Raw genomic sequence first — 458,360 nt, forward strand, 5'->3', positions numbered from 1 at the left:
TTCGCCGAGAAGCTCCTGGGGCCCCAGGAGCTGGAAAAGTATCACGCGCGCAGCGCCAGGAACGCGACGCGCGGCCTGCGTTTTTTGGCCACTCGCTTTTCTGCCAAGGAAGCGTTTTCAAAAGCCATCGGGCTGGGCATGCGCATGCCCATGACCTGGCGCTCGGCCCAGGTCCTGAACGGACCGGGGGGCAAGCCCGTCATTGTCTGCAGCGGGGCGCTCGAACAATTCATGCAAGACTATGGCCTCAGCGCCCAGGTGACGCTCAGTGACGAGGCCGACTACGGCGTCGCCTTCGTGATCGTGACCCAGGACCTGGCAACGTAAAGAAGAAACGAAGCAGAAGTGGGCAAGGAAGTTCAGGTACCCGCGCCAAGCGAGTCGCCGGCGCAGGATGAGATCGTGCTGGAGTCGGGAGTGCATGCGCCGGAAGGCCATGTGGCCGCCGGGGGCGCGGCGATGCCCGCCGCGCCGCGCCGGGCGGCGCGCGCCCGCTCCGCCAGCAAGACGAACAAGGCTGTGCCGCTACCCCGCGCGCGGCCGGACAGTTGGCAGGCCATGAAAGAAGAATTGAAAGCGACACTGAAGGAAGACGCCGCCGAGCCGGTCAAGCCCGGCGAATCGGCGCGCGAGCGGGTGCTCGACACCGTTTCGAAACTGCCCGACCTGCCGGGCGTCTACCGCTATCTCGACGCCAACCAGAACGTGCTCTACGTCGGCAAGGCGCGCAACCTCAAGAAGCGGGTGTCGAGCTATTTCCAGAAGACCCAGTCGAGCGCGCGCATCGCGATGATGGTGGGGCAGATCGCCAACCTGGAAACCACGGTGACCAGCAGCGAGGCCGAAGCCCTGATCCTGGAAAACAACCTGATCAAGTCGCTCAAGCCGCGCTACAACATCCTGTTCCGCGACGATAAGAGCTACCCCTACATCAAGATCTCGAGCGGCGAAGCCCCGCGCATGGGCTATTACCGCGGCACGCTGGACAAGAAGAACCAGTATTTCGGCCCGTTCCCGAGCGCCTGGGCCGCCAAGGAATCGATGCAGCTGCTGCAGAAGGTATTCATGCTGCGCACCTGCGAGGACAGTGTGTATGCCAACCGCACGCGTCCCTGCCTGCTGCACCAGATCGGCCGCTGCAGTGCGCCCTGCGTCGACCTGGTCACGCCCGAGCAATACCTGCTCGACGTCGAAAACGCCGCGCGCTTCCTGCGCGGGCGCCAGACCGAAGTACTTGCCGACCTCGAGCAGAAGATGCAGGCCTACGCCATGGACCTGAAGTTCGAGCAGGCGGCGGCAATCCGTAACCAGATCCAGGCGCTCTCAAAGGTGCTGCACGCGCAGAGCATGGAAACCGTGGGCGATGCCGACGTCGACGTGATCGCGGTGGTGGTGCAGGGCGGCCGCGCCTGCGTCAACCTGGCGATGGTACGCGGCGGGCGCCACCTGGGCGACCGCGCCTACTTCCCGGCGCACGTCGGCGAATCGCTGGGCGAATGCCCACTGGACGTCGAGGTCCTGTGCGCCTTCCTGGCCCAGCATTATTCCGGCCAGTTCATCCCGAATACGCTGATCCTGAACATCGAGTTCGACCAGCCCGAGCTGATCATGGCCTTGTCCGAGCAGTGCGGCCACCGCATCAACCTGATCTTCCAGCCGCAGGGGCAGCGCCGCCAGTGGCTCGAGATGGCCGGCAAGGGCGCCGAGCTGGCGCTGGCGCGGCTGCTGTCCGAGCAGGGCTCGCAGCAGGCGCGCACCCGCGCGCTGGCCGACGCCCTGCACCTGGACAGCGAAGACCTCGACACCCTGCGCATCGAATGCTTCGACATCAGCCATACCGGCGGCGAAGCGACCCAGGCGTCCTGCGTGGTGTTCCACCACCACCAGATGCAGAACGGCGAATACCGCCGCTTCAACATCAACGGCATCACGCCGGGCGACGATTACGCGGCGATGCGCCAGGTGCTGACGCGCCGCTACGAGAAAGTGGCCAACGGGGAGGGCGTCATGCCCGACATCGTGCTGGTTGACGGCGGCAAGGGGCAGGTCGAAATGGCGCGCCAGGTCTTCTCCGAACTGGGCCTGGACATCGGCATGATCGTCGGCGTGGCCAAAGGCGAGGCGCGCCGGGTCGGCCTGGAAACCCTGATCTTCGCCGACAGCCGCCCGTCCCAGGAGCTGGGCAAGGAATCGGCCGCGCTGATGCTGGTCGCCATGATCCGCGACGAGGCGCACCGGTTTGCGATTACCGGCATGCGTGCCAAGCGCGCCAAGGCCCGGCAAGCTTCGCGCCTGGAAGAGATCGAAGGCATCGGCGCCAAGCGCCGCCAGCGCCTGCTGGCCCGCTTCGGCGGCCTGCGCGGGGTGGTCGACGCCAGCGTGGAAGATTTGATGTCGGTGGAAGGCATCTCGAGCACGCTGGCGGAAGAGATCTACCGGCAGCTGCATTAACAGGGAAAAGCAGGGAGCGAGTAGTGCACCCTGTTTTTGCGGCGCAGCACGCAGCACCACAATTGAGCCCACGAAACGAGGCCGTCACACATGCCATGAGCAGAATTCACACTCTCTCTTCCCTTTGGTAGTGTCGGCAGGTTTGACGATGTTGTGTTCTGATTTTCATGACGATTTCCAAGTGCTTGTATTTACTGAATATTCCTTCTTGGCATGATCTATGCTTATAGAGCAATGCAGTACTTATAACCATAAAGGGATCGTTCCATGAATTCGCTACTGAAGAACCTGATGATCACCACCGTCGCCGCTACCGCATTCGCGGCAGGCGCAGTGCAGGCAGCACCCGTTTCGTTCACTATCACCGCAGCAAGCATTACGGGTGGTGCCGGCTACGGTGTCGATACCGAAGGCGATAACTCGCAGCTGCTGGACGTGCTGTTCCCTACCACGGCCATCGCCACCCAGAACTTCGCCCTGACCGTGGGTGGGCTGCCGTACACTTTTAACCTCGGCAACATCAACTTCCGCGAGCCGACCGGCAACCCAGGCATTACTCCAGGTGAACAGGACAACCTGGGCGTGGAGGCGAAGTTCACGTTCAGCAACCCGGGCGGCGGCGGCATGAAGACCGTGACCGCGAACGGCAGTGCGGTGCTCGGACCCGTGCAGGACAACGGCACCGACTTCACGATCGACTGGGCGCCACTGCTCGTCAGCTTCGGCAACGGCGGCGAATACCGGATTTCCTTGAACGACCTGTTTTTCGACGGACGCGATCAGTCGAATGCACGCATCCTGATGCAGACCGCCACCGTCACCCTGCTGAGCGAAGAGCGCCCGCGCGGCAACGTGCCGGAGCCGGGATCGCTCGCACTGGCCGGCCTGGGCATGATGGCCGCCATCGCCGCGCGCCGCCGCAAGCACTGATCCAGCCCGGCAGGGTGGACACAAAAAACTGCGCGGCTTGCCGCGCAGTTTTTTTGGCGCAGATTTCGGCAAATACGGGCAGGGCGGCAGGGCAGCGGCAGGAATCTCGGGGATACAGCCACGTCACCTAGTCCAATTGGCAATAGCCATGTAGACTAGCGGCGCAAACTTTCATTCCTGTAATCAGTGCTTCCCTATGCCTTTCAACATCCCGATTCTCCTGACCTGGTTACGCGTAGCGCTGATTCCCCTCGTTGTAGGCGTCTTCTACCTTCCCACCCACTGGCTGCCGCTGGCCGACCGCAACCTGGCGGCGACCCTGGTCTTCACCATTGCCGCCATCACCGACTGGTTCGACGGCTTCCTGGCGCGGCGCTGGAACCAGACCTCGGCCTTCGGCGCCTTCCTCGACCCGGTGGCGGACAAGCTGATGGTGGCCGGGGCCTTGCTGGTACTGGTGCAGCTCGACCGGGTGAACGCCATCATCGCCTTCATCATCATCGGCCGCGAGATCACCATCTCTGCCCTGCGCGAATGGATGGCCCAGCTCGGTGCGACCAAATCGGTGGCCGTCAGCTCGCTCGGGAAGATCAAGACCGCCGCCCAGATGACCGCGATCCCGATGCTGCTCTTCCATGACGTGCTGTTCGGGATCGATACCCACTACTGGGGGGAATATTTCCTGTGGCTGGCCGGCGTGCTGACGGTCTGGTCGATGTTCTACTACCTGCGCCGCGCCTGGCCGCTCATCAAGGAGAAGGCGTCGAGCCTGTAAACGAGGCTTGTAGAAATGTTCCGCATCATCCTTGACGTATGGAATAGAATCTCTATAATGCCTGCCTGTTGCAACAACATCGCAGCAGGATGGTCGACAAAGCGGGAGTAGCTCAGTTGGTAGAGCGCAACCTTGCCAAGGTTGAGGTCGAGAGTTCGAGACTCTTCTCCCGCTCCAGTTTCCAGATTGCACGATTCAGTGTAATCTTGAAAAAATGTCAAAGTTCTGCGATAATCGTTGTTCTGTACGCGGGAGTAGCTCAGTTGGTAGAGCGCAACCTTGCCAAGGTTGAGGTCGAGAGTTCGAGACTCTTCTCCCGCTCCAGTTTATCCCGGTAAGCTGGCGCAAAAGTTGGCAGCAGCATCAGTAAGACTCCATTGCGGGAGTAGCTCAGTTGGTAGAGCGCAACCTTGCCAAGGTTGAGGTCGAGAGTTCGAGACTCTTCTCCCGCTCCAAAGGTTTTACACATCGTTGGACTCCTCAGCGGGAGTAGCTCAGTTGGTAGAGCGCAACCTTGCCAAGGTTGAGGTCGAGAGTTCGAGACTCTTCTCCCGCTCCAGATTCAGGGAAGATCGTCTTCCCGGTTGATACGGCAGCTAACCGGCCGCATCAGCGCAGCAAGATTACCTCCGGCGAGGTAGCAAAGCGGTTATGCAGCGGCCTGCAAAGCCGTCTAGACGGGTTCGACTCCCGTCCTCGCCTCCAGAACTCCATAGTACGGGCTCCTTTCGGGCCCGTTCGTTTTGGGTTCAACACCACATGAACTTTGTGGTGCAACACACCCTCCAACGGCTAACTGGCCGTATACTTCCTACACGCTGTTCCCTGTGATTGCGACATCATGGCGACCATCATCAAGCGTCCGTACGGGTATCAACTTCGCGTCACCCACAAACTGCTGCCTAAACCGCTGTGGGCAACATGGCATTCCCCCATCGTCACGGACACCTCCGTTAGGCGCATTCTAGATTTTCAAACTGTACCGGGCTGACGTAGCCGATAGTGGAATGACGCCGTCGTGGATTGTAGAACCTTTCGATGTAGTCGAACACGTCAGCACGTAGATCATCCCTGGTCCGGTAGTGCTTTTTACTCAGGCGCTCGGTCTTGAGCGTCGAGAAGAAGCTTTCCATTGCAGCGTTGTCCCAGCAGTTACCGCGACGGCTCATGCTGCAAACGATGCCGTGCGATTCGAGCAAGCGCTGGAAGTGTTCGCTGGTGTATTGCGAGCCTTGATCCGAATGATGTAATACCGCCCGAGGCCGGCCGCGGCGGAAGATGGCCATCAGCAAGGCGTCCATTACGAGTTGCGCTGTCATGGTCGGTTGCATCGACCAGCCCACCACACGCCGCGAGTACAGGTCGAGGACGACAGCGACAAATAGCCAGCCCTCGCCAGTCCATACGTAAGTGAAGTCAGCAGCCCATTTCTGGTTCGGTCTTGTCGCTTTAAACTGCCGGTCCAGCAGGTTCGGCGCAATAGCGTGGACTGGCGAATCGAACTGCCCTGGTGCACGACGACGCTTGTGCCGGGCCTTAATGCCTACTGCTTTCATCAGCCGCGCCACGCGGTTCTCGCTGCAAGCGTAACCAGCATCGATGAGGTCTCGCACTACGCGCGGTGAACCGTATGTGCCATCGCTGGCTTCGTGGCTGTGCTTGATCGCTTTGAGGAGCCGGGCATTCTCACGTTCATGCGCGCTCACTGGCCGGCCGAACCAGTCGTAAAATCCACTGCTCGATACGCCGAGCAGACGAGACATCGTTCGCGTGGGCCAAATGGTTCGATACTTGGCGATGAAGCCGTACTTCACTTGAGGTCGGCTGCGAAGTAGCCGAGGGCAGGTTCAACCGGTCAACGCAACGGCTCGGCAATTTTATCGCTCGGCGCCATATAAGCAAGAGTTTTCCTTGGGCGCGTATTCAGCTTGTGCGCAATGGCGTTGAGTTCACTCTGCGAGTACTGCGCCAGGTTTGTACCATCCGGGAAATATTGGCGCAATAATCGGTTGGTATTTTCATTCGTACCACGCTGCCATGGACTACGCGGATCGCAGAAATACATCTGGACTGCAGTGGCGGCTGTGAACCGCTTATGTTGTGCTAGTTCAGTGCCCCGATCCCATGTGAGCGTCTCCGTTTTTCCAGCTCGGAAAGCGTTCACTTCACGGACAAGCGCGCTCACTACGTTGTCAGTGTCCTTTTCCTCGAGTTTCACGAGCATCAGGTAACGGGACCGGCGTTCAACCAAGGTAGCGATGTGAGTATTTTTTGCGCCGGAGAGTAAATCGCCTTCCCAATGGCCGGGTATGCGGCGATCCTCCACTTGAGCCGGCCGTTCGTGGATTGAAACAGCGTCAATTATCTGGCCACGCGGCTGTCCAGGGTAGCGCTCTAGCAACCACCTTTCCTCGCGTGTTGCCTTGCGTCGAAAAATACGCCCAGCAGCACGGTCAAAGCGATACGCAAGGGGCTCAAGGTAAATAACGCAATCCCGAGCGCAGCAAGCAGCAGGCCGGAATAAATAGGATGCCGCACGAAACGGTAGGTGCCATGTGTGACGAGTTCTGCCGTAGGTAGGGGCCGCGGGAAGGGTGTGAGTGATTTCCCGAGTGAGACGACACTACTGTCAAGAACAGCGATTCCGAGCAGTACAGCGGTCGCTCCCAAGATGCGAAATACTGTTGGCGCAGGCCAAGTCGGCCCAACCTGGGGCGGCAGCAAGAACAAAATAAATAGCAGGACCTAGATCAGTACCTAGGCTTCGCCGCGGCGGCCGAAATGGCTTCGATTGATGTCATATCCATTTTTCCCTGATAAGCGAGCGCGTCAATTAAACCAAAGCGCTCGCCATCTCAGCTTCATGCTTGCGATGTCTGGGGGCGTGCCATCCATTTGCGCCCCTTGAGCATGCCATTCCAGTACAGTGCTGGAAGGATGTTTTTCTTCAGGTGCCAGGCTAAGCGCGAAGGCCTGGTGCCGTCGATCAGCCAAGGTGGAAAACTCGGTGCGAGCTTTCCACCATAGGTAAAGTCGGCAAGAACGATCTTGCCCCGTTCCACGGTCAGTGGGCAGGAGCCATAGCCGTCGTAGTTCGCCGTCCCTTGGGCCTTGCCTAGCTGGGCAAGGAGGTTGTGCGCCACTACCGGCGCCTGCTTGCGAATAGCAGCAGCGGTCTTGGCATTACTGGTATTGCATGCGTTGCCCAGCGCAAATATGTTGTCGTAGCGCCGGTGCCGCAAGCTGGCAGGATCGACGTCGATCCACCCGGCAGCGTCGGCCAAAGGGCTGCTCCGAACTAAATCAGGCGCGACCTGCGGCGGCACAACATGGAGCAGGTCGAAGTCCCTGACGACCGTCTGCTTGACGCCGTTGGCTCCTGCCCGGGTGAAAGTAGCGCGCTTGTTTTCGCCGTCGATCGCGGTCAGGTTCTCGCTAAAGTTGAGTCCGATTCCGTAGGCTTTCGCCTATTCCATGAGTGCAGGCACATAGTCCGCGACACCGAACAGCACCGCGCCGGCGGAGCAGAAGTCGATATCGATTTGGTCATGCCTACCTGCACGTTTCCAGTGGTCCGCCGAAAGATACATTGCTTTCTGGGGCGCCCCTGCGCACTTGATCGGCATGGCGGGTTGGGTGAACAGGACGCGGCCGCGCCGCAAACGCTGTACAAGTTCCCAAGTGTAGGGCGCCAGGTCGAAGCGGTAGTTCGATGTGACGCCACTGCGGCCAAGCGCATCGGCCCGGCCTTCGATGCCTTGCCAGTCGAGCTTCAAGCCTGGACATACCACAAGGCTCCGGTAAGCCACCTCGCTGCCGTCGGCAAGCATGACTGCGTTGCGTTCCGGTGCGAACTCGGCAGCCGCGGCCTTGATCCAGCGGCCCCCGCGCGGCATGACCGAAGCCATGTCATGCGCTGTATCGCCGGCCTTGAAAATCCCGGCCCCGACCATGGTCCAGCCCGGCTGGTAAAAGTGGGTCGTGGCAGGTTCGACGATGGCGATGTCAATGCCGGGCAGACGGGCCTGCAGACTGGCGGCTACTGCGATCCCGGCCGCGCCGCCGCCGACGATGAGTACCTCATGTGATGCGGGCATTGTCTACTCCGTCTTATCTTTTTCAAGACGTGGTGCGAGTGCGCCGAGATCGTACCCGGCCTGCGATGCCGCCTCCAGCAGCCTGGACGGGGATTCCTCGGCCGCGCGGGAAAGCGCCCACATTGACGTCGTGCGCCGTCCGGTGCGGCAATAGCCGAGTACTGGTTTTGGCAACTCGGCCATCAGCAGCTTGAACGCGGCCACATGGGTATCGGTGACATTGTCCGGCGCCGCCGGTAGATACCGTGTTTCCATTCCGAACCGGGCAGCTTCCTGTTCGATCTCGCTGAAAGCAGGCTGGTCGGGTCCTTCGCCGTCCGGCCGGTTGCAAATAATCGAACGAAAACCGTCTTGTGCCAAGCCGGCGATCTCCTCAACTTGAACCTGTTGCGAGACCGAGAGGTCTGTGCTGAGCTGCTTGAATTTCATGGGATCTCCTACATGGTTTCCTTTGCCAACTGACCAACTCTTTTTGCCAACATGGTCAGAGAGGAAAGGGGGCGCTACGCCGTCAAATGGGCCGCGTCACACGAACATGATGTCAGCGACCACCGGCACAAGCAATAATATACTTGAAAATATTTAGGGCCACGATATAATATGAAAATATATTTTGAAGGATGAACGGGATGTCAATGAAGGATGAAGAAGGGGGGCTGAGTCCTGCCGACGGCATCGATATCGAATCGATGCGCCGTGCTGCAGAGCAAGCTTGCGGGCTGTTGAAGGTGCTGGGCAATCCCGACCGCCTGCTGCTACTTTGTCAGATGACACAGGGGGAGTTTTGTGTCAGTGAGTTGGAAGCCTTGAGCGGCATTCGCCAGCCCACACTCTCGCAACAGCTTGGCGTGCTGCGCGACGAGCAGCTGGTCCATACCCGCCGCGATGGCAAGCAGATTTATTACAGCATAGCGAGTAAGGAAGCGATGGCAGTAATGGAAGTTCTGTATGAGCTGTATTGTAAAAAGATGAAGGAGAGTAAATCATGACCATTAACTGGAACGAGTTCACACCGTGGGCGTCGCTGTTCGGTGGCTTGCTGATCGGTCTGTCGGCCGCGCTGTTTGTACTGTTCAACGGCAGGATTGCCGGAATCAGCGGCGTCCTCGGCGGATTGCTGCGACCACTGCGGGGCGACACCGCTTGGCGAATCGCGTTTCTGGCGGGACTGTTCGGTGCGCCTTTGCTGTACGGGCTCTTCGCCACTTTGCCGGAGACCCGCATCGAGGCAGGCACCGGGACCCTGGTTGTCGCCGGCTTGCTGGTCGGACTGGGTACGCGTTACGGCTCTGGGTGCACCAGCGGCCACGGCGTGTGCGGACTCTCGCGGCAATCACCGCGTTCCCTGGTCGCCACGGCGAGCTTCATGCTGGCCGGCTTCTTCACCGTGTATGTCATGCGCCACTTGATGGCTTAGGAGAAAATTTCATGCAAATCGTAATGGCATTGATTGTCGGACTGGTGTTCGGTATCGGCTTGCTCGTGTCGGGCATGGCCGACCCGGCAAAAGTCCTGAATTTCCTCGACCTGGCCGGCAACTGGGATCCTTCGCTGGCATTCGTCATGGGCGGCGCAATCGCGGTTGGCCTGGTGGCCTTCCGTTTTGCCGCCGGGCGTAAAAAGTCGCTGCTTGGCGATGCTATGCGTTTGCCAACCGCCACGCAGATCGACCGTCGACTGGTGTTCGGCGGCCTGACCTTCGGGGTGGGCTGGGGCATGGCAGGTTATTGCCCGGGGCCGGCGCTGGTGTCGCTGCTCGGCGGCGGCGAGAAGCCGCTCATCTTCACCAGCGCACTGCTGGCCGGGATGGCGATCTTCGAGCTGCTGGAGCGCCTCCCGGCTGCTCCAGGCAAGCAGCGTGCGTAACCGCCGCGCCACAGCGGTGGCCACGTCATGCTAATCAGTCTGGGGCTTGGCTTGGTGGTTGGCGTGGTGCTCGCGCTCACTGGTGCCGGCGGCGGCATTCTTGCGGTGCCGCTCCTTGTCTTCGGCATGCAGATGGGGGTTGCCCAGGCTGGTCCGATCGGCCTGCTAGCGGTTGGCATGGCTGCGGCCCTCGGCGCCATTCTTGGCTTGAAAGCCGGGATCGTACGCTATCGGGCCGCCGTGCTGATCTCGGCAACAGGGATGCTGTTGTCGCCGGTCGGCTTGTGGCTTGCGCACCGCACCGACAATCGCTGGCTCAGCGTGCTGTTCGCACTTGTCCTCTTGTTTGTGGCTTTTAAGACATTCCGGCGTGCTACCAGTCAGCAGACCGTCCGTCAGGACACTGCTGACGACCTCGAGCAGCCGTGCATGAGTGACAGTGGGACAGGCCGCTTTGTCTGGACTGCGCGTTGCGCGCGTTCGCTGGCGCTGTCCGGCACGGTTGCCGGCTTGCTGTCCGGCCTGCTCGGTGTCGGCGGAGGCTTCGTGATGGTGCCTGCGCTGCAGCGCTATACCAACCTGGATATGCAGTCGACCGTGGCGACCTCGCTTGCGGTAATCGCACTGGTGTCAGTGACCGGCGTTGCCTCGAGCGCCTTTGCCGGCTCGATGAGCTGGACAGTGGCCCTGCCGTTTGCCGCCGGGGCACTGGCCGGCATGCTGGGCGGCCGCATCGTATCGGACCGGCTGGCAGGACCACAATTGCAGATCGGTTTTGCCGCAGTGTCGGCGCTCGTCGCGGTGGGCATGCTCGCCAAGGTACTGTTCTGATAATCCGAGGCGCCATAGGGCACTCATCGTATTTCAAGGAGAACCGCCATGAATCTCAGACCGATTCAGTTGTTTGACCCCGAGTCTTCAACCTTTACCTATATTCTCGCAACCCAGGCCGGCGCCGAGGCTGTGCTGATCGACCCAGTCGACGAGCACTGGGACCGCGATCTGGCGCACCTGCGGCGCCTCAACCTGAAGCTGGCTTACGTCATCGAGACGCATGCCCATGCGGATCACGTCACGTCGGCCGGTAAACTTCGCGAGCTGACCGGCGCAAAGGCGGCGGTCCCGAGCGGATGCGGTATCCCACCTGCCGACATCCAATTGAATAATGGCGATGTGCTCCGCTTCGGCAGCGAAGAAATCCTGGTATTGCACACGCCCGGCCATACCGCAGGGAGCATGAGCTATGTGTGGCGCAACAACGTGTTCACCGGCGATACGCTCCTGATCAACGGTTGCGGCCGTACCGATTTCCAGAGTGGCAGCGCCGACGCCTTGTTCGACAGCGTGACGAAAAAGCTGTTTTCGCTTCCAGACGACATGTTGATATGGCCGGGGCACGACTACAAGGGACAGGTAGTATCCACGATCGGTTGGGAGAAGCAGCACAACGCGCGCCTGGCCAACCGCAGCCGAGAGGAGTTCGTCCAGTTGATGGCCGAGCTGGATCTACCCAAACCGAAACGGATCGATGTCGCCGTGCCGGCGAATCAGAACCTGGGTTTGCCGCATAGCGTCTGACGCATGGACAAGGATTGCGATGACGGAAGATGCAGCGGCAAAGGCGGCAAGCCTGTGGGATCAGCGATACGGCACACCCGAATTTCTCTTCGGGACGGCGCCCAACGACTACTTGGCCAGCCAGGGGCACCTGCTCCGGCCGGGGATGCGTGCGCTGGCGGTCGCAGACGGCGAGGGCCGGAACAGTGTCTGGCTCGCACGCCAGGGCCTGAGCGTGGACGCGTTCGATGTCTCGTCGGTAGCTGTCGGCAAGGCCAGGCAGTTCGCCAGCAATGCCCAAGTGGCGGTTGATTTCCACATCGCCGATTGCGATGCCTGGACCTGGGAACCGGCATCTTACGACGTGGTCGCGGCAATCTTCGTTCAGTTTGCCGACCCGCCCATGCGGGCCCGCCTGTTCGCAAACATCATCAGCACGCTGAAGCCGGGCGGCATCCTGATTTTGCAGGGATATACACCCAGGCAACTCGAATACAAGACAGGCGGTCCTGGAGTGTTAGAGAATCTTTATACCGAGGAAATACTGCGTGCAGAACTCGGCTCACTGGACATCGTCGAGTTCCTGAATTACGAGGCAACTCTGGGCGAAGGAACGCAACATGCTGGGCGGTCAGCTCTCATCGGCCTGGTCGGCAGAAAAGCCGTGTAGTCGCGACGCGGGGCGGCCTGCCGGTCGGCGCCGATAACGCACATTTATAAAAATGATTGATGGAGACAAGCATGGAAGCATCCCACCCGAATTCGGGCGCCGTCTACAAGGAGGCACCCGGCTATTTTCGGCGTCTAACGGGCTTTGACTGGATGTTCGGCGTCGGCCTTCTGGCCGCCGCGCTGTTCGCGCTGAACCGTTATGCCGCTTTCATGGATGGCTACGAGCGCGCCATCCTCTTGCTGACCGCGCCGACGCTGACCGCGCTCGGCTGGCACTGGAAGCCGGTGCGCTTGCTGTTCCCGCTGTCTGCGCTCTTGTCCTTGTGGGCAGTGTCGCTCTACGACGGTTCACTGGCAGCGGCAGAACAAAATTTCCTCCTGAAATACATGCTGTCGAGCCAGTCGGCCATCCTCTGGATGAGCGTGCTGTTCGTGTTCTCGACCGTTTTCTACTGGATCGGCATGCTGGGGCGCTCGCATGCCTGCGGTGTGCTCGGCTCGCGCCTGTGCTGGGCTGCCGTGGTCCTGGGTTTTACCGGCATGGCGGTGCGCTGGTTCGAGTCCTACCTGATGGGTGCGGACGTCGGCCACATTCCGGTGTCGAATTTGTACGAAGTGTTCATTCTGTTCGCGCTGATCACGGCACTATTCCACCTGTATTACGAGGAGCGCTACGCCACGCTCCAGTTGGGCGCCTTCGTCCTGCTGATCATCGCGGCCGCAGTCGCCTTCCTCCTCTGGTACACGGTGTCGCGCGATGCAGCCCAAATCCAGCCGCTGGTGCCGGCGCTGCAAAGCTGGTGGATGAAGATCCACGTGCCTGCCAATTTCATCGGCTACGGCACCTTCGCCCTGGCCGCGATGGTCGGCTGCGCCTACCTGCTGAAATCCCACGGCATCCTTGTTGACCGCCTGCCCTCGCTGGAAGTGCTAGACGACGTCATGTACAAGTCGATCTCGGTTGGCTTCGCCTTCTTCACCGTCGCGACCATCCTGGGCGCGCTGTGGGCGGCCGAGGCCTGGGGCGGCTACTGGTCCTGGGACCCGAAGGAAACCTGGGCCCTGATCGTCTGGCTCAACTACGCGGCCTGGCTGCACCTGCGCCTGATGAACGGGCTGCGCGGCCGCGTCGCTGCCTGGTGGTCGGTGGTGGGCCTGCTGGTGACGACCTTTGCCTTCATTGGCGTAAATATGTTCCTGTCGGGCCTGCACTCGTATGGAGAACTGTGACGAACGTTAGCGATTTTCCCGTGGGGTTAGCCACGTCCCGGGGTTTATGAACAAGCTGGCGCAAATTCAGACGCGACAGGCACGATCACAGTATATGGTGAAGATGGTCCATGCTTGGGTATGCCCATGTCTATGACCAGCAAGGTCGCGTTCGCGGATGGAGCATGCAAGGTTTACTTGCGCAGGAATTGCCTGAAGAATATGCTGCTGGCACGATTCCCGGTTGAAACATCCCTATGCATCCCTCCATTCGCCGCATCACCCTCGTCGTTTCGCTTGCGGCTGCGATTTCAGGCTGCAATACTCTGGGCGTCATCGCGCGCACCGAGCCGGGTGCCGCACACGAAGCTGCCACGGTATTTGGCAAGTGGGTAGACGCCGGCGGCGATGCCGCTGTGGCAGCCACCTGGTCGCGCAAGGTCGCTCCTGGCGTGTCGACCCAGGAGATCGAAGAAGCGTTCACTAGTGTCGCAGCAGAAGACAATCTCCGACCAGTCGGCGAGTTGTTTCTTTCAAACGAACTGGCGCTGCGCTCCGGACGGGCGCAGAGGTTCCTGAAAGTCTACTCGTACTGCGATCCCGATACCGCACGTGCGATCGTCGACTTCAGTCCGGCGATGGCGGCGTTCCTGCCTTGCCGGATTGCCGTTGTGGAGCAGCAGGACGGCCTCTGGATCTATGCGATGAACATGGACATCCTGATCAAACTGGGGCGGCCGATGCCACCCGAACTCCGTGCGACAGTGATGCGGGTGCGTTCGGGCATGCTGAAGATGCTTGACCGCGCGGCTAGCGGAGACTTCTAGGCTTCTGTTGTTTCGGGAGTAGTGCAGATAAGCGCCGGACTCGGTTTGCCGCTTTGCAGCATTGAAATACCTTGCAAGACAACGATCTTAATGGTTATATGCTTATAAACACATAAGCTTATAACTTTACAGGGTAACAGCAGGCGATGGATGTGGACCTCGACAAGGAGGAGATGGCAGAAGTATTCGAACAAGTCTCGAATTACTTCAGCTTGCTTTCTGAACCGACACGATTGAAGATCCTCCATGCCCTGTGTAATGGCGAGCGGTCCGTTGGGGCGATCGTGACGCAACTCGGGGCTACGCAAGCAAATGTCTCGCGCCAGCTGAACATGCTGTACCGCGCCCGCATCCTGGGGCGCCGCAAGGACGGCGCTCAGGTGTACTACCGAATCGAAGACCAGAACACCATCGCCTTGTGCCGCACCGTGTGCAATCACATGGCTGAGAAGGTAAAGAAAAGCCGTCAGATAGACCAGGCAGCGATCGAGAATTTCATGACGGGCGGTTGACGCGCAGTGTAATAGGCGGATCATCAGGCGCTCAAGTTGTATATGCGTATATGCTCATATAGTCATATCCGCATGCGGTTATTATTAGTGTTCTTTGTAAGGATGGAGTAGATGGGTAACCCGATAAGCAAGTTCGGTCGTGTAGTGAAGGCGCCAGAAAATTTTGTCGAACGCTCTCTGATCAATGACATTAATGAACATGGGCTGAACGAAGAGCGGCGTGGATTCCTGCGCCGCAGCTTTCTCGCAGCGAGTGCTGCAATGGCGAGCGGCGGCGCGCTAGCCCAGGCGGGCGATGGCGATCCGAACATCCTGACGCTGCCCGAACATGCGCGCACGCTTGGCAAGCCGGTCGCCTCGGCACCCTACGGAATGCCGTCCCAGTTCGAGGCCAACCTGCAACGCCGCGAATCCCCGGGCCTGACCCGTGTATCGGCAGCTTCCGTGGCCTTTACTCCCTTGCAGGGCCTGTTCGGCATCATCACGCCCTCCGGCCTGCATTTCGAGCGCCACCACCAAGGATGGCACGACATCGATCCGAGCAAGCATCGCTTCATGATCAATGGCCTGGTCAGGCAGGCGAAGGTCTATACGATGGATGACTTGATGCGCATGCCTTCGGTATCGCGCATGCATTTCATCGAGTGCGGGGCGAATACCGCCATGGAGTGGGGCAACGTGGCCGTCCCGTCGGTGCAGTATTCGCACGGTATGCTCAGTTGCAGCGAGTTCACCGGCGTGCCGCTGTCGGTGCTGCTGGAGGATTGCGGCTACGACAAGCGCAAGGCCAAGGTCGTGCTGGCTGAAGGCGCAGACGGTTCCTCGATGACGCGCACCATTCCGATCGACAGGGCGCTCGACGACGTGATTGTCGCCTGGGCCATGAATGGCGAAATGCTGCGTCCGGAGAACGGCTACCCGTTGCGCCTGGTCGTGCCCGGCATCCAGGGCGTTTCCTGGGTCAAGTGGCTGCGCCGGATCGAGGTCGGAGACCAGCCCTACGCGACGAAAGACGAGGCGATCCATTACATGGACGCCATGCCCGACGGCAGCTATCGCCAGTACACCTCGATCCAGGAATGCAAATCGGTGATCACCACACCGTCGGCCGGCCAGCGCCTACTGGACACTGGCTTCTACAACATCACCGGCCTGGCCTGGTCCGGACGCGGAAAGGTCAAGCGCGTCGATGTGTCGGTTGACGGGGGGCGCAACTGGCGCACGGCGCGGCTGGAGACGCCGGTGCTGAGCAAGTGCCTGACCCGCTTCAACATCGATTGGGAATGGAACGGCGCGCCGGCGGTCCTGCAGTCACGCGCGATCGACGATACCGGCTACGTCCAGCCAAAGATCAACGAGCTGCGCGCGGTGCGCGGCACACGCTCGATCTATCACAACAATGCGATCCAGTCCTGGCAAGTGGCGCAATCGGGGGAGGTGTCGAATGTCCAGGTCTATTAAGCTCGCGGCGGGTGCGCTGCTGGCCGCTGCGACAGCCGCCGTCCTTGCCGGTCCGCAGGCCTTGCCTGGGCGTCCCGCAACGCCAAAGGAGGTGGCGGCATGGGATATCGACGTGCGGCCCGATTTCAAGGGCTTGCCGAAAGGTTCCGGCACGGTCGCTGCTGGCCAGGTCGTGTGGGAAGGCAAGTGTGCGTCCTGCCACGGCACCTTCGGCGAGTCGAATGAGGTATTCACCCCGCTCGTCGGAGGCACCACGGCCGATGACGTCAAGTCCGGCCGGGTGGCTGCGCTCGCCAACGGGCGCCAGCCACAAAAGACCACCCTGATGAAAGTGGCGACGGTCTCGACGCTCTGGGACTACATCAACCGGGCCATGCCCTGGACGGCCCCGAAGTCGCTCACCACCGATGAAGTATATGCGGTGACCGCCTACCTCCTGAACATGGGCGAGATCATTCCCGAGGACTTCGTGCTTTCTGATAAAACGATCGCACAAGCGCAAGCGCGCATGCCTAACCGCAATGGCATGGTGACCAAGCACGGTATGTGGGATGTCAAGGCCAAGGCCGACATACGCAGCGTGGCCTGCGTGAAGGACTGCCCGGTTGACGCGGCGCCGCGTTCGACGTTGCCGGAAGCGGCGCGCAATGCGCACGGCAATCTGGCCATGCAAACACGCGGGTTCGGCGCCACCCGCGGCGTCGATACCACCCGTCCCGCGCCGGCGACCCGTGCTACCGCCGCCAGCACGCCTGCGGCGCAGGCAGTGCCTGCCGCGGCCCCAGGTGGCGCCGTGCCGACCGCATTGCTGCAGGCGAACGCCTGCCTGGCTTGCCATGGCATCGATAACAAGGTTATGGGCCCGAGCTTCACCGCGGTGCGCGCCAAGTACAAGGATGATGCCGCTGCGCCCACGCGGCTGGCCGAAAGGATCAGGCAGGGCAGCAGCGGGGCCTGGGGGGCGATACCGATGCCTCCCCAGGCCCACGTGAAGGAGGAAGATTTGAAGGTTCTGGTGGGCTGGATCCTGGCCCCGCAATAAACCGGTACGGCCGCAAGCCGTATCGTTAACAATACTTAACGGAGATGTAGCATTATGAAACATGTCGTAACCGGACTCATCCTATCGGTCGCCTGCGCAGGCGCGATGGCCGCCGACCACCAGGTCAAAATGCTCAATACCGGCAAGGACGGCACTATGGTCTTCGAGCCGGGCTTCCTGAAGGTCTCCAAGGGAGACACGGTCAAGTTCATCAAGGTAGATGCGTCGCACAACAGTGCCTCGGTCATCACCCCGCCCGGCGGCGCCGCCTGGAAAGGCAAGCCGGACGAGGAAATCTCGGTCAAGCTTGACCAGGAAGGGGTCTACGTCTACGTGTGCGAGCCGCACAAGATGATGGCTATGGCAGGGGTGATCCAGGTCGGCAAGCCGGTCAATTTGGCAGAGGCGAAGAAGGGGGCGGACGCTTTGTCGAAGTCCTTCGTCATGAGCAAGGATCGCCTCGACAAGTACATGGCGCAGGTGAAGTGAGCATGCATGCCGCTCTGGCGGCTGGCGTTTTCAACAAACGGAGGATGGTATGAATCAACAGCGACGCAATGTCATGCGCATCAGCGCGATCCTGGGGGCGGCGTTTGCTGCGGGCGTGCTGAAACCGGCTGACGTGTTCGCGGCCGAATGGAGCCAGAAGGTCTTCGATGCCAAGAGCCTCGAGGCAGCGGTCAAGGAGCTGGGCGGCGACAAGTTCACGGTCAGCACCGACGTGTCGATCACCGGACCAGACATCGCCGAGAACGGCGCCGTGGTGCCGGTATCGATCGCCAGCAAGGTACCGAACACCGACTTTATGGCGGTTCTGGTAGAAAAGAATCCGAGTGCCATGTCGGCCAGTTTTAACATCCCGGCAGGCACCGAGGCGGCCGTGACCACACGCGTAAAAATGGGGGCGACCTCGAACGTGCACGCGCTGGTACGCGCCGACGGCAAGTGGCTGGTCGCCAGCAAGGAAATCAAGGTCACGCTCGGCGGCTGCGGCGGCTGATCAATCAAGCTCATTGAAAGGAAAGAACATGGCAGACCCAATGCGTATCCGCGCCGCCCTCACTGGCGACACGGTCGAGGTGAAGGTCTTGATGCGGCATGACATGGAGACCGGACAACGCAAGGACGCGTCCGGCAAGGTGATTCCAGCCCACTACATCAAGACGCTCATCGCCAAGGTCAAGGACAAGATTGTCCTGGACGCGAACTTTGGTCCCTCGGTATCGAAGGACCCGTTCCTGGCATTCAAATTCAAGGGCGCTGCCAAGGGCGACAAGGTCAGCGTGACCTGGGTCGACAGCGCGGGCGACACCCGTACCGACGAAGGCACTATCAGCTGAAATACGAAGCGCCCCGGACCGGGGCGCAGGCATGCGCGGCGCCAGACCGCCCAGACATATCAAGAGGAGACAGCCATGACCAGGATGCGTTCCGGTTTCGTCGCAGTGCCACTGCTGGCGCTATGCGCCGCGGCGCTGGCACAATCGTCGGCGACCGACGAGATCGCTAAATACCGCCAGATGCTGGCCGACGGCAACCCCGCCGAGCTGTGGGAAATGCGCGGTGAGGAATTGTGGAAGAAGAAAGCGGGCCCGAAGAATGCATCGCTGGAGCGATGCGACTTTGGCAAGGGCCCAGGCGTGCTCAAGGGCGCCTATGCCGAACTTCCGCGCTACTTCAAGGACGTCGACAAAGTCATGGATCTCGAACAACGCCTGCTGCATTGCCGCATGACCCTGCAAGGGCTCAGCCTGGCCGAGGCTACGAAGGTCCCCTTTGGGTCGACCGGCAAGCAGTCGGACATTGAAGCGCTGGTCGCCTACCTGACGGCCGAGTCGCGGGGCGTCACGATGGCAGTGTCGACGCGGCATCCGAAGGAAAAGCATGCGTACGAGACGGGCAAGCAACTGTTCTTCTATCGTGGGGGCGCACACGACTTCGCTTGCGCCACCTGCCATTCGACCTCGGGCCAGCGCATCCGACTGCAGGAACTGCCGAACATCCTGGAAAAGGCGAATGCACAGGCGGCGTACACGACTTGGCCTGCCTATCGCGTCTCCCAGGGCGAGGTGCGCACAATGCAGCACCGCCTGAACGACTGTTTCCGGCAGCAGCGTTTCCCCGAGCCAATGTACGCATCCGAGGCGATCACCGCCATCACAATGTTCCTTGCGAAAAACGCGAACGGTGGCGTGTACGCCGGTCCGGCACTAAAACGATAGGAGACCGGCATGACACCACTGAAAACAACGCTGATCGTCGTACTTGGGGTTGTTGCCGCCGGCTGCGCAACGGTCGCCGCCGAGCCCGATTATAGGCAAGCCGCGCTCGCTTTGCTGAAGCAGGATTTCCGGTCGAAGGGACCGGCGACGCTCGAGCGCGTGACCAGCCAGGACGAAGCACAGCAGCTATGCAGCCAGTATCCGCAGGAGCGCCCGGCCGAGGTCGCCGCCCGGATCGAAGCTACGCAGATGAAGAATATCCGCCAGCCTGCCGATGGCAAGTACCTGGGCGACTGGAAGGAGGGCGAGAAGATCGCCCAGAACGGGCGCGGCATGCAGTCATCCGATATGGTGGGCGGCATCAGTGGCGGCAACTGCTACGCATGCCACCAGATTTCGAAGCAGGAGATTTCGTTCGGCAACATCGGGCCGAGCCTCTACAACTACGGCAAGATCCGCGGCAGCAGCGACGAGATGCTCAAATACACATGGGGAAAAATCTATAACGCCCAAGCGTATACAGCCTGCTCCAACATGCCGCGTTTCGGCCATAGCGGCATCCTGACCGAGGCACAGATCAAGGATGTGATGGCACTGCTGCTCGATCCGGCATCGCCTGTCAACCATTGAACCACGGCGGCGGACATCTGGATGCCCGCTGGCTAACAGTACCAAGGACATAGCATGGGTATGAATCGGCGCGAATTCGCGCAACTGCTCGGGATTGCCGCCGCTGGCGGCATGCTGCTCGGCTCTCGCGGCGCCATGGCGGCACCGTCGCCGGGCGCTCTCTACGACCTGCCGCGCTTCGGCAACGTCCACTTCCTGCATTTCACCGACTGTCACGCGCAGCTGATGCCGGTCTATTTTCGCGAGCCTAGCGTTAACATCGGACTCGGGCCGGCCGCAGGGCGCATGCCGCACCTGGTCGGCGAAGCCCTGCTCAAGGCAAGCGGGGTGGCGCCCCACACGCCGCAGGCACATGCCTTCACGGCACTCGACTTCGAGCGGGCGGCGCGAACCTACGGCAAGGTCGGCGGCTTCGCCCATCTAGCCACCTTGGTCAAGAAGATGAAGGCGGAGCGCCCGGGCGCGCTGCTGCTTGATGGCGGCGACACCTGGCAGGGCTCCGGCACGGCGCTCTGGACCAAGGGGCAGGATATGGTCGACGCCGGCCTGCTGCTGGGTGTCGACGTCATGACCGCGCACTGGGAAATGACGCTGGGCGACAAGCGGGTGCAGGAAATCGTCGGCAAGGACTTCAAGGGCAAGGTCGATTTCGTAGCCCAGAACGTCAAGACCAACGACTTCGGCGATGCGGTGTTCCCGCCCTACGTGATCAAGGAAATGAACGGCGTGCCGGTGGCCATCATCGGCCAGGCCTTCCCGTACACCCCGATCGCCAACCCGCGCTACCTCGTCCCCGATTGGAGTTTCGGCATCCAGGAGGAGAACATGCAGAAGATGGTGGACGAGGCCCGGGCCAAGGGTGCGAAAGCGGTGGTCGTGCTGTCCCACAACGGGATGGACGTCGACCTGAAGATGGCCTCGCGCGTGCGGGGTATCGACGCCATCATGGGCGGGCATACGCATGACGGCATTCCGGCGCCTGTCATCGTCAGCAACGGGGGCGGCAAAACCCTGGTGACCAATGCCGGCAGCAACGGCAAGTTCCTGGGTGTGCTTGACTTCGATGTGCGCGGCGGTAAGGTGCAGGCTTTCCAGTACCGCTTGCTGCCGGTGTTTTCCAACCTACTGCCGGCGGACCGCGACATGGCGGCCCTGATAGCAAAAGTCCGCAAGCCATATGAAGCCCGTTTGAACGAAAAGCTGGCGGTTACCGAAGGCACACTCTACAGGCGCGGCAACTTCAACGGCACCTTCGACCAGTTGATCATCGATGCGCTGATCGCCGTCAAAGGTGCGGATATGGCTTTTTCGCCCGGCTTCCGCTGGGGCACCACGCTGCTGCCGGGCAGTCCGATCCTGATGGAACACCTGATGGACCAGACTGCCACGACGTACTCGCATTCCACGCTGACCGCAATGACGGGCGCAACCATCAAGACCGTGCTCGAAGACGTGGCCGACAACCTGTTCAATCCCGATCCCTACTACCAGCAGGGCGGCGACATGGTGCGGGTCGGGGGCATGACCTACGCGATCGATCCGAGCGCGCCGATGGGCTCGCGCATCAGCGACATGCGCCTGAGCGGCAAGCTGCTCGAAGCAGGGAAGACCTACAAGGTGGCCGGTTGGGCGCCGGTGGCGGAAGGCGCTTCCGGCGAGCCGGTATGGGACGTGGTCGCGCAATGGCTGCGATCGGAGAAAGTCGTCACGCCGCGCAAGCTGAACACGCCGCGCCTGATCGGGGTGCAGGGCAATCCAGGCATCATGGCCTGAGGAGCGAGGATGACGATGATAATCCGGAAGATCAGGGCACTGGCGGCGGCGCTGGCATTGCTGGCCTGCGCGCACGCCTGGGCGGTTGAGGCGAGTGCGGTGCCCAAAAACAAGCAGACCATCGCGGGGCGCTACCTCGATGCACGCGAGGCCTACGCGATGAAGCGCGAACTGGGCCCGCGCGCCTATTTCGTTGACGTGCGGACCCGCTACGAAGTCGCCTACGTTGGCCTGCCGACCGTGGTGGATGCCAACATTCCCTATGTCGAACACCCGGAGGACGCCCCCTGGGACGACAAGGCCGGCCGTTTCAAGCTCGATGTCAACAGCGACTTCGGCCCGGAAATGGCGCGCCGACTGCAGGCGGCCGGACTTGGAAAAGATGCGCCTGTGCTCGTGATCTGCCGTTCGGGCGACCGCAGCGCGCGCGCGGCCAATTTGCTGGGCCAACTGGGCTACACGTCGGTCTACACGGTCGTCGACGGCTTCGAAGGAGATACCGTGGGGTCGGGTGAGAAACGCGGCCAGCGGATCCTGAACGGCTGGAAGAACGCCGGCCTGCCGTGGTCCTACGACTTGGGCAAGACGCGTGCTTACTTCCCGGCCTATTGAGCGTGCAGGCATCGCGCTGCGTGCCATTGTGCACGTGGCGTTGCTGGCGGCGTGGGTGGCCGGTAGTAGCGCGTCAGCGCAGCACACGGCTTTACCCGCCGCAGACGATCTTGCTGCGGATGGCCGCGATGCCAGCGAGCGCCGAATACCCGTCGTGATCCTGTTCTCCCTGCCTGACTGCAGCTACTGCGAAACGGTGCGGCGCAACTACCTTTTGCCCCTGTCCCGGGAATCGGTGCCGGGGCGGCGCCCGATCATACGCGAAGCCGGCCTGGCATCGGCAGCGCCATTGCGCGGCTTCGATAAACAGGCCAGCAGCGGCAAGGCATTGGCGGCACGCTACGGTATCCGGGTGGCGCCCAGCGTGGCCATTCTCAATGGCCACGGCAAACTGCTGGTGCCTGTGCTCGAGGGGGGGGACGTCGCCGGTATGTATGGCGCCTATCTCGACGAATCCTTGTCCAGCGCGCGCCGCGCGCTGGCCGCATCCAATAACAGGAGAACCGAATGAGACTGCGCATCCTTGGCGGCGCGCTGCTGCTGGCACTGAGCGCTGGCTCCGCTGCGGCGCACGCGCCTGCGCCTGCCACCTACACGGTCACCTTGATGAGTCCCGAGCTGGCCCTGCGGATGGCCCAGGCCGCGCTGGCGGCATGCCGCCAGGCTGGCTACCAGGTGTCGGTGGCGGTGGCTGACCGAGGCGGCCAGGTCCAGGTACTGCTGCGCGACCGCTTGGCGGGGAGCCATACCGTGGACGCGGCAGCCGACAAGGCCTGGACTGCGGCCAGTTTCAAGATCGGAACCACGGCGCTGGCGTTGTCCACCAAGGAGGGCGCCGAGGCGAGCGGCATCCGGCACATCCGCCGCGTGCTGGCCGTCGGTGGCGGTATTCCTGTCGAGGCCAACGGTGCATTAATGGGCGCGATCGGCGTCTCCGGCGCACCCGGCGGCGGCGCCGACGACACCTGCGCACGCGCGGGCATCGCGGCGGTGGCCGAGGATCTGAATTTCTGACCCGCTTCTTGACATGCGCCACCGTGCGCAGAAGGACCTGAACATGCAGTCGATTCGTATCGCCGTGGCATTCCCGCACAGGGTGTGGCGCCTCCTGCTGGTATTGGCCACCGCGTCCTGGCTGGCGGCCGGCGCCACCGCGGCGCCGCTTCCGGTGCTGCAGCCCATCAAGGTCAGCGCACACGCCTACATGTTCAGGGGACACTCCGGCATGGCCGACAACGCCAACGCCGGCTTCATGTCGAACGCCGGATTCGTGGTCACCAAGGATGGCGTGGTCGTCTTCGACGCGCTCGGCACGCCGGCCCTGGGCGAGGCGATGGTGCGGGCAATTCGCGGCGTGACGAAGCAGCCGATCCGCCGCGTCATCGTCAGCCACTACCATGCCGATCATTTCTACGGACTGCAGGCATTCAAGACGGCGGGTGCCGAGATCTGGGCGCACGAGCAGGGCCGCACCTACCTAGCCTCGGACACCGCCGCACTGCGCCTGGCGCAGCGCAAGGAAGCCCTCAAGCCGTGGGTCGACGGGCGCACGCGCCTGCTGCCGGCGGACCGCTGGCTCGCTTTTCCGGGAGGCAAGCCGATCGCGTTCGAGATGGGCGGAGTGCACTTTCAGGTGATCGACACGAGTGGCGCCCATGCGCCGGACGACATCATGCTGGCCGTCAGCGAAGACCGCTTGCTGTTCGCCGGAGACCTGTTCTTTACCGGCCGGCTGCCCTTCGTGGGCGATGCTGACAGCCGCGTGTGGCTGGGCGCACTCGAGCGCATGCTTGCGCTGGACCCGGCCGTCGTAGTTCCCGGCCATGGCGACGTGTCGCGCGATCCGGGCAAGGATCTCGCGCTGACCCGCTCCTACCTGATCTTCCTGCGCAAGGTGATGGGCGAAGCGGTCGCGGAACTGGCGACCTTTGACGAAGCCTATGCTAAGGTCGACTGGAGCGCGTACGCAGGCTATCCTGCATTTGCACAAGCCAACCGCATCAACGCCTACGGGACCTTCCTGCTCATGGAGCGGGAAAGCCTGCAGCAGAAGTAACGCCGCTTACCAATCAAAGGAGACGATATGAAACTGTTCCGTGTAGTCGCTGCCATGCTGTTCCTGAGTCTTGCCGTGAGCGCCAGCGCCGCCGGGCGGCCCGAGAAGGTCGTGTACCACATCAGCGACGCGAGCAACGCCATGCAGGCGCTCGGCAATATCCGTAACCACTTGAACGCCAGTCCGAAGGCCAGCATCGTCGTGGTCACGCATGGCGCCGGGATCGACTTCTTGCTCGAGGATGCCAAGGACAAGAACGGCAATCCCTACGACGCCGTGGTCCAGGAACTCGCGAACCGCAAGGTCCAGTTCCGGGTATGCAATAACACCCTCGAGGGGCGCAAGATCGATCGCAAGCGGGTTCTGCCGGAAGCGACCGTGGTGCCGTCCGGTGTTGCAGAGGTGGCGCGACTGCAGTCACAGGAGGGGTACGCCTACATCAAGCCTTGAAGCCGGGCCCCTCCATGGTAGCGGACACTGCTCAGTGGCGGGACTGCGTTGCCGGCATGTCCGTTCCGCCGGTAACGCTGCTCTGATCGCCGCCGCTTAGCATTGGACAGCACTCCAGCGCAAGCCCTGATGGACCGTCGCGCGGACAGTAAGGACGGCAAGCGCAGCCGTCCCGCAGGCATGACTGACTCAACGAAAGGAGCGGAACTATGTTTTTTCAACGGGTAAAAACGCCGGGATTAGGCCACAACGCCTATATGCTCGGATGCGGCAATGGGCTTGCGGTGGTCGTCGACCCGCGGCGGGACGTGGCAGAGTATCTGCAACTGGCACGCGACAATGACTTGAGCATCGCCTATTGCATCGAAACGCATCGCCAGGAGGATTTCGAGTTCGGATCCGCCAGCTTGGCAGAACTCACCGGCGCCAGGATTTTGGCGGGCAAACACCCCCTGTTCGGCCGCGTCGATGTGCAGGTAGGGGATGGCGAGGAGTTCACTGTGGGAACGACGCGCTTCGTCGCGCTGGCCACCCCAGGACACACGCCCGAGAGCATGTCCTATGCGGTCTATCCCAATGATGCCGGCGACCAGTGCTGGGGCGTGTTCACCGGAGATGCCCTGTTCGTGGGGGATACCGGAAGAACTGACCTTTCGGACCCGGAAAAAACCGCAGAAAATGCGGGCCTGCTCTACGATTCGGTGCACCAGAAACTGGCGCCGCTTGGGGACCAGGCTATCCTCTTGCCGGCGCACGGCGCGGGATCTGCATGTGGGGGGAATATTTCCGAGCGCGACGAGTCAACGCTTGGCATCGAACGTGCGACCAATCCTGTATTCACGAAAACCCGCGCGGAATTCATGGCGCAGAAGGCCGGTGAGAATCTGCCCCGGCCGCCGTATTTCTCGCATATGGAAGTGGTCAACCTGCAGGCAGGACGGCCCGTGCCCTCGTCCCTTGACGATCGCGTGCTGTCGCCGAAGGTGTTCCAGGATCGGGCCCGGGGCGGGGTATTGATCGATACACGATCGCCCGATGCTTTCGCAGGCGCACACATCCAGGGCTCATATAACGTCTGGCTGGAGGGATTGTCCACGTTCGGTGGATGGCTTGTAGACGAACAAACACCGGTCTTCCTGATCGTGGAGCAGCCCGCGCAGGCACCTGTGGCAATCGCACAGCTTGCACGTATCGGCATGGACCGCGTCGAGGGGGTGCTCGTGAACGGGGTCGAGGCATGGCGCGAAGCGGGCTTGCCTATCGAAGCGCTGGGCACGACGAGCGCCAGCGAAGCTGCGGTCTGGAATCAGGACGGGGACCTGTACATCCTGGACGTGCGCGACGACATGGAATGGAAGGAGAAACACATACCGGGCGCGCACCATACCTTCGTAGGCGATCTCGAAAAAAACCTGCCTCAGATTTCCAAGGACCACCGGGTTGTCGCGCACTGCAGCGTCGGACATCGCTCCGGGCTTGCGGTCAGTACCCTTCGGCGTCATGGGTATACAAAAGTCTATAACATGCTTGGCGGTATAACGGCATGGGACAAGCTCGGACTGCCACTAAACAGGAATCAGGTCGAATAACGCGCGAAGGAGACGGACATGAACACGGCTGGCGGCGCATGGAATCCGTATGTGGTCGGCGCCCTTATCGGCGTCCTCTCGATGGCGACATTTTATTTTTCCAGCAAACCGCTGGGCGTGTCGACTGCTTTCGCACGCATGGCCGGCCTGCTGGGCTATCTGGTCTCCAGGGAACACACCGACTCCCTGGCGTTCTATCAGGATAAGACTCCCAAAATCGAGTGGGAGGTCATGCTCGCATTCGGCATTGTCATCGGGGCATTCTTCGCCGCCTTGTCGGGTGGCGAATTCCATGCCAGCGTGATCCCGCCGCTGTGGGAGGCGCATTTCGGAAACTCTGTACCGCTGCGTCTGTCTATCGCTTTCGTTGGTGGAGTGATCATGGCGTTCGGGGCGCGGCTTGCAGGCGGGTGCACAAGTGGCCATGGAATCAGCGGCGCACTGCAATTGTCGGTCGGGTCGTGGATTGCGCTGGCATGCTTCTTCGCAGGCGGTTCCCTGGTAGCGCAGGTGATGTATGGATAACACATCCGCAAAGGCCGACGTTGACCACGCCAAGCCTCCGGGAAGTACGGATGGCGGGGCCGGGAAAAGCGACGCGCCAAGGCAGCTCGCACTGGGCCTATTCTTTGGGATTATCTTCGGTTACCTGTTGCAGAAAGGCGGCGTTGCCAAGTACGAGGTTCTGCTGGGGGCGCTTCTCTTGACCGATTTCACAGTCATGAAAATCATGCTGGCGGCCATTCTTGTCGGAATGATCGGCATCTTTGCCATGCACGCTCTTGGGCTCGTCAAACTGCAGCTCAAACCCACGAAGTATGCGGCCAATGTGATTGGCGGCCTGGTTTTTGGAGCAGGGTTTGCCTTGATCGGATATTGCCCTGGAACCGGCGCCGCAGCCCTAGGACAGGGGAATCTGGATGCCGCCGCCGGGATTGCCGGACTCCTGGCGGGCAGCTATCTCTATGCCGAATTGTCCAGAAACCTCAGCTCGAATGTGCTGGCCTGGGGTGACCGCGGCTGCATCCAGCTGCCTGATCTGATTGGAGTGCGCACCACGCCATTCCTGATCGTGTTCGCGCCCTTGCTCGGCGTGGCATTGTGGCTGCTGTACCTGTATTTTCCGTAGCAAATTCAGCCGGCCTTGAACACCAGGGCGGCAACGCGCCGCAGCCTTGGGTAGACCACGGGCACGGTAAGCATGGTACTACCAACGGCCATCAGGAGCAGGGCCGTGAAGGTTTCGCTGGTGATAATGCCCTTGTCCAGCAGGATGTTGACGAAGATGATCATGATCAGCGCCTTGGTCTGCAACAGCCAGCCGATGATGGACGCCTCGCCCTCGCCCCACTTGAGGATCTTGCCGGCGATGTGGGTGCCGGCCAACTTGCCGCTCACCGAGGCGAGCAGGAGCACGGCGGCGACGAGGAACACGGCCGGTCCACCCATCGCCCAGTTGGTGCGCAAGCCGGTAGACAGGAAGAACACCGGCATGATGGCCAGCAGCACATGGTGACGCATCAGATCCATCTTCTTTTGGTCGAACCAGTGCGCGTCCATTACCGCACCGGCCAGGAAGGCGCCGACCATGTAGTGCAGGCCGGCCCAATCGGCTGCGAAGGAACAGGCCGCCAGCCAGACCAGGCTGACATACCAGCGGTCGGCCTCGTGCAATTTGGCCATCAGTTTGCGGAACAACACCGTGGCCAGGGCGAACACGGCCAGGAACCCGAACTGACGTCCGACGCGGTCCCAATCGAGCAAGATCAGGGCCAGCACGCCCCAGATCGCAATGTCATCCAGGCTGGCATAGCGCAGGATGCGCTGCCCGATCGGCTGGCGCAGGATCTCTAGTTTCTCCATTAGCAATATCAGGATAGGCAAGGCCGTGACAGCGCAGGCCATGCCTACGGCCAGTACGAATTGCCAGCTCTCGGCCTTCGGACCGATCCAACCAGCATAGCCCAGCATGCCGAGCGCGGCGATACAGCCAAACACCAGCGGCGTCCCCAGCGCGAGCGACGCGGTGATCATGCTCTCGCGGCGGTGCGCCCAGGCCGCTTTCAGGTCGAGTTCGATGCCGGCGATCATTACGAAGATCATCACGGCCCACCATGCAATACCGTTGAGCGACTGGATCACCTCGGGATTGAACACGAAGCCATAGTATTCCGGATACATCCTGCCTAGAATGCCTGGTCCGAGGAGGATGCCGGTAATGATCTGCACTACCACCAGCGGGGCGTAATAGTCAGTGTCGCCCAAGCGCCAGATCAGGTAGGGAATGCTGAAAATGATTGCCATGGCGATCAGGAAAATTTCGGTCGTGCCCATTGCAGCGTGCATATCGTCCCTGACAAATGGTGTAGTTTGAGTTCGTAAAGGGCGAGTATGGTGTGGCTCTTCAAATCTTGGCAAGAAAAATTGCGGCGGAGTATTGTCTACGCGAGTTATTCGAAAGCAATGGGGCCTGCCTGTTACGGCACTGGTGCCACCTGCGGGCGCATTTCGTTTCGAGCTCATGGCGCACTGCACATCGATCACCTACGTCTGCATCACTCGCGTTGCAAGACATTTCTCGTGCCAGACAATGGTCGGCGTGATAAGGGATGCAGGTCTACCTCGTGCTTCCCGGTCGCATCAAGCCCCATTAATTGCCAGCAGTTCGAGAACTTCATTAATCCTGCCTTAATCGGCATTGCATAGCATTGCCTTCTGCTACAGAAAATTGCTCGAACTAGATATGCGGCTCCGGTCAACATACGGAGCTACGGCGCATCCGCAGCGTCCCTCTGTGCGAACTCGATGAACTTGACCGTGCCCGCACTGGCGCGGTCCACCACGCATTTCGACTCCATGCCCATCACAATCGGATTACTGCTCGCGCTGAGCTTTACCGCGTCGCTTGCCGCGCTCGGCTTCCTGATCTGGGCCATCGCCCGCCGCCAGTTCGCACTGTCGCAAAGCGATGCCTCCACGATCTTCGAGCCGGGCGAGACCGGCGCGCCCGACGATACCACCGCTTTCGGCCGTGCGCCGGAAGGCTCTCACGCCCACCGCTTCGACGTGATCCGCGAAAGGATCGACGTCGCCGGGCGCCGCACCGTGCTGCTGATGGCGGCCGTCGCAGCGTTCTGGCTTGTGCTGGGCTCGGTCTTCGGCGTGATCGCTTCGCTCAAACTGCACCTGCCGGACTGGCTGGTGGGCCATGCGCCGCTCACCTTCGGACGCATGCGCACCATGCACCTGAACCTGGTCGCCTACGGCTGGCTGTCGGTGGCCGGCATCGCCTCGGCGCTGTGGATCGTGCCGCGCATCTTCCACACGCCTCTGCGTTACCCGCGCGTCGCCATGTTCGGCGCCATGGTCTGGACCATCGGCGTGGCCATGGGCGTGACCGCCATCGCCCTGGGCTACACGCAAGGCGTCGAATGGCTCGAAATCCCCTGGCAGATCGGCTTGCTGCTGGCGGTGGGCGGCGCCTGCTTGGCCTTCCCGCTTGTGATGACGGCGCGCCACCGCAAGTCGCACCACATCTATGTGTCAGGCTGGTACTTCCTGGGTGGCCTCGTGTGGTTCCCGGTACTGTACTTCATCGCCAACCTGCCGGGACTGCATGCCGGCGTGCAGCAGGCCACGGTCAACTGGTGGTTCGCGCACAACGTGCTCGGCCTGTGGCTGACCCCGCTCGGCGTGGGAACCGCCTATTACCTGATTCCGAAGATCGTGGGCCAGCCGGTGTATTCGTACAGTTTGTCGCTGCTCGGCTTCTGGGGCCTTGCGCTGTTCTACAGCCAGGTCGGCATCCACCACCTGATCGGCGCCCCAGTGCCGACCTGGCTGGTGACGCTGTCGATCGTCCATAGCGTGATGATGTTCATCCCGGTGATCGCAGTCGCGATCAACCAGCACACCACGGTGGCCCGCAACGCCTGGGCCTTGAAGCAGTCGGTGGCCTTGCGCTTCGTGGCGTTGGGCGCGCTGATGTACACACTGTCCTCGTTCCAGGGCTCGCTGCAGGCGCTACGCCCGGTGAACTCGATCACCCACTTCACGCACTATACGGTCGGCCATGCCCATCTGGGCGCCTACGGATTCACCAGCATGGTGCTGTTCGGCGCCTTCTACTACATGCTGCCCTACCTGACCGGACGCGACTGGCCATGGCCGCGCCTACTCAAGCTGCATTTCTGGCTGGTGGTCGGAGGCTTCGCGGTGTATTTCCTGGCGGTCTCCGCCGGTGGCTGGCTGCAGGGCGTGGGCCTGCTCGACACGGGGCGCTCGTTCGAGTCCGTCACACGGGCGACCATCCCCTACCTGCAGGCGCGCTCGCTCGGCGGCAGCCTGATGACCTTGGGCCACCTGGTGTTCGCCTTCCACATCGCCGCCCTGTTGATGGGCAAGGGCACGCTGCGCACGTCCATCGCAGGCCAGGCACCCGCCGCTGCCACCGCTGGAGCCTGATCCATGAACCGCCTCATTTCCGTTTTCGTCGGCGCCATTGCCATTCTCGCTTTTGCCACCCTGATGCTGGTGGTGATCCCCGGCGCCCAGATCCGTGACCAGGCGCCGGCGTCCGGCCTGGCCGATTACACGCCGCAGCAGCTGGCCGGACGCCAGCAGTACATCAACCAGGGCTGCGTGTATTGCCACAGCCAGCAACCGCGAGCGGCGGGACAGACCCTGGCCGACCTGTCGAAAGGCTGGGGCCGGGCCCCGACCGCGGCCGATTTCGCCTATGACCGCCCGCACCAGCTGGGCACCATGCGAACTGGTCCCGACCTGCTCAATGTCGGCGCGCGCCTGCCGAGCCGCGACTGGCACCTGACCCACCTGTACCAGCCGCGTGCGATTTTCGACTGGAGCATCATGCCCGCCTATCCCTACCTGTTCGAGCGCAAGAAGCAGGCCGAACCAGGCGACGTTGTCGTCAAGCTGCCCCCAGAGTTCCAGCCCAAGGGCGAGGTCGTGGTGGCGCGCCAGGAAGCGCTCGACCTGGCGGTTTACCTGCAGGGCCTGAACCGAACCTATCCGGCGGCGCCGGTGGGCGAAGCCGTCCGCGACGAAGGCTACGCCTTGTCCAAGGGAGAACAGCGATGAACAAGAACGATCCCGGCAAGCGCCCGGCAGCGCCGCAGGTCGACGAGGCCTTCGATCCATGGGAGCGCACACGCCCGATTCCCCTGTTCGTGGTGGCGATCGTGTTCGCGCTGGCGTTCTGGGGCCTGTTGACCTATGTGTCCGAGTACCAGGCGCAGCGTCAGGCGCAGCAGCTCAAACAGCAGCAGGCTGCGGCGCCGGCCGCGGCGCGGGCTGCGCTTGCGCCACCAGCAGCGGCACGTGGCCTGGGCGAGGCCGATGCGGCAACGCTGCAGATCGTCGCCGCCGGCAAGGGCCAGGCCTGGAGCTGCGCCTCCTGCCACGGCGCGGCCGGGGAGGGGAGTCTCAGCACGCCGCGCCTGGCCGGCCAGCCGGCCGCCTACCTCGCCAAGCAGCTGGAGGACTTCCGCTCGGGCCTGCGCCACAACGAGTCGATGGCGTTCGTGGCGCGTGCGCTGACGGACGAGGATATCGAGAAGGTGGCGCGCTACTACGCCGGCATCGAGCTGCGCGCCACGCTGGCGCCCAGCCTGGGCGGCAACCTAGAACGCGGCAGGCTGATCGCCGAAAAAGGCGACTGGAAGTCCAACGTTCCGGCCTGCTTCACCTGCCACGGCATGAACGGCGAAGGTGTCGCGCCCGGCTTCCCGGCGCTGGCTGGCCAGCAGCCCGACTACATCTTCGCCCAGCTGGCCGCATGGCATGCGGGCGAACGCAAGAATTCGCCGCAGAAGCTGATGGATGACATCGCGCGCCGCATGAACCCCGACGACATGCGCGCGGTGTCGGACTACCTCGGCTCGCTGCCGCCGCCAGCGACTCCTCGCGCCACGGTGGCGCAAGGCGCTGCACGCTCCGCCTCCACGCTGTGATGGCCACCGCTTGAAACCGACACATATGAACGACCCGAAGAAAACCACGACGAAGTCTCCCTACGCCCTGGGCAGCACCGCCCGCCGCCTGGCCGCCGCGGCTGGTGGCGGCCTGGTGCTGTTCGCCTTCGGCGCCCTGGTGGTCCAGACCGGCGCCTGGCGCAGTTTCCAGACCGCTGCCGGCTTCACGCCCGAAACGCCGGCGCCGGCCATTTCGCGCGAAGCCGTCGAGGCTGAAGCGCGCAAGGCGATGCTCGCCGCGCGTGCCGAGCGCAAGAAGGACAAAGAAGGCAAGGTGGCCGCGCCCTTGCAGCCGACCGGCCCGGACGGCTACTTCGTGCCACCATCCGAAAGCGAGATGCCCGACGGTCCCGAAGGTGATGCGATCCGGCGCGGCCGCGATATCTTCATTCATACGCCGCAGTATGCCCAGCGCTATGTAGGCAACAGCATGGCCTGTGCCCAGTGCCACCTCGACGCGGGACGGCGCGAGAATTCGGCGCCGATGTGGGCGGCCTATGTGCAGTACCCGAAATATCGCGCCAAGAACAACAAGGTCAACACGCTGGAAGAGCGCATCAACGGCTGCTTCAACTATTCGATGAATGCGCAGGCTTCCGAGGCCGGCAAGGCGCCGCCGCCGGGCGACGACATCTACAAGGACCTGATGATCTACATGTACTGGCTTGCCGATGGTGCACCCACCGGCGAGGAGATGCGCGGCGGTGGCTACATCAAGGTCAAGGAAACGCCGCAGGGTTACGACCACGCGCGTGGTGCCAAGGTCTACGCGCAGAATTGCGCACTCTGCCACGGCGCAGACGGCCAGGGCCGCAAGGACGAGAGCGGGAAGCTGCGCTTCCCACCGCTGTGGGGACCGGAAGCCTACAACTGGGGTGCCGGCATGTCGCGGATCGATACGGCGGCGGGCTTCATCAAGGCCAATATGCCGCTCGGTAAGCCGTACAGCCTGTCGGACCAGGACGCATGGGATGCCGCTGCCTACATCAACAGCCACGAGCGGCCGAAGGATCCGCGCCAGACCGGGACGATCGAAGAGGCGCGGGTGCGCTTCCACAATAAGGAAAGGAGCTACTACGGCAAGGAAGTGAACGGCAAGATCCTTGGCGTCGGCGTGGCTCGCGCCACCCCAGCCAGCGCGGCCCAGCCGGCCAAGGGTTGAGCAGGTGGATGCGGCCTTCGCCGGCGTCGACCGCGACGCGCTGCGCCGCGCCGGGCGCATGGTCGTCAGCATCGAGGGCATGTGGTGCGCCAGTTGCGCGCTGGCCGTCGAGCGCACGATCGCGCGCGCGCCCGGCGTGACCGCGGCCAGCACCAGTTTTGCGGGCGGTTCGGCGCTCGTGCGCTGGGACCCGGAGCGCGTCAACCTCGATGAAGTCTTCTCACGCGTCGAGCGGCTCGGCTACGGCATCGTCCCTCTGGTCGAATCCCAGGAACTGGAGCGGCAGATCGATGCCCAGGCGCGCGCGGTCTGGATGCGGTTGGCGGTGGCCGGCTTTTTCGGGATGTGGAGCATGCTCGGATCGGTGGCGCTGTACCTGGACGCCGGGCTGGCCGTCTCGCCCCAGGGGTGGTGGGTCGCGCTCGCTACCTGCCTGGCCGCGCTGCCGGTGGTGAGCTGGTCGGCCCTGTCCTTCTACCGCGCCGGCTGGCGCACCCTGCGCGCCGGCGTGCCCGGCATGGATGCGCTGGTGTCGACCGGCGTGCTGGCCTCCTGCCTGCTCTCGGTATGGTCGCTGCTGCGCGGCAGCGCCGACGTGTATGCGGACACCGCGACGATGCTGGTGAGTTTTCTCCTGTGCGGGCGCCTGATCGAACTGCACGCCCGGCGCCGCAACTCGGTGGCGGTGAATGCGTTGCGCCAGGCGGTGCCGGAAACGGTACGCCGGATCGGCGCCGACGGCGTCCCGACGGAGGAAGCCGCGGACCGGGTCGGTCCGGGCGACCTGGTGCTGGTGCACGCGGGCGAGCGCGTCGCGGTCGACGGTACGGTGGTAGAAGGTGAAGGCGAGGTCGATGCGGCGATCGTGAACGGCGAGTCGGCTCCATTGCCGGTCACGCCCGGCGATAGCATCGTTGCCGGTTCCATCAACCTGTCGTCGCGGCTGGTGCTGCGCGTCGAGCAGGCTTGGGGCGAGCGCTTCATCGACCGCATCGGTGTGCGCATGCTCGAATTGCTCGGTACGAAAAGCGCGGCCGCCATGCAGGCGGAACGGTTCGCGCGCTGGCTGGTGCCGGGCGCCCTGGTGCTGGCGGCGGCCAGTTTCGCACTGGCCTGGGGCGCGAGCGGAGATCCGGTGCAGGCGGCGCTGCGTGCCCTGTCGGTACTGGTTGCGGCCTGTCCCTGCGCTGTCGGGCTGGCGCTGCCGCTGGCATATGCCGCGTCGACCGCAAGCGGGGCGCGCCAAGGTATCCTGCTGCGCGATCCTGCTTCGCTCGAAGCACTTGCCGGTGCGCGCGAAATCCTGTTCGACAAGACCGGCACGCTGACCGAAGGCATGCTCGAAGTACGCGAGGTGCTCGGTTCGCAGCACGCCGCTTCCGCCGAGGTGCTGGCCCTGGCGGCGCGGGCGGAGGCGGACATTGCTCACCCGGTGGCGCGGGCGATCCGCACGGCGGCCGACGCCGCAGGCATGGACAGCGCAGGGGAGGGGCTGGCGCAACGCCATTCGCGCGGCTGCACCTGGCGCAGCAAGGACGGAAACCAGACGGTACTGGTGGGCAGCGCGGTTTTTGTCGAAGAGCAGGGCGTGACCCTGCCGGCAGGCGCGTCACCAGGCTGCACCAGGGTCGAAGTCGCGCGTAACGGGACATGGATCGGCGCCATCCTGTTGCAGGACCGCATACGGGAAAGCGCCGCCGAGGCCCTGCGCACGTTTGCAGACGCGGGCATCCGCACCCGCCTGGTCACCGGGGACAGCGCGGCCGCCGCAGCCCCGGTTGCGGAAGCCGTCGGTCTCGGGCCTGAGCATGTCCATGCGCACTGCCTGCCCGAGGACAAGGTGAAGGTCCTCGAACGGGCCGGCAGACCCGCGGTGTTCGTCGGCGACGGTGTCAATGACGCGCTTGCCTTGGCGGCAGCCGACTGCGGCATCGCGGTGCAGGGAGCCACTCCGCCGGCGGTCGCGACGGCAGGGGTGGTCATCGCGAGCGGCGGCGTAGAGCAGGTTGCCGCTGCCTGGCGGCATGCACGGCGAACAGTGAGGGTAGTGCGCCAGAACCTGGCGTTCTCCATGGTGTATAACGTGGCTGTGCTGGCGCTCGCGTCGAGCGGCATGGTGACCCCGGTTGCCGCTGCCTGCGCGATGCTGGCCAGCAGTCTGAGCGTCGTGCTGAATTCGGGGCGGCTTCTGTCCGGGACGCGTGCGCGGCGGCGCACCTGAAGCTACCGTGAACGCAGCGGGACAGTTTGATCAGCCGTGATAAGAAAATACAAAAATCGTACAAACCAGCGCGCCGGCAGCAATAACCAGGACCAGACAGTGGGACCGGAAGCCCATTTCATCGGGATAGCGGCGAGAACGGTCCCGGTCCGCATTGCAAATTGAGGTTATCGGATACGCTACCTGCAGGTTGGCATATCCGGCTACTTCTTCGTCAATTCGAGCGAAGCGCATCGCAATTATTTGGACGTCCCCTCCATCGCCTTGGCCCCATCCTTGGGTTTCTCCTTGCCCATCATGTTCATATCGTGAGGGCCCATCATGGACATGTCTTTCAAGTCAACCGTTCCACGTTCATTCTTTTTCATCTTGTCGTACATCATCTCATGGTGCTTCATGAACTCCTCTTTTGATATGGCACCGTCGCCGTTGGAGTCCATCATCTTCATATGCATCTTCATACCCTTTTTCATGTCGTCCATGGCCAGGGCCGGCGCGCTCGCCCCAATGAATGCTACGGTCAACATTGTCAAGACTTTGTTCATGTCGTTTCCTTTTGTGTGAATCATAAAGAATCCGATCGCATGGCCTGATGCTTCCAAGCCAGTAGACATAAGCGCCTGCCAATCTACGACAGCGGGCGAATTGCAGGCGCGCGTTAGGAAAGCCGCCCAAGTTGTCCCAACCCAATCAAGAGCTTTGCTCGGCGGGAAAGCACAGGTGCGCAGCCAGCCCCCCGCCTTCGCGTTGTTCGAGCTTCCAGCTGCCGTCGTAGCGCGCGACGATCGCCTTGACGATCGAGAGGCCGAGGCCGCTGCCCTGGCCGCCGCCTTTGCGCCAGAAGCGCTGTCCGGCCTTGCCGATGTCCGCATCGCTCATGCCGCTGCCCTGGTCTTCCACCGTAAAACCTGCCGTCCCGCCATGCTGCACGATCCGCAGCACGACAGTGGCCTCGGCATCGCCGTAGCGCAGCGCGTTGTCGAGGATGTTGCGCAGCGCCGTCACGGCGAGGGATGCGGGTATGCGGAGAACGCTAGCCGCGCCGCCTTCGTCGCGAACGCACACCCTAGCGGCCTGCTGCGCCGGAAGGTGCGTGATGACCTGCTCCGCGATTGCGCCGGCCTGCAGCCGCTCGTCGTCCTCGAACGACATCGAACCCTCGACGCGCGCCAGCATCAGGAGCTGGTTGATGATGCCCTGCAGGCGTCCTACCCCGCGTTCGACCTGCTGGAGAGCTACCGCTGTGTCCGGACCGTCACCACTCATGCGGGCGACCTGGAGATGGGTTTTGACGGCGGTGAGCGGCGTGCGCAATTCGTGCGCGGCGTCGCCGGTGAAGCGCCGTTCGCGCTCGATGGTGCGTTCAATCCTGGCCAGCAGGCCGTTGACGGTCGTGACCAGCGGGGCGAGCTCGCGCGGCAGGTCCTGCTCGGGCAGCGGGTGGAGCGCACCGGGCTCGCGCGCTTCGAGGGCAACGCGGATCCGTTCGAGCGGGCGCAGGCCATGGCGTACGGCGAACCATAGCGCCATCAGGGTCGCCGCCATGGCGACCAGGAAGGGCACGAAGGTGGCGAACGCGATATTGCGGAACAGCTGCTGGCGGCGCTCGGTCTTGTCGGCGGTGGTGATGCGCATCCCATTGTGCTCGATGGTGTAGCTGCGCCAGGTAACACCATCGATGACGCGGGTGCGGTAGCCGGGCGCCACCAGGCCGAGGCGTTCCGGGCTGTTCTCGGTGCGGCCCACGATGCCGCCCCGCACCAGCCGGATCTCGCAGGCCACGTTGTCGGTGCGGACCAGGTAGGGGATCGGGCTGGCTCCGCGGGCGCCCGGCTGCACCGAAAGATGGGGCGAGTCGGCAATCAGCGCGGCAACCATGCGCGCCGATGCCGCCAGCCGTTCGTCGAGTGCGTCGCGGAACTCGTCGCGCAGGTCCACCAGCGTCCACACCGACGACAGGGTCCAGAACAGCGCGAACGAGGCGCCGATGGTGACCAGTAGGCGCAGGCGCAGCGTCTTCATGTCCCCGCCTTGCCAAGCCGGTACCCGAGGCCACGTACGGTTTCGACGATATTCGGCCCGAGCTTGCGCCGCAAGTGGTGGATGTGGACGTTCAGGGCGTTGCTTTCGACGCCATCGCCCAGCCCATACAGGCTGTCCTTGACCTGGTCGGTGCTGAGGATACGCTGGCCGCTGTTGAGCAAGGCCTGGAGCAGGGACAGTTCGCGTCGCGACAGTTCGACCGGGTTCCCATCCAGCGTCACGACCTGGGTGGCCGGATCGAAGGCCAGTGGACCATGCTCGATGCGGTCGACGCTGCGGCCAGCACTACGCCGCTGCAAGGCATGCAGCCGGGCGACCAGTTCGTCGAGCTCGAAGGGTTTCACGAGGTAGTCGTCGGCGCCGCTGCGCAGGCCGGCCACCTTGTCCTGTACGTCGTCCCGCGCTGTCAGGACCAGTACCGGCCAGTCCTTGCCAGCGCCGCGCCAGCGCTTGAGCAGCGTGAGTCCGTCCGTGTCCGGCAGGCCGAGATCGAGGAGGATGACGTCGAAGCGGCCGGTCTGCACGGCCATTTCCGCTTGCGAGGCATTGGCGACATGGTCGGCCCCGATTCCGGACAGGCGCAAGCCAGCAAGAATGCCGCTGGCGACCAGTTCGTCGTCTTCGATGACGAGTACACGCATGGCTAACCCGAGTAATAAAAGCAGGAACCGCGATCTTACCGCTTTACGGTTATGCCGCGATTAACGGGAGGGGCGAAGCCGATGCTTCCCGGCAAATCGACGGATTCGTTAATGTGGTGCTAATCGGCAGGAAATAGGATGGCTGTATTCGCCAGGCGTCGAACCGGCCCGTCGGGCCGGCGCCATGCGCAGGAAAACACACCACCATGACTGTCACACTCGGCCCGCTTGCCTTGCCCGCGCAACTGCTGGTCGCATTCGCAACGATCATCCTCGGTTCCGCCATCGGCAACCGGGTGGCGGCCAGGCGCGGCGTGAAGGCCGAGGGCTCGCTGTGGCTGATCATCGCCGGGGCGATCCTGGTGGCGCGCATCGTCTTTGTCGCCCGTTACTGGCCGCTGTACGCGGAAGAGCCCTGGCGGCTGCCGGACCTGCGCGACGGCGGGCTGGCGCCGGTCGCAGGCTTTGCAGCGGCCATCATCATCGGCGCCATCCTGGCATGGCGCAGGGCCGACCAGCGTGCCGCGATCGTCATCGCCTTATGGGCCGGTCTCTCCATCTGGATCGCCGGGAATGGGCTGGTTCGCATGGCGACCGAGCGCCAGGCCCTGCCCGAGGTGATGCTGACGGATCTTGACGGACGCGCCGTTCCCTTGACCGCATTTGCCGGCAAGCCCATGGTGGTCAACCTGTGGGCGAGCTGGTGTCCGCCTTGCAGGCGAGAAATGCCCGCCCTTGGCAAGGCACAGCGCGAAGCAAGCGACCTGACCTTCGTATTCGTCAACCAGGGCGAGGACAGCGCCACGGTGCGTGCCTACCTGAAGTCCGAGGGTCTGCCGCTGCGGAACGTGGTGCTCGACCCCGGCGGGGCTTTGGCCAAGGCAGCCGGCGCCCCGGGCCTGCCGACTACGCTGTTCGTCGACGCGAACGGAATACTCGTCGACAAGCGGATGGGCGAGGTATCGAGCGCCACACTGGCCGAACACCTGGCGGTCCTGCGCAGCAAGCGCTCAACCGCAAACGCACGATAGCGACATCAACGAACGACAGGAGAAAAGCGTATGGTCTTCTTATCACGGACGGTATCCGGAATGGGCCGGTGGCTGCTTGCGCTGCTGCTGGTTCCGCTTGCCGCGGTGCTGCTTGCAGCATCCGGCAACGCGGCGGCAGCTGACGACGATTTCCTGCCGCCCGAGCAGGCATTCCGCTTCGCCGCCTACATGGTCGATGGACGGACCGCTGAAGTGCGCTTCGACATTGCGCCCGGCTATTACATGTACCGCGAGCGCTTCGCATTCGAAGCCGGGCAGACCCTGCTTGGACAGCCTGTGTTCCCGGCTGGCGAGAAGCATTTCGACGAGACCTTCCAGAAGGAGATGGAAACCTACCGCGGCATCGTCAAGGTGCGTCTTCCCGTGGACGGGAAGGGAAGTTTCACGCTGAAGACCACCTCCCAGGGCTGCTCCGACAAGGGCTTGTGCTACCCGCCGATGGCATCGACCGCGGTACTGGCGGCCGCCGCGCCATCCGGGCTAACCTTGAACGCTGCTGCGCCGCAGGCAAACCCGCAGGCGGCAGCTGCCGCGCCGGGCGGTACCCTGACGGATGACAGCGATAGCGGACGCATCGAACGGGCCTTGAGCAGCCGCGAACTGGCAGTCATCGTCCCGATGTTCCTGCTGCTGGGCCTGGGCCTGTCGTTCACGCCGTGCGTGCTGCCGATGCTGCCGATCCTCTCCTCGATCATCGTCGGCGACAAGGGTTTCGCATCGCGCTTGCGGGGGCTTGCCCTGTCGGTGTCGTATTCGCTCGGCATGGCGATCGTGTACACCGCGATGGGCGTGGCGGCGGGCCTGGCGGGCGAAGGACTGGCGGCGGCACTGCAGAACGCCTGGGTGCTTGGCGCGTTCGCCCTGATGATGGTCGTGCTGGCCCTACCGATGTTCGGCGTGTTCGAGCTGCAGATGCCGGCGGCGATCCAGTCGCGCCTGGCGGGAGCGTCCAACCGGCAGGGGGCGGGCACCCACGCGGGGGTGTTCGCGATGGGAGCCATTTCGGCACTGATCGTCGGTCCCTGCGTCGCCGCGCCGCTGGCAGGTGCGCTCGTGTACATCAGCCAGACCAAGGACGCCTTGATCGGGGGCAGCGCATTGTTCGCGATGGCCGGCGGAATGAGCGTGCCGCTGCTGCTAGTCGGCGCCTCGGCGGGCACCCTGCTGCCGCGCGCCGGGGCCTGGATGGTCGGCGTCAAGCGCTTCTTTGGCGTGCTGATGCTGGGCACCGCCTTATGGATTGCCGCGCCGGTCCTGCCGTCGCGGGCCCTGATGCTGGGATGGGGCCTGCTGAGCGCCGGCTATGCGGTGTCGCTGCTGCTGCCACGACCGCGCCGGCCGTTGGCGGTAGCCGCCGGCCTGGTCGCGGGGGTGCTCGGCCTGACGCAGCTGGCAGGGCTGGCCGCCGGCGGCAGCGATCCATTGGCGCCGTTCGCTACGGCCGAGGCGCATGGAGAGACTCCGTTCCAGCGCGTCCGTTCGGTCGAGGAGCTCGACGCCACCCTGGCCAGGAGTCCCGGCAAGACCGTCATGCTCGACTTCTACGCGGACTGGTGCGTGTCCTGCAAGGAGATGGAGCGTTTCACCTTCTCCGATCCGCGAGTGCAGGAACGCTTCGGCCAGATGCTCCTCCTCCAGGCCGACGTCACCGCCAACAATGCGGCCGACCAGGCCCTGCTCAAGCGCTTCGGCCTGTTCGGGCCGCCTGGGATCATTTTCTTCGGCCCTGAGGGCCGCGAACTCGGCGGCACCCGGGTGATCGGCTACGAGGATGCCGACGCCTTCCTCGCTTCGCTGCGCAAGGCCGAGGCCGCGCAAACGGGCACCCAACCTTGAATAACACTTCCACTTTGGAGACAACATGCAGGCCTACAAACTAGCGCTTCCCGCCACGGTGATCGCCGCTCTCGCAGCAGCACTCATCAACACGGGGGCCCTTGCCGCCCAGCAGACCCCGCCGGCGCTAGCGCGCGCCGTGGACGCCGGCGTGAAGGTGGTGAAGCAGTTTCCGGCGGCCTCCGGGCTCACGGGCTGGGTGCTGTCCCAGGGAGCACGTCATTCGCTGGTGTACACCACGGCGGACGGGAAGACCCTGGTAGCGGGAGCGCTGATCGACGAGCGCGGGCAGAACCTGTCGGCCCAGCATGAAGACATGTACATCCCCAAACCGGATTTTGCAGCCGCATTCGCGCAGCTCGAGAAATCGGCATTCATCGCCGAGGGCAGCGCCAAGAATCCGAAGAGTGTCATCTACGCCTTCGTCGACGCGAATTGCCCATATTGCCACTTCATGTGGCGAGCAGTGCAGCCATACGAAGCCGCAGGGCTGCAGGTGCGCTGGATTCCGGTCGCGACGCTTGGCCCGACCAGCATGCCGAAAGCGATCGAAGTACTGGCAGCTTCCGACAAAACCGCAGCGTTCCGGCGTATGGAGGAAAACCACGGCAAGCCGTGGAAGCCGGACGCCGGCAAGACCGAGCAGCGCCAACCGACGGTGGCCGCCGCGATTCGCAGGAACGGAGAAATCATGGAGAGCTTCGGCCTTGCCGGCACGCCGGGCGTGGTCTGGCGCGACAAGCAGGGCAAGGTCCAGGTGAAGAGCGGGATGCCGCGACTGTCGGAGCTGCCGTCGATCACTGGCCTGCCGGAGCAACCCGTGACTGATCCGGCTTTGGCCAAGTTCAAATGAACCGCAGCAGGCGCGCGGCAACTCCCAGGTGAAGGGCTCCTTTTGAACTGACTCCTCCGGCAAACATGCGCTCGTGGCAGGGCGGTGCATCGATCAACCAGCCCGCTTCCTCCGAAGAGGACGCAGGCTGGTGGCGTTCTCCCGCATCGACCGGGGTTTGTTGTATGACCGCATCACTTCACCACAAACAATCCAGTCGTCGTTCACTATTTCTTCGTGGAATTATACGTTTCCATCGATAATTTCGGTAACTGCTGTGTACCTAGATATCTGAGAGAAACGAATGAATCTACGAAACAAGATGGCTTTATGCATGGCCATCGTCTTTATATTCTTCGCGGTCGCCCTGGCTGTTGCAATTTCGGGGATGCGCGAGGCCAGCTCGCGCTTCGGCAGCTTTGTCGACCAGGACCAGGCATTCCTGGGAGAGGCGAACACGATGTACGCACAGGGTCTGCAAATGGGACAAGCGCTGCGTAATGTCATCCTCGCACCCGACAATGAAATCGGATACAAGAATCTGACGAGTGCACGCAAGGACTTCGACAATGCGCTGAAATCCGCCCGTGCACTTGCGAAAAACGATGCCACTGCGGAGACGGCGCTGGCGAAGCTGGAAAACCTTCAGCAGCAGCGCGCCGCGGTACAAGATCGTATCGTCGGACTGGTAAAGACGGATGCCGCCTCCAGCGCAACGATCCTGAATGCGGAAGAAACCCCGGTATGGCGTCAGATGCGTGCGGAGCTGTTGAAGATCCTCAAGGAGAAAAACACGGCGGCAGAGCAGGTCAAGACCGAGCTGATCGCGCGTACCCGAACGATGTTCACGCTGAGCCTGGGGCTTGCCGCGTTCGCCATCGTTGCCGGAGGCGCCGTTGCGTTCTGGCTCACCCGCAGTATTACCCGCCAGCTTGGCGGCGAGCCGGACTATGCCGCGAGCATCGCTGGTTCGATCGCGGCCGGCGACCTGACCGTGCAAATCGCCCTCGATGACGAGCGCAACCAGACAAGCATGATGTTCGCCATGCGCCAGATGCAGCGCAGCCTGGCGACCCTGGTGCAGAAGGTACGCGACGGTACCGACACGATCACGACTGCGTCAGGCGAGATCGCGGCGGGCAACCTGGACCTGTCAGCGCGCACCGAAGAGCAGGCCAGCTCGCTCGAGGAGACCGCGGCCTCGATGGAGGAACTCACCAGCACCGTGCAACAGAACACCGAGAGCGTCCGACATGCCAACGAACTGGCCACGACGGCGTCGGAAGTCGCGCTGAAGGGCGGTCAGGTGGTCGAGGAGGTAGTCGGCACCATGGGCGCGATCAACGAGGCGGCCAAGCGCATCGCTGACATCATCGGCGTAATCGACGGGATCGCATTCCAGACCAATATCCTGGCGCTGAATGCGGCGGTAGAAGCGGCTCGCGCGGGCGAGCAGGGACGCGGTTTCGCGGTCGTCGCATCCGAGGTCCGGAACCTGGCGCAGCGCAGCGCGGCAGCCGCCAAGGAGATCAAGGCGCTGATTGGCGATTCGGTGGGCAAGGTCGATGCGGGTAGCAAGCTTGTCAATGTCGCGGGTGATACCATGACCGAGGTCGTCGCCAGCGTGAAGCGCGTCACCGACATCATGGCCGAGATCACGCTCGCCGGACAGGAACAGAGTGCCGGGATCGCGCAGGTCAACCAGGCCATCGCACAAATGGACCAGGTAACCCAGCAGAATGCTGCGCTCGTCGAGGAAGCGGCCGCGGCGGCCGACTCGATGCAGGCGCAGGCGCAGGAGCTCCTGGCGGTCGTCAGCACCTTCAAGCTCGCCTCGGAGCCGGCGACACATTCGCAGCGTTTGGACGGCGGCGGCTCGCATAGGCCCCGTCTTGCACTGCCAGCGATGGCGGGCTAGTCGGTCGCTGCGGGTCAGCGCTTGCGCCCCGTTGCAGGTGCTGCGAGCATCTCCAGGCGCCTGTCGAGGCCGTCACGGTCGAGTTCACCCATGTGGCGCAGGAACAGGCGGCCATCCCTGCCATAGAAGAGCGTCGTTGGCATGGCAAACGATCCGGTACGCCGGCCCAGCTCCCGGGCGCGATCGGTCAGTACGTTGTCGAGATCCAGCTTTTGCTGCGCCAGGTACGCCCCGATCGTCGCCGCGTCCTCGCCTTCGTTGACGAAGACGAAGGTGATGCCGGGATGGCGCTTCTGGGCATCTTGCAGCGTAGGCATCTCGCGCCGGCACGGCGGGCACCATGTTGCCCACAGGTTGACCACCATCGGCTTGTCCGTCAGGGTCCGTAGTTGCACCGGTGTGCCGTCGAGCCGCCGCAGTTCGACCAGCGGCACTGGCGTGCTGGGCGGTCCGAAATCGAGCATGGCGATGGCGCCGCCGATCCAGACTACGCCTGCACTCAGGACCGCGGCGAGGACCGGTCGGCGCGGCGTGTTCGTCCTGGCAGTCAGGTGCGCGCCCAGCATGAATGCCACCAGGATGCCGGCCGTGTCCGAGAATCCACCGTCACCGAAATTTAGGATCGAGAGCGGCTCGGCAGCATACTCCGGTGCGTTCTGGAGTACGAACGTGATCCGGGCGGCGACCAAGCCGCCCAGAATCGTCTTCCACACTACCGGCCAGCTGTGCCAACCACGCCTGCGCCAGTACCACCAGCTGACTGCAGCGCTGGCGAGGATGGCCAGCGCCGGTAATCCCCAACTGCCTACGTCGAATTCGCCCACCACTGCGCTCCTGAAAGGACAGCCCGGCTGGGCCGTCATGCAGCGGCCATGTCATGGCTTCGGGACCGCTTGCCAGGGAATGCTAAAGCGCGCGGATTAATGCAGCATTAGCAATCGAACGCGGCTGTATCGTGGCGGCAGCGCGCGCCGGAAACCTCATCGGTCTTCTATACTGCGGGCACCGAGGGCACGTGCGCCCTTGTCTTCAGAAGGAGAGGCCGCATGATCTTCCGACAGCTTTTTGAGCCCTTGTCCAGCACCTACACCTATCTGATCGGCTGTCCGGAAACCGGGCAAGCGGTACTGATCGATCCTGTGATCGTGACCATCGATCGTGACCTGGAGGAGCTTCGGCGCCTGGGGCTGACACTTGCATACAGCATCGACACCCATGTCCACGCCGACCATATCACGGGTGCGCTGGAACTGAAGAACAAGGTGGGCAGCAGAATTGCAGCGCCAGCAGCGGAACGCGTCGACTGCGCGGATGTTCAGCTGGAAGATGGGACGCCTTTCAGGGTGGGCTCCATGGAATTCCAGCCGCTGCACACGCCGGGCCATACGTCGGGGCATTTCGCCTACGTGCTCGGGGACCGCGTCTTCACGGGCGACGCCCTGTTAATCGAAGCCTGCGGGCGCACTGACTTCCAGCAGGGCGATTCGGATGCGCTCTATCACAGCGTGCGGGGAAAGCTGTTTGCACTACCCGATGAAACGCTCGTCTATCCGGCGCACGATTATCAGAAAAGGTGGGTGTCTTCGGTCATGCAGGAGAAGGAGCGCAACCCTCGTCTTGGTGCAGAACGCTCGATCGAGGAGTTCCGGCAAATCATGGCGGGGCTCAACCTGCCATACCCTAAATTTATCGATTATGCGGTTCCCGGCAATAAGCAATGCGGCGTGTGTCCGGCTGATCTGCCAGAGAATCTCAGCAAGTACTGTCAGCAGATGACTGAGAGTCCGCAAGGATAGTTCGTCGATATAGGATCGGGCGACCGATGCATGCCATCGGAAAACACCGACGAATGAAGTGGCAGTCTGGTGACGAGAAGCAGGGTCAACCCGGTGTTCGTGGGTGTTTCTGTGCCTGCGTGAGCGGAATGTCCGTGCCAGGGACGGCGTGGGGCGGCGAATCGCCGCTGCGTTCGATCCATCCGCCACCCAGCGCCCGGTACAAGCCCGCCAGCGCAGCCAGGCGCTGCTGCTGTATGGCGATAAGCGCGATCTCGGCATTGTACAGGTTCGTTCTGGCGGTGAGCACGCCCAGATAGTCGCTGCTGCCGCTGCGATACGACATCTCGGCAAGTTGCAGGCGCCGCCGCTGTGCCGCGACGTTGCTGCGCCGTGCATCCAAGTGCGCATCGAAGGTCCCGGCGTGCGGCAAAAACGCCGACCACGTCGCGAAGCGCGGTCTGCACAATCTTGCGGTACTGCGGAACCGCCATGTCGTGCGCGCCTGTCGGACACCGGCAGCAGCTAGTCTGATGCGGACGACCAAGCTCCGGTGCCGGCGCTCGCCAGCCTTCCCAGCCAACTGCTGGCGCTGCCCGCCACAGCTTATGCAAGTTGCAGTCAATACCTGGCTACAGTTGCGCATGATTCGACATTATAGAAGTTATGTCATTTTAGGAGTTGCATGGTGTTCGCCTGCTCGCTTCGCCGACGCTTACTGAACAGTCATGGAACAATCCTTTCGGTATTATTTCATGACCCCGTTCCACACAGAAAATCTGTCAGGCTCAGTGAACCGTGCGGTCTTCTATTAAGTGCTTGAATTTTTTAATAAGAAAACGGCCTGCAAAGCCGTCTAGACGGGTTCGACTCCCGTCCTCGCCTCCAGATCCTATTGCAAAGGGCCCCGACCGGGGCCCTTTTTGTTTTTCCCGTCGGGTTTCCACAGACCTGCCGCGGCAGCCTCATCCCGCGCCTCTATCCGCATATCGATATGAATTTGATACCGCACATGGACGGCTGGATGGGCCAGCGCAGAATAGGTTCTGGCGAGGTAGCAAAGCGGATATGCAACGGCCTGCAAAGCCGGAGAGACAGGTTCGATTCCTGTCCTCGCCTCCATCTCGTACCCAGGCATCGGGACCTGATCGAAATCAAAACTGAACAAATTGCCGGCGTATGCCGGCAATTTGCATTTCCGCTTTACCCATACCCATGTTGATTGCCGCGGCGGGTTCTGCAGCGTCCTTTCACCTTGTGTACAGCCGCGCTCAAGCTGTTGCTTGAAGTGGGTGGTCATTGAGTTGCCGTGCGGCCTATCGCTCTCAAGGCGAGGTAGCGTCAAGATCAACATACGATGCGGCACCCCATCGATCAGGCGCAGCAGGGCGTTGAGAAGCATCGGGCCACGTGGTAAACACCGACCGCCACAGCGTGCTGATGTGGGCGGCCGGCACCAGGGAAGCGCATTCGCTGACAGGGGCGCAGCCTGGAGCGGTCACCGGCAATGATCATTCGTACAAATGACCACGGCGGCGTGCTGCCCTGCGCGCCGCCGACTCGGGGGAGTCATGTCCAGCATGCCCTTTTTTTCGCGTTCCCCGGATGTGCGGCCGGGGACACCGCGGGCTTACGCTGCCTTGGCGTTGGCGTACTGCTCCATCACCGCGCGCAGACGAATGTCCAGCAGCTGGGCATGCGCGTAGCCGGCGCTGACGTCGACGATGCCCTGGCCGGTGTCGAGCAGCAGGCTCGGAAAGCTGCGCACGCCCAGCCTGCGCGCGCGCATGAAGTCCGCGCGGGTCTCGGCGATCGCCGCTTCCGAGCTCCATTCGGCATGGAAGCGCTCCGCCTCGACCTCATGGCCGATGGCCTTCAGTGTGGCGACTGCCACGGCCGACAGCACCCGGCCGTCGGTCGTGTCGAGCCCGTCGACATAGAAGGCGTGCTGCATGGCGCGGAACACGGCCAGCAGGTTTGCCTCGGGAGCGATGCGACGTGCGGTGACGACGGCACGGCAGACCGGCTCGGTGTCGTACACGAAGTTCTCGCGCGCCATGAAGGCTTCGCGGTCGAACGGCAAACCGCTGTTGGCCTGCACCCGCTCCCAGTGCTCGAGGCGGAAACGCTTGCCTGCGTCGTCCAGGATGTCGGTGGCGCCGGCACGCACGCCGCCGACCACGATCTCCAGTTCCAGGCGGGTATGGTGTTCCAGCAGTGTGGTCATCTCCTTGCCGAAGCCGTAGCACCAGGAGCACATCGGATCGCCTACATAGATGAGTTTCATGTCGTTCTCCCGTCGGGTTTCGGAATCAACCCTGGAAGACGCCGGCGGTGCCGCCGCCATCGACTGCGAGCACGGTGCCGGTGGTGAAGCTGGAGTCGGTCATGTACATCACCGCATCGACCACGTCCTGCACCACGCCGGTGGTGCCGCTTGGCGCCAGGGTGTTGTAGAACGGGCGTACGCTTTCGTAGTCGCCGTGCAGCGGGGTCTGGATGATGCCGGGGGCCACTGCGTTGACCTTCACGTTCGACGGAGCGAGCTCGAGGGCGAGGGCGCGCGTAGCCTGGTTCAGCCCGCCCTTGATCAGGACCGGCAGCAGGGCCGGGACCTTGGCGTTCGGCTGGATGCCGATGCTGGCGGTGATGTTGACGATATGGCCTTGCTTGCGGCCGGCCATGTGCACGGCCGCCTGCTGCGACGGGTAGAAAAAGCCCTTCAGGTTGGTGGCAACGATCGAATCCACGTCCTCGACGGTGTAGTCGGCGGTCGGCTTGGCGATGAAGATGCCGGCATTGTTGATCAGAATGTCGACCTGGCCGAAGGCTGCGATCGCATGCGAGAACAGTTCCTTGGCGGTCTGCGGGTGGGCAATGTCACCTGCCACGGTCACGAAGTTGGCCGGATTGCCGAGCTTGGCTGCGGCTTCGTCAAGGCGTTCCTGGCTGCGGGCATTGCCGACCACGTTGTAGCCGCGTGCTACGTAGGCTTCTGCGATGGCGAAGCCGATGCCGCTGGATGCGCCGGTGACGATGACGGTTTTCTGAGTGACGTTCATGAAAATCTCCTTGAGGTGGTTCGGTTGGCACAGCGATCTTGCTGCGATGGGGGAACTGTACTTCTGCACAGCGAGGGGAAAAATGGGGTTTGACTCAAAGGAATTGATACATGATGTAATGAGTCGGCCGTCAGTGCGGGGGAAGCTCATGGCGGAGCAAGGAGCAGGGAGCTGCCGCTTCACGCCGGAAAATCCAGTATGATTCCCACTTGTCATACTGTTACCCCATGCATCCGTGAGCCGCCAATTCGACGACATCCTGCTGGGCAGCATCGAGCTGTTCTGTTCCGCTGCAGAACTGGGCAGCTTCACGGCGGCAGCAACGGCAGCGGCCGTGACGCCGGCTGCGGTGAGCCGCGCCGTGTCGCGCCTCGAAGCCCGCCTCGGCGTGCGCCTGTTCGTGCGCACCACCCGCACCCTGAACCTGACCGAGGCCGGACGCGATTACTTTACGCAGTGCCGCGAGGCGCTCAACCAGCTGGTCGAGGCCGAACGCCTGGTCACGGGACGCCAGAGCGCGCCTTCCGGCCTGCTGCGCATCAGCATGCCGACGCCCTACGGCCATTACCGGGTGCTGCCAATCCTTCCCGCATTCTCGGCGCTGTTTCCCGACGTGAAAATCGAGTTCCACCTCAGTAACCGCAATGTGGACTTCGTCGAGGAAGGCTTCGACATGGCGATCCGTGGACGGGCGCCGGACGACTCCACGATGATTTCGCGCCCGCTCGAGGATGCCGAGCTGGTGGTCGTGGCGACGCCGGGCTACCTGGCGCGCGCCGGCACGCCGCGCCGGCTCGACGATCTGGGAGTCCACAACTGCATCCAGTTTGCCCTGCCCAGCACCGGACGCAATATTCCCTGGCTGTTCCGCGACGGGGAAGAGGATATCGAGCTGCCTACTACGGGCAGTTACGGCTGCGCGGAAGACATCCTGGGCGCGGTCACGCTGGCGCGCGCTGGCGCCGGGCTGTTCCAGACCTACCGCTTCGTCGTCGCGGCCGACCTACAGCGAGGCCAGCTGATCGAGGTGTTGGCCGACCATGGCGGGCGGACACGTCCCTTCTGCCTCATCTACCCGCATGCCCGGCACGTGTCGGCGCGGGTCAGGGCATTCGTCGATTTTCTGGTCAAGCACCTGCGCGCCTGAACCGCTGTTCCTCTTTATGTGACCAGGCAGCGCGCGCGGCGGCGCGCTGGGGATTCATTACACCATGTATCGATTGATGTTCTCAGCGCCATCTTTTTCCTTCTGGCGATGCTGCCTATAGTGATGTTCATGGACGACGCGCTGCGGATGCTTCCGCAGGCGAAGTCCACGGGGTAATTGCTTACCGCCATCATTCAACCATGCATTCTAAGGAGTTCATCATGCCCTACATCCTCGTACAGGTAACCGACGAAGGCGTCACCCGGGAACAGAAGGCCCGCATCATCGCCGGCGCTACCGACCTCATGGTCGACGTGCTCGGCAAGGACCCCGATTCCACCTTTGTCCTCATCGACGAAGTCAATACCGACAACTGGGGCCGCGGCGGCGAGATGACGACCCTGCGCCGCCAGCGCGAGCGCGAGCAACAGGGCGGCTAGCCGAAGAGGAAAAGAAGCTTGCCATGTGTGGGTACACATATCAGATTCGCCCATGGCTTCCACGCTCCGACTCGATTCCTGCAACTGCTTCGCCTCGCGCAGGGCGGCGCGCCTCATCACCAAGCTGTACGAGGACCACCTGGCGCCCGCCGACCTGACGCGCTCGCAGTTCGCGCTGCTGGCCCACCTCGACGAGGCCGGCGCCGCTGTTGACCGCGACCTGGTCGACGCGCTGGCAATGGAACGAACCAGCATCGTGCGCGCCGTGCAGCACGTATTAACCCGGCATTTTTTCCTCGCGATATGTGCATACCCGCATAAGCGGCGCCCATTTACCGAAATATAAGGAGAGCAACATGCATCAATCCACCCTCGGCACCGCCGTCATCACCGGCGCCTCGACCGGCATCGGCGCCCTGTACGCCCAACGCCTGGCCGCACGCGGCTACGACCTGGTCCTGGTCGCGCGCAACGGTGCGCGCCTGCTGGAACTGTCGGCGCGCCTGCAGGCCGAAACCGGCCGCACCGTACGCGCCATCAGCGCCGACCTGACCGATGCGGAGGACCTCGGCCGCATTGAAACCCTGCTGCGCGAAGACAGCAGCATCACCATGCTGGTCAATAACGCCGGGGTCGGCGCCACCGCGCCGCTGTTGGCATCGGGCGTCGACAAGATGGAAGGGATGATCGCCCTGAACGTTACCGCGCTGACCCGTCTGACCTATGCGGCGGCGCCCGGCTTTGCCGCACGCGGGCAGGGCACCATCGTTAACATCGCGTCGATCGTCGCGATCGCCCCCGAGATCCTGAACGGCGTCTACGGCGCCAGCAAAGCCTACGTGCTGGCCCTGAGCCAGTCGCTTCAGCATGAACTGCAAGCGAAAGGCGTCCGTGTCCAGGCGGTGCTGCCGGGCGCGACCGCGACCGACTTCTGGAGCGCGGCGGGCACGCCGGTCGAGCACCTGCCGCAGGAGATCGTGATGCGCGCGGACGACCTGGTCGACGCGGCGCTGGCTGGCCTCGACCAGGGTGAGCTGGTGACCATTCCCGGTCTCGAGGACGACGCCAAGTACAGGACATTCGAGGCGGCGCGCCTGGCCATGCATGGAGAGCTGTCGACCTCCACGCCCGCCAGTCGCTACCGCGCCCGGGCAGCTGCGGCCTGAGCGGCGGGAAGCCCGCTCAACGGCCGTGCGGCTTCGCGCGTCCGCTGTCCGGCACCGTCACCTCGACGGTTTCGCCGCCCAGGATCCTGTGGGTCGGGTCGGCCAGCTCCAGCCTGATCCTGTGCAGGCCAGGCGGCAGGCCGACGACGATGACGGGGTCGTCGCTGGTATGGGCCCAGGTCGCAGGTCCCTGGTCGACCGTGACGTGCAGGTGCCCGAGGCGCGGCGATACTTCTGCGGCCTTTGGCCCGAACACCGGCATGGTGCGGAGGTGCTCGGTACGGAATTGCAGGATGATGACGCCGCGTGCCAGGGCTTCAGGCACGGGCGGGTAGACCGCCAGCCTGGCGGAGGGTTCGGACGCGAGCGGCAGGACGGCCGGCGCAAGGCTGCCCTGCGCCATCGCGCCACCATGGCAGGCAAGGGCTAACAGGCAGCCGGTGCATACACGGGAATAGCCTGACATGACGCTTCCTCTCGAGAAGTGACAGCCTCCCTTCAATATCGTCCGCCGCCTTCCACCTGTCAAGCACATCCGGCCAGTAGCCGCAGGAGTCACGCCGGCACTTTCGGGGCTATACTTTATTTATCGGATTGCGCATGTCATGGAGCCGGTATGTCTGAATCGCCGAGCAAGGAGGCGGCTGGCGCCGCCAGCGACGGTCTTTCGCTCCAGCGCGCCTTGCGCGCGCACCGGACGATCAGTGCCAGCAACCGGACGCTGCTTCGCGCCACCGACGAGCTCCAGTTGCTCCACGACATGTGCGCTGTGGCGGTGGAACAGGGAGGTTATGTGCGCGCCGGCGTGATCTATGCCGACCACGGACCGGCCAAGCGCCTGCAATGGATGACATGGATGGGATGCGAGAGCGGCAGGGCCGTCGCGATCGATGTCCATGAGCTCAATGGGGCCGGATATACCTGGGCCGACACGCCGCTGGGGCAGGACGCCACCGCGATCGCGATCCGCACCGCACAGACTTTTACGCGCCGCGACGTCCTTGCCGGCCCCGTATTCCAGGATGCGGCCTACGGTGCGCTGCGAAAGCGTGCCGAACAAGGTGGCTACCGGTCCCTGACCGCCTTTCCGCTCGCATGCGACGAGGGGGTGATCGGCGCGCTCTTCATGGCGGCGGCCGAGCCGGATGCCTTCGACGAGCAGGAAATCATCTTGTTGGGCGAGCTCGCCGCCGACCTGGCATTCGGGATCCATACGCAGCGTTTGCGGCGCAAGCACGAGGAGGCGCAAGAAACCATCCGGCGCCTGACGCTGTTCGATAGCCTGACCGGCCTGCCCAACAGGGCCGGCATGTTCCAGCTGCTGCGCGAGCGGATCGAGGCGGCACGCGAAAGCGGGCGTGCGCTCGCCATCGTGCATATCGGTGTCGAAAAATTTCACGAGATCGGCAATGCGCTCGGACTGGGCGCCGTTGAAGGCCTCATGAAAGTCCTGGCCGGGCGCCTGGTGGCATGCCTGCCCCAGGGCACGCCCGTGGTGATGCCGGGAGAAGGGGAGTTTGCGATTATCCTCGACGACACCGGCATCGATGCCGCCTTGCGCCATGCACGCACGGCCCTGGAGGTCCGTTCCGAGCCGGTCGAAGTCTCGTCGGCGCTGATCGCTCCGCGCCTGGCGGCCGGGATTTCCCTGTTCCCGGACCATGCAACGGCGGCCGAGAGCCTGGCGCGGCGCGCCAGTGCGGCCATGCGCCTGGCGCAGCGCTCCGCGGCCGGAATCGCCGTCTATCCCGCCGGTCACGAGCAGGAGATAGCCGACCGCCTCGCGATGATGGGCAGGCTGCGCCGGGCGGTCGACCATGGGCAGTTCGACATGTACTGCCAGCCCAAGGTCGACATGCGGACCTGCCAGCCGTCCGGTGCCGAAGCGCTGATCCGCTGGCGCGACCCCGAGCGTGGCCTGATCAGCCCCGCCACCTTCATTCCCCTGGCCGAACAGGCTGGCATGATCTCCGTGGTCACCGAGTGGATGGTCCATACCGCATTTCGCCAGGTGCACGAGTGGAACAGGGCCGGCTGTCCGTCTTCGCTGTCCGTCAACCTGTCCGCGCACGATATCCAGGACCCGGCCTTCATCGAGCGAATGCGGCATCTTGCCCGCGAACTGGCGATTCCGGAAAATTCAATCCAGTTCGAGTTGACTGAAAGCGCACTGATGGACGATCCGGAAACCGCCATGCAATCCCTGGTGAAGCTGAAAGACATGGGCTTCGAGATCTGGATCGACGACTTCGGGACCGGCTACTCCAGCCTCAGTTACCTGCAACGCTTCCCGATCAATGCGATCAAGATCGACCAGTCCTTCGTGCGCCCGATGAGCGTGAACAGCGGGTCGAGCGCCATCGTTCACGCCACCATCGACCTCGGGCACCATCTCGGGCTGCGTGTCGTCGCAGAAGGCGTCGAGGACCAGGCTGCCTGGTCTTCCCTGGAAGCGCAAGGATGCGATATGGCACAGGGCTATTTCGTGGCAAAACCCATGCCGGCAACGCAGTTTTCCGACTGGAGGACGGCGTGGCGGATCAACTAGATACGCTACGCGCTGCGTGTCAGGCCGCAGGCGTCTTGCGAAAGCCGATCGCAATGCGGTTCCACACGGCGATGGCGCCAATCGCCAAGCCGGGGTCGGTCATCTCTTTCGGCGAATAATGGCGCGCCGGTTCCTCGTAGTCGGCATCGGGACCGGACGCTGCGTTCGAGGGTGAACATGGCATTCACCGCTTTGCGGGAATTCACGATTTCCGGGGCGCGCGCAGGGGCGCGATTGTTGCGGATTGTTTCCACAGGGCGTGCGGACACATACGATCGCTTGGCTGACACAATCCCGACATGCCGCCGACACCGGCGCACGGTGTAATGGGTTTGCCTCTGAAACGACCACGAAGCCATCCCGGCGCGGCGCAGCGGCACTCACAAGGGGAATTCACATGAAAGTATACGGACTCAGCGGCGCCATGGCGCTGGCACTGGCGGCGGCTGCGGCTTGGCCGGCCGCGGCAACGGCGCAGAAGCTCGACGCCAACGGCATCGGACGCACCGAAGCAGTGCGCCACGACTTCGACGGCGGCCGCGAGGCAATCCAGGTGAAGGTCGACTTCGGGCCGCACGTGGCCTTCCCGAAGCATTCGCATCCGGGCGTGGAAATCGCTTACGTGCTGGAGGGCACGATCGAATATGAGATGAACGGCAAGAAAATCGCCCTGAAGGCCGGCGAATCCTTGTACATTCCGGCTGGCGCCGTCCACTCGGCCCGCAACCTCGGCGGCGGCATCGCGTCGGAACTGGCGACCTATGTAGTCGACAAGGGCAAGCCGGTGCTGGTCCTCGACAAGTCGGCGAACTAAGCGCCGCGCAGGGAGCCCAACATGAAACGACACATCCCGGCGCTCGCCGGGGCGCTCGCCGCCGCCTGCGCCCTGGCCGCGCTGACGGCGGGCGGTAGCGTGGACGCCAGCGCCGCCGCCAGCCGCAGCACCCTCCAGGTCGAGGGGGCGGCCCCCGGCTTCGACGGCGCCACCACCTGGCTCAACTCCGCGCCCTTGGGCGCCGCGCAACTGCGCGGCAAGGTGGTGCTGGTCAACTTCTGGACCTACTCGTGCATCAACTGCATCCGCGCCATGCCGTATTCGCGTGCCTGGGCGAACAAGTATCGCGACCAGGGCCTGGCCGTGGTCGGCGTGCACACGCCCGAGTTCCGTTTCGAGCAGGACCTGACGAACGTGAACGCGGCGGTAGGGCGCTTCGGCATCGACTTCCCGGTGGCGGTCGACAGCAGCCACCACATCTGGCGCGCCTGGGGCAACCGCTACTGGCCGGCTTACTACCTGGTCGATGGCGCCGGACGGATCCGCTACCACCAGTTCGGCGAAGGCGATTACGAGAAGATGGAGCGCGCCATCCAGTCGCTGCTGGCCGAGAACCGCGGCGCGCCCCTGGCAGACACCAGCCTGGTGGATCCGAAGCCCGGCGCCGAGCATATGGCGTCCAACGCCAGCCAGGTCGGATCCGAGGAAACCTATGTCGGCTACCGCAAGGCCTTCAATTTCCGCTCGCCCGAGCGAATGCGCCCTGATGCGCCGCAGTCCTATACGGTAGGCCGGCTGGGCCTGAATGGATGGGGACTGTCCGGCCGCTGGACGGTGGGCGCGGAGGGCGCGCAGGCGGTCGATGCCGGCGCCGGTATCGCCTACCAGTTCAGCGCGCGCGACCTGCACCTTGTGCTTGGGCCGGGCCTGGCCGGGACCAAGGTCCGCGTGCGGGTCACGCTCGACGGCAAACCGCCCGGCGCCGACCACGGCAGCGACATCAACGCCGCCGGCGAGGGCGTGATCGACGCCACCCGCCTGTACCAGCTGGTGCGCCAGACCGGCGCGGTAGGCCAGCGCCGCTTCGAGATCCGTTTTCTCGACCGCGGCGCCGAGGCCTATGCCTTCACCTTCGGCTGATCCAGGTCCGCCTGGCCGAAGGCGGTTGGAACACGCGCAGTCCTGCCCGGGTGGGTGTCCGGATGATCATCCGGGGCTGTGCGAACTGGGCCAGTAGGCCGGCCTCGCACGGAGAAACGGCGGCGATCGCGGATCGCCGCCGTTTTTTTTCGTTGCTAGCGGTCGGCGCCGTCGCGCCAGACCCGTGTGCGTCCGAGCAGGCGTGTGGCGATGAAGCTTTCGGCGCCCAGGCTGGCGCCGACGCCGAAGCTCAGCGCGCAGTCATAGGCTTCACGCCCTTCCGCCGCGCGGAAGCGGCGCTCCCACGCAGCGGCCGCAGCGGATGCGGCGCCCGCCGCCTGCAACAGGGGTGTTCCGGGATGCGGCGTTAGCGGCGCGTCCGGCCCGGCGCCGCGCACGGCCTTGCGCAGCAAAGCGGGAGAGACGCCGGTGGCGCCGCACTGCCCGCCGCTGCACAGCCCTTCCCCGGCCTGCGCCAGCCCGGAGATGGCCATTACCAGTCCGGCGGTCCAGCTGCGGCCAATGTTGCGGCGCACGCCATGGTGCATAAACGGTAGCTGGCTCATCGCGCACTCCTGCGCTGGTTCGCCGGCACTGGCACCGGCCGCAGCACGTGGTCGAGCGAGATTGCGCCTGGCCCGCGCGCCAGCAGCGGCAGCAGCAAGGCCGCCCAGCTCAGGTGGGTGGGCCAGGCCGCCGGGTAAACGAACAGCTGGATCACGCCCGTCATTGCCAGCAGGGCCAGCGCGGACAGGCGGGTGGACAGGCCGAACAGCAGCAGCAGGGGGAACAGGTGTTCGGAAACGGTCGCCAACTGGGCCGCAGTGTCTGGCGGAATCAGCGGGAGCGCGTACTCGTACTCGAACAGCTGGTAGGTGGAATCCTTGATGGTGAACAGGCCTTCGACCTTGGTGCGTCCGGACAGGAAGAAGATCGAGGCGGCCGCGGTGCGTGCGAGCAGTAGCAGGAGTGAAGGAGGCAGCAGGCGAGAGGCCTTGCCGGCCAGACCCGCGGGTTGGGAAATCGTACCGATGGTATGCATGGCCGGGGTCACGGTGCGTATTTCTGGCGGACGACGTGGCCGATGCCGGCCAGTGGGTCCGGCATCGGCTGGCCGGGGCCACTGATGCCGCGCCTGGAGCTGTCGGCGCGTATCGTGTGGACGGGGGCGAGGGTCGGTAGTTTGCTGCTCATGGGTCAGTTTCCTTGTGGGTGGGGTGTACGGGCCGCCCGGGCTTGGGCCCGCGGGTGCGTGTTCAGGTGCGTGTTCAGGTGCGCCAGCGTCCGATGCGGACCAGCTCCAATGCGGCATCGGCGAAGGCATGGGGCGCCTCGAAGGGCAGGTGGTGGCCCACCCCGGGCAAGACGCGCTGGATGTGCGGGCCGCCAAAGGTGATGGCGGGTGCGGGTGGTGCGCCGCTGGCGCCGCCGGCCAGCGTGATCGCCGTAGTGGACGTGTCTGGCGGATGCGTGAATTTCTTCTCCAGGGCGGCGTAGCGCGGGTCGGCTGCCGCCTCCGGATTCGCCGGCGCATGGCGCGACAGCCAGGCGTGCGCAAGGACCGCCACGTAGTCCGGATTGTCCAGGCTGGACGCGATCCGGCCGAACATGGGCGCGTCGAACGGGGCATGCGGAGAAAGCCGCCGCCAGGCCGAGCGTGCCAGTGCGCGCCGTTTCGCCGAGAGGGCGCGCCGGCCGGCGCCGCTGGCGTACAGGTAGCGTTCGAGCGGACCCGCTTCATCGATGCGTCCGGCGCCGGCCAGCACCAGGCCGACGCAGCGCGTCGGGCGCACCTTCGACGCGGCCCGGACCGCATGGGCGCCCCAGCCGAAGCCGGCGAACACGGCTTCAGGGATGTGCAGCGCATCGATGAAGTCGATCAGGTCCTTGCCGAGCGCCGCCTGCTGGCCGGAGCGCGGCGTCGCCCCGTCGTGGAAGCTTGTAGCGCCATGGCCGCGCAACTGCGGCACCAGCACCCGCAGTCCGGCCGCCGCCAGCAGCGGCGCGGTCCTGGCGAAGCTGTCGATACCGTAGCCGAAGTCGTGCGCCAGCACCACTGGCCGCCCGTGTTCGGGACCGGCGGCGAAATAGGCGATGTCCAGCACGTCCGTCGAAATGCGTTCGCTGGCCACCATGGCGCCGCCCCTGGGCCCGGCGCCGGCATGGGCGCGCAGTGCAGGCAGGGACAGGCCGGCGAGGCAGCCCGTGTAGCGCAGGAAGGCGCGCCGGGATGCGCAAGAATCGGTCATTCCATGCTCCTCGATGTCGATGCGAGACCGGCGCTCGCCACCAGTCCGGCGCTGATCCAGTCGGCCAGCAGGGCGCCGGCGCGGGCGATCCCCGCTTCCTCGCCCAGGCGTTCAGCCATCAGCTCGCACAGCCTGGCGAAGCTGCCGTCCCCGGCGAGCGCCTCCAGGGCGTCGGCCTCCACGGTGTCGGTGCTGCGCAGGCAGGACACGTAGCCGCTGCGCCAGACCACCAGCGCCCCGGGTTCGGGCAGCATGAGCGCCTCGGGCGCAGCGGCCGCGCCATCGCCGTCCGACAGGGCGCGCCAGACCTGCGCTGCATTGGTGCGGGCGCGCGCCAGGCGCAGGCTCGGGGTCAGTGTCAGGCATGCCTTGTCCCAGTCGACGCCGGCCAGTTCCGCCGGTCCGAGCGCTGCAGAATCGGCGGCGACGAATGCGGAACCGAGAGCAAGTTCGATCCAGGCCAGTTCGTGCAGGTCGGGGTTGTCGGGGAACAGCGTCTCGAGGGTGGCGCCGAAGTGGTTGGCGTAGGCGTCGAGCGTCCAGTCGTGCGGCGCAAACGCATTGATGTGCTTGACCGCTGCATGCAGGAAGGCTTGCTCGCCCATGCGGACCCGCAGCAGCGGATAGGACGCCTCCAGGCAACCCACCAGCTGGGCGCGATACGTGTTTTGGTAGACCGCCAGGCCGGCGCCGTGCGCTGCCGGCAGGCGCGCCGCGGCATGCACGGCGCCGCTGACCAGCCACAGGCGGAAGTCGCGTTGGAGGTCGGCCAGCATCACGCGGCCTCCCTTGTCAGCAGCGGCTTGCGTGCCAGGCCACGCGCGAGCGCGAGCTCCGCCAGCAGCTCGGACAGTGGCGGGATGTCCGCATCGCGTTCGATCATGGTGGCGACCGGGCCGCAGCGTGCCCGCGCCTCGGCGTACAGCACCCATACGGGGTCGGGCACCGGGGCGTCGTGGGTATCTACCAGCAGGTCGCCATTGCGGCTGTGCCCTGCCAGGTGAATCTGGCGCACGCTGGCGGCCGGGATGCCGTCGATGAAGGCGAGCGGATCGAGGCCATGGTTGACGGCGCTGACGTAGACGTTGTTCACGTCCAGCAGCAGGCCGCAGCCGGTGCGCCTGCACATCTCGGCGATGAATTCCCATTCCGTCATCGTGCCCGGAAATTGCAGGTAGCTCGACGGATTCTCGAACAGCATGCTGCGTCCCAGCGCATCCTGGGCCGTCGCGATGTTGGCGCACACCACATGGAGCGCTTCTTCGCTATAAGGCAGCGGCAGCAGGTCATGCGAGTTGAAGCCGTCGATGCGGGACCAGCTCAGGTGGTCCGACACGTACAGCGGCTCGATCTCGTCGACCAGGGCGCGCAGGCGCTTCAGGTAGGCCGGGCGCAGGCCGTCACTGGAGCCGACCGACATCGACACGCCGTGCAGCACCACCGGATGGCGTTCGCGCACCTGGCGCAGGATGTGGCGCGGCTGGCCGCCGTCGACCATGAAATTTTCGGAGATGACTTCGACGAAGTCGACCGCGACGCGGTTGCTCAGGAAGTCCGGGTAGTGTTCGCGGCGCAGCCCGAGGCCGAAACCGGAGAACACGGGAGGGGAAGGAAATGCCGGCATGGAGGCCTCGCAAAAGTGTGCCTGGGGGCGCTCCGCCCGGTAACCGGACGGACAGCGCCTGCTTATTCCTTCTCGGTCAGCGTGCCGCCCAGTGCCTTGCACTCGGTCGGCGTCTTGACCACCACGCCCTGGCCCTTGCATTCGTTCAGGCCCTTGCAGTCGTTCTTGGCGGTAGCGCACAGGCTTTCGCCCTTGCAGTTGTTGATGCCGTAGCAGCGGCCCGGTTTTTCTTTTTCCGCCGAGATCGACGGATTGGACATGCCAAGGGCGGCCAGTGCCAGCAGGGCGACGGCGCCCGCTTTGCCGACGCGGGATGAGGTGCGAATAGTCATGGTGTTTTCCTTGAGGTGGGAGTGGTTGGCTGTGCCCGGCGGGCGCGCCGTAAAAAATTCACAGGTTGTCGATCGCGGCCCGCTCGATCAGTGCGGCCACTTTTTCCGGGTTCGACATGTGCACCGCATGGCTGGAAGCGATCTCGACGGTCTTCGCGTTCGCGCGGCGGTACATCATGCGTTGCGTATCCGGGTGCAGGAAACGGTCCTTCGTCGCGACGATCGCGTAGCTGGGCTTGTGGCGCCACACGGCCTCGTAGGCCGGCGCGTAGTAGAAGGCCAGGGTAGTCGGCGGCTGCGACGCGGCCAGGAAAGCGGCCCGATTCGGCGTCAGGTCGGCTGCGAAGTTCTGGTGGAAGGCGTCGCGGTCGGCCCAGTAATAGCCGGCCCAATCGGCCCTGGCGGCGCTCGCGGCGGCCGGGATCGCATCCAGCAGCTGGCCGCTGTTCTCGCCGACCTCCGGCACCAGGGCGGCCACGTATACCAGGGCCTTGACCTTGGCGCCCCCGCCGGCGTGTCCGATTACCGCGCCGCCGAAGCCACCGCCGACCAGCACCACCTTGCCGAACTGGTTGAACAGCACGCGCCGCGTGAGCGCGATATCGGCTTCGAGAGAGTCGTGGGCGGCCGGGACGACCGTCACCTTGTATCCCTTGTTCTTGAGGATGTCGTGCACAACATGCCAGCTCGAGCCGTCGATGAAGGCGCCGGGGACGATGACGATATTCCTGGTGTCGCCCGGCGCAGCCTGGACCAGGGCGGGCGCCAGCGCGGCTGCGGCAAGCAGGAAGGGTCCGAAGGATTTCATGGCGGTTTCCTTCGGCTTACTTGCGCGGGGTCAGCGAGCCGTAGCCCTTGGGGGTCTTGATGGTGGTGCAGGTGCCTTTCTCGACCAGGGTCCAGGCGTCTCCCTGGTAATCGGTGACCGAGGTGGCGGCGCAGGAGCTGCCTTCGCCCGCGGCACAGTCGTTGTGGCCGGCGAGCGACACACCGTAGCATTTCTCCATCGGTTTCCTGGCGTCGGCGGCAAGGCTGCTGCCTGCGCACAGGCTCAGTGCAAAAGCGGCGGCAAAGGCGGCTCGGGTGGCAATCATGGTGGTTCTCCTGGTGGTAGGGGTTGGGTGGTATCGGACGTTGTCGGTGTATAGCGGACGCCAGCGTCAGAAATCCAGGTACTGCAGGCCGGGCGCGATGTAGACCAGCACGTCGGGGCCTTCGCGGTCGGGTGGCAGGATGCGTGACAGGGGAACCACGTTGACGTTGGGAGCGACCTGGACCGACCAGATGACGCTGCGTTCGCCCTGTCGGATGTTGACGGTTTCGCCGTTCCTGACGTTCAGGTAGCGGGTATTGGCCTCTACTTCGAGTGTGCGCTCGGCCTTGGTGGCGAGGCCGACCGGGCCGAGGTCCGTGCTGGCTGCCACGTCCGGGGCGGCCTGGACTGTGCCGCACAAGGCGAGCGCAAGCAGGAAGAGGGTGGCAGGGGTCTTGTGCACGGTGATTCTCCGGTAATGTGCGACAGCGTCGCGATGGAAGCATTAGACCGCTCCGATATGTCCCCGGAATCTCCGCTGCATGTCGGGAAAGGCGGGTTTTGTTTCGGCACCGGGGCCGGAAACATTCCGAAACAAAACCGGAAAAAAATGCGGGAAGCAAATGGGAAAAAATAGCCGGCGGCCGGCCTGGCCGCCGGAGTGCGCGCGTCAGCTGGCGCGCAGCGCTAGGCGGGCTTCGAGCCCGCCTTCGGGACGATTGTGCAGCGTCAGCGCCGCCGGCAGCGCGGCGGCCAGCTGGCGCGCGATCGCCAGTCCGAGCCCGGTGCCGCCGGTGTCGCGGTTGCGCGAGCTTTCGAGCCGGTAGAAGGGCTCGAACACCGCTTCCAGCCGGTCCTCCGGTATGCCGGGTCCGCTGTCACGCACCCAAATCACGGGCGCTGCCGGCTCAGAACAGTCGAGCACCAGTTCGGCGTCGCCGGCGTATTTGAGGGCATTGTCGACCAGGTTGCAGACGATCCGCCGCAGCGCCCGCGGCCGGGTGTGGACGACGGCGCTGGCCGCGCCGGCGAAGCGTACGGCCGCGCCGCCGTCGCGGTAGTCGAGCGCGATGCTGTCAAGCTGGTTGGCGATATCGAGCGGAGCGGCCGCTTCCGGCCGACCGTGCATCGCGCGGGCATAATCGAGACCTTCGCGCACCAGTGCCTGCAGTTCGCTCAGGTCGGCGCCCAGCCTTTGCTCCAGCGCCGGGTCGTCCAGCAGGTCGATGCGCAGGCGCATCCGGGTTATCGGGGTCTGCAGGTCGTGAGAGATCGCGGCCAGGATGCGCAGCCGCTCGTCGACGTAGCCGGCGATGCGGCGCTGCATCGCATTCAGGGCACGGGTGGCCCGGACCACTTCGGACGGACCGTGCTCCGGTATCTCGGCGGGGTGCAGGTCCGGCCCGAGTGCGTCGGCCGCCTTGGCCAGGGTACGCAGGGGCGCGGTGGCCAGGCGCACCGCGAGCCAGCAGCTCAGCGCCACCAGGGCCAGCTGCGCGCCCAGCACGTAGGGCAGCCAGGGCGAGAGCGGCAACCCGGAACGCGGTCGGAACTCGATCGTGATCCGGTCGCCGTCGCTCAGGCGCAGGTGGATCTGGAAACGCTCGCGTGTACCGGAGAGCGCGTTCGCGCTGAAGAAATAGGTGGGCGCCAGCGCGCGTGTGGCCGAGCGCAGCAGGCGGGTGGAGAGCTCGGCCTGTACCGGCGGGCCGGCGCTGCCGCTGCCGGCGATGAAGAGGTAGCCGCTGCGTTCAAGGCGCGGCAACCAGTCGGCGCGTTCTGCGCGCGGCAAGCGGTCGAGCAGGGCCACGGCGGCGCGCAGGTCGACTTCGACGGTGTCGATCATGGCGCCCATGTTGACGTCGTCGCGTTCGTCGATGGTCAGCGTCGCCGAGAGCAGCTGGGCGGCGGTAAGCCCGGCCAGCAGGATCAGCATCAGGCGCGCGAACAGGCTCGGCGGCGCCAGGCGATGCAGCAGCGCACGCACGGGTTTCACGAGGCGCTCTCGAGCAGCTCGACCGCGCGGGCGAAAATATAGCCTTCGTTGCGCAAGGTCTTGATGTAGCGCGGCTCGCGCACGTTGTCCCGGAGGCGCTGGCGCAGGCGGCTGACCAGGATGTCGATCGAGCGGTCGAACTGGTCGGCATCGTGGCCGTGGGTCAGTTCGAGCAGCTGGTCGCGGGTCAGCACGCGTTGCGGATGGTCGAGGAAGACGCGCAACAGCCGGTACTCGGCGCCACTGACCGGCACGGCGACCCCGTCGGCGTCGAGCAGGTGGCGCGCCACGGTGTCGACCCGCCATTCGCCGAAGCCGATCAGGGTGGCTGCCTGGGTCAGCTGCATGTTTGGCGGCAGCATCCGCGTGCGGCGCAGCACCGCGCGGATACGCGCCAGCAGTTCGCGCGCCGAGAACGGCTTGGGCATGTAGTCGTCGGCGCCCAGCTCCAGGCCGACCACGCGGTCGAATTCCTCGTCGCGCGCGGTCAGCATCAGGATCGGTACCGCCCGGTGCTTGCCGCTGCGGAGCTCGCGGCACAGCACCAGGCCGTCGTCGCCGGGCAGCATCACGTCGAGGACGACGGCGTCCGGGGTGAAACGCTGCAGCGCCGCGCGCATCTCGCGTCCATCGGCGACCGCGGTGGCGTGCAAGCCCTGCTTTTCGAGGTAGGCGCAGATCAGTTCGCGGATGCCGCGGTCGTCGTCCACCACCAGCACGTGGTCGGTGTCACGCATGGCGGCCTCCCGGGCCGGAAGCCGCCGCCTTTGCCGGACGGCCCGCGCCTTGTCCGCTTACTCCGCGTCCGGCTTCTTCTCGTGCCTTCGGGCGTTGTCCAGCAGGTTCGCGCGCAAGCCGACGAGTATCTGGTGCAGCTCCGCCGATTGTTCGGGGGTGAGGCGCGCTTCCGAAACGACGCCCTTGCCCAGAGCGCTCAGGCGCAGCCGGTGGCCGGCCTCGGTCAGCCCGATGCGCACCTGGCGCTCGTCCTTCGGGTCGCGGCGGCGCCGCACGTACCCCATCGCCTCCAGCTTTTTCAGGATCGGGGTGAGGGTGTTCGACTCCAGGAACAGTTTTTCGCCCAGGCTGGTCACCGTCTGGTCGTCCTCTTCCCACAGCGCGATGATGGAGATGTACTGGGTGTAGGTCAGCCCGAGCTCCTCGAGGATCGGCTTGTAGGCCTTGCCGAGCGCCAGGTTGGTCGAGTAAATGGCGAAGCACAGGAACTCGTCCAGCCTCTTGACGCCCGGATCCCCGGGTTTCACGCGTGCGGTCGCTTTCATCGATGCTCTCCTTGCTTGCAATGGGTACGCCCACATTATATGTCGCGCCCGATTTTTTCAGGATCTGATTCATGTCTCAGCCTGCCTTGGCAGTGAGCTGTGCGCCGCTGCCGGACTGGCGCTCGCCGGAGGCCCGGATCAGGCGGTCCGCCAGGACTGCGATGCCGAGAGCCAGCGTCGTCAGCGCTCCGGCCAGCAGGCCCACGTCGTGGCGATCGAGCAGGAAGATGCCGGCGGCGCCCAGCACGCCCGCCGAGGATACGCCTGCGTACAGCGCGGCGGAGTTCAGGCCCATCAGCAAGGGCGCGGCCGCCGGCGCCAGGCCGATCAAGCGGTGCTGCTGCGGCACCAGTAGGCCCCAGCCGCACAAGGCCCAGACCACAATCGCCGGCGCCGCGCTCCACGGATGGGCCGACGTCCAGGGCGTGAGGGCGAAGTTGGCAGCGCCGAGCAGCAGGGCGCCGAAGATGATGCGGCGGCTGCCGAGGCGGTCGGTCAGGCGTCCGGCTGCCAGGTTGCCGATGGTGGCGGCGAGGCCCCAGAGCAGCAGCAGGCCGGCCAGCACTTCCGGCGCGCCGCCGGTGACGCGGTCGAAAATCACGCCGATGTAGGTGTAGACCGAGAACGCGCCGGCATACGCGACCAGGGTCGTCAGCAGCACCAGCGCGATGCGGGCGTCCTTGAGCGGTGCCAGGCGCTGGCGCAGGGTGGCGGCCGGCAGCGGCGGGATATCGGGCAGCAGGGCCCAGACACCGAAGCCGGCGGCACTGCCGACGATGCTGACAAACCACATGGTACTGCGCCAGTCGTCGAGTCCCGCGATCAGGGTGCCGAGCGGCGCGCCGAGGGCGGTGGCACTCGACAGGCCGGCGATCACGATGGCCAGCGCACTCGCACGCCGCTCGGGCGCGACCAGGGCGGCGGCGGTCGCGGCGGCGGTCGGGCTGTACATCGCTGCGCCAAGTCCGGCAATGACGCGACTGGCCAGGACCCATCCGATCGAGGGCGCCAGCGCCGTCATTGCGTTGCCGACGACAAAGACTGCCAAGCCCGCCAGCAGCAAACGCTTGCGCGGCCAGTGCGCCGCCAACGCCGCCACTGTGGGCGAGAGCAACGCATAGCTCAGTGCGTACAGGGTCACCATCTGTCCGGCGAGCGCAATCGAGACCCCGAGCGAGCCCGCAATCTGGGGCAGGATGCCGGCAACGACGAAGCTGTCCGTGCCGACCGCGAACATGCCGGCAGCTAAGGTAATCAGGCGACGATCCATGTTGAACACCTCGTCAAGAAATGGAACGGGTCGCCTGGGCGAGACGTGGAAACTGGCTGGAAGGCCGGGATAGAACACCGGCACACTCGGGTGCCGATCGATGTTGGTGCGGGAATTGCATGACAGCTCCTTCAGCTAGCGCAATTTGGAGTGGAATGTATCGCATACGATATAGTAGATCGCGAAGATATCGCGCCGCTACTGGGAAGTCAAGCGGAATCGATGGGAGCGGACGCGATGTACGGCGGAGCCGCTTTGGTCCGGATGCTTGCCGTGTCTGATCGTCCGGGCGCAACTGGAGCGCTTCTCCCAATCATGGCGAGTGGAATGATCTGCAGACGCCGACAGCGGCCGACCAACGCGTAGCGACCGAGCGTCCGAGAAAACGATTGACTTTCGCGCTTCAGGCGCTAATATTGGTCGCATGCGATGCAATCGGCATCGTGTAAACTTCGAAAGGACCACTTCATGAGCAGCATCGACAACATTCTCTACACCGGAAAGACCCGCGTCACTGGCGGTCGCGACGGCGCGGCGCGCAGCCCGGACGGCCGTCTGGACGTGCCCCTTGCGCATTTCAATTCGCGCGGCCCCGGCACCAATCCCGAACAGCTGCTGGCCGCCGGTTGGGGCGCTTGCTATCTGGCTGCGCTCACGGCTGCAGCGCGCGAAGCCGGTTTTTCGCTTCCAACCGACGCCGCAGTCGAGGTCGAAGTCGACCTCGGCGTCAATCCGGAGGCCGACTACCGCCTGCAGGCACGTTTCCTGGTCGAGCTGCCTGGTATCGATGCCGATCTTGCCCGGCAACTCACGAAGCGCGCGCATGCGACATGCCCGTATTCGAAAGCACTACACGCGAACTTGCAGGTCGCAACCCGGCTTGCTTGACGACGGTCGTGGCACGATGTGACGGGGATGGATGGGGTTCGTCGTCGATGGCCAGGCGATCGAGAGCGTAAGCAAGCGTGCAGCCTGGTCCTGTCCCGATTGCGGGAAGGCCTGGGCCATCGTCCCGCACTCACCGGTGTCCTCGCCTCCGGAAGTGAAATAGCCCACCGGTGAGTGGGCTATTTTTTTGCGCACCACATGCTGGCGGGCAGGGGTGAGCGCTTTGCCGGGCGCTCTATGTGCACGTGCGGGCTGCGGCTCAGATGTGCCGTTCCTTCGCATGCTTGTCGCACTCGGCGGCGCAGCGCTCGCAGGCGGCCTGGCAGTCGGCGCAATGCTGGTGTATCGCGGCGTGCTGCGCGCATTTCGCTGCGCAGGCGCGGCAGATGTGGGCGCACAGGGCGCAGAAATCGCCATGGTGGGCCGAACCCCGGGCCAGCGCGTTCAAGGTCGCCGTGCAGATGTCGGCGCAGTCGAGGTTGATCAGTGCGCAGTCATTCCTGCCCTCGCGTATGTCGGCGGCCGCACAGGCCTGGCAGGCGCGCAGCGCGTCCTCGCAGGCTTCGATGCACGACTGGATATTGGCTTTTTCCGATCCGCTCATCACGCGTCTCCTTGTTGGGTTGATAAGAGACAGATCCTAGCGCAATGGTTTCTTGCCGAGCGTCCGATACCATGGTGAAACCTTACCAGGCGCCAGACCGAACCTGGCCCGGCTTGCCCCAGCCGCGCCGGCCCGGGGGAAATCGCGCCCGGTTTTCCCCGGCCGGGCGGGGGCGCGGCATAATACGCTTCCTTGTTCGCCTGCCACCTCTCCATGATGCTCCGCCACCCGCGCTTCGCACGCTCCCTGTTCCATCCCTTGCTGGCCGTATTGCTGCTGGTCCTGGCCTGCATGCCGCAGCGCGCGCATGCGCACGATCATTCCCATGGCACCCACGGCATGGCCCTGTTCGGCGACCGTGAGGGGCTTTACGTCTCGCACCTGCCGCTGTTCCGCGCCCCCCACGGCCACCAGGTCGTGCTCAGGGTGCGCCTGGCCGATCCGCAACTCGAGCGCTCCCTGCGCGAACGGCTGCATGGCAAGACCGACCTGTGGACGATCGAGCCGGAGCGCTTCGAGCTGTCGCGCCTGGACCCGCAGGCTGCCTCCCCGCTGCGCAGCTTCAGCGCCGACGTGTTCAGCGGCCATTTCGAGCGCGACGGAAAGCGCGCCTACTCGAAGGCGCAGTTCGTGGTCGAGCGGGTGCTGGTCTACCGCCAGCTCGATGCGGCCGTGCGCAGCCTTGGCGAAGCGCGCTACCTGGGAGTCGGCAGCTTCCTGGTCAAGGAGATCGACAGCCGCCCCGACTACGACCACATCGTCGCGCTGGCGGCGCCGGCCCCGCACGTGCTCGCCATCCCCAAGGCGGGCCTGGACAACCCGGAAGCGGCGCTCAAGGCGCTGGTCGCCGTGCGCGGCACCGTCTACTTCGAGACGGAGGACCTGCGCTGACCGCAGGCGCCGCACCGGTCCCGGCGCGGCCTGCTACTGGTGCAGTACCTGAAACATCGAGCTGCGCATCCGGTAGCGGTTGCCGTCCAGGCTCCAGTAGCGCCGGCCCGCCGGTGAGGCCATGAAGGCGAGCCGCCGCGCCGGCCGGTCCTTGCCGACCGCGCTCTTGGACACGATGTAGCGGATGGCGCCGTCGGGACCAAGGATCACGGTCGAGCCCCCGAACAGCGCGTAGGCAGGCTGGCCGCCCCGTGCCGGCACGATGCAGCGCTGGGTGATTTCCGCCACCAGGTCGAACACGATCTCGCGGTCCGGCCCGATCCTGCGCGAGGCCCGGATCGAGGCGACCTGCGGCAGTTCCGCACTGGCGCCTTCCAGCCCGGGCGCGCCTTCAAGAGTCAGTCCGAATTCCTGCATGAGCTCGGGCCGGGTCGCGAATTCGCCCAGTATGGCAGCCTGCCTTTCCAGTTCACGGGCGCCGGCCGGGCAGGCCGGGTCGCTGCCGAAGCGCAGGTGGGCGAAATCCAGCTCCTCGATGGGACTGAGCGCGAGCCGCGGCGCGCGCCACAGCAGGGCATGTTCGGACAGGGTGCCGACGTCCTGCGGGTAGATGCGGCGCTTCATGAAGGCATCGACCAGCGCTTCGCGATAGGCCCAGGGGTCAATCGGCACCAGGTCGTGGTCGGCGGTGATTAGGGCGCGCAGGTATTCGCCCAGGTGGATGTCGACCGGCGGGCAGTAGTCGATCGCGCGGATGACCAGGGCCTGGAACTGGCGCGCCAGCTCGGTGGCGGCCTCGGTCAGTAGTTCGGCCAGGTCGTGGGCCAGTTCGCCCGGCGGCAGGATGCCGCTGCCGTTGCTGGCCAGGCGCCGCAAACGCTCGGTCTTGCGCCGGAAAATGGTGAGGTAGGCCTCGAAGACCGCACCGGCCAGCGCGCCGCCGATATCGTGGGCTTCGGCGTCCGGATCGTAGGCCCGCGCACCCATGACGTCGCGCACATACTGCGTGCCGCTGGCCAGGCCGAGCTGCTGGCCCAGCACGCCCAGGAGGCTGGACTCGTCGAGCAGCCCATGCGACTTGCGGATGGCGACCGCGACCACCTCCTTGTAGCGCATGCGCTGAAAGATCGTGACCAGGTCGCAGAAGCCTTCGTGGAAGCCCGCCACGTCGGGGCCGGTCGGGATGGAGAAATTTGAACGCAGGCCGTCCAGCAGGGCATGCGTGATTTCGTGCGCGACCACGTCGTGCGACAGGCAGGCGAACACCGTCTCGCCGGGCAGCGCGCGCGCCGAGCGGGTGGAGCCGGGCATCGGGACATACCCGAAGCTGATGCAGCCTTCGAGCTTGTCGTAGAAAGCGTTCGCCTCGCGGAAGGCGAACGGACGCAGGTAGAGCAGGTGGTCCTCGCCGCGCGGCCTGAAGCCCCAGGACAGCTGGCGCCCGAGCGCATCCCGGAAGCTGGCGCAAACGCTGCTGCAGACGGCATACACCATCTGCTCGTGGAAGCGCGGGTCGGCGGGCGAGGGATCGTAGCCGTCCTTGAGCAGCACCTGCACGTTGTCGAGGTCGGCCTTCCTGTAGCTCACCGCCTGGCCGTAGTCGTAGCCGTCGACCTTGAACAGGCGTCCCTGCGGGCCCGGCTCAAGCGGTTCATAGGGCACCTCGATGCAGGCGACCGATCCTTCCAGGCGCGAGGCGGTCGGGTCAAGGGTCAGGACCCGCAGCGGCCGGAACTGCGGGTCGTCCGGCCGCCGCCGGTAGGCGGCCGGGATCGGGCGCGTCACCGACGGGGCGATGCGGTAGCGCAGCGCGTGCGCGGCCATGAAGGTCTCCTTTCAGTGTGGCGGCCCGTATTGCGCGAGCAGCTGCTGCATGCCCTGGATCAGGAGCTGGGCCTCGCCGCTCCATGCCGGTCGGGACGCTCCCATGGCTGCCTGTACCTGCATCGGCGCGAGCAGTCCCAATGCCGCCGCCCCTTCGCTGCTGTACAGGCGCGGCTGCTGGCGCGGCGAGGGGCCGAATTCCTGGGTGACCAGGCGCGCGAACTCGGCGTTGCTGATGCTGCCCGGGCTGCCCGCCATGCGCCCCAGCACCCCGGTCGCGCGCAGGGTGAATTCTCCCTGGCCACGGCTTTCCCAGGCCTTTTCGCTCGACAGGCAGGCGGCGAACACGACCTCGCGCATGCGCGCCGGCCCGCGCGGGAGCGTCCGGCCCTGAGGCGCGCCGGCGCGGTAGCGCCGGTGGGCGTTCTGCAACTCGGGGCCGGCGACAATGAAGCGCGCGCGGTCGCCCGGGTCGTGGGCGGTATTGCTGGGGTTCTTGCCGACCCCGAAGCGCGAGGCCGTGCCGGAGTGGCAGCAGTCCATGAAGCAGGTCAGGTTGACCCCTTCGGGCAGCAGGTCGAAGATGCGGCCGATGTCGTCGTCGAGGATCAGGGCGCCGGTCTCGTAGTCCACCGGGCAGATCGCCTCGTCGTCGGCGGGCGTGTCGCCGCCTGCCTCGTCGCCGCCCAGGTCGATCACCGTGGTGCCATGCCCGGCATACTGGAATACGATGACGTCGCCCGGCCGGCTGCCCTGCACCAGCTGCCTGAGCTGCTCCAGGATCGCATCGTGGGTAGCATGCTCGTTGAGCAGGGTGGCGATGTCCTCGAAGCCGAGCCGGCCCAGGGTCCGCGTCCATGCTTCGACGTCGGCCAGGCAGCCGGTGAGCGGATAGCTCGGATAGCGGTTGATGCCCACGCACAGGGCGCGCCGGCGCCCGCCGCCCATGGCGGACGCCTGCAGCGCGCCTGCGCCGCCGGGGTAGAAGCCGGCGTCCCCGTTGCCGCCGTTACCGCCGTTGCCGCCGTTGCCGCCCGCGGCATGATAGCGGTCGCCCAGGCCAGGGCCGCCCTGGACCGCCGCGGCAACCAGTGCCGGGGCGGGGCGCAGCAGGATGTCGGTCGGCAGCGCGACTTCCAGGCTCCAGGCATCGGCGCCGCGGCCGCCATCAAGGCCGGGACGGTATTCGACGATGCGGTCGGCGTCCGAGCGCGCCAGGATGCGGCGCGCGATGCTGCCCATGGTGGCGGGATCGTCGTCGAAACCGCCATGGGTACCGGAACGCGATGCGCTGCGGCCCTGTTCCGCCGCGGTTTTCGACCAGACCACGTCGGCCAGCGGCGGCCTGCCGTCCAGGCCGAACAGCGCGATCAGCTCGCGGTCCGCGCGCAGGCTTTCTTCGAGTCCCAGCAAGGGGGTGCGGCGCTGGGGCTCGAGCGCGTGGTGGATCAGGTAAAGCAGCGACTTGCGATAGATCCCGGCGCAGTTGTCGTCACGCTCGTAATCCTTGCGCATCGTGTACATCGTCAGCTGCTTGACTCCCGGCTTGTCGGGCCCGACGAAACGCGCCAGCGTCGCCTTGAACAGGTCGGTGCGGATCGCGGGCGCCATCAGGTGTACCGACTGGAAGGGACCGGCGCCGAACTGCAGCACGCGGGGAATGAAGTAGGCCTGGAAGATCGCTCCGGCGCTGTGGCCGACGGCATGCAGTTCGACCCCCTCGCGGTGCAGCCTGCAGAAATCGCGCAGCTTTTGCGCGACATAGCAGGCGCCGCCCTGGAAGCGGCCGTCGCCCTCGTTGCCATTGCCGATGACGTCCAGGGCCGAAGCGCGTTGCGCGCTGAGCTTCATGGTGCCCCAGACGTGCTGGCCCTGCAGGGCCCGAACCCCCTCCTCGATCAGGGGATCGGTCAGCAAATCGAAGACGTCGCGCGGCACGCCCCGGGTGGCGCCGTCGCGCACCCGCCGCAGCAGCTGGCCGATGGTTTCAAAAGCACCGGTCTCCCACACGAAGTAAAGCGGGTAGATATTGTTGGCCATCCACCAGTCCACGCTCTTCTGGGCGATAGCCAGGCCTGCCGCCTCGTTCACCAGGCCGCCGTGGGCCTGGACCACGATCCGCAAGGGCAGCTCGAGCGACTGCGCGCGCCTGAACGCGGCCTCCAGGTGCTCGCCGAAGATCGCATCGACATCGCCCTGCGAGGTCTTGTACTCGCCTTCGTCGGAGAGTTCGCCCATCGTCAGGTTGACCAGGTGCGGCCGCAGTGCGGCCAGCTGGGCCGGGGTGGGGCCGGCCCGGCGCGCGGCGCCGATCTCGATGGGGCGGTCGGCGCGCACGGCGCCCTCGTCGATGCCGGGCGCCGCGCGGGCATGGGCGCAGGCCTCGGCATCCTCGGGATCGCGCTGCGATGCCGGCACCCTGGCGAGGTCTTCGACTGCCTCGTCGATGGTGCGGGCATCCGGATCGTCGATCGCCTCGTCGGCGAAGGTGGCGCTGCGGCCGCGCGGTTCCCATTGTTCGGGCTGGTCGTGCTCGCGCTGGACGTCGGCCAGGATCGCGCGGTAGTCGATGCTGCTGCCGGGGCAGGACTTGCTCGACATCATATTGTGGAACATCAGGCTGCCCGGCGCCAGGCCGAATCGCTTCTGCACCAGGGCGATCACCTTGATGACGGTATCGCGCTGCAGGCTGTCGAAGGGATCGCAGCCCTTGTCGAAGTCGCCGATCATCTCGAACATGAAGGGACCGGCGTGGCGGTCGCCGTTCTGGCCGGTGGCGCTGGCCGGCGCGGCATTCCAGTTGCGTCCCAGCCAGATCAAGCCTTGCGGGTCGATCGTGATGTGCTGGGCGATGTCCGACCATTTGTTGTGCTGGGTATGGTAAGTCCACATCGAGACGATCGACTCGTGCCCCCTGAACTGGCTGTGGTTCGGGCGCCAGGTATGGTGCATGTGGACGGCGTTGATCTTGCGGGTGAAGGGGAAACGCTGGAGCAGATTGGCGAACTGGACCAGCGTGAGCCGCTTGAATGGGGCGGGCATGAGCGTCCTCCATTGTCTGGCACCGGCCGCGACCCCGGCCGTCGGGAATCGTCCCTGCGGGCGGCCCCGGAAACTCAGCAAAAAACGGGGGCTCAACCGTAATTCCATGCACGATGGGTTGATTCTGCTCCAAATGCCATGACAAAAAACACCGCTTAGCGTGTGACGGTATAAAAACAACAAGGAAAAAGTTCAAACTATTAGGGGAGATTGACTTCTGTTGCGGCGCTTCGGCCCGAGCTGTCGAGACACAAGCCTCCTCGTCGGCGTCCTGACGCGTTCTGCTAGCCGCGCCGCTGTTCGCCGGCGAAGAAGGCCGACGGCGTGGTCCCGAAGGTCTTCCTGAACATCGCCGTGAACGCCGACTGGCTGGCGTAGCCGAGCTGCTGCGCCACCTGCCACAGCGGCAGGCCGCGCGCGATCAGGGAAGCCCCGTGCGCAAGCCGCACCTGCTGGCGCCACTGGCCAAAACTCATGCCCAGTTCGCGCTCGAACAGGCGCGCCAGGGTGCGCTCCGATGCGCCCGCCGCCATGGCCCAGTCGCCCAGCGTCTGGGTGTCACCCGGCTTGTCGATGAGCGCCTGGCACAAGCCCCGCAGCCGCTTGTCGCGCGGCAGCGGCACGCGGATCGGCCGGGTCGGCGCGCGCGCCAGTTCGTCCAGGATCAGCTCCCCGACCAGGGTGGCCCGCTGGGGAGGCAAGGCTTCGGCGCCGGACGCCATCACCGCCAGCAGTTCGCGCAGCAGGCTGCTCACTTCCACCACGCGGCAGGTCTCGCCCGGGAACAGGGCGCGCGAGGCGTGGATGCGCAGGGGGCTCAGGCAGCTTGGCTCCAGCAGCGTGACCTCGTGCTCGATATGCGGCGCGATCCAGATCGCGCGCTGCGGCGGCACGATCCAGCTGCTGCCGTCGGCGCTGACGCGCAGCATGCCGTTGGCGGCATAGGTCAGCTGCGCCCATTCGTGGCTGTGGGCGCCGATCGAGACGTCGGCCGGCAGGTTGCGCGAGGCCAGGGTGACCGGACAGGTATCGGTCGGCCCGGGGCCGGGGATGGGCGGTAACAGCGGACGGGGCAGCGACATGGCAGGTTCTCGACAAATCTTGACACGCTATCTTAAATCGGACGCGCCGATTCTGCCTACACTGGGATCTTCGATAAAGGGCATGGCATGGACAACAACAACACCCTGCGGCAGGACGCCCGCGTGATCGGCCTGGTGGGCCTGGCGCACGGCACCTCGCACTTCTACCACCTGATCCTGGCTGCGCTGATCCCCTGGCTCAAGCCCGCCTTCAGCCTGAGTTACACCGAGCTGGGCCTGTTGATGACCATGTTCTTCGTGGTGTCGGGCATCGGGCAGGCGCTGGCCGGCTTCGTGGTGGACCGCTTCGGCGCCCGTGCGGTGCTGTTCTTCGGGATCTCGATGCTGGGCGTGTCGGCCGTGGTGCTCTCGGGCGCGGACAGCTATGCCGGCCTGGTGGCCGGCGCCCTGATTGCCGGCGCCGGCAATGCGATCTTCCACCCGGCCGACTACACGCTGCTCAACCAGCGGGTATCGGGCGCGCGGCTGGCGCACGGCTTTTCGGTGCACGGCATCGTCGGCAATATCGGCTGGGCCGCGGCGCCGGTCTTCCTGACCTCGATCGCCGCCGTCCAGGGCTGGCGTACGGCGCTGCTGGCGGCGGCCGGGCTGCCGCTGGCGGTGCTGGTGCTGCTGGTGCTGAACCGCCACGTGCTGTATCCCGACCCCATCGTGCGCATCGCTGCGGGGACGCAGGGCAATACGCTCGCCTTCCTGAAGCTGCGCGCGGTGTGGCTGTGCTTCGGCTTCTTCCTGCTGACCGCTGTCGCCCTCGGCGGTATCCAGAGCTTTGCGACGATCAGCCTGGAATCGCTGTACGGAATCTCGCATGCGCTGGCCACCAGTTCCTATACCGCCTACATGCTGGCCTCGGCGCTGGGCATGGTGGCGGGCGGCTTCCTCGGCGCGGGCTCGAAACACCATGACCGCACCGTGGCGCTGGCCTTCAGCTTTGCTGCGCTGCTGGCCCTGGTGCTGGCCTTTGGCGCGGGGCCGGCCTGGATGGCGCTGCCGCTGATGGGATTGATCGGCCTGTGCTCGGGCGTGGCCGGGCCCTCGCGCGACCTGATGATCCGCGCCGCCACGCCGCAGGGTGCCACCGGGCGCGTGTACGGCGTCGTGTATTCGGGACTGGACAGCGGGCTGGCGATCGGTCCGCTGCTGTTCGGGCTGGTGATGGATGCGGGGCGGCCGGGCTGGGTGTTCGCCGGCGTGGCGCTGTTCCAGGCGCTGGCGATTGCCACGGCGGTGGGCGTGGGCGGGACCACCCGCGCGCGCCAGTTGCAAGCGGCCGGCGCTTGAGCAGCTTCAGGTGCGAAGCTGGGGATTCAGCCGACCACGGTCGCCGGCTGTTCGTCCTTGAGGTGGCCGGCCTGGCGGCAGGGCGCTAGCCGGCGCCGGCGCTGGCGTCGCGCGCAAGCCCTGCGTCCGCCGGCTCCGGCTCCGGCAGGAAGCTCGCGCGCGCGTCCTTCACCACCGACAAAATGGTGCGCACGCAGGCCATGGTCGGGCCGCCCGAGTGCGCGTCGGCGCCCTTCGCATATTCGCGCGCGATGCGTGTCGCCGCCGCCGCGCCGCCGGGCACCTGCTCGCGGAACAGCCGCATCAGGGTCACGACCGTCTCATGCAGCGCATGGTGAGCCGACCGGGCGATGTTGCGGCTTCCCCCATTCTGGTGGAGCGAGTCGGCGACGACCTGTTCGAGCTGGCGTTCAGCCCTGGTGATGAGCATGGCAAGCTGGCCAGGAGTGTACGAAATTCGCATGGGTGCTTACCTTGTGGTGCGTGGACGTGTCATGCTGGATTCCCGGTTCCATCTGCTGCGCCGCGTCGCGCGCTGCCGCGCGCCAGGCGGCGCCTCATGCCGCTTCCTTTGCACAGGCCCCGCTGCCTGCGGGCGCCGTGGCCGCCGTGCGCGGCATGACCCGCGACGGCCGCACCCGGGGCGGCGGTGGCGGCGGGGCGAAGGGCCGGATCTGGGTCAGGGTGCCCTTGTAGGGGGCCACGGTGTCCTCGATCTCGACGGCTTCGCCACGCAGCCCGCGCAGGAACTGGGCAATCGCGATTCTGACAAGCGTACGGTTGGTGAGTTCAGCGCCAAGGCCGACTTTGCGGCTGTGATAGAGATAGGTCGAAGTCACGCCATCCGGCGCAGTGATGTCGACCTTCTTCGGCAGGGAAAAACCATAACGTCCGCTGGCCCAGAGCTTTACCAGGCAGTCGCCGCTGTGTGGAGTTGAAAAGCTGAAGTTCATGCAATTATCGTAAGCCCGGCCGCGCGACTGCACGATTCGAAATTGTTCCAAACCGTAACGGGCGAAACATCAGTTTCCGCAGATCACTTATTCAGAATGATCCAGGCGACACCCGGCCCTGGGGACGCCGGCCTGGTCCGAGGGGGCAAGGAGAGCGCGAGAAAAGCGTTCCGCCTTGCGCGCCGGCTGCGCACGTGGCGGCAAAGCCGCAGCAGCGGCTTACATGCGAAGGGAGCCGGCAGGACCCCGGCCCCGGTGAGCTTACACCGACAGCGGCATCTTCGCGATCAGCTTGTCCAGCGTGATCGGATACTCGCGCACCCGCACGCCGGTGGCGTTGTAGACCGCGTTTGCGATCGCCGCCGCGACCCCGCAAATGCCCAGCTCCGCGATGCCCTTGGCCTTCATCGGCGAGGACATCGGGTCGGTCTCGTCCAGGAAGATGACCTCCTGGTGCGGGATGTCGGCATGGACCGGCACCTCGTAGCTGGCCAGGTCATGGTTGACGAAATAGCCGAGCCGCTTGTCCACCGCCAGCTCTTCCATCAGGGCCGCGCCCGCGCCCATGGTCATGGCGCCGATCACCTGGCTGCGCGCGGTCTTCGGGTTCAGGATGCGGCCGGCGGCGCACACCGCCAGCATGCGGCGGATGCGAACCTCGCAGGTCACGCTGTCGACCGCCACTTCCACGAAGTGGGCACCAAAAGTGGATTGCTGGAAGCGCTTGTTGATGTCGCCGTATTCGATCAGGTCTTCGGCCACCAGTTCGCGCTCGCCCACCGCCTCGGACAGCGGCAGGCTGCGCTCGCCAGATCGCACCAGGCCATCGGCGAAGATCGCGCGCGCCGGGTCGAAGCCCGCCTTGGCGGCGATGGCTTCGCGCAGCTTCATGCAGGCCGCGTAGACGCCGGCCGCCGAATTGTTGCCGCCCCACTGGCCGCCCGAGCCGCACGAGGCCGGGAAGCTCGAGTCACCCAGCCGCACTTTTACCTTGTCCATCGGGATGCCCATGGTCTCGCTGGCCGTCTGCGCCAGGATGGTATAGCTGCCGGTGCCGATATCGGTCATGTCGGTTTCCACCGTCAGGATGCCGCGCCGGTCCAGGCGCACGCGCGCCGCCGATTTGGTGAGCAGGTTGTCGCGGAAGGCCGAGGCCATGCCCATGCCGACCAGCCAGCGGCCATCGCGGACCTTGCCCGGCTGGCTTGAGCGCTTGTCCCAGCCGAACTGTTTTGCGCCGGTCTGCAGGCACTGCACGAACTGGCGCTTCGAAAATGGCGGATGCGGATTGTGCTTGCTCTTTTCTTCGGGCTTTTTCGACTGCGGGTCGGCGCCGGCGGGCTTTTCGGGATTGTCCGGCACCACCTGGGTGTCGTTCAGGATGCGGAACTGCACCGGGTCCATGCCGAGCTTTTCCGCCATCTCGTCCATCGCGATTTCCAGGGCGGCCATGCCGGGCGCTTCGCCCGGCGCGCGCATCGCATTGGCTTCCGGCAGGTCCATCTCGACCACCCGGTTGGAGGTCATGCGGTGCTCGCCCGCATACAGCGAGCGGGTCTGGGTGGCCGCATTTTCCGGGCTGCCGCTGGCCAGGTTCCCCGATGCGCTCTCGTGGCCGATGGCGGTGATTTTTCCTTCACGCGTGGCGCCGATGCGGATGCGCTGGTAAGTCGCCGAACGGTGGGTGGTGTTGTTCGGGATCAGGGCGCGCTGCAAAGTCACCTTGACCGGGCGGCCCGCTGCCTTGGCGCCCAGCGCCGCCAGCACCGCGTCGGCGCGCAGGAACAATTTGGAGCCGAAGCCGCCGCCGATATACGGCGACATCACACGCACCTTCGCCTTCGGGATGCCGAGGGTCTTGGCCAGGTCGCCCACGCTCCAGGCCACCATCTGGTTCGAGGTCCACAGGGTGAGGGCGTCGCCATCCCAGGCCGCGATGCTGGCATGCGGCTCCATCATCGAATGCGATTCGTGCGCGGTGCTGTATTCGGCGTCCAGCCGCACCGCGCTCGAGGCAAAGGCGCCGGTGAAGTTACCGACTTTGCTCTCGGCGCCTTCGCCCTTGGGTGCGGTCGCCTTGTTTTTCACGGCGTGCAGGTCGAACACGCCCTTGTCACGCTCGTAGCGCACGCGCACCAGGTGGGCGGCGTCGCGCGCCTGCTCGAAGGTGTCGGCCACCACCAGCGCAACCGCCTGGTGATAGTGCTCGACGCGCGGGCCGGCGAGCAGCATCGCGGTATTGAAATTGCCCTTGTTGATCTTGCCGGCATTGCCGGCCGTGACGACGGCGATCACGCCCGGCGCGGATTTGGCGGCGGCGACGTCGATCGAGACGATGCGGCCCTTGGGGATGCTCGAGCCGACCACATAGCCGTGCGCCTGGTTCGGCACCACGTCGTGGCGGTCCGTCGCATAGGGCGCCGTACCCGTGGTCTTGAGCGGGCCGTCGATGCGGCTGACCGGCTGGCCGACCACCTTGAGCTGGTCGATCGGGTTGGTCGTTGCGGGTTCGTTGAATTTCATGGCGGTCCTTCCTAGGCTTTTGCGTCAGCGATGATGGACGCCAGCGTGCGTTCCACGAGCGGCAGCTTGTATGCGTTGTCTTCGGTCGTGCGTGCGCCCTGCAGCAGCGCGCCGGCAAAGGCCTGGGCGCCGCGCGCGAGCAGGCTCTCTGAAGCTTCCACGCGCCATGGCTTGTGCGCCACGCCGCCGAGGGCCACCCGGCCGGTGCCGCCCGGCTGCATGACGGCAGCCACCGACACCAGCGCGAACGCGTAGGAAGCGCGGTCGCGCACCTTGCGGTAGACCTGCAGGCCGCCGAGCGGCGCCGGCAGGGTGACGGCCGTGATCAGTTCACCGGGCTGCAGGTTGTGGTCGATGTGCGGGGTCTTGCCCGGCAGGCGGTGGAAATCGGCGATCGGGATGATGCGGGTGGCGCCGCCCGGGTTGATGGTCTCGACCTGGGCGTCGAGCACCCGCATGGCCACCGCCATGTCGCTCGGATGGGTGGCGATGCACGCATCGCTCTGGCCGACGATGGCGTGCAGGCGGGTGAAGCCGCCGATCGCGCTGCAGCCGCTGCCCGGGTTGCGCTTGTTGCAGGGCTGGTTGGTGTCGTAGAAATAGGGGCAGCGGGTGCGCTGCAGCAGGTTGCCGGCGGTGGTGGCCTGGTTGCGCAGCTGGCCCGAGGCGCCGGCCAGCAGGGCGCGCGCCAGCACGCCGTAGTCGCGTCGCACGCGCATGTCGGCGGCCAGGTCGGAATTGCGCACCAGGGCGCCGATGCGCAGGCCGCCGTTCGCCAGCGGCTCGATGCGGTCGAGCGCGAGGTCGTTGACGTCGATCAGGTGGGCGGGAGTTTCGATCTGCAGCTTCATCAGGTCGAGTAAATTGGTGCCGCCGGCAACGAAGCGTGCGCCCGGGGTGCGTGCGGCGCTTGCCGCGGCTCCGGCCGGGGTCTTGGCGCGTTCATAGGTAAAGGCTTTCATCGCCTGGCTCCCGCTGCGCTCGACGGCATCCCGGCGACTTCGGCGATCGCTTCCTGGATGTTGGAATAGGCGCCGCAGCGGCACAAATTGCCGCTCATGCGCTCGCGGAACTCCATGTCGCTGGGCTGGGTCCTGGCGTTCAGGTCGGTCGTCACATGGCTCGGCATCCCGGCCCGCACTTCTTCCAGCATGCCCACGGCCGAGCAGATCTGTCCGGGGGTGCAGAAGCCGCACTGGAAACCGTCGTGCTTGATGAAGGCGGCCTGCAGCGGGTGCAGGCTGCCGGGGGTGCCGAGGCCTTCGATGGTGGTGATCTCGTGGCCTTCCTGCATCACCGCCAGCGTCAGGCAGGAGGTGGTGCGGCGGCCGTCGATCAGTACCGTGCAGGCGCCGCACTGACCCTGGTCGCAGCCCTTCTTGGAGCCGGTCAGGTGCAGCCGCTCGCGCAGGGCGTCGAGCAGGGTGGTGCGCGGATCGACCATCAGCTGGTACTCCTTGCCGTTCACGCGCAGCAGCACGCTCATCAATGCGGGCGTGGTGCGCGCCGCCGGGGCCGACGGGGCCGGGGCGGCTGCCGCCTGCGGCGCGAACCCGGACGCTGCGGCGACGCCGCCGACGGCGGCCGTCGAGGCCTTGAGCAACTGCCGCCTGTTTGGATCGAAGTCGGGCATCGGTATTCCTTTCTGGAGATGGTTCGGGATAAGCGTGTGCTGTTGACACCATGGCATCGCGTGAACATAGCGCGTTTCGGATTTCTGCGGCGTGCAGTTCGCTTGACGGCTTCCAGCGCCCGCGGCGTGTCCGGCACGCGTTGCGCCGCCGCACCATGGTAGAGGATGCAAGGCATCCGCACGCAGGGCAGAAATATTAAGGCTTATGAATGCCCGTCATGAATGGGCACGATGGTTGATGACTCGGGGTGAGTAATCAGCCTGGGGCGCCGCCGGGGGGATCGTCGTCGAGCCGGTGCAGGCCGCTGTCGACCACCGCGCGCATCGTGGCCAGCAGGCTGGCCCCCTGCTGCGCGCCGAACTGCTGGTCGAACAGGGCCTGGGCGCGGCGCCAGGCCGGCAGGATGGCCTCGACCTTGGCGCGGCCGGCATCGGTCAGTTCGACGATGCGCTCGCGCCGGTCCTGTGCGCTGGGACGGATGCGCACCAGCTCCTCGCGCACCAGAGGCTGAAGGTTGCGCGCCAGCGTGGTGCGGTCCATCACCATGCTCTGCGCCAGCCCGGTCACGGTGGCGGCACGCGGCCCCAGTCGGGCCAGGATCGCGAACTGGGTCACGCGCAGCCCGGAGCCGGACAGCATCTGGTCGTAGAAAGACGTGACGTAGCGCGAGGCCTGGCGCAGCGACGAGCAGTAGCAGAGGGTGTCGGGAAGGGGCGGGTCGTCGTCCATGGGCCCAGTATAGCCTTCCCTGCCTCAAGGGGTGGCGTGCGTCCGCCCCAGCAGGTCGGCGCGCGGATAGCCCCAGCGGGGCACCGGCGCCGGGCAGGGCCGGCCGGCCGTCTGCGCATACGGCAGGGTCGAGAAATTCGGCTGGCCGGGCGCGCCGAAGCGCAGGTCGGTGGCGCTGCCCCCAAGCAGCGAGGGCACCCGCGCAAAGCGCAGCCAGGCATCGAGATGGCAGTTGGCCTTTTGCAGGCTGCGCAAGTCGGCCAGGCTGCCGGTCTCGCTGAACTTCCAGGCGAGGTCCGGGGCTGTGGCACTCGGCTGGCCGCCGAACCGCGCCGGGCAGTGCGATACCGGCGCGATGCCGGGCGCAAGGCTCAGTACGCCGACCCGCAGCGCATAGCTGCCGGCAACCGGGCCTTCGCTGACGGTCGCGAACGACCAGCACAGCGGATTGGCCGGGAACGAGGACAGCGGGATGTCGAGCACGCGGCTGCCCGGTGCGGTGTGGGCCAGCGCGGCGCGGATCTCGCCGCGCGCCAGCTGTCCGGCCACGGCCTGGATGCCGACGAAGCCGATGCAGGCGGCCACCGCCGCCACCAGGCCCGCACGCGGCCCGGCGCGGTGGGCGGCGCCGACCAGCAGCATGATGCCCCCAAGAGCGGCCACCGAACCCCATTGCAGCAGCCCGAGCCAGGCCAGCAGCAGCGGCAGGGCGGAAAAAATGGCCAGCGCCGGCCGGCCGAGATATCGGGTGCGCGCCGACAAGGCAAGCGCGCACCCGAGCGCGGTCCAGAACATCGGTTCGACGATGAATACCAGGTCGCCGTAGATCCAGCGCGCATCGAAGGGGTAGAAAGGATGGACGCCGTAGACGTTCAGTGCGTCGAAGCCCAGGTGCAGCACCATGCCGAGGGCCGCAGTGCCCAGCACCGCGCGGCGGGCAGTACGGTCGGCGTGCAGGAGCCGGCGCGCGCCCGGCCACAGCAGCCAGGTCAGGGCCAGCAGCAGCGCCACCTGCGGCAGCGCATATAGCAGCGTGTGGGTATGGCCGCGGTGGTGGACCAGGTAGCCGAGCGGCGCCGGCAGCAGCGGCGTGAGCGCCAGGTCGAGATCGGGAAAATTACTGGCCAGCAGGCCGGTGACGAGCAGGGCGCGGCGGCGCAGGTGGCCGTGGGCAGCGTCGCGCGGGGCGGGCAGGGCGCGTTCCACCAGTTCCCCGAGTGCGAGGCCGACGAGCGAATGGGTGATGTTATCCATGCCGCGAGCTTACACGAGTGGCAATATCTTGACGTAGATCAAGCTTTGGTCTGGAGTGGGCCCGGCGCGGCAAAATGGGTCTCCGGCAGGGGTGCCCAAGGCGAAATGAAATTTCCCGTGGGCATTTGATGCAGGTCAATAGTTCCAACGACGCGGCTCAATACACTGCGTGATGACCGCGCCGGGTTTGCACTTGCCCAAACCGGCGGACGCTGGAGCCGATACCTCATGCATGCAGACACCTACGCGGGCGCGGCCCGCACGCCGCTTTCGCCGTCCGCGGCGCACCTTGCGCCGGCCCCTGCCGCCGGCCATCACGCTTACCCGGAAGCGGCCGCCGGCCTGCCCCGTAGCTGCGCACGCCGGCTGTCCCTGCAGCTGCACATCCCGTGCTTCGACGAGATGCCGGTCCCGGTCTTCGGCGGGCTGGCGACCTATCTTGCCTACCTCAAGCGCGAAGCGGCCATGCGTGCCGCTCTGCTGGACGGAACCGGGGAGGTCGCACAACTGCGTTTCGGCGGCCTCGCGCCGGCCTGCCTGGACGCTGCCCAGCTGGACGGCCTGATGGCCCACCTGCGCCGGCATTTCCGTTTCGCTTCCGATGAAGCGGGCGAGTTCGAGGTGAGGGCAGACCCGCGCGGCGCCAGTCCCAAGCGCATCGCCCAGCTGCGTCGCCTGGGATTCAATTGCATCAGCCTCGACGTGCGTGACGATGGCGCAGAGCCGGCGCGCGTGCGTGGCGTCGCCGCGGCCGCGCGCGCCGCTGGCTTCCGTTCGCTGCGCGTGGCGTTCGGTTATGGGCTGCCGGGGCAGGGCGCCGATCTGCTGCGCCGCATGCTCGCCACCATCGTCAAGGCCGGCCCGGACCGGGTGGCGCTGCGGCCCCACGGCGGCGCCGCAAGCGGCGAGTTCGCGCAGCGCATGCGCCTGCAGGGCATCGGGCAGCTGCGCGCCGCCGGCTACGTGGACATCGGCGGCGACTGCTACGCCCTGCCGGGCGACCATCTCGCGCAGGCGCCCCACGATACCGGCGCGCCACCCTCCGTGTTCGGCATCCCGCTGCATGGGGTGGCGCAGATCGTCGGCTGCGGCGTGGCGGCAATCGGCATGGTTGGTGCGCTGCGTAGCCGCAACCTGGCCGTCCCCGGCGACTACTACGCCCTGCTCGACCGCAACGAACTGCCGCTCGCGCGCGGCCCGCACGGGATGGTGGCGCCATGAAAACCATCCAGGGACTGTGCCATCGCGCCTCGAGCCTCGGCCTGCCGGTCGCCGGCCCGCACCCGCAGCGCGCACCGGACAATGCGCCGGCCCACGCCCGGCCCGGCGCGCAAGCAGGCGCCGCGCACAGCGCCGCCGCCGCACTTGCCGAACCGGAGACGGCGGCCGCGGAAGGCGCCGACGGGCGCAGCCGGGCGCGCCCGCCGGCCGGCCAGGCCAGCTTCACCGTCGACGGCATGCGCGGGGCGGGCTGCGCCTGGCTGATCGAACGGCGCCTGCGCGGGGTGCCGGGCGTGCGGCGGGTGGCGGTCGACGTCGGCGCCGCCCGCGCCTGGGTGCGCTGGGACCCGGAAGCCTGCGGCATCCGCACCGTGCTGCGCGCGCTGCGCGGGCTCGGTTACGGCGCCTGGCCCTATGACGAACGGCGCCATGGAGCGCACCTGGAAGGCGCCGGGCGCAAGCTGGGTCGGCGCCTGGTCGTGGCCGGCCTGGCGCTGGTGCAGCTGATGATGTACGCGCTGCCGGCCTGGCTCGCGGGCGAGGGGGCGGCAGGGCGGACCAACGCCGGCGCGGTCGCGCTGGTGCACTGGATCCCGCTGGCGCTGGCGCTGCCGGTGGTGTGCTATTCGGCGCTGCCGTTCTACCTGGGCGCCTGAACAGGATGCACGGCGCCGCACGACCGAGGCGCTGGACGCCTACCGCGACGGCCTGCGCCTGCGCGGCGACCCGGCCGCGCGCGATACCGACACCGTGGCCGCGTCAACCCTGAAGGCGGGCGACCTGGTGCTGGTGCAGCCGGGCCAGGCGGTGCCGGCCGACGGCGTGGTGGTGGAAGGCATGACCGAAATCGACCTGGCCCTGCTCACCGGCGGGAGCCGCACCCAGCGCAAGAGCGCGGGCGACAACCTGCCCGGCGGCGCGGTCAATGTGGCCCAGGCCATCGTGGTGCGGCTCACTGCCGACGCCTGCGACAGCACCCTGGCGATGCTGGTGGGACTGGCCGAAAGCGCGGGCCAGGGAAAACCCATGGCGGCGCAGTGGACCGGCCGGATCAGCGTCTGGTTCGTGCCGGCGCTGCTGCTGCTCGATGCGGCGGTATTCTGCATCTGGCAGGCCGCGATCGCAGTGCTGGTGGTGTCCTGTCCGTGCGCGCTGTCGCTGGCCACGCCCGCGGCGCTGGCGGCGGCCACCGGCCGGCTCCTGCGCGGCGGCGTGCCGGCGGTGGCGCCGCACACGCTCGAGACCTTCGAGCGCGCCACCCACATCGTCTTCGACAAGACCGGCACGCTGACGCTGGGCCGCCCGGTGCTGCACCAGACCCTCCCGGTCGGCCCGCTCGGCGCGGCCCACTGCCTGCGCATCGCCGCCGCACTCGGAGCAGACAACGCGCACCCGATCGGCGTGGCGCTGCGCGCGGCCAGCGGCGCCCCCGGCCTGGCGTCGAGCCAGCTGGTCTATGAAGTGGGGCAGGGCATCGAAGGCAAAGCTGGAGAGCGCCGGCGCCTGGCTGGCCCGCTTCGACCTGCAGGACGTGCTGCGCGACGATGCCCCCGCCGTGGTGCAGCACTTCCGCAAGGGCGGCACGACCATCGTGCTGCTCAGCGGTGACGACGGCCGCACCACCGAGGCCGTGGCCAGCGGCTCGGCATGGCCGCCAGTTCGGCGCTGGTGGTGCTCAACGCGCTGCGCCTGAGGAAAAACTGATTCCCTGGCGCCGGCGCGCCTACATCGACGGGCCGCGGCCGCCGTGCTGGTCTTTCTCGAGCTGTTCCTGGCAGGCGATGCACAGGCGCACGGTAGGCGTGGCCAGCAGGCGCGCTTCCGGGATGTCGCAGCCGCAGGACTCGCAGATCCCGGCCCCACCCGATTCCAGCTTGCCGATGGCGACGTCGATCTCGTGCAGCAGCGCCGATTCGTGGTCGGCCAGGTGTTGCTCGTTATGGCTGAGCATCTCGGACTGCGGCGCGTCATCGGACTGGCCCTGGTGGGCCAGCGGGCCGATGGCCGGCGCTTCGTCGTCGGCTGAACCGGTGCGCGCGCGCAGCGACTCCAGCAGCTCTACGCGCGCCTGGTGCAGGCGCTGGCTCAATTGTTCGGATACCGATGGCGATAGAGGCGGCATAAGCGTGTTCCCGTTCGACGATGGAAGGTAGGAGGTGCGCCCTATCGAGTCTAAACGATAATGCCCGGCGCGCGCGCACGGCCCGGGCACTACCGCCCCGCCGGCGGGCTAGGGCGAGACGGCGGCCAGCACCACGATGTTCAGCAGCAGGAAGGCGGCCACCGCCGCCAGGCCGGTCACCAGGGCCAGGCCCCAGGTGCGGCGCGCGTAGGCTTCGCCATGGTGGAGCGCCACGTGTTTCACCTGTGCGTGGGCCGACATGCAATACCACACGCCCAGCAGCACCAGGCTCACCGAGGACGGGATGCTGAAATCCGAGCCGCTCGCGGCGGCGACCGCCACCACGATCAGGTTGACCAGGTTGACGACGCAGATCGCGATCACCCAGGCCTGGGCTTCCCTGGCTTTTTCCTGGTTGCCCAGGCGCTCCCAGTTGCGCGCGTGCAGCCAGGCACCGAAGGCGGGCGTGAGCAGCAGGCTCCAGAGCGCCGCGGCCATCGGGTTCCACAGGGCGATGGCGTCTTCGCCGGCGGCTTCGGCGGTCGTGCTGGCGCTCGTGTCCATCGGTCTTTCCGGTAGTTGCGATATGGAAAGATCGTAGGCCAGGCCGGCAGGGCGGCCTTGATGCCCGGCAGCCAAGGGCCAGCGCAGGCGCAACAGACCTGTACGTACTACGTGTACATTGTTGATCTGCTCTTTTCCATGTTAGATTCCCCGGCGGAAAAGCACGGCAAGAATCCACGATCAACGACAAGGAAGAGACAAACGATGCCATCCCCAAGCCAGCGCAGCCTGCGCGCCCTCATCGGCGCCCTGTTCATCCCCGCCGCGATCGCCGTGGCCAGCCTGCCGTCCTCCGCCCTGGCCGCGCCCGCCGCCAAGGCCGCGGCCGCCAAGCCGGACAAGGCCTTCGATATGTGGGCCGACAAATTTGCCGAGGACTGGGTACGCCTCAATCCGCAGGGCGCAACGGCCACGCAATACTTCAGCGGTGCCGAACAGGCCAGGCTGGATCGCGAGCTGACGCCGCTGACAAAAGCGCAGCGCCGGAAGACGCAGGCGCATGCCAAGGCGGGCCTGGCGCGCCTGGATAAATGGATGGCCGGCCAGCTCGACGAGAACCAGCGCGTCTCGGCTGCCGTCATGCGCTGGTCGCTGCAGAACGTGGTGGCCAACAAACCGTTCGAAGACCACTCCTTCATCTTCTCGCAGTTCAGCGGCGTGCAGGTCGGCCTGGTCAACTTCATGACCACCACCCACCCGCTGCGCAACGCGCAGGACGTCGACAGCTACCTGGCCCGCCTGGAGCAGGCCGGCGCCCGCATGGATGAAGCGCTGGCGCGTGCGCGCGAGGCCGCCGCCCGCTCCCTGATCCCGCCGCGCTTCATCCTCGAGCGCGCCCAGTACCAGGTCGACACCTTCCTCAAGCCTGCCAGCGCGGACAACGTGCTGGTCACCTCGCTGGCGCAGCGCACCGAGAAAATGGAAGGCTTGACTCCCGAAGCGCGCAAGGCCGCCCTGGCGCGCGCCGCCCAGATCGTGGAGGCGCGCATCCGCCCGGCCTACAAGCGCGTGCAGGACTTCATGCTCGAAATCCACCCGCGCACCGGCGACGTGGCCGGCATCTCGCGCCTGCCGAACGGCGCCGCGGCGTATGCGCGCGCGGTCGAGAATTTCACCAGCACCAAGCTGGCGCCGAATGAGATCCACGAGATCGGCCTGCGCGAAGTGGCGCGCATCGAAGGCGAGATGGACCGCCATTTGCGCTCGCTCGGCCTGACGGAGGGGAACATCGAAGAGCGCATGAAGCAGCTCGACGCCCGCTTCCAGCCGAAAGGAGAGGGCGACCCGCGGCCTGCGATCCTGGCCAGCTATGTCGAGATGGTGAAGGACGCCGAACGCAGGAGCAGCAAGCTGTTCAACCTGAAGCCGCGCGCACCGGTCGACGTGCGCCGCGAGCCCCCCCTGACCGAACCGTCGGCTGCCGCGCACTACTCGATGCCGGCGCCGGACGGTACCCGTCCCGGCATATTCTGGGTGCCGATGCGCGGCCCGACCTTCGACATGATCCGCATGCGCAGCCTGTCCTACCACGAAGCGGTGCCGGGCCACCACTTCCAACTGGCGATCCAGCAGGAGCTGACCGGCATCCCGAAATTCCGCAGCCAGCGCATCTTCAGTGGCGGCAGCGCCCACGCCGAGGGCTGGGCGCTGTACACCGAGCGCCTGGCGGTGGAGCAGGGCTGGTACGAAGGCGACGTGCCGGGCCTCCTGGGTGCGCTCGGCTCGGAACTGTTCCGCGCGCGCCGCCTGGTGGTCGACACCGGCCTGCATTCGAAGGGCTGGACCCGCCAGCAAGGCATCGACTACGGCATCGGCGCCCAGGAAGTCGAGCGCTACGTGGCCTGGCCGGGCCAGGCCAACGCCTACATGATCGGCATGCTGCGCATCGTCGAGCTGCGCGAAAAGGCCAAGAAGGAACTGGGCGCGAAGTTCTCGCTGCCTGGCTTCCACGACCTGGTGCTGGGCGCGGGCTCGGTGCCGCTGGACGTGCTGGGCGAACTGGTGGATAGCTGGATCGCGCGCCAGAAGAAGGCGTAACCGGCCAATGTCCCGGCATGCCTGCGCAGCACTCGTATTGACCGCGCTCGGCGCCGGCCCGTGCCTGGCCTGTTACGCGCCGCCTGCGTACCAATTCATGAGCGTGGACGAACAGATTGCCCAGGCGGTGGACGTATCGGTGGCGACGGTGGTCGGGGCAAGGGCGGAGGGACAAGGAATGGTCCGGTACGACTTCGTCGTTCTCAAGCGCCTGCGCGGGCCGGAGCGGGAGCGATTCAGCATGCTTTCACCTAGAGCTTCGGCGGAAGAGCACCCGCGCCATTCGGACGACCATAGCGATGGCGCGTTCTGGAGCCGCGGCGGGGGACGCCTGGCGAACTTTATCGACTGCCGGATCCATCCGCGATTTACCGTCGGCGAAAGCTACCTGGCGTTCTACGGCCAGCCCGCGACCCGGCGCAGCTTCGAGCGCATCGCCGTCGTCGGCGGCCAGCCGTCGCCGAACGACAAATGGCTCTCGTATGTCGAGCGGCGGCTTGCCGGACCGTGGAGGATCGACGCGCAGGGCCAGGCGCCCGCCGCATCGAAGGAGTAATCGCCGGCTTGCCGGCCTACCTGCCCGTACACGCCACGCACGCCGTTTGCCGCACCCCGCTTTTGCTTCTACACTTGCCGAAGCACGTGCAGGTTTTTCAAGATCGTCTTCTCCAGGAGAGCAGCATGGAAACAATGGAATTGCATCGCGGGCGCCTGATCGACCACGTCCAGCTGGTGGTGCGCGACTTGCCTGCCTCCCGGGCCTTCTACCAGGCGGTCTTCGAGGTGCTGGACGTGCCGCTGGGCGGCACCGGCGACGGCTGGTTCTGGTACGACGAACTGTTCGTCTCGAGCGTCGACAGCGAGGCGGCGATGGGCGTGACCACCGGCCGCCATCACCTGGCCTTCCAGGCGCGCGACCGCAAGATGGTCGACGCTTTTTATCACGCGGCCCTGGCCGCCGGCGCGAAGGACAATGGCGGCCCCGGCGAGCGCCCCTACCATCCGGGCTATTACGCGGCCTTCGTGCTCGACCCCGACGGCAACAACATCGAAGCCGTCTTCCACGGCGACGCCAGGCGCAGCGTGCCGTCGGTTGTCATTACCTTCTGAAGCAGGCGGCGCAGGGAGCTGGCGAAAGCCGCTATACTGCGCCGACCATGCGCATCCAGCTTTTCTCCGACCTGCACCTCGAACGCTATCCGGCCTTTGCGCCTTTGATATCCCACGATACCGACGTCGTCGTCCTGGCCGGCGACATCGGCTCCTACCAGGCCGGCTCGCGCCTGGCCACCAGCGAGTTCGGGCTGGAACGATTCTCGCCGCTGCGGCCAGGCGCCACGCCGGCGCGGGTGCTCTACATCCCCGGCAACCACGAGTTCGACGGGCTCGAATTCGACGAGGCCTACGCCCGCCTGCGCGCCACCTGCGAGCAGCTCGGCATCGAATGGCTGGACCGCGAGACCATCACCATCGGGCAGGTGCGCTTCATCGGCACGACCCTGTGGAGCGACTTCGATGCGCTGGCGCTGCGGGAGCAGGACCTCACCAAACAATTGCAGCGCCGCGAAAAGGCCTTCCGCGCCGCGAACTACTACCTGGCGAAGAACACCACGCTGAAAGACGGCGCGCAAGTGCTGGCCGAAGGCATCCGCGCGATGTCCCTCGACTGCCAGGACTGGCTGCGCGCTGCCCTGGCCCACCCCTTCGATGGCGCCACGGTCGCGGTCACCCATTTCGCGCCCAGCCTGCAAAGCGCCGACCCGCGCTATGGCCTCACGCCCGGCACGGCGGGCTTTTGCAATGCGCTCGACGGGCTGTTCCCGCTGGCCGACGTCTGGATGCATGGCCACCTGCACTGCGCCAACGACTACGTGGTGACGGGCGAGGAGGGCGGCCGTCCCTGGTCCTGCCGCGTGGTGGCCAATCCGCTGGGCTACCTGAGCAAGGGCGAACAGGAAGCCTTCCGCCCCGAATTGATCATCGAGCTCTAGGCGAGGTGCGCGCGGGCGCAGGACAGCACCCAGGCCGCCGGAGCCTGGCGCCGGCGGCCTGGGTGCCACGGGTGACGCCCGTAAGTGGATCTTATCCCAGGGACTTCATCCGGTAGTACTCCTTCTGGCCCTGGGCGCGCACGGTGCGCGAGAGCCTGGCTGCCTCCACCGCTGCCTGCTTCACGCAAGCAAAGGCGTCCGGCACATCCTGCAGGCCGTCGATGACCTGCTCGGCGTCCGGGCGCCCGGCCAAGGCCAGGCCGAAGGTGGCCGACACCGCCAGTTCTGCCGCCAGCTCTTCGATCGTCGGAGCGGCAACTGTCAAGGCACCCGCCTCCAGCGCCGCCTTGCGGACCTGGGGTGCTGCCAGTGCCTTCGCGACTGCCGTGCCGGTCGAGACCAGGGTCAGGAAGTCCAGCGCAGCCTGGCTGCCGCACCGGTTGGCCAGGTCGCCCAGGTGGATCAGGGCGGCGTTCTTGGCATTGAAGGCGGCCCGGCCGGCCCAGGGGCTGTGCACGAAGTCGACCAGGGGCTTGACGGCCAGTTCGCTGCCGATGAAGCAGAGCGTGGTAACGATCTCTGGCAGGAATTCCTCATGCTGCTCGGGCTCGTTGGCCAGCCATTCGAGCAGCACCTTCGCATCGGGCTCGCCGTATTGCGTGGCGACCGCGTAGGGGATCCCCTCTATCCAGTGGCGCGAGACGAAGTCGCGGACATCCTTCGGCGCCTGAATTCCTTCGCCATCGCAATTGCACGCCGGCATGACCGTGCCGGTGATGGTGAGCGGGCCGGCCAGGTAGCGCTCGGACTCGGCGCCGTTGATCACGTTATGGTCCGGGCCGATGCTCGGGTACATGACCGCCCGCGGGTCGTCGCTGCGGTGGCCGATGCCGGCGTTATGCGCATACTCGTGCACCCAGAGGATGCCTTCCATGCTGGGGGTGAAGCGGACGGCCGTGACGTTCACCGTGGGGCTGCCGAGCGGGGCGCAGCCGATGATCGACCCGCCGGGGCCGCCGCACCAGCGGATGGCCTGGACGATCTTGACGCCCGTGCCCGCATTGAGCAGGTCGATCAGCTGGGCTTCGGTCTGGATGGTCCCGGCGATATGTGCCGGCAGCACCTGCACCGGGCCGTTGCGCACGAACTGGAGCCGGGTCGCCACGTCCGTGGCCGAGTCCGGGCTCTGCAGCGTGCTGCCCATGTCGGCCAGGATGCGGTCGGCGTCGGCTTCGTCCAGGGCCACGCTGCTGTGGCGCTGCACGACCACCTGCACCGTCCGGGCCGTGGTGTCGGCCGGGTTGACCACCAGGTAGTCGACATACAGCGGGATGTCGGCCTCCCACTCGATGTTGACCCAGATGTCCACGCCCCGCGTGCGCGGCGCCACGTTGTGCACGGTGTAGCGGGCCGCCCCGATGAACTTGCCGGCGTCCGGCCCGCCCGCGACCCCTTCGCCGATGGCCACGAACACCTGCGAGCGGGGATCCACGTCCGGCCAGTCGAGCAGGAGCAGCCACTGGCCGCGCCGGGCGCCCCAGTCGTGGCGGTAGGTAAAGCCGGTGCCGTTCAGTGCCGGCGCCAGCGCGCTTGCGGCAACCTCGGCCCTGGCCGTCCTCTGCTGCGCCGGCGCCATCAGGGTTTCGTTACGATCATCTTCCGACATGCCTGTCTCCTTGCACGCTCGCAGCGTGGTGGTGTGGGGGTGGTTGTGGTGTCGAGCTCGCTTGTAGCCCACACAAATATAGACAAGGCCGGGCAAGCCGGAAGCGGCATTCGACGGCGGCTTAACCTGCCTCAGTGCTCGCCCGATTCCGGCGGCCGGGAACAGCGCCGGCGCCGAACCACATGGCTTGCGTATCAAAAAAACATCGGGGCAAGCGTGCGTGCCGGCCTGGCATGCTAGATTCTGCACACACCCGACGAATACCACCGGCATGACCCAACCGAGGAGCCTGCATGTTCGGTATGTCCGCTTTGGATCTGGCGCGTATCCAGTTTGCCTTCACGATGTCCTTTCACATCCTGTTTCCGGCAATCACCATCGGGCTGGCCAGTTACCTTGCCGTACTCGAGCTGTGCTGGCTGCGCACGGCGCGCCAGGTCTACGTCGACCTCTATCATTACTGGCTCAAGATCTTCGCCGTCACCTTCGGCATGGGGGTGGTGTCGGGCATCGTGATGGCCTACCAGATCGGCACCAACTGGAGTTATTTATCCGAATTCGCCGGCAGCATCATGGGGCCGCTGCTGGCCTACGAAGTGCTGACCGCCTTCTTCCTCGAAGCCGGTTTCCTCGGCGTCATGCTGTTCGGCTGGACCCGGGTCGGCCCCGGCCTGCATTTCGCCGCCACCTGCGCGGTGGCGGTCGGCACCCTGATCTCGGCCACCTGGATCCTGGCCGCCAACAGCTGGATGCAGACCCCGCAGGGCTATGCCATCGAAGGCGGGCGCATGGTTCCCGTCGACTGGCTGGCGATCGTATTCAACCCGTCCTTCCCCTACCGGCTGGTGCACATGGTGCTTGCCGCCTACCTGTGCACCGCGCTGATCGTCGGTGCCTCAGGCGCCTGGCAATTGCTCAAGGGGCGGGACAATCCCGCGGTGCGCAAGATGCTGTCGATGGCCATGTGGATGATCCTGGGCGTGGCCCCGATCCAGGCCGTGGTGGGCGACTTCCATGGCCTCAACACCCTCGAGCACCAGCCGGCCAAGCTGGCCGCCATGGAAGGGCACTGGCAGAACGAACCGGGCGAGGCGGTGCCGCTGCTGCTGTTCGGCGTACCCGACATGGAGCAGGAGCGCACGAAGTATGCCGTGGGCATCCCGCACGTGGGCAGCCTGATCCTCACTCACAGCTGGGCCGGGCAGATCCCGGGCCTGAAGGAGTTCCCGCGCGAGCAGCGGCCCAATTCGCTCATCGTGTTCTGGAGCTTCCGCATCATGGTGGGCCTGGGCATGCTGATGATCCTGCTCGGTGCCTGGAGCCTGTGGCTGCGGCGGCGTGGACGAATCTGGAGCAAGCGCCCCTTCCTGCGCTTCGCCCTGTGGATGGGGCCGGCCGGCCTGGTCGCCATCCTGGCCGGCTGGACCACCACCGAGGTCGGGCGCCAGCCCTGGGTCGTGTACGGGGTGCTGCGCACCGCCGACGCGGTCTCGCCGCACGGCGTGGGCCCGCTGGCGCTCACGCTGGCGCTCTTCATTGTCGCCTATTTCTTCGTGTTCGGAACCGGCACCGCCTACGTGCTGCGCATGATCCGCAAGGGCCCGCAGCGCTTCGAGCTGCAGCGCCCGACCGAGGGCGGGCCGGGCGAAGAGCGCACGCCGATGCGGCCGATGTCGGCGGCGGACGTCGGCAACGACGACGACGATGGTCCGGACGGCCCGCATCGTCCGCATGACGATGCTGTCGCGAAAGGAAGCTAGGCATGGGCATCGACACTTCCATCATCTGGGCGGTCATCATCTTCTTCGCGGTCTTCATGTACGTGCTGCTGGACGGCTTCGACCTGGGCATCGGCATGCTGTTCCCGTTCACGCCGCAAAAGCGCGACCGCGACACCATGATGAATACCGTGGCGCCGGTCTGGGACGGCAACGAGACCTGGCTGGTGCTGGGCGGGGAAGGGCTGCTGGCGGCCTTCCCGGTGGCCTATTCGATCATCCTCTCGGGCCTCTACCTGCCGCTGGTCTTCATGCTCATCGGCCTGGTGTTCCGGGGCGTGGCCTTCGAATTCCGCTTCAAGGCCAAGGAACACGAGCGCCACCTGTGGGACAAGGCCTTCATCGGCGGCTCGGTGGTGGCCGCCTTCTTCCAGGGCGTCTCGCTCGGCGCCTTCCTGGACGGCATCGCCGTCTCGGGCCGCAGCTATGCCGGCGGGCCGCTCGACTGGATCGCTCCCTTCCCGCTGCTGGCCGGCTTCGGCGTGATGATCGCCTACACCCTGCTGGGCGCGACCTGGCTGATCATGAAGACCGAGGGCGAGCTGCATGCGCGCATGGTGCAGGTGGCGCGCCCGCTGGCGCTGGCGCTGCTGGCTGCCATCGTCGTGGTCAGCATCTGGACCCCGCTGCGCGACCCGGCCGTGGCCGACCGCTGGTTCACCTTCCCGAATATGGTGTTCCTGGCGCCGGTGCCTGTGCTGGTGCTGGTCTTCATCGCCTTGCTGCTGCGCTCGCTCACCGGGAAGGACGCCCACCTGCCGCACCGCCTGCCCTTCGTCGCGGCACTCGCCCTGATCCTCCTTGGCTACAGCGGCATGGCGATCAGCATCTGGCCGCACATCGTGCCGCCCGCGATCTCGATCTGGGAAGCCGCGTCGCCGCCAGCCAGCCAGGGCTTCGCGCTGGTCGGCACGCTATTCATCCTGCCGATCATCCTGATGTATACGGTCTGGTCGTACTGGGTCTTCCGCGGCAAGGTCAAGGCCGATGCGGGGTACCACTGATGGGCGGGCCGGGCCGCGCCAGGCCGGGCCAGGCCTCACTGGGCCTGGCCCGGCTGCACCGGAGGACGGCTTGAACGCCGCGCCGCGCAAGGTCAGCAGGCGCGAATGGATGCAGCGGCTCGGCTGGATGGTGGCGCTCTGGGCCGGCGGGGTACTGGCGCTGGCGGCGGTGGCTTACGTCATCCGCATCATCATGCATGCGCTCGGCATGCGCTGAGCATGGGCCGGGGGACTGATGGTCAACCGTGCGCGGCCTGCCGCAACGGAGGACTACACTTCCCGTAACCCTTTGCTAACAGGAGAGCAGCACCGTGTCCCATCCCGACGTGCCGTCCATGGACCGTCCCGCTGCCCCCATGGCGTCCGCTGATGTGTTTACCGAAATCGCGCTTCCGCTGTCCGGCGAGGACCAGGCGCGCGCCGACCTGTACGCGCTGCTGGCGCGCCTGTTGCTGAGGGCGCCCGACGCCGCGCTGCTCGATGCCCTGGCCGGTGCCGACCCGATCTGCGCCGAAGGGGGCGACCCGGCCCTGGAGCAAGCCTGGGAGCAGCTCACGGTCGCCTCCAGCGTCATGGACCCGGCCGCCGTGCTCGATGAATTCGACACGCTCTTCATCAGCATCGGCACGCCCCCGGTCAACCCCTATGGCTCGCGCTACCTGTCCGGCTTCATGAACGACACCCCGCTGGCCGAACTGCGCACTGACCTCGCCGAATACGGCGTGCAGCGGGTGCGCGGCGTGGGCGAGTTCGAAGACCACATGGGCTCGCTGTGCGAGACCATGCGCGTGCTGGTTGCCGGCGCGCCCGGCATCGCGCGCCAGCCGGTGGCGCGCCAGCAGCAGTTTTTCGAGGCCCACATCGCGCCCTGGTATGCGCGCTGCGTTGCCGACATCGCGTCCGCCGAAGGCGCCAATTACTACCGGCTGGTCGCGCGCCTGGCCGGGGCCTTCCTCGACATCGAAGCCGAAGCCTTTGCGGTCGGGGAAGCCGTCGCAGATTAACCAAGACGAGGCAACACCCATGAAACAGCAAACCAAAGGGCAGGAACTGGCGCCCGCCGCGCTGGAAGCGAAGCCCGGTGCCGCAGCCGGGGCGCCGGACCCGGCACGCCGCAGCTTCCTCAGGGCCGCGCCGCTGGGCGCGCTGGCCGTCGTCGCCGGCAGCACGGGCGCCGCCGAAGTCCCGGCTGCGGCACCAAGCGCGCCCGAGCCGGAGGCGAAGCGCGGCTACCACGAAACCGAACACATCCGTCGTTACTACCAGACCGCCGCCTATTGGTGAGCAGGCCTATAGCACACCCGAGCGCAACCGGAGAGCCAGCATGTCCCTTGTGAAGACCACCCGCGACAGCGGACTTAAACGGCGCCGCTTCCTGGTCGGGGCCGGCGTAGCGGCCGGTGCCGGCGCGTTGGCGCGCCAGTTGCCGCTGAACGTCATCGAGCCGGCCACGGCAGCCGACCCGGTGCCGGGCGCCAAGGTGCCCACCGAAATCAAACGCACCATCTGCACCCACTGCTCGGTGGGCTGCTCGGTCGACGCCGTCGTGGCCAACGGCGTCTGGGTGCGCCAGGAAGCCGCCTTCGACTCGCCCATCAACATGGGCGCCCACTGCGCCAAGGGCGCCTCGGTGCGCGAGCACGGCTTCGGCGAGCACCGCCTGCGCTATCCAATGAAGCTGGTCGGCGGCAAGTACGTGCGTATCTCCTGGGACCAGGCCGTGAACGAAATCGGCGACAAGCTGCTGCAGCTGCGCCAGCAGGCCGGGCCGGATGCCCTGATGGTGATCGGCAGCTCCAAGCACAACAACGAGCAGGCCTACCTGCTGCGCAAGTGGGCGGCCTTCTGGGGCTCGAACAACTGCGACCACCAGGCGCGCATCTGCCACTCGACCACCGTCGCGGGCGTGGCCCAGACCTTTGGCTACGGGGCGATGACGAATTCGTTCAACGACCTGCACTACAGCAAGGCCGTGATGTTCATTGGCTCCAACCCGGCCGAGGCGCACCCGATCTCGATGCTGCACTTCCTCCACGCGAAAGAGCTCGGCGCCAAGATGATCGTGGTCGACCCGCGCTTTACCCGCACCGCGCGTTTTGCCCACCACTACGTGCGGGTACGCCCCGGCACCGACATCCCGCTGGTCTGGGGCATCCTGTGGCACATCTTCAATAACGGCTGGGAAGACAAGGAATACATTGCCGCCCGCACCTACGGCATGGACGACGTCCGCAAAGAGGTGGCGAAATGGACCCCCGACAAGGTCTCCGACGTCACCGGCGTGCCGGAATCCTCGGTGCGCATGGCGGCCGAGATGCTGGCCAAGAACAAGCCGTCCTCTGTGGTCTGGTGCATGGGCATCACCCAGCACCACGTCGGCACCGCCAACGTACGCGCGCTCTCCATCCTGCAGTTGGCGTTGGGCAATATCGGTGTGCCGGGCGGTGGGGCCAACATCTACCGCGGCCACGACAACGTGCAGGGCGCCACCGACGTCGGCCCGAACGCCGATTCGCTGCCGGGCTATTACGGCATCGCCGAAGGCGCCTGGAAGCATTTCGCCACCGCATGGGGCGTCGACTACAACTGGATCATGTCGCGCTTCGGCTCCAAAGAGCTGATGGAAAAGCCCGGCATCACGGTGTCGCGCTGGTTCGACGCGGTCAACGAGCAGAACCAGTTCATCGACCAGCCGAGCAACCTGCGCGCCGTGTTCTACTGGGGCCATGCCCCGAACAGCCAGATCCGCCTGCCGGACATGAAGGCGGCCATGCAAAAGCTCGACATGCTGGTGGTGGTCGACCCTTACCCGAGCATGACCGCCGCCATGCACGGCCGCACCGACGGCGTCTACCTGCTGCCGGCCGCCTCGCAATTCGAAACGCAAGGCTCGTGCACGGCCTCGAACCGCTCGATCCAGTGGCGCGAGCGCGTCATCGCGCCGCTGTTCGAGTGCAAGACCGACCACGAGATCATGTATTTGCTGGCCAAGAAGCTCGGCTTCCATAACGAGCTGTGCCGCAACATCAAGGTGGTGCAGAACGACCCGGTGATCGAAGACATCCTGCGCGAGATCAACCGCTCGTGCTGGACCATCGGCTACACGGGCTGCTCGCCGGAGCGCCTCAAGCTCCACATGGAAAACAAGCACACCTTCAACCCCACCACCATGCGCGCCGACGACGGTCCCTGCAAGGGCGACTATTACGGCCTGCCGTGGCCGTGCTGGGGCACGCCGGAAATGAAGCACCCGGGCACGCCGATCCTGTACGACACCAGCAAGTCGGTGGCCGAGGGCGGCCTCCCGTTCCGCGCCAACTGGGGCGTCGAGCACAACGGCGTGTCGCTGCTGGCGGCCGACGGCTCCACCAACAAGGACAGCCAGCTCGACACCGGCTACCCCGAGTTCGACCACGTGTTCCTGAAAAAGCTGGGCTGGTGGGCCGAGCTCACCCCGCAGGAGCAGGCGCTGGCCGAAGGCAAGAACTGGAAGACCGACGCGTCCGGCGGCATCATCCGCGTGGTCATCTCGCACGGCTGCGCGCCCTTCGGCAATGCGCGGGCGCGCTGCAACGTGTGGAATTTCCCCGACCCGGTGCCGGTCCACCGCGAGCCGCTCGCTTCGCCGCGCCGCGACCTGGTCGCCACCTACCCCACCTACGACGACAAGGCCAATTTCTGGCGCGTGCCGACGCTGTATAAATCGGTGCAGGCGGTGGACTATTCCAAGGACTTCCCGATGGTCATGACCTCGGGCCGCCTGGTCGAGTACGAGGGCGGCGGCGAGGAAACCCGCTCCAACCCCTGGCTGGCCGAGCTCCAGCAAAACATGTTCGTCGAGATCAACCCGAAAGACGCCGCGCAGATGAACGCGCGCATCGGTGACTACGTCTGGGTCGAGACGCCCACCGGGGCGCGCATGAAAATGATGGCGATGGTCACCGAGCGGGTGCCGATCGGCCTGGTCTGGATGCCATTCCACTTCGGCGGCTGGTGGATGGGCGAAGACCTGGAGCGCCACTACCCCGAGGGCGGCGCCCCGACCGTACGCGGCGAGGCCTGCAACACCGGCTGGACCTATGGTTACGACGCCGTGACGATGATGCAGGAAACCAAGGTGTCGCTGTGCCGGGTCGTTCGGGCCTAGTGAGCGCATGACGGACCAAGAGAGTTGAGGAGGGTGGCATGGCCGCAAGGATGAAATTCATTTGCGATACCGAGCGTTGCATCGACTGCAATGGTTGCGTGACCGCATGCAAGAACGAAAACGAAACGCCCTGGGGCGTGAACCGGCGCCGCGTGGTGACGATCAACGACGGCATCCCGGGCGAGCGCTCGGTGTCGATCGCCTGCATGCACTGCACCGACGCGCCCTGCATGGCCGTATGCCCGACCAATTGCATCTACCACACCGAGGACGGCATCGTCCTGCACAGCAAGGACCAATGCATCGGCTGCGGCTACTGCTCCTATGCCTGCCCCTTCGGCGCACCGCAGTTCCCCGAAACGGGGTTGTTCAACCACCGCGGCAAGATGGACAAGTGCACCTACTGCGCCGGCGGCCCGGAACCGGACACCTCGGAAGCCGAATTCAAGAAATACGGCCGCAACCGTATCGCCGAGGGCAAGCTGCCGGCCTGCGCCGAGATGTGCGGCACCAAGGCGCTGCTGGCGGGCGAGGCCAACCTGATCGCCGACATCTACCGCCAGCGCGTCGAGACGCGCGGCTACGGCCCGGAACTGTGGGGCTGGAAGATCGCCTATGGCCGCCCGAAACGCGGCGGCGAGGTGCAATCCAAGGGCGACCTGCCGCGCCGCAACCAGGTGCCCGGAGACACCCAGAACGGCGGTGGAGGGTTCCCGCAATGAACAATCCTTCCATTACGCGATTGAGGCTTTGCCTGCTGGCGCTGCCGATTCTGCTGTCCGGCTGCCTCGAAGTCGACCAGCACCCTGAATGGCTGCGCGGCCAGTACGCCGGCAAGCACGACAACCGGCATTTCCAGGTGCGTTTCCACAACGACCGGCTGGCCTGGGCGGCGGCCATCAACAACCGCAACCAGAAGCAGAACGAGTACAACCGGGCCAATCCCTAGGAGCCGACGATGCACGCCAACCCGCTTCGAATCCATGCTGTCCTGGCCAGGCTGTTTTCCCTGCAGGCGTGCTGCGCGCTGCTCGCTCTGGTGGCGACGCTCATGCTGTCGCCAGCCTATGCCGGCGTACCCAACAAGGACGCCAAGCCCGCCTATGCCGAGGAGCAGACCATGCTCCAGATCGAAGGCGATTCGGTCGTGCGCGAGCCCAGCCTTACTAACCCGGCCTCTGGGCGGGTGCACATGGACCGCCACTTCCTGGGCCAGTACGGCACCACCGAAGCGAACGTCATCGTCCAGCGCGGCGGCAATACCTGGCGCCACCTGCGCAACGGGCCGCTCGCGACCATTGCCGGCTTCATCCTGCTGGTCGTGCCTTTCCTGATCTTCGTCTTCTACAAGGCGGTCGGCCCGGCCCGCGAAGAGCCGGGTTCCGGGCGCCGTATCCAGCGCTTCACCGCCTGGGAGCGCCACGTTCACTGGGCCACGGCCTATACCTTCATCGCGCTGGCCGTCACCGGCCTGATCATCATGTACGGCAAGAAGATCATGCTGCCCTGGATGGGGCATGCCTTGTTCTCCTGGGTGGCGATCATCTCGAAATACCTGCACAACTTCGTCGGGCCGCTGTTCATCCTGTGCTCGATCCTGATGTTCATCACCTTCTTGCGCCGCAATTTCTTCAATCGTAACGACTGGCAATGGGTGAAGCAGGGCGGGGGCCTGGTGTCGCACAAGCACGTGCCGGCCGGATTCTTCAACGCCGGCGAAAAAGCCTGGTTCTGGCTTGGCGTCACGCTGCTGGGCATCCTGATGTCGATCACCGGGCTGGTGCTCGACTTCGTCACCTTCGGCCAGACCCGCTACGTGCTGCAGGTCGCCAACGTCCTGCACGTGGCCGGCTCTGCCCTGTACATCGCCGCCGCCATGGGCCACATCTACATCGGCACCTGGGGCACGCCCGGCGCCTACAAGGCCATGCGCGAAGGCACCGTGGACGAGGAATGGGCCCGGGCCCACCATGCGCTCTGGTACGAACAGGTGAAGAACGGCACCGCGCCGGGCGCCCATCCCGACGGCGGCGCTCCCGTGCGTCCAAGGCCACGCCCGGGCCCGGCTCATTAAGGAAGACCATGAAACCAACGACCATCCTGATGCATTGCGCTGTTGCGGCGCTGGTGCTGTCGGCCAGCGGCTGTGACCGTGGCCGCAACCCCAGCATGGGCGGCATCGAGCAGACCAAATACCCGGGCCAAGTAACAAGCGGTGGCCTGACCTCCGGGACCATCATCGCCAACACGACCAGGCCGGTCACTGATGCCACCTATGCCGGCGGCACGCCGGGCCATGCGGGCGGCGCGGGCGGCACCTCGTCCGGCGCCGAGACGGCCGGCACGGTACGCGAAACCGGGCAGGGCCCGAGCACCGGCGTCACGCCGCCGTCGGGCGTCCAGGCAGGCACCAACAAGCCGTCGGGCGACAACGCCAGCCCCGCCGCGCCCGCGCCCGGCACGGTACAGTCGGCGCCCGCCTCGAATGCGGCGTCCGAGGGGCCGGCCGCGCCGAGCCAGCTGAAAGGCAAGCAATGATGAAACGATCCTCTTTCAAGGCAGGCGCCATTGCCGCGTTCGCGGGTCTGCTCGCCTGCAGCACGCCAGCATGGGCCGGATTGCCCAAGCCCGTCCTGACCCCGGCGCAACAGGAAGCGGCGGCGCTCAAGAAGGCCGATGCCGACGCCAAGCTGGCCAAGGACAAAGCAGCGCTGACCGCCTCGATGGATGCCCTCAGCACCCGCTGGCGTTCCCAGGCGCCGGCCAAGGGCTGGCGCGTCAATCCGCCCGTCGCGATCGCCGCCGCGCCTGCCGCGGCGCCCGGCGCTCCGGCTGGCATCGCGGCCGGGACGCCGGTGAACATGCCCGGCAAGGCCATGCCGGGTGCGGCGCCGGCAGGCGCTGCCGCCACGGCGGGCGTTCCCGCGGGTGTGACGCCGCCGTCCGCCGGCATGCCGGCAGCCGCGCCCTCTACCGCAGCGCCCGGCACGGCCGCGGCAGCGCCCGCCACCGGCGCCGCACCGCTCAGCCGCCAGGCCCTCAACGCGGCCAATGTCCCGGTCAAGAGCGAAAAGCTGGGCACCGCGCGGCCGAGCGAAGACGTCAAGACCCACCAGACCAGGGCCGTGCCGAAAGGCGTCGGCCCGGCGGTGGAAAAAGAAGGCACTCCAACGACGGCGAACAAGAAATGAAAATGGGTTCGATGCCGATCGCGGTCATCATGCAGCGCCGCGCCGTCCAGCACCGCTGGGCCGACGAGGCCTGGGCCGCGGTGGGCGTGGTGCCGGATCGCGGCAACCTGCCGCGCCTTCAGGTGCTCAGCGAAAGCCCGGAGCGTGACTACTACCTGGTGTCCGGCCTCGAGCTCGAGCTGTACACCGACGAAAACGACGGCTATTACGAAAACATGGTCGCACCCGAATCGAAGGTATTCGTGCTGTGGCGCATGGAGGAAGGCAAAGCCATTCCGGCACGCGCTTCGGTCAGCTATGTCGAGGGTACCCGCATGTTCGACTCGGGCGAAGCGGCCGACGGCGTGACCATGCCGGCCGAGATCTATACCTGGGTGGCGGAATACCTGCGCCAGCACTACCAGCCGAAGCCGCGCCGCGGCCGCCAGCACGGATGATCGGAGCAGCCAATGTCTGAAGAAGGATTCTTCCGGCGCTGGGCGCGCCTGAAGTCCACCGGGCCCGAGGACGAGCCCGGGGCGGGGCATGCTCCGGCAGCGGCGCCGCCCGCGCACGGCGCCGGATTACCGGCACCGCACAGCGCACCACTGGCAGGCCAGCCATCCGGTTCATCGGACGCGGTGCAGACGCACCCCCGGCCGCTGCCCACCCTCGAAGACGCCGCCCGGCTCACGCCGGACGGCGATTTTTCCGCCTTTGTCGGCAAGGGCGTCGACAAATCGGTGCAGCGCCTGGCCCTGAAGACCCTGTTCGCCGACCCGCATTTCAATCTCATCGACGGGCTCGACGTGTACATGAGCGACTATAACAAGGCGTCGCCGCTGGCACCTGGCATGCTGGCATCGCTCCAGCATGCGCAGGGCCTGGTGGCCCGGCTGCTGGACGACCAGCAGAAAGACGCAGAAGAAAAGGCGGCTGCCGAAGGCGAGGCGCCGCCGACCACCGAACAAGGGATCGCATGAATATCCGTTTCACCGACACTCCACCCCTCGACCCGGTACAGGACGGGCGCGATGCCCAGGCGCGCAGCGCCGCCGTCCTCGCGCTTGATTCCATTCCCGTGTTCGAGGCCTCGGTTACCGTCGACTACCGCTCCAGCGGACGCACACTCGTCGTGGGTTCCGCCGCGAACGCGCTGCCCTGGGCCGACCGCCTGGCCGGCATGCTTCCGGTCACCGTGCTCCTGCTTGACAACCAGGACAGCATGCCGCTGCGGCCCTACCCGGTGCACATCGCGCGCACCGTTGCCGTGGCCGGCTGGCTCGGCTCCTTCGAGGCGCGCTGGCAGGCGCCGGGCCAAGCCGTGGAGCAGGGCCGCTTCGACCTGGTGCTGGATCTCAGCCCCTCCCGCCTGATCCCCAGCCACCAGCGCCCCAACGGCTATTACGCGCCCGGCTACGACGACGCCGCGCGCGAGCAGGCCGTCGACACCATGCTGGAGATGGTCGGCGAATTCGAGAAGCCCAAGTATTTCTCGTACAAGGAACGCATCTGCGCCCACGGCCGCAACGGGCAGAAGGGCTGCACCGCCTGCATCGACATCTGTTCGGCCGCAGCGATTCTTGGTGACGGCGACAAGATCAAGGTCAATCCCTACCTGTGCGCCGGCTGCGGCGCCTGCTCGACCGTCTGTCCGACGGGCGCGATCAGCTACGCTTTCCCGCCGGCGGCGCTGACCGGCAAGCGCATCCAGGCGGCCCTGCGTTCCTACCGCGAAGCCGGCGGCCAGCAGCCGGTCCTGCTGCTGCATGATCCGGAGCACGGCGCGGCGCTGCTCGCGCAAATAGGCGATGCGATCCCGGGGCGGGTGATCCCGCTGGCGCTGCAGCACACTGCGTCCACCGGCATCGACGTCTGGTTCGCCGCGATCGCCTATGGCGCCTCCGGCATCTCGGTCCTGATGACGGGCCACGAGGCGCCCCAATACACCGCTGCCCTCGACCAGCAGATGGAGATCGCCCAGGCCGTACTCGACGGCCTCGGCTACGACGGCCCGCACCTGCAACTGCTGCGGGTCGACGCTCCGGAAGAACTGGCGCTGGCCCTGCGCCACGCGCCGCGCGGCCTGGTCCCGAGCGAGCCGGCCGCCTTCCACCTGGCCAACGACAAGCGCAACACGCTCGACTACGCGCTCGACCATCTGCACCGCCACGCGCCCCAGCGCCCCGAGCAGGTGGCGCTGCCGCCCGGCGCGCCCTTCGGCGCCATCGAGGTCAAGCGCAGCGCCTGCACCCTGTGCATGTCCTGCGTCGGCGCCTGCCCGGCAGGCGCGCTGCAGGACGGGCAGGGCGCACCGCTGCTGCGCTTCATCGAGAAGAACTGCGTCCAGTGCGGCCTGTGCGCCACCACCTGCCCGGAAAATGCCATCACGCTCGCGCCGCGCCTGTCCTTCATGGAAACGCGCAACCAGCCGGTGGTGCTCAATGAAACCCAGCCCTTCCACTGCATCCGCTGCGACAAGCCCTTCGGCACCTTGCAGATGGTCGAGAACATGCTGGGCCGCCTCGGTTCCCACCCTGCCTTCGCCGGCCACCTTGACCGCCTGCGCATGTGCGGCGACTGCCGCGTGATCGACATGATGGAGCCGCGCGACGAGATGCGGGTGACGACCCTGCGGCGCGATTGACTGGGTTGCGAGCGCAGCACCTGCCGGACAAGGTGCATCGTATTGCCCCGCAGGGGGGCAGGGCCACACGATCCAGTGAACTGTATGGCGCCCACGAAGCGGCATGCCGCCGTTCCGTGTGGAGCCGCCCCCCTACAAAAGCCCGCACCGCAAAATCCCCCTAATGCTCCCACCACCCATCCAAACAATGGCAGAATAGCCACGACACCCCTGCCGGCACCGCCCCATCCGCGTCCGCCCGCACATGACCCAGCGACCAGGAGATCCCATGACGCCAACCCAGCGCTTCGTCCAAGCCCGCGACTTCCTGCAGCAGCACCGGCTCGACTACGAGACCGCTTATCGCGGCTACCAGCCGCCCCAGCTCGACACCTTCAACTGGGCGCTCGATTTCTTCGACCAGCAGGCAAAAGACAATCACGCGCCTGCACTGTGGGTGGTGGAAGAAGATGGCTCCGAGCGCAAGATCTCGTTTGCCGACATGGCCTCGCGTTCCTGCCAGGTGGCCGAATACCTGCGCCAGTGCGGCGTGCGGCGCGGCGACCGGGTGCTGCTGATGCTGCCGAACCGGGTCGAGCTGTGGGAGATCATGCTGGCCGGGATCAAGCTCGGCGCGGTGCTGGTGCCCACCACGATGCTGGTCTCCGGCGCCGACCTGCAAGACCGCCTCGAGCGCGGCCGCATCAGGCACGTCGTCGCCCAGGCTTCCGAGGCCCCCAAGTTCGAGACGATGCAGGGCAGCTTCACCCGCATTGCGGTCGGCGGCAAGCCGGACGGCTGGCACGATTACGAGGAAAGCCGCGACATGGTGTCGGTGTTCGACTCGAAAGGCGAAACCCGCGCCACCGATCCGCTGCTGCTGTACTTCACTTCCGGCACCACGGCCAAGCCCAAGCTGGTGCTGCACAGCCACCAGAGCTATCCGGTCGGCCACCTGTCGACCATGTACTGGATCGGCCTGCAGCCCGGCGACGTCCACTGGAACATCTCCTCGCCCGGCTGGGCCAAGCATGCCTGGAGCTGCTTTTTCGCACCCTGGAATGCGGGCGCCACCATCTTCGTCTACAACTACGAACGCTTCTCGAGCAAGGCGGCGCTCGACACCATTACCCGCTGCGGCGTGACCTCCCTGTGCGCCCCGCCCACGGTCTGGCGCATGATGATCCAGGAAGACTTAAGCAAGTGGACGCCCCCGCTGCGCGAGCTGGTCGGCGCCGGTGAACCGCTCAACCCCGAGGTGATCGAGCAGGTCGAGAAGGCCTGGGGCATCCGCATCCGCGACGGCTTTGGCCAGTCGGAGAGCGCCGCGCAGATCGGCAATTCGCCCGGCCAGCCGATCAAGCCCGGCTCGATGGGCCGGCCGCTGCCGGGCTACAGCGTCACGCTGCTCGACATCGACGACGCGCCAGCACAGGAAGGCGAGATCTCCCTGAAGCTCGACCCGGCCCCGCTGGGCCTGATGATGTGGTACGAGGGCGACGAGGAAAAGACCGCCAACGTCATGCGCGCGGGCCACTACCATACCGGCGACACCGCCACGGTCGACCAGGACGGCTATTATTTTTATGTCGGCCGCAACGACGACGTCTTCAAGTCGTCCGACTACCGCATCAGCCCCTTCGAGCTCGAGAGCGTACTGATCGAGCACGACGACGTGCTGGAAGCGGCGATCGTGCCCAGTCCCGACCCGTTGCGGCTGTCGGTGCCCAAGGCCTTCGTCACCCTGCGCCAGGGCGTGGCCCCGAGCCGCGAGGTAGCCGCCTCGCTGTTCGCCTTCGCGCGCGAACGGCTCGCACCCTACCAGCGCATCCGCCGCATCGAGTTCCGCGAGCTGCCAAAAACCATCTCCGGCAAGATCCGCCGCGTCGAACTGCGCAAGGAAGAAGCCGGCCGCGGCGACGGCGCGCAGCAAGGCCTCGAATACCGCGAAGAAGACTTCACCGCTTCATGACCAGCGGCGACGAAGTCGATCACCGTAGCGTGGGCAGGTAAAACAGTCCACTGGACTGTTTTACCTGCCCACGCGTTCAAACAGTGTGAGCGCCGCCTGCGGGCATCCGAAAGCCGCGCGTCGATCAGAGCAAACACTGATTACCGAAGTGTGCGGCACCCCCGCCCGCATTCCCTCCATAATAGTGATCATTCCCACAACACGCGCCAACCCCGCCCCGTGGCCCCGCACCGCTCCCGAATCCCATCGATGACAACCACCAGACCCGCCGCCGCCAAGCTTGAGCTCTCCTACGAAGTCCGCACCTCCCCCGTTCACGGTAAGGGCGCCTTTGCGCTGAAACCCATCGGCGCGGGTGAGCGCATCATCGAATACCGCGGCGAGCGTATCACCTGGGACGAAGCGACCCAGCGCGCGCAAGACGCCGGCGGCCCGATCAACCACACCTTTTACTTCACGCTGGCCGACGGCCGCGTGATCGATGGCGGCAGCCGCGGCAACGCGGCGCGCTGGATCAACCACGCCTGCTCGCCCAACTGCGAAGCCTTCGAGGACGAGGGCCGCGTCTACATCCACGCCATGCGCGACATTGACCCCGGCGAGGAGCTGAACTACAACTACGCGCTGATCTATGACGAGCGCCACACGCCGGCCCTGAAGAAACTGTTCGCCTGCCGCTGTGGCACGCCGGGCTGCACCTGCACCATGCTTGCCCCGAAAAAGCGAACGAAGAAGCCAGCGGCGACTGCCTGAGGGACACGCAATGACCCCTGTCGTGCGCAGCCTGCTCGAAACCGACCTGTATAAATTCACGATGTGGCAGGCGCTGCTGCACAGCCACCCGGGCGCCGATGGCGAGTACGAGTTCCGCTGCCGTAATCAGCCGGCCTATCCGCTGGCCGAGCTCAAGGACGACATCGAGCGCGAGCTCGACCACCTGTGCTCGCTGATGTTCACGGAAGAGGAAGTCGACTACCTGCGCGGCCTGCGCTTCATCAAGAGCGACTTCGCCGATTTCCTCACGCTGTTCCGCTTCCAGCGCAAGTTCATCGAGGTCTCTACCGACGGCCCGCACCTGCGCATCCGCGCCACCGGCCCGATCGTGCACGTGATGGGCTTCGAGATCTTCGTGCTCTATATCGTCAACGAGCTGTACTTCCGCCGCTTCGACCGCGAGGCGGCGATCGTCGAGGCGCGTGTACGGCTGCAGCAGAAGATCGACGAGCTGCGCGCCTTCGATTCGGAGCCCAAGCGCGCCACGCCCTTCGAATTCTTCGATTTCGGCGTGCGCCGGCGTTTTTCAGGGGAGTGGCAGGACGAAGTGGTGGCCACCTTGGCGCGCGAGCTGCCGCAGTTCTTCAAGGGCACCTCGAATGTGCACCTGGCGCGCAAATACGGCCTGGTGCCGATCGGGACCATGGCCCACGAATACCTGCAGGCCTACCAGGCCTTCGGGGTGCGCCTGCGCGACTTCCAGAAGGCCGCGCTGGAAGACTGGGTGCAAGAGTACCGGGGCGATTTGGGCACGGCGCTGACCGACGTGGTCGGCATGGATGCCTTTTTAAACGACTTCGACCTGTATTTCGCCAAGCTGTTCGACGGCCTGCGCCACGATTCAGGCGACCCGGTGGAGTGGGGCGAGAAGGCACTGGCGCACTACGCCCGCCTGCGCATCGACGCGCGCACCAAGCGGCTGGTGTTCTCGGACGGGCTGACGGTGCCCAGGGCGCTGGAGCTGTACCGCCATTTCGCCGACCGCACCATGCTGGGCTTCGGCATCGGCACCAAGCTGACCAACGACACGCCTTATCCGGCGCTGAACATCGTCATGAAGCTGGTGCGCTGCAATGGGCAGCCGGTGGCCAAGCTGGCCGATACGGCGGGGAAGTCGATGTGTACCGACGAGACCTTCCTGGCGTATTTGCGGCAGGTGTTCAACCACCCCGAGGGCAGTCGAGCTGTGGGCTGACCTATGCCGCAAGCGCTGCGTGCTCGTTTGAATTTACGCGCTGTGGGCCAGCCGGCGCATGCCACGTTGCTCGGTGTCCTCCAGCTGGAAGGTATTCACCACCGCCGCCAGCTCCGCCGCCTGCGAGCGCAGCGACAGAGCGGCCGCTGCCGCTTCTTCGACCAGCGAGGCGTTTTGCAGCGTCATTTCGTCCAGACGGGCGATCGCGTCGTCCACGCGCTCGATGTCCGCGCGCTGCGAGCCGGTGGCGGCGCTGATGTGGCCCATGATGTCGGTGACGCTGTGCACGCCGTCCACCACCTTGCGGATCGTCTCCCCGGCTTCGCCCACCCTGGGTGAGGGCGGCGGCCTGGGTTTCGGTGCGCTCTGGCGCCGCAGCGGGCTGCATTCCTCGACCAGGAAGCTTCCGAAGGCATCCATGTCGCCGCTGCTGCGGAACGCCCTTGGTCGTGCAAGCTCGCGCGCCATCGGCTTCTACCCAATCCGCCGGTGCCTGCGCTAATCATTGATTGAAATATTTAGGTAAATTGCGGTGATCTTAAGCAATCTATTTCTCACAACATAATTTAATTTGACGGAACTGACAATATCTCAGCGCAATATCGAAGAAATTCCGTTTTTATAGGGAATTTCGGCAGATCGGCTATACTGTCCGCACACATAGGATTGCGCATGCCAAGCAAGTTCACCGAAGAAGACCCTATCCTCACCACCAGCGCCGCGGCGCGGATGTTGGGCGTGGCGACCAGCACTGTCCAGCTATGGATGGAAAGCGGCGCCATCGCGTCCTGGAAAACGCCGGGCGGGCACCGCCGCACGCGCCAGAGCACGATCGCAGCCATGCTCGAGCGTGCAGGACCATTGTCGGGCTCCCTGTCCGGCGAATCGGCCGCGCCCGTGCCTACCGATCCCGAATTCCTGGCGTCCGGAGGCGAAGCCTATCCTGTCGGTCCCGACGAAGCGCGCCGCCTGGCGGCGCTCGCGGCCAGCGGCATGATCGACAGCCCGCCGGAAGAGCGCTTCAACCGCATCGTGCGCCTCGCGGCCACGGTGACCGCCTCGCCGATCGCGCTGGTGTCGCTGCTGACGGCGCGGCGCCAGTGGTTCAAGGCGCGGGTCGGCCTCGAACCGCAGGAGACGCCGCGCGAGTGGGCCTTCTGCTCGCACGCCATCCTGCAGGATGCGCCCTTCATGGTCGAAGACGCCGCCACCGACGAGCGGTTCCGCGACAACCCGCTGGTGCTGGCCGACCCGCGCATCCGTTTCTATGCGGGCGTGCCGCTGCGCGACCGCTCCGGCCTGCCGATGGGCACCCTGTGCGTGATCGACCGCGAGCCGCGCCGCCTGCGCGCGGCCGAACTGCAGGCGCTGTGCGACCTGGCCGACATCGCATCGAGCGAAATGCAGGCCAAGCGCGCCTGATCCCGGCGCAGGGCGTGAGAATGCGTGGATAAGGCGCGCGCGTTTCGCGCTATGCTGGCGGCTTCACTTTATCGCCGAGGACCGCCCATGAAATTCGCCGCCGCAGCCGCCCTGACCCTTGCCGCCATCTTTGCCGCGTTCGCCCTGCCGGCTACCGCCGCGCAGCCCGCCCCCGCTGCCTCCCCGGCCCTGGATGCCGCCGGCACCGCTGCGGCCAACGGGGCCGCCCTTGACTTCCTCACGCTGCTCGACGCCGGCAAGTTCGGCGATTCGTGGAGCCAGGGCGCGGTCCTGATGCGCGGCGCGGTGCCGCAAGACCAGTGGAGCGGCGTGGTCGGCTCGATGCGCAAACCGCTGGGCGAGGTCAGGTCGCGCAAGCTGCTGTCCTCGACCCATACCCGCAGCCTGCCCGGCGCGCCGGACGGCGACTACGTGGTCGTCCAGTACCAGACCGAGTTCGCCAACAAGGCCAGCGCGGTCGAAACAGTCACGCCAATGCGCGAGCCGGACGGCAGCTGGAAAGTGGCGGGCTACTTCCTGAAATAAGTTAGGCGTTGGCGCCGGCCACGGCCTTCTGGCGCGCCGGCCTTGACGGTGCACGCGTGGCCTTCCTGGGCCTGGCCTTGCGCTCTCGTTCCCGTTTCTGCTCTTCTTCCTGCTCGTGGCGCAGGCGCTGCTGCAGCATGGCCAGCACCGCGGCTTCCTCGGGCTGCAGCGCGTGCAGGTCTTCCTGCAGCTGCTGCTCGGTGCGTTCGCGCAGCACTTCCAGCACCGTGCCTTCCAGGTAGGAATCCAGCACCGCCGGGTGCACATAGCACTTGCGGCAGATCGAGGGCGTGTTGCCGAGCTTTTCGGAAACCGACTCGATCGCCCGCACGATGTTCTTCCTGGCCTGGGTCTCGGAATCGAATTTCTCGAATTCCTGCAAGGCCAGCGCCGCCAGCACGGTGCCCGACCAGGTGCGGAAATCCTTGGCGGTGTATTCCTCGCCGGTGATGGCGCGCAGGTAGTCGTTGACGTCGCTCGAATCGATGCTGCGGGTCTCGCCCTGGTCGTCCACGTACTGGAACAGTTCCTGGCCGGGCAGGTCGCGTGCCCGGGCGATGATCCTGGCGAGGCGGCGGTCCTGCACCTTCACCTTGTGATAGACCCCGCTCTTGCCCCGGAAGCGGAATTCGACGGCGCCGCCCGCGACGCTGACATGGCGGTTGCGCAGCGTGGTCAGGCCGAAGGATTTGTTGGTGCGGGCATACTCTTCGTTCCCGACCCGCATCATGGTCGCTTCCAGCAGGTAGACGATGGTGGCCAGCACCTTCTCGCGCGGCAGGCCGGGAAGGCTAAGCGCGCGGTCGACTTCGTTGCGGATGGCCGGCAGCGCATTGCCGAAGTTGAGCATGCGCTCGTACTTCACCTCGTCGCGCACGGCGCGCCATTTGGGATGGTAGCGGTACTGCTTGCGGCCTTTGGCGTCGCGCCCGGTGGCCTGCAGGTGGCCGTTGGCCTGGGGGCAGATCCAGACGTCCGTCCAGGCCGGGGGAATCACCAGCGACTTGATGCGCGCCAGCGTGGCCTCGTCGTCGACGGACTCGCCCGCGGCGTCGAGATAGCGAAAAGCCTCGCCCGCCTTTTCGCGCCGGATGCCGGGGCGGTCGTCCATGACATAGCGCAACCCGGCTGCCCTGGCGGCGGCGGGCGGGTCGCTGAGCGGGTTTTCGGCGGTGGCGTGGTCTTCGCTGTGCATGACGGGGCTTCCTCGCATTGGGTCGCCCCGATCCTACGCCGAACGGGGCGGGCGCACCGTTAGCGAACTCACCTTGCCGCCAGCCTCAGGCCGGGCGCTGTTCGGTGACCGAGCCTGCCTGGGCCAGCAGTTCGCTCAGCTGCATGGTATTGACCGGCTTGACCATGTAGTGGTCGAAGCCTGCCTCGCGCGCGGCGTCGCGGTCCTGCTGGCGCCCGTAGCCGGTGGCGGCCACCAGCATCGTCCCGGCGGTCTGCGGCAGGCGGCGCAGGCGGCGCGCCAGTTCGTTGCCGTCCATGTCGGGCAGGCCGATGTCGAGCAGGCAGACCTGGGGCGCGAACACCTTGGCCACCTCCAGCGCGTCAAACGCGTTGTAGGCAATCTCGACCCGGTGCCCGGCCGCGGCCAGGAACAGGTTGAGGGTGTGGGCGGCGTCGAGGTTGTCGTCCACCACTAACACCCGCAGCGGCGCGCTCACCGTGGCTGCCTGGCGCACGGCTGCGTCGATCGAGCTCTCCACGTGCTGGGTAAAGCGCGGCAGGCGCACGGTGAAGCTGCTGCCCTTGCCTGGGCCGGCGCTGGCGGCGCCGACGCTGCCGCCGTGCAGCTCGACCAGGGTCTTGGCCAGCGCCAGGCCCAGTCCCAGCCCGCCCTGCGAACGGTCGGGAGTGCGCTCGGCCTGGGTGAACAGGTCAAACACGCGCTCGACCAGCGAGGCTTCCATGCCGATGCCGTCGTCGCTCACCACGAGTACGTAATCGTCGCCGGCGCCGGCGCCGTCGTCGGCTGCGCGCAGCGTCAGCTGGATATGCCCGCCCTCGGGCGTGTACTTGGTGGCGTTGTTGAGCAGGTTCGCCACCACCTGCACCAGCCGCTTGTGGTCGCCCTTGACGTTGGCGGGCGCCGGGGGCAGGTCGAGCACCACCTTGTGGCGCCGCGCCGTGATGAGAGGGCGGATCTGCTCGGCCGCGTCGTCGACCACGTGGCGCAGGTCCAGCACCTGGGTCGAGAGCGACACCAGGCCGCGCGTGACGCGCGAGACGTCCAGCAGGTCGTCCACCAGGCTGGTCATGTGCTCGACCTGGCGCGCGATGATGGCGCAGGTCTGGGTGATCTGGGCGTTACCCGAGTGCAGCAGCTTGAGCAGGTGGGCCCCGGTGCTGATCGGCGCCAGTGGGTTGCGCAGCTCGTGCGCCAGCATCGCCAGGAATTCGTCCTTGCGCTGGTCGGCCGCGCGCAGTTCGCGTTCGGCCAGGCTGCGCGCCGCTTCCTTCTTCTGCAGCGTGGCGGCCATCTCGTCGAGGGCCGCGCCCAGGCGCCCGATCTCTTCGCGGCCATAGGCGATGCCCGAACGCGCTTCCAGATCGCCGGCGGCGATGCGGCGCGCCGTGTCCATGAGCTTGCGCACGCGCTGCACGATCAGGATGTCGCCCGCCAGCCAGGCCGCCAGCAGGGCCAGCATGGTGGTTACGCCCAGGCCCAAAAAATTCATCCACTGGGCGTCGCGCGCCTCTTCGGTGATGACCCCGAGCGGCACGCCGATGGTGACCGTGTATTCGGACAGCGAGGGGCCGCCCACGCGCGCAAAGGCGTGCAGGCGCTCGATGCCGTCCTCGCCGCGCAGGACCACGGCGTCGTGGGCCGTGCTGCGCATGGCCGCCAGCAGGGCGGGGCTGACCTTCTTGCCGAACCATCGCTCCGGGTCCGGGCGGCGCGAGATGATGGCGCCGGAAGAATCCGCGGTTTCCAGGATCGAGCCGGCCGGCAGGTTGATGTCGTTGACAAAGGTATCCAGCCCGGCCAGGTCCATGGCCGCGAATACCACGGCCACCACGCGGCCGGCGCGGTCGATCACCGGATAGGTGAGGTTGATGGTGTGCTTGCGGATGACCCGCCCGAAGATGTAGTCGCCGGCGATGAAGCGGCGTTCGGCGATGGCGCGCTTGAAGTGGCGGCGGTCGCCCAGGTTAACCGGGTGCAGCATCGGCACGGCGCTGCAGGTAACGTCGCCATTGAGCTGGATGAGGCCGAAGTTGACATAGCCTTCGTTGCGGTCCAGGACGTCCGCCAGCAGGGCGTTGCAGCGCCCGCTTTCGCCCATCAGGTCCGGCACGCTCACCAGGTCGACCAGGATCTGGCGCGCGCGCTCGATCGACTGCGCCTCGTTGGCCGCGGCCAGGCCGGTGAGGCGCTGCAGGTTTTCCTGCGAGGCGCGGATCGCCGTTTCGCGTTCGCGCACCCCGCCCAGCACCGTCATGACGGCGATGGGCGTAATCGCCAGCGCGACCAGCAGCATCAGGCGGCTGCGCAGGCTGTTCAGGCGCAGGCGGGGCAGCGGGAGGGTCATCGGACACCGGCGCCGCGATAGCGCTCGCCAAAGGAGATGATGCGCCCGACGCCTTCGCGCAGCGTGTCGATGTCGTCGGCGATGTAGCCGATGCGGATGAAGCCCGGCACGCCCAGTGCATCGCCCGGCATCAGGGCCACACCTTCCTCATCAAGCAAGGCATCGGCGAAGCCGCGGCTGTCGTGGGTCAGCGCGCGGATGTCGCCCCACAGGTAGGGGCCGGAGTCGGGCGCCTGCATGACGATCCAGGGAAGTTCGCGCAGCAGGTCCATCACCAGGTCGCGGCGCGCGCGGTAGTCGTCCAGCATGGCCGGGGGACATCCTCCGGAAAAGGCAGCGGCGGCCGCGACCTGCGCCAGGTGCGAGGCCGCCGCCGTGATCGGGCCCTGCAGGGTCTGCATGGCCGATACCAAGGGCGCCGGGGCAAGCGCGAACCCGACCCGCCAGCCCATCATGGCATAGCTCTGGGAAGCCGAGAACAGCGTGACCACGCCCAGCGCGCGCCAGTCGCACAGCGCCGCCAGGCTGAGATGACGTCCGGTAAACAGCAAATGCTCGTAGCTCTCGTCGACGATGACATGGGTCCCGGTGCGCTGCGCCCAGTCGCGCACCTGTCGCAGTTCGGCCGCGGTGTACACCTTGCCGGTCGGGTTGTGCGGATTGTTGATGATAAGGACCCGCGCGGGGCCAAGGGGGTCCAGGCTGCGTGCGGTGAGCTCGGCCGGCAGGTCGGCCAGTATGGGACGCAGACCGAGCAGCCCGGCGGTCGCGACATAGGCCGGCCAGTGCGGGCGGAAGACGATCACGGCGTCGCCGGGATCGGTCAGGGCGTGCAAGGCCTGGTACAGGGCCTGCTTGGCGCCATTGGTGACGATGACTTCGCCGGGGAGGGCCTCGATCCCGTTCTCGGCCTGCAGCTTCGCGCACAGCACCTGGCGGATGGGCATCGCACCGCCCACGTCGGTGTACGGCATGATCCGCTGGCGCTTGATTTCCGAGGCGACGGCGTCGAGCACCCCGGGCGGGGCCGGGAAATGGGAGATGGCGATCGAAAAATCGATGACGTGCTTGCCCGCGAGGCGCAAGGCTTCGGCGCGGCCGTGCATGGCCGTGGTGGCCAGCGGGCGGGTATGAGCGATGCGGTCGGAAATTTTCATCGAAGCGAGTGCCAAAAAAGTCGCACCGGGGGCGGACCGTGAAACAAGTTTCTCTATTGTACTAAAAAGCCGGCACGGCGACGCACGCTTGCCGGGTTTGCCCCGCATTTAGTTTCGTCCAATGCCAGAACGCTTAGTTGACACTTGAAGCATCCGCCCATGTAATATATGCGCAACACCAGAATGGGAGCGGTAATGAACATCGTGTGCGTTGGCGGCGGCCCTGCCGGCCTCTACTTCGGATTGCTCATGAAAAAGCGCCATCCGGACTACGCGGTCACCGTCGTGGAGCGCAACCGGGCCAGCGATACCTTCGGCTGGGGCGTCGTGTTTTCCGACCAGACGCTGGGCCACCTGGCCGGCGCCGACGAGGAGAGCGCGCGCGCCATCCTGCAGTCGTTCAACCACTGGGATGCGATCGATGTCCATTTCCGCGGACGCACCGTCAGCTCGGGAGGGCATGGCTTCTGCGGCATCGGCCGTCGGCGGCTCTTGAACCTGCTGCAGGAGCGCTGCGCCCAGCTCGGGGTGCGGCTCGAATTCGATACCGAGGTGCGCGACGAGGAAGCGCTGGCGCGCCAGTTCGGCGCCGACCTGGTGATTGCCTGCGACGGCGTCAACAGCGCCATCCGCAGCCGCCATCCCGAGGTATTCCAAGCCGAGGTCGAGCGCCGCCTGTGTCGCTTCGTCTGGCTCGGCACACGCAAGAAATTCGACGCCTTCACCTTTGCCTTCGAAGAAACCGAGCATGGCTGGTTCCAGGCCCACGCCTACCAGTACGACGGCGACACCTCGACCTTCATCATCGAGACGCTTGACTCGACCTGGCAGGCCGCCGGGCTGGAAGCGATGGAGCAGCCGGAAGCCCTGGCCTTCTGCGAGCGCCTGTTCGCGCGCTATCTCGACGGCCACGCGCTGATGGCCAATGCCGCCCACCTGCGCGGCCCGAACATGTGGATCCGCTTCCCACGCATCGCCTGCCGCCAGTGGGTGCATTGGAACGAGATCGACGGGCGTCGCGTGCCGGTCGTCCTGATGGGCGACGCCGCCCACACCGCCCATTTCTCGATCGGTTCCGGCACAAAACTGGCGCTGGAAGACGCGATCGAGCTGGCGCGCTGCCTGATTGACCCCAAGGCACCCCTGAAAGGCGCGCTCGCGGCCTATGAAGCGGCGCGCCGTATCGAAGTGCTCAAGCTGCAAAGCGCCGCGCGCAATTCGATGGAATGGTTCGAGAACGTGTCGCGCTATACCGCGATGCAGACCGAGCAGTTCGCCTATTCGCTCCTCACGCGCAGCCAGCGCCTGTCGCATGAAAACCTGCGTTTGCGTGATCCGGAATATGTCGGCGATTTCGAGCGCTGGTTTGCACAGCGGGCGGCGGAACAAGCCGGCATGCCGGCGCCACAGGTGCAGGTGCCGCCGATGTTCACGCCCTATAAAGTGCGCGGCCTGCTGCTCAAGAACCGGATCATCGTCTCGCCCATGGCCCAGTATTCGGCGGTGAATGGAACGGTGGGCGACTTCCACCTGGCGCACCTTGGCGCGCGGGCGCTGGGCGGCGCGGCGCTGGTCATGGCCGAGATGACCTGCGTATCAAGCGACGCCCGCATCACGCCCGGCTGCCCGGGGCTGTACGCGCCCGAGCACACGGCGGCTTGGCGCCGCATCGTCGACTTCGTGCATGCCAACAGCGACGCCAGGATCGGCGTGCAGCTTGGCCACGCGGGCGCCAAGGGCTCGACCCGGCCCATGTGGGACGGCATCGACCTGCCCCTCGACACCGGCAACTGGCCGCTGGTGTCGGCCTCCAGCCAGCAGTATTTGCAAGGCGTCTCGCAGGTGGCGCGCGAAGCGAGCCTGGCGGAGCTGGACGCGATCAAGGCCGCTTTTGTCAGCTCGGCGCGGGCGGCGTTCGATGCCGGCTTCGACTGGCTCGAGCTGCACTGCGCCCACGGCTATTTGCTGTCGAGTTTCATCTCGCCGCTGACCAACCGGCGCCAGGATGCCTATGGCGGCAGCCTGGAAAACCGCTGCCGCTATCCGCTCGAGGTGTTCGCCGCGATCCGCGCGGTATGGCCATCGGAACGCCCGATCAGCGTGCGCGTCTCGGCCCACGACTGGGTCGAGGGCGGGATCACGCCCGACGACGCGGTGGCCATGGGGCGCCTGTTCAAGCTTGCTGGAGCCGACATGATCGACTGCTCCTCGGGCCAGGTCAGCAAGGAAGAGCAGCCGGTATATGGCCGGATGTTCCAGACCCCGTTCGCCGACCGCATCCGCAACGAGGCCGGCATCCCGACCATCGCGGTCGGCTCGATCTACGAGGCCGACCACGTCAACGGCATCATCTCGGCCGGCCGCGCCGACCTGTGCGCGGTGGCGCGCCCGCACCTGGCCAACCCGGCCTGGACGCTGAACGAGGCCGCGCGCATCGGCTATACGGGTGCGGCCTGGCCGCGCCAGTACCGGCCGGCCAAGCTGCAGCTCGAGCGCAACCTCGAACGCGAGCGCCAGGTGCAGGCCGCGAATGCCGGCCTGTCGCCGCAGCAGCTGGCCGCGCGCCTGCTCGAGGGTTGAACGACATTTTTTCAGGAGTACACCGCATGCATTACCTACCGGGCGAATCGCACCGGCTGCCGGGAGGCCGCGCCAGCCTCGCCGCATACCAGTCGACCCATTTCCAGTTTGCCGTAGAGGACAAGGTGGCCACCATTACCTTGAACCGGCCGGAGCGCAAGAACCCGCTCACCTTCGAGTCCTATGCCGAACTGCGCGACCTGTTCCGCGCCCTGGCCTACGCCGACGACGTCAAGGCGGTGGTCATCACCGGCGCCGGCGGGAATTTCTGCTCGGGCGGCGACGTGCACGAGATCATCGGGCCGCTGACCAAACTCGACATGCCCGGGCTGCTGGCCTTTACCCGCATGACGGGCGACCTGGTCAAGGCCATGCGCGCCTGCCCGCAGCCGATCGTGGCCAGCGTGGACGGCGCCTGCGCCGGCGCGGGGGCGATCCTGGCGCTGTCCTCGGACATCCGCTACGGCACCGCGCGCAGCCGCACCGCCTTCCTGTTCACTCGCGTCGGCCTGGCCGGCTGCGACATGGGCGCCTGCGCGCTGCTGCCGCGCGTGATCGGCCAGGGCAGGGCGTCGGAACTGCTCTACACCGGACGCGCGATGAAGGGGGATGAAGCCGAGCGCTGGGGCTTTTTCAACCGCCTGTGCGAGCCGGGCGACGTGCTGGCGGAAGCGCAAGCGTTTGCGCTCGTTCTCGCGAAGGGCCCGACCTTCGCCCACGGCATGACCAAGAAGATGCTGCAGCAGGAGTGGAACATGGGCGTGGACGAGGCGATCGAAGCCGAGGCGCAGGCGCAGGCGATCTGCATGGCGACCAACGACTTCCACCGCGCCTACCACGCCTTCGTGGCGAAGGAACAACCAGGCTTCGAGGGAGATTGAGATGGCGGACCGCGACTACCTCGACTGGCCTTTCTTCGAGCCGCGCCACCGCAACTTGGTGCTCGAACTCGATGCCTGGGCCGGTGAACACCTCACCCATGCGCACGGGCGCGACGTCGATGCCGCTTGCCGGGCGCTGGTGGCCCTGCTCGGGAGCGGCGGCTGGCTGCGCCATGCGATTGGCGGCCCAGGCAATGCCATCGACACCCGCGCCATTTGCCTGATCCGCGAAACCCTCGCGCGCCACGCGGGCCTGGCCGATTTCGCCTTTGCCATGCAGGGGCTGGGCAGCGGTGCGATTTCCCTGTTCGGCTCCACAGCCCAGCAGGACGCCTGGCTGCCGCGCGTGGCCGCGGGCGAGGCGATCGCGGCCTTTGCCCTGTCCGAGCCGCAGGCCGGGTCCGACGTCGCGGCGATGCAGTGCGCCGCGCGACTGATTGGGGACAGCTATGTGCTCGATGGCGAGAAGACCTGGATCTCGAACGGCGGCATCGCCGATTTCTATGTCGTCTTTGCCCGTACCGGCGACGGCGGCGGCGAGGGCGGGCGCGGCTCGAAGGGTATTTCCGCCTTCATCGTCGAAGCCGATGCCCCCGGCCTCACGATCGCCGAACGCATCGAGGTCATCGCCCCGCATCCGCTGGCGCGCCTGCGCTTCGACGGCTGCCGCGTGCCGGTGTCGATGCGCATCGGCGAGGAAGGACAGGGCTTCAAGGTGGCGATGGCCACGCTCGACGTGTTCCGCACCTCGGTGGCGGCGGCCAGCCTCGGGTTTGCCCGCCGCGCGCTGGACGAAGCCTTGAAACGTGCGAAGGAGCGTGCGATGTTCGGCAAGACACTCAGCGACTTCCAGCTCACCCAGGCCAAGCTGGCCCAGATGGCAACCGGCATCGACGCCGCGGCGCTGCTCACTTACCGCGCTGCGTGGATGCGGGACCAGGGCAAGCGCGTGACGAAAGAAGCGGCGATGGCCAAGCTCACCGCCACCGAAACGGCGCAACAGGTCATCGACGCGGCCGTGCAGATGTTCGGCGGCCAGGGCGTGGTCAGCGGCGAAACCGTCGAGACGCTTTACCGCGAGATCCGCGCGCTGCGCATCTACGAAGGCGCGAGCGAGGTGCAGCTGCTGATCATCGCGCGCGAACTCTTGGCCGGAGCGGGCAAATGATGGAGATCCTGCAACCGCCGGGCTGGCCGCGCCCGAAAGGATATGCCAACGGCGTCGCCGCCAGCGGCCGCCAGGTCTACGTCAGCGGCATGATCGGCTGGGATGCGGATGGCCGCTTCCAGACCGACGACTTCGTCGGCCAGGCGCGCCAGGCGCTGGAGAATGTCGTGGCCGTGCTGCGTGAGGCCGATGCCGGGCCCGAGCACATCGTGCGCATGACCTGGTATGTGCTCGACCGCGGCGAATACCTCGGCGCGGGTGCGGCGCTCGGCGCGGCCTACCGCGACGTGATCGGACGCAACTATCCGGCCATGAGCGCGGTGCAGGTCGCCGGGTTGATGGAAGAGCGGGCGCGGGTAGAGATCGAGGTCACGGCCGTCGTCCCGGACTGAGCGCCGGGTCACCGGCGTTTCTGCTACCGTGGCTGCAAGAGGAATCGATGGAGCAGCCATGAACCAGCAGATCGTACGGGTAATCGAAAACTTCGAAGACGCCGAGCGCGCCCGGCAAGCCTTGCTCGACGCCGGCTTCGACCGCGAGGGGATCGAGATCAGCCATACCGGCGACGAGGCCGGACCGTCGGAAGCCAATTTTACGGTGGGCGATTCACCAAAGGTGAAGGGCGGGACGGACTACAAGGACGTGTACACGCCGGGGCTGGAGATCGGCAAGTGCGTGATCACGATTACGGGGAACGAGCAGCAACTCGAGCATGCGGCGTCGATACTGGACTATCACGGGGCGAAGGATAACGATCCGGCGCACCGGCACTGACGTCAGGTCAGAGTTGGACCGTAGGTGGGCAAGGTCCTTGCCCACGCGTTCAGGCGACGCTTGCTTTAATTGAACGCGTGGGCAGAATCTGCCCACCCTACGGGTTTCGACATCAGCCCGCCGGCGTCCTCAACTCCAGCTCAAATCCGTCTTGCTCAGCGGAAGCTGACGCACCCGCTTGCCCGTCGCGGCAAAAATCGCATTGCACACGGCCGGCGCCAGCGGCGGCAGGGATGGCTCGCCCAGCCCGGTCACCGGGTTCGCCGTCTTGATGAAATGGGTCTCGATCTTCGTCGGCGCATCCGGCATGCGCAGCAGGCCGTAATCGTGGAAGTTGCTTTGCACGACGCGCCCACCCTCGATAGTCAGCTCCGGGAACATCAGAGTCGACAGCCCATCGATCACCGAGCCCTCGACCTGGTTCTCGGCGCCCGACAGGTTGACGATCTGGGCGCCGATGTCGGCCGCCACCACCACCCGGTCCACCTTCAGCTTGCCGTCGCGCGAGACGGTGACTTCGGCCACCTGGGCCACGTAGCCGCGGTGGCTGAAGTGGAAGGCGATGCCGGCGCCCTGGCCGCGCGGGAAGCTGCGCTTGCCCCAGCCGGCGCGCTGGGCCACTTCCTGCAGCACGTGGCGCATGCGCTTGACGTCATAGGCCAGCCCGCGCTCGACGGTGGCCGGCATCAGGTCCTTGTCGCCCAGCAGATCGAGGCGGAAGGCCAGCGGGTCGCGGCCGGCCGCGTGGGCCAGCTCGTCGATGAAGCTGTGGAAGACCCAGGAGAACACGCAGCTGCCGGGCGCTCGCCATGGACCCATCGGGATGCGGCATTCGAGCAGGGTCTGCTCGAGCTGGCAGTTGGCCAGCCAGCGTCCGGGGAATTCGTCGGCGGACAGGCTGGCGCCGCTGCCCGGCTGCAGCACGCTTTTCCCCTCGCGCTCGATGCGGTTGGCGAAGCTGACGAAATGGTTGTGCCATGCCACCGGCTTGCCGGCGGCATCGACCCCGCCGCGCAGGAAGTGGAAGCCGCCCGGACGGAAGTGGTCGTGCTGCAGGTCGTCCTCGCGGGTCCAGGTGAGCTTGACCGGGGCCGCGACCTTGCGCGCGATGGCGGTGGCTTCGACGATGAAGTCCGAGCTCAGGCGTCGGCCGAAACCGCCGCCGCTGCGGATGATGTGCAGGACAATCTTTTCCTTCGGGATGCCGAAGGTGGTTGTCACGAGTGCCTGGCCCGAACCGGGGTTCTGGGTCGGCGCCCACAGTTCCAGCAAGCCGTCTTCCGGCTTGAACCAGGCGGTGCAGTTCTGCGGCTCCATGCTGGCATGCGAGATGAAGGGATAGCTGTAGGACGCTTCCACCACCTTGGCGGCGCCCGCGAGCGCGCCGGCGACGTCGCCGTCCTTGCGCACGACGGCAGTGCCGGCCTGCTTCGACGCCGCCCGGGCCTGGGCGGCAAAACCCGCCCAGCTATGACCGGCGCCTTCGCCTTCGTCCCACTTCACGTCCAGCGCGCGGCGCGCGCGGATCGCCGCCCAGGTCGAGGTGGCGACGATCGCCACGCCCGGGCGCAGCCCGTTCAAATTCGGCGTGCCTTCGACGATGAAGGCATCCTTCACGCCCGGCATGGCCTTGATCGCATCCAGGTTGGCGCTCAGCGGCTTGCCCCCGAAGACCGGACATTTGGCATACACCGCGTACAGCATGCCGGGCAGGCGCACGTCGATGCCGAACAGCGGCTGGCCGCTCACGATGGCTGCGTTGTCGACGCCGCCGATGCGCTTGCCCAGCAGGGTGAAGGTCGACGGGTCTTTCAGCACCACTAGCGAAGCGTCGGGTACGGGCAGCTTGGAGGCAGCTTCCGCCAGCGCGCCGTAGCCGAGGCGGCGCCTGGTCGGACCGTGGAGGACGGCGCCGGCGCTGGCGCTGCATTCGCCGACGGGCACGCCCCAGGTAATTGCCGCGGCCTGCACCAGCATCGTGCGCGCTGTGGCCCCTAAACGGTGGAAATTCTCGTAATTGGTCGGGGTCGAGGTCGAGCCACCGGCGCCTTGCGGTCCGTAGCGGGCCGTATCCAGGTCGCCCTGCACGATGCGCACGTTCTTCCAGTCGACCTCGAGTTCTTCCGCGATCACCATCGGCAACGAGGTCTTGATGCCCTGGCCGATTTCCGGCTGCTTCGAGGTCAAGGTCACGCGGCCGTCGCGGCCGATGCGGATGAAGGCGTTGGGCACGAAATCCGGCGCGTCGGCCGCGCGTGCGCTTGCACCCAGCGCGCCGTCGGCCGACATGCCGAGCATGAAGGCGCCAGTAGCGGCGCTGGTGCGCAGGAAGCTGCGGCGCGCGGGAGAAAGGGGAGTGGCGCGGATCATTTCTTGCCCTTTCCGGTGACCGCGATCTCGGCGGCGCGATGGATGCCGGCGCGGATGCGGGTATAGGTCGCGCAGCGGCACAAATTGCCCGCCATCGCCTCGTCGATCTGGGCGTCGGTCGGCTTCGGGTGCTGCTGGAGCAGGTGGCAGGCGCTCATGATCTGGCCCGACTGGCAGTAGCCGCACTGCGGCACGTCGAGTTCCTGCCAGGCCTGCTGCAGCGGGTGTTGGGCTTTCGCGTCCAGGCCCTCGATGGTGGTGATCTTCCCCTTGCCCAGGCCGGAGACCGGCATCAGGCAGGAGCGCGTGGGCACGCCGTCGATGTGGACGGTGCAGGCGCCACACTGGCCCATGCCGCAACCGTACTTGGTGCCGACCAGGCCAAGCGTATCGCGCAGCGCCCACAGCAGCGGGGTATCGGGCTCGAGGTCGACCGCCTGGGTCTTGCCGTTGATGTGGAGCTGGTATTTACTCATGGCGGTTTCCAATGGGTACGGGGAATCCGACATGCTAATCGAAAATGTCGTAGCTCAACAGTGGCAGCGGCGGATGGGAGGCTGGAATGTGGCGAAACCATGCAAGGTCGGGGGCGAGTTGCAGTGCGGAATCATGATACAAGGGCGGCAGGGATATGTAATACTTTGTCATCTAGAGGTCAGTTAACTCATTATTGTGCCCACCGGTTCGCGCTTCTCGTCGGCCAACCTCAAGCTCCGCCTTGCCTGCGTGGCTGCGGTGCTGGTGTTCGCCGCCACACTCCTCGTCACGCTGTCCACCCTGTCGGTGGCCGAGCGCGGCATGAAGGGCGTGATCGGCGACCAGCAATACACCCTGCTATCGGGCGCCGCCTCGTTCATGGACGACCGCCTGGCCGAGCGCCTGCGCCAGGTCGATGCGCTGGCGGCCGGCATCCCGCCCCGCGTCCGCACCGACTGGAACGCGCTGCGTGCCTATCTGGCCGAGCAGCTGCGCCTGTGGGGCGCCGACCAGTACTTGAACATCGTCATCTTCGACGCCGGCGGCGAGCTACGCCTGTCCACGCGCCCGCTGCCCGCCCAGGCCCTGCTCAATGCGCGCGGCACCGATTATTTCGAGCAGGTGCGGGCCAACCGGAAGAGCATGATCTCGCGCCCCATTCGCAGCCGGCTGACGGGCAGCCACATCGTGATCTTCAGTGCGCCCCTGTTCGATGCGGCAGGCGAGGTCGACGCGGTGCTGACGGCCAGCGTCGACCTGCGCCGCTCCGGCTTCCTGCGCCAGATCGGCAGCCTCAAGCCGGGCAAGACCGGCTACCTGTTCCTGATGACAGCCGACGGCGTGATCATCGACCATCCGGACGAAACCCGCGTGTTCCAGCATGTCGGCAGCGTGCCCGGCGTGAATCGCGGCACCGAGCGCGCCCTCGACGGCTTCGAAGGCTGGCTGGAAACGCCCGGCAAGGATGGGGTGGAAGCGATCTATACCTACAAGCGCCTGCGCACGACCAAATGGATCCTGGCCGCGCGCTACCCGACCGCCGAAGCCTTCGCGCCCATGATCGCCATGCGCCACAGCGCCTTCTTCAGCGCCGGCGGGCTGGCGCTGGCGGCCGGGCTGCTGGCCTGGGTGCTGGTGTTCCAGCTGCTTGCGCCGCTGCAGGTGCTGCGCGACAGCGTGGTCTCGATCCGCGACGACGGCACCGGTATCGACGTGCTGCGCGACGGCCGCCAGGACGAGATCGGGGAACTCGGGCGGGCCTTCCACGCGCTGATGGCCGAGCGCGAGCGCGCCGAGAGCGGGCGCGCCGCCAGCGAAAAGCGGCTGCGGCTCATTGCCGACAACCTGCCTGTGCTGATTTCGTACATCGACCGCAAGCATTGCTTCCGTTTCGGGAATGCCACCTACGAAAAATGGTTCGGCGTCGCGCCCGACCAGATGGACGGCATGCCGGTGGCGCAGCTGCTGGGCGAGGAAGTCGCGCGCGAGATCCATCCGCACCTGGAAGACGCCTTCACTGGACGCCCCGTCACCCACGAGATCCGCATCGCGCTGCGCGGCGAGCCGCGCACCCTGCAGGCCACCTATATCCCCGACCTGCAGCCGGACGGCAGCGTGGCCGGCATCTATGCGCTGGTGCACGACATGACCCATGTGAAGGAGGTCGAGGAGCAGTTGCTGCAGCTGGCGCGGGTCGATACCCTGACCGGCATCGCCAACCGCCGCATGTTTGGCGAGGCGCTGCACCATGCCCTCGACCGCGCCCGCCGCAGCAGCAAGCCGCTGGCCCTGGCCTATCTCGACATCGACCACTTCAAGAAGATCAACGACACCCATGGCCACGGCGTGGGCGACGAGGTCTTGAAGGAATTCGCGCGGCGCCTGAGCGCCGGGGTGCGCGCCACCGACACCGCGGCGCGCCTGTCGGGTGACGAATTCGTCGTCATCCTCGAAGAAATCGGCAGCCGTGCGGAGGCCGAGCACACCGCGGCCAAGATCGTCGAAGGCATGCGCCTGCCGTTTCGCACCAGCGCCGGCCTGCTGAAGGTCTCGACCAGCGTCGGCATAGCGCTGTCGCAGACGCGCCAGACGCAGGAGCAGTTGCTGGCGGCGGCCGATAGCGCGCTGTATGCGGCCAAGGGGAAGGGGCGGGATGGGTATGCGTTTTTTGAGGGTGAGGAGCACTTAAGCGCCGACGGTAACCCGTAGGGTGGGCGGCTGCCCTTATTCGGCGTGATTTTTCCTTACAAACCCTGCGGATACGTCTCCGGGGGCTCGCCCGAATGCCAGCCGCCGGTCGCATCCAGCGGCGTCACGGCACTGGTGCGGTCGATGTGGATCACGGCGTCGAACTGGCGCGGCAGCTGGGCCATGAAGTAGTGGCTCTGGCGCTCGCTGCGCGGCAAATAGAGCACGCCGATGGCGCGCTCCAGGCGCTCGTCCATCAGCAGGTCGCGCGCCGCCCCTGGCGTGCGCAGCGGCAGGAAGAAGCGCTCGGGTCCCACGCTGTGCAGCAGGTGCTCGTAGCTGCCCGCCATGCCCGGACGCACATGCTTGTGCAGGGCCGGGCCGTCCCATTCGGAGGCCGCGGTCACCCGCCCGTCGTAGGTGGTGAAGCCGATCAGGCAGGCATCAACCCCATAGGCCTTGCGCGCCAGTTCGCCGACATTCCATTCGCCCTGGCGACCGATCTCGGTGGCGCGCGCGTCGCCGATATGCGAGTTGTGCTCCCACACGACGATCTTGGCCGGCTTGCCCTCGCGCGAGAGGTGGCGCGCCAGGGCGTCGAGGGTTTCGGCCATGTGGCTGTCGCGCAGGTTCCAGGACGAGATGCGGCCCTTGAACATGGTGCGGTAGTACTCTTCGGCGTTCTTCACCAGCCGGGCATTTTGCTGGGCGTAGAAAAAGGCGTCTTCGGCATTGGCGCCGTCGGCCTGCATGTAGTCGAAAGCGCGCTGCTGCAGTTCCTGCAACGTGGCCTGCACGCCCTGGTGGCAGGATTCGGACAGCCCGACCGCGGCGGCATAGCCATACTGCTGGCTGTCCTCGCCATACTGGTCGAAGCAGGCGTAGCGGCGGCGCGTCTCCTGCGCGGCCACCGGGTCGACGACCTCGAGGTAGCGCAGCACTTCCTGGATCGAGGTGAACAGGCTGTACAGGTCGAGGCCATAGAAACCGGCCTTGGCCCCAGGCGTAGCGTCATTGCGCTGCCTTAGCCACTCGACAAAGTTCAGTACAGAGGTATTGCGCCACATCCAGGCTGGGAAGCGCTCGAATCCCGATAAGGCCGCGCGTCCGTCGGCATCCTGGCCTTCGGCGCGCACGTAGCGGTTGACGCGCCAGGCATCGGGCCAGTCGGCTTCGACGGCGACCGCCGTGAAGCCTTTTTCCTCGATCAGGCGCTGGGTGATGCGGGCCCGTTCGTCGTAGAACTCGGCCGTGCCGTGGGTGGCTTCGCCCAGCAGCACGAAGCGCGCGTCGCCGACCAGGTCGAGCAGCGGATCGTAGTCGCCGGCGCTACCTGTGAGCGGATGCGCCGCCGCGCGGATCACACCAAGGTCATGGTCGGTGACGGACGCCATGGCTCAGTGCAGGTAGCGGTTGCCCTGTTCCGTGCCGGCCGGGACGAAAGGCGCCGATTCGCCCTCGTCGGTGGCGCCGCGCGCCGTGGTGCTGACTTTATAGGTCTGGGTGCCGGCGCCGCGCGCGAGCAGGTAGATGCCGGCCAGTCCGACCAGCAGCGCCGCCGGCTTGCGCCGCACCAGTCCGAGCAGCCCGACCATGCCGCCGCCCAGCAGCGCCGGATTGGTACCGCGCGAGCCGCTCAGGCTGTCCAGCATGCCTTGCAACATCTGCGACAGGCCGCTGGAGCGCTCGTGGGTGGACAGGTCGCGGCTGTCCTGGTGCTTGCGGTCGCGGTACTGGCGATCCACATAATGGCGGTCGGACTCGTAGCTGTTGCGGCCGGCGGCCGACAGCTCGCGGCTGGAACTGGACTTGTCGCGGGCGCGGCCCGCTTCGTGCTCGATGCGCCGGCTGGCCTGCTGCGCGCTGTGCTGGGCACGCTCGAGCAGGGGAGCAGCCTCGGCCTGCAGACGGTCGGCGCCGCGCGAGAGTGCGCTGGCGGCGCTGTCCTTGAGCTCGACCAGGCGCTCGCCGGCATTGTGCAGGGCGTGGTCAACGCTCGCGCCGGTGCGGGCGCCCGCATCGCGCACCACCGACACCGCATGCGCACGGCGTGCGCGGCCGCGCTCCGGATCGAGCACATACATCAGCAGCGCACCCGCGGCGGCTGCACCCAGCCATTTGCCCACGTTGCCTACATCGGTTGCCGTTTCGGTTGGAATTGGTTTCATGTGTGCTCCTTTCTGTTGTTCTGATTGTCGTCCTGGGCTTGCCCTGTTTCGCCAGCCAATGTCTCGCTAGCTCGTGTTTTGCTTGCCATGCGCGGCGGGCTGTGCCCATGCCTGCGCCAGCAGGTCCTGCACTTCTTCGTCTTCGGTCTGGCCGAAATGGCGGTAATACTGACCGACCGCGTGAAAGCGCGGAGGAGCCAGCGGGCAGACCACTTCGTCCGCCTCTTGTTCCAGCAGCTGCAGCGTGTCGGGCGCGCCGACCGGTGCGGCCACGACCAGGCGCGCTAGCCGGTGCTTGCGTACCACCTGCACCGCCGCCAGCATGCTGGCCCCGGTGGCGATGCCGTCGTCGACCAGGATCACGCAGCGGCCCTCTAACCGGGGCGGGGGCCGCGCGCCGCGGTAGCGCAGCTCGCGCCTGGCGAGTTCGGCCAGCTCGCGTTGGGTCACCTGCTCGACCTGTTCCTGCGTGACGCCCATCAGCCCGGGCACGCCGGCCTGCAGGACACGCACGCCGCCACTGCCGACCGCGCCCATCGCGTATTCCTCGTGGTGGGGCATGCCCAGCTTGCGCACCAGCAGCACGTCGAGTTCGGCGCCGAGCGCCTGGGCGACTTCGAAGGCGACCGGCACGCCGCCGCGCGGCAGGCCCAGTACGATGGGGTCGCCTTGTCCGGCAAGGTGGTGCAGCCTGCGCGCCAACTGCTTGCCGGCATGGGTGCGGTCTTTATAGTCTTCGGTTTCCAGCATGGTGCAGCGAACGAAAACTGAAACAGCATCTACCGGACCACAGCGCGCCGCGGCAGGGCGCCGCAGCGCGAATCATGGACCTGCCGCCGGCGCCCGCCTGCCGGCGAAGCGCTCATTGGATGGTCAGCCGGCGTGCTTCCGTGCCCTGCTTTTTCGGCAGGCTCAGCTGCAGTACGCCGTTCTCGAGTTTTGCCTGCGCCATGGTGTCGTCCACCTCGGTGGGCAGGGCAAAGCTGCGCATGAACCTCGTTGCGGTGCGTTCAGCATACACCACGGTTTCGCCCTCGCGGCGTTCGTTTGCCTTGCGGCATTCCGCCTCGATCGTGATGCGCTGGCCGTCGACCGAGACCTTCACATCCTCCTTCTCCACGCCCGGCAGTTCGGCCTGGATTTCAAAGGACTTCTCGGTTTCCTTGACGTCCAGGCGGGGCGCCAGGGCGCCGTCGCTGCTCCATTGCTGGCCCGCTGCCAGCGGGGCAAAAAAATCCTGGAACATGCTTTCGACCATGCGTTCGAAGCCTTCCTCGACCGGGTTCTGGCGGTAGGCCTGAAGCGCAGGGTTGGCTCTCCTGATGAGATTCATGATGGCCTCCTTGGATGAAATCGATGGGATTGCCGGGCGGTGCCGGCAATGTATTTATAGGGCAGGGAGCAGGCCTTTTCAAGCAGGCCGGGCCGCGCAGGCCGGGCCGCGCAGGCCGGGCCGCACTGGCCGGACAGGTTGTGGGGGAGGAAAGCGCCTCGGGCGGCGGGGCCGGCCGGGCCTGGACGAACGCGCTCAGCCAAGCTGGCGGCGATGGAAGCGCAGGTGGTCTTCGATGAAAGTCGAGATGAAGTAATAGCCGTGGTCATAGCCCGCATGGCGGCGCAGCTCGAGCGGCTGGCCGGCCCGGGCGCAGGCCTCTTCGAAAGCGTCCGGATAGAGCTGCTCGGCCAGGAATTTGTCCGCCAGGCCCTGGTCGACCAGGATCCCGCCGGGGAAGGGCGCCGTGCTCATGCCGGCCATCAGCTCGGTGGCGTCGTACTGGCGCCAGAGGCTTTCATCGGCGCCGAGATAGCCGCCAAACGCCTTCTTGCCCCAGGGGCAGCGCGTCGGGGCGGCGATCGGTGCGAAGGCCGACACCGAGCGGAACTGCCCGGGATGGCGCAACGCCATCATCAAGGCCCCATGCCCGCCCATCGAATGGCCGAAGATGCCGACCCGCGCCGGGTCCGCCGGCAGGTTCGCCAGCACCAGTTCGCGCAGTTCCAGGATGTGGCTGTACATGCGGTAGTGGCGTGACCAGGGTTCCTGGACGGCGTCGACATAAAAACCGGCGCCCGCGCCGAAGTCCCAGCTGTCGGTTTCGCCCGGCACGCCGGCGCCGCGCGGGCTGGTGTCGGGGGCGACCAGGATCAGGCCTTCCTGCGCCGCCACCCGCTGGGCGCCGGCCTTGGTCATGAAGGTCTCTTCGGTGCAGGTCAGGCCGGCGAGGTAGAACAGAACAGGCAGGCGCTTGCCCTCGGCGCCGGGCGGCAGGTAGACCGAAAAACGCATCGGCAGGCCGATGGCTTCCGACTCAAAGGAGTAAAAACGCTGGAGGCCGCCGAAGCAGGCGTGTTCATTGAGGAGCGTGAGCATGGGATCGTCTGGAATGGGCAATGACGCAAGTATGCCTTTCAGCGCCCCGGCTTGCCAGTCAGACGAATCCGAGCGCGCCGAGCAGGGCGCCGGCAGCCAGCATCCACAGCAGGTGCAGGCGGGTGCGCCAGACGACCAGGCAGCTGGTGGCGGCCAGCAGCCAGAGCGGCCAGCTGTCGTGGTCGCGGCCGGCGGTGGCCAGCAGCCAGCTGGTGGCCAGCAGCATCGCAATCACCAGCGGCGCCATGCCCTGCTTGAAGGCGCGCACCGCGCGCAGCTCGCGGTTGCGGTGGCCCCATTGCGCGACGTGGTAAGTAAAGATGGTGGAGGGCAGCATGATGCCGAACATGGTCACCGCCACGCCCGCGAAGGCCGCGGACAGGCTGCCCGTGTTCAGGCCCACGTGCCAGCCCATCAGCGCGACGAACAGCACGTTGGGACCGGGCGCGGCCTGGGCCAGCGCGATCGAATCGGAGAACTGCGCCTGGCTCAACCAGCCCTTGTCCTCGACCAGGTAGCGGTGCATGTCGGAGGTGGTCGAGATCGCGCCGCCGAGTGACATCAGCGACAGCATCATGTAGTGGGCGAACAGGCTGAGCCAATCGTTCCAGCCCAGCACGAGGTGAGGAGCCAGCTGGGTACCCAGTTGCGCTGCGCTCATGACCGCAGCCCGCGCCAGGCCAGCACGCAGCCCAGCCCGCCCAGCGCCGGCAGCACCCAGACCAGCGGCACCCGCAGCCAGGCCAGCAGCACGAAGCCGGCAAGCGTAATGGCGATGCACCAGGGCAGGGGCACCGGACTCTTCGCCAGCGCGCCGGTGAGCTTGAGCCCGACGGCGGCGATCATGCCGGCCGACACCGCCGCCATGCCGCGCAGCGCGCCCGCCACCGCAGGAAGATCCGCAAAACGCGCATGCAGCGCCGCCAGCAGCAGCACCACGACCAGCGGCAGCGCGATCATGCCGGCGATCGCCGTCAGGGCGCCGGCCAGGCCGAACCAGCGCGCGCCGATCATCATCGCCAGGTTGACCACGTTCGGTCCGGGCATGATCTGCGCAACCGCCCAGTCTTCGATGAATTCCTCGTGCGTCAGCCAGCGCTTGCGCTCGACGATCTCGCGCTGCACGACCGGGAGCACGCCACCGAAGCCCTGCAGGGCCAGCAGCGTGAAGGAAACGAACAGGTCGCCCAGCGAACGGGGGCGCGGCCGGGCGGAGGGCTGCGCACCGGCGGGAAGGTCGGGAAGCGGGGCGGTCATCCCGGCATTATCGCGGGGTTGCGCCGGGACTGTCCACGTGCGCCCCGTCAGCCTCCGCCGATACCGCGCATGACCTTGCCGCTGCCGCCGCAGTTGGAGCAGGGCTTGCCGTCGGACAGCTTGCCGCTGCCGGCGCAGGCTTCGCAGACGTCTTCGCCGGCGCCGGGGGTGCCGGGTTCGGCTTCGTCGCCGGGATTCAGGTCGGGGTCGGGATGCGTGCTCATGGGATCCTCGCGGAGTGGTGGTTGGCGCGGCCATTGTAGGCGGCAGCTGGAAGCGGTGGCGCAGCGCTGCACCAGTTCGAGGGACCAAGCACAAAATTGTATAGGGGTGTTTGATTCAGGTCTGATATTGACATTGTCCCGGCTTCGACCATACTCCGTGCAGCACACCGTCTTTAGCCAGAAAGGCCAGGCGCACGATGGATCCACACCGCAATCCGCCCCTCACTCCCGACGGGGCTGCCGGCGCCGTCGATGCCCGACACGATCTGCGCCAGCGCGACATCGTGGACGACGCCTTGTCCCTGATGCATGCGGTCGGCACCCTGTCCGCGCTCGAATACCTCAAGTCGCACGCCGTCGAAGGGCGCGTCATTGCGCGGGTGCTGCTCGAACCGTCCAGGCGGCGCAGCCAGCGCGGATTCGCGGCCGCCTGAGCAGTTCCAGGTTGCGCCATGCGAGGCAGTCGCGGGTCAGGCCACCCTGGCTTATGCACATAACTTGCCTACAATTATTTTTCGTCCTCCACACTATTCACCTGCGGCACGTGCGCGTAACCCCTTGATTTCAGGGGCTAAGAGCGATGCCTCCCCAATAGGCAAATTGTTGAAAGCCGCATCCTTGGCCGCTGTTGGCGTGTCAAGCCCCTGCTTTTCCACATAGTTATTCACAGACTTTGTGGATATCCGGAAAATATTTGAAGAATCCGTTACTTAAAGCGGGTTTTGCATGTCTTGCATGACCGTGGCGGCGCGGGCATTCGTGTGGCCTCAGCAATTGCCCAGCATTTCTGCTTGCGCGTAAGAACTGGATAAATGTACAGTATGTCATGTCCACGTTCCCAGCCTGTATGTCCGCCGTCCACGACCAGCCCGCCACCACCGACGATCCCTTCGCCAGCCTGAACGCGGAGCAGCGCGCGGCAGTCGAGCATGACATCGGCGCCGACATCGTGCGTCCGCTGCTGGTGGTCGCCGGCGCCGGTTCGGGCAAGACCAATACGCTGGCGCACCGCGTCGCGCGGCTGATCCAGGCCGGCGCCGACCCCCAGCGCATCCTGCTGCTGACCTTCTCGCGCCGCGCCGCGGGCGAGATGGGCCGGCGCGCCAGCGGCGTGCTGCAGCGCCTGCTGCGCGGCGGCAGTTCGGCCTACGGCTTCCAATCGCAGGTCACATTGCCCTGGGCCGGCACCTTCCACGCGATCGGCGCGCGCCTGCTGCGCGAATACTCGGGCCGCATCGGCCTGGATGAATCCTTCACCATCCACGACCGCGGCGACTCGGAAGACCTGATGGGACTGGTGCGCCACGAGATCGGCCTGACCCGGACGGAGAAGCGTTTTCCGCTGAAGGGCACCTGCCTGTCGATCTATTCGCGCGTGGTGAACAGCCGCGAGCCCCTGGACCAGGTGCTGCAATCGACCTTCCCATGGTGCAGCGAATGGGAAGGCCAGCTCAAGACCCTGTTCGGCGCCTATGTCGACGCCAAGCAGGAACAGAATGTCCTCGACTACGACGACCTGCTGCTGTTCTGGTCCGAGATGGCCAGCGACCCGGAACTGGGCTTGGCGCTGGGCGCCCTGTTCGACCACGTGCTGGTCGACGAATACCAGGACACCAACCGCCTGCAGGCCTCGATCATCACCGGCATGAAGCCCGGCGGCGAGGGCGTGATGGTGGTGGGCGACGACGCCCAGTCGATCTATGCCTTCCGCGGCGCGACGGTGCGCAACATCCTGGACTTCCAGAAGGAGTTCACGCGCCCGGCCGAAGTCATCACTCTGGAGCGCAACTACCGCTCGACCCAGCCTATCCTGGACGCCTCGAACGCCATGATCGGCGGCGCCCTGGAGCGCCATGCCAAGACCCTGTGGACCGACAAGGTCTCCAGCATCAAGCCGCAGCTGGTCCTGATTCCGGACGAAGCCGAGCAGGCGCGCTGGGTCTGCAACCGCATCCTGGAGCACCGCGAGGCCGGCATCGCCCTGACGGCGCAGGCGGTGCTGTTCCGCGCCGCCAGCCACAGCGCCGCGCTGGAACTGGAGCTGATGCGCCGGAACATCCCCTTCGTGAAATTCGGCGGGCTGAAATTCCTGGAAGCGGCCCATATCAAGGACGTCCTGGCCGTGCTGCGCTTTGCCCAGAACCCGAATGGGCGCATGGCGGGCTTCCGGGTGGCCCAGCTGATCCCGGGCATCGGGCCGGCCACCGCCACCCGCCTGCTCGACGCGGTGAGCGAAGCGGCCGACCCGCTCACGGCCATCGATGCCTTCTCGCCGCCCGCCAAGAGCGCGGCGGATTGGGAAGCGTTCAGCGCCCTGTACCGGCGCCTGCGTACCCCCGGCCTGCGCTGGCCGGCGGACATCGAGCTGGTCAAGGCCTGGTATTTGCCGCACCTGGAGCGCATGCACGACGACGCCCAGGTACGTGCTGCCGACGTGGAGCAGCTGGCGGCGCTGGCCGGCGGCCACACCACGCGCGAGAGCTTCCTGGCAGAGATCACGCTCGACCCGCCCGAGGCGACCAGCGACCGCGCCGGCCCGCCGCTGCTGGACGAAGACTATGTGATCCTGTCCACCATCCACTCCAGCAAGGGGCAGGAGTGGAAATCGGTGCATGTGCTGAACGTCGTGGACGGCTGCATTCCCTCGGACATGAGTACCGGCAACCAGGACGACATCGAGGAAGAGCGCCGCCTGCTGTACGTGGCCATGACCCGCGCCAAAGAACACCTGCAGCTGGTCGTGCCCAACCGCTTCTTCATCAAGCAGCAGGCCCAGATGGGCGACCGCCACGTGTATGCGGCGCGCACCCGCTTCATCACTCCGGCCATGCTCAAGCATTTCGACGAGCACACCTGGCTCAGCGCCGACACCCGGCAGGTGCGCAAACCAGTGCCGGAGACGGTGCGGATGATGGTCAGGGACCGGTCGCGGAACAGTTGGAAATGAGACGCGAAGCGGGAGGCGAAAATGCGCGCAGAAGAGCACCTGTTAGCGACCGAACCGGCCTGGCAATCCCTAGTTATCCCCCGCCAGCAATTTTTGTAGGAATTTGCCCTATAGACCTATGTTGCACGAAAGCGGTGCATAGCTAAGCCATTGATTTTATTGGGGTTTCATTTTGCCTCCAGAATGGGCATTTTGTTGAAACCCGCACGGATACTGGACTTGCAGCTTGTCAAGTAGGCCTTGTCCACATAGTTATCCACACAAGTTGTGGATATTGGAAAATACTCAACTAAATCAGGTATTTAGCTTAAGCTATTGATCCGCGTCAAAATCACGTGCGGAAAACGGTGCAGGCATTCAGAGCCGGGTGTCGCAGCCCCCCGTCAAAGGGGCATGGCCGGTGACGGCCTTCAGCCGGTCGAGCTCGGCTAAAAAACGCTCGGCGGCCAGTCCGGGGGGCCAGGGCTCCCAGGGCGTGCAGCCGTAATGCGCCGCCAGCGGATCCTGTTCCAGCACGTGCGCGCGGATCTTGAGCGTGCGCCGCACTTCCTCGCGCGTCCAGCCGGTGACGTGCACCGCCTCGGTGGCGGCGGCCAGGCGGTCGGCCTGCTTGTGCAGCTTGTGGTCCTTCTCGGTCCAGGCCGGCAAGCCGTAGCGCACGAACACCACCTGTTCGAGGCGCCGGGTCAAGGCGCGGAAGCCTTCGCCCAGGAAGGGCTTGATGACCGACACCGCATCGAAGCCGAGCAAGCCTTCTTCGGCGTCGTGCAGCAGTTCGCGCAATTCTTCCAGCGGGGTCGGCCGCGGGGCCAGCGCGCGCCGCAGCAGCATCACCGCGATCGAGTGCTGGGCCACCGACAGCGGCAGCGGCCAGGCCGAATGCCCGCCCCAGCGGTAGGTGCGCGCCAGTCCCAGCGCCAGGTCGGCGTCGTCCCAGTCGAAGGGCGTGGGGTTGAGCAGGTCCAGCCGTTTACCAGACGGCATGCGCACCCAGGCGCGCACATCCTCCACCATTGCATCTTCCTGTGTCGTGATCAAACCGCCAATTCTACACACCGGCCCGCCGCTCACGCGGGGCGTCCTTTATTGATGGCTGTGGCAATTTCGCACACGCCGGCTGGATTCTGCGCATAATTGATATAAGCAAAGACTTCCCACTGCCGGGCTCCTACACTGGACCGGTTGGGGGCAGGTTGCCCGCGCACAGGAGGCGACGTGGACAATGGCGACAGGGATGACGGCAAGCAATGGGAGTGTGACCTGCTGGTCGTAGGCGGCGGCATCAACGGTGTCGGCATTGCACGCGATGCGGCCGGGCGCGGCCTGCGCGTGATCCTGTGTGACAAGGACGACCTTGGCGCCCATACCTCCTCGTCGTCCAGCAAGCTGATCCACGGGGGGCTGCGCTACCTCGAGCACCGCGAGTTCGGCCTGGTGCGCAAGGCCCTGGCCGAGCGCGAGCTGCTATTGCGCAGCGCGCCCCACATCATGCACCCGCTGCGTTTCGTCATGCCCCACGATACCGGCCAGCGTCCTGCCTGGCTGATCCGCGCCGGCCTGTTCCTCTACGACCGGCTGGCGCCACGCGAATTCCTGCCCGGATCAAGCGCCGTGGACCTGGTCGGGCACCGCGCCGGCGGCCCGCTGAAGCCCACCTTCACGCGCGGTTTCGTATATTCCGACGGCTGGGTCGACGACGCCCGGCTGGTGGTGCTCAACGCCCTCGACGCCCGGGAGCGCGGCGCCACCGTGCTCACCCACACCCGCGCGACCGGCTTCGAGCGCCACCCCGCGCACTGGATGGCCACCCTGGTGCAGGGCACAGGCAGCCGCCGCGTCCAGGCGCGCTGCCTGGTCAATGCCGCCGGGCCCTGGGCCGCGCACGTCGCCCAGGTCGCCACCGGCGTCTTGCCCAAGCACCGGCTGCGCCTGGTCAAGGGCAGCCACATCGTGGTGCCGCGCCTGTTCGACCACACCTATGCCTATATCTTCCAGCACCCGGACGGGCGCATCGTCTTCGCCATGCCTTATGAAGGCGCTTTTACCCTGATCGGCACCACCGACGTCGAATTCCAGGGCGACCCCGACGAGGTCGGGATCTCCAGCCCCGAGACCAGCTACCTGTGCGAGCTGGCCAACCGCTATTTCCGGCGCCAGGTCTGGCCCTCCGACGTCGTATGGAGCTATTCGGGCGTGCGCCCGCTGCTCGAAGACGAAGCGGCCAGCGCCGCCGCCGCCACGCGCGACTACGTGCTTTCCCACGACGCCGCCGGCGCGCCGCTCTTGTCGGTCATGGGCGGCAAGATCACGACCTACCGCAAGCTGGCCGAGCAGGCGGTCGACTGGATCGGTCCGGCCCTCGGCAACACACGGCCGGCATGGACCGCCAATGCGCTGCTGCCCGGCGGCGACCTGTTCGGCAGCACGCCCGATAGCCGCGGCGTGCTCGAATTCGACCGCTGGGTCGCCGCGCTCCAGCGCCGCCATGACTGGCTGCCGCCCGCCCTGGCCCAGCGCTGGGCGCGCGCCTACGGCACCCGCGTCGAGGCCTTGCTGGCGGGGGCGGCTTGCCTCGACGACCTGGGCGACGAAGTCGCGCCGGGGCTGTACGCCGCCGAGCTGCGCTACCTGGTGGGGCAGGAATGGGCCAGCTGCGCCGACGACATCCTGTGGCGCCGCAGCAAGCTGGGCCTGCACCTGCCGCCCGGCTGCGCCGACAGCATCGACGCCTGGATCGCGGCCCAGCGCCGGCCGGCGGGGCCGGTGGTGCTGGCCGAGCTGGCCTGAAGGCGCTGGCGGCGAGCTAGCGGGCGAAAGCGGCTATCATGGCCGCCTGTGCCCTCTACCGCAAAGGAAACCCATGCGCCTCTACACCAGCCCCCGCGCGCCCAACCCGCGCCGCGTCACCCTGTTCATGGCGGCCAAGGGCATTGCCGGCATCGAGATGGTCGACGTCGACCTCAATTCCGGGGCCCACCGGGCCAGCGAATTCCTGGCACTGAACCCGCTGGCGCGGGTGCCGGTGCTGGTGCTGGACGACGGCCGTGCGCTCAGCGAAACGCGCGCGATCTGCACCTATCTCGAAGGCCTGTTCCCGGAACCGAACCTGATGGGGGTGGATGCGACGGAGCGCGCCTTCATCGAGATGGCCGACCGGCGCATGGAGCTGCACCTGATGCTGGAGATTGCGCTGTGCGTGCGCCACACGCATCCGGGGCTGGCTGTGCTGGAGCAGCCGCAGTTTCCCGAGTTCGGCGCGGCGCAGGGCTTGAAGATGCGGGCGACGGCGCGCTGGCTGGATGGGGAATTGGGCAAGCAGCCGTATGTGGCGGGGGAGCGGTTCACGATTGCCGATATCACGGCGTTTTGTGCGCTGGAGTTTGCGCGGGGACTGCTGCGGTTCCGCCCGGGGGCAGAGGGGATGGAGAACCTGCAGGCGTGGCGGGACAGGATGGTGGAGCGGTTTCCGGGGTGAGCACGCGGCCGCTCGGTTAGCCGTACGCGTTCACCGAGTATGTGGATAGAACCGCCGTTCAACGGAGCCAAGGTGGTTTGAACGCGTGGGCAGAATCCGCCCACGCTACGATGATCGACAGATCAACGTATGCGCTTATACCACCCACCACCCTCGAACAACGGCAAATATTCCCCCGCAATCACATCCGTCGGCGCCAGCGGACGGTCCAGCCCCAGTACCCCGAACAGCGACAGGCTGTCGTGGAACAGGCGCAGCACGCGCTGGCGCAGCACCGGGCCGAAGTCGGGCAGGGCGCGGCGGCAGATGATGGCGTGGAATTCGTTGAACGAGGCATCGGTCACCAGGCTGTACTGGGCCCAGGTAATGCGCTCGCGCAGGCGGCCGAGCAGGCGCGCTTCGCCGCCGGACACCTCGAAATAGTCGGCCAGCCGGCCGCTACCCCCGCTTTCCTCGTAGTCGCGCTGCGCGGCGTCGAGCTGCGCGGCCGGCACCGTGGCATCGCGCACCTCGGCCAGCAGGTCGTCGCTGGCCAGGGTCGCGAACACCTCGGTGCGCGCGTACAGCTTCTCTTCGGCCAGCAGGATCGCCAGGGTCCAGGCCTCGCACACGCCGCCCGGCTCGGCCAGCCATACCTTGGGCAGGGCGGTCGGGCGCAGGCTGTCGCCCAGCGCCATGCGCAGCCGGCGCGTCTCAAGCGGCTGGTCAAACAGCGGCGCCAAGGGCACCGCCAGCGCGCGCACCACGTCGATCGCCACGCCGGCCTGGTGCAGCACGCCTTCCTGCAGGCGCGAGATGGTCGCCAGCTCGCTCCGCTGCAGGAGCAGCAGCAGCTTCTCGCGCAGCCGGGTGCGTCCATAGCCACGGAAATCGGCACCGAAGCGCTGGTACAGTGCTTCCAGCAGCAGCTCGATTTCGAGTTCCTCGGTCGCCTGGGCGGCGGCACATCCGCTCCAGGCGCTATGCTCGCCCATTAGTGGAGCCAGACCCGCATCATCGACAGCAGCTGCGCCACATCGACCGGCTTGGTGATGTAGTCGGAAGCGCCGGCGGCGATGCACTTGTCGCGGTCGCCCTTCATGGCCTTGGCGGTCAGGGTGATGATCGGCAGCGAGCGGAACTTCGGGATGCGGCGGATCGCCCGCATCGTGTCGTAGCCGTCCATCTCCGGCATCATGATGTCCATCAGGACGATCTCGATGGTCGGGTCCTTCTCCAGCACCTCGATGCCGTCGCGGCCATTCTCGGCGAACAGCACCTGCATCTGCTGGCGCTCCAGCAGCGTGGACAGGGCGAAAATGTTGCGCAGGTCATCGTCGACGATCAGCACTTTACGACCGGCCAGGCCGCCGTCGAGCGCGTGGATCTCCTCTAGCATGCGGCGCTGGTTCTCCGGCAGGCTGGCCTGCGAACGGTGCAGGAACAGCGCGGTCTCGTCCAGCAGGCGTTCCGGCGAGCGAGCATCCTTCATGACGATGGTCTTGGCGTAGCGCTTGAGCTTCGTGACTTCCTTGCGCGACAGTTCCTTGGCGGTGTAGATCACGACCGGCAGGTCGCGCAGGCGCTCGTTGGCGCCGATGCGGTCCAGCAGGTCGAAGCCCGAGATGTCCGGCAGGGTCAGGTCCAGCACCATGCAGTCGAAGTGCGAGCTTTCCAGCACTTCCAGCGCGCCGGCGCCGGTATCCACCGTCACCATGTGGATGTCCGTGTTGCCGATCAGGGCCACGATCGACTCGCGCTGGGCCATGTCGTCTTCGACCACCAGCAGCGAACGCTTGCCGCCCATCAGGAATTTCTGGATGCGCTTGAATTCTTCCTGCAGCAGCTCGCGGCTGACCGGCTTGTTGATGTAGGAGATGGCACCCTGGCGCAGCGCGCGCTCGCGCTCGCGCAGCGAGGACATCACGTGCACCGGGATGTGGCGGGTGCTCGGGTCGCGCTTGAGGCGGTCGAGCACCGTGAAGCCGTCGATGTCCGGCAGGTCGATGTCGAGCAGGATCGCCGACGGCAGGTAGTCGCGCGCCAGCGACAGCGCCGAGTCGCCGCGCTGGGTGACGATGCCCTTGAAGTTCTTTTCGCGGGCGAAGTCGAGCAGCACCTTGGCGAAGCGCTCGTCGTCTTCCACGATCAGCACCGACGGGTCGCCCGGGGTCACCAGGCCGCGGTCATCGAGCACCGACGAGTATTCGACCAGCAAAGCCGCTTCGATCGTCTCGACGGTGGCCACGTCGGTCTGCTGCTGTGCCGACTTCTGGAAGGTCACCGGGGCAGGGCTTGGGGGCGGGGCCAGGCGCGCCGGTTGCGGCTGGCGTGCCTGTTCGTAGTTGATGAAGCCGGCGCGGTTGTACGGCAGGTAGAGGGTGAAGGTCGAGCCGACGTTGACGATCGATTCGACCCGGATCTCGCCGCCGAGCAGGCGCGCCAGTTCGCGCGAAATCGACAGGCCAAGGCCGGTACCGCCGTATTTGCGGGCGGTTGAGCCATCGGCCTGCTGGAAGGCTTCGAAGATCAGCTGCAGCTTGTCGGACGGGATGCCCACGCCGGTGTCGCGCACCGAGAAGGCCAGCACGGCGTCGGCATGCACCAGGTTCGGGTGGTCCGCGGTCCAGCCGCTGTTGACCAGGCTGATGGTCAGCTCCACCTGGCCGTGGCTGGTGAACTTGAACGCATTCGACAGCAGGTTCTTCAAGACCTGCTGCAGGCGCGTGGTATCGGTCATCACGGCAGTCGGCAGGTTGTCCGCCAGGTCGACCTGGAAGCCAAGGTGCTTGGCTTCGGCCATGTGGCGGAAGGTGCGGTCCACGTAGTTGCGCAGGTTCAGGAAGCGGTATTCCGACACGTCCAGCGTGACGGTACCGGACTCGATCTTCGACAGGTCGAGAATGTCGTTAATCAGCGTCAGCAAGTCGGAACCCGAGCCGTGGATGGTCTTGGCGAATTCCACCTGACGGCCGGACAGGTTGCCGTCCGGGTTATCCGACAGCTGCTGCGCCAGGATCAGGAGCGAGTTCAGTGGCGTGCGCAATTCGTGCGACATATTGGCCAGGAACTCGGACTTGTACTTGGACGACAGCGCCAGCTGGGTCGCTTTTTCTTCCAGCGCCAGCTTGGCCTGCTCCACCTCGCGGTTCTTGCGTTCCACCTCGATGTTCTGCTCGGACAGCAGGCGCGCCTTTTCGGCCAGTTCCTGGTTGGTCTGCTGCAGTTCCTGGGCCAGCGACTGCGACTGGGTCAGCAGCGACTCGGTACGGCTGTTCGCCTCGATGGTGTTCAGGACCACGCCGATCGATTCCATCAGCTGGTCCAGGAATGACAGGTGGGTTTCGGTGAAGCGGTCGAGCGACGCGATTTCAATCACGGCCTTGACCTGCTGCTCGAACAGGATCGGCAGCACGACGATGTTGTTCGGCGGCGCCGCGCCCAGGCCCGAGGACACCACGATGTAATCGCGCGGCACGTCGGTCAGCCAGATGCGGGTCTTCTCCAGCGCGCACTGGCCCACCAGGCCTTCGCCCGGCAGGAAGGAGGTCGGCAGCTTGCGGCTGGAGCGGTAGCCGTAGCTCGCGATCATGCGCAGGCGTGCATCGGTCTCCTGCGAGTCCATCATGTAGAACACGCCGTGGTGGGCCGACACCAGTGGCGCCAGCTCGGACAGGATCAGCTTGGTCACCGCCTGCAAGTCGCGCTGGCCCTGCAAGAGGCGCGTGAAGCGCGCCAGGTTGGTTTTCAGCCAATCCTGCTGCGCGTTCTTCTGCGTGGTCTCTTTCAGGTTTCGGATCATCTCGTTGATGTTGTCCTTCAGGTAGGACACCTCGCCGCGCGCTTCCACCTGAATGGAGCGCGACAAGTCACCACGGGTCACCGCCGTTGCCACCTCGCCGATCGCGCGCATCTGGTTGGTCAGGTTTGCCGCCAGCTGGTTGACGTTCTCGGTCAAGTCCTTCCAGGTACCTGCAACACCCGACACGTTTGCCTGGCCACCGAGTTTACCTTCGGTACCCACCTCACGGGCGACTCGGGTCACCTCGGATGCGAACGAGGACAACTGGTCGACCATGACGTTGATCGTGTCTTTCAGTTCGAGAATCTCGCCCTTCACGTCCACGGTAATTTTCTTGGACAAGTCACCGCGCGCGACCGCGGTCGTCACCGCCGCAATGTTACGCACCTGGCCCGTCAGGTTCGACGCCATGAAGTTCACGTTGTCGGTCAAGTCTTTCCAGGTACCGCCCACGCCCGGCACGTAAGCCTGGCCGCCCAGCTTGCCTTCGGTACCCACCTCACGCGCCACGCGCGTCACCTCGGATGCGAACGAGGACAACTGGTCGACCATGACGTTAATGGTGTTCTTCAGCTCGAGAATCTCGCCCTTGACGTCCACGGTAATCTTCTTGGACAGGTCGCCGTTCGCCACCGCGGTGGTCACTTCCGCGATGTTACGCACCTGGCCGGTCAGGTTACCCGCCATGAAGTTCACGTTGTCGGTCAAGTCTTTCCAGGTGCCCGCAACACCCGGCACGTTCGCCTGGCCGCCCAGGCGGCCCTCGGTACCCACTTCACGCGCCACGCGCGTCACTTCGGATGCAAAGGAGTTCAGCTGGTCGACCATCACGTTGATGGTGTTCTTCAGCTCGAGAATCTCGCCCTTCACGTCGACGGTAATTTTCTTGGACAAGTCGCCGTTTGCCACGGCGGTGGTCACGTCCGCGATGTTACGCACCTGGCCGGTCAGGTTACCCGCCATCGAGTTGACCGAGTCGGTCAAGTCTTTCCAGGTGCCGCCGACGCCCTTCACCTGCGCCTGGCCGCCGAGCTTGCCCTCGGTACCCACTTCCCGCGCCACGCGCGTCACTTCGGATGCGAACGAGGACAACTGGTCGACCATGACGTTAATGGTGTTCTTCAGCTCCAGGATTTCGCCCTTCACGTCCACGGTAATCTTCTTGGACAAGTCGCCGTTCGCCACCGCGGTCGTCACGGCCGCGATGTTACGCACCTGGCCCGTCAGGTTCGAGGCCATGAAGTTCACGTTGTCGGTCAAGTCTTTCCAGGTGCCGCCGACGCCCGGCACGTAAGCCTGGCCGCCCAGCTTGCCTTCGGTACCCACCTCGCGCGCCACGCGCGTGACTTCCGATGCGAAGGAGCGCAGCTGGTCCACCATGACGTTGATGGTGTCCTTCAGCTGCAGGATCTCGCCGCGCACGTCGACCGTGATCTTTTTCGACAAGTCGCCGTTCGCCACCGCGGTGGTCACTTCCGCGATGTTACGCACCTGGGACGTCAGGTTACCCGCCATCGAGTTGACCGAGTCGGTCAAGTCTTTCCAGGTACCCGCCACGCCCTTCACCTGCGCCTGGCCGCCCAGCTTGCCTTCGGTACCCACCTCGCGCGCCACGCGCGTCACTTCGGAAGAGAAGGAGGAGAGCTGTTCCACCATGGTGTTCGCGGTCATGGCCGCGCGCAGGTACTGGCCCTTGAGCGGGTGGCCGTCGACTTCCAGCGCCATGGTCTGGGACAGGTCGCCTTTTGCCACGGCGCCGATGACGCGCGCCATCTCGGTGGTCGGGCGCACAAGGTCGTCGATGAGGGTGTTGACCGAGCTGATGATGGTGCTCCAGCCGCCCACCACGCCCGGCAGGTCGGCGCGCTGGGTCAGGTGACCCTCGCGGCCCACCACGCGCGACACGTCGGTGACCGTCTCGACCATCTTCTGCTTGGTCTCGATGATGTCGTTGAGCGTATCGGCGATCTTGCCGGAGACGCCGGTCCAGTCCGAGGGCATGCGTACCGAGAAATCGCCTTTTTTCAGCGCCATCAGGGTCGCCAGCAACAGCTTGACGTCCAACTGTTCGCCCATGTCGGTCATGATGTTCATCGACTAAATCCTTGTCTCGCTAAGTTCGGTAAAAAGAGGGGGCGCCGCGGCAGGGCTGCGACTGTTACATCTGAATTGCAGAGAAGATACTCTTGTGTCGATCCAAGTCAAGCAGCATCGGCCGTTTTAACGTGGCTAATCTTGCAACAGGGAAAATTTCAGACGGCAATCCGGCGGAGCGTAGCGTAGCTGACTGAAGCGCAGCGCACGATTGAGGGGAATTGTTGTATTGCTACGACAGATTGCGAGGTATAAATACGCTCTTGTTAAATTTGGTGAGTCTTCTTCGTACCGGACTGAACTAGGATACTGGGTACGCTGTCCCGACATTGACCCATGATCGACACTGCATTACTTATCGAGTTACTGGAAGCCCCGGACGACCAGGCATGGAGTGAGCGCTTCTTCGGACTGGCGCGCGCCCAGGGTTTCGACCAGGTGCTCTATGGTGTGGTTCCGTCGCGGCACGTGCGCTTCGAAAACGCTTTTCTTCGCAGTAATTATTCCACTAAATGGCGCGAGCGCTACGACAGTAACGGCTTCGCCTATGTCGATCCGACCGTCGGCCACTGCCTGTCGAGCACCCTGCCGCTGGTCTGGGCGCCGACCACGTTCGGCGACGGTGCGCCCGGAACCCTGTATGAAGAAGCCAGCGCCCACGGCATCCGCAGCGGCGTCACCCTGCCGGTGCACGGCCCGCAGGGCGAAGTGGGCATGATCAGTTTTGCTTCCGACGCGCGCCCCGACGCGCCCTTCGTGCGCTCGGTGGCCGAGGCCCTGCCGGCATTGTCCCTGATCCGCGACTACGCCTTTGCCTCGTCCGCGCGCTTTCGCGAGGCCAGGACGGAACCGGAGCTGCCGCGCCTGACCCGGCGCGAGCTTGAAGTGCTGCAATGGGTCATGGCGGGCAAGTCATCCTGGGAAGTCGCCCGCATCACCGGCTGCTCCGAGGCGACCGTGAATTTTCACCTGGCGAATGTGCGCCAAAAATTCGGCGTCAACACCCGCCAGCAGGCGGTAATCAAGGCGATCTCCTGCGGCCTGCTTACGCCTGAAGATCACCATCGCTGAGCCTGCCGTTGACATAAAGACGCAGCAGGATGGCCACCGGGGCCGGCACGGCCAGGCCGGTCTCGAAGCGGCTGCCGCTGGACTGGGTCACGCCGAACCGGCTCCAGAACCGCTCCTGGCTCTCGCGCTTGGCGATCCGCAGGCGCCGCAATTCATGCGGCGCCGACTGCCTCACACCTGACACCTGCGCAGCCTGCTGTGCTTCCAGTTCTGCCGCCAGTGCTTCGCACATCAACTCGTTTGCCATGTTGTGTCCTTTCCGTCGGTGTCTATGCAAAATGCAAGTATTCCATTAGCAATGGAAATAGCCACCTAGCAGTGTTGCTAGTTCCGGTGCTGCCCGATTTGCATGAACCTTGTATGCGGAATGCATAGGTTCAATCAACCACAAACAGGGGCTCATCATGACAATGCACATCAAGATCGCTACACGCCGTGAATTCAAATCGAAGGACTTGTGGGAGATGCACACGCTGCGCGCCAAGGTGTTCAGCGGTCGCCTGGGGTGGGAAGTGCCGGTACTGTCCGGCATGGAGATCGACGGCTACGACGCGCTCGAGCCAGGCTACATGCTGATGCGCGAGCCGGGCGGGGTGCTGCGCGGCTGCTGGCGCCTGCTGCCGACCGAAGGCCCCTACATGCTCAAGGATTCCTTCCCGCAGCTGCTCGAAGGCCGCGAGGCGCCAAGCGACCCGCATATCTGGGAGCTGTCGCGCTTTGCCATCGAGACCGACGCCGCCAGCCGCTACGGATTCTCGGAAATGACCCTGGAGTCGTTCGAAGCCATCATCCGCTACGGCATCGAGAACGACCTGACCCACTTCGTGACGGTGACGACCACGGCGATGGAGCGCTTGACGCGCCGCGCCGGCGTGGTGACCAGCCGGATCGGCTCGCCGCAGGTCATCGGCATCGAGACCGCGGTCGCCTTGACGATCGACGTTCAGGCGACCTGGGACGCTCTGTTCGCCAAGCGCATGGTGTCTTAAAGGCCTCGGCGCAGCTTGAGCGCGAGGTAGGTCCAGGTCAGCGCCCACATGCGCGCGGTCTGCGCATTGTCGGCCGCGCCTGCATGGCCGCCTTCGACGTTCTCCCAGTACAGCACATCCTGTCCCAGCTCCAGCATGCGCGCCGCCATCTTGCGCGCATGGCCGGGGTGGACCCGGTCGTCGCGGGTTGAGCTGGTGAGGAGCAGGGGCGGATAGGCCGTGCCGGGCTGCAGCTGGTGATAGGGCGAGTAGCGCGCTATCCATGCCCACTCAAGCGGGTCGTCCGGGTCGCCGTATTCGCCTATCCAGGAGGCGCCCGCCAGCAGCTGGTGGTAGCGCCGCATGTCCAGCAGCGGCACCTGGCAGACCACGGCGCCGAACAGATCGGGGCGCTGGGTGAGGGCGGCGCCCACCAGCAGGCCGCCATTGCTGCCGCCCATGATGCCGAGGTGCGGCGGGCTGGTGATCCGGCGGCGCACCAGGTCTTCGGCCACGGCCAGAAAATCGTCGAAGGCGCGCTGGCGGTTTGATCTCAGCGCGGCCTGGTGCCAGCGCGGCCCGAATTCGCCGCCGCCGCGGATATTCGCCAGCACGTAGACGCCGCCCGCTTCCAGCCAGGCCGCGCCGCTGATGGCGCCGTAGGAGGGCTTGAGCGAGACTTCGAAGCCGCCATAGCCGTACAAGACGGTGGGGTTGGCGCCGTCCAGTACCGTGTCGTGGCGCATGACGACGAAATAGGGTACGCGGGTGCCGTCCGGCGACTGCGCCTCGAACTGGCTGGCGGCAAGACCCGTGGCGTCGAAAAACGCCGGCATCGCTTTGAGCGGCTCGCCCAGCGCATGGCTGTCCTGCTTGCCGGCTTCCATCAGGTAGAGGGTGGTCGGCTCGGTAAAGCCGGTGACGGCCAGGAAGTACAGGTTCGATCCCACCTCGTCATAGGCCCAGGCATCGAGCGCGCCGATCGAGGGCAGTTCGAGTTCGCGCCGGCGCCACGCGCCATCGATGCGCTGCAGTTCGACGATCCGGTTCTTCACCTTGTCGAGCAAGGTCAGGAGCAGGGCGTCGCGCGTGACCGCTACGGCGTCGAGCGAGGTGGTGGGCGTGGGCGCGAACAGCACGTCGAACACAGCTGTGCCATCGAGGAAGGCGTCGAAATCGGCGGCCAGCAGGGCGCCCTGCGGGTAGTGGCGGCCGCCGGTTTCCCAGTCCGAGCGCAGCTCGACCACGATTTGGCTGCGCACGGCATAGGCCTTGGCGTCGTCGGGCTTCGGGACCTTGCGCAGGCGCCCGCCCTGGCGCACGAACAGCTCGCTGCTGTAGAAGCCAAGCTGGCGCTGCACGAAGTCGCGTTCGTAGCCGGGTGTCTGGTCGCGCCAGCCCGAGGCCGACATGTCGCCTGGCTGGGCCTCGAATACCGTGCGCGCGCTGGCCAGCGGCTCGCCGCGCCGCCACTCCTTGACGATGCGCGGGTAGCCGGCATCGGTCATCGAGCCGGGGCCGAAGTCGGTACCGACGAAGAGCGTGTCGCGGTCGATCCAGGCGACCTGGCTTTTCGCTTCCGGCAGCACGAAACCGTTCTCCACGAAGCGTCGTGCAACCGGGTCGAATTCGCGCAGCACGCGGGCATCGCCCCCGCCGCGCGACAGCGACACCAGGCAGCGCCCGGCGCCGGGTTCGAGCCAGGTGGCGCCGCCCCAGACCCAGTTTTCGTTTTCCAGGCGCGTCAGGGCGTCCAGGTCGATCACGGTTTCCCAGCGTGGCGCCGGCTTGCGGTATTGCTCCAGCGTGGTGCGGCGCCAGATGCCGCGCGGGTAAGCGGCATCGCGCCAGAAGTTGTACAGCATGCCGCCGTGGCAGCCGGCGTAGGGGATCTTCCCGGTGGAGTCGAGGATGGACCTCAAGCGGGTGCGCAGGGTGGCGAAGCCCGGCTGCGCTTCGAGCTCGGCTTCGGTGAGGGCATTGCGCTCGCCGACCCAGGCGCGGGCGGGGCCGCCATCGATGTCTTCCAGCCAGCGGTAGGGATCAAGGGGTTCGTGCCGCATGGTGATCGCAGTCTTTGTCCAGTCTTGTTAATATGGATGAGCAGGAGCAGGCCCGGGTCGCGGTGGATATGCGTGACTATGTAGCGGGCCTGGCCACTTTATACTAGCACCCGCCGTATCGAGCGCCCGCAGCGGCGCGCACTGGAGAACATGCACCCGCCGACAACCCGCAGTTTCGCGACCAGCCCGCGCCGGGCCACCCTCGCCGCCACCTGGTCGGCCGGGGTGGCGCTCTCGCTCGCGGTCGGCCTGCTGTTCTACCAGGTCGCGGCCAGCGCGGTCGAGGACGACGCCCGGCGCCGTTTCGACAACGTCGCCCAGCTCGCGCGCGAGCGCGTCTCGGCGGCCATCGCCTCGTATGCGCGGGTGGTGCGCGGCCTGGCGGCGCTGCACACCGCCGGTGACGGGCCGCTGACCCGGCTGCGCTTTCACCGCTACGTCCAGACGCTGGACCTGACGCACGAGTTCCCGGCGCTCGAAGCGGTCTCCTTCATCGCCCACGTGCCGGATGCGCAACGCGAGGCCTTCATCGCCGGCGTGCGCAATGACCGCAGCGTGGACCCGGCGGGCAGCCCCGGCTTCGACATCAGTCCGCCCGGCCGGCGTCCGTCTTACGAAGTGATCACCTGGGTCGAGCCGCCCAACCTGCCCGTGAGCCGGCTCGGGATCGACATCGCGGCCAACCCGAAGGTGGCGGCGACGGTGGCGTCGGCGCGCGACAGCGGCCGCATATCGGCCTCCGGCCATCCGGTCCGCCTCGATTACCCCAAGCCGCGCATCGTGCTGGGCATGCGCGAGCCGCTTTACCTGGGCGGGGCGCTCCCGGCCACGGTCGAGGAGCGGCGCGCGCGCTTTTTCGGCAGCATCGGCATTGCCTTCTCGGTCGACAAACTGGTGCGCGAGGCGCTTGGCCCGGGGGTGGGGCAACCGATCCTGCTCAGCGTATATAGCGAAGCGGGACCGCGCAGGGAACACGCTGCGCTGGTCCTGCTTCCGACCGACCGGCTCGTGAACGGGCCGGAGGTGCGCGGCAAGCCCACGCCTGCCGGCCAGTTCACGACCCTGCTCGAGATCGACTATGTCGGTACGCGCTGGAAGGCGCGGTTTTCGGCCGACCGCGCGGCGATGGTCGATGGCCACCAGCGCTACCTGCCGCTGCTGGCGCTGGCCTCGGGTTTCCTCGGCACGCTGCTGGCCTTCACCCTGTTTCTCAGCCTGTACCGCTCGCGCCGCGCCGCGCTCGACCAGCGCCTGCTGCTCGACTCTGTGCTGGACAACCTCGACGCCTTCGTCTACCTGAAGGATGCCGAGCGGCGCTACCACTACGTGAATGCGAAGAGCGCGGGGATCGTCGGCCTGCCCGCAAGCGAGGTAATCGGCCGGCGCGACCTCGACCTGATGCCGGCGGCGCGCGCCGACGAGATGTGGGAGCGCGACCGCGCCGTGCTCGAAAGCGGAAAGCCCGGCGCCAGCCAGGTCGAGCAGGCCCTGCCCGACGGCAGCATCCGCCAGCTGTGGAGCGTGCGGGTGCCACTGCAGTCCGAAGGCGCGGCGCCGGCGGTGCTGTGCGTCTCGACCGATGTCACCGCCCTGCACGAGCTCAAGGCGCGGGCCGACGCGGCCAACCAGGCCAAAAGCGACTTCCTGTCGAACATGAGCCACGAGATCCGCACCCCGATGAACAGCATCATCGGCATGAGCCACCTGGCGTTGCAGTCCTGCGCCGACGCGCGCCTGCGCGGCTACCTGGAAAAGATCAACCACTCCGGCAAGCACCTGCTGGGCATCATCAACGACATCCTCGATTTTTCGAAAATCGAGGCCGGCAAGCTCGAACTCCACACCGTGGGCTTCTCGCTCGACGCCGTGCTGCGCAATGTCGAGCAGCAGCTGGGGCAGGCCGCGGCGGCCAAGGGCATCGATTTCGAGCGCGAGATCGCGCCGGAACTCATGCGCCCCCTGCGTGGCGATCCGCTGCGCCTGGAGCAGGTACTCCTCAACTTTGCCGGCAATGCGGTCAAGTTTTCCGAGCGCGGCCGCATCGCGCTGCGCGCCCGCCAGCTGCGCGCGTTCGGGCCGCAGCTGCTGGTGCGCTTCGAGGTGCAGGACAGGGGCATCGGCATCGCCCCAGACAAGCTGGCCGGCCTGTTCACGCCTTTCCACCAGGCCGACCCTTCCGCCACCCGGCGCCACGGCGGCACCGGCCTGGGCCTGGTGATCAGCAAGCAGCTCGCCGAGCTGATGGGCGGCGAGGTCGGGGTCGAGAGCACGCCGGGGCAGGGCAGCACCTTCTGGTTCACGGCCAGCCTGGCGCTCGACGAAGGCGCGGCCGGCCCTGCGGGCGCGCCGGTGCCCGATGCGGCGGCGCCGCCCGCGCGCCTGGACGGCTGCGCGGTGCTGCTGGTCGAGGACAATCCCTTCAACCAGCAGGTCGGCAGCGAGCTGCTGGCCGACGCCGGCGCGACGGTGGCCGTGGCCGACAATGGCCAGGCGGCGCTTGAGGCCATGTCGCGCCGGCGCTTCGACTGCGTGCTGATGGACGTACAGATGCCGGTGATGGACGGGCTGGAAGCGACCCGCCGCATCCGCAGCGACCCGGCCCTGCAGGGCACGCTGGTGATCGCGATGACCGCCAACGCCGGGGTCGGCGACCGTGCGCGCTGCCTGGAAGCGGGCATGAACGAATTCCTGGCCAAGCCGGTGATGCCAGAACTGCTGGCGGCCACCATTGCACGCTGCCTCGGACGCAGCGCCCGGCCGGCGCCGGAGGCCGCGCCGCGCGAGGTCCCGGGTCCCGGGCAGCTGGACCTGGCGCAATTGGCCGAGACTTTCGACGGCGACCGCGAGAAGATGCGCAAATACGCCTTCATGTTCCTGTCGACGGCGCGCGACGCGCTGTCCGAGATCGACGTGGCCCTGTCGAAAGCCGATGCGGCCACCGCCGCGGCCGTGGCGCACCGGGTCAAGTCCTCGGCCCGGGTGGTCGGGGCGGCTGCCTTTGCCGGCGTCTGCGAGGAACTGGAAAGCCAGTCCGGCCGCCCAGCCCAGGCGCGCGCGCTGGCGGCACGCTTGCGGGCGAAGCTGGTGCGCATCGAGCGCAACATCACTGCACAGCTCGGTTTGAGGGCGGAAGACAGGCGCTGAGCGTGTATTGACCGCCCCCGGGAATGGCCCGCGGCCCTTCCGCCCGGACCCCAAACGGGGTATCCTTGCCACCTGAGCAGCCCAACCATACCGATGTCCTCCGCGATCACCCCCGGCTTGTTAATTTTGCACGGCAACCAGATGGAGTTGCTGCGCAGCGCCATGTTCGACTGGCTGCGCCGCCACCCGTTGGGGCCGCTCGAGCAGGAGACCATCCTGGTGCAGTCGAACGGGGTGGCCGAGTGGCTGAAAATCGCCATGGCGGAAAGCATGGGCGTGTGCGCCGCCACCCGCGTGGCGCTGCCGGCGCGCTTCCTGTGGGAAGCCTACCGTGGCATGCTGGGACGCGAGCGCGTGCCCACCCGCGCACCCTTCGACAAGGACCCGCTCACCTGGCGCCTGATGCGCCTGCTTCCCGGCCTGATGAATGAGCCGAGCTATGCGCCGCTGGCGCAATTTTTGGGCGATGGCTGCCCCGAGCGGCGCCTGCAGCTGGCCGAGCGCCTGGCCGACCTCTACGACGGCTACCAGGTCTACCGCGCCGACTGGCTCGAGGATTGGGAAGCCGGGCGCGACGTGCTGCGCCGCGCGGTCGGCGATCCCGTGCCGCTGGACCCCGACCAGAAATGGCAGGCTTGTCTGTGGCGCGAGATCCACGCCAGCCTGCCGCTGGAACAGCGCGTCACCGGCCGCGCCGCCATCCATGCGCAATTCCTGGCCGCGAGCGAATCCGGCCGCATGCCGGTGTCGAAGCTGCCGCGCCGCGTGATCCTGTTCGGCATGTCGACCCTGCCTTACCAGACCCTGCAGGCGATTGCCGCGCTGTCGCGCCACACGCAAGTGCTGTTCGCGGTGCCGAACCCTTGCCGCTTCTACTGGGGCGACATCATCGAAGGGCGCGAGCTGCTCAAGGCCGCGCGTCGGCGCCAGCAGCCACGCGCGGGCATCGACCTGGCCGAAGTGCCGGTCGAGGAACTGCACGCCCACACCCACCCGCTGCTGGCGAGCTGGGGTCGCCAGGGGCGCGATTTCGTGCGCATGCTCGACGAATTCGACAACGGCGAAGGGGCGCGCTACGAGAACATGCGTGTCGATTTGTTCGACGACGGCGAGGGCCACACCCTGCTGGCCCAGGTGCAGGTTGCGGTGCGCGACCTGCTGCCGCTGTCGGAGCATCCGCACGTGCCGCCTTTCGATGACCAGTCGATCGAATTCCATATCACCCACAGCGTCCAGCGCGAAGTCGAGGTGCTGCACGACCAGCTGCTGTCCTGGTTCGCGCGGGATCCCACGCTGCGCCCGCGCGACGTGGTGGTGATGATGCCCGACATCGACACCTTCTCGGCCGCGATCCACGCCGTGTTCGACCAGCACCGGCGCCTCGACCCGCGCCACATCCCGTTCGAGATCGGGGACGTGCGCGACCGCAGCGTCAATCCGCTGCTGGTGGCCCTGGAGTGGCTGCTGCGCCTGCCGCAGCAGCGCTGCCGCCAGAGCGAGGTGCGCGACCTGCTCGACGTGCCGGCGGTGGCCGCGCGCTTCGGGCTCGATACCGGCGACCTGCCGATGTTGGGGCGCTGGATCGAAGGATCGGGTGTGCGCTGGGGCCTGGACCGCGAGCACCGCGCGGGGTTGGGCCTCGGCTCGGCCGGCGAGCAGAACGCCTGGATCTTCGGTGTACGGCGCATGCTGCTCGGTTACGCCAGCGGCGCGGGCGCGAGCTTCGGCGATATCGAGCCCTATGCCGAGGTGGGCGGGCTGGACGCGGCGCTGGCCGGCTCGCTGGCCCAGTTCATCGAGACCCTGCTGACCTGGCGCGCGGCCCTGGTGCAGGCGCGCACGCCGAACGAATGGGGCGAGGCCGCGCGCGCTCTTCTGGCCGCTTTTTTCCACGCCGGGATCGAAGCCGACCGCCTGACTCTCGCCCAGCTGAACGACGCCCTGCAATGCTGGCTCGAGACCTGTGACAGCGCCGCGTTCGACGAGCCGGTGCCGCTGGCCGTGATGCGCGAAGCCTGGTTGGCCGAGCTCGACCAGCCGACCCTGAACCACCAGTTCGTCTCGGGCGGCGTGACCTTCTGCACCCTGATGCCGATGCGCGCAGTGCCTTTCCGCGTGGTCTGCCTGCTGGGCATGAACGACGGCGACTTCCCGCGCCGCGCCCACCAGGCCGATTTCGACCTCTTGGCCTTGCCCGGCATGGCGCGCCCGGGCGACCGATCGCGCCGCGACGACGACCGCTACCTGATGCTGGAAGCCCTGCTGTCGGCGCGCGACAAGCTCTACGTGAGCTGGGTCGGCCGCAACGTGCGCGACAACAGCGAGCAGCCGGCCTCGGTACTGGTGGCCCAGCTGCGCGACTACCTCGTGGGCGGCTGGGACCTCGATTTGTCCGAGCGCACGGTCGAGCATGCACTGCAGCCTTTCAGCCGCCGTTATTTCGAGCGCGGCGGCCTGCTCACCTATGCCGGCGAATGGCGCTCGGCCCACGGCCGGGACGACGACGCGGCCGCGCTGGCCGAGGCGCTGCCGCCCTACGAGCTCGAACCCGGCTTCGTGCTGAAACTGGGCGAACTGGCCGCCTTTTTGCGCCAGCCGGCGCGCTATTTCTTCCGCCGCCGCCTCGGGGTGGTATTCGGCGAAGCTGCGGTAGTGGGCGAAGACGAAGAACCGTTCGCGCTCGACGCACTGGAGCGTTATTTCATCGAAGACCACCTGCTGGACGACAGCGGCCCGGCCGAGGCGCCGCACGAAGTGCGCGCTGCCCTGAACACGCGCGCCGAACGCCTCGCGCGCGAAGGCGTGCTGCCGATCGGCCTGATGGGCCGCCAATGGCAGCAGGAGCTGGTCGACGGCCTGGTGCCGGTGCGCACGGCCTGGCTGGCGCTGGGCGCGCGCTTCCCGCAGCTGGCGCCCAAGCGCGCGGTCAGCCTGGCGCTCGATAACGGCCTGGTGCTGGACGACTGGATCGACCGCCTGCGCACCGATGGCGAAACCACCGCCTGGCTGATGCAGGTGTCCTCGAAAGTGCTGGACCGGGAAGGGCGCCCGCGCGGCGACAAGCTGATCGGCCCCTGGCTGCGCCAGCTGGCCGCCGCCGCCGCCGGCGCGCCGACCGCCGGCCACCTGGTGGCGCGCGACGCAGTGTTGACGATGGCGCCGCTCGATCCGGTCGAAGCTGCCGCCACGCTGCACGACCTGGCCGCGCTTTGGCGCACCAATCTCGACCGCCCGCTAGGCGTGGCCTGCAAGACCGCGCTGGCGCTGCTGCAGGAGGGCGACGCCCGCGTCACCTACGACGGCAGCTACGAGATGTCGGGCGAGGTCGATGAACTCTGCCTGGCGCGCCTGTGGCCCGATTTCGCCACCCTGATCGCCGCCGGCGACTGGCCCCACGTCGCGCGCGACCTGTATGGCCCGCTGGCCGACTGGATCGATGCCGGTGTCAAGGTAGCGCCCTTGAATGGAGGCGCAGAATGACTCAGCTCCTCAAGGCCCTGGATTTTCCGCTGCACGGCTCGCGCCTGATCGAGGCCTCGGCCGGCACCGGCAAGACCTGGACCATCGCCGCGCTCTACCTGCGCCTGGTGCTGGGCCACGGCGACAAGGATGGAAAAAGCGCCTTCGCGCGGCCGCTGCTGCCGAGCGAAATCCTGGTGATGACTTTTACGCGCGCGGCCACCCGCGAGCTGGCCAACCGCGTGCGCGAGCGCCTGGTGGAAGCGGCCGCCTATTTCCGCGGCCAGCTCGACAAGGACGATCCCTACCTGCGCGACCTGGCCGACGCCTACCCGGGCGAGGCCGAGCGCAATGTCGCCGCCCACCGCCTGGTGCTGGCGGCCGAGACGATGGACGAGGCAGCGATCTTCACCATCGACGCCTGGTGCCAGCGCATGTTGCGCGAGCATGCTTTCGACTCCGGCAGCCTGTTCGACGAAGAGCTGGTCACCGACGAGCGCGCGCTGTTCGAGGACGCGGCCCACGACTACTGGCGCCAGCACGTCTATCCGCTGAACGCGAACCTCCTGGGCTCGGTGCTGGGATGCTGGAAGGACGTCGATGCGCTGAAAAGCAGCGTGCGCGAGCTGGTCGGCCGCACCCATTTGCTGGGTAGCTGCCCGCAGGAGCCGCTCGGCAGCCTGGTGGCGCGCATCGAGCGCGCGCTTCGCGCCGAACTCGTGCAGCTCAAGCAAGGCTGGGCCGCGCGCGCCGACGAGATGGAAAGCTGGATCGCGGGCCATCGCGAGCGCCAGCCCAAGTGCTTCAACGGCAACAAGATGCGCGCCGATTCGCTGGTCAAGTGGTTCGAGGCGCTGCGCGCCTGGGCCAATGATCCTGCGATGGTGCTGCCGGCCCTGAACGAAACGGGCTGGCGCCGCCTCTGCCCGGACGGCATCGTCGATGCGTTCAGCAAGGACTTCGTGGCCGAGGTGCCGGAATGCTTCGGCTTCACGGCGCCGCTCAAGGACGCGGTGGAAGCGCTCGATCCGCTGTCGCATGCCTTGCTGCGCCACGCCGCCAGCCATATCGGCGCGCGCATGCGCGAATTGAAGGCGCGCAACCGCCAGTTCGGCTTTGCCGACATGCTCGAGCGCCTGAAGGCCGCGCTTGAAGGGCCGAACGGCGAAGCGCTGCGCATGCGCATCGTGCTGCAGTTCCCGGTGGCGATGGTCGACGAATTCCAGGACACCTCGCCGGACCAGTACCGCATCTTCGACCTGCTGTACCGGGTGGCGGCGAACGACCCGCAGCAAGGCCTGTTCCTGATCGGCGACCCGAAGCAGTCGATCTATGGCTTCCGCGGCGCCGACATCCACAGTTATCTTGCAGCGCGGCGCGCAACCGAAGGGCGGCATTACCAGCTCGGCACCAACTACCGTTCCACGAGCGCGCTGGTGGAAGCGGTGAACCAGCTGTTCCGCCACGCCGAAGGGGAGAACGGGCAGGGCGGCTATCCCGGCGGCGCCTTCCGCTTCCGCCGCGGCGAGGACAATCCGCTGCCCTTCGAAGCTGTAGCCGCCCAGGGCCACCGCGAGCGCCTGGTCGGGGCCGACGGTCCCGCGCATCCAATGTCGCTGTGCTGCGCGGGCCAGATGAACCAGGAGGAATACCGCGAGTTCTTCGCCCACCACTGCGCCGAGCATATCGTCGGCCTGCTGGGCGATGAGCGCGTCGGCTTTCTTGACGGCACGCGCTTCCGCCGCCTGATGCCGGCCGACGTCGCCATCCTGGTGCGCGACCGGCGCGAAGCAGCCGCCGTACGCCGGGCGCTGGTGCAGCGCAAGGTGGCCAGCGTCTACTTGTCCGACAAGGACTCGGTGGTCGAGAGCGAGGAAGCGGCTGACGTGCTGCGCTGGCTGTATGCGGTGGCGAACCCGCTCGACGGCCTGCTTGCGCGCGCGGCCTTTGCCACCCGCACCGCCGGCCTGGCGCTGGGCGAGCTGGCGCGCTTCTCAAACGACGAAATGGCCTGGGAAGAAAGGGTCGAGCAGCTGAAAGCCTTGCACGGCACCTGGCAGCGCCAGGGCGTGCTGGCCATGCTGCGCCGTTTCGTCCACGAACTGGGGCTGCCGGCGCGCCTGCTGCGCGAGGCCGGGGGCGAGCGCCGCCTGACCAACCTGCTGCACCTGGCCGAACTGCTGCAGGAAGCCAGCACCCAGCTCGAGGGCGAACAAGCCCTGATCCGTTGGCTGGCCGAGCAGCTCGAGGGCGTGGGCGAGGGTGGCGACGAACGCGTGCTGCGCCTGGAAAGCGATGCCGAGCTGGTAAAGGTGGTCACGGTCCACAAGTCCAAGGGCCTCGAATACCCGCTGGTCTACCTGCCGTTTGCCGTCAGCGCGCGCCGCACCGACCGCCGCAACCGTGCTTTCTTCGAATTCGTAGGCGAGGATGGCGCGCGCCGGCTCGACCTGTCGATGGGCGACGAGGCGCTCGAAGCGGTCGACCGCGCGCGCCTGGAAGAAGACCTGCGCCTGCTGTACGTGGCCCTGACGCGCGCCCGCCATTTCCTGTGGCTGGGCGCGGCGCCGATCAGCGGCCGCAGCAAGAGCGAAAACCGGCTGCACGAATCGGCGCTGGGCTATCTGCTCGGGGGCGGCGAAAAAATCGACAGCGTGCTGCTGCGCGAGCGGATCGAGCGCCTGCGTGGCGGTATCGCAGGCATCGAGCTGCACGACCTGACCGAACCGCAGGGCCGCACGCCGCTCGTGCGCGAAGACGTGCGCCCCGACCTCCTGGCCGCGCCGCGCTACGAGGCGCGTTTCGAGCGCGACTGGTCGATCGGCTCGTTTACCTCGCTGGTGCGCCACGCCGTGGCCGCGCCCGTGCCCACGCCGATGCGCGCGCAGGAAGAAACCCTGCGCGAGGAAGATCCCCAGGTCCCGACCCCGCCGCGCATCGAGGACGCGCCCTGGCACCGCTTCCCGCGCGGCTCGGTGCCGGGCAATTTCATGCACGAGCAGCTGGAGTGGATGGCGCAGGAAGGCTTCGAACAGGTCGATGACCCGGAGTTCATGCAGCGCCTGGCCCAGCGCATCGAGCGCGCGGGCTGGGGCCATCGCCTGGATGACGCGCTGGCCTGGCTGCATGCTGTGGTCAGCACGCCGCTGCCGCCGGTCGGCGCGGCCCTGTGCGAGCTGGTCGAACCAGTGCCGGAGCTCGAATTCTGGTTCCCGAGCGAGCGTCTGGACGTCGCCCGGCTTGATTCTCTCTGCCGCGCGCGCATCATGAAAGGCGTCGACCGCCCGATCCTGCCGGATCGCACCCTGCACGGGATGCTCAAGGGCTTCGCCGACCTCGTATTCGAGCACGAGGGGCGCTTCTGGGTGCTGGACTACAAGACCAATGCGCTGGGGCCGGGCGACGCGGCCTATACCCAGGCCGCGATGGAGCTCGGCATGGCGGGCCACCGCTACGATATCCAGGCCACCATCTACATGCTGGCGCTGCACCGCCTGCTGCGCAGCCGACTGGGCGAGGCCTACGAGCCGCGCCGGCAACTGGGCGGCGCGGTCTTCCTGTTCCTGCGCGGGATCGCCAACCCCGAGACCCACGGCTGCTGCGTGCTGGCGCCGGACCTGGAACTGCTCGATGGACTGGAAGCCTTGCTGGACAAGGGACATCATGGCGAAGCTTGAAGCCGATATCGACGCGCTCTGGAGCGCGCTGGCGCAGCTGGGCGAGGCGGGCGAACTGCGCCGCCTGTCCTGCGCTTTCGCGCGCTTCGTCGCCTCGCTGGGTGCGGCCCCTCCGGCGCTGGTACTGGCCTCGAGCGTGCTGTCCGAGCTCGAAGGCCACGGCCACAGCTGCCTGCTGCTGTCCGACCTGGCGGCCGGCCCGGCCGAGCTGCTGGGCTGGAGCGACGGGCAGTGGAAAGACCTGGCGCGCCACGCCGGCCCGCTGCCAAAGACGGCGCAGACCTGGGCGCAGATATTGGCCGGATGCGAGCAGGTATGGGAAATCGGCGCCTTCGACTACGACCAGCCGCTGGTGCTCGATGGCGAGCGGCTCTACTTGCGCCGCTACTGGCGCGACGAGATGCTGGTGGCCGGTGCCGTGCGCGAACGCGCCCTGGCCAGCCGCGAAGTGGATGAAGCATCCGTGCGCGGCTGGCTCGACCTGCTGTTCGCCTCCCAGCGCACAGCCGAAGGCGACGGGCCGGACTGGCAAAAGCTGGCCTGTGCCATCGCGCTGCGCGGCTCGGTCGCCATCATCACCGGCGGTCCCGGCACCGGCAAGACCTATACCGTGGCGCGCCTGCTGGCGCTGTTGTTCGCCACCGCACCCGAAGCGGCCAGCCAGCGCATTGCGCTCGCCGCGCCGACCGGCAAGGCGGCCGCGCGCCTGAAGCAGTCGATCGACAAGGCCCTGAACGAGCTGGCGGAAAAGGTCGGCTCCACCTTGCCGCTGCGCGAGCTGACCCTGCGCATGGGCGCGGCGCGCACCCTCCACAGCCTGCTGGGCGCACGTCCCGACACCCGCGCTTTTGCCCACCACCGCGGCAATCCGCTCGACGTCGACGTGCTGATCGTCGACGAAGCCTCGATGGTCCACCTCGAGATGATGGCATCGCTTCTGGATGCGCTGCCGCCCACCGCGACATTGATCTTGCTGGGCGACAAGGACCAGCTGGCCTCGGTGGAGGCGGGCGCCGTGCTGGGCGACCTCTGCCATAACGCCCACGCCGGCGGCTACACCCGGGCCACCCTCGATTACGTGCGGGCGGCCAGCGGCGAAGCGCTGCCCGAAGACTTTTTCGGCGACGGCGGCGCCCTGGCCCAGCAGACCGTGATGCTGCGCCACAGCCGCCGCTTCGGCGGCCCGATCGGCCAGCTGGCGCTGGCCGTGAACGCGGGCGACGCATCGAGGGCCGAGGCCGTGCTGCGCGCAGGCGAACCTGGCGTGCGCTGGATCGAGAACGCCCAGCAGCAGCACGTCCTGCAACTGGCGCAGTCCGGCTATGGGTCCTATCTGGACGTGTTGAATACGGCTGCCGCGGGCTCATTGAACACGCATCATGAAGAATGGGTGCGCCAGATCCTGCAGCGCTTCGAATCCTTCCGCATCCTGTGCGCGGTGCGCGACGGCGAATGGGGCGTCTCGGGTCTGAACGAATCGATCGCCGGGCGCCTGGCCCAGGCCGGTTTGCTGCGGCCGAGCGGCGAATGGTATGTCGGTCGTCCAGTGATGGTGACCCGCAACGACTACGGTACCGGCGTGTACAACGGCGACATCGGCCTGACCCTGCCTGATCCGGCCCGCCCGGGCGCCTTGCGCGTCTACTTCCTCGAAGGCGAGAAGGTGCGCAGCGTGCTGGCGACCCGCCTGCGCAATGTCGAAACGGCGTTTGCGATGACGGTGCACAAATCCCAGGGTTCGGAATTCCGCCACACCGTGCTGGTGCTGCCGCGCGAGCGTGGCGCCATCCTGACGCGCGAGCTGGTGTACACCGGCATCACCCGCGCCAGCGAGCAGTTCACCCTGGTCTCGCCTCCCGGCACCGTGCTGGCCGAAGCGGTTGCCCTGCGCACCCACCGCACCAGCGGCCTGCGCGGCATGATCGCGCACCTGCCGCGCTAGCCCGGGCCTCGGCGCGGCGCCGTACACTGCGCTGCACCATTGATTAAACCCAAGCCCGGCGCGCTTCTGCGCCGGCTCCCCCGAACTCAGCCATAGCCATGCGGTCCTAACACCACTGGAAGCAGGACCGGCGACGCGACGCGGTGTGGCCGATCCTGCGATCGGCGACGCTTCCGGCGCGGAGTTGGCGCCTTAGTCCAGGCCACCCCGCGGCACACGTCGATCAGGGATCATGCATGCAGCCAATCGATCAGCAGACCGAACTGTGGTTTACCTACGGCCCCCGCCAAACTTATCCGGCGGCGTGCCGTGTCGACACCATCGACGACCCGCGCGACGATCCGCTCGCCGGCGCCTGGCCGCGCTGGTTCGCGCGCACCCTCGACGTCTGGTGGGAAACCGGGCTGGTCGCCCTGGTGGTCGGCATCGTCCTGTGCCGCACTTCGCCCCTGTTCCTGCGCTGGCTGGAGACCCCGTTCGGCTGGAAAGCCTTTGGCCTGGCGTGCATCCCGGCCGGGCTGCTGCTGGACGCGGCGGTGCAGGCGCTGGCAGGAAATACCCCGGGCAAGGCCATGCTCGGCCTGCGGGTGGTGCAGGCCGACGGGCGCCGATTGAGCTTCGGCGAACAGCTGGGACGCAACCTGTGCGTGTGGACCACGGGCCTGGGCTTTTGCCTTCCCCTGGTCGGGCTGGTGGCGATGGCACGCCAGGGCCTGCGGCTGCGCAGGGGGGAGCCTGCCAGCTATGACGGCCGCCATTACCTGGTGCGCGCCCGGCCGGTCGGGTGGGCGCGGAAGGTGGTATTCGGCTTGCTGTTCGTCGCTTTGTTCCTTGCCGTGGTGGTGCTCGACGCGGTCGACCGCCAGGACAGCCGCGAGATGGCGACCATTTTGGCGGCGCCGCGCTATGGCTGGATCAACCAGGAGACCGGGCGCATCGTGAACATCGCCCCGCAATGGCGCCACGAAGCCCATATCGACGACGACGGCATGGTGCAGTACCAGTTCACGCACCACAGCGGCCGTGCGGTGCTGCTGCTCGCGTCCGAGCAGAACGGCGACGCGGCGCTGCGCAGCTATGTGCGCGGGCTGCGCGACAGGCTCAACGACCGTCATGTGCTGTCGGACGGGTATATCGAGGACTTCCGCGGCAAGCCATCCTGGGCCAGCGCAGGCGAAGCCAGGGACGGCGCCGTGCCGGTGCAGCTGCGCGTGGTCCAGGTCAAGGGCAAGGCCTGGCGCCTGATGGTGATGCAATCGCCGCCGGCCGCCTACACCGACGACCTGGTGCAGGAACTGACTGAGGAGCTCTGGTATACCGTGGCGGGGCCCTGAGCGCCCAGCCTGGCGGCGCCAACGGGAAAGGGGCCTTGCGGCCCCTTTTTTTGTCCTGCACCTGCGTTGATTACTTGCGGCGTTTCGGCACGACCTTGACTTTGCTGCGCACGACGCGCTTCTTGACGATCTTGATCTTTCCGGCACCTGCGGTGGCCTTGATGCGCGGTCCGCCGGCGGTCGCCTTGATGCGCACGCGGCTCGAGCTGGCCTTGATGCGCGGCGCGCGGTTCGACGCCTTTGCCACCATCACGCGGCCGACCGGCTCGCCGGTAATGAAACGGCGCACGTTGAGCGCATCGAGGATGCGGGCCGACGAGGCGCCCGCATTGAGCAGCACCATGGTCGCGTTCTTGCCGTTGGTCTTGATGTTCATGATCAGGCAGCGGCCGGCTTCCTGGATATAGCCGGTCTTGGACAGGCCGATGTCCCAGCCCTTGGCGCCGACCAGGCGGTTGGTGTTGCGGTACTCGACTTCGCGGCCGTTGATATTGATCAGGTCCTTCGACTGGGTAGACATGTTGGTGATCTCGGGATAGCGGGCCGAGGCGGTCGCCATCTTGATCAGGTCGCCGGCGGTCGAGCGGTTGCGCGGCGACAGACCGGTCGGCTCTTCGATCACGGTCGAGCTCATGCCCAGGCGTGCGATCTTGTTGCGCACGGCGACTTTGAAGGCAGGGGAGCCGCCCGGAAAGGTACGGGCCAGTGCGGCGGCAGCGCGGTTGTCCGAGGACATCAGGGCCAGCTGCATCACGTCGCGACGCGAGATCAGCGAGCCGACCGGCACGCGTGAGCTGCTGTGCTTGACCATGTCGACGTCGCTGCGGTCGATTTCGATCAGCTCGTCCATGTCGAGGCGTGCGTCGAGCACGACCATGGCGGTCATCAGCTTGGTGAGCGAGGCGATCGGCATGACGGCGCCGGCATTCTTCTCCAGCAGAATCCTGCCGGTGTCATCTTCCACCACGAGTACCGACTGGGAGCCGAAGGGCACGGCGAAAGCCGCAACCGAAAACGACATCAATACGGTAGCAAACAATTTTTTAAGCATTGTCGGGTCTGGGTTAGGTATGCGTTGAGCGGGAGGCGCGGCGAATTTGCAGATATGCATACGCGCGCAGTCAACTTTCTAGCTGTAGGGCAACTACAGGAAGATTGGACGATAGCATCAAGCATTAGTGCATGTCTATGGCGCGCAAGCAAAATTGGGCTTGCAAACCGGAATATTCGCCTGGAACAACAAATCGCTTGGCAGACCGTTCACAAGAATTGCCATCCAGACCGAAACTCCCTGGCCAGAAATACAAAGCCCTGCGCTGGGCAGGGCTTGTGCTGGATGCTTATTTTGACTGGTAGATCTTGTCAAATTCGCCACCGTCGTCGAAGTGGCGTTTCTGGGCATTGCGCCATCCGCCGAACAATTCATCCACCGTGAACAGGGCGATCGGCTTGTAGTTGGCGGCATGCTTCTTCATGACGGCATCGGAACGCACGCGCAGGAAGTGCTTGGCGCCGAGTTCCTGGCCTTGGGCCGAGTACAGGAAGTTCAGGTAGGCAGTGGCTTCCTTGCGCTGGTTGCGGCGGTCGACCACCTTGTCGACCACGGCCACCGGCGACTCGGCCAGGATCGAGACGGTCGGGTAGACGACTTCGAAGTTGTCGCCGAATTCGGAGCGCACCATGCTCACTTCGTTCTCGAAGGTCACCAGCACGTCGCCGATCTGGCGCTGGGTGAAGGTGGTGGTGGCGGCACGCCCGCCGGCATCGAGGATCGGCACGTTCTTGAAGATGCGGCCGACCAGGTCGCGCGCCTGGGCATCGTTGCCGCCTTTTTTCAGCGCCGAGCCCCATGCCGCCAGGTAGGTATAGCGGCCATTGCCCGCAGTCTTCGGGTTCGGGATGATGACCTGCACACCCGGGCGGGCCAGGTCTTCCCAGTTGCGGATGTTCTTCGGATTGCCCTTGCGCACCAGGTAAATCATGGTCGAGTAGTACGGCGCGGCATTGTTCGGGAATTTCTTGGCCCAGTCTTTTGCCACCAGGCCGCGGTCGGCCAGCATGTCGATGTCATTGGCCTGGTTCATGGTGACCACCGACGCTTCCAGGCCGTCGGCCACGGCGCGCGCCTGCTTGCTCGAGCCGCCGTGGGACTGCTTGATGGTGACGGTTGCGCCGGTCTGCTTCTTGTACACGGCAATGAAGGCCGGGTTGATGTCCTTGTACAGCTCGCGCGCGACGTCGTAGGAGACGTTCAGCAGCTCGGTTTCGGCGGCGACCGCCGACAGCGGCAGCGCGGCGGCACCCAGCGACAGGGCAAGGATCAGGCGACGCAGCGGGGAGGTAAGGGGCATGTGGTTCTCGCTTGTGGACTTGTGGTGACAGGAGTGCATGATGCGGCCCTTCGCCCGGATATGGAACAACAGATTTGTCATATGCTTAGTACCCGTGCGCGGGGCAGGGCGGCGGTATGCATGCCGCCAGCATGATTGTAAACTTTCGGTGTATAGTCGAGCCCTGCCGAGCGCCGCGGCGCGGCTTGTATCGCGTTGCTTGTTTTTCCATGTACCTATAGTGATGTGATGTTAGATGTCCATGCGTATTGACATTCGCCAGGCGGTACCGGAAGACGCGACCGCCGCCTGCTCGCTGCTGCGCCGTTCCATCGAAATCGGCTGCAAGGCCGACCACCAGGACCAGCCGGCCGTGCTGCAGGCCTGGCTCGGCAACAAGACCGTCGGCAATGTCGCCACCTGGTTTGCCACCCCCACCAATCACGCCCTGGTCGCCGAAAGCGGCGGCGCACTGGTCGGCCTGTGCCTGCTGACCCAGGCCGGCAAGCTGGCCCTGTGCTATGTCGCGCCGGAAGCGCTGCGCTCCGGTGTCGGCCGTGCGCTGCTGGCGGCGGCCGAAGCCCAGGCGCGCGCCTGGAGCATCACGAAACTCCACCTGCACAGTCCGGCCGGCGCCAGCGCTTTCTTCGAGCGCAACGGTTATGTGAATGCCGGCAAGGACAGGTCCTGCTTCGGACTGGAGTGCGACTTGCTGTGGAAACAGCTCGACGCGGACTGCGAGGCCGGCGCCGGCGCGGCAGCCAGCAAGCGTTTTTGCAACTGCAGCGGCTAGTTGCAGGCCTGCGCGCAACACTCCCCCTGTACAGTCCTTCTGTCCCCGCGACGCTTACGTTATAGTACGCGTCTTCAACAGATGAGTACGTTATGGCTTCACGTAGAGATTTCCTCCAGCACGGTGCCCGCCTGTATGCCCTCGGCGCCGTCGGCATCCTCGGCGCCCCACTGACCGCGGCGGCCCGCAACACCGACCTCCAGCCACCTCCCGACCTGTTCGACGCCCAGCTGCTCGACCTCGATTTCTGGGTCAAGCCGCGCACGCTGTCGCTGGTACGGCCGCAAAGCGGCGAGCGCACCAAGGTGCTGTACTGGAAGGACGGCGAAGTCATCGATTCGGCCTACCAGGAACTGTGCCACATCCTGCGCGACGTGAACGGCCGCGAGTCGGCGCCGATCGATCCCAAGCTGTTCGAAATGCTGTGGGGTACCCAGGCCTTCATCGCACGCTACGGCATGCAGCAGCCGCTCGAGATCCTGTCGGGCTACCGCACCGAAGCGTCGAACAAGCGCCTGATCGAAGAAGGCATCCCGGCCGCGCGCAAATCCCTGCACATGCTGGGCAAGGCGGCCGACATCCGCATCGCCAGCCTGAACGAGGAAGTGCTCGGCGGCCTGATCCGCAGCTTCCGCCAGGGCGGGGTCGGCTATTACTACCGATCCGGCCCGAGAGGTGGCTGGATCCACGCCGATACGGGCCTGAACCGCACCTGGAAGGGCTGACCCGCGTTTGCCTCGATGGGGGCGAAGCCATCGAACTTGGGCTAATATAAATTGTCTGGTCAGTGCAGGACCTACCGGTTTCGGTGCACTTTTTCCCCCAAGGAGGCAGTGATGGCAACGATGAATACCCCCACGATGGACCGCAGGACGATGGGCGAACGGCGTACGTCGGAGCGCGCCCATCAACGTTCCGCGATGTCGGCGCTCGACTACCTGGCCATGGCCTTGCTCATCATCGGCGGCCTGAACTGGGCCATGGTCGGCCTGTTCGACGTCGACATGGTCGCCACCCTGTTCGGCCCGGGCAGCCCGGCGACCCGCTTCGTCTACGTCGTGGTCGGCCTGGCGGCGCTCTACTCGATCTACACCACTGCCAAGATGGCAGGCAGCGGGCGCAGCTAGAGGATGCGGATCGGCCTGATCTCCGATACCCACGACTTGCTGCGCCCGGAAGCACTCGACTTCCTGCGGGGCAGCAACCACATCATCCACGCCGGCGACATCACCGGCCCGGAGATCCTCGCCCCCCTGGAAACGATCGCGCCCCTGACCGTCGTACGCGGCAATAACGACCGGGGCCCCTGGGCCAGGACGATACCCGAGACCGCCGTGCTGCGCATCGGGCCGGTCGCGATCTACGTCATCCACGACCTCAAGGAACTGCCGCTCGACCCGGCTGCCGAGGGCATGCGCGTGGTGGTGTCGGGACATTCGCACAAGCCTTCGCAGGGCGAGCGCGGCGGCGTGCTGTATGTGAATCCGGGGAGTGCAGGGCGGCGGCGGTTTACGCTGCCGGTGTCGGTGGGGGAGTTGCTGGTCGATGGCGACCGGGTGACGGCGCGGCTGGTCACGCTCGATATCGCCTGACTGGCCTGGGCGGCAATATCGACCCGCTTGACGCGCCGCTTGCTCGTAGGGTGGGCAAGTTTGCCCACGTGTTTAACCAGCCTGGCCAGGCCGGCGGAAGACCTGCGCCGGCCATTGCCGGCTTCGGCTACAGTAGGGTTTCGCGAACCGATGCAGCAGCCGTCGGCGCACATCCCGGGGAGGCAAACCTTGTTCGGCCAAGTAGAACGGCAGGTCCAGTCTTATGTCGAATGGTTGCGCCTGTTCGTCGAGGCGCTGGGCGCGCTGGTGATTGCCGCCGGGGTGCTGGTGGTCGTCCTCGGACTGCTGCGCCACGCGCTGGCGCGCCGCGGCGACAGCTTCAGTCCGATCCGCCTGGCTTTTGCCCGTTACCTGACCCTGGCGCTGGAGCTCCAGCTGGCTGCCGACATCCTCTCGACCTCGGTGGCGCCGACCTGGGACCGGATCGGCAAGCTCGCCGCCATCGCCGTTATCCGTACCGCCCTGAACTACTTCCTCAACAAGGAAATCCAGATGGAGCGCGGGGCCGAGCCGGCGGCGGGACAGCCCGCGGGCCCGGGAAAGGCCGGGGCGGAACCGGCCGCCTAGCGCGTCCCTTCCTAGGACGGGTGCGTGCGGTCGACCGCTTGCACGTGGGCGGGAAGGATACATGCCGGAAAGGCTTCCTGCCACGGAAAAATCCCGTAAGATACGGCTCGAACCGCATTTAATCCCTGCCGCATGACTCTGCCACCCGATACCCCGCCGCCACGCTTCCGTCCCCGCCCCTGGATCCACCTCGAAACGCCGCAGGACGTCGAACTCTGGATCGACGAACACAACAGCGCCTTGCAGGAGCTGGTCCAGCCCCAGGAGACCGGCGTGGGCATCTGCTTCACGCTGGCCGTGGGTGGCAACGTCTTCATGCAGACCACCGGCGACGCCATCGTGCTCGACGTCGACCAGGAGGCCGAATGGATCGGGCCCGTGATCCAGGCCGCCACCGGCGCCGAGCCGCCGCGCGGCCGGGTCTGGATCCTGCCGGACGACCGGCTGGTGCAGCTGATCCTCGGCCTGTCGACGCTGGTGCTGAGCACCACCCTGGTGGTGGGCCATCCCTTCGGCGCCCGCGGCCGCAGGCTGGGCTACTGAGCACACTGCCCAAGCGCCGGCGCTTCCCGCCCGCGCGGGTTTCGGTTATAACGTCAGCTCGACTACGGACGGAGTAAAAACTTGATGGGACAGCATTCGAACACCGTGGCGCGCCGCGCCGTCCTCGGCCTGGTTCTGGCCGCCTCCTTGTCCGCCATGTCGGCCCTGGTTCCCGCCCACGCCGCCGACCTGCTCGCCGAGGCGAAGGCGCGCGGCACGCTGCGCATCGCGATGGAAGGCACTTACCCGCCGTTCAACTTCAAGGATCCGAAGACCGGCCAGCTGGCCGGCTACGACGTCGACGTGGCGCGGCTGGTGGCCGGCAAGCTGGGCTTGCGGCCGGAATTCGTCAGCACCGAATGGGCCGCCATTCTCGCGGGCCTGGCCGCCGGCAAGTACGACGTGATCGTCAGCCAGGTCGGGATCACGCCCAGGCGCGAGCAGGCCTTCGATTTCTCGCGTCCCTACACCTATTCGAGCCCGCAGCTCATCGTGCGCAAGAACGAGCGCGGCAGTTACGCCAGCCTGGCCGACCTCAAAGGCAAGAAGCTCGGCGTGGGGCAGGGCAGCGTGTTCGAGCAGCAGGCCAAACTGGTGCCCGGCATCGAGGTCAAGAGCTATCCGGCGGCGCCGGAAAACCTGCAGGACCTGGCCTTCGGGCGCATCGATGCGGCGCTCAACGACAGCCTGATGGTGGCGTATTTGTTGAAGAATTCGCAGCTGCCGATCAAGGCCGGCGCGCGCGTGGGCGCGGTCGAGCGCATGGGCATCCCTTTCCGCAAGGGCAATCCGCAGTTCAAGGCGGCGCTCGACAAGATCCTGCTCGACGCCGCGAACGACGGCTCGCTCAAGGCCTTGTCGCTCAAGTGGTTCGGCACCGACGCCAGCCGCCCGCAGTGATCGCAGCCACGGTAAATGGTCCGGCATGGACCTGATCGCGCTGCTGGTTGACGCCGCGCCGGTCATGCTGACCGGTGCCGGCTACACCTTGCTGTTCGCGGTCGCCTCGATGATCGGCGGGCTGGCGCTCGGCTTTCCCGTGGCGCTGATGCGCATCTCGCCGTTGGCGCTGCTGCGCTTGCCGGCCAGCCTGTACGTGAGCGTCATGCGCGGCACGCCGCTGCTGGTGCAGATCTTCGTCATCTATTACGGCTTGCCCGGCATCGGCATCGAATTCACGCCGGTGACGGCGGGCGTGCTGGCGCTCTCGCTCAATGCCGGCGCCTATCTGTCCGAAAGCCTGCGCGGGGCGATCCGCGCCGTCAGCGAAGGGCAGTGGCGCGCCAGTTTCAGCCTGGGCCTGGGTTACTGGCAGACCCTGCACCACATCATCATGCCGCAGGCCCTGCGCATTGCCGTGCCGTCGATGAGCAATACCTTGATCAGCCTGATCAAGGATACCTCGCTGGTGTCGGTGATTACCATGACCGAATTGATGCTGGCGACCAAGGAGGTGATTGCGACCACCTTCCAGCCACTGCCGCTGTACATCGCGGCGGCCTGCATCTACTGGTGCCTGAGCCTGTTCTTCGAAGCGATCCAGCGCCGCGCGGAGCGGCGCCTGAACCGCGCTCACGCGGTCCGCTGATTGTTGTGACCCTGATGTAGAAGCGCACCGGGCGGGCGATGAGCCTGCGTCGGTGCGCGTTGTTGCTTCATTGTGAAGCGGCGCCGTGGCGCCCCGGTTTAACGGTTGCCGCGTTGCTTGTCGGCGCTATTGTCCTGGCTCCAGGCCTGGGAGGCATCCTTTGCGGATTCACCCTGGCGCGAGCCGAGGTCGTCCAGTGCCGGCGTGCCGCCGGAAGCGTGCTGGCCGCCTGACTGCTGGCTGCCCTGTTGCTGCTTGCCGGACTGCTGGCTACCTTGCTGCTGTTGGCCAGATTGCTGACTGCCTTGCTGCTGCTGGCCGGACTGCTCACTGTCTTGCTGCTTCTTGCTGGACTGCTGACTACCTTGCTGCTGCTTGCCGGACTGCTGGCTGGCTTGCTGTTGGCCAGATTGCTGGCTGTCTTGCTGCTTTCCTGACTGCATGTTGCCCGACTGTTGTCCCGACTGCATACTGCCCGACTGCTGCTGACCCGCCTGGTTCATGCCCAGGTCGTCGATGTCGTTGTCGTGACGCGGACCTTTCACTCCATGTCCCTTGTTTTCACCCATGCTGAACTCCTTGCTTGCGTGGTCGAGAACTTCATCATAAACCTCTCGCCAACGGCGACAATCGGAATCCGGGAGGCTTTCCCGTAGGACTCGTCGCACAAACTCAGCAGTTAAATCAAGGGCTTACGGAGCCGGCGGGACGATCCCCAGCCCGCGCAGAAAAGCATGCGCCGCAGCATATGCGCCCACATGCTGCTCGGCCGTGAAGCCGCCATGCCCGCCACCTTTGACGGTGTGCAGCACGTTCTTCACGCCGGCGCCATCGAGTGCATGCTTCAGGCGCACGCCGTGCGCATACGGCACCAGGGGATCGGCATCGCCGTGGATCGTGAATACGGCCGGTCCTTTGGTGTGCACATAACTGACAGGCGAGAGCGTACGCGCCAGCGCATCGCGTCCTTGCATGCTGCCGAACCAGGCCACCGCATACGAGCGCTGGTTCGGCCCCTGCAGCATGTCGGCGATATCGGTGATGCCATACCAGTTGATCACGGCCGCCACTTTCGGCGCCGGGTTCTGGTACGGGCCGCTCCAGGTGGGCTCGTTTGCCGCGCACTGGTGGGCAAGCGGAGAATCGGAAGGAATCATCGCCGTGGCGAGCGCCAGGTGGCCGCCGGCCGAGTCGCCGGTGGTGACGACCTTCGTCACGTCGAAGTGGTACTTCTTGGCGTTGCGGCCGACCCACTGCAGCGCGCACAGCGTGTCTTCGACCGCTGCCGGCGCCAGCGCCACGTTGGCCAGCCGGTAGCTCACGTTCAGGACAGTGAAGCCCATCTCGAGGTAGGGCAGCAGCGCAAACGCCGAATTCTCGCGGTTGCCCGCGACCCAGCCGCCGCCGTGGAAGTGCAGCATGACCGGCGCCGGCTGCTCGCTGCGCCTTGTCGGGCGGTAGACGTCGAGCTTGAGCTCCTTGCCGCTGGCCGTCAGGTAGGTGACGTTCGGCTCGATCCAGAAGCGGTGGTCAAACAGGGCGGCGCTACGCACGCCAGGATCGACCGTTGCATCCGCCTGCACCGCCAGCGGGAAGGCCAGCGCGCAGGCCAGCAGGACGGCGCGCGGCCGCAGCATCAAGTTCGACATGCCCACCCTTACATGTTCGGGTAGTTCGGGCCGCCGCCGCCTTCCGGCGTCACCCAGACGATGTTCTGCGTCGGATCCTTGATGTCGCAGGTCTTGCAGTGCACGCAGTTCTGCGCGTTGATCTGCAGGCGGTCCTGGCCTGCGTCGGTTTTTACGAACTCGTACACGCCGGCCGGGCAGTAGCGCTGTTCCGGGCCCGCATACTTGGCCAGGTTGACGTCCACCGGGATGCTCGCGTTCTTCAGCGTCAGGTGCACCGGCTGGTCTTCGCCGTGGTTGGTGTTCGAGATGAACACCGAGGACAGGCGATCGAAGGTCAGCTTGCCATCCGGCTTCGGATACACGATCGGCTGGAACTGCGAAGCCGGCTTGAGGGTCTCGTGGTCGGCATGCTTGTGGTGCAGCGTCCAGGGCGCCTTGCCGCGGAAAAGCATCTGGTCGATGCCGGTCATGATCGTGCCCAGGTAGAGGCCCTTCGACATCCACGGCTTGAAGTTGCGCGCCACGTGCAGTTCTTCGTGCAGCCACGATTTCTTGAAGGCGGCCGGGTAGGCAACCAGCTCGTCGTGCTGGCGGCCTTCGCCCAGCGCCGCAAACGCCGCTTCGGCGGCCAGCATGCCGGTCTTGATCGCACCGTGGCTGCCCTTGATGCGGCTGGTATTGAGGAAGCCGGCATCGCAGCCGATCAGGGCGCCGCCCGGGAAGACCGTCTTCGGCAAAGACTGCAGACCCCCTGCGGTGATGGCGCGCGCGCCGTACGAGATGCGCTTGGCGCCTTCGAAATAGTGGCGGATCGCAGGGTGGGTTTTATAGCGCTGGAATTCCTCGTATGGCGACAGGTAAGGGTTCTCGTAGGCCAGGCCCACCACGAAGCCCACCGCGACCTGGTTGTTCTCCAGGTGGTAGAGGAAGGAGCCGCCGTAGGTGCTGTTATCCAGCGGCCAGCCGGCGGTGTGGATCACCAGGCCGGGCTTGTGCTTCGACGGATCGATCTCCCACAGCTCCTTGATGCCGATGCCGTAGGTCTGCGGATCGCGGCCGTGGTTCAAGTCAAATTTGGCCATCAGCTGCTTGCCGAGGTGGCCGCGCGAGCCTTCCGCGAACATCGTGTACTTGGCGTGCAGCTCCATGCCGAGCTGGAAGTCGGGGCCGGGCTCGCCATCGCGCTTGACGCCCATGTTGCCGGTGGCGACACCCTTGACCGAGCCGTCCTCGTTGTACAGGATTTCGGCCGCCGGGAAGCCCGGAAACACTTCCACGCCGAGCGCTTCGGCCTGGGTGCCGAGCCAGCGCACCACATTGGCCAGCGAGATCACGTAGTTGCCGTGGTTGGTCAGCATCTTCGGGACCATGAACTGCGGCGTCGCATAAGACTTGGTCTCGGTCAGGAACAGCACCTGGTCTTCGGTCACCGGGGTGTGCAGAGGCGCGCCTTTTTCCTTCCAGTCCGGGATCAGCTCATTCAGGGCGATCGGGTCCATGACCGCGCCCGACAGGATGTGGGCACCAAGCTCGCCGCCTTTTTCGAGCACGCAGACCGACACTTCCTGGCCCTTTTCCGCAGCCAGCTGCTTGAGCCGGATCGCGGCCGACAGGCCCGCAGGGCCGCCGCCTACGATGACCACGTCGTATTCCATTGCTTCGCGCGGACCGTATTGTTCGAGGAGGTTGGTTGTCTCAGTCATGGTGCTCAGTTATGTAGTTTGATTGGGCAGGAAAAATTTAAGCACGAGTGTGCGGCTTTTTGTCATTGTTTGCAACTTTGGGCGCCATTTTACGGACATTATTAGATGCAGCAATCTAATACTGATGATTTGTGTAAGATGGTGCCTTCACAAACAGAATGATTGACACGAAGGGGACCGGCACGTGGGCATCGAAGTCAATTTTGAAGGAAAAATCGCCATGGTCACCGGCGCCTCGAGCGGCCTGGGGGCACGCTTCGCCAAGGCGCTGGCCGGCGCCGGCGCGCAGGTGGTGCTGGCCTCGCGCCGGGTCGAGCGGCTCAAGGAGCTGCGCGCCGAGATCGAGGCCGACGGCGGCGCTGCCCACGTGGTGCGGCTCGACGTCACCGACTTGGGCAGCATCAAGGCGGCCATCGCCCACGCCGAAACCGAGGCCGGTCCGATCGACATCCTGGTGAACAACTCGGGGGTGCAGAGTACCCAGCGCCTGCTCGACGTCACCGAGGACGACTACAACTACATCATGGACACCAACCTGCGCGGCGCCTTTTTCGTGGCGCAGCAGGCGGCCAAGCGCATGATCCAGCGCGCCAAGGGCGACCCGCGCAAGCAGCACCGCATCGTCAACATCGCCTCGGTGGCGGGCCTGCGCGTGCTGCCGCAGATCGGCGTCTACTGCATGAGCAAGGCGGGCGTGGTGCAGATGACCAAGGCCATGGCGGTCGAATGGGGCAAGTACGGCATCAACGTCAATGCCATCTGCCCGGGCTACATCGCCACCGAAATGAACGAGGATTATTTCGACACCGAGCAGGGGCGCAAGCTGATCGACATGCTGCCGCGCAAACGCCCCGGCAAGCCGGAAGACCTCGACGGCCTGCTCTTGCTGCTGGCGGCGGAAGAAGCCCATTTCATCAACGGCGCCATCATCACGGCCGACGACGGCATGACGGCGCAGTAATCCCGTTTCACGAACAAAGGCAGCAATGAGCAGCAAGCAGCTGGTACATACCATGACCATGCCGATCCGCTGGGGCGACATGGATGCGATGGGCCACGTCAACAACACGGTCTATTTCCGCTATATCGAAACGGCCCGCATCGCCTGGCTGGAGCAGGCTGGTGCGCTGCCCGACCCCACCAGCGAAGGCCCGGTCATCGTCAACGCTCACTGCAGCTTCCTGAAGCAGCTGACCTACCCAGGCGAGATCGAGGTCACGACCTGGGTTGGCGCGCCTGGCCGGTCGAGCTTCGAAGTGAGCCACGAGATCCGCCTTCTCGGGCTTGACGGCGAGCCCGGGGCACTGCATGCCGAGGGTGGCGCAAAAGTCGTCTGGGTCGAGTTCAAGGCCGAGAAGTCCAAGCCGCTGCCGGAGCGGCTGCGCGCATTACTGCCTGCGGCCTGAACTGCCGGTGCCGCCACCCTGAAAACCAGCCGTTCGCGCCGGGTTTTCTTGGCACGCTATGCTGCACGCTTGACGCGCCCGACGTCAAGGCGTCGCCTTCATCCCTCAAGTGAGAATTGGTGAGATTTTGACGGCTTCTGTTGTGGCAACATCGCGGCTTTCTCCCGGGAGGTCCCGGAATTGACCCGCGCCGCATGAGCTTGTTGCAAAACCCGCTTTTGCCATGTCAGACGGTTCCTACATCGAGCCCGAGCGATTATAATTCCGCATTGTTGCTGCATGGCAGCATTACACGCAGCAGTTCTTTCTCCCGCATCGCCGAGCAGCCATTAGCCCTATGTCCGAATCCGAGGTCGTCTTTTCCATTGCCCGGCACGCCGCCTGGGCCCCCGGCCTCGCGACGCAGGAGCGCTGGGCCGAATGGGCGCGCGCGCCCTGGCCGCTTGCGGTGGGCGAGGAGCCGAAGGTGGCAGCGATGGCGCCGATGCTGCGGCGCCGCGCCGGCTTGCTTGGCCGTATGGCGCTGGAAGTTGCCTATGACTGCCTGGGCGCTGCGCGCGACGTCCCCACCGTGTTCTGCTCGCGCCATGGCGAAGTGGCGCGTGCCATCGACCTGCTGGGCGACCTGGCGCGCGGCGAGCCGCTGTCGCCCACCGGCTTCGGCCTGGCAGTGCATAACGCCAGCGCCGGCCTGTTTTCCATTGCACGGGGCGACCGCGCCAACCACGTGGCGCTCGCCGCGGGCGCGGCCAGCATCGAGCACGCCGTCATCGAAGCCTGCGGCCAGCTGCATGATGGCGCGCCGATGGTGCTCCTGGTGGTGTGCGACACGCCGCTGCCGACTCTCCTTCAGGAATTCGAAGACTGCGACGAGCAGCCGTTCGCCTTTGCCTGGGCCATGGTGCCGGCCGGCGAAGCCCCGGTGCGGCTGTCCTGGTCTGCAGCGCCGGACGCCGGCGCCTCGCGCACGCCGGGCGGGCTCGAGGTCCTGCGCTTTCACCATGCCGGCACGCCACTGGTGCGCCATGCCGGCGGCAAGCGCTGGACCTGGAGCCGCGATGCTTGACCGCGTCAATCATGCCTGGCGCGTGTTCGCCACGGGCCTGAGCTTCGCCCTGTTCGGCATCGGCGGCCTGGCCCTGCGCGTGATCGTGTTTCCGCTGCTGTCGCTGTGCGTGCGGGCGCCGCAGGCGCGCAAGCGCGTGGCGCGCGCCACCATCCGCGCGAGCTTTCGCGCTTTCGTCGGCGTCATGCGGGCCTCGGGCGTGTTGCGCTACGAGGTGCGCGGGCTGGACAAGCTCGATCGCGCCGGCCAGCTGATCCTGGCAAACCACCCGACCCTGATCGACACCGTGTTCCTGATCGCGTTCGTGCGCAACGCCGACTGCATCGTCAAGGGCGCGCTGTGGAACAACCCGTTCACGCGCGGCCCGGTGCGCGCCGCCGGCTATATCTGCAACGACCGCGGCCCCGAGCTGGTCGAGGACTGCATCGCTTCGCTGCGCGCCGGCGGCAACCTGATCGTCTTCCCGGAAGGCACCCGCACCCCGCGCAGCGGCGCGGCAAGGCTGCAGCGCGGCGCCGCCAACATCGCCGTGCGCGGCACGCTGCCGGTCACCCCGGTGGTGATCCGCTGCGAGCCGCCAACCCTGGGCAAGGGCGACAAGTGGTGGCATGTGCCGCCGCGCCAGGCCAGTTTTACCATCGAGGTCAAGGATGACATCGGGATGGAGGCTTTTCGCACTGCGGAGACTTCCGACGTGGTCGCGGCGCGCCGCCTGACCGAATACCTGCAACAGTTTTTCATGAAAGAAGGCCAGCAACATGCTTGAACAAGAAGTGAAGGCACTGATCATCGACGTCCTGCAACTCGAGGACATCACCCCCGACGACATCGACACCGAAGCACCGCTCTTCGTCGAAGGCCTGGGCCTGGACTCGATCGACGCGCTGGAAATCGGCGTGGCGCTGCAGAAGCGTTACGGCATCACGCTGTCGGCCGAATCCCAGGAAACGCGCCGCCATTTCGCATCGGTGCGCGCGCTGGCATCGATGATCGAAGCAAATCGCAAGAAGTAACCGGGAGTCATTCGTCATGATTAGCATTAACGACATGAACCGCGATGAACTGTTCGCCTGGGTCGCCGACCTGCTGGCGGAGATGTTCGAGCTGGATCGCGCGGCCTTGACGCCGTCGTCGAATTTGTACGCCGAACTCGATATCGACAGCATCGATGCCGTGGACCTGGCCGTCAAGCTCAAGCAAATGACCGGCAAGCGCCTGCAGCCGGAAGTGTTCAAGACCATCCGCACGATCGGCGACGTCGTCGACGCGCTGGCCGGTCTGGCCGAAGAGCAAGTGGCCTGATTCAGTGGTCTGGAATGCACTGACGCTGGCGCTGACGCTGCTGTACCCGCTGGCGATCTGGCTCGGCCACGACGCCATCGAGCCGCGCTGGCTGGCCGGGCTGCTGCTGCTCACCGCCGCGACCCGCCTGCCTGCGCTGAAACTCAGCGCCTCGGCGCGCTGGACGGCGGCGGGCGGGCTCGCGCTGGTGGCGGTGGCGGTCGGCTACAACGCGCTGCTGCCGCTCAAACTGTATCCGGTGCTGGTCAATGCGGCGCTGCTGGCCGCCTTCGGCTATAGTCTGACGTCTGGCATGCCGATGGTCGAGCGCCTGGCGCGCCTGCGCGAGCCGGTGCTGCCCCCGGAAGCCGTGGTGTACACGCGCCGCGTGACCCAGGCCTGGTGCGTCTTCTTTGTCGTGAACGGCGCGATCGCGCTGGGCACGGCGCTGTTTGCCAGCGAGGCGGTGTGGTCCTTCTACACCGGCGTGCTGGCCTATATCCTGATGGGATTGATGTTCGGCGGGGAATACCTGCTGCGCATGCGATTCAGGCGTTTGCACCATGTCTGAGCTGTTTCATCACCTCGAGCACCGCGCCCTCGGCGAGCTGGCCGGCTGGCGCGCGGGCATCCCGGTCCTGCACGGCGAGCTGCTGGCCCGTATCCGCGCCTGGGCCGCCCTCGGCCGGCGCAGCACGGCGGTCCGCGTCGCCCTGTTCCACCAGGACAGCCTCGAGTTCGCGGCTGCCCTGGTCGGGGCCTGGCTGGCCGGGAAAACCGTCTGGCTCGGCGCGGACACGCTGCCGGCCACCTGCGAGGAACTTGGCAAGCGGGTCGATGCTTTCTGGGGCCAGTTCCCGCAGCATATCGAGCCGCGCGCACCGCTGCCGGGCGACGACTGGCAAGGAGCGTGGACGGTGCCGCCGCCGACCTTCCCGGCGCTGGTCGTATTCACCTCGGGCAGCACCGGCGCGCCGACCCCGATCGCCAAGCAGCTGTCGCAGTTGACGAGCGAGATCGCGGCACTGGAAGAACAGTTCGGCGCGCCACTGGGCGCAGCCGACATCCTGGCCACCGTCTCGCACCAGCACATCTACGGCCTGCTGTTCCGGGTATTGTGGCCGCTGGCCGAGGGCCGCCCGCTCCATGCGGAGCGCCACGAATTCCCCGAGACCCTGGCGCCTGCCCTCGGCGCGCGTCCCTGCGTGCTGCTGGCGAGCCCGGCGCACCTCAAGCGCCTGCCGGCCCACCTGGACTGGCAGGGCGCAGCAAGAAATTTGCGCGCCGTGTTCTCGTCCGGCGGCATGCTGGAACCGGCCGCCGGCGCGCATGCCTCGGCGCTGCTGCGGCAGGTGCCGGTCGAAGTCTACGGCAGCTCGGAAACCGGCGGTGTGGCCTGGCGCCGCCGTGGCGAGCAGGCCGGCGATCCCTGGCACCCGCTGCCGCGCGTGCAGTGGCGCGCCGATCTGGAGGGCTTGCTGGAAGTGCAGTCGTGCCATTCCGGCCCGGATGGCTGGCAAAGCCTGGCAGACCGGGTCGAGGACTGCGGCGAGGGCCGTTTCCTGCTGCGCGGCCGCGCCGACCGCATCGTCAAGATCGAAGAAAAGCGCATCTCGCTCGACGCCATCGAATCGGCCCTGGTGGCGAGCGAATTCGTGCGCGAGGCCCGTGTACTGGCAATACCCGGCGAAGGCCGGCAGGTGCTGGCCGCCTTCGTGGTGCTGAGCGAAGAGGGCAGGGCGCTGCTGGAAGATGCCGGCAAGCCGGCCCTGAACGCGCGCCTGCGCGCGCTGCTGGCGGCCGGCTTCGAAGCCGTCGCCCTGCCGCGCCGCTGGCGCTATCTCGAGCGCCTGCCGGTCAACGCCCAGGGCAAGACCACCCAGGCGCAGTTGCTGGCGCTGCTCGACGGGGACGCGCGTCCCCGCTTCCCGGCCATGCGCGTGCTGGAGCAGGAGCCTGCACGCATGTTGCTGGAGCTGATTGTTCCGGCAGACCTGCTGTATTTCGACGGCCACTTCAGCGTCGCCCCGGTGCTGCCGGGCGTGGTGCAGGTGGACTGGGCGATCCATTACGGCCGCAGCCATTTCGATCTTGGCCAGGCTTTTGGCGGGATCAATGCCTTGAAATTCCAGCAGATGATCCGGCCCGACCAGCCGGTGCAGCTCGAACTCGTGCACGACAGCGCCAAAGGGCAGCTGAATTTTCGTTATTTTTCGGACGCCGGCGCCCATGCCAGCGGACGCATCCTGTTGGGGAACTGAAGCATGCAAAACAAAAAATTCTCGCCCGAGCGGCAGAGCGCGTTCGAGGCACGCTTCGAGGCGCAGAAGATCGCATTCGGACCGGTCGTGTTCCAGTGCGTGCGCTATGCGTGGAAGCGCGGCATGCTGCAGGCGATCGCGGACGCCGGCGACACCGGTTTGTCGGTCGACCAACTCGCAGCGACCGGGCGCTGGACCCCCTACGTGCTGAAGGTGGTGCTGGAGACCTGCCTGTCCGCCGCCGTGGTCTACCTGGACGAAGGCCGCTACGTGCTGGACAAGGCCGGCTTCGTTGTGCTGACCGACCCGATCACCCAGGTCAATATCGATTTCAACCATGACGTCTGCTACCAGGCCCTGTTCTCGCTCGAGCAATCGCTTGACGCGGAAAAGCCGCTGGGCCTGAAGGTGTTCGGCGACTGGCCGACCGTGTACGAAGGCCTGTCGCAGCTGCCGGAACCTGCCCGTGGCAGCTGGTTCGCTTTCGACCACTATTATTCGGACACCTCCTTCCCGGACATCCTGCCGGACGTCTTCGCCACCGCGCCGCGCCGCGTGATGGACATCGGCGCCAATACCGGCAAGTTCAGCCTGGCGGCCCTGGGCGCCAACCCGGGCATCGAACTGCACCTGGTCGACCTGCCGGGCCAGCTGGCGGTGGCCGACGGCGCGCTGCAGCAAGCCGGCCTGCGCGAACGCGCGACCCTGCACCCGACCAACCTGCTCGACCCTCTAGCACCCCTGCCGGCCGACATGGACGTGATCTGGATGAGCCAGTTCCTGAGCTGCTTCTCTGAAAGCGCGATCGCCAGCATCCTCGAACGGGCCGCGGAAGCGCTCGGCCCGCGCGGCCAGGTCCTGATCATGGATACCTTCTGGGACCGCCAGCGCTACGACATCGCGGCCTACTGCCTGATCAATACCTCGCCCTATTTCAACAACCTCGCCAGCGGCAACAGCAAGGTCTACGAGAGCGGCGACTACGTGCGCCTGGCGCAAGCTGCGGGCCTGGAACTGGTGACGGCGCGCGACAACATCGGCTATTGCCATTCGCTGCTGCGCTTTGCAAAAAAGGCGCAATGATCGTGTTCCATCCTTGCGTCGTAATTCCGGTCTATAACCACGAGCATGCCATCGGCAAGGTGCTGGCAACGGTGCTCGAGCACGGCTTGCCCTGCATCCTGGTCGATGACGGCAGCTCGCCAAGCTGCGCCGCGGTGCTTGACGCATTGGTGGCGGCGCATTCGGGATGCGTGGTGCTCGAACGGCACGCCGTCAACCAGGGCAAGGGCGGGGCGGTGCTGACCGGTTTCGCCCGCGCCGCGCGCGACGGCTACAGCCACGTGCTGCAGGTCGATTCGGACGGACAGCACAGCGTCGGCGACATCCCGCGCTTCCTGGACGCGGCGCGCGCCCAACCGGATGCGATCGTCGCCGGCTGCCCGGTGTACGACGAATCGGTGCCGGCGCTGCGCTTGTACGCGCGCTACCTGACCCATGTCTGGGTCTGGATCAATACCTTGTCGCTGGCGATCCGCGACTCGATGTGCGGCTTTCGCGTGTATCCGGTCGCGCCGGTGCTGGCGCTGGCCAAGCGGCGCCGCCTTGGCCTGCGCATGAATTTCGACATCGAGATCCTGGTGCGCCTGTACTGGGACGGCGTGGCGGTGGTGAACCTGCCGACCCGGGTCGGCTACCCGGAAGACGGCGTCTCGCACTTCAAGGCCTGGACCGACAATGTCCTGATCACGCGCCTGCACGTGGCCCTGTTCTTCGGCATGCTGCCGCGTATTCCTTCCCTGTTGGTCCGGTCATGGCGAGCGTAAGCAAGGTCGGCGACGCGCGCCACTGGGCGGCCATCAATGAAGCGAGCTTCGTGGGCGGCATGCGCCTGCTGTTCTGGGTCTGCCGCGTGTTCGGCCGCTGGCCCTTCCGCGTGGTGCTGTACCCGGTCCTGACCTGGTACGTGGCGACCCAGGCGCGCGCGCGGCGCGCTTCCTCACGCTATCTGGCCCGCGTCGGCGCCCCGCACGGTTTCATGGGCGTGTTGCGCCATTTTGGCGCCTTCGCCGAGGCCATCCTCGACAAGATGCTGATCTGGGGCGGGCTGTTCGACCTGTCTAAGGTAACCGTGCACGGCGACGCGCCGCTGCTGGAGATGATCGGGCAACAGCGCGGCGCACTGCTGCTGTGCTCTCACCTGGGCAACCTGGACCTGTGCCGCGCGCTGTCGATGCGCACGCCGGGCTTGAAAATCACGGTGCTGGTGCATACCCGCCACGCCGAGGCATTCAACGCCATGCTGGGCAAGCTCGACCCGCGCAGTCAGCTCAACCTGATGCAGGTCACCGAGATGACGCCGGCCATGGCGATGGCGCTGTCCGAGCGCATCGAGCGCGGTGAGTTCGTCGTGATTGCAGGTGACCGCGTGCCGGTGGCTAATGCGCCGCGCGTGGCGCTGGCGCCCTTCATGGGCGAGCTGGCTGCCTTCCCGGTCGGCCCCTATGTCATGGCTGCGGTACTCGGCTGCCCGATGTACGCGCTGTTTTCAAGCCGCCAGGGCGAGCGCTACGAACTTCATTTCGAGCGCCTGCGCGAGCGCGTGAGCCTGCCGCGCGCGACCCGCGACTTGGCCCTGGCCGAACTGGCGGGCGAATATGCGGCGCGGCTCGAACACCATGCCAGGCGCGCGCCGCTGGAATGGTTCAACTTCTACGATTTTTGGCAACACCCCGGATCGGAACGACCCCATGCAGCTCACTGACCTCACCACTTCCCCGCGCACCGTGCGCTTCGACCGCGAACGTCTGTCGATCGAGGATGTCGTCGACATCGCGCGCGGCACTGCCCGCCCCGAACTCTCGAATGACCCGGACTTCCGCGCGGCGATCGCGCGTGGCGCCGACTTCCTCGATCGCCTGCTGCGCGAGGACGGCACCATCTACGGCGTGACCACCGGCTACGGCGACTCCTGCACCGTGGCGGTGCCGCTGTCGCTGGTGGCCGAGCTGCCGCACCACCTCTACACCTACCACGGATGCGGCCTGGGCGCGCATCTCGACCCGGCCCAGACCCGCGCCGTGATGGCCGCGCGCCTGGCCTCGCTCTCGAAAGGATTTTCGGGGGTGAGCGTCGGCCTGCTCGAGCAGATCGTGCGCCTGTTCGACGCCGGCCTGCTGCCCTTGATCCCGAGCGAAGGCTCGGTCGGCGCCAGTGGCGACCTGACCCCGCTGTCCTACCTGGCGGCAGTTCTGTGCGGCGAACGCGAAGTGCTGCGCGACGGCGTGCAAGTGCCGGCCGCCCAGGCGCTGCAGGAAGCCGGCATCACGCCGCTGCGCCTGCGTCCGAAAGAGGGCCTGGCGATCATGAACGGCACCGCCGTGATGACCGGCCTGGCCTGCCTGGCCTGGGACCGCGCCGACTACCTCACGCGCCTGGTCACCCGCATCACGGCGCTGGCCTCGTTCGCGCTGGACGGCAATGACCACCATTTCGACGAGATTCTGTTCTCGGTCAAGCCGCATGCCGGCATGCAGGGCGTGGCCGGCTGGCTGCGCCAGGACCTGGAGTATCAGGGCCAGCTCGAGCGCAACGGCAAGCGCCTGCAGGACCGCTATTCGATCCGCTGCGCGCCGCACGTCATCGGCGTGCTGGCCGATGCGCTGCCTTTCTTCCGCAGCGCGATCGAGAATGAACTCAACAGCGCGAACGACAACCCGATCATCGATGCCGAAGGCGAGCGCGTGCTCCACGGCGGCCACTTCTACGGCGGCCACATCGCCTTTGCGATGGACGGCATGAAGAACGCGGTCGCCAACCTGGCCGACCTGCTGGACCGCCAGATGGCGCTGCTGGTCGATGCCCGCTACAACGCCGGCCTGCCGGCCAATTTGTCTGGGATGGAGGGCGAGCGTGCCGCGATCAACCACGGCCTGAAGGCGCTGCAGATCAGCGCCTCGGCCTGGACTGCCGAAGCCTTGAAGCTCACAATGCCGGCCTCGGTGTTCTCGCGTTCGACCGAATGCCATAACCAGGACAAGGTCAGCATGGGCACGATCGCCGCGCGCGACTGCCTGCGCGTGCTGGAACTGACCGAGCAGGTGGCCGCGGCGCTCCTGATCACGGTGCGCCAGGGCGTGTGGCTGCGCTGCAAACTCGAAGCGAAACGCGAAGCGGGGCGCGCGCTTCCGGGGCCACTGGCGAACATGCTCGAGCTGCTCGGCCAGGACATCGCGCCGGTCACGGAGGACCGCCGCCTCGACCCGGACCTCAGGCTCCTGCTGGCCCGCATCCGCGACCAGGCCTGGAGCCTGTATGCGTAAAGCGAAGGCCCCAGCGCGCTGGTGGGCCGAGACCGAGATGCAGGTGCAGTTCTTCGACCTCGACCCTATGCAGATCGTCTGGCATGGCAACTACGTCAAATACCTCGAGGTGGCGCGCTGCGCGCTGCTCGACAAGATCGGCTACAACTACGAGCGGATGCGCGAATCGGGATACATGTGGCCGATCATCGAGATGACTCTGCGCTATGCCGGCCCGGCTGCATTCGGCCAGCGCCTGCTGCTGCGGGCCGAGATCGTCGAGTGGGAAAACCGGCTGCGCATCGATTACCTCATCCTGGACGCCGCCAGCGGCAAGCGCCTGAACCGTGCCACCACCACCCAGGTGGCGGTGGACCTGAATACCGGCGAGATGTGCTTTGCCTCGCCATCCATCTTGTTCGAAAAGCTGGGAGTTGCCGCACCATGAAGAAAATCCTTGCCACCCTGATGCTGGCCGCCGCATGCACGGCGGCGCAGGCCGCCGCCCCGGCCGCGCAAATCGGCGCGATGCTGGCCAAGCCCGCGCAGCTGTGCGGCCGCTTCGACCAGGTCAAGCACCTGGCCGGCATGAAGAAGCCGCTGGCCTCGAGCGGGCGCTTTTGCGTCGTCGCCGGCAAGGGCGTGCTGTGGCGGACCCTGAAGCCTTTCCCGAGCACGCTGCGCCTGACGCGCGACGAGATCGTGCACATGCAGGGCGACCGGGTCGCGATGCGGCTCGACGCCACGCAAGAGCCCACGGTGCGCATGATCAACGGCGTGCTGTTCTCGCTGCTGGGCGGCGACCTGGCCCAGCTCGATACGCTGTTCGAAGTCGACGGCAGCGTCGCGGGCAACAGCTGGAAGGTCGCGCTCAAGGCGCGCAGTCCGGCGCTGGCCCGCGCCATCGGCGCCATCTCGCTCGATGGCGGCGCCTATGTGCGCAGCATCCAGATGAACGAAGCCAGTGGCGACCGCACCAGCATCGAATTCTCCGAGCTCAAGACAGGCCCCGGCGCCGTCTTGCCTGAAGAGGCGGCCCTGCTGTGATCCTTCAACGCCGCCTTGCCTGGATCTGGGTGTTCGTGGTCTGCCTGCTGGTGGGCCACAACGCCTGGCTGTGGCTGGGCAAGGGCATCACGCCCGACACCGACATTCTGGCGCTGCTGCCGGCGGACGAGCGCGACCCGGTGCTGCAGCAGTCGTTCACCCACATGGTGGACAGTGCGCAGCAGCGCGTGGTCGTGCTGGTGGGCGCAAAAGAGTGGGGCGAGGCCGGGCGCGCCGCAGATGCCTTCCAGGCGACGCTCGCCCCGCACGCAAGCGTGCTGGCCTTCGACTCCATGGGCGAGGAGGCGCAAGCGGGCTGGCTGGCCAGCCTGCAGCCGCATGCGACCTTGTTGGTCGGCGCCGCCCAGGAAAAGCAGCTGCGCGAGCAGCCAGCCAGCTTCTGGGTCGATTCCGCCTTGGGTCGCCTGTACAACGCGTTTTCCGGCCCCAAACTTGGCGCCTTCCGCGACGACCCCTTCGGCCTGTTCGCAGGCTGGGCCCAGGAGCGCGCCGGCGAAACCCCGGTGCGTCCGCGCGACGGCCGCCTGTTCGTGGCCGGGGAAGGGCGCGAATACGTCTTGCTGACCTATACCCTGAAGGACTCGGCCTTCTCGCTCGGCGCCCAGCAGGCGGTGCTGCCGCTGCTGGATGCGGCCACCAGCGCGGTGCGGAAAACGGCGCCGTCGGCCGAAGTCATCAAGGCCGGCGTCGTGCTGCATGCCGCCGCCGCCGGGCGCCAGGCAAGCCGCGAAATCCATACCATCGGTGCCGGCTCGATGCTCGGCATCGTGCTGCTCACCTGGCTGACCTTCCGCTCGTTCAAGCCGATCGGCCTGACCGTGCTGGCGATCGGCATCGGCTTCCTCGGGGCGCTGTCGGTGTGCTGGCTGCTGTTCGGCCGCATCCACCTGCTCACCCTGGTGTTCGGGGCGAGCCTGATCGGCGTCGCCCAGGACTACGGCATCTATTTCCTGTGCCACCGCCTCGGGGCGGATCCGGCGCTCGATTCGCACCGCCTGCTGCGCCGCCTCCTGCCCGGCCTGGGATTGACCCTGCTGGCGGCCGTCATCGGCTATCTTGGCCTGGCGCTCACGCCTTTCCCGGGCCTGCGCCACATGGCCGTGTTCTCGGCGCTGGGCCTGGTGTTCGCCTGGCTGACCGTGGTGTGCTGGTTCCCTGCCCTGATCGATGGCGGCACCCTCAAGGCCGGTCCGCTGGCGCGCCGCTATCGCGGGCTCGTCTCGCGCTGGCCGCGCCTGACGGGTGGGCCGCTAACGCTGCTTCTGGTCGCTGCGCTCGGCGGCCTGGCCGTGCTGGGCTGCTCGCGTCTGCAGGTGAACGACGACATCCGCTCGCTGCAATCCTCGCCGCCGGAACTGATCCGCGACCAGATCAAGCTGGGCAGGCTGCTCGATGCCCCCAGCCCGGTCCAGTACTACCTGGTGCGGGGCGCCTCGGCCGAGCAGGTACTCGAACGCGAAGAAGCGCTCAAGCGCCGCCTCGACCCCCTGGTCGCGCAAGGCGACATCAAGGGTGTGCAGGCGCTGTCGAACTGGGCGCCGTCGCAGCGCACCCAGGCTGCGCGCCTGGCCCTGGTCGAAGACAAGCTGCTGGCCCCGAATGGCCCGCTGGCCGGCCTCGCGCGCGAGATCGGCGAAGTCACGGAGTGGAGCGCGGCCACTGCCGCCCACCTGCGCGTTTCCGCCGCGCCCTTGAAGATCGAGGCCTTCCTCAAGACCACGGCCGCCGAGCCCTGGCGCCACCTCTGGCTGGGCCAGGTCGAGGGCGAACACGCCAGCATCGTGGCCCTGCGCGGCATGCGCTATGCGGCGATTCCCGCGCTGGCCCAGGCCGGGGCAAACCTGCCGGGCGTGCAGTGGGTCGACAAGGTCGGCGGCATCTCCTCGGTGCTGGGCCGCTACCGCGCCTACATGGGCTGGGTGGTGCTGGGCGCCTATGCCGTGGTGTTCCTGGTGCTGCTGCCGCGCTATCGCGGCCGCACCTGGCGCGTGGTCGCCCCGACGGCGGCGGCCAGCATCCTGACCCTGGCGCTGCTGGGCTTTTCAGGCCAGAGCCTGCAGCTGTTCCACGTGCTGGCGCTGATGCTGCTGCTGGGCGTGGGCGTCGACTACGGCATCTTTTTGCAAGAGGAATCCGGGCGCAGGAGTGACGCGCCCTGGCTGGCGGTCGGCCTGTCCGCGGCCAGCACCATCCTGTCATTCGGCCTGCTGGCCCTGAGCGGCACCCCGGCGCTGCGGGCCTTTGGCCTGACCATGCTGGCCGGGACCGCGCTGGTCTGGCTGGTTGCCCCCTGTTTCACCGTGACGAAGGAAGAAACCCATGCGATGCCTGTCCTGGTTTAAACCTGCCGCGCTCCTCGCGGCAGCATCGATGCTCTGCGCCTGTACGGCGGACGAACCGGCGCCGGCGCGCCTCGGCCTGCGCCTGGCCCCGGCCGCGCTGGGCGAGGCGATCAGCGTGCAGCAGCACCTGACCGTCGAACGCGCCGGCAAGACCAATGACCTGGATGCCGCCCTCGAAGTCGACGGCAGCCGGGTCAGCCTGGTCGGGCTGGCGATGGGCATGCGCGTGCTGAGCCTCGATTTCGACGGCCGCAAGCTGACCGAGTGGCGCCATCCGATGCTCCCAAGCCAGGTGCGCGCCGCCGACGTACTGGAAGACCTGCAGCTCACGCTCTGGCCCGTGGCCGAGATCGCGAGGGCGCTGCCGGCCGGCTGGAAGGTCGAAGAAAAGGGACTGCGCCGTACCCTGCGCCGCGATGGCGAAGTGGTGGCCACCATCGATTACAGCGGCACGCCGCGCTGGCGCGGCACCGCGGTGCTGGACAACGTGCGCTACAAATACAAGCTGACCGTCGTGTCGGCGACGGATTGAAAGTATGAATCAGGAGATGCTGTACCTGAACGATTGCGCCTTGCTGTGCGCACTGGGCGATGAGCGTGTGAGCATCCGCCGCCGCCTGCTGGTCGATGGCGCCAGCGGCCTCACGGTGTCGGACGTTTGCTCGCCGGGCCGCCCGCTGCCGCTCGGACGCATCGATGCAGCCTTGCCCGACCTTCGGCATTTGCCGCTGCCGATGCGCAGCCGGAACAATGCGCTGGCCCTGGCCGCGCTGGCCCAGATCCGCCCTGCGGTGGACGCCGCCGTTGCCCGCTACGGCGCGGCACGCGTCGGCGTGGTGATCGGCACCAGCACCTCGGGCGTGGGCGAGACCGAGGCCGCCATCGCTGCGCACCAGGCCACGGGCGCACTGCCGCAAGGCTTCCACTACGGCCAGCAGGAGATGTGCTCGCCCGCCGACGTCATCGCGCGCGAACTGGGCGCCGGCGGCCCGGCCTACGTGCATTCGAGCGCCTGCTCCTCGAGCGCCAAGGCGCTGGCCAGCGCCGCGCGCCTGATCCGCATGGGCCTGGTTGACGCAGTCGTCACCGGCGGCGTCGACACCCTGTGCGGTTTCACCGTGGCGGGCTTCAGCGCGCTGGAGTCGGTAAGCGCGGCGCGCTGCAACCCGCTGGGCGCGAGCCGCAACGGCATCAACCTGGGCGAAGGCGCCGCGCTGTTCCTCATGAGCCGCGAACCGGCTGCCGTGGCCCTGCGCGGCTGGGGCGAATCGTCCGACGGCCACCACATGTCGGCGCCCGACCCGGAAGGCGGCGGCGCGCGCATCGCGATGACGGAAGCGCTCGAGCGTGCAGGCATCGCGGCGGGCGACATCGACTACATCAACCTGCACGGCACCGCCACGGTGCAGAACGATGCGATGGAGTCGCGCGCGGTGGCCGCGCTGTTCGGCGTTGATGTCGCCGTGAGCTCGACCAAGCCGTTGACCGGCCACACCCTGGGCGCGGCCGGCGCCGTCGAGGCGGCGTTCTGCTGGCTGGCGATGCAGGACGATAACCCGGAAGGCCTGCTGCCCCCGCACCTGTGGGACAGCGAACAGGACCCGGCGCTGCCCGCCCTGAATGTGGCCCTGCCTGGCGCCCGCCTGGGGCGTCCGATCCGCTACGCGCTGAGCAATTCGTTTGCCTTCGGCGGCTCGAACGCGACCCTGGTGTTCGGGAGGACCCGATGAACCTGCCCGACATCCACAGCCTGGTGCCGCACAGCGGCGCCATGTCGCTGATAGGGCGCCTGCTGGCTGTTGAAGGGGAGACCCTGGCGGCAGAAGTGACGATTTCGCAGGACAGCATGTTCTGCGCCGATGGCGCGGTCGGCGCCTGGGTCGGCGTCGAATACATGGCGCAGGCGGTGGCCGCGCATGCCGGCTATTGCGCGAGCCTGCGCGGCGAACCGGTGCGCGTCGGGTTTTTGCTGGGCGCGCGCCGCTATGCCTGCAGCGTACCAATCTTCCCGGTCGGCAGCGTGCTGTACATCCACGTGCGGCGCGCGCTGCAGGGCGAGAACGGCCTGGGCGCGTTTGATTGCCGGATCGAGGACAGCCGCGACGGCGCCGAACTGGCGACCGCGACGATCACCGTCTTCCAACCTGATAATGTCGAAGAGTTTTTGCAACGGAGTTCAGAATGAGTAGTAACCCAAAAAGCGTGCTGGTGACGGGGTCGTCGCGCGGCATCGGCAAGGCGATCGCCCTGCGCCTGGCACGCGACGGCTATGCCGTGGTCGTGCATTGCCGCGACCGCAGGCTCGATGCCGACGCGGTCGCCGCGCAGATCATCGAGGCCGGCGGCGCCGCGCGCGTGCTGCAGTTCGACATCGGGCAGCGCGATGCGACAGCCGCCGCGCTGGCGGCCGACATCGAGACCCACGGCTGCTATTACGGCGTGGTCTGCAATGCCGGCGTAGCCCGCGACACCGCCTTCCCGGCCATGACGGGGGAGGAATGGGACCAGGTCATCGGTACCAACCTCGATGGCTTCTTCAACGTGCTCAACCCCCTGGTCATGCCGATGGTCCAGCGCCGCAAGCCGGGCCGCATCGTCACCTTGGCTTCCGTGTCGGGCCTGATCGGCAACCGCGGCCAGGTCAATTACAGCGCGGCCAAGGCCGGCATCATCGGCGCCACCAAGGCGCTGGCGCTGGAACTGGCCAAGCGCGACATTACCGTCAACTGCGTCGCGCCGGGCCTGATCGAGACCGACATGACCGCGGACGTGCCGATGGACGAAGCACTCAAGATGATCCCGGCGCGCCGCGTCGGACGCCCGGAGGAAGTGGCCGCCGCGGTCAGCTACCTGATGTCGCAGGACGCGGGCTATGTAACGCGCCAGGTGCTGTCGGTGAACGGAGGCCTGGCATGAACCGCCGCGTCGTCGTCACCGGCATGGCCGGCATCAGCCCCCTTGGCAACGACTGGGCGAGCATCCGCACGCGCCTGGGGGAATACCGCAACGCGATCGTGCGCATGGACGACTGGTCCACCTATGATGGCCTCAACACCCAGCTGGGTGCGCCGGCAGCGCCGTTCGAGCTGCCGAAGCATTACGACCGCAAGGCCACCCGCAGCATGGGCCGGGTGGCGCTGCTGGCCACGCGCGCGACCGAACTGGCGCTGATTGACGCCGGCCTGTTAGAACATCCGCTGCTCACCAGCGGCGAGATGGGCGTGTCCTTCGGCTCGTCGGCCGGCACCACCAGCGCGATCGGCGACTTCGGCCGCATGATCGAGGAGCGCACCACGCGCGGCATCAACGCCACCACCTATATCAAGATGATGGCGCATACCGCGCCGGTGAACATCGGCGTGTTCTTCGGCCTGACGGGGCGCGTGATCACGACTTCGTCGGCCTGCACCTCGGGCAGCCAGGGCATCGGCTACGCCTTTGAAGCGATCCGGGCGGGCCGCCAGACGGCCATGGTGGCCGGCGGCGCCGAGGAGCTGTGCGCGACCGAAGCCGCGGTGTTCGACACCCTGTTCGCCACCAGCGTGCGCAACGACACCCCACACCTCACCCCGACCCCGTTCGACGCCAAGCGCGATGGCCTGGTGATCGGGGAGGGCGCCGGCTGCCTGATCCTGGAAGAGCGCGAGCACGCGCTCGCGCGCGGCGCCACCATCCACGCGGAGCTGGTGGGCTTCGGCACCAACAGCGACGGCACCCATGTGACCCAGCCGAACGCCGCCACCATGCAGACCGCGATGTCCCTGGCGCTGCGCGACGCCGGCCTGGCGCCGGACGCCATCGGTTATGTGAATGCCCACGGCACCGCGACCCAGCAGGGCGACCTCGCCGAGACGCAGGCGACGTCCGCGCTGTTCGGCAAGCGCATGCCGATCAGCTCCCTCAAGAGCTACATGGGCCACACCTTGGGCGCCTGCGGGGCGCTGGAAGCCTGGATCAGCATCGAGATGATGCGCGAAGGCTGGTTCGCCCCGACCCTGAACCTGAACGAAGTCGACCCGCAATGCGGCGAGCTCGATTACATCCGCGGCGAAGGACGCCGCCTGGACTGCGATTACGTCATGACGAACAATTTTGCGTTCGGGGGCATTAACACGTCGCTGATTTTCAAACGCTTAGGCTCATAACAGGAGAATGAATGAATAATCAACGCCGCGTACTGCTGGCCGTGTCGGTGGCCCTTGCTTTGCCGCTGATGAGCGGCTGCGCCACGAAGATCAAGGCTTCGTCAACGCACAATCCAGCCCCGGCGGAAGCGTTTTCCAGCTACGGCCGCATCGAGCTGAAACCGGTGAGCTTCCCTTCGGGCTACCGCGGCAATCCTGCTGCGCTGGCGCGCATTGGCGGCAACCTGGAAAAGAACCTGGCGCCGTCGCTCAAGCAGTGGAACAGCGTGCCAGGCAACGGCCGGGTGCTGACGATCGAGCCGGTGGTTGAAGAGATGTCGTTCAAGAGCGGCGCGAAGCGCGTGTTCCTCGGTCCGTTCGCCGGCAGTTCCGGCGTGCTGATGCATGTCACCTTCCGCGACCAGTCGGGCAAGGTGATCGCGCGGCCCCAGTTCTTCCAGCGCACCAATGCGATGAGCGGCGGCTTCTCGCTCGGCGTCAACGACAACCTGATGCTTACCCGGATCGCGAAGCTGGCCTCCGATTACGTGGTGGCGAATTACGCGCAACCGGTCGGCGGCCCGACCGGAGCGGACGATGTCGCCGTCGCCGCAAACTGAGTTGTTCGAGTAGGGGCGCCATCCCGGCGCCGGTGCAGCTGCATCGATGCAGCTGCCAATCTGAGTCCAAAGGAGAAAACATGAAAAAACTGATCCTGTCCATCGCCGTGACCGCAGCCGCCATCGCCGCCATCGCGCCAGCGCAGGCACGCGACGCCAAGATGATGATGTCGCTCGAAAAAGCGATGACCGCCAACGACGCGCAGTCGCGCCTGGGCGGCGACGTCAAGTTCTACTTCGGCAAGCAGGCCATCCCGAAAGTACTGGAGCAGCTCGGCACCGACAAGACCAGCCAGAAGACCAATTCCTTCGGCAAGTCGCCGGAAACCGCCTGCAACTGGGCCTTCCTGTCGGCCATGCTGCGCCTGCAGGAACGCGCCCGCGCACTGGGTGCGAACGCGGTGGTCAACATCGTCAGCAACTACAAGAATGCCGAGATGTCGAGCGAGACCGAGTTCGAATGCCATGACGGCGCGATGATGACCGGCGTCGCGCTCAAGGGCGATTTCGTCAAGATCAAGCAGTAATCAATGAAGGCAGCGGTGCAGGTGCCGGGCGACACCCTGGTGTGGCTGGCCGATACCGCGGCGCTCACGGACGCCCGGCTGGCGCATTACGCAAGCTGGCTGGGCGAGTCCGAACGGCAGCGCCATGGCCGCTTCATCAGGCCCGTTCGCCGTCGCCAGTTCGTCGCCGGGCGCGCCTTGCTGCGCATGGCGCTGGGGCGGATGCTAACCCTCGCGCCGGCGGAAATCCAGTTGGAGGAACGGCCCGGCCAGGCGCCGGCGCTCGACCACCCCGGCCATTCTGGCATCGGCTTCAGTATTTCGCACAGCGGCCGCTGGGTCGCCGTCGCCGCCAGCACCGACAGCCCTGTGGGACTCGATATCGAGCGCATCGATCCGTCACGCGACGTGCTGGCGCTCGCGCAACAGGAATTGTCGCTTGAAGCGATCGAACAGTTGGGGGCATGTGCGGGCGAAGAACGGATCGCCACCTTCTACCGGCTGTGGTGCCTGCACGAGGCAGGCATCAAGCTGGCAACCGAAAGCGCCGCCGACTACCTGTTTGAACACAACGGGTTTGCCGGCGCCCTGCGCTGCGCGCATCCGCTCGCGGCGGCGCCCGCACCGGCCGTGATCGTACTGTGAAGCGGCCGCTGCCCGGTCGAAGGGTAGCTTGACCCCCATTTTCATAAGTGACTTGAGGTAACTTCTTGCTGCCGCGCCGGCCGCAAAAAGAATTTTCCAGCCTCCGAGGCTTGAGCAAATTGCTCGGTTATGATGTTCTGGATACTGAGCCAGTCCGAACGACAATCGACTTGACGTAAACTGCTCACTTTGCTTATCTATTAGTGCCAGGGCAACTCCTGTGAGATGGCCACTAACATCCACCCGACTCTCAAACTCCTGTTGCTTGTTGTGATCTTCCAAACGCTAGTCGTTGGAGATAGCGGGGGCCATTACGCCGTTGCCGGTGCCAACGCCCGCAACGTGCTCCAGCAGCCATTCGCATCGGACAGCATCTGGAACATGCCAATTGGTAGCGGTGCCGTTTTCGTGGAAGCAAACCTGAATCCGCGCCCGGGAGGAAGCCCCTGGTCATCGATGCCGGGCATCGATGAGGAGAAGCTCATCCTGACGCCGGCTGAGCCACTGACGATGGTTTTTCACAGTAACGCAGCGTGGACCGGCAAGGACCGTTGTGCTGCCACAGGCAGGCTGATGTATGCGGTGCCGATGCCGAGCGATTACATCATTCCTCACAGTGACGAAAACGGCCCGGCTGTATTCCTGATGCCGGATGGCCGCACCCTGGTGCAGACGCAGCCTTTGGCGCGGTGCACCGCCCGCGGTCCGGCAACCTCCTATGCGAGGTTTGAGGATGTTGACTTGTATGGCACCGGAATCACGGGAGCGCATGGCGGCTCGGGCCTGTCGGCAATCGGCGGATCGATTCGTCTCGGTGAGCTACGGCCCGGGAAAAATACAGGCCCGCCACATGCGCTCAAGGTGAACGTATATGCCAGGGAGGCATTATTCAAATGCGCAATGCGTTCGGCCTGCTCGCGCTGGCCCGCCATCACCTCTGACAGCTATGCAGTCGGCTGGTACGGGCAAGCGAGCAACAATACAAATAGCGCGATGAAGATGGGGGCATTGCTGGCCATCCCAGGGAGCCTGTCGATCGCCTCCTTGGGACTTGAGACCGCTCCCGCAATGCAACTGGCCTGGACTTTGCAGAATTACGGCGCCTATATCGTCGACGACACCTATGCCCCTGGGTTCGCTTTCAGCGCCGAAGATGGTCCAGGTGGTGCTAAAAAAGATGAATTCAGGCGCGACTGGGGTTTCGACATGGCCCAGAAGTTGCAGGACGATACCGCGTGGGTGCGGGACATCCAGCGACTGATGGGCGCCCTGCATGTCGTGGCCAATAATGGCCCGTCGAGCATTGGAGGCGGCGGGGTCCCGCGACAACAATTGGCGCAGGGAATTAGACCGCTCGTGGCCGACCCTCGCATGCCTCTACGCTGACCAGTTACCTTTCCCAGGGTAACTCAAACTCTTACGTACTAATGCTTCTGCACATCTATCCAAGCTGCGGATTGAAGCAGGCGAGTGCAGGGTAGCCGCGCGCATCTAACTCATGCATTTATCTTCTGTAGGATTTAGGAACAAAAGGTTCCCTCCTTTGTCGCATTCCTTGATGTGCAACAAGCATAGTCGATTTATTTGTTCTACACTGTAATATGACTTTAAAGATTGATTTTGATCAAGCTTTCTGATTAAACATATTACGAGCGAGTGGAATGCGTGGATGTTTGGTTGCAATTTTTCTTATCCGGGGGACTGCGCGGGCTCTTTCGTTAAATTGAGTAGTAGTGGAGTGTTGATGGTTGAAAAAAAGCAGACTTCCCTCTGGGCGTTTCGATCGCTGGCGTCTTACTAAAAGAATAGGTGATCCGTAATGATAAGCGTTGTATTAGCAAGTAGACTAACCATCGTACGCGAGGGCATGAAACGTATTCTTCTGCAGCAAGAGGATATCAAGGTCGTTGCCGAGGTGAGGCATACAAGAGAGATGCTCGCACAGGAAGGGATCGAGGACGCCGAAGTCGTTGTGGTGGCTCACCCCTCTACCAGCGGAGGGAACGATTACCTTACTAATCTGCAACAGGAGTGCCCTTCGCTTCGCGTGATTGTCGTTGCACGATCCCCTACCTTGCCCCAAATTCTGTCCGAGCTACGCATGGGAGTGCGGGGTCTGCTCAACGCAAGTTGTGCTGTAGGACATCTCCCTGCAGCGATTAGAGCTGTGTCTTCGGGAAAGATATACTTGCACGAAGAGATATCGCGGCTGGTCGCTGCTGACTTGAGGGAAGTTTCGAAAGATCACACGCATAAATCATTGACACCACGTGAGCATGAAATTTTCATGAGACTTGCAGTAGGCTGTAAAGTTTCCGAAATAGCCACCGAGTTAGCCATCAGCGTCAAGACGGTCAGTACGCACAAAGCGAGGTTAATGGAAAAAATGGGAATTATTTCGACTTCGCAACTCATACAATATGCAATTGCCAACAAAATGTTCGATGCCGACCTGTCGACCATATAGAAGGATTCTGGGTGGCCTGTCGAATCCGGAAGCGTGAATGATGGGCGCGGATAGGGACTCACAGGCGCCCACTGCCGCGTGCACATTCAGGTATACATGGCAGGGCGCACGCCAGGGAGATAAGATATGCTGCATTGTCCCGATGACCAGAAGATACATGTGTTGTTCTTCCTTATTTCCCAGAGCGTGGGCGGTGCAGAGTTACATACGATTACCTTGGCGAATGGTTTAGACAAAACAAGGTTTCGCGTATCTGTAATTTACTTAAAGAACGAACTCGACGGAACGGATGTAGCGCAAGGGCTGAGCGAGGATGTCCTTATTTCTTGTGCTGATGTCAGGAAAAAAATCGATATCAAGGCACTGCGCAAGCTGTCCCGTTTCGTCGATCGCGAGTCGGTCGACATTCTGGTATGCACAAATGAATTTGCGCTGCTTTACGGATGGATGACGTTGAAATTCTCCCGATCCCGCGTGGCGTTGGCGGAAGTGTTTCATACGACGGAACTCCGCACGTGGAAGGCCAAGTTGCAAATGGCGTTTTACCGCCGTTTTTTTTATGCGGCCGACCTCGTGGTGTTTGTGTGCGAAAAGCAGCGTGCGTACTGGCAATCAAAGAAGCTGTCGCTTCGATTTTCCTCGGTAATCCACAACGGTATCGATGTAGCGCGCTTCCGAAATGATTTCACCAGTGGCGATGTGTTTTCGTTGCGTGCACAGTTCAATTTTTCCACCTCGGATTTCGTGATTGGAATATGCGCCTCGCTTCGCCCGGAAAAAGCACATCTTGATCTGCTGGACGCGCTTGCCCTGCTGAAGCGACAGGGACACGTGCTGAAATGCATGATCATCGGTGACGGACCTGAGCGAAAAAAAATTGAACGCGCAATCGACGCGCGCGGCCTCCGAAGTGACGTTGCAGTGACTGGTTTTCTCCCGGACGTCCGGAAATATGTGGCCGCGTGTGATGTCATGGTCTTGGTATCACGATATATCGAAACCTTTTCTTTGTCGGCATTGGAAGCGATGGCGCTAAGAAAGCCGATCATCATGAGCGAGGTGGGCGGCGCGGCCGAACAGGTCAGTCATGGCCACAACGGCCAGCTCTTTCCGGCTGGCGATATCGAGGCGCTTGCCAAGTCGATCATCGAAGTCAAGGCGGCGAACGCCGACGGGGAAATGGGCGTGAACGCACGCGAGTCAGTCGTTGATCGTTTTTCGCTGGACATCATGCTGATGAAGTACGATCAGACTCTCCTTGCCTTGGCGCGTCGAAACAAGGAATGTAACCCGTAGCCTGCACCGGGTTCGGCAGCTGCGGCGCTTCGTCAACAATCGCTTTCCGGCCCGGGCGTGCAACGAATCGACTCGTCGTCCGCTGCAGCGGATCGCGCAGCGGTCAGTTTCCGGTTTGCGTCGTTTAGGGCGCACGACGCTTCCCAATGGACGCGTTGCATCGTCTCGCCTTGACCGCATACTGTCTCGACGACGCCCCTTGCCCACTGGGTGTTCTAGTCAAGCAGCTTGCGCGCGACAGCATATTTTACGAGGTCAGCATCCGTAAACAGGCCCAACTGTTGCCTGATCCTGGCCTTGCGGGTTCGTATTACGGGGATGCTCATGTTGCACGCACTGGCGACTTTCGCTGTCGGTGTTCCATCAGCCATCAGGCAGAAAATTTCGAAATCGCTATCGGACAACTTTTCGTGCCGCCGTCCTGTGCGACCGTCCGTGATGCTTTCCGCGATCAGTTCGCATACCGTTTCGCTGACGTAAGGACGGTGATCCGCTGCCGTGCGCAAGGCATAGGCAAGCTGGTGGTCGATACAGTCCTTGGTGATGTAACCGGCAGCGCCCGCCCGTAGCGCCCGCAGTGCGAAATCGCGCTCATGGCGGTGGCTAATGACCAGGATAGGTATGCCACATGCCTGGCTTTTCGCTCTCCGCAGAAGATGCAAGCCGCCTTCCCCGGCCATGGCAATTTCTAGCATGCATACATCCGGTCGATGCTCTCGCAAGGCATGCAGCGTCTCCGCAACAGTACAGGTCTCGCAAACGATACGCAGGTCGCTGTACTTGGCCAGCATCTGCTTGATTCCTTCGCGTGCGAACAGGTCTGAATCACTAATCATCACGTTAATCATTATTCCTCCTTCGAAATCGATTAACTCAGCCAATTAATAAGACAGATGAGATGGTCGACAAGAAACAACTGGCTTTATCACGTCTTGGGATAATACTATCATTCTCTTTATAAAGCGAACTCCTGCGTTGTACGAATGTAGCGTTCTGAAATGCATTTTTTTCCTGAACCCAATTTGGACCGTCGGCTTAGCGATTCGGATTGGTTTGCCGGACGTGTATTTGCGAAGAAATTCGACGCCAACTTCGAGCGACAACGTGTCAATGGCAACTGGTCAATTGTCACCGCTGGCCCTCTTGAATAGGGTGTTGTGGAAACGCGGTAAGTGACGAACTGAAACATCTACCCATTTTGGGATGGCCCGAACATGGTTTTAATGAGGCAATGATCTTGAAAATCTGAAACGTCGTCTATTGCTGAGAATTATCAAATTTCCTTTGGAATATACGCTTTAAAATATTGACCTTCGCCACTTTGATATTTCGCAAACGTTGCGGAGAGGTAGGGCAATAGAATTCAGTCATCTTCTAGAGCTTCCTGACGGAATACCATGCAGACAAATTATGCAAGCAAGGAAATGCATGCCAGCACCACGGCAGTGCGCAGCATTATTTATACTGGCATGCCAGCGACAAGCCGTAGCCGACGCGCTGTTGCCATCCACGAAAATGAGATACCGGAGTTTGTGGAGGCTGCTCTAGAACGAATATATAGCAACATCTACTGCACGGTCAGGCGATTTGGCTTGTACGATTCGCTCGCCGGGGTCAGCACTTATGTGGCAATCGAAGACGGGGAGATTGAAACGCTCATACTCTTTCGCCTTGTTGGCAGGGCGATATATGTTCTGAACCAGCAAATCCAACTGCGCACTGAACAAATGATGGAGTTTTCAGACTCGATATTTGCGCGCTATCGCTTGGCAGCCCGGATTGAATTTTATGCACTTGATATGACCATCGAACGGGCTCGCTGCAGCTTTCCATGTCAGGTGGTACCGCGCCTGGAGGAACAGGTCGTGCAGCTTCCTGTTACGGAAGAGATGTATGTTCAGCACCCCGGAGCACGATCGATTCGCAAATGGCTGAAGATTTTGCGCAAATTGCAAGCCGAGCATCCCACTCATCGGCTCGACGTGCTGCGCCGCGAAGAAATTGGTAGAGAGCATATTCGGGCAGTCGTTGGGCTGGCAGACAAGCGCATGCATTCCAAGCACAAGTCTTCTTACGTCGAAGAGCCCCAGATAGATCGCTTTGCAGAACTGGCGCGGACACACGGTGCCCTGGGATTGATATACATCCATGATGAAATTCGCGCAGGCGTGCTTTGTTACATTGCCGGAAATCGTTGTTTTTTCCAGTTAGTAGGGCACGATCCGGAATGGAATAATTACGCACTTGGAAACATCGTCCAGCTTCAGCTCATTTTGGTCTGTATTCGTGAAGGAATAAAGGAAGTGCTGATGATGGGCGGAGGGGACGAAGCCAAAGCCCGCTTCCTGGCGCATCGAAAAATCCTCCACAGCATCACGGTGTATCGGCCCGGTTCCATGCTCAGTCGCAACTGGAAAAGATATCTCGAGAATGAAACGAAAGTCATGGTTCACACATGTAAAGAAGTCGTCAAGTACAAGACGACAGAATCCGGACTCCTAGGCAAGACGCTGGCCAGGCTGGCCGTTGCCGCGCGGGCAACACGGACGGCCGGGCGGCGAGTGCAGTGGATTGCTTCCCGCCCAAGCCAGCGGCTGCGATGCCAACCGGGCGGACCCGGTGCAAGCGGTGGAACCTAGGGCCTTGCGACGCGACGAGGCGCAGCTTCCCGATTAGCTGGAGTGCAGTCCGGCAACAAGGACGGCCCGACTTCGACGCATGGATATCGAAGCAGCAGCTGCAGCGTGCCTGCGCAGTGCTTGCGCCCGTCCTCTGCGGCACGATCGAGGGGCATGACGTCCGATAAAGAAGCGCACCTAGCCTGGAAGACAACATGAACGACTTTTTGAACGCAACAGGCTTAGGGAATCGCGATGCCGGCGTGTTCCAGTCCATCGTGCACGAACCCTTCCCGGATTCGCTGCATCGGGAGCTCGAGGCACGCTATGAAAGCGTGTTCTGTACGCTGGCGCGCATCCTTGGCACCCAGGCCGGCGACGGCGTCGCGACCTACATCGCTGGTGAGGGCACGGAACCGGCAACGATCGTTGTATTTCGCCGCACCAAGGGCCTCATTACCGTATTGAACGAATACTTCGCCATGTCGGCTTGCGAACTGGAACAGATGGCGCGTCATTTGTTCTCAGCCTTGCCTGGAGTCCGGGTCATCAGCCTGCCGTCGGTGGAAGCCGGGAAGGAGCCCATGTCATATACCACCCAACGTTTCAATTCGAGCGAGGATATTGTCGTATCCCTCCCGACCACGCCAGAAGCGTATCTGGTTGCGCTCGGGAGCAATACGCGCGCCGCTATCCGGCGCAGCGAAAAAATGATGGAACAACGCTATCCGGAAATCGAATTCACGGTGTATGACCGTAATAGCGGTGGCCGCGAATTGATTGACCGGCTGGTGGATCTAAGCCGTCAGAGGATAACCAATAAGCGGCAGGTTCCGTCACATAACGACCGTTCGATAACGGAACTGGTGCGGATGGTCGAGGCCTACGGCGTCGTGCTCGTGGCCAGAATGAGGGGCCAGATATGCGGCGGAGTGATTTGTACGCAGGTCGGCACGCATAGTTACATGCATGTCGTTACGCATGAATCGTCCTTTGATGATATGCGTCTCGGAATGCTGTGCTGCTACAAAAGCATTTGCGACGCGATCCGCCGTGGTGCGCGTGAATATCATTTACTTTCCGGGAAATACGATTATAAATTCCGCTTTCTCGGCCATCAGCGGGATTACGAGAAGATCGTCATATACCGCTCGTTCCTGGGGGTCCTTCCGAACCTTCCAACGTATGTTGAAACGCTGGTTCGTGGAAAAGGACGTTTGGGAAAGCAGCGCTTGGCGGCCTGGAGGCGAAAATGGAAAACATAGACGTTCATAGCCTGGAATCCGGCGGCAAGCCGAACCGGATGCCAATCCAGTTGCCATTGATCTGGAACGAAGCGTCCGATGAGGCAGTCACGGGTTCTCCAGCATTGCCCGATAAGCGCGGAACAGGCGCTGATCCGCCGACAAGCATGCTGCAGCACAATGAAATGATCGCAGCCCAGGCCGGGCTAACGAAAGTCGTTTGCTTGACCTTGTTAGGAATTGGCCTGATTGCCTTGCACCTCTATTAAAGATTCGATGTTCAGCAGTTTTCTCCGATGAGTTCCTGCCCTTGCCGGCAGTGCGGCAGTGCTAACCAATGCTGCCGCCTTGGCCAATCGCCGAGGTAAAAGCCCAGGTGCTGGCGACGCTATTTCGCTAACCCGGCCATATGGAGATTGTAAAGGGCGTCCGCCTACCTTTGATATTTATCAAACAGGGAAGAGTACGCTGGAACATGATTAAATAAAATCAAGTGAATTAGATCAATATCAAGTCGTGCAAGGGGGGCTATGGAAATGCGTAAGTCGATAATCATGCTTGGCACAAGGCCTGATGCGTTCGGCGGCATTGCATCCGTCGTGCAGCACTATGAGTCCGACGGCTTTCTGCAGCGCAAGCAGATCTCCTACTTGCCGACCCACTGTACCGGGAGGCGCTCGGAGAAGATTCATTTGTTTGCAAAAGCGATGAGCCGGGTCATTTACATGTCTATGAACAAGGAAGTTGAACTCGCTCACGTCCATGTCGCGATCAATGCGAGCTTTTGGCGGAAATACAGTTTTCTCCTGGTATTCTTTTTATTCCGTGTTCCTTCCGTTCTCCATATTCATGCCGGCCGGTTTCCAGAATTTTATGCCATCCAATGCGGTCCGTTAGCACGCCTCCTGATCAGGTTTGCCTTCACGCACGTTGACAGGATCATTGTCGTGTCGAATGAACTGAACCGTTGGGTTCGTGACATTACCGGCCGACAAGGGGTGACGACAATCTGTAATCCGGCAATTGTGCAGCCGGCGAATGAGTCCGTATTCCGAACTTTGCCTACGCTGATTTTTTTGGGACATATCGAAGCCGCCAAGGGTGCGTTCGAGCTGATCGATGCGATGGTTGCGATCGTTGCGGCCTGTCCTGAAGCCCGGCTCCAGTTGTGCGGCGATGGACAGGTGGAGGGCGCCCGTGCACATGTTCGTGCGCTGGCTCTTGAGAACAACATAGAGGTATTGGGCTGGGTGGGCCCGAAGCGTCGGGAGCAACTCTTGCAGCAGGCTTCGATCTTTGTGTTGCCTTCGCATTTCGAGGGTCTTCCCATGAGCCTGCTGGAAGCGATGGGGAGCGGATTGCCAGTGGTAGCCACGGCAGTTGGGGGGGTGCCGGAGGCGGTAACCCACGAAGTGGAAGGATTGCTCGTTGCGCCAGGCGATATCGAGGCTTTGACCGCCGCCATCCTCAGGCTGCTGGCTTGCCCGGAAGAGCGCCTCAGGATGGGAATGGCCGGCCGGACCAAGGTAGAGACGCGGTTCTCGAGGAGGAATGCCGTCACGGCGGTCGAGAACCTGTACGAGCAGCTGATATCGACCCGATCCACGAAACCGTATGAGCATCCGCCGGGCCACGAACCGGAAAAGGGTGCGCTGGGCCCGCATCAAGTCATGACAACGGGGGGCGAACATGAAGATCTGGTTTGATTTGTCGAATTCACCGCACATCAATATGTTCCGCGCGATGATTGTGGAATTGCAGCGTGAACATGAAGTCGTGGTCACTAGCCGGCCCCTTTCCAACACCGGCGAACTACTACGGATGCACAAAATCGAACATACCGTCGTCGGGACGCACTACGGACGTTCTTCGTTGCGGAAAGTGTGGGGCTTTCCAGTGCGGGTGACCCAATTGATGCAATTTCTCAAGCACAAACGTATCGACGTGGCGGTGTCGCAAAGCTCGTTTCACTCGCCGGTCGTGGCGCAGTTGATGGGCATTCGCTCTGTCTATCTCAACGATAACGAACATGCCGCAGGCAATGTTCCGGCGTTTGCCTGCGCAGACCGCATCATGGTCCCTGAATTCCTGAGCGCGGGCAGCCTCAGGAAGCAGGGCGCACGCATGAAAAAGGTCACCCACTATCCCGGCGTCAAGGAAGGCATCTACCTGTGGGACTACATGCACAAGCTACCGGCTCAACGCCGGCCGGGTGACGCAGTGACGCGTCCCCGGATCTATATCCGGCCCGAGCCATGGACTGCGCAGTATTACAAGGGTCCACAGAATTTCCTCGACGACGTCATCATCGGCCTGCAGGACCGTGCGGAGGTCACGATCCTCCCGCGCTCGCCCGACCAGTACCGGCACTATTGCAGCCCCGCATTCGCCCGCGCACGCACCCTCGCATCCGTTCTGGACATCCACGCCATCGTGGGAGCCTGCGACCTGTTCATCGGCGCGGGCGGCACGATGACCCGGGAACTGGCGGTATTGGGAGTGCCGACGATTTCGGTCTACCAGGATGACCTGCTCGATGTCGACCGGTACCTGATTGCCGAAGGTGCCTGCGTGCACCGGCCTCGCCTCAGCGCCGACGAGGCCCTGGAATATCTGGATTCCCACTCGCGCGGCACGCCGAATCCTGCGTTGCTTGCAAAAGGACGCTTGGCTTACGAAATGATCAAGGAACAGGTGACAAATGAAAACGCCCAATGACGTGCCCATCCGGATTGCGTTGGCTGGTATGGGGAAGATGGGGTTATCCCACCAGGCCATTCTCAACGCGCATCCGGCCCTCAAGCTGGTCGCCGTCTGCGATCCTGCGAAATACCTGCGCGACATCGTAGCGAAATACACCGGGATGGAAACCTACAGCGATTATCTGCGGATGCTCGACGTTGAACAGCCGGACGCTGTCCTCATCGCGACGCCATCGAAGCTGCACACCTCGATGACGCGTGCTGCGCTGGAACGCAAAATCGACGTCTTCTGCGAAAAGCCTTTCTGCCTCGATGTCGACGAAGGAGCCCGCATCGTCGAGCTGGCCGAGAAAGGTGGCGTGGTAACGCAGGTCGGTTACCACAACCGGTTCGTCGCTACCTTCGAGGAGACCAGAAGGCTGCTGGGAGCAGGCGCAATCGGACAGGTCTATCACGCGCAAGTGGAATGCTATGGGCCGGTGATGATCCGGCAGAAGGGCTCGACCTGGCGCACCAGCAAGACCGAGGGCGGCGGCTGTCTCTATGACTATGCCTGCCACGGCATCGATCTGCTGGGTTACCTGATCGGACCGCCGGAATCGGTTTCGGGGTCGGTGCTGCGCAGCGTTTTTTCTTCCGCCATCGACGACGAAGTGTATTCGAACTTCTCTTATGCGGATGGAAAAACCGCACAGATTTCCGCTAACTGGAGTGACGAGAGCTACCGCAAGATGTCCACGGTGGTCACGCTCTGGGGACTGAACGGGAAGATCGAGGCGAGCCGTCAGGAATTGAATGTCTATCTCAGGTCACCTTGCGACCAGGCGCCGGAACTGAGTGCGGGCTGGAACAAGCGCTATACGACAGAGCTGACGAAGCCGGTCTGGTTCTATCTTCGCGGCGAAGAGTATTCCGCCCAGATCGCTTACTTCGTGGAATCCATCCAGCAGCGCCGCCTGCATACCCATTGCGACTTCCGCTCCGGACTCCAGACGGATGTCGTTGCCGAGATGATCCGCAAGGACGCCGCGGGCATTGCGCCTGTCCAGGCACAGCCTGCGTCTTATGCCGCAGCTGCCGGCGCCGCAGGGCAATGGGGCCGGTCGTGGAAGGGGATTGGCGAATCAATCCTCAGGTCGCCGAAGGCAATTGCCAACGTCCTGAAAGGAGGCTGATCATGGAACGGATCTTGTTTGGAGACAACCAGTTCTTCGGCATCAACCATATGTCGGATGAACACGCACGCAAGCTGGCGATCCAGTTCCAGAACAACGACGCGGTCATGGACATGCTCGATGGCGTGCTGGACGAAGGTATCGAGGTGTTGATGTGCACGACGCATGAGCGTATCGCGGAGATCTGCGGGATCATCAGGCGCAATCCGGCACGCTACCGCAAGCTCAAGCTGTATCCCTGCATGCCTTACGCGCACAAGTATGCGAATGCCGTGTCCGAGCTTGGGATGATCGAAGCAGTCAAACAGTTCCTGCCGAGCGATACGCCGATCCTGTCCGCCATGAAGAGCGGCATCGCCGTTGCCAGGAAAGATGTCGACGTCCTGATACGCGCGCTGATCGATGCCGAAATGAAGATGTTTGAAGGCATTCGCACTCCTGTCATCTTCCTGCAAAACGTGGTGACCGACCTGGCCCTGGGGCTTGGGTTCCATGGAGCGCTGCGCACGTTCGCCCATCATGTGCGCGATGCCTACGACGCCGAGCCGGGGTTCATCACGATGAACCTGCCTTTGCTGCTCGACGCGCTCGAAGGAGTCGGGATAGAAAATCCCATCGTGTGCGCGAACATCAACAAGATCGGCTTTCGCATGTGCGGCGGCCTGGAAGCCTACGAAGACATCGTTGCCACACGCAGTTTTCGCGCTGTGGCGATGTCCGTGTTCGCATCGGGCGCTATTGCGCCGGCGGAAGCGATCGAGTACGTCTGCGCGCAGCGAAAGATCGAATCGATCGTGTTTGGCGCCTCGAGTTTGCGCAATGTACGCCAGACGAAACAGCTGATTGATCAATTCAGTAGCCCTTCGCTGGTTTCGTAGCGCTCGCCCTCATCGATCATGAATATATTAAAGATTGCCCTTATCGTCGATCCGCGCCGGATCGACAGCTATGCCATTGCGTTTTGCGCATGGGCGAATACGCAGCCGGGCATCGACCTGTCGCTGGCGGTGGCAGGCGCCGCCGGCGGTGCCGGGCCCGGAACCCGGTCCAGGCCCGCCAACACGATGTGGCGGCGCTGGGTCGGCCGGACCGGGAAGGCAGCCTTCGCTGGCGGCGTGATGCTGGCGGAGCGCGTCCTGCTGAGCTGCTACAAGGCGCACCGCTCACATCTTGCAGTTGCAGACATTACCGATATCCCTGCCATGCGCTCGCTGCCGAGGTTCTACCTGACGGGCTTCAATGGCGGCCCATCCGATGCCGCTGTCGATCTTTTCGTCCACCTCGGCAATAACGTTGACATTCCAGACAACATGCCGGCACCGCGGCTGGGAACGATGTTCATCGACTACCGCCGCGACAGGATCACGGCGGCGGCGCCGATCGGTTTCTGGGAGGCCTACCATTGCCGTCCCAACACGAGTTTTGCCATCGTCAACCTGGCGACGCCCGGGGCGCGCAGGCAGGTTCTGGTCGAAGGGGGCTTCCGGACCAAATTTTCCTTCCTGCTGAACCAGGTTCATCTTTTTCGAAAAGCACAGGCGCAGTTGCAAAAGCTGCTGCTCGATATTGCTGCCAGCGGCAGGCTCCCTGCAGCGCGCGATACGGTGCCTTACTCCGGAAGCTGCATGGCGCCACCGAACGGCGCCGAGTCTGCCGTGTACATGGCCAAGCTCCTGGGCCGGCTTGCGTTGCGCACGACGCGCCGGATCTTGAAGATCCAGCATCGGTGGAACCTGTGCATCACGCATTCAGGCTGGCGCGATGCCACCCTGTGGCGCGGCATCCGCGTGTCGGCGCCGCCGGGCCACTTCTGGGCAGACCCTTTCCTCCATGTGGTCGGCGGCAGGACCTACTGTTTCGTCGAAGACTACGTGTATGCAACGGGCCGCGCCCATATCTCGGTGCTGGAAATCACGGAGACCTCGGTCAACTGTCTTGGTGTCGCGCTAAGGGAAGACTTTCACCTGTCGTTCCCGTTCATCTTCGAATATGGTGGCCGCACCTACATGTGCCCGGAGGCATCCGAAAGCAACCAGGTCCGGATCTATGAGTGTGACGAGTTTCCGCGCCGCTGGTCGCTCCATTCAATTGCAATCGACAATATCTCGGCGGCGGATTCGATCTTCTTCGAGCACAAGGGAAAGTGGTGGCTGCTGACGAGCGTGGACCGCTCCGGGCTGAGCGACCATTGCTCGGAACTGTGTCTGTTCTCGTCTGATTCGCCGCTCGACGGCCAATGGAAACCGCATCCGGCCAATCCGCTGTGCATCGACACCGACATGGGACGCAACGCCGGGCTCATCATGGATGAAGGACGAATCTTCCGAGCGGCCCAGCGGCAGGGATTCGACCAGTACGGGGAGGGGCTTGCGCTGTTTGAAATCCTGGTGCTCGACGAAGCACATTACCTCGAACGCAAGGTGACCGACATCCGGCACGATTACCTGGACCGTTCGCTCGGCAGCCACCATATTTCGTCCAAGGGCAACGTGACCGTCGTTGACTACAAGACGCACTGCTTCGCGCCTTGATGAGATGTCACACCACCGGGAGGACGTAATGCGCGATACATCGACCCTGGCGCAGTACCTGGAGCGCCCCCGGCATCCGGCCTGGAACTTCATCGCGAGCTTCCTCGCGTGCATCGTTGCAGCACTTCTTGTCGGGCTGGTGTTCGACCGGGTTGGGTTGGCCCGTACCGCCGCCCTGATCGCAGGCGCCTTCATCGTCATGCTGGGGCTGCGCGATTTCAGGATATTCGCGGTGGTGGTCGTATTCCTGCTGCCATTGGTTCCGATCCGCCTCCTCTCGCAGGCCGTGGCGGGCCTGTCCGGCCTGCGCATCATCGGAATGGCGATCCTGATGACGGCGACAGCCGTGTTCATCGCAGTGGCCGTGCGTCCAGGGCAGCTTCGCTTCCCGGCCTGGCGCCCGGTTTTTCTCGCCTACCTGCTGGTCTTCGTTTTCGCGGCACTCAACGGCGCCCGCTCGGTGTCGCAGATCCCCGCCTATTTCAATGTGCTCGGCGTCTTCAGCGAGACGACGGCGCTCGGCTACCTCCAGATCATGCTGTTCGCCCCAGGGCTGGTGATCGTCGCCTCGTATGTCATGGCCCTGCTGGCGGCTAACACCAGGCGGCCTGCCTGGGTGACGGTCCCGGTGCTTGCTTCGGCAGTCCTGCTGTCCGCACTGCTGTGCCTGGTCGCCACGGGTACGTCGTCGACAGTGGACGAGCTGGCCCAGCAGGAGTCGCGCAGGCATCTGTCGGTGCTCGGGCCACATGCGAACGAACTTGGCCTGGTGCTGAACATGGCGCTCGCGCTGGCGCTGTGCTCGCTGGGACAGGCCCGCACCAGGGCCGCTACGCTGTGGCTCGGCGCAGGGTCGCTGGTACTGGCCGCAGGAATCCTGCTGACGTTTTCGCGCGGCGCCTTTCTCGGGCTGCTTGTCGTCATGATCTACGCGCTTCTCGTGCGCCGCAAAGGAGGCTGGCTGCCGCTGGTGCTGGCTGCCCTGGCGCTGACGGTGGCGGCCATGTCGGATGCCGTGGTCGGAAGGGTCTTGCATGGCATCGGCGGCAATGATATCGACCTGATCAGTTCAGGCCGCGTCAATGAGATTTGGCGCCCCCTGATTCCGGAAATCGCCAGGCACCCATTGTTCGGGAGCGGACACGCTTCGATCCTGTGGTCCGAGGCAGCGCAGTCCCGGTCCATCCTTCCGGTGGGACACCCCCACAGTGCGTACCTCGCATCGTTGCTCGATGTCGGGGTTGCCGGTTCGATCATTACCCTGGTGTTCTTCGTCCATATGTGGCGGATGTTCTGGCGCGTTGCCCGCGACGGGCAAGTCCACGGCTTGCGCGGATTCTTCCTTGGCGCCGCCGCCTGCATACCCTTGCTTCTGGTACAGGGCATCACCGACGACAGCTTCATGCCTGGCTTTACCCATGTCTATCTCTGGCTGGCCTACGGCGCCGCGACCGGGATCAGCGCCCGGCGCGATCGCATTCCAGCCGCACACCGCCGGGCCGAAGCCCTGGAGCGACCCACAAAGGATATCCGATGAAAGTGTGTTTTGTTGGCATGGACAACCTGCCGGTGCTCGCGGAGGAATTCAATGCCCATGGCATCGGCGGCGAGCAAGTCCAGCAGACGTTGCTGGCGAAGGCCCTCGTGCGGTACGGCTTCCAGGTCAGCATGGTCGTCTACGATTATGGGCAGCCGGACGCTGCCGAATGGGATGGAATCATGACGCACCGTTCCTTCAAGCAGGCCGCCGGGCTCCCCCTGCTGCGGTTTGTGTATCCGAGGTGGATCAAGACCTGGGCCGCGCTCCGGAAAGCCGATGCCGACGTCTACTACCTGAGCTGTGCCGGCATGCATCTGGGCCTGGTCTCGCTGTTTTGCAGCACCTATCACCGGAAGCTGATTTTCCGGGTGGCCCACGATAGCGACTGCACGCCGGACGCATTGCTGATCAAGTATTGGCGTGACAAGAAGCTGTACGAGTATGGGCTGCGCCATGCGCACCGCATCCTGGTCCAGACCCAGCGCCAGTACGAGGCCATGCTTGCGAATTACCGGCGTGGCAGCATGGTGGCGCGCATGCTGGTCCAATCCAGCGAGACGCCGGTCGAACGCACCATCGATGTGTTATGGGTCAACAACGTGCGCCAGTTCAAGCGGCCGGACCTGCTGCTTGCCCTGGCCCGCCGGATGCCGGACCTGCGGTTTCGCATGATCGGTGGGGAGCAGCCGGGCTCCAGGAGCCTGTATGCCAGTATTGCCGAAGATGCTGCGCGTATCCCGAACCTCGATTTCCGCGGGCGTGTGCCCTACCACCAGATGGCGCAGCACTACGCTGGTGCGCATGTCTTCGTCAACACGTCCGACAGCGAAGGTTTTCCCAACTCCTACCTCCAGGCCTGGATCCATGGCACGCCGGTCGTCGCTTTCTTCGATCCGGATGGTGTGATCCGGCGCGAGCGCCTGGGGCATGCCGCCGGCACCATGGACGAGATGGAACAAAGGGTACGCGAACTCGTCTCGGATCACCGCCAATGGCAGGAGAGCAGCGAGCGCTGCCGGGACTTCATGGCCCGGCATTACGCGGAGCAGGATGTGATCGCGCCCTACGTGCAAGGTATCGAGGAGGTATGCCATGGATAAGACGAGAGGCCCAAGGCAGGTCCGGGTCATGTTCCTCGTCGTATCGGCGAGCATGGGCGGCGCGGAAAGCCATGCGCTTGCCCTTGCGAAAGGCCTTGACCGTCAACATTTCGACGTGTCGCTGGTCTACCTGAAAGACGAAGCGGAATCCCCCCAGGCCCACGCCAGGGTGCAGGACGGCGTCTTCGTGTTCTGCCTGGGCGCCGACCGCAAGCTGGACCTTGCAGCTGTCCGCCAGCTCGGCGCCTACGCAAACGCCAAGGAGATCGATATCATCGTATGCGTCAATCCTTACCCCCTGGTCTACGCATGGATGCTGCGCTTGATGTCGAAGCGCAGGGTGCGCATTGTCGAGATCCTTCACTCCGCGGCGCCATTTCCAATGGAATCCTGGCTGCAGATACTGGCATTGCGCCCCTTGTTCTGGATGTCGGATCTGCTGGTGTACATGGGCAAGAACCAGCGTTCGTACTGGGAGCGCCACCTTCTGACGGCAAGAAGGACGGAAGTCGTGCGTCATGGCGTGAATCTGGACCGCTTGCGCAATGATTTTCCTGTAGCGGAGAAGGGCCTGTTCCGGGCAGCGCATGGGTTCGCGGAAAGCGATTATGTGGTGGGCGTTTGTGGGGCCCTGCGGCACGAAGAAGGTCATGCGGACCTGGTGGCCGCGATCCATGCGGCACGTGCGGCCGGTACGGACGTGAAATGCCTGATCATCGGAGACGGGCCGATCCGCGCGGCGATCGAATCCATGGTCGAGCGCCTGGGGCTGCAGGACGAAGTGAAAATCACCGGATCGCTACAGGATGTACGGCTCGCCATATCATGCTGCGACGTGATGGCGGTGCCGACGCGCAGCGAAACGGTGTCGCTTGCCGCACTTGAATCGATGGGGCTGGGCAAACCATTGATCATGGCGGATGTCGGCAACGCGTCGGAATTTGTCGAGCATGAAAAGAACGGGCTGCTCTATCCGCAGGCCGATGTCTCGCACATGGCGCGGCATATACAGCGCCTGTCCAACCGAAAGCGACGCGCGGCCTTTGGCAGCGCCAGCCTGGCAAGAGTGCATAGCCAGTTTTCGCTTGCACATATGGTTGATGCCTATCACCGCATCCTCCTGAACCTCTACCCGCGTCAGGGTTGACGGGCATGGCCGGGCAGGCGCGCCAGATGGGGATCGGGAAATCCGCGGCAGTGCTGACTGCCGGAGGAATGGTCGAATTCGTCCTGCAATTCCTGGTGCCTGTCGTCCTTGTCCGCAACCTCGATACTGCGACCTTCGGGCAGTACCGGTTCCTGACGCTGATGCTGGGTACGGCGCTGGCCCTGGCCCCCGCATTCATGCCGCAATCGCTGTATTACTTCCTGCCCGTGGCGTCGGAAGAACGCAGACGGGCGGTGATCGGCAATGTGCTTGTGTACCTGGCCGTCATGGGCTGCTTTGCCGCCATCGTCGCCAGCCCGCTCAACCCGGCAGGAGGTCTTTCACTCCACAAGCTTTTCCACGACACGCATGGCGGTTCGGCCGTCTTCCTCGGATTATCCGTTCTGCTGTCGATCACGACCACCCTTGCCATTGCGGAGGGGCGCATCATCTGGCAGTTTTCGGCCGACCTGGGTATTGCCCTTGTCCGGACTGTCCTGATCTTCATGGCCGCCATTTTTACCCATGAGCTCGCATGGGTCGTTGCCGCGCTCGTCATGGAGACCGTATTGCGGGTCGCCGTCACGCTTGCCTATCTGCGGACCAGGCCCGGCGGGGGGCAGGTCCGCTGCGAGCCAAAGCTCATGGCCGTCCAGCTTCGCTATTCCTTACCGTTTGCAGTGGGAGCCAGCCTGTATGGCCTGCGGGTCCAATCCGATCAGTGGATTGCCGCTTCCATTTTCCCAAGCGCGGCCTTTGCCGCGCTGACGATCGGTGCAGTCGTCCTGCCCGTCGCCACCCTCATTCGCCAGCCGATCAACAGTGCGATGCTGCCCAGGCTCGGCGCCGCATTCGCATCGGGCAGCTATGTGGAAGTCCATCGCCTCCTGCTCAAAGGGAGCTCCGCGGCGACGCTGCTCCTCGTGCCAATCGCAGGCACCCTGTTTGTGCTGGCGCCCGAAATTGTCGAGCTCGTCTATACGGCGCAGTACCTTGCCGCGGTGCCTGTCATGCGCGCCTACCTCGTCCTGATCATGATGCAATCGTTTGCCATCGGTTACGCAATGCCGATTCTCAACCTGGGCAAGCTTGCGGTCCGCATCAATGCCGCAGGCCTGGTCGTCTCGATCGGGATCAGCGTGGCGGGTGCCTGGTGCTTCGGTCTGGCCGGCGCGGCATTGGGCAGCGTGGTGGCGTTCGCCTTATGCGAAGCGGTTAACTTGCATGTCATCGCTCGACTGTTAGGCACATCGATTTCTGACATGTTTCCCCGGCGCTTAGTCCTGATCACGGCCGGAGCCGCCGCCTTTGGCCTGGTGGCGACCTCGTTCTACGAAACTGCGGGCGGTGGCGACCTATGGCTGGGCATCGGCTGGAAGCTGGGCCTGTTTAGCGCCGTCGGGGCCGCAGTCTTCACTATCGCAGGGGGGCTGGCGGAAGTGCAGCGAATACGCGGCGTGCCCAGTGCGCGAAAAATGTAAGGCCAGGCCTGGCGCAAGCCGCCATGACACCGAAGGAGCGAGGACATGATCTTGAATATTTGGCCGGGAAAGCATTCCAGGGCTTGCGATCAGATGCGTGCAGAGACATACATCTATGAAAATGGCATTCCCGATTTTGCCGAAGCGACGCTGGAGTCGCTGTATGAATGCCATATGACGACCATGCTGCGCTTCCAGCAATATTATCCGTTGCATGCGGCAAAGACCTATGTCTCCCGGAGCGGCGACGGTATTGACGCGCTGTTTATTTTTCGCAAAGACAAGGACGAAGTCCATGTTTATAACGAGCAAATTCCCATTTCCCCCTTACAGCTGAGGCAATTTGCGGAAGCGGTCTTCCGCCATTACCCGGATGTCCGCCGGTTGTCCCTGTACGCGGTCGATGCGCCAACCGAGACGCTCCCATTTCCGCACCAGCGCCTGGAATGTCTTGAAGATATCTCGCTACTATTGCCTCATAGTCATGGCGAGTACATCGGTATGCTGGGAAAAAAAATGGCCGCGAACATCAAGCGTTACGACAAGAAACTGATGTCGGACTTTGCTTCTGTCAAGAAGGAGTTTCTTGCGACGGTCAAGGTGCCAGACAATATCCTGCATCGGATTATCGAGTTTAGCCGGATGAGGATGGCGGTAAAAGGCCAAACCTGCTACCACACAGACGAGGAAACACAAAAGATGATTGCCTTGGTAAAACGCTATGGCATTGTCGGCACCGTGACGATCGATGGGGAGTTGTGTGCCGGCGTGATCATGTTGCGCATCGGCTCGACGTATACCATGCTGACCATCGCTCATCACCCGGATTACGATCGCTACAATCTCGGCACGCTCAGCTGTTATTACGGCATTACCCATGCAATCGAGAACGGTGGAAAACGGTTCAATTTCGGTTGGGGACCCTACGAATACAAGTACCGCCTGCTGGGACAACATACGGAGCTTCACCGGATTCATGTTTACCGGACGCCTGCTGCCCTGGCGGTGGACGCGCCGGCCATTTGCAGGCGCGCGCTCCTTGCACGCCGCCGCGATCTTAAATTATGGATGGGACATCCCCCTGCCGATGAGCATAAGGCCGCTCGACTACTCAGGCGCGCCTTGAATGCGGCCCGCGTCATGCGTGCAAATCTCGGTTCCTAACACATTCTTTTAGCCATGCTTGCTCTACGTTCTTGATGCAGCACAAATGAATTAACCAATTGACGGTTAACCTGCATGTTAGTGAGGACAGACATCTGTTCCTAGACAATTTTCCTCCACAAACAATTTCATGTGGATGGAAGGAGAGCAACATGGGAAAGAATGAGATCGTTTCGTCTGAATCGGCTGGCAACCGGTACGAGGTCGGACCCGTCATCACGCCGATCAGCTTTTCGGAGCAGTTGAGTGTCGTCGTGCACTACCGCATGTTCATCGTGGTCGTCGCGCTGACCATTACGGCGCTTGGCGCACTGTACGCCTATGCCAAGCCGTCCTCTTATGAAGCCAACCTGCTGATCCAGGTGGCGGACATGCGATCTGTCGAGCAAAAGAGCCTGCTTGGAAATGCCTCGCCAGGGTCAGGATTCAAACGCGCCATGTCTGAGGTCGAGCTGCTGCGTTCTCGCGCAATTGTCGGCGCCGCGGTCGATAAGCTGAAAATGGATATCACGGCAAGTCCGAGGTATTTTCCCCTGATTGGCCCGGCGATTGCCAGATGGAACGCGCGCCGGGAGGCGACAGTTTCGCCCGCCTGGGGCGGGTATGCCTGGAACGATGAGAGGATTCGTATCGGCTTGCTGGAGGTGCCGGAAGCCTTGGTCGACACGATATTCAGGGTGACGAAAACCGGGCCCGGGCGGTACCGGGTCGAGGAACGAAAGAGCCGGTCGAGCTCTACGGGGACGATAGGCCAGCTGCACCACATGACAGTCGGCCAGCAAGTGGTTTCCTTGCGAATTGACGAGTTGAGCGGTGCGGTGAATACCACGTATGTACTGATGCGGCGCCCGAGGGTGGCCGCCATCGACGACATCACATCCGGTTTGGACGTCAGCGAGCTTGGCAAGGATACCGGCATTATCAAGGTCAGCCTGCAGCACACTGACCCGCGGCGCGCGCAGGCTTTCCTGAATGAACTCGGCAATACATACATGAATTTTGTGCGTGAACAGAAGGGCAAGGAAACAAACGAGTCGCTCGCGATCCTTCGCGCGCAACTGCCGATGCTGAAAAAGCGGGTGGAGCTGGCGGAGGGGCGATATGAGACCTACCAGCGAAATGAACGTGCGGCAGACCTGGCAGAGGACACGAAGCTGCAGCTTGCGCGCTATTCGGGGACCAAGACGCGCTTGTCCGAACTGCGTCAAAAGCGTGACGAGCTCGGCGTGCGGCTGGGCGACGCGCATCCGGAACTGGTCGCGCTCGATCGACAGATTGCAGGCCTGGGCCAGGAAGCGGGTTCGGTAGCTGGCGACATGCAGAGAGTGCCCAGGGTAGCAACCGAACTCGAGCGTCGGGCACGCGACCTGAAGTCCGAAACAGACATATACGGATCCGTCCTGCGCCGCGTCGAAGAGATGAGCGTCGACGCACAGGACCGGTCAACCAACGTCCGGATCGTCGACGAAGCAGTGGTCCCTATCCAGCCTGCAGAGTCGCGTCTTGCCGTCATCGCCTTCGCCGCAGCGCTTGGCATCGGTATCGGCACGGCAGGCGCGTTCGCCAGGAGAATGCGTGCCGGCATGCGCCGCCAGAGCCTGTATGAGGCGGATGAAATGGAAAACGACCGGCCAGTTCACTACGCGCACGCCGGCTGAAGCTGGCTACGCCGATCTCACGTCCAGGGGGAACGCCGTGTTACCACTATTTCGTATCAGCATCTTTCTGTTGGTTGCGCTGGGCATGCTCTTGTTTCATATCGTTGCGATCGCCCTCGGTTCCGCTATTTATATCTATCTTTTGCCTGGCGTAATCGCATTGAAGCGAAATTACAGCGGCGCCGACCAGTTCTTCATTGCCAGCGCGCTGACTGGCTGGACAGTGATTGGATGGATCATCACCCTCGGTTTTGCGCTGACATTGCCGGTCGCGCTGGAAAACCCGACGGACGAGTATGCGACGACAAGGCGCTGAGCGTCCGCGTGCTCGTAAACCGGCGATCCAGGGAGCCGTTTGGCGGCGCCATTCCGCCATGATGGTGCAATGAGGGGTGACCGGGGACTTCCTAGCATCGACCTTGCTACCAGTTGCCGGTTTTCCAGGTGCCAAGGGCGTCAACTATCCTTCAGCGCTGCGGCGATCGCGTCGCGCGCACGGTGAATGCGACTACGCACCGTGCCGACGGGCGAATGCATTTGCTCGGCAATTTCTTCATAACTCAAGCCCTCGATTTCCCGCAGGATGAAGGCTGCCCGTTGCTCCGTGGGCAGTTCGGAAAGGGCGGCGTTGAATATATCCATGACCTGCTTGGATTCCATCGCTGCCTCGGGCGTTTCATAATCGGTATCGGCGTCGGAGTGTTGCTGGCTGCCGGCGCCTTCGGTAGCCGGTTCACTTAATTGCGGGATGCGCCGACCGCGGCGGGTCAGGCTTCGTTTCGCCGTGTTGATCCCAATCCTGAAAAGCCAGGTGGAAAATGAAGACTCGCCGCGAAAACTGTGAAGTCCCATAAAAACTTTTATAAACGTATCCTGTACGACATCTTCAGTATCCCTCGTATCGCGTACCATTGGCGACAAGTATCGGATAAGTCGAGTCCTGTAGCGATTCATGAGAATTTCAAAAGCGGCGATATCGCCGGCCTGCGCGGATTTGACGAGCTCTAGGTCAATTTCCTGTCTGCTCTTCATATTCGTAGTCCGTCAAGCAGCGCTCGGAACGAATCATCGCCTGATGCGTGGCACGGATGTCGGTTCCTACATCTAGCCAACGGCGAAAGCAATCACGCAGGTGTGGACGAAGCCCTGCTGGAACGGGACGCGAATGTCTGGCGATGATGCTAGACATTTCGCCCGCTGTAGATCTGGCCGCATCCGCCAGAGTTCAATGGATGGTCAGGTAATGGCCAGGCAGAAAGAAGTATGTTCCGTGTCTTTTGCTAGCAGCAATTGCAGTATGTAATCTTCACGGCCGCGGGGACGCGATCGCTTTTATTCGTTGATGGGCCTGAAGTTGCGGTTTCACCCAATCGCCCACGTCCGCGACCTTCGATGACAGCCATGGAAACTGGGCAGTGGCGCTCTGATCAAGATCGGATGGCACATTACATCGTGATAAGGGAAAAACCGGTCGTGTGCGTGTGGACCTATTCCCCAGTCATATCTTTGACTTTCCTGCTATTTCTACATTGACCTTTGTCAAATGAACTGGTGACATTGCCTAGGATAATTTCGCGCAAGCTTTTTTGTATAGAATTCTCCTTTGAACAATTTTTGATTTCGCGACATTCTGGCAGACCGCTGCAAGGAGGGTCATTCCTGACCTGTCAGGCTGGCTGGGGCCCGCACACGCCCGACCTTGGCGATTGCGCCCGATAAAGGCCACGGAACGGGGGAGGGCACTCGAGGTGGAGTCTGTCCTTACCAGGCTAGTTCGTACCGTGCGACTTCGGGAAGTGTCTGCTTGCAGTCGCAGCCCAGGCAACATCAGCGGCCCAGGGCGCCAGCACGGTCAGTTCAGCGCGCGCCCACCAGCTTGTGCACCAGCTCCGACGAAGTCGAAGCGGCGAACTTGCGCATCAGGCTTGCGCGGTGCATCTCCACCGTGCGCGGACTGAGGTCGGTGTCGCGCGCGATCATCTTGCTGGTCTTGCCCTCGACCAGCAGCGCGGCGATCTCACGCTCGCGCGGCGTCAGCTCGGCCGACACCGGGCGCTTCTCGCTCACGTCCTCGAAGGTCCACACCCCCGCGCCCAGCGGCAGCAAAGGGTCGAGCGCGCGTCCGGTGACATGGCACCAGAACAGCTCACCATCGGCGCGGCGCATGATGCGCTCGTCCGAATACCGTCCCTTCGCATTCATGATCGGCACGATGCGGTCGCCCGTGCGCAGGAACTCGTCCATCGTCGGGTACAACACGCTGAACGACTGGCCGTGCAGCTTGCCCTCTGCATAGCCGAACATCGCGGCCAGGGCCAGGTTGCTGGCCTGGATCACGCGGTCCCTTGAGACGCACATGCCGACCGGGGCTTGCTGGAAGATCGTCTCGTAATCGATGGCGGTGGCTGCGTTCATCTGCTGGGTTCGGTTGATCTGGATTGACTCGCTGGTTGATCGACGGGCCGGCCCGTAGTTCTACGGTATTGTCATTCGGTCCAGTGTATTTTATGCTGAGACTCTACTCTTGGAGGAAACATCGGAGAACCGTCGCGAGCGGCAGCAAGGTTGGCTGAGAAGCGCAGCTGTACAAGCGTACAGCGAGCATCGCAAGCCGACAGTGCAACGCGCAGCAGGTTCGCCGGGTTTACGTAGTGCAGAAGAGCTTTGGTGGCTTAACTATAAAAGGGACGGGTATGAACAAAGTGTATCCTGATGCGAACTCGGCGCTGGCCGGCGTCGTTGCAGATGGCCAGACCATCGCCGTGGGCGGCTTCGGCCTGTGCGGCATTCCGGAAGCGCTGATCGAAGCGCTGCGCGACACCGGCGCCAAGAACCTCACCGCGATTTCGAACAATGCAGGCGTCGATGGCTTCGGCCTGGGCCAGCTGCTGGAAACGCGCCAGATCAAGAAGATGATCTCGTCCTACGTCGGCGAGAACAAGGAATTCGCGCGCCAGTTCCTCGCCGGCGAACTCGAACTCGAATTCACCCCGCAAGGCACCCTGGCCGAAAAGCTGCGCTGCGGCGGCGCCGGCATCCCGGCTTTCTTCACCAAGACCGGCTACGGCACCATCGTCGCCGACGGCAAGGAAACCCGCGAGTTCGACGGCGAGCACTATGTGATGGAGCGTTCGCTGGTGCCGGACGTGTCGCTGGTGAAGGCGTGGAAGGCCGACAAGGCCGGCAACCTGGTGTTCCGCAAGACCGCGCGCAACTTCAACCCGAACGTCGCCACCGCGGGAAAGGTCTGCATCGTGGAAGTCGAAGAGCTGGTCGAGATCGGCGAGATCGATCCGGACCAGGTGCACACCCCGAGCATCTTCGTGCACCGCATCGTCCACAACCCGACGCCGGAAAAGCGCATCGAGCAGCGCACCGTGCGCGCCGCGAACTAAGACCTACGGAGACAGAACATGGCATGGACTCGTGATGAAATGGCCGCGCGTGCGGCGAAGGAACTGCAGGATGGTTTCTATGTGAACCTGGGCATCGGCCTGCCGACCCTGGTGGCAAACTACGTTCCCCAGGATATCGAAGTGTTCCTGCAGTCGGAAAACGGCTTGCTGGGCATCGGCCCCTTCCCGACTGAAGCGGAGGTGGACGCCGACCTGATCAACGCCGGGAAGCAGACCGTGACCGCGCTGCCGGGTTCGGCCTACTTCAGCTCGGCCGATTCCTTCGGCATGATCCGCGGCGGCAAGATCAACCTGGCGATCCTGGGCGCGATGCAGGTGTCCGAGCGCGGCGACCTGGCCAACTGGATGATCCCTGGCAAAATGGTCAAGGGCATGGGCGGCGCGATGGACCTGGTGGCCGGCGTCAAGCGCGTGGTCGTGGTGATGGAACACGTCGCCACTGCCAAGGATGGCTCGACCAGCCACAAGATCCTGCCGAAATGCGACCTGCCGCTGACCGGCGTGGGCGTGGTCGACCGCATCATCACCGACCTGGGTGTGCTGGACGTGACCGACACTGGCCTCAAGCTGGTCGAGCTGGCTCCTGGCGTCACCAGGGAAGAAGTGCTGGCCGCCACCGGCTGCGAGCTGGACGTGTCGGCAGTTTAAAAAAGCAAATGGGCAGTTTCCGCCGCCCATCCTCTCCAACAGCCCGGCGAGCGTCCCCGCCGGGCTGTTCGTATTCAACGTGTTTAACTCAAGGCCCAGACATACTGCACCTTGGTCACCGAGTCGACCGGCTTGCCCTTGGCTTGCGCAGGTTTGAAACTGCATTTCGCCAGTGCATCTCGCGCCGCTTCGTCGAGCGGTACATGGCCGGACGACGTCTCGATCTTCGCCTCCTGCACCTTGCCGCTCTTGCTGACCAGGAAGCTCAGCGTGACCGTTCCCGTGTGATTTTGCTTTACTGACTCTGCAGGATATTCCGGGCGTTTGCACGAGTTGAAGTCGGCCACTGCAATGGTGTCCGGTTCAGGCAGTTTGGCGCTGGGCGCCGCATGGGCGAACACCGCGGTGCACATGGCCGCCAGTCCCAGCACGGGAATGGCCGCTTTCCAGTTCAGTGCCTGGGTATCGGGGCGAAGCAAGCGTTTGATGCGTGACATAAGATCTCCTCCGTTGGCCGCCTGGGCCAGGTGGTGGGTTGAGAACTGGAGTTTCTCCAGCTTGGAAAGGGCCAGGGCCAGGCGCCGCGGTTCGCCCAGTATCCGTGCCGCGAAATCGTCGGCGATCTGCTCGCGTTCGACGCGTATGCGTCCCGAGATCCACCAGACCGCCGGGTGGTAGAAGAACAGGGTCTCGATCACGTTCTGGCCGAGGTTGACCAGGTAGTCGTGACGCTTGATATGGGCCATCTCGTGGGCGAGCAGGGCTTCGAGCAGGTGGACAGGCATGTTTGACACCAGCGCTGCCGGCACCAGCACGACCGGGCGCCACCAGCCGGCCGTGATCGGGCTGCCAAGTCGTTCCACCACGCGCAGGCGCACCGTGCGGGTGATGCCGAACTGCGCGGCGAGGCGCTCGGCACGCGCCTGCCAGGGGGCGTCGATGCGCTCGCGCGCGGCGGCGCGTCCGATCCACACGAGTCCCAGCACCATGCGCAAGGCCATGGCCAGGGCGCACACCGCCCAGGTGGCCACGATCGGCGCCAATTGCTCACCCAGCAGCGCGCTCCAGCCCTCGTCGACCGGCGCGCCGGCCACCAGGCCGGCGGCAAACAGCACCATCGCATCGCCCCCGGCGTCTTCGCCGCTCAGCAGGCGCAGCGCCAGTTCGGTCGCGGGCCAGGCCAGGCACAGGAACAGCCCGACGCAGGCCACCAGGTAGCGCGACTGCGAACGCGCATTGCGCAGGACGGTGAGGGCGACCGCCGTGGCGCAGCCGACCAGCGCGCCCTGCCACAGGAAGTGGACCAGTGTCCAGCCGATGCTGCCGATCAGGTGGGCGCTGCTCATTTGCCGTCCCCTGGCGTGTCTTCCCTGAGCAGCTCCTCGATCTCGTCGCGTTCTTTCTTCGAGATGCCGCTTTTCAGGGCGGCCAGCACCAGCGCCTTGGCCGAGCCGGCGAAGGCGCGCTGCACCAGGTCTTGCAGCAAATTGGTCTGCATCGAGTCGCGGGCATGCACCGGGGCGTAGACGTGGGAGCGTTCGCTTTCGTCGCGCACCAGCAGGCCCTTTCCGTGCATGATCTGCATCAGGCGCAGCACGGTGGCATAGGTCACGTCGGGCTTGTGTTCCTGCATGGCGTGGTGCACCTGCTTGGCGGTGCCGGAACCCAGTGGCCAGAGCACTTGCAACAGCTCGAGCTCGGCGGGGGTGGGTTTGGGGGCTTCTGGTTTGCGTGGCATGAGCGTCCTCATATCTGTATCGGTCAGGTCTAGAATAGTAGGTCTAGACACGCATGTCTAGCGTTATTGTGTCGCGTCCGCGATTTATGCTCGCCTCATAGGCTGGGCGTGTTCCAGCATTCCACCGAACGGGTTTTTATTAGACAATATGGTCTATATGTAATATGCTCGGCCTTTGATATGTCTACCGGAGCTTCCATGCTGAAAATGGGTGTCAGGCCGTACCGCGCAGGCGTGATGCTGGCGCTCTCGCTCGGACTGGGGGGATGTCATATCGGCCGCGGCGCCGTCGCGCTGCTGCAGCCGACTTCTGCGTTCACCGCCTGCACGCCCGACCCGCGTGTCCTGTGCGAGCCCGGATCGGAAGCGCTGGCGGCCAGCGTCGCGGCAGCGCTGCCCGCAGCGCTGGCCACCATCGAGCAGGCCCAGTTCGCGCGCTTTCCGGAACCGGTGCGCATCCATACCTATGCCAGCCGCGAGAGCTTTTCGCGCCACAGCAGTGCCGGTCCCGGGGCGGCCGGTGTGGTGATCTTCGGGGGGGCGCATATCTCGCCGGTGGCGCTCGGCCATCCGGACGGGGTGCACAACATCCTGACCCACGAGATGTCGCATTTGAACCTGGCGCAGCAGCTGGGGAGCCTGTCCATGGCGCGCCTCCCGGCCTGGTTTTCGGAAGGCCTGGCCACCTGGGCTTCCAACGGTGGCGGCAGGGGAAACGCGTACGAGCCCAATGTGGTAGTCGGTCTGCGCCACGGAAAGCATTTCGATCCGGTCGATGCCCAGTCCTTGTGGAAGCCTTACCTGGTACTGCCGGATCGGATGGCGTTTCCCACCTACTACAGCCAGACCCGCCTGTTCGTCGCCTTCTTGCACGATGCCGACCCGGCGGCGTTCCGCCAGCTGCTGGGGCGGCTGGGCCGGCGCGAGGCCTTTGGCGACGCCTTCAAGACCGCATATGGCCGGCCGCTTGCCGCGCTATGGCGGGAATTCCTGGCAAGCCTGGGCTGACCAGGCCGCAGGACGAAAAAAACGCCGAGGGTCACTCGGCGTTTTTCGCGGCCCGGGGCGGCCAGGTTCAGGCTGCCGCGCGCACCGGCTCCAGGTTCTTGTCGTCGCCCAGCGGCACCCGGCCATGCAGCACCGCGTCCATGCGCTCGACGTCGAGCTCCTTCTCCCACTTCGACACCACCACCGTCGCCACGCCGTTGCCGACAAAATTGGTCAGGGCGCGGCATTCGCTCATGAAGCGGTCGATGCCGAGGATCAGCGCCATGCCGGCCACTGGAATCGTCGGGACCACGGCCAGGGTCGCGGCCAGGGTAATGAAGCCGGCGCCGGTAATGCCCGATGCGCCTTTGGAGGTCAGCATTGCGACGGCCAGGATGGTCAGCTGCTGCAGCAGGGTCAGCTCGGTGTTGGTGGCCTGGGCCACGAACAGGGCGGCCATCGTCATGTAGATATTGGTGCCGTCCAGGTTGAACGAGTAGCCGGTCGGGACCACCAGGCCGACCACCGGCTTGGAGCAGCCGAGGCGCTCGAGCTTGCGCATCAGGGCGGGCAGGGCGCTTTCCGACGAGCTGGTGCCGAGCACGATCAGGAGTTCTTCCTTGATGTAGGCAATGAAGCGGAAGATCGAGAAGCCGGTGAGTCTGGCGATGGTGCCGAGCACCACGACCACGAACAGGAAGCAGGTCAGGTAGAAGGACCCCATCAGCCTGGCCAGCGGCAGCAGCGAATCGAGGCCGTATTTGCCGATGGTGAAGGCCATCGCGCCGAAGGCGCCGATCGGGGCGGCCTTCATGACGATGTTCACGACGCCGAAGATGGCATGCGAGAAGTCGTCGATCATCTTGGTCACCGGACGGCCGCGCTCACCCATCATCGACAGCGAAAAGCCGAACAGGATCGCCACCAGGAGCACCTGCAGGATGTCGCCCTTGGCAAAGGCATCCACGAAGGTGTTCGGGATGATATTCATCACGAAGTCCGTCGTGCTCTGGCTCTTGGCCTTGTCGGTGTACTGGGCGATCGACGAGGCGTCGAGGTGGGCGGCGTCGACGTTGAATCCGGCGCCCGGCTTGATCACGTTGGCCACCACCAGGCCGATGGCCAGGGCGAGGGTCGAGACCACCTCGAAGTAGAGCAGGGCCTTGCCGCCGACGCGGCCGATCTTCTTCATGTCCTGCATGCCGGCGATACCGGCGACCACGGTACAGAAGATCACCGGGGCGATGATCATCTTGATCAGTTTGATGAAGCCGTCTCCCAAAGGTTTCATCTTGGTGCCGAGTTCAGGGTAGAACACCCCGAGCAACACACCCATGGCGATGGCGAACAGCACCTGGACATACAGGATTTGGTAGAAAGGCTTTTTCATTGCAACTCTTCTAAGAGAAGTTCGAGAGCTGCCATCTTCACGGATTCGGCCTGCGCCATCTATTGTGGATACCCGCAGGGCTTATATCAGATATTTACGGCACGGTCATCACCGACCGAGGCTCAGCGACGGCGGTAAATCTCGCCGCCTTTCATCACGAAACCCACCCTGGCCACTGCCCCGATATCTTGTGTCGGGTCGCCCTCGACCGCGACCACGTCCGCAAGCAGGCCTGCCTTGAGCTGGCCCAGCTCCTTCGACTTGCCCAGGATGTCGGCGGCAACGGTGGTCGCCGCGCGCATCGCTTCCAGCGGCGTCATGCCAAGGCGAACCATCCATTCCAGCTCGCGTGCATTGGTCCCGTGCGCGAACACGCCGACGTCGCTGCCGTTGCCGATGATGACGCCGACCTTGCGCGCCAGGGCAAAGGCGCGCTGCGCCTGCTGCATGGCTGGCGTCGGCGCGCCGCCGCGCACGTGCTTCTGGAAGTATTCGCCGGTCGCTTCCGGCGCGGTGAGCGTGGGGATGTAGGCGGTGCCGCGTTCCTTCATCAGCCTGAACGTAGCCTCCGAAGCGCCATAGCCATGCTCGATGGTGTCGGCGCCGGCCAGCACCGCCATGCGGATCGCGTCGTCGCTGGTGGCGTGAACGGCGACCTTGCGGCCGGTGACGTGGGTGGCGGCGACCATCGCCTTCATTTCTTCCATCGTGAAGGTCGGGCGCGCCGTGCCGTCGATGCCGGTGCGGTAGTCGCCGTAGATCTTGATCCAGTCGGCGCCGCGCGCGGATTGCTCGCGCACGGCCTTCGTCACTTCGTCGATGCCGGTGGCCGGCTGGGCGCCGTAGGGGAGCTCCATGTCGGGACGGTAGCTGCGTTCGGCCGGACCGTAGCTGTAGCTGGCGACGATGGCTTTCGTGGCGACCAACAGGCGCGGTCCCGGCGCCACGCCTTCGTCGATGGCGCGCTTGATGCCGACGTCGGCGTAGTCCGCGCCTTCGGTGCCGAGGTCGCGCAGGGTGGTGAAGCCGGCTTGCAGGGTTGCGCTGGCGTGGCGCCCGGCCAGCATGATGCGGTAGGCGATGGGCTCCTTGATGACCTGGTCGTCCCAGGTCGTTTCGTTATACGGGTGGAGCAGGACGTGCGAATGCAGGTCGATCAGGCCGGGGACCAGGGTCTTGCCGGGCAGGTCGATGCGCTCGGCGTCGCCGGGGATGGCGAGCTGGTCGAGCGGGCCGACGGCGTCGATGCGGCCTTTCGAGACCAGCACTGCCCAGTTGCGCTGGGATGGGCCGTCGCCGGTCCAGACACGGTCGGCGGTGAGGAGGATGGGGCGGGGAGTGGCGGCATGCGCGGCGGCGGCGAAGAGTGCGAGGGCGGCCAATGCCAGTGTTTGCGTCCAGCTGTTCATGCAGTTGTCTCGTTATTGTTGTTTTAGGTGATGCGCAGGCCCTTCGACCGCGCGTTCGTCATTCCGGGCATGCCCGGAATGACCCCGCCCACCCCACGAAACCCGTTAGTCCGTGGCGTGGGCAGGTCCTCCTGCCCACGCGTTCAACCAGTCGGGATGATGCCGCGACGGGATTACTGCGCCGCCCACCCACCATCCATATTCCACGCCACGCCACGCACCTGGTCACCCGCCGGGCTGCAGAAGAACACCGCCAGCGCGCCAAGTTCATCCGGCGTCACGAACTCGCCCGATGGTTGTTTCTCGGCCAGCAGCGCCTTGCGCGCGGCGTCGTTGGACAGGCCTTCGCGGGCGGCGCGGTCGTCCACCTGCTTCTGCACCAGCGGAGTGAGCACCCAGCCCGGGCAGATCGCATTGCAGGTGATGCCCGTGTGCGCGTTCTCGAGCGCGGTCACCTTGGTGAAGCCCACCAGGCCGTGCTTGGCCGCGACATAGGCCGACTTGCCGCTTGATCCCACCAGCCCGTGCACCGAGGCCAGGTTGATGATGCGGCCCCAGTTCTTCTGCTTCATGCCGGGCAGCGCGAAGCGGGTGGTATGGAAGGCCGAGCTCAGGTTGATCGCCAGGATCGCATCCCATTTCTCGGGCGGGAACTCTTCCACGGTCGCCACGTGCTGGATGCCGGCATTGTTGACCAGGATGTCGACACCGCCGAACCTGTCGGCGGCAAAACGCATCATCGCCTCGATCTCGCTTGGTTTGGACATGTCGGCGTTGTGGTAGGCGGTCTGGACGCCGAACTCGGTGCCGACCTCGAGGTAGAGCTTCTCGATCTGCTGGGCGTCGCCGAAGCCGTTGAACACGATATTGGCGCCCTGTTCGGCCAGCGAGCGGGCAATGCCCAGCCCGATGCCCGAGGTCGAACCGGTGACGAGGGCCGTTTTCCCACTTAACATACTCGATTTCATTGCATCCTCAAGGTGAAGGTGATCGGGTTGCTTCTACAGAATTGGTAGAATTCTAATCGCAACGCCGCGTAAAATGATGCATTGCAGTGAACTGACCGACAATATTGCCATGACGGAGCCGGGGATGACCGAAGCCAGATTAAGAAGCGTGCAGTGCAGCTCCCCCGCCGGCCTGCACCGGATGGCCTACAAGGAGTGGGGCGATCCCCTCAACCCGAAGGTGCTGGTCTGCGTGCATGGCGTCACCCGCGTGGCCGACGACTTCGACCACCTGGCGCGCGCGCTGTGCGGCGAATACCGCGTGGTCTGCCCGGACGTGGTCGGCCGCGGCAGGTCAAGCCGGCTGCGCAACCCTGATTTCTACACGGTGCCGCAGTACGTGGCCGACATGGTCACCCTGGTGGCGCGCGTCACGGCCCAGGACGAGGCGGCCGGCGTGCACTGGTTCGGCACCTCGATGGGCGGCCTGATCGGCATGGTGCTGGCCTCGCTCGAGGACAGCCCGATCCGCAAGCTGGTCATCAACGATATCGGCCCGGTGCTCGACCAGGGAGCGGTGCAGCGCATTGGTGAATACATCGGGCAGGACATCCGCTTCCCTGATTTCGATGCGGGCGCCGCCTATGTGCGCACGGTGTCGACCTCGTTCGGCCCGCACAGCGACGACGAATGGTTCAAGCTGGCCAAGGACGTGCTGCGCAAGGATGCCGATGGCCAGTGGGTGCGCCACTACGACCTCGGGCTGGCCCAGCCCTTCCGCGCCATCACTCCCGAGCGCGCCGCGGTGGATGAAGCCCTGCTGTGGGCGGCCTGGGATGCGATCCGCTGCCCGACGCTGCTGGTGCGCGGCGAATTGTCCGACCTGCTGTCGCACCAGACCGCGCAGGAGATGTGCGCGCGCGGCCCCAGGGCGCGGCTGGTCGAGATCCCGGGAGTCGGCCACGCGCCGACCTTCGTGCAGGCCGGGCAGATCGCCATCGCACGCGAATTTTTACTGGGCGACTAGCCCCCTTTTTTAGAACAGAAGAAAGCAACCATGGAAATCCAACGTCTCCACGTAGGCAAGCGCCTGTCCGAAACCGCCATCCACAACGGCACCGTCTACCTGGCCGGCCAGATCGCCGAAGACACCACCCAGGACATCGAGGGCCAGATGCGCGAAGTCCTCGGCCACGTCGACCGCCTCCTGATGGAAGCGGGCAGCGACAAGTCCTGCATCCTCACCTGCCAGATCTTTATCTCCGACATGGCCAACTTCACCGGCATGAACGCGGTCTGGGACGAATGGGTCGCCCAGGGCCACACCCCGCCGCGCGCCACAGTCGAAGCCAAGCTGGCCAATCCCGCATGTCTCGTGGAAGTCTGCGTCACGGCCGCGCTGCGCTGAGCCGATGGTTTCAACCGCTCTGCTTGTCGACGCCACCACCGGTATCGTCCAGGGACTCAGCCTGGACGACTGCGCACGCGTGCAGGCCGCGCTCGACTACGCCAGCACCGCCTATGGCGAGCGCTGCGCGGCATCTGGCCAGGATGCGCTCGAATTCTCGCTCGGCGTGGCCGGCACCCTGGCTTACCTGAGCACCGATGCCGAGACCCGCATTGCCGGCCTGCTGTTCGAGCTGGCGATGGCCGATCAGCAGGTTGCGGGTTCGCTGGAAGAACGCTTCGGCAAGGAAGTGTCCGACCTGGTGCAGGGCGTCTACCAGCTGGTCAAGCTGCGCGATCTTACGGCCGGCAAGGAGCAGGTCGGCGGCGGTAAAAACGCCGCCCAGCAGGCCGCGGCGCAAGTCGAGACCCTGCGCAAGATGCTGCTGGCGATGGCCTCGGACATGCGCGTGGTGCTGATCCGGCTCGCCTCGTGCGCCGCCGGACTGCGCTATTTCGCCGAGCAGAAGCGCTTCGACGACGTCACCCGCGCCTACGGCCGCGAGGTGCTCGACTTTTATGCGCCGCTGGCCAACCGGCTCGGCATCTGGCAGCTCAAGTGGGAGCTCGAAGATTTGTCGTTCCGCTTCATCGAGCCCGAGACCTACAAGCGCATCGCCAAGATGCTGGAAGAAAAACGCTTGCAGCGCGAAGGCTTCGTCGAGTCCTCGATCGCGCGCCTGCAGGGCGAACTGGCGGCGGCCGGCATCCAGGCCGAAGTGTCAGGACGGCCGAAGCACATCTACAGCATCTATAACAAGATGCGTGGCAAGGAGCTGGATTTCTCGTCGTTGTACGACGTACGCGCCTTCCGCGTGATCGTGCCGGATGTGAAGACCTGCTACACGGTGCTGGGCATCGTGCACAACATCTGGACCCCGATCCCCAAGGAATTCGACGACTACATCTCGCGCCCCAAGCCCAACGGCTACCAGTCGCTGCACACGGTGGTCAATGCCGAGGACGCGCGCCCGCTCGAAGTGCAGATCCGCACCCAGGAGATGCACAACTTCGCCGAATACGGCATCGCCGCGCACTGGCGCTACAAGGAAGAGGGCGGGTCCAACTTCAAGAGCCAGAAATACGACGAAAAGATCGCCTGGCTGCGCCAGCTGCTGGCCTGGAAGAGCGACGTGGCCGACGTCGTCGCCGGCCAGGAAGACCAGCAGAAGGAATGGGTCGAGAAGCTCAAGGCGGCGGCGCTGGACGACCGCATTTTCGTGCTGACTCCCCAGGCGCGCGTGATCGAGCTGCCGGTGGGCGCCACGCCGATCGACTTCGCCTATCACCTGCACAGCGAAGTCGGCCACCGCTGCCGCGGCGCCAAGATCGACGGCGTGATGGTGCCGCTCAATACCCCGCTGCGCAACGGCCAGACCTGCGAGGTCATCACGGCCAAGGGCGCCAGCGCCAACCAGGGGCCGTCGCGCGACTGGCTCAGCCCCGGCTATACGGTCAGCAGCCGCACCCGTTCGAAGATCCGCGCCTGGTTCCATGCGATGGACCAGGCCGAGACCCTCGCCCAGGGACGGGCGCTGGTGGAAAAATCCTTGCAGCGCGAAGGCAAGACCGCGGTCAACCTGGAAGCGCTGGCGCACAAGCTGGGCTTCGCCAAGGTGGACGAGCTGTTCATCCAGGTCGGCAAGGAGAAGTTCAGCCTGCGCCATGTGGAAGCGGCCCTGCACGACGAGGTTGCCGCACCACCCCCGGTTGATGAGGCCGTGGTCAACAAGAGCCTGTCGTCGAGCGTGGAAAAGGGCGCCAAGTCGGGTGTGCTGGTGGTCGGCACCGAAGGCCTGATGACGATGCTGGCCAAGTGCTGCAAACCTGCACCGCCCGATCCGATCGTCGGTTTCGTCACGCGCGGCAAGGGCGTCTCGATCCACCGCCTGAGCTGCAAGAACTTCGCCGAGATGCGCGCCAAGGCGCCCGAGCGCGTGATCCAGACCGCCTGGGGGTCGGCCGGCTCCGAGACCGTGTATCCGGTCGACCTGTTCATCCTGGCGAACGACCGCCAGGGCCTGCTGCGCGATATCTCCGAGGTATTCTCACGCGAGAAGATCAACGTCACCGGCGTGGCTTCGCAAAGCGCCAGGGGCCAGGCGCGCATGGTGTTCACGGCCGAAATCGGGTCGACGGCGCAGCTGCAGAAGGCGCTGGCGGCGATCGGGGAGGTGAGTGGGGTGATGGAGGCGCGGAGGCAGTGATGCCGTTAACAGTAGGTTTGCAAACATTGGGGTCCCGCCTTCGCGGGAACGGCGGTTTTCGGGTGAGGGGCCACAACAGCGTCGCCCCTGGCCAGCCTTAACCCGTCATTTCCGGCACTGCCGGAAATGACTTCCCGCGCAGGCGGGAATCCAAGGTCGACGAGCAGCCGCCGCAGTATCAATTTGATACAAAATTTCAAAGCACCAACTTAAATCTGTATCATATTGACACCATGCGCCGAACCCTCAACCTCTACGCCAGACCAAGCTTGTGGGGCCTCGCCGTCCTGCACTACCTGCGCAGCTGGTGGTACATGGTGCACCTGGGCGCGGTCGCCATCGTGATGGCGCTTTCGCCCTCGACCTACAACCGCGAGAATCGCCTGGCCGCGGCGCGCCACATCTACGCCAGCACCTGGCAGGTGCTGCCCTGGTTCACACTGGCCTCGGCCCTCATCAGCCTGGTCATCATCCGCATCGTGCTGGTCACGGCCAAGAGCTATGGCCTGTCGCATTTCGCGCTGGAGATGGTGGTGCGGGTGCTGGTGCTCGAACTCATCCCGCTGGCCGCGGCGCTGTTCGTGGCCCTGCGCGCCAGCATGGCTTTTGATGCCTCGGCACTGGGCCTGGCGCGCGCCGGCATGTCGCCGCAGGCCGCCAACGACGAGGCGCTGCGCCGCATGCGGCGCCACATGGTGCCGCAGTTGCTGGCCAATGCGGTGGCGGTCCTGAGCCTGGCGATGGTCACCAGCATCATCGTGCTGGTGCTGGCCTACCTGAACGTCTACGGCCTGTCACCCTGGGGCGTGGGCGACTACACCCGCACCGTCGGCCGCGTGTTCGCGCCGGCCATCACGATCGGCTTCGTGCTCAAGACCGTGCTGTTCGGCCTGGCCGTGGCGCTCATTCCGACCGCCGCCATCCTCGAGCTGCAGCGCTATCCGCGCCGCGCAGCCTTCACGGTGCAGCCGGGTGCGCTGCGCCTGCTGTTCGTGCTGCTGGTGATCGAAGCGGCTTCGCTCGCGCTGAAATACATGTGAACAAGAGACCCAGATGACAGAACCCCTGCCGGACGAACCGAAACACGTTGAACTCAAGGCGATGATCCTGCTGGCCGCGATCGGCATCCTGATCGCCGCCTTCATCGGCTATGTAATGCACGCGCGCGGGGTGTTCGAGCCCACCCAGCGGCTGGTGCTGGAGACCGACGACTCCTCGGGCGTCATTCCCGGCATGGACATGACTTTCGCGGGTTTCCCGATCGGGCGCGTAAACCAGGTCGAGCTGGCCCCTGACGGGAAGGTGCGCATCCTGGTCGACGTCACCAGCAAGGACGCCAAGTGGCTGCGCACCTCCAGCGTGTTCACGCTGGAGTCGAGCATCGTTGGCGAAACCCGTTTGCGCGCCTTCACCGGCCTGCTCAACGACCCGGCGCTTCCGCCGAACTCGGTCCGCTCGGTGCTGCGCGGCGACGCCACCGCCGAGATCCCGCGCATCGTGGCCACTGTACGGGCACTGCTGGAAAACCTCGAGACCATGACGGCGACTGATTCGGACATCAACGCCAGCCTGGCCAACATCAACAGCGTTACGGGCCGTATGTCCGGCCCCGGCGGGGTGCTGGGCGGCGTGCTGGGTGGCGACGCGGAGGCGCGCAAGCTGCGCGAGGCGCTCGATCGCATCAACGGCTTGCTGGACAAAACCGATCGCCGGGTCTACGGCAAGGACGGCGTCATGGACGACGCCCAGGCCTCGATCCGGCAGCTGCACGTGGTGCTGCTTGATGCCAGCACCACGCTCAAGAAAGTCGACGCGGTGCTGGTCGAGGCGCAGGCGGTCGGCGCCAATGCGCGCGTGGCGACCCAGGACCTGGGCGCCCTGCGCGGCGAAGTCGATGCCAGCCTGCGCAAGGTGAACCGCCTGGTCGACGAGATCAACCGCAAATGGCCCTTCGCCCGCAGCAACCAGGAGATCAAGCTGCCATGAGAATGTTCGCCTTCCTTGCCGCCGCCTTCCTCGCCGGTTGCGCCAGCAAGCCATTGCCGCCTGACTGGCAATCCAATGCCAAGGGTTCGCTCGACGCTTCAGTCGACGATTACCTGAAGGGGAGTACGGCAGCGGCGCAGTCCGAATTCCGCGATGCGCGCAGCGCTACCACCAGTACCGGTCGGCCGGATTACGTAGCCCAGGTCGAACTGGTGCGCTGCGCGGCGCAGGTGGCCAGCCTCGATTTCGATGACTGTCCTGGTTACGCCGCGCTCGCGCTCGAGGCAACACCAGCCCAACGCGCGTATGCCGATTACCTTTACGGCCGCTGGCAGGGACTGGACGCGGCGCTGCTGCCCGAGCAGCACCGGCCCGTGCTTGCCGGCAGGCAGATGTCAGGACTGGCCGATCCTCTGGCGCGCCTCGTTGCGGCCGGTGCGCTTTTCAAGGCGGGCCACCTGACTCCCGAGGGCATCGTCTTGGCGATCGACACAGCGTCCGCGCAGGGTTGGCGACGGCCTCTGCTGGCCTGGCTAGGTTTGCAAGCGCGACGTGCCGAGGCCGCTGGGGATAAGGAGGAGGTCCAACGAATCCGCCGGCGGATCGCGCTGGCGGCTGGCCAATCATAGACGCAGGTGCACCGGATGCACAAGACAGGCCATTACTCGAAGGCCCACGTTCCCGACGCCCAATGATTGTGCTGATGAAGAATACGGAAGACTTTCATCAGCAGGATATCCTGATCAGTGCGTCCACGGCTTCGACGCTATTCCTATTGACGTAAGGTAATTGATTCGCAATTAGGAAACGGTTTTTGATAAGACTACCGTTACTTTTCTCGATGAGCGCTTTTCCAGCGCTCATTTTTTTTTGGGAATTTTTTCTCAGGTGTAATGACAAGTTTTATGAACTCAGCCATTACTGCCGATCGTAGTTTTCATAGGAGGATGGCGGAATAGAGCAAGCAATAAATTTTGTCAGCCTACTATTCATTTTCATGTAGAAAATATCGCAACAGAAATTTTTTTTCCTTTATGTTCGGAACTAATGAAGTTGGGCAAGCCTCAGACGTTGCTCTTGTTCATGTAACGTAAGGAAATAGTAGTGATCATCTCAAAGCCATTCCAAACGCAAGCAAATCGATTCCAACTGAAGTCGAAGATTGTTTTCTTTACCCCTGTCGTTGCCCTTCTTGCCGCATGCGGTGGCACCGGTGACCCATCTGCTTCAAGCCCGGCAGCCAGCCAAACCTCTGCCGAAGTGGAAGTCTCCGCAGTCAGGCCACAGAATTACACGCCGGACACCGTCGTTCCTGTCGCCAGCGACCTTGCTCCCTCGGCCGATGACGCTGTTGATGCAGCCGCCTCGCCTGTGACGCAATCCAGCCGCAGCCTGGCTGAGGTGACGTCGTCGCCTGCATCCTGGGTGCAATGCGCCACCGAGTGGGGCACCTGTTCGTTCTCCGGCACGCGAGAAGTGCGTTATGGCACGGCAAGCAATTTCGTCGTTAAAACCCTGACCAGCACGACCCCATGTACGAATGCCGTGTTCGGCGACCCGGCCCCGGGTTATGGCAAGTCATGCAGCTACTCCTCCACGCAGGTTGGCACCACGGCTCCCGCGCCAACGACGCTGACGTGGACTACCTGTGCATCGGAAGGCAGCACCTGCTCGTACTCGGGTACCCGTACGATCCGTTACGGTACGGCTACCCGGTTCGTCACGAAAAGCCTGACCGGTCCGGTCCAATGTACCAATGCAGTGTTTGGCGATCCGGCCAGCGGATATGTGAAATCATGCAGCTATTCCAGCAGCACAACGACCGCGCCGGCACCTGCACCAGCCCCGGCACCGGCGCCAGCCCCGGCACCTGCGCCAGGCCCCGGTACGCGTGATCCCCTGAAGCAGCCATTTGCAAGCAACAGCATCTGGAACATGCCGATCGGTAGCGGCGCAGTCTATGTTCCTGCGAATATCTCTGCTAATCCTGGTAACAATATCTGGGCGAAAATGCCAGGCCTCGATCCGGAGAAGATCATTCTCAAGCCGACTGCACCGCTGGTGAACATCAACCTGAGCAGCGCAGCCTGGTCCGGGACGAACCGTTGCGGCGCGACGGGTGGCCTGCTGATGCAAGTGCCGATGCCAAGCACCTATGTGGTGCCGCACAGCACGATGAACAGCTCCGCGACCTTCCTGATGCCGGATCGCCGTACCGTGGTCCAGACCCAGCCGCTGGCTCGCTGTACCGCTGGCGGTCCTGCAACCTCGATGGCGAAGTTTGCTAATGTCGACCTGTACGGTACCGGCATCACCGGTGCACACGGCGGTTCCGGCCTGTCGGCATTCGGCGGCAGCATCCGTCTCGGCGAGCTGCGTCCAGGTTCGACGACCGGTCCGCGTCACGCGCTCAAGATCAACGTGTATGCCAAGGAGGTTCTGTACAAGTGCACCACCCGCGCAGCTTGCTCGCGTTGGCCTGCGGTGACGTCCGATAGCTATGCGGTCGGCCATTACGGTACCGCCAACGGCAATGGCAACACGGCGATGAAGATGGGTGCGTTGCTCGCCCTTCCGGCCTCCGTTTCGATCGCGTCGCTGGGCCTGGAAACCGAGCCTGCCAAGCAGCTCGCCTGGACCTTGCAGAACTACGGCGCCTACATTGTCGATGACACGTATGCACCTGGTTTCGACTTCAATGCCGAAGAAGGTCCTGACGGTTCCAAGCGCAACGAGTTCAAGGCGGATTGGGGCTTCGATATGGAGCAGAAAGTGCAAGCCGCTACACCATGGGTTCGCGACATCCAGCGTCTGGCCAAGGCCCTGAACGTGGTGAATAACAACTCTGCCACGAGCATCGGCGGCGGCGGTACTCCTCGCCAGCCCCTGGCGCCGGCAATCGCGCCGTAATACCGGTGCACTAGCCTAAGACAGCGCTGTCCAGCAGGACAGCGCTGTTTTTCGTTTACCGCGATACCGGGTATGCACTCCGGGCCAGGCCGCGGATGCAATCGGTTATACCACCGGCTGGCGCAGCGCCCACGGCAGCGTATTGTGAATCGTCGTTGCCGCCAGCGCCGCCTGCCCGGTCGCCACCGCGATCTGGTTCAGCCCGCGCGTGACGTCGCCGATGGCAAACAGCCCCGGCACCGCCGTGCGGCAATGATCGTCCACCAGCAGCTTGCCACATTCCACCGTCTCTGCGCCCAGTTGGCTGGCCAGGTCCGAGCGCGCGTTCTCGCCCAGCATCGGGTAGAACACGTCGCAGGGATAGTCTTCGCCGTCTTTCGTATGCAGGACGGGCTTCATGTCCTTGCTCATCGAGACGCCGGCCAGCGGCGAGGTGATGTGGCGAACCCGGGCCGCGGCCAGTTGCTGCTTTTCCTCGTCGTTCAGGGCCGATTCGGCGGTGCGTTCGAACAGCAGTACGTCGGCGCTGAAGGTGCGCATGAAGAGAGCGTGGCCGACCGGGTTGATCTCGGAGGTGACCACGCCGATGCGCTTGTCGATCACGTCCCAGCCGTCGCACACGGGGCACAGGCGCACCGCGCCGGAGAGCACGGCCTCGTCCCAGCGCTCGACCGGCATGCCGACGTCGGCCACGCCGGTGGCCAGCAGCACCGTCAGCGCGCGCAGTTCGCAAGTGCCGCTGCCATCGGCGGGAGCGTACACGCCGACGAAATGTCCGTCCTCGATGCGCAGGCTCTGGATCTCGCCGGGCATGGCGCTGCCGCCATAGTTGGCCAGCTGCTTGCGCAGGTTTTCCAGCAGGAGCTTGCCGTTGATACCTTCAGGGAAGCCCGGGTAATTGTGCGAGACGGGAATCCAGGAAAGCCGGCTGTTGCCCTTGTCGACCAGCGCGACATGCCGCGTGAAGCGACGCAGGTAAACGGCGGCCGTCAGTCCGGCTGGGCCGCCGCCAATGATGAGGGTGTCGAAAACGGTGCGATCGCAGTCCATCCCTGGATTATCCGCAGCAGCCCGTCAGGCGACTATCGGCGTGCGGGCCAGGACGAAGTAAGAGCGGGCTTACAAGGACTTGCCGCCCGCCGCCTCCGGCTGGAGGGTCACGTGGTCGATGCCGTGCTTGGCGCGCAGCATCGCGCGCACGGCGTCGAGCACGGCCGGCCACTGGTCGAGGCTGGCGATTTCCAGGTGGCCGATGAGGGCAGGGTGGCCGGGCGACATGTCCCAGACGTGAAGGTCATGCACGTCCAGCACGCCGCTAACTTCCTTGAGGTCGGCGCCCACTTCCAGGTAATCGATCCCGCTAGGTACGCCCTCCATCAGGAAGTGATAGGACTCGCGCAGGATGCCGCCGGTCGAGCGCAGGATCAGCAGCGCCACGAAGATCGACAGGATCGGGTCGACCCGCACCCAGCCCGTAAAGTAGATGATGGCGCCGGAAGCGATCGCCGCCAGCGAGCCGAGCAAGTCGCCCATGACGTTGACCAGCGCCGCGCGGGTATTGATGCTCTGGTTGTCGCGCGAGAGCACCCAGGCCACGATCAGGTTGATGCAGGCGCCGATCGCCGCCACCACCAGCACTACACCGCCCTGCACCGGTTCGGGATGCAGGAGGCGCTGGGCCGCTTCCCAGGCGATCCAGGCCACGAGGGCGAGCATCGCCAGGCTGTTGACGAACGCCGCCAGCGCTTCGGCGCGCACCAGGCCGAAGGAATGGCGGCTGGAGGGCGGGCGGCTGGCGATGGCCTGCGCCATCAGCGCCAGGCCGAGCGCGGCGGCATCGGTGACCATGTGGCCGGCATCCGAGATCAGCGCCAGCGAATTCGATATGAAGCCCGTCACGACCTCGACGACAGCGAACAGCAGCGTCATGCCGAGGGCGACCGAGAGCGCCGTCTGGCTGCGGCCCTCGATGGTATGGGTGTGGCGCGCGTCGCCGTCGAGGTGGGCGTGCAGGTGGGCGGAAGAGCGTTCGGCGGGCTGGGCAGGCATCATGGGAATGGCGTTTTGTTATGCCCGAGAGTGTAAAGCAAAGGCTGGCCGCGAGGGCAGGCAGGCTCGCCAGGAAACTTTTTCCGTGACAAGCCTTGCAGAACGAGGGTGCGCTCCTTATAATGCAGGGATTGGGCGGTTAGTTCAGCTGGTTAGAATACTTGGTCGACATCCAAGGGGTCGCAGATTCGAATTCTGCACCGCCCACCAGAATACACAGGGTTTCCCGATTAATCGGGCTCCCACAAGTAAGAGCGAGAAAGGCATCCACGGTTATGACACCGCGAACTACAACCTGGTTGTGGGGGAATCGCTAGACGCGGTATGGTGTTCTTTTGCTCAACACACTGAAACAAACGCGCCTGGTGCGCGTTTTTTTTCGTCCAACGGATTCAGCTTTCAAACTCGTTAACTTTTAGCGGCGCGGCGCGCCAATTGGAGAACAGCATGCTCAACGTTCGACTTCCAGATGGCTCCAGCCGTCAGTTCGACGGTCCCGTCACGGTGGCCCAGGTGGCGTCCAGCATCGCCACCAGCCTCGGCAAGGCCGCGCTCGCTGGCAAGGTCAACGGCAAGGTGGTCGACACCTCGTTCCTGATCGGGGATGACGCCGACCTGGCGATCGTCACCGACCGCGATCCGGAAGGCCTGGACGTGATCCGCCACTCGACCGCCCACCTGCTGGCGCACGCGGTGAAGGAACTGTTCCCGGAAGCCCAGGTCACCATCGGCCCGGTCATCGAAAACGGCTTCTATTACGACTTCTCGTACAAGCGCCCGTTCACCCCGGACGACCTGGCCAAGATCGAAAAGAAGATGGTCGAACTGGCCAAGAAGGACGAGCCGGTCACCCGCAAGGTGCTGCCGCGCGACGAGGCGGTTGCCTATTTCAAGTCGATCGGCGAAGAGTACAAGGCCGAGATCATCTCCTCGATCCCTGCCGGCGAGGATGTCTCGCTGTATTCGGAAGGCAGCTTCACCGACCTGTGCCGCGGCCCGCACGTGCCGTCTTCGGGCAAGCTGAAGGTGTTCAAGCTGATGAAGCTGGCCGGCGCCTACTGGCGCGGCGACTCGAAGAACGAGATGCTGCAGCGCGTCTACGGCACCGCCTGGGCCAGGAAGGAAGACCAGGAGCAGTACCTGCACATGCTGGAAGAAGCGGAAAAGCGCGACCACCGCAAGCTCGGCAAGGCGCTGGACCTGTTCCACTTCCAGGAAGAAGCCCCGGGCCTGATCTTCTGGCACCCGAAGGGCTGGACCGTCTGGCAGCAGGTCGAGCAGTACATGCGCCATAAATACCAGGTCAACGGCTACGACGAAGTCAAGGCCCCGCAGATCCTGGACGTCACGCTGTGGCAGAAGACCGGTCACTGGGACAACTATCGCGAGAACATGTTCACGACCGAGTCGGAGAACCGCTCGTACGCGCTCAAGCCGATGAACTGCCCGGGCCACGTGCAGATCTATAACTCGGGCATGAAGAGCTACCGCGACCTGCCGCTGCGCTACGGCGAATTCGGCCAGTGCCACCGCAACGAATCGTCCGGCGCGCTGCACGGCATCATGCGCGTGCGCGGTTTCACCCAGGACGATGGCCACGTGTTCTGCACCGAAGAGCAGATCGAGGCGGAAGTCACCGCCTTCCACGCCCAGGCGATGGAAGTGTATGACGACTTCGGCTTCAGCAACATCGACGTCAAGCTGGCGCTGCGTCCGGAAAGCCGCATCGGCACCGACGAAGTCTGGGACGAGGCCGAAGAAGCGCTGCGCTCGGCGCTGCGCGCCTGCGGCGTGGAGTGGACCGAGCTGCCGGGCGAGGGCGCCTTCTATGGCCCGAAGATCGAATACCACCTCAAGGACAGCCTGGGTCGCCCATGGCAGGTCGGCACCATGCAGGTCGACTTCTCGATGCCGGGACGCCTCGGTGCGGAATATGTCGCCGAAGACAACACCCGCAAGGTGCCGGTGATGCTGCACCGCGCGATCGTCGGTTCGATGGAACGTTTCATCGGCATCCTGATCGAAAACTACGCCGGCGCACTGCCGATGTGGCTGGCGCCAGTGCAGGTCGCGGTACTGAACATCTCGGATGCACAGGCAGATTATGTGAAAGAAGTAGCGGCAAAGCTGAAGAAAGCGGGCCTGCGCGTTCACGCTGATTTGCGGAACGAGAAGATTACTTATAAAATACGGGAGCATTCCGTGCAAAAGTTGCCATATATTCTAGTTATCGGCGACAAGGAGCGGGAATCCAACACTGTGGCCGTGCGTGCCCGCGGCAATGTCGACCTCGGCGTCATGCCTGTCGACGAGCTCGTGGAGCGTCTGGTGGCTGAAGTTGCCGCCAAGACGAAAGAAGTAAAATAAGCGCCGGTCGACTCAAATACTTTCAAAGGAAACAACATAGCTACTGACAAGCAGAATCGCATCAACGGCGAAATCACCCATCCCGAAATGCGCCTGAACGGTGTAGAGAACGAACCATTGGGCATCGTCAGCCTGGCGGACGCGTTCCGCATGGCCGAAGAGCTGAACGTCGACCTGGTGGAGATCGCGCCGACCGCGGTGCCGCCAGTCTGCCGCCTGATGGACTACGGCAAGTTCAAGTACTCCGAGCAGAAGAAGGCGCACGAAGCGAAGCTGAAGCAGAAGATCATCCAGGTCAAGGAAGTCAAATTCCGTCCGGGTACCGATGAAGGCGACTACAGCATCAAGCTGCGCAACCTCATCAAGTTCCTGGAAGAGGGCGACAAGACCAAGATCACGCTGCGTTTCCGCGGCCGTGAAATGGCGCACCAGGACATCGGCATGCGCATGCTCGAGCGCCTGCGCGGCGACCTCGAAGAAGTCGGCCAGGTCGAGCAGTTCCCAAAGCTCGAGGGTCGCCAGATGATCATGATCGTTGCGCCGAAGAAGAAGAAGTAATTCTTCAAGGATCGATTGCCGGGCCGGGCCCGGATGCCAGCGTGAGCTGCATCCGGCCGCGGCCCGCGTTCGTTTGTGGGTGGTTTTTTTGCACGTCGTTCCCGCGAAGGCGGGAGCCCAAGTGGTTTTTGCCGCGCGCGGGAACTGGGTCCCGGCCTTCGCCGGGACGACGGATCAGCGGTGACGGGTTTGACGGAGGCGTTGGCAACCTGCACAGCCCGCATCAAAACCCCATCCCCGCCCCAACAATTCCCCCACGACCTGTGCTATCATCTGCGGTTCCTGTTTTTCGAAACAGGTTGTAGCCGGCGCGCGATGCATTGCACACCGACTGCAAGACAAGCGAAAGTAGGCATCCAAGAGCAGCATCGCTGCCACCTGCAATCCTGTCCCATATGAGGCTGTCCCTAGTCCGGACAGATGACTATGCCAAAAATGAAAACCAAAAGCAGCGCGAAGAAGCGTTTCCGCGTGCGTCCAGGTGGTACCGTCAAATCGGGTATGGCGTTCAAGCGTCACATCCTGACCAAGAAGACCACCAAGAACAAGCGTCAGCTGCGTGGCACCCGCAACATCAATGCGTCGGACGTGACTAGCGTCTACCGCATGATGCCGTCTGCTTAATCTCACATACTAAGGAGCTAATATGCCTAGAGTTAAACGTGGGGTTACTGCACGTGCCCGTCACAAGAAAGTTCTTGCCCTTGCTAAAGGTTACCGTGGTCGCCGCAGCAAGGTCTATCGCGTTGCCAAGCAAGCAGTCATGCGCGCTGGTCAGTATGCATACCGCGATCGCCGCAACAAGAAGCGCGTCTTCCGCGCACTGTGGATCACCCGTATCAACGCAGCGTCGCGTTCGCACGGTATGACCTACAGCGTGTTCATGAACGGCCTGAAGAAGTCCGGAATTGAACTGGACCGTAAAGTCCTGGCCGACATGGCTGTGCATGACAAGCCGGCATTCGCCGCGATTGTCAGCGCCGTCCAGGCCAAGCTGGCTGCTTGATAGCAGTTCGCTAGCAAGACAAGCTCCGCAGTAATGCGGTGCTAAAAGAGCGGGGCACAGCTAATACCTGTGTCCCGTTTTTGATTGTGGCGCCTGCCACCTCAGACAGGAAAACAACAAGCATGCACACGCTCGAAGAACTCGTCGTCTCGGCCCAGGCTGACTTTAGCGCCGCCCCCGACGCCGCCGCGCTCGAAAATGCAAAAGCCAGATACCTCGGCAAGACCGGCCGGGTCACGGACCTGATGAAGGGCCTCGGCAAGCTCGACCCTGAACAGCGCAAGGCGCAGGGCGCCCTGATCAATGCCGCAAAAGAAAAAATCGAAAGCGCATTGACCGGCCGCCGCGAAGCGCTGGCCATGGCCCAACTGCAGGAACGCCTGAATGCCGAGTCGATCGACGTGACCCTGCCGGGCCGCGGCCGCAGCAAAGGGGGCCTGCATCCGGTGATGCGCACCTGGGAGCGCGTCGAGCAGATCTTCCGCTCGATCGGTTTCGACGTGGCCGACGGCCCGGAAATCGAAAACGACTGGACCAATTTCACCGCGCTGAACAGCCCGGAAAACCACCCGGCCCGTTCGATGCAGGACACCTTCTATATCGAAGGCAATGACAGCACGGGCAAGCCCTTGCTGCTGCGCACCCATACCAGCCCGATGCAGGTGCGTTATGCGCGCACTCACACGCCGCCAATCAAGGTGATCGCGCCGGGTCGCACCTATCGCGTCGACAGCGATGCGACCCACTCGCCGATGTTCCACCAGGTCGAAGGCCTGTGGATCGGCGAAGACATCTCGTTCGCCGACCTCAAGGGCGTCTACCTGAACTTCGTCAAGGCCTTCTTCGAGACCGACGACCTGGAGGTGCGTTTCCGCCCGTCCTATTTCCCCTTCACCGAACCGTCGGCCGAGATCGACATCGCCTTCGGTTCCGGTCCGCTCAAGGGCCGCTGGCTGGAAGTGTCGGGCGCTGGCCAGGTCCATCCGGCCGTGGTGCGCAACTTCGGGCTGGACCCGGAAAAGTTCATCGGTTTCGCGTTCGGCTCCGGCCTGGAGCGCCTGGCCATGCTGCGTTATGGGATCAACGACCTGCGCCTCTTCTATGAAGGCGATCTACGGTTCCTAAAGCAGTTCAATTAAAAATGGACCTCATAAACCTGCTGCGCGTTGCATCTTCGGTCTGCGATGCTCCGCACCGGCGGACCGGCTGTACTAAAGTAGAGCTGCGCTTCTCTACCGAAACTGCCGCCGCTCGCTACGGTTTCTGAAGCCCATTTGAGTGGTGCTGATTCCATAAAAATACGCAGGACAAGGCAAAAATTATGCAATTCTCCGAAAACTGGCTCCGTTCCATGGTTAACCCGGCAATGGGCTCGAATGAACTGTCCCACCTGCTGACGATGTCCGGCCTGGAAGTCGAGGAAGTCGAAGCCGTCGCGCCGCCGTTCTCGAACGTGGTCGTGGCCGAGGTCAAGGAAGTGGCCAAGCACCCGAACGCCGACCGCCTCAACGTCTGCCAGGTGGACGTCGGCACCGGCACCCTGCTGAATATCGTCTGCGGCGCACCGAATGTGCGCGCGGGCATGAAGGCGATCTGCGCCATGTCCGGCGCCATGCTGCCGCCAGGCAGCGACGGCAAGCCCTTCGAGATCAAGGCCGGAAAATTACGCGGCGTCGAGTCGCAGGGCATGATGTGCTCGGCGAAAGAGCTCAAGATCTCGGAAGAGAGCAATGGCCTGATGGAACTGCCCGCTGACGCACCGGTCGGCACCAATATCCGCGACTACCTTGGCCTGGACGACCTGAAGTTCACCATCAAGCTGACCCCGAACAAGGCGGACTGCCTGTCGGTGCTGGGCGTGGCGCGCGAAGTCGCCGCCCTGACCGGCACGCCGCTGCACGTGCCGACCACCCGGCAGGTTTCGGTAACCCTGGATGAAACCCTGCCGGTAACAATCTCGGCGCCCGACCTGTGCGGCCGCTTCTCGGGCCGCGTCATCCGCGGCCTGGACGCGCGCGCGGCCACCCCGGACTGGATGAAGCAGCGCCTCGAGCGCAGCGGCCAGCGCTCGGTGTCGGCACTGGTGGACATCTCGAACTATGTCATGCTCGAGTTGGGGCGTCCGTCGCACGTCTTCGACATGAACAAGATCCACGGCGGCCTCGACGTGCGCTGGGGCCGCCACGGCGAGTCGCTCAAGCTCCTGAACGGCAACACGGTCGAGATCGACGAATGGATCGGCGTGATCGCGGATGACAAAGAGATCGAATCGCTCGCCGGCATCATGGGCGGCGATTCCACGGCCGTCACCCTGGACACCACCGATATCTACCTGGAAGCGGCCTTCTGGTGGCCGAACGCCATCCAGGGCCGTGCCCGCAAGTTCAACTTCTCGACCGATGCGGCCCACCGCTTCGAGCGCGGCGTCGATTACGCGACCACGGTCGAGCACATCGAGCGCATTACCGCCCTGATCGTCGAGATCTGCGGCACCGACGATACCAAGGTCGGCCCGGTCGATGACCAGTCGGTCAACCTGCCGCAGCGCCAACCCGTCGCGATGCGCACCGCGCGCGCCGCGAAAGTCATCGGCGTGCCGCTCACCGATGAGGTGGTGGCCGACATCTTCACCCGTCTACAGCTGCCGTTCACGTTCGCTGATGGTGTGTTCCACGTTACGTCGCCGTCCTACCGGTTCGACATCGAGATCGAGGAAGACCTGATCGAGGAAGTCGCGCGCGTCTACGGCTTCGAGAACATCCCGACCCGTCCGCCGGTGGCGCCGACCGCCATGCTGGTCGAACCGGAGAATACCCGCTCGCTGTTCGCGATCCGCCACCAGTTGGCCGACCTCGGCTACCAGGAAGTGGTCAACATGAGCTTCGTGGAAACGCAGTGGGAACAGGATTTCGCCGGCAACAGCGACCCGATCCGCCTGCAGAACCCGATCGCCAGCCAGATGAGCGTGATGCGCTCGAACCTGGTGGGCAGCCTGGTCGCCAACGTGCGCTACAACATCAACCGCAAGGCCGGCCGCGTGCGCGTGTTCGAAGTCGGCGGCGTGTTCAAGCGCAACCCGGCAATCGAGGACGGCCCGCTGTCGGTGGCCGGTTTCGAGCAGCCCAAGCGCGTCGCCGCCATCGCCTACGGCCCGGCACTGGACGAGCAGTGGAGCGAGAAGAGCCGCGCCGTCGATTATTTCGACGTCAAGGCCGACCTCGAGGCCCTGTTTGCACCAACTACCTTGCGCTTCGTGAAGGGCGAGCACCCGGCCCTGCATCCGGGCCGCAGCGCCATCGTCGAGCTCGAGGGCAAGACCATCGGCTTCATCGGCGAGCTGCATCCGCGCTGGCTGCAGAACTACGACCTGCCGCAGGCGCCGGTCCTGTTCGAGGTCGATGCCGACGCGCTGCGCGGGCGCAGCGTGCCGGTCTATGCCGAGATTTCGAAGTTCCCGGGCGCCACGCGCGACCTGGCGCTGGTGGTGAAGCAGGGCGTTCCAGCCCAGGATGTGCTGGACACCTTCCAGGCCGAAATCGCCTCGAATCCTTCTGGAAAGATCGTGCAAGCCGTTGTTTTGTTTGATGAATACCGCGGCAAGGGTTTGGAGATGGATGAAAAAAGTCTTGCTTTCCGCTTTAGCTTGCAAGATACTCAATCGACGCTGCAAGACGAGGCGGTGGATGCCATCATGGCTGCAATCGCCCAGGCTGCCGAAACAAAACTCGGCGCCAGGCTGCGTGCGTAATCTCCCAAAACTTAGCTTTTACTGAAGGTAGGGCTTCAAAATTAACAACAACGACGTTGACTCGACCGTGTTCCAGGAAGCACTGGCGGCTGATCTGCATCGCGCGATGCATGTGGCGCGAGTGCGGGCTGAAGCAGAGAAAGGCCTGCCGACCCTGACCAAGGCCGAGCTGGCCGAGCTGCTCTTCGAGCAGGTTGGCCTGAACAAGCGCGAAGCCAAGGACATGGTGGAAACCTTCTTTGACGAAATCCGCAATGCGCTCGAGCGTGGCGAAGCAGTCAAGCTGTCCGGCTTCGGCAACTTCCAGTTGCGCGACAAGCCGCAGCGGCCCGGCCGCAATCCAAAAACAGGGGAAGAAATTCCCATCACGGCGCGCCGCGTCGTGACTTTCCACGCCAGCCAGAAACTCAAGGGAATGGTCGAAGAGGCCAGTCCCGCTAGCAGTTCGCTGGCCCGCGCCGCCTGAGTCCTAGATGAGCGACCGCCCCAATAAAACCGAACTGGCCGTGCTGCCGCCGATCCCGGCCAAGCGTTATTTCACGATCGGGGAAGTCAGCGACCTGTGCGGGGTCAAACCCCACGTGCTGCGCTACTGGGAGCAGGAATTCACCCAGCTCAAGCCCGTCAAACGCCGGGGTAACCGCCGCTACTACCAGCACCACGAGGTGCTGCTGATCCGGCGCATCCGCGAATTGCTGTACGAGCAGGGCTTTACCATCAGCGGCGCCCGCAACCGCCTCGACGGCCGCCACCACAACCTGGCGATGGCCGTCGAGCCTGAACCGGTACCAAGCGTGCCGGCGATCGATATCGACGGGGTGCGCGCCGAGCTGCTGGAGATCCTTGCGGTCCTCAAGCACGGCAGCAGGCACGCCTAGCCACCTTGTGAGCTTGTTTTAACAAGCTCTCTGGAACGCCGCGGGCAGCGTCCCGCAGCGTCCGTCTTGCAGACGCCATCCGCCAGTGCATTTTTCGTAACTCAGCAGAAGCGTGCGGTATTGATGCTCAGCGCCGGAGTGTTAGAATGTCACCTGCGGGCATGCCGAATTGAATGCATGCAAGCCGGGGCGTGGAGACGGACCTGGCACTTTCCTGAACAGGGAAAATTTAAGGGAAGACAATGATACGCGTTGCCATTTGTGACGATCACCAAATAGTTAGAGCAGGTTTCAAACAGATTTTCTCGTCGTCGGGCGACTTCGAAGTCGTGGCCGAGGGCGCTACCGGGCGTGAAGCCCTCGATATCGCACGCCGCGAGATTTGCGACGTGCTTTTGCTCGACATCGCCATGCCCGACCAGAGCGGCATCGATATTCTGCGCACCATCCGCCAGGGCCAGCCTAACTTGCCGGTGCTGATCCTGTCGGGTTATCCGGCACAGCAATACGCGCTGAACCTGTTCAAGATGGGCGCCAACGGCTACCTGAACAAGGAATGCGAGGCCGACGAGCTCAAGACGGCCGTGCGCACCGTGTACCAGGGCCGCCGTTACGTGAGCTCGACCGTGGGCGAACTGCTCGCGCAAAGCTTCGACCGCGACCCGAACACGGCTCTGCACACCGAGCTGTCGGACCGCGAATTCCAGGTATTCCTGCGCCTGGCCAAGGGCGCAACGGTATCGGATATCGGCAATGCGCTGTCGCTGTCGATCAAGACCGTGTCCACCTACCGGACCCGCATCATGGAGAAAATGGGGCTGCAGTCCAATAGTGACCTGACCTATTACGCCATGAAGAACAACCTGCTCGATTGAGTTGCCACCGCGCCCCTACAGGGCGCGTTTTTACTTCTGCAAGGATCATTCTTCCTTGCACAACGCTTCTTCGCACCGCAGCCGTTTTGCTCTGCAACAATTCGTCTACACGACTATAATCGTGCCGGACGGAATCAGTTGCGCGAAAGGAAGCTCATGTATTTCTCTACCGCCCACGACGGCAAGCCGCCCCAAGGGCTGCCGCTCTCCAAGACCCTGCTGTGCGCGGCCTGCGTCGTCATCCTGGTCATCAATGCGGTCTTTCTGGTGCGCAACCTCGACGACCTGCGCTCGGCGAATGCCTGGCAGGCCCAGACTGCGCGCGTATCCGACGAACTTCAATACCTGAACCTGCTGGTCACCGATGCCGAAAGTGGCTTGCGTGGCTATTTTCTGTCGGGCGCCGACGTCAACCTGAACGCCTTGCATGCGGCGCCGCAGCAACTCGACAGCCAATTGCGCGCCCTTGGGGTGCTGCTGGCCGATAACCCCTCGCAAACCAGGAACCTGGCGCAGCTGCGCACGCTCGTACTGCGCAAGCTCGCCCTGATGCACCAGTCGCTCGAAGTCTACCGCCAGGGCGGCCTGGTCGACATCGTCGCCATTTCCGCGGCAGCCGACGAGCGCGGCCAGATGGACGAGATCCGGTTGCAGGTGGTGATCATGACGCGCGAGCAGAACGAATTGTTTGCCGCCCGCACCGCCGCGTTCTACAAGCAGTCGCGCTGGACCGTGCTGTTGGGCGCCGGCATCAATGGGGTGGCAATTCTGGTGATCTTGCTGTTTTATAACCTGGTGCAGCGCAGTTTCGGGCTGCGCCTGTCGGCCGAGCGCGCCCTGCAGCAGACCAACGACACGCTCGAGCACATCGTCGCCGAGCGCACCGAGCAGCTCTCGGTGCTGTCGCGCCACCTGATCCGGGTGCAGGAGGAAGAAAAATCGCGACTGGCGCGCGAGCTGCACGACGAGATGGGCGCCAACCTCACCGCGATCGGCATGGACTTGACCACGGTGGCCGAACAATTGCGCAGCACCCACCCGGAACTGGCGTCCAAGCTCGGGCGCGCGCGCAAGACCCTGGTCGACACAGTCCAGCTCAAGCGCCGCATCATCGAGAACCTGCGCCCCAGCTTGCTCGACAACATGGGCCTGTCGGCTGCCCTGCAGAGTTATTGCGCCGATTATGCCCGCGTGACCGCGCTCGACTGCGACGCGCTGATCGACCCGAAGGCGGATGTGGCCGGCCCGATGCAGGCCATCGCGCTGTTCCGCATCACCCAGGAAGCCCTGAACAATATCGCCAAGTATGCACAGGCGCGCACGGTGATCGTCAACCTGAGCCAGGAGCTGGACGGTTGGGACCTGGAAATCACCGATGACGGCATCGGCATCCCCCCGGATGCCATGACAAGGTCGAAGTCGCATGGCCTGCTGGGCATGCGCGAACGCGCGCTGCTGCTGGGCGGGCGCCTGTCGGTCGAGCGCGGCGTCAACGGCGTGGGAACCTGCGTGCGCGCCTGGCTGCCCGCTGCGGCCCCGGGTGGCGAGGGCACGGCGGCAGGTGCGGCGCTGGCCAGCGTCATGGGCACGGGTTTCAGTGCCGCGGCGCCGGCCCTGGGTGGCCCCGCAAATGAAAAGGGGCCTGCGGCATTGCCGGAGACCCCTTCGGATACAGCGTCCAGTGGGACGCCGGTCAGTTCTTAGCGCGCTACGTCGAGCAGAAGGCGGTCGTATTCCGACTTGGCGACCTTGTAGCATTCGCCGGCATAGTCTTCCAGGCCTGCACGATCGAGCACGGTGATATTGCCGCGGCGGTACTGGATCAGGCCTTCGTCCTGCAGCTTGCCGGCGGCTGCGGTGATGCTCTCGCGGCGCACGCCCAGCATGATCGAGATGAGTTCCTGGGTCACTTTCAGCTCGTTGCTGGCCGAGCGGTCCAGGCGGTCGAGCAGCCAGCGGCACAGCTTCTGCTCGATCGAGCTGTGGCGGCCGCCGACGGCGTTCTGGGCCATCTGGGCAAACAGGGCGTTGGTGTAGCGCATCAGGAGCTGGGGCAGGGCGCCGCCGCGGTTGAAGGCGTCGCGCAGGAACTGGGTCTTGAGGCGGTAGCCGTAGCCAGCGCTCTGGACCACGGCGCTGCAGGTAGCGCGCTCGCCCATGAACAGCGACACGCCGACCGCGCCTTCATGGCCGACCACGGCGATTTCGGTGGTGGCGCCGTCTTCCATCACATACAGCAGCGACACGATTGCGGTGGTCGGGAAATACACGTATTCGAGTTTGCTGCCATACTCAAACAACTCTTTGCCGAATGGCAGTGGAACGAGTTCCAGTTGTTCAAACAGGCTTTCCAGGTCTGGACGGGGCAGGGCGCCGAGCAGCTCGTTCTGCTGGGTGCCGCTATAGCTGACAACAGGGCGGGACGTTGATTTCATTGCTTCACTCGTGGCTGGAATCTTGTTCTGGGCTTTTTGCATACCGCCAAATTGAGTGCTGTTCATTTGTTGTCCTCTTATCTCTAACGTGCATCGGGGGCGACTGGTGAGGCACTCTTTCGTTGCCTCATCGCGATGTGTGAACATTAAAGCTATAGTCCGTTGCCGAACATAAGATTAGCAGTCGCACCTGTGTAGGCTTGGCGCATAAACATTTGTCAGCCCAGTCCTACTGGGCGAAATGCAGTTTTTAGGCGGTTTTTTTGGCCGCGGCAACGAAATCCAGCATAATGGGCCTGTCTTTTTTTGCCCCGATCCCACGATGCCCCTGCCTTTGTTGTTGGTTGAAGACGATGCTGTGCTCGCCGACGGCCTGTTGCGCGCGCTTGGCGCCCAGGACATGCAGGTAGAACTGGTGCGCGACGGCCCGGCGGCCGACGCCCGCCTGCAGGGCAACCCGCCCGCAGTGGTGGTGCTCGACATCGGCCTGCCCGGCATCGACGGTTTCGAAGTGGTGCGGCGCCTGCGCGCGCGCGGTAGCGCCACCCCGGTATTGCTGCTCACCGCGCGCGACGCGGTCGAGGACCGGGTGCGCGGGCTGGAGCTGGGCGCCGACGATTACCTGGTCAAGCCCTTCGCCACCGCCGAACTGGTCGCGCGCATCCGCGCCCTCGCCCGGCGCCATGCCGTGGCGCCCGCCCAGGTCGGCCTGGGGCTGCTCAAACTCGACAGTGCTTCCCGCCGCGCCCGCATAGGCGAACGCCTCCTGGAGCTGTCGGCGCGCGAATGGGCCGTGCTCGAATACCTGCTGCTGCAGGCTGGCCGGGTAGTTTCGAAGCAACAGATCATCGACACCATCGTGCCTTATGGCGACGACCTGACCCTCAACGCGGTCGAAGTCTACATCTCGCGCCTGCGCCTGAAGCTCGAGGGCGCCGGGGTGGCGATCCGCACCATCCGGGGCTTCGGCTACCTGCTCGAAGCGGCTTGAACACGCGCGGCGACCGTCCATGACCAGCATCCGCCTGCGCCTGCTCAAGTGGCTGGTCGCGCCCATCCTCATCTTCAACCTGCTCGCCGCCGCATTGACCTACCTGCTGGCCTGGACGCCGGCCCAGCTGGCCTTCGACCAGGGCTTGCTCGACGCCGCTACCGGCATGGCCACGCGCGTGCGCGCCGAGGGCGGCGCGCTGCATGTCGAGCTGCCGGAAGCGGCCGCGCGCGTGCTGGGGGCGGGCGCGCCCGACGCCAGCTGGTTCGTGGTGCGCAGCAGCGGCGGCCGGGTGCTGGCGGGCGATCCCGCCTTCCCGCAGCGCACCAAGGGCCCCATGGTGCGCGATGCCCGCATGCACGGCCAGCCGGTGCGCGCCGCGAGCGTGCTGGTGGCGACCCCAAGCGGGCCGGTGGAGGTCGGTGTTGCGCGGACCCTGCTGCAGCGCCAGCAGGTGCGCTCGGCCATTGTGCGCGCGCTGGTGTTGCTCGAAGTCCTGTTTAGCATGGCGCTGGTCGGGCTGGTGTGGTTTTCCGTCGGCAATGGCCTGGCGCCGCTGGCGCGGCTGCGCGCCCGGCTCGACGCGCGCGGCAGCGCCGACCTGGCCACGCTCGACGACGCCGGCATGCCGCGCGAGCTCGCGCCGGTGGTCGGGGCCTTCAATGCGTTGCTCGGGCGGATCGCCGCCGGCGCCCGGGCCCAGGATGCCTTCCGCGCCAACGTGGCCCACCAGTTGCGTACGCCGCTGGCCGGGCTGCGCCTGCAGCTCGAATGGCTGGCGGCGCGCCATCGGGGCGATCCCGAAACCGGGCAGGCGCTGGCTCTGCTGCTGGCCGCCAACGAGCGCCTGATTCGCCAGGCCAACCAGCTGCTCTCGCTCGAGCGCGCCGGCCCTGACCGGTTCGGGCGGGCGCAGCTGGCGCCGCTCGACCTGGCGCAGCTGGTGGCCGGGGCGGTGCAGCCCTTCGTGGAGCAGGCGGCGCGCAAGCAGATCGACCTCGGCTTCGAGCTGGGCGCGGCGCGGATCAATGGCGATCCCTACCTGCTGCGCGACCTGGTGGACAACCTGGTCGACAACGCGCTGCGCTATACGCCCGCGGGCGGGCGCGTGACGGTGTCGACGAGGGAGGAGGCGGAAGCGGCCCTGTTCGCGGTGGAAGACAGCGGGCCGGGTATTGCACCTGAGCGGCGCGTCCAGGTATTCGAGCGTTTCGTGCGGCTGGACGACAAGACCGAGGGCAGCGGCCTGGGCCTGGCGATCGTGCGCGATATCGCGCTCGCGCACGGGGCCAGGATCGCCCTGGCCGACGGACCGGGCGGCCAGGGCATGCGCGTGACGGTGCGCTTCCCCCGGCCGGCTACAAGTGCCTAGTCGGCGCCCGAGGTGTAGCTGTAGGCGCGCTTGCGCCGCGAGTTGATGGCGGGACGGATGCGCTGCGGCGCGATCGGCACGCTGGCCCCTTCGCCCTTCTGCACCGCCCCGATCACGACGGTGGTGGCCCGGGCTACGCCATTGGCGTCGAGGATCGGCACGCCGGTTGCCAGCACCGGCGAAGGAGGCAGGCCGCCGCCCACGAAGGCCGAGGAGCGCTGGCCGCCGCAGGTGCCGCCCACGCCGATCGCCCCGGAACCGTTGAGCAGGTTGACCCAGTAGCCGCGCGCTTCGCCCAGCAGGTTCGAGCAGGTGCCCAGGGCAGCCGCGATCGGGCGGTTGGTGCTGAAGGTGACCATGCCGCCGGCGATCAGCGCCGAGGTCACCACCTGTTCGCCCGCACCATGGGCCGTCAGGTTCATGAACCATCCCTTGAGGCTGCTGCTCGGCAGCACCGGCGGTGTGTCGCAGGAATTGTTCGCCGTGTAGTTCGCGAGCGCGTCCAGGTCCACCGCGGCGGTGCTCGCCGCTGCCGCCAGGTCGTCCTTGTACACGTAAAAGCGGTTGGTGACCGTGGTGAACGGGTACTGGGCGGTCAGCGGATGCTCGCGGTCGCCGCTGCCGATGGCCACGTAGACATAGCCGGTGGTGGCCAGCAGGGCGGGAGCGAACAGGAACTTGCGCCCGCTGCCGGCGGTGCTGGCCACGGCGCGCGCGGTCCAGGCATCGCTGGCCAGCGCGGCACGGCTGCCGTCGACGAAGTCGATGCGGTACAGCTTGCCGCCGGTGTCGGCCGCGTAGGCGTAATCGGGCTTGGCATCGTTGTCGATGTCGACCATCGCGATGTCGGCCGCGACGGCGCGCGTGGTCGGGAAGGAACGGATCACCGCGCCGGTATCGGCATCGAGCACGAAGATGGCATTGCCCTTGGTGGCGCTGCAGTCGGGCGTGCGGGTATCGGCATCCTCGCAGCTGTCATAGCCGCCGCCGACCACCACGACCGGGCGCGCGCCCTCGTAATAGCCCTTGATGAAGGCCAGGCTCGGGGTCGACCAGGTCTGGCCGATGGCCGCCATGCCCGGCGTGCAGTCGGTGTCGTTGGTGAGATTAGGGCAGCCGGCTTTCCACTTGTAGACCGGCGACTGCGGGTTGCTCACGTCCAGGGCGTAGATCATGCGTCCGCCGCGGCGCATGGTCGGGTAGATCCAGACGGCCGAGCTGTCGGCATTCTGGTAGATGCCGGTCGAGCCGTCGAAGAAATAATCTTTCTTGGTCGGGGTGATGGCCTGGGGACGCATGTTCGGATAGGCGACCAGCGGCGAATTGCTTTGCAGGCGGGACAGGCGGTCGAAGAATTCCGGCGCCATGAAGGCCCAGCGTTCGACCCCGGTGCTGGCATTGAGCGCGCGCAGGGTGCCGTCGTTGGCGCCGTAGAAGACGGTAACCCCGCCCTTGTCAGCGCCGAAATTCACCGGCAGCGGGCGCGAGTGGATCACGTCGCCATGGATCGAGGGGCGGGTGTTCTGGTTCGAGCCGGCGGTTTTTTCGTTGTTCACGTCTTCGCCGCGCAGGAAGCGCACCAGGTTGTTGTCCATGCCGCTATTGGCGACGGTCAGCGGGACCAGCCCGGCGGCGGTCTGGGTCAGGATGGTGCGGTTGACGGCGTACGAGGTCGTGCCGCCCGCAGGGGCGTTGCCCTGCCGCAGAATCTGGGCGGCGCCGCCTTTTTCCACGAATGGACCGTCCGGCGCGTCCGAGTATGGGTGGGCCGCATACGGCGAGGTCGTGCAGGTGCCGAGCGGGGCCGGGTCGAGGCTCACGTCTTCCCAGTAGTCGCCGCTGTGGCTGGTCCAATAGCTGGTGGCGCAGGGCGTCACGAAGCCGGTATTGGTGTTGACGGCCAGCTTGCCGTCGACGTCGCCCAGTTCGATGCTGCCGGCCTTGTCGACCAGCTGATAGCGTTTCAGGTTGCCGAACCAGCGCGGCCTGGCGTCCTTGTCGGGACGGAACATGCCGATGAAGACCTGGTTCTCGTTCTGCGAGCGGTTGGTGGCGTTCACCGGCAGGCTGGTCGAGGCGAAGGTAGTGTTGACGGCCTGGATTTCGATCAGGATGTTCTTGATGGCGTCGACGATGGCCTGTTCGTTCTTGGCCATGAAATACTTGCCGCCGCCGGCGCGCGCCATGCTCAGCATCAGCGAGGTGTGCTCGGCATTGGGCTGGGCGTTGTGGACGTCGATGGTGTAGGTGGTGACGTTGGTCTGCAGGCCGGTGCCGAGCGGGATGCCGCGGTCGTGCATCAGGCGCGCCCATTCGTCGGCATTGCGCGGTCCGGTATCGGTGCTGGTGGTGCCGGTGGCGACGTTGGTGACGACGGTATCGGTGGCGACGACGCTGAACTGGCGGTTGGTGCCGGTGCAGACGCCCGTGGTATTGGGCAGTGCGTTGCCGATCCTGCAGCCGTCGGTATAGCCGTTGCAGGTAGCGGAAAACGAGGGCAGGGCAGCCGCGGCGGCGGTGGCGCTGGCGTAGCAGGCGGCCGTGCTGCCGATCGTGGTCGGGGTGCTGATGCTCTGGCTGCTGAAGTTCGGCAGCCCGAGCTGGGTGACCGGCAGCAGCGTGCCGGCGGCGTTGCGCTGGTTGGTCAGGGTCTTGAGCAGGTTGGTGTTGTCCGCCGTGTCCGATGATGGGCCGCTGGAATTCGGATTGCCGATGAAGATGACGAAAGTCTTGCCGCAGATATTGTCCAGGGTCAGCGGCGACTTGAAGCGGGTGTAGTTGGTGGCATAGCCGCCGCTGTCGGCCTTGCTTGCCACGACCGCGCCCGGCGTGTACGAATTGCCTCCAGAAAAATAATTGTAGACGTCGTACATCAGGTTGCCGTAGGGCGTGTTCGAGTTGCGCTTTTCGTCCGGGCTGTTGATGCCGCCGTAGATTTCCGTCAGCTCGGTGCTGAAGGCCGCCTTGTTGGTCGCGTCCATCGGCCGGATCGCGTAGCGGATGAAGCCGCCGTCCTGGTTGGCATTGCCGCCGGTGACGAATTCCATCAGGCCCAGGCTCACGCTGCCGTCCAGTTCGGTCAGCACGCGCTTGATGGCGTTCGCTTCGGACTGGCCTTGGCTCGCGCCGCCCGGCCATTTCTGGTTCTGGCGCGCCCAGTTCGAGGTATTGTCGAGCACGATCAGGATGCGCGGGTTGCCGTTGGTGCCGGCCGAGGTGCCGAGGAAGATGTCGATGTCGTCGGCGCCGGCCGGCAGCGACAGGGTGCCCAAGGCCCCCGACAGCGTGAGGGCAAGGGCGCGCAAGGTGGTGGTGCGAAACATGGCGTTGTCCTTCGGGTCAGGTGGAGGGGCAGTTGTTGGAGACGTCGTCGCGCGCGACGCGTACGGCCACGCCCTGGGTGACTTCGACGCTGGCCTCGGTTTCCATGTCGGTCGCGACCGCATGGATTTCCCAGATGCTGTCGGCACAGGCCGAGTTGCCGTCGACCGAGCCGGCGACGCCGAAGCTTTGCGCGCTGCCCATGCTGCACACGCGGTCTTCGGTCCGGGCCAGGTCGAGGGCGGTGTTCTTGATCACCGGGGCCTTGACGCATTTCGGGCGCGGCGTGATCTGCACCTTGACGTCGTCGGCGGCGTCGCCGTTGCTGTCCACGCAGCGGTGGTTGGCGTCGCCGCAGGGATTGGTCAGCACCTGGTCGGGCGACATCGAAAAACGCGTCGTGCTGATGGCTTCCTCGATTACCTCGCGCGCCGCGGCGGCGGCTTCGTCGCGCTGCTGCATGTTGCTGACGATCTGCATGTTGGACTTGCTGACGTTGAAGGTCGTCAGTGCGACCAGGGTCAGCAGGACCAGCATGATCAGCGCGGTGACCAGGGTAATACCGCGTTCGCGGCGCATGGTCGTCATGGCAATCTCCGTCCGGCCGGGTTGGGCAGCGCCACCTGCGACTGGAATACATGGCGTTTGTGGGCGTCCTCGGCGGCGTCGACGGTGTTGTCGCTGCCGTCGGCATTCAGGCCGAGCGCATAGGTCTTGGTGTCGACATGGCCGGCCGTGGCCTGGGCATTGCGCGCCAGCAGGTGCAGGCGCACCGCCACCACGCTGCGCCAGTTGCTCACGGCGCAGGCGGCGGCGGCGCAGCCGTTGGCGCCGGCCGGGTCGGCCGAGGTGGCATCAGGCACGCCGTCCTGGGCGAGGTCGAGGCCGTACTCGAGCTGCAGCTGCTCGATGCCCTCGGCCAGCGGCACGATGGTCCAGCTGGGCGTGGTGGCGCTGCTGCCCAGCTCGGCGCGCTTGAGGGTCGGGATGCCGTCGCCGTCGCGGTTGTTGTTGGCGATGAAGTAGATGTGCGTCCGGTAGCGACGCTTCGCGGCCAGGGTGCCGCTGCCGGCCACCTGCGTGCAGTTGCGCTCGTGGCGGTTCAGGTTGACGTCCGACAGGCTCAGCGCGTAGAAATCGCCCACATTGGGGGAATCGAGTTCGGTCGCATTACTGCATAGCGAGGCCTGGAACAAGGGCCCGCCGGCCGCGGCCGCGGGGCAGTCGCCGATGCCGGCGATGCAGGTGGCGGTACGGCGCACCACCAGCACGTCCGTGCCTTCGCGCACGTCGTCCAGGCAATCGAGCCCCTCGGCATCGTTGTCGACGCCTTGCACCGGCAGTACCAGGCCGGCCTTGAGATCGTCCAGGGTAGCGGCGCAGGCCGGCGGCAGCGCGGCCGGGGACGGCAGCACGCCGGGGTCGAATTCGGCATAGTAGCCGGCGTTGCGCAGGTCGAGCGCCAGCGCGTCGAGCGCGAAGCGGCCGTTTTCGACCTGGCGGTGGGCCTTGTCGATTTCCGCCTGGGCGCGCGTGTTCTTGACGAACATCAGCGACAGGCCGGCCAGGATGGCCAGGCCGATCGCCATGCCGATCATGAGCTCGGCCAGCGAAAAACCGCGCGCATGGCGCTGGGAGGGGGTGAATGCTCGCATGGTATTCCTCAGGTGCAGCCGGGCAGGCCGACGGCCACGCGCACGGAAACGGCGCGGCGGTGGGTGTCCTCGCCGTACAGGTCGCGGCCGCATTCCTGGGCCGGGGCGCGGGTCGGGTGCATGCCCTGCCAGGCGACGGTAACGAGGTAGACGGCCGGGATGCAGACGCCCGCCGCTTCGTTCCTCGCGCGCAATTGCGTCACGCAGCCGCGCGCGCCTTCCATGGCCCCGGCATTGCCGCCATCGGCGCGCTGCTCCGCCGCGCCCTTGAGCGCGGCGCTCCATTCGCACAAATCGCGTGCGCTGCCGGCGAGGGTGCTGCAGTCGGCGTCGAGGTCGTCGTCCGTGCCCACCGGCGCGGCCGTGATGTAGCCGGCCGCGCCGGCGCTGTTGCCGCTCAGCCTGGCCTGCATGTCCTGCAACAGCACCGAGGCCTGGGCGCGCTGGTAGGACTCGATCGACCCGAGATGGGCCTTGGTCTGGAAGGCCGCGAGGCCCAGCAGGCCGAACGCGACCACGACCATCGCGATCAGCACTTCCAGCATGCTGGCGCCGCGCTGGCGCCTGGAGTCGGGGAGCGGTGTCATGGGGTCAGCACGCCGCACTGGATTGGCCCGGGCGTCCGGACAGGTCCACCGACACGCAGCGCAAGTCGTCGCTGCTGTCGATGCTGATGTCGAAGGCAGGCAGGTCGGCCCCGCGCACGCGGCCGTTAGGCAGGTAGACCACGTTGGCCGGGCCCTCGATCACGGTGCCGGGCACGGCCGGGTGGTCGTCGAGCAGCCGGTCGGCGTCGCCCGGGGCGGCGATCTGCCAGCCCTGCTGCCAGGCGCCTGCCGCGGCCGGGGCCAGGGTGACCGCGGTATTGCGCTTGATTGCTTCGCTGCGCGCCCGGTTCAGCGCGCTGTACAGGTCGGTGCTGACGCTGCGCGCGCGCATGGTGGCGGTCAGCTTGCCGTAGGCGGGCGCAGCCATCGCAGCCACGATCGCCAGCACGGCCAGCACGATCATCAGCTCGACCAGGGTGAAACCGCGCTCGCGCGTCAGGGAGAAGCTCACCATTTGTCGCCCGGCAAGCGGGTGCCGGCCTGGTTGACCGACAGCTCGCCGTCCTCGGCCTGGATGGTGTTGTCGACCGGGGTGGCGGTGATGATGAAAGATTGCGGCGGGCCGTCCTCGACCGCGATCTCGATGTCGTACTTGCTCGACACGGCATCCGGCACCGGCAGTGCCAGGTCGTCCACGCTGGCGGCATAGCTGCGGGTATCGGCCATGTACTGCACTTGCGCCTGGGCCAGCTCCATCAGGTAGCTCTGGGCCGCGCTGCGGTTGCTGCGCACGAGGTACTGGCCGTAGGCGGGGTAGGCGATCGCCAGCAGGATGCCGAGGATGGCAACCGTTACCATGAGCTCGACCAGCGTGAAGCCGCGCTGGCGCCGGGAGAGGAAGGAATGCATGGGATCGCCTTAGAAGAGCAATGAATGTTGCCCAGTATAAACACACAAGCTGTCAAATTGCTGAACCGAGGCTGACAAAATGCTGACAGTGGGGCGGTTGGCGGGGCCAGATGAGGCGGGCCGTCCACACAAGGGACTCCATACCCGGTAAAATCGCCGGTTTTGCATCAATCCATTTTGGCCGAGACCATGGCATCCGACACCGCAGCAACCCTCCCCGAGTCCCAAGACGGCGCCGCCGCAGCCAAACCTGCCGCCGTGATCGCGCGCGAAGTCGCGCGCCGCCGCACCTTCGGCATCATTTCCCACCCGGATGCGGGTAAAACCACGCTGACCGAAAAACTGCTGCTGTTCTCGGGCGCGATCCAGCTTGCCGGCACGGTCAAGGGCCGCAAGAGCGGCCGCCACGCGACCTCGGACTGGATGGACATCGAGAAGCAGCGCGGCATTTCGGTCGCATCCTCGGTGATGCAGTTCGAGTTCCGCGACCACGTGGTGAACCTGCTCGACACCCCCGGCCACCAGGACTTCTCGGAAGACACCTACCGCGTGCTGACCGCGGTCGACTCGGCCCTGATGGTGATCGATGCGGCCAAGGGCGTGGAAGAGCAGACCATCAAGCTGCTGGGCGTGTGCCGCATGCGCGACACCCCGATCGTCACCTTCATGAACAAGATGGACCGCGAGACCCGCGACCCGCTCGAGCTGTTAGATGAAGTCGAGTCGGTGCTGAAGATCGAATGCGCGCCGGTGACCTGGCCGATCGGCATGGGCAAGAATTTCCGCGGCGTGTACCACCTGCTCAAGGACGAGATCATGCTGTTCAAGGCGGGCGAAGAAAAAGCCGACGGCGCCTTCGAGATCGTCAAGGGCATCGACAACCCGAAGCTGGCCGAGATGTTCCCGCTCGAGATCGAGCAGCTGAAAATGGAAGTGGAGCTGGTGCACGGCGCCTCGCACGTGTTCGACCTGGAGCGCTTCCTGTCGGGCGTGCAGACCCCGGTGTTCTTCGGCTCCGCCATCAACAACTTCGGCGTGCGCGAGATCCTGTCGGCGCTGGTCGACTGGGCCCCGTCCCCGCGCGAACGCGACGCCACTGTGCGCGCCGTGGAGCCGGAAGAGCCGAAGTTCTCGGGCTTCGTCTTCAAGATCCAGGCCAACATGGACCCGGCCCACCGCGACCGCATCGCTTTCCTGCGGGTGTGCTCGGGACGCTTCGAAAAGGGCATGAAGGTCAAGCACCTGCGCCTGGGGCGCGACGTCAAGCTGTCGTCGGTGGTGACCTTCATGGCTTCGAGCCGCGAGCAGGTCGAGGAAGCCTATGCCGGCGACATCATCGGCCTGCCGAACCACGGCAACATGCAGATCGGCGACAGCTTCTCGGAAGGCGAGATGCTGACCTTCACCGGTATCCCGTATTTTGCGCCGGACCTGTTCCGCACGGTGCGCATCCGCAATCCACTGAAGGTCAAGCAGCTCCACAAGGGCCTGCAGCAGCTGGGCGAAGAGGGCGCGGTGCAGGTGTTCAAACCGGTACTGGGCTCGGACCTGATCCTGGGCGCGGTCGGCGTGCTGCAGTTCGAAGTCGTGGCCAGCCGCCTGCTCAATGAATACGGCGTGGACGCCGTGTTCGAGAGCAGCAGCATCAGCAGCGCGCGCTGGGTCTCGAGCGAGGACAAGAAATCACTCAGCGACTTCGAGAACCAGCTCGGCCACCAGGTCGCTTACGATGCGGCCGGCAATCTGGCTTTCCTGGCTACCTCGGGTGTCAACCTGCGCCTGACCCAGGAACGCTGGCCGAAGCTGACCTTCCACGCGACCCGCGAGCACGCGGCCAAGCTCGCGTAAGCTCCGCTATCCAGCAGCGCCGGTGCTCGTGCCGGCGCTGTCCTTTCAGAAGCCGATTCCGACGCTTCCCTTGAGCGTGCTGGCGTTGGTCGCGTTGCCGAACTTGGCGGCGCTGCCGTTCAGCCGCGCTTCGCCCCCGATCGTGGTCCGTTTATCGAGCTGGTACTTCGCCCCGATCGCGCCATAGGCGCCGGTGCCGGACTCGCCCGCGAATGCCGACGGCGTGTGCGGCCGCGAGTGGGCCGGCGCGTGCCGGCTGCTGCGCGTGCAGCCGGGCTGCTTCCTCGATCGTCTGCGCTGCGGCGCTGCCGCCGGCAGGCACATCCACGGCACCTGCGAGACAGAGTGCTTTCATGCGTCACCTTTTTATTTGGTCCAAAGCGCTCTGCCACGCCATCAAGGCGCACGGGTTCGCTTGTCATCCGGCCAATTGTAGCGTTCTGCCTATTAAACCTTGCTTAAGCCCGGCCCGCCCTCCGAGTGTCGCGTTGGCGCCTCAGGACTGTCAGCGGAACTGACCGAACGCAAGCCGGACGTCCGACAGGCCGCGTAGATTCGTTCAATGCGCTTAGGAAATTAAGCTTGTTAAACCCGAGGGAGGCATCATGCAGGTCCACCGAAATCCTTCCCCCGCCCGCAGGTTCCACCACGCCGCAGCACTGGCTGCCTGACCCATGCTGTCGCGACTGAAGATTGGCCCCAAGCTGCTGCTGGCCCCTGGCGTGGTCCTGCTGCTGCTGGTCATGCTGTCCAGCGGCGCCTACTATGCGATGGTGCGCCAACACCAGTCCCTGCAAGCCATCGTCGGTCCGCGCGCGGTGCAGATGCGCAGCACGACCGAACTGGTGGCCCAGGCCCAGCGCGTGCATGCCGATAGCTACAAACTGCTTACCTGGATCAGCAGCAGCTTCTCGCGTCCCCGCATCGACCTCCTGATCACCCAGATCCACCGCCAGAACGCGGCCATCGAGCGCTCCTTTGCCGAGCTGGCGCGTATCACGCCAGACGGCAGCGCCGAGCGCCGCCACGTCGAGCAGGCCAGGCATGCCCACCGTGTGTACGTGCGGGCGGCGCGCGAAGTTGTCGAGCTGGCGCATGCCGACCAGACCATCGGCGCCAACGCCATGATCAAGCCGGAAGCCGCCTTTGCCGTCATGGCGCAGCGCATGACCATGCTCGCCAGGCTCGAGCGCGATTTGTCCGAGCAAGCCTCGAACAGTGCCGCAGCCGACTTCCGCGTCACCGCCGGCTTGATGCCGGTGGTGATCCTGCTGGCGGTCGGGGTGTCGCTGGCGATCACGATGGCCGTGCGCCGGGTGCTCCTGCTTGAAATCCGTGGCATCGGCGCCGCGGCGCTGGGGCTGGCCAGCGGCGACCTGACCATCGGGCAGCGCGACTATGGCGACGACGAAATCGGCGAGACCTCGCGCGCCCTGGACGCCGGCATCCGCAACCTCAACGGCACCCTGCGCACGGTGCTGGAGTCGGCGCGCACGATCGGCAATACTTCGCGCGACATCAGCCTGGGCAGCCTGAGCATGCACAGCCGGGCAGTGTTCCGCAGCCGCTCGCTGGAAGATACCGCGGCCTCGATGCAGGAGCTGGCCGAGACGGTGTCGGTCACCGCTGACGGCGCACTGGCCGCCAACCGGCTGGCGCAGTCGGCGTCAAACAGTGCCCGCGCGGGTGGGCTGACGGTCGAGCGCATGGCGGCCACGATGGCGACGGTGAAGGAGGGCGCCTTGCGCGCCGCGGAAGTGGCCGGCGTGATCGACGCCTTTGCCAGCGAAGCGGGCACGCTGGCGCTCAACGCGGCGCTGGAAGCGGCTAGAGGCGGGCTGGGCGGGCGCGACTTCGCCGATGCCGCGGGCGAGGTGAGGGCCCTGGCGCAGCGCGCCGCCGGAGCCGCGCGCGAGGTGCGCGAGCTGGCTGCGCGTTCGGTGGCCGAGATCGAGGGCTGTACCGAATGGGCGCTGGACGCCGGCAGCAGCATGCTGGACGTCGCCACCTCGGTACGCAAGGTCGAGGATCTAGTGGGCAGCATCAAGCGCACCAGCGCAGGCCAGGCCAGCGGACTGGCCCAGGTCAACCAGGCGATCGTCCGGATGGACGAAGTGACCAAGCAGAACTGCGCGCTGGTCGAAGAAGCCGCCGCCGCCGCCCGCACGCTGCAGATGCAGGCGCTGTCGCTGTCGCGCACCGTCGCGGCTTTCCGCCTGGACGAATCCGAGACGGCACTGGCAGCGCCGCGGAAAAAGGAAAGCGGCGCCCCCCAGGCGACCCCGACGCGGGATCTGCCCAGGGAGCGCCGCCTTCACGAGCGCTCGCATCTACGGCTCGCCTCGAGCCGCAAGTAAAACCAGGAGCGTCTGACAGAACCCCCAGGGCGAAACGATGCAACGCCGCCTTGGGGGGGGAGATGTTGGACGCTCTTATTCGTAGTCGCTGATCGGCGCGCAACCGCAGAACAGGTTACGGTCGCCGTACACGTTGTCCGCGCGGCCGACCGGCGGCCAGTACTTCTTCTTGCGCAGCGACGCCACCGGGAAGGCCGCCACTTCGCGGGTGTAGGTGTGCTGCCAGTCGTCGGCAGTGACCACTTCCGCGGTGTGCGGCGCGCCCTTGAGCGGATTGTCCATCTTGTCGTACTCGCCGCGCTCGACCTTCACGATCTCGGCATGGATGGTGATCATCGCCTCGATGAAACGGTCCAGCTCCGCCTTGGATTCCGACTCGGTCGGCTCGATCATCAGGGTGCCCGGTACCGGGAAGCTCATGGTCGGGGCGTGGAAGCCGAAGTCCATCAGGCGCTTGGCCACGTCTTCGTTGCTGATGCCGGTCTTGTCCTGCAGTGGGCGCAGGTCGATGATGCACTCGTGCGCGACCAGGCCGTCGTGGCCGGTGTACAGCACCGGATAGTGCGGGGCCAGGCGGCGCGCGATGTAGTTGGCGTTGAGGATCGCCACTTCGGTCGCGGCGGTCAGGCCTTTGGCGCCCATCATCGCGATATACATCCACGAGATCGGCAGGATCGAGGCCGAGCCGTAGGCCGCGGCGCTGACCGCGCCAATGCCCGCTTCGTTGCGCACGTAACCGGTCGATAATTGGTTCGGCAGGAAGGGGGCCAGGTGGGCGCCGACGCCGATCGGGCCGACGCCAGGGCCGCCGCCGCCGTGCGGGATGCAGAAGGTCTTGTGCAGGTTCAGGTGGCTGACGTCGCCGCCGAATGCGCCCGGTGCGGCCACGCCGACCATCGCATTCATGTTGGCGCCGTCGACATACACCTGGCCGCCGTGCGCATGGACGATCTCGCACAGTTCCTTGATGCCTTCTTCGAACACGCCGTGCGTCGACGGGTAGGTGACCATCACGCAGGCCAGGTTGGCGCTGTGCTGCTCGGCCTTGGCGCGCAAGTCATCCAGGTCGACGTTGCCGTTCTCGTCGCAGGCGGTGACCACCACCTGCATGCCGACCATGCTTGCCGATGCCGGGTTGGTGCCGTGCGCCGACGACGGAATCAGGCAGATGTTGCGGTGGCCTTCGCCGCGCGACTGGTGGTATTTCTGGATCACGAGCAGGCCCGCGTACTCGCCCTGCGAGCCGGCGTTCGGCTGCAGCGAGATCGCGGCGTAGCCGGTGGCGGCGCACAGCATGGCTTCCAGCTGGTCGATCATCTCGCGGTAGCCGACAGTCTGGTCTTCGGGTGCGAACGGGTGGATGCTGGAGAATTCAGGCCAGGTGACCGGGATCATTTCCGAGGTCGCGTTCAGCTTCATGGTGCACGAGCCGAGCGGGATCATGGTGCGGTCCAGCGCCAGGTCCTTGTCGGCCAGGCTGCGCAGGTAGCGCAGCATCTCGTGCTCGGCGTGGTAGCGGTGGAAGGTCGGGTGGGTCAGGTAGGCGCTGGTGCGGGCGAGGGCCGTCGGGTAGGCCTCACGGGCATCGGCGTCCAGCGCATCGATGTCCACGGTCTTGCCGTTGCCGAAGACCGAGAACAGCAGGGCCAGGTCGTCGCGGGTGGTGGTTTCGTCCAGCGACACGCCGACGTGCTTGTCGTCGATGCGGCGCAGGTTGATGCCCTGGGCCGCTGCATTCGACAGCAGCGCCGCGGTGTCGGGAGTAGCGATGGTCAGGGTATCGAAGAAGGTCTGGTTGACCACCTCGACACCGAGCTGCTTCAGGCCAATGGCCAGGATCGCCGCCTGGCGGTGCACGCGCTGCGCGATCCGCTTCAGGCCATCCGGGCCGTGGTAGACCGCGTACATGCCGGCCATCACGGCCAGCAGCACCTGGGCGGTACAGATGTTCGAAGTCGCCTTTTCGCGGCGGATGTGCTGTTCGCGGGTCTGCAGCGCCAGGCGGTAGGCCTGGTTGCCCTGCGCGTCCACGGTGACGCCGACCAGGCGGCCGGCCATGCTGCGCTTGTACTCGTCGCGGGTGGCCAGGTAGCCGGCATGCGGGCCGCCGAAACCGAGCGGCACGCCGAAACGCTGGCTGTTACCGACGACCACGTCGGCGCCCCATTCGCCCGGCGCGGCCAGCATGGTCAGGGCCAGCAGGTCGGCGGCGACCACCACCATCGCGCCCATCGCATGCAGGTGTTCGCAAGCGGCGCGGTAGTCGCGCACTTCGCCGTTCACGCCCGGGTATTGCAGCAGCACGCCGAAGCAGGATACTTCCAGCTTCTCGATCTCGGCTGCGGCAATGACGCGCACTTCGACGCCGATCGGCTCGGCGCGGGTCTGCACCACTTCCAGGGTCTGCGGCAGCACGTCGTCGGCCACGTAGAAGACCTTCGAGGACGACTTGCCGACGCGCTGGATCAGCGTCATCGCTTCGGCCGCCGCAGTGCCTTCGTCCAGCATCGACGAGTTGGCGATGCCCATGCCGGTCATGTCGGTGATCATCTGCTGGAAGTTCAGGATCGCTTCCAGGCGGCCCTGCGAGATCTCCGGCTGGTACGGGGTATAGGCGGTGTACCAGGCCGGGTTCTCGAAGATGTTGCGCAGGATGACCTTCGGCGTGTGGGTGCCGTAATAGCCCTGGCCGATCATCGACTTCATGACCTTGTTCTTCGAGGCTAGAGCGCGCAGGCACTGCAGTGCCTGCTCTTCGCTGCGCGGCTCGACGAACTGGCCCAGGTCCAGCGTCTCTTTGGTGCGGATGTTCGCGGGCACGACCGCATCGATCAGGGCAGCGCGCGTGGCATAGCCCAGGGTCGACAGCATGGCTGCCTGTTCGGAATCGGACGGACCGATGTGGCGCGGGATGAACGCGTCGCGCAGTTCAAGTTGTGTGAGGCTGGTGCGGGTCATGGTAGGGGCCGGGAGAGAGTTGGCGCGGCGGCGCCGGGTAGTCGAGATGGTGCTGCGTAGGGGTTTTTCGCAGGGTGGGCGGGGATGCCGCCCACCCTGCGGGAAATCAGTTGCCGGTCGCCTTGGCGTAATCGTCAGCGCTCATCAGCTTGTCGATTGCGCCTGCATCCGAAGGCTGCAGCTTGAACAGCCACGCGCCAAACGCGTCGCTGTTGATCGAGTCCGGCGCATCGGCGACCGACTGGTTGATCTCGGTAACGGTGCCCGCGACAGGAGCGTAGATGTCGCTGGCGGCCTTGACCGACTCGACCACCGCGGCGTCGCCGCCGGCGGTGAATGCCTTGCCAACCTGCGGCAGTTCGACGAACACGATGTCGCCCAGTGCGTCCTGCGCGTATTCGGTGATGCCGACGGTCACGGTGCCGTCAGCCTCGCGGCGCACCCACTCGTGGGACTCGGTGTATTTCAGGTCGGTTGGAATGTTCATGTAAAAGCTCCAGTAGGTAAGGCGGACAGTATAACAATTCTTGTTTTCAGGCTGCGAGGACTTTGCCGTTGCGGACGAACGGCAGCTTCACCACGCTGGCAGCGAGCTTTTTATCGCGGATCTCGACGTGCACGGTATCGCCGATGGCCACGTCCAGCGGCACGCGCGCCAGCGCGATCGCCTGCTGCATGCTCGGGCTGAAGGTGCCACTGGTAATCTCGCCCGCGTTGCCGGAAGCAGCGACGACTTTCTGATGGGCGCGCAGGATGCCGCCTTTTTCGCGCAGGATCAGGCCGACGAAATTCGCGTTCTGGCCCTTGGCCAGCAGGGCGGCCTTGCCGATGAAGTCGCGCTCCGAGACCAGGTCGATGGTCCAGGCCAGGCCGGCGTCCAGTGGATTCACGCTGTCGTCCATGTCCTGGCCGTAGAGGTTCATGCCCGCTTCCAGACGCAGCGTATCGCGTGCGCCCAGGCCGGCCGGCTTGATGCCTGCTGCAACGAAGGCATTCCACAGCGCTTCGACGTTCGCGCTTGATACGCCGACTTCGAAACCGTCTTCACCGGTGTAGCCGGTGCGCGCGACCATGACTTCTCCGAACTGGGTGTCCGGGACGATCACGACGTTGAAAGGCTTGAGCGGCTCGGAAGCAGCCTGGGTGGCCGGCAGCACCTGCCAGAGCTTGGCGCGGGCGTTCGGGCCCTGCACCGCGATCAGGGCGATCGGGTCGTTGCCGTCGCGGCGCTGGGTGATGGTCACGCCGCTGCCGGTGGCGTCGTTCTGCTGGTTCATCCAGGCGACATCCTTCTCGGCGGTGCCGGCGTTGACCACCAGGCGGAACCAGTCTTCGGCAAAATAATAGACGATCAGGTCGTCGATCACGCCGCCTTCAGGGTTGAGCATGCACGAGTACAGCGCCTTGCCCGGGACCTGCAGCTTGTCGACATTGTTGGCCAGCAGGCCGCGGAGGAAAGCGCGCACATTGGCGCCCTTGAGGTCCACCACGCACATGTGCGAGACGTCGAACATGCCGGCGTCGGTGCGCACGGCATTGTGCTCTTCGATCTGGGAACCGTAGTTGACCGGCATGTCCCAGCCGCCGAAGTCGACCATCTTGGCGCCAAGGGCGCGGTGTGCGGAATTGAGCGGGGTCGCTTTGAGCGTCATGGAATCCTCGGGACAGTAATAGGGGTACGGGCACGCCTGGTGGGTGCTTGGATCCCCTCTGTCCTTGGTACCTGAGAGATAGCAGCGAAGCCGCCTGCCCCTTCGGTGGGCCGCCTGCAAAGGCAGCGGCCGCTCTCCAGAGTTGGGCCGGCCGCGCCTTGCGCTGCTGCCCCTTGACCAGTCCGTTTGCCTGAGAGTTTGTGGGTAGTGCCCCTTCGGCGGCAGGTAGGCCTGCGCTCTCCCGGTCAAGACTGTGGAGAATATGCCAGCCTCGGTTTGCTGTCAACCAGAGGCGGGGTGGCGCGGGCGTGCTGCAGGAGGCGTTTGGCTTGCTGAAAAGTATTGCTGCGCACTATTGGTGCCGGGCAGGCGGAGAGTCTGCACGTGTTTTGCTACACTTACACTACACACTTTGCAGTGGGGAAAGACGATGAGCGAAGACAAAGCGCAAGGAGCGAAAGAAGCCTGGTTCACGCTGTCCGGGGACGTCAACAGCGACATGGTGCACCGCGTGTTCGAGGCGGCCGCCAGCATGACCGAAGACGGCATCGAGACGGCCCATATCATGGTGCAGTCGAACGGCGGCTATGTCAGCGACGGCCTGTGCCTGCATAATTTCCTGGCCAATTCCCCGATCACCTTCGTGATGTACAACGGCGGGGCGGTGGCCTCGATCGCGGTCACGCTGTTCCTGGCCGGGACCCGGCGCTATTGCAGCGAAACGGCCCGCTTCATGGTGCACAAGTCACACGCGACGGCTTCGCCCGGTTCGCGCCCGGACGCACTCAACATCATCGTCGAAGGCCTGCGTGCCGACGATGCGCGCACCGAGTCGCTGCTGCGCAAGTCGGTCGAACTATCGCCCGAGCAGTGGGCGATCCACCAGTACTCCGACCTGCACCTGAATTCGCGCGACGCGAAAGCGGCAGGACTGGTGCACGACATCGCCGATTTCAAGCCCCCCAAGGGCGCGGTGCTGCGCAATATCTGAGCTCCAATGAAAAGCCCGCCATCGGGCGAGGGCGGGCTGGAATCCTGCGCTGTCCGAGGCAGTTGAGGGCCTGCCGTGGATCGATCGATGCTTCAGCGCTTCTTGTCGTTCTTGTGGCTTTGGCGGCCGGCTTCGGCGTGCTGCTCCGGCGTGCCGCCGCGGGTGCCGGCGCCGCTACCCGAAGCCGAACCCGAGCCCGAACCGGACTGCTTACTGCCACTGCTGCTGCCGGCGCTGTTACTGCTTTGCTGGCTGCCACTCTGGGAGCCCGAACGAGCGCCCTTCTTTCCTTGATTCGAGGCCATGGAGATGTCCTTTCAATGTGGAAAAAATACCTGATTGCCGAGCTGCGGATCGATACCGCAGCAATTCCGGTTGACCCATCATGCGTGTGGGTCCTGGCGATCGGTATCGGATCACAGCGTGATCCAGTGTAGGACAGCCGCCGACATACTCAAGGCATTATTCAGGCTGCCGGTTTGTGGGAGCCTGACGACATACCGAACCGAGCTATCCTCTTGTTCAAGTTTTTAGTTGCTAGTCGGAAATGTTGTGGCAAAATGCGGGAATACTCCGATCCTAGCCCCCATGTCCAGCCCGACCGCCCAGACACTTGCCGTTCGCAAGGCCGCCGCCACGCAGGCGACGCTGGACGAGCTCGTGGATGTCGCAGCGCGCCAGGCCGCGGATGGCCTGAAGGACATGGTCACGCGCATGGTGGCCGCGCTGCTAGACATGACCACGGCTGGTCCGGACCCGCAGCAGGCCGGCATCCGTGTCCGCTCGGGAAACCTGCTGAAAGATAACGCCTACGTCTTCGTCCACCTGGCCTCGATCGGCATCGAGCTGGCCTTGAAAAAGGAAGTGGCGCAGCTGGCGCCCGGACTCAAGCCGGCGCCGGCCGCTCCGGTGACCCTGAGCCTTGTGCCCCTCGAAGAGATGGACAGCCAGCTCGCTTACGCTTGCATCAGCCGTCCGTTCGACCTGTCCCATTCCGAAGCCCTGGCCAGCCTGGGCGTGCGGCTGGGCATGTTGCTCGGGCGCGAGCTGGTGCGCGCGGCGCACAATCCCTTCCGTCCCGAAGTCTTCCTGCGTGCGATCCAGGAGGCTTGGTGCGAGTTCGAGCCCGACCCGCAGGCACACGCCCTGGTGATGCCGCTGCTGCGCCCCGGTCTCGTGTTCGAGCTCGGGCAGCTGCTGACGGCCCTGAACGACAAGCTCAAGCCGGCGCGCGCCGGCCGGGAAGGCGAGCGCTTCGCCAAGACCGACGACAGCGCCAGCGCCAGGGCCGCGCGGGCACGGCGCGACGCCGCCGTCTCGCAGCAACTACGCCAGCTGTTCGGCGCGGCCGACGCGGGGCAGGGCGCCCACCCCGATATTCCGCTGATCGCCAACCTGCCGCAGGGGAGCGGCGGCTGGCGCCCCAGCGGCGCGGCCGGGTTTGCGTCCGGTTCGGCGCTTGCCGCATTGCCGGCAGCGGGGTTCGCCCCGGCGTCGCCCGTCCAGGCCGCGCCCTGCAACGCGGTCATGGCGCCCTCAGGGCCTGCGTATCCGGATGCGGCATCGCAAGCAGTGCTCCCGGCGCCCCTGATCGGCATGCTGGAAAAATTCGCTGCAGGTTTCCCCGCGTCCGGCCAGCCGGGCATGCCGGGCGGCGGGGAAGGCGCGCCGGCGCACGAAGTGTTCTACCTGCCGCGCCTGAAGCAAAGCCTGCCCCGGGGCAGCCTGTCGCGCGGCGACGAGACCACGCTCGACCTGCTGTCGCGCATCTTCGAGACCGTGCTGCTGGACGACGCGATTCCAAAGGAGACGCGCGATCTGATCGCCTTCCTGCAGGTGCCGGTGCTCAAGGCCGCGCTGCACGACCGCAGCTTCTTTTTCGAAGAAACCCATCCGGCGCGTCGCATGCTCGACCTGCTGTCGAACGTCGGCTGGGAGCAGCCGGGCAGCCCCGACGACCCGGTGTTCCGCGCGATGCGCAGCAGCGTGGAGAAGGTGCGCCGCGAGGCGCAGCCGGAAGCATTCGCCGCCGCCGTGGCAGACCTGGAGGCGAGCATCGCCGAGCGCGAGCAATCCCAGCAGGCGGCGATCGCCGGGCCGATCGCCCATGCCACGCGCCAGGAAAAGCAGGCCGCCGCCAGCCGTTCCGCCAAAAAAGCGGTGGCGCTGCGCCTGGCCGGCGAAGACCTCGTCGCCGTGGTCGGCACCTTCCTGGAGCAGCGCTGGACCCCGGTGCTGGCGCTGGCCTACACCATCGAGGACAGCAAGCCGGGCGCGGTCGACAACGCCACCCGTGCAATGGACGACCTGGTCTGGAGCGTCAAGCCCAAGACCACGCAGGAAGGGCGCAAGGCGCTGATCGCGCGCCTCCCGGCCCTCTTGACCACCCTGAACAAATGGCTCGACGCCGTCAAATGGCAGGATGCCGAGCGCCTGCAATTCTTCGCCGAGCTGGCCGAATGCCATGCCGCCATCGTGCGCGCCCCGATCGAGCTCGCGCCCGCGCGCCAGCTGGAGCTGGCGGTGGAAGCGGCCCAGCAGGACGCCTTGCGCCGCATCGCCGCAGAGCGGGCCAGCGCGCAGGAAGAGGAGGAAGCGGCGTCGGATCCGGCTGCCGCCACCCTGGCGACCCTGGAGCGCGGGATGCGCGTCGAATTCACGGGCAGCAGCGGCGTGCGCAAGGTCAAGCTGGCCTGGGTCAGCCCGCTGCGGACCCTGTTCATCTTCTCCGGCGCGGGCCGCCAGGAAGCGTTTTCGCTGCCGGCCGAGCGCCTGCTCGAGTCCTTCCGCACTGGCAGTATCCGGGTGCTGGCGCCGGAGGGCGTGGTCGGGCGGGTGCTGACCCAGGCCGCCGGCGAAGCCGCCATGAACGATCCGATGCTGGCCGCGCGCGCCGGCTGAGACGGAAGGCAAACAATTGCCTCGTTCGCAAGCTTGCATCTTGGCCGAAAAGCAAGCAACAGATGGTATGATGCAGTCTTTGACGACTCATTAGCCACCGAAGCAACGTGCGCCTCTCCTCCATCAAATTGTCGGGATTCAAGTCTTTCGTCGATCCCACCAATTTCCAGGTGCCCGGCCAGCTGGTCGGCGTGGTTGGCCCGAACGGCTGCGGCAAGTCGAACATCATCGACGCCGTGCGCTGGGTGCTGGGCGAATCCAAGGCCTCCGAGCTGCGCGGCGAGTCGATGCAGGACGTGATCTTCAACGGCTCCACCTACCGCAAGCCCTCGGGCCGCGCTTCTGTCGAGCTGGTGTTCGACAACAGCGACGGCAAGGCCGCGGGGCAATGGGGCCAGTATGCCGAGATCGCGGTCAAGCGCACCCTCACGCGCGACGGCACCTCTACCTATTACATCAACGGCCAGCCGGTGCGCCGGCGCGACATCCAGGATATTTTCCTCGGCACCGGGCTCGGGCCGCGCGCCTACGCCATCATCGGCCAGGGCATGATCTCGCGCATCATCGAGTCGCGTCCGGAAGAGCTGCGCGTCTTCCTCGAAGAAGCGGCCGGGGTGTCCAAGTACAAGGAGCGCCGCCGCGAGACCGAGAACCGGCTGTCGGACACGCGCGAGAACCTGCTGCGGGTCGAGGACATCCTGCGCGAACTGAACGCCAACCTGGAAAAGCTCGAAGCCCAGGCCGTGGTCGCCAGGCGCTTCCACCAGATGCAGCTTGAGCAGGAAGAAAAGCAGAAGCTGCTCTGGCTGTTGCGCAAGAACGAAGCGCACACCGAGCAGCTGCGCTATTTCCGCGAGATGGAAGAAGCGCAGACGGAACTCGAAGCCCAGACCGCCAAGCTGCGCAGCGTGGAGCTCGACCTCGAGCACCTGCGCCAGTCGCATTTTGCCACCGGCGACCGCCTGCACACCGCCCAGGGCGCGCTGTACCAGACCAATTCCGAGATCGGCAGCCTGGAGGCCCAGATCAAGTTCGTGGTCGAGTCGCGCACCCGGCTGCAGAACCAGCTCGGCACGCTCGCCGCGCAGCGCGACCAGTGGCTGGCGCAGCGCCAGGAATACCAGGAGCAGCTCGAGGAAGCCGAATTCACACTGGAAGAACTCGGCGCGCGTGCCGAAGCCGCCCAGATGGCGGTAGAAAACCACGGCGAGCGCGTGCCCGAACTGGAAACCGCATGGCGCGAGGCCCAGGAGCGTTCCAACGAATCGCGCGCCCGCATCATGGGGGTGCAGCAGCGCATCGAGCTGGCCAGCGCCCACCAGCGCAACGCCGCCGGCATCCTGGCCAGCCTGGCGGCCCGGCGCGAGCGCCTGCAGCAAGAGCGTAATACCCTGAACCTGCCCGACGGCGCCACCCTCGACAACCTGCGCATGCAGCTCGAGGAAAAGCAGATGGCGTTGGAAGAGCAGACCATGCTGCTCGATGAAGCCAGCGCGCGCCAGGAAGCAGTCGAGGCCGAGCGCCGCGAGGCCCACGCCCAGGTCCAGCAGGAATCTTCTGCCTCCGCCAAGCTGGATGCGCGCCTGGCCGCCCTGCGCCAGATGCAGGAGCGTGTGCAAACCCAGGGGAAGGTCCAGCCCTGGCTGGAAAAGCACGAGCTGGCCGGCCTGCCGCGCCTGTGGCAAAAGCTTGACGTCGAAGAAGGCTGGGAAACCGCACTGGAAGCCGTGCTGCGCGAGCGCGCCGGCGCCCTGGAAATGTCGAACCTGGACTGGGCCAATGGCTTCTTTGGCGATACGCCGCCGGCGCGCCTGGCCCTGTATTCGCCAGCGCCGGGCGCCCCTGCCACGCCTGACGATACGCCCGGCCTGAAACCCTTCGCCAGCCTGCTGCGCCTGAACGATCCGGGCGTGCGCGGCGTGCTGAACGATTGGCTGCACCACGTCTACGTGGCGCAGGATGCCGCCGAAGCGCTGGCCGCGCGTGCGCGCCTGCCGCAGGGCGGCAGCTTCGTCACGCGCCAGGGCCACCTGGTGACCCGGTCGAGCGTGCGCTTCCACGCGCCGGATGCGGAGCAGGACGGCATGCTGGCACGCCAGCACGACATCGAGAATACGGGCAAGCAACTGCGGGCCCAGGCCCTGCTACTTGACGAGGCGCGCAGCCGCGCCACCCGCGCCGATGCCGCCGTGAGCGAGTTGACACGCCGTTTGCAGGATGCGCGCCAGCGTTCAAGCATGCTCCAGCGCGAAGTGCATGCGCTGCAGATCGAGGTGCTCAAGCAAAGCGAAATCGAAGCGCGCTTCAACCAGCGTAGCGGCCAGATAGCGGCTGACCTCTCCGAGATCGCGGCCCAGGAAGCCGAGCAGCGCCAGGCCGCGGCGGAGGCAGAGCAGGAATTCGAGCAGCTCGACATGGAATTGGCCGAGCTGCAGGGCGCCCATGAAGACGGCCAGACCGCCTTCATCGACAAGGAGCAGGCCCTGGCCGACGCGCGCGAGAAGCTGCGCGACCTGGAACGCAGCGCCCAGGAAGCGCAATTCGCCGAGCGTGCGCAGCGCAGCAAGATCGAAGAACTGCGTCGCAGCATCGCCACCGCCAGCCAGCAGGCCGAGCAGGTCGGTGCGAGCCTTGGCGCCGGCAGGCTCGAACTGGAAGCCCTGGAGGCGGGCACCGCCCACGAAGGCCTGCAGGAATTGCTGGACCGCCGCAGCAGCCAGGAGCGGGCATTGTCCGACGCCCGCCATGAACTCGACCAGATCACGCTGCAGCTGCGCCAGGCGGAAGAAGCGCGCATGGGCAACGAGCGCGGCCTGCAGCCGCAGCGCGACCGCATCACCGAGATGCAGCTCAAGGAACAGGCCGCGCGCCTGAACCAGGAGCAGTTCGCCGAGGCGCTGGCCTCCACCGGCGCCGACGAAGCGGTATTGGCGGAGAAGCTCGACCCTGAGCTCAAGCCGCAATACCTGCAGGGCGAGGTCACGCGCCTGACCAATGCCATCGCCGCGCTGGGCGCTGTCAACCTGGCGGCGGTGGACGAGCTGGCCCAGGCCACCGAGCGCAAGCGCTACCTCGATTCGCAGAACAACGATTTGCAGGAAGCGATCAATACGCTGGAAGACGCGATCCACCGAATCGACCGCGAGACGCGCGACCTGCTGCAGGACACCTTCGACCGCGTCAACACGCACTTCTCGGAACTGTTCCCGATCCTGTTCGGGGGTGGCAACGCCAAGCTGGTGATGACCGGCGACGAGATCCTGGACTCCGGCGTGCAGGTGATGGCGCAGCCGCCGGGTAAGAAGAACGCGACCATCCACCTGCTCTCGGGCGGTGAAAAGGCACTGACCGCTACCGCCCTGGTGTTTTCGATGTTCCGCCTGAACCCGGCGCCATTCTGCCTGTTGGATGAGGTGGACGCGCCACTGGACGATGCCAATACCGAGCGCTTCTGCCGCATGGTCAAGCGCATGTCCGAACATACCCAATTCCTCTTCATCTCGCATAACAAGATCGCGATGGAGATGGCCAATCAACTGATCGGTGTGACGATGCAGGAGCAGGGCGTATCGCGCATCGTGGCGGTGGACATGGAGTCCGCCGCGAACTTCGCTACTGAGGCACAAGCAGCATGACTGATTTCCAAATGAGCCTGATCGCAGCGGGCGGCGTCTTCGTCGTCGGCGTCATCTCTTACAACAAGTGGCAGGAGTACAAGGCCCGCAAGAGCGTCGAACGCGCCTTTGCCTCGGACCATGACGACGTCCTGATGCGCAGCGGCGACACCGCCGTCGAGCGCCAGGAGCCGGTGCTCGACCTCGGCGCGGAAACCCCGCTGGCGCCGCTGGACGTCAATCCCGAGCTGTCCGTACCCGGCCGCAGCGCGCCGCTGGCTGACGGACCGTCGGTCGCGCCTGCGCCCACGGCCCCTGCGGCAAGCTACGCCGCCGCCTCGATCGCTCCGGTGGCGCCGCTGCCGGGCACCACGCCCAATACCCCGCCGGCCGAACTGGCCGAAAGCCTGGTCGACCCGCTGATCGACTGCCTGATCCCGTTGAGCTTCGAAGGCGCGGTCCGCGGCGACAAGATCCTGCCCGCCCTGCAAAAGCTGCGCCGGGTCGGCAACAAGCCGATCCACTACATCGGCTTTGCCGTCAGCGGCGACTGGGAGCCGATCGTCCATGGCGGCGTGTACACCAAGCTGCAGGCCGGCGTGCAGATGGCGACCCGCACCACGGCCCTGAACGAAATCGAGTATTCCGAACTGGTGACGCGCCTGCGCGCGGTGGCCGACGAAATCGGCGCCGAGCCGGAAGTTCCGGACATGATCGAAGTGATGAGCGAAGCGCGCACCCTGCACCGCTTCGTGGCAGGCCACGACGCCCAGTTGGGCGTGAACCTGGCCGCCAACGGCGACGCCTGGCCGATCGCGACCCTGATCGGGGCGCTGGAAAAGCAGGGCTTCGACGTGCGCCCGGACGGCCGCTTCTCGATGCCCGACCGGGCCGAGGGCAATACAGGCGGCGTGCTGTTCACGCTGACCACCAATGTCACGCTGGGCGCGGATGCGACCAACCGCCTGACCCTGCTGCTGGACGTGCCTTGCGTGGCCCCGGCGCGTGACGGCTTCGGCGCCATGGTCAAGTGCGCGAAGGAGCTGGTGCTGCGCCTGGACGCCACCATCGTCGACGACTTCGAGCAGCCGCTGTCGGACGAAGCGCTGGACGAGATCAAGGGCCAGGTAGGGGAGTTCTACCAGGAGATGGAAGCGGCGGACATCCCGGCCGGGTCCACCCGGGCACTGCGCCTGTTCGTATAAGCGAAAGGCCAGGCAACGATGAGCGTGACGACGAGCGTGACGAAGCAGGCCGGCCCGCTGGCGCGGATGGCGTGGCTGGTCGAGGAACTGAACCGCCACATCTACAACTACCACGTGCTCGACGCGCCGACGATTCCCGACGCCGAGTACGACCGCATGTTCCGGGAGCTGCAGGAGCTCGAGCTCGCGCACCCTGGGGCGGTCACCAACGATACGCCGACCTCCCGCGTCGGCGCCGCGCCCATCCCCGAGTTCAAGCAGGTGACCCACTCGGTGCCGATGCTCTCGCTGAACAACGGCTTTGCGGACGAGGACGTCGACAGCTTTGATCGCCGCGTGCGCGAAGGCCTGGAGGCGAAGCAGGTGGCCTATAACGCCGAACTGAAGTTCGACGGCCTGGCGATCAGCCTGCGCTACGAGAACGGCGTGTTCGTGCAGGCCGCCACCCGCGGCGACGGCTACACGGGCGAAGACGTGACCGCGAATATCCGCACTGTCCGCGTGATTCCGCTGCGCCTGCATGGCGACGACATTCCCGCCGTGCTGGAAGTGCGCGGCGAGGTATTGATGTTCAAGGCCGATTTCGCCAGCCTGAACCAGCGCCAGCGCGAGGCCGGGCAGAAGGAATTCGCCAACCCGCGCAATGCGGCGGCGGGCAGCCTGCGCCAGCTGGATGCGCGCATCACGGCCCAGCGCAAGCTGCGCTTCTTCGCCTATGGCATCGGGCTGATCGAGGACGCCGACCTGCCCCAGACGCACTCGGGGGTGCTCGACTGGTTCGTGCGCCTCGGCCTGCCGGTGGCATCAGTGCGCGCGGTAGTAACGGGGCGCGACGGCCTGCTCGACTTTTATCGCTCGGTGGGCGAGCGCCGCAGCAGCCTGCCCTACGAGATCGACGGCGTGGTCTATAAAGTGGACCGCGTGGCCGACCAGTCCCAGCTCGGCTTCGTGTCGCGCGCGCCGCGCTTCGCCCTGGCCCACAAGTTCCCGGCTGAAGAGGCCCTGACCGAAGTGACCGCGATCGACGTGCAGGTGGGCCGCACCGGCGCCATCACGCCTGTCGCCCGCCTGGTGCCCGTATCGGTGGGCGGCGTGACCGTCACCAATGCGACCCTGCACAACGAAGACGAAGTGCTGCGCAAGGACGTGCGCGTGGGCGACACCGTGATCGTGCGCCGCGCCGGCGACGTGATTCCCGAGGTGCTGGCCGTGGTCCTGGAGCGCCGCCCGACGCCCGAGCCGATGCGCTACATCTTGCCCAAGACCTGCCCGGTGTGCGGCTCGCACGTCGTGCGCGAAGAGGGCGAGGCGATTGCGCGCTGCTCCGGCGGCTTGAGCTGCGCCGCCCAGCGCAAGGAAGCGATCCGCCATTTCGCGGGCCGGCGTATGATGGACATCGAAGGCCTGGGCGACCGCTATATCGACAGCCTGGTCGAGTGCAGCCTGATCCATGGCGTGGCCGACCTCTACAGGTTGACCCTCGACGACCTGCTGGCCATGAAGCGCCTGGCCGACGAGCGCGAAGGGACGACCCCCGAAGTAGTCAAAAGCGCCGTCAAGAACGGCAAGGTCGCCACCAAATGGGCAGATAACCTGCTGGACGCGATCCGCGCCAGCAAACAGCCGCCGCTTGAGCGCCTGCTGTTTGCGCTCGGCATCCGCCACGTCGGCGAATCGACCGCCAAGACCCTGGCCGACTGGCTGGGCCGCTTCGACCTGGTGCGCCAGGCCCCCGCCGCGCTGCTGCGCGTGCTGCCCGACATCGGCGACACCGTGGCCGAGGCCATCGCCGAATTCTTTGCGGAAGAAAAAAACCAGCAGGCCATCAATGCCCTGCTAACGGCCGGCGTGGCGCCACAGGGCGAGCATCCGCCCAAGGCAGCCCTGCGCGAGAAGCTGGAAGAAGTCAAGCTGCTGGCGGCCCTCGGCATCCCGAAGCTCACCGAGCCGCGCGCGCGCCAGCTGCTCGCCGCCGGCCAGACGCTCGACTCGCTCAGCCACCTGAACGTCTTCAAGGTCTTCGGCCTGCCGGCCACGGTGGCTGAATCGCTGCAAGAATGGATGGCGCAGCCGGGCAACCGCGCACGCCTTGCCGCGCTGGCGCAGCTGCGCACCGAACTGCTGGCGCAATTGCCACAGGAAGCCCCGCTCGTCGAGGGACGCTTCTCCGGCAAGACCTTCGTGCTGACCGGCACCTTGCCGACCCTGAGCCGCGATGCAGCGGGCGCCATGATCGAAGCGGCCGGCGGCAAGGTCTCCGGTTCGGTATCGAAGAAAACCTCGTACGTGGTCGCCGGCGCCGAGGCTGGCAGCAAACTCGCCAAGGCGGAAGAACTCGGCGTCACCGTGCTGGACGAAGTAGGCCTGCTCGCGCTGCTCGACGCTTGACGTAACACGAAGGTGAACCCATGACCCTGATCCGCAAAGCCGTATTCCCCGTGGCCGGCCTCGGCAGCCGCTTCCTGCCCGCCACCAAGGCGCAGCCGAAGGAGATGCTGCCGATCGTCGACAAACCGCTGATCCAGTACGCGGTCGAAGAAGCCGTGGCGGCCGGCATCACCGAGCTGGTCTTCATCACCGGCCGCAACAAGCGCGCCATCGAGGACCATTTCGACAAGGCCTACGAGCTGGAATCCGAGCTGGAAGCGGCCGGCAAGCACGCGCTGCTGGAGGTCGTGCGCGGCGTGATCCCGAAGAACGTCACCTGCATTTATATTCGCCAGTCGGCGCCGCTGGGTCTGGGCCATGCGGTGCTGTGCGCCCGTCCCGTGATTGGCGACGAGCCCTTCGCCGTGCTGCTGGCGGACGACTTCATGGATACCCCGGCCGGCACCAGGCCGGTGCTGGCGCAGATGACCGAGCTGTATTCCTACGAACGTTCCAGCATCCTCGCGGTGCAGGACGTCGCGCGCGAGCACACGCGCCAGTACGGCATCGTCAAGGCCGATAGCTACCGCCCGGGCCTGGAAGTGGTGTCGGAAATCGTCGAGAAGCCCGCGCCCGAGGCCGCGCCCTCGACGCTGGCGGTGGTCGGGCGCTACGTGCTGTCGGGTTCCATCTTCGGCTATCTGGAACACCTCGGCACCGGTGCCGGCGGCGAAATCCAGCTTACCGACGGCATCGCCGCGCTGATGCAGGCCGAGCGCGTGCTGGCCTACCGCTACGAAGGCCAGCGCTACGACTGCGGCTCCAAGCTCGGCTACCTGCAGGCCACCGCCGCGATGGGACTGAAGCACCCGGAAACCGGCGTGGGCTTTCGCGCCAGCCTTGCCGCACTGCTCGAACAGGGGAACATGCCATGACGGTGCGCGAGATCCTGCGCATGGGCGACCCGCGCCTGCTGCGCGTGGCCGAGAAGGTCACCGAGTTCGACACGCCGGAACTGCACGCGCTGATCGCCGACATGTTCGAGACCATGCATGCGGCCAATGGCGCCGGCCTGGCCGCGCCGCAGATCGGCGTCAACCTGCAGCTGGTGATCTACGGGTTTGCGCAGAACGGCCGCTACCCGGACGCGCCGCCGGTGCCGCAGACGGTGCTGATCAATCCCGTGCTCACGCCCTTGTCGGATGAGATGGAAGAGGCTTTCGAGGGCTGTTTGTCGGTGCCGGGTCTGCGTGGCAGCGTGCCGCGTCATACCAGTGTGCATTACGAAGGCGTCGACCAGTACGGCAAGCCGATCGTTCGCGACGTCGAGGGCTTCCACGCGCGCGTGGTGCAGCACGAGGTCGACCACCTGCTCGGCATCCTCTACCCGATGCGCATCCGCGATTTTGGGCGCTTCGGTTTTACCGAGGTAATGTTCCCCGGGCTCGATCCGAAGGCGGAAGATTGATGCGCTTCCTGAGCGCAGCGGTACTGCTGGCATGTGCCCCTGTCGCGGATGCCGATGACTGGTTCACGAAGATCGACCCGGCGCCCAGAAGCGAGTTCTGGCTGGACTCCGGTTTCGCCACGGCCCACTTCGACAGCGACAAGCACCTGAACGGGGCCAACAGGGGTCTCGCCGCGGAGTATCGCTTCAGCGGCACCATGGCCGCGACGGCAGGGCGCTTCCATAACAGCGACCGGCAATGGTCGAACTATGCGGGCGTGATCTGGCAGCCGTACGCGGTCGGGCCGGTGCGGGCCGGGCTGACGCTGGCGGCGTTCGACGGCTATCCGAACATGCGCGATGGCGGCTGGTTTCCGGCGGTGATTCCGACGCTGACGTACGAGTACCAGCGGGTGGGGGTGAATGTGGGGATTATTCCGACGTATCGGGACCGGCTGTATGGCGGGGTGTCGGTACAGCTCAAGTTCAAGCTGTTCGAGTAGGGAAGCAAAATTGGGTCCCGCCTGCGCGGGAAGTCGCAGGCGCCAGTGGCGCGTACGACGGTGTTAACGTCGCAGGTCCAATCGGCGTTGGCGTTACCTGCCTTAAACCGGCGTCATCCCCGCGAAGGCGGGGACCCGATTTTCGACGAACAACCGTAACCCTTAACCCTCCTTCGGATACGGCGACTTCCCCCCCTCCGCAATAAACACATCGATCCTTTGCTGCAGCACCGGCAGCGGCACCGATCCCAGTTGCAGCACCGTATCGTGGAAGTTCCGGATATCGAACTTCGCCCCCAGCGCCTTTTCGGCCCGCGCCCGCGCTTCCTGGATCGCCATCTGCCCCAGGTAATACGACAGCGCCTGCCCCGGCCACGAAATATAGCGGTCCACTTCCGTCTCGACCTCGTGCTTGGACAGCGCGGTGTTCTCCATTAAATACGCCTGCGCCTGCTCGCGGGTCCAGCCCTTGGCATGGATGCCGGTATCGACCACCAGCCGTGAGGCGCGCCAGGCCTGGTAGCTCAGCATGCCGAATTCTTCGTACGGCGTCTCATAAATGCCCATCTCGGTGCCCAGGCGCTCGGCGTACAGCGCCCAGCCTTCGCCGAAGGCCGAGATATAGGCGCGGCGGAAGTTCGGCACGTTTTTCTGCTCCTGCGCCACCGGCATCTGGAAGGCGTGGCCCGGCGCCGATTCGTGCAGGGTCAGTGCCGGCAGGCTGTAGAGCGCACGCGCCGGCAGGTTGTAGGTGTTGACCCAGTAGCTGCCAGGGCCGCCGCGGCCGGCCGTGTAGAACGGGGCCTGGTCGTCGGGCACCGGCAGGATCGCGAAGCGGCGGCGCGGCAGGTAGCCGAAATACTGGTCGGCCTTGGCGTCGAATTTCTTGGCGGTCCAGGCCGCGCGCATCAGGAGCTCCTGGGGCGTCCTGGCATAGAACTGCGGGTCGGTGCGCAGGAATTGCAGGAAGGCCGGCAGGTCGCCCTCGAACTTCACCTTCTTCATGATCCCGTGCATCTCGGCGCGGATCTTCGCCATCTCGGCCAGGCCGATGGCGTGGATCTGGTCCGCACTGAGATTGGTGGTGGTGAACTCGACGATCTTCGATTGGTAATAGGCGTGCCCACCCGGCATGCTGGTGGCCGCGAGCGTGGTGCGCGCCTTCGGCACGTATTCGTCGCGGAAGAAGGCCAGCACGCTACGGTAGGCCGGCTGCACCGCATCGCGGATCACCGCGGCGGCCTGCGCCCGCAAGGCGTCCTGCTCGCTCGCCGGCAGCGATGCCGGGAAGGTCTTGAAGGGCGTGAAAAACACCGTCTCCTGCGGCGTTTTTGCATCGGCGACCGAAGCTAGCGCGACGTCGCGTCCGCTGAGCGTGACCCGTGGCGGCGTGAAGCCGCGCGCCAGCCCGGCGCGCATGTTGCCGGTCTCCTGCGCAAAATAGCCGGGCAGGGCGGCCAGCTGCTTGAGGTAGTTGCGGTAATCCTCGAGCGTCTTGAACGGACGGCGGGCGCCGAAGGTGACGTCGGTCCAGAAGGCGCTGTCGGCATTGACCGGCTGCTCGTATTCGCGGAAGCGCTGGGCGTCGAGGAGGGAGGCAACCTGGGCGCGGTAGACGGCGTAATTGACCCGCTCGCCCGGTGACAGGTCGGCGGGGCGGATCGCGTCGAGTTCCTTCAGGATGCCTTCCCAGTAGCGCAGGCGCGCTTCTTGCGCAGGTGCATCTACACGCGCCAGGGAGGCGCTCACGCCGCGGTCGTCATCGGCGCGGGCGAGCCGTTCCGTGACGCGCCATTTCCACTCTTTCGTGTAAATTGTCTTGAAACGCGTATCCGCGCTCGTGGCTGCTTCCGCAGGAGAAATGGCAAGGCTCAGCAGTACACAAGCTGTCGGCAGTACGGCACCCAATTGTTTGATCATGGTTTCCCCGCGTTTCAATGAGCAACATTGCTCGGCGATACCTATCTTAGCGGGGATGTCGCAAATTGGCACGAACGAACATGTTTCCGGATTGTTGTTGGCAGAAAAGACAGTGTGCCGTGACGGCAAGGTATAATCCGCGATGGACCGGCCTGCCTTCGCGGCCATCCGTGCCATTGGCCGGGCGCGAAGCGACAGGCAGCGGCACTCACCATCCGTATTCATTGTTCCTCGACGACGACATGACCACCAGTACGGGCGCGCTTGACATGGCCCCAGGGAACAACGAACTATTGCAGCCCTGGCGGCGCATCGCACTGCAGCTTTGTCCGCTGATCGGCGAGAGCGGCTTTTGCGCCCTGTTCGGGCGCGCCGTCCACATGGTCGGTCCCGAACATGCCTGGCTTGCCCCGCAACAGCCCTGCAGGTCGCCCGAGCAGCTCTTCGCCCTGCTGGCCGAACGCCTGGCTACGGTCGAGGCGGGCCGAGCCGCCTCCGCCAACAACACCTTGCTGCAGACCTTCACCCAACTACTCGCAACGCTCATCGGAGAGGCGCTTACCCAGCGCCTGCTTGCGTCAGCGACGGCCAGTGCTGACGAGCCGACGAATGTACAGGAGCAGAAATAAATGACCGATAAAGTGACCTTGGGGAAATTGGCAACGGGCGTACCGGGGCTGGATGTTCTCCTGGGCGGCGGCTTGAACGAATTTTCGTTCAACCTGATTAGCGGAACTCCCGGCTGCGGCAAGACGACGATGGCGCACCAGATCATGTTCGCGCTGGCCGGCCCGAGCCGGCGCGCGTTGTTCTTCACCGTGCTGGGCGAGCCGCCGCTGAAGATGCTGCGCTACCAGCAGCAATATTCCTTTTTCGACATGGCCAAGGTCGGCACGTCGATCCGCTACGTCAACCTCACGGCCGACCTGCGCGCGGGCGACTTCAACGGCGTGCTCGAGCGCATCACCAAAGAGGTCGAGGAGTTCGCCCCGAGCCTGGTATTCGTCGATTCCTTCCGTTCCGTGATCCAGACCGGCCGCGCAGGCAACGAAGGCACCAGCGACCTGCAGTATTTCGTGCAGGAGCTCGGCACGCGCATGACGAGCTGGATGGCGACCACCTTCCTGATCGGCGAATACCAGCAGAACGAAGTCGAGGCCAACCCGATCATGACGGTGGCCGACGGCATGGTGGCGCTGAGCCAGCAGCAGGAAGGCGACGCCGTGGTGCGCAAGATCCGTGTCGTCAAGATGCGCGGCCAGGCCCACATGGGCGGCTCGCACACCTTCCGGATCACCTCGAACGGCTTGCGCATCTACCCGCGCATGCTGCCGCCGCTGGCGGCCGACCTGCACGAAGGCGCGCCGGTCGATACCGATCCGAAGCGGATCCCGACCGGTACCCCGGGCCTGGACGACCTGCTGCATGGCGGCCTGCCTCAGGGGCATTCGCTGCTGGCGATCGGGCCGACCGGCTGCGGCAAGACCATCATGGGCACGCGCTTCCTCCAGGCTGGCGTCGCCAGGGGCGAAGCCGGTGTCGTGATGTCCTTCGAAAAGGGCACGGCGCGCCTGCGTAATGCCGAAATGGCCGCGTTGATCCGCGCAGGCCAGGTCACGGTGTTCGAGAGCCGCCTGATCGACCTGACGATGGAAGAGCTGGAAGACGAACTGCTGGCCGCCATCGACCGCACCGGCGCGCGCCGCGTCGTGATCGATTCGCTGTCCGAACTGCCGCTGTACCTGGCGCCGGAATGCACCCGCAACCTGCGCGAAGGGGTGTTCCGCATGCTGAGCAGCCTGGCCAAGCGCGGCGTGAGCGTACTGCTCACCATCGGGCTGGACGAGCGCGCACTCAACATGAATTTCGCGCGCGCCGACATGGCCTATATCACGGACGCCATCGTGGCGATGCGCTATGCCGAGGTGGACGGCCAGGTACGCCGCTACATGGCAGTGGTCAAGGTACGCGGCAGCAGCCATAGTCCGGACCTGCGCGAATACCGCATCACCAACGACGGGATCGATATCGATCCGATCGCGGCCCCGGTCAATGGGATACTGTTCGGACGCGCCGACCACACGAATTCGGGCCAGTAAGCTCACGTCATGGGAACGTACGATGAATCGAACGCCGGCTCTGAACAACGCTCCCTGATGGGCGAGGAACCCAGCCTTGGCGGCCTGCTGCGCGAGCAGGACCTGCATCATCGCATCGCGGTGCTCGAGGCCGAGCTCTCGCATGCCCGCGTTTTGGTACGTGAACGCGATCGCCTCGAGGACCAGATCGCGCAGCTGCGTGAAGCCAACGAAAACCTGGTGATGGCCACCGTCAGCGCGCAGTCGCTGCGCGAGCTGGCCGAAGCCACCAACCGCCGCCAGACCGAATTCCTCGCCATGCTGGCGCACGAACTGCGCAACCCGCTGGCGCCGCTCTCCATGTCGGCCAGCCTGCTGCAGAGCATTGGCGCCTCCGGCTCGACGAGCCAGCTGGGGCACGTGGCCGGCGTGGTGCGGCGCCAGGTCGACCACATGGCGCGCCTGCTCGACGACCTGCTCGACGCCGCCCGCATCAGCAGCGGCAAGATCACGCTGGCGGTGCGCCCGCTTCTGCTTTCCGCGGCGCTCGACCAGGCAGTCGAAACGGTTGCGCCGCGCATCCGCGAACGCAGCCAGCAGCTCGAGGTCGAGCTGCCCGAGGCGCCGCTGGCCATCGAAGGCGACCCGGTGCGCCTGACCCAGGTGTTTGCCAACCTGCTCGGCAATGCCTCGAAATACACCGGCAACGGCGGGAGCATCGTGCTGCGCGCCCGGCGTGCCGGCGACGAGGTCGTGGTCGAAGTGGGCGACAACGGCACCGGCATCTCGGCCGAGATGCTGCCGCAAATTTTCGACCTGTTCATCCAGGGCCCGCGCTCGCTGGCGCGCTCCGAAGGCGGCCTCGGCATCGGCCTGAACGTGGTGCGCAACCTGGTCAGCATGCATGGCGGGACGGTGGCCGCCGCCAGCCCCGGCGAAGGACAGGGCAGCACTTTCACGGTGCGCCTGCCGCTGTCCTGCGCCGACGCCCCCGCACTCGATGTGCCGGCCGGACCGAGCGCAGCCGAAGACGCCTGCCGCATCCTGCTCATCGAAGACAATGTGGACGCCTGCGACACCCTGCGCGCGCTGCTCGAACTGGCCGGCCACGAGGTGATGGCCGCTTATGACGGCCATGCCGGACTGGCTGCCGCACAGGCGCGCCCTTACGACATCGTCATCTGCGACATCGGCCTGCCGGGCATCGACGGGCTCGAAGTGATGGAGCAGCTGCGCAGCACCCTGCACGGCGACCAGCCCTTCGCGATCGCGCTGTCGGGCTATGGCCAGTGCGAAGACCGCGACCGCGCGATCGAAGCGGGTTTCAACCGCTACCTGGTCAAGCCCGCCGCGCCGGACGCGCTGCTCGAACTGGTGGCCGAGGCGCGCCAGGTGCGCGAAGCCCGGCAGGGCAGCTGAGCCGCCTCTCCATCAGCCTTATTTCAGTACGCGCGCGATGCGCGCTACCGCTTCCTCAATGCGCTCGAGCCGCGTGGCGTACGAAAACCGTACGTGCCGGCTTGGCGCCGCAAACCCGAAATCGTCGCCCGGCACGATCGCCACGTGCGCCTCGCGCAGCAGCGACCAGGCAAAGGCCGTGCTGTCGTCCTTGTGGCCGTGCTGCAGCGCGCTGATGTCCGCATACACATAGAAGGCGCCGTCCGGCATCACGGGCACCTGGAAGCCGAGTTCGCGCAGGGCCGGCACCAGGTAATCGCGGCGGCGCTGGAATTCGCGGCGGCGTTCTTCATAGATGCCCAGCGCCTCCGGGGTGAAGCAGGCCAGGGCTGCCTGCTGGGCCACGGTCGGGGCGCAGATGAACAGGTTCTGCGCCAGCTTCTCAAAAGTAGGCACCAGCGCGTCCGGCACCACCAGCCAGCCCAGGCGCCAGCCGGTCATGCTGAAGTATTTCGAGAAGCTGTTGACGGTGATGATCTCACTGTCGAGCGCCAGCGCGCTCACGGGCTGGTGGTCGTAGGTCAAGCCCTGGTAGATCTCGTCGATGATCGCGAATCCCCCGTGGCGGCGCACGGCGGCGAGCATGTCGCGCAGCTGCTCCGGCGTCATCGAAGTGCCGGTCGGGTTCGAGGGCGAGGCGACCAGCACGCCGCGGCTGCGCGCGCTCCAGTGGTCGTCGATGTGCGTGGCGCTGAGCTGGTAGCGGTCCTCGCTGGACGCGGGAATGAGCACCGGCTTGCCGCCGAAGCTGGACACGAAATGGCGGTTGCAGGGATAGCAGGGGTCGGGCATCAGCACTTCGTCGCCCTCGGCCACCAGCGCGGCGCAGGCCAGCAGCAGCCCGGCCGAGGCCCCGGCCGTGACGACGATGCGGCGCGGATCGATGTCCAGGCCGTGCACGGCGGCATAGTGGCCGGAGATCGCCTCGCGAAGCTCGCGCAGGCCGAGCGAGTCGGTGTACTGGGTCATGCCGCCGCGGAGGGCGCCAATTGCGGCCTGCGCCACGATCTCGGGCGCGGTGAAATCGGGCTCGCCGACGCTCATGCTGATGACGTCGATGCCGCTGCGCTTCATCTCATTGGCCGCCTTGACCATTTCCATGACGCGGAAGGGTTCGATGGCGTGTACGCGCTGCGCGACCTGGAGGGCGTGGGGAGTAGGGGTGACTGACATGCTGGCATCCGAAAAATCTGATCTGCCATCTTACCGTAGCGTGGGCAGATTCTGCCCACGCGTTCAAATCACGTTCGAATACGCGCGACCTGGCTGTTCATCGGTGGCTGGACGCATGGGCAAGGTAACGCGGGTGTATCAAATTACTGATGCGAATGATGCGTCGCGGTGAGCCTGCGCATCAGCGGCAGCGCCGCCAGCGCAATCAGCGTGCAGACGATCGCCGCAACCCCCAGCTTGTTGAACAGATTCGTGTACACCGGCAGCGTCTGCAGCGGGTCGACCATGTCGCGCGGGACACTGGCGATGTTGGCCACGACGCCGCCCAGGTATTGCGAGATGCCGACGCCGACATAGTAGGCGCCCATCATGAAGCCGCCCATGCGGGCCGGCACGTAGCGCGCGATCATCGCCAGTCCGAGGCCGCTGACCAGGAGCTCGCCCAGCGAATACAGCCCGTAACCGGCGATCATGATCCAGGACGAAGTCAGGCCGTTCGTCGCGAACTGGCCCGCCACGCCGTAGGTGAAGAAGCCGGCCGCGACGACCGCGAAGCCGAGCGCGAACTTGCCGGCGATCGACAAGTCCTTGCCGCTGTTGCCGGCGCGGGTGTAGATCAGGGCCAGCACGGGGCTCAGCACCATGATCCAGATGGCATTGAGCGCCTGGAACTGCGCCGGCGACCAGGTCCACAGGTGGCTGCCCAGTACCGTGAACTCCAGGTCGACGTTACGCAGCGCGAACAGCGACAGCGAGGTCGACATCTGCTGGTAGAAGATGAAGAAGAACACGGTCTGCAGGGTGAGCACCAGCGCGGCGATCAGGCCGGCGCGCTCGCTCGGCGCGCTGCTGCGGATCAGGTGGAAGAAAATCCCCAGCACCACGAAGCCGGCCACGTAGACGAAGGCGCGCGCCAGGTCCTGGTATTCGAGGATGACGGCCGATGCCGCCACCGCGACCACGCCGCCCGCCAGCACGGCCAGCAGCTTGGCTCTGTCGAGCGGGCGGGCATCCGGCGGCGAGCCGATATGGCCAATGGTCTTGCGCAGCACGCCCACCGTCAGCAGGCCGATGGTGAGGCCGACGCTGCACACGGCGAAGGCCACGTGCCAACCCAGGTTGCCGCCATAGGTGGCGTTGACGTAGTCCTTGATCCAGGGCGTGGCCAGCATCGAGAAGGTCGAACCGACGTTCACCGCCATGTAGTACAGGGTGAAGGCGCTGTCCATCTTGGAATCGTCGCCTTCGTAGATCTTGCGCACCAGGTTGGCGGTGTTCGGCTTGAACAGGCCGTTGCCGACCACGATCACGCCCAGCGCCGAGAAGGTCATCCAGGTATTGGTGGTCGGTACCGCCATCAAGCAATAGCCGAGGGTGAGGATCAAGCTGCCGAGGACCATGCAGCGGCGGGTGCCGAGCACCTGGTCGCCGATCCAGCCGCCAATGGCCGGCGCCACGTAGATCAGGGCCGCAGCCGCGCCCCATACCAGGTTGGCGCGGCTGTCCTCGAAGCCGAGGCGCTGCACCATGAAATACACGATCAGCGCCTGCATGCCGTAATAGCCGAAGCGCTCCCACAGCTCGACCAGCGCCACCGTCATGAATGATCGGGTCTGGCTCACGCCCCGGCTTGCCGCCAGCGGAAGGTCGTTCTTCATTGGTGTCCCTGGTTTTTTTCTGCCGGTGGCCCGGCGACGGCGCGATGCTACGCGAGCTGCATGGAAGAAGCAATCTTGACAGCGGCCGACCGCGATCGCCGGCGCATCCGGAGCGTTATGTAATTTTGTTACACGCCCCCTGTTTCGCGCGCCGGAATTCTGGCATGCTTCTGGCTTGCCCCTTTTGACAACTCTCGACCACCGGGATCTATGACCACTGCACCGTTCGTCCGCCTGGCCCTGTGCCTGCTCGCCAGCCCGCTCGCCTTTGCCCAGAACGCCGACCGGCAGCTCAAGCAGGTGTCGCACAATAACAATACGCTGGAGCTGGTCACCGGCGATGGCCGCTACCTGATCAAGCCGTATTCGGCGAACGTGGTCGAAACCACCTTCATCCCGAACGGCGAGCGGTTCGACCCGTCCTCGCATGCGGTGGTGCTGGCGCCGGTCGACGTGCGCCCGACTTTCAAGGGTGACGACCGGCGCATCGAATTCGCCACCGCGGGCATCACGGTGGTCGTCGACCGCAATCCATTCAGGATCAGCTACCTGTACAAGGGCAAGCCGCTGGTGGCGGAAAAGGGTGGCTACAGCCGTGGCGCCAAGTTCGAGACCATCGAATTCGCGCTGGACGAGGGTGAGGCGCTGTACGGCGCCGGCGCCCGTGCAGTGGGCATGAACCGCCGCGGCAACCGCTTCCAGCTGTACAACCGCGCCGATTACGGCTACGGCGCGACCTCGAAGCTGCTGAACTACACGATTCCCGTCGCGCTGTCGTCGAAAAAGTATGCGATCCACTTCGACAATCCGCAGGCCGGCTTCCTCGACTTCGACAGCAGCAAGGACGGCACCCTGCGCTTTGAAGTAATCGGCGGGCGCAAGACCTACCAGGTGGTCGCCGGCGATACCTGGGACGGCGTGATGGCGAACTACACCGCCCTGACAGGGCGCCAGCCGCTGCCGCCGCGCTGGGCCTTCGGTAACTTCGCCAGCCGCTTCGGCTACAAGACCGAAGCGCAGACCCGGGCCGTGGTCGACAAGTTCATCGACGAGAAGATCCCGCTGGATGCCATCGTGCTCGACCTGTTCTGGTTCGGTAAGACCGTCAAGGACACGATGGGCAATCTGGCCTGGGACCGCGACACCTTCCCGACCGCCGAGAAGATGATGGCGGACTTCAAGAAGAAGGGCGTGAAGACCATCGTCATCACCGAGCCCTTTATCCTGACTACCTCAAGCCGCTGGCAGGAAGCGGCGGCACGCAAGGCGCTGGCTACCGGCAAGGACGGCCAGCCGGCCAGATACGATTTCTATTTCGGGAATACCGGCATCGTCGACCTGTACCGCCCGGAAGGACGCGACTGGTTCTGGGACATCTACAAGGGCCTGAAGGAGGGCGGCGTGGCCGGCTGGTGGGGCGACCTGGGCGAGCCGGAAGTGCATCCATCCTGGGTGCGCCATGGCGCAAACGCCGAGAAGGGCGCCGACGAAGTGCACAACATCTACGGCCACGACTGGGCGCGGCTGATCTTCGACGGCTACAAGAAGAACTTCCCCGACGAGCGCCCCTTCATCCTGATGCGGGCGGGGTATTCGGGCTCGCAGCGCTTCGGCATGATCCCGTGGTCGGGCGACGTCAACCGCGGCTGGGGCGGGCTGCAATCGCAGATGGAGATCTCGCTCCAGATGGGCATGCAGGGACTGGCCTACATGCACTCAGACCTGGGCGGCTTCGCCAACGCGGTGCTGGACGACGAGTTGTATGTGCGGTGGCTGCAGTACGGCGTGTTCCAGCCGGTGTTCCGCCCGCATGCACAAGACGACGTGGCGCCTGAACCGGTGTTCCGTTCCGATCGCACCAAGGTGCTGGCGCGCGAAGCGGTGTGGCTGCGCTATGCCATGCTGCCGTATAACTACACGCTCGCCTTCGACAACAACCAGACCGGCACGCCGCTGATGCGCCCGGTGCTGTTCGAGGAAGACGACGCGTCCACGCTGTCGTCCACCTACCTGTGGGGCCGCGACTTCCTGGTTTCGCCGGTGACCGAGCCGGGCGCCACGCGCCAGGAAGTGCGCTTCCCGGTCAAGGACAGCGTCTGGTTCGATTTCCACACGGGCGAGAAGCACCTGGGCGGCATCCTCGAGGTGGTCAAGCCGGTCGAGGCGCACATCCCGGTGTTCGTCCGCGCCGGCGCCTTCATCCCGATGGCCAGGGTGGTGCAGAGCACGCGCGACTATTCGACGCGGAGTATCGACCTGCACTACTACCACGACGCGACGGTCGCCGGCAGCAGCGGGAAAATGTATGACGACGATGGCGAGACCGCCGACGCCTTCGAGAAGGGCAAGTACGAGATCGTGCGCTTCGCCAGCAAGTTCGCAGCGGGCACGCTGGAAATCGCGCTGCAGACCGAGACCGGCAAGGCGCAGGCGCCGCAGGAACGGGGCTTCTCGCTGAAGGTGCATAACGTACTCGCCAAACCGCGCGCCGTCACGGTCGACGGCCGTGCGGTGAAATTCGTCTGGAACGGCAAGCACCAGCTGCTCGAAGTGCCGGTGGCGGCGCGCAGGCAGCCGGCGAGCAAGGTGGTGATTACGCTGTAGGACAGGCGGACTTTCGAGTCGTCAGGTTCGAATACACCGAAGCTCGACAAGGATCGTTACCCTGAAAACCGTCGTACCCGCCACTGGCGGCTACGACTTCCGCGCAGGCGGGAACCCAAGTTTGTTCGCGAATCGCCAGCATGAACTGGGTACCCGCCTTCGCGGGTACGACGGATCACGGGCGCGGGGTGAAGGATGCGTATCAGCGCGCCACCAAAAGGCGCAACCCCAGCCCCACAAAAATCGCCCCCGCCACACGATCCAGCCACATGCCCGCCCTCGGCGTGCGGTTCAGCCACTGCCCGATCGACCCCGAAAAATACCCGAGCAGCCCAAACAGCACCGCCGCCTGCAGCGTGAAGGTCAGCCCCAGCCATGCGATCTGCCAGTTCGCATCCCCGCGCGAGGCGACAACGAACTGCGGCAGGAAGGACAGGAAGAACAGCACCACCTTCGGGTTGATGGCATTGGCCAGCAGCCCCTTGAAGAACAGCTGGCGCGCCGATTCGTCGGGCACGCCGGCCGCGACTTGCGCGCCGCCGCGGCTGCGCAGGGCCTGCACGCCGATCCAGATCAGGTACAGGCCGCCGGCGACCTTGAGCGCGGTGAAGGCCGTGGGGGAGGCCGCGATGAGGGCGCTCACACCCACCACGGCCAGCAGCGCGTGGTTCAGGCAGCCCAGCGCGCAGCCCAGGCCGAAGGCCATGCCGCGTGCGCGGCCCTTGGCGATGCCCACGCCCAGCACCAGCATGTTGTCCGGGCCGGGCGAGAGGGTGATCAGGACCGCGGCGGTGAGGAAGCCAAGGAATTGTTCGGGCGTGAGCATGGATCGCAGCAGGTCATGAATGGACCCGCATAGTACCGCACAGTGCCCTTGCGGTCAGCGCTTGCCCTTCGGCTGCACGATCGCATCGAGGTCCAGCTCGACCCAGGTCGGCGCATGGTCGCTCGGCTTTTCCTTGGCGCGCTGGAAGCGGTCCACGCCCGCGGCGCGCAGGGCCGGCGCCAGGGCAGGGCTGAGCAGCAGGTGGTCGATGCGCAGGCCGGCATCGCGCCCGAAGGCGTTGCGGAAGTAATCCCAGAAGGTATAGATCGTCTGGTCCGGGTACATGCTGCGTAGCGCATCAAGCCAGCCCTGCGACATCAGGCGCTCGAAGGCGGCGCGCGTTTCCGGACGGAATAAAGCGTCGGTGACCCAGCGCTCCGGCTTGTAGACGTCGCGATCGGTCGGAATCACGTTGAAGTCGCCGCACATCACCACCGGCACCTTCGCTTCGAGCAGTTCCTCGCCGCGCGTGATCAAGCGCTCCATCCAGCCCAGCTTGTAGTCGAATTTCGGCCCCGGCGCCGGGTTCCCGTTCGGCAGGTAGAGGCCGCACACCAGCACGCCCTGGTAGGCCGCCTCGATGTAGCGGCTTTGCTCGTCCAGCGGGTCGCCCGGCAGGCCGCGCTGCAGTTCCTGCGCCGGGCCTTCGCGGGTGAGAATGGCGACGCCGTTCCAGCTTTTCTGGCCGTGCCAGATCGCATGGTAGCCGGCATCGAGGATGGCCTGCTCGGGGAATTTTTCCTGCGGCGCCTTCAGCTCCTGCAGGCAAAGCACGTCCGGCTGGCGTTCTTCGAGGTATTCCAGCAGGGCGCCCAGGCGGGCGCCGATACCATTGACGTTGTATGTGACAACCAGCATTGTGCCTCCGCGTTCAATCCATGAGCTTGTTGTGACTTTAGCATGGGACGGCTGGCGCACGGGTTGCAGGGGTAGGCTCTTATAGCCGAGAAGGCATTTTCATATGGCAAATTGATCGTTCGTGCAAGGCAGGCCTTACCGTATACTCGTCCGATTGCCATTTCGCTGTATGGAGAATCACATGCTCATTCGTCGTCCATTTTCTCGCCGTCACCTTCTGCTGGGCGCCGTCGCCCTGTCCGCCAACCTGCTTGCGACCGCCGCCCATGCCGACCAGCTCGCGGACATCAAGAAAAAGGGTGAGATCGTGTTCGGCGTGCTGGGCACGGACGAGCCGAACAGCTTCATCGAGCCAAAGACCCGCCAACTGATTGGCTACGAGATCGACCTTGCCACGGCGGTGGCGAAAAAGATCGGCGTGAAGCCCGTATTCAGGCAGATGTCGGTATCGAGCCGCATCCCGGAGCTGCAGCAAGGCCACGTCGACGTGCTGGCCGCCACGCTCACCCACAACAGGGAACGCGAGTCGCAGGTAGACTTCGCGCTGACCCATTTCGTTACCGGCTCGAAGGTGATGGTGCGGGCCGGCAGTGGCGTCACCGCGCTGCCCCAGCTGGCCGGCAAGAAGGTGGTGACGGTCCGCGGCGGCACCCAGGAAACGAATATCCGCAAGGCCGTGCCGAGTGCCGAGGTGGTGACCTTCGAGAACACCCAGCAGGCCTTCCAGGCCCTACGACAGGGCAAGGGCATCGCCTACGTGAACGACGAATCCTCGCTGCTGGCCGACTACGGCAAGCTGGGGCAGGCCGCCAAGGGCTTCACGATCCTGCCGACCAGCATCGGGATCGAGTCGATCGCGATGGGGCTGCGCAAGGGCGAGAAGAGCCTGAAAGCGACGGTTGACGCGACGCTGCGTGAGCTGGAAGCGAGCGGCGCGGCCGAACAGCTGTTCAATAAATGGTATGGCCCAGGCACGCGCGCCAACATCGCCAAGCGCCAGTTCACCTTCAAGACCGACAAGATCTGACCTGTAGATTCGGACGACCGGCTTGCCCTTTTTCGATCCCGCCATCCTGCACTCCGGCCAGTACCACGACTGGCTGGTGCAGGGCCTCGTCCTGTCGCTCCAGCTGACCGCCGCCAGCTTCGCGTTCGCGCTGCCTTTTGGCGCGCTCGTGGCGCTGATGCGCACCGCGTCCTTCGCGCCGCTGCGCCTGCTGGGCTCGGCCATCGTCGAAGGCATCCGCAACGTGCCGCTGCTGGCGCACCTGCTGTTCTGGTACTTCGCCTTTCCCGAACTGCTGCCGGAAGCTGCGCGCGAATTCCTGTACGCGCACAACCCGGAAGCCGTGTGCGCGGTGATCGCACTGGCGCTGTACAGCGGCGTGCACATGGCCGAAGACATTCGCAGCGGCATCCGCGCCGTGCCGCCTGGCCAGCTCGAAGCGGCCCGGTCGCTCGGCCTCGGACGCCTGGCCGCGGTGCGCCTGGTGCTGCTGCCCCAGGCATTGCGCGCCGCCACGCCGCCGCTCCTGTCGCAAACCGTCAACCTGTGGAAGGACACCAGCGTGGCCACCGTCATCGGCGCGGCCGAGATGATGTACCAGGCCGCGCGCGTGGAGACGGCGAGCTTCCGCAGCGTCGAAGCGTTTACGTTCGCCACGCTGGCCTACCTGACGGTGTCGCTGCTGATTTCCTTCGCGGCCCACCTGTTCCAGCGGCGCTATCCGGTCCGTCCGGCATGAGGACATTGTGCTTGAATTGATCGATACCTACTGGCTCTACTTCCTGGTCGGCCAGTATCCCGACGGGCCGCTGGGCGGGCTCACGCTGACGGTGCTGCTGTCCGGCGCGGCGCTGCTGCTGGCGATGCCGCTCGGCCTGGTGCTGGGCGTGGCGCGCGTGAGCCGCCACCGGGCGATCCGCTGGCCGGTGGGCGCGCTGGTCCAGCTGGTGCGCGCCGTGCCGCTGCTGCTGGTGGTGTTCTGGGCCTACTTCTTCCTGCCGGCCGTTACCGGCGTCAAGACCGGACAGGCATCCACCATGCTGATGGTGCTGGTGCTGTTCGATGCCGTCTACCTGGCCGAGATCGTCGCGGCCGGGCTGCGCGCGCTGCCCAAAGGCCAGCTGGAAAGCGCCCGCGCGCTGGGCTTGAGCTATCCGCAGGCGCTGCGCTTAGTGGTGCTGCCGCAAACCCTGCGCAACGGCCTGCCGTCGATCGTCAGCCAGCTGGTCTCGACCATCAAGGCAACCTCGCTCGGCTACATCATCGGCCTGTCGGAAGTGTCCTTCATCGCGACCCAGGTCAACACCCTGGTATTCACCCACGCGGTCGAGGTCTACCTGATCCTGGCGCTGACCTATTTCATCCTCTGTTTCGGCCTGTCCCGCCTGGCGTACCTGGCCGAGCGCCGCCTGCAAGGCCGCGCCCTGCGGGTCGACACGCAGGTCGCGTAAAAAAGAAAGCCATCGATGATCGTTCTCGACAAAGTCAACAAATGGTACGGCGACTACCACGCGCTCGTGGATATCAGCGAGCGCGTGGAGAAAAACGAGGTCGTGGTCGTGTGCGGGCCGTCCGGCTCGGGCAAGTCGACCCTGATCCGCACCCTCAACCGGCTGGAAGACATCGATGGCGGCAGCATCGCCATCGACGGCCGCGATATCCATGCCAAGGGTAGTGATGTAAATGCACTGCGCGCCGGAATCGGTTTCGTCTTCCAGCAGTTCAACCTGTTCCCGCACTTGAGCGCCCTCGAGAACTGCACGCTGGCGCCGGTCAACCTGAAGCGGGCCACACCCAGGGAAGCGCGCGAGCATGCAATGAGCCTGCTCGAGCAGGTGGGCCTGGCGCACAAGCGCGATGCCTATCCGAGCGAGCTGTCCGGAGGCCAGCAGCAGCGCGTGGCGATCGCACGCGCGCTGGCGATGCGCCCCGCGATCATGCTGTTCGACGAGCCCACCAGCGCGCTCGATCCGGAAATGGTGGGCGAAGTGCTGCAGGTGATGCGCTTGCTGGCGCAAGGCGGCATGACGATGGTCTGCGTCACCCACGAGATGGGCTTTGCGCGCGAAGTCGCCGGCCGCATTCTTTTCATGAGCGAAGGGCGCGTCCTGGAGCGCGCCACACCGGAAGACTTCTTTGCCAATCCGCAGCATCCGCGCGCGCAGAAGTTTTTGGCGGACCGCAAGCGCGCTTGAACCCTGGCCTGGATGCGGCTCGCATAATCGCTTGCACGCGGCCCCGTTCCCGGCAATCCCGCCGCGCCGCTCACCTATAATTCCGCGTGTCGGCAAGCGGCTGTCGCGACGCCCGCGCATGGAGAAACGGGATGCACCGATCGAACCTCAAGAGCTGCAGCGTCGGCATCGTGGGCGCCGGCACGGCGGGCCTTGCCACGGCCATTGCCCTGGCCCGTGACGGCCATGAAGTGCAGGTCTTCGAAAAGCATCCGTCCCTGGCCACGCTCGGCGCGGGCGTATTGATCCAGCCGCAGGGCGTGGCTGCACTCGAAGACCTGGGTGTGGCGCAAGCCTTCGACGCGGCCAGCGTGCCGATCGAGCGGCTGGTGGGGCTGAGTCACCGCGGCTGGAAGCTGGTGGACGTCGCCTACCGGGGCCAGGAGGCGCGCGCCGTGAGCCGTTCGGCGCTGGGCAGGGTCCTGCAGCAGGAATGCCTGCGCCTGGGCGCCGGCCTGCATTTCGGAGCGGACGTCGCCGGCATCCGGGCCGAGAGAGAACGCGGCACCATCGAAGTGGATGGCGCGGCGCGCGCCTTCGACATCGTCGTCATCGCCAACGGCGCGACTTCCAGCTTGCCCGCGCACTGTGGCCTGGCGACGGCCGCGACCCCGTATGCCTGGGGCGCCCTGTGGTCCTTGGTCGACCTGCCGGAATGGCACGCACCCACCGAACTCCTGCAACGCTACGGCGGCACGCGCCGCATGTTCGGCATCATGCCGACCGAGCGCCTGCCGGACGCCTTGCGCGTTTCCTTTTTCTGGAGCCTGCACCGCGACCAGGTCGCCGCATGGCGCGCGGCTCCCATCGAGGACTTCAAGCGCGAGCTGCTGGCGCTCTGGCCGGAGTCAAGGCCGCTGGTCGATCGCATCCATTCGCACGAGCAGTTTGCCTTTGCCGCGTATTGCCACGCACGCCCAAAGCGCCTGGCCGCTGGCCCGATCGCCATCGTCGGCGACGCGGCGCATGCCATGAGCCCGCAACTGGGCATGGGGAGCACACTGGCGGTGCAGGATGCGCTGGCGCTGGCCACGAACGTGGCGCAGCTTGGCCCTCTGGTGGGATTGCAGCGGTATGGCGCCGGCCGCATGCGGACGGTGCGCGCCTACCAGGCGCTGAGCCGTGCCCTGACGCCGTGCTTCCAGTTGGACGGCAGCGGCTGGTGGCGCGACCTGGCGTTTGCCGGGGCGCTCTACCTGCCGGGAACGCGCTACCTGATGCACCGCTCGATCGCGGCGCCGCGGCGTTGCGTCGACGTCCGGCGCAGCGATCGGTTGCCGGGTTAAAACTGCTCTTCAGGCAGCAGGTAGCGCCACTGCCCAACCGGCAGGTCGCCGAGTTTCACCTTGCCGATCCGCACGCGCTTCAGCCCCACAACCTTGAGCCCGACCATGTCGCACATGCGGCGGATCTGGCGCTTCTTGCCTTCCTTCAGGGTGAAGCTGAGCTGGTCGTCGTTCTGCCAGCGCACCTTGGCCGGCAGCAGGGGTTTACCGTCCATCCACAGGCCGAAGCACAGTTTCTTGAGGTCGGTGTCCGGCAGCTTGCCCGGCTTGGTGTACTGCACCCGCACCAGGTATTCCTTCTCCACTGAGGTGGTTTCGCCGATCAGCTGCTTGGCGATGCGGCCGTCCTGGGTCAGCACCAGGAGGCCCACGGAATCGATGTCCAGCCGTCCGGCCGGCACCAGGCTGCGCAGCTGGGTCGGGTGGAAGGTCTCCTTCGATGGATCGTCCGGCCAGCGGTTCTCGGGTTTGATCAGGGCCACCGCCGGCGTGTAGCCGTCTTCGGCCTGGCCGCTCACATAGCCCATCGGTTTGTTGATCAGGATGGTCACGCGCTTCGATTGCTCGGCCGCCGCCTGGCGCTCGACGGTGATGCGCTGGCTCGGCAGCACCTTGCTGCCCAGTTCCGAGACGACCTGTCCATCCACGCGCACCCAGCCACGGGCGATCCATTCATCGGCTTCGCGGCGCGAGCACAGGCCGAGTTCGGACATACGTTTGGAGAGGCGGAGCGGTTCAGTCATCGGGAAACAGTAAAAAGGTGAAGTAAAAAAAGGGGGGCAGTGCGGGCACTAGATTTTCAGCGCATCGAGCAGCTCGGTCTCGAGCTGCACCTGCACGCGCGGGTTGTTCAGGGCCGGGCCGTCGACGAGGAACACGTCTTCGACGCGCTCGCCCAGGGTCAGGATCTTCGCCGTGTGCAGATTGATGCGGTAGCGCGCCAGCACGCTGGCGATTGAGTACAGCAGGCCGGTGCGGTCGTTGGCGGCCACCGACAGCACGTAGAACTGGCCGCGCTCGTCCGGGCGCAGGTCGACGGTCGGCGTGATCGGGAAGGTGCGCGACAGGCGCGACAGGCGCCCGCGGCTGAACGGCGGCAGCGGGTCTTGCGAGAGCAGCAGGGCGCACAGCTCGTGCTCGATCAGGCTGATGATATCGCGGTAGCTGCCGGCGAAGTTTTCCTCGGTCACCATGAAGGTATCGAGCGCATAGCCGTGGCGCGTGGTGTGGATCTTGGCGTCCAGGATGGAGAAATTCTTGCGGTCGAAATAGCTGCAGATGCGCGCGAACAGGTCCGGCTGGTCCTTGATGTACACGGCCACCTGCAGGCCTTCGCCGATCGGCGCCAGTCGCACCCGCACCACCGGGCGGTCGCTATCGACTTTTTCGTGAAGTGCGCGCGTCTGCCAGGCGATGTCGGAGGCGTCGTGGCGCAGGAAATAGGCGACGTCGAGCTGCTGCCATAGCGCTTCGTGCGCGTCGGCCGGCAGGCCGAACAGGCGCAGCGTGGCCAGGGCTTCCTTCTGGCGAACGCGCAGTTCGCGGTCGGCGCTGTGCGGCTCGCCGCCCAGCACGCGCAGCGTGGTCTTGTACAGGTCTTCCAGCAGCTTGGCCTTCCAGGCGTTCCACACCTTGGGACTGGTGCCGCGGATGTCGGCCACGGTCAGCAGGTAGAGCGCGCTCAAGTGGCGCTCGTCCTTGACCAGGGCTGCGAAGGCAGCGATGACGTCGGGGTCGGACAGGTCCTGCTTCTGCGCCACCGTCGACATGGTCAGGTGCTGCTGGACCAGAAAGACCACCAGTTCGGTATCGGCTTGCGAGAGGCCGTGGCTGCGGCAGAAGTCTTCTGCATCCTGCATCCCGAGTTCGGAATGGTCGCCGCCGCGGCCCTTGGCGATGTCGTGGAAGAGGGCGGCCACGTACAGCAGCCAGCGGTCGCGGAAATTGGCGATCAGCTGGCTGCAGAACGGGTATTCGTGTGCATGCTCGGGCATCGTGAATCGGCGCAGGTTGCGCACCACCATCATGATGTGCTGGTCCACGGTATAGACGTGGAACAGGTCGTGCTGCATCTGGCCGATGATGCTGCGGAAGGCCGGCAGGTAGCGCCCCAGCACGCCCATGTCGTTCATGCGGCGCAGCGCGTGTACCAGGCCGCTCGGCGCCTGCAGGATGCGCAGGAACTGGGCCTTGTTGAACGGGTCGGCGCGAAAGGCGTCGTCGATGCAGTTGCGGGCGTGCCAGAGCGCGCGGATGGTGCGCGCGGTCATGCCCTTGATGTCGGGGCGCTCGGTCATCGCCACGAAAATACCCAGCACCGCGGGCGGATGGCGCTCGAAGATGTCGCCCGCGGCGATGTCGATGAAGCCGTTGACTTCGTTGAAATAGGCGTTGAGCGGTGCGGCCGTGGACGGGCGCGGGAACAGCTGGGCTTCGATGTTCTGCAGCAGGATGGTATTGAGTTGGGTAACCGTCTTGGCGGCCCAATAGTAGCGCTGCATGAGGAATTCGCTGGCGCGCCGGCCCTCAATGTTTTCCAGCCCAAAGGTCTTGGCGATCGGGGTCTGCACGTCGAACACCAGGCGGTCTTCGCGGCGGCCCGTCTGCAGGTGCAGGCGCACGCGAATGTCCTTGAATGCGTATTCCTTCTCCATCAGCTGGCGCGCCTCGGTGCGCGTGATGAACTTGCCGCGCGCGAGCTGGCTCCAGGATTCGGCCAGGCGCGCGGCCTTGGCCACCCACAGGATCACCTGCAGGTCGCGCAGCGCTCCCGGGCTTTCCTTTACATTGGGTTCGAGCGAAAAGGCGGTGTACTCGTACTTGGCATGGCGCAGGCGCATCTCGGCGGTCTTGGCGCGGAAGAAGGCTTGCGGGTCCATCGCTTCGCGGTAGCGCCGCTGCAGTTCCGCGAACAGGGCCGCGTCGCCGGTGACCAGGCGCGCTTCGAGCAAACTGGTTTGCACGGTGATGTCGGCGGCCGACTCCACCAGGCATTCGTCGATCGTGCGGATGCTGTGGCCGATCTCCAGGCCCAGGTCCCAGAACAGCTGTACCAGCGACTCGAGCCTGGCCTGGGTGATCGCGTCGGCCGGCTGGCCGAGCAAAATCAGGAGGTCGACGTCGGAATAGGGGAACAACTCGCCGCGCCCGTAGCCGCCGACGCCTACCAGCGCCGTACTGGCAGGCAGGCCGGCGGCGAGCCAGGCATCAAGCAGCACCCCGTCGACGCAGGTGCGCAGGCCGCGCAGCAGCTTTTCGGGCTTGCCGTCCTGGTGAAAGGCGTCGATCAGGACCTGCCGCTCGGCCTTGAGCCGCTGGCGCAGGTGCGTGCGCGAGCTGTCGAGGCTGGCAGACTGTCCCATGACCTGGCTGGCTTAAGCCGCGACCGCGGCGCTTTGTTCCGGCAGCGGCAGCACGATGGCGGGCGGCGGCGGGGTGCCGGCGGACTGGGTCAGGATCTCGAAGCCGGTCTCGGTGACCAGCACGGTGTGCTCCCACTGCGCCGACAGGCTGCGGTCCTTGGTCTTGATGGTCCAGCCGTCCGGCATTTCCTTGATCTCGCGGCGGCCGGCGTTGATCATCGGCTCGATCGTGAAGATCATGCCCGCTTCTAACTTTTCCAGCGTGCCCGGACGGCCGTAGTGCAGCACCTGCGGCTCTTCGTGGAACACGCGGCCGATGCCGTGGCCGCAGAATTCCCGCACCACGCTGTAGCCGTTCTTTTCGGCGTGCTGCTGGATCACGTGGCCGATGTCGCCCAGGTGGGCGCCGGCTTTCACCTTGGAGATGCCCAGCCACATGCACTCGTAGGTGACTTCGGACAGGCGGCGCGCCAGGATCGACGGCTCGCCGACCAGGAACATGCGGCTGTTATCGCCGTGGAATCCATCCTTGATGACGGTGACGTCGATGTTCAGCGCATCGCCGCTCTTGAGCACCTTGTCGCCCGGGATGCCGTGGCAGATCACGTCGTTGACCGAGGTGCAGACCGCCTTCGGGTAAGGGGTGTAGCCGGGCGGGGCATAGTTCAGCGGCGCAGGGGTGGTGCCCTGCACGTTGCTCATGTATTCGTGGCACAGGCGGTCGAGCTCGCCGGTAGTCACCCCGGGCTTCACGAAGGGCGTGATGTAATCGAGCACTTCGGCGCCGAGGCGGCCAGCCAGGCGCATGCCTTCGATTTCTTCCGGGGTCTTGATGGAGATGGACATAATGGATGTCGTACGAAAATAGGTAGGGCACGGGAGTCTGTGCAATATCTGGCCATTATAAGTGATGTTGCCGCGCATCGTAGGGTGGGCAAGTCCCTCGCCAACGTTCAAATCCGGGATGAACAGCCACCGAGCCCACTCTACCGACGGTTGACCGCGGGGGCATTCGTGACTCAGGCCATTGGCCTGAGGTTCCCCGCCGCCCTACGGAAAGCTTGATATGCCGGCCAAATCCCGCTAGAATCTCGGGTTGCTCGTATTCGCATCGAGCAATGTTGTAAAAAACATCTTTTAAAATGAAATCGCGAGTGTGGCCGACAAAGGGTGCCTAAACGGTGACTGGCCACATTCAAGACTTAACCCTGGAGAAATTCATGTCCGTTACTATGCGCGAAATGCTGGAAGCCGGTATTCACTTCGGCCACCAGACCCGTTTCTGGAACCCAAAGATGGCGCCGTTCATCTTCGGTCATCGCAACAAAATCCACATCATCAACCTGGAAAAGACCATGGCGATGTACCAGGATGCGATGAAGACCATCAAGCAGATCTCGGCCAACCGCGGCACCATCCTGATGGTCGGCACCAAGCGCCAGGCGCGTGACCTCATCGCCGCTGAAGCCCAGCGCGCCGGTGTGCCTTACGTCGACCAGCGTTGGCTCGGCGGCATGCTGACCAACTTCAAGACCATCAAGACCTCGATCAAGCGCCTGAAAGACATGGAAGCCCAGATCGCAGACGGCTCGGTCGAGAACCTGTCGAAAAAAGAAGGCCTGATGTTCCAGCGCGAGATGATCAAGCTGCAAAAATCGATCGGCGGCATCAAGGACATGGGCGGCGTTCCTGACGCGATCTTCGTCGTCGACGTCGGCTACCACAAGGGCGCCATCACCGAAGCCGGCAAGCTGGGCATTCCGGTCATCGGCGTGGTCGATACCAACCACTCGCCAGAAGGCGTCACCCACGTGATCCCTGGTAACGACGACTCGTCGAAGGCCATCGCCCTGTACGCACGCGGCGTCGCCGATGCGATCCTGGAAGGCCGCGCCAACGCGACCAACGAAGTTGCCGAGATGGTCAAGGCTGCCGGCGGCGACGAATTCGTCGAAGTTTCCGAGCAAGCATAATTGAGCGGCAGGCCAGTCCTGCCGTGAGATCGAAGGGGGCGCCGAGCCGTGGCACGAGCCCCCCTTTTTTTAAGCACAAGATTCAGCAATCAAACATCGTGTGGCTGTCCTCCGGACGACCGCACTTTCTACATCAAATTAGGAGAAAACAACATGGCAGCAATTACTGCAGCGATGGTGGGTGAACTGCGCGCGAAAACCGACGCGCCGATGATGGAATGCAAGAAGGCACTGACCGAGGCCGAAGGCGACATGGGCCGTGCAGAAGAGATCCTGCGCGTCAAGCTGGGCGGCAAGGCATCGAAGGCAGCCGCTCGCGTGACCGCCGAAGGCGTGGTCGCCACTTACATCTCCGGCAACGTCGGCGCGCTGGTCGAAGTCAACAGCGAAACCGACTTCGTCGCCAAGAACGAAGAATTCCTGGCCATGGTCAACCTGGCCGCGCGCCTGGTCGCCGAGCAGAATCCGGCCGACGTCGCCGCCCTGGCAGCGATCCCGCACGAAGGCAAGACCTTCGACGACGTGCGTACGGCACTGATCGGTAAAATCGGCGAGAATATGACCGTTCGCCGTTTCCAGCGTTTCGAAACCACCGGCAAGCTGGCCTCGTACCTGCACGGTACCCGCATCGGCGTGATGGTCGACTTCGAAGGCGCGGACGAGCAGGTCGGCAAGGACGTGGCCATGCACATCGCCGCCATGAAGCCAGTGTCGCTGTCGTCGGACCAGGTTCCTGCTGAAATGATCGAGAAAGAGCGCTCGGTTGCTCAGCTGAAAGCCCAGGAAGACGCCGACAAGGCCGTCGCCGAAGGCAAGCAGCCACAATCGGCCGAGATCGTCGCCAAGCGTATCGACGGTTCGGTGCAGAAGTACCTGAAAGAAGTCTCGCTGCTGAACCAGGCGTTCGTCAAGAACGACAAGCAGTCGATCGAGCAGATGCTCAAGGCCGCAGGCGCCACCGTGAAATCGTTCACGATGTACGTCGTCGGCGAAGGCATCGAGAAGAAGGTAGACGACTTCGCAGCTGAAGTCGCAGCACAGATGGCTGCCAACAAGCAGTAATCAACAGCGGGCCGTAAGGCCCGTTTTTGCAGGGTGAGTGGTTTTGTGTGCGCAAGCATTCGTGGCTGTTCGTGCAAAATTGGGTTCCCGCCTTCGCGGGAACCCAAGTTCGATGCAATTCCGAGGCGCTTCACGCAGCCGCACTACCCGCACCCATCTGTCGCACACAGATGAGACCGGCAAACCAGCGCCGGTCAGACCCGAATACGAATACAACATAGGAGCCGCTTCATCATGACAAAACCAGCCTACAAACGAGTCCTCCTCAAACTGTCTGGCGAAGCGCTGATGGGTGACGACCAGTTCGGCATCAACCGCGCGACCATCGACCGCATGGTGGCCGACGTGGCGGAAGTGGCGAAGCTGGGCGTGGAAGTGGCGGTCGTGATCGGCGGCGGCAACATCTTCCGCGGCGTTGCACCGGGCGCCCAGGGCATGGACCGCGCCACCGCGGACTACATGGGCATGCTGGCCACCGTCATGAACGCGCTGGCCCTGGCCGACGCGATGCGCCATGTGGGCATCACCGCGCGCGTGATGTCGGCCATCGCCATCGAGCAGGTGGTCGAGCCTTACGTCCGTCCGAAAGCCCTGCAATACCTCGAAGAAGGCAAGGTCGTCGTCTTCGCCGCCGGCACCGGAAACCCGTTCTTCACCACCGATACCGCCGCCGCGCTGCGCGGCGCGGAAATCTCGGCCGAGATCGTGCTCAAGGCAACCAAAGTCGATGGCGTCTACAGCGCCGATCCGAACAAGGACCCGCACGCGACTCGCTACGAGTCGATCACCTTCGACGAAGCGATCTCCAAGCACCTGCAGGTGATGGACGCCACCGCGTTCGCCCTGTGCCGCGACCAGAAGCTGCCGATCAAGGTCTTCTCGATCGTCAAGCCGGGCGCGCTGCTGCGCGTGGTGATGGGTGAAGACGAAGGTACACTGGTACACGTCTGAATGTAAGTTTGAATGTAGTTGAACCTTTTGAATCAAAGAAAAACAGGAGAGCAGCATGTCCTTAGCTGATGTGAAGAAAAACGCCCAGGAGCGCATGGCCAAGTCCATCGAGACCCTGCGTGCCAACCTGGCCAAGGTCCGTACCGGCCGCGCCCACGCCGGCATCCTCGACTCCGTGATGGTCGACTATTACGGTTCGCCGACCCAGATCTCGCAGGTCGCCAACCTGACCCTGATCGATGCCCGCACCATCGGCGTGCAGCCTTTCGAAAAGAAGATGGCCGCTGCCATCGAACGTGCGATCCGCGACTCCGACCTGGGCCTGAATCCGTCGTCGCAGGGCGAGATGATCCGCGTGCCGACCCCGCCGCTGACCGAAGAGCGCCGCAAGGAAATGGTCAAGCTGACCAAGAACGAAGGCGAAGATGCCAAGATCGCCGTGCGCAACATCCGCCGCGACGCCAACGAAGCAGTGAAAAAGCTGGTCAAGGACAAGGCCGCGTCGGAAGACGACGAGCGCCGCTCCTCCGACGAAATCCAGAAGCTGACCGACAAGTTCGTTGCCGAGATCGACAAGCTGCTGGCGGACAAAGAAAAAGACATCATGACCGTGTAACACCTGGCGCGCGAGCGCCAAGGCGGACCGGCCCCGGCATTTGCTGCGGCCGGTCCGAGTCCCTTTTAAGACCGGCTGCGGCGGCCCTGGTTCAGCCAGCCGCCCTCAGCCCTGCTGGATGCACCAATGTTCAAAAGTTCGACCACAGCCGTACCCGAAGCGCTCGCCGTGCCGCGCCACATCGCCATCATCATGGACGGCAATGGCCGCTGGGCGACCAAACGCCTGCTGCCGCGCGTGGCCGGCCACGTCAAGGGCGTGGAGGCGGTCCGCGGCGTCGTCGAGGCCTGCGTCGAACGCGGCGTCGAATACCTGACCCTGTTCGCGTTCTCGTCGGAAAACTGGCGCCGCCCGGCGGAAGAAGTCTCGCTGCTGATGCGCCTGTTCGTCACCGCGCTCGAGCGCGAAGTCTCGAAAATGCACGCCAATAACATCCGCCTGAAGGTCGTGGGCGACCTCAGCCGCTTCGATGCCAAGCTGCAGGACATGATCGCCGCGGCCGAGCGCCGCACGGCCAACAACAGCCGCCTGACAGTCAGCGTCTGCGCCAACTACGGCGGGCGCTGGGACATCATGCAGGCCACCAGCAAGATGGTGGCGGCCAACCCGGGTGTGCTGGAATACACCGAAGAGATGCTGGCGCCGCACCTGGCCATGGCCTATGCGCCCGAACCAGACCTCTTCATCCGCACCGGCGGGGAAGAGCGCATCTCCAACTTCCTGCTGTGGCAACTGGCCTATTCGGAGCTCTACTTCACCCAGGCCTTCTGGCCCGACTTTTCAAAGGGCTCGCTGGACGAAGCCATCGGCTCCTTCCAGAACCGCGAGCGCCGTTTCGGCCAGACCGGTGACCAGGTCGCTAAAATGACCAACACATAAGACAAGCGATGCTCAAAACCCGGATCCTCACCGCGCTCGTGCTGCTGGCAGTTTTGCTGCCGGTCCTGTACCTCAACAACTTCATGGCCTTCGCGGTGGTGGTCTCGGCATTTTTTGGCGCCGCGATCTGGGAGTGCTTCCGCCTGTTCAACCCCGGCACGAAAAGCGCGCCGATCATTGCCGCCTTCTGGAGCGCGGCCTTCGTGTACGCCTTCTTCGTCTCGCCCAGCACCGACACTACCTTCTGGTTCGCCATTAGCGTGCTGGTCTGGGCGCTGCGCTTCGCGCCTTCGCTCAAGCTGGGCCTGCCGCCGCTGAACAGCACCGGTAATACCTTCCTGAGCCTGGTTTATGCCATCGCGGTGGTCGGCTGCTTCGCCGCGATCGTCACCCTGTTCTCGTATTCGCCGCTCTACCTGCTGTCCGTGATGGCCATCGTCTGGGTCGCCGACATCTTCGCCTACTTCTCCGGCAAGGCCTTCGGCAAGCGCAAGCTGGCGCCGTCGATCTCGCCGGGCAAGTCGTGGGAAGGCGCCATCGGCGGCTGTATCGCGGTGCTGGTCATCGCGACGCTGAGCATCGTGCTGGGCAGCGACCTGATGGCGCAAACCTTCGCCGCGCGCGTGCAGGCCAGCCTCGGCTGGGGCGCGCTGATCGCGGTACTCATCCTCATCGTCGCGGCCAGCGTGGTCGGCGACCTGTTCGAATCCCAGCTCAAGCGCCGCGCCGGCATGAAGGACAGCAGTAACCTGCTGCCTGGCCACGGCGGTGTGCTGGACCGCGTCGACGCGCTCGTCCCGGTCCTGCCACTGGCGGCCCTGATCGGCGCCTGGCTCTAGTAAGGAAACAAGCATGCAACGCATCACCATCCTCGGCGCCACCGGCTCGATCGGCGCATCGACCCTCGACGTGCTCGCCCGTCATCCCGAGCAGTACAGCGTGTATGCGCTCACGGCCCACGGCCGCGTCGAGGAACTGGCCGACGCCTGCCGCCGCTTCAAGCCGGCGCGCGCGGTGGTCGGCACGGCGGAAAGCGCGCAGCGCCTGGCCCAGCTCCTTGGCGGCCTGCCGACGATCGTCGAACATGGCGAACAGGCGCTGTGCGACGTCGCCTCGTGCGCCGAAGTTGATACCGTGATGGCCGCCATCGTCGGCGCCGCCGGCCTGGCGCCGGCGCTGGCCGCGGCCCGCGCCGGCAAGAAGATCCTGCTGGCGAACAAGGAAGCGCTGGTCATGTCCGGCCAGCTGTTCATGGACGCGGTCCGTGAAAACAAGGCGACGCTGCTGCCGATCGACAGCGAGCACAATGCGATCTTCCAGTCGCTGCCGCTGGATTACGCCCGTGACCCGCACGGGGCCGGCGTGGCCAGGATTTTGCTGACCGCCTCGGGCGGGCCGTTCCTGAATCGCGCGGTCGAGACGTTAAGCGACGTCACGCCCGACGAGGCCTGCAAGCACCCGAACTGGGTCATGGGCCGCAAGATCTCGGTCGACTCGGCCACGATGATGAACAAGGGCCTGGAAGTGATCGAGGCCCACTGGCTGTTCGGCGCGCCGGCCGACTTGATCGAGGTCGTGATCCACCCGCAAAGCGTGATCCATTCGATGGTGTCCTACGTGGACGGCTCGGTGCTGGCCCAGCTGGGCAACCCGGACATGCGCACCCCGATCGCGCATGCGCTGGCCTTCCCGGAGCGGATCGCTTCGGGCGTGCCCCAGCTCGACCTGACGCAGATGGCGGCGCTGCAGTTCTACCAGCCCGACTTCCAACGTTTCCCTTGCCTGGCACTGGCTTTCGATGCGCTGCGCGCGGGCGGCACGGCCCCGGCATTGCTGAACGCTGCGAATGAAGTCGCGGTGCAATCCTTCCTCGACCGCGAAATCGGTTTCCGCGACATCGACCGCGTGATCGCGCGCGTGATGGATGCCGTGCCGCACGGCCCGGCGCCGTCGATCGAGGCGGTGCTGGCGCAGGATGCGCGTGCGCGCGAGTCCGCGCGCGGCTGCATCGCTCAACTGCGGGGGTAAGGGTATGGGCGTGATCTATACAGTGCTGGCCTTCGTGCTGGCCCTCGGCCCGCTGATCGTGCTGCACGAGCTGGGCCACTACGCTGTGGCCCGCATGTGCAACGTGAAGGTGCTGCGCTTTTCGGTCGGCATGGGCCGCGTGGTCTGGTCGCGCCGTTTCGGTCCCGACCAGACCGAGTGGGCGATTTCCGCGCTGCCGCTGGGCGGCTACGTCAAGATGCTCGACAGCCGCGACCCGGAGACGGCGCCGAAGGACGATTCGGAACTGCACCGCGAATTCACCCATCAAAGCGTCTGGCGCCGCATCGCCATCGTGGCCGCCGGCCCGATCGCCAACTTCCTGGTCGCCATCGTCCTGCTGGCCGCGCTGTTCATGCACGGCGTCGAGGAGCCATCCGCGCGCCTGCGCACGGCGCCCCAGGGCACCGTAGCCGAGCAGGCCGGCGTGCGCGGCGGCGACACCGTCGTCGCCGTCAACGGCAACCCGGTCGCATCCTGGAGCGAATTGCGCTGGCAACTGGTGCACGCCACCGTCGACAAGGGCGACGCCCGCCTCGAGCTGCGTGCCCAGGGCGGCGGCGGCTACCATGCCGTGATCCCGGCCGCGAGCATCGCCAAACTCGAGGTCGAGGGCGACGTCATGAAGGCGCTCGGCCTGGACCTGTGGCGCGCGCGGCCGCGGATCGAAAAAGTCATGCCGGGAGGGGCAGGGGAGCGCGCCGGCCTGCAGCCGGGCGACCTGATCGTGCGTGCCGACGGCAAGGCGGTCGACGACGGCCTGGCATTCACCGACATGATGCGCGCCTCGGCCTCCCGCGCGGTCCCGCTCGAGGTCGAGCGCGGCGGGCGCATCGTGCCGGTCACGGTCACGCCCGAGCGTGACGCCGCCAGCGGCCGCGGTGTGGCCAAGGTGCTGCTGTCGCAACCGGTCGAGTTGGTGACGGTGTCGTCAGGCCCGGTCGACGCGGTGGTCAAGGGCGCCCTGCGCACCTGGGAGACCAGCGCCATGACCCTGAAAATGATAGGCCGGATGATTACCGGAGAGGCCTCGTGGAAGAATGTTACCGGCCCGATCACGATTGCGGACTATGCGGGACAGACTGCGCGGGTTGGCCTGGCCACTTATTTACAGTTCATTGCATTTATTAGTATTAGCTTAGGCGTAATGAATTTGTTACCAATTCCGGTTCTGGATGGTGGTCATTTACTGTATTATTCGCTGGAAGTTTTGACCGGGCGCCCCCTGCCTGCGCGAGTGGGAGAATTCGCACAACGCTTCGGGGTGGGCCTGCTGTTCGTGCTGATGGCGCTCGCCGTCTTCAATGACCTGGTGCGCTTGCTCTAGGCCTCGTCCTGGCAGCAGACCACGCAGTGCCCCACGCGCCGGAAAATACATTTGCAACGTTGTCCAATGACTGAACACAGAATTAGCCAATGAATTCACAACCTGATCGTTTTGCCCTGCCGTTCATCCGTCGCAGCATGATTGGCGCAGCCGTATTGGCTCTCTGCGCCGGCAACGCACTTGCCGTTAACCCGTTCGTGGTAAAGGACATCCGGGTCGAGGGTATCCAGCGTACGGAAGCGGGCACCGTGTTCAGCTACCTGCCTGTGCGCGTGGGCGAGACCTTCGACGACGGCAAGGCCACCAGCGCCATCAAGGCGCTGTACGCGACCGGCTTCTTCAAGGACATCCGCCTGGAAGAAGAAAACGGCGTGCTGGTGGTGCTGGTCGAGGAACGTCCGGCCATCTCGTCGGTGGACTTCACCGGCACCAAGGAATTCGAAAAAGACATGCTGGTCAAGGCCCTGCGCGAAATCGGCGTGGGCGAGACCAAGATCTTCGACAAGGCATCGGTCGACCGCGCCGAGCAGGAACTCAAGCGCCAGTACCTGTCGCATGGCCTGTACGGCGTGAAGATCACGACCACCGTCACCCCGATCGAACGCAACCGCGTGACGATCATGTTCAACGTCGATGAAGGCGATGTCGCCAAGATCAAGGGCATCACTTTCGTCGGCAACAAGCAGTTCTCGGACAAGCAGCTGCTGGAGTTGCTGCAGCTGTCGAAGTCGGGCTGGCTGACCTGGTATTCGAAAGCCGACCAGTATTCCAAGCAAAAGCTCACCGGCGACCTGGAAAACATCAAGTCGTTCTATCTGAACCGCGGTTACCTGGAAGCGAACGTCGAATCGACCCAGGTCTCGATCACCCCGGACAAGCGCGACATCTACCTGACCATCAACGTCACCGAAGGCGAGCAGTACACCGTCTCCGGCGTCAAGCTGGAAGGCGAGATGTTCGGCCGCGAGGAAGAGCTCAAGCAGCTGATCCTGCTCCAGCCGGGCAAGACGTATTCGGGCGAAGCGATGGAAGCGACCAACAAGCTGATCGCCGACCGTCTCGGCACCTTCGGTTACGCCTTCGCGAACGTCGCCGGCAACCCGGAGATCAACCGCGACAAGCGCGAAGTGGCCTTCACCTTCTTCATCGATCCGGGCAAGCGCGCCTACGTGCGCCACATGAACATCTCGGGCAATACCGTGACGCGCGACGAAGTGATTCGCCGCGAATTCCGCCAGTTCGAGAGCTCGTGGTACGACGCCAACCGCGTCAAGCTCTCGCGCGACCGCGTCGACCGCCTCGGCTACTTCAAGGAAGTCAAGATCGAGACGCCGGAGTCGCCGGGCACCTCGGACCAGGTCGACGTCAACATGATCGTCGAAGAAAAACCGACCGGTAACTTCATGATCGGCGGCGCGTTCTCGCAGTCGGAGAAGTTCACCTTCACCGCTTCGATCTCGCAGGCGAACTTCGCCGGCAGCGGCAACACGATCGGCCTGGAGCTCAATACCAGCAAGTACAACCGCACGATCGCGTTCTCGCAGACCAACCCGTACTTCACCGACGACGGCATCTCGCGCGCCTTCCAGCTCTACCTGCGCACCTCGCGTCCGCCGGCGATCAACCTGGGCCTGTACACCGTGCGCCAGACCGGCGGCACCATGACCTTCGGCGTGCCGTTCTCGGAATCGGACACCGTCTACTTCGGCGCCGGCCTGGAACGCACCCAGATCGAGACCGACCAGACCTCGCCGCAGATCTACCAGACCTTCGTGGCGCAGAACGGCGGTCCTGCCAGCGGTATCGGCAAGGCCGAGACCAATGCCATCCCGCTGACCGCTGCATGGGGCCGCGACACCCGCGACAGCGCGGTGACGCCGACACGCGGCCGCTTCCAGCGCGCCAACATCGAGATCGATGCACTGGGCAATTCGAAGTACTACCGCATGGTGTACGAGCACCAGTACTGGCGTCCGGTCACCCGCTGGATGACGCTCGCGCTGCGCGGTGAGCTCGACTACGGCAAGGGCATCGGCGGCAGCAACTACCCGGTCTTCAAGAACTTCTACGCCGGCGGCATCGGCTCGGTGCGCGGCTACGAAAGCTCGTCGCTGGGCGTGGTCGACCCGTTCTACTACGACGCCGTGGGCGGCTCCAAGCGCCTCATCGTGAACGCGGAGCTGCAGTTCCCGTTCCCGGGCAGCGGCGCCGACCGCAGCCTGCGCTGGTTCACCTTCCTCGACGGCGGCCAGGTCTGGCAGGAGCAGTCGAAGATCCGCCTCGACCAGATGCGCTACTCGGCAGGTATCGGCCTGTCCTGGATTTCGCCGGTCGGCCCGCTGAAGTTGAGTTATGCTAAACCTTTGAACGCGCTGACGGGCGACCGCCTCGAGCGCTTCCAGTTCCAGATGGGCACCGGCTTCTGACCGGACACCATCGGCTTCAACCGATTTGCGGAGAATGATCTTGAAAACGCTGATAGCCTCCTTGCCCCGTACGCTGCTGATCGCTGCACTGTGCGCGGCGCCCCTGGTGGCGGCCCAGGCCCAGGTCCAGCCGGCCCCGAGCCGGATCGGCTACGTGGCCACCGAGCGGCTGATGACCGAGTCCAGGATGGCCAAGACCGCCGACGCCCGCATCCAGGCCGAATTCCTCAAGCGCCAGAAGGCGGTCGAGGAAACGGTCACCAAGATGAAGCAGATGTCGGAGAAATTCGACGGCGAGGCGGCCGCCCTGAACGACGTGGAGCGCACCCGCCGTGCACGCGAGCTGTTCAACATGGAAAAAGACGTGCAGCGCATGCAGCGCGAGTTCACCGAAGACCTCATGCAGCGCAAGAACGAAGAGCGCGCCGCGATCGCAACCCGCGCCTTCAAGATCATCGAGCAGGTGGCCGAGGCCGAGCGCCTGGACGCCGTGCTGGCCGAAGCTGCCTGGTCTAGCCCGCGCATCGACATCACCGACAAGATCCTCAAGCTGCTGGACAAGTAAGCCGGCCGACGAGCAAGGACACGTACCACTTTGACTGACACCCGACATAACAACATGGGCATTCGACTGGCCGAGCTGGTCGAGCGCTTCGGCGGACAGCTGGTGGGCGACCCCGATCTCGAGGTGACGGCGATCGCGCCGCTCGACAGCGCCGGCGCCACCCACATCAGCTTCCTCAGCAACAGCAAGCTGCGCGCGCTTGCCGCCCAGAGCGGCGCCGCGGCGCTGATCCTGTCGCCGCTGGACGACCCGACGGTCGCCGCGACCTTCGAAGGCGCGCGCATCGTCACCACCAATCCCTACGCTTACTTCGCCCGCACCGCGCAACTGTTCGAGTCGCTGGCGAGCACGCCGCCCAGCCCGGGCATCGACGCCAGTGCCGTGGTCTCGCTAGATGCGACCATTGACCCGACCGCCCACGTGGGCCCGCATGCGACCGTCGAAGCCGGTGCCGTCGTCGGCGCCCACGCTGTCATTGGCGCGGGCTGCTTCATCGGCCGCGAAGCACGTATCGGCGCTGCTACCGTGCTGTTCCCGAACGTGACCTTCCACGCGCGCTGCAGCATTGGCGCGCGCGGCATCATCCATTCGGGCGCCGTGATCGGCACCGACGGGTTCGGCTTCGCGGTCGAGGCGGGCGTGTACATCAAGATTCCGCAGACCGGGCGCGTGGTGATCGGCGACGACGTCGACATCGGCGCCAACACCACGATTGACCGCGGCGCCCTGGCCGACACCGTGATCGAAAACGGGGTGAAGCTGGATAACCAGATCCAGATCGGCCATAATTGCCGCATCGGCGCGCATACGGCCATGGCCGGCTGCGTCGGCGTGGCGGGCAGCGCGAAGATCGGCAAGCATTGCACCTTCGGCGGCGCCGCCATGGTGCTGGGCCACCTAGAGATCGGGGACAACGTCCACATCTCGTCGGGCAGCATGGTCTCGCGCTCGGTACTCGAGCCGGGCCAGTACACCGGTTTCTACCCGCTGGCCAAGAACGCCGAGTGGGAACGCAGCGCGGTCATCGTGCGCAACCTGGCGTCGATGCGCGAAAAGCTCCGCGCCCTCGAAAAAACCATCAAAACACTGACAGAACAAAAATGAGCACCTCCGAACTCAAGACCCTGGACATCACCCAAATCAAGGAATACCTGCCGCACCGCTATCCGATGCTGCTGGTCGACCGCGTGCTGGACGTGGAACTGGGCAAGCGCATTACCGCGATCAAGAACGTCACCGCCAATGAAGAATTCTTCAATGGCCACTTCCCGCACAAGCCGGTGATGCCGGGCGTCCTGATGATCGAAGCGATGGCGCAGACCGCCGCGATCCTGTCCTTCATGACCATGGACGTCAAGCCGGACGAGAATTCGGTGGTGTACTTCGTCGGCATCGACAACGCGCGCTTCAAGCGTCCGGTCGAGCCGGGCGACCAGCTGAAAATGGAAGTCGAGATCCTGCGCGTCTCGCGCGGCATCTGGAAGTACAAGGCGGTGGCCACCGTGGACGGCAAGGTCGCGGTCGAGGGGGAGCTGATGTGCACCATCCGCGGGGCCGCCGAGGCCACCATGAAGGGTCCGGAAGCAGCGGGGCAGTAAGATGAGCACGATTCACCCGAGCGCGATCGTCGACCCCAAGGCGGAGCTGGATAGCTCGGTCGAGGTGGGCCCGTATTCGATCATCGGCCCGCACGTGCGCATCGACGCGGGCACCGTGGTGGGCCCGCACGTGGTCATCGAAGGCCACACGACGATCGGCAAGGACAACAAATTCTTCCAGTTCGGCTCCATCGGCGCCGCGCCGCAAGACAAGAAGTGGAAGGGCGAGCCGACCCGCCTGGAGATCGGCGACGGCAATACCATCCGCGAGTTCGTCACCTTCAACTTGGGCACCGCCCAGGACGAAGGCGTCACCCGCCTGGGCAACGACAACTGGATCTCGGCCTACGTGCACCTGGCGCACGACTGCCAGGTCGGCAGCCACACGATCTTCTCGAACAATGCGCAGCTGGCCGGCCACGTGCACGTGGGCGACCACGCCATCCTGTCGGGCTACGCCGGCGTGCACCAGTTCTGCAAGATCGGCGCGCATGCCTTCATCGGCATGTACACCAGCCTGACCCAGGACGTCCCGCCTTTCGTGCTGGTGTCGGGTAACCCGGCCGGCCAGCGCGGCGTGAACATCGAAGGCCTGAAGCGCCGCGGTTTCTCGCGCGAGCAGATCGACGGCATCCGCGCCGCCTACAAGCTGCTGTACCGCTCGGGCCTGACGCTGGAAGAAGCCAAGGGCGCGCTGCTGGAGCAGGAAGCGCTACTGCCGGCGGCGGCTCTCGAGATCCGCGCGCTGCGCGAATTCCTCGGCACCGCCACCCGTGGCATCGTCCGCTGAGGCTCAGTTGAAAGAGATTTCGCTGGCCCTGGTCGCCGGCGAGGTATCCGGCGACATGCTTGCGGCGCGCCTGATTGCGGGCCTGCGCCCGCAGCTGCCTGGTGCGCGTTTCCACGGCATCGGCGGGCCGAAGATGATCGAACAGGGCCTGGTGTCGGACGTCCCCATGGACACCTTGACGGTGCGCGGGCTGTTCGAAGTCATCCCGCGCTACCGCGAGATCAAGGGCATCCAGAACCGCCTGCGCGACCGTCTTCTGCTCGAGCGTCCAGCGGCTTTCATCGGCGCCGACTATCCGGGCTTCAACCTCGGGCTGGAAGAGCAGCTGCTGGCCGGCGGGATCCCGACCGTGCACTTCGTCAGCCCGCAGATCTGGGCCTGGCGTGGTGGGCGTATTAAAAAGATCAAGCGCGCGGTTTCACACATGCTGGTGATCTTCCCCTTCGAGGAAGCGATCTATCGCGCGGCGGGCGTGCCGGTGACCTATATCGGGCATCCGCTGGCCGAGATGATTCCGCTGGCGCCGGACGTGGCGGCGGCCCGTGCAGCGCTCGCTCTTCCCCCGGATGTGCGCGTGGTCACGATCATGCCGGGCAGCCGGATGGGCGAACTGAAATACCTGGCCGAGCCCTTCGTGGCTGCGGCCAAGCTGCTGGCGGCGCGCGACCCTGGCCTGGTATTCATCGCGCCGATGGCGGGGGAGCGTCAACGCGCATACTATACCGAGATCGTTAACGCGGCCGGGCTGGCGGACGTGCCGGTACGGCTTGTCGACGGCGACTCGCATGCCTGCATTGCCGCCGCCGACGCGGTGCTGGTCGCCTCCGGTACGGCCACGCTGGAAGTCGCGCTGTTCAAGAAGCCGATGGTGATTGCCTACAAGGTCATGCGCGCCTCGTGGGAAATCATGCGGCACATGGGTTACCAGCCGTGGATCGGCCTGCCGAACATCCTGGCGCGCGAATTCGTCGTTCCGGAGTATCTTCAGCATGCGGCGACGCCGCAAGCGCTGGCCGATGCGGTCTGGCGCCAGCTCGACGACCCGAGCGGACGCGAGCAACTGGCGCGGCGCTTTCTTGAGATGCACCACAGCCTGCTGCGCAACAGCGCTCAGGCGAGTGCGGAGGCAGTCCTGCGCGTGATCGGACGGAAGAAATGAGCAAAGTAGTTAGAAAAAGCAGAGTCAACTTTTACCCCGGCCTGCCCCCAAGGCTGCGTCCGTTCACCGACCTGGACATCGTCTGCGGCGTGGACGAAGCCGGCCGTGGACCGCTGGCCGGGCCGGTGTTCGCCGCTGCCGTCATCCTCGATCCGAAGCGGCCGATCGACGGTCTGCGCGACTCCAAGAAGCTGACCGAGGCGCGCCGCGACGAGCTGGCCCCGCTGATCAAGCAGCATGCGCTGGCCTGGGCCATCGCCGAATGCTCCTGCGAAGAGATCGACAGCCTCAACATCCTGCACGCGACCATGCTGGCCATGCGGCGCGCGGTCGAAGCGCTGCAGACCCTGCCGACCATCGCCCTGATCGACGGCAACCGTTGCCCGCCGATGGAGGTGCGCGCCCACGCCGTCATCGAGGGCGACGACAAGGTACACGCGATCTCGGCGGCCTCGATCCTGGCCAAGACCGCACGCGATGCGCTGCTGGTGCAGCTGCACGCGCAGTATCCGCAATACTGCTTCGACCAGCACAAGGGCTACGGCACGGCGCTGCACTTGGAGCGCCTGCGCCAGCACGGCCCGTCGCCGGTGCACCGCCGCTCGTTCGCGCCGGTGCGCGAGCTGCTGCAGCAGGATATGTTTGCAGCGGTATGAGCGCATTCCCATGAAAAGCATCACGTCGCGCGACAACGCGTTCTATAAAGAGCTCAAGGCGCTCGCCACCAGCTCGCAGGCACGGCGCAAGGCCGGTCGCAGCCTGCTCGACGGCGTGCACCTGTGCCAGAGCTGGCTGGACCTGCGCGGCGCACCCGAACACTGCGTGGTGTCGGAAGACGCGCTGGCCAATCCGGAAGTCGCGGCCATTATCCAGCGCGTCGAAGCGCTGCATGCCCCTGTCACCGCATTGCCGGACGCGCTGTTCGGCGCCATCAGCCAGGTCGAGAACGGCGTGCACCTCATGTTCGTGGTCGAGTCGCCGGTGCCCTCCAAAGCGCCGGAGCTGCTGGAGTCCGCGGTGCTGCTCGACGGCGTGCAGGACCCCGGCAACGTCGGCTCGATCCTGCGCAGCGCCGCCGCCAGCGGGATCAGGCAGGTGTACTGCAGCCCCGGCACGGCCTTCTGCTGGTCGCCGAAGGTGCTGCGCGCGGCCATGGGCGCCCACTTCGTGCTCGACATCTTCGAGAACATCGAGCTTGCGCCGCTGGTACGCGAGGCGAAGGTGCCGGTGCTGGCCACCAGCGGCTATGCAAGCGAGCCTTTGTACGCGCTCGACCTGCGCCGGCCTGTGGCCTGGGTGCTGGGGCATGAAGGGCAGGGCGTGTCCAGCGAGCTGCTGGCGCTGGCGACGCACCGGGTGGCGGTGCCACACGCGGGCAAAGTCGAGTCGCTGAACGTCGCGGCCTGCGCCGCGGTGTGTTTTTTCGAACAGCTGCGCCAACTTCAATCGTAGACGCCGGCTAGACCTTCAGGGTAATCTGGCGGTTGACACAATGGAGTAGAGATGGACATCGCGCATTTGCATTTCCTGGTGGCGGAAGCCGACGCAGCCCAGCGCAGGACGCTGGTGGAGCTGCTCGGCCAAATGGGCGCGAGCCGCGTCACTGACGTGCCGGACGGGCACATGGCGCTGCAGCGCATGGAAGCCGGCTTCACCCCGCAAGTGAACGTCGCGATCGTTGACCTGGCGCTGCCGGGGATGGACGGCCTGGAGCTGATCCGCAACCTGGGCACCATGGGCGGCGGCGTGCGCCTGGTGGTCACGGGCGCCCAGCCATCGAGCCTGCTGTTCTCGGTCGAGACCCTGGCCCAGGCCTACGGCGTCGAGCTGCTCGGATCGATCACCAAACCGGTCACCGCGGCCAAGTTAAAACCCCTGCTCGACAACTACACGCCACTGGTGAAGGTGGACGAGCGGCCCGCCGGCCCCCGTTTCAGCTTCCAGGAAATCGGCATCGGCCTGCAAAAGCGCCAGTTCGAGCCTTTCTTCCAGCCCAAGATCGAGCTCGCCACCGGCCAGGTAAAAGGCCTGGAAGCCTTCGCGCGCTGGCGCCATCCCGAGCATGGCGTGCTGGGCCCCGGCTCCTTCATCGACGCGCTGGAACAGAACAACCGGGTCGACTTCCTCGACTGGAGCATGATCGAGATGGCGGCCGAGCACTGCCGCGCTTTCCAGGACCAGGGGCTGCCGATCGCGATGTCGATCAACCTCGCGCCCGAGACCCTGGCCAATCCGTCGTTCGTACGCCAGATCACCGCCTGCATCGGCCGCCACCGCATCTTGCCTGAATACCTGACCTTCGAGATGCCCGAGTCCTCGGTGTTGAACACCGACCCGCATTTTATCGAACGCCTGGTGCGCCTGCGCATGATGGGCTTTGGCCTGGCGATCGACGACTATGGCACCGGCAGCTCCAACCTCCAGCTGCTGGCGCGCATCCCCTTCACCGAACTGAAGATCGACCGCAGCTTTGTCGACGGCGCCTCCAAGCGCCGCCCCCTGGGCACCGTCCTGCGCTCCTGCCTGAGCCTGGCGCACAGCCTGGACCGCATGTCCGTCGCCGTAGGCGTCGAAACCCGCCAAGACTGGGACTTCCTCCAAAACCTCGGCTGCACCTACGCCCAGGGCTACCACATCGCCAACCCCATGGAAGCCGCCGCCTTCCCCGGCTGGCTCGAAGACTGGCGCCACTTCTTCTAAGCCCATTGGGGTCAGAGTTGAATTTCCGGGAAACTTACAAAAATTTCCTGTCATTCGACTCTGACCCTAATTGCTTAAAATATCTTGATCCAAAAATTAATAAGCCCATTGGGGTCAGAGTTGAATTTCCGGGAAACTTACAAAAATTTCCTGTCATTCGACTCTGACCCTAATTGCTTAAAATATCTTGATCCAAAAATTAATTGGGGTCAGAGTCGAATTGTTTGACAACTTTTGAAAGTTGTTCGTAATTCGACTCTGACCCTCGTTATTTTTGCCTCGTTTTGAGCTTATAGCCGCGATTATTCTGTCGGCTCAATTGATCACATTTCTTTATTGCCGCTATGTCCCGAAAATGGCAATCGTGACCCCCAATTTAATGAGGGTCAGAGTCGAATTAATTGGAAACTCTCGAAAGTTTCCTGTAATGCGACTCTGACCCTAATTATTGAACAATTGCTCTTGTGGCTGGAGGCAGATGGTCGGGTACATGATTTATGTAGCCCTGCAATCTTTCTCGACAATTCAACTCTGACCCCATTAGGGGTTATGGGGTTTGCAGGATGGCCTCGCCATTGTTTTGGCGGGTCAGCGCTGCGATGACGGCTTCCTTGTCGAGGGGGCGGAAGTAGAAATAGCCTTGGACGAAGTCGCTGCCCATTTCGCGCAGGATGTTGACCTCGGCCTTGGTTTCGACGCCTTCGGCCACGACGTCCAGGCCCATCGAGCGTGCCAGCATCACGACCACTTCGGCGATCTGGCGCTTGTCGCCGTGGGTGTCCATGGCGCTCACGAACGAGCGGTCGATCTTCAGGGTGTCGATCGGCAGGCGGCGCAGGTGGCTCAGCGACGAGTAGCCGGTGCCGAAGTCGTCCAGGCTCAAACGCACGCCCAGGGACTTGAGCTGCTTGAAGATCGCCAGCGCATGCTCCGGATCGGCCATCACGGCGCTTTCCGTCAGCTCGAGCTTGAGGCTGTCCGCGGCGATGCCGGTCTCGTGCAGTACGCGCGTGACCACCTCCACCAGCTTGCCGTCGTTGAGCTGCACCGCCGAAACGTTCACGCTCATGCTCAGGATGCCGGCGCTGGTCTGCTGCCACACGCTCAGTGCGCGACAGGCTTCGCCCAGCACCCAGCCTCCGATTTCGCCAATCAATCCGATCTCTTCGGCCACCGGGATAAATTCCACCGGCGAGATCATGCCCAGCACCGGATGGCGCCAGCGCAGCAGGGCCTCGAAGCCGCGGATCACGTTGTCCTGCGGCGAGACGATCGGCTGGTATTGCAGGAACAGCTCGCCAGCACCGAGGGCCAGGCGCAGCTCCGCTTCGAGCGTGAGGCGCCGCAGCGCGCCTTCCTGCATGGTCTGGTCGAACATCATCCACCGCGCGCGCCCGTTCTGCTTGGCGTGATACATCGCGATGTCGGCGTCGCGCAGCATCACCTGTACGTCGCTGTAGCCGCTGCTGCTCAGGGCGATGCCGATACTGGCCGTGACATACACCTGCTGCTGACCGACCTGCAGCGGCGCGGCCAGCGCCTGCAGCAGGCGCTCGGCGACGCGGATCGGGGTCGCGGCGCCGCCGATGTTATCGAGCAGGATGGTGAACTCGTCGCCGCCCAGGCGCGAGACGACGTGGCCGTCGTCGCCCTCGGGATCGCGCGAAATCAGGTCGTTCTGGCGCAGGCAGGCCATCAGCCGGCGCGCGGTCGCCACGATCACCTGGTCGCCGGCCTGGTGCCCGAGCCCGTCGTTGATCGCCTTGAAGCGGTCCAGGTCGACGAACAGCACGGCGAACTGGTAGGACGGGATGCGCTGCGCGCGCACCATGAAGTGCTCGAGCCGGTCGAGGAAGAGCTTGCGGTTGCCCAGCGCCGTTAGCGGGTCGTGCAGGGCGTCGTGCAGCAGGCGTTCCTGCGCGCGGCGCCGTTCGATCACGCGTCCGAGCTGAGTCCCGACCTGCGCCATCAGGCGCAGCATCGAGTCGTCAGGCGCTTGCTGCTCGCGGCTGAAGAATTCGAGTACGGCGACCACTTCGTTCCCGATCACGACCGGGAAGGCGAACAGCGAGGACAGTCCCAGCTGCGCCAGCAGCGGCATGCGCAGGAAGGCCGATTCGTCCGGCGCGCCGACGTTGGCCCAGGCCGCGGCCGCGGTGTCGAGCACCCGGCCCGGCAGGCCGACGCCTGCTGAGAAAGCGAGGTCCTCGCTCAAGGTACGCAGCTGGTCGAACTGGCCGGTACTCGCATCATGCCAGATGCGGGTCGAGTCGAGCGGCTGGTCGGCGCCATGCCCGCGCACCAGCAACAGGTGGCCGAGCGGCCACTCGGTGTAGCGGCACACCGCTGCGAGCGCGCGACGCATGGCGTCTTCGACGCTGGCTGCCTCGTTGGCCGCCACCGCGATGTGCTCGAGCAGGGTGATCTCCTGCTGGCGCTGGAACAAATCGCGCAGCCCGCGCTCGGCGATAGCTTCGGCTTCCTGGCGCGCGGCGATCTCGCGCTTGAGGCGCCGCTGCAGGCGTGCGATCTCGGGGTCCGGCGTGGCCGTGTCAAGGGCCGGGGCGACGACAGGGTTCACGGCGTGAAGCTGACGTGGAAGACGCACTTGCCGGCGCCGTCGTGCATGCACTCGGACTGGCGGATCGAGGCCTGCTCGTGATAGTGCCCGGCCGCGCCCTGCATGAAGCCTTCGGCCAGGGCGCACAGGCGGCGCGCCGAGTTGTAGCCGATGACCAGGGTCTTGCTGTCGCTCCTGTCGAAATCGAACACCGGCGGCGCGGCGCCCGGATACAGCTTGCGCACTTCCGGATGAATCAGGCTGTTGAGGGTCAGCAGGAAGCTGCGGCTGGAGGTATGGCTGGCGAAGAAGCTGGGATAGCGTGCGTGCAGCAGCGGCATGGCGCGCCGCCCGAACCAGCGCAGGACGTCCTGCGGCGGAATGTTCAGCGCCTTGGACGCCACCTCGACCAGGCGCACGACTTCGGCGTCGTCATAGCTGCCGAGCGAGGTATAGGCGCCATCCAGGCCGGCGTCGTCCAGCAGACGGTCCCAGGTCGCTTCGCCAAACTCATTGCTGACCGCTTCTTCAAGCAGGTTGAATACAATGCCCTTCATGTTGCCCCCGTAAAATTTGCGTCAATTCTACCTGCATAAAGACACAAATATCCACCAGGAAACTATTTAACAGACGGAATCGACAAAGCGGCAGCCTGGATGTTGAAAGAATGCAACAGCATTCTCACCTTCATCATGTCTAGTATTCGCGCCGGTCCGGCTTGATCTCCTGCAGGATCGTCGTGGCGATCTCTTCGATCGACTTGGTGGTGGAGGACAGCCAGCGCACGCCTTCGCGCCGCATCATCGCTTCCGCCTCGTTGACCTCGTAACGGCAATTCTCGATCGACGCATACTTGCTGCCCGCGCGCCGCTCGTTTCGGATCTGCGACAGGCGCTCGGGCGTGATCGTCAGTCCGAACAGCTTGGATCTGAACGGCGGCAGCCCGGACGGCAGCTTGCCGCGCTCGAAGTCGTCCGGGATCAGGGGATAGTTGGCGGCCTTCAGCCCATACTGCATCGCGAGATAGAGGCTGGTCGGGGTCTTGCCCGAGCGCGACACGCCGACCAGGATCACGTCGGCCTCGGCCAGGTTCTTGTGCGACTGACCGTCGTCATGGGCCAGCGAAAAGTTGATCGCTTCGATACGGTTCTTGTACTCCTCGGTGTCCACCGCATTGTGGATGCGCCCGATCGTGTGCGTCGACTTCACGCCCAGCTCCTGCTCCAGCGGCGAGACGAAGGTCTGGAACAGGTCCATGTGCATGCCCCTGGCTGCGCGGATCACGCTCGAGAGGTCGTGCTTGACCAGGGTCGAGAACACGATGGGGCGCTGGCCGTCGCGTTCGAAGCTGTCGTTGATGCGCCGCGCCGCCTCATGCGCCTTCTCGATCGAATCGATGAAGGGCAGGCGGATCTGCCGGAAACGCATTTCGAACTGGCTCAGCACCGCGTGGCCGAAAGTCTCGGCAGTGATGCCGGTGCCGTCGGAGACGAAGAAGACGGTGCGCGCGGACGGCGGCGAGGCGGGAAGCGGGGCAGGGCTGGTTTCAGCGGTCATGGTGTCTTATTGCCAAGCTTTGGTGACATAGTTGCGGCGAATTCACCCCGTCACAGGGTAAAATGTTTGGCAACAGGAGCTGCATTGTGCTGCACGACGGCCAGAATAACAAGAACGCCCCGTCCCCGGCACTGCATGGTTCCGCAAAGGTTTCTATCATCAAGTAAGGGTGTTTCACCATGACTAACCTGTCTGTAGCAGCATTGAAGGAGCCGGACCAGGCATCAAGCAACGCGACGCGCGCCTATGTCGCATCGTTCGAGAACCTGCGCATGACCGACGTCGAATCGGTCGGCGGCAAGAACGCCTCGCTCGGCGAGATGATCAGCCAGCTGGCCGGCGCCGGCGTGCGCGTGCCGGGCGGCTTTGCCACCACCGCCGACGCCTTCCGCGATTTCCTCGACCACAGTATCGATGGGGGCGCCTCGCTGGGCGACCGCATCGCCACCCGCCTCGAGGGCCTGGACATCGACGACGTGCGTTCGCTCGCGCTGGCCGGCGCCGAGATCCGCCAGTGGATCGTCGCCACCCCCTTCCAGCCGCGTCTCGAAGAAGAAATCCGCGCCTATTACCAGCGCCTGGTCGAAGGTTCCGATACCGAAGTCTCGTTCGCCGTGCGCTCCTCCGCCACCGCGGAAGACCTGCCGGACGCCTCGTTCGCGGGCCAGCAGGAATCCTTCCTGAACGTGGTCGGCATCGACAACGTTCTAGAGGCGATGAAGCACGTCTTCGCGTCGCTCTACAACGATCGCGCGATTTCCTACCGCGTGCACAAGGGCTTCACCCACGCCGAAGTGGCGCTGTCGGCCGGCGTGCAGCGCATGGTCCGCTCCGACACGGGCGCTTCGGGCGTGATGTTCACGATCGACACCGAATCGGGCTTCAAGGACGTGGTCTTCGTCACCTCGAGCTATGGCCTGGGCGAGACCGTGGTGCAGGGCGCCGTCAATCCGGACGAGTTCTACGTCCACAAGCCGATGCTCGCGCAGGGCAAGTCGCCCGTCATCCGCCGCAACATCGGCTCGAAACTCATCAAGATGGAATTCACCAGCGAGGCCAAGGCCGGCCGTTCCGTGAAAACCGTCGACGTGCCGATCGAGATGCGCAACCGCTACTCGCTGATCGATTCCGAAGTGGTCGAGCTGGCGAAGTACGCCGTCATCATCGAGAACCACTACGGCCGCCCGATGGACATCGAGTGGGGCAAGGACGGCCGCGACGGCAAGCTGTACATCCTGCAGGCGCGCCCGGAAACCGTGAAGTCGCAGCAGAAAGCCACCGACGCGCAGCAGCGCTTCAGCCTGAAGGGTTCCAGCACCGTGCTGACCAGTGGCCGCGCCATCGGCCAGAAAATCGGCGCCGGTCCCGTGCGCGTGATCACCGATCCGGCCGATATGGAACGCGTGCAGCCGGGCGACGTGCTGGTGGCCGACATGACCGACCCGAACTGGGAGCCGGTGATGAAGCGCGCCGCCGCCATCGTCACCAACCGCGGTGGCCGCACCTGCCACGCGGCGATCATCGCGCGTGAACTGGGCGTGCCGGCCGTCGTCGGCTGCGGCGACGCCACCGAGGTGCTCAAGGACGGCACCTTCGTGACGGTCTCCTGCGCCGAAGGCGACGAAGGCCGCATCTACGACGGCCTGCTGGAAACCGAGATCACCGAAGTCTCGCGCGGCGAACTGCCGCCGATCAAGACCAAGATCATGCTCAACGTCGGCAACCCGCAGCTGGCCTTCGACTTCCAGTCGGTGCCGAACAACGGCGTGGGCCTGGCGCGCCTCGAGTTCATCATCAACAACAACATCGGCGTGCACCCGAAGGCCATCCTCGAGTACCCGAACATCGATGCGGACCTGAAGAAAGCGGTGGAGTCGGTCGCACGCGGCCACGCCTCGCCGCGCGCCTTCTACGTCGACAAGCTGGCCGAAGGCGTGGCCACGATCGCCGCGGCCTTCTGGCCGAAACCGGTGATCGTGCGCCTGTCCGACTTCAAGTCGAACGAGTACAAGAAGCTCATCGGCGGTTCGCGCTACGAACCGGACGAAGAAAACCCGATGCTGGGTTTCCGTGGCGCCGCGCGCTACCTGGCCGAAGACTTCGCCGAAGCCTTCGAGATGGAATGCACGGCGATGAAGCGCGTGCGCAACGACATGGGCCTGACCAATGTCGAGCTGATGATCCCGTTCGTGCGCACCCTGGGCCAGGCCGAGAAGGTCATCGAGCTGCTGGGGAAGAACGGCCTCAAGCGCGGCGAGAACGGCCTGCGCGTGATCATGATGTGTGAAGTGCCGTCCAACGCGATCCTGGCCGAGCAGTTCCTTGAACACTTCGACGGCTTCTCGATCGGCTCCAACGACCTGACCCAGCTTACCCTGGGCCTGGACCGCGACTCCGGCATGGAGCTGCTGGCCAAGGACTTCGACGAGCGCGACCCGGCGGTCAAGGCGATGCTGTCGCTGGCGATCAAGGCCTGCCGCGCCAAGGGCAAGTACATCGGCATCTGCGGCCAGGGTCCATCGGACCATCCTGACTTCGCGCAGTGGCTGGTGGAAGAGGGCATCGAGTCGATGTCCCTCAATCCGGACTCGGTGATCGAGACCTGGCAGAAGCTGGCGGCGATGTAAGCGCCACCCGGTGTGGGCGATCGTCCCGCTCACACCGGGCCAGGCTATGCGCCTGCGATAAACGTCAAGGTGGATGCTCCCATACCTGCCTGGACCTGCTACACTGGCATTGATCACTTCCTTGCCGAAAGCACAGAATAACCAAGCGCCTCGACATATTCGAACCCTCGCCGCCTATGCAGGCCGCGGGGGTTTTTTACTTTTCAAAACCTGAAAGGAAGACGCCATGACTGACTGGATGGGCTGGCTGGTAGGCGCCGGCATCCTCGTGATCGCCGAAATGTTCACCGGAACGTTTTACCTCTTGATGATCGCGATGGGCCTGGGCGCCGGCGCGCTCGCCGCCTTGTCGGGCGCGGGCGGGGCGACCCAGACCGTGGTCGCCGCCGTAATCGGCCTGGCCGCCACCGCGATCCTGCACCGCAGCCGCTTCGGGCGCCCGGCGCGCAGCGAGGCTTCGCGCGACCGCAACGTCAACCTCGACATCGGCCAGCGCATCGCGGTGAGCAGCTGGGAACACGGCCGCGCGCGCGCCATGTACCGAGGCGCGCTGTGGGATGTCGAACTCGGACCCGGAGCGCTGCCGGAAGCGGGCGAGTTCCGCATCGTCGAAGTGCTGGGCAGCCGGCTGATCGTGTCGAACTCTTGAAGCCGGCAAATTCATAAGCCTGGCATCTATATCACTACTCATCTATAAGGTTAACTAATGGAACTTACGTCCGGCGCCGTCGCCCTGGTGTTCTTCATCATTGCCCTGGTCTTCATTTTCAAGACCATCAATGTCGTACCGCAGCAGCACGCACTGGTGGTCGAGCGCCTCGGCAAATTCCACGCCGTGCTCGGGCCCGGCCTGAACATCGTGGTGCCCTTCATCGACCGCGTCGCCTACAAGCACAGCCTCAAGGAAATCCCGCTCGACGTGCCGCCCCAGGTCTGCATCACGCGCGACAACACCCAGCTGCAAGTGGACGGCATCCTCTACTTCCAGGTGACCGATGCGATGCGTGCGTCCTACGGTTCGTCCAACTACATCCAGGCCATCACCCAGCTGGCGCAAACCACGCTGCGCTCGGTGATCGGCAAGATGGAGCTCGACAAGACCTTCGAAGAGCGCGACCACATCAACACCACCATCGTCAACGCGATCGACGAATCGGCCGCCAACTGGGGCGTGAAGGTGCTGCGCTACGAGATCAAGGACCTGACCCCGCCGGCCGAGATCCTGCACGCGATGCAGCGCCAGATCACGGCAGAGCGCGAGAAGCGCGCCCTGATCGCGGCCTCGGAAGGCCGCCGCCAGGAGCAGATCAACATTGCGTCGGGCGAGCGCGAAGCCTCGATCGCCCGCTCCGAAGGCGAGCGCCAGGCATCGATCAATCGCGCCCAGGGCGAAGCCAGCGCCATCGTCGCCCTGGCCGAGGCCAGTGCCACCGCGCTGCGCCAGGTCGGCGCCGCGATCCGCGAGCCGGGCGGCATGGATGCGGTCAACCTGCGCGTGGCCGAACATTATGTCGACGCCTTCGGCAAGCTGGCCAAGACCAATAATTCGCTGATCGTACCGGCGAATATGGGCGACATGAGCAGCGTGATCGCCAGCGCGCTGCAGATCGTGAAGGCCCAAAAATAATGAGAGTAGTGATCATCACCGGCGCCTCCGACGGCATCGGCGCCGAGATGGCGCGCCAGCTCGCACGCAAGGAAGGCGCAGGCGTGGCCCTGGTGCTGGCCGCCCGCAACGCGGAGCAGCTCGATGCGGTGGCGCGCGAGTGCGCCGTCTTCGGTGCGCAGACGCTGGCGGTGCCGACCGACGTGTCGGTGCGGATCCAGTGCCGGCGCCTCGTCATCACTGCGGTGGAACATTTCGGCCGCGTCGACGTCCTGGTCAACAACGCCGGCCGCTCGGCCCATGCGCTGTTCGAGGAAGTCGACGACCTCGACTGGTACGAGGAGCTGATGCGCGTGAACCTGTGGGGTGCGATCTGGTGCACGCAAGCTGCGCTTCCCCACCTCAAGGCCACGCGCGGCAGTATCGTCGCGGTGTCCTCGCTGGCGGGACTGGTCGGCGTACCCGGGCGAACGGCTTACTGCGCGACCAAGTTCGCGATGACGGGCTTTTTCGAGGCACTGCGGGCCGAAATGAAGGGGGCGGGGGTGAGCGTGACGACGGCCTATCCGGGCGTGGTCGCCACCAGCATCCGCTACCGCGGCTTCAACGCCCAGGGCCAGCCGATGGGCACAAGTTCGCTGAAGGAAGAGGGCGCGATGAGCGTCGAGGAATGCGCGCGCCTCATTATCGAGGCAATGAATGCGCGCAAGCGCGAAGTGGTGATGACGGCCAAGGGCAAGATCGGGCGCTTGCTCAAGCTGATTGCGCCGGGCGTGGTGGAAAAGATCGCACTGGCGGCGCTCAAGCAGGACGTGCGGCCGCCGCAGTGAATACGGGTTTGGCGGCTGCCTGAGGAACCTGGATTCCCGCGCAGGCGGAAACCCAATTTGACCTTCGCTGCGCAGTGCATCGCTCACCGCGCAGCGCCGCTCAAGCCTAGTAATCAACCGTCGCCGACACCACTACGCTGCGCGGCGCCCCCAGCACCAGGTAGCCGAAGCCCGGATAACCACCGGCTGAGGCCCAGTAACCCTTGTCCGTGACGTTGTCGATGCGCGCACGCAGCGTCACGTTGCGGTCCATGAAGCGGGTCAGGTAGTTCGCACCGACATCCAGACGCGACCACGACGGCAGCTTCTGGGTATTGGCCGCATCCGCATACTGGGTCGAGGTGTAGAGACCGCGCGCATTGAGCGACAGGCCCTGCACACCCGGCACGTCCCATTCGGCGCCGAGGTTGACCTGCGTGCCCGGCACGCCGATCGCATCCTTGCCTTCATTGACGCCCCCTGCGGTCTTGCGCTGCTTGGCATCGAGCACGGTCAGCCCGCCCAGCATTCGCAGGCCGCGCGCCGGGGTGCCGAACACGCTCAATTCCACGCCGCGGTTGCGCTGCTCGCCGAAGATGCCGAAGCGGCGGTCCTGCACAAAGGCATTCGGCTGCGAGGTGGTAAATACCGCCGCCGTCATCCCGAGCTTGCCGCTGTCGTATTTAACGCCGGCTTCCTTCTGGCGCGAGACATAGGGTGCGAACACTTCGCCGACGTTGACGATATTCGTGCCGGAGGCCACCGCCCCACGCTGCAGCGCTTCGCTGTAGTTGGCATACACCGACACGCCCTTGGCGGGTTTGAACACGATGCCCGCGACCGGCGTGACTTCGCTGGCCTCGTAGCGGGCATTGGGCGCGCCGGTGCCGTAGTCATAGCCGTAATCCTTGAGCTTCTGGTCGCGCACACCGACCGTCACCAGGAGGCGCTCGTCCATGAAGCCCAGCGTATCGGCCAGCGCCACGCTCGACAGGATCGCCTTTTGCGTCAGCAGCGGGTTAGCCAGGACGCCCCCGGTAAAGAAGGCGTTCGATGGCGCGGCCACATCGACAGGGCGATAAATATTCGAGGCGAAGCCGGCGAAATCGCTCATTGCATAGGCGTTCTTCGACTCCGAATGAAAGCCTGCGACCGATGCGCTCAGCTTGTGGCTCACGGCCCCCGTCTGCAGCGTGTGGCGCACGCCGATCTCGCCGGTGCGCACCTTGTCTTCGCGCGTGTTGTCGAAGCGGGTCATGGTCGCATCGCCGTTGACGCTGGTGACGGTCGGCGACGAAATGATGTTGGATTCATCGCCCGAGCGCAGGCCCAGCGCCGCCCATGCGGTCGCGCCGCCCGGCAGGTCGACTTCGCCGCGCAGGGTGCCGAAGGTATCGCGCTCGCCTGAGAAGGTCCATGGCTGGGCGAAGTTGCCGCTGCTATCCGGTGCCGCCACCATCGGCACGCTGGAAGCCAGGGTCACGCTCGGGCGTGCACCGCGCAGCTGGTGGTCCTGGTGCCCGACGTCGGCCGACAGGCGGTAGCCGCGGCCGCGGTAATCGACACCGAGCGAGTACAGGCTCAGTTCACGGCTTTCGCGGTCCACGGCCGTATCGCCATCGCGGCGCACCGCGTTCGCGCGCACGCCGAGGCGGCCGCCTTCGCCAAAACGGCGCGCCGCATCCAGCGCCACATAGCCCTGGCCGCCGGATTCGACGCCCGCCGTCACCTGGGTCAGCGGCGCGTTCGGCGCGCGTTTGGGCAGCAGGTTGATGGCCCCGCCGATGCCGCCGCCGCCCGGCGCCGCGCCGTTGACGAAACTGTTCGCGCCGCGCAGCACTTCCACGCGTTCCAGCAGTTCCGAGGCCACGAACTGGCGCGGCAACATGCCATATAAACCGTTATAGGCCAGGTCGTCCGAGTTCACCGCGAAGCCGCGGATCACGTATAGCTCCTGGTAGTTCCCGAAGCCGCGGGCGACGCGCACCGACGGGTCGTTCTGCACCACGTCGGCCACGCTGCGTGCCTGCTGGTCCTGGATCAGGGCCTGGGTGTAGTTCGTCGAACTGAAAGGCGTGTCCATGATGTCCACGTTGCCGAGCAGGCCGAGGCGGCCTCCGCGCGCGACCTGGCCGCCGGCATAGCTCGGTGGCAGGCCCTGGCTCGATGCGTCGGCGGAGGCGCTGACGACGACGGTGGCGATCGGTTCGACTGGTGCGGCTTCCTGCGCAAAGGCGCCGGAGGCGAGGAGGGCGGCGGCAAACGCGGCAGGGGTCAGGCGAAACAGTTTCATCGGTAAAGCTCGTTTTCTTAATGAGAATAATTATCATTCTATCCGTTTCGGCTTGCCTGTGTAAATGAGAACGATTATTATTTGGCGGTTACAGCCACCCCTTGCCCTCATGTCACCCACCAAGCTGCGCCGCTGGAGCTGGATCCACAAATGGAGCAGCCTCGTGTGCACCGTCTTCATGCTGCTGCTGTGCCTGACCGGCCTGCCGCTGATCTATCACCACGAGATCGGCCACCTGCTCGGCACCGATGTCGAAGCCCCCGCCTTGCCGGCAGCCATGGCCGCCAATCCACCCCGCGGCAATATCGATGCGGTGCTGGCCTCGGCCAAGGCGCTCTATCCCGGGAAGATCGCGATGTACATCTCGCAGGAGGCGGATGAACCGGCGATCTGGAACGTCACGCTGGGCGACCATCCGAACGACGAGCACTACAAGCCGATCGCGGTCGATGCCCGCACCACGAAAGTCATCACCGAGCCGGCCTTCGAAGGCGGCGTCTTCATGTCGACGATGTTCCGCCTGCACGTGGACCTGTTCGCGGGCCTGTACGGCAAGCTGTTCCTGGGTTTCATGGGACTGCTCCTGATCGTGGCCGTGATCAGCGGGGTGGTGCTGTACGCGCCCTTCATGCGCAAGCTCGATTTCGGCAGCGTGCGCCGCGAGCGCAGCCGCGTCATCAAGTGGCTCGACCTGCACAACCTGCTCGGCATCGTCACCCTGGTCTGGGTGTTCGTGGTGGGCGCCACCGGCATGGTCAATACCTGGGCCGACCTGCTGCTGAAATACTGGCAGGCCACAGAGGTCGCCGAAATGCTCAAGCCTTATGAAGGCCAGCCGCCGGTGAAGCAGATGGCCTCGATCCAGGACGCCATCCTGCGCGCCGAACGCGCCGAGCCGGGCATGAAGGTCGGCTTCGTCGCCTTCCCCGGCACGCCCTTCAGCAGCTCGCACCACTACGGCATTTTCATGCGCGGCGACGAGGCCTTCAGCGCGCGCCTGTATAAACCCGTGCTGGTCGATGCCGCCACCGGCGAGATCACCGACCGCCGCGAGTTGCCCTGGTACCTGACCGCGCTGCTGCTGTCGCAGCCGCTGCACTTCGGCGACTACGGCGGCCAGGCCATGAAGCTGCTGTGGGCGCTGCTCGATATCGGGACCATGATCGTGCTGGGGAGTGGCTTGTATTTGTGGTTCCAGCGCGGGCGCGTAACGAAGAAAGCAGTGATGCGGGCTGGTACGGCGGCACACGAGGCGCCGGTGCGGGCCCGATCGACGGAGGCCCCGTGATCCGCAATCGCCGCCAGGTCTGGGGCATGCCCGTACTGCTGGGCGTCCTCACCATCATCGGCCTGGTGTCGGCCTTGCTTGGCGACGGCGTCTGGGACCTGGTGTCGGCCGTGACGCTGGGCGCGCCGGTGCTTGTCGGCGCGTGGTGCGGCCTGCGCCGCGCGCCGGCATGCGCTGAGGGTTGACGTTTAAGCATCGCTAAAGGAAGCCCGCGTATAAGGATCCTCATACCAATAAGAGGAGGGTCGGTCATGAAAGGCTTCATACGCGCCAACAAGGGATTCCTGCTATTCATGCTGCTGTTCGGCGTGTTTCGCACGGCAGTGGCCGACTGGAACCCGATTCCGTCCAGCTCCATGCGGCCCAACCTGCTGGAAGGCGACGTGGTGTTCGTGAACCGCCTGGCCTATAACGTGAAAGTCCCGCTGACCGACGTGGTGCTCGCGCGTACCGGCGAGCCCCGGCGCGGCGACGTCGTCACCTTCACTTCGCCGCAGGACGGCACCCGCCTGATCAAGCGCGTGCTGGCGCTGCCGGGCGACCGCATCGAGATGCGCAACGAGCGCCTCGTCATCAACGGCGTCGAATCGCAGTATTCGCTGGAAGAAGTGGTGCAGGAGCCGTCGCCCGGCGGCCCGATGGATGCGCTGCGCATGATGGAAGCGGTGGACGGCCGCCGCCACCGCATCCAGATCCTGCCGCAGCGCGCCGTGGCGCGCGACTTCGGACCGGTCGTGGTCCCGGCGGACGCCTTCCTCATGTTGGGCGACAATCGCGACAACAGCGCCGATTCGCGCTATATCGGCTTCGTGCCGCGCCACCTCCTCATCGGCCGCGCCGAGCGCATCCTGGTGTCGGCCGACTACCAGGGCGACTGGATGCCGCGCCCGGCGCGCTTCGGCATGTCGCTGCGCTGACAAGCTGTCAGGCCTGCCCGCGGCCCCCGTCATTTGAAGGGGCCGTCAGACTTGTTTTCGCAAAATTCAGTACAATCCGGCCCCCCGGATGCTTGCATGTCGCAGTGCCGGTTCTACTCGATAAGGCATTCCATGCAACGACCCCTGACCATCATGCTCGCCTGCCTCGGCATGATCGGCGCGCTCGCGATCGATACCTACCTGCCGTCGATGCCTGCCATCGGGGTCGAGTTCGGGGTCGGGCCGGTGGCGGTGCAGCAGACGCTCAGCGTCTTCCTGTTTACCTTCGCCTTCATGATGCTGTTCTACGGCACCCTGTCGGATTCCTTCGGCCGCCGCCCTGTGGTGCTGTGCGCGCTCACGCTCTACACGCTGTCCTCGATCGGCGCGGCCTATGCGCCGAGCTTCGGCTGGCTGCTGTTCTTCCGCGCGCTGCAAGGACTGTCGGCCGGCGCCGGCTCGGTGATCGGCCAGGCCATCGTGCAGGACCGCTTCGCCGGCGCCCAGGCGCAGAAGATGATGTCGCACATCATGATGGTGTTCGGCCTGGCGCCGGCCATCGCCCCGGTGCTGGGCGGCTGGCTGCACGTGACCTTCGGCTGGCGCTCGACTTTCTACTTCCTGGCCTTTTTCGGCACGGCCATGATCCTGATGGTCTGGCGCCTGCTGCCGGAAAGCCTGCCGCGCGAGAAGCGCCAGCCCTTCCACCCGGTGACCATCGCCGGCAATTACCAGATGGTGCTGCGCAATCCGCAGTTCGTCATGCTCTCGCTGTCGCTCGGCCTGGTGTTCGGCGGCCTGTCGCTCTACATCGGCTCGGCCGCGAACTTCGTCATGGAGATCCTGGGCTTGCCGGAAACCGCGTTCGCCTGGATGTTCATCCCGCTGATCGGCGGCATGGTGGTCGGCTCGGCCTGGGGCGGCAAGCGCGCCGCGAAAGCCCCGCCGGGACGCTTGCTGTGGATCGGCTATGCGGTGATGGCGGTGGCATCCATCCTCAACGTCGGCTACAACGCAGTGTTCCCGGCGACCGTGCCCTGGGCAGTGCTGCCGCTGGCCGTGTTCACCTTCGGCCTGGCGGTGGCCATGCCGGGCATCCAGCTGTCGGCCATGGGACTGTTTCCGAATAACCGGGGCCTCGCGGCGTCGATGGTCGGCTTCATCCAGATGATGTCCTTCGCGCTGGTCTCGGGCCTGGTCGCGCCGCTGCTGTTCGGCAGCGCCTTCAAGCTCGCCTGCGGCGCGGCGATCGGCTGCGTGCTGAGCTTCCTGATGTGGCGCCTGAGTCGGCGCTTCGCGCAACCGGCCGCGTAAGCGGCGCGAGGTCGCGGGCGGCAGTCAGCGCTTGTTCTGCTTCATCGCCGCGGCCACTTCGCGCTTGGCATCGCGGTCTTTCTCGGTGGAGCGCTTGTCGTGCTGCTTCTTGCCCTTGGCCAGGCCGATCTCGCATTTCACGCGGCCGCCCTTGAAGTGCAGGTTCAGCGGCACCAAGGTGTAGCCGGAGCGCTCGACCTTGCCGACCAGCTTGTCCAGCTCGTTCCGATGCAGCAGCAGCTTGCGGGTGCGCAGCGCCTCGGGATGGCTGAAGCTCGACGCGCTGGTCAGGGCGCTGATGTGGGCGCCGAACAGGAACAGCTCGTCGCCACGCACAACCACATAGGCTTCCTTGATCTGGACCTTGCCCTCGCGGATGGCCTTGATTTCCCACCCTTCCAGGACGATGCCGGCCTGGTACCGGTCCTCGATGAAGTAGTCGAAAAATGCTTTTTTATTGTCAACGATGCTCATGAAATAACGAAAATCCGCGTCTCGGTTAAACTACTGCTGTGGCGCTGGAGTGCACACCCTGTGAACACTGCATGCCCAAAATACAACTTGTCCAACATCATAACAAACGGTTGACCAATGGCAGTAGTGCACAAATCAGTTTTTCTTGGCTATAGCGCGGAGCAGATGTTCGACCTGGTCGCCAAGGTCGAAGATTATCCGAAATTCCTCCCATGGTGCGGCGGCGTGAAGCTCATCGAGCGAACCGAAGACAAGCTGGTGGCCAACCTGCAAATCAATTTCCATGGCGTGAAGCAGAGTTTTACGACCTCGAACCACAACAACCGCCCGACCCAGATGAAAATGCACCTCGTCGACGGTCCGTTCAAAATGCTGGAAGGCACGTGGAACTTCAAGGCCTTGCGCGCCGATGCCTGCAAGATCGAGTTCGACATGCACTACGAGTTCTCGAGCATTATCCTGGAACAGATCATCGGCCCGGTGTTCGGCATGATCGCCAACAACATGGTCGATTCCTTCTGCAAGCGCGCCGAGACGATTTATGGATGAGATGTTGCAGGTGCTTGTCAGCTACGCCACGGCGCGCGACGAATTCCTGCGTCCATTGACGGTCGCGCCCGGCACGACGATAGTCCAGGCCATCGAGATGAGCGGCGTACTGGTAGCCTATCCGGACATTAACCTGAGCACGCAGCCGGTCGGCATCTATGCGAAGAAGCAGACGCTCGACACGGTCTTGCGCGAACGCGACCGCATCGAGATCTACCGGCCCCTGGTGGCCGACCCCAAGGATTCACGCCGCCGGCGCGCTGCCAAGAAGGAAACCGCCACGGTTTCCGGCAACGTGCCGGGCGCGGGCGCAGGCGCCGGGCAAGCGCCGCGCCCTTAAGGGCAGTCCGCCAATACCTTGTTCGCACGGGCCGCGTTTGCGGCCTTTTCTTCGTCTGTCAGAAAGCCGCGCTCCCCACTTGCCCCGATCTTGCTAACCCGCATGCCGGATTCCGAATGCGCCTTGACCTGGCGCGCGGTCTCGCAGCGCTCGGCCAGCTCGCGCTTGCGCAGGGCATCGGCCGCTTCCTTCTTCTCGTTCTCCGCGCGCTGCTGCGCGCGTCCACGGAAGGCCGCTTCGCGCGCGGCGAGGCTGGGCGTGAGCCGGGCATGGGATTCGTGAGGAACGGCAATGGGGGTGGGGCCGGCCACGATGACCGCCGGCTGCGGCTGCGGCTCGGGCGTCGCGGCCGCCCTGGGGGCGACCGGTGCAGGTATCGCATGGCGCGGTGCTTTCAAAACCTTGCTCGGCGGCGTGCCGGCCGGCGGCGGGCGATCCGAAAAATGGCGCACGCCGTTCTGGCCGATCCAGGAATACTGGGCGTGGGCGAGGGTGCTACCCAGGAGCAGGGCGGAAGCGATCAACAGGCGAGGCAGGCGGGGCATAAAAGTTTTCCTTAGGTAACACATGGATTTCGCCATGCTTAGTCGGCGCTGTCAATGGAGAAGGGCGATCGCGGCCGGATTTTAGGCATGCCTGCGACAGCCATGGCTGGTTTCTGTATAATTCGCTTTTGCGCCTATAGGAAAATGCTATGCGTCTACTCCAAAAAGCACTCACCTTCGATGATGTGCTGCTCGTTCCGGCCTACTCCAATGTACTCCCGGCCGCAACTTCCCTTCGCACCAAACTGACCCGGAATATTTCCCTGAATATCCCGCTGCTGTCGGCTGCGATGGACACCGTCACCGAGGCCCGCCTGGCGATCGCGATGGCACAGGAGGGCGGCATCGGCATTATCCACAAGAATTTGCGCCCAGCCGACCAGGCCCGTGAAGTAGCGCGCGTCAAGCGTTTCGAGGCCGGCGTGCTGCGCGACCCGATCACCGTCCCGCCGACCATGAAGATCCGTGAAGTCATCGCGCTGTCGCAACAGCACGGTATCAGCGGCTTCCCGGTGGTCGAAGGCAAGCAGGTGGTCGGCATTATCACCAACCGCGATTTGCGTTTCGAGGAAGACCTCGATGCCGAAGCGCGCGCCAAGATGACCCCGCGCGAAAAACTCGTGTACGTGAAGGACGACGCGGATACCGTCGAAGCCAAGCGCCTGATGAACAAGCACCGCCTCGAGCGCGTGCTGGTCGTCAACGACGAGTTCGAACTGCGCGGCCTGATCACCGTCAAGGATATCCAGAAGTCGCACGAGCACCCGTTCGCATCGAAAGATGCGCAGGGCAAGCTGCTGGTCGGCGCCGCCGTGGGCGTGGGCGAGCGCGACGAAGAGCGCATCGAGCTGCTGGTCGCCGCCGGCGTCGACGTGCTGGTGGTCGATACCGCGCACGGCCACTCGCAAGGCATCCTCGACCGCGTTAAATGGATCAAGGAACGTTTCCCTCAGGTCGATGTCATCGGCGGCAATATCGCTACCGCTGCGGCAGCGCGTGCGCTGGTCGAGCATGGCGCGGATGCAGTCAAGGTCGGCATCGGCCCCGGCTCGATCTGCACCACCCGCATCGTGGCCGGGGTCGGCGTGCCGCAGATCACCGCGATCTCGAACGTGGCCAAGGAGTTGGAGGGCACCGGCGTGCCCTGCATCGCCGACGGCGGCATCCGCTACTCGGGCGACATTTCCAAGGCACTGGCAGCAGGCGCGCACACCGTCATGATGGGCAGCATGTTCGCCGGCACCGAAGAGGCGCCGGGCGAAGTCATCCTGTACCAGGGCCGCAGCTACAAGGGCTATCGCGGCATGGGCAGCCTGGGCGCGATGGCCGAAGGCTCGGCCGACCGCTACTTCCAGGAAGCCTCCAGCAAGGCCGACAAGTTCGTCCCGGAAGGCATCGAAGGCCGCGTCGCCTACAAGGGCAGCGTGCTGGCGATCATCTTCCAGCTGGTCGGCGGCGTGCGCCAGTCGATGGGCTATTGCGGCTGCGCCACCATCGAAGAGCTGCGCGAAAAAGCCGAGTTCGTCGAGATCACCTCGGCGGGCATGCGCGAATCGCACGTGCACGATGTGCAGATCACCAAGGAAGCTCCGAACTACCGTTCCGAGTAGACACCATCAAACGCGGCCCTTGAGTGGCCGCGTTTTTCGTTGGATGGGCGGGAAACCCGACCATCCAGCAAACCCCGATTCATCCAATATCGTTGCCTCCCACATGCACTCTAAAATCCTTATCCTCGATTTCGGTTCCCAGGTTACCCAGCTGATCGCCCGCCGCGTACGCGATGCCGGCGTGTTTTCCGAAGTCTTCCCCTACGACGTCAGCGACGAGTTCGTCCGCAACTATGGCGCCTCCGGCATCATCCTCTCGGGCAGCCACAACTCGACGCTCGAAGGCGATTCGCCACGCGCGCCGCAAGCCGTGTTCGAAGCCGGCGTGCCGGTGCTGGGCATCTGCTACGGCATGCAGACCATGGCCGCCCAGTTAGGGGGCAAGGTGGAAAATGGCAAGCTGCGCGAATTCGGCTATGCCGAAGTGCGGGCCCGCGGCCACACGGCCCTGCTGAATGGCATCAACGACTTCGTAACAAGCGAAGGCCACGGCATGCTGCGCGTCTGGATGAGCCACGGCGACAAGGTGCTGGACATGCCGGAAGGCTTCAAGCTGATGGGCTCGACCGACAGCTGCCCGATCGCCGCGATGGCCGACGAAGAGCGCCGCTTCTACGCCCTGCAGTTCCACCCGGAAGTGACCCACACCACGCAAGGCGAAGCCATTATCGGCCGATTCGTGCACGAGATCTGCGGCTGCAAGTCGGACTGGAACATGCCGGACTATATCGGCGAAGCCGTCCAGAAGATCCGCGAGCAGGTCGGTACCGACGAAGTGATCCTGGGCCTGTCCGGCGGCGTCGATTCAAGCGTCGCCGCAGCCCTGATCCACCGCGCGATCGGCGACCAGCTGACCTGCGTCTTTGTGGACCACGGCTTGCTGCGCAAGGACGAGGGCAAGATGGTGATGGACATGTTCTCGAAGAACCTGGGCGTCAAGGTCATCCGCATCGATGCGGAAAGCCAGTTCATGGGCCACCTGGCCGGCGTCACCGATCCCGAGCAGAAGCGCAAGATCATCGGCCGCGAATTCGTCGAGGTGTTCCAGGTCGAGGCGGGCAAATTGAGCAATGCGCGCTGGCTGGCCCAAGGCACGATTTACCCGGACGTGATCGAATCGGCCGGCAAAGGTAAAAAAGGCCAGACCATCAAGAGCCACCACAACGTGGGCGGCTTGCCGGAAACCCTGAACCTGAAACTGCTCGAGCCGCTGCGCGAGCTGTTCAAGGACGAAGTGCGCAAGCTCGGCGTGGCCCTCGGCCTGCCGCACGACATGGTGTATCGCCATCCGTTCCCAGGCCCGGGCCTGGGCGTGCGCATTCTCGGTGAAGTCAAGAAAGAGTACGCCGACTTGCTGCGCGAGGCCGATGCCATCTTCATCGAAGAACTGCGCAATACGCCGTTCGAGCTGCCTGCGGTCGCTGGCATTGATCCGGGCAAGGCGCCGGTGAATTGGTATGAGGCGACCAGCCAGGCGTTCGCGGTGTTCCTGCCGGTGAAATCGGTGGGCGTGATGGGTGATGGCCGCACTTATGAGTATGTGGTGGCGCTGCGCGCGGTGCAGACGCTGGACTTCATGACTGCGCAGTGGGCGCACCTGCCGCATTCGCTGCTGGGGAAAGTGTCCAATCGCATCATCAATGAAGTGCGCGGGCTCAACCGGGTCGTGTATGACATTTCGGGGAAGCCGCCTGCGACGATCGAGTGGGAGTGAGATTTCCTATAAGAAATTTCTAAACCATTCTTAAAGCTCGCTCAGGCGAGCTTTTTTCGTGTTGTTGACCCCGTCCGTGGAACCCAGTTCTTAATTCGAGACGTCGATTTAGCTTGTTGTAATTCTGTGAACTCTCCCTTACGAGGGGCGAATACAAGAAGTTTGCGATCTATCATCGCCAAGCGGTATTGGAGCGCTCTGATCCGATCTGGCAACGGCACGGAGCGCGCTCCCCCCAACGCAGGTCTGCAGGAGGGCGGCATGGCGATCGCAGTCATCGATCCCGGGCACGGCGGGACCCGGATGGTCGGCGGGTCCAGCCCTAACAACGCCCAGGCCCCCGGGGGGCTGCTCGAGAAGGAAGTGAGCCTCGACCTCGCGCTGCGCGTGTGCAAGGTGCTGAAGAAGTCGGCGATCGATGCCCGGCTGACGCGCGACTCGGACCGGAATCTCGGCTTGAAGGCGCGCGCCGATATCGCGCGGGACGCGGGGGCGGACGCCTTCATCTCGATCCACCTGAACGGCTACAACGGCCGTGCGCAGGGGACCGGGACCTGGCAGCACAAGTTGGCATCGGGCGATTCGAGGGCGCTGGCCGCGCTGGTCCAGGCGGCCGTGCGCAAGGCCACGGGGCTGGCGGACCGTGGTGTGAAAATCGGCAGTTTCGGTGTGCTGCGTCCGGATCGCCACGCGCACTCGACTGCGGCCTGCCTTGTCGAAGTGAGTTTCATGGACGTGCCGGCCGAGGCTGCGCGGCTGGAAAGCGAGACCTACAAGGATCAAGTCGCTTCGGCGCTTGCCGCGGCTGTCACGGGCTGGCTGATCGCCGACGGGCGCATGGGCGCGCGGAAGTCCATGGACGAACTGGATACGGTCGGGAGCGAAGAAGACCGCTTGCCGCAGGACGGTTACGAGGCGACCCATGTCGGCGACGATGTCGCGGACCTGCACGTTCCGCAGGAGCGGGCGATCCGCGTCGCGAGGGAAGACGGATGGCGGCAAGGGGCGGTGGCGGGCGACGGCGAACTGTCGCTCGCGGTGGACTTCCTGGCCGATCCGCACGACCGCGCATCGTTCAAAGCGGCCGGGGTCCAGGACCTCGAGAAGATGCGGCACGGCTGGCGCAAGGAACGGCTCTGCCCGCCGGGAAGCGACGATTTGCAACCCCAGGTCGCCATCGGGCGCGACGAGTCGCTGGAGGCCGTCTTCCTCGACCTGCTGGCCCGGCAGCGGCAGGCGGTCGGGATCGTCCACACCCGGGGTACCGATTATCTTGACCGCAGCGGCGCCTGGAGCGGGACCGGCTTCCTGGTGGCGCCGAACATCTTGCTCACCAACCAACATGTCATCAATTCACCAGAGGTGGCCGAGAGCGCGGAGGTCGTTTTCGACTACGAGTTCACCGCCGAAGCACTCGCGAGCGGGCGCAAGATCAGGCCGGGCCCGGGCAGGAGCTACCGGCTGCATCCCGAGCGTCTGTTCGTGACCAGTCCGTTCAAGGGTGGGCTCGACTACAGCTTCGTCTGGATCGATGACGTCCAGGTCCCGAGCGGCAAGCTGATTCGCATGGAACGGGCCGCTTTTTCGACCGAGCCCGACGAGCGCGCGTTCATCATCCACCATCCGAACGGCGAGCCCAAACGGGTATCGCTCGACGACACCGATGTGCTGACGGCCCATCCCGATGGTGCGGTGATCCACTATACGAGCGATACCGAACCGGGTTCGTCAGGCGCCCCTGTGTTCGACCGCAGTGGACGCCTCATCGCCCTGCATCATGCGGCGCGGCGCAATAAAGACGGCATCCGGATCCCAGACGGAACGACGCCGAGATACCTCAACGAAGGCGTCAAGCTTGCGGCAATCGCACTCGACCTGGAGAACCGCCGCGTGCGCGAACCGGCCGCCATGATCGACATCGTCCTCGGCGAAATCTATGGCTCGGACACCCTCACCGGTTTCTTCGGCGCGGCGGGGCGCGAGGTGGCCGCGGGCCAGTCCGACGCCGAACGGGTCGTCAAGTTGTATCACGCGACCGCTCAGGATATCGACATCGGTTTCTGGGAAGTCGGCTGGTTTGCCGATCGCTACCAGGACAAGGCGGGAGAGGTCGCTTCCATGATCGTTGATCTGGGTCTCGACATCTGGGTGCTGGAAGGGTGCTCGTGCGAGGCCACGGATGCGCTGGTGCAGGCCATCCACGAAAAATTCGGGCAGACCTACGCTTTCGATCACGCGAAGCCGGAGCGGCCGGAATCGCGGCGGGCGACCGCCGTGCTCTGGAACCGGGAAACAGTGGATGGCAAGCAAGTGGAATGGCCGCACGGGATCGACGACCTGTTCCGCATCCGCAGCGAGAATGTCGACGCGCGATCGCGGCGCGATCCGGCGGCGGGCTTGATCTTCGACCGGCATCCGCCGCTGTTCCGCTTCGCGGGACGCAACGGGACGGACCCTGGCATCGACTTCAACCTTGTCCCGCTCCATCTCGACGCGCAAGACGTCGACCCGCGGCGGCGGCGTCTCGCTTCGCAGATCCTGGGGCGCGCCGTCGAAGAGGTAATCCGCCATTACGGTGTCGACGGGGACTGGGTGCTGGGCGGTAACTTCAACGCGGAATTCGCGCGCGCCGACGTCGATGGGCTCGTCGAGGCAGGCTACTTGCCCATGTCGGCGCAGGATAGCGCCAATCGCGCGTTCAGCTACCTCAAGAGTCCAGCTTCGCGCATCGACAACGTGTTCCTGTCGCCAAACATGTCACGCCTGTATGGGCCGCAAGAAGGTTTTGTTCTCACCAAGGAGAAGAGCCAGGTGGACTATCTCAAGCGTTTCGCCGATCACTGCCCGGTGCTGGTGCGCCTGTCCGCGCGGAGCGGCACGGCGGTGGCGGAGAAGCCGATCGGAACCGACCGTGCGCTCGCTGCCCGGATGGACGCCTTATTGGCCCGATAGCATTGGCGCTGTTGCGTGGCCGGGCCTGTCGGTGCCGGTCCATCTTTCAATCGGAATATTCAAGGAGACCTGCATCATGACAAATCAGAGCGATGCCGCGGGAGCGGCGGCTGTGCCGGGCAACACGGGGTCGACGTCGGCGTCACCGGCGCCGGACGATTGCGGTTGTGAAAAATTCTGGTTTCGCTCGTCCAGCGACGTACGGGACGGTTATGTACGGCGTCTCGGGGAAGTTGAAGCCAAGCCGGTCAAGTATTCCGTGATCGGCGACATCGCGATTTTCGAAGGCGATATCGCGCTCGGGACCGTGCAAAAGATGGACAGGATTCGCGACGAGGTCGAGGGTAATAACAAGCAGGGGGACGACGGTCTTGTCCCCGAAGGTATCGGGATCACCGGCAAGCGCTTTCGCTGGCCTAAGGGACTCGTGCCATGGGCCAGCACGCCAGCGCTGAGGAAACTGGTCTTGCAGGCCATCGCGCACTGGGAGGCCAAGACCAAGATTCGCTTCGTCGAACGCACCGCGGCCAACCAGAAAGACTACCCGAACTGGATCTCATTCGAGGCGCTGGATGGTTGCTGGTCGGCGGTCGGCATGCAAGGCGGCAAGCAGGAGATCTCCCTGGGCGCTGGCTGCGGTTTCGGCCAGGCGGTGCATGAGATCGGCCATGCGGTCGGCCTGTGGCATGAACAGAGCAGGGAAGACCGCGATGGCAATATCAAGATCGAATGGGCCAATATCGAGAAGGGCCTCGAGCATAATTTCAACCAGCGCATCGTCGATGGCGACGATCTGGGCGGCTATGACTTCGCGTCGATCATGCATTATGGCCCGACCGCGTTCAGCACGAATGGAAAGCCCACGATCGTGTCCTTGAACGGCCAGACCATCGGCCAGCGCGACGGGCTGAGCGCGGGTGACATCGCGGCGGTAAGTGCGCTCTATACCTGACATGGAGCATGCCAGTGGCGGCAACTACGTCTTGCGCGGCCGGGTCAGGTTCGAGCAAGACATGGCGCCTGTGGCCGGGACCGTGATGCACGTCGTGGTCGAAGCGGTCCCGCATGCCGATGCGGCCGCCACTGTCGTTTCGCGGCTCGAACTGGCAATCGGTGCCGCCGTCGCAAAGGGATCCGTCCTGCCGTTTACCCTGCCGGTGCACGAGGTCGATCCCGCCATGCGCTACGAGCTGCGGGTCCACGTCGACCGTTCCGGCAACGGCGACCATCGCTCCACCCGGAGCTATCCGGTACTGACGCAGGGCTGGCCGGACTTGGTTGAGGTCTCCGTAGCACCCGTCTGACCTAATAAGTGATCGGTAATTTGGCAATGCAAGGAGCTGAAGTGGCACACCTTTTTTTCGACTCGCCAGTTTATCCTTGGAATCTTCCGGAAGCGAAGGCGCTGTGGAAGCTCCTGTATCAAATGTATCCGGAGCATGGCCGAATCGACCACATTCGCAAGATATGCGGTCCCGAGATCAGTTCTTTCGCAGCGGACAGTCCGGCCGAGATGTGGCGTCAGTTGTTGGACAACGTCGCCTTCGCAGGGCGCCTCAGGGCGCTCGACGCCGAACTGCGCGACCGGAAGTCGCCGCATCTCAAGGAAGCCCTCGACCTGCTCATCGCGGTGTCCAACCCCGATCCGTCGACCTGGGTTCTCGACACCCCCATCTTCGTCAACCGGCGCGGATTGCGCGCCGCGCTGGCGCAGCTGGCTTCGCCGAAAACCGATAAATCCGTCCTCGTCGTGCGCGGCGACCGGCACAGCGGGAAGAGCTGGACCAGGCACATCGTCCAGCACTACGCGGACATCGCCGGCCAGACCTTCAATTATCTGTACGAACCAGTGGTCAAGACGGTCGAGGAGGCGGTGAGTACCATTTTCATGGAACTCGGTGGGCAAGCCCCGGCAAGAGATACGACGGAAGCCGCGTGGTACGGCCAGGTCGCGCGCACCATGGTCGGGGCGGCCCAGCGTCGCAAGCAGGGCAGCTGGATCGTCATGGACGATCTCGGCGTCGATCCCGATGGAGTGCCGCTGGTCGAACCGGAGATCTGCAAGCTGTTCGAGCAGCTCGCGCTCAATATGCTCAATCCAGCCTTTTCAAAATGGTTCAAGCTGGTGTTGATCGACTATCCGGACAAACCCGTGCCGTCCAAGTGGCTGCAATGCTCGCTGGAAGACCGTGCGACGGCGACGGACATGGATCCTGCCGCCTTGAGCGAATTCCTTTCCAGGTGGGCACTACGCAAGGGCAAGGTCCTTTCCGACGACGATGCCAAGGCACTGGCCCACGACGTGCGGCAGAAAGCATTTCATGGGCCGAAGCTCAATGATCCCCGCTCGGAATTCCAGCGGGTACACGACGAACTCGCTCACGTGCTGGACAGGCTATGAACCTCGAATCCATGTTGCAGCCCGAGGACCGACGCACCGTTAGCGGTGAAGCATTCGCGAGGGGGCTGGGCCGCGGGCTCGATGCCGCCGTGCGCGTTTCCATCGGTGCCAGCCCGGGCGAACTCAGTTGCACCGGCTGGCTGATTACGCCATGGCTGGTCATCATCCCGGCGTACGCGCTGGCAGGCGTCGACGTTCATGACCTCGAGGCCGAGGTTGTCTTGCACCGTCCGGGGGACAAGGGCTGGACCGATCGGATCGATCCCGAGGCCCGAGTGGAGCGCGTGCGGGCCGATTTTCAGGACGATCCGCCGGCGAGCATGAATATCGTCATCCTGCGCCTGGCGAACCCGCATCCGGCACCGCGCCTGCGGTTCCGGCGCGAAAAGCTCGAGCATGCGGAACTGGTCATGATCCTGCACCACGGCGTGCCCGGCGCGGAACTGCAGGGAGTGAACCTGTCGTTCGCCGAAATCGACGAAGCCTGCGGGTCGTGCCTGACCTACGAAGGCATGCAGCGGCCCGGCAGCGGCGGAGCCGTGCTGTACGACGTCCAGTGGCGCTTCCTGGGCCTGCATTTCCTGAGCGCCGAAGGCAGCTCTAGCGGACCCGCGCAGGCTGCCGTGATGGGGATGTTGCAACGATCCGGTTGGTGGCACGAGATTGCCGAATACCAGGGTTTGGCCGATGTGGTGGCGGTTCGCCAGGCCGCGGAGGCGCCCGCGCCGGCGCTGCCGCAGCCGACGCGATTGCTGGTTCGTGCCGCATTGAGTTCCTCGATTGATGCGGCCACCCTGAGCAGCGACGAGCGGAAAACACTCGTGCCGCATGTCGTCGACTCCCGAGCCCTCCGCTGGACCCTGACCTCGGGAGCACGCCGGCAAATCCTGGGAAGTGTCCCTGTCGATGCGCTCCTTGCCAGCCTTTCCGAACTCGACGAATCGGACCAGCGCATTGTCGCGCCCATCCTCCGAGGCACTCCCGGGGCGCTCGAACGCGCCGATGAGGACGAGCTCGCGCGCTGGCTGCAAGTGGTGCGCTGGTTCGCCGACATTCTCCCAAACCTGCCGTCGCCCGCACGGATCTTCCTGCTCCTGCAGCGCCGCCGGATCCGCGGCCGGCTCTCCCGTATCGCCGGAGTGGACTTCGTCGGACGTGCGAAAGAGTTGAGGATGATGGAGCAGTGGTTTGCCAGCAGGTCTCCAGCCCCCATTAGCATCTGGGGAATGGGCGGCGTCGGCAAATCGGCCCTGGTCGCACATTTCCTCGCGTCCTTGCCCGCCGAGACCATGCTCCTGTGGCTGGATTTCGACCAGGCGGCGCTCGCACCGGATGATGCCGGTTCCGTGATCGCGGCCCTGCGTGAGCAGGCCGAGCCACAACGGGAAGCGGGCAAAGCCACAGGGCCGGATCCGGAAGCCACCGGCAGCGGCGATGCCGTTACCGCCGCCCGGGACGACCTCGTGGGGATGCTCGCAGCGGAACATGGCCGCCGCATCGTGATCGTGCTCGACAGTTTCGAGGCCGCCCAATACGCGGAACGCTACCAGGTACTGTGGCCCGAACTGGAGAAGCTGACGAGCGGCCTTCCTGGATGCCAGGTGATCGTTTCCGGACGTGCGCCGGTATCAGGGATGCGCTTGCACGGAGTGCCCGCACTTCCCATTCCCCTGGTGGGCCTTGATCCTGACGATGCGCGCGTATGGCTCGGGCGCCATGGCATCCCGGCAGGCCCGGTGCAGGATGAGGTGGTGCGGATGGCGGTCGGTTCGCCCCTGGTATTGAGATTGGCAGAACGATTGGTGCAAGCCGGCGGAAACCTGGACGACCTGCCGCGGCAGCTGCCCGACCGGATGGTCGCCGGCGTGCTCTACGACCGGATTCTCGACCGGGTGCACAATGCGCGGTTCAAGAACGTCGCCAAATGCGCCATCGTGCTGCGCCGCCTGACGAAGGAGATGGTGGAGCCGGTGTTTGGCGGTTTGCCGCTTGCCTTCCCGGACGGTCCGGCCTCGCTGTGGTTTCCGGACTTTGCGCGTGAGGCAGCACTGTTCGACGGACAGGACGTGTTACGTCTGCGGCCAGAGGTGAGGGCGGCCGCCCTGAGCCTGCTCGAACGAACGGAGCCGGAACTGGTCCGTGAAATCGAGCGACGCGCCCTTGCGTGGTACGAGAGCGGCGATACCAATGATCCGGAGAACGCGGCCGAGCGTGTCTATCACTTGCTGCGAGGCGGCGACGTGCCTGGCGCGGAGGATGCCTGGCGCGATGGTTGCGCCGGCTTCCTCCAGTATGCCGAGGACTCGCTGGGGCCGGCGCCCAGGGAATGGCTGTCGCACCGGATGGGAACTTCGGGCACGGTGTTCGGCAGCGGCGTCGAGGTGTGGGAACAGGATGCCGCCGACCGCATCGCGCAATCACGTTCCTCCGGCCTGGAGAAAAATGCGCCGAGAATCTTTCTTGAACGCGCAGAGCGCGGTGTCGGCGGGGCGCTGGCGTTTCACGAGGCATACGAGTACTGGCGCAATGGGCAAGCAGAAGAGGCCCTGCGCCATCTGCTGGCCCATGGGATCGGCGTGTCGGATCATCGTGCGCGCGAGCGCGCCATGCTGGCAGGGCTGATCTACGCGGAACGCGGCCAGCATGCCGAGGCCCTGCGCATCCTCGAGGACTGGAGTCCATCCGTGCACTGGCAGGACCGCAAGGAGGGGGTGGCGGAACGGGGTGCCGTCCATGCGTCACGCATCTGCTTGATGGCGCCGCTCGCGCTCGAAAACCGTCTCGCGTCCGACGGCAGCTGGCCGACCGCGGTGATGGCGATGGATGTGCTGGGCGAAGACATGCGTATGCAGCGTAAGTCGTTCAGGGGCCAGGCAAGCGCCTACGGCATCCAGCTGCCGGTCGGCGATTCGGGGCGCCGGGACTTTCTTGCGAGTCTGGAAAAGTTCCGTCAGACGATGGCGCGGAGCGATGACGACCTGTCGTTCCTGCAAGCGGAACGTCGGGCGATCTGGATGGAGGGGCAGGACCGCTACTCGCAGGCAGTGCTGCCCGATCCGGGCAAGGAATTATTGATGGCCTCATGGAGCCGCTGGTCGGTGCTCGCCGACGGCGTCATGGTCCGGGTTTTGGAGGACGCGCTGAAATACTCGGCCATCAATACCCTCGATCAGAGTGTCATCACGGTGCTGGCCTTATTCGCAGGTATCCCCGGTCTGGAATTGCGATTGCGGCAGGATTCCTTGGATGCCATGTTGTCGTATATGCAGCCAAGGCTGCCGTCTTCCTTCGCCGGGATGGGTCAAGCACGGCCGGAAAGCGGCATCGCAAGCATAGGCTGGTCGAGCGACGTGCACATGCTCCGCGAAACTGCCTTGCAATGGTGCGGCCCAGAACTGCGTCCATTGCGCCAGCTCGTACATCGATTCGCAGGACAACTCGAGGAGAGTTCCCGATGAGCTGGCTCGACGACGCGGTGTATCCCCATCACTTGCCGGCTGCGCGGCAATTGCTCCTTGCCTTGTCCCAGCTGTATTCCTCCGGGAAGGCCGCGCGGTTCGCCGCGCAGAAGGCGGAAATCGACACCGGCATGGTGGACTTCGATCAGGCGCCCACCTTCGCCTGGATCAATCTTCTGCAACAAGCCTGCCTCGAGACTCGCTTGCGCGATCTCATCGCGGTCGCAGTGACGGACTTTCCGCGGAGTCCTTGGAAAGCCTTCCTCGGCGCCTTGCTGGTGGACCAACCCGCAGCCGCGGATCTGGAACCACGCGCGGCCAACGGCGGCGCACGTTTCCTCGTCGCGGATGATGACGTCAGCGAAAAAGAGGCGCTGCTTTTCAATGATGACCTTACCTTGCCGGCCGGCCAACTGCCCGGTCTGATCGATGCGCTGCAGCGCCTGCTTCCCCTCTTGTCCTCCGTGTGCCGCCTGGAAGTGCAAAGCACCGCCGGGTTCGGCGTTGGAACCGGGTTTCGCATTTCCCCGGAACTGGTGCTGACCAACTGGCATGTGCTGCGCCCCCAGGACACGCTCGCCACGGTGGTCACCGCGACCTTCGGCTACGAGGATGGCGCCGATGGCCATGGAGTCGCGGGCACGCCTTATCCATGCGATGCCGCCACTGTGGCCGGCAATCCCGACGATGACTGGGCCGTGATTCGGATCCCCGGCATGCCGGCCGATGTGCCGATCCTGCCGCTCGCGCATGGCGCAACGGCGCGGCTGAATGGACCTGCCTTCGTGATCCAGCATCCGGGCGGACAGCGCAAGCGGGTCGCGTACACCCGCAACACCATTACCTTCCGCGACGGACGCGTGGTGCAATATCTCAGCGACACGCAAGGGGGGTCCTCGGGCTCGCCCGTCATTGACGAGCAAGGCAGGGTGATCGCACTGCACCACGCGGGCGGCCGTCCACAGGAGGTCAGCGGCCAGCCTCCGCTGAAAAAGAACGAGGGCATCGCCATCGAGCGCGTCCTCGCTGGCCTCGAGATTAAGAATATCGCACTGTAACCTGACAGAGGAGAGAACGATGATAGATCGGCTGAAAGTGGACGAAGCGCTGCGCATGCTGCAGCAACGCGACGAGGCATTGGGGCGGGAGCTCGATCGGCAATTGCGAAAGGCGTCGAACGAAATGCTGTTCGTCGAGGGCCGCATGGCGGATGACGTCGCGGCCGGGCTGACACCCGAGACGATCGTTCTGCGTACCGGGCGCCCGGTGCTGGCGATCCGCCAGAACCAGGTGGATTTCCAGATCCAGGACGCCGAAAGCGAGGTGTGGCGCACCCGCCTGGCAAATGCCAGGCCGCAGCTCGAGCTGCCGATCCGCGGCGTCGGCCGCATCGAAGTGCAGGGCCATCCATCGTACACCTGGCTCGGCACCGGATGGCTGGTCCGGCCCGACATCCTGGTGACCAACCGCCACGTCGCCGCCGAGTTCACGCGCCGCAATGGCAGGGGCTTCGCGTTCCGCACCGGCATCGGGCAGCAGGCGATGACCGCCAACGTCGACTTCCTTGAGGAACTCGACAGCACCGCGAAGAGTGAATTCAGCCTGAACGAGGTGCTGCACGTCGAGGACGACGACGGCCCCGACCTGGCGTTCTTCCGCGTCGCCGGCAGGGGACTTGCCAAACCGATCACCTTGAGCGCAAAGCGCGCGCGCGAGAACGAGCTGGTCGCGGTGATCGGCTATCCCGCGCGCGACAGCCGCATTCCCGAGCAGGACCTGATGAACAGGCTGTTCGGGAACGTTTACGACAAGAAGCGGCTCGCGCCAGGGCAGATCACCGGGGTGGAAGCGGATGGCCTGCTGCACGATTGCTCCACGCTCGGCGGCAATTCCGGTTCGGTTTTGGTGAGCCTGTCGAGCGGAGAAGCCGTGGCGCTGCATTTCGCCGGGCGCTTCCTCGAAGCCAACTACGCGGTCGCTTCCGATACCGTGGCCGAACGGCTGGACAGTGTCGAGCGTGGTTCCGTCTCCAGGCCGATCAGAGACACCCAGGCCGCGCCGGCCAGGGAGGATGGCGCGGGCGCGCTCTCGTTTACGATCCCGCTCCAGGTGACGGTTCGGCTCGATGCGCACGGCGCGGCCGCGCAGGTGGCGGCGTTCGTCTTGCACAAGGCTGCCGCGGCGGCGCAAGCGGGCCTTGGGGGCGAGCCGGAAGAGGACGATATCATCGTCGAGGGACGTCCCGAGGATTATGTTGACAAGGCCGGCTATGCGCCGGATTTCCTGGGCGCCGGCGTGGTGGTGGCAATGCCGGAAATTACTCGTGGGAAGAGTGCCGTGCTCCGGTTTCCGCTCGACGGTAACGCGCACGAGACCGTGCTGCGCTACCAGAATTTTTCGGTCGTGATGAATCGCGCGCGCCGGATGTGCTTTTACAGCGCCGTGAACATCGACGGCAAACTGTCGAAAAAAACCCGGCGCACCAGCTGGACGCTGGACCCGCGCATTCCGAAAGAGGTCCAGATCAAGGGCGAATGCTATGGTGCGCCACCGAAGTTCAGCCGTGGCCACATGACGCGGCGCGAAGATCCCGCCTGGGGCTCGCCCGACGAGGCGCATCGGGGCAATGCCGATTCCATGCACGTGACGAACGCCGTGCCTCAGATGCAGACGTTTAACGGCGGCATTTGGTTGGGCCTGGAAGACTATGCGCTCGATAACGCGCGCGACGACGACATGAGGATCTGCGTGATCACAGGTCCCATCTTCGACGACAACGATCCCGTGCGATACGGCGTGCAAGTCCCGGTGCAATTCTGGAAAGTCATCGCGTTCATCCATGACAAGACGAGGCGGCTCAGCGCGACGGGCTATTCGATCTCGCAAGCCCCTTTCCTGAAGGAAGAGGAATTCGTCTTCGGGGCCTATGAGACGCACCAGCGCTCGCTCGCGTGGATCGAGCGGGCAGCGGGACTGTCCTTCGGCGACTTGAGGGCGCACGACCGGTTCGGCCAGCGCGAAACGCCAGCGCGTGGGCCGCTGCGCAGCCCCGGGCAGATCCAGTGGGCCTAGCCGGGCGCGCGTCGCCGGGTCCGGGTTCGGCGCACGAGAGCTTCGATTAGCCCTGCGCCGGCCGTCCTCCTGCTCTACCTCGATCGCTCGCTGTTTGCAGTCATTCCGCAAGCGCTTTTGCCGGAGAACGCGATGTCAGATTTCCAATCGCAATGGAATGCCCAGGTAGAAAGTATCGAAAGCGGCTGGCGCCGCGCCCGCAGGAGCAACCGGGTCAGCCTGCTGCCGCAGCTGACGCTCGAGGACGAGCTTCCGCGCCGGATCCACCTCAAGTTCGACACCGCGGCCGAGCTGGACGAGGCCGTCAAGGTATCGCTGACCGCGCCCGACAACCGCAATTTCGCGCCGGTCGTGAAGGCTGGCCACCGGATACTCGAGGAGCCGGAGCTGGAGATCGGTAAGCCCGCGGACTTGTATTTCGATGGCTTGCGGCTGCGTCCCAAGGGGGCGGGCCACAGCGCGCTGTTGAGGAAGAGCCGCACCGGCTTCGATTTCAGCTATACGATCGTGATCGCGCTCGAATCCGCGGCGCTGTCGCCGGTGCTGGCCGAATCGAGCCTGCTGCGTTCGGCGCAGCGCAACATGAGCGCCGGCGAAGTCGCCGAGGAATCGCATTATTTCAGCGCGACCTGCGGCCCGGGCGCGATCGTCATCGCCGCCAAGGAAGCGGAGGCGACGCTGGAAATCGCTTGCGAAGGCGAGCAGCCGGGCAGGGACACGGTCTGGATCGCTACCCTGAAGGTGAAGAACCGGGTGGCGCCGCCCGACTCGCCGGGAAGCGTGCAGGTCAACCACACGCCGTTCGCCGTGGCCCAGATGCTGGCGCCCAGCATCGTGCCCGAGGCCGGCACCATCCTCGCTCAATGGAAAAGCGACGACCCGGACGGTGCGCAGTGGCGCTTCGGCGTCGAAACCGTCGCGCTGCACATGCCGCCGCAGGCCGTGGGCGAAGCCATGGTGCGCGGTTCGCGCTTTTTCCCCGTGGAGCAGGGTAGCCCGATTCGCGAGCGCAGCGTCGTCGGCTACCGCTTTTCCCGGCGCACGGAACTGAAGGTCCGGCCTTCGCGCCTGGACCGGCGCTACACGGTCCACCCCGGCGACCTGATGTCGGTGCTGCGCGACGCCGAACTGGAAAAGCTGGTGACCGAGCTGGCCTATCCGCTGGAACTGACCTACGAACGGACCCCCGACCTGCTGCGCACCGTCATCGTCTCGGAGGTTGGGAAGTCGCTCGGCCAGCCCGGCGTCGCGCTGCCCGCGACGCGCCCGGAGAGCGCATTCAGCGGGCTGCTCGCCCATTATTATGTCGCGCAGAAGGTCGACCTGAAGCCTGTCGTGGCCGGCCAGCGCGCCCGCCACCTGGCCGCGCGTTTCAGCTTTCGCCACCGCGTCGCGCAGTTTCCGCTGGCCGATGCCAACTACCCCTTGCGCAAGCTCGACCTGCGCGAGGGGCTGAGCGCGCGCCTGCGCAGTCACGACGAAGGGGCGCCCTTCATCTATCCTCTGCCGGACGGCGTCGCGCCCGAGCCCGGGCAGTTCGCCGGACTGGACGCCTTCTTGGGTAGCGGCCCGCCAAAAGTGGGCGTGCCCGCGGGCCTGCTGTATTCGGTTGAATTCGCCTCCGAACTGGGCGCCATTCTACGCGCCCCGGTCAGCAACGATGTGCAGCTCATCGCTCTGAGCCTGTCGGTGCTGGGCGCGACCGGCGCGATGCAGGCCTCGTTCGACGAAGGACGCACGGTTTTCGACGTCCACGTGGAGAATGGCCAGCTGGCGCGCCTCGTCAAGACCCGCTACGGCAGGATCGCGGCGGTCTGGAACAAGGCGCGGCACGTGGTGATCTACGAGCGCAGCACCGCGCCCGGCGCGCAATTCCAGGACGAGCAGAAGTCCGAATGGTTTCCCGGCCGTCCCTTGCTGCGCAAGATGGAGGAATTCGTCGAGGTCCTTGAGCCGCGCCGCCTGTTTGGCGCCGAGGCCAGCGCGAACCAGAACCGGAGCGGCTGCCTGCATGCCTTTCACTTCGCCACCCGTACCATCCATGTGAACAGCGCCTGGGGCCGCGATCTCCCTTCCGGCTACGAAATCCCGCTGTATAACGAGCTGGACACGACCGGCTTCTACGTCAAACCATGGATGGGGCCGGTAGCGCGCGGTGGCGCCGACGACCTGGTCCAGCACTGGCACAGGAAGCCACAGCATCTCTATTTCTACACCAATACTGAACCGGGCAAGGGCGCGGACTCGGACCTGTGGGATGCACAAGCCGGGGTCGACCTGTGCCACCGGGTCGGATTCGGCGCCATTTCCGCCCTAGCCACCGCGAATCGGGCGCCGCGCGTGCCGGGCAGCGAACTGGTCGAACAGCGCTGGGTGGCCAGCTATACCCTGGAAGCGGCGGACGATCCGCGCTTCGCGATGGAAGTCGAGGCCGAGGGCTTGTCCAACCTGATGCATGGCCGCGCGGCGGAGGAGCTGGTCGCATCGGTGCGCACGATGCAGGTCGAGCGCACTGCGGCCGCGTCGCGCGTAAACTTTGGACCCGGCGGGCTGCTCTCAGCGCGCCCGGCGCGGAACCCGGTGGCGGACCAGGCGCTCGCCGACACCGCCGCCGCCGCCGAGAACCTGTGGACCGCATCCAAGGCATCGGCCGAACTCAAGAGCATCGATGCGGCCATCGGCAGCATCCTGGCCGACGCGCATTCCCTGTGGAAAACCTTCGGTGCGGCCGGCGATTGCGCCCGCTTGAAAGCGCAGCTGAAGGCGCGGGTCGAGGCGGCGTTCGCGGAATCCGGGCAGCGCATGTTCGCGGCGCTCGGGGTCTTGCCACAGGTGCAGTCCGAGCTGGCCGGCAGCGTCGAGGCGGGCTTCAAGCTGCTCCAGGGCCTGCCGGACGCCGCGATCGACACCGCCTGCGCGGAAGGCGAGCGCGCCATCGCGAACCTGCGCGCCTGGCTGGCCGCGCTGCCCGACCCGACGAAGGAGAGAAAGAAAGCCTGGGCGCAGATCGAACAGACCTACCTCGTGCTCCCCGTGCGCGCGATGCTTGGCCGCGCCGGGGCCGCTCTCGGCGGGCCGATCGGATTACTCGACCGTATCGAGGGCGACCTGGCGCAATGCGATAGCGGGCTCGTTGCGGCGAAGGCGGAGGTGGCGGCGCTGGTCGCCAAGGCCAGGGCGGACACCGACGCCTTGCTGGCCAGTCTGCCAGGCGACGACTTCCGGGAACGGGTGCTGGCCTGCCTCCGCGATGCCGCGCTCGCCCTCGGCGGCTTCGGGTCGACCTTGGACGAAAGGCGGAAGCTGGTCGGCAGCCTGAAGCTTCCTTCCCAGATCCAGGGCCTGCAGCAGCTGAGCAAACACGCGATCGCGCTGCTGCTGGGCGCCGCCACGCTGGCCGACAGCGCGCTCGGAGTGCTCGAGGAGACGCGTCGGGCGATCGAAAACCTGGACCCGGCCGATGTCGCCGCGCTCAAGGCGCGCCTGCAGACGGGCGTCTCCCAGGCGCTCGATACGCTGCCGGCACGGGTGAGCCAGGCACTCGAGGAAACCCGCGCACTCCTTGCGAAGCCGCGCGCCGGCCTGGACTCGCTCAAGCAGGCGCTCGTGGCGCAGCGGATGACGCTCGAGAGCGCCGCCCTCGACGAGGAGATTCGCGAGGCCTTCGCCGCCGAGGTGGCCGCGTTCACGGCGCTGGACAAGGCGATCGCCTCGGCCGAAACCGACGTCAAGGCGCATCTGAAGGCCTTCGATATCGCACTCGAGACCATACGCCTGCTGGTAGCGCGCCCTGGCCCGGACCAGCGCTCGCGGCTGGCGCTGCAGGCGAAAGCGCAGCTGGAAGCCTATTCCCGGTCCGTCGATCTCGGCGTCGGCGAGGTCGTCACGGCCACGAAGGCCATCAACCAGCAGGTCGACACAGCCCTGCGCGCGGCGCAGGCCAGCCTGCCGGCCGGCTTGAAGGAGCGCGAGCGCGAGGTGCTGGCGCTCGTAGAGGAACTCGATTGCGCGGCATGGGAGGCCTTCGCCGACGGCCTCGAACGGCAGGTTGCCGGGGTGGTCGCCGGCCTGCGCGACGAAGTGCTGGCCCAGGCCGCCGGCCTGTTCGACCAGGAGACGATGCGCCGCGCCGCCGAGGTCGGCGATGCCGTGGCCCGGGTGATCGGCGCCGCCAAGGACGGCGACAAGCTGCTGGAAACCATGTGCGAAGCGATCGCGCCGAAGGCGGGCAAGGCGATCAAGCTGACCCGGCTGCTCACCGATCCGCCGCAATTGCCGCAGCTGACCATCCGGACCGACCGGCTCGAATGTGTGTACGACGACTTGAAGGACCAGATCGAGACCTCGCCTTTTGTCGCGCGCTTGCGCGAGCTGGACGCGGGCATCAAGGAACTGGGGCTGGCGCTGCCTTCGCGCGAGCTGTTCAAGAACATCGTCCCGGACCCGCTGCAGGGCATGGATTTCTCGAAGATCGTGCGCAACGCCGCGATCGACTTCGAGAACCTGTTCAAGAAATTCAAGCTGCCGCAAATGCCGGCCGGCGCGATCCGGGTCACCCACCACATCGATCCGAAGAGCCGCAGCGCCAATGTGAAGGCCGAGATCAACCACCAGTTCGGCAGCACCGAGTCCCTGTTCGAGGTGATGTCGCTCAGCATGGACGTGCGCAGGCCGAAGCTGGTGGCGCGCACCAATTTCGACATCTCCGCCAGCGAGTCCGGCAAGGCCCGCACCCAGGCCTTGTTCAGTGGCGACTGGATCCTGAACTTCGGCGGGCAGCCGCTCGTGACCTTCGTCGGGGCCGGCATTCAGTACAGCGATGACGCCGGCTTCAAATTCGACCTCGATCCGAAGAAGATCGAACCGCATGCGGCGCTCAAGTTCATCGGGGACCTGATCCGGGCGCAGATGCCTGACCTGCCCGACGAGGTGGAGATTCTCAAGAACAGCGAAGGCATGCCGGTGGGCGCGAGCATCGTGCGCAACCAGGCTTTCGGCCCGCTCGAACTGGGCGGCGTGTCGATCGGTGAAACAGTGCTGAGCTCCGGTTTCGGCCTGCGCGTGGTCGACGGCAACATGAAGATCGACGCCTCGTTCGGCCTTGGGTCGAAGAGCGCGCCGGTATTCCTCCAGATCGGCCTGTATGGCGGCGGTGGGTGGCTCACCACGCAGGCCTATGTCGACTACGAGGGCGGCAATATGATTCCGGGCTTCGGGGCATCGGTCGGCGTCTCGCTCGGGTCGACCAAGTCGTTCACCCTGGCGAGCGTCGCGCACGGGCACTATGCCTTGCGCCTGTTCATCGAGGCCGCGTACGAAAGCAGGAGCGGGGGCTCCTTCATCGCGGGTCTGCAGCTGACCGGGTCGGCGCGCATCCTCGGCTATCTCAGCGCCTACCTGAACTTGCTGGTGCAGGTCGAGCACAACGGCGGCCGGATGCGCGGCCAGGGAAGGCTCGACGTTTCGATCAAGGTGTGCTGGTGCTATACCGTACGGATTTCGCGCATGGTTCAACAAGACATGTGAGGACAGGATGCCATTTGCCTTTGCCTGGATGTTACACGGAAATGATGAAGGACGACCCGAGGCCGGGAAGCGCCGGGTCGCGGTGAACTGGGTCATGCCGACCGGAGCGCCGGCGCCGGGCCGCTCGCCGAAGGTCGACGGACAACAGGCGTTCACGGCTGCGGACGCGCTGATGTGGCCGTGGCGCTTCGAGATCGAGCACTGGTGGGCGGCCGATGCGGCGGGCGTACTGGTCAGGCTCGATACCGAGGCGCGCAGCGAGGTGGGCGACCGGCATGCCACCCAGGCGCTGCTGGAAGCCGAGCTGTTCAACCGCTGCGCCGGGTGCGACGATGTGTTTTCGCTGGATCCCGGTTATTTGCGGGCCGCGGTCCCCGCGCCCCCGCGCGCGCGGCTGCCCGTGGCCGACTGCGCGAAGTCCAGCCTGCCGCACGTGTTTTCCTCGCTCACCCACCTGCCGGCGGCGCTGAGCCAGGACGTGCTGGGCATGGTGCGCGCGTTCGTCTGCGAGGACGCCGCCGCGCCGGTCGCCTACGCGCCGGAATTCGTGGTTCCGGTGGGCGGCCGGCAGGTGCGCTTCGTGCCCGCTACCGCGGCTCCGGAAGCGCCGCCGGCCGGCGCTCCCGCCTGGGTCGCGGTCGGCTACAAGGCCGCCTGCCTCGACGGGCAGCCCTTCGACGGGGTGGACTTCAGCGTGGTCTGCAACTATGCGGACGACGCCGGCGATCTGGCCGTGGTGCCGGCGGGCCTGCAGGCCTCGGACATCAGCGAGGTGGGCGCCCGCGTGGTGCTGGCCGCGAACGCGCTCTCGCCCCTGGCCATGCTGGGCAATGCCGTGCCCGAGGGCGGCGCCGGCTGGCCGGCCGTGCGCGCCGGCCGCGCCGCGGTCTTGGGCCGGGCGCTCGGGCCGGGCTTGCTGCGCATGGAAGACGGCGGACCGGTCACGATCTGGGAGCGGCTGCCCCAGGCCGATGCCCGTACCGGCGACGATCTGGTGCAGACCTGGAACGATGGCGGTACCGCTTTCGCCGACCTGAAGGCGCAGGTCGAGGCCGGCCTGGCCGCCGGCTCGACCACGCTGGCGCCCCTGGCGCCCCTGTTTGCGCCGCCGGCGGCATCCGATCCGGGCGACCTGCACTGGTATGCCGCCGCGGCCGGGGTACTGGATAACGCGGCGCACGCCAGGATGCTGGTGGTCGCCTGGCTCGCGGTCATCGCCATGCGGCAAGCGCGCGACCCGGCCGCGCCGGCATGGGACGACCGGCGCCCGTTTGCCCAGTGGTACGAGACGATCGCGAGCATAGTCGGCGAGCACGAGGTGGCGGAATTGCTGGCCGGCTGGTGGCGCCACTGGCTCGAGCTGCGCTCGGGGTCCTCTGACGCCCGCGTCGAGGAGCTGCACAGGATCGTCGATGCCTGGATCCGGGGCAAGACCGAGAGTGCCCATATCGAGCGCTTGGCAGCTTGCTACGCCCATGGCCTGGCGCTGCTGGCCAGCGAGGGGCTCCCGGCGGCCGACATGCCCTTCGACGCGATTCGCGGCCGCATCGCGGCCTTGCACGACCGCTTGCGCCCGCCCGACGATGCCGCCCCCGCCAGTCTCGCGGAGGACCGCGACCTGGCGGTCTCCATTGAGATCGACCAGGGCCTGGTGGCGCGCCAGGACACGCAGCTGCGCGGGTATGCGATCGCCCTGGCGGCCGGCTACGAGCGGGCCGAGGCGGCGCTCGACTGGCAGTGGCTGACCGACCTGGCCGCCACTGTCAAGGGCGATGATGGGAAGTGGAAGCGTTTCACCGGCGCCGACGGCGCCCCGGTCCGCTTCCACGACGCCATCGGCGCGGTCAGCGAAAAGGGCAGGAGCGTGGTCGCATTTCCCTACGACGGCAAGGCGCTGAACGGGGCCATGCGCAACGAGGAGGCGGACAGCGACGGCGTCGACGGCCTGTCGTTCGGCTGGCCCGGCGACTGGAAGACGCCGCCGCTGGCCTATGGCCTGCGCTACTGGGCCAGGGGGACGCCGATCGGCAACGCCGGCAAGATCCTCGATGCCGATTGCGCTCGCAAGCACGATGACCGCCGCCTGAAACAGCCGGACGCGGCCCTGTTCGCCGGCCTGGCGGCGTTCCGCTACCTGTGCCGGGTCGCGCCGGGAGGCGTCACGCTCAAGCCGCCCGGCGCGGCGTACGAGATGGAGGCGGATTCGCGCGCCTGGCACGCACAAGCCGGTGCCCGGCCGGAACAGCGGGTGAGGGTAGCGGTGATCCGGCCGCAGGGCGCTCAGTGGCTCGCCAGTGCGCCGACCTCGCACGTCTTCGAGCTGGTGGCGCCGGACGGCACCCCGAAGGTGATCGAACGCTGGATCGGCGCCGACATCGCCCAGCGCACCCTGCGGCCCCAGAACGGCGCGTCGGAACAGGACCCGGCCAGCGCCGGGCGCACGCCGGCGCAACTGGCCGCCGATCGCGACGCGCTGCTGGCACGCTTCGCCGCAACGGCAGCGGGAACCGGGCGCCGCGCACGGCATCCGGCGGCGCGCGCCATTGGCGCCGAAGTGCGCTTCGCGCAGACCGGAGCGGTGGTGCGGGCGGTGCTGGCGCCGCGGGTAGGCATCCAGGACGGCTACATGGAGCCGGGCGCGATCGCCTGCGCCGCGGCCGCCGCCTCGTCGGCGAAGGCGAGCGGCGGCACGCTCAGGATCGAGCTGGCGCCCGGGGCGATCGCCTGGGTGACGCTGTGGACGCTGGTGCCGGAGGCCTTCTTTGCGGGGACGGCGGTGGCGCCGTTGGCCCGTCTGGCCAATTTCGCTTCCGAGGACGATGGCTTCGTCGCCGCCGACGGCAGGCCCTACCGCGCTTTCGGCGCGACCAGGCATGCCTTCGAATGCGCGCCTGTGGCCGCCGACGCCGCCCGGGCGAGCGTGGACGCGCTGAAGGCGGCCCAGGCGGCGCTCGGATTCGTCATGGACGGCAACGACGCGGCGGCACGCATCGTCGTGGCGGGCGGCATCGACGCCACCTGGCTGAAGGGATTCCTGGTCCAGCGTCACGATTGGCACTGGACCGGCTACCCGCTGGCGCTGCCGCGCATGCTGATGGGCGCGCCGAAGCTGCACGAATGGACCGAAGCCTTCGCCGGCACCGAGTCGCTGGTGGAGTCGCGGGTCGAGACCCTGCAGACCGAGGCCTGGCCGGAGTGGCGCTTCGGGCTGCCGCAGCGGCCGGCGGAATTCTGCCGCGCCCGCCTTCCCGGACTGCACGGGGCGCGTTTCGTGGCCTGCATCCTGCGCCCGCTGCGCCGTTTCGATGGCTGGCTCAGGCACGATCCGGACGTTGAGAACCGCGTCGTCGCCGCCGGCAAGCTGGTGGCGGCGAAGGTCGACTGGAACGACCCGGCCCTGCGCCTCGCGCCGCCGACGGTGCGCGCGGCGATTCCGCTGGTGGCTACCTACGACGTCGCCGACGGGGCCGTGGTCAAGGGCGCGAACGGCGCGCTGCTCTGCCTCGACGACGTGCTGTTCCGAACCGACGCGCTGGCGCGCTTCGGCGGCGTGGGCGAGACCGTTGACGTCGACCTGGAAGAAACGCGCATCAACAATGTCTTCGAGATCGGTCCGAATCCGATCATGCATGCCGGCCCGGAGTCGCAGGCAAGCATGCCCGATAGTCCGGCGCCCGTGGAGAACAAGCCGCGCGGCGTGCCCCTGCCGGTGCTGCGCAAGCTCGATCTGCCCTACGCCAGCCATTATCGCAAGGACGGCAGCCCGCTGCCGGGGCCGCGGCCGATGGACTGGCGGATCGAAGCGGGAAGGCCGTTCGGCCTCACCTACGACCTGGACCGCAATCCGAAGGTCGCCCACACCGCCATCGTCGTGCGGCCGGCCGGCACGGATGTGGGCAGTTACTGGGTCATGGCCAAGGTGCACCTGCGCCGCATGCTCGACCCTGGCGAAGACTGGACGGCGAATGGCAAGCTTCCGAGCGACGGCGACAGCTGGCTGCTGGCGCGCCGGCCCGAAGGCGACGACCGCATTCCCTTCGATTTCGCACTCGAATGCGAATCGGCCGGCGGCTTCGTGCTCGCGCTCGGTACCTCGCCCGGCCTCGCCGTCGGGGCGCGCGCCGGCGCCCGCAGGCGGCTGCTGTGCAGCTGGCACAAGGGACACTGGGGCGGCACCTCCGAGCTGCTGTGGGGGCTGCAGGTGCTCGACCAGGTCCTGGTTATGGACGGCGGCCAGTGGACCACGGTGGGGCGCCGTTCTCCGCACGAGACGCGCTCCGCCAGCGCCGGCCTGTCGTTCAAGGATCCAGGTCCGGTCCGGCTGGCCCGGCCCGCCGGCGTCCGCGCGCAGCGACTGCTGCTGAGTGACTACGGGCAGGCGCACTGGCTCACCTTCATCGGCATGCCCCACCGCCATGCCTCGTTCGCGAACGAATCCTTCTGGATGGTCAAGGACGGCGATGCGCTCGAGCTCAGGCGAAGCGGCGTCGGTTATGGCGTGGAAGTGATATCGCGCGATCTGTTCGTCAATCCGGTGCTGCCCGCGGACTTCGGCGGCACGCCCGGGTCCGAGCGCATCGCCGCCGAGCCGCACAGCTTCCACCTGCTGCTGGTGTTCGAGCGGGTCAACGATATCGCCGCGCCGCCGGAAGGCAACCCGCTGGGCCAGCTGGCCGGCGTGTACAAGCCGACCCGCGCGCCGATCACGGAAGCTGCGCCGTATCCGCCGCTGCGCTTCGTCCCCTTCATGACGGGGTCGAGGCTGCCCGCCGGCTCGGTCGGATACATCTACAAGTTCCAGAGCAGCGTACGGATCGACCCGCAGGGAGGGAAGCCGGAGCCGAATCCGCGCGACTGGAACCAGCTACTGGCCGGGATGTTCCCCGCCCACGGCGACGGTGAGGCAAGGGTGCGCTGGCTGCCCGAGTTCGTCGGGCCGATCGGTTCCGGCAAGCCGGTCGCCGCCAAGCCGCTGAAGGGGGACATGATCCGCATCGACCTCGGTGCGCTGGGGAAGGTGAAACTCAGGCTCGACCCGCGCCGCGGTTGGGAGCGGATGGACCAGCAGGGCGCGAAGAACCCGTGGCAGGCCGATATCAAGGGCGGGCCCTGCACCATCAATAGGGACGACGGCATGGCGCCGGTGCTGGACGTCGAGGGCGGCGGCGGACGCCTGCTGGCCCGGCTGCACGGCTGGCAGCCCTCGGGCGCGGGCGACGCCTGGGTGTATGACGACATGGGGACCCCGTCGACGGGGAAATGGGAACGGATCCAGGCTGGCTGACGGGAGGTAGACATGGCGGACTTCGGGGTGTTGAACGGGCGGGTGATTACCTGTGCCGAAGCGGCGCGATACCGGGACACGGTCCTGGTACGGCAGTACGACGCGCTGGTGCGCGACTACGGCGCCGGCAGGGAGGAGCGCAGGAGGCGGGCGCGAGACGAGCTGGCCAAACATGCCGCCGGCGCCGAGCAGGCGTGACGGACGGCCGACACCGCGCCGCGCAAGCGCATCTACGGCCAGATCACGGCGCTGGCGGTAGCCGTCGGCCGCCAGGCGACCGCGGGCTGGGCCACCTCGCGCCAGGGCGCGACGGCCATCGAAAGGAAGGTCGCCAAGGAGATCTACGAACGTTCGCTCTACGTCACAGACAAGGTGACCAGCGGCGTTTACGCGTCGCCCGAGATCGATCCGAGCGATATCGCTTAGATGGGGGCCAGCCTGATCATCGCCGTGGCCGGCACGACGGCGATGGCGGCAACGCTGTTCGGCGCGGGACTGGCCTACGGCGGAATCCAGGGCTGGGGCCTGTACACGGAGTATGGCGCGACATGCGCGGAGTACGAAGGCGACATCGCCACCATGCGGCGCGCGATCGCGCTGTCGCCGAGATATCCGTGGACGGGCGGCTCGCGCGCCTGATCGCCATGGCGAACGACATCGCCGGCAAGTGCGGCTAAAACCAACCGAACATCGGATCCGGGGAACGAGACATGCACAAACTCCTGCAAGGCAAATGGCTGCTGTGGTTCATGTTGCTGCTGACGAGTCCCGCGGTCTTCGCGGAAATCATCCCTGAAACGCGCAGCGTCGCGCCAGGGGCGGTGGTCGAAATCGTCGAGGCCAACTGCATCCATGAGCCGCCCGGCAGAAACGTCGGCACCACGCTCGTCAAGGAACGCAGGCCGATGCAGCTGCTGTTCAAGCCGGACCCGTTGCAAAAGGGCACGGTGGTGCTGTACCTGGAAACGGGACAGGAGCTTGCCGAAGATAAAACGCAGTGCACGGGGGCGGTCGCGAAAAAATACCTGGTCACGATCGAGGACCCGCAGCAGGTCAAGGACAGCACGACGTCCATCGTGTTCCGGGTGCTGGTGGCGGCGCTGGTGCTGGCCATCCTGCTTGAAAGCGCATTCGAACTGTTGTTCAACTGGCGCTTGTTCCAGGAATTCTTCGTCGGCAAGGCCTGGCGCTCGCCGATCATGTTCGCAATCTCGCTCGTCGTCGTCACCAGCTTCGACATCGACCTGCTGGCGCCGGTATTCGGCGCCTATAGCGGCCGGCCCGCCGGCATCACGGATGGCGGCATGCTGACCGCGGTGCTCTCGGCGATGATCCTGGCCGGGGGCAGCGTCGGGGTCAACCGCCTGATGAAAAAGCTGGGTATACGTTCGCCGTTTCCGAAGGTGGACGAGGAGCGCGCCATGGTGGGCGACACCGAAGCCTTCGTCTCCGTTAGCGTGCACACGGAAGGCGGCAAACGGGCATTCAGCGTGAATCTCTCGGAGACGGCGCCGGATCCGAACGTGCCTGCGATCCTCGGGGTAGTCGGCGCCGCGCGCGCGGTGTCGCTGGGAAGCCTGCTGTTCCCGACGCGGCAGCGGCTGCCGCGCAGCGGCGGGCTCAGGATCGCCGCCGACAAGACCTACCGCTTTTCGGTGACCGATTTGCTGACCGGTGACTTATACGACATCGCCGGCAACAGGATCACCGAGCAGACGGAGGGGCAGGCGATACGCTTCGCGCCGCGCGCCTTCGTCGACCTTGTCGTCGTACCGAAACCCACCCGATAAGGGGCGCGCAGTCCAGCGGCGCCTGATGACCGACTTTCAACCCGAGGAGGATCAAGTCCACGCTCTACGCCAGCATGCCGTAGGCCGGTAACCTTCGAAGTCGACATCGCAGCAGCCGCTATTGACGATTCTGATCAGCCCGATCTGGAGGAACGAGACCAACAGAACTACGCCGCGCCGGAGGACGAGCGTGGAACGCGAACGGCGGGTCAGCAGGATGACCAGCACCGCCCTGTAACGATCCGCCAGCCGCGTAGTGGCCGACCTTGAGCAATGCAGAGTAGTGGGTCCATCGAGGATGGGCGGCAGGAAGTGGGCACCGGTCAAGGCGAGCTAGGCCAACAGGGCGGGGCCCGCCAGTGTCAGGCGGTCGCGAGAAGAATGTTGCGTTAGAGGTCCGCGGTGCTGTTCTCGCCGCCCTTGAAGCGGGTGTCAGTGGACTGAGGAATACAGGTAGCCGCAGGATGGTACCAAGTCTCATCCAAGCTTGCGCCAGGCGGCTCCGGAGACGTGTAGTGGGCGAACTCGCCCGATGGCATTCCCCATGGTATTGCTCAGACGGGTTAACAAAGTGGGGCATAGATTCAGTAACTTAGCTCGGCCATTGATCATCGAGTGGGAATAATTCGCAGCTCAGCACTTCATAGTGCCGGATTTGCCTAAGCCCCTAATCCCGAGGGCTTATGAGATGGTCCCCTCCACCCTGCAAGGTATTAATCTTGTGGGGTGCGTTCATTCTGGACGGAGGCCATCATGCAAGACGCCGCGCTCATCGGTATCGATCTCGGCAAGCACGGTTCTCATCTGCATGGACAGGATCGCCACGGACCATAGATTTTCGTGTCAAGGCTGGAAGCATCAGGCACGGGGAGGCAGGATAGAGCAAGATAATTCGATGGTATCGGCATTGGCTTGCAGTTGACCGGCCGGGCTGCCATGCCGCCGGGGCTCAACCAAACCCGCACGACACTGCGAGTTTCGTTGAATCACGTGTCAACAGCCGCAGGGTGGCGGGTCCGGTGGCGGCGTGCCAGGAACGTATCCTAAGGACTCCGCCGTCGCGATGGTGGTTGCGCGATGAAGCGGCACGCGCAGGTCGATAAATGGGAGCAGCATCCGCGAGGTCACTGCGACGCATTCATCGGCCTCTTCAGGATCGCATACCTGGGCCTGGACAAACCGAATACAAGTGGAGCTACGGGGATTGATCATGCAAAGCTGCCTGTTTTCAGCTGCGCTGCCGGGTAATGACGCCTGGGGTATGACGGACAGGTCGAACCGCAGGTAATCAAGCCGGATGTGTTCGTCAGTCACTGGAGATGCAAGCATGAGTTCGCCCGGCGAGTCTCGGAAAATGGCGTTCTGTCTTAGTTCGGCAATTCCATTGGTGTCGCTGGGATAAACGTTCGCTCCAGCAGCCGCCGCCCTGCGTGTCACTTCTTGTAATGTATTGAAGACAAATAGAAGCCGCGCCACTTCGATAATTCCGAAGGTAAACGTGAAAAAGATCATGGCCAGCAGTGCAAACTCGACCGCGGTGGCGCCGGCTTGCGTCTTGCGAGGCAACCGGAGTCGATGCCTGGACGGCCTATTTGCCGACATAGGGCATGGTGTAGCTGGCAGTAATGGGGAGTCCGTACCAGCCGACGTCAACGCTTTCGAACGGGTCAAACATCGAAATCGTAAAATTGACTCGTACGGTTGAAGGTGTTGTTCCCGGCTGCATTTCACCACAGTTCTCCTCATCGCAATATGTACCTGCCTCCCCGATTTCGGAGCCAGGCGCAAGTTCAGCGATTTCCCGAAGGACGATTTCTTTCGCAAGTGCTCCCGCCGCGCGTGCCTGGCTCTGGGTCATCATCTCCGTTGCGGGCACCGTCGACAAATAGCGCGCAGCGTCCTGTACTGCTTTCTGCGCGACCGTGTAATGCCAGAACACCCGGGCGAAGAAGATGGGAATAGTCAGAAAGCACAAGAGGATCGGCAGGATAAGCGCCAGCTCCACCGCTGCGGCGCCGGCTTGTTGCCTCTTCGACATGCGTGCAGATGCAATGGCGATATTTTTCATGGGAAGAGCTCCACGTGACCCGACTTCCTGCTTGGCGAAACGAGTCCGGCAAATTCTGCGATAAGGGTGTTATCAGTCGCCGGAACAGTCATGAATAACTTGCCAATAGCTACCACGCTTGCCGAGACGTTTTGGCCAGATGGAGCACTAGGCAGACATTGCAGCAGCGGGATATTCAAGACTCGTCGGCCGGGAAGTGCCATGGGTCTGTTAGCAACGCGCGGAGCGGTGAACAGGCCACTGGAGACAAGTGTGGATTGATAGGGCACTGCCGGGGACGCGGGATAACTCGATGCCGTCGGCCCTGACTTGTACAGCGTTGGCCAATCTGTATGGGCGAAGGTGGCGTAGCCGTTGGCCGGCTCGGGGCCATCCAATGGAGTTGGGGCGACGGCTGCCCTGGAATATGCCCACAGGGGACCGTAATCCCCGGGTAAGGCTGGCGCCACAGCCAGATCGGCAACCGTCTCGAGCTTGCCGCGTGCTCTCGTCGTCGCAGCAGCAGCGCTACCCTTTGCAGGGGTCATCCACTTGACCGCATTCATCTGGTCGTATGCGTAGACTTTGATATTGATGTCCGGTCCTGCACCTCGGGGAGTGCAGGGGGTGCCGGTGTAAGTGTCGAAGCGGGTGTTGAGCGCTGGACGCAGCGCAGCAAGGGGGGCCGAGGACGGCAATTCAGAGACACGGACCGTTCCGTCTTGTACCCGGTTTGTCCACATCGAACCGCTGCAGACGAACGGTGCCACTGCAGCGGCATCCATCGCAGAGCCGTTTACCCCTGGTGCTGCAACGGGATTTACCGTGAATCTGAGCGGGTCCGGACCGGTAGGGTTCAGGTTCATGAGATCGTAGCTGACTCCGCGGCGAAATCCGTATTGGACCAACTCGGACAAGCTTGTACTGGCCGGCGTTACGGCCGTGCGCTCTTCGAATCGTGCCGACGACATGGCGCAAATTGCGATCGGAACCACGTCCAAGGAAGTTTTACCTGCAATGGCACTGTCGCTGATCTGGACACTCGCCAGGTCAGCCGAAAGCACTCTGATGAAATACGTTTCTACTGTACCGAGTGCCGATCCAAGGCCTTTGGTGTCCACGCGTGCAAAAAACAGTGCTGCCGCCTGAGCAGTCGACGTCCCTTCGGACGTGGCTGGGACCCAGGTTCCGCTTCGAGCGGGAGAGCTACCGAAGCTGAGCGCGTCGTCGCTCCACCCGAAACTGGAGCCTGCAATGAAGTTCCGATAGCGGAGACCTTCTGCAGCTTTCTTCGCTGCGGCTTTCGCCGCGGTCATTCCCGCTGGCGTACCGTTGAGCTCGCGCGCCGCCGCCAGCGCGGCGGCTTTGGATATGCCATGTAAATCGACCTTGCGGTTGTAAACCTGACCCATATCGATAGCAAGGCCGCAAAACCCAATTATTACGATCAGCAACGGGACAAACATCACTGCAAACGCACCGTGTTGACGATGCAGCTTCGGACCCACAGCGCGTGGGCTGCGGTGTAGCGGACCTTCATGGGAACGGTGATGCAGACGGGATGCCATACCTTGCCTCATCTTTTTCAGAACGGCTTAACGCTCGTATTTTCCATAACGAAACGATTTTATCCAGCATGCGACAGGTCGGATTGATGTTCGGCAGACTCGACGCGATATCGAGTCCCGGCAGCGCAGCTCTCGGACGACACCCGGTACTTCCTGTGGGACCGCCTTCGATGCGGCCCCGAGCCACCGGATTGGCAACGCCCTGGACCGCGAATCAGTATAAAATCCCGCCTCCGGGCCACATCTTGCGCCGGATGAACCGCAGGTTGACCTTTACCCCACCAAGCCGGGTACGCGCGCGTCCATGGTATTTTCTCGTATCCGCGACCTGCGGGCGGCAATGGGCTGAGGCGTCGATCGTCGAGTGGGGACAGACCTCCCGAACAAGCGCATTGAGCATATTGATTGACCATAGAGCCCTGTCCTCGCAGGGCTTTATATTTTGAATTCAGGATTTTTTATGGAAATTAAAGTCAACTTCCTCGACAAGCTTCGCCTTGAAGCCAAGTTCGACGACTTCACGGTCATCGCCGACCAGCCCATCCGCTACAAGGGCGACGGCTCGGCGCCTGGTCCGTTCGACTATTTCCTGGCCTCGTCGGCCCTGTGCGCGGCCTATTTCGTCAAGCTCTACTGCGATACCCGCAATATTCCGACCGAAAACATCCGCCTGTCGCAGAATAATATCGTCGATCCGGAGAACCGCTACCAGCAGATCTTCAAAATCCAGGTCGAGCTGCCGGCCGATATCTCGGACAAGGACCGCCAGGGCATCCTGCGCTCGATCGACCGCTGCACGGTGAAGAAAGTGGTCCAGGCCGGGCCGGAGTTCGTGATCGAAGAAGTCGCGAACCTGGATGCCGACGCGCAGGCGCTATTGACCCTGCAGCCGGGCACCGAGTCGAGCACCTATATTGTCGGCAAGGACCTGCCGCTGGAGCAGACGATTGCCAACATGTCCGGCATGCTGGCGAGCTTGGGCATCAAGATCGAGATCGCCTCCTGGCGCAATATCGTCCCGAACGTGTGGTCGCTGCATATCCGCGATGCGCATTCGCCGATGTGCTTCACCAACGGAAAAGGCGCGACCAAGGAAAGCGCGCTGGCATCGGCCCTGGGCGAATATATCGAGCGCCTCAATTGCAACCACTTCTACGCCGGCGCGTTCTGGGGCGAAGACATCGCCAACGCGGACTTCGTCCATTACCCGAACGAGCGCTGGTTCAAGCCTGGCAAGAAAGACGCGCTCCCGACCGGCATCCTCGACGAATACAGCCTCGGTATCTACGATCCGGACGGCGAGCTGCGCGGCTCGCACCTGGTCGATACCAATTCCGGCAATGCCGGGCGCGGTATCGTTGCGCTGCCTTTCGTACGCCAATCCGATGGCGAGACCGTTTATTTCCCGTCCAACCTGGTGGAAAATCTGTATGCCAGCAACGGCATGAGCGCCGGCAATACGCTGGCCGAAGCCCAGGTGCAATGCCTGTCCGAGATTTTCGAGCGGGCGGTCAAGCGTGAAATCATCGAAAGCGAAATGGCCCTGCCGGACGTACCGCAAGAGGTGCTGGCGAAATACCCGGGTATCGTGGCCGGGATCCAGGCCCTGGAAGAGCAGGGCTTCCCGGTGCTGGTCAAGGACGCGTCGCTGGGCGGCACCTACCCGGTCATGTGCGTCACCCTGATGAACCCGAAAACGGGCGGCGTCTTTGCCTCCTTTGGCGCGCACCCGAGCTTCGAGGTGGCGCTGGAGCGCAGCCTGACCGAACTGCTGCAAGGCCGCAGTTTCGAAGGCCTGAACGACTTGCCGCAGCCGACCTTCGCCAGCCATGCGGTGACGGAGCCAAATAACTTCGTCGAGCACTTCATCGATTCGAGCGGCGTGGTGTCATGGCGCTTCTTCAGCGCCAAGGCGGACGCCGATTTCGTCGAATGGGATTTCACGGCGCGGGGCAGCAACGCCAATGCCGAGGAAGCCGCGACCCTGCTCGGCATTCTCGACGAGATGGGCAAGGAGGTCTATACCGCGGTGTACGACCAGCTCGGCGCGGTGGCCTGCCGCATCCTGGTGCCCGGTTATTCCGAGGTATATCCGGTCGAAGACCTGGTCTGGGACAACACCAACAAATCGCTGCTGTTCCGTGAAGATATCCTGAACCTGCATCGCCTGGACAACGCCGCCCTGGAGGCGCTGCTCGAGTGCCTCGATAACAATGAGCTGGACGAGTATTCAGACATCGCGACCCTGATCGGCATCGAGTTCGACGAGAACACGGACTGGGGCCAGCTGACGGTGCTCGAACTGAAGCTGCTGATCCAGCTGGCTCTTCAGCAGTTCGAGGAGGCGCACGACCTGGTGGGCGCCTTCCTGCAGTACAACGACAACACGGTCGAGCGCAGGCTGTTCTATCAGGCCTTGAACGTGGTGCTGGAAGTAAGCCTCGACGACGAGCTGGAGCTTGACGATTACGTCGTCAATTTCCGCCGGATGTATGGCAATGCCCGCATGGATGCGGCGCTGGGTTCGGTGGACGGGAGCGTGCGCTTCTTCGGCTTGAGCCCGACCAGCATGAAGCTCGAAGGCCTCGACCGCCACCACCGCCTGATCGACAGCTACAAGAAGCTGCACAAGGCGCGCGCCCAGGCTGTATCCAGTTAAATCCTGGCCCATCGCACTGCTCGCAGCGCGGCCGGCGGTGCTACACTCCGCCCTTACATCGACGTTTGAACACCATGACCACTAAAAAACAGCCATCAGCCGGCAAACCAGAGGGTACGCCTGCCGGCCGCCCCGAGAACCCCTTCCTCGATGGGGATTTCTACAACCGCGTGCGCGATTACACCGAGCGCGATGCAACGTTTTCGAAAGAACTCAAGGCGATTGCCGACCGCGGCGCAGGCAAGCAAAGCACCGATGCGCGCTTTGCGCCCTCGCTGGAATTCCTGCGCGGGGTGACCAAGAAAGGCGTCTCGTTCAAGGACATGCTTGACCGCATTGTGCTTGGCAACGAATCGGGCGCCTGGGAACCATGGCTGGCCGCTTTCGGTATCGATTTAAAAGGTGTCAGCTATAACAAGGCGGGACCACGCAATGCCCGGCTGGCGCTGGACATCAGCCTGAACGCCAAGGCCAATCCGCTGTTTTCGAATGCCGGGATTCGCAACTGGCGCAGCCTGGTGGCGCAAGACTGCGCCCAGGTGCAGGTGGAAAAGCCGACTGTCGAAACGCCAGCCAGGGCCTACGCGATTTTCTTCCTCGACGCGGCGGAGTAAGCCGGCGCCATTCCTGGAAGGTGTGCCTGATGCGCGGCCCGAAGCCGCCATACTGTCCCTTCCGTAGCTGGAGTAATGTTGGACAGAGCTCGCTTCGGCGAGCTTTTTTACAGGTCGAATAATTTTTACCCGCCTCTCATAATCTCGGACATGCGGCGCAAAAACCCGCGCAAGAGCTTGCATTTCGAATAACATCGCGTTTTCGACCTTGCTGGCGGGCCCATGCGCAAATCCATTCGGTTGGCGATTCTGGCGGTTTCCTGCGTCCTGGCGTCCTGCGGTGGCGAGCAGCAGCAGGCGCAGCGCGTCGGTTCCGTGCAGGGGTCGCGTTCGGCGGTCAGTATCGATGCCACGTACGAGAAGCTGGTCCAGCAACTCTATATCGGATTTTTTGGCCGGCCCGCCGATCCTGCCGGGCTGGCCTACTACGGGCCAGCCTTCCGTACTGCGAATGCGCCTGCGACGATTCCGGAATTGGACAAGGCCTACCGGACCAGCGAAACTGTCCGGCACCTGCTCGACGGCTTTGCCGACAGCGCCGAATCGCGCCAGCTCTATCCTTATTGCGACTGGATCGGCTGCGACTTCACGTGGGTGTATGCCGTCTACCGCGGCCTGCTATCGCGCGATCCCGACATCGCTGGAGCGGAGTTCTGGGCCAGTGCGCTCAACCAGAAGGGGGCGACGCGCGCCGGTGTGCTGCTGTCGGTATTGGCCGGCGCCCGCGGCACCGACGCCGAGCTCATCGAGCGCAAGACACGCATCGCGATGGAGTTCACGCGCGGGATCGATGCTGCCGGCCAGAGCGGCGCGTATAGCGGACATCTTGCAAACGCGGTCGTGCGCGCGATGCTGCACAACACGCCAGGCCTGGCCGACGACGCCGTCCAGGGCCACATCGACCAGGAAGTCGGGCGTCTGGCCGCCCTGGCGTCAGGCGCGGTCGACGAGGTAGCGCCGGGTACCCGCAAGCTGCTCCTGCTCGCATCAAAGGAGCGCATGGCCGACAGCGGGGCGCGGCTTGCCGCGCTTGCGAATGCCATGCAGGACGACCTGAGCCGCCTGCGCACGAATGGCCCTTCGTGGAGCGCGACGGTGATGCAGGCGGCCGGTTCGATCGGGGCCATCCGGGACCAGCTGCGCAGCTATGACGGCGTCATCCTGGTGGGCCAGCTGCCGGTACCTTCGTCAGGCGAGGCGCCTTTCCTCGACCCGTACCGGCTGCCGGATTGCCCGGCGTTCCAGATCAACGAAGCAGGCGTGGTCCTCAATGGGCTGGCGCTGCGCTCGATCGACCCACGCTGCCGGAATGGGCTGGTCGTATCGGTCCTGCGCGGCACCACTGCGCTGGCCGAGCCGGCGGAGATCGCGGCCAAGCTGGACCAGATGATCGCCTACCACAGGGCCAGCGGTACCACGAACGCCAAGTGGGCGCGGCAGTTCCGCTTGATCGAGGCTGCCTGGTTCGGCGGGCCGGGATGGCAGTGGGGCGACCTGTCGCACCTGTGGTCGGGCATGAGCCTGTATCCCGCGGGCGGCATCAGCTACGAGAACAAGGGCAGCTCGGCCGAGCGGCGCGACCAGTTCCTCGATTGCCTGCGGCAGAACAACGAGATGTGCGCCGCCAACGTGCATGGCGATCCCCGCTACCTGCAGTTCGAAGGACCCGGCACCATCGGAAAATTTTATTCCGACGACGCGACCAACTGGTTCGCATCCGGGCTCGCCCCGCAGTTCGTCAAGGCCAAGTATGTCGAGATGGTGTCCTGCAGTTCCCATAATTTCTTCCACGAGCAATCGGTCGGCACCAGCCTCCTGATGCGCGGCGACGCGCTGCTCACGCGCGGCATGGCGACCGTCGTGCTGGTGGCGAGTACCTATGAAGAAGACATCATCAAGAACGAATACGCCATGCTGCAGACCGGCAGCACCTTCGCCGAGGCCTTGTACGGCCGGATGGAAGGTACGCCGCTTGGCATCCAGGGGGATCCGTACATCACCATGCGCCAGGCACCCGTGGGGCCGCAGCCCAAGCTGCTGATCGATGGCAAGCACTATAACGGCGGGGCGCTGACGGTGCCGGTGGTGATGCCCGACGCGGTAGGCGGAGCAAGCGCGAGGCGAGTGATCACCTTTTCGAATCGTGGCGACGCCGACTTGCATGTGCGGATCGGCTCGATGTTCGCCTTATACGGCGTCGACGACCTGAGCGGCCAGGGAAGGGTGTGGGAATACGGTTTCAACGCACAGTACGAGTCGGAGACGACGCAAGTCTTTTCCGATGGCCGGGTGTTGGCCTGGCCGGACACCGTCATCGAGCCGAACGGCGGCGCCATGCCGGTCACACTCAAGCCAGGGCAGAGCGTCGCGGTGACCTACAAGCTCAGTGTGCGCACCGGCCCGGATGGCAAGCCCAAGCTTCCCGGCTTGTACACCGGCCAACTGACGGTGATGTCGGACGATCCAGGCAGCGCGCGCATCTACCTGGAGATGCAAGGCCGGGTACGGTAAAAGGCCGGCCCCACGGCAGGGGCTGGCTGATGTCCGTGCGGCTCAGCGTACGTCGAGCAGCTCGACGTCGAAGATCAGGGTCGCGCCCGGCGGGATCGGGCCCGCGCCGCCGTCGCCGTAACCCATCTCGGCCGGCACGATCAGGGTGCGCTTGCCGCCGACCTTCATTCCCTGCACGCCATCGTCCCACCCCTTGATGACCCGGCCGGCGCCGAGCTCGAAGCTGAACGGCTCGCGCCCGATCGAGGAGTCGAACTGGGTGCCGTGCTTCGACGCGGCACTCGGGTCATAGAGCCAGCCGGTGTAGTTGACGACGGCCGTGGCGCCCGCGACCGCTTCCTTGCCGGTGCCGGTGACGGTGTCGATTTTCTGGAATGCCACCGCAGCGGAGGTCCCGGGCGGCGAGGGCGCCTTGGCGCGGTCGCAACCGGCCATGGCCAGCGTGAGGCTCAAGCCGAGGACGCAAGTGGAAAGCAATTGTTTCATGTGATTCTTTCATTGTAGTGGGCGGTGCAGGATGTTGCCACAGGATACATTGTGGTCGGCCCGGTGCCAACACTGCGTGGAAGGCCGGCTTTTGTCGAGTGTTTGTTTCCCACTGCACTGTTCTCAGCGCACCTTTCCTGCAAACTAGCCCGCAATGCATCGCTTTCGGGCCAAGGGGAATCACGTTGTCGACATTACCGGTCACAGTAGAGCAGGGCATCCAGGCCGCCGGCGTCGGCAAGTTCCAGTACCGCCTGTTCATGATCTTCGGCCTGGTCTGGATGGCCGACGCCATGCAGGTGCTGTCGATCGGGTTCAGCGCGCCGTCGATTGCCAGGACCTTCGGCGTCGCGATGCCGCAGGCGCTCCAGACCGGCACCTTCTTCTTCATCGGCATGCTTGTGGGCGCCTTTGTCTTCGGCCGCCTGGCGGACCGGATCGGGCGCCGGCCGGTCTTGATGGCGGCAGTGGTGCTCGATGCCTGCTGCGGGGTAGCTTCGGCCTTCGCCCCCGATTTCACCTGGCTGCTGGCGCTGCGCTTCGCGACCGGGATCGGCGTCGGTGGCACCCTCCCGGTGGACTACACGATGATGGCGGAATTCCTGCCCAGCGACCGCCGCGGGCGATGGCTGGTGCTGCTCGAATCCTTCTGGGCGGTGGGCACCATCCTGCTGGCGATACTGGCCCTGCTCGCCGCCGGATGGGGTATTGATGCCTGGCGCGTCATCTTCTTCGTCACCGGACTGCCGGCCCTGGTCGGTGTCGTGCTGCGCCTGTACGTGCCGGAGTCGCCCATGTACCTCAATCGCAGCGGCAAGCAGGAAGAGGCGCGCGCGGTGCTGCAGCGCATCGCCAGCACCAATGGGCGCACGGCATCGATTCCGGCATTGATCCCGGACTCCCCGGTGAAACAGGCGCTGTCGGCGCTGTTTTCACGCAAGCTGCGCCGCCGCAGCCTGGCCCTGCTGGTGGCATGGACGCTGATCTCGATTGCCTATTACGGCGTGTTCGTCTACCTGCCGGTGAAACTGGGCGCGGAAGGCTTCGGATTCATGCGCGGCCAGGAATTCCTGATCGTGCTTGCCCTGGTCCAGCTGCCCGGTTTCGCGCTGGCGGCCTATGGGGTGGAGCGCTGGGGGCGCAAGCCGACCCTGGTCGGTTTCCTGCTGCTCAGCGCCGTGGGCTGCCTGTTCTACAGTTTCGGCAGCGCGACCACGGTAGTGGTGGGATCGACCCTCTTGATGAGCTTTGCGCTGCTGGGCACCTGGGGCGCGCTGTACGCATTCACTCCCGAGGTCTATCCGACCGACCTGCGCGCCAGCGGCATGGGGCTGGCGGGAGCCGTTGCGCGCTTCGGGGGCCTGCTGGCGCCGTCCATCATCGCGCCGGTGATGGCCACCCGGTTCACGCTGGCGCTGGGCATGCTGGCCGGCTGCCTGGCGCTCGCCGCCGTCGCGATCCTGTGCGTGGATGTGGAGTCGCGCAACCGGGCCCTGGAGTGAAACCGCGGCCAGGCCAAACCTCGCCAACTTAGCAGGTGCTTTTTTTTGATGCCTGGCACACAATGGTCGTGTTCACCGTGGAGGAAGCAGATGCGCGACGCGATCATCGTAGGTGGCGGCCACAACGGCCTGGTATGCGCCTTTTACCTGGCCGGCGCCGGCCTGAAGGTCACCGTGCTGGAACAGCGCGACGTGGTCGGGGGCGCGGCGGTCACCGAGGAATTCCATCCGGGCTTCCGCAACTCGGTGGCGGCTTATACCGTCTCGCTGCTCAATCCAAAGATCATCCAGGACATGGACCTGGCGGCCCACGGCCTGCGCATCGTCGAGCGCCCGCTCTCGAATTTCCTGCCGCTCGACGACCACCATTACCTGAAGATCGGCGCCGGGAAAACCGCCCGCGAAGTGGCCCGGTTCTCGCAACGCGACGCCGGCCGGCTGGACGCCTATCACGCGCACCTGGACACAGCCGCCGACCTGCTGCGCGACCTGGTGCTGCAGACGCCGCCGAACCGGGTGCAGGGCAACTGGCTCGCGGCGCTGCCGGAGCTGATCAAGGCCGGCAAGCTTGGCAACCGGATGCGCAAGCTGTCGCTGTCCACCCAGCGCGAGCTGCTCGACCTCTTCACCAAGTCCGCCGGCGACTACCTCGATGGCTGGTTCGAGAGCGAACCGATCAAGGCGGCGTATGGCTTCGACAGCGTGGTGGGCAACTATGCCAGCCCGTACACGCCCGGATCGGCCTATGTGCTGCTGCATCACGTGTTCGGGGAAGTAAACGGCAAGAAGGGCGCCTGGGGCCACGCCATCGGCGGCATGGGCGCGATCACCCAGGCCATGGCGAAAGCGGCCCAGGCGCGCGGGGTGGAGATCCGCACCGGATGCGGGGTCGAGGAAGTATTGCTGGAGAAGGGCCGCGCCACCGGCGTGGTCACGACCAAAGGCGAGCGGCTCGATGCGCGCGTGGTCGTGTCGAACCTGAATCCGCGCCTGCTCTATACCAGGCTGGTCGACCCGGGCGCGCTTCCGGAGAATTTCCTGCGGCGCATGCAGGCCTGGCGCTGCGGCTCCGGGACCTTCCGCATGAACGTGGCGCTGTCCGAACTGCCCAGCTTCACCTGCCTGCCCGGCAGGGAGCAGGCCGAGCACCACGGCAGCGGCATCATCATCGCGCCCAGCCTGCAGTACATGGAGCGCGCCTATCACGATGCCCGCAGCCTCGGCTGGTCGCGCGAACCGATCGTGGAAGTGGTGATTCCTTCCACGCTCGATCCGACCCTGGCGCCGCCCGGCCAGCACGTGGCCAGCCTGTTCTGCCAGCACGTGGCGCCCCAGTTGCCCGGCGGGGCGAGCTGGGACGCCCACCGCGAGGAGGTCGCTGACCTGATGATCGACACCGTCACGCGCTACGCCCCCAACTTCAGGCAGTCGGTGCTCGGCCGGCAGATCATGAGCCCGTTGGACCTGGAGCGCACCTTCGGACTGGTCGGGGGCGACATCTTCCATGGCGCGCTCGGGCTGGACCAGCTGTTCGCGGCGCGGCCGATGCTGGGGCATGCGGATTACCGCGGGCCGGTGGCGGGGCTGTATACCTGCGGGTCGGGTACCCATCCGGGGGGCGGCGTCACGGGTGCGCCGGGGCATAATGCGGCGCGCGAGGTCTTGCGGGATTTCGCGAATGGACACAAGCCCCGGGCCGCGACTTAGTTCAGTTCGATCGGCCTGCGGTCAGACCGCTTCGGCACGGCCAAAGTAGCCGTACTGCAGGCTGGCGGCGATCCGCCTCGCCACGACCAGGAACCCGTCGGCCACCGCCGGCGCGTACAGTCGCCGCACATGGGTCTCGAACAGGGCCAGCCAGCGCCGGAAGTGGTCCAGGTCGATTCCGTGAAGCTGCATGTGCTTGCCGAATACATTGCCCTTGAATTCTCCGCTCGACAGCATCACCGAACACCAGAAGTCGACCATGCGCTCGAGATGCGGCGCCCAGTTGTCGCCGATGGCGCCGTCGAAGACCGGCTGCAGCACCTCGTCGCGCCGGATGTCGGTATAGAAATCGTTGACCAGGGTGGTGATGGATGGGCGGTTCAGTTCGGCGTACATGATGTGCTGCTTGTTCCAATCGAGCGAATGTAACATTCCGTGGAAGTCCAGCGACGAACGCGGCGCCAGGAGGTGGCGCTGCGATGGACGTCCCGGAATCGGCGGATACCGGGACATTGTGGCAGATTCCGGCGCGAGTGGCCGACGTCGACGTTCCCGCACGCGAAAAGCCTTGAACATACTGGACCCGAAGAAAATATAATGCCTGTCGCGAAAGTCCATTCGCGTTTGGAAGCGTTTGCGCGAGCAGGCCGATTTTCTTCAATGTGGGGAGTTTGTATGACAGGCAGTACCGAAGCGCGGCCACCGTTTACCGTCAACGACATCGAGGTCGGCACGCGGATCTACGAAGCGCTCGTGCATTGCGCGAGGTCGCTGCGCGGCATGCCGATCACCTACGGCGACCTGCTGGCGGCGGCGCGCCAGTTGCATCCGAAAGATGCCGTGCTCGATCGAGCGGTATCGGTCGGCATCGGCATGAAGCTGCTCTTCGTCGAGGCCTTCTGCCAGGCCAATGGCTACCCGAACCTGGCTTGCCTCGCCGTGAACAAGTCGACCATGCGTCCCGGCCCCGGCTACAAGGGCGACTGGGACGCCGACAAGCGCGCGGTGGCGGCATTCGACTGGTCGGTGGCCGACGCGCAACTGGCCGCGTACGCCGGCGCGGCGCGCGCCGCGGTCCCGGCCCGGCTCAAGCCACGCAAGGAGCGCCCGGCGGACGTGTCCTGGTACGCCTATTACTGCTCGCACCGCGCCGCCTGCGAGAAGGTCACGGCGGAAGACAAGAAAGAGATCATCAACCTCATGATGGCCGGCCTCGATCCGGAGACCTCACTGAATCGCGTGCTGGCCGCGAAGGCCGACTTCGGCGACCAGGCTTGACCGCGGCCGGCTGTCCCCTAGCGCTGCGCTGTCCTGCGCCGGCGCGCCGTCATCAGTCCCGCCAGCGCCGCGCCAAGCAAACCGAGCGAGCCCGGTTCCGGCACGGTGAACTCGTCCATCGCCCATGGCGTGCCGCTGCTGTTGTAGATGACCAGCGTGTCGATGCCCGACCAGCCCAGGCCGATCCACTGAGGTGTCATGGTGTCGATCACGAAGGACACATCGGTGGAATACACCAGCTCCCCGTTGCGCCAGCCATCAAAAGCCAGTTCCTGGTCCAGCCAGGCAGACGTGAACCAGGCGCCGATGACATCGAAGCCGCCGGCCCTGGAAACGGCCGCGATGCCGCCGTCGCGGTTGAAGGCGGTATTCGTCGGCGACACCGCGCCCGTGGCATAGCCGCTGCCCGGATAGGCATCGGCCCGGATCGCGCCCAGGTTGTCCCAGTCGAAGCCCTGGTAGCCGTTAACGATTGCTTCGGTTTCAAGACCGGGCAGGTCGTCGAAGCCGATCACACCGGCGCAAGCGCCCGTCGATCCGAGCAGCAGCATCAGGGAAAGAATCAGTTTGTTCATGTTAGTCGTCCTGATATGAATGAGGTGATCAGCGCGCCAGGGCCGAGATGTCGGCATCGCTCAGGGCGGTGCCGTAGATGCGCAGGTCGTCCATCGAGCCCTTGAAGGGCGTATCCCACCAGTTCACGCCCAGTGCGAATACGCCGGTGGTGGTCGTGAACACGTTGGGGAAGTTGGTGCCGCTGAACTTGCGCACGCCGTCCACATACACCGTGATGGCGCCATTCCTGACCGTGAAGGCCAGGTGCGACCAGCGGCCGATCGGGATGTTCATGCCCAGGCCCGCGTCATACCAGGCCGTGCCGGACCACAGCATCGAGGCGCCGCCGACGAAGTCGTGGCCCTTCGGCAGCAGGCTGACCCAGGAGTCGGTGGTGCGCGCACCGAAGAAGGTCGGCGTGAACGCGGTCAGCTGCGCCGGCTTGAGCCAGAGCGCGACCGTGTAGGTGCTGGACGAGATCAGGCCGTTCGGCAGGCGAATGCCCGAGGCGCCGTTGAACACCGCGGCATTGCCCTTCATGCCCGCCTCGTAGCCGATGCTGCCGCCAGCCAGGTCGATGCGGCCGCCAGTCACGCTGCCGGCGCCGAACACGCCGTTCGCATCCAGCAGGTTGCCGTCGAACGTGTAGTGGGCCAGCGGGCCGCCGCTCTTGCGAGCCGTGACCGTAAAGGTCTTCAGGACGGCGGCCGTGCCTTTGCTGATGCGCGCGGTGAGCGTGAGGGTAACGTCGCTGCCGGCCGGGGTCACGACGCCGCCGTTGCTCACCACGGCGGGATTGGACGAGGTCCAGCTGATCGTCGTGCCGCGGGTCGCCGTCGTCGGCAAGGCGAGATTGGCACTGACCGCGGCAGTATTGCCCAGGCTGAGTTCCGCATACACTGCATTCACCACCTGCAGGTCGGTGCGCGGGATCAAGCGGCTGCCGAAGACCGCCGCGCCTTCGCGCGACAGTGCCGACAAGGTCATCACATGGTTTTTCGAGGTCTCGTCCCACTGGTTCAGGAACACGCCCTTGTAGGGCCAGGCCGCACCGTTGATGCGCAGTTCGACCTGGTTGGACCCGAGCAGCGTCCAGTTGCCAGCCACCGCGCCCGTGATGCTGCCGTCGCTGCCCAGGGTGATGGATTGCGACTTCTTGACGGCCGCGGAGATGTCCTTGCCGTGGTTGACGAACAGGTAGTCGCCGACCACGAACTCGCGCCGCACGCTGGCTGCGGTTTCCCTGGCATAGCGGTAGGGCGCGACCACCGGCCAGCCGTCGGCGTTCATGAACATCTGGTGGGTGCGGATCTCGTGCTGCTCGCCGCGCTCGGGGAAGCGGGTGTGAAAGACCAGGAAATGCTTGCCGGTCGCGGGATCGTAGTAGGCCGAGCTGTGTCCCGCCGAAACGTAGCCGGTGCCGATGCCGGTGCCGGATTCGCCGAGCTTGCGCTCGAAGAGGAAGTTCCCCATCAGCTTCACGCCGAAGGGCGCGATCGACGCGTCGTCGAACAGCGGTTTCGAGGCGTCCGAGCGCACGTTGGCCATGTCGTTGCCCTGGGCGTCGAGGTAGGGACCGTTCGGGTTGAGCGAGCGCGCCACGCGCATGTTGTAGCCGCCGCCGGCATCCAGGCCACCGTAGGATGTGAACAGGTAATAGTAGGAGGTGGCCGGGCTGTACATCACGAAGGCGCCTTCGATGCGGCTGTGGTTGCCGCCGATCAGGCGCTTGCCGTAGCCTTGTCCCGCCAGCGGCATGCCGTTGGCCGGGTTCATCTGCATGATGAAGATCCCGCCCGAGTAGGAGCCGTAGACCATCCACAGGCGCCCCGCGCTGTCGTTGAAGACGTGGGGATCGACCGCATTCGGGTGCTTCAGGGCGTCGTACACCGTGCCGTCATGGCTGGTTTGCCCCCACATGCCCGAGCGCAGGATGATGCCCTTGTCGACATACGGGCCCTCGATGCTGTCGGCCACCGCGATGCCCAGCGCCGAGCGCGGCGAGTCGCCCTTGCAGGCGTTGTAGTACATGTAGAACTTGCCGTCGGCGAGCTGGCGCACGTCGGCCGCCCACAGGGTGTTCGATTGGGCCCAGGCGAAGGCTTCGGACAGTTCGGTGAACACGTTGGCCGACCCGTTCAGGAACAGCGGGTTGCTTGCACTGACGCTGTCGGTGAGCTGGGTCCAGTTCATCAGGTCGACCGACTTGGCCGAGGCCAGGTGCGAGCCGAATACATAGAAGGTGTCGCCGGACTTGATGATCGAAGGGTCGTGGACCGACGCGTTCTTGAAGGTGATCGGGGTGAAGCCCGCCTGGGCGGCGGCCTGCGAGGACAGGAGCGTGGAAGCCAACAGCGCGCCCATCCCCCAAAGCGAGAGTGTGTTCTTCATTGCGTGTCTCCGTTGTCGTTATCGTTCGCTGCGCACTGTTGTCAGCAGGGACGCAGGGATCCAGCGGCACGCGCTTGGGGCGCGGCCGATTTTTCCTGGTATGGACGGTGCGGAGACAGATTGAAGAAGTTCTGGGTTTTCTACAAATCACTTTAATACGGCTGGCGATACCGGTATCGGTATCCCAGCCATGGAAGGGGGCACCAGGCCCGCTAGCGCGCGCGCACCGGGAAATCGGAGTCGCCCGGAATCGCCGCCGGATAGCCGCTGATCGCGCGCGAAGCCTGCATTTCGCCCATGGTCGCCGCCTCGACGCAGCCCGAATCGAGCCCGGTGCGCAGCCAGTCGCCGGCCAGGAACAGGTTGGACAAACCGGAGCCGGTGCTGTCAAGCCGGTGCGCGCTGCTGCCGGTCACCGACAGCACGTAGCGCTCCGACGGGTCGACATTTGGATCGCTGCCGGCGCCCGGCTCGCCCGGCCTGCGCGGCAGCACCAGGCGCCAGGGCCGCCACTCGTCGCCGACCGCTTCGGCCAGGGCCAGGTAATCGTGCGGGCGGAAGGCCTGGTCCCAGCTTGCCAGCGGCCTGCCCTCTGGCCGCGCCAGCCTTGCTGGTAGACGGTGATCTCGTAGCGCTCGCGCCAGCCGGGCTGTGAAGTCGGGTAATGGGCGGCGGCCAGCGAACCGGCGCCGCCGCCGAGTATGGCGATTTTCTGTAGCCTGGCCATCATGCTCCCCCTTTGCGCGGTCCGAAACCGGTCCAGTCAAGGTGGGGAGCGTTACGGCTGTGTTCGCCAAGATCAAACATGCCGTCGCTGCGCAGGGCGGCGGCATTGCCTGTCAGGGCTTGCCGGCCAGGCGGCGCAGCATGAATTCCCAATGGTCCACGTCGTCGTCGAGCGCCTTGACCGGGAGGCGTTCGTCGCGGCCATGGGCGCGGATGTCGTCCGGGACGATGCCCCAGGAACCGTCCACGCCATAGATCGGGATCCCGGCAATGCGGAACGGGTTGGCGTCGCTGGCGCCGGCGCTCATTTCCGGGAACACCGGGGCGTTCGGGTGGCGCCCCTTGACGGCATCCGTGTAGGCGGAGACCACGTCGGCACGCAGGGGCGAGCTCAAGGAGGACACGTGCTGGTCGTTGCGCCTGACTTCCGCCGTCTTGTCGGCCACGATCTTCTCCAGTTCTGCCTTGATCGCATCGGGCGAGATGCCCGGCATGTTGCGGCAGTTCACGGTGGCCGTGGCCAGTTGCGGCAAGGCGTTGTCGGCGTGGCCTCCGGACAGGCGGGTGGCCGCGCAGCGGGTACGGGTCAGTCCGGTCTCGTCCTCGTCGGCCTCGATCAGGTCGGCGGCGCGGCCATCAAGGGGATTCTTCAGCCAGGCGCGCATGGCCTTGCCGAGGGCGCCTTTATCGGTCTTCGCGCGTCCGGCGAAATAGGCAAGGACAGAAGCTGCCCGTGGAGCTCAGCGCCCCTTGTCGATCCGGTCGGTCTCGGCCTCGCTCTCCGGTGCGCGCGCCGTCGGCAAATGCCAGCCGTAGCGGATGGCAGCCAGGCGCAAGCCGAAGCACAGGACCGCCCCGGCGCAGGCGGTGGCGGTCGTCGGTAGCTGCAGCGCGTCGCCGATCACCACCACCGAGGCGCCGGCCAGGGCGGCCACCGCATAGATATCGGAGCGGAACACGGCCGGCACGTTCGACAGCAGCACGTCGCGTGCCACGCCGCCGCCGATGCCGGTCAACATCCCGAGCAGGGCCGCCATCACGGGCTCCAGCCCGAACACCAGCGCCTTCTGGGCGCCCGCGACGCAGAACAGCGCCAGCCCTGCGCCGTCGAAGATGAGCACGGGATTGCGCAGGCGGCCAATGACCGGATACCAGAAGAAGATGACCAGGCCTGCCAGGGTCGAAATGACCAGGTAGCGCCAGTCGCTGATGGCAGCGGGCGGCGTGGCGCCGATCAGCAGGTCGCGCACGATGCCGCCGGAGGTCGCGGCCACAAAAGAGAGCACCAGCACGCCGAAGATATCGAGCCTGCGGCGCGAGGCCGCCATGGCGCCGCTGAGGGCGAACACGAAGGTGCCGACCAGGTCGAGCGTCAGCACCAAGGTCTTCATGGCGGCCCCCATGTCGAGGGAAAGGACAGCGAACACGTTTGTTACCTATGAATGAAAGGTGGCAGACAGGGAGCCATGGAAGACTGCAGCGGGGGGGCAAGCCAGCCCGACATGGTAGCGCAGAACGCCAGGGCGTGTCGGCGCCGCCGCCCCGGCGTTGTAGAATGCGGCCTTGATACGGAGGCGATCATGGCGAATGAAGGACTGGTGATTTCGAGAATCCTGCATGCGGGTTACGTGTTCGAGTGCGAAGGCGTGCGCATCGCCTTCGATACCATCTTCGAGAACCCCTTCAGCCACAACTGCCACGCCTTTCCGGACGTGCGCTTCGACCGCGACGCCATCCGCGCGCAGCGCTTCGACGCGGTGTTCATCTCGCATTTCCACGACGACCACTGCTCGCTCGAGAGCCTCGACCTGCTTGACCGCAGCACGCCGCTCTTCATCTACTGCATCTTCGATGAGCTCTTCGAGATGGTGCGCCTGCTCGGCTTCACAGAAGTGCGCTCGCTGACCCTGAACGTGCCGGAGCACGTCGGGCCCTTCGAGGTGGTCCCGCGCGAAGCCATGGATGCCGACGTGGACTCGATGTTCCAGGTGATGGCTGCCGGGATGAACGTGCTGAACGTGGTCGATTCCTGGATCGACGAGGACACGCTGGCAAAACTGGTGCGGGAAGGGCCGTGGGACATGGTGCTCTGGCCTTTCCAGACCATGCGCGAGATCGAAGTGCTGGCGCCTTCGCGCGCCGCGGCGGCGCCGCCCACGTTGCCCGAGGAATGGATCCGCCAGCTAGGGGCGCTCAAGCCGCGCTATATCGTGCCCAGTTCCTGCCAGTTCCTGCAGGAGCCGTGGTCCTGGTACAACCGCGCTTTTTTCCCGATCAGCTATGCGCAGTTCGCACGCGAGGTAGGCGCCGCCTTGCCGAACGCCCGGGTGGTGCGCCTGAATCCGTCGGTCTCGGTGCGGCTCGATGCCGCGTCGCTGCAGCCGGCCGCGCCCTTGCCCTGGGTGCTGCCGGTGGGCGAACAGGATGTCGACTACGTGTATGAGGGCCACGCCGCGCCGCCTTCCACCGCGGAGATCGCGCGTCATTTCCCGCCCCTGGACGCGGCCCGGCATGCGCGCGTGATGGAGTACTGCCGCATCGGCATTCCAGAAAAGTATGGCGACATCGAGGCATCGTCGGAGTATTTCGACCAGACGCGGATCTGGCAGCTTTCCTTGCATGGCAGCGCGGGCGAGGTAACGCGTTTGCGCTACCGGCTTGATGCACAGGGCGCGGTCCTCGTGGGTGAAGACGCCGGTCCGCTGGGCTGGACCACCGAGATCCCGGCCGCCAAGCTGTACGCGGCACTGGAAAACGGCGAGTCGCTGACCTCGATGTACATGCGCATCAATGACACCGTATTCGACCCTGGCACCGAGGCGGCGCTGGCCGAGGCCGACGTGGTCGACGATCCGCTGATCCGCTGCCTGTTCAGCGCTACTTTCGGCGCCTACCAGGCCGCCCAGTTGCGGCGCCTGCTGGCGCGCTGAGTCGGCGGGCTTACTTGCCGAGCAGCTGGAGCGACTGTTCCCAGTTGCCGTCCCAGTCGAGCAGGAAGTCGTGGGTCTTGAAGGCGCGCCTGAGGGGGCCGAGCGGGACGCGGTAGACATCGTGCAATCCCAGTGCCAGGGTGACCGGGTTCCATACCGCATTGCGCTTCGATTTTTTCGCACTCGCTTTGACGCGGGCGCCGTCGTCGCCGAAGATGCCGATGGCCTCGTCCAGCGCCTTGCCAAGATCGAGGCGCACGATGCGCCCGAAGGCTTCGAGTACCTCGGCCTTGCCGATGCCAAGCTGCGATTCCTTCGCGGCCGGTGGCGCGACCGGCGGCGCGGGCTGGGCCGCGTGCTTGAGCTTGCCCGCCAGCCGCTCCAGGTCCTTCTTCTGGAAGCGCAGCTCGTCGAGGCGGCGCGTGAAGCCAGGTAGAGGCAGGCGCGCGACGATCTTGTAGGCATCCTTGGTCGTCGTGATCAGGACATCCTCGCTGCCGGCCGCCAGGCGGGCGATGTCGTCGGCAAAGAAGATCGGCGCCAGGTAGCCGCCGTTGGCGTCGCCGAACAGCTCCGGGTAGGCAGCGTCGTAATCGAGCCAGACGTAGGGCGTGATCTCGTGCCCGAGCAGGCGGGCCAGGGTCCAGGGCGAGCCGGTTTGCTGGGCCAGCCAGGTGCAGGCCTCAAGAATGGTGGCACGGAAGGGAAGGTCGGTGGTGCTCATCGCGCTTTCTGTAAAGGGGGCGAACGTCGGCTCAAGCCAGCATTCTACCGGGAGTTGCCGACCGGCTCAGTCGCCGGGTGCGTCCTTGCCGGTTACGGCGTTTCCGGCAGCCTCGATCGTGCGCAGGCGTTTGCGCCGCGCTACACTGGGATCTCGCGTGTTACCGGAGGGATCGACTACCGTGGCCTACCGTTTGCTGGCGGATGCTGTATTGCTATTACACCTGGGCTTCATCCTGTTCGTCGTGTTCGGGGCGCTGCTAGTGGCGCGCCGGCGGCGGCTGCTCCCCGTACATCTTGCGGCGGCGGCCTGGGGTGTCGGGATCGAGGTGATCGGCGGGGTCTGTCCGCTGACCCATGCCGAGTTGTGGCTGCGGGCGCATGCGGGCGGGGCCGGCTACAGTGGCGGCTTCGTCGAGCATTACCTGTTGCCGCTGATCTATCCGGGCGAGCTGACGCGCGGGCTGCAATTCGGGCTGGCGGCCGGTGTGCTCGTCATTAACGCGGCGCTGTATGTGTGGGTCTTCCGCCAGCGGCTGTCGCGCCCCGCCCTGAAGTAAAAAGCCCTCGCGGACGAGGGCTTTAGAGGTGGCAGCGAAGGCTTATTCGACCCAGGCAAAGCCGTCGCGCGCCAGCAGGGCGAACGACTCGGCCGGGCCCCAGGAGCCGGCCTGGTAGGCATGCGGCTTCTCGCCCAGCGTGTTCCAGCCTTCGATGATCGGATCGGCCCAGGCCCATGCCGCTTCGAGCTCGTCGCGGCGCATGAAATGGGTCAGGCGGCCGCGCACGACGTCGATCAGGAGGCGCTCGTAGGCTTCGGCGCGGCGCTGCTGGAAGGCCGACTGCAGGTCGAGATTCAGGGCCACCTGCTGCATCTGCATGCCGCTGCCGGGCTGCTTGGCCATGATCTGCAGCTTGATCGCTTCTTCCGGCTGCAGCTCGATGACGAGACGGTTGGCGACGCCGCCCGGCATGTCCGGGAACAGCGGGAAGGGCGGATTGGCGAACTCGACCACGATCTTCGAGGAGCGGCGCTGCATGCGCTTGCCGGTGCGCAGGTAGAAGGGCACCTTGGACCAGCGCCAGGTATCGATGTGGGCGCGCAGGGCAACAAAAGTCTCGGTCTTGCTGTCCTGCGGGACATTGCGCTCTTCGTGGTAGCCGGCCACTTCCTGGTTGCCGCTCACGCCGTGGGCATATTGCCCGCGCACCGTGTCACGGGCGATATCGGCCAGGCCGAAGCGGCGCAGCGAGCGCAGCACTTTCAGTTTCTCGTCGCGCACGGCGTCCGGCGAAAGCGAGGTGGGCGGTTCCATGGCGACGATGCACAGCAGTTGCAGCAAGTGGTTCTGCACCATGTCGCGCATGGCACCGGTGCTGTCATAGAAGCCGGCGCGGCTGCCCACGCCCACTTCTTCGGCCACCGTGATCTGCACGCTCGAGATGTTCGGCGCGCGCCACAGCGGTTCCAGGATCGAATTGCCGAAGCGCAGCACCATCAGGTTCTGCACCGTTTCCTTGCCCAGGTAATGGTCGATGCGGTAGATCTGCGATTCGGCGAAATGCTTGCCGACTGCTTCGTTGATCTCGACGGCGGACTCGAGGTCGCGCCCGAGGGGCTTTTCGAGCACCACGCGCGCGTTGCCGTCGACCAGGCCGGCCATGGCCAACTTGTCGCAGATGGTGGTGAACAGGGCCGGCGCGGTGGCGAGATAGAACACGCGCTGGGCGCCCGCATGCGCCGCCCCGGCAAGGGCGCTGAAGTCGGGCGCCGCCTGCACGTCGAGGCGGACGTATTCCAGCATTTGCAGGAAACTGTCCCAGGTCTTGTCGTTGAAATTGGCGCTGGCGATGAAGGCGCGCGACTGTTCCTCGACCTGGGCCAGGTAGGCGGCGCGGTCGAAGTCCTGGCGCCCGGTCGAGATGATGCGGGTCGAGGCCGGCAGGTTGCCGTGCATGTGGGCCATGTAGAGCGCAGGAAGCAGCTTCCTCATCGCCAGGTCGCCCACGCCGCCGAAGATGATCATGTCGAGGGGTAGACCGGTATCAGTGTCTGTCGAAGGGGTCATTTCAATAGCCAAATAAGTTAAAGAAGAAGCTTCTACACCGGCACGCGATGGGTTCCCCGTGCGTCCGGCCAGGCAGCGTGGTCGCTGCGGGCGGCGTATTGCTGGGTCCAACGCTGGCGACCTTGCTACGGTATCAGACCAGGAGCAATTGCGCAGGAGACGTTCCGGCTTGTGACCGGCCAGGCGCGACGGGCGTGGGTTGTGCCGTGGTTTTGCCGGGGGCGCGCTGGAAGCCTCATAGCTTACATGCTGGGTGGTCGTTTTGGAATGACAAAATGCGGGATGGGCCGGTACGGAGATCTTGCCTCGTGAAGGAACAGTTGGCTATGTTGCCATTTGTACAAATTTTCTGTGCATGGGAAGCCGTTCGTGCAAATCTTGTTTGCACACCATGGCGCGACCCGGTACGGGACGCCGCAAGGCGGCGACGTCACAGAACGCGCACTGCTCAAGCCTTCGCCTCCCGCTTGTTCGCCTGGGTAATGGTCCAGTAGTAAATGCTACGGCCATCGACCTCCGCCTTCTTCTCCGGCGGCCATTCCGGCCCCATGTCGAAGGCATGCGAGACGACCCGGGTGCCCACCTTGAGCTGCTGCCACAGGCGCGGGCGCAGTTTGACATTGATCGATGGCAGCAAGTAGAGCGTTACCACGGTCGCCGGCGAGACATCGGTCTCGAACAGGTCGCCTACCTTGAAAGTCGCGCGGTCCGCCACGCCGGCCCGCTTCGCATTTTCCCTGGCCTCGGCGATGCGCACCGGATTCAGGTCGATGCCGGTGCCGCGCGCCCCGCGGACCTTGGCGGCGGTGACGACGATTCGCCCGTCGCCGCAGCCGAGGTCGTAGAGCACGTCGTTCTTGCCCACCCGCGCCAGTTCCAGCATGCGGTCGACCACTTCCTGGGGCGTCGGCACATAGGGCACGTCCAGGTGCGCGGGTGCGGCCAGGTCTTGCGCCAGCAGCTTGCGTGCAGGGACCAGCGCCAGCCCCGCCGTGGTCGCGGCGGATAGCAGCAGGGTACGGCGGCGGGCATCGGTCATCATCGGCATTCTCCTCGTTAGGGTCCAGGGTCAGGGTCGGGCGCTTGGTTCCTTGCGGACCAGGAACAGCAGCAGCAGGCTGCCGCTGGCGAGTACCAGAACGCCGATCCAGGCGGCGTTGAGCCCGCCGAGCGACTGGCTGCTCACGTATGACAGGCTGGACCAGAGCATCCAGGCGCAGCTGGCGCAAAACAGCAGGGGCAGCAGGGGATAGAGCGGCACCAGGAAGGGCCGCGGCAGATCCGGCTCGCGTCGGCGCAGCACGAACAGCGACATGCCGCTGAGCAGGAAGAAGAGCCAGAACACCGGCGCCGTGAATTCGACCATGGCCTTGAAGCCGCTGCCGAAGGCCACGCCCAGCCCCACAAGCAGCAGGGCCGCGGCGCACTGGATCGACATCGCCGCCGCCGGCGTGCCGCGTTCGCCGTCCCACTGCCCGAGCCGCGCCAGCCGGCCCCAGTCGCAGCCCATCGCATAGCCGGTGCGCGCGCCGACGATCATGGTGGCATTGATCGAGGTCAGGGCCGAGATCGCGACCAGCAGCGACATGATTTTCTCGCCCGGTGCGCCGAAGGCAAGGCCCATGACGTCGGCAGCCAGCGCCTCGGATTTGGCCATGCCCTGCAGGCCAAGGGTCTGCAGGCAGGCCCAGGTGACCATCAGGTAGAGCACGGTGATGATCAGGATCGACAGTGTCAGGGCCCGCACCATCTTCGGCGCGCCGCCCTTGATCTCGGCGCTGATATAGGCCGCCTCGTTCCAGCCGCCGTAGGTGAGCAGCACGAACACCATGGCCATGCCGAAGGACACCGGTACGCTTGCCGACAGCGGCGCCACCCTGCTTGGCGCGGGTTCGGTGAAGAAGGCTGCGGCGAGCGTCAACAGCACCAGTCCGCCGATCTCGGCCAGCGTCAGCCACATCTGGGTGCCCGCGCCGAAACGCAGGCCCTGCAGATTGACCATCGAGAGCACGAAGATGACGGCGCAGGCATAGGCCGGCGCGCCCCAGCCGCTTGGGAGGGCCGTCAGTGGCACGGCCTGCTGCATGTAGTCGCCGAACACGAAGGCGAGCAGGGCGATCGAGCCGGTGGTGATCACCGCGAAGCGCGCCCAGCCGAACAGGAAGGCGGTCGAGCGCCCGAACGCGCGGTGCAGGAAATGGTAGTCGCCACCGGGATGCGGGTAGGCTGTGGTCAGCTCGGCGTAGCAGAGCGCGCCCACCAGCGAGATGAGTCCGCCCAGGATCCACATGCCGAACATCCAGTCGGCACTGCCGCTCAGGCCCGCCACGATGGAGGGCGATTTGAAGATGCCGGCACCGATCACCACGCCGACGATCAGCGCAATGGTCTGGCGCAGCCCAAGCAGCCGGCGTGGCTGCGCGCCGGTGCCGGTCGATGAGAACTGCTCCGCTTCAGTGCGATCCATGATGCCGATCTATCCTGTGAGGAAACTTTTCCGGCGTACTTGCACCGGCCGTGTGCCGCATCGAATGCGGCCACAACACGCGCGGCAGGGCCCGTAGCGGCCGATTATAGGGAAGCGTTTTTGCGCGTGGCGCGCGGCTGGAAGCCCCATGCCATCAGTGCCGGCATGCTGTAGACAAGTTTCGAAGCCTTGTAGAAACACGCGGGAAAGGGCGACGGGCGCCGCGCCTTTGCCGCCGTTTGCGAGGCTTATTTGCTGCTGATATTGACCATGCCCTTGAAGTCGTAGGGAATCACCACGGTTTGCACCTTGCCTTCCGCGATGCCCTCGGCGATCTTCATCTGGGCCTGCGCCTGCATGTAGCTGATCGCGCCCGCGTTGGCGTTCAGTGCGGCGATGCGCTCGGCTTCCTTCTTGGCGATCTGGACCTCGACTTCCTTGGTCTTTTCCTCGTTCTTGGCGCGCACCAGGTTGTCGGCGCTGGCCTTGACCGCGTCGCTCGGCACCATGCTGCCGACCCGGACCTGCGAGATCACGATGCCGCCGAGTTTTTCTTCGTTCAGCGTCGACACCATGATTTCCTGGATCTCCTGCTCGATCTGGGCCCGGTTGTCGTTCATGTTCAGCGCTTCGTACTTGCGCGCGGTCTTGTACACGGCATTGCGCGCGGTCTGGTAGATGTAGGCGTGCATCAGGTAGATGTCGCCGGTCTTGTCGACCATGTGGAAGGAGCGGCTCTTGTTGATGTACAGGTCCGAGACCGAGGACGGCGTGATGTTGTAGATCACGCTGATGTCGAACTCCTTCATCGTCGAGTTGTCGGCGGCGAGCGGGGTGAGGTTCTGCACGTCGACGCTGACGTCCTTGACCGGGAAGGTCAGCAGCGAGCCGACCACGGTCTGGTTGAAGCTGCCTGCGACGCGCTCGTCGGCCTCGATGGTCTTGTCGAAGTTCACGCGCAAGCCTACTTCGCCGGTGTCGACGATGGTGCAGCCGGAAGTAAGGGCGCCCAGGGCGATGGCCACCGCGATGGCCAGGTACAGTTTTTTCATTGTTCTCTCTATCAGGTTTTCAGCGGGCGCGCCGCAGCCAGGCAAGCCGGGGCCGGGGTGGTGGCGCGCTTCGAACGATACCAGTTTCAAGAGATGGAAAATCCTCGGTTTCTCACAGGCGGCCCTTATTCCAGCAGGAAGGGCAGCGCGCGTCCCAGGAGCGCATCCGGCGCTTCTTCCGGAATGTAGTGCCCGCAGGGCAGCGCCTCGCCCTCGACCTTTGCCGCCACCTTGCGCCACTCGATCAATGGCTCGAAGCAGCGATGCACGACACCCTGTTCACCCCACAGCACCAGCAGCGGCAACGCGAGCTTGCGCCCGGCCTCACGGTCGGCGCGGTCGTGTTCCAGGTCGATGCCCGCGGCCGCGCGATAGTCCTCGCAGATGCCGTGCGCGGTGCCCGGGAGCTTCAAGCAGCGACGATATTCGTCGAGCGCACGTGGATCGAACGGCGCCAGGCCCGCACTGCGCCTGCCCATCACGTCGCGGATATAGGCGTCGGGGGCGGCCTCGATCAGCCGCTCCGGCAGGGGCGCCGGCTGGATCAGGAAGAACCAGTGCCAGTAGGCGCGCGCGAACGCATCGGTGGTCTGCTCGTACATCGCCAGGGTCGGCGCGATGTCGAGCAGTACCGCGCGTTCGACGGCATCCGGATGATCGGCCATCAGCCGGTGCGCCACCCGCGCGCCGCGGTCGTGCGCCATCACGCGAAAGCGCGCGTAGCCATGGAAGCGCATGACGGCCAGCATGTCGGCAGCCATGGCGCGCTTGCTGTAGTGGGCATGGTCCGGGCTACCCGTGGGTTTGGACGAATCGCCATAGCCGCGCAGGTCGCAGGCGATTACGGTGAAGTGTTCGCACAGCGCGGGCGCGACCTTGTGCCAGATCGCGTGCGTCTGCGGGTGGCCGTGCAGCAGCAGGAGCGGCGGGCCGGACCCGCCGATCGCGCCAGCGATGGCCACGTCGTCGTCGGTGTCGATCCGGAAGGCCTGGTAGCCGGGGAAGAGGGGTTCAATCATGGCTGGTCCGTGAAGTAGGGAAGCGAAAAGTGTAGCAGGCCGCGCGGACGAAGCCTTACATGGGCCTGACGTTGGCGGACTGTTGTAAATATACCCATGAGAACTTTTGCGAATTGACATCTTTGCCCTTGCCCAGCAGTATCAGATGGCGCCTGTTGCGTTCTCCTTAGTCTGGCGCGCTCCAACAACAAGAGGAAATCCAAGATGCAGAAACACGTAACGGAAAAGACGGTCCTTGCCCTGGCCATTGCTTCGCTGTTCTCCGGCGTCTCCTACGCGCAGGACGCCGTGGCGCTTGACGCTGCGGCGGCTCCCGCCGCCACCGTGGTGGTCACCGGCACCCGCGTGGCCAACCGCACCGCGCTGGACACCGCGGCTCCGGTCGACATCATCTCGGCCGACACCCTCAAGAACGTCGGCAGCACCGAGATGAACCAGGCGCTGTCGATGGCGCTGCCTTCGCTGAATTTCCCGAAGCCGGCCATCACCGACGGCACCGACACCATCCGTCCCGCCACCCTGCGCGGCATGGCGCCTGACCAGACCCTGGTGCTGGTGAACTCCAAGCGCCGTCACGCCTCCTCGCTGGTCAACGTCAATGGCTCGATCGGCCGCGGCTCGGCGGCGGTGGACATGAACACCATCCCGACCGCCATCGTGCAAAGCGTCGAGGTGCTGCGCGACGGCGCCGCTGCCCAATACGGCTCGGACGCGATCTCCGGCGTGGTCAACCTGCGCCTGCGCACCAATCGCACGGGCGGCGAAGCCAGCGTTACCTACGGCCTGCGCGAAACCGAATACGAATTGTGGAACAGCCCGGCCCCGGCCGGCGGCACCTGGAGCGCACCCGCTTCGCGCAAGCGCACCGACGGCGAAACCGCCACGGTCAGCCTGTGGAAAGGCCTGGCCTGGGGCGACGACGGCTATGTCACCATCGCCGCCGAATACCGCGACCAGAAGCGCACCGAGCGCAGCGGCTACGACATGCGCCAGCAATATCCGCTGGTCGGCACCGCCTTCGATCCGCGCGAGAACAGCATCAACCGCTTCAACGCCTGGTACGGCGACCCGGAGATGGAGCAGGCGACCCTGTTCGCCAACGCCGGCAATAACCTCGGCGGCGGCGTCAAGATCTATGGATGGGCGAGCTACCAGGACCGCCAGGCCCGTTCGGGCGGCTTCTTCCGCACGGCCCAGGACGCGCGCAACATCCTGTCGATCTACCCGAACGGCTTCCTGCCGATCATCGCGCCGACCGTGACCGACTACTCGGCCACCGGCGGGGTCACCTGGACCCTCGGCGACTGGGACATGGATGCCTCGCTCGGCTACGGCAAGAACAAGATGACGTACGACATCCAGAACACGCTGAACCGTTCGATCGGCCCGACCAGCAAGACCGAGTTCTATGCGGGTGGCTATTCCTACGACCAGCTGGTGGCCAACCTGACCGGCGTGCGCAGCGTGCCCGTGAGCGCCTTCACCTCGCCGCTGAACGTGGCGGTGGGCATGGAAGCGCGCCGCGAAGGCTACCAGCTGTTCGCGGGCGAGCCGGATTCCTACCGCTACGGCGGTGTGGTGCTCCCGAACGGCACCCCGGCCGCACCGGGCGCCCAGGTGTTCCCGGGCTTCCGTCCTGCGAACGAAGTTGACGCCCACCGCAACGCCATCGGCGCTTTCGTCGACCTGGAAGCGAACGTCACGCCGGAACTGCTGGCCTCCGTGGCCGTGCGCGGCGAGCGCTATTCCGACTTCGGCAACAGCCTGGCCGGCAAGTTCTCGGCGCGCTACGACTTCAGCAAAGCCTTCGCGCTGCGCGGCGCGGTGCAGAACGGCTTCCGCGCACCGTCGCCGCAGCAGCAGAACTTCACCGCCACCTCGACCAATTTCATCAACGGCGTACCGTTCGAGATCACCACCTTCAAGCCGAGCAGCCCGGTGGCCGTGGCCCTCGGCGCCAGGCCGCTGGAAGCGGAGAAATCGGTGAATGCCTCGCTCGGCGCGGTGATGCGTTTCGACCCGTTTTCCATCACGGTCGACGCCTACCGCATCGACATCGAAGACCGCATCATCCTGTCCGAGAACCTGACCCAGGCGAACGTGCGCAACTACATCGCTTCGCAAGGCTTCATCGGTGTGGGCGGCGGACGCTTCTTCATCAATGGCGTGGATACCACGACCAAGGGCGTGGACGTGGTGGTGAGCTGGCCGATGTCGCTGGACGGCGCGGGCAAGCTCGATGTCACGCTGGCCGGCAACTTCACCGATACCAAGGTCACCAAGACCCCGGTGACGGCGCAGCTGTCGTCGCTGCCGGCCCCGGCGCCGGTGCTGTTCGACCGCCTGAACGTGCTGTCGCTGGAAAAAGGCCAGCCATCGAGCAAGATCAGCGCCAACGTCAATTGGAAGCTGGGCCAGTGGGGCGCGACCTTCCGCGCCACCCGCTACGGCAAGGTGCTCTCGCCTGGCACCACGGCGGCGCTGGACTTCTGGATGGGCCCGAAGACCGTGGTCGACCTGGAAGGGCGCTTTGCGGTCACGCCGAAACTGAGCCTGGCCATTGGCGCTGACAACGTGTTCGACCAGTATCCGGAGACCCAGCCGCCGGCGCTGAACACCACGGGTAACACGCCGTTCGCCAACTACGCGCCGTTCGGCCGCTCGGGACGCTACATCTACGCCCGCGCCAACTACGGCTTCTAAGGCAGCAAGGCAGCTTTACCGCGCAAGGCGGTAGAGCTGCTCGCGGTACATCAGCGATGGCGCCATCACATGGGCCATCGCTTTTTTTACGTGCGCGTCGTCGGGCGCACCGGGCAGCACGCCGAACTGTCCGCTCGCCGCATCGTAGCTGCCGCGCAGCGGCGGCTGGCCGGGACGCAGCACGGTGGCGCCCGCGTCGTCGAGCCAGGCGAAATAATTCTCGAACTGGATCAGCGCCCGGCCCGGCGCTGTGCGCTCGCGCGCCAGGTCGCGGCCGATCATCGGGTGCTCGCTCGACACCCCCAGCAGCGACAGCAGGGTCGGCGCCAGGTCGATCTGGCTGGCGATCGTGCGTATGCGCTCCGGCAGGATGTCCGCGCCCAGGATCAGGCCCGGGATATGGAACTTCTTGATCGGCACCAGGCTGTTGCCGTACACGCGGTTGTCGTGGTCGGCCACGATCAGGAAAACCGTGTCCTTCCAGTAGTCCTGCCGTTTGGCTTGGCGGATGAACTTCCCGAGCGCGTAGTCAGCGTACTTCACCGCATTGTTGACGGTTTGCTTGACCGGATCGTGCAGCGCGATTTTCCCATCGGGGAACTGGAAGGGCTCGTGGTTGGACGAGGAAAAGATCAGGCTGAAGAAAGGCTTGCCCTGCGCATGCAGGTGCTTCAGGCGCTCGAGCGATTTGTCGAACAGGTCTTCATCGGAGGCGCCCCAGCTGCCCTCGAACTTCGGCTGCATCTGGTCGCGGTCGACGATGTTCTGAAAGCCGTTCCCGGTGAAGAAGCTGCGCATGTTGTCGAAGTGCGCTTCGCCGCCATACACGAATTCGGTGTGATAGCCCTGGCGGCCAAGCCCTTCGGCCAGCGTGTAGAAATGCTGCTGCGCCAGCGAGAGCTTGACCACGCTGCGCGCCGGCGTCGGCGCATAGCCCGCCACCACGGCCTCGATGCCGCGCACCGAGCGGGTGCCGGTGGCATACAGCTGCTCGAACCACCAGCCTTCGTGCTTGAGCTTTTCCAGTTCCGGCGTCACCGGCAGGCCGCCCAGCGATTTTACAAACGTCGCGCCCAGGCTTTCCTCGAGCACGATCACCAGGTTCAGTGGGCGCGCGCGGACAATCGCGGCCTGCTGGTGGTGCAGCGTCGGCAGCTCAGGGTGCGTAAACTGGTAGCCGGCCAGCCAGGGCGCCGCTTTCACCTCAGCGAACACCTCTCCGCGCGGGAACTTGCCATAGATTTCGGAGGAGCGCGCTTCCTTGCGCAGCGAAGCGACCGCGTCGAGCACGGACCATGGTGAATTGATGACGAGCGAATTGACCAGCGCATCCTGGGTGATCGCAAACAGCGCCGGGTTGGCGGGGCGGTGCGCGGTCGTTGAGCGCACCTGTATGAACACCAGCAGCACCAGCAGCGGCCAGGTCAACAGGAGCTTCCTGGCCGGCCAGCTCGACGTTCCCCGCGAGCCTGCCGCCAGCAGCCGGTAGAGTGCCACGCCCAGGGCGATCGTGGCTGCAAGGCCGAGCAGCAGCACGGTGCGAAAACCATGCCACAGCGTGGCCAGCACTTCCTGCGGCCGGCTGAGGTATTCGACGAACAGGCGGTTGGGCCGCACGTCGTACTGCATGATGAACTGGGGCGAGGCCACCTCGAGGAAGACGATGACAATCAGGGCGAGCGCGGCCCAGGCCACGGTGAACCGGCGCCAGAAGCCCGCGAAGCGCCGCAGGGCGAGCAGCGGCGCCAGGGCAAGCGGCAGCACCAGCCAATAGCCGAGCAGGATGAGGTCGGCGCGTACGCCCTGGACAAAGACTGCGCCGGCCACGCCGGTGGCCTCGACCCGCGGCCACTGCCATGCGACGAGCGCGGCGCGCGACAGCGACAGCAGCAGCAGTCCCAGGATGGTCATCTGTACCAGGCTGGCGTAAGGCCCGGCCCGGCGCGTCAGGCGTGCGAGAAGGGAGGCGGGCGTCAAGCCGGGGGCGCTGGCAGCAGTCGGGTTCATGCGGGTTTTCTCGGGAACAGAGGGTTATGCGCCGGCAGCGCCAACGCCGGCACCGGCGCTCAGCAGCCAGCTCACCAGCAGCAGGAAGGCCATCGACATCGCGAACAGCACCGACACGCGGCGCGTATCGCGCGCATTCCCGAAGATCGGCGGGCGTGCGTAGGCCACGCCGGCAAAGTAGGCCCCGAAGACGGTGGCCAGGTAGTGCACCGCGCCGAACATCTCGCCCAGCTCACCCTTGCGCGGATGCTCGATCAGCAGGTGCGACAGCGCCACCAGCACCAGGTAGATGGCCGAGGCCGACAGCGGCGGCAGGTACAGGCCCAGCGACTCGACCCAGCGCTGCACGCCCGGCTTGAAGCGCGCCACCAGCGGCAGCAGCAGGTTGTGGGTGATGCCGGCGATGAAGATCAGCTTGAGCAGCACGTTCTTGTGCAGGCTGCCGCTGCCGACCGCCAGGTTATGCAGGTTGGTCTCGCCCTGGCGGTTGTTCGCCACGAAAAATTCCGAGGACTGCACGTCGAGGATGCGCTGGAACCAGCTGATCTCCTCCAGCGCGGCGAGCGCGCACAAGGCGGATAGGCCGCCCAGGGCCAGCAACTCGAGCGTCGAGCGCTTTGGCTCCCTGAGCCGCTCCATGGAGGCAAAGCCGAGCAGGCCGGCGATGACGGTGAAGCAGAGGAACTGCATCCATTCGACGATGCCGTCTTCGCCCAGCAGACGCCACAGCGCTTTCGTGTCGCCGGACCAGAGCACGGCCAGCGCCATCACGAACACGTTGATCGCGATCCCGGTGGCGATTGCCGGATGAGTAAGCCACTTCCTGTTTGCCACAAACTACTCCTTCATTGGTAAAAACGGTTCAAGGTCCGCCCTGCGCAGCAGCGACGGTTGCCGGGCGCCGGCCGGCGCCCTCGGCGCGCGAGCCCTGGCGCGCGGCCTTGCGACGCAGGGTCTTGAGCGCGCCGGCGCCAAGCGAGGCCACTGCCCAGATCCACAGCAAGGGATCGAGCAGGGCGTCCCACAGGTTCCCGGTCGGCAGGCGCGCCAGCGAAAACAGCAGCACGGCGGCGAGGACGGCGCAGGCTTGCGGACGGGCGCGGCCGCGCACAACGGCGAGGGCGCAGGCGCCGGCCAGCAGCAGCGCCAGCGCCGGTGCGGCGGTGGGGCCGAAGCCGGCATAGTAATAGCCGCGCGAGAGCAGGCCGGCGGCGTCGAGGTAGAGCAGGGTGCCGGCCAGCGCCAGTACGCAGGCGCAAGGCAGCGGCATCAGGGCGGCGGCGGGGCGATCCGTCCAGCGCGCATGCAGCCTGACGACGCAGAGCCCCGTCAGCAGGCCGCTGGGGTACTGGAAGGCCAGGCCCAGGTGCCAGGCGGGCGAGGCTTCGCCCGACAGCGCCATCAGGATCCCGCATGCGCCGACGATGGCCGCGAGCACCCGGCGCGAAAGCTGCCAGGCCGGCGGCCAGGCGCCGGCCACCAGGCAGGCGAGCACCAGCGCCCAGGCCAGGCGGGCGTAGACGAACTGCGACGAGAGTTCAGGCAGGACCATCAGATTGTTTCTCCAATACTGATCCGGTAGCGGTGATGGGCGATGGCCCGGCGCTGGTGGGTGTACGTCAGGTGCAGTTCGCTGCCGACCAGCTGCATGGTCGGGTAGGAAAACTCGTCGCCGGCGCGGCCGCTGGCCACGTCGGCCACCTTGCGCCAGGCGTGGCCGTCCTTCGACAGCGACAGGCGCAGCGTGCTGCGCGACGAACCGCCCGCGACCTGGTCGTTGTGCAGCATCAGGAATTCGCCGTTGGCCAGACGCAGCGTCGCCACCGAGGTGTTTTCGTTGTGCAAGTCGAGGGGCGGCAGGTCCTGCCAGCTGGCGCCGCCGTCGCGGCTCAGGGCGTGCTGCACCCGGCGCTCGTCGCTGGCGTCGCGCATCCAGGCCCGTACCTCGCTGCCGGACACCGGCACGATGGAAGGCTGCAGCGCGGCGGTGCGCGCGCCGATGCGTCCCAGGCCGGTCGGCTCGCCCTCGGCATTGAAGGACATCAGCATCGGGTACTTGATCCCCAGCTCGAAATACACCGGCAGCCACCAGCCGCCATCGGCCAGGCCGACCGCCGAGCTGCGCACCAGCACGCTGGTATTGAACAGTGGCGACATCGGCAGCACGCGCCGCACCTCGAACGAGGCGCCTTGCGTGGACGAGACCATGTGGACCACGCGCGAGGCCGCCCATCCGCCCAGGCCGGTCGCGACCACGTAGAGATGGATCTTGCCGTCGCGGCTGGTCCAGGCGACCGGGTTGCCGACCCTGCGCACCCCGAAGCCGAGCGCCTCGCCGAGCGTGGCGCGGCTGGCCACTTCCCAGGGGACGCTCCAGCCGCCGCCATCCCATCGCGAGGCATACACCTTGACGTCGGGACCGCTCTCACGGCTGCCGGCCCACCAGAAAGTCACCATGCGGTCGCCCGGCAGCGTGGCCAGCGCGCTGGCATGGGCCGAGGGCGTATTGCGCGGCATCGGCACCAGGGAGCGGGACAGTTCGGACAGGACGGCGCGGCCGGGCACGATGCCCAGGGCCGTCACCGGCGCGGCGGCGGCGCGCGCGCCGCGCGTCCAGCGCAGGCCTTCAGCGGCGGCCACCGTCAATACAACAGCCATGCACGCGCATGCGGTGCGGCTGAGGGCTGCACCGTGCGATTGCAGGTAACGCTCCATAAGCTCCAAGGAGGGAAGCCGGCCGTGCCGGTTCCATCATTCTGTTTCTAATATAAAGACAGCAGGGCAGGCGGCGCCGGCAGGTGGAAGGCTGCTTCCACTGGCTCTTCGGGAGGAGCTGGGCTGTCACCAAGCAAAGGCATTATCCTACAGGAAAGGCCCTGAAATTACACCAGAGTTGTGCGGTGTCAAGGCGCTTGTGCCATTTTCGGTTTATTAAACGGTCGGTTCACGGTACGGAAACGCGAGTTCGTCGCAGCCGGCTTGCATAGGTAGCAAGGGCTGGGCAGAATGCCAACACCTTTGCAACGAGATAAAAGCGAACCCGCATGAGCAGCCTGGTCCAACCCTTGCCTTCTCCGCCCCGCCTGGGCGCCACCTTGCGCCGGCTGCTGCGCGACCTGCGCCTGGCCCTGGCCATGAGTGCAGTGGTGGCGCTGGTAATCACCCTGGTGGTGGGCCAGCCGGAGATGCTCTACGAGCAGCTGGTGTATTCGGGCTTCATCGCGGTGCTGGGCTATACGGTGGTCGACGCCGCCCGCCTGTTCATCTGGACCGATCCGGGTGCCCGGCCGCGCCAGTGGCTGCCGCTGCTGGCGGTGGCCGCAGTGGCGGCGCCGATCGCCCATTTCTCCGGCATGCACCTGGCCGCGGCGCTGCTCGGGCACGATGCCCCCGGCCTGGCGGCCTACCCGACGCTGCCGCGCGTGAGCATGATCGGACTGACCTTCCTGGTGCTGTGCGCCGGCACTTTCCTGGAAGTGCACCGCGAGCGCCTGCACCGCATCGAGCAGGAGCACCGTGACGCCCGCCTGCGCGCCGAAACCATCGAGCGCCAGGCCCTGCAGGCGCAGTTGCGGCTGCTGCAGGCCCAGATCGAGCCGCACATGCTGTTCAATACCCTGGCCAACCTGCAAGGCCTGATCGCGCTCGACCCGGAGCGCGCCAACACCATGCTCGACCAGCTGATCCAGTACCTGCGCGCCACCCTGGGCGCCTCGCGCGCCGAGCGCACCACGCTGGGCGAGGAATTCGCCGCCATGGAAGCCTATCTCGGCCTGATGGGTGTGCGCATGGGCGAGCGCCTGGCCTACCGGCTCGAGTTGCCGCCCGCGCTGCGCCGGGCCAGCATGCCCCCGATGCTGCTGCAACCGCTGGTCGAGAATGCGATCGTGCACGGCCTGGAGCCGAAGATCGAGGGCGGGCAGGTCAGCATCTCGGCCGAGGCGCGCGACGGCATGCTCGAGATCCGCGTGATCGATACCGGCCTGGGCCTCGATCCGGAACCGCGCGCTTCCAGCGGCGGCGGGATCGGCATGGCCACCACCCGCGAACGCCTGCGCGTGCTGTACGGCGAGCGCGCGTCCATCCTGCTGGCGAAAGCAGAGCCGCAAGGCACGAGCGTGCGCCTGACCCTTCCTCTGGAGACCCCATGAACATCCGTGCCCTGATTGCAGAAGACGAACCGATCCTCGCCGCGACGCTGGCGCGCAGCCTGCAGCGCCTGTGGCCGGAACTCAGGATCGTCGCGACCGCCCCGAACGGCGTGGCCGCGGTGGAGCAAGCCCTGGCGCTGCGCCCGGACGTGCTGTTCCTGGACATCAAGATGCCCGGCCAGACCGGCATCGAGGCTGCGGAAGAACTGGCCGAGCGCTGGGAAGGCCCGGCGCCGTTCCCGCACGTGGTGTTCGTGACGGCCTATGACGACTATGCGGTGCAGGCCTTCGAGCAGGCAGCGGCAGACTATGTGCTCAAGCCGGTCAACGACGTCCGGCTGGCGCGCACGGTCGAACGGCTGCAGGGCTTGCTGGCCGAGCGGTCCGCGCAGGGGTTGGATGCGGCCGACCCGCTGGCGCAGCTGGTCGGCAAGCTGCAGGCGCTGATGCCGGCCAGCGCCGCTCCCGAGCGGCTGGACTTCGTGCGCGCGGCCGTGGGCAGCACGGTGCGCATGATCCCGGTGGCCGATGTCGTGTTCTTCCAGGCGACCGACAAGTATGTGAACGTGGCCACCGCCGACAGCGAAGCCCTGATCCGGGTGCCGCTGCGGGAACTGCTGCCGCAGCTGGACCCGGCGCGCTTTCGCCAGGTCAACCGCAGCACCGTGGTGAACCTGGCCTGCGTGGCCAGCGCCGGGCGCGACACCATGGGCAAGATGATGCTCACCTTGCGCCATCGGACGGAAAAGCCGCGCGTCAGTCCGGTGTACGCCCACCTGTTCCGGCAGATGTGAGCCGTGGATTCCAGCGCAGGAGCGGCGGGCTTACTGCGCGGCGAGCGCGCAGCTGGAAGCCGGCGGCCCATTGCGGGGCACCGACACCAGCCAGCCGCGCAGGTTGCGCAGCAGCAGGCGGTCGCATTCTTCCTTGACGACTTCCGCGCGCTCGAAGGCCTGCCTGCCGCCTTCCGGATAGCGCACGGTGCGCTGCGCGCCGGCGCCGGCCGGCCGTGGTGCGGCGACGTCGTCCAGGGCGATATCGACCGAGGCCGCCAGCAGGCGCAGGCTCTCGGCCTTCAGAGCCCTGGCTTCGTCCTCGCCCCAGAAGGTCGCCAGGTCCGTGTGCGCCTGCACGGCCGAGACCACGCGCACCCGGTTGGCGTACACCGGCTTGCCCGATGGCGGCGTGAGCGTGACATCGTTTTCCAGGATCAGGGCGGCGCGGTCCTGGGTCAACGAGAAGACTGGTTTGCTGGCCACGACCCATTCCTCGGCCTTCTCGCTGCCGGCCAGCCAGCGCGGCTGGCCGTGACGCGACAGCGCCGCGGCGCCCAGCAGCAGGTCGCGCTGGGTGAAGGTGGCGAGGCTTGACTCGAAGGGATCGAGGACCTTGTCCGCCGCCTTGTCGATCTCGCTCTTTTCATGGTCGCGCACCGAGCTGGCGATCACGGCGTGGGTCACGATGGCGCGAACATGCGTTTGGTCATTCTAGTTCTCCCCGATTCAAGGCAGGCCGGCACCGCGCGCGCGGTTGCCACGCCCCAGGCGTAGCACAGCGCCGATCATCAGGTGCACCAGGAAGGAGCAGCCCGCGATGACGGAGGCAATCAGCACCGGCAGCACCGCGCCGAAAGAAAAGGTCAGGCCCAGGGCGAAGCCGAGCACGTATTCCGAGCGGTAGACGTGGAACACGAGGCCGGCCGCGAAGGCGCCGAAGAACAAGGATCCCACGGCCGGGTGGTGCCCGGCAAACGCCAGCGCGAGCGCCAGGCCCCACAGCAGGGCGGCAATGAAGCGGCCCCGCGCAAGCGTGCGGAAGCGCTCGCGGCTGCCGGCCTGCACCAGGGTCGCGCCGCGGCGCTGGATCCGGCCCACCAGCAACCACACCAGCAGCGGCACGACCAGCAGTCCCCACCAGTTGGAAATCGCCGGCATGTCGGGCTGGTTCAGCAGGTGGTGCGCCAAGACCCCGCCGTGGGTGTACTCCCAGCCCAGGTGAAGCAGTTCGGCGGCCAGGGCGCAGGCGGCGAGGGCGAGGCGGGAATGCAGGTCGGTGCGGGAGAACATGGTGTTTCCTTCGCGGTGGGGAAGCGGTGGACGCCAGGCATCCGGAGCAACCAATAGTAACAAGCTTGCGTGGCCGGCCACAATGCGCAAAGGGTGGAGTGTTGCGGGGGCGCCCGATTTCGGCGGGCGGGCTGCTGCGGTATACTGTCGCTTTCGTTTTTACCCCTGAAGGCCTCCCCATGGCGCCACCGCTGGAGCTTCGCGCTTGCGCTCTGCAATTCCTGCTTGAACCCGACCCGGCAGCCAAGACGGCCGGCGTGGCGGCCCTGGCGGCCGCCCGCGCGTCCGGCCACTGGACCGTGGATAGCGAAGCGCCCCTGGCCGCACCCGGAGGCGTCCCCGGCCGCCCGGCGCGCCCCGAACTGGTGCCGCCGCGCCTGGTCGGCCAGCGCTCGATGGCCACCATCGAAGGCCGCGCGATGCTGGTGCATGCACTGACCCATATCGAGTTCAATGCTGTCAACCTGGCGTTGGACGCACTGTGGCGCTTCCCGGGCATGCCGCAGGATTACTACACCGACTGGCTGCGCGTGGCGAGCGAGGAAGCGACCCATTTCAACATGCTGTCGGCCCACCTGGCGACCCTCGGCTTCGCCTATGGCGACTTCGCCGCCCACGACAGCCTGTGGGAGATGGTCGAGAAGACGCGCGGCGACGTGCTGGCGCGCATGGCCCTGGTGCCGCGCACGCTGGAGGCGCGCGGGTTGGATGCCATCCCGCCGCTGCGCGCCAAGCTCGCCCACGCGGGAGACAAGCAGGCCGCCGCGATTCTCGACGTGCTGCTGCGCGACGAAGTCGGGCACGTCGAGATCGGCAATCGCTGGTATCTCTACCTGTGCGCCGGGCGCGGGTTGGAACCCGTGTCGACCTACGACGAGCTGACCGTGCGCTACAAGGCGCCGGTGCTCAAGGGTCCGTTCAACCTCGATGCGCGGCGCGAGGCCGGCTTCAGCGAAGCGGAACTGGCGCGCCTTGCCTGACTCCGGCACTGCGATGGACACCACCGACCAAGCCGGCGCCGCCCCGCTGCAGGGCTTCCTGCTGACCCGGCACTGGCAGGATCTTGATGACGGCACCGCGGTCATGTTCTGGCTGGCCACGCCCGGGGGGCCGCGCCAGGTCTGCCTGCCGCCGCAAACCTCGGTGGCCTTCCTCCCGCTCGAGCAGCGCGCGGCTGCCCAGCAGGTACTGCGCTCCGAGCGGGGATGGGAACTGCGCGAACTGTCGCTGTGCGATTTCAGCCACCGGCCGGTAATGGGCCTGTACTGCCGCCAGTACCGCCAGCTGCTGCGCCTGGAAAAGCGCCTGCGCGAATTCGGCATCGACGTCTACGAAGCCGACATCCGCCCGCCCGAGCGCTATCTGATGGAGCGCTACATCACGGCGCCGGTGCTGGTGCACGGGACGCCCGATCCACGCGATCCGCAGCGCATTCTCGACTCGCAGCTCAAACCCGACGGCGCTTACCGCCCGCAGCTGCGCCTGGCCTCGCTCGATATCGAAACCAACCAGCACGGCGAGCTGTATTGCATCGGGCTGGAAGGCTGCGGCCAGCGCCAGATCTACATGCTGGGCGAGCCCAATGGAGGCGATGATTCAAGCGCTATCCCTCGCGACTTTGCGCTGGACTACTGCGCCAGCCGCCTGGAGCTGCTCGAGCGCCTCGAAGAATGGGTGCAGCGCCACGACCCGGACGCGATCATCGGCTGGAACGTGATCCAGTTCGATTTCCGCATGCTGGTCAAGGCGGCCGAACGCCTGGGGCGCCCGTTGCGCCTGGGCCGTGGCGGCGCCGAGGTCGAGGCGCGCGAGCACTCACGCAGGGAGCATTTCTTCTTCTGCATTCCCGGACGGCTGGTGATCGACGGGATCGAGGCCCTGCGCTCGGCGACCTGGAGCTTCCCGTCCTTCAGCCTGGAATCGGTATCGCAAACCCTGCTCGGCGAAGGCAAGGCGATCGACAATCCGTACAGCCGCATGGACGAGATCAACCGCATGTTCGTTGAGGACAAACCGGCGCTCGCGTACTACAACCTCAAGGACTGCGAGCTGGTCACCCGCATCTTCGAAAAAACCGAACTGATGCGCTTCTTGCTGGAGCGTGCCAGCGTCACGGGCCTGGCCGTGGACCGCAGCGGCGGCTCGGTGGCGGCGTTTGAACACCGCTACATGCCGCTGATGCACCGCCAGGGGTTTGTGGCGCCGAACATCGGCGACGTGGCGGCGGGCGACAGCCCGGGCGGCTTCGTGATGGATTCGGTCTCCGGCCTGTACGACTCGGTCGTGGTGCTGGACTACAAAAGCCTGTACCCGTCGATCATCCGCAGTTTCCTGATCGACCCGGTGGGGCTGGTGGCCGGCCTGGAGGAAAGCGAAGACGCCACCGTGCCCGGTTTTCGCGGCGGGCGCTTTTCGCGCACGCGCCACTGCCTGCCCGGGATCGTGCGCGAGGTCTGGGAAGGGCGCGAAGCGGCCAAGCGCGCGCGCAACGGCCCGCTGTCGCAATCGCTGAAGATCATCATGAATGCCTTCTACGGGGTGCTGGGCACCACCGGCTGCCGTTTCTTCGATCCGCGCCTGGCCTCCTCGATCACCATGCGCGGGCACGAGATCATGCATCGCACCCGCGCCCTGATCGAGGATCAAGGCTATCAGGTGATCTACGGCGACACCGATTCCACCTTCGTCTGGCTGGGCGGCGCGCATGGGCAGGAAGACGCAGAACGCATCGGGCGCGCGCTGGTGGAGCGGGTCAACGACTGGTGGCGCGCGCAACTGGAGCAGGAATACGGCGTCGACAGCGCGCTCGAACTCGAATTCGACACCCACTACCGACGTTTCCTGATGCCGACCGTGCGCGGCTCGGACGAAGGCAGCAAGAAGCGCTATGCCGGCCTGGTGACCAATCCGGATGGCAGCGAAGGGATGGTGTACCGCGGCCTGGAGAGCGTGCGCTCGGACTGGTCGCCCTTGGCCCAGGAATTCCAGCAGCAGCTTTACCTGCGCATCTTCAAGCGCGAGCCCTACGAGGCCTGGCTGGCGGACTATGTCGCGCGCACCCTGCGCGGCGAACTCGATGCGCTGCTGGTCTACCGCAAGCGCCTGCGCCGCCCGCTGGCCGATTACGAACGCAACGTGCCCCCGCACGTGCGCGCGGCGCGCATGGCCGACGACTTCCATACGGGGCAGGGACGCCCGCCGCAGTACCGCAATGGCGGCTGGATCCGCTACGTGATGACCACCGCCGGGCCCGAACCGATCGAACTGCGGCGCGCGCCGATCGACTACGAGCACTACCTGAGCAAGCAGCTCGAGCCGATCGCCGATGCGATCCTGCCGTTTTTGGGCGACAGTTTTGCGCGCCTGACGAGCCCGCAAGGTGCACTGTTCTGAAGGGGGAGGGTAGAGCGGGAAGCTGCGCGCCGCCGGCCGGGCCGGGGCGCGCAGTACTACTTGCTTACTCTTCCTGGAAGGCTTCTTCGCGCTTCTTGCGTAGCGACGGCAGCATCACGACGATCAGTGCAATGGCAGCCATGGCCAGCATGACGGCGCTGATCGGGCGGGTGACGAACACCATCGGATCGCTCTGCGACAGCAGCAGGGCGCGGCGCAGGTATTCTTCCATCATCGGGCCGATGATGTACCCGAGCAGCATCGGCGCCGGTTCCGCGCCTAATTTTGCGCAGATGTAGCCGAACAGGCCGAACAGCGCCATCAGGTAGACGTCGAACTCGTTGTTGTTCAGGCTGAACACGCCGATGGCGCAGAACATCAGGATCGCCGGGAACAGGTTGTGGTAAGGCACCATGATCATCTTGACCCACAGGCCGATCATCGGCAGGTTCAGCACGACCAGGAACAGGTTACCGAACCACATCGAGACGATCAGGCCCCAGAACAGCGCCGGCTGCTCGGTCATGACGGCCGGGCCTGGCTGGATGCCCTGGATGATCATCGCGCCGATCATCAGCGCCATCACCGGGTTCGACGGAATGCCGAGGGTCAGCATCGGGATGAACGAGGTTTGCGCGCCGGCGTTGTTGGCCGCTTCCGGGGCCGCCACGCCTTCGATCGCGCCCTTGCCGAAGTTGGCTGAGTTCTTCGAGACTTTCTTCTCGATCGAGTACGAGGCGAACGAGGCCAGCATGGCGCCGCCGCCCGGCAGGATGCCCAGCATCGAGCCCAGGGCCGTGCCGCGCAGTACCGGCGCGATGATGCGCTTGAAGTCGTCCTTGGTCAGCATCAGGCCCTTGACCTTCTTCATCACCAGGCTGCGGTCTTCGTCGTGCTCGAGGTTGCGGATGATCTCGCCGATGCCGAACATGCCCATCGCGACGATCACGAAGTTGATGCCGTCGGCCAGTTCAGGCAGGTCGAAGGTGTAGCGCTGGGCGCCCGAGTTGACGTCGGTGCCGATCAGGCCGAGCAGCAGGCCGAGCAGCACCATGCCGATCGCGTTGAGCAGCGAGCCGCTCGCCAGCACGACCGAGGCCACCAGGCCGAGCACCATCAGCGAGAAGTATTCGGCCGGGCCGAACTTCAGGGCGAGGTCCGCCAGAGGCGGTGCGAACAGCGCCAGCAGGATGGTGGCGACGGTGCCGGCGAAGAACGAGGACAGCGCCGCGGTGGCCAGCGCCTTGCCGGCATTGCCCTGGCGCGCCATCTGGTAGCCGTCGAGCGCGGTCACGACCGAGGACGATTCGCCCGGCAGGTTGACCAGGATGGCCGTGGTCGAACCGCCATACTGGGCGCCGTAGTAAATACCGGACAGCATGATCAGGGCCGAGATTGGCGGCAGGCCGAAGGTGGCCGGCAGCAGCATCGCGATGGTGGCGATCGGGCCCAGGCCCGGCAGCACGCCGACGGCGGTGCCCACGAACACCCCGACCAGGCAGTAGAACAGGTTGGTGAGGGTGAAGGCCGTTTCGAGGCCGAGTCCGAGGTTGGCAAAGATTTCCATGTGCTTACCCTCCGGAGAGCCAAGGGCCGAGGATCGGCATCGGCAAGCCGAGTACCTTCACGAACAGCACCACGGCGAATACAGTCAGGCCGACCGCGAGCAACAGTGTGCTCTTGAGACGGAACTTGGGGCTGGCCCAGGCACTCAGCATGACCAGCACGAAGGCGGCGACGGCCAGGCCCGCGGTGCGCATCAGGGCGCCGAACAGCAGCACCGCGGCCAGGATGATGACGATGTTCTTGACGTGGAACTTGCCGATGGTTTCGCCATGGCCGATGAAGGAGCGCACCAGGTTGGCGACCCCGACGATGGCAAGCATTGCGCCCAGGACTGTTGGGAAATATGCCGGGCCCATGCGGCCGGCGGTGCCCATGTCGTGCTCCCAGCCGAAGTACACGGCGGCGAGGCCGAAGAACAGGAAGATGATGCCGATCCAGAAATTCTGTGGATGGCGGACGATGGAAGTCACTGCGAACCCCTTTGTTGCTTATTGTTTATACGGGAGTGCCGCGCAGGCCAGGGGCGCTGCGCGGCAATGCTGCGTTGCGATCGGCCGCTGCTTAGTCGGCGTACTGGCCGGCCTTGGTGATGATCGGGCCCCAGCGGTCGATCTCGGCCTTCAGGTGCGCCTTGAGGGCTTCCGGACGCGCGCGGCTCTCTACCACCGGTTCGGTGCCGAGGTCGGCGAAGCGCTGCTTGACGGTCGGATCCTTGAGGGCGGTGCGCAGGGCGCTCGCCAGGGTGTCGACAACCGGCTTCGGCGTACCCTTCGGCGCGTACATGCCATGCCACACGGCCACTTCGAAGCCCGGCAGGCCGGCTTCGTTCATGGTCGGGACGTCGGGCATCGAGGGCAGGCGGGTCTTGGTGGTCACACCGTAGACCTTGATCTTGCCGCCCTTGATCTGGCTGGTGGTGTTGGTGGTCTGGTCGCACATGATGTCCACCTGGCCGCCCAGCAGGTCGTTCATGGCCGGACCGGTGCCCTTGTAAGGCACGGTGGTCAGGTCGACGCCGATGGCGGTCTGGAACAGCATGCCGCACAGGTGCGAGGCCGAACCCAGGCCCGCGTTGGCATAGGTGACCTTGGTCTTGTTGGCCTTGACGTAGGCCAGCAGTTCCTTGAAGTCCTTGGCCGGGAAGTCTTTGCGGGCGACCAGGGTCATCGGCACGTCGGTGACCAGGCCGATCGGCTCGAAGCTGTCCATCGCGTTGTAGCTCAGCTTGCGGTAGAGGCCCGGGGCGGTGGATTGGCCGATGTGATGCAGGAACAGCGTGTAGCCGTCCGGCGTCGCCTTGGCCACGCGCGCCGCGCCGATCGTGCCGCCGGCGCCGCCGACGTTCTCGATGATGATCTGCTGCTTTAGCGTAGTGCCCATCGACTGGGCGACCAGGCGCGCCACGGTGTCGGTCGGTCCGCCGGCGGCAAACGGCACGATCATCGTGATGGTCTTGGTCGGGTAGTTCTGGGCATGGGCCATTGCGCTGCCGAGCAGGGCAATGGCTGCGACGGTGCGCAAGAATGTAGTTTTCATCGGTGTCTTCCTCTAACCTCGGTTATCAGTATGGGCGGTGCCGGGTGCGGCACTGGCCCGGGTGCTGGCCATAACGATCCGGCCGGCATTATCTGGGTGCGTGCATCCGCAGGAGTTGTTGTACCAGCAAATAGTTAGATTTGCAACTAAGTGAAAATGCGTATGGCATGGAGCCAACGATACGCGTAGCAAGCAAAAACTGACCCAGGTCATGCAGTGTTGATGACCTGGATCAAGGGCGTTTTCCCTGTTGGAAAAACGCCCATCCTGGAAGACGATGTCCTTCCGACGCGCGCCCTTGAAGCGTGAACCGGGCATGTCCTGCGCCAGCTTGAACAGGCGTTTCTGCAGCTTCTCGCAGGCGCCGTGCACGCCGCCGCCCACCATGGTCACGTGCGAGGAGCCGCCCTCGATCGGCGCCATCGGCAGGGTCGAGTCGCCCGGCTGGAAGGTCACCCGTTCGAGCGGCAGACCCATGGCCGCGGCCGCGATCATCGACATCACGGTATAGGTGCCGGTGCGATGTCCGGGGGCCGCGCTGCTCACCACCGGGCGCCCGTCCGCATGCAACACCGCACGTCAGGCAGGAGTTGATGCGCTTGGGCGCGTTCGCGCAGCAGGTCGCGCAGCGTCACCCGGGGCTGGACCTCGAACTGCCGGTCCTGTCCATAGATGCTGAGCCGGATCGGGTATTCCTGGTGCGGGTCCATGGCTGTCCTTGTTGTCAGCGAAGCGTCGAGCTTCACGCCGGCACGGGCAGCCTTTGGCTGGTTCACAGACGTACCAACGCCATCCGGCGCCTCAATCGAGGATGACGGTCCTGGCCTGCGGATCGGTCGTGCGCAGCATCCCCAGCACCGCATCGGTACTGACGGTGTCGATCTGGCCGGCCATGCGGCGCTCGAAGGGATGGTCGTCGAAGGCGACGTTGGCGCGCAGCAGGCGCGCGCCCAGGCGCACCATGGCCGGGATCTCGATGGCGGGCGGTCGGAAGCCGATGGCGCGCAGCCAGGCCTGGGCCCCGGCGCGGGTCTCGACCTGGCCGCTTGGTGCGGCTGCCGCGGCGAGGTTTTCCAGCACCCAGCCGTTGGAATTCTGGTAGCGGGTCGAGTACACATAGGCCAGCATGTTGTACTTCGGTTCGTGCAGCCGCAGGGGCGTGCGGGTGGCAAACAGTGCGACCAGCCTGGCCTGCAGTTCGGGGCCGGGGATCACCAGCTGCGCCTCGTGGCGATACAGGTCGGTCAGGAAGAAGTTGCCCATGCCTTCGTTGTACAGGCTTGATGCGGCGCTGCCGCAGTGGTTCAGCGCATGCACCACGGTCCAGCGCCCGGCCGGGTGCTCGCGCAGGGCGATGCCCATGTGCGAATAGCGCAAGCCGTAGCGCGACAGGTCCTGGCCGGCGCGCGCGACCAGCGCTACCCTGGCCCCGCTGGCGTCGAGCATGGCATTGGCGCGCTGGGCCAGGTCCATCGACCGGATTACCTCGTGCGGGGCGAGGGGTTTTTCCTCGCAGGGCTGGCCGCCCCATGCCGGCAGGGCAGCGGCCAGCAATATCACCGGCAACAGGCGTTTCATCACAGCGCCCGGGCGTGGTGCAGCAAGGCCTTGCCCGCTTCGTTGGGCAGGAAGGCGATCGCCTTGCCGGCCATGACCAGAACGTGGCCGGTGGATGCGGCGACCACTTCCACGCTGGCGCCGGCCACCAGCGAGAGGCCGCCCGCGGCGTGGCCGGACAGGTGCACGGTGGCGCGGCTGCCATCAAGCAGGTTCTCGAGGACCAGGTCGACCCCGTCGGCGACTTTGCCGACGCTGGCCACGACCATGCTGCCGGCACCGGCAACTGTGTGGACCGAACCGCCGACGACGGTCGCCGCCAGGTTGGCGCTGGCCTGCGAGGGCGTGGACTGGCCGGCCGGCTGGGCGGCGCTGCAGGCAAGGCCGAGCAGGCCGGCAAGGAGCATGCGTTTCATGGTGGACTCCGTGGTGGGCATGCGAACAGCATCATGCCGACGGGCCGCCGGAGCAAGCATGGCCGGCGAAGTCGCATGCTGCTGGCGTCCCGGTATCGCGCAGCGATACCGCTGCATCCGGGCTTGCTTCAGGCGGCTGCCGGCAGCGCTGTCTGCTGGCCCAGCGATTCCACCCGGTCGCGGCCATTGCGCTTGGCCGCGTACATCAGTTTGTCGGCTGCATCGATCAGGGATTCGAGCCTGCCCGCGCCGCCCGGACCGGGCTCGAGGGACGCGACTCCGAAGCTCGCGGTGGCGTAGATCGGCTGGCCTTCGGCGCCGGCCGCGGGCGTGGCGCCAAAGCGCGCGCGCAGGAATTCCGCGAGGTGCACTCCCGCCTCGCGGCCCGTGCCGGGCAACACCAGCAGGAATTCTTCGCCGCCGTAGCGCACCACGCTGTCGATGCCTTCGCGCGCGACCGACTGCAGCAGGGCGGCAAAGCCGGCGAGGGCGGCATCGCCGCCCGTATGGCCGTGGGTATCGTTGACCTGCTTGAAGCTGTCGATGTCGCACAGGATCACGCTCAGCGGTTCGCCTGGGCGCAGCGGCGAGGCCGCGCCCATCAGCTGTTCGTGCAGGTAGCGGCGGTTGAAGCAGCCGGTGAGGTGGTCGCGCTCGGCCGCGTGCTGGAGCACGACCTGGGCGCGGAACTGTTCGCGGGCCACCTGGCTGTAGCGCCGCGCCGCCAGCGCACCGAAGGTATTGACCAGGGCCAGCAGCATGCCGAGGGTCAGCATGTCGGCAAAGCTCAGCGCGGCGAAGCGCACCGTCAGCGCCAGGAAGGTGGCGGTCGCCGCTGCCGCCAGCCCTAGCGCATAGGCGAGCCGGTTCGGGATGTACAGGTAGATCACCAGCAGCATGATCGCCAGCGACATCGCATGCCAGTGGAATTCGCCGGGCCGGTGCACGGCAATCACCATGAAGCTGCCCAGTGCGACCGCTTCGGCAATGCTGGCCGCCAGCCGGGTAGCCTTGACCGACAGCGGCCGGCGCAGGGCCAGCCAGGCGCAGGTTCCGGCGGTGACGGCCACCACCAGCCTTGCTCCCAGCAAGATCGCCGTGTCTGGAACCAGGCCGAGCGCCGCGACGTCGGTGGCGAAGAAGCACAGGAAAAAGAGGGTGCAGAACAGCAGGGTGAACGCCAGTTGGGCGCGGGTGCGCGGCTGCTGATGGTCGAGATAGGCAGTTTCGGTGCGGCGGTCGGCGAACTCGCCGTCAAGCGGGTCGATTGCCAGTGCGTCTGGGCTGAGGGGGCGGGCCACGATGTGTCTGTCCAAGGGTACGGCTGGGCTGCGAGGGATACAAAAAGCGGCGGCAGCGGCCGGGATCGGTCCTGCGCGCCGGGTCATTGTGGCATCAAGGGGCAGGTTGGAGTCTCACGCAATGTAACTTAGTGGCAACTATTCATGCCATCAGCCCATTTAATGCGAAGCCAGTCGCCGTCCTGCAACCGTTACAGGAAGTATAGCGATGTTTCGTTGCAGAATGGAAATTCATTATTTCTGTTGGAAACCAGCGAAAACTCAGCTGCCGCGGAACACGATGGTTTTGCTACCGTGGACGAACACGCGGCGCTCGATGTGGAACTTGACAGCCGCCGCCAGCGCCATGCATTCGTTGTCGCGGCCTGCCCGCACCAGCTGCTCGGGCTTGAAGTTATGGTCGACCCGGGTCAGCACCTGCTCGATGATCGGGCCTTCGTCGAGGTCGGGCGTGACGTAGTGCGCGGTGGCACCGATCAGCTTGACCCCGCGGTCGAAAGCCTGGTGGTAGGGCTTGGCGCCCTTGAAGCCCGGCAGAAAGGAGTGGTGGATATTGATACAGCGGCCGGACAGGCGACTGGCCAGCTCGTCCGACAGGATCTGCATGTAGCGCGCCAGGATGACCAGCTCCGCCCCGGTTTCCTCGACCACTTCCAGCAGGCGCGCTTCCTGCAGCGCCTTGTTTTCCCTGGTGACGGGCAGGAAAATGAAGCGGATGCCTTCGCGCTCGACCATGGGGCGCAGGTCGAGGTGGTTCGACACCACGGCCGTCACCGACATGTTCAGTTCGCCGTTGCGGCGGCGGTAAAGCAGGTCGTCGAGGCAGTGGTCGTCCTTCGAGACCATGATCACGGTCTTGACCGGGTCGGCCGGGTCGTGGATTTTCCAGCCCATCTGCAGGCGCCCGGCCGCCAGGGCCCCGAATTGCTCGCGGATGTCGCCGATGGCGGGGGATTCGGCCTGGCGCCGGAACACCGCGCGCATGAAGAACCGTTCGGTGGAGTCGTCGTCGAACTGCTCGAGCGCGCAGATATAGCAGTCGCGCTCGGCCAGGAAGGTGGCGACAGCGGCCACGATGCCGATACCGGCGCGGCAGCTGGCATTGAGGATGTATTCGATCGGGGCGCGCGGCGGCGTGGCGTTCTCGTTCGGGGTCATGCGGTCGTCCTGTTGATGGCGAGGTCAAGGGACGCCTGCGCTATTGCCCGCGCGCGCGGGGCAAGGCAGTGGGTGACTGCATGCCTGGGGCGCCGCCGTGCAAGCCTGGTGGACGGGGCAGACGTTATCAGTCAAACAGCATGGGGGATGAGGCCGGTGGCGTCAAGATCCGCACGATTCGCGGCCGGGCTGCCGTGTGCGAGGGTGTACTCCACCTCCGCTGCGTTCAGGGGGGTGCGCTCCCAGCCCTGGCGCGCATAGAAGCGGTCCGCGCGGGTGCCTGCGCCCGTGCTCAGGCGCACCTGGCGATGGCCCAGCGCGAACAGCCAGGCGGCCGCCATGGCCAGCAGGCGCCTTGCCAAGCCCTGGCCCTCGTGGCCGGGAGCGACGAACAGGGCCCAGATCGAGGCATCGTTGCGGTCCGCATAGGAAAACGCGACCACCTTGCTGTCAATCTCGGCCACCCATCCCCGCCCTGCGGACTCGAGGTAATCCTCGTACATGGCCGGCGTCACCCGTCCGGGGTCGCGCAGCACGTTTTCGGTGACGGACAGTCGGATGGCCGACATGGCGGGAATGTCGGCCCTGCAGGCCTGGCGGAAGCTGGTGTTCATGGGGGCTGGCGCCTAGTCGCGGAACAGGTGGGTGAAGGTGCGGCTCACCGGCAGCTTTTCGCTGCATCCGCGCAGCAGTACCTGCATGCGCTCGGCGTCGAGCTTCTCGACCGCGGCGATGGCGCCGACGTTGACCAGGGTGCCGCGGTGGATCTGCCAGAAGCGGTCGCGATCGAGCCCGCCGAGCAGGTCTTTCAGCGGCACCCGCACCAGCGCTTCGGAGTCAAGCAGCACCACCCGGGTGTACTTGGTGTCGGACTGGAAGAACAGCACCTCGTCGACATCGATCAGCCGGATCTGTCGGCCCACGGTCGCCTTGATCCACTTCATCTTTTCAGGCGGGGCGCCGGACAGGGCGGTCTTCAGGTGGCGCAGCAGGTCGCCCAGGTCGGCGGGCGGCTTGCTCAGTTTCGCGCGGATGCGGCTTACTGCCCGTTCCATGCGGTCGGCCTGCACCGGCTTGAGCAGGTAGTCGACCGCACCGGCGTCGAACGCGTCGACGGCATACTGGTCGTAGGCCGTGACGAACACCACGTGGGCGTTGTCGCCTATGCGCTCGGCCACCTCCAGGCCCGACAGGCCGGGCATGCGGATGTCAAGGAAGACCACCTCGGGCTCGTGCTCCAGGAAGCCGTCCCAGGCGTCGTTGCCGTTCTCGGCCTGCATGAGGACTTGTGCACCGGGCCAGTGCTGCGCCAGCAGGCCTGCGAGGCGCTCGCGCATCAGGGGTTCGTCTTCGGCGATCAGGATGCGGGTCATGCCGCCTCCTTCACCGGCACCGGGATACGCAGTTCGGCCACCAGGCCCGGGTCGGCGTCGCGCAGCTGCAAGCGCGCCGCGCTGCCGTAGGCCAGTTGCAGGCGGCTGCGCACGTTGTCGAGGCCAGCCCCGCTGCCCGGCGTGGCGCCCATGCCGACCCCGCTGTCATGCACCCGGACCGCGACACCGCCGTCCCCGTCGCCTTCGGCGACGACGCGGATCTCGCCGCCGCGCAGCGACGGTTCGATGCCGTGCTTGATCGCGTTCTCGACCAGGGTCAGCACGATCATGCTGGGCACTTCCACCCCAGCCAGCGCGGCAGGCAGCGAGACCTCGAAACGCAGCCGCGCTCCCATCCGGGCCTGCATCACGCGCAGGTAGGATTCGGTGGTCGCAAATTCCTTGGTCAGGCTGACCTGCTCGCAGCGCATGTCGCTGAAGCTGGCGCGCAGAAATGCAATCAGGTCGGCCGTCAAAGCCGCGGCGCGCGGCGCCCCGTCGGCCGCCAACTGCTGCACGGCGCCAAGGGTGTTGAACAGGAAGTGCGGCTCGATCTGGGCGCGCAGCATGCGCAGCTGCGATTCGCTCAGCTCGCGCGCCAGCCGCTCGCGCTCGGCATCGCGCTGAAGCTGGGTGGTCAAGAGTTCGTTGTGGCGCCGCCGCAGGGCGCCAAGGACGAGCATCGGCAGGCCGACGATGGCGGCGCCAAGGATGCTGCCCGCTACGACCTTCGTCAGGCGCGGCCCGATGTCGGGCATGGGTGGAGCGCCGGTCAGCCGCAGCACGCCGTAAGCCAGCGCGGCGCCGGTCAGTGCACCGAGCAGCTGCCGGAAGATGCGCTTGCCCCGGCTTTGCGTCTTGCCCCGCGAATCGAACCAGACCCCGATGGCGGCGAACACGACCGACATGCCCAACAGGTTGGCGATCGCCAGGTTGGTCAGCAGCTTGCCCTTGCCGGTGCCCAGGTGCAGCATCACGCCCAGGAAGGTAAACAAGGCCAGCAGCTTGGCGACCGCCAGCCAGCCGCGCCTTCCCTGGTAGGCGATGCAGAACTCGCACAGCTGCAGGCGGTCGACCGCGCTCATGCCGGCCAGATGCCTGGCGAAATAGCTGCGGTAGCGCGAGCCGCCGTGCGCAGCGCGGTCGGGGTGTGCGAGCGCGGCGATCTGCCAGCGTTCCAGGCCTGCGTACCAGTCGATCATCTTGCGAAACATGTGTCCTCCGAGCCCGTCAATATAAAGCAACGTGACCAGTGTAGGAAGTCTGGCCCGGAGGCGAAAGCGCGCGGCGACGAACGACGACCGCAGTGAGACGAACGACGGGCCGGGCAAGGCGCCGTGCTAGCACCGCACATGGCCGCGGCGTGGCGCTCAGGCTGGTGACGCACCTGCTGGCGCAGGCGCACGGGCGCGGATTCACGTCCTCGGCACTGGTCTCGGTACAAGGCACGGCTGGCTTCTGGAAGGCGCCGGGTTACCGGTCCGCGGCGCTGGCATGTCCTGCCGCGCGCGCCCCCCTTGCCAGCTATCCGGGCGCCGCCCACTACATGCGGCGCGCCCTTACTGGACCCGGCGCACCTTCGCCGAACTGTTAGAGCCGTCCACCTTCAGGAACAGCGTGCCGAACACGTTACGCTCGATCGTCACCCGGGCGTCGCGCTTGCGCGGCAGGATCGCTTCGCTGCCATCGGCGATGCGCCAGACCTGGCCGTTGGCGAGGCGGATCTGCGAACCCGGGCCCCAGCCTTCGAAGTCGCCCACCACGGTGCTCGTGACCGACGCCGGCTCGGCTTCGCGCCGCTTGACCGCTTCCATGCCGAAGTCGGCTTCCCTGCTGCGCGCAGGTGCGGCGGCGGTCGCGGCCGCGGCGGCGGGACGGGCGCCGAGTTCGATCGCGTCATAGCAAGCCAGGCGCGCGCCGGCCTCGCCCAGGGCGCGGCACTTCAGGATGGCCGCATCGTCCGCCAGCGCGGCGCCGGAAAGGAAGAGCAGGGGAATAAACAGGGGCAGTGCTTTCATCGACATCTTTCGCTAGTGGTTGCACAACAGGCCGATTATATCGGCATGGCCGCGCTTGCGGCCGTTTCCATCTGGCACTTAATGGTGGCGGATAGTGTCGATAAATTTAACAATCCCCGCCTGTTGTTAATTTAATCACAACAAAACCCGTGCAAAATCAAGAAGTTATGAAAACCAGCTCGACAAGGCGTGAATATTGCTTTCATTAAATTCATCGAAGCTTCCGGAGCATATTGTGACCGTAAAACACCTCTTCGCCATCCTGGCTTGTGCGTTCTCCGCGCACGCGGCGCAAGCCGACGTCATGTACAGCTGGCATGAGACCCAGGGCAGCCCGAACATGCTGTCGGACATACGCCTGGAACTGGTTTTCTCGGACGCCGCCGTCGCCGCAGGCACGCTGATGCTGGGCATAAACAACTTGTGCCGCGACCCCGGCTGCATCGATCCGCAAACCAGCCTGCTGTCGCTACGCTATTCGGTGGAAGGCGCGGGGGGCAGCCGCAACGTCATCGACTACCGGGCCGGCAGCCCGCCGAAGATGTTCGAGGACCGGATCTGGCTGTCGCTGGACTTTCTGCCGGGCGGCTTCCTGGGCGGCGAAATCCGCGCCAACAATGGCGAGTCCGACTTTCACCTGGCCAGCGAAGGGCGCACCTTCACCCTGCTGGCCGCGCGCAGCGACCAGGGACCATGCGGCATGTGGCTGGACTGCTATGGCACGCAGGGCTTGATGAAGCAGGGCGCGCCTGCGGACGTGCCGGAACCGGCGTCCTGGCTGGTGTTCGGCGCCGGTGCGCTGGCGGCAATGGCGGCGCGGGTTCGGTCGAAGCGCCGCAAATAAGGAGCGCTGACTTCCCCACCTGAGGGGCACAGCGCCAATAAAAAAGGCGGGACCGAAGTCCCGCCATAAAGGGGAGAACAATAAAGCGGCTGGCCGCTTGCTACATCAGAAGCGGTAAGTCAGCGACGCCTCCACCGCACGCCCGAACAGCGGACGCGCATTGATCGGACCAGTGCCATTGCCGCCGGTCAGGCGCGAGTTACCCTCGGTCAGGCCCAGCTCGTTGGTGACGTTGGTCGCGGAAACGCGCAGCTCGAGCTTGTCCGACAGTTCGGCCAGCACGCCCAGGTCCAGGGTTTCATACGCAGGCAGGAACTGCTGGTTGGCCTGGTCGGCCCAGCGGCTGCCGATGCGCGAATAAGTACCATACACGCGCAGGGCCTGGTCGCCGATCGGCAGGCGGTAGCTCGGCGAGAAGCGGTACTGGAACTTCGGCTGGCGCTGCACGGTGTTGCCGGCGATCGAAGGATTGTCCTTGTACTCGGAGTCCTGCCAGTTGCCGGTCAGCTGCAGCTGCAGGCCGTCCAGCGGACGCAGGGCCAGTTCGAACTCGACGCCTTTGCCTTCCGAGCCGCTCACCGAGTACAGCACGCCGGTGGTGGTGATCTGCTGGAACGAGATGCCGGTGAAGTCGGTGAAGAAGGCGTTCACGTAGGCGCTGTACAGCGGCGTAGCGGTCTTGAAGCCCACTTCGAACTGCTTCACTTTCGGCGTCGGCACGCGGGTGCGGTCATCGAGCACCGCCTGGCTGCCGGCATTGCGCATGTCGTCGAAGTAGATGAAGGTGTGGCCCTGGTTGGCGCGCACGAACACGCTCGCATCTTTTGAGAGCTTGTACAGGCCGCCCAGGGTGAACGAGTTCACCGAGTCTTCGCGAGCCAAGCCGGTGAAGCTGCCGGTCGGGCTTGAGGTGCCATTGTTGTAGACGGTCAGCGGGTTGTTGTCCGGGTCGACCGAGCCGAGGTTCGAGACCGAGGCGTTCAGGCGCTGCTTCTCGCGGCGCACGCCGGCGTCCAGCTTGATGCGGTCGTTGATGCGCCATTCGTCGGCCAGGTACAGGGCGGTGTTGTCGCCGTCGTAGGACGCGACCGGCGCATAGAAGATGTTGCCGTCCTTGCCGTTGTTGGCCACCACGACGCCGTTATCGAGGCGCACGTTGATCAGGCTCGCCTGCGGCGTCGCGCTCATCAGGTGGCTGTTACCCAGGAACCAGACGTCGCGCGACGAATAGTTCGCCACGTAGGCGCCGGCCGTCACGGTGTGGGCACCGATGTCGCGACTGACGCGGAATTCGTCGGTGAAGGACTTGAGCTTCTTCTCCACCGCCCACAGGCCGGCCTGCACCACTTGCTGGTTCGGGTTCACGGCGCCGCCCTTAACGAAGGTCATGGCGCCGGTGGTGGCGCGGCGGCCACCGGCTGCGGCCACGGTGGCGGCATTGCCGTTGGCGGAACTGATCGCCGCCTGCAGGTAGTCCGCCGCGCTCAGCGGGTTGTTACCGGTGAACATGGCGATGGTATTCAGGTCGCCATTGAAGTAGTTCATCTTGTTCGAGACCTGCCAGCCATTCAGATTCTGCTGGAAGTCCATGCCGAACACGGTCGATTTCAGGCCGCGGCCGTCGCCCAGGTCATAGTTCAGCGTGCGGCCCGGCGCGGCTTCGACGGTGAAGTTGCGCAGTTCGTTGCTCATCAGGGTGCCGGTGAGCGGATCGAAGCCCGGGAAGGCCCTGATCGAGCGGCCCTGGTCCGAAGAGATCAGCGGCACGCCGGTGTAGAAGGCATTCTTGTCGTCGGTGGTACGGGCGTAGAAGGTCAGTTCGCCCTGGTCCAGTTTGCGGGTCAGCGATGCCGACAGCTGGCCGCCGTCGTCGGCCGGGAAGCCCGACTTGCGCACGCCGTCGGTCACGCGGTAGAAACCGCCGATCATGCCGTACCAGCCTTCGGCGATCTTGCCGCTGTAGACACCGTCGATGCGGCGCAGGTTGCCGGTGCCGGCGGTGAAGCGCATGCTGCCTTCCGGCATGTCGGTACCCTTTTTCAGGATGAAGTTCATGGTGGCGCCGGGCTGGCCACTAGAGAAGATCGTGCTCGGTCCGCCGCGCAGCACTTCGACGCGTTCGATGGTGTCATCCAGGCGGAAGGAGGACGAGCCTTCGAAGAAGGACAGCACCGGCACCGGGTAGATCGGGTTGCCGTTCATTTGCACCGAGACGAACGGCGAGTCGCTGCCCGACGGGAAGCCGCGCACCTGGATGTTGGCGCCCGACTGGCCGCCAGTCGGCTCGGCATAGGCGCCCGGCACCAGTTTCATGATATCGGCGGTGGAAATCGGCGCAGCCATCTTGAGCTGCTCTTCGCTGGCGGTGGTGATGCTGAAGGCGGCGTCGATCTTGCGCGTGCCGCTGGCGGACGCGGTGCCGGTGACGACGACCTGCTGGATCTCCCGCTGCACGGCGTTCGGCGTGCTGGGGGCGGCATTGGCTTCCTGCGCGGCTGCCTGGCAGTGGACGGACAGGGCAAGCACCGCGAGGGCAATGGCGGACAGCTGGGGGAACTGCTTGGACTGGTTCATGTGAGTAGGCTCTCGTTGTTGTCAAATACGGCTACCGGCGGGGCGTCTCCTCCCCGGCTGCCTTACTGAAAATGTTCAATAAGGAAAGTGCTGTCATTGAATCATCGAATGTTATCGATGTCAATAATATTGTTATCGATGTCATTTGGTATCGACAGCGCATCAAAACCTGTCATAATGCTTACTGTTCAGCGGCAACAAATCATTCGTGAGCATTCAGTCACCATTTCAGATGGCACAAGCAAAACACGGCAAGACGCCCGGCGATCCGGGACCGACGATGGAAGACCTGGCCAAGCTGGCCGGCGTCTCCACCATCACGGTTTCGCGCGCGCTGCGCGACAGCCCGCTGGTGACCGAAAAGACGCGCGAAAAGATCCGCCAGCTGGCATCCGAGCAGGGCTACCGCCTGAACATCAGCGCGCGCAACCTGCGCATGCGGCGCTCGTATTCGGTGGCGGTGGTCGTCGAGATGACCCCGGTGAAGGGCCGCCCGATGTCGGATCCGTATCCGCTTGAGCTGCTGGGCGGAATCACCCAGGAACTGACCACGGCCGGCTACAGCGTGGTGCTGACCTCGAAGCAGCTGCTCGACACGGCGCCGGTGCAGGGCGCCGACGGTTTGATCCTGCTGGGGCAGGGCTCGCACGGCGAAGCGGTCAAGGCGCTGCAGCAAACCAATTTGCCGCTGGTGGTCTGGGGCGCGCCCCAGGCCGGCAGCGACTACGTCGTGGTCGGCAGTAACAACCGCAAGGGCGGCGCCAGCGCGGGCGAGCGTTTCCTGGAGCAGGGCAGGCGCAAACTCATCTTCCTGGGCGACGTCGACCACGCCGAGGTGCAGGAGCGTTGCGCCGGTTTCATCGACGCCCTGGCCGGACGCGCCACCGTCCATATCCTGCGCCCCAAGGCCTTTACCTTCGAAGCCGGCTTCGAATGCGTCTCGACACTCTTGAGGAAGAAGCCCGGCCTGGCATGCGACGGCCTGTTCGCCGCCAGCGACCTGCTGGCGATGGGTGCGATCCGCGCCCTGACCGAAGCGAGCCTGCGCGTGCCGGACGATATTTCGGTCATCGGTTATGACGATACGCCCGGCGCCGCCAGTTTCGTGCCGCCCCTGACCAGCGTGCACCAGTACCTGCGCGACGGCGGCGTGCTGCTCGCGAAAAAAATGCTGGGCATGATCGAAGGCCAGCAAGTGCAATCCGAGATGCTGCCGACGACGCTGATCGTCCGGCATACCTGACTATTCACGCTTGACCTGTTACAGCCATGCCGCTGCCAGTCGCATGCGGCCGAGACGAGGAAACTGAAGTGGAAAATGTTATCGATAACATCGGTGTTAACGCGCTTAACCCCGATCCCTGGTGTATTCGCGAGTGCGGTGTTGACCCGGTGCGGGCGTTTCATCATGAGACGCTGTTCGCGCTCGGGAACGGCTATATCGGGATGCGCGGCACGCATGAGGACATGGCGGGCCAGCCTGGCAGCACGCTGGAAGGCACCTACCTGAACGGCTTCCACGAAACCGAAGCGATCCACTATCCCGAGAACGCCTACGGGCTGGCGCGCATCAACGAGTTCATGCTCAACGTGCCGAATGCGAAATGCATCGCGATCAGCGTGGACGGCCGGCGCGTGGACCTGGGCGCCAGCCGCATCGTCTCGTACGAGCGCAGCCTGGACTTCCGCCAGGGTGTCCTGGTGCGCACGGTCGAATGGGAGCTCGATGGCGGCAAGCGCCTGCGCGTCGAGAGCCGCCGCCTGGTGTGCTTTGGCCGCAAGCACGTGGCCGCAATCGAATACCGCGTGACGGCGCTCAACTTCGCCGGCGCGCTGCGCATCGAGGCGACCATCGACAGCGCCGTTACCAACATGCAGGCCGGCGACGACCCGCGCGTCGGCTCGGCCATCACCGGCCCGGCGCTGCTCGACGACGGGCGCGAGACTACCGGCCCCGGCCTGATCCTTACCCAGCGCACCCGCAACAGCGGCTTCCTGCTCGGGACCGGCATTGCCTGCGCCGCTTCCGGCGTGGCCGCCATCACCGCCTCGGACTGCCTTGATGGCCGCGCTTTCGAGGCGAGCCTGGCCCAGGGCGAGACGCTCGCCGTCCACAGATACATCGCCTACGTCAGCTCGCGCGACGTGGCGCGGGAAGAGGTGGCTCCCCTGGTGCGCAGGGAACTGGAAACAGCGGTGCAGGACGGCTTTGCCGCACTGGTCTTCGAGCAGCAAGCCTACCTGGCCGACTTCTGGGCCCAGGCCGACGTCGAAATCGCGGGCGATGACGCCCTGCAGCAGGGCGTGCGCTACAACCAGTACCACCTGCTGCAATCGGTCGGGCGCGACGGCAAGACCAATATCGCGGCCAAGGGGGTGACCGGCGAAGGCTATGAAGGCCACTATTTCTGGGACACCGAGATCTACGTGTTCCCGTTCTTTTTGTTTTCGAAGCCCGAGATCGCGCGCGCGCTGCTGCAATACCGCTACGCCGGCCTGCCGAAGGCGCGCGAGCGGGCCCGCCAGATGTCGCACACGCGCGGCGCGCTCTACCCGTGGCGCACGATCGCGGGCGAAGAATGCTCGGCCTATTACCCGGCCGGTACCGCCCAGTACCACATCAATGCCGACGTGGCCTATTCGATCCGCCTGTATCTGCTGGCGACCGGCGACTTCGACTTCATCGCCCAATACGGCGCCGAAATCCTGCTCGAGACCGCGCGCATCTGGACGGGCATCGGCAGCTACGACCGCGAAGGACGCTTCTGCATCAATGCGGTCACCGGCCCCGACGAGTACACGGCGGTGGTGAACAACAATTACTACACCAATGCGATGGCCCGCATGCACATGGCGTTTGCTGCGGATATCGCGGACCGCCTGCGCGCCGAGCGTCCGATTGAGTGGAAGCGGGTCGCGACCGCCATCGGCCTGGACGACGCCGAGATCGCGGCCTGGCGCGCTGCCTGCGCCGACATGCGCCTGCCTTACGACGACGCATTGGGCATCCACGAGCAGGACGACAGCTTCCTCTCCAAGAAGCCCTGGGACTTTGCGAACACTCCGGCCGAGAACTATCCGCTGCTGCTGCATTACCACCCGCTGGTGATCTACCGCCACCAGGTCTGCAAGCAGGCCGACGTGGTGCTGGCGCTGTTGCTGCTGTCGGACGAATTCCAGATCGACGACAAGCGCCGCGACTTCGATTTCTACGAGAAGGTGACCACCCACGACTCTTCGCTGTCGTCCTGCATCTTCAGCATCATCGCGGCGGAAGTGGGCTATGCCGACAAGGCCTACCAATACTTCATGGAGACCGCGCGTCTCGACCTGGACAACACGCACGCCAACACCCAGTACGGCGTGCACACGGCGGCCATGGCCGGCACCTGGCTGGGCGTGGCCTACGGCTTTGCCGGCATGCGCTTGACGGAGGAAGGATTGCGCTTCGCGCCGACCCTGCCGGCCAAATGGCAGCGCTACGCCTTCCGCGTGCACGTGCATGGCGGCCTGCTTGAAGTGTCGGTGGACGCCCGTGGCACCGGCTATCGCCTGGTGCGCGGCGGGACGCTCGCTTTCACCCATCACGGCGCTCCCGTCGCGCTGTCGCAGGCAGAACCCTTCAAGCGCATGGAGTCACAATGAACCGATACAAAGCAGTCATCTTCGACCTCGACGGCGTCATCACCGACACCGCCCGCTACCACTACCTCGCCTGGAAGCGCCTGGCCGAATCCGAAGGCTTGCCCTTCGACGAGGCCTTCAACGAGCACCTGAAGGGCGTCGACCGCATGGGTTCACTCGAGCTGATCCTGGCCCAGGGCACGCGCAGCTGTTCGCACGAAGAAAAGCTGGCGCTGGCCGACGCCAAGAACCGCCATTACGTGGAGCTGATCGCCACCATGACGCCGGGCGACGTGCTGCCGGGCGTGCTGGACGCGCTGGAAGAAGTGCGCGCCGCCCGGCTGGGGATCGGCCTGGCCTCGGTCAGCAAGAACGCGTTCACGGTGCTGGACAAGCTGGGTATCCGCGACCGTTTCGACGAAGTGGTCGACGCGGCGCTGATCGCCAACAGCAAGCCGCATCCCGAGATCTTCCTGACGGCGGCGCGCCAGCTCGGCGTGGCGCCCGGGGACTGCCTCGGCGTGGAAGACGCGGTGGCGGGGGTGGCCTCGATCAAGGATGCCGGCATGTTCGCGGTGGGCGTCGGCAGCCCCGAAGTGCTGACGCGGGCCGACCGCGTGATCGCCTCGATGGCGCAGTTCCGTCTCAGTGATTATTAACATTCCGTAGTTAATCCACGCATAATTACAAGCATTCAGGAGACAGCGTGAATAATAAAACCAGCCAGCGCCCGATACTGCTGGCGCTCTTCCTCATCTACTTCGTGTTCGCCATCCTGCTCAACAGCGTAGGCACGGTAATCCTGCAGGTGATCAGCAACTACGGGGTCGACAAGGCTTCGGCCAGCATGCTCGAGGGCTTCAAGGACCTGCCGATCGCGATCGTGTCCTTCGTGGTCGCTTCAAATATGCAGCGTATCGGCTACAAGCGCGCAATGCTGATCGCGCTGGCGATCGTCGCCTGCGCCACGCTGGCGATGCCGCTCGTGCCTGCCTTCGCCACGGCCAAGCTGCTGTTCCTGTGCGTGGGCGTGGCCTTCGCCCTGGTCAAGGTGTCGGTGTATTCGACCGTCGGCCTGGTCGCGCAGGACCGCAAGCAGCATGCGGGCATCATGAACATGCTGGAGGGCTTCTTCATGGTCGGCGTGCTGAGCGCCTACTGGATCTTCGGCGCCTTCATCGACTCGGATAACCCGGCATCGACCAGCTGGCTGAACGTCTACTGGTTCCTGTCCGGCCTGTGCGCGCTGACTTTCGTGCTGGTGCTGTTCACGCGCTTCGACGAGAGCGAGGCGATTCCCGCCGCCAGCCGCGGGCCGATGGCGGACTTCCTCGACATGCTGCGCCTGTTCCTGCGCCCGCTGGTCTGCGTGTTCGTGATGACGGCCTTCCTCTACGTTCTGGTGGAGCAGGCGGTCGGCACCTGGCTGCCGACCTTCAACAACGAGATCCTGAAACTGCCGGCGGCGATGAGCGTGCAGGTGACCAGCATCTTCGCCCTGTGCCTGGCCGTGGGCCGGCTCTCGGCCGGCGTGATCATGCGTCGCCTGAACTGGTTCCCGGTGATGGTCTTCTGCGTGATCGCCATGGGCGCGACCGTGATGATGGCGCTGCCGCTCTCCCAGAACATCGCGCATGACCCCAACGTCGGCTGGGCCACGGCGCCGCTGGCGGCCTTCGTCTTCCCGCTGATCGGCCTGTTCATGGCGCCGATCTACCCGGGCATCAATTCGGTGATGCTCAGTTCCCTGCCGAAGCACCAGCATGCGCCGATGACGGGCCTCCTGGTGATCTTCTCGGCGCTGGGCGGCACCACCGGCTCGATGGTGACCGGGTATGTGTTCGGGCGCTACGACGGGCAGTTCGCGTTCTATCTGACGCTGGTGCCGATTGCGCTGATGCTGGTGGGGTTGTTCTTTTTCCGGCAGCAGGTAGAGCGCAGTAATACGCTGGCGAACGCCCGGGCTGCCGGACTGGCCTGAGACTCGTAGCGTGGGCAAGGTGATTCAGGCCAATGGCCTGAATCACCTTGCCCACCCTACGGGATGACAACGGTGCCCGCTTTACCTCGAATATCCATGCAAGCCGCCGCATTCTCCTCCCACCGTCGCGCTCCAGACGTTCGAAAATTTCGATCAAAGCCCCGCAAATTATCCGTTTTTCAAGCCGGAGCGCGGCGCGCATAATGATTCCATCGCATCGAACAACCGGCAGCGGGCGGCAACAGGCAGGACAGTCCCGCGATGATCGAAGGGTTCGATGGTCCACCCCATACCAAGGAGCACACCATGTTGAACGTTCGTAAAAGCAATGAGCGCGGCGCCGCCAGCTTCGGCTGGCTGAAATCCCAACACACCTTCTCGTTTGGCCATTACCAGGATCCGAAGCACATGGGGTTCGGGCCGTTGCGGGTAATCAATGAAGACCACGTGGCGCCGGGCCGGGGCTTCGAGTCGCACGGCCACCGCAACATGGAAATCATTTCCTACGTGCTCGATGGCGCGCTGGAGCACAAGGACAGCATGGGGAACGGCTCGGTGCTGCGCTACGGCGACGTGCAACGCATGAGTGCGGGCAGCGGCGTGGTGCACAGCGAGTTCAATCACTCGAAGGACGAGGGCGTGCATTTCCTGCAGATCTGGATCGAGCCGAACACCGTGAATGAGGCGCCGGGCTACGAGGAAAAGCATTTCGACGCCGCCTCCAAGCAGGGCCGGCTGCGCCTGATCGCCTCGAACGATGGGCGCGAAGGCTCGGTGTCGATGCGCCAGGATGCGTCGATCTACGCCACCATCATCGACGGCACGGATGCGCTCGAGCACCCGTTGGCGGCCGGGCGCCAGGCCTATGTGCACGTGATCCGCGGCAGCGCCACCGTCAACGGCGTGCAGCTCTCCGGCGGCGATGCGCTGAAAGTCACCAGGGAGGACGCCGTGCAGCTGGCCGCGGCCACGCAAGCGGAAATCCTGGTATTCGACCTGCCGCAATAAAGGCGGGCAGGGAGGGGCGCGCCCGCCGCGCTCCTCCCGAACTGGCATGGCCGGGCTGTTTGGACTACTATCGTCACAGTCCCGGGCAAGGACCCATCTACTCACGAGCCAGAGGAGAGCGGCATGCCAGACTCGACACAACCGATCCTCGTCAAGCGTGACCGCTGTCCCGGTTGCCATCGCGATGCCGGCAAGCTGCTCTACAGCGAGCCGCTGGACAGTCCCGGCATCACCCGCTATATGCAGGAGCATTACGAGGGCCGGGTCGAACGCCTTTTTGCCGGCTACGACTACCAGCTGGCCCGGTGCGAACATTGCAGCCTGGTCTACCAGGCCGAGGTGCCGTCATCAGGGCTTCTCGAAGAAATCTACGACCGCTGGCTGCCCGATACCGAGCGGGCCGCAGTGGCTTCGCGCTTTGACCTTGGCGACTACCGCTACCTGGCCGGGCAGGTGGAATTCGTGCTGGGGCATTTCGGCCTGCGTCCCAGCGAGATCACGGCGCTGGACTTCGGCTTCGGCTGGGCCGAGTGGTCGAAGATGGCCGGTGCCTACGGGCTCGACGTCTACGGCGCCGAGCTGTCGCGGGTGCGGATCGCGTATGCGAAATCGGTCGGCATCCGCATCGTCGATAGCGATGCGCTGCCGGAGCGCGGATTCCACTTCATCAATACCGAACAGGTATTCGAGCACCTGCTCGAGCCGGGCACGGTGCTCAAACAATTGGCCGCCGCGCTGCGCCCCGGCGGGCTGGTCAAGATCAGCGTGCCGGATGCCGGCAAGGCGATCCGCAAGCTGCTGGGCGCAAGGTCCTTTGCCTCCCTGGGCAAGGACGACATCATGCCGATCGCGCCGTTCGAGCATATCAATGCGTTCACCTACGATTCGCTGGTGGCAATGGGACGGGAAGCAGGGCTCGCGCCGCTGCGGCCCTCGCTGCGCAAGCTCTATAACAGCAGCTCCGGCTGGATGGATCCGAAGTCCGCCCTCAAGACCCTGGCGCGGCCGTTGTACCGGCACGTCTACCCGAAAAGCACCTTCGTGTATTTTGCCCGGCCTGCTTGAAGCCGGACCGGCGGTCAGCCGGGCGCCTGCACGCAGGGCCGCGCGATCATGCGCGCGAAGGGCGAGTCCTCGCGCATGCGCCGCAGCCACCAGGTGAGCGCCGCGCCGTCCTCGCCGCTGCGCCAGGCCAGGTAGAAGGTTTCGTCGGGCTTGGGTTCAACCACGGCTTTTTCCACCAGCTGCCCGGCTTCGATGGCCGGGCGCGCCCAGGCCTCGGGCAGGAAGCCGAAGCCCAATCCCTGCAGCTGGAAGGCGTACTTGGTTTCCATGTCGGGCACGGCCAGGGTGTCTTGCCCGAACAGCAGGCCCACCGTGCGCACGCCGAGCTGGCGCGCAGAATCCGATACCGCCACCGCGCGATAGGGCAGCAGGTCGGACTTGTCGAGGGGATGGTCAATCGACGCCAGCGGGTGGCAGGGCGCCACCGCGAACACGAAGGGGCTGGTGCCGATCGGCTCGGCGGTATAGCCGCCGCCGGACGGGCCTTCGCCGGCCGCGCCCACCAGCAGGTCGACGCGGCGGTCGAGCAGCGCGTCCCAGGTCCCGGACAGCACTTCGCGCACCAGGCGCAGGCGGGTCTGGTCGGCCACCCCGTAGAAGGCTTCGATGTCCGGCTGCAGGCTTGACGGCCCCAGCATCGAATCCATCCCGATGGCCAGTTCGGTCTCCCAGCCGGAAGCGACGCGGCGCACGCGCGACTCCAGGTCGCCGGCGGCACGCAGCAGGTAGCGGCCTTCCTTGAGCAACTCCTTGCCGGCCGGCGTCAGTGCGACTTTCGGGCCGAAGCGGTCGAACAGGCGCACGCCGAGGTCGTCCTCGAGCTTGGACACCGTGTATGAGATGGTGGACGGAACCCGGAACAATTCCTTCGCGGCCCCCGCGAACGAACCCTTGCGGGCGATGGTTTCGACGATCTCGAGTGCGTCCAGGCTAAGCTTGAGCAATTGCGGTTCCTTGGGGGGCGAATTCCCCCATGGTACCGAAGTCGTGACGACTCTGCCATTGCCTGCCTGGCATCTGGCGAGCGCAAGCGTTCTCGGCAAGATGGTATGGTGCGCTCTTCACCGTCAGTGGAGTCCTGCCTCATGTTCCAGTTCATTACCGAATTTCTCGAAGCCAGCGGCTACCTGGGCGTGTTCGCCCTGATGGCGCTGGAGAACATCTTCCCGCCGATCCCGTCGGAACTGATCATGCCCTTCGCCGGCTTCGTCGTCGCCCGTGGCGACCTGAGCCTGGCCGGCGTGCTGATTGCCGGCACCGCCGGCTCGATCACCGGCGCCTTGCCCTGGTATGTCGGGGCCAGGAAGTATGGCAAGGAACGCCTGAAGAAATTCGCCGACCGTCACGCCCGCTGGATGACGGTGACCGCCGAGGATGTAGACATGGCCATCGCCGCATTCGACCGCCATGGCCGCTCGATGGTGCTGTTCGGGCGCCTGATCCCGGCCATCCGCACCTTGATTTCGGTGCCGGCCGGCCTTGCCTGCATGTCCCTCGGCCAGTTCCTGCTGTATTCGACCATCGGCTCGCTCGCCTGGACCGGGGTGCTGACGGCAGGTGGTTTCCTGCTGGAGAGTAATTACGAGCAAATCGGGAAATATATCGATCCGGTCTCGAAGCTCATCTTCGGCACCCTGCTGGCCTGGTACCTGTACCGGGTCGTGACCCACCGCCCGGCCAAGGCCTGAATCCGGAAATCGGGCACAGGAACAGTCCGGTGTGGCGCACCCGCCGCACGCAAGCACCCAGGTTTGCGCGCCTTGGGCTACACTCGGCTTGTTCCACAGCAGGCCTACGTCATGAAGAACCGTTTGTTGGAAGACATCGGCGACACCCAGTCCGGCCCGTCTACAGTGGCTGAACGCCGCATGCGGCCGGCCGCCCCGCCGCCCGAACCGCTCGACCCACCTGCGCCGCCCGGGCCGGCGCCGCAGCCGCGCGCGCGCGCCGCGGTCTGGCGCAGCCGTGCGATCCTGCCGACTTCGAGCGAGCCGGATCTCGCCGGGCAGGACGCGCCTGCGCCGCCCGAGCCGCCCGCCAAGCCGGTACCGCCGCCGCGTGCCGCCGGCATCCCGCCCTGGCCCGCATCGTTTTCCAGCCGCGAGCCGGACTGGCCGATCCCGCCCCCGGACGAGCCGGCGCCCTGGCTTGATCGCTGGGGCCGCAAGGCGCTGGGCTGGAGCGTCGCCGCCGCGGCCATTGTGGCCGTGGCCGGCGCCGCGACCTGGATGTACCGCGACACCCAGGTCCAGTCCACCCTGGCGGTCGTGGCCGGGAATTCATCCGCGGAGACGGCAGCAGCCGTGCCGGCTGCTGCGCCGCCGCTTGCAGAAACCGCGCCGGCCTGGACCCCGCCGCCGCTGCGGATGCTGCCGCCGCCACCGGTGGCTGCAACACCTGCCGCGCAAGCACCGGCCGTGGCCGCGGCGCCGGTTGCGGACGCGCCCACCCGGGCAGAACCGCCGGCAGTCGTTCCGTCGCGCGCCGCAGCCGCGCCCAGGGCGAAGCGCGCTCCCGAGCGCCGCGTCGCTGCCCTGCCACCCAAGAAGAAGCCGGAGCGCCGCATCGCCGCCGCGCCGCCTGGAAAAGCCCGCGCCGCACCGGATTTATCCTGGGCGGCCAGGGAGCGCGAGCGCCTGTTGGCGCAAACCCAGGCGCCTGCCACCCGTGCGCCTGCGCGGCCTGCGCCGCGGCCGGAACAGCCAGAGCCGCAAGCGCCCCAGGGGCAGCAAGGCGGGGCCGAGGGGCCGCTGTCCGAAACCCTGCGCCTGTGCCGCGCCGCCGGTTACCACGCGGCTGCCTGCATGAGACGCGGCTGCGAGGCGACCCGTTTTGGCCTGGTCTGCCGCGGCTGAGCGTACGCGGCGAGTTAGTGATCGTTGCGCCAGACGGTCCGGTTGCGGCCCGACTGCTTGGCGCGATAGAGATGGGTGTCGGCCGCTTCGAACAGCTCGCTCGATTGCTCGCGATTGTTTGAGAGCAGGGTTGCGCCGCCCACGCTCACCGTCAGCACCGGCGCCACGTTCGATGCCGCATGCGGGATCATCAGCTGTGCGATGCTGTCGCAGATGCCGGCCACCACCGACTGCGCGGCCGGAGCATCGGTCTCGGGCATGAGCAGCACCAGTTCCTCGCCGCCGTAGCGCGCCGCCAGGTCGCCGGGGCGGCGCATGCCGGCAGCGGCAATGCGGGCCACGGCGCGCAGCGCGCGGTCGCCGGCCGGGTGGCCATAGCGGTCGTTGAACTGCTTGAAGGCGTCGATGTCGAGCAGGGCCAGCGACAGCGGCTGGCCGTTGCGGCGCGCGCGCTGCCATTCGAGTTCGTACACTTCGTCGAAGCAGCGGCGGTTGGCCAGTTCGGTCAGGCCGTCGATATTCGCGAGCCGTTCCAGCATCCTGCGCTGGCGCACCACCTGCAGGTGCACGGCCACGCGCGCCATCACGACGCTTGGGTTGAAGGGCTTGGTGATGTAGTCGGCGGCGCCCATCTTCAGGCCGTTGGCCTCGTCCTCGGGCCGGTCCAGGCCCGAGATGAAGATCACGGCGATGTGCGCCGTCTGCGGATCGGCGCGCAGGCGCCGCAGCACTTCGTAGCCGTCCATGTCCGGCATCATGACGTCGAGCAGGATCAGGTCTGGCGCATGGCGCACTGCGCGTTCCAGCGCCTGGGCGCCGTTCTTGGCCAGCACCACGGTGTATTCGGGCTTGAGCAGTTCGCCCAGCACATCGCGGTTGATGGCGTCGTCGTCCGCCACCAGCACTTTCTGTACGTCGATCCCGTTCATGCGCGGGTCTCCTCGATGGAATCCGGAGCGCCGGTTTCAAGGCGGCGTGCGAGGCTGGACAGGGGCGGGCGCGCCGCCGCGTATTCGATGTCCTCGACCGCGCGCCGGATCGGATCCAGCGCCGCCGCGTGCGCGGTTCCGCCCAGCAGGAGCTGCAGTTCGGCCAGTGCATCTTCGGCGCGGGCGTCGTCGTCGGCCAGGAAGCTGTCCAGCCGTGCCATCACGTCCGGCAGGCCGGCCACGCCGCCGGCTTGCGCCAGCGGCACGGCGGCCAGGCGGGCCAGGCCGTTCAGCACCGTTTCGCTGGACCTGACCAGGAATGGTATGCGGGCGCCCAGCAGGTCGAACTGGCCGGCGCGCAGGTCCTGCTCGACGCGGCTGGCCTGGGCCGACAGTTCGAAGGCGCCGACATAGGCCGCGCTCGATTTCAGGTTGTGCGCCAGCGCCTGCAGGCGGGCGTAGTCGCCAGATGCCAGGGCTTCGCGCAGGACCTGCGGGCTGTCGCCGTATTCGCGCACGAAGCTGCCGGCACGTTTCTCCAGGCGCTTGCGCTGGCCGTTCACGCCGGCCAGCGCCGCCTGCCAGTCGATACCGGGAATGGGTGGCAGCGGCGCCAGGTCGGCGTCCACGTCCGACGGCGCCGGCATGGCGGCGGGCGGCAGGCTGCGTCCCGCCAGCCGCGCCGGGTCGATCCACTTGAGCAGGGTGCAAAACAGCAGGTCCGGGTCGATCGGCTTGGTCACGTGGTCGTTCATGCCGGCGCCCAGGCTGCGCGCCCGGTCTTCGGGCAGCGCATGCGCCGTCATGGCCACGACCGGCAGGTCGCGCAGGCGCTCGATCGAACGTATCTCGCGGGTCGCCCCCAGGCCGTCGAGTTCCGGCATCTGGATGTCCATCAAGACCAGGTCGTAGTCGCCGGCGGCGGCCATGCGAACCGCTTCCACGCCATCGAGGGCAACGTCGACCTGGATGCGGACGGCCGCCATGAAGTCGATGGCCACTTCGCGGTTGTTGGCATTGTCTTCGGCCAGCAGGATGCGCGCGCCATCCAGGCGCGGCAGGTCAAGGCCGCGCATCCGGGCCGGGCCATCGAGCGCGCCCGCGCCCAGGTCCGGGATGGCTCCGCGCAGTTGCTGCAGCGATGCACCGCGCGCCGGCGCATCAGCAGGCGATGACGCGGCGTCGGCAATCCCGAGCGGCAGTTCGACAGTGAAAAGGCTGCCGGCGCCCGGCGTGCTGGCGACGCCGATGCTGCCCTCCATGAGCTCCACCAGCTTCTTCGAGATCGACAGTCCCAGGCCGGTGCCGCCGTATTTGCGGGTGGTCGAGCTGTCGGCCTGGCTGAAGGACTGGAACAGGCGCTTGATCTGGTCCTCGCTCATGCCGATGCCGGTATCCTTGATGCCGAACCGCAGCGTCACCGCATTGCCCTCGCGGTGGGCAAGCGCGACCGACACCACGATGTCGCCGCGCTCGGTGAACTTGACCGCGTTGCCGACCAGGTTCAGCAGCACCTGGCCGAGGCGCAGCGGGTCGCCCACCAGGCGATGCGGCACCTCCGGGTCGACCCGGAACACCAGTCCGATGCCTTTTGCATCGGTACGTACGGCGGTGATATCGGCCAGGTGTTCGAGCAGGTCGGCGAGCGAGAAGGGAACCGTTTCGAGCGCCAGTTTGCCGGCCTCGATTTTCGAGAAGTCGAGGATGTCGTTGATGATGGCCAGCAGGTGCTCGCTGGCGCCGAGGATCTTGCCGAGGTAATTGCGTTGTTTCGGGTCGGATTCGGCCATCAGGGCCAGCCGGCTCATGCCGATGATTGCGTTCATCGGCGTGCGGATCTCGTGGCTCATGTTGGCCAGGAATTCCGACTTCATGCGGGTGCTGGCTTCGGCACGCAGCATGGCGGCCTGCATCGCCTGGGTCCGCAGTCCCAGGATGCGCATGAATACCAGCATGTCGAAACTGGCGCCGAATTGCAGGGAGTGCAGGGTCCAGAAGTTGGCCGGCAGGTTACCGTTGATCATCTGGGCGGAGATGAGCGCGGCCGTGAAGCTGACGGCCCAGCCGACCAGCAGGTAGATGCCGACGGTGTCGCCCGCGCGCGCGCGCCGGTAGGCCCCCAGCAGGCCGAGCAGCATCGGGAGGATGCCCAGGCTGCTGACCACCGCGACCAGGACCGCATGGCTGATGAGGTTTGCGCCGAATGCGGCCGCGCTGAGCACGCACAGGGCTGCCCCGGTACGCAACAGGAAGCTGGAGAGGCGGTCCTTGCCGGGGCGCGTGAGCAGGTGGTCGATGAACAGGTAGGCGCCGCAGGACGCCGTCAGCGACAGCATGCCGGCCGCGTGCAGGTTGAGCCAGGCGTTCCCCTGCCAGAAATACTGGTTGGCGATGCCGAACCAGCAGGACGAATACAGGGTGACCCCGCCGACCAGCAGCGCGTACTTGCCGAACAGCGCATCGCGCAGGTTGATCCACTGGGCCACGCTGTAGAGGAAGAGCGAAAAGCCCAGGCCGAACAACATCCCCTGCAACAGCTGATCGGCCAGCGAGGCGCGGTGGAAGGCGTTCGGCTGCCAGAAGGTGAGTGGGACGATCTTCGGGCCTTCGGTATCGATCCGCACCAGCACGGTGTGCGCGGCGCCGGGGGACAGGCGCAGCTGCAGCGCCGGCGTGGGGCCGCCCAGCGCCGAACCGGCCACCGGCTGGTTCTTGCCGGTGACGGCGACGTGGCGCAGCACGCCGCCCGTGGCGAGGTACACGTCCATGCGGTCGATGAGGCCGAAGTTGGCGTGCAGCACCCAGGAGTCGGGGCCGTCCCGGGACGCCACGACCGGGATGCGCAACCACACCACGCCACTGTACACGCCGAGCGTCGCGCGGGCCGAGCCCGGACGGCTATAGCCGGAATCAAGCAGCGCCGTCGCGGCGTCGAGCTGGCCCGCGGGATCGCGCAGCACCGACAGCGCGTCCCAGGCCTCGACCTTTTCGAGGCCGGGGCCGAGCAGCAGCGGCGCCGGCGCCATGCCCGCCGCGGCGCGGGCCGGCAGCGCGAGCAGGAGCATGCCCAGCATGGCGCAGAGCAGCGCGCCGCCGAGGCGGGACAGGAAAGTCGATGACGGCATGGGGGGTGTTCTCTCTTGTTGTCGGTGTGGCGATGCGTTTGCGTCCGTGGGTCCGGCGTCAGAACCGGTAATCGATCCTCAGGTCCACCGTGCGCGGATCGCTCGGCGTGGCCATGCCGAAGCTGTCGATCGCGATCGGGCGCACCGCGTTCTCCAGGTTGCGTACCCGCGCCAGCATGCTCCACGACGCTCCTTGCGGCTGCCAGCCGAGGCGCAGGTCGGTGCTGGTGTGCGACGGGATGCGATAAGTCAGCGCCTGGCTGGGGACGGCGATCACGTAGTCGCTGCTGGCGCGTGTGAACACGCCGGCAGTGAGCCGCCCGCGCGACAGGGCGAAAAGCTGGTCGTAGCCGAGGGTGGCGACCCGGTTTGGTGCGCGATCCAGTTTGCGGCCGGCCCAGGAGCGCACCCCGTCCGGCTTGTACGACTGGTAGTGGGCGTCGAGCAGGGCCAGGCTCCAGGCCAGGCTGCCGCTACCGAGCACCTCCACTGTCCCGTCGAGCTCCAGGCCCTTGACGCTGGCGACGCCCGCGTTGCCGGTCACGAAGCGCGGCGCGCCCTGCAGGATGGCCACGCTGGACAGTTGCAGGTTGGTGTAGTCGTAGTCGAAGGCCACCGCATTGACGCTGGCGCGGCCGTCCAGGAAGCGGGTGCGGGTGCCGATTTCGATCGAACGCAGCGTTTCCGGCTGGTAGAACAGGCTAGCCGCCGGCACGGCGATCGCCGCCGGGCAGGCGATGCCCAGGGCCGTGCTGCCCACTGCGCAGCCGTCGTTGAAGCCGCCGGCCTTGTAGCCGGTGGCGATGCTCGCCCAGGCCAGCGTATTGGCGCCGATGTCCGCATCCAGGCCGAGGCGCCAGGTGGTCTTGCTGGTCGCGATCTGCGCTGCGTTCAGCAAACGGGTGTCGGTGGCCGGATTGAAGGCCGCGGCCTGCTGGAAGCTGGTCGAGCCGATGCGCGACTTGTCGTCGTGCGTCGTGCGCGCGCCCGCGGTGGCGCGCAGCCGGTCGGATACGCGCCAGGTCAGCTGGCCGAAGGCGGCGCGGCTGTCCGCTTTCGTCGGACCGGACGGGAACACGTAATAGGGCGGCAGGCCAAGGGGCTGCAGGCCGCGGAAGCCGTAGGTGGTATGCGACTCTTCGCTGAAGTAGTACAGGCCGGTCTGGGCGCTGAGAGTGCGCGCTTCGTCGGTGGAGACGCGCAACTCGTGCGAATCGGCCCGGTTCTTGCCGGTGTACAGGTTGTGCACGCCCAGCGCAAAGCCAGGTGCCACTCGGTAGTAGTAATTGACCAGCATGTCCTGGTCGAAGCGGCGGTGCGAGCCCAGGTAGGTGAGGGTGGCCGTGCCGAGCTTCCATTCCAGCTGCGCGCCCAGTCCGCGCGCGCGCTTGTCGTCATAGCCCTGTTCCGGCACCGTGTTCGGCGGACGGAAGGCATTGGTCAGACGCGCGTCGGTGCTGCCCGCGCGCCAGGCCGGGGCGCCGGTCGGGATGCCGTCGTAGAAGTTGGTATCGGGGACGAAGCGGTCGTTGTTCTCGGAGGCGCGGCCATGGTCGTAGCGCAGCAGCAGCGAAGCATCCTGGCCAAATGCGAGCAGGGCCGAAAGGCGCGCGCTGCGCTCGCCCCGATCCAGGCCCAGTTCGTACGGGGTGCCCTGGGCATTGTGCAGATAGCTGTCGTGGCGCTGGCCGGCTACCGCGGCGCGCAGGGCCAGGGCCGGGCTGACCGGGACGTTGACGGTGGCGCCCAACTTGCGGCTGCCATAGGTGCCGGCTTCGAGGCCGGCGCTGCCCTCGAGGCGCGCGGTCGGCATGTTGGAAATGACCTTGATTACGCCGGCAGTGGTGTTACGGCCGTACAGCGTGCCCTGGGGGCCGCGCAGCACTTCGATGCGGTCGACGTCCAGGAAAGCGAGAGTCTGGGCCGGCCCGCGCGGGACGTACACGCCATCGAGCAGGAAGGCCGCCGACGGGTCGCCCTTGTCGGTGGAATCGGCACTGGTGACGCCGCGAATCGTGATGCGCAGGCCTTCGGCAACCTGGTCGAGGTGCACATTGGGCAGGCGCTTGCCCAGTTGGGCAGGGCTGTCGCTGCCCCCCAGGACCAGCCTTTCGCCGCTCACCACGCTCATGGCCAGCGGCGTGCGCGAAGCCAGGGTCGGCACGCGCGTGGCCGTGACCACGACTTCGGCCGGCGCGTCAGCCGCTAATGCCTGCTGCGCCGCTGCATTCGCGGACACGATGCCCGCCACTGCTGCCGCCAGCAGCGTCGGGTTCAGGCAAACCTCTTTCTTCCTCATGAAACTGCCCCTGGTATTCTTTTTCTGCCCGCACCGGATCGATTACGAGGTGCGTGATGGCGCGCTTGTCCTGACGGCAGACGGTGAACGCGCCGGGATTGCCGAGCTTGTAAGTTTATCAGTACATGATTACGGGCAATAGTCCTACACGAGTTTCAATGACTAAAATTTACCTGTGTAGCAACAATTCGCTCATCCTCCCGTCACCCGTGCGCCGTGGCGCGCCTGATTCGCTTATTTTTTAGCAATAAGAGCCGATCGACCACAGGAGACCGCCTTGACCCTGCTCCTCCGCTGCAAGGCTGCGGCCTTGGCCGCTGTCCTTGCCGGCTGTGCCATGCCGCCCGCCTTCGCCCAGCCAGCCACGCCCGCCGTCACGACCTATATCAATCCCTTGCCCCTGCGCCTGGCCGACGGCAGCCTGGCCGAAAGCTGCGCCGACCCGTCGCTGCTGCGCGACCGCACCACCTCGCCGGCGACCTGGTACCTGTACTGCACGATGGACCCGGTGAACTACAAGGAACGAGATAGCAAGGGATGGACGTTCCACATGATGCCGATCTACCGTTCGGTCGACCTGGTGAACTGGTATTTCGTGCGCGACTCCTTCGACCAGCGCCCGAGCGGCATCGCCGGCCCGAAGGCCGGCCTGTGGGCGCCAGAGCCGGTGTACCAGAATGGCAGCTACTACCTGTATTTCACGGTCACCGACGTGGCCGACGCGCACAGTCTTGAGAAGGGCTGCGAATCCGACAGCGCGATCGCGGTGGCGACCAGCGCCTCGCCGGCCGGTCCGTGGAAGGCGGCGCCGCAACTGGTGGTGCCGCCGCGCCGGTCCGGTGCCGGCTGCAACTTCCACTGGACCTTCGACCCGGATGTCGTCGAGGACGCCCAGGGCGACCGCTGGCTGTATTACGGGAGCTATGGAGGCGGTATCCACGTGCAGCGGCTCGCACGCAACGGGCTCAAGGTGGAAGGCGACCCGGTGCGCATCGCTGCCGCCAACCGCTATGAAGGCGCCGAAGTGGTGAAGCACGGCAGTCACTGGTACATGTTCGCATCGAGCACCGACTGCTGCCGCGGGCCGCTCACCGGCTACGCGCTCTACGTCGGGCGCGCGACCAGTCCCGAGGGACCTTTCCTGGACCGCCAGGGCAACGACATGGCCGCCACGCGCGTGGGCGGCACCCCGGTGCTGGCGCAGAACGGCAACCGCTGGATCGGCGCCGGCCACAACACCGTGTTCCAGGATGCGGCCGGCCAGTGGTGGACCTTCTACCATGCGGTGGACCGCGACCAGGGCTATTTCAGTGTCGAGGACAAGCTGACCCGGCGCCCGCTGCTGCTCGACCGCATCGACTGGATCGACGGCTGGCCGGTCATCAACGGCGGGCATGGGCCGTCCGACACCGTGCAGCAGCGGCCCGCGCTGCGCCCGGCGTCCCTGTCGCCGCCACCTGAAGCACCTGCTTCGCGATCGGCTACGCCGTTATGGCTCGACCGTTTCGAGAGCGAGCGGCTCGCTGCGCGCTGGAGCTGGGTGCGTCCCGGCGCCGCCGGCAGCTTTGCCAGCGGCCGGCCGGGCCTGCGCATGGCCACGCAAGACGCCGACCTGCACGTCGACACCAATACCGCGACGGTGCTGGCGACGGCGCTGCCCGAGGGCGACCTGCGCATCGAAGCGCGCATCCGCCTGGACGCGCCGCTGGAATGCTGCGCAAAACCGGTGCAGGCCGGGCTGGTGATCATGCGCGACGACGACAACTACGTGAAGCTGGTCGAGCTGGCCAACGACGGCCTGCGCCAGGTGGAATTCGGCAAGGAGCTGGCGCCCGTCGGGGCCGGCTATCCGCGCTATGGCAATACGGTGGTGGGCACGCCGGGCGAATGGACGTGGCTGCGGATCGACGTCCTGCGCGGCGCCCCCGGTTTGAGGAGCGAAGAGCGCTATACCGCCTGGTCCAGCCAGGATGGCCAGGCCTGGGTACAGGGCGGCACCTGGACCCACCGTCTCGGCGGTGGTGCCAAGCTAGGACTGGTGGCGATGGGCGGCGCCGGCCACGCGGTCACTTTCGGCCAGGTCGCCGTGTCCCGCCTGAAGCGCTGATGCTTCGAAGGCGAGGGCGTCGCGGTCGCCGGCATGGGCGCGCACCGACCAGGTCACGCCCGCGACCAGCAGCGCGATCGCGGCAATCTCCAGCGGGCGCGGTCCGTGACCACGGTACAGGAAGCCGTACAGCAGCGCGAACAGGGTCTCGAACAGGATCAGCTGGCCCGAGAGCGTGACCGGCACGCGGCGGCTGGCCACGTTCCACAGGTGGTTGCCGATCACCGAGGCGCCCAGCGCGAGCACGGCGTTGCAAGCCCAGAACACGGTCCAGTTACGTGCTGAAGAGGGCGGCTTGATGTCGCCGGATGCCGCGGCCCACGCCAACGCGCCGGTGCCGAGCAGCAGCGCGACGACACCGGTGGTCAAGCCATACAGCGCCGACCACTGGGCGCTGGAAAACTGCGGATTGCGTTTCAGGTAGCGTGCATTGTCGACCGCATACCAGCTCCAGCACAGCAGGGCGCCCGTGGCGCACAGCACGCCCAGCGCGATCGCGGTGTTTGACTGGGCCGCATCGGCATGCAGGAAGGTATCGACATTGATGCAGGCGATGCCTGCGCCAACCAGCAGCAGCGGCAGCGCCAGGCGGCGCAGCGGCACCGCGCCGTGGTCGTTGCGGCCTAGAAGGGTAACCACCACCGGCAGCATGCCGATGATCAGGGAAGTCGGCGCCACGCCCGCATATTTCACGCCCATCGCGAGCAGCATGTAGTAGACGATGTTCCCGGCCAGCGCATGGCGGAGCAAGGCCGCATAGTCGCTGGGGAGCAGGGTGGCAAACAGGGATTTCAGGCGCGGCAGCAGCAGGCCGAAGGCCATGGCGCCGTAGGCGATGTAACGGCCGACGGCCAGTTCCAGCGGCGAGAAGGCCCCAAGGAATTCGGGCACGATGAACACCAGCCCCCATATCGCACCGGCCAGCAGGCCGCACAGCACACCTATCCACATACGAAATACCGGGACAAAGGGGGGATTCTACCTTGCCGGCCAGGCGACCGTGCGGCGTGGCGCCGACAGCGGGCCAGCCGCGCGTCCCGTTGTGGCGCCTTCCGAAATTGAGTAAAGTCGATGCAAGCGCGGTCTAACTCAGGCGTGCTGCGGCCCGGCCGGATGGGCTGCCCAGGCAACATCTCTTGGGGCGCAAAACAACTGACCGGGGGCAGGGGATGGCCTTATTACCTTTCGAAATTACCTACAGCCTCAGGGGCAGGTTCGGCACCAGCACTCACCTCCTGGACCGCGTCGCCGATCCCGGGTTCTTCAACGGGGTGTTTTTCATTGCCGCACTCATCGCAGCGGGCTGTACGTTTGCCGACTGGGCTTTGTCGAAGGAGCGAAAGGAGGCGGTCAAACAGGCGATGGGGAACTATTGGACGGCACTGCAGTATGCATCGATCGACGCCTTGTTCCGCTCCGCCTGGCGAGGGGCAGGCTTGCAGCTGCTGTGGCTGATCGGCCCCCGCCCGCAATCGCTGCGGCGCTTCATCGTCTCGCCGGTCTTGCACCTGCTGCTGACTTACCTTGTCTGGTGGCTGTCGCTGAGCCTGCTGTTTGCGGTGAAAGGATGGGATTTCGGCCCGGTGTACCGGCCGGGGTTGTACATCTATGACGTCTCCGCGTCCCCATCGGTGAGTATCCCCCTGTTGATCTGGCTGTTCCTGGTGAGCTGGATCAGCTGGTCTGGCCTGGCCCTCTTGCTGCCCCGGCTGGAGTGGTCGAGCGCAGCGGTCCTCAAAACGCTCCTTGCCCTGCTCGGCATGGCAGGCCTCATCCTTGCCCTTACCTGTGCGTTCGCGCTCCTGTACATGGGGCCGGCAGACCTGCTGGCCGCCGTCAAAATGGAGTTTCCCTACTTTCAGTCATCCGATCACCCGGGGACGGTGACACTGAACGCCGGAGAGAGCGCTGCCGCCAGCCCGGTATTCGAATCGCTCCTGGGCGCCCTCATCGGGCTCGGTTTCGACCTGTCGAGCTACGTGAAAAAAATGTTCTGGTTCATCGTCAAGATCTCGGTGCTCTGCCTGGTGCTGGGACCATCGATCTTTCTGATGGCCTTGTACCTGTTCGGCTTGCTCAGCAACGTCTTGTTGAAGATGGCGCGGCCGCTGCTCCAGCCGGTCACTTCCCTTGTCTTCGCACGGCTGTATGAATCCAGGAATGGCGTGTTCACTCAGCTCGGCATTTTTATCGGCACTGTGGTCAAGCTGATTGACGAAGGAATCAAGCGTCTCGGGTAGCCGCAGGAGCGCCCAGGTTCGCGCGGCAGATATTGCCCGGGTATCGCAAGCGCGAGAGCGCATAGAAATTCCATCCGTGCCGGTGAGTGTCGACACGTGGCCGGCCGCCATCTTCCGGTTGACTGTGGGTGGGATGGCGAATTTCGCTGATCGGCTGGGGGGCGTGTGGTGCGGTGGCATCACTCCGGTGAGAAATTTAAAGCGTTGAACTTCCCCGCCTTGTCCACCACCAGCGACACCAGCAGTGTCTCGTTCGCGTAACCGAAGCGGTAGCGCAATCGCCGTCCTGCCGCCTCATCCTTGCGCGACAGCAGTTCGACCGAGCGCAGCTTGCCTGCTTCGCCCAGGGCTTCGGCCACGCGCGCCAGCACGGCGGGCGTGAGCTTGACCCCGAGTTCCGCATTCGCGGCCGCCGGCGCCTTGCCCACGGTGAGGCTGGCCATCGCCTCGCGCACCGAGGCCGTCACGCTTGGCTCCGGGTCAGGAATCGCCTTGGCCGGCCCATCGAACAGCGCCGGCACGTAATGCGCCGCTACCATGTCGGCAAACTTAGACGGCCGCGCCGAATCCGAATTGGCCAGGATGACGACGGTAAGCTTGTCATCGACATAGCGGCACAGCTGGGCGCGGAAGCCTTGCCAGGCGCCGCCGTGCGAGATGTGGCGGCGTCCCTTGACCGTGTCGACGAACCACCCAAAGCCGTAAGGCGCGTCGCTGCCGTCATTGAGCTTGGCGGGCGTGAACGCGGCCTGGCGCAGGCCCGCGTCGAGGATCTTGTCGCCGTACAGGGCCTGGTCCCAGCGCAGGAGGTCGCGCGCGGTCAGGTACAGGCTGCCGTCGGCCGTCGTGTTCAGGCGCGGCGCGACCCAGGACTGGTTCTTGAGCGCGCCGCCTTTCCACTCGTAGCCGGCGGCGCGGTGCGGGATGATGTCGGACTCGCTGATCACGCGGGCGGACATGCCCAGCGGAGCGAAGACGCGCTCGCGCAGCTGATCGCCATAGAACTTGGCGCCGGCGCGGTTGGCGATGAAGCCCAGCAGGTGGTAGCCCATATTACTGTAGGCCCACTTCTCGCCGGGGGCGAAGCGCAGCGGCACGGTCGCTTCCAGCGCAATCAACTCCTCGTCCGTGTAGTCCTTGCGGAAATCGATGATCTGGTACGGATCGCCCAGCCCCGAGGTGTGGGACAGCAGGTGCCGGATGGTGATCTTTTCCCAGCTGGGCGGGGTGGCGGGCAGGTGGCGCGAGACCGGGTCGTCGAGCTTGAGCTTTCCATCTTTCTCCAGCAGCAGGATCAGTGCTGCGGTAAAGGTCTTGCCCACCGAGCCGGACTGGAACACCGTCTGCGGCGTCACCGGCACCTTGTGCTCGACATTGGCCAGGCCATAGCCTTGTTCCTTGATGACCTTGCCGTCTTTCAGGACCAGCACGGAGAGGCCCGGCACATGGCGGCGCTTCATTTCCTCGAGCAGGGCGTCGTCCAGGCGGTCGGCGCGGGCAGGGGCGATGAAGAAGGTAGCAGACAGCAGGGCAAGGCAGGCGCGGCGCATCGGGACTCCAGCAGACAGGGAGCCCGGATCATAGCCCCTGGGACGCAGCAAAAGCGCGGCGGGGCGCATTTCATGCCGCACGCATGCGCGCCGGGATGTCGCCCGCAGTTCAGTAAGTCGCCCACGGCTAATAATTATTTGCTAGTATTAATTGATAAAAGAGGCATCAACCCTCGGAACGATTCAGGAGACAGGCTTGACCCCATTCACCGTGCGCCTCGCCGCCACGCTGTGCACGTCCGCGCTCGCAGCAATGTTCGCCAGCGCGCCGGCCTGCGCGCAGGTCGAGGTGCGCATGTGGACCCTGCTCAGCGGCGGCGATGGCGCACGCATGGCGGACCTGGTCGGGCGCTTCAACGCCAGCCAGCGCGAAGTGCGTGTCGTCAGCACCACGCTCAAATGGGGCGAGCCGTTCTACACCAAGCTGATTACCTCGTCGGTGGTCGGCGCCGGGCCGGACCTGGCCACTGTGCACCTGTCGCGCATGACCAACCTGGCCGGCGGCGGCGTGCTGCGGCCGATCGCACCCGGCGAGCTGCAGGACGCAGGCCTGAACCCCGCGGACTTTTATCCGCGCCAGTGGAACAAGTCCCGGCACGCCGGCAAGACCTATGCGGTGCCGCTCGACCTGCACCCGCTGGTCCTGTACTACAACAAGACGCTGGTGGGCAAGGCAGGCCTGCTCGACGACTCCGGCAACCTGAAACCCATCCAGGGCATCGACGCGCTCACGGATGCTTTCCGCGCCGTGAAGCAGGCCACCGGGCGCCCCGGCATGACGATGGAGAGCAGCCAGAGTTCGTATGCGATCTGGCGCCTCTGGGTCTCGATGCTGGCCCAGCGCAACCTGCCCTTGATCCAGAACGGACGCTTCACCTACGGCGCCGCAGGCGTCGATTCCCTGGCGCGCGTGGCAAGCTGGTTCCAGCAGGGCTATGCCCAGCCGGGCCTGGACTATCCCGCGTCCACCAGCCAGTTCATGGGCGGCAATGCCGGCTTCATGATCAACGGCGTGTGGGAAGTGCCCGAAATGGTACGGGCTACCCAAAAGGGCACGCTCGGCTTCGAATACGGCATCGTGCCGCTGCCGCGCATGTACGCCAACGACAGCGTCTGGGCCGACTCGCATGCTTTTGCGATTCCCGCCAACGAAGGCCGCCCGATGTCGCCCGAAAAAGCGCGCGCCGTGATGCGCTTTGTCGCTTTCGTCAGCAAGAATTCCTTTGGTTGGGCCGAGGGTGGCCACGTGCTGGCCTACCGGCCGGTGGCCGAGTCACCCGCCGTCATGGCCTTGATGCCGAACCGCTTGTACGCCGAGGTGCCGCGCCACGTGATCTACGATCCGGACGCCTGGTACATGGGTGCGGCCGGGCCGCTCGAGGCAATGGCGTCGAAATTCCTGCCGGCGGCGCTGTCCTCGCAGCTCACGCCCGCGCAGGCCTTGCGCATGTTCGAAACCGAGGCGGCGCGCCTGGTGCGCAAGCGCGCTCCCCGGTACTGACCCTTCAGTGAAAGCGTCGATGACCCCATCCCTTTCCCAGCCGGGCGCGCGCCGTGGCGACGCGCTTCCGGCGGCCTTGCTGCTCGCGCCCTTCGCCGTCACCTTCCTGCTGTTCTTCTTCCTGCCCGCGCTTGAAACTTTCTACATGAGCCTCACGGAGAGCAGCCTGACGCGCACCAATGCCTTCATCGGCATCGACAACTACGCCACGCTCATCCAGGACCCGTCCTTCTGGGCGGCGGTCGGCAATACCTTTTATTTCGCGCTGCTGACCGTGATTCCGCTGACGGTACTGGGCCTGGTCATGGCCCTGCTGGTGCACCACTTCACCCGCGCCAGCAGCTGGCTGCAGGGCGCCTTCTTCCTGCCTTTCGTCTTGCCGATCTCGGTGATGACCCTGATCGCCGACTGGATGCTGCAGCCCTCGAGCGGAGTGGTGAACCACGTGCTGGGCATGCAGCGCGCCTGGTTCGCGGATCTTACCTGGGCGATGCCGATGGTGGCGATCGGCACCATCTGGTGGACGGTGGGCTTCAACATGCTGATGTTCCTGGCGGGCCTGCGCAACATCCCGGCCGACCTGTACGAGGCGGCGGCGCTCGATGGTGCACGCGGTTTCACGCTGTTTCGCGCCATTACCTGGCCGGCGCTGCGCCCGGTGGTCGGCATGGCCCTGGTGCTGCAGCTGATCGCCTCGATGAAGATCTTCGGCCAGACCTATATCATGACCACGGGCGGGCCTTTCAACACCACGCGCGTGACCCTGCACTACATGTATGAAACCGCGTTTACCCAGAGCGATGCCGGCTATGCGGCGGCGATCGCGGTGGCCTTCGTGATGATCGTGGTAACGCTGTCGCTGCTGCATGCTGGCCTGGTACGCTGGCTGGCGGGACGAAACGCATGAAGGCGCGCTCGAACCTGGGCTGGACCCTCATCGGCGCTTGCGCCGCACTGCTGCTCGCCGCGATGTGGGTGGCGCCGCTGCTGTGGGCGATGAGCACCGCGCTGCGTCCCGAGCACGAAACCGTGTCCGCTGTCTTCCACTGGCTGCCGCAGCAATGGACCCTGGAAGCCTTTGCCAAGGTGCTCGCCGCCGGCAATGTCGGGCGCTGGCTGTTCAACAGCGCCCTGGTGGCCTTGCTCGTGACGGTCGTGACGATGGCGCTTTCCTTGATGGCAGCATATGCCTTCTCGCAGCTGCGCTTCCGCGGCCGCACCCTGGTGTTCGGGCTGACCATGCTGGCTTTCCTGGTGCCTTTCGAGGCCCTGCTGGTGCCGCTGTTTCGCATGATGAACCAGCTCGGCCTGATCAACAGCTATGCCGGCATCGTGCTGCCGCAGGTAGTGGCGCCCGTGGTCATCTACGTGTTCAAGCAGTTCTTCGATGCGGTGCCAGGCGATTTTCGCGAAGCGGCGGTCATGGACGGCGCCGGGCCGCTGCGCATCCTGTGGAGCGTTTACCTGCCGGTGTCGGGGAACATCGTGTGGGCGATGGCGATCGTGACTTTCATCGGCGCCTGGAACAACTTTCTGTGGCCCTTCATCATCGTCACCTCGAACGACATGATGACCATCCCGCTGGGCCTGACGCAGACCTATGACGCTTTCGGGGTGCGCTACGCCCAGCTGATGGCGGCGGCGCTGCTTGGGGCGCTGCCGGTGGCGCTGGCCTATGTGCTGTTCCAGCGCCGCGTGACCCACGGCTTCCTGGCCGCAACCGGCCTCAAAGGCTAATTTACGGAGACTCAATGGCATCTGTGCGCCTGCAAGGCATCACCAAAGCGTACGACGGCAACCCGGTGCTCAAGGGGCTCGACCTCGACATCGCCGATGGCGAATTCGTGGTGCTGGTCGGCCCCTCGGGCTGCGGCAAGTCGACCCTGCTGCGCATCGTCGCCGGCCTGGAAGACACCTTCTCCGGCACGGTGGAGATCGGAGACCGGGTCTGCAACGACGTCCGGCCCGCCGACCGCGCCATCGCCATGGTGTTCCAGAGCTATGCGCTGTATCCGCACATGACCGTGAGCGAGAACATGGGCTTCGCCCTGAAGCTGGCCGGCGTCCCGCGCAGCGAGATCAAGGATCGGGTTGAGCGCGCCGCCGAGATCCTGCAGATCGGGCATTTGCTCGATCGCCGTCCCAAGGCGCTGTCCGGCGGCCAGCGCCAGCGGGTGGCGATCGGGCGCGCGATCGTGCGTAAACCCAAGGTCTTCCTGTTCGACGAGCCGCTCTCGAACCTCGACGCGGCCTTGCGCGGCCAGACCCGGGTCGAGCTGGCGCGCCTGCACCGCGAGCTTGGCGCGACCATGATCTACGTGACCCACGACCAGGTCGAGGCCATGACCTTGGGCCAGAAGATCGTGGTGCTCAATGGCGGCCATATCGAGCAGGCCGGCACGCCGCTCGACCTGTACGAGCGCCCGGCCAACCGCTTCGTGGCCGGCTTCCTCGGCTCGCCGCGCATGAATTTCCTGCCTGGCGCGCTGGCGGGCGAGGAGGGCAGCGCGGCCTGGGTGCGCCTTGCCAGCGGCGCGATGGTGCACGTGGCGGCCGACGCCACCCGCGCCGCGCCCGGCGCGCCCGTGACCCTCGGGGTGCGGCCGGAACACCTGCGCATCCAGACCCAGGATGGTCTCGAGGGCGGCATTCCCGCCACCGTGAGCCTGGTCGAATACCTGGGCGACACCACCATCGTCTATATCCAGGCCGATGGCGTGCCCGACATGGTGTCGGTCAAGTGCCGTGCCGACGAGCCGGGCCCAGGCATTGGAGCGCGCGTGCTGCTCGCTTTCGACCCGGGCCACGGCCACCTGTTCGACGCCGACGGCGCCGCGCTGCCGCGCACGCCCGGCAGGAGCTGAACGCGATGAATCCGGGCGGCCGCGCGCGGCGCCCCACCATGACCGACATCGCCAAGCTGGCCGGCGTGTCGCAGTCGACGGTTTCCCTCGTGATCAACCACATGAGCGGCGCCAAGGTGTCCAGCGAGACGCGTCAGAACGTGCTGCGCATCGCGCGCGAACTGGGCTATCCGGTTGACCGCCATGGCCATGCCGAGCCGCCCCTTGCGCGCAACCTGATCGTCTATCTCACCGACGAATTGTCCACCAGCCCGCACGCCATGCTCACCATCGACGGCGCGCGCGACGCCGCCTGGGAGCACGACTGCCTGCTGTCGGTGTTCGCCACGCGCAGCGACCCCGCATACGAGACCGCGGTCCTGAACCGCCTGCTGGCCAGCCCGGCGTTGCTGGGCGTTGTCTATGCCACCATCTTTACGCGCGCTGTCACCGTGCCGGCGCGGCTGGCTGCCGTGCCGACGGTGCTGCTCAATTGCCATACACGCGAGCGCCAGTATTCGTCGGTGGTGCCAAGCGAGGTGCTGGGCGGCTTTGCCGCGACCATGCATTTGCTCGACGCCGGCCACCGCCGCATCGGCCTGGTCAACGGCGAAGGCTGGATCGAAGCCGCGGCCGAGCGCCTCAAGGGCTATCGCCAGGCCCTGTCGACCCGCGACATTCCCTTCGATGCGGCGCTGGTGCGCGAAGGTGACTGGCAGGTCAGCACCGGCCACGCGCATGCGCTGGCGCTGCTTTCGCTGCCGGACCCGCCGACCGCGCTGTTCTGTGCCAACGACCTGATGGCGGTGGGCGCACTGGAAGCGGTGCGCGAGCATGGCCTGGAAGTGCCGCAGCAGGTCTCGGTGGTCGGCTATGACGACCAGGACATCGCGCGCTACACCCGGCCGCCCCTGACGACTGTGTTGTTACCAAACTACGAAATGGGTCGATGGGCCGCAGAAAATTTGATCGCGCAGGTCAATGGCGGCGTGCTTCGACGCACCAACGTGAAGATGGATTGCCCTCTGGTGGAGCGCGATTCGGTGGCGAATAACCTCCCTGCTTGAAGCGATTTCGGGCGGTTCTTGAGTGCGCCACCCCGGTGCATTTTCGGCTAGGTTTGTCATATTGGTCATAAATTATGACTAATAATGAATCCAATATCGGCAGGCCCGCCCGCCACCCGGTGGACGCAGGATCGGCCAAGACCTCAGGAGACCTCGATGACCATCTTGAAAGTCCGGCCAGTCTGCGCGGCCGTCATGCTGCTGTGCGCCCACATCGGTTTTGCCGCTGCCCAGACCACCCAGAGCACCGCTGATCCTGCGGCCGAGCCGCGCGCCGGGGAGGCTGCCCGGGCATCCGGCCAGGAGGGAGCATCGGCGCCTGCACCGGCCGGCACGGTCGCCACCGTGCAGGTGACCGGCATCCGCAGCAGCATCCGCTCGGCCGAACAGATCAAGCGCGACGCGGAGCAGGTGGTGGACTCGATCAATGCCGACGATATCGGCAAGTTCCCCGACCGCGCCGCCGGCGACGCCCTGCAGCGCATCGCCGGCGTGCAGGTGGGCCGCGACCGCGGCGAGACCAATACCGTGATCATCCGCGGCCTGCCCGACGTCGCGACCACCATCGACGGCAACGAGATCTTCACCGGCACCGGCCGGCGCCTGTCCTACCAGGACTTGCCGGTGCAGTCGATCGCGGGACTGGACGTTTACAAGTCGGCCACGGCCAACCAGTTCGAGGGCGGCATCGCAGGCGCCGTCAACATCCGCCTGCGCGCGCCCTTCGACTTCAAGGGCTATACGGTCACCGGCTTCCTGGAAAACCGCCGCAGCCAGGTCGAGGGCAGCGAAGGCAGCAAGAAAAAGAACAACCCTGGCGGCGGTCTGTTGATGAGCAACCGCTGGCAGACCGGCGTCGGCGAGATGGGCGTGCTGGTCGACATCGCCTACAACAAGGACCACTGGACCTTCCCGGTGCAATGGGTCGACCGTCCGGACCGCATCTTCTCGGTCAGCCCGGACGGCACCGCCACGCGCCTGAACGACGACCAGCCGATCGCGCCGCTGCGCGCCGGCGACCGGCTGGGCGAGCTGCCGAACATCGGCGGCATCTACAACGCGGGCGACCGCGAGCGCGGCAGCATGCATGCGGCCTTCCAGTGGAAGATCAATCCGTCGCTCGAATTCTCCACCCAGTACCTGGGCACCGGCTATCGCGGCGAGAGTGAAGTCGACTACATCCTGAACATCGCCACCTGGACCCCGCGCCTGACCAACGTCGTGCTGGCGCCGCAGGGCGACTACTGCAATACGACGCAGGGCGTGATCTGCCCGATCCAGTCGGCCAATGCCGCGGCGGCGCAGTTCGGCGGGCCCTACGACTGGGACCCGTACACCGCCACCAGCACCTGGGGCGTCAAGGAGCGCACCGATACCCACTTCCTGAACTTCGGCCTGAAATACCGCGAGGGCCCGCTGTCGCTCGACACCAACCTGGCCTTCACGCGCTCGGACTTCATCAACGACACCGTGATCGTCGACCAGCAGATCCCCGGCGCCAGTTCGTCCGTCTACACTTACGGACGCGATGGCCATGGCGGCTACAACACCATCACCACACCGACGTCAAGCGCGGCGCTGCGCGACCCGAACCAGTTCGTCCTGCGCGGCATGGTGCAGAACTGGGGCGAGTCGCGCGGCGAGCAGGCGCAGTTCCGGACCGACGCCGTCTACCGGCTCGGGGACGACAGCTTCATCACCGCGCTCACCGGGGGAGTGCGCCTGTCCTCGCGCGAGGTCAGCTTCCACGGCGGCGAGCGCGCCAACGATCTTCGCAGCGCCGTGCGCCCGTCCCCGATCGCTGCCTTCGGCCCCGGCTTCCAGACCCTGGTGCCGGGCCTGGACCGCCTGGCTGGGCCCTGGACCACCCCCTCGCGCGAATTCCTGATCCACCAGGCCGATACCGTGCGCGCCTTCTACGGCCAGCCGCTGGGCCGGGTGCCGGACGACCCGATGCGCCTGTTCGAGCAGGAGGAGCGCACCGCCACCCTGCACCTCGGCGCGCGCTGGAAGGCTGCGCTCGGGACCATCGGCATGACCGGCAACATCGGCGGGCGCCTGGTGAAGGTCGACCGCAAGCTGGAAGGCAACCAGCGCATCGGTGACGTCGTCACCCCGATCAACGTCGACAGCGACGAGACCAATTTCCTGCCGAACGTGTCGGCGGTGGTGAACTGGACCGACCGCCTGCAGTCGCACCTGAGCGCGGGCAAGACCATCACCCGGCCCGAGTTCGCGCAGCTGAACCCGGCGCTGTCCCTGATTCCGCCGACCGTCAACGCCCCGGGCACCGGGTCGTCGGGCAACCCGGAACTGTCGCCGACCGAGTCGGTCAATGTAGATGCCACCCTGGAGTACTACTTCAAGGACAACGGCTTCGCCCAGATCGCCCTGTTCCACCGCGATATCGACGGCTACCTGCAGAATTTCGAGCAGAACGAAACCATCAACGGCGTGAACTACCGCGTCAACCGCCCGCAAAACTCGGGCAAGGGCAAGCTCAAGGGCGCCGAATTCGGCATCCAGAAGTTCTTCGACTTCCTGCCGGGGATCTGGAGCGGACTGGGCGCGCAGTTCAATTTCACCTGGATCGATGGCGAAAACCAGACCCGTACGTCGCTCAATAGCGGCGCCTTCACCACTACCCAGATGGTGGGCGTTGCGCGCCAGAGCTATAACTTCGCGCTGCTGTACGAGCGCAGCGGCTGGACCGGGCGCCTGGCGGCCACCCGCCGCGGCAAGTTCGTCGAGCAGATCGCCGAGCCGCGCTTCGGCCAGGACCGCTATGTGAAAGAATCGACCTATGTCGACCTGAGCATCGGCTACGCGCTGAGCAAGAACCTGTCGCTGCACCTGGACGCGGTCAATTTAACCAAGGAGCGCTACGAGAGCTACCTGGGCGACCCGATCCGCCCGCGCGATATCCGCTACAACCCGACCACCTACGGCGTCAGCCTGCGCTACCAGCTGTGAAGCTGGTTTGCGGGCGGGCGGGTAGTGCGGGTGACATGCCCGTTTCGGTGAATAGTGAGGACCGCAGGGCGGGCGGATTCTGCCCACCCTAGGATTGACGGACGACGCTAACGTGACCGATGTAAACGGCGGCCGGGATGTCAACCGCCCACGCGGCCGATCCAGGGCACCGGCACCTGCAACGATGTCCATGCAAGGAAAAAGTAATGCAAAAGACCTACAGTAACCCGGTATTCCCGGAAATCATGGCCGACCCTTTCGTGCTCAAGCACGAGGGAAGGTATTTCGCCTACGGCACCGCGCCCGACGGCCCGGACTCCGGGCGCTTCCCGGTGCTGGTGTCGAACGACCTGGTGGACTGGCACCGCGCCGGCTACGCCTTGTCGGTGGCCGGGGACGACCATTTCTGGGCGCCCGAAGTCGCCTTCGACGAGGGCAAGTTCTGGCTGTATTACTCGTCCGGAGACAGCGAAGGCAAGCGCCACCAGCTGCGCGTGGCCGTCTCGAACGACCCGATCGGCCCGTTCCAGGACTGCGGCGTGCTCCTGGTGCCGGACCAGCCGTTCTCGATTGACGCCCATCCTTTCCGCGACACCGACGGCCAGTGGTATCTGTACTACTGCGTCGACTTCCTCGAATTCGAGAACGACCACCGTATCGGCACCGGCATCGTCGTCGACCGCCTGCTGGCCATGGACCGGCTGGCAGGCGCGCCGGTGACGGTGGCGCGCCCGCACGCCGACTGGCACTTGTTCAAGAAGGGACGGGCAATGTATGACGCCGTCTACGACTGGCATACGGTGGAAGGAGCCTCGGTGCTCATCCACGGCGGCAAGTATTACTGCTTCTACAGCGGCGGCGCCTGGGAACAGGAGAACTACGGCGTGAGCTATGTCGTGGCCGACCATCCGCTGGGTCCGTTCACCCGTCCCGACGGCAGCGAGTCTGCCTTGCTCATCAGTTCACGGCCGGGCCAGGTGATCGGGCCGGGCCACAATTCCTTCACCAAGTCACCCGACGGCAGCCAGGACTGGATCGTCTACCACGCCTGGGACACCGCCATGACGGGGCGGCGCATGTGCATCGACCAGCTGGTTTGGAACGGCAACCGGCCGACGACCACTGGGCCGACCTTCACGCGCCAGCCGGCGCCGGCGGGGCTGGTGACCTAGGCCTGGCGGGCGTTGGCCTGCAAGGCCTGGGTCCCGTGCGCCCGGGCCAGCCGGCCGTTGATCCAGGCCTGGGCATGCAGACAGGCTGCCCGGCCCATCGCGGCAGGAAAGTGAATCAGGCCATGCGCAGCTTCGGGCAGGTCGACCAGCTCGACGTGGGCATGCGCGGACCACAGGCGCGCCATCGACAGCGTATCGTCGCGCAGCGGGTCGCGCCCGCCCGTGAACATCAGCGCGGGCGGCATGTCCTTGAGATCCCCGTAAAGCGGCGACAGCGGCGGCTGGCGGCGCTCGGCCTCGTCCATGCCGGGCGTCAGTCGATGCAGGGCAGGGAGCATGGCCGGTCCGTCCAGCACCAGGGTGCCGGGGCCGGCGGTGCGCACGCTCGGGCTGCCCGCCAGGTCGTACACGCCGTAATACAGCACGGCGCCTTCGACGCGCCGCAGCAGCCCGGGCCTGGCCTTGAGCATCAGCAGCGTGGCCGCGGCCAGGTGGGCGCCGGCCGATTCGCCGACTACCAGGGCAGGCAAGCCTTCGCAGCCGGGCAGCCCGTCCCCGAGCAGCCAGGTGGCCGCGGCCAGGCAGTCGTCGATCACCGCCGCGATCGGCGCCTGCGTCGCCAGCCGGTAGCCGACCGACACCACCACCACATTGCAGGCGCGGGCGATGGCGGCATTGAGCGCATCGTTCATTTCGGGATTGCCGATCACCCAGCCGCCGCCGTGGATGTCGAGCACCACCCCGCGCGGCGTCCCGGCAGGCCGGAGCACGCGCAGCGGCACCTGCAGGCCATCGGCTTCGGCCATCCGGAACTCCACGCGGATCCCCTTGCGGCGCAGCTTCGCATCCGACCCGAACTGGGTCAGGCGCAGCAGCGCCTGGCCGAGCAGGGGCGTGATCCGGTAACGGTAGCGCACGCGCGGCGCAAAGGCAAGCTTGCGGTTGAAGCGGCGCAGGTCCTCTACCATGCGCGCGTCGACAAGCATCGGCATCAATGGACTCCTTCCTGGCTGCCGACCAGCGACAAGCGCAGCTTGTTGGCGAATTGCGCGTCAAGCGCGCGCAAGACATGTCCCGACCAGCTGTCACCCAAGACCGCACTCTCCGCCGTCATACGCCATCCTTGCCGGAGCCCGATGGCATATCGTACAACGATTCCGGATGGTTCTTGTGTGACCCTCACCGGAATCCATACCGATGGGTAGATTCGGAAGGCGCCTCTTCAGTAATGCTGAGGCCTGACGTCGTCCATTCTTACGAATCGGATGAATGTCGATGCTACAACTTCGAAATTGCAGAGCAACAACAACGTCCGAGCGCTGCCGTGTTACAACGATTCAGCGCGCCAGCGCGCTTTGTGCGCCGCTCGCTTCGATGACGGCGCGCAGTTCGCCCAGCGGCATTGGCCGCGCCAGGTAATACCCTTGCGCCTGGTCGCAGCGCGCCGCGCGCAGCAGGTCCAGCACCTCGACGGTTTCCACCCCCTCGGCCACCACCGCCATGTTCAGCGCATGCGCCATGTCCACGAAGGCCTTGATGAAGTCGAAGCTCGAAACGTCTTCGTCGTGCTGCATCACGAAGGAGCGGTCGAGCTTGAGCACGTCGATCGGGAAGCGCCGCAGGTAGGCCAGGCTCGAGAAGCCGGTGCCGAAGTCGTCGACCGCCAGGCTGATGCCCAGGCGTTTGAGCTCGCGCAGCATCTTCGCGGTGTGCTCGATGTCTTCGATCAGCGCGCTCTCGGTCAGCTCCAGTTCCAGGCAATCGGGCGGCAGGCCGGTGCGCGCCAGCACGGTGCGCACTTCGTCCACGAAGGCCGGCTGGGCCAGCTGGCGCGCCGACACGTTGACCGATACCGCGACCGGACGCCGGTATTCGTCCATCAGGCGGCGCGTCTGGGTGCAGGCCTCAAACAGCACCCAGCGGCCGATGTCGACGATCAGGCCGGTCTCCTCGGCGATCGCGATGAACTGCTGCGGCGGGACGCGGCCGCGCTCCGGGTGGTTCCAGCGGATCAGGGCTTCCATGCCCACCAGTTCCATGCCGGCCAGCGCGATGCGCGGCTGGTAGTGCAGCTCGAATTCGCCGCGCGCCAGCGCCGGTCGCAGCGACACTTCCAGCGCCATGCGCATCTGGGTCGCCACCGTCATCTCCGGTTCGAAGAAGCGGTAGCGGTTGCGGCCCGAGCTCTTGGCGCGGTACATCGCGGTGTCGGCGGTCTGGAACAGCATCTCGCGGGTTTGCGCATCTTGCGGGAACATGCTGATGCCGATCGAGGCGCCGACGATCACGTCGATCCCGGCGACCGTCACCGGTGCGGTGAGCACGCCGAGCAGCTTGTCGGCGATGCGCGCGGCCCCCGCCTGGCCGGTGGCGCAATACGCGGCCACCACGAATTCGTCGCCGCCCAGGCGCGCGATGATGTCGCTCGGTCGAATCACGCGGCGCAGGCGCGCGGCCACTTCGCACAGCAGCACGTCGCCCATCTCGTGGCCGAAGGAGTCGTTGACTTCCTTGAAGCGGTCGAGGTCGAGGAACATCACGGCCACCGCGCCGCCGTAGGCGCAGGCGTCGAGCATCTGCTGCACGCGCTCGCCCAGCAGGGCGCGGTTGGGCAGCCCGGTGAGGGTGTCGTGGGTCGCCAGCTGCTGCAGGCGGGTTTCGAACGCCTTGCGCCCGGTGATGTCGGTCATCAGGCCGGTCAGCGCCAGGGCATTGCCGGCGTCGTCGCGCTTGATGCTGCCGTTGAACAGGACATGGATGTGGTAGCCGTTGCGGTGGCGCAGCACCGCTTCCAGGCCCTGTACCGCAGCCGGCGTGCCGCCGTCCAGGGTCGCCAGCGGGAAGGACACGAACAGGTCGGCCAGGCGCAGCGCCAGCAGCATCTCGCGCGGATAGCCGGACATGGCGCACAGGGCCGGATTCACGTCGCGCAGCGCGCCGTCTGGATCGGCCACCAGGTAGCCGGCCGGGGTCATCTCGATCACTTCACGGAAGCGCTGCTCGCTCTCGCACAGCTGGCGCTCGGCATGTTCGCGGTCGCTGAGGTCGCGGATCACGGCCAGGAAGAATTCCTCGCCTTCGTCGTCGAAGCGCGAGATCTGGACTTCGGCCGGGAAGCTGCTGCCGTCCTTGCAGCGTTTATCCATGCGCAGGAGCTGGGCCTGCCCGGCGCGCAGACCGGCCAGCACCGCTTGAGCGCCGGGCATGCCGAAGTTCACCTCGGTGACCTGGCGGCCGAGGAATTCGTCGCGCGCATAGCCGAAGCGCGCGCAGGCCTGGTCGTTCACCGAGACGATGCGCAGGGCGGCATCGACGATCATGATGCTGTCGCCGGCCTGGTTGAACAGGTTGCGGAAGCGCTGCTCGCTCTTGCGCAGGGCCTGCTCGGCCTGGCGCTTGGCGGCGATGCCATGGAAATAGACCGAAATGCCATCGTCGTTCGGGTAGACCCGCACTTCGATCCACAGCGCGTGCGGCTCCCAGAACACTTCGAAGGTGTCGCGCTGGCGGGTTTCCATCGCATGCACGTAACGGGGCAGGACCTTCGACTGCTGCAGGTCGGGCGCGACCTCGAGCAGCTGCCGCCCGATAGCCGTGCCTGGGTCGACCCCCACGAAGTCGCCCGCCTTGCGGTTGGCATAGGTGACGCGCCACTCGCTGTCGACGGCGAAGAAAGCGTCGCCGATACTCTCCAGCATGCTGCCCAGCGCCGCCTCCGAGCGCTGCAGCGCTTCGCGCGCGTGCTGCTGCTCGGTGATGTCGCGCGCCGTCAGGAACATGCGCCGGTGCGCATCGGACCAGCGCGCCGACAGCGACATCAGCACCACGCCGCCGTCCTTGCGGCGCATGCGCAGCGGGATGTCCATCTGTTCCGGATGCACGTTCTGCAGGCCGGCCTCGAGGCCAAGCGCCTCGGCGTGCTGGTCCGGATGAACGAACTCGTTATAGTGCCGCCCGACCAGTTCGTCCGGCGCGAAACCGAGCAGGGCGCGCGAGGCGGCATTGGCGCGCAGGATACGGCCGCCGGCATCGAGCACGACCAGCAGGTCAAGGGCGTTGTCGATCAGCGCGGAGTTCTCGGCGGCGAGCAGTGCAAGAGCGTCCGGCAGGGGGTCGGTGGATTTCACGGTAATGCCATGTGGGCGGCGCGGGCCGCCATGGGGTGAATGGGAGCGCGTTTGTGACAAGGCCGCGTGTCCAAGTATAACAATTCCTGGATGGAAACAGTCGCGGCTTGGCGGATTTACGACACCCGGCAGGCTGTTTTTTGGGCTGCGTCTGGCGGCCGGCGGCCCCACGGTAGTCTTTTGCCAAGGTGGCGGGGCCAAATACGCGCCTGTCGCATACTAGGTCTAGTCTGGTAGACATGGAGTAGCTGACATTTTTCGGCACACGCGGCAATGACGATCGACGAGCCAACCTTGACGACGGTACTGGGCCTGGTATCGTTGGCCGCCAGCGCGATGTTCTTCGCGCTCGGCGCGCTCGCGCGCCAGATTGCCGGCGTGCGCTACTGGGCGGTCGGCTGCCTGGCCTTCGGTTTCGCGACCGTGATCGACGGGCCGCGCCTGATCGACGACTGGCGCTGGGCCTCGCTGTTCTTTAACATCCCGTTCGGCATCGGCCATGCCTACATGCTGACCGGGACCCTGGATTTCTGCAGGCATTCCCACAGCAGGCTGCTGTTGCCGGTGGCGGGCGCGGTCGCGACCGTGCTGACGGTGGCGTTCACCTTCGTGTATCCGCATACGGCCTGGCGCATCGGCACGCTGTGCGCCTACCAGGCCGTGTTCAACCTGGGCACGGCCTGGATCATGTTCCGCTATCCGGACCTATTTTCGCGCAAGGCCTTCTACGTCGCCAGCGCCGTGGCCCTGCTGCAGGGCCTGACCGCGCTGGCACAGGGCGCTCTGGTGGCCACCAGTTCGCTGAACTTCGATTACGGCGCGCCCCAGCTCCCGATCGCCAATATCATCAGCTGGGCCGGCGTCCTGCTCAGCGCCGTAATCGGCAATTCGATGCTGATGCTCCTGATCATGCTGCGGCTGGTGTCGGAAGTGCGCGCCGCGGCCGATCACGACCTGCTGACAGGCTTGCTGAACCGGCGCGGCATCCGGCGCACCTTCGACCGCCTGCTCGCCCGGCAGGCCGGGGAGCGCGGGCCGGTCGGGGTCCTGCTGCTCGACGTCGACGAGTTCAAGAAGGTCAACGACACCCACGGGCACGACACCGGTGACCAGGTGCTTGCCGCCATGGGCGCGGTGCTGCTCGGCCTGGACGACGCGCATGCAACGGCCTCGCGCTGGGGCGGGGAAGAGTTCTGCCTGGTCGCCGAGGCCTGCACGCCGCGTTCCCTGATCGACCTGGCGGAAACGGTCCGCCAGCGGTTTGCCGCGCGGACCGCGGCGCTCCCCGGGCTGCCCGGTGGCTGCACGGTCAGCGTCGGGGTGGCGATGAACGAGGCAGGCGCGCTCGACGTCCAGGAGCTGATCGCCCTGGCCGACGCCCAGCTCTACCGGGCCAAGCGGGGCGGGCGCAACCGGGTCATGGCCGCCGCGCCGCACGGCGCCCTGGCCGAGCTTTCCTCGACGCGCTGACGGATCGGGCACAAGCGCCGCTACTGATCGCGTTCTTCGTCGCGGTCGCGCTTCATGGCCACGAAGTCGCGCTCGAACATCGCATGCAGCTCTTCGCGCGCGCGCCGCGCCATCGAGACATATTGTTCGCGGTCCTGGTAGTAGGGGTAGACCTCGAGCACGCTCTTGATGTTGTGCTCCCGGAAGCGCATTGCGGCCTGGCGCGCGAAATAGGCGCCGAAACCCAGTTCTTCCATCACGCGCCGGCCCAGCATCAGGGCCGACTCGAAGGTTTCGCGCTCCACGATCGTCACGCCCAGGTCCATCAGCTGATAGTAGTGGGTAATGTTGCGCGCGCGCGCAAGGATCGGCAGGTCGGGGAATTCCGCGCGCACCGCGCCAGCCAGCTTGAGGCTGTCCTCGATGCCGTTCACCGACAGCACCAATGCCCGCGCGTGCGCGGCACCGGCGGCGTGCAGCAGGTCGGTGCGGGTGGCGTCGCCATAGAACACCTTGAAGCCGAATTCGCGCAGCGTGTCGATCTGGTCCGGGTCGTGATCCAGCATGGTCAGCGGCACCTGGTTGGCGTGCAGCAGGCGGCCGACGATCTGGCCGAAGCGCCCGAAGCCGGCGATGATCACGTGGCCCTGGTTGGCGTCGATGGCGTCGTCCAGGCGCTTGTGACGGCGCTGCCAGCGCGGCTCGAGCACCCGGTCGTAGAGAATGAGCAGCAGCGGCGTGGCCATCATCGACAGTGCCACGATAACCACCAGCATCGAGGCGGTCTGCTCGTCGAACACGCGGGCGGTGGCGGCTGCGCCGAACACCACGAAGGCGAATTCGCCGCCCTGCGACAGCAGGAAGGCGAACAGCACCCGCTGGCGCCCGGTCATGCCGAAGCGGGCCGCCAAGGCCCACAGCACGAACAGCTTGACGGCGAGGAAGGCCAGCGCCGCCAGCAGGATCAAGAGGGGCCGGGCCAGGAACACCCCGAAGTCGACCGACATGCCCACCGCGATGAAAAACAAGCCGAGCAGCAGGCCCTTGAAGGGTTCGAGGTCGGTTTCCAGCGCGTGTCGGTACTCGGAATCGGCCAGCAGCACGCCGGCCATGAAGGCCCCCAGCGCCATCGACATGCCCACCGAGGCCATGAGCAGGGAGATCGAGATGATCAGGAGCAGGGCGAACGCGGTGAAGATTTCGCGCATGCCGGTGCGGGCGATGAAGCGCAGCAGCGGGCGCACCAGGTAGCGTCCCGCGACGACCAGGCCGCCGATCACGGCCACCGCCTTGAGCACGCCCACCCAGCCGGCGTCGGGATGCGAATCGGGCACGCCCAGCACCGGGACCAGGGCGATCATCGGGATTGCCGCGATGTCCTGGAACAGCAGGATCGAAAAGCCGGCCTGGCCGGCCGGGGTGGGAATCAGGTTCCGTTCCTGCATCGTGGTCAGCGCAATCGCGGTGGACGACAGCGACAGCCCGAGCGCGGCAATCAGCGCCGCCTTCCAGCCGAATCCCACCAGCACGGCCGCCAGCAACAGCAGGGCGGTCACGCCCAGCACCTGCGCCGTGCCCCAGCCGAAGATCGAGCGGCGCAGCGCCCACAGGCGGGTCGGCTCGAGCTCAAGGCCGATCACGAACAGCAGCAGCACGACGCCGAATTCCGAGAAGTGCAGGATGGTCTCGACTTCGCGGATCAGGGCCAGGCCCCACGGACCGATGGCGATCCCGGCCAGCAGGTAA

General features: G+C 65.4%; 402 protein-coding genes, 7 tRNA genes, 3 pseudogenes and 2 riboswitches (2 of these 414 only partly in view). Of the genes and pseudogenes, 264 read left to right on the forward strand and 148 right to left on the reverse strand.

Annotation, left to right across the window (positions count from 1 at the left end; translation table 11 throughout):
* The 9 genes from acpS to AC56K1_RS01735 form a co-directional block, all read left to right on the forward strand.
* Positions 1-327: the 3' portion of a holo-ACP synthase gene (gene acpS / locus AC56K1_RS01695; RefSeq protein WP_497156109.1), read on the forward strand. 75 nt of this gene lie to the left of the window's left edge; only the last 327 of its 402 coding nucleotides appear in the window; its start codon lies off the left edge, out of view; the stop codon is at positions 325-327.
* Between the two features lie 18 nt (positions 328-345).
* Positions 346-2,451 carry an excinuclease ABC subunit UvrC gene (uvrC, locus tag AC56K1_RS01700; RefSeq protein WP_497156110.1) on the forward strand — a complete coding sequence of 702 codons (2,106 nt, stop codon included), beginning with the start codon at positions 346-348 and terminating at the stop codon, positions 2,449-2,451.
* Positions 2,452-2,718: 267 nt separating this feature from the next.
* Entirely contained in the window at positions 2,719-3,381 is a 663-nt protein-coding gene (locus AC56K1_RS01705) for a PEP-CTERM sorting domain-containing protein (protein WP_497156111.1), read from the forward strand.
* A gap of 196 nt (positions 3,382-3,577) precedes the next feature.
* On the forward strand, positions 3,578-4,156 hold the full coding sequence (pgsA, locus tag AC56K1_RS01710) for a CDP-diacylglycerol--glycerol-3-phosphate 3-phosphatidyltransferase (RefSeq protein WP_489875510.1): 579 nt from the start codon (positions 3,578-3,580) through the stop codon (positions 4,154-4,156).
* A gap of 101 nt (positions 4,157-4,257) precedes the next feature.
* Positions 4,258-4,333, forward strand: a tRNA-Gly gene (locus AC56K1_RS01715).
* Between the two features lie 71 nt (positions 4,334-4,404).
* A tRNA-Gly gene (locus AC56K1_RS01720) sits at positions 4,405-4,480 on the forward strand.
* 55 nt (positions 4,481-4,535) lie between these two features.
* Positions 4,536-4,611: transfer RNA gene (locus AC56K1_RS01725), tRNA-Gly, on the forward strand.
* A 28-nt stretch (positions 4,612-4,639) separates the two neighbouring features.
* Positions 4,640-4,715 (forward strand) — tRNA-Gly (locus tag AC56K1_RS01730).
* A gap of 72 nt (positions 4,716-4,787) precedes the next feature.
* Positions 4,788-4,861: transfer RNA gene (locus AC56K1_RS01735), tRNA-Cys, on the forward strand.
* A 248-nt stretch (positions 4,862-5,109) separates the two neighbouring features.
* Here the strand turns inward: AC56K1_RS01735 and AC56K1_RS01740 are convergent.
* From AC56K1_RS01740 to AC56K1_RS01755, 4 genes and pseudogenes are all read right to left on the reverse strand, one after another.
* Positions 5,110-5,994, reverse strand: a pseudogene (locus AC56K1_RS01740) (IS3 family transposase); the annotation flags it as partial.
* Between the two features lie 9 nt (positions 5,995-6,003).
* Positions 6,004-6,527: pseudogene (locus tag AC56K1_RS01745) on the reverse strand (IS30 family transposase); the annotation flags it as partial.
* Positions 6,528-6,550: 23 nt separating this feature from the next.
* Positions 6,551-6,886, reverse strand: coding sequence for a methyltransferase family protein (locus AC56K1_RS01750; RefSeq protein WP_497156112.1), 336 nt, complete (start codon positions 6,884-6,886; stop codon positions 6,551-6,553).
* 131 nt (positions 6,887-7,017) lie between these two features.
* Positions 7,018-8,682 (reverse strand): annotated as a pseudogene (locus AC56K1_RS01755) (bifunctional protein tyrosine phosphatase family protein/NAD(P)/FAD-dependent oxidoreductase).
* A gap of 200 nt (positions 8,683-8,882) precedes the next feature.
* Here AC56K1_RS01755 and AC56K1_RS01760 point away from each other — a divergent pair.
* The 25 genes from AC56K1_RS01760 (at position 8,883) to AC56K1_RS01880 (ending at position 27,860) form a co-directional block, all read left to right on the forward strand.
* Positions 8,883-9,242 carry an ArsR/SmtB family transcription factor gene (locus AC56K1_RS01760; RefSeq protein WP_497156113.1) on the forward strand — a complete coding sequence of 120 codons (360 nt, stop codon included), beginning with the start codon at positions 8,883-8,885 and terminating at the stop codon, positions 9,240-9,242.
* Positions 9,239-9,670, forward strand: a complete 432-nt coding sequence (locus tag AC56K1_RS01765) for a YeeE/YedE family protein (protein ID WP_497156114.1) — start codon at positions 9,239-9,241, stop codon at positions 9,668-9,670. Before AC56K1_RS01760 ends, AC56K1_RS01765 begins: the two co-directional genes overlap by 4 nt.
* Before the next feature lie 11 nt (positions 9,671-9,681).
* Positions 9,682-10,119: a YeeE/YedE family protein gene (locus AC56K1_RS01770; RefSeq protein WP_497156115.1), complete on the forward strand. Its 438-nt coding sequence runs from the start codon at positions 9,682-9,684 to the stop codon at positions 10,117-10,119.
* Between the two features lie 27 nt (positions 10,120-10,146).
* Positions 10,147-10,950, forward strand: a complete 804-nt coding sequence (locus tag AC56K1_RS01775) for a sulfite exporter TauE/SafE family protein (protein ID WP_497156116.1) — start codon at positions 10,147-10,149, stop codon at positions 10,948-10,950.
* A 48-nt stretch (positions 10,951-10,998) separates the two neighbouring features.
* Complete coding sequence (locus tag AC56K1_RS01780) at positions 10,999-11,697, forward strand: MBL fold metallo-hydrolase (RefSeq protein ID WP_497156117.1); 699 nt, start codon at positions 10,999-11,001, stop codon at positions 11,695-11,697.
* 19 nt (positions 11,698-11,716) lie between these two features.
* Positions 11,717-12,346 carry a class I SAM-dependent methyltransferase gene (locus tag AC56K1_RS01785; protein ID WP_497156118.1) on the forward strand — a complete coding sequence of 210 codons (630 nt, stop codon included), beginning with the start codon at positions 11,717-11,719 and terminating at the stop codon, positions 12,344-12,346.
* A gap of 71 nt (positions 12,347-12,417) precedes the next feature.
* The gene (gene ccsB, locus AC56K1_RS01790; protein ID WP_497156119.1) at positions 12,418-13,578 is read left to right on the forward strand and encodes a c-type cytochrome biogenesis protein CcsB; all 1,161 of its coding nucleotides are present in this window, start codon (positions 12,418-12,420) and stop codon (positions 13,576-13,578) included.
* Between the two features lie 236 nt (positions 13,579-13,814).
* The gene (locus AC56K1_RS01795; protein ID WP_497156120.1) at positions 13,815-14,384 is read left to right on the forward strand and encodes a DUF302 domain-containing protein; all 570 of its coding nucleotides are present in this window, start codon (positions 13,815-13,817) and stop codon (positions 14,382-14,384) included.
* Between the two features lie 146 nt (positions 14,385-14,530).
* Positions 14,531-14,896, forward strand: a complete 366-nt coding sequence (locus AC56K1_RS01800; RefSeq protein ID WP_497156121.1) for an ArsR/SmtB family transcription factor — start codon at positions 14,531-14,533, stop codon at positions 14,894-14,896.
* Positions 14,897-15,007: 111 nt separating this feature from the next.
* Positions 15,008-16,357: a sulfite dehydrogenase gene (gene soxC / locus AC56K1_RS01805; protein ID WP_497156122.1), complete on the forward strand. Its 1,350-nt coding sequence runs from the start codon at positions 15,008-15,010 to the stop codon at positions 16,355-16,357.
* Positions 16,341-17,399, forward strand: a complete 1,059-nt coding sequence (locus AC56K1_RS01810; RefSeq protein WP_497156123.1) for a c-type cytochrome — start codon at positions 16,341-16,343, stop codon at positions 17,397-17,399. Before soxC ends, AC56K1_RS01810 begins: the two co-directional genes overlap by 17 nt.
* Positions 17,400-17,453: 54 nt before the next feature.
* Positions 17,454-17,888: a pseudoazurin gene (locus AC56K1_RS01815; protein ID WP_497156124.1), complete on the forward strand. Its 435-nt coding sequence runs from the start codon at positions 17,454-17,456 to the stop codon at positions 17,886-17,888.
* Positions 17,889-17,937: 49 nt separating this feature from the next.
* Entirely contained in the window at positions 17,938-18,399 is a 462-nt protein-coding gene (gene soxY, locus AC56K1_RS01820; RefSeq protein ID WP_497156125.1) for a thiosulfate oxidation carrier protein SoxY, read from the forward strand.
* 28 nt (positions 18,400-18,427) lie between these two features.
* Entirely contained in the window at positions 18,428-18,739 is a 312-nt protein-coding gene (gene soxZ, locus AC56K1_RS01825) for a thiosulfate oxidation carrier complex protein SoxZ (protein ID WP_497156126.1), read from the forward strand.
* 75 nt (positions 18,740-18,814) lie between these two features.
* The gene (soxA, locus tag AC56K1_RS01830) at positions 18,815-19,621 is read left to right on the forward strand and encodes a sulfur oxidation c-type cytochrome SoxA (RefSeq protein WP_497156127.1); all 807 of its coding nucleotides are present in this window, start codon (positions 18,815-18,817) and stop codon (positions 19,619-19,621) included.
* Between the two features lie 9 nt (positions 19,622-19,630).
* Entirely contained in the window at positions 19,631-20,251 is a 621-nt protein-coding gene (soxX, locus tag AC56K1_RS01835; protein WP_497156128.1) for a sulfur oxidation c-type cytochrome SoxX, read from the forward strand.
* A gap of 60 nt (positions 20,252-20,311) precedes the next feature.
* The gene (soxB, locus tag AC56K1_RS01840; protein ID WP_497156627.1) at positions 20,312-22,024 is read left to right on the forward strand and encodes a thiosulfohydrolase SoxB; all 1,713 of its coding nucleotides are present in this window, start codon (positions 20,312-20,314) and stop codon (positions 22,022-22,024) included.
* A gap of 9 nt (positions 22,025-22,033) precedes the next feature.
* On the forward strand, positions 22,034-22,636 hold the full coding sequence (locus AC56K1_RS01845) for a rhodanese-like domain-containing protein (RefSeq protein WP_497156129.1): 603 nt from the start codon (positions 22,034-22,036) through the stop codon (positions 22,634-22,636).
* On the forward strand, positions 22,614-23,147 hold the full coding sequence (locus AC56K1_RS01850; protein ID WP_497156130.1) for a thioredoxin domain-containing protein: 534 nt from the start codon (positions 22,614-22,616) through the stop codon (positions 23,145-23,147). The genes AC56K1_RS01845 and AC56K1_RS01850 overlap by 23 nt, the downstream gene beginning before the upstream one ends.
* Entirely contained in the window at positions 23,144-23,650 is a 507-nt protein-coding gene (locus AC56K1_RS01855) for a GlcG/HbpS family heme-binding protein (RefSeq protein WP_497156131.1), read from the forward strand. The genes AC56K1_RS01850 and AC56K1_RS01855 overlap by 4 nt, the downstream gene beginning before the upstream one ends.
* Before the next feature lie 13 nt (positions 23,651-23,663).
* Positions 23,664-24,692, forward strand: a complete 1,029-nt coding sequence (locus AC56K1_RS01860) for an MBL fold metallo-hydrolase (protein WP_497156132.1) — start codon at positions 23,664-23,666, stop codon at positions 24,690-24,692.
* 27 nt (positions 24,693-24,719) lie between these two features.
* The gene (locus tag AC56K1_RS01865; protein WP_497156133.1) at positions 24,720-25,142 is read left to right on the forward strand and encodes a DsrE family protein; all 423 of its coding nucleotides are present in this window, start codon (positions 24,720-24,722) and stop codon (positions 25,140-25,142) included.
* A gap of 209 nt (positions 25,143-25,351) precedes the next feature.
* The gene (locus AC56K1_RS01870) at positions 25,352-26,731 is read left to right on the forward strand and encodes an MBL fold metallo-hydrolase (RefSeq protein WP_497156134.1); all 1,380 of its coding nucleotides are present in this window, start codon (positions 25,352-25,354) and stop codon (positions 26,729-26,731) included.
* Positions 26,732-26,749: 18 nt separating this feature from the next.
* A complete protein-coding gene (locus AC56K1_RS01875) occupies positions 26,750-27,256 on the forward strand; it encodes a YeeE/YedE thiosulfate transporter family protein (protein ID WP_273029209.1) in 507 nt (168 codons plus the stop codon).
* The gene (locus tag AC56K1_RS01880; RefSeq protein ID WP_497156135.1) at positions 27,249-27,860 is read left to right on the forward strand and encodes a YeeE/YedE thiosulfate transporter family protein; all 612 of its coding nucleotides are present in this window, start codon (positions 27,249-27,251) and stop codon (positions 27,858-27,860) included. Before AC56K1_RS01875 ends, AC56K1_RS01880 begins: the two co-directional genes overlap by 8 nt.
* A 5-nt stretch (positions 27,861-27,865) precedes the next feature.
* Here the strand turns inward: AC56K1_RS01880 and AC56K1_RS01885 are convergent, their stop codons facing one another.
* Complete coding sequence (locus tag AC56K1_RS01885; RefSeq protein ID WP_497156136.1) at positions 27,866-29,065, reverse strand: cation:proton antiporter; 1,200 nt, start codon at positions 29,063-29,065, stop codon at positions 27,866-27,868.
* Between the two features lie 522 nt (positions 29,066-29,587).
* Between AC56K1_RS01885 and AC56K1_RS01890 the strand changes: the two genes are divergently transcribed.
* The 5 genes from AC56K1_RS01890 to AC56K1_RS01910 are packed head-to-tail and all read left to right on the forward strand — an operon-like array spanning position 29,588 to position 36,107.
* Positions 29,588-31,195, forward strand: coding sequence for a cbb3-type cytochrome c oxidase subunit I (locus tag AC56K1_RS01890; protein WP_497156137.1), 1,608 nt, complete (start codon positions 29,588-29,590; stop codon positions 31,193-31,195).
* Between the two features lie 3 nt (positions 31,196-31,198).
* On the forward strand, positions 31,199-31,831 hold the full coding sequence (locus tag AC56K1_RS01895; protein ID WP_497156138.1) for a cbb3-type cytochrome c oxidase subunit II: 633 nt from the start codon (positions 31,199-31,201) through the stop codon (positions 31,829-31,831).
* Entirely contained in the window at positions 31,828-32,703 is an 876-nt protein-coding gene (locus AC56K1_RS01900) for a c-type cytochrome (protein WP_497156139.1), read from the forward strand. The genes AC56K1_RS01895 and AC56K1_RS01900 overlap by 4 nt, the downstream gene beginning before the upstream one ends.
* Before the next feature lie 25 nt (positions 32,704-32,728).
* Positions 32,729-33,886 carry a c-type cytochrome gene (locus AC56K1_RS01905; protein WP_497156140.1) on the forward strand — a complete coding sequence of 386 codons (1,158 nt, stop codon included), beginning with the start codon at positions 32,729-32,731 and terminating at the stop codon, positions 33,884-33,886.
* Between the two features lie 4 nt (positions 33,887-33,890).
* Positions 33,891-36,107, forward strand: coding sequence for a heavy metal translocating P-type ATPase (locus AC56K1_RS01910; RefSeq protein ID WP_497156141.1), 2,217 nt, complete (start codon positions 33,891-33,893; stop codon positions 36,105-36,107).
* Between the two features lie 239 nt (positions 36,108-36,346).
* Here the strand turns inward: AC56K1_RS01910 and AC56K1_RS01915 are convergent, their stop codons facing one another.
* The 3 genes from AC56K1_RS01915 to AC56K1_RS01925 form a co-directional block, all read right to left on the reverse strand.
* Positions 36,347-36,652: a hypothetical protein gene (locus AC56K1_RS01915; RefSeq protein WP_497156142.1), complete on the reverse strand. Its 306-nt coding sequence runs from the start codon at positions 36,650-36,652 to the stop codon at positions 36,347-36,349.
* A gap of 145 nt (positions 36,653-36,797) precedes the next feature.
* On the reverse strand, positions 36,798-38,129 hold the full coding sequence (locus AC56K1_RS01920) for an ATP-binding protein (protein ID WP_497156143.1): 1,332 nt from the start codon (positions 38,127-38,129) through the stop codon (positions 36,798-36,800).
* Complete coding sequence (locus tag AC56K1_RS01925; RefSeq protein ID WP_497156144.1) at positions 38,126-38,791, reverse strand: response regulator; 666 nt, start codon at positions 38,789-38,791, stop codon at positions 38,126-38,128. The genes AC56K1_RS01920 and AC56K1_RS01925 overlap by 4 nt, the downstream gene beginning before the upstream one ends.
* Positions 38,792-38,997: 206 nt before the next feature.
* On the opposite strand from AC56K1_RS01925, the gene AC56K1_RS01930 reads away from it, so the two are divergent.
* From AC56K1_RS01930 to AC56K1_RS01945, 4 genes are all read left to right on the forward strand, one after another.
* Positions 38,998-39,822: a TlpA family protein disulfide reductase gene (locus tag AC56K1_RS01930; RefSeq protein ID WP_497156145.1), complete on the forward strand. Its 825-nt coding sequence runs from the start codon at positions 38,998-39,000 to the stop codon at positions 39,820-39,822.
* Positions 39,823-39,852: 30 nt separating this feature from the next.
* Positions 39,853-41,679 carry a protein-disulfide reductase DsbD gene (gene dsbD, locus AC56K1_RS01935; RefSeq protein WP_497156146.1) on the forward strand — a complete coding sequence of 609 codons (1,827 nt, stop codon included), beginning with the start codon at positions 39,853-39,855 and terminating at the stop codon, positions 41,677-41,679.
* Positions 41,680-41,704: 25 nt separating this feature from the next.
* Positions 41,705-42,532: a thiol:disulfide interchange protein DsbG gene (dsbG, locus tag AC56K1_RS01940; protein WP_497156147.1), complete on the forward strand. Its 828-nt coding sequence runs from the start codon at positions 41,705-41,707 to the stop codon at positions 42,530-42,532.
* Positions 42,533-42,845: 313 nt separating this feature from the next.
* Complete coding sequence (locus tag AC56K1_RS01945) at positions 42,846-44,429, forward strand: methyl-accepting chemotaxis protein (RefSeq protein WP_497156148.1); 1,584 nt, start codon at positions 42,846-42,848, stop codon at positions 44,427-44,429.
* A gap of 14 nt (positions 44,430-44,443) precedes the next feature.
* Here AC56K1_RS01945 and AC56K1_RS01950 read toward each other — a convergent pair whose 3' ends face one another.
* The gene (locus AC56K1_RS01950) at positions 44,444-45,253 is read right to left on the reverse strand and encodes a TlpA family protein disulfide reductase (RefSeq protein WP_497156149.1); all 810 of its coding nucleotides are present in this window, start codon (positions 45,251-45,253) and stop codon (positions 44,444-44,446) included.
* Between the two features lie 222 nt (positions 45,254-45,475).
* Here AC56K1_RS01950 and AC56K1_RS01955 point away from each other — a divergent pair, with 222 nt between their 5' ends.
* Positions 45,476-46,225: an MBL fold metallo-hydrolase gene (locus AC56K1_RS01955; protein WP_497156150.1), complete on the forward strand. Its 750-nt coding sequence runs from the start codon at positions 45,476-45,478 to the stop codon at positions 46,223-46,225.
* 85 nt (positions 46,226-46,310) lie between these two features.
* On the opposite strand, the gene AC56K1_RS01960 is transcribed toward AC56K1_RS01955, so the two are convergent.
* Positions 46,311-46,607 (reverse strand): TolC family protein, encoded by a 297-nt coding sequence (locus AC56K1_RS01960; protein WP_497156151.1) that lies wholly within the window; start codon positions 46,605-46,607, stop codon positions 46,311-46,313.
* A 645-nt stretch (positions 46,608-47,252) separates the two neighbouring features.
* On the opposite strand from AC56K1_RS01960, the gene AC56K1_RS01965 reads away from it, so the two are divergent.
* A tRNA-Cys gene (locus tag AC56K1_RS01965) sits at positions 47,253-47,326 on the forward strand.
* Between the two features lie 508 nt (positions 47,327-47,834).
* Here AC56K1_RS01965 and AC56K1_RS01970 read toward each other — a convergent pair.
* Together AC56K1_RS01970 and AC56K1_RS01975 are read right to left on the reverse strand one after the other, a co-directional pair.
* A complete protein-coding gene (locus AC56K1_RS01970; protein ID WP_497156152.1) occupies positions 47,835-48,491 on the reverse strand; it encodes a DsbA family protein in 657 nt (218 codons plus the stop codon).
* 25 nt (positions 48,492-48,516) lie between these two features.
* A complete protein-coding gene (locus tag AC56K1_RS01975) occupies positions 48,517-49,266 on the reverse strand; it encodes an SDR family NAD(P)-dependent oxidoreductase (protein WP_497156153.1) in 750 nt (249 codons plus the stop codon).
* A gap of 235 nt (positions 49,267-49,501) precedes the next feature.
* Here AC56K1_RS01975 and AC56K1_RS01980 point away from each other — a divergent pair, with 235 nt between their 5' ends.
* The 4 genes from AC56K1_RS01980 to AC56K1_RS01995 all read left to right on the forward strand — a co-directional run bounded on the left by AC56K1_RS01980 (position 49,502) and on the right by AC56K1_RS01995 (position 52,019).
* Entirely contained in the window at positions 49,502-50,413 is a 912-nt protein-coding gene (locus tag AC56K1_RS01980) for a LysR family transcriptional regulator (protein WP_497156154.1), read from the forward strand.
* 221 nt (positions 50,414-50,634) lie between these two features.
* Complete coding sequence (locus AC56K1_RS01985; protein ID WP_497156155.1) at positions 50,635-50,853, forward strand: tautomerase family protein; 219 nt, start codon at positions 50,635-50,637, stop codon at positions 50,851-50,853.
* 52 nt (positions 50,854-50,905) lie between these two features.
* Positions 50,906-51,199, forward strand: a complete 294-nt coding sequence (locus tag AC56K1_RS01990) for a winged helix DNA-binding protein (RefSeq protein ID WP_497156156.1) — start codon at positions 50,906-50,908, stop codon at positions 51,197-51,199.
* Between the two features lie 10 nt (positions 51,200-51,209).
* On the forward strand, positions 51,210-52,019 hold the full coding sequence (locus AC56K1_RS01995) for an SDR family NAD(P)-dependent oxidoreductase (RefSeq protein WP_497156157.1): 810 nt from the start codon (positions 51,210-51,212) through the stop codon (positions 52,017-52,019).
* Positions 52,020-52,035: 16 nt separating this feature from the next.
* Here the strand turns inward: AC56K1_RS01995 and AC56K1_RS02000 are convergent, their stop codons facing one another.
* The gene (locus AC56K1_RS02000) at positions 52,036-52,485 is read right to left on the reverse strand and encodes a DUF6130 family protein (RefSeq protein WP_497156158.1); all 450 of its coding nucleotides are present in this window, start codon (positions 52,483-52,485) and stop codon (positions 52,036-52,038) included.
* Positions 52,486-52,635: 150 nt separating this feature from the next.
* On the opposite strand from AC56K1_RS02000, the gene AC56K1_RS02005 reads away from it, so the two are divergent.
* Complete coding sequence (locus AC56K1_RS02005) at positions 52,636-54,567, forward strand: putative bifunctional diguanylate cyclase/phosphodiesterase (protein WP_497156159.1); 1,932 nt, start codon at positions 52,636-52,638, stop codon at positions 54,565-54,567.
* Between the two features lie 19 nt (positions 54,568-54,586).
* Here the strand turns inward: AC56K1_RS02005 and AC56K1_RS02010 are convergent, their stop codons facing one another.
* Positions 54,587-54,751, reverse strand: a complete 165-nt coding sequence (locus AC56K1_RS02010; protein ID WP_497156160.1) for a hypothetical protein — start codon at positions 54,749-54,751, stop codon at positions 54,587-54,589.
* 213 nt (positions 54,752-54,964) lie between these two features.
* Between AC56K1_RS02010 and AC56K1_RS02015 the strand changes: the two genes are divergently transcribed.
* Positions 54,965-55,381, forward strand: a complete 417-nt coding sequence (locus AC56K1_RS02015) for a cupin domain-containing protein (protein WP_497156161.1) — start codon at positions 54,965-54,967, stop codon at positions 55,379-55,381.
* Positions 55,382-55,402: 21 nt separating this feature from the next.
* Entirely contained in the window at positions 55,403-56,482 is a 1,080-nt protein-coding gene (locus AC56K1_RS02020) for a redoxin family protein (RefSeq protein WP_497156162.1), read from the forward strand.
* A gap of 155 nt (positions 56,483-56,637) precedes the next feature.
* Here AC56K1_RS02020 and AC56K1_RS02025 read toward each other — a convergent pair whose 3' ends face one another.
* From AC56K1_RS02025 to AC56K1_RS02090, 14 genes are all read right to left on the reverse strand, one after another.
* Complete coding sequence (locus AC56K1_RS02025; RefSeq protein WP_497156163.1) at positions 56,638-57,048, reverse strand: hypothetical protein; 411 nt, start codon at positions 57,046-57,048, stop codon at positions 56,638-56,640.
* Positions 57,045-57,524: a DoxX family protein gene (locus tag AC56K1_RS02030; RefSeq protein WP_497156164.1), complete on the reverse strand. Its 480-nt coding sequence runs from the start codon at positions 57,522-57,524 to the stop codon at positions 57,045-57,047. Before AC56K1_RS02030 ends, AC56K1_RS02025 begins: the two co-directional genes overlap by 4 nt.
* Before the next feature lie 8 nt (positions 57,525-57,532).
* Complete coding sequence (locus AC56K1_RS02035; RefSeq protein ID WP_497156165.1) at positions 57,533-57,676, reverse strand: hypothetical protein; 144 nt, start codon at positions 57,674-57,676, stop codon at positions 57,533-57,535.
* A 74-nt stretch (positions 57,677-57,750) separates the two neighbouring features.
* Positions 57,751-58,731, reverse strand: a complete 981-nt coding sequence (locus AC56K1_RS02040; protein ID WP_497156166.1) for an alpha/beta fold hydrolase — start codon at positions 58,729-58,731, stop codon at positions 57,751-57,753.
* Positions 58,728-59,507, reverse strand: a complete 780-nt coding sequence (locus AC56K1_RS02045; protein ID WP_497156167.1) for an HvfC/BufC family peptide modification chaperone — start codon at positions 59,505-59,507, stop codon at positions 58,728-58,730. The genes AC56K1_RS02040 and AC56K1_RS02045 overlap by 4 nt, the downstream gene beginning before the upstream one ends.
* Entirely contained in the window at positions 59,507-60,355 is an 849-nt protein-coding gene (gene bufB / locus AC56K1_RS02050) for an MNIO family bufferin maturase (RefSeq protein ID WP_497156168.1), read from the reverse strand. Before bufB ends, AC56K1_RS02045 begins: the two co-directional genes overlap by 1 nt.
* A 62-nt stretch (positions 60,356-60,417) precedes the next feature.
* Positions 60,418-60,687, reverse strand: coding sequence for a BufA2 family periplasmic bufferin-type metallophore (gene bufA2 / locus AC56K1_RS02055; RefSeq protein ID WP_497156169.1), 270 nt, complete (start codon positions 60,685-60,687; stop codon positions 60,418-60,420).
* Between the two features lie 58 nt (positions 60,688-60,745).
* On the reverse strand, positions 60,746-61,495 hold the full coding sequence (locus AC56K1_RS02060) for an alpha/beta hydrolase (protein WP_497156170.1): 750 nt from the start codon (positions 61,493-61,495) through the stop codon (positions 60,746-60,748).
* A gap of 16 nt (positions 61,496-61,511) precedes the next feature.
* The gene (locus AC56K1_RS02065; RefSeq protein WP_497156171.1) at positions 61,512-61,781 is read right to left on the reverse strand and encodes a BufA1 family periplasmic bufferin-type metallophore; all 270 of its coding nucleotides are present in this window, start codon (positions 61,779-61,781) and stop codon (positions 61,512-61,514) included.
* Positions 61,782-61,847: 66 nt separating this feature from the next.
* Positions 61,848-62,183, reverse strand: coding sequence for a CzcE family metal-binding protein (locus AC56K1_RS02070; RefSeq protein ID WP_497156172.1), 336 nt, complete (start codon positions 62,181-62,183; stop codon positions 61,848-61,850).
* 207 nt (positions 62,184-62,390) lie between these two features.
* On the reverse strand, positions 62,391-63,707 hold the full coding sequence (locus AC56K1_RS02075) for an ATP-binding protein (RefSeq protein ID WP_497156628.1): 1,317 nt from the start codon (positions 63,705-63,707) through the stop codon (positions 62,391-62,393).
* Positions 63,708-63,712: 5 nt separating this feature from the next.
* Entirely contained in the window at positions 63,713-64,453 is a 741-nt protein-coding gene (locus tag AC56K1_RS02080; RefSeq protein WP_497156173.1) for a response regulator, read from the reverse strand.
* Positions 64,454-64,510: 57 nt separating this feature from the next.
* The gene (locus AC56K1_RS02085) at positions 64,511-64,999 is read right to left on the reverse strand and encodes a MarR family winged helix-turn-helix transcriptional regulator (RefSeq protein ID WP_497156174.1); all 489 of its coding nucleotides are present in this window, start codon (positions 64,997-64,999) and stop codon (positions 64,511-64,513) included.
* A gap of 76 nt (positions 65,000-65,075) precedes the next feature.
* Entirely contained in the window at positions 65,076-66,269 is a 1,194-nt protein-coding gene (locus AC56K1_RS02090; protein WP_497156175.1) for an MFS transporter, read from the reverse strand.
* A gap of 468 nt (positions 66,270-66,737) precedes the next feature.
* On the opposite strand from AC56K1_RS02090, the gene AC56K1_RS02095 reads away from it, so the two are divergent.
* Positions 66,738-67,157, forward strand: coding sequence for an Ohr family peroxiredoxin (locus AC56K1_RS02095; RefSeq protein WP_497156176.1), 420 nt, complete (start codon positions 66,738-66,740; stop codon positions 67,155-67,157).
* A 259-nt stretch (positions 67,158-67,416) separates the two neighbouring features.
* Here AC56K1_RS02095 and AC56K1_RS02100 read toward each other — a convergent pair whose 3' ends face one another.
* Positions 67,417-67,761 carry a four-helix bundle copper-binding protein gene (locus AC56K1_RS02100; protein WP_497156177.1) on the reverse strand — a complete coding sequence of 115 codons (345 nt, stop codon included), beginning with the start codon at positions 67,759-67,761 and terminating at the stop codon, positions 67,417-67,419.
* 213 nt (positions 67,762-67,974) lie between these two features.
* Between AC56K1_RS02100 and AC56K1_RS02105 the strand changes: the two genes are divergently transcribed.
* On the forward strand, positions 67,975-68,652 hold the full coding sequence (locus tag AC56K1_RS02105) for a hypothetical protein (RefSeq protein ID WP_497156178.1): 678 nt from the start codon (positions 67,975-67,977) through the stop codon (positions 68,650-68,652).
* A gap of 33 nt (positions 68,653-68,685) precedes the next feature.
* Here AC56K1_RS02105 and AC56K1_RS02110 read toward each other — a convergent pair whose 3' ends face one another.
* The 3 genes from AC56K1_RS02110 to AC56K1_RS02120 all read right to left on the reverse strand — a co-directional run bounded on the left by AC56K1_RS02110 (position 68,686) and on the right by AC56K1_RS02120 (position 74,600).
* Complete coding sequence (locus AC56K1_RS02110; protein ID WP_497156179.1) at positions 68,686-70,476, reverse strand: hypothetical protein; 1,791 nt, start codon at positions 70,474-70,476, stop codon at positions 68,686-68,688.
* A gap of 12 nt (positions 70,477-70,488) precedes the next feature.
* Positions 70,489-73,518, reverse strand: a complete 3,030-nt coding sequence (locus AC56K1_RS02115) for a caspase family protein (protein ID WP_497156180.1) — start codon at positions 73,516-73,518, stop codon at positions 70,489-70,491.
* Positions 73,519-73,802: 284 nt separating this feature from the next.
* On the reverse strand, positions 73,803-74,600 hold the full coding sequence (locus AC56K1_RS02120) for an AraC family transcriptional regulator (protein WP_497156181.1): 798 nt from the start codon (positions 74,598-74,600) through the stop codon (positions 73,803-73,805).
* An 87-nt stretch (positions 74,601-74,687) separates the two neighbouring features.
* On the opposite strand from AC56K1_RS02120, the gene AC56K1_RS02125 reads away from it, so the two are divergent.
* Positions 74,688-75,902, forward strand: coding sequence for an MFS transporter (locus tag AC56K1_RS02125; protein ID WP_497156182.1), 1,215 nt, complete (start codon positions 74,688-74,690; stop codon positions 75,900-75,902).
* Between the two features lie 85 nt (positions 75,903-75,987).
* On the opposite strand, the gene AC56K1_RS02130 is transcribed toward AC56K1_RS02125, so the two are convergent.
* From AC56K1_RS02130 to AC56K1_RS02160, 7 genes are all read right to left on the reverse strand, one after another.
* On the reverse strand, positions 75,988-76,365 hold the full coding sequence (locus AC56K1_RS02130) for a hypothetical protein (protein ID WP_497156183.1): 378 nt from the start codon (positions 76,363-76,365) through the stop codon (positions 75,988-75,990).
* A 94-nt stretch (positions 76,366-76,459) separates the two neighbouring features.
* Positions 76,460-76,855, reverse strand: coding sequence for a hypothetical protein (locus AC56K1_RS02135; RefSeq protein WP_497156184.1), 396 nt, complete (start codon positions 76,853-76,855; stop codon positions 76,460-76,462).
* A 261-nt stretch (positions 76,856-77,116) separates the two neighbouring features.
* Complete coding sequence (paoC, locus tag AC56K1_RS02140; protein WP_497156185.1) at positions 77,117-79,378, reverse strand: aldehyde oxidoreductase molybdenum-binding subunit PaoC; 2,262 nt, start codon at positions 79,376-79,378, stop codon at positions 77,117-77,119.
* Positions 79,379-79,389: 11 nt separating this feature from the next.
* On the reverse strand, positions 79,390-80,340 hold the full coding sequence (locus tag AC56K1_RS02145) for an FAD binding domain-containing protein (protein ID WP_497156186.1): 951 nt from the start codon (positions 80,338-80,340) through the stop codon (positions 79,390-79,392).
* Complete coding sequence (gene paoA, locus AC56K1_RS02150) at positions 80,337-81,011, reverse strand: aldehyde dehydrogenase iron-sulfur subunit PaoA (RefSeq protein WP_497156187.1); 675 nt, start codon at positions 81,009-81,011, stop codon at positions 80,337-80,339. The genes AC56K1_RS02145 and paoA overlap by 4 nt, the downstream gene beginning before the upstream one ends.
* A 256-nt stretch (positions 81,012-81,267) precedes the next feature.
* On the reverse strand, positions 81,268-81,741 hold the full coding sequence (locus AC56K1_RS02155; RefSeq protein WP_497156188.1) for a MarR family winged helix-turn-helix transcriptional regulator: 474 nt from the start codon (positions 81,739-81,741) through the stop codon (positions 81,268-81,270).
* A 24-nt stretch (positions 81,742-81,765) separates the two neighbouring features.
* Positions 81,766-82,995: a metal-dependent hydrolase gene (locus tag AC56K1_RS02160; RefSeq protein WP_497156189.1), complete on the reverse strand. Its 1,230-nt coding sequence runs from the start codon at positions 82,993-82,995 to the stop codon at positions 81,766-81,768.
* Between the two features lie 228 nt (positions 82,996-83,223).
* Between AC56K1_RS02160 and AC56K1_RS02165 the strand changes: the two genes are divergently transcribed.
* The 3 genes from AC56K1_RS02165 (at position 83,224) to AC56K1_RS02175 (ending at position 85,824) form a co-directional block, all read left to right on the forward strand.
* Complete coding sequence (locus tag AC56K1_RS02165; protein ID WP_497156190.1) at positions 83,224-84,216, forward strand: hypothetical protein; 993 nt, start codon at positions 83,224-83,226, stop codon at positions 84,214-84,216.
* Positions 84,213-84,872, forward strand: coding sequence for a cation transporter (locus tag AC56K1_RS02170; protein ID WP_497156191.1), 660 nt, complete (start codon positions 84,213-84,215; stop codon positions 84,870-84,872). The genes AC56K1_RS02165 and AC56K1_RS02170 overlap by 4 nt, the downstream gene beginning before the upstream one ends.
* Before the next feature lie 94 nt (positions 84,873-84,966).
* Entirely contained in the window at positions 84,967-85,824 is an 858-nt protein-coding gene (locus AC56K1_RS02175) for an HAD-IC family P-type ATPase (RefSeq protein WP_497156192.1), read from the forward strand.
* 115 nt (positions 85,825-85,939) lie between these two features.
* Here AC56K1_RS02175 and AC56K1_RS02180 read toward each other — a convergent pair whose 3' ends face one another.
* Entirely contained in the window at positions 85,940-86,338 is a 399-nt protein-coding gene (locus AC56K1_RS02180; protein ID WP_497156193.1) for a TraR/DksA family transcriptional regulator, read from the reverse strand.
* A gap of 108 nt (positions 86,339-86,446) precedes the next feature.
* Positions 86,447-86,902 (reverse strand): hypothetical protein, encoded by a 456-nt coding sequence (locus AC56K1_RS02185; RefSeq protein WP_497156194.1) that lies wholly within the window; start codon positions 86,900-86,902, stop codon positions 86,447-86,449.
* 204 nt (positions 86,903-87,106) lie between these two features.
* Between AC56K1_RS02185 and AC56K1_RS02190 the strand changes: the two genes are divergently transcribed.
* The 4 genes from AC56K1_RS02190 to AC56K1_RS02205 all read left to right on the forward strand — a co-directional run bounded on the left by AC56K1_RS02190 (position 87,107) and on the right by AC56K1_RS02205 (position 90,930).
* Positions 87,107-88,939 carry a DUF885 domain-containing protein gene (locus AC56K1_RS02190; RefSeq protein ID WP_497156195.1) on the forward strand — a complete coding sequence of 611 codons (1,833 nt, stop codon included), beginning with the start codon at positions 87,107-87,109 and terminating at the stop codon, positions 88,937-88,939.
* A gap of 97 nt (positions 88,940-89,036) precedes the next feature.
* A complete protein-coding gene (locus tag AC56K1_RS02195) occupies positions 89,037-89,495 on the forward strand; it encodes a hypothetical protein (protein ID WP_497156196.1) in 459 nt (152 codons plus the stop codon).
* 125 nt (positions 89,496-89,620) lie between these two features.
* A complete protein-coding gene (locus tag AC56K1_RS02200) occupies positions 89,621-90,049 on the forward strand; it encodes a VOC family protein (RefSeq protein WP_497156197.1) in 429 nt (142 codons plus the stop codon).
* Positions 90,050-90,096: 47 nt separating this feature from the next.
* Complete coding sequence (locus AC56K1_RS02205) at positions 90,097-90,930, forward strand: metallophosphoesterase (protein ID WP_497156198.1); 834 nt, start codon at positions 90,097-90,099, stop codon at positions 90,928-90,930.
* A gap of 91 nt (positions 90,931-91,021) precedes the next feature.
* Here AC56K1_RS02205 and AC56K1_RS02210 read toward each other — a convergent pair whose 3' ends face one another.
* The gene (locus AC56K1_RS02210; RefSeq protein ID WP_497156199.1) at positions 91,022-92,596 is read right to left on the reverse strand and encodes a hypothetical protein; all 1,575 of its coding nucleotides are present in this window, start codon (positions 92,594-92,596) and stop codon (positions 91,022-91,024) included.
* Between the two features lie 293 nt (positions 92,597-92,889).
* Here AC56K1_RS02210 and AC56K1_RS02215 point away from each other — a divergent pair, with 293 nt between their 5' ends.
* The 17 genes from AC56K1_RS02215 to pncB all read left to right on the forward strand — a co-directional run bounded on the left by AC56K1_RS02215 (position 92,890) and on the right by pncB (position 109,262).
* On the forward strand, positions 92,890-94,356 hold the full coding sequence (locus AC56K1_RS02215; protein WP_497156200.1) for a cytochrome ubiquinol oxidase subunit I: 1,467 nt from the start codon (positions 92,890-92,892) through the stop codon (positions 94,354-94,356).
* 2 nt (positions 94,357-94,358) lie between these two features.
* Entirely contained in the window at positions 94,359-95,378 is a 1,020-nt protein-coding gene (cydB, locus tag AC56K1_RS02220; RefSeq protein ID WP_497156201.1) for a cytochrome d ubiquinol oxidase subunit II, read from the forward strand.
* A gap of 70 nt (positions 95,379-95,448) precedes the next feature.
* Positions 95,449-95,595 (forward strand): DUF2474 domain-containing protein, encoded by a 147-nt coding sequence (locus AC56K1_RS02225; protein WP_497156202.1) that lies wholly within the window; start codon positions 95,449-95,451, stop codon positions 95,593-95,595.
* Between the two features lie 94 nt (positions 95,596-95,689).
* Positions 95,690-96,382: a TorD/DmsD family molecular chaperone gene (locus AC56K1_RS02230; protein ID WP_497156203.1), complete on the forward strand. Its 693-nt coding sequence runs from the start codon at positions 95,690-95,692 to the stop codon at positions 96,380-96,382.
* A 19-nt stretch (positions 96,383-96,401) separates the two neighbouring features.
* A complete protein-coding gene (locus AC56K1_RS02235; protein ID WP_497156204.1) occupies positions 96,402-96,662 on the forward strand; it encodes a formate dehydrogenase in 261 nt (86 codons plus the stop codon).
* 40 nt (positions 96,663-96,702) lie between these two features.
* Positions 96,703-99,525, forward strand: coding sequence for a formate dehydrogenase subunit alpha (locus tag AC56K1_RS02240; protein ID WP_497156205.1), 2,823 nt, complete (start codon positions 96,703-96,705; stop codon positions 99,523-99,525).
* A 38-nt stretch (positions 99,526-99,563) separates the two neighbouring features.
* Entirely contained in the window at positions 99,564-100,247 is a 684-nt protein-coding gene (gene fdh3B, locus AC56K1_RS02245; protein WP_497156206.1) for a formate dehydrogenase FDH3 subunit beta, read from the forward strand.
* Positions 100,244-100,474, forward strand: a complete 231-nt coding sequence (locus AC56K1_RS02250; RefSeq protein ID WP_497156207.1) for a hypothetical protein — start codon at positions 100,244-100,246, stop codon at positions 100,472-100,474. Before fdh3B ends, AC56K1_RS02250 begins: the two co-directional genes overlap by 4 nt.
* Before the next feature lie 9 nt (positions 100,475-100,483).
* Positions 100,484-101,599, forward strand: coding sequence for a formate dehydrogenase subunit gamma (locus AC56K1_RS02255; RefSeq protein ID WP_497156208.1), 1,116 nt, complete (start codon positions 100,484-100,486; stop codon positions 101,597-101,599).
* Positions 101,600-101,607: 8 nt separating this feature from the next.
* On the forward strand, positions 101,608-102,063 hold the full coding sequence (locus tag AC56K1_RS02260; protein WP_497156209.1) for a hypothetical protein: 456 nt from the start codon (positions 101,608-101,610) through the stop codon (positions 102,061-102,063).
* Positions 102,063-102,716: a hypothetical protein gene (locus AC56K1_RS02265; RefSeq protein WP_497156210.1), complete on the forward strand. Its 654-nt coding sequence runs from the start codon at positions 102,063-102,065 to the stop codon at positions 102,714-102,716. Before AC56K1_RS02260 ends, AC56K1_RS02265 begins: the two co-directional genes overlap by 1 nt.
* A gap of 2 nt (positions 102,717-102,718) precedes the next feature.
* Positions 102,719-103,153 (forward strand): DUF3305 domain-containing protein, encoded by a 435-nt coding sequence (locus AC56K1_RS02270; protein ID WP_497156211.1) that lies wholly within the window; start codon positions 102,719-102,721, stop codon positions 103,151-103,153.
* 12 nt (positions 103,154-103,165) lie between these two features.
* Positions 103,166-103,678 (forward strand): DUF3306 domain-containing protein, encoded by a 513-nt coding sequence (locus AC56K1_RS02275; protein WP_497156212.1) that lies wholly within the window; start codon positions 103,166-103,168, stop codon positions 103,676-103,678.
* Complete coding sequence (locus AC56K1_RS02280; protein WP_497156213.1) at positions 103,675-105,342, forward strand: 4Fe-4S binding protein; 1,668 nt, start codon at positions 103,675-103,677, stop codon at positions 105,340-105,342. The genes AC56K1_RS02275 and AC56K1_RS02280 overlap by 4 nt, the downstream gene beginning before the upstream one ends.
* A 268-nt stretch (positions 105,343-105,610) precedes the next feature.
* Positions 105,611-107,293: an AMP-binding protein gene (locus tag AC56K1_RS02285; protein WP_497156214.1), complete on the forward strand. Its 1,683-nt coding sequence runs from the start codon at positions 105,611-105,613 to the stop codon at positions 107,291-107,293.
* A gap of 249 nt (positions 107,294-107,542) precedes the next feature.
* Complete coding sequence (locus tag AC56K1_RS02290) at positions 107,543-108,046, forward strand: SET domain-containing protein (protein WP_497156215.1); 504 nt, start codon at positions 107,543-107,545, stop codon at positions 108,044-108,046.
* 10 nt (positions 108,047-108,056) lie between these two features.
* On the forward strand, positions 108,057-109,262 hold the full coding sequence (gene pncB, locus AC56K1_RS02295) for a nicotinate phosphoribosyltransferase (RefSeq protein ID WP_497156216.1): 1,206 nt from the start codon (positions 108,057-108,059) through the stop codon (positions 109,260-109,262).
* Between the two features lie 33 nt (positions 109,263-109,295).
* Here pncB and AC56K1_RS02300 read toward each other — a convergent pair whose 3' ends face one another.
* A complete protein-coding gene (locus tag AC56K1_RS02300; RefSeq protein WP_497156217.1) occupies positions 109,296-109,682 on the reverse strand; it encodes a hypothetical protein in 387 nt (128 codons plus the stop codon).
* A 252-nt stretch (positions 109,683-109,934) separates the two neighbouring features.
* On the opposite strand from AC56K1_RS02300, the gene AC56K1_RS02305 reads away from it, so the two are divergent.
* Both AC56K1_RS02305 and AC56K1_RS02310 read left to right on the forward strand, forming a co-directional pair.
* Positions 109,935-110,684 carry a GAF domain-containing protein gene (locus AC56K1_RS02305; RefSeq protein WP_497156218.1) on the forward strand — a complete coding sequence of 250 codons (750 nt, stop codon included), beginning with the start codon at positions 109,935-109,937 and terminating at the stop codon, positions 110,682-110,684.
* Between the two features lie 87 nt (positions 110,685-110,771).
* Positions 110,772-111,230: a DUF4019 domain-containing protein gene (locus AC56K1_RS02310; protein ID WP_497156219.1), complete on the forward strand. Its 459-nt coding sequence runs from the start codon at positions 110,772-110,774 to the stop codon at positions 111,228-111,230.
* Position 111,231: 1 nt separating this feature from the next.
* Here the strand turns inward: AC56K1_RS02310 and AC56K1_RS02315 are convergent, their stop codons facing one another.
* The 3 genes from AC56K1_RS02315 to AC56K1_RS02325 form a co-directional block, all read right to left on the reverse strand.
* Positions 111,232-112,425, reverse strand: a complete 1,194-nt coding sequence (locus AC56K1_RS02315) for a DNA topoisomerase IB (protein WP_497156220.1) — start codon at positions 112,423-112,425, stop codon at positions 111,232-111,234.
* Positions 112,426-112,510: 85 nt separating this feature from the next.
* Complete coding sequence (locus AC56K1_RS02320) at positions 112,511-114,772, reverse strand: hybrid sensor histidine kinase/response regulator (protein WP_497156221.1); 2,262 nt, start codon at positions 114,770-114,772, stop codon at positions 112,511-112,513.
* Positions 114,769-115,929 carry a pyridoxal phosphate-dependent aminotransferase gene (locus AC56K1_RS02325; protein WP_497156222.1) on the reverse strand — a complete coding sequence of 387 codons (1,161 nt, stop codon included), beginning with the start codon at positions 115,927-115,929 and terminating at the stop codon, positions 114,769-114,771. Before AC56K1_RS02325 ends, AC56K1_RS02320 begins: the two co-directional genes overlap by 4 nt.
* Positions 115,930-116,124: 195 nt before the next feature.
* On the opposite strand from AC56K1_RS02325, the gene AC56K1_RS02330 reads away from it, so the two are divergent.
* The 5 genes from AC56K1_RS02330 to AC56K1_RS02350 are packed head-to-tail and all read left to right on the forward strand — an operon-like array spanning position 116,125 to position 121,332.
* On the forward strand, positions 116,125-118,509 hold the full coding sequence (locus tag AC56K1_RS02330) for a bifunctional salicylyl-CoA 5-hydroxylase/oxidoreductase (protein WP_497156223.1): 2,385 nt from the start codon (positions 116,125-116,127) through the stop codon (positions 118,507-118,509).
* Between the two features lie 26 nt (positions 118,510-118,535).
* On the forward strand, positions 118,536-119,390 hold the full coding sequence (locus tag AC56K1_RS02335; protein ID WP_497156224.1) for an enoyl-CoA hydratase family protein: 855 nt from the start codon (positions 118,536-118,538) through the stop codon (positions 119,388-119,390).
* Position 119,391: 1 nt separating this feature from the next.
* Positions 119,392-120,558 carry an acyl-CoA dehydrogenase family protein gene (locus AC56K1_RS02340; RefSeq protein WP_497156225.1) on the forward strand — a complete coding sequence of 389 codons (1,167 nt, stop codon included), beginning with the start codon at positions 119,392-119,394 and terminating at the stop codon, positions 120,556-120,558.
* On the forward strand, positions 120,558-120,950 hold the full coding sequence (locus AC56K1_RS02345; protein ID WP_497156629.1) for a RidA family protein: 393 nt from the start codon (positions 120,558-120,560) through the stop codon (positions 120,948-120,950). Before AC56K1_RS02340 ends, AC56K1_RS02345 begins: the two co-directional genes overlap by 1 nt.
* Before the next feature lie 58 nt (positions 120,951-121,008).
* Positions 121,009-121,332 carry a hypothetical protein gene (locus tag AC56K1_RS02350; protein WP_497156226.1) on the forward strand — a complete coding sequence of 108 codons (324 nt, stop codon included), beginning with the start codon at positions 121,009-121,011 and terminating at the stop codon, positions 121,330-121,332.
* A 129-nt stretch (positions 121,333-121,461) separates the two neighbouring features.
* Here AC56K1_RS02350 and AC56K1_RS02355 read toward each other — a convergent pair whose 3' ends face one another.
* Positions 121,462-123,702, reverse strand: a complete 2,241-nt coding sequence (locus AC56K1_RS02355) for a xanthine dehydrogenase family protein molybdopterin-binding subunit (protein ID WP_497156227.1) — start codon at positions 123,700-123,702, stop codon at positions 121,462-121,464.
* Positions 123,699-124,178, reverse strand: a complete 480-nt coding sequence (locus AC56K1_RS02360) for a (2Fe-2S)-binding protein (protein ID WP_497156228.1) — start codon at positions 124,176-124,178, stop codon at positions 123,699-123,701. Before AC56K1_RS02360 ends, AC56K1_RS02355 begins: the two co-directional genes overlap by 4 nt.
* A 196-nt stretch (positions 124,179-124,374) precedes the next feature.
* Here AC56K1_RS02360 and AC56K1_RS02365 point away from each other — a divergent pair, with 196 nt between their 5' ends.
* The gene (locus tag AC56K1_RS02365; protein ID WP_497156229.1) at positions 124,375-126,387 is read left to right on the forward strand and encodes a diguanylate cyclase domain-containing protein; all 2,013 of its coding nucleotides are present in this window, start codon (positions 124,375-124,377) and stop codon (positions 126,385-126,387) included.
* Positions 126,388-126,422: 35 nt separating this feature from the next.
* Here AC56K1_RS02365 and AC56K1_RS02370 read toward each other — a convergent pair whose 3' ends face one another.
* The 8 genes from AC56K1_RS02370 to AC56K1_RS02405 form a co-directional block, all read right to left on the reverse strand.
* Positions 126,423-127,760, reverse strand: a complete 1,338-nt coding sequence (locus tag AC56K1_RS02370) for an erythromycin esterase family protein (RefSeq protein ID WP_497156230.1) — start codon at positions 127,758-127,760, stop codon at positions 126,423-126,425.
* Positions 127,761-127,763: 3 nt separating this feature from the next.
* The gene (locus AC56K1_RS02375; RefSeq protein ID WP_497156231.1) at positions 127,764-128,534 is read right to left on the reverse strand and encodes a hypothetical protein; all 771 of its coding nucleotides are present in this window, start codon (positions 128,532-128,534) and stop codon (positions 127,764-127,766) included.
* 66 nt (positions 128,535-128,600) lie between these two features.
* Positions 128,601-129,284, reverse strand: coding sequence for a phosphoribosyltransferase (locus AC56K1_RS02380; RefSeq protein ID WP_497156232.1), 684 nt, complete (start codon positions 129,282-129,284; stop codon positions 128,601-128,603).
* 112 nt (positions 129,285-129,396) lie between these two features.
* The gene (locus AC56K1_RS02385) at positions 129,397-129,867 is read right to left on the reverse strand and encodes an Hsp20/alpha crystallin family protein (protein ID WP_497156233.1); all 471 of its coding nucleotides are present in this window, start codon (positions 129,865-129,867) and stop codon (positions 129,397-129,399) included.
* A 195-nt stretch (positions 129,868-130,062) separates the two neighbouring features.
* The gene (fghA, locus tag AC56K1_RS02390; protein WP_497156234.1) at positions 130,063-130,905 is read right to left on the reverse strand and encodes an S-formylglutathione hydrolase; all 843 of its coding nucleotides are present in this window, start codon (positions 130,903-130,905) and stop codon (positions 130,063-130,065) included.
* 58 nt (positions 130,906-130,963) lie between these two features.
* Positions 130,964-131,566, reverse strand: coding sequence for a chromate transporter (locus AC56K1_RS02395; RefSeq protein ID WP_497156235.1), 603 nt, complete (start codon positions 131,564-131,566; stop codon positions 130,964-130,966).
* Positions 131,563-132,162 carry a chromate transporter gene (locus AC56K1_RS02400; RefSeq protein WP_497156236.1) on the reverse strand — a complete coding sequence of 200 codons (600 nt, stop codon included), beginning with the start codon at positions 132,160-132,162 and terminating at the stop codon, positions 131,563-131,565. Before AC56K1_RS02400 ends, AC56K1_RS02395 begins: the two co-directional genes overlap by 4 nt.
* A 47-nt stretch (positions 132,163-132,209) precedes the next feature.
* Positions 132,210-132,386, reverse strand: coding sequence for a hypothetical protein (locus AC56K1_RS02405; protein ID WP_171080816.1), 177 nt, complete (start codon positions 132,384-132,386; stop codon positions 132,210-132,212).
* A gap of 197 nt (positions 132,387-132,583) precedes the next feature.
* Between AC56K1_RS02405 and AC56K1_RS02410 the strand changes: the two genes are divergently transcribed.
* The gene (locus AC56K1_RS02410) at positions 132,584-132,820 is read left to right on the forward strand and encodes a hypothetical protein (protein ID WP_497156237.1); all 237 of its coding nucleotides are present in this window, start codon (positions 132,584-132,586) and stop codon (positions 132,818-132,820) included.
* A gap of 413 nt (positions 132,821-133,233) precedes the next feature.
* Positions 133,234-135,333: an ATP-dependent helicase gene (locus AC56K1_RS02415; RefSeq protein ID WP_497156238.1), complete on the forward strand. Its 2,100-nt coding sequence runs from the start codon at positions 133,234-133,236 to the stop codon at positions 135,331-135,333.
* 357 nt (positions 135,334-135,690) lie between these two features.
* Here the strand turns inward: AC56K1_RS02415 and AC56K1_RS02420 are convergent, their stop codons facing one another.
* Positions 135,691-136,347 (reverse strand): phosphohydrolase, encoded by a 657-nt coding sequence (locus tag AC56K1_RS02420; RefSeq protein WP_497156239.1) that lies wholly within the window; start codon positions 136,345-136,347, stop codon positions 135,691-135,693.
* A 201-nt stretch (positions 136,348-136,548) separates the two neighbouring features.
* Between AC56K1_RS02420 and glpD the strand changes: the two genes are divergently transcribed.
* The gene (gene glpD / locus AC56K1_RS02425) at positions 136,549-138,120 is read left to right on the forward strand and encodes a glycerol-3-phosphate dehydrogenase (RefSeq protein WP_497156240.1); all 1,572 of its coding nucleotides are present in this window, start codon (positions 136,549-136,551) and stop codon (positions 138,118-138,120) included.
* A 73-nt stretch (positions 138,121-138,193) separates the two neighbouring features.
* Entirely contained in the window at positions 138,194-138,808 is a 615-nt protein-coding gene (locus tag AC56K1_RS02430) for a glutathione S-transferase family protein (protein ID WP_497156241.1), read from the forward strand.
* Positions 138,809-138,930: 122 nt separating this feature from the next.
* Here AC56K1_RS02430 and AC56K1_RS02435 read toward each other — a convergent pair whose 3' ends face one another.
* On the reverse strand, positions 138,931-139,782 hold the full coding sequence (locus AC56K1_RS02435; RefSeq protein WP_497156242.1) for a CheR family methyltransferase: 852 nt from the start codon (positions 139,780-139,782) through the stop codon (positions 138,931-138,933).
* The gene (locus tag AC56K1_RS02440) at positions 139,782-144,683 is read right to left on the reverse strand and encodes a hybrid sensor histidine kinase/response regulator (protein WP_497156243.1); all 4,902 of its coding nucleotides are present in this window, start codon (positions 144,681-144,683) and stop codon (positions 139,782-139,784) included. Before AC56K1_RS02440 ends, AC56K1_RS02435 begins: the two co-directional genes overlap by 1 nt.
* A gap of 336 nt (positions 144,684-145,019) precedes the next feature.
* Here AC56K1_RS02440 and AC56K1_RS02445 point away from each other — a divergent pair, with 336 nt between their 5' ends.
* Positions 145,020-145,754 carry a helix-turn-helix transcriptional regulator gene (locus AC56K1_RS02445; protein ID WP_497156244.1) on the forward strand — a complete coding sequence of 245 codons (735 nt, stop codon included), beginning with the start codon at positions 145,020-145,022 and terminating at the stop codon, positions 145,752-145,754.
* Here the strand turns inward: AC56K1_RS02445 and AC56K1_RS02450 are convergent.
* Positions 145,729-146,001, reverse strand: coding sequence for a helix-turn-helix domain-containing protein (locus tag AC56K1_RS02450; protein ID WP_497129862.1), 273 nt, complete (start codon positions 145,999-146,001; stop codon positions 145,729-145,731). The two genes, AC56K1_RS02445 and AC56K1_RS02450, sit on opposite strands and share 26 nt — an antisense overlap.
* A gap of 157 nt (positions 146,002-146,158) precedes the next feature.
* Between AC56K1_RS02450 and AC56K1_RS02455 the strand changes: the two genes are divergently transcribed.
* Positions 146,159-146,743, forward strand: coding sequence for an acyl-homoserine-lactone synthase (locus tag AC56K1_RS02455; protein ID WP_497156245.1), 585 nt, complete (start codon positions 146,159-146,161; stop codon positions 146,741-146,743).
* Here AC56K1_RS02455 and AC56K1_RS02460 read toward each other — a convergent pair.
* On the reverse strand, positions 146,740-148,785 hold the full coding sequence (locus tag AC56K1_RS02460; RefSeq protein ID WP_497156246.1) for a prolyl oligopeptidase family serine peptidase: 2,046 nt from the start codon (positions 148,783-148,785) through the stop codon (positions 146,740-146,742). The two genes, AC56K1_RS02455 and AC56K1_RS02460, sit on opposite strands and share 4 nt — an antisense overlap.
* Before the next feature lie 150 nt (positions 148,786-148,935).
* On the opposite strand from AC56K1_RS02460, the gene AC56K1_RS02465 reads away from it, so the two are divergent.
* The 5 genes from AC56K1_RS02465 to AC56K1_RS02485 all read left to right on the forward strand — a co-directional run bounded on the left by AC56K1_RS02465 (position 148,936) and on the right by AC56K1_RS02485 (position 162,341).
* The gene (locus tag AC56K1_RS02465) at positions 148,936-151,929 is read left to right on the forward strand and encodes a CHASE domain-containing protein (protein WP_497156247.1); all 2,994 of its coding nucleotides are present in this window, start codon (positions 148,936-148,938) and stop codon (positions 151,927-151,929) included.
* A gap of 93 nt (positions 151,930-152,022) precedes the next feature.
* Positions 152,023-155,409, forward strand: a complete 3,387-nt coding sequence (recC, locus tag AC56K1_RS02470; RefSeq protein WP_497156248.1) for an exodeoxyribonuclease V subunit gamma — start codon at positions 152,023-152,025, stop codon at positions 155,407-155,409.
* Positions 155,406-159,065 (forward strand): exodeoxyribonuclease V subunit beta, encoded by a 3,660-nt coding sequence (recB, locus tag AC56K1_RS02475; protein WP_497156249.1) that lies wholly within the window; start codon positions 155,406-155,408, stop codon positions 159,063-159,065. The genes recC and recB overlap by 4 nt, the downstream gene beginning before the upstream one ends.
* Entirely contained in the window at positions 159,052-161,007 is a 1,956-nt protein-coding gene (gene recD, locus AC56K1_RS02480; RefSeq protein WP_497156250.1) for an exodeoxyribonuclease V subunit alpha, read from the forward strand. Before recB ends, recD begins: the two co-directional genes overlap by 14 nt.
* Before the next feature lie 236 nt (positions 161,008-161,243).
* On the forward strand, positions 161,244-162,341 hold the full coding sequence (locus AC56K1_RS02485; RefSeq protein WP_497156251.1) for an RDD family protein: 1,098 nt from the start codon (positions 161,244-161,246) through the stop codon (positions 162,339-162,341).
* A gap of 70 nt (positions 162,342-162,411) precedes the next feature.
* Here AC56K1_RS02485 and AC56K1_RS02490 read toward each other — a convergent pair whose 3' ends face one another.
* Both AC56K1_RS02490 and AC56K1_RS02495 read right to left on the reverse strand, forming a co-directional pair.
* Positions 162,412-163,362 carry a serine hydrolase gene (locus tag AC56K1_RS02490; protein ID WP_497156252.1) on the reverse strand — a complete coding sequence of 317 codons (951 nt, stop codon included), beginning with the start codon at positions 163,360-163,362 and terminating at the stop codon, positions 162,412-162,414.
* A gap of 319 nt (positions 163,363-163,681) precedes the next feature.
* On the reverse strand, positions 163,682-164,692 hold the full coding sequence (locus tag AC56K1_RS02495) for a sulfate ABC transporter substrate-binding protein (RefSeq protein ID WP_497156253.1): 1,011 nt from the start codon (positions 164,690-164,692) through the stop codon (positions 163,682-163,684).
* Between the two features lie 241 nt (positions 164,693-164,933).
* On the opposite strand from AC56K1_RS02495, the gene AC56K1_RS02500 reads away from it, so the two are divergent.
* The 8 genes from AC56K1_RS02500 to AC56K1_RS02535 all read left to right on the forward strand — a co-directional run bounded on the left by AC56K1_RS02500 (position 164,934) and on the right by AC56K1_RS02535 (position 169,775).
* On the forward strand, positions 164,934-165,464 hold the full coding sequence (locus tag AC56K1_RS02500; protein WP_497156254.1) for a GNAT family N-acetyltransferase: 531 nt from the start codon (positions 164,934-164,936) through the stop codon (positions 165,462-165,464).
* A 92-nt stretch (positions 165,465-165,556) separates the two neighbouring features.
* The gene (locus AC56K1_RS02505; RefSeq protein ID WP_497156255.1) at positions 165,557-166,189 is read left to right on the forward strand and encodes a YcbK family protein; all 633 of its coding nucleotides are present in this window, start codon (positions 165,557-165,559) and stop codon (positions 166,187-166,189) included.
* 111 nt (positions 166,190-166,300) lie between these two features.
* Positions 166,301-166,591 carry a DUF378 domain-containing protein gene (locus AC56K1_RS02510; RefSeq protein ID WP_497156256.1) on the forward strand — a complete coding sequence of 97 codons (291 nt, stop codon included), beginning with the start codon at positions 166,301-166,303 and terminating at the stop codon, positions 166,589-166,591.
* 3 nt (positions 166,592-166,594) lie between these two features.
* Positions 166,595-167,056 carry a metallophosphoesterase family protein gene (locus AC56K1_RS02515; RefSeq protein ID WP_497156257.1) on the forward strand — a complete coding sequence of 154 codons (462 nt, stop codon included), beginning with the start codon at positions 166,595-166,597 and terminating at the stop codon, positions 167,054-167,056.
* Positions 167,057-167,245: 189 nt separating this feature from the next.
* Positions 167,246-167,644: a DUF1622 domain-containing protein gene (locus AC56K1_RS02520; RefSeq protein ID WP_497156258.1), complete on the forward strand. Its 399-nt coding sequence runs from the start codon at positions 167,246-167,248 to the stop codon at positions 167,642-167,644.
* Positions 167,645-167,776: 132 nt separating this feature from the next.
* Positions 167,777-168,187 (forward strand): hypothetical protein, encoded by a 411-nt coding sequence (locus tag AC56K1_RS02525; RefSeq protein WP_497156259.1) that lies wholly within the window; start codon positions 167,777-167,779, stop codon positions 168,185-168,187.
* A gap of 156 nt (positions 168,188-168,343) precedes the next feature.
* On the forward strand, positions 168,344-169,087 hold the full coding sequence (locus AC56K1_RS02530; RefSeq protein WP_497156630.1) for a transporter substrate-binding domain-containing protein: 744 nt from the start codon (positions 168,344-168,346) through the stop codon (positions 169,085-169,087).
* Positions 169,088-169,112: 25 nt separating this feature from the next.
* A complete protein-coding gene (locus AC56K1_RS02535; protein WP_497156260.1) occupies positions 169,113-169,775 on the forward strand; it encodes an amino acid ABC transporter permease in 663 nt (220 codons plus the stop codon).
* A gap of 98 nt (positions 169,776-169,873) precedes the next feature.
* Here AC56K1_RS02535 and AC56K1_RS02540 read toward each other — a convergent pair whose 3' ends face one another.
* The 3 genes from AC56K1_RS02540 to AC56K1_RS02550 form a co-directional block, all read right to left on the reverse strand.
* Positions 169,874-170,344, reverse strand: a complete 471-nt coding sequence (locus tag AC56K1_RS02540; protein WP_497156261.1) for a hypothetical protein — start codon at positions 170,342-170,344, stop codon at positions 169,874-169,876.
* Positions 170,345-170,467: 123 nt separating this feature from the next.
* Positions 170,468-171,424, reverse strand: coding sequence for an alpha/beta hydrolase fold domain-containing protein (locus AC56K1_RS02545; RefSeq protein ID WP_497156262.1), 957 nt, complete (start codon positions 171,422-171,424; stop codon positions 170,468-170,470).
* 8 nt (positions 171,425-171,432) lie between these two features.
* A complete protein-coding gene (locus tag AC56K1_RS02550) occupies positions 171,433-173,109 on the reverse strand; it encodes an electron transfer flavoprotein-ubiquinone oxidoreductase (protein ID WP_497156263.1) in 1,677 nt (558 codons plus the stop codon).
* Positions 173,110-173,293: 184 nt separating this feature from the next.
* Here AC56K1_RS02550 and AC56K1_RS02555 point away from each other — a divergent pair, with 184 nt between their 5' ends.
* The 26 genes from AC56K1_RS02555 (at position 173,294) to AC56K1_RS02680 (ending at position 196,492) form a co-directional block, all read left to right on the forward strand.
* Positions 173,294-174,070, forward strand: a complete 777-nt coding sequence (locus AC56K1_RS02555) for an SDR family oxidoreductase (protein ID WP_497156264.1) — start codon at positions 173,294-173,296, stop codon at positions 174,068-174,070.
* Between the two features lie 25 nt (positions 174,071-174,095).
* Positions 174,096-174,515: an acyl-CoA thioesterase gene (locus tag AC56K1_RS02560; RefSeq protein WP_497156265.1), complete on the forward strand. Its 420-nt coding sequence runs from the start codon at positions 174,096-174,098 to the stop codon at positions 174,513-174,515.
* A 337-nt stretch (positions 174,516-174,852) separates the two neighbouring features.
* On the forward strand, positions 174,853-175,581 hold the full coding sequence (locus tag AC56K1_RS02565; RefSeq protein ID WP_497156266.1) for a beta-ketoacyl synthase chain length factor: 729 nt from the start codon (positions 174,853-174,855) through the stop codon (positions 175,579-175,581).
* A complete protein-coding gene (locus AC56K1_RS02570; protein ID WP_497156267.1) occupies positions 175,574-176,347 on the forward strand; it encodes a lysophospholipid acyltransferase family protein in 774 nt (257 codons plus the stop codon). The genes AC56K1_RS02565 and AC56K1_RS02570 overlap by 8 nt, the downstream gene beginning before the upstream one ends.
* Positions 176,340-176,594, forward strand: a complete 255-nt coding sequence (locus AC56K1_RS02575) for a phosphopantetheine-binding protein (protein ID WP_497129903.1) — start codon at positions 176,340-176,342, stop codon at positions 176,592-176,594. The genes AC56K1_RS02570 and AC56K1_RS02575 overlap by 8 nt, the downstream gene beginning before the upstream one ends.
* 16 nt (positions 176,595-176,610) lie before the next feature.
* The gene (locus AC56K1_RS02580) at positions 176,611-176,883 is read left to right on the forward strand and encodes an acyl carrier protein (protein WP_497156268.1); all 273 of its coding nucleotides are present in this window, start codon (positions 176,611-176,613) and stop codon (positions 176,881-176,883) included.
* A 4-nt stretch (positions 176,884-176,887) separates the two neighbouring features.
* Positions 176,888-177,433 carry a COG4648 family protein gene (locus tag AC56K1_RS02585; protein WP_497156269.1) on the forward strand — a complete coding sequence of 182 codons (546 nt, stop codon included), beginning with the start codon at positions 176,888-176,890 and terminating at the stop codon, positions 177,431-177,433.
* Entirely contained in the window at positions 177,426-179,123 is a 1,698-nt protein-coding gene (locus tag AC56K1_RS02590; protein WP_497156270.1) for an ApeI family dehydratase, read from the forward strand. Before AC56K1_RS02585 ends, AC56K1_RS02590 begins: the two co-directional genes overlap by 8 nt.
* Before the next feature lie 3 nt (positions 179,124-179,126).
* Complete coding sequence (locus AC56K1_RS02595; protein ID WP_497156271.1) at positions 179,127-180,206, forward strand: class I SAM-dependent methyltransferase; 1,080 nt, start codon at positions 179,127-179,129, stop codon at positions 180,204-180,206.
* Positions 180,203-180,949: a glycosyltransferase family 2 protein gene (locus AC56K1_RS02600; protein ID WP_497156272.1), complete on the forward strand. Its 747-nt coding sequence runs from the start codon at positions 180,203-180,205 to the stop codon at positions 180,947-180,949. The genes AC56K1_RS02595 and AC56K1_RS02600 overlap by 4 nt, the downstream gene beginning before the upstream one ends.
* Entirely contained in the window at positions 180,937-181,887 is a 951-nt protein-coding gene (locus AC56K1_RS02605; protein WP_497156273.1) for a lysophospholipid acyltransferase family protein, read from the forward strand. Before AC56K1_RS02600 ends, AC56K1_RS02605 begins: the two co-directional genes overlap by 13 nt.
* Positions 181,874-183,445 (forward strand): HAL/PAL/TAL family ammonia-lyase, encoded by a 1,572-nt coding sequence (locus tag AC56K1_RS02610; protein WP_497156274.1) that lies wholly within the window; start codon positions 181,874-181,876, stop codon positions 183,443-183,445. Before AC56K1_RS02605 ends, AC56K1_RS02610 begins: the two co-directional genes overlap by 14 nt.
* Positions 183,438-183,872 carry an acyl-CoA thioesterase gene (locus AC56K1_RS02615; protein ID WP_497156275.1) on the forward strand — a complete coding sequence of 145 codons (435 nt, stop codon included), beginning with the start codon at positions 183,438-183,440 and terminating at the stop codon, positions 183,870-183,872. The genes AC56K1_RS02610 and AC56K1_RS02615 overlap by 8 nt, the downstream gene beginning before the upstream one ends.
* Positions 183,869-184,471: an outer membrane lipoprotein carrier protein LolA gene (locus tag AC56K1_RS02620; RefSeq protein WP_497156276.1), complete on the forward strand. Its 603-nt coding sequence runs from the start codon at positions 183,869-183,871 to the stop codon at positions 184,469-184,471. Before AC56K1_RS02615 ends, AC56K1_RS02620 begins: the two co-directional genes overlap by 4 nt.
* On the forward strand, positions 184,468-186,834 hold the full coding sequence (locus AC56K1_RS02625; protein ID WP_497156277.1) for an MMPL family transporter: 2,367 nt from the start codon (positions 184,468-184,470) through the stop codon (positions 186,832-186,834). Before AC56K1_RS02620 ends, AC56K1_RS02625 begins: the two co-directional genes overlap by 4 nt.
* Positions 186,812-187,366 carry a DUF3261 domain-containing protein gene (locus AC56K1_RS02630; protein WP_497156278.1) on the forward strand — a complete coding sequence of 185 codons (555 nt, stop codon included), beginning with the start codon at positions 186,812-186,814 and terminating at the stop codon, positions 187,364-187,366. The genes AC56K1_RS02625 and AC56K1_RS02630 overlap by 23 nt, the downstream gene beginning before the upstream one ends.
* A 4-nt stretch (positions 187,367-187,370) precedes the next feature.
* Positions 187,371-188,564, forward strand: a complete 1,194-nt coding sequence (locus AC56K1_RS02635) for a beta-ketoacyl-ACP synthase (RefSeq protein ID WP_497156279.1) — start codon at positions 187,371-187,373, stop codon at positions 188,562-188,564.
* Entirely contained in the window at positions 188,561-189,019 is a 459-nt protein-coding gene (locus AC56K1_RS02640; RefSeq protein WP_497156280.1) for a hotdog family protein, read from the forward strand. Before AC56K1_RS02635 ends, AC56K1_RS02640 begins: the two co-directional genes overlap by 4 nt.
* Positions 189,016-189,750, forward strand: coding sequence for a 3-oxoacyl-ACP reductase FabG (gene fabG, locus AC56K1_RS02645; protein WP_497156281.1), 735 nt, complete (start codon positions 189,016-189,018; stop codon positions 189,748-189,750). The genes AC56K1_RS02640 and fabG overlap by 4 nt, the downstream gene beginning before the upstream one ends.
* Positions 189,747-190,979: a beta-ketoacyl-ACP synthase gene (locus AC56K1_RS02650; protein ID WP_497156282.1), complete on the forward strand. Its 1,233-nt coding sequence runs from the start codon at positions 189,747-189,749 to the stop codon at positions 190,977-190,979. The genes fabG and AC56K1_RS02650 overlap by 4 nt, the downstream gene beginning before the upstream one ends.
* Positions 190,980-190,990: 11 nt before the next feature.
* Complete coding sequence (locus AC56K1_RS02655; protein WP_497156283.1) at positions 190,991-191,578, forward strand: hypothetical protein; 588 nt, start codon at positions 190,991-190,993, stop codon at positions 191,576-191,578.
* A gap of 80 nt (positions 191,579-191,658) precedes the next feature.
* Entirely contained in the window at positions 191,659-192,105 is a 447-nt protein-coding gene (locus AC56K1_RS02660) for an excinuclease ATPase subunit (protein ID WP_497156284.1), read from the forward strand.
* A gap of 3 nt (positions 192,106-192,108) precedes the next feature.
* Entirely contained in the window at positions 192,109-192,729 is a 621-nt protein-coding gene (locus tag AC56K1_RS02665; RefSeq protein ID WP_497156285.1) for a 4'-phosphopantetheinyl transferase family protein, read from the forward strand.
* Between the two features lie 225 nt (positions 192,730-192,954).
* Positions 192,955-194,115 carry a hypothetical protein gene (locus tag AC56K1_RS02670; RefSeq protein ID WP_497156286.1) on the forward strand — a complete coding sequence of 387 codons (1,161 nt, stop codon included), beginning with the start codon at positions 192,955-192,957 and terminating at the stop codon, positions 194,113-194,115.
* Positions 194,116-194,596: 481 nt separating this feature from the next.
* On the forward strand, positions 194,597-195,196 hold the full coding sequence (locus AC56K1_RS02675; protein ID WP_497156287.1) for a LuxR C-terminal-related transcriptional regulator: 600 nt from the start codon (positions 194,597-194,599) through the stop codon (positions 195,194-195,196).
* Positions 195,197-195,322: 126 nt separating this feature from the next.
* The gene (locus AC56K1_RS02680; RefSeq protein WP_497156288.1) at positions 195,323-196,492 is read left to right on the forward strand and encodes a glycosyltransferase; all 1,170 of its coding nucleotides are present in this window, start codon (positions 195,323-195,325) and stop codon (positions 196,490-196,492) included.
* A gap of 215 nt (positions 196,493-196,707) precedes the next feature.
* On the opposite strand, the gene AC56K1_RS02685 is transcribed toward AC56K1_RS02680, so the two are convergent.
* On the reverse strand, positions 196,708-197,340 hold the full coding sequence (locus tag AC56K1_RS02685) for a response regulator (RefSeq protein ID WP_497156289.1): 633 nt from the start codon (positions 197,338-197,340) through the stop codon (positions 196,708-196,710).
* A gap of 549 nt (positions 197,341-197,889) precedes the next feature.
* On the opposite strand from AC56K1_RS02685, the gene AC56K1_RS02690 reads away from it, so the two are divergent.
* The 15 genes from AC56K1_RS02690 (at position 197,890) to AC56K1_RS02760 (ending at position 215,168) form a co-directional block, all read left to right on the forward strand.
* Positions 197,890-199,131: a GNAT family N-acetyltransferase gene (locus AC56K1_RS02690; RefSeq protein WP_497156290.1), complete on the forward strand. Its 1,242-nt coding sequence runs from the start codon at positions 197,890-197,892 to the stop codon at positions 199,129-199,131.
* A 194-nt stretch (positions 199,132-199,325) separates the two neighbouring features.
* A complete protein-coding gene (locus tag AC56K1_RS02695) occupies positions 199,326-200,375 on the forward strand; it encodes a GNAT family N-acetyltransferase (RefSeq protein ID WP_497156291.1) in 1,050 nt (349 codons plus the stop codon).
* The gene (locus AC56K1_RS02700) at positions 200,363-200,623 is read left to right on the forward strand and encodes a hypothetical protein (RefSeq protein WP_497156292.1); all 261 of its coding nucleotides are present in this window, start codon (positions 200,363-200,365) and stop codon (positions 200,621-200,623) included. The genes AC56K1_RS02695 and AC56K1_RS02700 overlap by 13 nt, the downstream gene beginning before the upstream one ends.
* A 261-nt stretch (positions 200,624-200,884) precedes the next feature.
* On the forward strand, positions 200,885-202,060 hold the full coding sequence (locus AC56K1_RS02705) for a glycosyltransferase family 4 protein (protein WP_497156293.1): 1,176 nt from the start codon (positions 200,885-200,887) through the stop codon (positions 202,058-202,060).
* Positions 202,044-203,072, forward strand: coding sequence for a DUF354 domain-containing protein (locus tag AC56K1_RS02710; protein ID WP_497156294.1), 1,029 nt, complete (start codon positions 202,044-202,046; stop codon positions 203,070-203,072). The genes AC56K1_RS02705 and AC56K1_RS02710 overlap by 17 nt, the downstream gene beginning before the upstream one ends.
* The gene (locus AC56K1_RS02715; protein WP_497156295.1) at positions 203,056-204,231 is read left to right on the forward strand and encodes a Gfo/Idh/MocA family protein; all 1,176 of its coding nucleotides are present in this window, start codon (positions 203,056-203,058) and stop codon (positions 204,229-204,231) included. The genes AC56K1_RS02710 and AC56K1_RS02715 overlap by 17 nt, the downstream gene beginning before the upstream one ends.
* 2 nt (positions 204,232-204,233) lie before the next feature.
* Positions 204,234-205,109 (forward strand): hypothetical protein, encoded by an 876-nt coding sequence (locus tag AC56K1_RS02720; RefSeq protein WP_497156296.1) that lies wholly within the window; start codon positions 204,234-204,236, stop codon positions 205,107-205,109.
* Between the two features lie 18 nt (positions 205,110-205,127).
* The gene (locus tag AC56K1_RS02725; protein ID WP_497156297.1) at positions 205,128-206,762 is read left to right on the forward strand and encodes a glucosamine inositolphosphorylceramide transferase family protein; all 1,635 of its coding nucleotides are present in this window, start codon (positions 205,128-205,130) and stop codon (positions 206,760-206,762) included.
* A gap of 28 nt (positions 206,763-206,790) precedes the next feature.
* The gene (locus tag AC56K1_RS02730; RefSeq protein WP_497156298.1) at positions 206,791-208,299 is read left to right on the forward strand and encodes an O-antigen ligase family protein; all 1,509 of its coding nucleotides are present in this window, start codon (positions 206,791-206,793) and stop codon (positions 208,297-208,299) included.
* Positions 208,300-208,316: 17 nt separating this feature from the next.
* Positions 208,317-209,402: a glycosyltransferase family 4 protein gene (locus AC56K1_RS02735; protein ID WP_497156299.1), complete on the forward strand. Its 1,086-nt coding sequence runs from the start codon at positions 208,317-208,319 to the stop codon at positions 209,400-209,402.
* Between the two features lie 28 nt (positions 209,403-209,430).
* Positions 209,431-210,549 (forward strand): glycosyltransferase family 4 protein, encoded by a 1,119-nt coding sequence (locus AC56K1_RS02740; RefSeq protein ID WP_497156300.1) that lies wholly within the window; start codon positions 209,431-209,433, stop codon positions 210,547-210,549.
* A 26-nt stretch (positions 210,550-210,575) separates the two neighbouring features.
* Positions 210,576-212,030: a lipopolysaccharide biosynthesis protein gene (locus AC56K1_RS02745; RefSeq protein WP_497156631.1), complete on the forward strand. Its 1,455-nt coding sequence runs from the start codon at positions 210,576-210,578 to the stop codon at positions 212,028-212,030.
* A 45-nt stretch (positions 212,031-212,075) separates the two neighbouring features.
* Positions 212,076-213,194, forward strand: coding sequence for a GNAT family N-acetyltransferase (locus tag AC56K1_RS02750; RefSeq protein WP_497156301.1), 1,119 nt, complete (start codon positions 212,076-212,078; stop codon positions 213,192-213,194).
* Positions 213,195-213,346: 152 nt separating this feature from the next.
* Positions 213,347-214,852, forward strand: a complete 1,506-nt coding sequence (locus tag AC56K1_RS02755) for a GNVR domain-containing protein (protein WP_497156302.1) — start codon at positions 213,347-213,349, stop codon at positions 214,850-214,852.
* Positions 214,806-215,168, forward strand: coding sequence for a superinfection immunity protein (locus AC56K1_RS02760; RefSeq protein ID WP_497156303.1), 363 nt, complete (start codon positions 214,806-214,808; stop codon positions 215,166-215,168). Before AC56K1_RS02755 ends, AC56K1_RS02760 begins: the two co-directional genes overlap by 47 nt.
* 140 nt (positions 215,169-215,308) lie before the next feature.
* On the opposite strand, the gene AC56K1_RS02765 is transcribed toward AC56K1_RS02760, so the two are convergent.
* Positions 215,309-215,884 (reverse strand): sigma-70 family RNA polymerase sigma factor, encoded by a 576-nt coding sequence (locus tag AC56K1_RS02765; RefSeq protein WP_497156304.1) that lies wholly within the window; start codon positions 215,882-215,884, stop codon positions 215,309-215,311.
* 825 nt (positions 215,885-216,709) lie between these two features.
* Positions 216,710-217,267, reverse strand: coding sequence for a LuxR C-terminal-related transcriptional regulator (locus AC56K1_RS02770; protein ID WP_497156305.1), 558 nt, complete (start codon positions 217,265-217,267; stop codon positions 216,710-216,712).
* Positions 217,268-217,545: 278 nt separating this feature from the next.
* Here AC56K1_RS02770 and AC56K1_RS02775 point away from each other — a divergent pair, with 278 nt between their 5' ends.
* Both AC56K1_RS02775 and AC56K1_RS02780 read left to right on the forward strand, forming a co-directional pair.
* A complete protein-coding gene (locus tag AC56K1_RS02775) occupies positions 217,546-218,247 on the forward strand; it encodes a CoA transferase subunit A (protein ID WP_497156306.1) in 702 nt (233 codons plus the stop codon).
* 18 nt (positions 218,248-218,265) lie between these two features.
* A complete protein-coding gene (locus AC56K1_RS02780; RefSeq protein ID WP_497156307.1) occupies positions 218,266-218,916 on the forward strand; it encodes a 3-oxoacid CoA-transferase subunit B in 651 nt (216 codons plus the stop codon).
* An 83-nt stretch (positions 218,917-218,999) separates the two neighbouring features.
* Here the strand turns inward: AC56K1_RS02780 and AC56K1_RS02785 are convergent, their stop codons facing one another.
* Positions 219,000-220,262 (reverse strand): TonB family protein, encoded by a 1,263-nt coding sequence (locus AC56K1_RS02785; protein WP_497156308.1) that lies wholly within the window; start codon positions 220,260-220,262, stop codon positions 219,000-219,002.
* Complete coding sequence (locus tag AC56K1_RS02790) at positions 220,259-220,654, reverse strand: BlaI/MecI/CopY family transcriptional regulator (RefSeq protein ID WP_497156309.1); 396 nt, start codon at positions 220,652-220,654, stop codon at positions 220,259-220,261. The genes AC56K1_RS02785 and AC56K1_RS02790 overlap by 4 nt, the downstream gene beginning before the upstream one ends.
* A 198-nt stretch (positions 220,655-220,852) precedes the next feature.
* On the opposite strand from AC56K1_RS02790, the gene AC56K1_RS02795 reads away from it, so the two are divergent.
* Complete coding sequence (locus tag AC56K1_RS02795; RefSeq protein ID WP_497156310.1) at positions 220,853-221,662, forward strand: hypothetical protein; 810 nt, start codon at positions 220,853-220,855, stop codon at positions 221,660-221,662.
* 67 nt (positions 221,663-221,729) lie between these two features.
* Here AC56K1_RS02795 and AC56K1_RS02800 read toward each other — a convergent pair whose 3' ends face one another.
* From AC56K1_RS02800 to AC56K1_RS02810, 3 genes are all read right to left on the reverse strand, one after another.
* Positions 221,730-223,031 carry a dicarboxylate/amino acid:cation symporter gene (locus tag AC56K1_RS02800; protein WP_497156311.1) on the reverse strand — a complete coding sequence of 434 codons (1,302 nt, stop codon included), beginning with the start codon at positions 223,029-223,031 and terminating at the stop codon, positions 221,730-221,732.
* Positions 223,032-223,153: 122 nt separating this feature from the next.
* Complete coding sequence (locus tag AC56K1_RS02805) at positions 223,154-224,440, reverse strand: metal-dependent hydrolase family protein (protein WP_497156312.1); 1,287 nt, start codon at positions 224,438-224,440, stop codon at positions 223,154-223,156.
* 173 nt (positions 224,441-224,613) lie between these two features.
* On the reverse strand, positions 224,614-225,408 hold the full coding sequence (locus AC56K1_RS02810; RefSeq protein WP_497156313.1) for a 3-hydroxybutyrate dehydrogenase: 795 nt from the start codon (positions 225,406-225,408) through the stop codon (positions 224,614-224,616).
* A 124-nt stretch (positions 225,409-225,532) separates the two neighbouring features.
* On the opposite strand from AC56K1_RS02810, the gene AC56K1_RS02815 reads away from it, so the two are divergent.
* The 7 genes from AC56K1_RS02815 to AC56K1_RS02845 all read left to right on the forward strand — a co-directional run bounded on the left by AC56K1_RS02815 (position 225,533) and on the right by AC56K1_RS02845 (position 233,936).
* Complete coding sequence (locus AC56K1_RS02815; RefSeq protein ID WP_497156632.1) at positions 225,533-226,414, forward strand: alpha/beta fold hydrolase; 882 nt, start codon at positions 225,533-225,535, stop codon at positions 226,412-226,414.
* 30 nt (positions 226,415-226,444) lie between these two features.
* Complete coding sequence (locus AC56K1_RS02820; RefSeq protein ID WP_497156314.1) at positions 226,445-226,795, forward strand: RidA family protein; 351 nt, start codon at positions 226,445-226,447, stop codon at positions 226,793-226,795.
* Positions 226,796-226,799: 4 nt separating this feature from the next.
* Positions 226,800-229,040 carry a RelA/SpoT family protein gene (locus AC56K1_RS02825; RefSeq protein ID WP_497156315.1) on the forward strand — a complete coding sequence of 747 codons (2,241 nt, stop codon included), beginning with the start codon at positions 226,800-226,802 and terminating at the stop codon, positions 229,038-229,040.
* 233 nt (positions 229,041-229,273) lie between these two features.
* A complete protein-coding gene (locus tag AC56K1_RS02830; protein WP_497156316.1) occupies positions 229,274-230,080 on the forward strand; it encodes an MlaE family ABC transporter permease in 807 nt (268 codons plus the stop codon).
* A gap of 13 nt (positions 230,081-230,093) precedes the next feature.
* Positions 230,094-231,026 carry an MlaD family protein gene (locus AC56K1_RS02835; protein ID WP_497156317.1) on the forward strand — a complete coding sequence of 311 codons (933 nt, stop codon included), beginning with the start codon at positions 230,094-230,096 and terminating at the stop codon, positions 231,024-231,026.
* A complete protein-coding gene (locus tag AC56K1_RS02840; protein WP_497156318.1) occupies positions 231,023-231,655 on the forward strand; it encodes a hypothetical protein in 633 nt (210 codons plus the stop codon). The genes AC56K1_RS02835 and AC56K1_RS02840 overlap by 4 nt, the downstream gene beginning before the upstream one ends.
* Before the next feature lie 475 nt (positions 231,656-232,130).
* Positions 232,131-233,936: a hypothetical protein gene (locus AC56K1_RS02845; protein WP_497156319.1), complete on the forward strand. Its 1,806-nt coding sequence runs from the start codon at positions 232,131-232,133 to the stop codon at positions 233,934-233,936.
* A 105-nt stretch (positions 233,937-234,041) separates the two neighbouring features.
* On the opposite strand, the gene AC56K1_RS02850 is transcribed toward AC56K1_RS02845, so the two are convergent.
* Together AC56K1_RS02850 and AC56K1_RS02855 are read right to left on the reverse strand one after the other, a co-directional pair.
* Entirely contained in the window at positions 234,042-234,986 is a 945-nt protein-coding gene (locus AC56K1_RS02850; RefSeq protein WP_497156320.1) for an NAD(P)/FAD-dependent oxidoreductase, read from the reverse strand.
* Between the two features lie 69 nt (positions 234,987-235,055).
* Entirely contained in the window at positions 235,056-235,988 is a 933-nt protein-coding gene (locus tag AC56K1_RS02855; protein WP_497156321.1) for a cation diffusion facilitator family transporter, read from the reverse strand.
* A gap of 130 nt (positions 235,989-236,118) precedes the next feature.
* On the opposite strand from AC56K1_RS02855, the gene AC56K1_RS02860 reads away from it, so the two are divergent.
* The 11 genes from AC56K1_RS02860 (at position 236,119) to AC56K1_RS02910 (ending at position 247,121) form a co-directional block, all read left to right on the forward strand.
* Positions 236,119-236,195: transfer RNA gene (locus AC56K1_RS02860), tRNA-Val, on the forward strand.
* Positions 236,196-236,432: 237 nt separating this feature from the next.
* Positions 236,433-238,352, forward strand: a complete 1,920-nt coding sequence (gene thrS / locus AC56K1_RS02865; protein WP_497156322.1) for a threonine--tRNA ligase — start codon at positions 236,433-236,435, stop codon at positions 238,350-238,352.
* Positions 238,353-238,388: 36 nt separating this feature from the next.
* A complete protein-coding gene (gene infC / locus AC56K1_RS02870) occupies positions 238,389-238,910 on the forward strand; it encodes a translation initiation factor IF-3 (protein WP_171081895.1) in 522 nt (173 codons plus the stop codon).
* A gap of 426 nt (positions 238,911-239,336) precedes the next feature.
* Positions 239,337-239,534 (forward strand): 50S ribosomal protein L35, encoded by a 198-nt coding sequence (rpmI, locus tag AC56K1_RS02875; protein WP_026354218.1) that lies wholly within the window; start codon positions 239,337-239,339, stop codon positions 239,532-239,534.
* Between the two features lie 22 nt (positions 239,535-239,556).
* Positions 239,557-239,916: a 50S ribosomal protein L20 gene (gene rplT / locus AC56K1_RS02880; protein WP_497131880.1), complete on the forward strand. Its 360-nt coding sequence runs from the start codon at positions 239,557-239,559 to the stop codon at positions 239,914-239,916.
* A gap of 122 nt (positions 239,917-240,038) precedes the next feature.
* Positions 240,039-241,055, forward strand: a complete 1,017-nt coding sequence (pheS, locus tag AC56K1_RS02885; protein WP_497156323.1) for a phenylalanine--tRNA ligase subunit alpha — start codon at positions 240,039-240,041, stop codon at positions 241,053-241,055.
* A 182-nt stretch (positions 241,056-241,237) separates the two neighbouring features.
* Complete coding sequence (pheT, locus tag AC56K1_RS02890; RefSeq protein WP_497156324.1) at positions 241,238-243,664, forward strand: phenylalanine--tRNA ligase subunit beta; 2,427 nt, start codon at positions 241,238-241,240, stop codon at positions 243,662-243,664.
* 106 nt (positions 243,665-243,770) lie between these two features.
* Positions 243,771-244,130, forward strand: coding sequence for an integration host factor subunit alpha (locus tag AC56K1_RS02895; RefSeq protein ID WP_497156633.1), 360 nt, complete (start codon positions 243,771-243,773; stop codon positions 244,128-244,130).
* A 7-nt stretch (positions 244,131-244,137) separates the two neighbouring features.
* Positions 244,138-244,542, forward strand: a complete 405-nt coding sequence (locus AC56K1_RS02900) for a MerR family transcriptional regulator (RefSeq protein WP_497156325.1) — start codon at positions 244,138-244,140, stop codon at positions 244,540-244,542.
* 242 nt (positions 244,543-244,784) lie between these two features.
* Complete coding sequence (locus AC56K1_RS02905) at positions 244,785-245,417, forward strand: response regulator (protein WP_005667428.1); 633 nt, start codon at positions 244,785-244,787, stop codon at positions 245,415-245,417.
* Positions 245,418-245,573: 156 nt separating this feature from the next.
* Positions 245,574-247,121: a CHASE3 domain-containing protein gene (locus AC56K1_RS02910; RefSeq protein ID WP_497156326.1), complete on the forward strand. Its 1,548-nt coding sequence runs from the start codon at positions 245,574-245,576 to the stop codon at positions 247,119-247,121.
* Here the strand turns inward: AC56K1_RS02910 and AC56K1_RS02915 are convergent.
* Positions 247,118-247,852, reverse strand: a complete 735-nt coding sequence (locus AC56K1_RS02915; RefSeq protein ID WP_497156327.1) for a Crp/Fnr family transcriptional regulator — start codon at positions 247,850-247,852, stop codon at positions 247,118-247,120. The two genes, AC56K1_RS02910 and AC56K1_RS02915, sit on opposite strands and share 4 nt — an antisense overlap.
* A gap of 322 nt (positions 247,853-248,174) precedes the next feature.
* Here AC56K1_RS02915 and AC56K1_RS02920 point away from each other — a divergent pair, with 322 nt between their 5' ends.
* On the forward strand, positions 248,175-248,843 hold the full coding sequence (locus tag AC56K1_RS02920) for a response regulator transcription factor (protein WP_497156328.1): 669 nt from the start codon (positions 248,175-248,177) through the stop codon (positions 248,841-248,843).
* A 19-nt stretch (positions 248,844-248,862) separates the two neighbouring features.
* On the forward strand, positions 248,863-250,215 hold the full coding sequence (locus AC56K1_RS02925; RefSeq protein WP_497156329.1) for a sensor histidine kinase: 1,353 nt from the start codon (positions 248,863-248,865) through the stop codon (positions 250,213-250,215).
* On the opposite strand, the gene AC56K1_RS02930 is transcribed toward AC56K1_RS02925, so the two are convergent.
* The 6 genes from AC56K1_RS02930 to AC56K1_RS02955 are packed head-to-tail and all read right to left on the reverse strand — an operon-like array spanning position 250,212 to position 256,648.
* On the reverse strand, positions 250,212-253,538 hold the full coding sequence (locus AC56K1_RS02930) for a pilus assembly protein (RefSeq protein WP_497156330.1): 3,327 nt from the start codon (positions 253,536-253,538) through the stop codon (positions 250,212-250,214). The two genes, AC56K1_RS02925 and AC56K1_RS02930, sit on opposite strands and share 4 nt — an antisense overlap.
* A gap of 16 nt (positions 253,539-253,554) precedes the next feature.
* Entirely contained in the window at positions 253,555-254,124 is a 570-nt protein-coding gene (locus tag AC56K1_RS02935) for a PilX N-terminal domain-containing pilus assembly protein (protein ID WP_497156331.1), read from the reverse strand.
* Positions 254,121-255,191, reverse strand: coding sequence for a PilW family protein (locus AC56K1_RS02940; RefSeq protein ID WP_497156332.1), 1,071 nt, complete (start codon positions 255,189-255,191; stop codon positions 254,121-254,123). Before AC56K1_RS02940 ends, AC56K1_RS02935 begins: the two co-directional genes overlap by 4 nt.
* 8 nt (positions 255,192-255,199) lie before the next feature.
* Positions 255,200-255,778, reverse strand: coding sequence for a type IV pilus modification PilV family protein (locus AC56K1_RS02945; protein ID WP_497156333.1), 579 nt, complete (start codon positions 255,776-255,778; stop codon positions 255,200-255,202).
* Positions 255,779-255,782: 4 nt separating this feature from the next.
* A complete protein-coding gene (locus AC56K1_RS02950; protein WP_497156334.1) occupies positions 255,783-256,253 on the reverse strand; it encodes a GspH/FimT family pseudopilin in 471 nt (156 codons plus the stop codon).
* Positions 256,247-256,648 carry a type IV pilin protein gene (locus AC56K1_RS02955; protein ID WP_497156335.1) on the reverse strand — a complete coding sequence of 134 codons (402 nt, stop codon included), beginning with the start codon at positions 256,646-256,648 and terminating at the stop codon, positions 256,247-256,249. The genes AC56K1_RS02950 and AC56K1_RS02955 overlap by 7 nt, the downstream gene beginning before the upstream one ends.
* A 189-nt stretch (positions 256,649-256,837) precedes the next feature.
* Here AC56K1_RS02955 and AC56K1_RS02960 point away from each other — a divergent pair, with 189 nt between their 5' ends.
* Complete coding sequence (locus tag AC56K1_RS02960) at positions 256,838-258,496, forward strand: peptide chain release factor 3 (protein WP_497156336.1); 1,659 nt, start codon at positions 256,838-256,840, stop codon at positions 258,494-258,496.
* A gap of 45 nt (positions 258,497-258,541) precedes the next feature.
* Here the strand turns inward: AC56K1_RS02960 and AC56K1_RS02965 are convergent, their stop codons facing one another.
* Positions 258,542-258,829 carry a hypothetical protein gene (locus AC56K1_RS02965; protein ID WP_497156337.1) on the reverse strand — a complete coding sequence of 96 codons (288 nt, stop codon included), beginning with the start codon at positions 258,827-258,829 and terminating at the stop codon, positions 258,542-258,544.
* A 341-nt stretch (positions 258,830-259,170) separates the two neighbouring features.
* On the opposite strand from AC56K1_RS02965, the gene AC56K1_RS02970 reads away from it, so the two are divergent.
* Positions 259,171-260,853 (forward strand): methyl-accepting chemotaxis protein, encoded by a 1,683-nt coding sequence (locus tag AC56K1_RS02970; protein WP_497156338.1) that lies wholly within the window; start codon positions 259,171-259,173, stop codon positions 260,851-260,853.
* A 75-nt stretch (positions 260,854-260,928) separates the two neighbouring features.
* Here AC56K1_RS02970 and gcvP read toward each other — a convergent pair whose 3' ends face one another.
* The 3 genes from gcvP to gcvT form a co-directional block, all read right to left on the reverse strand.
* Positions 260,929-263,811, reverse strand: a complete 2,883-nt coding sequence (gene gcvP, locus AC56K1_RS02975; protein WP_497156339.1) for an aminomethyl-transferring glycine dehydrogenase — start codon at positions 263,809-263,811, stop codon at positions 260,929-260,931.
* A gap of 106 nt (positions 263,812-263,917) precedes the next feature.
* Entirely contained in the window at positions 263,918-264,298 is a 381-nt protein-coding gene (gene gcvH, locus AC56K1_RS02980) for a glycine cleavage system protein GcvH (protein ID WP_497156340.1), read from the reverse strand.
* A 46-nt stretch (positions 264,299-264,344) separates the two neighbouring features.
* On the reverse strand, positions 264,345-265,463 hold the full coding sequence (gene gcvT / locus AC56K1_RS02985) for a glycine cleavage system aminomethyltransferase GcvT (RefSeq protein WP_497156341.1): 1,119 nt from the start codon (positions 265,461-265,463) through the stop codon (positions 264,345-264,347).
* Positions 265,464-265,511: 48 nt separating this feature from the next.
* Positions 265,512-265,613: riboswitch (glycine riboswitch) on the reverse strand.
* An 18-nt stretch (positions 265,614-265,631) separates the two neighbouring features.
* A riboswitch (glycine riboswitch) is annotated at positions 265,632-265,717 on the reverse strand.
* 176 nt (positions 265,718-265,893) lie between these two features.
* Between gcvT and AC56K1_RS02990 the strand changes: the two genes are divergently transcribed.
* A complete protein-coding gene (locus AC56K1_RS02990) occupies positions 265,894-266,454 on the forward strand; it encodes an ATP-dependent Clp protease proteolytic subunit (RefSeq protein ID WP_497156342.1) in 561 nt (186 codons plus the stop codon).
* A gap of 92 nt (positions 266,455-266,546) precedes the next feature.
* Here AC56K1_RS02990 and AC56K1_RS02995 read toward each other — a convergent pair whose 3' ends face one another.
* Positions 266,547-266,759: a hypothetical protein gene (locus AC56K1_RS02995; RefSeq protein ID WP_497156343.1), complete on the reverse strand. Its 213-nt coding sequence runs from the start codon at positions 266,757-266,759 to the stop codon at positions 266,547-266,549.
* Between the two features lie 283 nt (positions 266,760-267,042).
* Between AC56K1_RS02995 and AC56K1_RS03000 the strand changes: the two genes are divergently transcribed.
* The 7 genes from AC56K1_RS03000 (at position 267,043) to AC56K1_RS03030 (ending at position 278,491) form a co-directional block, all read left to right on the forward strand.
* Positions 267,043-269,355 carry a DUF1631 family protein gene (locus AC56K1_RS03000; protein ID WP_497156344.1) on the forward strand — a complete coding sequence of 771 codons (2,313 nt, stop codon included), beginning with the start codon at positions 267,043-267,045 and terminating at the stop codon, positions 269,353-269,355.
* 107 nt (positions 269,356-269,462) lie between these two features.
* Positions 269,463-272,990: a chromosome segregation protein SMC gene (gene smc, locus AC56K1_RS03005; RefSeq protein WP_497156345.1), complete on the forward strand. Its 3,528-nt coding sequence runs from the start codon at positions 269,463-269,465 to the stop codon at positions 272,988-272,990.
* Positions 272,987-274,174, forward strand: coding sequence for a cell division protein ZipA C-terminal FtsZ-binding domain-containing protein (locus AC56K1_RS03010; RefSeq protein WP_497156346.1), 1,188 nt, complete (start codon positions 272,987-272,989; stop codon positions 274,172-274,174). The genes smc and AC56K1_RS03010 overlap by 4 nt, the downstream gene beginning before the upstream one ends.
* Before the next feature lie 18 nt (positions 274,175-274,192).
* Positions 274,193-276,562: an NAD-dependent DNA ligase LigA gene (ligA, locus tag AC56K1_RS03015; protein ID WP_497156347.1), complete on the forward strand. Its 2,370-nt coding sequence runs from the start codon at positions 274,193-274,195 to the stop codon at positions 276,560-276,562.
* A 20-nt stretch (positions 276,563-276,582) separates the two neighbouring features.
* Positions 276,583-277,476 (forward strand): UTP--glucose-1-phosphate uridylyltransferase GalU, encoded by an 894-nt coding sequence (gene galU, locus AC56K1_RS03020; RefSeq protein WP_497156348.1) that lies wholly within the window; start codon positions 276,583-276,585, stop codon positions 277,474-277,476.
* Positions 277,473-278,009: a peptide deformylase gene (gene def / locus AC56K1_RS03025; protein WP_497156349.1), complete on the forward strand. Its 537-nt coding sequence runs from the start codon at positions 277,473-277,475 to the stop codon at positions 278,007-278,009. The genes galU and def overlap by 4 nt, the downstream gene beginning before the upstream one ends.
* Positions 278,009-278,491 carry a hypothetical protein gene (locus AC56K1_RS03030; protein ID WP_497156350.1) on the forward strand — a complete coding sequence of 161 codons (483 nt, stop codon included), beginning with the start codon at positions 278,009-278,011 and terminating at the stop codon, positions 278,489-278,491. Before def ends, AC56K1_RS03030 begins: the two co-directional genes overlap by 1 nt.
* A 162-nt stretch (positions 278,492-278,653) precedes the next feature.
* Here the strand turns inward: AC56K1_RS03030 and AC56K1_RS03035 are convergent, their stop codons facing one another.
* On the reverse strand, positions 278,654-280,411 hold the full coding sequence (locus tag AC56K1_RS03035) for a DUF885 domain-containing protein (RefSeq protein ID WP_497156351.1): 1,758 nt from the start codon (positions 280,409-280,411) through the stop codon (positions 278,654-278,656).
* A 242-nt stretch (positions 280,412-280,653) separates the two neighbouring features.
* Here AC56K1_RS03035 and AC56K1_RS03040 point away from each other — a divergent pair, with 242 nt between their 5' ends.
* The 3 genes from AC56K1_RS03040 to AC56K1_RS03050 are packed head-to-tail and all read left to right on the forward strand — an operon-like array spanning position 280,654 to position 283,908.
* Positions 280,654-281,040 (forward strand): hypothetical protein, encoded by a 387-nt coding sequence (locus AC56K1_RS03040; RefSeq protein ID WP_497156352.1) that lies wholly within the window; start codon positions 280,654-280,656, stop codon positions 281,038-281,040.
* A complete protein-coding gene (locus AC56K1_RS03045; RefSeq protein ID WP_497156353.1) occupies positions 281,041-282,510 on the forward strand; it encodes an ATPase domain-containing protein in 1,470 nt (489 codons plus the stop codon).
* Between the two features lie 9 nt (positions 282,511-282,519).
* A complete protein-coding gene (locus AC56K1_RS03050) occupies positions 282,520-283,908 on the forward strand; it encodes a hybrid sensor histidine kinase/response regulator (protein ID WP_497156354.1) in 1,389 nt (462 codons plus the stop codon).
* A gap of 18 nt (positions 283,909-283,926) precedes the next feature.
* On the opposite strand, the gene AC56K1_RS03055 is transcribed toward AC56K1_RS03050, so the two are convergent.
* Positions 283,927-285,120, reverse strand: coding sequence for a pyridoxal phosphate-dependent aminotransferase (locus tag AC56K1_RS03055; protein ID WP_497156355.1), 1,194 nt, complete (start codon positions 285,118-285,120; stop codon positions 283,927-283,929).
* 143 nt (positions 285,121-285,263) lie between these two features.
* Positions 285,264-286,778 (reverse strand): peptide MFS transporter, encoded by a 1,515-nt coding sequence (locus AC56K1_RS03060; RefSeq protein WP_497156356.1) that lies wholly within the window; start codon positions 286,776-286,778, stop codon positions 285,264-285,266.
* Positions 286,779-286,988: 210 nt separating this feature from the next.
* On the opposite strand from AC56K1_RS03060, the gene AC56K1_RS03065 reads away from it, so the two are divergent.
* Positions 286,989-289,382: a TIM-barrel domain-containing protein gene (locus AC56K1_RS03065; RefSeq protein WP_497156357.1), complete on the forward strand. Its 2,394-nt coding sequence runs from the start codon at positions 286,989-286,991 to the stop codon at positions 289,380-289,382.
* Between the two features lie 202 nt (positions 289,383-289,584).
* On the opposite strand, the gene AC56K1_RS03070 is transcribed toward AC56K1_RS03065, so the two are convergent.
* On the reverse strand, positions 289,585-290,208 hold the full coding sequence (locus AC56K1_RS03070; protein WP_497156358.1) for a LysE family translocator: 624 nt from the start codon (positions 290,206-290,208) through the stop codon (positions 289,585-289,587).
* A 54-nt stretch (positions 290,209-290,262) separates the two neighbouring features.
* Positions 290,263-291,066, reverse strand: coding sequence for an exodeoxyribonuclease III (gene xth, locus AC56K1_RS03075; RefSeq protein ID WP_497156359.1), 804 nt, complete (start codon positions 291,064-291,066; stop codon positions 290,263-290,265).
* A 181-nt stretch (positions 291,067-291,247) separates the two neighbouring features.
* Between xth and AC56K1_RS03080 the strand changes: the two genes are divergently transcribed.
* The 5 genes from AC56K1_RS03080 to AC56K1_RS03100 all read left to right on the forward strand — a co-directional run bounded on the left by AC56K1_RS03080 (position 291,248) and on the right by AC56K1_RS03100 (position 295,592).
* Positions 291,248-292,093 (forward strand): ABC transporter substrate-binding protein, encoded by an 846-nt coding sequence (locus AC56K1_RS03080; RefSeq protein ID WP_497156360.1) that lies wholly within the window; start codon positions 291,248-291,250, stop codon positions 292,091-292,093.
* A gap of 22 nt (positions 292,094-292,115) precedes the next feature.
* Entirely contained in the window at positions 292,116-292,811 is a 696-nt protein-coding gene (locus AC56K1_RS03085) for an amino acid ABC transporter permease (protein ID WP_497156361.1), read from the forward strand.
* A 7-nt stretch (positions 292,812-292,818) separates the two neighbouring features.
* A complete protein-coding gene (locus AC56K1_RS03090) occupies positions 292,819-293,523 on the forward strand; it encodes an amino acid ABC transporter permease (protein WP_497156362.1) in 705 nt (234 codons plus the stop codon).
* A gap of 15 nt (positions 293,524-293,538) precedes the next feature.
* Positions 293,539-294,267: an amino acid ABC transporter ATP-binding protein gene (locus tag AC56K1_RS03095; protein ID WP_497156363.1), complete on the forward strand. Its 729-nt coding sequence runs from the start codon at positions 293,539-293,541 to the stop codon at positions 294,265-294,267.
* A 131-nt stretch (positions 294,268-294,398) separates the two neighbouring features.
* A complete protein-coding gene (locus AC56K1_RS03100) occupies positions 294,399-295,592 on the forward strand; it encodes an FAD-dependent oxidoreductase (RefSeq protein WP_497156364.1) in 1,194 nt (397 codons plus the stop codon).
* Here AC56K1_RS03100 and AC56K1_RS03105 read toward each other — a convergent pair.
* From AC56K1_RS03105 to map, 3 genes are read right to left on the reverse strand one after another with little or no spacing between them, the layout of a single operon-like run.
* Positions 295,589-296,335, reverse strand: a complete 747-nt coding sequence (locus AC56K1_RS03105; RefSeq protein WP_497156365.1) for a pseudouridine synthase — start codon at positions 296,333-296,335, stop codon at positions 295,589-295,591. The genes AC56K1_RS03100 and AC56K1_RS03105 overlap by 4 nt on opposite strands.
* A 48-nt stretch (positions 296,336-296,383) precedes the next feature.
* Complete coding sequence (locus AC56K1_RS03110) at positions 296,384-298,954, reverse strand: [protein-PII] uridylyltransferase (RefSeq protein WP_497156366.1); 2,571 nt, start codon at positions 298,952-298,954, stop codon at positions 296,384-296,386.
* Between the two features lie 12 nt (positions 298,955-298,966).
* Entirely contained in the window at positions 298,967-299,800 is an 834-nt protein-coding gene (map, locus tag AC56K1_RS03115) for a type I methionyl aminopeptidase (RefSeq protein ID WP_497156367.1), read from the reverse strand.
* 374 nt (positions 299,801-300,174) lie between these two features.
* On the opposite strand from map, the gene rpsB reads away from it, so the two are divergent.
* The 17 genes from rpsB (at position 300,175) to AC56K1_RS03200 (ending at position 317,046) form a co-directional block, all read left to right on the forward strand.
* A complete protein-coding gene (gene rpsB / locus AC56K1_RS03120; protein WP_497156368.1) occupies positions 300,175-300,927 on the forward strand; it encodes a 30S ribosomal protein S2 in 753 nt (250 codons plus the stop codon).
* 153 nt (positions 300,928-301,080) lie between these two features.
* Positions 301,081-301,989, forward strand: coding sequence for a translation elongation factor Ts (gene tsf / locus AC56K1_RS03125; RefSeq protein ID WP_497156369.1), 909 nt, complete (start codon positions 301,081-301,083; stop codon positions 301,987-301,989).
* A gap of 234 nt (positions 301,990-302,223) precedes the next feature.
* On the forward strand, positions 302,224-302,940 hold the full coding sequence (gene pyrH / locus AC56K1_RS03130; RefSeq protein WP_171080541.1) for a UMP kinase: 717 nt from the start codon (positions 302,224-302,226) through the stop codon (positions 302,938-302,940).
* A gap of 55 nt (positions 302,941-302,995) precedes the next feature.
* The gene (frr, locus tag AC56K1_RS03135) at positions 302,996-303,556 is read left to right on the forward strand and encodes a ribosome recycling factor (RefSeq protein ID WP_489872991.1); all 561 of its coding nucleotides are present in this window, start codon (positions 302,996-302,998) and stop codon (positions 303,554-303,556) included.
* Positions 303,557-303,682: 126 nt separating this feature from the next.
* Positions 303,683-304,435, forward strand: a complete 753-nt coding sequence (gene uppS, locus AC56K1_RS03140) for a polyprenyl diphosphate synthase (RefSeq protein WP_497156370.1) — start codon at positions 303,683-303,685, stop codon at positions 304,433-304,435.
* Between the two features lie 8 nt (positions 304,436-304,443).
* On the forward strand, positions 304,444-305,274 hold the full coding sequence (locus AC56K1_RS03145) for a phosphatidate cytidylyltransferase (protein WP_497156371.1): 831 nt from the start codon (positions 304,444-304,446) through the stop codon (positions 305,272-305,274).
* A 13-nt stretch (positions 305,275-305,287) separates the two neighbouring features.
* Positions 305,288-306,463, forward strand: coding sequence for a 1-deoxy-D-xylulose-5-phosphate reductoisomerase (gene ispC / locus AC56K1_RS03150; protein ID WP_497156372.1), 1,176 nt, complete (start codon positions 305,288-305,290; stop codon positions 306,461-306,463).
* Between the two features lie 4 nt (positions 306,464-306,467).
* On the forward strand, positions 306,468-307,808 hold the full coding sequence (rseP, locus tag AC56K1_RS03155; RefSeq protein ID WP_497156373.1) for an RIP metalloprotease RseP: 1,341 nt from the start codon (positions 306,468-306,470) through the stop codon (positions 307,806-307,808).
* Positions 307,809-307,897: 89 nt separating this feature from the next.
* Positions 307,898-310,234 (forward strand): outer membrane protein assembly factor BamA, encoded by a 2,337-nt coding sequence (gene bamA / locus AC56K1_RS03160; RefSeq protein ID WP_497156374.1) that lies wholly within the window; start codon positions 307,898-307,900, stop codon positions 310,232-310,234.
* A gap of 34 nt (positions 310,235-310,268) precedes the next feature.
* Positions 310,269-310,799, forward strand: a complete 531-nt coding sequence (locus AC56K1_RS03165) for an OmpH/Skp family outer membrane protein (RefSeq protein ID WP_497156375.1) — start codon at positions 310,269-310,271, stop codon at positions 310,797-310,799.
* Positions 310,800-310,853: 54 nt separating this feature from the next.
* On the forward strand, positions 310,854-311,903 hold the full coding sequence (gene lpxD, locus AC56K1_RS03170; RefSeq protein ID WP_497156376.1) for a UDP-3-O-(3-hydroxymyristoyl)glucosamine N-acyltransferase: 1,050 nt from the start codon (positions 310,854-310,856) through the stop codon (positions 311,901-311,903).
* Positions 311,900-312,397, forward strand: coding sequence for a 3-hydroxyacyl-ACP dehydratase FabZ (fabZ, locus tag AC56K1_RS03175; RefSeq protein ID WP_497156377.1), 498 nt, complete (start codon positions 311,900-311,902; stop codon positions 312,395-312,397). Before lpxD ends, fabZ begins: the two co-directional genes overlap by 4 nt.
* Before the next feature lies 1 nt (position 312,398).
* Positions 312,399-313,187 carry an acyl-ACP--UDP-N-acetylglucosamine O-acyltransferase gene (gene lpxA, locus AC56K1_RS03180; RefSeq protein ID WP_497156378.1) on the forward strand — a complete coding sequence of 263 codons (789 nt, stop codon included), beginning with the start codon at positions 312,399-312,401 and terminating at the stop codon, positions 313,185-313,187.
* Positions 313,171-314,346: a lipid-A-disaccharide synthase gene (lpxB, locus tag AC56K1_RS03185; protein WP_497156379.1), complete on the forward strand. Its 1,176-nt coding sequence runs from the start codon at positions 313,171-313,173 to the stop codon at positions 314,344-314,346. Before lpxA ends, lpxB begins: the two co-directional genes overlap by 17 nt.
* Positions 314,343-315,002 (forward strand): ribonuclease HII, encoded by a 660-nt coding sequence (rnhB, locus tag AC56K1_RS03190; RefSeq protein ID WP_497156380.1) that lies wholly within the window; start codon positions 314,343-314,345, stop codon positions 315,000-315,002. The genes lpxB and rnhB overlap by 4 nt, the downstream gene beginning before the upstream one ends.
* A gap of 10 nt (positions 315,003-315,012) precedes the next feature.
* The gene (locus tag AC56K1_RS03195) at positions 315,013-315,798 is read left to right on the forward strand and encodes a TrmH family RNA methyltransferase (RefSeq protein WP_497156381.1); all 786 of its coding nucleotides are present in this window, start codon (positions 315,013-315,015) and stop codon (positions 315,796-315,798) included.
* A 51-nt stretch (positions 315,799-315,849) separates the two neighbouring features.
* Positions 315,850-317,046: an EAL domain-containing response regulator gene (locus AC56K1_RS03200; protein ID WP_497156382.1), complete on the forward strand. Its 1,197-nt coding sequence runs from the start codon at positions 315,850-315,852 to the stop codon at positions 317,044-317,046.
* A 547-nt stretch (positions 317,047-317,593) separates the two neighbouring features.
* Here AC56K1_RS03200 and AC56K1_RS03205 read toward each other — a convergent pair.
* The 3 genes from AC56K1_RS03205 to ppsR form a co-directional block, all read right to left on the reverse strand.
* Positions 317,594-319,627 carry a putative bifunctional diguanylate cyclase/phosphodiesterase gene (locus AC56K1_RS03205; RefSeq protein ID WP_497156383.1) on the reverse strand — a complete coding sequence of 678 codons (2,034 nt, stop codon included), beginning with the start codon at positions 319,625-319,627 and terminating at the stop codon, positions 317,594-317,596.
* A complete protein-coding gene (locus tag AC56K1_RS03210; protein WP_497156384.1) occupies positions 319,624-320,163 on the reverse strand; it encodes a heme NO-binding domain-containing protein in 540 nt (179 codons plus the stop codon). Before AC56K1_RS03210 ends, AC56K1_RS03205 begins: the two co-directional genes overlap by 4 nt.
* A gap of 139 nt (positions 320,164-320,302) precedes the next feature.
* A complete protein-coding gene (ppsR, locus tag AC56K1_RS03215; protein WP_497156385.1) occupies positions 320,303-321,163 on the reverse strand; it encodes a posphoenolpyruvate synthetase regulatory kinase/phosphorylase PpsR in 861 nt (286 codons plus the stop codon).
* Between the two features lie 179 nt (positions 321,164-321,342).
* On the opposite strand from ppsR, the gene ppsA reads away from it, so the two are divergent.
* From ppsA to AC56K1_RS03235, 4 genes are all read left to right on the forward strand, one after another.
* Positions 321,343-323,790 (forward strand): phosphoenolpyruvate synthase, encoded by a 2,448-nt coding sequence (gene ppsA, locus AC56K1_RS03220; protein WP_497156386.1) that lies wholly within the window; start codon positions 321,343-321,345, stop codon positions 323,788-323,790.
* Positions 323,791-324,016: 226 nt separating this feature from the next.
* Positions 324,017-324,439, forward strand: coding sequence for an NfeD family protein (locus AC56K1_RS03225; RefSeq protein WP_497156387.1), 423 nt, complete (start codon positions 324,017-324,019; stop codon positions 324,437-324,439).
* Between the two features lie 57 nt (positions 324,440-324,496).
* Positions 324,497-325,417, forward strand: coding sequence for an SPFH domain-containing protein (locus AC56K1_RS03230; RefSeq protein WP_497156388.1), 921 nt, complete (start codon positions 324,497-324,499; stop codon positions 325,415-325,417).
* Positions 325,417-326,226, forward strand: a complete 810-nt coding sequence (locus AC56K1_RS03235; RefSeq protein ID WP_497156389.1) for an SDR family oxidoreductase — start codon at positions 325,417-325,419, stop codon at positions 326,224-326,226. The genes AC56K1_RS03230 and AC56K1_RS03235 overlap by 1 nt, the downstream gene beginning before the upstream one ends.
* A gap of 106 nt (positions 326,227-326,332) precedes the next feature.
* Here the strand turns inward: AC56K1_RS03235 and AC56K1_RS03240 are convergent, their stop codons facing one another.
* The gene (locus tag AC56K1_RS03240; protein WP_497156390.1) at positions 326,333-328,498 is read right to left on the reverse strand and encodes a TonB-dependent receptor; all 2,166 of its coding nucleotides are present in this window, start codon (positions 328,496-328,498) and stop codon (positions 326,333-326,335) included.
* A gap of 109 nt (positions 328,499-328,607) precedes the next feature.
* On the opposite strand from AC56K1_RS03240, the gene AC56K1_RS03245 reads away from it, so the two are divergent.
* From AC56K1_RS03245 to AC56K1_RS03260, 4 genes are all read left to right on the forward strand, one after another.
* A complete protein-coding gene (locus AC56K1_RS03245; RefSeq protein WP_497156391.1) occupies positions 328,608-329,786 on the forward strand; it encodes a PepSY-associated TM helix domain-containing protein in 1,179 nt (392 codons plus the stop codon).
* Entirely contained in the window at positions 329,783-329,971 is a 189-nt protein-coding gene (locus tag AC56K1_RS03250; RefSeq protein ID WP_497156392.1) for a hypothetical protein, read from the forward strand. The genes AC56K1_RS03245 and AC56K1_RS03250 overlap by 4 nt, the downstream gene beginning before the upstream one ends.
* 66 nt (positions 329,972-330,037) lie before the next feature.
* Positions 330,038-330,703, forward strand: a complete 666-nt coding sequence (lepB, locus tag AC56K1_RS03255; RefSeq protein ID WP_497156393.1) for a signal peptidase I — start codon at positions 330,038-330,040, stop codon at positions 330,701-330,703.
* Between the two features lie 132 nt (positions 330,704-330,835).
* Positions 330,836-332,017, forward strand: a complete 1,182-nt coding sequence (locus AC56K1_RS03260) for a multidrug effflux MFS transporter (RefSeq protein WP_497156394.1) — start codon at positions 330,836-330,838, stop codon at positions 332,015-332,017.
* A 24-nt stretch (positions 332,018-332,041) separates the two neighbouring features.
* Here AC56K1_RS03260 and smpB read toward each other — a convergent pair whose 3' ends face one another.
* A complete protein-coding gene (gene smpB, locus AC56K1_RS03265; protein WP_497156395.1) occupies positions 332,042-332,491 on the reverse strand; it encodes an SsrA-binding protein SmpB in 450 nt (149 codons plus the stop codon).
* A 117-nt stretch (positions 332,492-332,608) separates the two neighbouring features.
* On the opposite strand from smpB, the gene AC56K1_RS03270 reads away from it, so the two are divergent.
* Positions 332,609-333,040, forward strand: a complete 432-nt coding sequence (locus tag AC56K1_RS03270; RefSeq protein ID WP_489872965.1) for a type II toxin-antitoxin system RatA family toxin — start codon at positions 332,609-332,611, stop codon at positions 333,038-333,040.
* Complete coding sequence (locus tag AC56K1_RS03275; protein ID WP_497156396.1) at positions 333,033-333,380, forward strand: RnfH family protein; 348 nt, start codon at positions 333,033-333,035, stop codon at positions 333,378-333,380. The genes AC56K1_RS03270 and AC56K1_RS03275 overlap by 8 nt, the downstream gene beginning before the upstream one ends.
* Here the strand turns inward: AC56K1_RS03275 and AC56K1_RS03280 are convergent.
* Positions 333,377-333,925, reverse strand: a complete 549-nt coding sequence (locus tag AC56K1_RS03280; RefSeq protein ID WP_497156397.1) for a DUF4124 domain-containing protein — start codon at positions 333,923-333,925, stop codon at positions 333,377-333,379. The genes AC56K1_RS03275 and AC56K1_RS03280 overlap by 4 nt on opposite strands.
* 149 nt (positions 333,926-334,074) lie before the next feature.
* Here AC56K1_RS03280 and guaB point away from each other — a divergent pair, with 149 nt between their 5' ends.
* The 14 genes from guaB to AC56K1_RS03350 all read left to right on the forward strand — a co-directional run bounded on the left by guaB (position 334,075) and on the right by AC56K1_RS03350 (position 361,732).
* Entirely contained in the window at positions 334,075-335,535 is a 1,461-nt protein-coding gene (gene guaB / locus AC56K1_RS03285) for an IMP dehydrogenase (protein ID WP_497156398.1), read from the forward strand.
* Positions 335,536-335,638: 103 nt separating this feature from the next.
* Positions 335,639-337,249: a glutamine-hydrolyzing GMP synthase gene (gene guaA / locus AC56K1_RS03290; protein WP_497156399.1), complete on the forward strand. Its 1,611-nt coding sequence runs from the start codon at positions 335,639-335,641 to the stop codon at positions 337,247-337,249.
* A 261-nt stretch (positions 337,250-337,510) separates the two neighbouring features.
* Complete coding sequence (locus AC56K1_RS03295; RefSeq protein WP_497156400.1) at positions 337,511-340,201, forward strand: N-acetylmuramoyl-L-alanine amidase; 2,691 nt, start codon at positions 337,511-337,513, stop codon at positions 340,199-340,201.
* Between the two features lie 76 nt (positions 340,202-340,277).
* The gene (locus AC56K1_RS03300) at positions 340,278-341,153 is read left to right on the forward strand and encodes a M12 family metallopeptidase (protein ID WP_497156401.1); all 876 of its coding nucleotides are present in this window, start codon (positions 340,278-340,280) and stop codon (positions 341,151-341,153) included.
* A complete protein-coding gene (locus AC56K1_RS03305; protein WP_497156402.1) occupies positions 341,137-341,505 on the forward strand; it encodes a YbaY family lipoprotein in 369 nt (122 codons plus the stop codon). Before AC56K1_RS03300 ends, AC56K1_RS03305 begins: the two co-directional genes overlap by 17 nt.
* Positions 341,506-341,546: 41 nt before the next feature.
* Positions 341,547-342,602 carry a hypothetical protein gene (locus AC56K1_RS03310; protein ID WP_497156403.1) on the forward strand — a complete coding sequence of 352 codons (1,056 nt, stop codon included), beginning with the start codon at positions 341,547-341,549 and terminating at the stop codon, positions 342,600-342,602.
* The gene (locus AC56K1_RS03315) at positions 342,599-346,060 is read left to right on the forward strand and encodes an AAA family ATPase (RefSeq protein ID WP_497156404.1); all 3,462 of its coding nucleotides are present in this window, start codon (positions 342,599-342,601) and stop codon (positions 346,058-346,060) included. Before AC56K1_RS03310 ends, AC56K1_RS03315 begins: the two co-directional genes overlap by 4 nt.
* Positions 346,057-347,118, forward strand: coding sequence for a trypsin-like serine peptidase (locus AC56K1_RS03320; RefSeq protein WP_497156405.1), 1,062 nt, complete (start codon positions 346,057-346,059; stop codon positions 347,116-347,118). The genes AC56K1_RS03315 and AC56K1_RS03320 overlap by 4 nt, the downstream gene beginning before the upstream one ends.
* Before the next feature lie 19 nt (positions 347,119-347,137).
* Entirely contained in the window at positions 347,138-349,132 is a 1,995-nt protein-coding gene (locus AC56K1_RS03325) for a DNA/RNA non-specific endonuclease (protein ID WP_497156406.1), read from the forward strand.
* Positions 349,133-349,264: 132 nt separating this feature from the next.
* Positions 349,265-354,658, forward strand: coding sequence for a hypothetical protein (locus AC56K1_RS03330; RefSeq protein WP_497156407.1), 5,394 nt, complete (start codon positions 349,265-349,267; stop codon positions 354,656-354,658).
* 94 nt (positions 354,659-354,752) lie between these two features.
* Positions 354,753-359,942: a hypothetical protein gene (locus tag AC56K1_RS03335; RefSeq protein ID WP_497156408.1), complete on the forward strand. Its 5,190-nt coding sequence runs from the start codon at positions 354,753-354,755 to the stop codon at positions 359,940-359,942.
* A gap of 12 nt (positions 359,943-359,954) precedes the next feature.
* Positions 359,955-360,140: a hypothetical protein gene (locus AC56K1_RS03340; protein WP_497156409.1), complete on the forward strand. Its 186-nt coding sequence runs from the start codon at positions 359,955-359,957 to the stop codon at positions 360,138-360,140.
* 228 nt (positions 360,141-360,368) lie between these two features.
* Positions 360,369-360,581, forward strand: coding sequence for a hypothetical protein (locus AC56K1_RS03345; protein ID WP_497156410.1), 213 nt, complete (start codon positions 360,369-360,371; stop codon positions 360,579-360,581).
* A gap of 71 nt (positions 360,582-360,652) precedes the next feature.
* On the forward strand, positions 360,653-361,732 hold the full coding sequence (locus tag AC56K1_RS03350) for a hypothetical protein (protein ID WP_497156411.1): 1,080 nt from the start codon (positions 360,653-360,655) through the stop codon (positions 361,730-361,732).
* A 993-nt stretch (positions 361,733-362,725) separates the two neighbouring features.
* Here AC56K1_RS03350 and AC56K1_RS03355 read toward each other — a convergent pair.
* The 3 genes from AC56K1_RS03355 to AC56K1_RS03365 are packed head-to-tail and all read right to left on the reverse strand — an operon-like array spanning position 362,726 to position 365,347.
* Complete coding sequence (locus tag AC56K1_RS03355; protein WP_497156412.1) at positions 362,726-363,334, reverse strand: TadE/TadG family type IV pilus assembly protein; 609 nt, start codon at positions 363,332-363,334, stop codon at positions 362,726-362,728.
* Positions 363,321-363,800 carry a TadE/TadG family type IV pilus assembly protein gene (locus AC56K1_RS03360; protein WP_497156413.1) on the reverse strand — a complete coding sequence of 160 codons (480 nt, stop codon included), beginning with the start codon at positions 363,798-363,800 and terminating at the stop codon, positions 363,321-363,323. Before AC56K1_RS03360 ends, AC56K1_RS03355 begins: the two co-directional genes overlap by 14 nt.
* The gene (locus AC56K1_RS03365; RefSeq protein WP_497156414.1) at positions 363,797-365,347 is read right to left on the reverse strand and encodes a pilus assembly protein TadG-related protein; all 1,551 of its coding nucleotides are present in this window, start codon (positions 365,345-365,347) and stop codon (positions 363,797-363,799) included. Before AC56K1_RS03365 ends, AC56K1_RS03360 begins: the two co-directional genes overlap by 4 nt.
* 460 nt (positions 365,348-365,807) lie before the next feature.
* On the opposite strand from AC56K1_RS03365, the gene AC56K1_RS03370 reads away from it, so the two are divergent.
* The 3 genes from AC56K1_RS03370 (at position 365,808) to AC56K1_RS03380 (ending at position 371,131) form a co-directional block, all read left to right on the forward strand.
* Positions 365,808-368,006: an OsmC domain/YcaO domain-containing protein gene (locus tag AC56K1_RS03370; RefSeq protein ID WP_497156415.1), complete on the forward strand. Its 2,199-nt coding sequence runs from the start codon at positions 365,808-365,810 to the stop codon at positions 368,004-368,006.
* Positions 368,007-368,080: 74 nt separating this feature from the next.
* Positions 368,081-368,620 (forward strand): hypothetical protein, encoded by a 540-nt coding sequence (locus AC56K1_RS03375; RefSeq protein WP_497156416.1) that lies wholly within the window; start codon positions 368,081-368,083, stop codon positions 368,618-368,620.
* Between the two features lie 222 nt (positions 368,621-368,842).
* Positions 368,843-371,131, forward strand: a complete 2,289-nt coding sequence (locus tag AC56K1_RS03380; protein ID WP_497156417.1) for a DUF4214 domain-containing protein — start codon at positions 368,843-368,845, stop codon at positions 371,129-371,131.
* Between the two features lie 42 nt (positions 371,132-371,173).
* Here the strand turns inward: AC56K1_RS03380 and AC56K1_RS03385 are convergent, their stop codons facing one another.
* Positions 371,174-371,617: an FKBP-type peptidyl-prolyl cis-trans isomerase gene (locus AC56K1_RS03385; protein ID WP_497156418.1), complete on the reverse strand. Its 444-nt coding sequence runs from the start codon at positions 371,615-371,617 to the stop codon at positions 371,174-371,176.
* Between the two features lie 260 nt (positions 371,618-371,877).
* Here AC56K1_RS03385 and AC56K1_RS03390 point away from each other — a divergent pair, with 260 nt between their 5' ends.
* Positions 371,878-373,119: an MFS transporter gene (locus AC56K1_RS03390; protein ID WP_497156634.1), complete on the forward strand. Its 1,242-nt coding sequence runs from the start codon at positions 371,878-371,880 to the stop codon at positions 373,117-373,119.
* Positions 373,120-373,209: 90 nt separating this feature from the next.
* The gene (locus tag AC56K1_RS03395; RefSeq protein WP_497156419.1) at positions 373,210-374,826 is read left to right on the forward strand and encodes a phytoene desaturase family protein; all 1,617 of its coding nucleotides are present in this window, start codon (positions 373,210-373,212) and stop codon (positions 374,824-374,826) included.
* Positions 374,827-374,847: 21 nt separating this feature from the next.
* On the opposite strand, the gene AC56K1_RS03400 is transcribed toward AC56K1_RS03395, so the two are convergent.
* Positions 374,848-375,339 (reverse strand): group III truncated hemoglobin, encoded by a 492-nt coding sequence (locus tag AC56K1_RS03400; protein WP_497156420.1) that lies wholly within the window; start codon positions 375,337-375,339, stop codon positions 374,848-374,850.
* A gap of 162 nt (positions 375,340-375,501) precedes the next feature.
* Between AC56K1_RS03400 and AC56K1_RS03405 the strand changes: the two genes are divergently transcribed.
* Positions 375,502-376,104: a hypothetical protein gene (locus AC56K1_RS03405; protein ID WP_497156421.1), complete on the forward strand. Its 603-nt coding sequence runs from the start codon at positions 375,502-375,504 to the stop codon at positions 376,102-376,104.
* A gap of 17 nt (positions 376,105-376,121) precedes the next feature.
* Here the strand turns inward: AC56K1_RS03405 and AC56K1_RS03410 are convergent, their stop codons facing one another.
* From AC56K1_RS03410 to AC56K1_RS03430, 5 genes are all read right to left on the reverse strand, one after another.
* Complete coding sequence (locus AC56K1_RS03410) at positions 376,122-376,679, reverse strand: PEP-CTERM sorting domain-containing protein (RefSeq protein ID WP_497156422.1); 558 nt, start codon at positions 376,677-376,679, stop codon at positions 376,122-376,124.
* Between the two features lie 28 nt (positions 376,680-376,707).
* Positions 376,708-379,050 (reverse strand): family 43 glycosylhydrolase, encoded by a 2,343-nt coding sequence (locus AC56K1_RS03415; RefSeq protein ID WP_497156423.1) that lies wholly within the window; start codon positions 379,048-379,050, stop codon positions 376,708-376,710.
* Positions 379,051-379,262: 212 nt separating this feature from the next.
* Complete coding sequence (locus tag AC56K1_RS03420; protein ID WP_497156424.1) at positions 379,263-379,817, reverse strand: hypothetical protein; 555 nt, start codon at positions 379,815-379,817, stop codon at positions 379,263-379,265.
* Positions 379,818-379,889: 72 nt separating this feature from the next.
* A complete protein-coding gene (locus tag AC56K1_RS03425) occupies positions 379,890-380,441 on the reverse strand; it encodes a peptidase dimerization domain-containing protein (RefSeq protein ID WP_497156425.1) in 552 nt (183 codons plus the stop codon).
* 75 nt (positions 380,442-380,516) lie between these two features.
* Positions 380,517-381,203, reverse strand: coding sequence for a trimeric intracellular cation channel family protein (locus tag AC56K1_RS03430; RefSeq protein ID WP_497156426.1), 687 nt, complete (start codon positions 381,201-381,203; stop codon positions 380,517-380,519).
* Between the two features lie 153 nt (positions 381,204-381,356).
* On the opposite strand from AC56K1_RS03430, the gene AC56K1_RS03435 reads away from it, so the two are divergent.
* Complete coding sequence (locus AC56K1_RS03435; RefSeq protein ID WP_497156427.1) at positions 381,357-382,706, forward strand: MBL fold metallo-hydrolase; 1,350 nt, start codon at positions 381,357-381,359, stop codon at positions 382,704-382,706.
* Between the two features lie 10 nt (positions 382,707-382,716).
* Here AC56K1_RS03435 and AC56K1_RS03440 read toward each other — a convergent pair whose 3' ends face one another.
* Positions 382,717-383,430 carry a hypothetical protein gene (locus AC56K1_RS03440; RefSeq protein WP_497156428.1) on the reverse strand — a complete coding sequence of 238 codons (714 nt, stop codon included), beginning with the start codon at positions 383,428-383,430 and terminating at the stop codon, positions 382,717-382,719.
* Between the two features lie 181 nt (positions 383,431-383,611).
* On the opposite strand from AC56K1_RS03440, the gene AC56K1_RS03445 reads away from it, so the two are divergent.
* Positions 383,612-383,989, forward strand: a complete 378-nt coding sequence (locus tag AC56K1_RS03445) for a DUF2784 domain-containing protein (RefSeq protein ID WP_497156429.1) — start codon at positions 383,612-383,614, stop codon at positions 383,987-383,989.
* Positions 383,990-384,031: 42 nt separating this feature from the next.
* Here the strand turns inward: AC56K1_RS03445 and zwf are convergent, their stop codons facing one another.
* The 5 genes from zwf to AC56K1_RS03470 form a co-directional block, all read right to left on the reverse strand.
* The gene (gene zwf, locus AC56K1_RS03450; RefSeq protein WP_497156430.1) at positions 384,032-385,498 is read right to left on the reverse strand and encodes a glucose-6-phosphate dehydrogenase; all 1,467 of its coding nucleotides are present in this window, start codon (positions 385,496-385,498) and stop codon (positions 384,032-384,034) included.
* Positions 385,499-385,946: 448 nt separating this feature from the next.
* On the reverse strand, positions 385,947-386,540 hold the full coding sequence (locus AC56K1_RS03455) for an SAM-dependent methyltransferase (protein WP_497156431.1): 594 nt from the start codon (positions 386,538-386,540) through the stop codon (positions 385,947-385,949).
* Positions 386,541-386,567: 27 nt separating this feature from the next.
* On the reverse strand, positions 386,568-387,965 hold the full coding sequence (locus tag AC56K1_RS03460) for an APC family permease (protein WP_497156432.1): 1,398 nt from the start codon (positions 387,963-387,965) through the stop codon (positions 386,568-386,570).
* A 248-nt stretch (positions 387,966-388,213) separates the two neighbouring features.
* A complete protein-coding gene (locus AC56K1_RS03465) occupies positions 388,214-389,017 on the reverse strand; it encodes an SPFH domain-containing protein (protein WP_497156433.1) in 804 nt (267 codons plus the stop codon).
* Between the two features lie 125 nt (positions 389,018-389,142).
* The gene (locus tag AC56K1_RS03470; protein WP_497156434.1) at positions 389,143-390,036 is read right to left on the reverse strand and encodes an alpha/beta fold hydrolase; all 894 of its coding nucleotides are present in this window, start codon (positions 390,034-390,036) and stop codon (positions 389,143-389,145) included.
* A gap of 204 nt (positions 390,037-390,240) precedes the next feature.
* On the opposite strand from AC56K1_RS03470, the gene AC56K1_RS03475 reads away from it, so the two are divergent.
* Complete coding sequence (locus AC56K1_RS03475; RefSeq protein WP_497156435.1) at positions 390,241-392,739, forward strand: TonB-dependent receptor plug domain-containing protein; 2,499 nt, start codon at positions 390,241-390,243, stop codon at positions 392,737-392,739.
* A gap of 15 nt (positions 392,740-392,754) precedes the next feature.
* Here the strand turns inward: AC56K1_RS03475 and AC56K1_RS03480 are convergent, their stop codons facing one another.
* The 4 genes from AC56K1_RS03480 to AC56K1_RS03495 are packed head-to-tail and all read right to left on the reverse strand — an operon-like array spanning position 392,755 to position 397,404.
* Entirely contained in the window at positions 392,755-394,746 is a 1,992-nt protein-coding gene (locus AC56K1_RS03480; protein ID WP_497156436.1) for an LTA synthase family protein, read from the reverse strand.
* 24 nt (positions 394,747-394,770) lie between these two features.
* Entirely contained in the window at positions 394,771-395,580 is an 810-nt protein-coding gene (locus AC56K1_RS03485; RefSeq protein WP_497156437.1) for a hypothetical protein, read from the reverse strand.
* A gap of 28 nt (positions 395,581-395,608) precedes the next feature.
* Positions 395,609-396,298 carry a hypothetical protein gene (locus tag AC56K1_RS03490; RefSeq protein ID WP_497156438.1) on the reverse strand — a complete coding sequence of 230 codons (690 nt, stop codon included), beginning with the start codon at positions 396,296-396,298 and terminating at the stop codon, positions 395,609-395,611.
* Positions 396,298-397,404, reverse strand: a complete 1,107-nt coding sequence (locus AC56K1_RS03495) for an exo-alpha-sialidase (RefSeq protein ID WP_497156439.1) — start codon at positions 397,402-397,404, stop codon at positions 396,298-396,300. Before AC56K1_RS03495 ends, AC56K1_RS03490 begins: the two co-directional genes overlap by 1 nt.
* Before the next feature lie 386 nt (positions 397,405-397,790).
* Here AC56K1_RS03495 and AC56K1_RS03500 point away from each other — a divergent pair, with 386 nt between their 5' ends.
* Both AC56K1_RS03500 and AC56K1_RS03505 read left to right on the forward strand, forming a co-directional pair.
* Complete coding sequence (locus tag AC56K1_RS03500) at positions 397,791-398,897, forward strand: sensor histidine kinase (protein WP_497156440.1); 1,107 nt, start codon at positions 397,791-397,793, stop codon at positions 398,895-398,897.
* A complete protein-coding gene (locus AC56K1_RS03505; protein ID WP_497156441.1) occupies positions 398,894-399,691 on the forward strand; it encodes a LytR/AlgR family response regulator transcription factor in 798 nt (265 codons plus the stop codon). The genes AC56K1_RS03500 and AC56K1_RS03505 overlap by 4 nt, the downstream gene beginning before the upstream one ends.
* 30 nt (positions 399,692-399,721) lie before the next feature.
* On the opposite strand, the gene AC56K1_RS03510 is transcribed toward AC56K1_RS03505, so the two are convergent.
* Both AC56K1_RS03510 and AC56K1_RS03515 read right to left on the reverse strand, forming a co-directional pair.
* On the reverse strand, positions 399,722-400,357 hold the full coding sequence (locus AC56K1_RS03510) for a hypothetical protein (RefSeq protein ID WP_497156442.1): 636 nt from the start codon (positions 400,355-400,357) through the stop codon (positions 399,722-399,724).
* A 42-nt stretch (positions 400,358-400,399) separates the two neighbouring features.
* On the reverse strand, positions 400,400-400,963 hold the full coding sequence (locus tag AC56K1_RS03515; RefSeq protein ID WP_497156443.1) for a hypothetical protein: 564 nt from the start codon (positions 400,961-400,963) through the stop codon (positions 400,400-400,402).
* Between the two features lie 179 nt (positions 400,964-401,142).
* On the opposite strand from AC56K1_RS03515, the gene AC56K1_RS03520 reads away from it, so the two are divergent.
* Positions 401,143-401,943, forward strand: coding sequence for a ferritin-like domain-containing protein (locus tag AC56K1_RS03520; RefSeq protein WP_497156444.1), 801 nt, complete (start codon positions 401,143-401,145; stop codon positions 401,941-401,943).
* Positions 401,944-401,956: 13 nt separating this feature from the next.
* Positions 401,957-404,356, forward strand: a complete 2,400-nt coding sequence (locus tag AC56K1_RS03525) for a DNA polymerase II (protein ID WP_497156445.1) — start codon at positions 401,957-401,959, stop codon at positions 404,354-404,356.
* Positions 404,357-404,420: 64 nt separating this feature from the next.
* On the opposite strand, the gene AC56K1_RS03530 is transcribed toward AC56K1_RS03525, so the two are convergent.
* From AC56K1_RS03530 to AC56K1_RS03585, 12 genes are all read right to left on the reverse strand, one after another.
* Positions 404,421-405,923, reverse strand: coding sequence for a tripartite tricarboxylate transporter permease (locus AC56K1_RS03530; protein WP_497156446.1), 1,503 nt, complete (start codon positions 405,921-405,923; stop codon positions 404,421-404,423).
* Between the two features lie 4 nt (positions 405,924-405,927).
* On the reverse strand, positions 405,928-406,392 hold the full coding sequence (locus AC56K1_RS03535; protein WP_497156447.1) for a tripartite tricarboxylate transporter TctB family protein: 465 nt from the start codon (positions 406,390-406,392) through the stop codon (positions 405,928-405,930).
* A gap of 91 nt (positions 406,393-406,483) precedes the next feature.
* Positions 406,484-407,458: a tripartite tricarboxylate transporter substrate binding protein BugD gene (locus tag AC56K1_RS03540; protein WP_497156448.1), complete on the reverse strand. Its 975-nt coding sequence runs from the start codon at positions 407,456-407,458 to the stop codon at positions 406,484-406,486.
* Positions 407,459-407,470: 12 nt separating this feature from the next.
* Positions 407,471-408,031, reverse strand: coding sequence for a molybdopterin cofactor-binding domain-containing protein (locus AC56K1_RS03545; RefSeq protein WP_497156449.1), 561 nt, complete (start codon positions 408,029-408,031; stop codon positions 407,471-407,473).
* Positions 408,001-408,234: a hypothetical protein gene (locus AC56K1_RS03550; RefSeq protein ID WP_497156450.1), complete on the reverse strand. Its 234-nt coding sequence runs from the start codon at positions 408,232-408,234 to the stop codon at positions 408,001-408,003. The genes AC56K1_RS03545 and AC56K1_RS03550 overlap by 31 nt, the downstream gene beginning before the upstream one ends.
* Before the next feature lie 25 nt (positions 408,235-408,259).
* Positions 408,260-409,036 (reverse strand): DUF2145 domain-containing protein, encoded by a 777-nt coding sequence (locus AC56K1_RS03555; protein ID WP_497156451.1) that lies wholly within the window; start codon positions 409,034-409,036, stop codon positions 408,260-408,262.
* Positions 409,036-409,431 (reverse strand): hypothetical protein, encoded by a 396-nt coding sequence (locus tag AC56K1_RS03560; protein ID WP_497156452.1) that lies wholly within the window; start codon positions 409,429-409,431, stop codon positions 409,036-409,038. Before AC56K1_RS03560 ends, AC56K1_RS03555 begins: the two co-directional genes overlap by 1 nt.
* A gap of 128 nt (positions 409,432-409,559) precedes the next feature.
* The gene (locus AC56K1_RS03565) at positions 409,560-410,732 is read right to left on the reverse strand and encodes a GGDEF domain-containing protein (RefSeq protein WP_497156453.1); all 1,173 of its coding nucleotides are present in this window, start codon (positions 410,730-410,732) and stop codon (positions 409,560-409,562) included.
* 261 nt (positions 410,733-410,993) lie between these two features.
* Complete coding sequence (purU, locus tag AC56K1_RS03570) at positions 410,994-411,890, reverse strand: formyltetrahydrofolate deformylase (RefSeq protein WP_497156454.1); 897 nt, start codon at positions 411,888-411,890, stop codon at positions 410,994-410,996.
* Positions 411,891-412,021: 131 nt separating this feature from the next.
* Positions 412,022-412,504, reverse strand: a complete 483-nt coding sequence (locus AC56K1_RS03575; protein ID WP_497156455.1) for a GNAT family N-acetyltransferase — start codon at positions 412,502-412,504, stop codon at positions 412,022-412,024.
* A 12-nt stretch (positions 412,505-412,516) separates the two neighbouring features.
* A complete protein-coding gene (locus AC56K1_RS03580; RefSeq protein WP_497156456.1) occupies positions 412,517-413,263 on the reverse strand; it encodes a LytR/AlgR family response regulator transcription factor in 747 nt (248 codons plus the stop codon).
* Positions 413,260-414,477: a sensor histidine kinase gene (locus AC56K1_RS03585; protein ID WP_497156457.1), complete on the reverse strand. Its 1,218-nt coding sequence runs from the start codon at positions 414,475-414,477 to the stop codon at positions 413,260-413,262. Before AC56K1_RS03585 ends, AC56K1_RS03580 begins: the two co-directional genes overlap by 4 nt.
* A 92-nt stretch (positions 414,478-414,569) precedes the next feature.
* Here AC56K1_RS03585 and AC56K1_RS03590 point away from each other — a divergent pair, with 92 nt between their 5' ends.
* Positions 414,570-414,857, forward strand: a complete 288-nt coding sequence (locus tag AC56K1_RS03590; RefSeq protein ID WP_497156458.1) for a hypothetical protein — start codon at positions 414,570-414,572, stop codon at positions 414,855-414,857.
* Here the strand turns inward: AC56K1_RS03590 and AC56K1_RS03595 are convergent.
* Positions 414,823-415,281 (reverse strand): hypothetical protein, encoded by a 459-nt coding sequence (locus tag AC56K1_RS03595; RefSeq protein WP_497156459.1) that lies wholly within the window; start codon positions 415,279-415,281, stop codon positions 414,823-414,825. The two genes, AC56K1_RS03590 and AC56K1_RS03595, sit on opposite strands and share 35 nt — an antisense overlap.
* Before the next feature lie 235 nt (positions 415,282-415,516).
* Here AC56K1_RS03595 and AC56K1_RS03600 point away from each other — a divergent pair, with 235 nt between their 5' ends.
* Complete coding sequence (locus AC56K1_RS03600) at positions 415,517-416,125, forward strand: PEP-CTERM sorting domain-containing protein (RefSeq protein WP_497156460.1); 609 nt, start codon at positions 415,517-415,519, stop codon at positions 416,123-416,125.
* Positions 416,126-416,230: 105 nt separating this feature from the next.
* Here AC56K1_RS03600 and AC56K1_RS03605 read toward each other — a convergent pair whose 3' ends face one another.
* Complete coding sequence (locus AC56K1_RS03605; RefSeq protein WP_497156461.1) at positions 416,231-418,699, reverse strand: TonB-dependent receptor; 2,469 nt, start codon at positions 418,697-418,699, stop codon at positions 416,231-416,233.
* A gap of 232 nt (positions 418,700-418,931) precedes the next feature.
* Between AC56K1_RS03605 and AC56K1_RS03610 the strand changes: the two genes are divergently transcribed.
* From AC56K1_RS03610 to AC56K1_RS03635, 6 genes are all read left to right on the forward strand, one after another.
* Positions 418,932-419,942 (forward strand): LacI family DNA-binding transcriptional regulator, encoded by a 1,011-nt coding sequence (locus AC56K1_RS03610; protein ID WP_497156462.1) that lies wholly within the window; start codon positions 418,932-418,934, stop codon positions 419,940-419,942.
* Positions 419,943-419,968: 26 nt separating this feature from the next.
* Positions 419,969-422,344, forward strand: a complete 2,376-nt coding sequence (locus AC56K1_RS03615) for a glycoside hydrolase family 65 protein (RefSeq protein WP_497156463.1) — start codon at positions 419,969-419,971, stop codon at positions 422,342-422,344.
* Entirely contained in the window at positions 422,341-422,982 is a 642-nt protein-coding gene (pgmB, locus tag AC56K1_RS03620) for a beta-phosphoglucomutase (RefSeq protein ID WP_497156464.1), read from the forward strand. The genes AC56K1_RS03615 and pgmB overlap by 4 nt, the downstream gene beginning before the upstream one ends.
* A 47-nt stretch (positions 422,983-423,029) precedes the next feature.
* Entirely contained in the window at positions 423,030-424,304 is a 1,275-nt protein-coding gene (locus AC56K1_RS03625) for an MFS transporter (protein WP_497156465.1), read from the forward strand.
* Positions 424,305-424,610: 306 nt separating this feature from the next.
* A complete protein-coding gene (locus tag AC56K1_RS03630) occupies positions 424,611-425,312 on the forward strand; it encodes a pirin family protein (protein WP_497156466.1) in 702 nt (233 codons plus the stop codon).
* Between the two features lie 123 nt (positions 425,313-425,435).
* A complete protein-coding gene (locus AC56K1_RS03635; RefSeq protein ID WP_497156467.1) occupies positions 425,436-426,377 on the forward strand; it encodes a class I SAM-dependent methyltransferase in 942 nt (313 codons plus the stop codon).
* A 14-nt stretch (positions 426,378-426,391) separates the two neighbouring features.
* Here the strand turns inward: AC56K1_RS03635 and AC56K1_RS03640 are convergent, their stop codons facing one another.
* Entirely contained in the window at positions 426,392-427,321 is a 930-nt protein-coding gene (locus AC56K1_RS03640) for a LysR substrate-binding domain-containing protein (RefSeq protein ID WP_497156468.1), read from the reverse strand.
* A 141-nt stretch (positions 427,322-427,462) separates the two neighbouring features.
* Here AC56K1_RS03640 and AC56K1_RS03645 point away from each other — a divergent pair, with 141 nt between their 5' ends.
* The gene (locus AC56K1_RS03645; RefSeq protein WP_497156469.1) at positions 427,463-428,065 is read left to right on the forward strand and encodes a DedA family protein; all 603 of its coding nucleotides are present in this window, start codon (positions 427,463-427,465) and stop codon (positions 428,063-428,065) included.
* Positions 428,066-428,176: 111 nt separating this feature from the next.
* Entirely contained in the window at positions 428,177-429,232 is a 1,056-nt protein-coding gene (locus AC56K1_RS03650; RefSeq protein WP_497156470.1) for a hypothetical protein, read from the forward strand.
* A 14-nt stretch (positions 429,233-429,246) separates the two neighbouring features.
* On the opposite strand, the gene AC56K1_RS03655 is transcribed toward AC56K1_RS03650, so the two are convergent.
* The 3 genes from AC56K1_RS03655 to AC56K1_RS03665 are packed head-to-tail and all read right to left on the reverse strand — an operon-like array spanning position 429,247 to position 435,585.
* On the reverse strand, positions 429,247-430,161 hold the full coding sequence (locus AC56K1_RS03655) for a diguanylate cyclase (RefSeq protein ID WP_497156471.1): 915 nt from the start codon (positions 430,159-430,161) through the stop codon (positions 429,247-429,249).
* Positions 430,158-433,286, reverse strand: a complete 3,129-nt coding sequence (locus AC56K1_RS03660) for a hybrid sensor histidine kinase/response regulator (protein ID WP_497156472.1) — start codon at positions 433,284-433,286, stop codon at positions 430,158-430,160. Before AC56K1_RS03660 ends, AC56K1_RS03655 begins: the two co-directional genes overlap by 4 nt.
* A 58-nt stretch (positions 433,287-433,344) precedes the next feature.
* Positions 433,345-435,585: a TonB-dependent receptor gene (locus AC56K1_RS03665; RefSeq protein ID WP_497156473.1), complete on the reverse strand. Its 2,241-nt coding sequence runs from the start codon at positions 435,583-435,585 to the stop codon at positions 433,345-433,347.
* Between AC56K1_RS03665 and AC56K1_RS03670 the strand changes: the two genes are divergently transcribed.
* Both AC56K1_RS03670 and AC56K1_RS03675 read left to right on the forward strand, forming a co-directional pair.
* The gene (locus tag AC56K1_RS03670; protein WP_497156474.1) at positions 435,584-435,727 is read left to right on the forward strand and encodes a hypothetical protein; all 144 of its coding nucleotides are present in this window, start codon (positions 435,584-435,586) and stop codon (positions 435,725-435,727) included. The two genes, AC56K1_RS03665 and AC56K1_RS03670, sit on opposite strands and share 2 nt — an antisense overlap.
* Positions 435,728-435,862: 135 nt before the next feature.
* Positions 435,863-437,692, forward strand: coding sequence for a family 43 glycosylhydrolase (locus AC56K1_RS03675; protein ID WP_497156475.1), 1,830 nt, complete (start codon positions 435,863-435,865; stop codon positions 437,690-437,692).
* On the opposite strand, the gene AC56K1_RS03680 is transcribed toward AC56K1_RS03675, so the two are convergent.
* Complete coding sequence (locus AC56K1_RS03680) at positions 437,615-438,643, reverse strand: DMT family transporter (RefSeq protein ID WP_497156476.1); 1,029 nt, start codon at positions 438,641-438,643, stop codon at positions 437,615-437,617. The genes AC56K1_RS03675 and AC56K1_RS03680 overlap by 78 nt on opposite strands.
* A 218-nt stretch (positions 438,644-438,861) precedes the next feature.
* On the opposite strand from AC56K1_RS03680, the gene AC56K1_RS03685 reads away from it, so the two are divergent.
* Complete coding sequence (locus AC56K1_RS03685; protein ID WP_497156477.1) at positions 438,862-439,932, forward strand: hypothetical protein; 1,071 nt, start codon at positions 438,862-438,864, stop codon at positions 439,930-439,932.
* 179 nt (positions 439,933-440,111) lie between these two features.
* On the opposite strand, the gene AC56K1_RS03690 is transcribed toward AC56K1_RS03685, so the two are convergent.
* Positions 440,112-441,482, reverse strand: coding sequence for a serine hydrolase domain-containing protein (locus tag AC56K1_RS03690; RefSeq protein WP_497156478.1), 1,371 nt, complete (start codon positions 441,480-441,482; stop codon positions 440,112-440,114).
* Between the two features lie 196 nt (positions 441,483-441,678).
* Between AC56K1_RS03690 and AC56K1_RS03695 the strand changes: the two genes are divergently transcribed.
* The 7 genes from AC56K1_RS03695 (at position 441,679) to AC56K1_RS03725 (ending at position 451,038) form a co-directional block, all read left to right on the forward strand.
* Positions 441,679-442,983: an extracellular solute-binding protein gene (locus AC56K1_RS03695; protein ID WP_497156479.1), complete on the forward strand. Its 1,305-nt coding sequence runs from the start codon at positions 441,679-441,681 to the stop codon at positions 442,981-442,983.
* A 19-nt stretch (positions 442,984-443,002) separates the two neighbouring features.
* Positions 443,003-443,890, forward strand: a complete 888-nt coding sequence (locus tag AC56K1_RS03700; RefSeq protein WP_497156480.1) for a carbohydrate ABC transporter permease — start codon at positions 443,003-443,005, stop codon at positions 443,888-443,890.
* The gene (locus tag AC56K1_RS03705; protein WP_497156481.1) at positions 443,887-444,720 is read left to right on the forward strand and encodes a carbohydrate ABC transporter permease; all 834 of its coding nucleotides are present in this window, start codon (positions 443,887-443,889) and stop codon (positions 444,718-444,720) included. Before AC56K1_RS03700 ends, AC56K1_RS03705 begins: the two co-directional genes overlap by 4 nt.
* A gap of 14 nt (positions 444,721-444,734) precedes the next feature.
* Complete coding sequence (locus AC56K1_RS03710; protein WP_497156482.1) at positions 444,735-445,847, forward strand: ABC transporter ATP-binding protein; 1,113 nt, start codon at positions 444,735-444,737, stop codon at positions 445,845-445,847.
* A gap of 5 nt (positions 445,848-445,852) precedes the next feature.
* Positions 445,853-446,893 (forward strand): LacI family DNA-binding transcriptional regulator, encoded by a 1,041-nt coding sequence (locus tag AC56K1_RS03715; protein ID WP_497156483.1) that lies wholly within the window; start codon positions 445,853-445,855, stop codon positions 446,891-446,893.
* A 156-nt stretch (positions 446,894-447,049) separates the two neighbouring features.
* Complete coding sequence (locus AC56K1_RS03720) at positions 447,050-449,866, forward strand: TonB-dependent receptor (protein ID WP_497156484.1); 2,817 nt, start codon at positions 447,050-447,052, stop codon at positions 449,864-449,866.
* A 206-nt stretch (positions 449,867-450,072) separates the two neighbouring features.
* The gene (locus AC56K1_RS03725; protein WP_497156485.1) at positions 450,073-451,038 is read left to right on the forward strand and encodes a glycoside hydrolase family 43 protein; all 966 of its coding nucleotides are present in this window, start codon (positions 450,073-450,075) and stop codon (positions 451,036-451,038) included.
* Here AC56K1_RS03725 and AC56K1_RS03730 read toward each other — a convergent pair.
* The 3 genes from AC56K1_RS03730 to AC56K1_RS03740 all read right to left on the reverse strand — a co-directional run bounded on the left by AC56K1_RS03730 (position 451,035) and on the right by AC56K1_RS03740 (position 455,165).
* Positions 451,035-452,030 carry an alpha/beta hydrolase gene (locus AC56K1_RS03730; protein ID WP_497156486.1) on the reverse strand — a complete coding sequence of 332 codons (996 nt, stop codon included), beginning with the start codon at positions 452,028-452,030 and terminating at the stop codon, positions 451,035-451,037. The genes AC56K1_RS03725 and AC56K1_RS03730 overlap by 4 nt on opposite strands.
* The gene (locus tag AC56K1_RS03735; protein WP_497156487.1) at positions 452,030-452,152 is read right to left on the reverse strand and encodes a hypothetical protein; all 123 of its coding nucleotides are present in this window, start codon (positions 452,150-452,152) and stop codon (positions 452,030-452,032) included. The genes AC56K1_RS03730 and AC56K1_RS03735 overlap by 1 nt, the downstream gene beginning before the upstream one ends.
* 223 nt (positions 452,153-452,375) lie before the next feature.
* Positions 452,376-455,165 (reverse strand): sensor domain-containing protein, encoded by a 2,790-nt coding sequence (locus AC56K1_RS03740; protein ID WP_497156488.1) that lies wholly within the window; start codon positions 455,163-455,165, stop codon positions 452,376-452,378.
* A 273-nt stretch (positions 455,166-455,438) separates the two neighbouring features.
* Between AC56K1_RS03740 and AC56K1_RS03745 the strand changes: the two genes are divergently transcribed.
* Entirely contained in the window at positions 455,439-456,635 is a 1,197-nt protein-coding gene (locus AC56K1_RS03745) for a GGDEF domain-containing protein (protein WP_497156489.1), read from the forward strand.
* Between the two features lie 20 nt (positions 456,636-456,655).
* On the opposite strand, the gene kefC is transcribed toward AC56K1_RS03745, so the two are convergent.
* On the reverse strand, positions 456,656-458,360 hold the 3' portion of the coding sequence (kefC, locus tag AC56K1_RS03750; RefSeq protein WP_497156490.1) for a glutathione-regulated potassium-efflux system protein KefC. It continues 98 nt past the right edge of the window; the window shows 1,705 of its 1,803 coding nt (coding positions 99-1,803); the start codon falls outside the window, past its right edge; its stop codon occupies positions 456,656-456,658.

The sequence above is a fragment of the Telluria sp. ZB4P37 genome, assembly GCF_059685855.1.

Coding starts and splice junctions, on each gene's coding strand:
- AC56K1_RS01705 (WP_497156111.1), top strand. CDS start 2,719: ATGAATTCGCTACTGAAGAACCTGATGATCACCACCGTCGCCGCTACC.
- pgsA (WP_489875510.1), top strand. CDS start 3,578: ATGCCTTTCAACATCCCGATTCTCCTGACCTGGTTACGCGTAGCGCTG.
- AC56K1_RS01760 (WP_497156113.1), top strand. CDS start 8,883: ATGTCAATGAAGGATGAAGAAGGGGGGCTGAGTCCTGCCGACGGCATC.
- AC56K1_RS01765 (WP_497156114.1), top strand. CDS start 9,239: ATGACCATTAACTGGAACGAGTTCACACCGTGGGCGTCGCTGTTCGGT.
- AC56K1_RS01770 (WP_497156115.1), top strand. CDS start 9,682: ATGCAAATCGTAATGGCATTGATTGTCGGACTGGTGTTCGGTATCGGC.
- AC56K1_RS01775 (WP_497156116.1), top strand. CDS start 10,147: ATGCTAATCAGTCTGGGGCTTGGCTTGGTGGTTGGCGTGGTGCTCGCG.
- AC56K1_RS01780 (WP_497156117.1), top strand. CDS start 10,999: ATGAATCTCAGACCGATTCAGTTGTTTGACCCCGAGTCTTCAACCTTT.
- AC56K1_RS01785 (WP_497156118.1), top strand. CDS start 11,717: ATGACGGAAGATGCAGCGGCAAAGGCGGCAAGCCTGTGGGATCAGCGA.
- ccsB (WP_497156119.1), top strand. CDS start 12,418: ATGGAAGCATCCCACCCGAATTCGGGCGCCGTCTACAAGGAGGCACCC.
- AC56K1_RS01795 (WP_497156120.1), top strand. CDS start 13,815: ATGCATCCCTCCATTCGCCGCATCACCCTCGTCGTTTCGCTTGCGGCT.
- AC56K1_RS01800 (WP_497156121.1), top strand. CDS start 14,531: ATGGATGTGGACCTCGACAAGGAGGAGATGGCAGAAGTATTCGAACAA.
- soxC (WP_497156122.1), top strand. CDS start 15,008: ATGGGTAACCCGATAAGCAAGTTCGGTCGTGTAGTGAAGGCGCCAGAA.
- AC56K1_RS01810 (WP_497156123.1), top strand. CDS start 16,341: ATGTCCAGGTCTATTAAGCTCGCGGCGGGTGCGCTGCTGGCCGCTGCG.
- AC56K1_RS01815 (WP_497156124.1), top strand. CDS start 17,454: ATGAAACATGTCGTAACCGGACTCATCCTATCGGTCGCCTGCGCAGGC.
- soxY (WP_497156125.1), top strand. CDS start 17,938: ATGAATCAACAGCGACGCAATGTCATGCGCATCAGCGCGATCCTGGGG.
- soxZ (WP_497156126.1), top strand. CDS start 18,428: ATGGCAGACCCAATGCGTATCCGCGCCGCCCTCACTGGCGACACGGTC.
- soxA (WP_497156127.1), top strand. CDS start 18,815: ATGACCAGGATGCGTTCCGGTTTCGTCGCAGTGCCACTGCTGGCGCTA.
- soxX (WP_497156128.1), top strand. CDS start 19,631: ATGACACCACTGAAAACAACGCTGATCGTCGTACTTGGGGTTGTTGCC.
- soxB (WP_497156627.1), top strand. CDS start 20,312: ATGAATCGGCGCGAATTCGCGCAACTGCTCGGGATTGCCGCCGCTGGC.
- AC56K1_RS01845 (WP_497156129.1), top strand. CDS start 22,034: ATGACGATGATAATCCGGAAGATCAGGGCACTGGCGGCGGCGCTGGCA.
- AC56K1_RS01855 (WP_497156131.1), top strand. CDS start 23,144: ATGAGACTGCGCATCCTTGGCGGCGCGCTGCTGCTGGCACTGAGCGCT.
- AC56K1_RS01860 (WP_497156132.1), top strand. CDS start 23,664: ATGCGCCACCGTGCGCAGAAGGACCTGAACATGCAGTCGATTCGTATC.
- AC56K1_RS01865 (WP_497156133.1), top strand. CDS start 24,720: ATGAAACTGTTCCGTGTAGTCGCTGCCATGCTGTTCCTGAGTCTTGCC.
- AC56K1_RS01870 (WP_497156134.1), top strand. CDS start 25,352: ATGTTTTTTCAACGGGTAAAAACGCCGGGATTAGGCCACAACGCCTAT.
- AC56K1_RS01875 (WP_273029209.1), top strand. CDS start 26,750: ATGAACACGGCTGGCGGCGCATGGAATCCGTATGTGGTCGGCGCCCTT.
- AC56K1_RS01880 (WP_497156135.1), top strand. CDS start 27,249: ATGGATAACACATCCGCAAAGGCCGACGTTGACCACGCCAAGCCTCCG.
- AC56K1_RS01885 (WP_497156136.1), bottom strand. CDS start 29,065: ATGGGCACGACCGAAATTTTCCTGATCGCCATGGCAATCATTTTCAGC.
- AC56K1_RS01890 (WP_497156137.1), top strand. CDS start 29,588: ATGCCCATCACAATCGGATTACTGCTCGCGCTGAGCTTTACCGCGTCG.
- AC56K1_RS01895 (WP_497156138.1), top strand. CDS start 31,199: ATGAACCGCCTCATTTCCGTTTTCGTCGGCGCCATTGCCATTCTCGCT.
- AC56K1_RS01900 (WP_497156139.1), top strand. CDS start 31,828: ATGAACAAGAACGATCCCGGCAAGCGCCCGGCAGCGCCGCAGGTCGAC.
- AC56K1_RS01905 (WP_497156140.1), top strand. CDS start 32,729: ATGAACGACCCGAAGAAAACCACGACGAAGTCTCCCTACGCCCTGGGC.
- AC56K1_RS01915 (WP_497156142.1), bottom strand. CDS start 36,652: ATGAACAAAGTCTTGACAATGTTGACCGTAGCATTCATTGGGGCGAGC.
- AC56K1_RS01920 (WP_497156143.1), bottom strand. CDS start 38,129: ATGAAGACGCTGCGCCTGCGCCTACTGGTCACCATCGGCGCCTCGTTC.
- AC56K1_RS01925 (WP_497156144.1), bottom strand. CDS start 38,791: ATGCGTGTACTCGTCATCGAAGACGACGAACTGGTCGCCAGCGGCATT.
- AC56K1_RS01930 (WP_497156145.1), top strand. CDS start 38,998: ATGACTGTCACACTCGGCCCGCTTGCCTTGCCCGCGCAACTGCTGGTC.
- dsbD (WP_497156146.1), top strand. CDS start 39,853: ATGGTCTTCTTATCACGGACGGTATCCGGAATGGGCCGGTGGCTGCTT.
- dsbG (WP_497156147.1), top strand. CDS start 41,705: ATGCAGGCCTACAAACTAGCGCTTCCCGCCACGGTGATCGCCGCTCTC.
- AC56K1_RS01945 (WP_497156148.1), top strand. CDS start 42,846: ATGGCCATCGTCTTTATATTCTTCGCGGTCGCCCTGGCTGTTGCAATT.
- AC56K1_RS01955 (WP_497156150.1), top strand. CDS start 45,476: ATGATCTTCCGACAGCTTTTTGAGCCCTTGTCCAGCACCTACACCTAT.
- AC56K1_RS01970 (WP_497156152.1), bottom strand. CDS start 48,491: ATGAAACTCATCTATGTAGGCGATCCGATGTGCTCCTGGTGCTACGGC.
- AC56K1_RS01975 (WP_497156153.1), bottom strand. CDS start 49,266: ATGAACGTCACTCAGAAAACCGTCATCGTCACCGGCGCATCCAGCGGC.
- AC56K1_RS01985 (WP_497156155.1), top strand. CDS start 50,635: ATGCCCTACATCCTCGTACAGGTAACCGACGAAGGCGTCACCCGGGAA.
- AC56K1_RS01990 (WP_497156156.1), top strand. CDS start 50,906: ATGGCTTCCACGCTCCGACTCGATTCCTGCAACTGCTTCGCCTCGCGC.
- AC56K1_RS01995 (WP_497156157.1), top strand. CDS start 51,210: ATGCATCAATCCACCCTCGGCACCGCCGTCATCACCGGCGCCTCGACC.
- AC56K1_RS02000 (WP_497156158.1), bottom strand. CDS start 52,485: ATGTCAGGCTATTCCCGTGTATGCACCGGCTGCCTGTTAGCCCTTGCC.
- AC56K1_RS02005 (WP_497156159.1), top strand. CDS start 52,636: ATGTCTGAATCGCCGAGCAAGGAGGCGGCTGGCGCCGCCAGCGACGGT.
- AC56K1_RS02010 (WP_497156160.1), bottom strand. CDS start 54,751: ATGCCATGTTCACCCTCGAACGCAGCGTCCGGTCCCGATGCCGACTAC.
- AC56K1_RS02015 (WP_497156161.1), top strand. CDS start 54,965: ATGAAAGTATACGGACTCAGCGGCGCCATGGCGCTGGCACTGGCGGCG.
- AC56K1_RS02020 (WP_497156162.1), top strand. CDS start 55,403: ATGAAACGACACATCCCGGCGCTCGCCGGGGCGCTCGCCGCCGCCTGC.
- AC56K1_RS02025 (WP_497156163.1), bottom strand. CDS start 57,048: ATGAGCCAGCTACCGTTTATGCACCATGGCGTGCGCCGCAACATTGGC.
- AC56K1_RS02030 (WP_497156164.1), bottom strand. CDS start 57,524: ATGCATACCATCGGTACGATTTCCCAACCCGCGGGTCTGGCCGGCAAG.
- AC56K1_RS02035 (WP_497156165.1), bottom strand. CDS start 57,676: ATGAGCAGCAAACTACCGACCCTCGCCCCCGTCCACACGATACGCGCC.
- AC56K1_RS02040 (WP_497156166.1), bottom strand. CDS start 58,731: ATGACCGATTCTTGCGCATCCCGGCGCGCCTTCCTGCGCTACACGGGC.
- AC56K1_RS02045 (WP_497156167.1), bottom strand. CDS start 59,507: ATGCTGGCCGACCTCCAACGCGACTTCCGCCTGTGGCTGGTCAGCGGC.
- bufB (WP_497156168.1), bottom strand. CDS start 60,355: ATGCCGGCATTTCCTTCCCCTCCCGTGTTCTCCGGTTTCGGCCTCGGG.
- bufA2 (WP_497156169.1), bottom strand. CDS start 60,687: ATGACTATTCGCACCTCATCCCGCGTCGGCAAAGCGGGCGCCGTCGCC.
- AC56K1_RS02060 (WP_497156170.1), bottom strand. CDS start 61,495: ATGAAATCCTTCGGACCCTTCCTGCTTGCCGCAGCCGCGCTGGCGCCC.
- AC56K1_RS02065 (WP_497156171.1), bottom strand. CDS start 61,781: ATGATTGCCACCCGAGCCGCCTTTGCCGCCGCTTTTGCACTGAGCCTG.
- AC56K1_RS02080 (WP_497156173.1), bottom strand. CDS start 64,453: ATGCGTGACACCGACCACGTGCTGGTGGTGGACGACGACCGCGGCATC.
- AC56K1_RS02085 (WP_497156174.1), bottom strand. CDS start 64,999: ATGAAAGCGACCGCACGCGTGAAACCCGGGGATCCGGGCGTCAAGAGG.
- AC56K1_RS02090 (WP_497156175.1), bottom strand. CDS start 66,269: ATGGATCGTCGCCTGATTACCTTAGCTGCCGGCATGTTCGCGGTCGGC.
- AC56K1_RS02095 (WP_497156176.1), top strand. CDS start 66,738: ATGAGCAGCATCGACAACATTCTCTACACCGGAAAGACCCGCGTCACT.
- AC56K1_RS02100 (WP_497156177.1), bottom strand. CDS start 67,761: ATGAGCGGATCGGAAAAAGCCAATATCCAGTCGTGCATCGAAGCCTGC.
- AC56K1_RS02105 (WP_497156178.1), top strand. CDS start 67,975: ATGATGCTCCGCCACCCGCGCTTCGCACGCTCCCTGTTCCATCCCTTG.
- AC56K1_RS02110 (WP_497156179.1), bottom strand. CDS start 70,476: ATGGCCGCGCACGCGCTGCGCTACCGCATCGCCCCGTCGGTGACGCGC.
- AC56K1_RS02115 (WP_497156180.1), bottom strand. CDS start 73,518: ATGCCCGCCCCATTCAAGCGGCTCACGCTGGTCCAGTTCGCCAATCTG.
- AC56K1_RS02120 (WP_497156181.1), bottom strand. CDS start 74,600: ATGTCGCTGCCCCGTCCGCTGTTACCGCCCATCCCCGGCCCCGGGCCG.
- AC56K1_RS02125 (WP_497156182.1), top strand. CDS start 74,688: ATGGACAACAACAACACCCTGCGGCAGGACGCCCGCGTGATCGGCCTG.
- AC56K1_RS02130 (WP_497156183.1), bottom strand. CDS start 76,365: ATGCGAATTTCGTACACTCCTGGCCAGCTTGCCATGCTCATCACCAGG.
- AC56K1_RS02135 (WP_497156184.1), bottom strand. CDS start 76,855: ATGAACTTCAGCTTTTCAACTCCACACAGCGGCGACTGCCTGGTAAAG.
- paoC (WP_497156185.1), bottom strand. CDS start 79,378: ATGAAATTCAACGAACCCGCAACGACCAACCCGATCGACCAGCTCAAG.
- AC56K1_RS02145 (WP_497156186.1), bottom strand. CDS start 80,340: ATGAAAGCCTTTACCTATGAACGCGCCAAGACCCCGGCCGGAGCCGCG.
- paoA (WP_497156187.1), bottom strand. CDS start 81,011: ATGCCCGACTTCGATCCAAACAGGCGGCAGTTGCTCAAGGCCTCGACG.
- AC56K1_RS02155 (WP_497156188.1), bottom strand. CDS start 81,741: ATGGACGACGACCCGCCCCTTCCCGACACCCTCTGCTACTGCTCGTCG.
- AC56K1_RS02160 (WP_497156189.1), bottom strand. CDS start 82,995: ATGGATAACATCACCCATTCGCTCGTCGGCCTCGCACTCGGGGAACTG.
- AC56K1_RS02165 (WP_497156190.1), top strand. CDS start 83,224: ATGCATGCAGACACCTACGCGGGCGCGGCCCGCACGCCGCTTTCGCCG.
- AC56K1_RS02170 (WP_497156191.1), top strand. CDS start 84,213: ATGAAAACCATCCAGGGACTGTGCCATCGCGCCTCGAGCCTCGGCCTG.
- AC56K1_RS02180 (WP_497156193.1), bottom strand. CDS start 86,338: ATGCCGCCTCTATCGCCATCGGTATCCGAACAATTGAGCCAGCGCCTG.
- AC56K1_RS02185 (WP_497156194.1), bottom strand. CDS start 86,902: ATGGACACGAGCGCCAGCACGACCGCCGAAGCCGCCGGCGAAGACGCC.
- AC56K1_RS02190 (WP_497156195.1), top strand. CDS start 87,107: ATGCCATCCCCAAGCCAGCGCAGCCTGCGCGCCCTCATCGGCGCCCTG.
- AC56K1_RS02195 (WP_497156196.1), top strand. CDS start 89,037: ATGAGCGTGGACGAACAGATTGCCCAGGCGGTGGACGTATCGGTGGCG.
- AC56K1_RS02200 (WP_497156197.1), top strand. CDS start 89,621: ATGGAAACAATGGAATTGCATCGCGGGCGCCTGATCGACCACGTCCAG.
- AC56K1_RS02205 (WP_497156198.1), top strand. CDS start 90,097: ATGCGCATCCAGCTTTTCTCCGACCTGCACCTCGAACGCTATCCGGCC.
- AC56K1_RS02210 (WP_497156199.1), bottom strand. CDS start 92,596: ATGTCGGAAGATGATCGTAACGAAACCCTGATGGCGCCGGCGCAGCAG.
- AC56K1_RS02215 (WP_497156200.1), top strand. CDS start 92,890: ATGTTCGGTATGTCCGCTTTGGATCTGGCGCGTATCCAGTTTGCCTTC.
- cydB (WP_497156201.1), top strand. CDS start 94,359: ATGGGCATCGACACTTCCATCATCTGGGCGGTCATCATCTTCTTCGCG.
- AC56K1_RS02235 (WP_497156204.1), top strand. CDS start 96,402: ATGAAACAGCAAACCAAAGGGCAGGAACTGGCGCCCGCCGCGCTGGAA.
- AC56K1_RS02240 (WP_497156205.1), top strand. CDS start 96,703: ATGTCCCTTGTGAAGACCACCCGCGACAGCGGACTTAAACGGCGCCGC.
- fdh3B (WP_497156206.1), top strand. CDS start 99,564: ATGGCCGCAAGGATGAAATTCATTTGCGATACCGAGCGTTGCATCGAC.
- AC56K1_RS02250 (WP_497156207.1), top strand. CDS start 100,244: ATGAACAATCCTTCCATTACGCGATTGAGGCTTTGCCTGCTGGCGCTG.
- AC56K1_RS02255 (WP_497156208.1), top strand. CDS start 100,484: ATGCACGCCAACCCGCTTCGAATCCATGCTGTCCTGGCCAGGCTGTTT.
- AC56K1_RS02260 (WP_497156209.1), top strand. CDS start 101,608: ATGAAACCAACGACCATCCTGATGCATTGCGCTGTTGCGGCGCTGGTG.
- AC56K1_RS02265 (WP_497156210.1), top strand. CDS start 102,063: ATGAAACGATCCTCTTTCAAGGCAGGCGCCATTGCCGCGTTCGCGGGT.
- AC56K1_RS02270 (WP_497156211.1), top strand. CDS start 102,719: ATGGGTTCGATGCCGATCGCGGTCATCATGCAGCGCCGCGCCGTCCAG.
- AC56K1_RS02275 (WP_497156212.1), top strand. CDS start 103,166: ATGTCTGAAGAAGGATTCTTCCGGCGCTGGGCGCGCCTGAAGTCCACC.
- AC56K1_RS02280 (WP_497156213.1), top strand. CDS start 103,675: ATGAATATCCGTTTCACCGACACTCCACCCCTCGACCCGGTACAGGAC.
- AC56K1_RS02285 (WP_497156214.1), top strand. CDS start 105,611: ATGACGCCAACCCAGCGCTTCGTCCAAGCCCGCGACTTCCTGCAGCAG.
- AC56K1_RS02290 (WP_497156215.1), top strand. CDS start 107,543: ATGACAACCACCAGACCCGCCGCCGCCAAGCTTGAGCTCTCCTACGAA.
- pncB (WP_497156216.1), top strand. CDS start 108,057: ATGACCCCTGTCGTGCGCAGCCTGCTCGAAACCGACCTGTATAAATTC.
- AC56K1_RS02300 (WP_497156217.1), bottom strand. CDS start 109,682: ATGGATGCCTTCGGAAGCTTCCTGGTCGAGGAATGCAGCCCGCTGCGG.
- AC56K1_RS02305 (WP_497156218.1), top strand. CDS start 109,935: ATGCCAAGCAAGTTCACCGAAGAAGACCCTATCCTCACCACCAGCGCC.
- AC56K1_RS02310 (WP_497156219.1), top strand. CDS start 110,772: ATGAAATTCGCCGCCGCAGCCGCCCTGACCCTTGCCGCCATCTTTGCC.
- AC56K1_RS02315 (WP_497156220.1), bottom strand. CDS start 112,425: ATGCACAGCGAAGACCACGCCACCGCCGAAAACCCGCTCAGCGACCCG.
- AC56K1_RS02320 (WP_497156221.1), bottom strand. CDS start 114,772: ATGACCCTCCCGCTGCCCCGCCTGCGCCTGAACAGCCTGCGCAGCCGC.
- AC56K1_RS02325 (WP_497156222.1), bottom strand. CDS start 115,929: ATGAAAATTTCCGACCGCATCGCTCATACCCGCCCGCTGGCCACCACG.
- AC56K1_RS02330 (WP_497156223.1), top strand. CDS start 116,125: ATGAACATCGTGTGCGTTGGCGGCGGCCCTGCCGGCCTCTACTTCGGA.
- AC56K1_RS02335 (WP_497156224.1), top strand. CDS start 118,536: ATGCATTACCTACCGGGCGAATCGCACCGGCTGCCGGGAGGCCGCGCC.
- AC56K1_RS02340 (WP_497156225.1), top strand. CDS start 119,392: ATGGCGGACCGCGACTACCTCGACTGGCCTTTCTTCGAGCCGCGCCAC.
- AC56K1_RS02345 (WP_497156629.1), top strand. CDS start 120,558: ATGGAGATCCTGCAACCGCCGGGCTGGCCGCGCCCGAAAGGATATGCC.
- AC56K1_RS02350 (WP_497156226.1), top strand. CDS start 121,009: ATGAACCAGCAGATCGTACGGGTAATCGAAAACTTCGAAGACGCCGAG.
- AC56K1_RS02355 (WP_497156227.1), bottom strand. CDS start 123,702: ATGATCCGCGCCACTCCCCTTTCTCCCGCGCGCCGCAGCTTCCTGCGC.
- AC56K1_RS02360 (WP_497156228.1), bottom strand. CDS start 124,178: ATGAGTAAATACCAGCTCCACATCAACGGCAAGACCCAGGCGGTCGAC.
- AC56K1_RS02370 (WP_497156230.1), bottom strand. CDS start 127,760: ATGGCGTCCGTCACCGACCATGACCTTGGTGTGATCCGCGCGGCGGCG.
- AC56K1_RS02375 (WP_497156231.1), bottom strand. CDS start 128,534: ATGAAACCAATTCCAACCGAAACGGCAACCGATGTAGGCAACGTGGGC.
- AC56K1_RS02380 (WP_497156232.1), bottom strand. CDS start 129,284: ATGCTGGAAACCGAAGACTATAAAGACCGCACCCATGCCGGCAAGCAG.
- AC56K1_RS02385 (WP_497156233.1), bottom strand. CDS start 129,867: ATGAATCTCATCAGGAGAGCCAACCCTGCGCTTCAGGCCTACCGCCAG.
- fghA (WP_497156234.1), bottom strand. CDS start 130,905: ATGCTCACGCTCCTCAATGAACACGCCTGCTTCGGCGGCCTCCAGCGT.
- AC56K1_RS02395 (WP_497156235.1), bottom strand. CDS start 131,566: ATGAGCGCAGCGCAACTGGGTACCCAGCTGGCTCCTCACCTCGTGCTG.
- AC56K1_RS02400 (WP_497156236.1), bottom strand. CDS start 132,162: ATGACCGCCCCGCTTCCCGACCTTCCCGCCGGTGCGCAGCCCTCCGCC.
- AC56K1_RS02405 (WP_171080816.1), bottom strand. CDS start 132,386: ATGAGCACGCATCCCGACCCCGACCTGAATCCCGGCGACGAAGCCGAA.
- AC56K1_RS02410 (WP_497156237.1), top strand. CDS start 132,584: ATGGATCCACACCGCAATCCGCCCCTCACTCCCGACGGGGCTGCCGGC.
- AC56K1_RS02415 (WP_497156238.1), top strand. CDS start 133,234: ATGTCCGCCGTCCACGACCAGCCCGCCACCACCGACGATCCCTTCGCC.
- AC56K1_RS02420 (WP_497156239.1), bottom strand. CDS start 136,347: ATGGTGGAGGATGTGCGCGCCTGGGTGCGCATGCCGTCTGGTAAACGG.
- AC56K1_RS02430 (WP_497156241.1), top strand. CDS start 138,194: ATGCGCCTCTACACCAGCCCCCGCGCGCCCAACCCGCGCCGCGTCACC.
- AC56K1_RS02435 (WP_497156242.1), bottom strand. CDS start 139,782: ATGGGCGAGCATAGCGCCTGGAGCGGATGTGCCGCCGCCCAGGCGACC.
- AC56K1_RS02440 (WP_497156243.1), bottom strand. CDS start 144,683: ATGAACATCATGACCGACATGGGCGAACAGTTGGACGTCAAGCTGTTG.
- AC56K1_RS02445 (WP_497156244.1), top strand. CDS start 145,020: ATGATCGACACTGCATTACTTATCGAGTTACTGGAAGCCCCGGACGAC.
- AC56K1_RS02450 (WP_497129862.1), bottom strand. CDS start 146,001: ATGGCAAACGAGTTGATGTGCGAAGCACTGGCGGCAGAACTGGAAGCA.
- AC56K1_RS02455 (WP_497156245.1), top strand. CDS start 146,159: ATGACAATGCACATCAAGATCGCTACACGCCGTGAATTCAAATCGAAG.
- AC56K1_RS02460 (WP_497156246.1), bottom strand. CDS start 148,785: ATGCGGCACGAACCCCTTGATCCCTACCGCTGGCTGGAAGACATCGAT.
- AC56K1_RS02465 (WP_497156247.1), top strand. CDS start 148,936: ATGCACCCGCCGACAACCCGCAGTTTCGCGACCAGCCCGCGCCGGGCC.
- recC (WP_497156248.1), top strand. CDS start 152,023: ATGTCCTCCGCGATCACCCCCGGCTTGTTAATTTTGCACGGCAACCAG.
- recB (WP_497156249.1), top strand. CDS start 155,406: ATGACTCAGCTCCTCAAGGCCCTGGATTTTCCGCTGCACGGCTCGCGC.
- recD (WP_497156250.1), top strand. CDS start 159,052: ATGGCGAAGCTTGAAGCCGATATCGACGCGCTCTGGAGCGCGCTGGCG.
- AC56K1_RS02485 (WP_497156251.1), top strand. CDS start 161,244: ATGCAGCCAATCGATCAGCAGACCGAACTGTGGTTTACCTACGGCCCC.
- AC56K1_RS02490 (WP_497156252.1), bottom strand. CDS start 163,362: ATGTCGTTTTCGGTTGCGGCTTTCGCCGTGCCCTTCGGCTCCCAGTCG.
- AC56K1_RS02495 (WP_497156253.1), bottom strand. CDS start 164,692: ATGCCCCTTACCTCCCCGCTGCGTCGCCTGATCCTTGCCCTGTCGCTG.
- AC56K1_RS02500 (WP_497156254.1), top strand. CDS start 164,934: ATGCGTATTGACATTCGCCAGGCGGTACCGGAAGACGCGACCGCCGCC.
- AC56K1_RS02505 (WP_497156255.1), top strand. CDS start 165,557: ATGGCTTCACGTAGAGATTTCCTCCAGCACGGTGCCCGCCTGTATGCC.
- AC56K1_RS02510 (WP_497156256.1), top strand. CDS start 166,301: ATGGCAACGATGAATACCCCCACGATGGACCGCAGGACGATGGGCGAA.
- AC56K1_RS02515 (WP_497156257.1), top strand. CDS start 166,595: ATGCGGATCGGCCTGATCTCCGATACCCACGACTTGCTGCGCCCGGAA.
- AC56K1_RS02525 (WP_497156259.1), top strand. CDS start 167,777: ATGACTCTGCCACCCGATACCCCGCCGCCACGCTTCCGTCCCCGCCCC.
- AC56K1_RS02530 (WP_497156630.1), top strand. CDS start 168,344: ATGTCGGCCCTGGTTCCCGCCCACGCCGCCGACCTGCTCGCCGAGGCG.
- AC56K1_RS02535 (WP_497156260.1), top strand. CDS start 169,113: ATGGACCTGATCGCGCTGCTGGTTGACGCCGCGCCGGTCATGCTGACC.
- AC56K1_RS02540 (WP_497156261.1), bottom strand. CDS start 170,344: ATGGGTGAAAACAAGGGACATGGAGTGAAAGGTCCGCGTCACGACAAC.
- AC56K1_RS02545 (WP_497156262.1), bottom strand. CDS start 171,424: ATGTCGAACTTGATGCTGCGGCCGCGCGCCGTCCTGCTGGCCTGCGCG.
- AC56K1_RS02550 (WP_497156263.1), bottom strand. CDS start 173,109: ATGACTGAGACAACCAACCTCCTCGAACAATACGGTCCGCGCGAAGCA.
- AC56K1_RS02560 (WP_497156265.1), top strand. CDS start 174,096: ATGAGCAGCAAGCAGCTGGTACATACCATGACCATGCCGATCCGCTGG.
- AC56K1_RS02565 (WP_497156266.1), top strand. CDS start 174,853: ATGTCCGAATCCGAGGTCGTCTTTTCCATTGCCCGGCACGCCGCCTGG.
- AC56K1_RS02570 (WP_497156267.1), top strand. CDS start 175,574: ATGCTTGACCGCGTCAATCATGCCTGGCGCGTGTTCGCCACGGGCCTG.
- AC56K1_RS02575 (WP_497129903.1), top strand. CDS start 176,340: ATGCTTGAACAAGAAGTGAAGGCACTGATCATCGACGTCCTGCAACTC.
- AC56K1_RS02580 (WP_497156268.1), top strand. CDS start 176,611: ATGATTAGCATTAACGACATGAACCGCGATGAACTGTTCGCCTGGGTC.
- AC56K1_RS02590 (WP_497156270.1), top strand. CDS start 177,426: ATGTCTGAGCTGTTTCATCACCTCGAGCACCGCGCCCTCGGCGAGCTG.
- AC56K1_RS02595 (WP_497156271.1), top strand. CDS start 179,127: ATGCAAAACAAAAAATTCTCGCCCGAGCGGCAGAGCGCGTTCGAGGCA.
- AC56K1_RS02600 (WP_497156272.1), top strand. CDS start 180,203: ATGATCGTGTTCCATCCTTGCGTCGTAATTCCGGTCTATAACCACGAG.
- AC56K1_RS02605 (WP_497156273.1), top strand. CDS start 180,937: ATGGCGAGCGTAAGCAAGGTCGGCGACGCGCGCCACTGGGCGGCCATC.
- AC56K1_RS02610 (WP_497156274.1), top strand. CDS start 181,874: ATGCAGCTCACTGACCTCACCACTTCCCCGCGCACCGTGCGCTTCGAC.
- AC56K1_RS02615 (WP_497156275.1), top strand. CDS start 183,438: ATGCGTAAAGCGAAGGCCCCAGCGCGCTGGTGGGCCGAGACCGAGATG.
- AC56K1_RS02620 (WP_497156276.1), top strand. CDS start 183,869: ATGAAGAAAATCCTTGCCACCCTGATGCTGGCCGCCGCATGCACGGCG.
- AC56K1_RS02630 (WP_497156278.1), top strand. CDS start 186,812: ATGCGATGCCTGTCCTGGTTTAAACCTGCCGCGCTCCTCGCGGCAGCA.
- AC56K1_RS02635 (WP_497156279.1), top strand. CDS start 187,371: ATGAATCAGGAGATGCTGTACCTGAACGATTGCGCCTTGCTGTGCGCA.
- AC56K1_RS02640 (WP_497156280.1), top strand. CDS start 188,561: ATGAACCTGCCCGACATCCACAGCCTGGTGCCGCACAGCGGCGCCATG.
- fabG (WP_497156281.1), top strand. CDS start 189,016: ATGAGTAGTAACCCAAAAAGCGTGCTGGTGACGGGGTCGTCGCGCGGC.
- AC56K1_RS02650 (WP_497156282.1), top strand. CDS start 189,747: ATGAACCGCCGCGTCGTCGTCACCGGCATGGCCGGCATCAGCCCCCTT.
- AC56K1_RS02655 (WP_497156283.1), top strand. CDS start 190,991: ATGAATAATCAACGCCGCGTACTGCTGGCCGTGTCGGTGGCCCTTGCT.
- AC56K1_RS02660 (WP_497156284.1), top strand. CDS start 191,659: ATGAAAAAACTGATCCTGTCCATCGCCGTGACCGCAGCCGCCATCGCC.
- AC56K1_RS02665 (WP_497156285.1), top strand. CDS start 192,109: ATGAAGGCAGCGGTGCAGGTGCCGGGCGACACCCTGGTGTGGCTGGCC.
- AC56K1_RS02670 (WP_497156286.1), top strand. CDS start 192,955: ATGGCCACTAACATCCACCCGACTCTCAAACTCCTGTTGCTTGTTGTG.
- AC56K1_RS02675 (WP_497156287.1), top strand. CDS start 194,597: ATGAAACGTATTCTTCTGCAGCAAGAGGATATCAAGGTCGTTGCCGAG.
- AC56K1_RS02680 (WP_497156288.1), top strand. CDS start 195,323: ATGCTGCATTGTCCCGATGACCAGAAGATACATGTGTTGTTCTTCCTT.
- AC56K1_RS02685 (WP_497156289.1), bottom strand. CDS start 197,340: ATGATTAACGTGATGATTAGTGATTCAGACCTGTTCGCACGCGAAGGA.
- AC56K1_RS02690 (WP_497156290.1), top strand. CDS start 197,890: ATGCAGACAAATTATGCAAGCAAGGAAATGCATGCCAGCACCACGGCA.
- AC56K1_RS02695 (WP_497156291.1), top strand. CDS start 199,326: ATGAACGACTTTTTGAACGCAACAGGCTTAGGGAATCGCGATGCCGGC.
- AC56K1_RS02700 (WP_497156292.1), top strand. CDS start 200,363: ATGGAAAACATAGACGTTCATAGCCTGGAATCCGGCGGCAAGCCGAAC.
- AC56K1_RS02705 (WP_497156293.1), top strand. CDS start 200,885: ATGGAAATGCGTAAGTCGATAATCATGCTTGGCACAAGGCCTGATGCG.
- AC56K1_RS02710 (WP_497156294.1), top strand. CDS start 202,044: ATGAAGATCTGGTTTGATTTGTCGAATTCACCGCACATCAATATGTTC.
- AC56K1_RS02715 (WP_497156295.1), top strand. CDS start 203,056: ATGAAAACGCCCAATGACGTGCCCATCCGGATTGCGTTGGCTGGTATG.
- AC56K1_RS02720 (WP_497156296.1), top strand. CDS start 204,234: ATGGAACGGATCTTGTTTGGAGACAACCAGTTCTTCGGCATCAACCAT.
- AC56K1_RS02725 (WP_497156297.1), top strand. CDS start 205,128: ATGAATATATTAAAGATTGCCCTTATCGTCGATCCGCGCCGGATCGAC.
- AC56K1_RS02730 (WP_497156298.1), top strand. CDS start 206,791: ATGCGCGATACATCGACCCTGGCGCAGTACCTGGAGCGCCCCCGGCAT.
- AC56K1_RS02735 (WP_497156299.1), top strand. CDS start 208,317: ATGGACAACCTGCCGGTGCTCGCGGAGGAATTCAATGCCCATGGCATC.
- AC56K1_RS02740 (WP_497156300.1), top strand. CDS start 209,431: ATGTTCCTCGTCGTATCGGCGAGCATGGGCGGCGCGGAAAGCCATGCG.
- AC56K1_RS02745 (WP_497156631.1), top strand. CDS start 210,576: ATGGGGATCGGGAAATCCGCGGCAGTGCTGACTGCCGGAGGAATGGTC.
- AC56K1_RS02750 (WP_497156301.1), top strand. CDS start 212,076: ATGATCTTGAATATTTGGCCGGGAAAGCATTCCAGGGCTTGCGATCAG.
- AC56K1_RS02755 (WP_497156302.1), top strand. CDS start 213,347: ATGGGAAAGAATGAGATCGTTTCGTCTGAATCGGCTGGCAACCGGTAC.
- AC56K1_RS02760 (WP_497156303.1), top strand. CDS start 214,806: ATGAAATGGAAAACGACCGGCCAGTTCACTACGCGCACGCCGGCTGAA.
- AC56K1_RS02765 (WP_497156304.1), bottom strand. CDS start 215,884: ATGAAGAGCAGACAGGAAATTGACCTAGAGCTCGTCAAATCCGCGCAG.
- AC56K1_RS02770 (WP_497156305.1), bottom strand. CDS start 217,267: ATGAACGCAGCCACCGCCATCGATTACGAGACGATCTTCCAGCAAGCC.
- AC56K1_RS02775 (WP_497156306.1), top strand. CDS start 217,546: ATGAACAAAGTGTATCCTGATGCGAACTCGGCGCTGGCCGGCGTCGTT.
- AC56K1_RS02780 (WP_497156307.1), top strand. CDS start 218,266: ATGGCATGGACTCGTGATGAAATGGCCGCGCGTGCGGCGAAGGAACTG.
- AC56K1_RS02785 (WP_497156308.1), bottom strand. CDS start 220,262: ATGAGCAGCGCCCACCTGATCGGCAGCATCGGCTGGACACTGGTCCAC.
- AC56K1_RS02790 (WP_497156309.1), bottom strand. CDS start 220,654: ATGCCACGCAAACCAGAAGCCCCCAAACCCACCCCCGCCGAGCTCGAG.
- AC56K1_RS02795 (WP_497156310.1), top strand. CDS start 220,853: ATGCTGAAAATGGGTGTCAGGCCGTACCGCGCAGGCGTGATGCTGGCG.
- AC56K1_RS02800 (WP_497156311.1), bottom strand. CDS start 223,031: ATGAAAAAGCCTTTCTACCAAATCCTGTATGTCCAGGTGCTGTTCGCC.
- AC56K1_RS02805 (WP_497156312.1), bottom strand. CDS start 224,440: ATGAACAGCTGGACGCAAACACTGGCATTGGCCGCCCTCGCACTCTTC.
- AC56K1_RS02810 (WP_497156313.1), bottom strand. CDS start 225,408: ATGAAATCGAGTATGTTAAGTGGGAAAACGGCCCTCGTCACCGGTTCG.
- AC56K1_RS02815 (WP_497156632.1), top strand. CDS start 225,533: ATGACCGAAGCCAGATTAAGAAGCGTGCAGTGCAGCTCCCCCGCCGGC.
- AC56K1_RS02820 (WP_497156314.1), top strand. CDS start 226,445: ATGGAAATCCAACGTCTCCACGTAGGCAAGCGCCTGTCCGAAACCGCC.
- AC56K1_RS02825 (WP_497156315.1), top strand. CDS start 226,800: ATGGTTTCAACCGCTCTGCTTGTCGACGCCACCACCGGTATCGTCCAG.
- AC56K1_RS02830 (WP_497156316.1), top strand. CDS start 229,274: ATGCGCCGAACCCTCAACCTCTACGCCAGACCAAGCTTGTGGGGCCTC.
- AC56K1_RS02835 (WP_497156317.1), top strand. CDS start 230,094: ATGACAGAACCCCTGCCGGACGAACCGAAACACGTTGAACTCAAGGCG.
- AC56K1_RS02840 (WP_497156318.1), top strand. CDS start 231,023: ATGAGAATGTTCGCCTTCCTTGCCGCCGCCTTCCTCGCCGGTTGCGCC.
- AC56K1_RS02850 (WP_497156320.1), bottom strand. CDS start 234,986: ATGGACTGCGATCGCACCGTTTTCGACACCCTCATCATTGGCGGCGGC.
- AC56K1_RS02855 (WP_497156321.1), bottom strand. CDS start 235,988: ATGATGCCTGCCCAGCCCGCCGAACGCTCTTCCGCCCACCTGCACGCC.
- thrS (WP_497156322.1), top strand. CDS start 236,433: ATGCTCAACGTTCGACTTCCAGATGGCTCCAGCCGTCAGTTCGACGGT.
- rpmI (WP_026354218.1), top strand. CDS start 239,337: ATGCCAAAAATGAAAACCAAAAGCAGCGCGAAGAAGCGTTTCCGCGTG.
- rplT (WP_497131880.1), top strand. CDS start 239,557: ATGCCTAGAGTTAAACGTGGGGTTACTGCACGTGCCCGTCACAAGAAA.
- pheS (WP_497156323.1), top strand. CDS start 240,039: ATGCACACGCTCGAAGAACTCGTCGTCTCGGCCCAGGCTGACTTTAGC.
- pheT (WP_497156324.1), top strand. CDS start 241,238: ATGCAATTCTCCGAAAACTGGCTCCGTTCCATGGTTAACCCGGCAATG.
- AC56K1_RS02895 (WP_497156633.1), top strand. CDS start 243,771: ATGCATGTGGCGCGAGTGCGGGCTGAAGCAGAGAAAGGCCTGCCGACC.
- AC56K1_RS02900 (WP_497156325.1), top strand. CDS start 244,138: ATGAGCGACCGCCCCAATAAAACCGAACTGGCCGTGCTGCCGCCGATC.
- AC56K1_RS02905 (WP_005667428.1), top strand. CDS start 244,785: ATGATACGCGTTGCCATTTGTGACGATCACCAAATAGTTAGAGCAGGT.
- AC56K1_RS02910 (WP_497156326.1), top strand. CDS start 245,574: ATGTATTTCTCTACCGCCCACGACGGCAAGCCGCCCCAAGGGCTGCCG.
- AC56K1_RS02915 (WP_497156327.1), bottom strand. CDS start 247,852: ATGAAATCAACGTCCCGCCCTGTTGTCAGCTATAGCGGCACCCAGCAG.
- AC56K1_RS02920 (WP_497156328.1), top strand. CDS start 248,175: ATGCCCCTGCCTTTGTTGTTGGTTGAAGACGATGCTGTGCTCGCCGAC.
- AC56K1_RS02925 (WP_497156329.1), top strand. CDS start 248,863: ATGACCAGCATCCGCCTGCGCCTGCTCAAGTGGCTGGTCGCGCCCATC.
- AC56K1_RS02930 (WP_497156330.1), bottom strand. CDS start 253,538: ATGTTTCGCACCACCACCTTGCGCGCCCTTGCCCTCACGCTGTCGGGG.
- AC56K1_RS02935 (WP_497156331.1), bottom strand. CDS start 254,124: ATGACGACCATGCGCCGCGAACGCGGTATTACCCTGGTCACCGCGCTG.
- AC56K1_RS02940 (WP_497156332.1), bottom strand. CDS start 255,191: ATGCGAGCATTCACCCCCTCCCAGCGCCATGCGCGCGGTTTTTCGCTG.
- AC56K1_RS02945 (WP_497156333.1), bottom strand. CDS start 255,778: ATGACACCGCTCCCCGACTCCAGGCGCCAGCGCGGCGCCAGCATGCTG.
- AC56K1_RS02950 (WP_497156334.1), bottom strand. CDS start 256,253: ATGGTGAGCTTCTCCCTGACGCGCGAGCGCGGTTTCACCCTGGTCGAG.
- AC56K1_RS02955 (WP_497156335.1), bottom strand. CDS start 256,648: ATGCATTCCTTCCTCTCCCGGCGCCAGCGCGGCTTCACGCTGGTCGAG.
- AC56K1_RS02960 (WP_497156336.1), top strand. CDS start 256,838: ATGGCATCCGACACCGCAGCAACCCTCCCCGAGTCCCAAGACGGCGCC.
- AC56K1_RS02970 (WP_497156338.1), top strand. CDS start 259,171: ATGCTGTCGCGACTGAAGATTGGCCCCAAGCTGCTGCTGGCCCCTGGC.
- gcvP (WP_497156339.1), bottom strand. CDS start 263,811: ATGACCCGCACCAGCCTCACACAACTTGAACTGCGCGACGCGTTCATC.
- gcvH (WP_497156340.1), bottom strand. CDS start 264,298: ATGAACATTCCAACCGACCTGAAATACACCGAGTCCCACGAGTGGGTG.
- gcvT (WP_497156341.1), bottom strand. CDS start 265,463: ATGACGCTCAAAGCGACCCCGCTCAATTCCGCACACCGCGCCCTTGGC.
- AC56K1_RS02990 (WP_497156342.1), top strand. CDS start 265,894: ATGAGCGAAGACAAAGCGCAAGGAGCGAAAGAAGCCTGGTTCACGCTG.
- AC56K1_RS02995 (WP_497156343.1), bottom strand. CDS start 266,759: ATGGCCTCGAATCAAGGAAAGAAGGGCGCTCGTTCGGGCTCCCAGAGT.
- AC56K1_RS03000 (WP_497156344.1), top strand. CDS start 267,043: ATGTCCAGCCCGACCGCCCAGACACTTGCCGTTCGCAAGGCCGCCGCC.
- AC56K1_RS03010 (WP_497156346.1), top strand. CDS start 272,987: ATGACTGATTTCCAAATGAGCCTGATCGCAGCGGGCGGCGTCTTCGTC.
- ligA (WP_497156347.1), top strand. CDS start 274,193: ATGAGCGTGACGACGAGCGTGACGAAGCAGGCCGGCCCGCTGGCGCGG.
- galU (WP_497156348.1), top strand. CDS start 276,583: ATGACCCTGATCCGCAAAGCCGTATTCCCCGTGGCCGGCCTCGGCAGC.
- def (WP_497156349.1), top strand. CDS start 277,473: ATGACGGTGCGCGAGATCCTGCGCATGGGCGACCCGCGCCTGCTGCGC.
- AC56K1_RS03030 (WP_497156350.1), top strand. CDS start 278,009: ATGCGCTTCCTGAGCGCAGCGGTACTGCTGGCATGTGCCCCTGTCGCG.
- AC56K1_RS03035 (WP_497156351.1), bottom strand. CDS start 280,411: ATGATCAAACAATTGGGTGCCGTACTGCCGACAGCTTGTGTACTGCTG.
- AC56K1_RS03040 (WP_497156352.1), top strand. CDS start 280,654: ATGACCACCAGTACGGGCGCGCTTGACATGGCCCCAGGGAACAACGAA.
- AC56K1_RS03045 (WP_497156353.1), top strand. CDS start 281,041: ATGACCGATAAAGTGACCTTGGGGAAATTGGCAACGGGCGTACCGGGG.
- AC56K1_RS03050 (WP_497156354.1), top strand. CDS start 282,520: ATGGGAACGTACGATGAATCGAACGCCGGCTCTGAACAACGCTCCCTG.
- AC56K1_RS03055 (WP_497156355.1), bottom strand. CDS start 285,120: ATGTCAGTCACCCCTACTCCCCACGCCCTCCAGGTCGCGCAGCGCGTA.
- AC56K1_RS03060 (WP_497156356.1), bottom strand. CDS start 286,778: ATGAAGAACGACCTTCCGCTGGCGGCAAGCCGGGGCGTGAGCCAGACC.
- AC56K1_RS03065 (WP_497156357.1), top strand. CDS start 286,989: ATGACCACTGCACCGTTCGTCCGCCTGGCCCTGTGCCTGCTCGCCAGC.
- AC56K1_RS03070 (WP_497156358.1), bottom strand. CDS start 290,208: ATGCTCACGCCCGAACAATTCCTTGGCTTCCTCACCGCCGCGGTCCTG.
- xth (WP_497156359.1), bottom strand. CDS start 291,066: ATGCTGGTTGTCACATACAACGTCAATGGTATCGGCGCCCGCCTGGGC.
- AC56K1_RS03080 (WP_497156360.1), top strand. CDS start 291,248: ATGCTCATTCGTCGTCCATTTTCTCGCCGTCACCTTCTGCTGGGCGCC.
- AC56K1_RS03095 (WP_497156363.1), top strand. CDS start 293,539: ATGATCGTTCTCGACAAAGTCAACAAATGGTACGGCGACTACCACGCG.
- AC56K1_RS03100 (WP_497156364.1), top strand. CDS start 294,399: ATGCACCGATCGAACCTCAAGAGCTGCAGCGTCGGCATCGTGGGCGCC.
- AC56K1_RS03105 (WP_497156365.1), bottom strand. CDS start 296,335: ATGACTGAACCGCTCCGCCTCTCCAAACGTATGTCCGAACTCGGCCTG.
- AC56K1_RS03110 (WP_497156366.1), bottom strand. CDS start 298,954: ATGGGACAGTCTGCCAGCCTCGACAGCTCGCGCACGCACCTGCGCCAG.
- map (WP_497156367.1), bottom strand. CDS start 299,800: ATGTCCATCTCCATCAAGACCCCGGAAGAAATCGAAGGCATGCGCCTG.
- rpsB (WP_497156368.1), top strand. CDS start 300,175: ATGTCCGTTACTATGCGCGAAATGCTGGAAGCCGGTATTCACTTCGGC.
- tsf (WP_497156369.1), top strand. CDS start 301,081: ATGGCAGCAATTACTGCAGCGATGGTGGGTGAACTGCGCGCGAAAACC.
- pyrH (WP_171080541.1), top strand. CDS start 302,224: ATGACAAAACCAGCCTACAAACGAGTCCTCCTCAAACTGTCTGGCGAA.
- frr (WP_489872991.1), top strand. CDS start 302,996: ATGTCCTTAGCTGATGTGAAGAAAAACGCCCAGGAGCGCATGGCCAAG.
- uppS (WP_497156370.1), top strand. CDS start 303,683: ATGTTCAAAAGTTCGACCACAGCCGTACCCGAAGCGCTCGCCGTGCCG.
- AC56K1_RS03145 (WP_497156371.1), top strand. CDS start 304,444: ATGCTCAAAACCCGGATCCTCACCGCGCTCGTGCTGCTGGCAGTTTTG.
- ispC (WP_497156372.1), top strand. CDS start 305,288: ATGCAACGCATCACCATCCTCGGCGCCACCGGCTCGATCGGCGCATCG.
- rseP (WP_497156373.1), top strand. CDS start 306,468: ATGGGCGTGATCTATACAGTGCTGGCCTTCGTGCTGGCCCTCGGCCCG.
- bamA (WP_497156374.1), top strand. CDS start 307,898: ATGAATTCACAACCTGATCGTTTTGCCCTGCCGTTCATCCGTCGCAGC.
- AC56K1_RS03165 (WP_497156375.1), top strand. CDS start 310,269: ATGATCTTGAAAACGCTGATAGCCTCCTTGCCCCGTACGCTGCTGATC.
- lpxD (WP_497156376.1), top strand. CDS start 310,854: ATGGGCATTCGACTGGCCGAGCTGGTCGAGCGCTTCGGCGGACAGCTG.
- fabZ (WP_497156377.1), top strand. CDS start 311,900: ATGAGCACCTCCGAACTCAAGACCCTGGACATCACCCAAATCAAGGAA.
- lpxA (WP_497156378.1), top strand. CDS start 312,399: ATGAGCACGATTCACCCGAGCGCGATCGTCGACCCCAAGGCGGAGCTG.
- rnhB (WP_497156380.1), top strand. CDS start 314,343: ATGAGCAAAGTAGTTAGAAAAAGCAGAGTCAACTTTTACCCCGGCCTG.
- AC56K1_RS03195 (WP_497156381.1), top strand. CDS start 315,013: ATGAAAAGCATCACGTCGCGCGACAACGCGTTCTATAAAGAGCTCAAG.
- AC56K1_RS03200 (WP_497156382.1), top strand. CDS start 315,850: ATGGACATCGCGCATTTGCATTTCCTGGTGGCGGAAGCCGACGCAGCC.
- AC56K1_RS03210 (WP_497156384.1), bottom strand. CDS start 320,163: ATGAAGGGCATTGTATTCAACCTGCTTGAAGAAGCGGTCAGCAATGAG.
- ppsR (WP_497156385.1), bottom strand. CDS start 321,163: ATGACCGCTGAAACCAGCCCTGCCCCGCTTCCCGCCTCGCCGCCGTCC.
- ppsA (WP_497156386.1), top strand. CDS start 321,343: ATGACTAACCTGTCTGTAGCAGCATTGAAGGAGCCGGACCAGGCATCA.
- AC56K1_RS03225 (WP_497156387.1), top strand. CDS start 324,017: ATGACTGACTGGATGGGCTGGCTGGTAGGCGCCGGCATCCTCGTGATC.
- AC56K1_RS03230 (WP_497156388.1), top strand. CDS start 324,497: ATGGAACTTACGTCCGGCGCCGTCGCCCTGGTGTTCTTCATCATTGCC.
- AC56K1_RS03235 (WP_497156389.1), top strand. CDS start 325,417: ATGAGAGTAGTGATCATCACCGGCGCCTCCGACGGCATCGGCGCCGAG.
- AC56K1_RS03240 (WP_497156390.1), bottom strand. CDS start 328,498: ATGAAACTGTTTCGCCTGACCCCTGCCGCGTTTGCCGCCGCCCTCCTC.
- AC56K1_RS03245 (WP_497156391.1), top strand. CDS start 328,608: ATGTCACCCACCAAGCTGCGCCGCTGGAGCTGGATCCACAAATGGAGC.
- lepB (WP_497156393.1), top strand. CDS start 330,038: ATGAAAGGCTTCATACGCGCCAACAAGGGATTCCTGCTATTCATGCTG.
- AC56K1_RS03260 (WP_497156394.1), top strand. CDS start 330,836: ATGCAACGACCCCTGACCATCATGCTCGCCTGCCTCGGCATGATCGGC.
- smpB (WP_497156395.1), bottom strand. CDS start 332,491: ATGAGCATCGTTGACAATAAAAAAGCATTTTTCGACTACTTCATCGAG.
- AC56K1_RS03270 (WP_489872965.1), top strand. CDS start 332,609: ATGGCAGTAGTGCACAAATCAGTTTTTCTTGGCTATAGCGCGGAGCAG.
- AC56K1_RS03275 (WP_497156396.1), top strand. CDS start 333,033: ATGGATGAGATGTTGCAGGTGCTTGTCAGCTACGCCACGGCGCGCGAC.
- AC56K1_RS03280 (WP_497156397.1), bottom strand. CDS start 333,925: ATGCCCCGCCTGCCTCGCCTGTTGATCGCTTCCGCCCTGCTCCTGGGT.
- guaB (WP_497156398.1), top strand. CDS start 334,075: ATGCGTCTACTCCAAAAAGCACTCACCTTCGATGATGTGCTGCTCGTT.
- guaA (WP_497156399.1), top strand. CDS start 335,639: ATGCACTCTAAAATCCTTATCCTCGATTTCGGTTCCCAGGTTACCCAG.
- AC56K1_RS03295 (WP_497156400.1), top strand. CDS start 337,511: ATGGCGATCGCAGTCATCGATCCCGGGCACGGCGGGACCCGGATGGTC.
- AC56K1_RS03300 (WP_497156401.1), top strand. CDS start 340,278: ATGACAAATCAGAGCGATGCCGCGGGAGCGGCGGCTGTGCCGGGCAAC.
- AC56K1_RS03315 (WP_497156404.1), top strand. CDS start 342,599: ATGAACCTCGAATCCATGTTGCAGCCCGAGGACCGACGCACCGTTAGC.
- AC56K1_RS03320 (WP_497156405.1), top strand. CDS start 346,057: ATGAGCTGGCTCGACGACGCGGTGTATCCCCATCACTTGCCGGCTGCG.
- AC56K1_RS03325 (WP_497156406.1), top strand. CDS start 347,138: ATGATAGATCGGCTGAAAGTGGACGAAGCGCTGCGCATGCTGCAGCAA.
- AC56K1_RS03330 (WP_497156407.1), top strand. CDS start 349,265: ATGTCAGATTTCCAATCGCAATGGAATGCCCAGGTAGAAAGTATCGAA.
- AC56K1_RS03335 (WP_497156408.1), top strand. CDS start 354,753: ATGCCGACCGGAGCGCCGGCGCCGGGCCGCTCGCCGAAGGTCGACGGA.
- AC56K1_RS03340 (WP_497156409.1), top strand. CDS start 359,955: ATGGCGGACTTCGGGGTGTTGAACGGGCGGGTGATTACCTGTGCCGAA.
- AC56K1_RS03345 (WP_497156410.1), top strand. CDS start 360,369: ATGGGGGCCAGCCTGATCATCGCCGTGGCCGGCACGACGGCGATGGCG.
- AC56K1_RS03350 (WP_497156411.1), top strand. CDS start 360,653: ATGCACAAACTCCTGCAAGGCAAATGGCTGCTGTGGTTCATGTTGCTG.
- AC56K1_RS03355 (WP_497156412.1), bottom strand. CDS start 363,334: ATGTCGGCAAATAGGCCGTCCAGGCATCGACTCCGGTTGCCTCGCAAG.
- AC56K1_RS03360 (WP_497156413.1), bottom strand. CDS start 363,800: ATGAAAAATATCGCCATTGCATCTGCACGCATGTCGAAGAGGCAACAA.
- AC56K1_RS03365 (WP_497156414.1), bottom strand. CDS start 365,347: ATGGCATCCCGTCTGCATCACCGTTCCCATGAAGGTCCGCTACACCGC.
- AC56K1_RS03370 (WP_497156415.1), top strand. CDS start 365,808: ATGGAAATTAAAGTCAACTTCCTCGACAAGCTTCGCCTTGAAGCCAAG.
- AC56K1_RS03375 (WP_497156416.1), top strand. CDS start 368,081: ATGACCACTAAAAAACAGCCATCAGCCGGCAAACCAGAGGGTACGCCT.
- AC56K1_RS03380 (WP_497156417.1), top strand. CDS start 368,843: ATGCGCAAATCCATTCGGTTGGCGATTCTGGCGGTTTCCTGCGTCCTG.
- AC56K1_RS03385 (WP_497156418.1), bottom strand. CDS start 371,617: ATGAAACAATTGCTTTCCACTTGCGTCCTCGGCTTGAGCCTCACGCTG.
- AC56K1_RS03390 (WP_497156634.1), top strand. CDS start 371,878: ATGATCTTCGGCCTGGTCTGGATGGCCGACGCCATGCAGGTGCTGTCG.
- AC56K1_RS03395 (WP_497156419.1), top strand. CDS start 373,210: ATGCGCGACGCGATCATCGTAGGTGGCGGCCACAACGGCCTGGTATGC.
- AC56K1_RS03400 (WP_497156420.1), bottom strand. CDS start 375,339: ATGTCCCGGTATCCGCCGATTCCGGGACGTCCATCGCAGCGCCACCTC.
- AC56K1_RS03405 (WP_497156421.1), top strand. CDS start 375,502: ATGACAGGCAGTACCGAAGCGCGGCCACCGTTTACCGTCAACGACATC.
- AC56K1_RS03410 (WP_497156422.1), bottom strand. CDS start 376,679: ATGAACAAACTGATTCTTTCCCTGATGCTGCTGCTCGGATCGACGGGC.
- AC56K1_RS03415 (WP_497156423.1), bottom strand. CDS start 379,050: ATGAAGAACACACTCTCGCTTTGGGGGATGGGCGCGCTGTTGGCTTCC.
- AC56K1_RS03425 (WP_497156425.1), bottom strand. CDS start 380,441: ATGCGCGCCTGGCTGAAGAATCCCCTTGATGGCCGCGCCGCCGACCTG.
- AC56K1_RS03435 (WP_497156427.1), top strand. CDS start 381,357: ATGGCGAATGAAGGACTGGTGATTTCGAGAATCCTGCATGCGGGTTAC.
- AC56K1_RS03440 (WP_497156428.1), bottom strand. CDS start 383,430: ATGAGCACCACCGACCTTCCCTTCCGTGCCACCATTCTTGAGGCCTGC.
- zwf (WP_497156430.1), bottom strand. CDS start 385,498: ATGACCCCTTCGACAGACACTGATACCGGTCTACCCCTCGACATGATC.
- AC56K1_RS03455 (WP_497156431.1), bottom strand. CDS start 386,540: ATGATGACCGATGCCCGCCGCCGTACCCTGCTGCTATCCGCCGCGACC.
- AC56K1_RS03460 (WP_497156432.1), bottom strand. CDS start 387,965: ATGGATCGCACTGAAGCGGAGCAGTTCTCATCGACCGGCACCGGCGCG.
- AC56K1_RS03465 (WP_497156433.1), bottom strand. CDS start 389,017: ATGAAAAAACTGTACCTGGCCATCGCGGTGGCCATCGCCCTGGGCGCC.
- AC56K1_RS03470 (WP_497156434.1), bottom strand. CDS start 390,036: ATGATTGAACCCCTCTTCCCCGGCTACCAGGCCTTCCGGATCGACACC.
- AC56K1_RS03475 (WP_497156435.1), top strand. CDS start 390,241: ATGCAGAAACACGTAACGGAAAAGACGGTCCTTGCCCTGGCCATTGCT.
- AC56K1_RS03480 (WP_497156436.1), bottom strand. CDS start 394,746: ATGAACCCGACTGCTGCCAGCGCCCCCGGCTTGACGCCCGCCTCCCTT.
- AC56K1_RS03490 (WP_497156438.1), bottom strand. CDS start 396,298: ATGGTCCTGCCTGAACTCTCGTCGCAGTTCGTCTACGCCCGCCTGGCC.
- AC56K1_RS03495 (WP_497156439.1), bottom strand. CDS start 397,404: ATGGCTGTTGTATTGACGGTGGCCGCCGCTGAAGGCCTGCGCTGGACG.
- AC56K1_RS03500 (WP_497156440.1), top strand. CDS start 397,791: ATGAGCAGCCTGGTCCAACCCTTGCCTTCTCCGCCCCGCCTGGGCGCC.
- AC56K1_RS03505 (WP_497156441.1), top strand. CDS start 398,894: ATGAACATCCGTGCCCTGATTGCAGAAGACGAACCGATCCTCGCCGCG.
- AC56K1_RS03515 (WP_497156443.1), bottom strand. CDS start 400,963: ATGTTCTCCCGCACCGACCTGCATTCCCGCCTCGCCCTCGCCGCCTGC.
- AC56K1_RS03520 (WP_497156444.1), top strand. CDS start 401,143: ATGGCGCCACCGCTGGAGCTTCGCGCTTGCGCTCTGCAATTCCTGCTT.
- AC56K1_RS03525 (WP_497156445.1), top strand. CDS start 401,957: ATGGACACCACCGACCAAGCCGGCGCCGCCCCGCTGCAGGGCTTCCTG.
- AC56K1_RS03530 (WP_497156446.1), bottom strand. CDS start 405,923: ATGGAAATCTTTGCCAACCTCGGACTCGGCCTCGAAACGGCCTTCACC.
- AC56K1_RS03540 (WP_497156448.1), bottom strand. CDS start 407,458: ATGAAAACTACATTCTTGCGCACCGTCGCAGCCATTGCCCTGCTCGGC.
- AC56K1_RS03555 (WP_497156451.1), bottom strand. CDS start 409,036: ATGAAACGCCTGTTGCCGGTGATATTGCTGGCCGCTGCCCTGCCGGCA.
- AC56K1_RS03560 (WP_497156452.1), bottom strand. CDS start 409,431: ATGAAACGCATGCTCCTTGCCGGCCTGCTCGGCCTTGCCTGCAGCGCC.
- purU (WP_497156454.1), bottom strand. CDS start 411,890: ATGACCCCGAACGAGAACGCCACGCCGCCGCGCGCCCCGATCGAATAC.
- AC56K1_RS03575 (WP_497156455.1), bottom strand. CDS start 412,504: ATGAACACCAGCTTCCGCCAGGCCTGCAGGGCCGACATTCCCGCCATG.
- AC56K1_RS03580 (WP_497156456.1), bottom strand. CDS start 413,263: ATGACCCGCATCCTGATCGCCGAAGACGAACCCCTGATGCGCGAGCGC.
- AC56K1_RS03585 (WP_497156457.1), bottom strand. CDS start 414,477: ATGTTTCGCAAGATGATCGACTGGTACGCAGGCCTGGAACGCTGGCAG.
- AC56K1_RS03595 (WP_497156459.1), bottom strand. CDS start 415,281: ATGAAAGCACTGCCCCTGTTTATTCCCCTGCTCTTCCTTTCCGGCGCC.
- AC56K1_RS03605 (WP_497156461.1), bottom strand. CDS start 418,699: ATGAACCAGTCCAAGCAGTTCCCCCAGCTGTCCGCCATTGCCCTCGCG.
- AC56K1_RS03610 (WP_497156462.1), top strand. CDS start 418,932: ATGGCACAAGCAAAACACGGCAAGACGCCCGGCGATCCGGGACCGACG.
- AC56K1_RS03615 (WP_497156463.1), top strand. CDS start 419,969: ATGCCGCTGCCAGTCGCATGCGGCCGAGACGAGGAAACTGAAGTGGAA.
- pgmB (WP_497156464.1), top strand. CDS start 422,341: ATGAACCGATACAAAGCAGTCATCTTCGACCTCGACGGCGTCATCACC.
- AC56K1_RS03630 (WP_497156466.1), top strand. CDS start 424,611: ATGTTGAACGTTCGTAAAAGCAATGAGCGCGGCGCCGCCAGCTTCGGC.
- AC56K1_RS03635 (WP_497156467.1), top strand. CDS start 425,436: ATGCCAGACTCGACACAACCGATCCTCGTCAAGCGTGACCGCTGTCCC.
- AC56K1_RS03645 (WP_497156469.1), top strand. CDS start 427,463: ATGTTCCAGTTCATTACCGAATTTCTCGAAGCCAGCGGCTACCTGGGC.
- AC56K1_RS03650 (WP_497156470.1), top strand. CDS start 428,177: ATGAAGAACCGTTTGTTGGAAGACATCGGCGACACCCAGTCCGGCCCG.
- AC56K1_RS03655 (WP_497156471.1), bottom strand. CDS start 430,161: ATGAACGGGATCGACGTACAGAAAGTGCTGGTGGCGGACGACGACGCC.
- AC56K1_RS03660 (WP_497156472.1), bottom strand. CDS start 433,286: ATGCCGTCATCGACTTTCCTGTCCCGCCTCGGCGGCGCGCTGCTCTGC.
- AC56K1_RS03670 (WP_497156474.1), top strand. CDS start 435,584: ATGAAACTGCCCCTGGTATTCTTTTTCTGCCCGCACCGGATCGATTAC.
- AC56K1_RS03665 (WP_497156473.1), bottom strand. CDS start 435,585: ATGAGGAAGAAAGAGGTTTGCCTGAACCCGACGCTGCTGGCGGCAGCA.
- AC56K1_RS03680 (WP_497156476.1), bottom strand. CDS start 438,643: ATGTGGATAGGTGTGCTGTGCGGCCTGCTGGCCGGTGCGATATGGGGG.
- AC56K1_RS03685 (WP_497156477.1), top strand. CDS start 438,862: ATGGCCTTATTACCTTTCGAAATTACCTACAGCCTCAGGGGCAGGTTC.
- AC56K1_RS03690 (WP_497156478.1), bottom strand. CDS start 441,482: ATGCGCCGCGCCTGCCTTGCCCTGCTGTCTGCTACCTTCTTCATCGCC.
- AC56K1_RS03700 (WP_497156480.1), top strand. CDS start 443,003: ATGACCCCATCCCTTTCCCAGCCGGGCGCGCGCCGTGGCGACGCGCTT.
- AC56K1_RS03705 (WP_497156481.1), top strand. CDS start 443,887: ATGAAGGCGCGCTCGAACCTGGGCTGGACCCTCATCGGCGCTTGCGCC.
- AC56K1_RS03710 (WP_497156482.1), top strand. CDS start 444,735: ATGGCATCTGTGCGCCTGCAAGGCATCACCAAAGCGTACGACGGCAAC.
- AC56K1_RS03715 (WP_497156483.1), top strand. CDS start 445,853: ATGAATCCGGGCGGCCGCGCGCGGCGCCCCACCATGACCGACATCGCC.
- AC56K1_RS03720 (WP_497156484.1), top strand. CDS start 447,050: ATGACCATCTTGAAAGTCCGGCCAGTCTGCGCGGCCGTCATGCTGCTG.
- AC56K1_RS03725 (WP_497156485.1), top strand. CDS start 450,073: ATGCAAAAGACCTACAGTAACCCGGTATTCCCGGAAATCATGGCCGAC.
- AC56K1_RS03730 (WP_497156486.1), bottom strand. CDS start 452,030: ATGCCGATGCTTGTCGACGCGCGCATGGTAGAGGACCTGCGCCGCTTC.
- AC56K1_RS03735 (WP_497156487.1), bottom strand. CDS start 452,152: ATGACGGCGGAGAGTGCGGTCTTGGGTGACAGCTGGTCGGGACATGTC.
- AC56K1_RS03745 (WP_497156489.1), top strand. CDS start 455,439: ATGACGATCGACGAGCCAACCTTGACGACGGTACTGGGCCTGGTATCG.